The organism is Aliarcobacter lanthieri (genome assembly GCF_013201625.1).
Classification (GTDB): domain Bacteria; phylum Campylobacterota; class Campylobacteria; order Campylobacterales; family Arcobacteraceae; genus Aliarcobacter; species Aliarcobacter lanthieri.
In genome coordinates this window covers 1729655-2191027 of the sequence record NZ_CP053839.1, presented here as the reverse complement: position 1 = coordinate 2191027, position 461373 = coordinate 1729655, and the positions used below count along the sequence as shown (strand labels likewise).

Annotated in this window: 417 protein-coding genes, 21 tRNA genes, 9 rRNA genes and 2 pseudogenes (2 of these 449 only partly in view); 275 read left to right on the top strand and 174 right to left on the bottom strand. The window is 27.5% G+C overall.

From position 1 onward, the window contains the following. From ALANTH_RS10985 to ALANTH_RS10970, 4 genes are all read right to left on the bottom strand, one after another. On the bottom strand, positions 1-1227 hold the 5' portion of the coding sequence (locus ALANTH_RS10985; RefSeq protein ID WP_034236614.1) for a methyl-accepting chemotaxis protein. Its footprint begins 630 nt before the window's first position; 1227 of the gene's 1857 nt are visible here — the first part of the coding sequence; the start codon lies at positions 1225-1227; the stop codon falls past the left edge of the window. A gap of 98 nt (positions 1228-1325) precedes the next feature. After that, positions 1326-2477 (bottom strand): multidrug effflux MFS transporter, encoded by a 1152-nt coding sequence (locus ALANTH_RS10980; protein ID WP_081801298.1) that lies wholly within the window; start codon positions 2475-2477, stop codon positions 1326-1328. 99 nt (positions 2478-2576) lie between these two features. Further along, complete coding sequence (locus tag ALANTH_RS10975; RefSeq protein ID WP_026802757.1) at positions 2577-3014, bottom strand: Dps family protein; 438 nt, start codon at positions 3012-3014, stop codon at positions 2577-2579. A 55-nt stretch (positions 3015-3069) separates the two neighbouring features. Next, positions 3070-3723, bottom strand: coding sequence for an HAD family hydrolase (locus ALANTH_RS10970; protein ID WP_026807042.1), 654 nt, complete (start codon positions 3721-3723; stop codon positions 3070-3072). 276 nt (positions 3724-3999) lie between these two features. On the opposite strand from ALANTH_RS10970, the gene ALANTH_RS10965 reads away from it, so the two are divergent. The 3 genes from ALANTH_RS10965 (at position 4000) to ung (ending at position 7888) form a co-directional block, all read left to right on the top strand. Beyond that, positions 4000-5652, top strand: a complete 1653-nt coding sequence (locus ALANTH_RS10965) for an acetolactate synthase large subunit (RefSeq protein ID WP_026802755.1) — start codon at positions 4000-4002, stop codon at positions 5650-5652. A 70-nt stretch (positions 5653-5722) separates the two neighbouring features. Next, complete coding sequence (locus ALANTH_RS10960) at positions 5723-7114, top strand: aldehyde dehydrogenase family protein (RefSeq protein ID WP_026807041.1); 1392 nt, start codon at positions 5723-5725, stop codon at positions 7112-7114. Between the two features lie 126 nt (positions 7115-7240). Beyond that, positions 7241-7888 carry a uracil-DNA glycosylase gene (gene ung, locus ALANTH_RS10955; protein ID WP_026807040.1) on the top strand — a complete coding sequence of 216 codons (648 nt, stop codon included), beginning with the start codon at positions 7241-7243 and terminating at the stop codon, positions 7886-7888. Between the two features lie 2 nt (positions 7889-7890). On the opposite strand, the gene ALANTH_RS10950 is transcribed toward ung, so the two are convergent. Then, positions 7891-8238, bottom strand: coding sequence for a nitrous oxide-stimulated promoter family protein (locus ALANTH_RS10950; RefSeq protein ID WP_026807039.1), 348 nt, complete (start codon positions 8236-8238; stop codon positions 7891-7893). An 85-nt stretch (positions 8239-8323) separates the two neighbouring features. On the opposite strand from ALANTH_RS10950, the gene ALANTH_RS10945 reads away from it, so the two are divergent. Together ALANTH_RS10945 and ALANTH_RS10940 are read left to right on the top strand one after the other, a co-directional pair. After that, complete coding sequence (locus tag ALANTH_RS10945) at positions 8324-8965, top strand: Crp/Fnr family transcriptional regulator (protein ID WP_029888420.1); 642 nt, start codon at positions 8324-8326, stop codon at positions 8963-8965. An 11-nt stretch (positions 8966-8976) separates the two neighbouring features. Then, positions 8977-9618, top strand: a complete 642-nt coding sequence (locus tag ALANTH_RS10940; protein ID WP_026802750.1) for a MarC family NAAT transporter — start codon at positions 8977-8979, stop codon at positions 9616-9618. A 15-nt stretch (positions 9619-9633) separates the two neighbouring features. Here ALANTH_RS10940 and ALANTH_RS10935 read toward each other — a convergent pair whose 3' ends face one another. Continuing rightward, complete coding sequence (locus ALANTH_RS10935; protein WP_026802749.1) at positions 9634-10479, bottom strand: YitT family protein; 846 nt, start codon at positions 10477-10479, stop codon at positions 9634-9636. A 119-nt stretch (positions 10480-10598) separates the two neighbouring features. Here ALANTH_RS10935 and ALANTH_RS10930 point away from each other — a divergent pair, with 119 nt between their 5' ends. Then, positions 10599-11342, top strand: a complete 744-nt coding sequence (locus ALANTH_RS10930) for a YaaA family protein (RefSeq protein WP_026807037.1) — start codon at positions 10599-10601, stop codon at positions 11340-11342. 3 nt (positions 11343-11345) lie between these two features. Continuing rightward, positions 11346-12311 (top strand): zinc transporter ZntB, encoded by a 966-nt coding sequence (locus ALANTH_RS10925; RefSeq protein WP_026802747.1) that lies wholly within the window; start codon positions 11346-11348, stop codon positions 12309-12311. A 21-nt stretch (positions 12312-12332) separates the two neighbouring features. Here the strand turns inward: ALANTH_RS10925 and ALANTH_RS10920 are convergent, their stop codons facing one another. The 5 genes from ALANTH_RS10920 to secG are packed head-to-tail and all read right to left on the bottom strand — an operon-like array spanning position 12333 to position 15420. Continuing rightward, positions 12333-13415 carry an MFS transporter gene (locus tag ALANTH_RS10920; RefSeq protein ID WP_026802746.1) on the bottom strand — a complete coding sequence of 361 codons (1083 nt, stop codon included), beginning with the start codon at positions 13413-13415 and terminating at the stop codon, positions 12333-12335. Beyond that, entirely contained in the window at positions 13415-13897 is a 483-nt protein-coding gene (locus tag ALANTH_RS10915) for an RDD family protein (protein ID WP_026807036.1), read from the bottom strand. Before ALANTH_RS10915 ends, ALANTH_RS10920 begins: the two co-directional genes overlap by 1 nt. Continuing rightward, the gene (pyrE, locus tag ALANTH_RS10910) at positions 13897-14505 is read right to left on the bottom strand and encodes an orotate phosphoribosyltransferase (protein WP_026807035.1); all 609 of its coding nucleotides are present in this window, start codon (positions 14503-14505) and stop codon (positions 13897-13899) included. Before pyrE ends, ALANTH_RS10915 begins: the two co-directional genes overlap by 1 nt. Before the next feature lie 3 nt (positions 14506-14508). Further along, complete coding sequence (gene frr / locus ALANTH_RS10905) at positions 14509-15066, bottom strand: ribosome recycling factor (protein ID WP_026802743.1); 558 nt, start codon at positions 15064-15066, stop codon at positions 14509-14511. Positions 15067-15078: 12 nt separating this feature from the next. Next, positions 15079-15420 (bottom strand): preprotein translocase subunit SecG, encoded by a 342-nt coding sequence (gene secG, locus ALANTH_RS10900; RefSeq protein WP_026802742.1) that lies wholly within the window; start codon positions 15418-15420, stop codon positions 15079-15081. 95 nt (positions 15421-15515) lie between these two features. On the opposite strand from secG, the gene ALANTH_RS10895 reads away from it, so the two are divergent. Beyond that, complete coding sequence (locus tag ALANTH_RS10895) at positions 15516-16208, top strand: methyltransferase domain-containing protein (protein ID WP_026807034.1); 693 nt, start codon at positions 15516-15518, stop codon at positions 16206-16208. Here ALANTH_RS10895 and ALANTH_RS10890 read toward each other — a convergent pair. Next, complete coding sequence (locus ALANTH_RS10890; RefSeq protein ID WP_029888419.1) at positions 16160-16564, bottom strand: hypothetical protein; 405 nt, start codon at positions 16562-16564, stop codon at positions 16160-16162. The two genes, ALANTH_RS10895 and ALANTH_RS10890, sit on opposite strands and share 49 nt — an antisense overlap. Before the next feature lie 44 nt (positions 16565-16608). Then, positions 16609-17328, bottom strand: a complete 720-nt coding sequence (locus ALANTH_RS10885; RefSeq protein WP_026807033.1) for a Bax inhibitor-1/YccA family protein — start codon at positions 17326-17328, stop codon at positions 16609-16611. Between the two features lie 490 nt (positions 17329-17818). Here ALANTH_RS10885 and ALANTH_RS10880 point away from each other — a divergent pair. The 5 genes from ALANTH_RS10880 to rrf (ALANTH_RS10860) all read left to right on the top strand — a co-directional run bounded on the left by ALANTH_RS10880 (position 17819) and on the right by rrf (ALANTH_RS10860) (position 23160). Further along, positions 17819-19336 (top strand): 16S ribosomal RNA (locus ALANTH_RS10880). A 106-nt stretch (positions 19337-19442) separates the two neighbouring features. Then, a tRNA-Ile gene (locus ALANTH_RS10875) sits at positions 19443-19519 on the top strand. A gap of 19 nt (positions 19520-19538) precedes the next feature. Beyond that, positions 19539-19614 (top strand) — tRNA-Ala (locus ALANTH_RS10870). A 349-nt stretch (positions 19615-19963) separates the two neighbouring features. Then, positions 19964-22876: ribosomal RNA gene (locus ALANTH_RS10865) — 23S ribosomal RNA — on the top strand. Between the two features lie 168 nt (positions 22877-23044). Then, positions 23045-23160, top strand: a 5S ribosomal RNA gene (rrf, locus tag ALANTH_RS10860). The 16S, 23S and 5S rRNA genes sit together here with 2 tRNA genes alongside, the layout of an rRNA operon. Positions 23161-23266: 106 nt before the next feature. Here rrf (ALANTH_RS10860) and ALANTH_RS10855 read toward each other — a convergent pair. Further along, on the bottom strand, positions 23267-23821 hold the full coding sequence (locus ALANTH_RS10855) for a hypothetical protein (RefSeq protein WP_026808322.1): 555 nt from the start codon (positions 23819-23821) through the stop codon (positions 23267-23269). Between the two features lie 120 nt (positions 23822-23941). Here ALANTH_RS10855 and eno point away from each other — a divergent pair, with 120 nt between their 5' ends. From eno to ALANTH_RS10840, 3 genes are read left to right on the top strand one after another with little or no spacing between them, the layout of a single operon-like run. Then, on the top strand, positions 23942-25219 hold the full coding sequence (gene eno, locus ALANTH_RS10850; RefSeq protein WP_026808323.1) for a phosphopyruvate hydratase: 1278 nt from the start codon (positions 23942-23944) through the stop codon (positions 25217-25219). Continuing rightward, positions 25219-25467, top strand: a complete 249-nt coding sequence (locus ALANTH_RS10845) for an FtsB family cell division protein (protein WP_029888414.1) — start codon at positions 25219-25221, stop codon at positions 25465-25467. The genes eno and ALANTH_RS10845 overlap by 1 nt, the downstream gene beginning before the upstream one ends. After that, positions 25464-26201: an AMIN domain-containing protein gene (locus tag ALANTH_RS10840; RefSeq protein WP_026808324.1), complete on the top strand. Its 738-nt coding sequence runs from the start codon at positions 25464-25466 to the stop codon at positions 26199-26201. The genes ALANTH_RS10845 and ALANTH_RS10840 overlap by 4 nt, the downstream gene beginning before the upstream one ends. Before the next feature lie 14 nt (positions 26202-26215). Here the strand turns inward: ALANTH_RS10840 and mnmG are convergent, their stop codons facing one another. Together mnmG and mgtE are read right to left on the bottom strand one after the other, a co-directional pair. Next, complete coding sequence (mnmG, locus tag ALANTH_RS10835) at positions 26216-28084, bottom strand: tRNA uridine-5-carboxymethylaminomethyl(34) synthesis enzyme MnmG (protein ID WP_026808325.1); 1869 nt, start codon at positions 28082-28084, stop codon at positions 26216-26218. A 228-nt stretch (positions 28085-28312) separates the two neighbouring features. Beyond that, positions 28313-29692 (bottom strand): magnesium transporter, encoded by a 1380-nt coding sequence (mgtE, locus tag ALANTH_RS10830; RefSeq protein WP_026808326.1) that lies wholly within the window; start codon positions 29690-29692, stop codon positions 28313-28315. Positions 29693-30098: 406 nt separating this feature from the next. Between mgtE and ALANTH_RS10825 the strand changes: the two genes are divergently transcribed. Both ALANTH_RS10825 and ribE read left to right on the top strand, forming a co-directional pair. Further along, positions 30099-31067, top strand: a complete 969-nt coding sequence (locus ALANTH_RS10825) for an arsenic resistance protein (protein WP_026808327.1) — start codon at positions 30099-30101, stop codon at positions 31065-31067. Next, complete coding sequence (gene ribE / locus ALANTH_RS10820; protein ID WP_026808328.1) at positions 31068-31676, top strand: riboflavin synthase; 609 nt, start codon at positions 31068-31070, stop codon at positions 31674-31676. It abuts the gene before it with no gap. Here the strand turns inward: ribE and mreC are convergent. From mreC to ALANTH_RS10785, 7 genes are read right to left on the bottom strand one after another with little or no spacing between them, the layout of a single operon-like run. Further along, complete coding sequence (gene mreC / locus ALANTH_RS10815; RefSeq protein ID WP_026808329.1) at positions 31666-32493, bottom strand: rod shape-determining protein MreC; 828 nt, start codon at positions 32491-32493, stop codon at positions 31666-31668. The genes ribE and mreC overlap by 11 nt on opposite strands. 7 nt (positions 32494-32500) lie before the next feature. Then, positions 32501-33541 (bottom strand): rod shape-determining protein, encoded by a 1041-nt coding sequence (locus ALANTH_RS10810; RefSeq protein WP_026804194.1) that lies wholly within the window; start codon positions 33539-33541, stop codon positions 32501-32503. 5 nt (positions 33542-33546) lie between these two features. After that, positions 33547-34767, bottom strand: a complete 1221-nt coding sequence (gene clpX / locus ALANTH_RS10805) for an ATP-dependent Clp protease ATP-binding subunit ClpX (RefSeq protein WP_026808330.1) — start codon at positions 34765-34767, stop codon at positions 33547-33549. Next, positions 34764-35561, bottom strand: a complete 798-nt coding sequence (gene lpxA / locus ALANTH_RS10800; protein WP_026808331.1) for an acyl-ACP--UDP-N-acetylglucosamine O-acyltransferase — start codon at positions 35559-35561, stop codon at positions 34764-34766. The genes clpX and lpxA overlap by 4 nt, the downstream gene beginning before the upstream one ends. Positions 35562-35573: 12 nt before the next feature. Then, positions 35574-36017, bottom strand: a complete 444-nt coding sequence (fabZ, locus tag ALANTH_RS10795) for a 3-hydroxyacyl-ACP dehydratase FabZ (protein WP_026804197.1) — start codon at positions 36015-36017, stop codon at positions 35574-35576. Positions 36018-36072: 55 nt separating this feature from the next. Beyond that, positions 36073-37116: a lipid-A-disaccharide synthase gene (lpxB, locus tag ALANTH_RS10790; RefSeq protein WP_026808332.1), complete on the bottom strand. Its 1044-nt coding sequence runs from the start codon at positions 37114-37116 to the stop codon at positions 36073-36075. Continuing rightward, positions 37113-38186: an epoxyqueuosine reductase QueH gene (locus tag ALANTH_RS10785; RefSeq protein WP_026808333.1), complete on the bottom strand. Its 1074-nt coding sequence runs from the start codon at positions 38184-38186 to the stop codon at positions 37113-37115. Before ALANTH_RS10785 ends, lpxB begins: the two co-directional genes overlap by 4 nt. A 180-nt stretch (positions 38187-38366) precedes the next feature. Between ALANTH_RS10785 and ALANTH_RS10780 the strand changes: the two genes are divergently transcribed. Next, positions 38367-38642 carry a hypothetical protein gene (locus ALANTH_RS10780; RefSeq protein WP_026804200.1) on the top strand — a complete coding sequence of 92 codons (276 nt, stop codon included), beginning with the start codon at positions 38367-38369 and terminating at the stop codon, positions 38640-38642. On the opposite strand, the gene ALANTH_RS10775 is transcribed toward ALANTH_RS10780, so the two are convergent. Further along, positions 38639-39985 (bottom strand): sodium-dependent transporter, encoded by a 1347-nt coding sequence (locus ALANTH_RS10775; RefSeq protein ID WP_026808334.1) that lies wholly within the window; start codon positions 39983-39985, stop codon positions 38639-38641. The genes ALANTH_RS10780 and ALANTH_RS10775 overlap by 4 nt on opposite strands. 9 nt (positions 39986-39994) lie before the next feature. Next, on the bottom strand, positions 39995-41194 hold the full coding sequence (locus ALANTH_RS10770) for an NAD(P)/FAD-dependent oxidoreductase (protein ID WP_026804202.1): 1200 nt from the start codon (positions 41192-41194) through the stop codon (positions 39995-39997). A 182-nt stretch (positions 41195-41376) separates the two neighbouring features. Between ALANTH_RS10770 and nfo the strand changes: the two genes are divergently transcribed. From nfo to ALANTH_RS10755, 3 genes are all read left to right on the top strand, one after another. Further along, positions 41377-42219 (top strand): deoxyribonuclease IV, encoded by an 843-nt coding sequence (gene nfo / locus ALANTH_RS10765; RefSeq protein WP_026804203.1) that lies wholly within the window; start codon positions 41377-41379, stop codon positions 42217-42219. Positions 42220-42240: 21 nt separating this feature from the next. Continuing rightward, entirely contained in the window at positions 42241-42774 is a 534-nt protein-coding gene (locus tag ALANTH_RS10760; RefSeq protein WP_026804204.1) for a TetR/AcrR family transcriptional regulator, read from the top strand. 62 nt (positions 42775-42836) lie between these two features. Next, complete coding sequence (locus ALANTH_RS10755) at positions 42837-44018, top strand: Bcr/CflA family efflux MFS transporter (RefSeq protein ID WP_026804205.1); 1182 nt, start codon at positions 42837-42839, stop codon at positions 44016-44018. A gap of 2 nt (positions 44019-44020) precedes the next feature. Here the strand turns inward: ALANTH_RS10755 and ALANTH_RS10750 are convergent, their stop codons facing one another. Beyond that, positions 44021-44335 carry a hypothetical protein gene (locus ALANTH_RS10750; RefSeq protein WP_228131126.1) on the bottom strand — a complete coding sequence of 105 codons (315 nt, stop codon included), beginning with the start codon at positions 44333-44335 and terminating at the stop codon, positions 44021-44023. Between the two features lie 102 nt (positions 44336-44437). Between ALANTH_RS10750 and ALANTH_RS10745 the strand changes: the two genes are divergently transcribed. After that, the gene (locus tag ALANTH_RS10745; protein WP_228131127.1) at positions 44438-44692 is read left to right on the top strand and encodes a helix-turn-helix domain-containing protein; all 255 of its coding nucleotides are present in this window, start codon (positions 44438-44440) and stop codon (positions 44690-44692) included. 11 nt (positions 44693-44703) lie between these two features. Here ALANTH_RS10745 and dauA read toward each other — a convergent pair whose 3' ends face one another. From dauA to ALANTH_RS10730, 3 genes are read right to left on the bottom strand one after another with little or no spacing between them, the layout of a single operon-like run. Beyond that, positions 44704-46326 carry a C4-dicarboxylic acid transporter DauA gene (dauA, locus tag ALANTH_RS10740; RefSeq protein WP_026808335.1) on the bottom strand — a complete coding sequence of 541 codons (1623 nt, stop codon included), beginning with the start codon at positions 46324-46326 and terminating at the stop codon, positions 44704-44706. Between the two features lie 40 nt (positions 46327-46366). Beyond that, positions 46367-47008, bottom strand: a complete 642-nt coding sequence (locus tag ALANTH_RS10735) for a tetratricopeptide repeat protein (protein ID WP_026808336.1) — start codon at positions 47006-47008, stop codon at positions 46367-46369. Continuing rightward, complete coding sequence (locus tag ALANTH_RS10730; RefSeq protein ID WP_026804210.1) at positions 47009-47620, bottom strand: tetratricopeptide repeat protein; 612 nt, start codon at positions 47618-47620, stop codon at positions 47009-47011. Positions 47621-47739: 119 nt separating this feature from the next. Between ALANTH_RS10730 and ALANTH_RS10725 the strand changes: the two genes are divergently transcribed. From ALANTH_RS10725 to ALANTH_RS10690, 8 genes are all read left to right on the top strand, one after another. After that, positions 47740-49473, top strand: coding sequence for an ATP-binding protein (locus ALANTH_RS10725; RefSeq protein WP_026804211.1), 1734 nt, complete (start codon positions 47740-47742; stop codon positions 49471-49473). A gap of 12 nt (positions 49474-49485) precedes the next feature. After that, a complete protein-coding gene (locus tag ALANTH_RS10720; protein WP_026808337.1) occupies positions 49486-50256 on the top strand; it encodes a hypothetical protein in 771 nt (256 codons plus the stop codon). Positions 50257-50259: 3 nt separating this feature from the next. Then, complete coding sequence (locus ALANTH_RS10715) at positions 50260-51129, top strand: menaquinone biosynthesis family protein (RefSeq protein WP_026808338.1); 870 nt, start codon at positions 50260-50262, stop codon at positions 51127-51129. Beyond that, complete coding sequence (locus tag ALANTH_RS10710; protein ID WP_029888415.1) at positions 51126-51923, top strand: UDP-N-acetylmuramate dehydrogenase; 798 nt, start codon at positions 51126-51128, stop codon at positions 51921-51923. Before ALANTH_RS10715 ends, ALANTH_RS10710 begins: the two co-directional genes overlap by 4 nt. Positions 51924-52015: 92 nt before the next feature. Next, entirely contained in the window at positions 52016-53230 is a 1215-nt protein-coding gene (locus ALANTH_RS10705; RefSeq protein WP_026808339.1) for a hypothetical protein, read from the top strand. Positions 53231-53350: 120 nt separating this feature from the next. Continuing rightward, positions 53351-55687, top strand: coding sequence for a type I DNA topoisomerase (topA, locus tag ALANTH_RS10700; protein WP_026808340.1), 2337 nt, complete (start codon positions 53351-53353; stop codon positions 55685-55687). Then, complete coding sequence (locus tag ALANTH_RS10695; protein WP_026808341.1) at positions 55688-56200, top strand: metallophosphoesterase family protein; 513 nt, start codon at positions 55688-55690, stop codon at positions 56198-56200. It begins immediately after the preceding gene. Further along, positions 56190-57038, top strand: a complete 849-nt coding sequence (locus tag ALANTH_RS10690; RefSeq protein WP_026804218.1) for a biotin synthase — start codon at positions 56190-56192, stop codon at positions 57036-57038. Before ALANTH_RS10695 ends, ALANTH_RS10690 begins: the two co-directional genes overlap by 11 nt. 24 nt (positions 57039-57062) lie before the next feature. On the opposite strand, the gene recA is transcribed toward ALANTH_RS10690, so the two are convergent. Together recA and ALANTH_RS10680 are read right to left on the bottom strand one after the other, a co-directional pair. Further along, on the bottom strand, positions 57063-58109 hold the full coding sequence (recA, locus tag ALANTH_RS10685) for a recombinase RecA (RefSeq protein ID WP_026804219.1): 1047 nt from the start codon (positions 58107-58109) through the stop codon (positions 57063-57065). A gap of 82 nt (positions 58110-58191) precedes the next feature. Beyond that, positions 58192-58380: a hypothetical protein gene (locus tag ALANTH_RS10680; RefSeq protein WP_026804220.1), complete on the bottom strand. Its 189-nt coding sequence runs from the start codon at positions 58378-58380 to the stop codon at positions 58192-58194. A 118-nt stretch (positions 58381-58498) separates the two neighbouring features. Between ALANTH_RS10680 and pseB the strand changes: the two genes are divergently transcribed. The 14 genes from pseB to ALANTH_RS10610 are packed head-to-tail and all read left to right on the top strand — an operon-like array spanning position 58499 to position 71806. Then, positions 58499-59491: a UDP-N-acetylglucosamine 4,6-dehydratase (inverting) gene (pseB, locus tag ALANTH_RS10675; protein WP_026804221.1), complete on the top strand. Its 993-nt coding sequence runs from the start codon at positions 58499-58501 to the stop codon at positions 59489-59491. Continuing rightward, on the top strand, positions 59488-60654 hold the full coding sequence (gene pseC / locus ALANTH_RS10670; protein WP_026808342.1) for a UDP-4-amino-4,6-dideoxy-N-acetyl-beta-L-altrosamine transaminase: 1167 nt from the start codon (positions 59488-59490) through the stop codon (positions 60652-60654). The genes pseB and pseC overlap by 4 nt, the downstream gene beginning before the upstream one ends. Then, on the top strand, positions 60647-61348 hold the full coding sequence (gene pseF, locus ALANTH_RS10665) for a pseudaminic acid cytidylyltransferase (protein ID WP_026808343.1): 702 nt from the start codon (positions 60647-60649) through the stop codon (positions 61346-61348). Before pseC ends, pseF begins: the two co-directional genes overlap by 8 nt. Further along, on the top strand, positions 61345-62256 hold the full coding sequence (gene pseG, locus ALANTH_RS10660) for a UDP-2,4-diacetamido-2,4,6-trideoxy-beta-L-altropyranose hydrolase (protein ID WP_026808344.1): 912 nt from the start codon (positions 61345-61347) through the stop codon (positions 62254-62256). The genes pseF and pseG overlap by 4 nt, the downstream gene beginning before the upstream one ends. Beyond that, positions 62243-63274, top strand: a complete 1032-nt coding sequence (gene pseI, locus ALANTH_RS10655; protein ID WP_026808345.1) for a pseudaminic acid synthase — start codon at positions 62243-62245, stop codon at positions 63272-63274. Before pseG ends, pseI begins: the two co-directional genes overlap by 14 nt. Continuing rightward, positions 63258-63791, top strand: coding sequence for a hypothetical protein (locus ALANTH_RS10650; RefSeq protein ID WP_026808346.1), 534 nt, complete (start codon positions 63258-63260; stop codon positions 63789-63791). Before pseI ends, ALANTH_RS10650 begins: the two co-directional genes overlap by 17 nt. Positions 63792-63794: 3 nt before the next feature. Next, complete coding sequence (locus ALANTH_RS10645; RefSeq protein WP_026808347.1) at positions 63795-64085, top strand: hypothetical protein; 291 nt, start codon at positions 63795-63797, stop codon at positions 64083-64085. Further along, a complete protein-coding gene (locus tag ALANTH_RS10640; protein WP_026808348.1) occupies positions 64085-64786 on the top strand; it encodes an SDR family NAD(P)-dependent oxidoreductase in 702 nt (233 codons plus the stop codon). Before ALANTH_RS10645 ends, ALANTH_RS10640 begins: the two co-directional genes overlap by 1 nt. After that, a complete protein-coding gene (locus ALANTH_RS10635; RefSeq protein WP_026808349.1) occupies positions 64787-66124 on the top strand; it encodes an ANL family adenylate-forming protein in 1338 nt (445 codons plus the stop codon). After that, entirely contained in the window at positions 66090-67100 is a 1011-nt protein-coding gene (locus ALANTH_RS10630) for a glycosyltransferase family 2 protein (RefSeq protein WP_172658517.1), read from the top strand. The genes ALANTH_RS10635 and ALANTH_RS10630 overlap by 35 nt, the downstream gene beginning before the upstream one ends. Beyond that, positions 67097-68239 (top strand): UDP-galactopyranose mutase, encoded by a 1143-nt coding sequence (gene glf / locus ALANTH_RS10625; RefSeq protein WP_026808350.1) that lies wholly within the window; start codon positions 67097-67099, stop codon positions 68237-68239. The genes ALANTH_RS10630 and glf overlap by 4 nt, the downstream gene beginning before the upstream one ends. Beyond that, the gene (gene galE, locus ALANTH_RS10620) at positions 68236-69249 is read left to right on the top strand and encodes a UDP-glucose 4-epimerase GalE (protein ID WP_026808351.1); all 1014 of its coding nucleotides are present in this window, start codon (positions 68236-68238) and stop codon (positions 69247-69249) included. Before glf ends, galE begins: the two co-directional genes overlap by 4 nt. Continuing rightward, positions 69231-70616: a glycosyltransferase family 2 protein gene (locus ALANTH_RS10615; RefSeq protein ID WP_026808352.1), complete on the top strand. Its 1386-nt coding sequence runs from the start codon at positions 69231-69233 to the stop codon at positions 70614-70616. The genes galE and ALANTH_RS10615 overlap by 19 nt, the downstream gene beginning before the upstream one ends. After that, on the top strand, positions 70613-71806 hold the full coding sequence (locus ALANTH_RS10610; protein WP_051488724.1) for a glycosyltransferase family 2 protein: 1194 nt from the start codon (positions 70613-70615) through the stop codon (positions 71804-71806). Before ALANTH_RS10615 ends, ALANTH_RS10610 begins: the two co-directional genes overlap by 4 nt. An 8-nt stretch (positions 71807-71814) precedes the next feature. On the opposite strand, the gene ALANTH_RS10605 is transcribed toward ALANTH_RS10610, so the two are convergent. The 13 genes from ALANTH_RS10605 to ALANTH_RS10545 are packed head-to-tail and all read right to left on the bottom strand — an operon-like array spanning position 71815 to position 85349. Continuing rightward, the gene (locus ALANTH_RS10605; protein ID WP_026808353.1) at positions 71815-72984 is read right to left on the bottom strand and encodes a nucleotide sugar dehydrogenase; all 1170 of its coding nucleotides are present in this window, start codon (positions 72982-72984) and stop codon (positions 71815-71817) included. After that, entirely contained in the window at positions 72981-73673 is a 693-nt protein-coding gene (locus tag ALANTH_RS10600) for a class I SAM-dependent methyltransferase (RefSeq protein WP_026808354.1), read from the bottom strand. The genes ALANTH_RS10605 and ALANTH_RS10600 overlap by 4 nt, the downstream gene beginning before the upstream one ends. Continuing rightward, on the bottom strand, positions 73670-74506 hold the full coding sequence (locus ALANTH_RS10595) for a class I SAM-dependent methyltransferase (protein ID WP_026808355.1): 837 nt from the start codon (positions 74504-74506) through the stop codon (positions 73670-73672). The genes ALANTH_RS10600 and ALANTH_RS10595 overlap by 4 nt, the downstream gene beginning before the upstream one ends. After that, positions 74503-75627: a dTDP-4-amino-4,6-dideoxygalactose transaminase gene (gene rffA / locus ALANTH_RS10590; RefSeq protein ID WP_026808356.1), complete on the bottom strand. Its 1125-nt coding sequence runs from the start codon at positions 75625-75627 to the stop codon at positions 74503-74505. Before rffA ends, ALANTH_RS10595 begins: the two co-directional genes overlap by 4 nt. Then, positions 75627-76271, bottom strand: a complete 645-nt coding sequence (locus tag ALANTH_RS10585) for an RraA family protein (protein WP_026804179.1) — start codon at positions 76269-76271, stop codon at positions 75627-75629. Before ALANTH_RS10585 ends, rffA begins: the two co-directional genes overlap by 1 nt. Further along, on the bottom strand, positions 76243-78123 hold the full coding sequence (locus tag ALANTH_RS10580; RefSeq protein ID WP_026808357.1) for a methyltransferase domain-containing protein: 1881 nt from the start codon (positions 78121-78123) through the stop codon (positions 76243-76245). The genes ALANTH_RS10585 and ALANTH_RS10580 overlap by 29 nt, the downstream gene beginning before the upstream one ends. A 7-nt stretch (positions 78124-78130) precedes the next feature. After that, positions 78131-79405, bottom strand: a complete 1275-nt coding sequence (locus ALANTH_RS10575; RefSeq protein WP_026808358.1) for a sulfotransferase — start codon at positions 79403-79405, stop codon at positions 78131-78133. Next, positions 79389-80087, bottom strand: coding sequence for an acylneuraminate cytidylyltransferase family protein (locus ALANTH_RS10570; protein ID WP_026808359.1), 699 nt, complete (start codon positions 80085-80087; stop codon positions 79389-79391). The genes ALANTH_RS10575 and ALANTH_RS10570 overlap by 17 nt, the downstream gene beginning before the upstream one ends. Then, positions 80080-80730, bottom strand: a complete 651-nt coding sequence (locus ALANTH_RS10565; protein WP_026804176.1) for a cytidylyltransferase domain-containing protein — start codon at positions 80728-80730, stop codon at positions 80080-80082. Before ALANTH_RS10565 ends, ALANTH_RS10570 begins: the two co-directional genes overlap by 8 nt. Next, on the bottom strand, positions 80727-81500 hold the full coding sequence (locus tag ALANTH_RS10560; protein WP_026808360.1) for an aldolase/citrate lyase family protein: 774 nt from the start codon (positions 81498-81500) through the stop codon (positions 80727-80729). Before ALANTH_RS10560 ends, ALANTH_RS10565 begins: the two co-directional genes overlap by 4 nt. An 11-nt stretch (positions 81501-81511) precedes the next feature. Further along, positions 81512-82510 carry a TDP-N-acetylfucosamine:lipid II N-acetylfucosaminyltransferase family protein gene (locus ALANTH_RS10555; RefSeq protein WP_026804174.1) on the bottom strand — a complete coding sequence of 333 codons (999 nt, stop codon included), beginning with the start codon at positions 82508-82510 and terminating at the stop codon, positions 81512-81514. Between the two features lie 2 nt (positions 82511-82512). Further along, a complete protein-coding gene (locus ALANTH_RS10550; RefSeq protein WP_026808361.1) occupies positions 82513-83478 on the bottom strand; it encodes a hypothetical protein in 966 nt (321 codons plus the stop codon). After that, entirely contained in the window at positions 83478-85349 is a 1872-nt protein-coding gene (locus ALANTH_RS10545) for a 6-hydroxymethylpterin diphosphokinase MptE-like protein (RefSeq protein WP_026808362.1), read from the bottom strand. Before ALANTH_RS10545 ends, ALANTH_RS10550 begins: the two co-directional genes overlap by 1 nt. Positions 85350-85389: 40 nt before the next feature. On the opposite strand from ALANTH_RS10545, the gene ALANTH_RS10540 reads away from it, so the two are divergent. Next, on the top strand, positions 85390-87405 hold the full coding sequence (locus tag ALANTH_RS10540) for a motility associated factor glycosyltransferase family protein (RefSeq protein ID WP_026808363.1): 2016 nt from the start codon (positions 85390-85392) through the stop codon (positions 87403-87405). Between the two features lie 35 nt (positions 87406-87440). Here ALANTH_RS10540 and ALANTH_RS10535 read toward each other — a convergent pair whose 3' ends face one another. The 3 genes from ALANTH_RS10535 to trmA all read right to left on the bottom strand — a co-directional run bounded on the left by ALANTH_RS10535 (position 87441) and on the right by trmA (position 90646). Continuing rightward, positions 87441-88292, bottom strand: a complete 852-nt coding sequence (locus ALANTH_RS10535) for a flagellin N-terminal helical domain-containing protein (RefSeq protein WP_026804170.1) — start codon at positions 88290-88292, stop codon at positions 87441-87443. A 174-nt stretch (positions 88293-88466) separates the two neighbouring features. Then, positions 88467-89318, bottom strand: a complete 852-nt coding sequence (locus ALANTH_RS10530; RefSeq protein WP_026808364.1) for a flagellin N-terminal helical domain-containing protein — start codon at positions 89316-89318, stop codon at positions 88467-88469. 197 nt (positions 89319-89515) lie between these two features. Beyond that, the gene (gene trmA / locus ALANTH_RS10525; protein WP_026808365.1) at positions 89516-90646 is read right to left on the bottom strand and encodes a tRNA (uridine(54)-C5)-methyltransferase TrmA; all 1131 of its coding nucleotides are present in this window, start codon (positions 90644-90646) and stop codon (positions 89516-89518) included. Between the two features lie 87 nt (positions 90647-90733). On the opposite strand from trmA, the gene ALANTH_RS10520 reads away from it, so the two are divergent. The 14 genes from ALANTH_RS10520 (at position 90734) to mltA (ending at position 105906) form a co-directional block, all read left to right on the top strand. Then, a complete protein-coding gene (locus tag ALANTH_RS10520; RefSeq protein ID WP_026808366.1) occupies positions 90734-92311 on the top strand; it encodes a helicase-related protein in 1578 nt (525 codons plus the stop codon). A 57-nt stretch (positions 92312-92368) separates the two neighbouring features. Beyond that, positions 92369-94306, top strand: a complete 1938-nt coding sequence (locus ALANTH_RS10515) for an ankyrin repeat domain-containing protein (protein ID WP_026808367.1) — start codon at positions 92369-92371, stop codon at positions 94304-94306. Between the two features lie 11 nt (positions 94307-94317). After that, positions 94318-95616 carry a bifunctional UDP-N-acetylglucosamine diphosphorylase/glucosamine-1-phosphate N-acetyltransferase GlmU gene (gene glmU / locus ALANTH_RS10510; protein ID WP_026808368.1) on the top strand — a complete coding sequence of 433 codons (1299 nt, stop codon included), beginning with the start codon at positions 94318-94320 and terminating at the stop codon, positions 95614-95616. Further along, positions 95616-96824, top strand: a complete 1209-nt coding sequence (coaBC, locus tag ALANTH_RS10505; protein WP_026808369.1) for a bifunctional phosphopantothenoylcysteine decarboxylase/phosphopantothenate--cysteine ligase CoaBC — start codon at positions 95616-95618, stop codon at positions 96822-96824. Before glmU ends, coaBC begins: the two co-directional genes overlap by 1 nt. Next, positions 96824-97510 (top strand): di-trans,poly-cis-decaprenylcistransferase, encoded by a 687-nt coding sequence (locus ALANTH_RS10500; protein WP_026808370.1) that lies wholly within the window; start codon positions 96824-96826, stop codon positions 97508-97510. The genes coaBC and ALANTH_RS10500 overlap by 1 nt, the downstream gene beginning before the upstream one ends. After that, positions 97497-98069, top strand: a complete 573-nt coding sequence (locus ALANTH_RS10495) for a prepilin peptidase (RefSeq protein WP_172658516.1) — start codon at positions 97497-97499, stop codon at positions 98067-98069. The genes ALANTH_RS10500 and ALANTH_RS10495 overlap by 14 nt, the downstream gene beginning before the upstream one ends. Then, a complete protein-coding gene (locus ALANTH_RS10490) occupies positions 98066-99085 on the top strand; it encodes an LptF/LptG family permease (RefSeq protein WP_026808372.1) in 1020 nt (339 codons plus the stop codon). Before ALANTH_RS10495 ends, ALANTH_RS10490 begins: the two co-directional genes overlap by 4 nt. Before the next feature lies 1 nt (position 99086). Further along, positions 99087-99809, top strand: a complete 723-nt coding sequence (gene truA, locus ALANTH_RS10485; RefSeq protein ID WP_026808373.1) for a tRNA pseudouridine(38-40) synthase TruA — start codon at positions 99087-99089, stop codon at positions 99807-99809. A 9-nt stretch (positions 99810-99818) separates the two neighbouring features. Next, positions 99819-100688, top strand: a complete 870-nt coding sequence (locus tag ALANTH_RS10480; RefSeq protein ID WP_026808374.1) for an alpha/beta hydrolase — start codon at positions 99819-99821, stop codon at positions 100686-100688. Continuing rightward, entirely contained in the window at positions 100681-101331 is a 651-nt protein-coding gene (locus ALANTH_RS10475; protein WP_026808375.1) for a transglutaminase-like cysteine peptidase, read from the top strand. The genes ALANTH_RS10480 and ALANTH_RS10475 overlap by 8 nt, the downstream gene beginning before the upstream one ends. Before the next feature lie 113 nt (positions 101332-101444). After that, the gene (locus tag ALANTH_RS10470) at positions 101445-102236 is read left to right on the top strand and encodes a heat-shock regulator (protein WP_026808376.1); all 792 of its coding nucleotides are present in this window, start codon (positions 101445-101447) and stop codon (positions 102234-102236) included. Positions 102237-102245: 9 nt separating this feature from the next. Beyond that, positions 102246-102833 (top strand): nucleotide exchange factor GrpE, encoded by a 588-nt coding sequence (grpE, locus tag ALANTH_RS10465; protein ID WP_026808377.1) that lies wholly within the window; start codon positions 102246-102248, stop codon positions 102831-102833. A gap of 66 nt (positions 102834-102899) precedes the next feature. Beyond that, positions 102900-104786, top strand: coding sequence for a molecular chaperone DnaK (gene dnaK, locus ALANTH_RS10460; protein WP_026804156.1), 1887 nt, complete (start codon positions 102900-102902; stop codon positions 104784-104786). Between the two features lie 10 nt (positions 104787-104796). Then, entirely contained in the window at positions 104797-105906 is a 1110-nt protein-coding gene (gene mltA / locus ALANTH_RS10455; protein WP_026808378.1) for a murein transglycosylase A, read from the top strand. An 8-nt stretch (positions 105907-105914) separates the two neighbouring features. Here the strand turns inward: mltA and ALANTH_RS10450 are convergent, their stop codons facing one another. Continuing rightward, positions 105915-106157 (bottom strand): hypothetical protein, encoded by a 243-nt coding sequence (locus ALANTH_RS10450; protein ID WP_026804154.1) that lies wholly within the window; start codon positions 106155-106157, stop codon positions 105915-105917. A 74-nt stretch (positions 106158-106231) separates the two neighbouring features. Here ALANTH_RS10450 and ALANTH_RS10445 point away from each other — a divergent pair, with 74 nt between their 5' ends. From ALANTH_RS10445 to ALANTH_RS10410, 8 genes are all read left to right on the top strand, one after another. Further along, positions 106232-107035 (top strand): phosphatidylserine decarboxylase, encoded by an 804-nt coding sequence (locus tag ALANTH_RS10445; protein ID WP_026804153.1) that lies wholly within the window; start codon positions 106232-106234, stop codon positions 107033-107035. Next, complete coding sequence (locus ALANTH_RS10440; protein WP_026804152.1) at positions 107022-108386, top strand: EAL domain-containing protein; 1365 nt, start codon at positions 107022-107024, stop codon at positions 108384-108386. Before ALANTH_RS10445 ends, ALANTH_RS10440 begins: the two co-directional genes overlap by 14 nt. Positions 108387-108446: 60 nt before the next feature. Then, positions 108447-108671, top strand: a complete 225-nt coding sequence (locus tag ALANTH_RS10435; protein WP_026804151.1) for a hypothetical protein — start codon at positions 108447-108449, stop codon at positions 108669-108671. A gap of 42 nt (positions 108672-108713) precedes the next feature. Beyond that, a complete protein-coding gene (locus ALANTH_RS10430) occupies positions 108714-109139 on the top strand; it encodes an ATP-dependent zinc protease family protein (RefSeq protein WP_026804150.1) in 426 nt (141 codons plus the stop codon). Positions 109140-109148: 9 nt separating this feature from the next. Then, complete coding sequence (gene rimK, locus ALANTH_RS10425) at positions 109149-110081, top strand: 30S ribosomal protein S6--L-glutamate ligase (RefSeq protein WP_026808379.1); 933 nt, start codon at positions 109149-109151, stop codon at positions 110079-110081. Between the two features lie 101 nt (positions 110082-110182). Further along, a complete protein-coding gene (locus tag ALANTH_RS10420; RefSeq protein WP_026804148.1) occupies positions 110183-110545 on the top strand; it encodes a thioredoxin family protein in 363 nt (120 codons plus the stop codon). 9 nt (positions 110546-110554) lie between these two features. Continuing rightward, complete coding sequence (gene dsbD, locus ALANTH_RS10415) at positions 110555-112315, top strand: protein-disulfide reductase DsbD (RefSeq protein WP_026808380.1); 1761 nt, start codon at positions 110555-110557, stop codon at positions 112313-112315. A gap of 42 nt (positions 112316-112357) precedes the next feature. Further along, a complete protein-coding gene (locus ALANTH_RS10410) occupies positions 112358-113104 on the top strand; it encodes a sulfite exporter TauE/SafE family protein (protein ID WP_026804146.1) in 747 nt (248 codons plus the stop codon). Between the two features lie 24 nt (positions 113105-113128). Here ALANTH_RS10410 and ALANTH_RS10405 read toward each other — a convergent pair whose 3' ends face one another. Then, positions 113129-114427, bottom strand: a complete 1299-nt coding sequence (locus ALANTH_RS10405; RefSeq protein ID WP_081843930.1) for a DASS family sodium-coupled anion symporter — start codon at positions 114425-114427, stop codon at positions 113129-113131. Between the two features lie 11538 nt (positions 114428-125965). On the opposite strand from ALANTH_RS10405, the pseudogene ALANTH_RS11545 reads away from it, so the two are divergent. The 3 genes and pseudogenes from ALANTH_RS11545 to ALANTH_RS10390 form a co-directional block, all read left to right on the top strand. Further along, a pseudogene (locus tag ALANTH_RS11545) lies at positions 125966-126736 on the top strand (immunoglobulin-like domain-containing protein); the annotation flags it as partial. A gap of 159 nt (positions 126737-126895) precedes the next feature. After that, on the top strand, positions 126896-129232 hold the full coding sequence (locus ALANTH_RS10395) for a VCBS domain-containing protein (RefSeq protein WP_026808383.1): 2337 nt from the start codon (positions 126896-126898) through the stop codon (positions 129230-129232). A gap of 137 nt (positions 129233-129369) precedes the next feature. Then, on the top strand, positions 129370-129942 hold the full coding sequence (locus ALANTH_RS10390) for an NlpC/P60 family protein (RefSeq protein WP_026808384.1): 573 nt from the start codon (positions 129370-129372) through the stop codon (positions 129940-129942). A 15-nt stretch (positions 129943-129957) separates the two neighbouring features. Here the strand turns inward: ALANTH_RS10390 and ALANTH_RS10385 are convergent, their stop codons facing one another. Next, positions 129958-131247 carry a hypothetical protein gene (locus ALANTH_RS10385; RefSeq protein ID WP_026808385.1) on the bottom strand — a complete coding sequence of 430 codons (1290 nt, stop codon included), beginning with the start codon at positions 131245-131247 and terminating at the stop codon, positions 129958-129960. Between the two features lie 73 nt (positions 131248-131320). Here ALANTH_RS10385 and maf point away from each other — a divergent pair, with 73 nt between their 5' ends. Beyond that, on the top strand, positions 131321-131866 hold the full coding sequence (maf, locus tag ALANTH_RS10380) for a septum formation inhibitor Maf (protein WP_026804139.1): 546 nt from the start codon (positions 131321-131323) through the stop codon (positions 131864-131866). 62 nt (positions 131867-131928) lie between these two features. Here the strand turns inward: maf and ALANTH_RS10375 are convergent, their stop codons facing one another. From ALANTH_RS10375 to gap, 9 genes are all read right to left on the bottom strand, one after another. Beyond that, the gene (locus tag ALANTH_RS10375; RefSeq protein ID WP_026808386.1) at positions 131929-132954 is read right to left on the bottom strand and encodes a cytochrome-c peroxidase; all 1026 of its coding nucleotides are present in this window, start codon (positions 132952-132954) and stop codon (positions 131929-131931) included. A gap of 122 nt (positions 132955-133076) precedes the next feature. Further along, positions 133077-134885 (bottom strand): 1-deoxy-D-xylulose-5-phosphate synthase, encoded by a 1809-nt coding sequence (gene dxs / locus ALANTH_RS10370; protein ID WP_026808387.1) that lies wholly within the window; start codon positions 134883-134885, stop codon positions 133077-133079. An 8-nt stretch (positions 134886-134893) separates the two neighbouring features. Then, on the bottom strand, positions 134894-136000 hold the full coding sequence (gene hisC, locus ALANTH_RS10365; protein ID WP_026804136.1) for a histidinol-phosphate transaminase: 1107 nt from the start codon (positions 135998-136000) through the stop codon (positions 134894-134896). 16 nt (positions 136001-136016) lie between these two features. Then, positions 136017-137096, bottom strand: a complete 1080-nt coding sequence (gene pheA, locus ALANTH_RS10360; protein WP_026808388.1) for a chorismate mutase — start codon at positions 137094-137096, stop codon at positions 136017-136019. A gap of 11 nt (positions 137097-137107) precedes the next feature. Further along, the gene (gene lysA / locus ALANTH_RS10355; protein ID WP_026808389.1) at positions 137108-138316 is read right to left on the bottom strand and encodes a diaminopimelate decarboxylase; all 1209 of its coding nucleotides are present in this window, start codon (positions 138314-138316) and stop codon (positions 137108-137110) included. 25 nt (positions 138317-138341) lie between these two features. Next, positions 138342-139166, bottom strand: a complete 825-nt coding sequence (gene fabI, locus ALANTH_RS10350; protein WP_026808390.1) for an enoyl-ACP reductase FabI — start codon at positions 139164-139166, stop codon at positions 138342-138344. Beyond that, the gene (locus ALANTH_RS10345) at positions 139166-139876 is read right to left on the bottom strand and encodes a triose-phosphate isomerase (protein ID WP_026804132.1); all 711 of its coding nucleotides are present in this window, start codon (positions 139874-139876) and stop codon (positions 139166-139168) included. The genes fabI and ALANTH_RS10345 overlap by 1 nt, the downstream gene beginning before the upstream one ends. Beyond that, entirely contained in the window at positions 139876-141078 is a 1203-nt protein-coding gene (locus ALANTH_RS10340; RefSeq protein ID WP_026804131.1) for a phosphoglycerate kinase, read from the bottom strand. The genes ALANTH_RS10345 and ALANTH_RS10340 overlap by 1 nt, the downstream gene beginning before the upstream one ends. An 8-nt stretch (positions 141079-141086) precedes the next feature. After that, positions 141087-142085 carry a type I glyceraldehyde-3-phosphate dehydrogenase gene (gap, locus tag ALANTH_RS10335; protein WP_026804130.1) on the bottom strand — a complete coding sequence of 333 codons (999 nt, stop codon included), beginning with the start codon at positions 142083-142085 and terminating at the stop codon, positions 141087-141089. A gap of 149 nt (positions 142086-142234) precedes the next feature. On the opposite strand from gap, the gene ALANTH_RS10330 reads away from it, so the two are divergent. Genes ALANTH_RS10330 through rsfS form a run of 3 tightly spaced genes read left to right on the top strand, consistent with a single transcriptional unit; the run spans position 142235 to position 145080 of the window. Beyond that, entirely contained in the window at positions 142235-144163 is a 1929-nt protein-coding gene (locus ALANTH_RS10330) for a flavin monoamine oxidase family protein (protein WP_026808391.1), read from the top strand. 49 nt (positions 144164-144212) lie between these two features. Then, a complete protein-coding gene (gene nadD, locus ALANTH_RS10325; protein ID WP_026804128.1) occupies positions 144213-144761 on the top strand; it encodes a nicotinate (nicotinamide) nucleotide adenylyltransferase in 549 nt (182 codons plus the stop codon). Continuing rightward, entirely contained in the window at positions 144754-145080 is a 327-nt protein-coding gene (gene rsfS / locus ALANTH_RS10320) for a ribosome silencing factor (protein WP_026804127.1), read from the top strand. Before nadD ends, rsfS begins: the two co-directional genes overlap by 8 nt. 175 nt (positions 145081-145255) lie before the next feature. On the opposite strand, the gene ALANTH_RS10315 is transcribed toward rsfS, so the two are convergent. Further along, a complete protein-coding gene (locus ALANTH_RS10315) occupies positions 145256-145948 on the bottom strand; it encodes a hypothetical protein (protein WP_026808392.1) in 693 nt (230 codons plus the stop codon). A gap of 99 nt (positions 145949-146047) precedes the next feature. Here ALANTH_RS10315 and ALANTH_RS10310 point away from each other — a divergent pair, with 99 nt between their 5' ends. Then, positions 146048-147388, top strand: coding sequence for a DUF4885 family protein (locus ALANTH_RS10310; protein WP_026808393.1), 1341 nt, complete (start codon positions 146048-146050; stop codon positions 147386-147388). Between the two features lie 14 nt (positions 147389-147402). Here the strand turns inward: ALANTH_RS10310 and argS are convergent, their stop codons facing one another. From argS to ALANTH_RS10265, 9 genes are read right to left on the bottom strand one after another with little or no spacing between them, the layout of a single operon-like run. Beyond that, complete coding sequence (argS, locus tag ALANTH_RS10305) at positions 147403-148992, bottom strand: arginine--tRNA ligase (RefSeq protein WP_026808394.1); 1590 nt, start codon at positions 148990-148992, stop codon at positions 147403-147405. Positions 148993-149002: 10 nt separating this feature from the next. Then, entirely contained in the window at positions 149003-149242 is a 240-nt protein-coding gene (locus tag ALANTH_RS10300; protein ID WP_026808395.1) for a twin-arginine translocase TatA/TatE family subunit, read from the bottom strand. A 60-nt stretch (positions 149243-149302) separates the two neighbouring features. Further along, complete coding sequence (gene crcB, locus ALANTH_RS10295; RefSeq protein ID WP_026804123.1) at positions 149303-149689, bottom strand: fluoride efflux transporter CrcB; 387 nt, start codon at positions 149687-149689, stop codon at positions 149303-149305. Continuing rightward, complete coding sequence (locus ALANTH_RS10290) at positions 149679-150365, bottom strand: lysophospholipid acyltransferase family protein (RefSeq protein ID WP_026804122.1); 687 nt, start codon at positions 150363-150365, stop codon at positions 149679-149681. Before ALANTH_RS10290 ends, crcB begins: the two co-directional genes overlap by 11 nt. Next, entirely contained in the window at positions 150352-151419 is a 1068-nt protein-coding gene (locus ALANTH_RS10285) for a hypothetical protein (RefSeq protein WP_026804121.1), read from the bottom strand. Before ALANTH_RS10285 ends, ALANTH_RS10290 begins: the two co-directional genes overlap by 14 nt. A 25-nt stretch (positions 151420-151444) precedes the next feature. Then, entirely contained in the window at positions 151445-152116 is a 672-nt protein-coding gene (purQ, locus tag ALANTH_RS10280; protein ID WP_026808396.1) for a phosphoribosylformylglycinamidine synthase subunit PurQ, read from the bottom strand. A 2-nt stretch (positions 152117-152118) separates the two neighbouring features. After that, the gene (gene purS / locus ALANTH_RS10275; protein ID WP_026804119.1) at positions 152119-152364 is read right to left on the bottom strand and encodes a phosphoribosylformylglycinamidine synthase subunit PurS; all 246 of its coding nucleotides are present in this window, start codon (positions 152362-152364) and stop codon (positions 152119-152121) included. A 46-nt stretch (positions 152365-152410) separates the two neighbouring features. Then, positions 152411-153364, bottom strand: a complete 954-nt coding sequence (locus ALANTH_RS10270) for a phosphoribosylaminoimidazolesuccinocarboxamide synthase (protein ID WP_026808397.1) — start codon at positions 153362-153364, stop codon at positions 152411-152413. 8 nt (positions 153365-153372) lie between these two features. Further along, positions 153373-154674, bottom strand: coding sequence for a S41 family peptidase (locus tag ALANTH_RS10265; protein ID WP_026804117.1), 1302 nt, complete (start codon positions 154672-154674; stop codon positions 153373-153375). Positions 154675-154787: 113 nt separating this feature from the next. Between ALANTH_RS10265 and ALANTH_RS10260 the strand changes: the two genes are divergently transcribed. Further along, on the top strand, positions 154788-155366 hold the full coding sequence (locus tag ALANTH_RS10260; protein ID WP_026808398.1) for a hypothetical protein: 579 nt from the start codon (positions 154788-154790) through the stop codon (positions 155364-155366). Between the two features lie 9 nt (positions 155367-155375). Beyond that, complete coding sequence (locus ALANTH_RS10255) at positions 155376-156359, top strand: hypothetical protein (RefSeq protein WP_026804115.1); 984 nt, start codon at positions 155376-155378, stop codon at positions 156357-156359. A 23-nt stretch (positions 156360-156382) separates the two neighbouring features. On the opposite strand, the gene ALANTH_RS10250 is transcribed toward ALANTH_RS10255, so the two are convergent. The 6 genes from ALANTH_RS10250 to ALANTH_RS10225 form a co-directional block, all read right to left on the bottom strand. Continuing rightward, positions 156383-157381, bottom strand: coding sequence for a tRNA pseudouridine(13) synthase TruD (locus ALANTH_RS10250; protein WP_026808399.1), 999 nt, complete (start codon positions 157379-157381; stop codon positions 156383-156385). Further along, entirely contained in the window at positions 157378-157749 is a 372-nt protein-coding gene (gene dksA, locus ALANTH_RS10245; protein WP_026804113.1) for an RNA polymerase-binding protein DksA, read from the bottom strand. Before dksA ends, ALANTH_RS10250 begins: the two co-directional genes overlap by 4 nt. A gap of 120 nt (positions 157750-157869) precedes the next feature. Next, positions 157870-158190 carry a YtxH domain-containing protein gene (locus ALANTH_RS10240; RefSeq protein ID WP_051488721.1) on the bottom strand — a complete coding sequence of 107 codons (321 nt, stop codon included), beginning with the start codon at positions 158188-158190 and terminating at the stop codon, positions 157870-157872. A 100-nt stretch (positions 158191-158290) separates the two neighbouring features. Then, a tRNA-Cys gene (locus ALANTH_RS10235) sits at positions 158291-158366 on the bottom strand. Positions 158367-158414: 48 nt separating this feature from the next. Next, a tRNA-Ser gene (locus ALANTH_RS10230) sits at positions 158415-158500 on the bottom strand. Positions 158501-158511: 11 nt separating this feature from the next. Continuing rightward, a tRNA-Leu gene (locus ALANTH_RS10225) sits at positions 158512-158598 on the bottom strand. 190 nt (positions 158599-158788) lie between these two features. On the opposite strand from ALANTH_RS10225, the gene ilvD reads away from it, so the two are divergent. From ilvD to ALANTH_RS10205, 4 genes are all read left to right on the top strand, one after another. Beyond that, positions 158789-160480 carry a dihydroxy-acid dehydratase gene (gene ilvD, locus ALANTH_RS10220; RefSeq protein ID WP_026808400.1) on the top strand — a complete coding sequence of 564 codons (1692 nt, stop codon included), beginning with the start codon at positions 158789-158791 and terminating at the stop codon, positions 160478-160480. 136 nt (positions 160481-160616) lie between these two features. Beyond that, positions 160617-162038, top strand: coding sequence for a Do family serine endopeptidase (locus ALANTH_RS10215; RefSeq protein ID WP_026808401.1), 1422 nt, complete (start codon positions 160617-160619; stop codon positions 162036-162038). A gap of 12 nt (positions 162039-162050) precedes the next feature. Further along, positions 162051-162728, top strand: a complete 678-nt coding sequence (locus ALANTH_RS10210; RefSeq protein WP_228131125.1) for a response regulator transcription factor — start codon at positions 162051-162053, stop codon at positions 162726-162728. Next, positions 162725-163942: an ArsS family sensor histidine kinase gene (locus tag ALANTH_RS10205; RefSeq protein WP_026804090.1), complete on the top strand. Its 1218-nt coding sequence runs from the start codon at positions 162725-162727 to the stop codon at positions 163940-163942. The genes ALANTH_RS10210 and ALANTH_RS10205 overlap by 4 nt, the downstream gene beginning before the upstream one ends. Here the strand turns inward: ALANTH_RS10205 and ALANTH_RS10200 are convergent. After that, complete coding sequence (locus ALANTH_RS10200) at positions 163937-164989, bottom strand: GIY-YIG nuclease family protein (RefSeq protein ID WP_172658515.1); 1053 nt, start codon at positions 164987-164989, stop codon at positions 163937-163939. The genes ALANTH_RS10205 and ALANTH_RS10200 overlap by 6 nt on opposite strands. A gap of 136 nt (positions 164990-165125) precedes the next feature. Here ALANTH_RS10200 and ALANTH_RS10195 point away from each other — a divergent pair, with 136 nt between their 5' ends. The 6 genes from ALANTH_RS10195 (at position 165126) to ALANTH_RS10170 (ending at position 174032) form a co-directional block, all read left to right on the top strand. Then, positions 165126-165302, top strand: a complete 177-nt coding sequence (locus ALANTH_RS10195; RefSeq protein WP_155522213.1) for a hypothetical protein — start codon at positions 165126-165128, stop codon at positions 165300-165302. A 28-nt stretch (positions 165303-165330) separates the two neighbouring features. Next, positions 165331-167295, top strand: a complete 1965-nt coding sequence (locus tag ALANTH_RS10190; protein ID WP_026808402.1) for a methyl-accepting chemotaxis protein — start codon at positions 165331-165333, stop codon at positions 167293-167295. A 257-nt stretch (positions 167296-167552) separates the two neighbouring features. Then, a complete protein-coding gene (locus ALANTH_RS10185; RefSeq protein WP_228133681.1) occupies positions 167553-169994 on the top strand; it encodes a methyl-accepting chemotaxis protein in 2442 nt (813 codons plus the stop codon). A gap of 102 nt (positions 169995-170096) precedes the next feature. Beyond that, complete coding sequence (locus ALANTH_RS10180; RefSeq protein ID WP_026803989.1) at positions 170097-170564, top strand: RNA polymerase sigma factor; 468 nt, start codon at positions 170097-170099, stop codon at positions 170562-170564. Between the two features lie 2 nt (positions 170565-170566). Continuing rightward, positions 170567-171523, top strand: a complete 957-nt coding sequence (locus ALANTH_RS10175) for a FecR family protein (protein ID WP_026808255.1) — start codon at positions 170567-170569, stop codon at positions 171521-171523. A gap of 151 nt (positions 171524-171674) precedes the next feature. Further along, on the top strand, positions 171675-174032 hold the full coding sequence (locus ALANTH_RS10170; protein WP_026808256.1) for a TonB-dependent siderophore receptor: 2358 nt from the start codon (positions 171675-171677) through the stop codon (positions 174030-174032). Between the two features lie 163 nt (positions 174033-174195). Here the strand turns inward: ALANTH_RS10170 and ALANTH_RS10165 are convergent, their stop codons facing one another. After that, the gene (locus ALANTH_RS10165; protein ID WP_026808257.1) at positions 174196-174615 is read right to left on the bottom strand and encodes a hypothetical protein; all 420 of its coding nucleotides are present in this window, start codon (positions 174613-174615) and stop codon (positions 174196-174198) included. 57 nt (positions 174616-174672) lie between these two features. On the opposite strand from ALANTH_RS10165, the gene ALANTH_RS10160 reads away from it, so the two are divergent. The 3 genes from ALANTH_RS10160 to ALANTH_RS10150 are packed head-to-tail and all read left to right on the top strand — an operon-like array spanning position 174673 to position 177105. Continuing rightward, entirely contained in the window at positions 174673-175233 is a 561-nt protein-coding gene (locus tag ALANTH_RS10160) for a hypothetical protein (RefSeq protein WP_029888410.1), read from the top strand. Further along, the gene (locus tag ALANTH_RS10155) at positions 175223-176356 is read left to right on the top strand and encodes an MFS transporter (RefSeq protein WP_081801341.1); all 1134 of its coding nucleotides are present in this window, start codon (positions 175223-175225) and stop codon (positions 176354-176356) included. The genes ALANTH_RS10160 and ALANTH_RS10155 overlap by 11 nt, the downstream gene beginning before the upstream one ends. Before the next feature lie 32 nt (positions 176357-176388). Then, the gene (locus ALANTH_RS10150) at positions 176389-177105 is read left to right on the top strand and encodes an SIMPL domain-containing protein (protein WP_026803995.1); all 717 of its coding nucleotides are present in this window, start codon (positions 176389-176391) and stop codon (positions 177103-177105) included. Between the two features lie 29 nt (positions 177106-177134). On the opposite strand, the gene alaS is transcribed toward ALANTH_RS10150, so the two are convergent. Then, positions 177135-179690: an alanine--tRNA ligase gene (gene alaS, locus ALANTH_RS10145; protein WP_026808259.1), complete on the bottom strand. Its 2556-nt coding sequence runs from the start codon at positions 179688-179690 to the stop codon at positions 177135-177137. 191 nt (positions 179691-179881) lie between these two features. Here alaS and trxA point away from each other — a divergent pair, with 191 nt between their 5' ends. From trxA to mnmL, 5 genes are all read left to right on the top strand, one after another. Beyond that, complete coding sequence (trxA, locus tag ALANTH_RS10140; RefSeq protein WP_026803997.1) at positions 179882-180199, top strand: thioredoxin; 318 nt, start codon at positions 179882-179884, stop codon at positions 180197-180199. Between the two features lie 202 nt (positions 180200-180401). Then, positions 180402-181331 carry a thioredoxin-disulfide reductase gene (gene trxB, locus ALANTH_RS10135; RefSeq protein WP_026808260.1) on the top strand — a complete coding sequence of 310 codons (930 nt, stop codon included), beginning with the start codon at positions 180402-180404 and terminating at the stop codon, positions 181329-181331. An 11-nt stretch (positions 181332-181342) separates the two neighbouring features. Continuing rightward, positions 181343-182116: a 4-hydroxy-tetrahydrodipicolinate reductase gene (gene dapB, locus ALANTH_RS10130; protein WP_026803999.1), complete on the top strand. Its 774-nt coding sequence runs from the start codon at positions 181343-181345 to the stop codon at positions 182114-182116. Positions 182117-182131: 15 nt separating this feature from the next. Then, entirely contained in the window at positions 182132-183478 is a 1347-nt protein-coding gene (gene purF / locus ALANTH_RS10125; RefSeq protein WP_026804000.1) for an amidophosphoribosyltransferase, read from the top strand. Further along, the gene (gene mnmL / locus ALANTH_RS10120) at positions 183478-184443 is read left to right on the top strand and encodes a tRNA modification radical SAM protein MnmL/YtqA (protein WP_029888409.1); all 966 of its coding nucleotides are present in this window, start codon (positions 183478-183480) and stop codon (positions 184441-184443) included. Before purF ends, mnmL begins: the two co-directional genes overlap by 1 nt. Before the next feature lie 33 nt (positions 184444-184476). Here the strand turns inward: mnmL and ALANTH_RS10115 are convergent, their stop codons facing one another. Then, on the bottom strand, positions 184477-185373 hold the full coding sequence (locus ALANTH_RS10115) for a LysR family transcriptional regulator (protein ID WP_026804002.1): 897 nt from the start codon (positions 185371-185373) through the stop codon (positions 184477-184479). A 116-nt stretch (positions 185374-185489) separates the two neighbouring features. Between ALANTH_RS10115 and ALANTH_RS10110 the strand changes: the two genes are divergently transcribed. The 13 genes from ALANTH_RS10110 to ALANTH_RS10050 all read left to right on the top strand — a co-directional run bounded on the left by ALANTH_RS10110 (position 185490) and on the right by ALANTH_RS10050 (position 197763). Then, positions 185490-187544: an ATP-dependent helicase gene (locus ALANTH_RS10110; protein ID WP_026808262.1), complete on the top strand. Its 2055-nt coding sequence runs from the start codon at positions 185490-185492 to the stop codon at positions 187542-187544. Positions 187545-187553: 9 nt separating this feature from the next. After that, complete coding sequence (truB, locus tag ALANTH_RS10105; protein ID WP_026808263.1) at positions 187554-188420, top strand: tRNA pseudouridine(55) synthase TruB; 867 nt, start codon at positions 187554-187556, stop codon at positions 188418-188420. Then, complete coding sequence (locus tag ALANTH_RS10100; protein ID WP_026808264.1) at positions 188413-189177, top strand: 4-(cytidine 5'-diphospho)-2-C-methyl-D-erythritol kinase; 765 nt, start codon at positions 188413-188415, stop codon at positions 189175-189177. The genes truB and ALANTH_RS10100 overlap by 8 nt, the downstream gene beginning before the upstream one ends. Next, positions 189167-189649, top strand: a complete 483-nt coding sequence (gene smpB / locus ALANTH_RS10095; RefSeq protein ID WP_026808265.1) for an SsrA-binding protein SmpB — start codon at positions 189167-189169, stop codon at positions 189647-189649. The genes ALANTH_RS10100 and smpB overlap by 11 nt, the downstream gene beginning before the upstream one ends. A 158-nt stretch (positions 189650-189807) precedes the next feature. Then, positions 189808-191274 carry a cytochrome-c oxidase, cbb3-type subunit I gene (gene ccoN, locus ALANTH_RS10090; RefSeq protein WP_026804007.1) on the top strand — a complete coding sequence of 489 codons (1467 nt, stop codon included), beginning with the start codon at positions 189808-189810 and terminating at the stop codon, positions 191272-191274. A 14-nt stretch (positions 191275-191288) separates the two neighbouring features. Beyond that, positions 191289-191954 (top strand): cytochrome-c oxidase, cbb3-type subunit II, encoded by a 666-nt coding sequence (ccoO, locus tag ALANTH_RS10085; RefSeq protein WP_026804008.1) that lies wholly within the window; start codon positions 191289-191291, stop codon positions 191952-191954. A 9-nt stretch (positions 191955-191963) separates the two neighbouring features. Further along, positions 191964-192188: a CcoQ/FixQ family Cbb3-type cytochrome c oxidase assembly chaperone gene (locus tag ALANTH_RS10080; protein WP_026804009.1), complete on the top strand. Its 225-nt coding sequence runs from the start codon at positions 191964-191966 to the stop codon at positions 192186-192188. Between the two features lies 1 nt (position 192189). Continuing rightward, positions 192190-193083: a c-type cytochrome gene (locus tag ALANTH_RS10075; protein ID WP_026808266.1), complete on the top strand. Its 894-nt coding sequence runs from the start codon at positions 192190-192192 to the stop codon at positions 193081-193083. Further along, the gene (locus tag ALANTH_RS10070; protein WP_026804011.1) at positions 193083-193331 is read left to right on the top strand and encodes a DUF4006 family protein; all 249 of its coding nucleotides are present in this window, start codon (positions 193083-193085) and stop codon (positions 193329-193331) included. The genes ALANTH_RS10075 and ALANTH_RS10070 overlap by 1 nt, the downstream gene beginning before the upstream one ends. A gap of 96 nt (positions 193332-193427) precedes the next feature. After that, a complete protein-coding gene (locus ALANTH_RS10065; protein ID WP_026808267.1) occupies positions 193428-194057 on the top strand; it encodes a hypothetical protein in 630 nt (209 codons plus the stop codon). 1 nt (position 194058) lies between these two features. Next, positions 194059-194619 (top strand): hypothetical protein, encoded by a 561-nt coding sequence (locus ALANTH_RS10060; RefSeq protein WP_026808268.1) that lies wholly within the window; start codon positions 194059-194061, stop codon positions 194617-194619. Beyond that, positions 194609-196963 (top strand): PD-(D/E)XK nuclease family protein, encoded by a 2355-nt coding sequence (locus tag ALANTH_RS10055; RefSeq protein ID WP_026808269.1) that lies wholly within the window; start codon positions 194609-194611, stop codon positions 196961-196963. The genes ALANTH_RS10060 and ALANTH_RS10055 overlap by 11 nt, the downstream gene beginning before the upstream one ends. Positions 196964-196995: 32 nt before the next feature. Further along, positions 196996-197763, top strand: coding sequence for a phosphatase PAP2 family protein (locus ALANTH_RS10050; protein ID WP_026808270.1), 768 nt, complete (start codon positions 196996-196998; stop codon positions 197761-197763). Positions 197764-197831: 68 nt separating this feature from the next. Here the strand turns inward: ALANTH_RS10050 and prfB are convergent, their stop codons facing one another. The 4 genes from prfB to plsY all read right to left on the bottom strand — a co-directional run bounded on the left by prfB (position 197832) and on the right by plsY (position 200603). Then, the gene (prfB, locus tag ALANTH_RS10045) at positions 197832-198932 is read right to left on the bottom strand and encodes a peptide chain release factor 2 (RefSeq protein ID WP_026804016.1); all 1101 of its coding nucleotides are present in this window, start codon (positions 198930-198932) and stop codon (positions 197832-197834) included. An 80-nt stretch (positions 198933-199012) separates the two neighbouring features. After that, entirely contained in the window at positions 199013-199615 is a 603-nt protein-coding gene (locus ALANTH_RS10040; RefSeq protein ID WP_026804017.1) for a c-type cytochrome, read from the bottom strand. A gap of 56 nt (positions 199616-199671) precedes the next feature. After that, positions 199672-199983 carry a dihydroneopterin aldolase gene (locus tag ALANTH_RS10035; protein ID WP_026808271.1) on the bottom strand — a complete coding sequence of 104 codons (312 nt, stop codon included), beginning with the start codon at positions 199981-199983 and terminating at the stop codon, positions 199672-199674. Further along, on the bottom strand, positions 199980-200603 hold the full coding sequence (plsY, locus tag ALANTH_RS10030; RefSeq protein WP_026804019.1) for a glycerol-3-phosphate 1-O-acyltransferase PlsY: 624 nt from the start codon (positions 200601-200603) through the stop codon (positions 199980-199982). Before plsY ends, ALANTH_RS10035 begins: the two co-directional genes overlap by 4 nt. Before the next feature lie 91 nt (positions 200604-200694). Between plsY and nadA the strand changes: the two genes are divergently transcribed. Genes nadA through ribD form a run of 12 tightly spaced genes read left to right on the top strand, consistent with a single transcriptional unit; the run spans position 200695 to position 211891 of the window. After that, positions 200695-201684 (top strand): quinolinate synthase NadA, encoded by a 990-nt coding sequence (gene nadA / locus ALANTH_RS10025; protein ID WP_026808272.1) that lies wholly within the window; start codon positions 200695-200697, stop codon positions 201682-201684. Beyond that, positions 201681-202502, top strand: coding sequence for a carboxylating nicotinate-nucleotide diphosphorylase (gene nadC / locus ALANTH_RS10020; RefSeq protein ID WP_026804021.1), 822 nt, complete (start codon positions 201681-201683; stop codon positions 202500-202502). Before nadA ends, nadC begins: the two co-directional genes overlap by 4 nt. Positions 202503-202507: 5 nt before the next feature. Beyond that, complete coding sequence (locus ALANTH_RS10015) at positions 202508-203494, top strand: DHH family phosphoesterase (RefSeq protein WP_026804022.1); 987 nt, start codon at positions 202508-202510, stop codon at positions 203492-203494. Continuing rightward, positions 203487-204869, top strand: a complete 1383-nt coding sequence (locus ALANTH_RS10010; protein WP_026804023.1) for a M23 family metallopeptidase — start codon at positions 203487-203489, stop codon at positions 204867-204869. The genes ALANTH_RS10015 and ALANTH_RS10010 overlap by 8 nt, the downstream gene beginning before the upstream one ends. Continuing rightward, positions 204866-205771, top strand: a complete 906-nt coding sequence (lpxC, locus tag ALANTH_RS10005) for a UDP-3-O-acyl-N-acetylglucosamine deacetylase (RefSeq protein ID WP_026808273.1) — start codon at positions 204866-204868, stop codon at positions 205769-205771. Before ALANTH_RS10010 ends, lpxC begins: the two co-directional genes overlap by 4 nt. Next, entirely contained in the window at positions 205772-206224 is a 453-nt protein-coding gene (locus ALANTH_RS10000; RefSeq protein ID WP_026808274.1) for a hypothetical protein, read from the top strand. Positions 206225-206236: 12 nt separating this feature from the next. Further along, positions 206237-207118 carry a homoserine kinase gene (thrB, locus tag ALANTH_RS09995; protein ID WP_026804026.1) on the top strand — a complete coding sequence of 294 codons (882 nt, stop codon included), beginning with the start codon at positions 206237-206239 and terminating at the stop codon, positions 207116-207118. A gap of 37 nt (positions 207119-207155) precedes the next feature. Further along, positions 207156-207422, top strand: a complete 267-nt coding sequence (locus ALANTH_RS09990) for a DUF448 domain-containing protein (protein ID WP_026804027.1) — start codon at positions 207156-207158, stop codon at positions 207420-207422. Next, positions 207412-210078: a translation initiation factor IF-2 gene (gene infB / locus ALANTH_RS09985; protein WP_026808275.1), complete on the top strand. Its 2667-nt coding sequence runs from the start codon at positions 207412-207414 to the stop codon at positions 210076-210078. Before ALANTH_RS09990 ends, infB begins: the two co-directional genes overlap by 11 nt. Next, entirely contained in the window at positions 210078-210446 is a 369-nt protein-coding gene (rbfA, locus tag ALANTH_RS09980; RefSeq protein ID WP_026808276.1) for a 30S ribosome-binding factor RbfA, read from the top strand. The genes infB and rbfA overlap by 1 nt, the downstream gene beginning before the upstream one ends. Beyond that, entirely contained in the window at positions 210443-210871 is a 429-nt protein-coding gene (gene rimP / locus ALANTH_RS09975) for a ribosome maturation factor RimP (RefSeq protein ID WP_026808277.1), read from the top strand. The genes rbfA and rimP overlap by 4 nt, the downstream gene beginning before the upstream one ends. Before the next feature lie 12 nt (positions 210872-210883). Beyond that, the gene (gene ribD, locus ALANTH_RS09970; protein ID WP_026808278.1) at positions 210884-211891 is read left to right on the top strand and encodes a bifunctional diaminohydroxyphosphoribosylaminopyrimidine deaminase/5-amino-6-(5-phosphoribosylamino)uracil reductase RibD; all 1008 of its coding nucleotides are present in this window, start codon (positions 210884-210886) and stop codon (positions 211889-211891) included. 90 nt (positions 211892-211981) lie between these two features. Here ribD and efp read toward each other — a convergent pair whose 3' ends face one another. The 7 genes from efp to pheS all read right to left on the bottom strand — a co-directional run bounded on the left by efp (position 211982) and on the right by pheS (position 221319). Beyond that, on the bottom strand, positions 211982-212542 hold the full coding sequence (efp, locus tag ALANTH_RS09965; protein ID WP_026804032.1) for an elongation factor P: 561 nt from the start codon (positions 212540-212542) through the stop codon (positions 211982-211984). Positions 212543-212551: 9 nt separating this feature from the next. Next, positions 212552-214138 carry a phosphoglycerate dehydrogenase gene (gene serA, locus ALANTH_RS09960; RefSeq protein WP_026808279.1) on the bottom strand — a complete coding sequence of 529 codons (1587 nt, stop codon included), beginning with the start codon at positions 214136-214138 and terminating at the stop codon, positions 212552-212554. Between the two features lie 10 nt (positions 214139-214148). Further along, entirely contained in the window at positions 214149-215804 is a 1656-nt protein-coding gene (locus ALANTH_RS09955) for a 30S ribosomal protein S1 (protein WP_026808280.1), read from the bottom strand. A gap of 69 nt (positions 215805-215873) precedes the next feature. Beyond that, positions 215874-216710 carry a 4-hydroxy-3-methylbut-2-enyl diphosphate reductase gene (locus ALANTH_RS09950; protein WP_026804035.1) on the bottom strand — a complete coding sequence of 279 codons (837 nt, stop codon included), beginning with the start codon at positions 216708-216710 and terminating at the stop codon, positions 215874-215876. Between the two features lie 9 nt (positions 216711-216719). Next, a complete protein-coding gene (gene aroA, locus ALANTH_RS09945) occupies positions 216720-218000 on the bottom strand; it encodes a 3-phosphoshikimate 1-carboxyvinyltransferase (protein ID WP_026808281.1) in 1281 nt (426 codons plus the stop codon). Between the two features lie 11 nt (positions 218001-218011). Next, positions 218012-220330 (bottom strand): phenylalanine--tRNA ligase subunit beta, encoded by a 2319-nt coding sequence (gene pheT, locus ALANTH_RS09940; protein ID WP_026808282.1) that lies wholly within the window; start codon positions 220328-220330, stop codon positions 218012-218014. Continuing rightward, positions 220327-221319 carry a phenylalanine--tRNA ligase subunit alpha gene (pheS, locus tag ALANTH_RS09935; RefSeq protein WP_026808283.1) on the bottom strand — a complete coding sequence of 331 codons (993 nt, stop codon included), beginning with the start codon at positions 221317-221319 and terminating at the stop codon, positions 220327-220329. The genes pheT and pheS overlap by 4 nt, the downstream gene beginning before the upstream one ends. Positions 221320-221520: 201 nt before the next feature. Here pheS and ALANTH_RS09930 point away from each other — a divergent pair, with 201 nt between their 5' ends. Beyond that, entirely contained in the window at positions 221521-221859 is a 339-nt protein-coding gene (locus tag ALANTH_RS09930; RefSeq protein ID WP_026808284.1) for a histidine triad nucleotide-binding protein, read from the top strand. A 24-nt stretch (positions 221860-221883) separates the two neighbouring features. Here the strand turns inward: ALANTH_RS09930 and accA are convergent, their stop codons facing one another. From accA to queC, 7 genes are all read right to left on the bottom strand, one after another. Then, complete coding sequence (gene accA / locus ALANTH_RS09925; protein WP_026808285.1) at positions 221884-222819, bottom strand: acetyl-CoA carboxylase carboxyl transferase subunit alpha; 936 nt, start codon at positions 222817-222819, stop codon at positions 221884-221886. 50 nt (positions 222820-222869) lie between these two features. Continuing rightward, the gene (locus ALANTH_RS09920) at positions 222870-224129 is read right to left on the bottom strand and encodes a beta-ketoacyl-ACP synthase II (protein ID WP_026808286.1); all 1260 of its coding nucleotides are present in this window, start codon (positions 224127-224129) and stop codon (positions 222870-222872) included. A 115-nt stretch (positions 224130-224244) separates the two neighbouring features. Beyond that, a complete protein-coding gene (gene acpP, locus ALANTH_RS09915) occupies positions 224245-224475 on the bottom strand; it encodes an acyl carrier protein (RefSeq protein WP_026804042.1) in 231 nt (76 codons plus the stop codon). A 94-nt stretch (positions 224476-224569) separates the two neighbouring features. Then, on the bottom strand, positions 224570-225313 hold the full coding sequence (gene fabG, locus ALANTH_RS09910; protein ID WP_026804043.1) for a 3-oxoacyl-ACP reductase FabG: 744 nt from the start codon (positions 225311-225313) through the stop codon (positions 224570-224572). A gap of 56 nt (positions 225314-225369) precedes the next feature. Beyond that, the gene (locus tag ALANTH_RS09905; protein WP_026808287.1) at positions 225370-226134 is read right to left on the bottom strand and encodes a 7-carboxy-7-deazaguanine synthase QueE; all 765 of its coding nucleotides are present in this window, start codon (positions 226132-226134) and stop codon (positions 225370-225372) included. Then, complete coding sequence (locus ALANTH_RS09900; protein WP_026808288.1) at positions 226127-226648, bottom strand: 6-carboxytetrahydropterin synthase; 522 nt, start codon at positions 226646-226648, stop codon at positions 226127-226129. The genes ALANTH_RS09905 and ALANTH_RS09900 overlap by 8 nt, the downstream gene beginning before the upstream one ends. Further along, the gene (queC, locus tag ALANTH_RS09895; protein ID WP_026808289.1) at positions 226649-227332 is read right to left on the bottom strand and encodes a 7-cyano-7-deazaguanine synthase QueC; all 684 of its coding nucleotides are present in this window, start codon (positions 227330-227332) and stop codon (positions 226649-226651) included. Between the two features lie 106 nt (positions 227333-227438). Here queC and ALANTH_RS09890 point away from each other — a divergent pair, with 106 nt between their 5' ends. Both ALANTH_RS09890 and ALANTH_RS09885 read left to right on the top strand, forming a co-directional pair. Then, a complete protein-coding gene (locus ALANTH_RS09890; RefSeq protein WP_026804047.1) occupies positions 227439-227843 on the top strand; it encodes a hypothetical protein in 405 nt (134 codons plus the stop codon). Beyond that, positions 227843-228514: a 16S rRNA (uracil(1498)-N(3))-methyltransferase gene (locus ALANTH_RS09885; RefSeq protein WP_026808290.1), complete on the top strand. Its 672-nt coding sequence runs from the start codon at positions 227843-227845 to the stop codon at positions 228512-228514. Before ALANTH_RS09890 ends, ALANTH_RS09885 begins: the two co-directional genes overlap by 1 nt. A gap of 28 nt (positions 228515-228542) precedes the next feature. Here ALANTH_RS09885 and ALANTH_RS09880 read toward each other — a convergent pair whose 3' ends face one another. The 6 genes from ALANTH_RS09880 to argB form a co-directional block, all read right to left on the bottom strand. Further along, the gene (locus ALANTH_RS09880; protein ID WP_146876932.1) at positions 228543-228938 is read right to left on the bottom strand and encodes a hypothetical protein; all 396 of its coding nucleotides are present in this window, start codon (positions 228936-228938) and stop codon (positions 228543-228545) included. 29 nt (positions 228939-228967) lie between these two features. Beyond that, positions 228968-230026, bottom strand: a complete 1059-nt coding sequence (locus ALANTH_RS09875) for a c-type cytochrome (RefSeq protein ID WP_026808291.1) — start codon at positions 230024-230026, stop codon at positions 228968-228970. Beyond that, positions 230023-231273, bottom strand: coding sequence for a cytochrome b (locus ALANTH_RS09870; RefSeq protein WP_026804051.1), 1251 nt, complete (start codon positions 231271-231273; stop codon positions 230023-230025). The genes ALANTH_RS09875 and ALANTH_RS09870 overlap by 4 nt, the downstream gene beginning before the upstream one ends. A gap of 10 nt (positions 231274-231283) precedes the next feature. Then, a complete protein-coding gene (locus ALANTH_RS09865; RefSeq protein WP_026808292.1) occupies positions 231284-231784 on the bottom strand; it encodes a Rieske 2Fe-2S domain-containing protein in 501 nt (166 codons plus the stop codon). A gap of 142 nt (positions 231785-231926) precedes the next feature. After that, positions 231927-233408: a threonine synthase gene (gene thrC / locus ALANTH_RS09860; RefSeq protein ID WP_026808293.1), complete on the bottom strand. Its 1482-nt coding sequence runs from the start codon at positions 233406-233408 to the stop codon at positions 231927-231929. Between the two features lie 8 nt (positions 233409-233416). Then, a complete protein-coding gene (argB, locus tag ALANTH_RS09855) occupies positions 233417-234316 on the bottom strand; it encodes an acetylglutamate kinase (protein ID WP_026808294.1) in 900 nt (299 codons plus the stop codon). A gap of 84 nt (positions 234317-234400) precedes the next feature. Between argB and ALANTH_RS09850 the strand changes: the two genes are divergently transcribed. Then, positions 234401-237133, top strand: coding sequence for a RecB-like helicase (locus ALANTH_RS09850; RefSeq protein ID WP_026808295.1), 2733 nt, complete (start codon positions 234401-234403; stop codon positions 237131-237133). A 67-nt stretch (positions 237134-237200) separates the two neighbouring features. Here the strand turns inward: ALANTH_RS09850 and ALANTH_RS09845 are convergent, their stop codons facing one another. From ALANTH_RS09845 to ilvA, 4 genes are all read right to left on the bottom strand, one after another. Continuing rightward, positions 237201-238463 (bottom strand): major outer membrane protein, encoded by a 1263-nt coding sequence (locus ALANTH_RS09845; protein WP_026808296.1) that lies wholly within the window; start codon positions 238461-238463, stop codon positions 237201-237203. 174 nt (positions 238464-238637) lie between these two features. After that, positions 238638-239210 (bottom strand): thiamine phosphate synthase, encoded by a 573-nt coding sequence (locus ALANTH_RS09840; RefSeq protein WP_026808297.1) that lies wholly within the window; start codon positions 239208-239210, stop codon positions 238638-238640. A gap of 66 nt (positions 239211-239276) precedes the next feature. Next, positions 239277-239960, bottom strand: coding sequence for a F0F1 ATP synthase subunit A (locus tag ALANTH_RS09835; protein WP_026804058.1), 684 nt, complete (start codon positions 239958-239960; stop codon positions 239277-239279). Between the two features lie 92 nt (positions 239961-240052). Further along, a complete protein-coding gene (gene ilvA / locus ALANTH_RS09830) occupies positions 240053-241258 on the bottom strand; it encodes a threonine ammonia-lyase (RefSeq protein WP_026808298.1) in 1206 nt (401 codons plus the stop codon). Between the two features lie 109 nt (positions 241259-241367). On the opposite strand from ilvA, the gene ALANTH_RS09825 reads away from it, so the two are divergent. Continuing rightward, positions 241368-241814 (top strand): GNAT family N-acetyltransferase, encoded by a 447-nt coding sequence (locus ALANTH_RS09825; protein WP_029888408.1) that lies wholly within the window; start codon positions 241368-241370, stop codon positions 241812-241814. Positions 241815-241852: 38 nt separating this feature from the next. On the opposite strand, the gene metE is transcribed toward ALANTH_RS09825, so the two are convergent. Both metE and ALANTH_RS09815 read right to left on the bottom strand, forming a co-directional pair. After that, positions 241853-244117 (bottom strand): 5-methyltetrahydropteroyltriglutamate--homocysteine S-methyltransferase, encoded by a 2265-nt coding sequence (gene metE / locus ALANTH_RS09820; RefSeq protein ID WP_026808300.1) that lies wholly within the window; start codon positions 244115-244117, stop codon positions 241853-241855. 76 nt (positions 244118-244193) lie between these two features. Beyond that, positions 244194-244556, bottom strand: coding sequence for a hypothetical protein (locus tag ALANTH_RS09815; RefSeq protein WP_026808301.1), 363 nt, complete (start codon positions 244554-244556; stop codon positions 244194-244196). 121 nt (positions 244557-244677) lie between these two features. Here ALANTH_RS09815 and trmD point away from each other — a divergent pair, with 121 nt between their 5' ends. From trmD to ALANTH_RS09795, 4 genes are all read left to right on the top strand, one after another. After that, positions 244678-245355 (top strand): tRNA (guanosine(37)-N1)-methyltransferase TrmD, encoded by a 678-nt coding sequence (gene trmD, locus ALANTH_RS09810; protein WP_026808302.1) that lies wholly within the window; start codon positions 244678-244680, stop codon positions 245353-245355. Further along, positions 245352-245708, top strand: coding sequence for a 50S ribosomal protein L19 (gene rplS, locus ALANTH_RS09805; RefSeq protein WP_026804064.1), 357 nt, complete (start codon positions 245352-245354; stop codon positions 245706-245708). Before trmD ends, rplS begins: the two co-directional genes overlap by 4 nt. A gap of 90 nt (positions 245709-245798) precedes the next feature. Beyond that, positions 245799-246422, top strand: a complete 624-nt coding sequence (locus tag ALANTH_RS09800) for a DedA family protein (RefSeq protein ID WP_026804065.1) — start codon at positions 245799-245801, stop codon at positions 246420-246422. After that, complete coding sequence (locus ALANTH_RS09795; protein ID WP_026808303.1) at positions 246403-246957, top strand: hypothetical protein; 555 nt, start codon at positions 246403-246405, stop codon at positions 246955-246957. The genes ALANTH_RS09800 and ALANTH_RS09795 overlap by 20 nt, the downstream gene beginning before the upstream one ends. 18 nt (positions 246958-246975) lie before the next feature. Here the strand turns inward: ALANTH_RS09795 and ALANTH_RS09790 are convergent, their stop codons facing one another. Further along, positions 246976-248088: an aminotransferase-like domain-containing protein gene (locus ALANTH_RS09790; protein ID WP_026808304.1), complete on the bottom strand. Its 1113-nt coding sequence runs from the start codon at positions 248086-248088 to the stop codon at positions 246976-246978. A gap of 123 nt (positions 248089-248211) precedes the next feature. Between ALANTH_RS09790 and ALANTH_RS09785 the strand changes: the two genes are divergently transcribed. The 3 genes from ALANTH_RS09785 to ALANTH_RS09775 are packed head-to-tail and all read left to right on the top strand — an operon-like array spanning position 248212 to position 250292. Further along, positions 248212-249087 (top strand): AraC family transcriptional regulator, encoded by an 876-nt coding sequence (locus ALANTH_RS09785; RefSeq protein ID WP_026804068.1) that lies wholly within the window; start codon positions 248212-248214, stop codon positions 249085-249087. 11 nt (positions 249088-249098) lie between these two features. Further along, positions 249099-249875, top strand: coding sequence for an NUDIX hydrolase (locus ALANTH_RS09780; protein ID WP_228133209.1), 777 nt, complete (start codon positions 249099-249101; stop codon positions 249873-249875). Positions 249876-249908: 33 nt separating this feature from the next. Then, positions 249909-250292: a RidA family protein gene (locus ALANTH_RS09775; RefSeq protein WP_026808306.1), complete on the top strand. Its 384-nt coding sequence runs from the start codon at positions 249909-249911 to the stop codon at positions 250290-250292. 26 nt (positions 250293-250318) lie between these two features. Here ALANTH_RS09775 and ALANTH_RS09770 read toward each other — a convergent pair whose 3' ends face one another. Then, the gene (locus ALANTH_RS09770; protein WP_026808307.1) at positions 250319-251290 is read right to left on the bottom strand and encodes a helix-turn-helix domain-containing protein; all 972 of its coding nucleotides are present in this window, start codon (positions 251288-251290) and stop codon (positions 250319-250321) included. A gap of 110 nt (positions 251291-251400) precedes the next feature. Here ALANTH_RS09770 and ALANTH_RS09765 point away from each other — a divergent pair, with 110 nt between their 5' ends. Then, entirely contained in the window at positions 251401-254169 is a 2769-nt protein-coding gene (locus tag ALANTH_RS09765) for a TonB-dependent receptor domain-containing protein (protein WP_026808308.1), read from the top strand. A gap of 51 nt (positions 254170-254220) precedes the next feature. Continuing rightward, positions 254221-255420, top strand: coding sequence for an MFS transporter (locus tag ALANTH_RS09760; protein ID WP_026808309.1), 1200 nt, complete (start codon positions 254221-254223; stop codon positions 255418-255420). 42 nt (positions 255421-255462) lie between these two features. Here the strand turns inward: ALANTH_RS09760 and ALANTH_RS09755 are convergent, their stop codons facing one another. The 3 genes from ALANTH_RS09755 to ALANTH_RS09745 all read right to left on the bottom strand — a co-directional run bounded on the left by ALANTH_RS09755 (position 255463) and on the right by ALANTH_RS09745 (position 258978). Beyond that, a complete protein-coding gene (locus ALANTH_RS09755) occupies positions 255463-257565 on the bottom strand; it encodes a helix-hairpin-helix domain-containing protein (protein ID WP_026808310.1) in 2103 nt (700 codons plus the stop codon). An 81-nt stretch (positions 257566-257646) separates the two neighbouring features. Then, on the bottom strand, positions 257647-257877 hold the full coding sequence (locus tag ALANTH_RS09750) for a hypothetical protein (RefSeq protein ID WP_026808311.1): 231 nt from the start codon (positions 257875-257877) through the stop codon (positions 257647-257649). 18 nt (positions 257878-257895) lie between these two features. Continuing rightward, positions 257896-258978, bottom strand: a complete 1083-nt coding sequence (locus tag ALANTH_RS09745; protein ID WP_051583708.1) for a peptidase M42 — start codon at positions 258976-258978, stop codon at positions 257896-257898. Positions 258979-259198: 220 nt separating this feature from the next. Here ALANTH_RS09745 and ALANTH_RS09740 point away from each other — a divergent pair, with 220 nt between their 5' ends. Then, the gene (locus ALANTH_RS09740) at positions 259199-260785 is read left to right on the top strand and encodes a nitrite/sulfite reductase (protein ID WP_026808313.1); all 1587 of its coding nucleotides are present in this window, start codon (positions 259199-259201) and stop codon (positions 260783-260785) included. A gap of 134 nt (positions 260786-260919) precedes the next feature. Here ALANTH_RS09740 and ALANTH_RS09735 read toward each other — a convergent pair whose 3' ends face one another. From ALANTH_RS09735 to ALANTH_RS09690, 10 genes are all read right to left on the bottom strand, one after another. Continuing rightward, positions 260920-261429, bottom strand: coding sequence for a hypothetical protein (locus tag ALANTH_RS09735; protein WP_026808314.1), 510 nt, complete (start codon positions 261427-261429; stop codon positions 260920-260922). Next, positions 261422-262975, bottom strand: coding sequence for a PepSY-associated TM helix domain-containing protein (locus ALANTH_RS09730; RefSeq protein ID WP_026808315.1), 1554 nt, complete (start codon positions 262973-262975; stop codon positions 261422-261424). The genes ALANTH_RS09735 and ALANTH_RS09730 overlap by 8 nt, the downstream gene beginning before the upstream one ends. 9 nt (positions 262976-262984) lie before the next feature. Next, the gene (locus tag ALANTH_RS09725) at positions 262985-263287 is read right to left on the bottom strand and encodes a hypothetical protein (protein ID WP_026804078.1); all 303 of its coding nucleotides are present in this window, start codon (positions 263285-263287) and stop codon (positions 262985-262987) included. Positions 263288-263298: 11 nt separating this feature from the next. Further along, positions 263299-265359 carry a TonB-dependent siderophore receptor gene (locus ALANTH_RS09720; RefSeq protein WP_029888407.1) on the bottom strand — a complete coding sequence of 687 codons (2061 nt, stop codon included), beginning with the start codon at positions 265357-265359 and terminating at the stop codon, positions 263299-263301. Positions 265360-265559: 200 nt separating this feature from the next. Further along, a complete protein-coding gene (locus tag ALANTH_RS09715) occupies positions 265560-267719 on the bottom strand; it encodes a TonB-dependent siderophore receptor (protein WP_051583711.1) in 2160 nt (719 codons plus the stop codon). A gap of 232 nt (positions 267720-267951) precedes the next feature. Further along, complete coding sequence (locus ALANTH_RS09710; protein WP_029888405.1) at positions 267952-270012, bottom strand: TonB-dependent siderophore receptor; 2061 nt, start codon at positions 270010-270012, stop codon at positions 267952-267954. 111 nt (positions 270013-270123) lie between these two features. Further along, entirely contained in the window at positions 270124-271107 is a 984-nt protein-coding gene (locus ALANTH_RS09705; RefSeq protein ID WP_026804081.1) for a helix-turn-helix domain-containing protein, read from the bottom strand. 8 nt (positions 271108-271115) lie between these two features. Beyond that, on the bottom strand, positions 271116-272051 hold the full coding sequence (locus ALANTH_RS09700) for an ABC transporter ATP-binding protein (protein WP_026808318.1): 936 nt from the start codon (positions 272049-272051) through the stop codon (positions 271116-271118). Next, complete coding sequence (locus ALANTH_RS09695) at positions 272048-273616, bottom strand: ABC transporter permease (protein WP_026808319.1); 1569 nt, start codon at positions 273614-273616, stop codon at positions 272048-272050. Before ALANTH_RS09695 ends, ALANTH_RS09700 begins: the two co-directional genes overlap by 4 nt. Next, on the bottom strand, positions 273607-274614 hold the full coding sequence (locus ALANTH_RS09690) for a Fe(3+) ABC transporter substrate-binding protein (RefSeq protein WP_026804084.1): 1008 nt from the start codon (positions 274612-274614) through the stop codon (positions 273607-273609). Before ALANTH_RS09690 ends, ALANTH_RS09695 begins: the two co-directional genes overlap by 10 nt. Before the next feature lie 158 nt (positions 274615-274772). Here ALANTH_RS09690 and ALANTH_RS09685 point away from each other — a divergent pair, with 158 nt between their 5' ends. From ALANTH_RS09685 to rrf (ALANTH_RS09650), 8 genes are all read left to right on the top strand, one after another. Beyond that, positions 274773-275342 (top strand): anthranilate synthase component II, encoded by a 570-nt coding sequence (locus ALANTH_RS09685; RefSeq protein WP_026804085.1) that lies wholly within the window; start codon positions 274773-274775, stop codon positions 275340-275342. A gap of 1 nt (position 275343) precedes the next feature. Next, positions 275344-276543 carry a glycosyltransferase family protein gene (locus ALANTH_RS09680; protein WP_026808320.1) on the top strand — a complete coding sequence of 400 codons (1200 nt, stop codon included), beginning with the start codon at positions 275344-275346 and terminating at the stop codon, positions 276541-276543. Then, positions 276540-277166 (top strand): hypothetical protein, encoded by a 627-nt coding sequence (locus tag ALANTH_RS09675; protein WP_026808321.1) that lies wholly within the window; start codon positions 276540-276542, stop codon positions 277164-277166. The genes ALANTH_RS09680 and ALANTH_RS09675 overlap by 4 nt, the downstream gene beginning before the upstream one ends. Before the next feature lie 386 nt (positions 277167-277552). After that, a 16S ribosomal RNA gene (locus ALANTH_RS09670) occupies positions 277553-279070 on the top strand. 106 nt (positions 279071-279176) lie between these two features. Beyond that, positions 279177-279253: transfer RNA gene (locus tag ALANTH_RS09665), tRNA-Ile, on the top strand. A 19-nt stretch (positions 279254-279272) separates the two neighbouring features. Then, positions 279273-279348: transfer RNA gene (locus ALANTH_RS09660), tRNA-Ala, on the top strand. Between the two features lie 349 nt (positions 279349-279697). Further along, positions 279698-282610, top strand: a 23S ribosomal RNA gene (locus tag ALANTH_RS09655). A gap of 168 nt (positions 282611-282778) precedes the next feature. After that, positions 282779-282894: ribosomal RNA gene (rrf, locus tag ALANTH_RS09650) — 5S ribosomal RNA — on the top strand. 494 nt (positions 282895-283388) lie between these two features. Here the strand turns inward: rrf (ALANTH_RS09650) and ALANTH_RS09645 are convergent. The 5 genes from ALANTH_RS09645 to ALANTH_RS09625 all read right to left on the bottom strand — a co-directional run bounded on the left by ALANTH_RS09645 (position 283389) and on the right by ALANTH_RS09625 (position 288761). Further along, entirely contained in the window at positions 283389-283871 is a 483-nt protein-coding gene (locus tag ALANTH_RS09645) for a hypothetical protein (RefSeq protein ID WP_029888375.1), read from the bottom strand. Positions 283872-283882: 11 nt separating this feature from the next. Then, on the bottom strand, positions 283883-284188 hold the full coding sequence (locus ALANTH_RS09640; protein WP_026808094.1) for a hypothetical protein: 306 nt from the start codon (positions 284186-284188) through the stop codon (positions 283883-283885). Continuing rightward, on the bottom strand, positions 284185-285774 hold the full coding sequence (locus tag ALANTH_RS09635; RefSeq protein WP_029888404.1) for a PepSY-associated TM helix domain-containing protein: 1590 nt from the start codon (positions 285772-285774) through the stop codon (positions 284185-284187). Before ALANTH_RS09635 ends, ALANTH_RS09640 begins: the two co-directional genes overlap by 4 nt. A gap of 77 nt (positions 285775-285851) precedes the next feature. Continuing rightward, the gene (locus ALANTH_RS09630; protein ID WP_026808247.1) at positions 285852-287969 is read right to left on the bottom strand and encodes a TonB-dependent receptor; all 2118 of its coding nucleotides are present in this window, start codon (positions 287967-287969) and stop codon (positions 285852-285854) included. Positions 287970-288077: 108 nt separating this feature from the next. Beyond that, positions 288078-288761, bottom strand: a complete 684-nt coding sequence (locus tag ALANTH_RS09625; RefSeq protein ID WP_026808246.1) for a response regulator transcription factor — start codon at positions 288759-288761, stop codon at positions 288078-288080. Positions 288762-288825: 64 nt separating this feature from the next. Between ALANTH_RS09625 and ALANTH_RS09620 the strand changes: the two genes are divergently transcribed. From ALANTH_RS09620 to ALANTH_RS09595, 6 genes are all read left to right on the top strand, one after another. Then, positions 288826-290529 carry a sensor histidine kinase gene (locus ALANTH_RS09620; RefSeq protein ID WP_026808245.1) on the top strand — a complete coding sequence of 568 codons (1704 nt, stop codon included), beginning with the start codon at positions 288826-288828 and terminating at the stop codon, positions 290527-290529. Between the two features lie 70 nt (positions 290530-290599). Continuing rightward, on the top strand, positions 290600-291382 hold the full coding sequence (locus tag ALANTH_RS09615) for an ABC transporter permease (RefSeq protein ID WP_026808244.1): 783 nt from the start codon (positions 290600-290602) through the stop codon (positions 291380-291382). After that, positions 291370-292110 (top strand): ABC transporter ATP-binding protein, encoded by a 741-nt coding sequence (locus ALANTH_RS09610; RefSeq protein WP_026808243.1) that lies wholly within the window; start codon positions 291370-291372, stop codon positions 292108-292110. Before ALANTH_RS09615 ends, ALANTH_RS09610 begins: the two co-directional genes overlap by 13 nt. Then, positions 292107-293312, top strand: coding sequence for an NnrS family protein (locus ALANTH_RS09605; protein ID WP_029888403.1), 1206 nt, complete (start codon positions 292107-292109; stop codon positions 293310-293312). The genes ALANTH_RS09610 and ALANTH_RS09605 overlap by 4 nt, the downstream gene beginning before the upstream one ends. A 24-nt stretch (positions 293313-293336) precedes the next feature. Further along, a complete protein-coding gene (locus ALANTH_RS09600; RefSeq protein WP_026808241.1) occupies positions 293337-294308 on the top strand; it encodes an ABC transporter substrate-binding protein in 972 nt (323 codons plus the stop codon). Positions 294309-294394: 86 nt separating this feature from the next. Beyond that, the gene (locus ALANTH_RS09595) at positions 294395-296491 is read left to right on the top strand and encodes a TonB-dependent receptor plug domain-containing protein (RefSeq protein WP_026808240.1); all 2097 of its coding nucleotides are present in this window, start codon (positions 294395-294397) and stop codon (positions 296489-296491) included. A 12-nt stretch (positions 296492-296503) separates the two neighbouring features. On the opposite strand, the gene ALANTH_RS09590 is transcribed toward ALANTH_RS09595, so the two are convergent. After that, the gene (locus tag ALANTH_RS09590) at positions 296504-297658 is read right to left on the bottom strand and encodes an MFS transporter (protein ID WP_026803980.1); all 1155 of its coding nucleotides are present in this window, start codon (positions 297656-297658) and stop codon (positions 296504-296506) included. 50 nt (positions 297659-297708) lie between these two features. Continuing rightward, complete coding sequence (locus tag ALANTH_RS09585) at positions 297709-298467, bottom strand: alpha/beta fold hydrolase (RefSeq protein WP_026808239.1); 759 nt, start codon at positions 298465-298467, stop codon at positions 297709-297711. A gap of 211 nt (positions 298468-298678) precedes the next feature. Here ALANTH_RS09585 and rpsL point away from each other — a divergent pair, with 211 nt between their 5' ends. The 19 genes from rpsL (at position 298679) to rimM (ending at position 317387) form a co-directional block, all read left to right on the top strand. After that, positions 298679-299059 (top strand): 30S ribosomal protein S12, encoded by a 381-nt coding sequence (rpsL, locus tag ALANTH_RS09580; protein ID WP_026803978.1) that lies wholly within the window; start codon positions 298679-298681, stop codon positions 299057-299059. 15 nt (positions 299060-299074) lie between these two features. Continuing rightward, complete coding sequence (gene rpsG / locus ALANTH_RS09575) at positions 299075-299542, top strand: 30S ribosomal protein S7 (protein ID WP_026803977.1); 468 nt, start codon at positions 299075-299077, stop codon at positions 299540-299542. A 9-nt stretch (positions 299543-299551) separates the two neighbouring features. Then, entirely contained in the window at positions 299552-301660 is a 2109-nt protein-coding gene (gene fusA, locus ALANTH_RS09570) for an elongation factor G (protein ID WP_026803976.1), read from the top strand. A gap of 120 nt (positions 301661-301780) precedes the next feature. Then, positions 301781-302647, top strand: a complete 867-nt coding sequence (locus ALANTH_RS09565) for an NAD(+)/NADH kinase (protein ID WP_026808238.1) — start codon at positions 301781-301783, stop codon at positions 302645-302647. Between the two features lies 1 nt (position 302648). Continuing rightward, positions 302649-304178 carry a DNA repair protein RecN gene (locus ALANTH_RS09560; RefSeq protein ID WP_026808237.1) on the top strand — a complete coding sequence of 510 codons (1530 nt, stop codon included), beginning with the start codon at positions 302649-302651 and terminating at the stop codon, positions 304176-304178. Positions 304179-304302: 124 nt separating this feature from the next. Then, on the top strand, positions 304303-307104 hold the full coding sequence (locus tag ALANTH_RS09555) for a cache domain-containing protein (RefSeq protein WP_172658514.1): 2802 nt from the start codon (positions 304303-304305) through the stop codon (positions 307102-307104). A 109-nt stretch (positions 307105-307213) separates the two neighbouring features. Continuing rightward, positions 307214-308500, top strand: a complete 1287-nt coding sequence (locus ALANTH_RS09550; protein WP_026803972.1) for a peptidase U32 family protein — start codon at positions 307214-307216, stop codon at positions 308498-308500. Between the two features lie 15 nt (positions 308501-308515). Beyond that, positions 308516-309772 (top strand): glycosyltransferase family protein, encoded by a 1257-nt coding sequence (locus ALANTH_RS09545; protein WP_026808235.1) that lies wholly within the window; start codon positions 308516-308518, stop codon positions 309770-309772. A gap of 38 nt (positions 309773-309810) precedes the next feature. Continuing rightward, positions 309811-310305: a 5-(carboxyamino)imidazole ribonucleotide mutase gene (gene purE, locus ALANTH_RS09540; protein WP_026803970.1), complete on the top strand. Its 495-nt coding sequence runs from the start codon at positions 309811-309813 to the stop codon at positions 310303-310305. After that, the gene (locus ALANTH_RS09535) at positions 310305-310535 is read left to right on the top strand and encodes a glutaredoxin family protein (protein ID WP_026803969.1); all 231 of its coding nucleotides are present in this window, start codon (positions 310305-310307) and stop codon (positions 310533-310535) included. Before purE ends, ALANTH_RS09535 begins: the two co-directional genes overlap by 1 nt. Continuing rightward, positions 310536-311417, top strand: coding sequence for a glycine--tRNA ligase subunit alpha (glyQ, locus tag ALANTH_RS09530; protein ID WP_026803968.1), 882 nt, complete (start codon positions 310536-310538; stop codon positions 311415-311417). Continuing rightward, entirely contained in the window at positions 311417-312172 is a 756-nt protein-coding gene (locus tag ALANTH_RS09525) for a Nif3-like dinuclear metal center hexameric protein (protein WP_026803967.1), read from the top strand. Before glyQ ends, ALANTH_RS09525 begins: the two co-directional genes overlap by 1 nt. Continuing rightward, on the top strand, positions 312165-312893 hold the full coding sequence (locus ALANTH_RS09520) for a zinc ribbon domain-containing protein (RefSeq protein ID WP_026803966.1): 729 nt from the start codon (positions 312165-312167) through the stop codon (positions 312891-312893). Before ALANTH_RS09525 ends, ALANTH_RS09520 begins: the two co-directional genes overlap by 8 nt. Beyond that, positions 312893-314044: a lipid IV(A) 3-deoxy-D-manno-octulosonic acid transferase gene (gene waaA / locus ALANTH_RS09515; RefSeq protein WP_119171297.1), complete on the top strand. Its 1152-nt coding sequence runs from the start codon at positions 312893-312895 to the stop codon at positions 314042-314044. Before ALANTH_RS09520 ends, waaA begins: the two co-directional genes overlap by 1 nt. Beyond that, a complete protein-coding gene (locus ALANTH_RS09510; RefSeq protein ID WP_026808233.1) occupies positions 314035-314787 on the top strand; it encodes a pseudouridine synthase family protein in 753 nt (250 codons plus the stop codon). The genes waaA and ALANTH_RS09510 overlap by 10 nt, the downstream gene beginning before the upstream one ends. Before the next feature lie 149 nt (positions 314788-314936). Further along, positions 314937-316289: a signal recognition particle protein gene (gene ffh, locus ALANTH_RS09505; RefSeq protein ID WP_026808232.1), complete on the top strand. Its 1353-nt coding sequence runs from the start codon at positions 314937-314939 to the stop codon at positions 316287-316289. Positions 316290-316366: 77 nt separating this feature from the next. Beyond that, positions 316367-316594 (top strand): 30S ribosomal protein S16, encoded by a 228-nt coding sequence (gene rpsP / locus ALANTH_RS09500; RefSeq protein WP_026803962.1) that lies wholly within the window; start codon positions 316367-316369, stop codon positions 316592-316594. 16 nt (positions 316595-316610) lie between these two features. Further along, entirely contained in the window at positions 316611-316850 is a 240-nt protein-coding gene (locus tag ALANTH_RS09495) for a KH domain-containing protein (RefSeq protein WP_026803961.1), read from the top strand. A gap of 3 nt (positions 316851-316853) precedes the next feature. Further along, positions 316854-317387 carry a ribosome maturation factor RimM gene (gene rimM / locus ALANTH_RS09490; protein WP_026808231.1) on the top strand — a complete coding sequence of 178 codons (534 nt, stop codon included), beginning with the start codon at positions 316854-316856 and terminating at the stop codon, positions 317385-317387. A 3-nt stretch (positions 317388-317390) separates the two neighbouring features. Here rimM and ALANTH_RS09485 read toward each other — a convergent pair whose 3' ends face one another. The 3 genes from ALANTH_RS09485 to flgG are packed head-to-tail and all read right to left on the bottom strand — an operon-like array spanning position 317391 to position 319437. Beyond that, the gene (locus ALANTH_RS09485) at positions 317391-318254 is read right to left on the bottom strand and encodes a hypothetical protein (protein ID WP_026808230.1); all 864 of its coding nucleotides are present in this window, start codon (positions 318252-318254) and stop codon (positions 317391-317393) included. Continuing rightward, positions 318241-318627, bottom strand: a complete 387-nt coding sequence (locus ALANTH_RS09480; protein WP_026803958.1) for a hypothetical protein — start codon at positions 318625-318627, stop codon at positions 318241-318243. The genes ALANTH_RS09485 and ALANTH_RS09480 overlap by 14 nt, the downstream gene beginning before the upstream one ends. A 21-nt stretch (positions 318628-318648) precedes the next feature. After that, entirely contained in the window at positions 318649-319437 is a 789-nt protein-coding gene (gene flgG, locus ALANTH_RS09475; protein WP_026803957.1) for a flagellar basal-body rod protein FlgG, read from the bottom strand. 163 nt (positions 319438-319600) lie between these two features. Between flgG and ALANTH_RS09470 the strand changes: the two genes are divergently transcribed. From ALANTH_RS09470 to ALANTH_RS09295, 36 genes are all read left to right on the top strand, one after another. Next, entirely contained in the window at positions 319601-319972 is a 372-nt protein-coding gene (locus ALANTH_RS09470; RefSeq protein WP_026803956.1) for a response regulator, read from the top strand. Between the two features lie 15 nt (positions 319973-319987). After that, positions 319988-320863: a hypothetical protein gene (locus tag ALANTH_RS09465; protein ID WP_026803955.1), complete on the top strand. Its 876-nt coding sequence runs from the start codon at positions 319988-319990 to the stop codon at positions 320861-320863. 11 nt (positions 320864-320874) lie between these two features. Continuing rightward, on the top strand, positions 320875-321594 hold the full coding sequence (locus ALANTH_RS09460; RefSeq protein ID WP_026808229.1) for a flagellar hook-basal body protein: 720 nt from the start codon (positions 320875-320877) through the stop codon (positions 321592-321594). Next, positions 321594-321989 (top strand): flagellar basal body rod protein FlgB, encoded by a 396-nt coding sequence (flgB, locus tag ALANTH_RS09455; protein WP_026803953.1) that lies wholly within the window; start codon positions 321594-321596, stop codon positions 321987-321989. Before ALANTH_RS09460 ends, flgB begins: the two co-directional genes overlap by 1 nt. Before the next feature lie 12 nt (positions 321990-322001). Continuing rightward, positions 322002-323717 (top strand): flagellar basal-body MS-ring/collar protein FliF, encoded by a 1716-nt coding sequence (fliF, locus tag ALANTH_RS09450; RefSeq protein ID WP_026803952.1) that lies wholly within the window; start codon positions 322002-322004, stop codon positions 323715-323717. A gap of 9 nt (positions 323718-323726) precedes the next feature. Beyond that, the gene (gene fliG / locus ALANTH_RS09445; protein ID WP_026803951.1) at positions 323727-324737 is read left to right on the top strand and encodes a flagellar motor switch protein FliG; all 1011 of its coding nucleotides are present in this window, start codon (positions 323727-323729) and stop codon (positions 324735-324737) included. Then, positions 324737-325492, top strand: a complete 756-nt coding sequence (locus tag ALANTH_RS09440; protein WP_026803950.1) for a FliH/SctL family protein — start codon at positions 324737-324739, stop codon at positions 325490-325492. The genes fliG and ALANTH_RS09440 overlap by 1 nt, the downstream gene beginning before the upstream one ends. 48 nt (positions 325493-325540) lie before the next feature. Continuing rightward, the gene (locus ALANTH_RS09435) at positions 325541-325828 is read left to right on the top strand and encodes a FliM/FliN family flagellar motor switch protein (protein WP_026803949.1); all 288 of its coding nucleotides are present in this window, start codon (positions 325541-325543) and stop codon (positions 325826-325828) included. 10 nt (positions 325829-325838) lie between these two features. Continuing rightward, positions 325839-326528, top strand: a complete 690-nt coding sequence (locus ALANTH_RS09430; RefSeq protein WP_026808228.1) for a flagellar hook assembly protein FlgD — start codon at positions 325839-325841, stop codon at positions 326526-326528. 11 nt (positions 326529-326539) lie between these two features. Then, entirely contained in the window at positions 326540-328219 is a 1680-nt protein-coding gene (locus ALANTH_RS09425) for a flagellar hook-basal body complex protein (protein WP_026808227.1), read from the top strand. Positions 328220-328306: 87 nt separating this feature from the next. Then, positions 328307-330493 carry a flagellar hook-basal body complex protein gene (locus ALANTH_RS09420; protein ID WP_026803946.1) on the top strand — a complete coding sequence of 729 codons (2187 nt, stop codon included), beginning with the start codon at positions 328307-328309 and terminating at the stop codon, positions 330491-330493. Between the two features lie 53 nt (positions 330494-330546). Then, on the top strand, positions 330547-330873 hold the full coding sequence (locus ALANTH_RS09415; protein WP_026803945.1) for a coiled-coil domain-containing protein: 327 nt from the start codon (positions 330547-330549) through the stop codon (positions 330871-330873). Between the two features lie 7 nt (positions 330874-330880). Next, positions 330881-332911, top strand: a complete 2031-nt coding sequence (locus tag ALANTH_RS09410) for a tetratricopeptide repeat protein (protein WP_228133207.1) — start codon at positions 330881-330883, stop codon at positions 332909-332911. 54 nt (positions 332912-332965) lie between these two features. Beyond that, positions 332966-333283: a hypothetical protein gene (locus tag ALANTH_RS09405; protein ID WP_026803943.1), complete on the top strand. Its 318-nt coding sequence runs from the start codon at positions 332966-332968 to the stop codon at positions 333281-333283. 11 nt (positions 333284-333294) lie between these two features. Continuing rightward, positions 333295-334161 (top strand): FliM/FliN family flagellar motor switch protein, encoded by an 867-nt coding sequence (locus ALANTH_RS09400; RefSeq protein ID WP_026808225.1) that lies wholly within the window; start codon positions 333295-333297, stop codon positions 334159-334161. A 1-nt stretch (position 334162) separates the two neighbouring features. Further along, complete coding sequence (locus tag ALANTH_RS09395; RefSeq protein WP_026803941.1) at positions 334163-334471, top strand: rod-binding protein; 309 nt, start codon at positions 334163-334165, stop codon at positions 334469-334471. Between the two features lie 8 nt (positions 334472-334479). Then, the gene (locus ALANTH_RS09390) at positions 334480-334857 is read left to right on the top strand and encodes a hypothetical protein (RefSeq protein ID WP_026803940.1); all 378 of its coding nucleotides are present in this window, start codon (positions 334480-334482) and stop codon (positions 334855-334857) included. Beyond that, a complete protein-coding gene (locus ALANTH_RS09385; RefSeq protein ID WP_026803939.1) occupies positions 334841-335236 on the top strand; it encodes a hypothetical protein in 396 nt (131 codons plus the stop codon). The genes ALANTH_RS09390 and ALANTH_RS09385 overlap by 17 nt, the downstream gene beginning before the upstream one ends. After that, positions 335233-336387, top strand: coding sequence for a flagellar biosynthesis GTPase FlhF (gene flhF, locus ALANTH_RS09380; RefSeq protein WP_026808224.1), 1155 nt, complete (start codon positions 335233-335235; stop codon positions 336385-336387). Before ALANTH_RS09385 ends, flhF begins: the two co-directional genes overlap by 4 nt. Further along, positions 336387-337205, top strand: a complete 819-nt coding sequence (locus tag ALANTH_RS09375; protein ID WP_026808223.1) for an AAA family ATPase — start codon at positions 336387-336389, stop codon at positions 337203-337205. The genes flhF and ALANTH_RS09375 overlap by 1 nt, the downstream gene beginning before the upstream one ends. Before the next feature lie 17 nt (positions 337206-337222). Beyond that, on the top strand, positions 337223-337591 hold the full coding sequence (locus ALANTH_RS09370) for a hypothetical protein (RefSeq protein ID WP_051488715.1): 369 nt from the start codon (positions 337223-337225) through the stop codon (positions 337589-337591). Positions 337592-337604: 13 nt separating this feature from the next. Then, positions 337605-337928, top strand: coding sequence for a flagellar hook-basal body complex protein FliE (gene fliE / locus ALANTH_RS09365; protein ID WP_029888400.1), 324 nt, complete (start codon positions 337605-337607; stop codon positions 337926-337928). A gap of 15 nt (positions 337929-337943) precedes the next feature. Then, entirely contained in the window at positions 337944-338411 is a 468-nt protein-coding gene (gene flgC, locus ALANTH_RS09360) for a flagellar basal body rod protein FlgC (RefSeq protein ID WP_026808222.1), read from the top strand. 7 nt (positions 338412-338418) lie between these two features. Next, positions 338419-340281 carry a flagellar hook-length control protein FliK gene (gene fliK / locus ALANTH_RS09355; RefSeq protein ID WP_026808221.1) on the top strand — a complete coding sequence of 621 codons (1863 nt, stop codon included), beginning with the start codon at positions 338419-338421 and terminating at the stop codon, positions 340279-340281. Then, positions 340281-341030, top strand: coding sequence for a flagellar biosynthetic protein FliR (locus ALANTH_RS09350; protein ID WP_026803933.1), 750 nt, complete (start codon positions 340281-340283; stop codon positions 341028-341030). Before fliK ends, ALANTH_RS09350 begins: the two co-directional genes overlap by 1 nt. Positions 341031-341041: 11 nt before the next feature. Beyond that, entirely contained in the window at positions 341042-342091 is a 1050-nt protein-coding gene (gene flhB, locus ALANTH_RS09345; protein ID WP_026808220.1) for a flagellar biosynthesis protein FlhB, read from the top strand. A 3-nt stretch (positions 342092-342094) separates the two neighbouring features. Next, positions 342095-344092, top strand: coding sequence for a tetratricopeptide repeat protein (locus ALANTH_RS09340; protein WP_026808219.1), 1998 nt, complete (start codon positions 342095-342097; stop codon positions 344090-344092). Then, positions 344092-345396: a flagellar protein export ATPase FliI gene (gene fliI / locus ALANTH_RS09335; protein WP_026808218.1), complete on the top strand. Its 1305-nt coding sequence runs from the start codon at positions 344092-344094 to the stop codon at positions 345394-345396. The genes ALANTH_RS09340 and fliI overlap by 1 nt, the downstream gene beginning before the upstream one ends. Beyond that, the gene (locus ALANTH_RS09330) at positions 345393-346547 is read left to right on the top strand and encodes a flagellar hook protein FlgL (protein ID WP_026808217.1); all 1155 of its coding nucleotides are present in this window, start codon (positions 345393-345395) and stop codon (positions 346545-346547) included. Before fliI ends, ALANTH_RS09330 begins: the two co-directional genes overlap by 4 nt. Before the next feature lie 21 nt (positions 346548-346568). Continuing rightward, positions 346569-348680: a flagellar biosynthesis protein FlhA gene (flhA, locus tag ALANTH_RS09325; RefSeq protein WP_026803928.1), complete on the top strand. Its 2112-nt coding sequence runs from the start codon at positions 346569-346571 to the stop codon at positions 348678-348680. Between the two features lie 37 nt (positions 348681-348717). Further along, positions 348718-349902, top strand: coding sequence for an MFS transporter (locus tag ALANTH_RS09320; protein ID WP_026803927.1), 1185 nt, complete (start codon positions 348718-348720; stop codon positions 349900-349902). A gap of 9 nt (positions 349903-349911) precedes the next feature. Beyond that, a complete protein-coding gene (locus ALANTH_RS09315; RefSeq protein WP_026808216.1) occupies positions 349912-350475 on the top strand; it encodes a flavin reductase family protein in 564 nt (187 codons plus the stop codon). 195 nt (positions 350476-350670) lie between these two features. Beyond that, positions 350671-352797, top strand: coding sequence for a TonB-dependent siderophore receptor (locus ALANTH_RS09310; protein ID WP_228133206.1), 2127 nt, complete (start codon positions 350671-350673; stop codon positions 352795-352797). 112 nt (positions 352798-352909) lie between these two features. Further along, positions 352910-354496 (top strand): PepSY-associated TM helix domain-containing protein, encoded by a 1587-nt coding sequence (locus ALANTH_RS09305; RefSeq protein ID WP_026808214.1) that lies wholly within the window; start codon positions 352910-352912, stop codon positions 354494-354496. Then, the gene (locus tag ALANTH_RS09300; RefSeq protein ID WP_026803923.1) at positions 354493-354798 is read left to right on the top strand and encodes a hypothetical protein; all 306 of its coding nucleotides are present in this window, start codon (positions 354493-354495) and stop codon (positions 354796-354798) included. The genes ALANTH_RS09305 and ALANTH_RS09300 overlap by 4 nt, the downstream gene beginning before the upstream one ends. 9 nt (positions 354799-354807) lie before the next feature. Then, entirely contained in the window at positions 354808-355296 is a 489-nt protein-coding gene (locus tag ALANTH_RS09295; protein ID WP_026803922.1) for a hypothetical protein, read from the top strand. 13 nt (positions 355297-355309) lie between these two features. Here the strand turns inward: ALANTH_RS09295 and mscL are convergent, their stop codons facing one another. Then, positions 355310-355738 carry a large conductance mechanosensitive channel protein MscL gene (gene mscL / locus ALANTH_RS09290; protein WP_026803921.1) on the bottom strand — a complete coding sequence of 143 codons (429 nt, stop codon included), beginning with the start codon at positions 355736-355738 and terminating at the stop codon, positions 355310-355312. Positions 355739-355927: 189 nt separating this feature from the next. Between mscL and ALANTH_RS09285 the strand changes: the two genes are divergently transcribed. Then, complete coding sequence (locus tag ALANTH_RS09285) at positions 355928-358849, top strand: methyl-accepting chemotaxis protein (RefSeq protein WP_026808213.1); 2922 nt, start codon at positions 355928-355930, stop codon at positions 358847-358849. Positions 358850-358865: 16 nt separating this feature from the next. Here ALANTH_RS09285 and ALANTH_RS09280 read toward each other — a convergent pair whose 3' ends face one another. The 7 genes from ALANTH_RS09280 to bioD all read right to left on the bottom strand — a co-directional run bounded on the left by ALANTH_RS09280 (position 358866) and on the right by bioD (position 368059). Then, on the bottom strand, positions 358866-359702 hold the full coding sequence (locus tag ALANTH_RS09280) for a DUF5718 family protein (protein WP_026808212.1): 837 nt from the start codon (positions 359700-359702) through the stop codon (positions 358866-358868). Positions 359703-359841: 139 nt separating this feature from the next. Then, a complete protein-coding gene (locus tag ALANTH_RS09275) occupies positions 359842-361338 on the bottom strand; it encodes a fumarate hydratase (protein WP_026808211.1) in 1497 nt (498 codons plus the stop codon). A gap of 173 nt (positions 361339-361511) precedes the next feature. After that, positions 361512-362495 (bottom strand): HpcH/HpaI aldolase/citrate lyase family protein, encoded by a 984-nt coding sequence (locus ALANTH_RS09270; RefSeq protein ID WP_026803917.1) that lies wholly within the window; start codon positions 362493-362495, stop codon positions 361512-361514. Between the two features lie 20 nt (positions 362496-362515). Beyond that, complete coding sequence (locus ALANTH_RS09265; RefSeq protein WP_026808210.1) at positions 362516-363574, bottom strand: MaoC family dehydratase; 1059 nt, start codon at positions 363572-363574, stop codon at positions 362516-362518. A 9-nt stretch (positions 363575-363583) separates the two neighbouring features. Then, positions 363584-366103, bottom strand: a complete 2520-nt coding sequence (locus ALANTH_RS09260; RefSeq protein ID WP_026808209.1) for an aldolase/citrate lyase family protein — start codon at positions 366101-366103, stop codon at positions 363584-363586. Positions 366104-366122: 19 nt separating this feature from the next. Beyond that, on the bottom strand, positions 366123-367256 hold the full coding sequence (locus ALANTH_RS09255) for an HpcH/HpaI aldolase/citrate lyase family protein (RefSeq protein ID WP_026803914.1): 1134 nt from the start codon (positions 367254-367256) through the stop codon (positions 366123-366125). A 170-nt stretch (positions 367257-367426) separates the two neighbouring features. Beyond that, complete coding sequence (bioD, locus tag ALANTH_RS09250; protein ID WP_026808208.1) at positions 367427-368059, bottom strand: dethiobiotin synthase; 633 nt, start codon at positions 368057-368059, stop codon at positions 367427-367429. Between the two features lie 72 nt (positions 368060-368131). Here bioD and clpS point away from each other — a divergent pair, with 72 nt between their 5' ends. From clpS to rrf (ALANTH_RS09210), 8 genes are all read left to right on the top strand, one after another. Further along, complete coding sequence (gene clpS, locus ALANTH_RS09245) at positions 368132-368431, top strand: ATP-dependent Clp protease adapter ClpS (RefSeq protein ID WP_026803912.1); 300 nt, start codon at positions 368132-368134, stop codon at positions 368429-368431. Position 368432: 1 nt separating this feature from the next. After that, entirely contained in the window at positions 368433-370643 is a 2211-nt protein-coding gene (gene clpA / locus ALANTH_RS09240) for an ATP-dependent Clp protease ATP-binding subunit ClpA (RefSeq protein WP_026808207.1), read from the top strand. 57 nt (positions 370644-370700) lie between these two features. Next, entirely contained in the window at positions 370701-371192 is a 492-nt protein-coding gene (locus ALANTH_RS09235) for a c-type cytochrome (RefSeq protein ID WP_026808206.1), read from the top strand. Positions 371193-371663: 471 nt separating this feature from the next. Next, positions 371664-373181 (top strand): 16S ribosomal RNA (locus ALANTH_RS09230). Positions 373182-373287: 106 nt separating this feature from the next. Continuing rightward, a tRNA-Ile gene (locus ALANTH_RS09225) sits at positions 373288-373364 on the top strand. Positions 373365-373383: 19 nt separating this feature from the next. Beyond that, positions 373384-373459: transfer RNA gene (locus ALANTH_RS09220), tRNA-Ala, on the top strand. Positions 373460-373808: 349 nt separating this feature from the next. Continuing rightward, positions 373809-376721, top strand: a 23S ribosomal RNA gene (locus tag ALANTH_RS09215). Positions 376722-376890: 169 nt separating this feature from the next. Further along, positions 376891-377006: ribosomal RNA gene (rrf, locus tag ALANTH_RS09210) — 5S ribosomal RNA — on the top strand. A 247-nt stretch (positions 377007-377253) separates the two neighbouring features. Here rrf (ALANTH_RS09210) and ALANTH_RS09205 read toward each other — a convergent pair. Next, a complete protein-coding gene (locus ALANTH_RS09205) occupies positions 377254-377760 on the bottom strand; it encodes a peptidylprolyl isomerase (protein ID WP_026803909.1) in 507 nt (168 codons plus the stop codon). Positions 377761-377774: 14 nt separating this feature from the next. Further along, positions 377775-379652 (bottom strand): peptidoglycan D,D-transpeptidase FtsI family protein, encoded by a 1878-nt coding sequence (locus ALANTH_RS09200; protein WP_228282871.1) that lies wholly within the window; start codon positions 379650-379652, stop codon positions 377775-377777. Between the two features lie 18 nt (positions 379653-379670). On the opposite strand from ALANTH_RS09200, the gene ALANTH_RS09195 reads away from it, so the two are divergent. Next, entirely contained in the window at positions 379671-380942 is a 1272-nt protein-coding gene (locus ALANTH_RS09195) for an FtsW/RodA/SpoVE family cell cycle protein (protein ID WP_026808205.1), read from the top strand. Further along, complete coding sequence (locus ALANTH_RS09190; protein WP_026808204.1) at positions 380939-381961, top strand: UDP-N-acetylglucosamine--N-acetylmuramyl-(pentapeptide) pyrophosphoryl-undecaprenol N-acetylglucosamine transferase; 1023 nt, start codon at positions 380939-380941, stop codon at positions 381959-381961. Before ALANTH_RS09195 ends, ALANTH_RS09190 begins: the two co-directional genes overlap by 4 nt. Here ALANTH_RS09190 and ALANTH_RS09185 read toward each other — a convergent pair. Further along, a complete protein-coding gene (locus ALANTH_RS09185) occupies positions 381953-382720 on the bottom strand; it encodes an undecaprenyl-diphosphate phosphatase (protein ID WP_026803905.1) in 768 nt (255 codons plus the stop codon). The genes ALANTH_RS09190 and ALANTH_RS09185 overlap by 9 nt on opposite strands. Continuing rightward, positions 382717-383385 carry an MqnA/MqnD/SBP family protein gene (locus ALANTH_RS09180; protein ID WP_026803904.1) on the bottom strand — a complete coding sequence of 223 codons (669 nt, stop codon included), beginning with the start codon at positions 383383-383385 and terminating at the stop codon, positions 382717-382719. The genes ALANTH_RS09185 and ALANTH_RS09180 overlap by 4 nt, the downstream gene beginning before the upstream one ends. A 72-nt stretch (positions 383386-383457) precedes the next feature. On the opposite strand from ALANTH_RS09180, the gene ALANTH_RS09175 reads away from it, so the two are divergent. The 4 genes from ALANTH_RS09175 (at position 383458) to glnA (ending at position 386429) form a co-directional block, all read left to right on the top strand. Beyond that, positions 383458-383679, top strand: coding sequence for a MoaD/ThiS family protein (locus tag ALANTH_RS09175; protein WP_026803903.1), 222 nt, complete (start codon positions 383458-383460; stop codon positions 383677-383679). Between the two features lie 2 nt (positions 383680-383681). Next, a complete protein-coding gene (locus ALANTH_RS09170) occupies positions 383682-384131 on the top strand; it encodes a molybdopterin synthase catalytic subunit (RefSeq protein WP_029888398.1) in 450 nt (149 codons plus the stop codon). Beyond that, positions 384128-384931, top strand: a complete 804-nt coding sequence (locus tag ALANTH_RS09165; protein WP_026808202.1) for a histidinol-phosphatase HisJ — start codon at positions 384128-384130, stop codon at positions 384929-384931. Before ALANTH_RS09170 ends, ALANTH_RS09165 begins: the two co-directional genes overlap by 4 nt. Before the next feature lie 70 nt (positions 384932-385001). Further along, positions 385002-386429 (top strand): type I glutamate--ammonia ligase, encoded by a 1428-nt coding sequence (gene glnA, locus ALANTH_RS09160; protein ID WP_026803900.1) that lies wholly within the window; start codon positions 385002-385004, stop codon positions 386427-386429. A 113-nt stretch (positions 386430-386542) separates the two neighbouring features. Here glnA and ALANTH_RS09155 read toward each other — a convergent pair whose 3' ends face one another. The 3 genes from ALANTH_RS09155 to gpmI are packed head-to-tail and all read right to left on the bottom strand — an operon-like array spanning position 386543 to position 390701. Then, positions 386543-388534 (bottom strand): penicillin-binding protein 1A, encoded by a 1992-nt coding sequence (locus ALANTH_RS09155; RefSeq protein WP_026808201.1) that lies wholly within the window; start codon positions 388532-388534, stop codon positions 386543-386545. 2 nt (positions 388535-388536) lie between these two features. Further along, a complete protein-coding gene (locus ALANTH_RS09150) occupies positions 388537-389226 on the bottom strand; it encodes an ATP-binding cassette domain-containing protein (protein WP_026808200.1) in 690 nt (229 codons plus the stop codon). Beyond that, entirely contained in the window at positions 389226-390701 is a 1476-nt protein-coding gene (gene gpmI, locus ALANTH_RS09145; protein WP_026808199.1) for a 2,3-bisphosphoglycerate-independent phosphoglycerate mutase, read from the bottom strand. Before gpmI ends, ALANTH_RS09150 begins: the two co-directional genes overlap by 1 nt. A 70-nt stretch (positions 390702-390771) precedes the next feature. Here gpmI and mraY point away from each other — a divergent pair, with 70 nt between their 5' ends. The 19 genes from mraY to ALANTH_RS09050 all read left to right on the top strand — a co-directional run bounded on the left by mraY (position 390772) and on the right by ALANTH_RS09050 (position 407895). After that, on the top strand, positions 390772-391833 hold the full coding sequence (mraY, locus tag ALANTH_RS09140; RefSeq protein WP_026803896.1) for a phospho-N-acetylmuramoyl-pentapeptide-transferase: 1062 nt from the start codon (positions 390772-390774) through the stop codon (positions 391831-391833). Positions 391834-391845: 12 nt separating this feature from the next. After that, the gene (gene murD, locus ALANTH_RS09135; RefSeq protein ID WP_051583699.1) at positions 391846-393006 is read left to right on the top strand and encodes a UDP-N-acetylmuramoyl-L-alanine--D-glutamate ligase; all 1161 of its coding nucleotides are present in this window, start codon (positions 391846-391848) and stop codon (positions 393004-393006) included. 42 nt (positions 393007-393048) lie between these two features. Beyond that, positions 393049-393124, top strand: a tRNA-Phe gene (locus ALANTH_RS09130). An 11-nt stretch (positions 393125-393135) separates the two neighbouring features. Continuing rightward, a tRNA-Thr gene (locus tag ALANTH_RS09125) sits at positions 393136-393212 on the top strand. Between the two features lie 54 nt (positions 393213-393266). Further along, positions 393267-393351 (top strand) — tRNA-Tyr (locus tag ALANTH_RS09120). A gap of 9 nt (positions 393352-393360) precedes the next feature. Then, a tRNA-Gly gene (locus ALANTH_RS09115) sits at positions 393361-393437 on the top strand. 210 nt (positions 393438-393647) lie between these two features. After that, a complete protein-coding gene (tuf, locus tag ALANTH_RS09110) occupies positions 393648-394856 on the top strand; it encodes an elongation factor Tu (RefSeq protein ID WP_026803894.1) in 1209 nt (402 codons plus the stop codon). Positions 394857-394865: 9 nt separating this feature from the next. Next, entirely contained in the window at positions 394866-395036 is a 171-nt protein-coding gene (gene rpmG, locus ALANTH_RS09105; RefSeq protein WP_024775591.1) for a 50S ribosomal protein L33, read from the top strand. Between the two features lie 36 nt (positions 395037-395072). After that, a tRNA-Trp gene (locus ALANTH_RS09100) sits at positions 395073-395148 on the top strand. Between the two features lie 78 nt (positions 395149-395226). Next, complete coding sequence (gene secE / locus ALANTH_RS09095) at positions 395227-395409, top strand: preprotein translocase subunit SecE (RefSeq protein ID WP_026803893.1); 183 nt, start codon at positions 395227-395229, stop codon at positions 395407-395409. A gap of 8 nt (positions 395410-395417) precedes the next feature. After that, entirely contained in the window at positions 395418-395945 is a 528-nt protein-coding gene (gene nusG / locus ALANTH_RS09090; RefSeq protein ID WP_026803892.1) for a transcription termination/antitermination protein NusG, read from the top strand. A gap of 101 nt (positions 395946-396046) precedes the next feature. Then, the gene (gene rplK, locus ALANTH_RS09085; RefSeq protein WP_026803891.1) at positions 396047-396472 is read left to right on the top strand and encodes a 50S ribosomal protein L11; all 426 of its coding nucleotides are present in this window, start codon (positions 396047-396049) and stop codon (positions 396470-396472) included. A gap of 80 nt (positions 396473-396552) precedes the next feature. Continuing rightward, positions 396553-397251, top strand: a complete 699-nt coding sequence (gene rplA, locus ALANTH_RS09080) for a 50S ribosomal protein L1 (protein WP_026808197.1) — start codon at positions 396553-396555, stop codon at positions 397249-397251. Between the two features lie 162 nt (positions 397252-397413). Continuing rightward, on the top strand, positions 397414-397902 hold the full coding sequence (gene rplJ, locus ALANTH_RS09075; protein WP_026803889.1) for a 50S ribosomal protein L10: 489 nt from the start codon (positions 397414-397416) through the stop codon (positions 397900-397902). A 45-nt stretch (positions 397903-397947) separates the two neighbouring features. Continuing rightward, positions 397948-398319, top strand: a complete 372-nt coding sequence (gene rplL / locus ALANTH_RS09070; RefSeq protein ID WP_026803888.1) for a 50S ribosomal protein L7/L12 — start codon at positions 397948-397950, stop codon at positions 398317-398319. A 166-nt stretch (positions 398320-398485) separates the two neighbouring features. Continuing rightward, complete coding sequence (gene rpoB / locus ALANTH_RS09065) at positions 398486-402634, top strand: DNA-directed RNA polymerase subunit beta (protein WP_026808196.1); 4149 nt, start codon at positions 398486-398488, stop codon at positions 402632-402634. Continuing rightward, positions 402624-407144: a DNA-directed RNA polymerase subunit beta' gene (gene rpoC / locus ALANTH_RS09060; protein ID WP_026803886.1), complete on the top strand. Its 4521-nt coding sequence runs from the start codon at positions 402624-402626 to the stop codon at positions 407142-407144. The genes rpoB and rpoC overlap by 11 nt, the downstream gene beginning before the upstream one ends. Before the next feature lie 34 nt (positions 407145-407178). Beyond that, entirely contained in the window at positions 407179-407562 is a 384-nt protein-coding gene (locus ALANTH_RS09055) for a hypothetical protein (RefSeq protein WP_026808195.1), read from the top strand. Positions 407563-407607: 45 nt separating this feature from the next. After that, on the top strand, positions 407608-407895 hold the full coding sequence (locus tag ALANTH_RS09050; protein ID WP_026803884.1) for a YciI family protein: 288 nt from the start codon (positions 407608-407610) through the stop codon (positions 407893-407895). A gap of 33 nt (positions 407896-407928) precedes the next feature. Here ALANTH_RS09050 and ALANTH_RS09045 read toward each other — a convergent pair whose 3' ends face one another. From ALANTH_RS09045 to ALANTH_RS09035, 3 genes are read right to left on the bottom strand one after another with little or no spacing between them, the layout of a single operon-like run. Then, entirely contained in the window at positions 407929-408351 is a 423-nt protein-coding gene (locus tag ALANTH_RS09045; protein WP_026808194.1) for a hypothetical protein, read from the bottom strand. Then, entirely contained in the window at positions 408341-410215 is a 1875-nt protein-coding gene (locus ALANTH_RS09040; RefSeq protein ID WP_119171295.1) for a sensor histidine kinase, read from the bottom strand. The genes ALANTH_RS09045 and ALANTH_RS09040 overlap by 11 nt, the downstream gene beginning before the upstream one ends. Further along, complete coding sequence (locus tag ALANTH_RS09035) at positions 410212-410892, bottom strand: response regulator transcription factor (protein WP_026808192.1); 681 nt, start codon at positions 410890-410892, stop codon at positions 410212-410214. Before ALANTH_RS09035 ends, ALANTH_RS09040 begins: the two co-directional genes overlap by 4 nt. A gap of 125 nt (positions 410893-411017) precedes the next feature. Here ALANTH_RS09035 and ALANTH_RS09030 point away from each other — a divergent pair, with 125 nt between their 5' ends. Both ALANTH_RS09030 and ALANTH_RS09025 read left to right on the top strand, forming a co-directional pair. Continuing rightward, positions 411018-414362, top strand: coding sequence for a two-partner secretion domain-containing protein (locus ALANTH_RS09030; RefSeq protein ID WP_026808191.1), 3345 nt, complete (start codon positions 411018-411020; stop codon positions 414360-414362). Positions 414363-414372: 10 nt separating this feature from the next. After that, a complete protein-coding gene (locus ALANTH_RS09025) occupies positions 414373-416037 on the top strand; it encodes a ShlB/FhaC/HecB family hemolysin secretion/activation protein (protein WP_029888397.1) in 1665 nt (554 codons plus the stop codon). Between the two features lie 142 nt (positions 416038-416179). Here the strand turns inward: ALANTH_RS09025 and ALANTH_RS09020 are convergent. From ALANTH_RS09020 to ribH, 10 genes are all read right to left on the bottom strand, one after another. Further along, a tRNA-Gln gene (locus ALANTH_RS09020) sits at positions 416180-416254 on the bottom strand. A gap of 17 nt (positions 416255-416271) precedes the next feature. Continuing rightward, positions 416272-416348: transfer RNA gene (locus ALANTH_RS09015), tRNA-Thr, on the bottom strand. A 19-nt stretch (positions 416349-416367) separates the two neighbouring features. Continuing rightward, a tRNA-Met gene (locus ALANTH_RS09010) sits at positions 416368-416444 on the bottom strand. 15 nt (positions 416445-416459) lie between these two features. Beyond that, a tRNA-Met gene (locus tag ALANTH_RS09005) sits at positions 416460-416536 on the bottom strand. 30 nt (positions 416537-416566) lie between these two features. Further along, positions 416567-416643: transfer RNA gene (locus tag ALANTH_RS09000), tRNA-Gly, on the bottom strand. Between the two features lie 82 nt (positions 416644-416725). Beyond that, positions 416726-416802: transfer RNA gene (locus tag ALANTH_RS08995), tRNA-Ile, on the bottom strand. A 2-nt stretch (positions 416803-416804) separates the two neighbouring features. Further along, a tRNA-Ser gene (locus ALANTH_RS08990) sits at positions 416805-416895 on the bottom strand. 79 nt (positions 416896-416974) lie between these two features. Continuing rightward, positions 416975-417673 carry an orotidine-5'-phosphate decarboxylase gene (gene pyrF, locus ALANTH_RS08985; RefSeq protein WP_081757180.1) on the bottom strand — a complete coding sequence of 233 codons (699 nt, stop codon included), beginning with the start codon at positions 417671-417673 and terminating at the stop codon, positions 416975-416977. A 1-nt stretch (position 417674) separates the two neighbouring features. Then, positions 417675-418070, bottom strand: a complete 396-nt coding sequence (nusB, locus tag ALANTH_RS08980) for a transcription antitermination factor NusB (RefSeq protein ID WP_026803877.1) — start codon at positions 418068-418070, stop codon at positions 417675-417677. A 1-nt stretch (position 418071) separates the two neighbouring features. Further along, positions 418072-418542, bottom strand: a complete 471-nt coding sequence (gene ribH / locus ALANTH_RS08975) for a 6,7-dimethyl-8-ribityllumazine synthase (protein ID WP_026808189.1) — start codon at positions 418540-418542, stop codon at positions 418072-418074. A gap of 167 nt (positions 418543-418709) precedes the next feature. Between ribH and ALANTH_RS08970 the strand changes: the two genes are divergently transcribed. Continuing rightward, positions 418710-419660, top strand: coding sequence for a Dyp-type peroxidase (locus ALANTH_RS08970; RefSeq protein ID WP_029888396.1), 951 nt, complete (start codon positions 418710-418712; stop codon positions 419658-419660). Positions 419661-419719: 59 nt separating this feature from the next. Here the strand turns inward: ALANTH_RS08970 and kdsA are convergent, their stop codons facing one another. Next, positions 419720-420517, bottom strand: a complete 798-nt coding sequence (gene kdsA / locus ALANTH_RS08965) for a 3-deoxy-8-phosphooctulonate synthase (protein ID WP_026803874.1) — start codon at positions 420515-420517, stop codon at positions 419720-419722. Positions 420518-420611: 94 nt separating this feature from the next. Next, positions 420612-421496: a DMT family transporter gene (locus ALANTH_RS08960; RefSeq protein WP_029888395.1), complete on the bottom strand. Its 885-nt coding sequence runs from the start codon at positions 421494-421496 to the stop codon at positions 420612-420614. A gap of 98 nt (positions 421497-421594) precedes the next feature. On the opposite strand from ALANTH_RS08960, the gene murA reads away from it, so the two are divergent. Together murA and ALANTH_RS08950 are read left to right on the top strand one after the other, a co-directional pair. Continuing rightward, the gene (gene murA, locus ALANTH_RS08955; protein WP_026808187.1) at positions 421595-422863 is read left to right on the top strand and encodes a UDP-N-acetylglucosamine 1-carboxyvinyltransferase; all 1269 of its coding nucleotides are present in this window, start codon (positions 421595-421597) and stop codon (positions 422861-422863) included. Next, the gene (locus ALANTH_RS08950; RefSeq protein ID WP_026808186.1) at positions 422863-423420 is read left to right on the top strand and encodes an HNH endonuclease; all 558 of its coding nucleotides are present in this window, start codon (positions 422863-422865) and stop codon (positions 423418-423420) included. The genes murA and ALANTH_RS08950 overlap by 1 nt, the downstream gene beginning before the upstream one ends. On the opposite strand, the gene ALANTH_RS08945 is transcribed toward ALANTH_RS08950, so the two are convergent. Genes ALANTH_RS08945 through ALANTH_RS08910 form a run of 8 tightly spaced genes read right to left on the bottom strand, consistent with a single transcriptional unit; the run spans position 423403 to position 429815 of the window. After that, the gene (locus tag ALANTH_RS08945) at positions 423403-424182 is read right to left on the bottom strand and encodes a YihY/virulence factor BrkB family protein (protein WP_026808185.1); all 780 of its coding nucleotides are present in this window, start codon (positions 424180-424182) and stop codon (positions 423403-423405) included. The genes ALANTH_RS08950 and ALANTH_RS08945 overlap by 18 nt on opposite strands. A gap of 2 nt (positions 424183-424184) precedes the next feature. Next, positions 424185-425573 carry an FAD-binding oxidoreductase gene (locus ALANTH_RS08940; RefSeq protein WP_026808184.1) on the bottom strand — a complete coding sequence of 463 codons (1389 nt, stop codon included), beginning with the start codon at positions 425571-425573 and terminating at the stop codon, positions 424185-424187. Further along, on the bottom strand, positions 425573-426586 hold the full coding sequence (locus ALANTH_RS08935) for a plasminogen-binding N-terminal domain-containing protein (RefSeq protein ID WP_026808183.1): 1014 nt from the start codon (positions 426584-426586) through the stop codon (positions 425573-425575). Before ALANTH_RS08935 ends, ALANTH_RS08940 begins: the two co-directional genes overlap by 1 nt. Positions 426587-426598: 12 nt before the next feature. Further along, positions 426599-427108, bottom strand: a complete 510-nt coding sequence (gene bcp, locus ALANTH_RS08930) for a thioredoxin-dependent thiol peroxidase (protein WP_026803867.1) — start codon at positions 427106-427108, stop codon at positions 426599-426601. An 11-nt stretch (positions 427109-427119) separates the two neighbouring features. Next, positions 427120-427827, bottom strand: coding sequence for a carboxy-S-adenosyl-L-methionine synthase CmoA (gene cmoA / locus ALANTH_RS08925; RefSeq protein ID WP_026808182.1), 708 nt, complete (start codon positions 427825-427827; stop codon positions 427120-427122). 20 nt (positions 427828-427847) lie between these two features. Continuing rightward, positions 427848-428687 carry a bifunctional riboflavin kinase/FAD synthetase gene (locus ALANTH_RS08920; RefSeq protein WP_026808181.1) on the bottom strand — a complete coding sequence of 280 codons (840 nt, stop codon included), beginning with the start codon at positions 428685-428687 and terminating at the stop codon, positions 427848-427850. Further along, positions 428656-429363, bottom strand: a complete 708-nt coding sequence (gene tlyA / locus ALANTH_RS08915) for a 23S rRNA (cytidine-2'-O)-methyltransferase TlyA (protein WP_026808180.1) — start codon at positions 429361-429363, stop codon at positions 428656-428658. The genes ALANTH_RS08920 and tlyA overlap by 32 nt, the downstream gene beginning before the upstream one ends. Then, positions 429360-429815, bottom strand: coding sequence for a hypothetical protein (locus ALANTH_RS08910; RefSeq protein WP_026808179.1), 456 nt, complete (start codon positions 429813-429815; stop codon positions 429360-429362). Before ALANTH_RS08910 ends, tlyA begins: the two co-directional genes overlap by 4 nt. Before the next feature lie 128 nt (positions 429816-429943). Between ALANTH_RS08910 and ALANTH_RS08905 the strand changes: the two genes are divergently transcribed. From ALANTH_RS08905 to ALANTH_RS08795, 23 genes and pseudogenes are all read left to right on the top strand, one after another. Continuing rightward, on the top strand, positions 429944-430516 hold the full coding sequence (locus tag ALANTH_RS08905) for a YigZ family protein (RefSeq protein ID WP_026808178.1): 573 nt from the start codon (positions 429944-429946) through the stop codon (positions 430514-430516). A gap of 32 nt (positions 430517-430548) precedes the next feature. Further along, complete coding sequence (locus ALANTH_RS08900; protein ID WP_026808177.1) at positions 430549-431997, top strand: type II secretion system protein GspD; 1449 nt, start codon at positions 430549-430551, stop codon at positions 431995-431997. A 6-nt stretch (positions 431998-432003) separates the two neighbouring features. After that, entirely contained in the window at positions 432004-432924 is a 921-nt protein-coding gene (locus tag ALANTH_RS08895) for a radical SAM/SPASM domain-containing protein (protein WP_228133204.1), read from the top strand. Beyond that, the gene (locus ALANTH_RS08890) at positions 432917-433708 is read left to right on the top strand and encodes an EI24 domain-containing protein (protein ID WP_026808175.1); all 792 of its coding nucleotides are present in this window, start codon (positions 432917-432919) and stop codon (positions 433706-433708) included. The genes ALANTH_RS08895 and ALANTH_RS08890 overlap by 8 nt, the downstream gene beginning before the upstream one ends. Continuing rightward, the gene (locus tag ALANTH_RS08885; protein WP_026808174.1) at positions 433701-434435 is read left to right on the top strand and encodes an inositol monophosphatase family protein; all 735 of its coding nucleotides are present in this window, start codon (positions 433701-433703) and stop codon (positions 434433-434435) included. The genes ALANTH_RS08890 and ALANTH_RS08885 overlap by 8 nt, the downstream gene beginning before the upstream one ends. Positions 434436-434475: 40 nt before the next feature. Next, entirely contained in the window at positions 434476-434730 is a 255-nt protein-coding gene (locus ALANTH_RS08880; RefSeq protein WP_026803857.1) for a YfhL family 4Fe-4S dicluster ferredoxin, read from the top strand. Further along, positions 434730-436199, top strand: a complete 1470-nt coding sequence (locus ALANTH_RS08875; RefSeq protein WP_026808173.1) for a Ppx/GppA phosphatase family protein — start codon at positions 434730-434732, stop codon at positions 436197-436199. Before ALANTH_RS08880 ends, ALANTH_RS08875 begins: the two co-directional genes overlap by 1 nt. Then, entirely contained in the window at positions 436196-437200 is a 1005-nt protein-coding gene (waaC, locus tag ALANTH_RS08870; RefSeq protein ID WP_026808172.1) for a lipopolysaccharide heptosyltransferase I, read from the top strand. Before ALANTH_RS08875 ends, waaC begins: the two co-directional genes overlap by 4 nt. Further along, a complete protein-coding gene (locus tag ALANTH_RS08865) occupies positions 437193-438107 on the top strand; it encodes an LpxL/LpxP family acyltransferase (protein WP_026808171.1) in 915 nt (304 codons plus the stop codon). The genes waaC and ALANTH_RS08865 overlap by 8 nt, the downstream gene beginning before the upstream one ends. Then, positions 438104-438889: a BUD32 family EKC/KEOPS complex subunit gene (locus tag ALANTH_RS08860; RefSeq protein WP_026808170.1), complete on the top strand. Its 786-nt coding sequence runs from the start codon at positions 438104-438106 to the stop codon at positions 438887-438889. The genes ALANTH_RS08865 and ALANTH_RS08860 overlap by 4 nt, the downstream gene beginning before the upstream one ends. Before the next feature lie 21 nt (positions 438890-438910). After that, the gene (locus ALANTH_RS08855) at positions 438911-439909 is read left to right on the top strand and encodes a glycosyltransferase family 9 protein (RefSeq protein ID WP_026808169.1); all 999 of its coding nucleotides are present in this window, start codon (positions 438911-438913) and stop codon (positions 439907-439909) included. A gap of 35 nt (positions 439910-439944) precedes the next feature. Continuing rightward, positions 439945-440835, top strand: coding sequence for a glucose-1-phosphate thymidylyltransferase RfbA (rfbA, locus tag ALANTH_RS08850; RefSeq protein WP_026808168.1), 891 nt, complete (start codon positions 439945-439947; stop codon positions 440833-440835). Position 440836: 1 nt separating this feature from the next. Continuing rightward, positions 440837-441412, top strand: a complete 576-nt coding sequence (rfbC, locus tag ALANTH_RS08845; RefSeq protein WP_026808167.1) for a dTDP-4-dehydrorhamnose 3,5-epimerase — start codon at positions 440837-440839, stop codon at positions 441410-441412. Then, entirely contained in the window at positions 441405-442286 is an 882-nt protein-coding gene (rfbD, locus tag ALANTH_RS08840) for a dTDP-4-dehydrorhamnose reductase (RefSeq protein ID WP_029888393.1), read from the top strand. Before rfbC ends, rfbD begins: the two co-directional genes overlap by 8 nt. 1 nt (position 442287) lies before the next feature. Continuing rightward, positions 442288-443322 (top strand): dTDP-glucose 4,6-dehydratase, encoded by a 1035-nt coding sequence (gene rfbB / locus ALANTH_RS08835; protein ID WP_026808165.1) that lies wholly within the window; start codon positions 442288-442290, stop codon positions 443320-443322. Further along, a complete protein-coding gene (locus ALANTH_RS08830) occupies positions 443312-444157 on the top strand; it encodes a glycosyltransferase (RefSeq protein WP_051583698.1) in 846 nt (281 codons plus the stop codon). The genes rfbB and ALANTH_RS08830 overlap by 11 nt, the downstream gene beginning before the upstream one ends. Continuing rightward, positions 444147-445400 (top strand): O-antigen ligase family protein, encoded by a 1254-nt coding sequence (locus ALANTH_RS08825; RefSeq protein WP_026808164.1) that lies wholly within the window; start codon positions 444147-444149, stop codon positions 445398-445400. Before ALANTH_RS08830 ends, ALANTH_RS08825 begins: the two co-directional genes overlap by 11 nt. Further along, positions 445393-446355 (top strand): glycosyltransferase family 2 protein, encoded by a 963-nt coding sequence (locus ALANTH_RS08820; RefSeq protein WP_051583696.1) that lies wholly within the window; start codon positions 445393-445395, stop codon positions 446353-446355. The genes ALANTH_RS08825 and ALANTH_RS08820 overlap by 8 nt, the downstream gene beginning before the upstream one ends. 9 nt (positions 446356-446364) lie before the next feature. Then, a complete protein-coding gene (locus ALANTH_RS08815) occupies positions 446365-447297 on the top strand; it encodes a glycosyltransferase family 2 protein (RefSeq protein ID WP_051583694.1) in 933 nt (310 codons plus the stop codon). Further along, positions 447298-448757, top strand: a pseudogene (locus ALANTH_RS08810) (MBOAT family O-acyltransferase). A 10-nt stretch (positions 448758-448767) separates the two neighbouring features. Then, the gene (locus tag ALANTH_RS08805) at positions 448768-449898 is read left to right on the top strand and encodes a hypothetical protein (RefSeq protein ID WP_172658513.1); all 1131 of its coding nucleotides are present in this window, start codon (positions 448768-448770) and stop codon (positions 449896-449898) included. 35 nt (positions 449899-449933) lie between these two features. Next, positions 449934-451397 (top strand): MBOAT family O-acyltransferase, encoded by a 1464-nt coding sequence (locus tag ALANTH_RS08800; RefSeq protein WP_029888387.1) that lies wholly within the window; start codon positions 449934-449936, stop codon positions 451395-451397. A gap of 8 nt (positions 451398-451405) precedes the next feature. Beyond that, entirely contained in the window at positions 451406-452584 is a 1179-nt protein-coding gene (locus ALANTH_RS08795; protein WP_026808162.1) for a hypothetical protein, read from the top strand. Positions 452585-452601: 17 nt separating this feature from the next. Here ALANTH_RS08795 and ALANTH_RS08790 read toward each other — a convergent pair whose 3' ends face one another. Further along, entirely contained in the window at positions 452602-453222 is a 621-nt protein-coding gene (locus tag ALANTH_RS08790; RefSeq protein WP_051583692.1) for an acyltransferase, read from the bottom strand. Between the two features lie 2 nt (positions 453223-453224). Next, complete coding sequence (locus tag ALANTH_RS08785; protein WP_026808160.1) at positions 453225-454283, bottom strand: glycosyltransferase family 4 protein; 1059 nt, start codon at positions 454281-454283, stop codon at positions 453225-453227. A gap of 113 nt (positions 454284-454396) precedes the next feature. On the opposite strand from ALANTH_RS08785, the gene ALANTH_RS08780 reads away from it, so the two are divergent. The 8 genes from ALANTH_RS08780 to ALANTH_RS08745 all read left to right on the top strand — a co-directional run. Then, positions 454397-455140, top strand: coding sequence for a BUD32 family EKC/KEOPS complex subunit (locus ALANTH_RS08780; RefSeq protein WP_026808159.1), 744 nt, complete (start codon positions 454397-454399; stop codon positions 455138-455140). Next, positions 455130-455897, top strand: coding sequence for a glycosyltransferase family 2 protein (locus tag ALANTH_RS08775; protein ID WP_051583691.1), 768 nt, complete (start codon positions 455130-455132; stop codon positions 455895-455897). The genes ALANTH_RS08780 and ALANTH_RS08775 overlap by 11 nt, the downstream gene beginning before the upstream one ends. Beyond that, complete coding sequence (locus tag ALANTH_RS08770; RefSeq protein WP_026808157.1) at positions 455894-456814, top strand: glycosyltransferase family 9 protein; 921 nt, start codon at positions 455894-455896, stop codon at positions 456812-456814. Before ALANTH_RS08775 ends, ALANTH_RS08770 begins: the two co-directional genes overlap by 4 nt. Beyond that, complete coding sequence (locus tag ALANTH_RS08765; RefSeq protein ID WP_026808156.1) at positions 456807-457880, top strand: hypothetical protein; 1074 nt, start codon at positions 456807-456809, stop codon at positions 457878-457880. Before ALANTH_RS08770 ends, ALANTH_RS08765 begins: the two co-directional genes overlap by 8 nt. Continuing rightward, the gene (locus ALANTH_RS08760; protein WP_026808155.1) at positions 457877-458824 is read left to right on the top strand and encodes a glycosyltransferase family 9 protein; all 948 of its coding nucleotides are present in this window, start codon (positions 457877-457879) and stop codon (positions 458822-458824) included. Before ALANTH_RS08765 ends, ALANTH_RS08760 begins: the two co-directional genes overlap by 4 nt. Next, a complete protein-coding gene (locus ALANTH_RS08755; protein ID WP_026808154.1) occupies positions 458814-459170 on the top strand; it encodes a diacylglycerol kinase in 357 nt (118 codons plus the stop codon). Before ALANTH_RS08760 ends, ALANTH_RS08755 begins: the two co-directional genes overlap by 11 nt. A gap of 103 nt (positions 459171-459273) precedes the next feature. Further along, positions 459274-460884: a phosphoethanolamine transferase gene (locus tag ALANTH_RS08750; protein ID WP_026808153.1), complete on the top strand. Its 1611-nt coding sequence runs from the start codon at positions 459274-459276 to the stop codon at positions 460882-460884. Beyond that, positions 460862-461373, top strand: partial view of a phosphatase PAP2 family protein gene (locus ALANTH_RS08745; RefSeq protein WP_026808152.1) — the 5' portion only. 187 nt of this gene lie beyond the right edge of the window; 512 of the gene's 699 nt are visible here — the first part of the coding sequence; the start codon lies at positions 460862-460864; its stop codon lies off the right edge, out of view. The genes ALANTH_RS08750 and ALANTH_RS08745 overlap by 23 nt, the downstream gene beginning before the upstream one ends.

Below are 461373 nucleotides of genomic sequence, written 5' to 3'. Positions count from 1 at the left end.
ATTTTCAGTATTATTCCTAATATTAGATGTAATCTCTTCTAAAGAAGCAGCTGTCTCTTCTAAACTTGTAGCTGCTTCATTGGAAGAAATATTTAAAGTATCTACATTTGATAGTAATATATCAGCACTATTTTTTAATGTCAAACCATTTGTTTTGTTATCAATTAACATTTGTGTTATTGAGTCACCTAATACATTCACACCATTTGCTAATTTTAATAGGTGTTGTTTAAGATTATATGTTGGTATTTTATCTAAGTAATTGTAGTTACTATATTTTTCTAAAATATACAAAACACTATCAATGTTATTTTCTAAATTATCAGCCATTTTATTTAGAATTGATTTTAACTCCATTAAAGCTGGATTTTTTACACTTAGATTTAATCTTTGGCATAAATCACCTTGTTCAAATTCACTTAGAACAGCAATCGTTTCATCAATTAATTTTCTATCCTCTTCAATACCTTTTTTGGTTTTTATGATATTTTCATTTACTACTTTTGACATTTCTCCAAATTCATCTTTTGAATTTATATTTAATAAACTAACATCTTGTGATTCTCTATTTAAGTAAGAAAAGAATTTCAATAAGCCATTTTTAAAACTTTCAATAGAATTTATAATAGAGTTAGATATCAATATAGAAAATAATATAAATATAGTTATAGCAATAAAACTTATAATTAATAAATCTATATTTAAAGATGAGTATGCTTCATCTCTAAGTTGTATAGTGTTCTTATTTATTCTAACAATTTCTTCTTCTAGTTTTAGTCCAATATTTACCATTTTAGAAATCTTTGCTATTGTATCTTTTGTCTCTGGTTCCTGATTTAAATAATTTATTATTCTATCATTTGAAAAATCTTTAAAAAGGTTTATATAATCGTTGATATGTTTAATAATATCATCACAAATATTTTTATTTTCATTACTTTCTAAAATTCCTTTAAGTTTAGATATATCTAAACTTAAATTATCAAAAGTATTTAAAACTAAATTTTGGTTTTCTTTTGTTGGAGTTCTTAAAAACTGATAAACAGATATTCTCCCTTTTAAATTTTTTTGTATAAGTCCATCAGCAATTATTGCTATATTTGTTCTTTGCATTGCATAATTGTTAAAATATGTATAAATTATCCCTAAATTTAAAATAATAAAAATAAATAGTATTGGAAAAAAGAGCAACTTTTTTCTTGTGTTAATATTCTTAAAAGTAAACATTTATATCTCCTTGTAATATAATTCACCAATATAGTTGGAATTATATTAAATAAATATAAATTATAGCTTATACCAAAATAGTTGATTAATATAATCAACTATTTATAAGTACGAATAATAAGAAAAGAGATAAGAGAAATAATAGTTATACTTACAGAGATGACAAAAAAACCATCATCATGGAAATTTAATGCTATTGAAGAAACTAAAGCACCTAATCCAAATTGTAGAACTCCAAGAACTCCAGAAGCAACACCAGCATTTTTTGAAAAATGTTCTATTGCTAAAGACATACAATTACCAAAAATAAATGCCATCATACTCATATAAGAGGCTATAATTAAAACAGTTAAAAATAGATTCATCTCTTTGTGTAGTAATATAAAAATTATTCCTACAGTAAATTGGAATAATATAGCACCTTTTATGATACTTAGTGCTGAGTGTTTTTTTAATAGATTTACATTTATTTTGATCATAAATATTAAAAGTATAAAATTTACTCCAAAAAATATTGGAAAATAATCTGTGGAAATATCAAAATATTCTATATAAATAAAAGATGTTTTTGAGATAATTATAAAAAAACCACCAAAACTTAAAGCTAGAACAATCATTGCTTTCATTGCAGTTTTATGAGTTAAAACTATTTTATATGATTCAAATATTCCTTGTTGAACATAAACAAAGCTTTCTGGAAAGTCTTTGTATATAAAAAATGCAACAATTAAAGCATAAATAGTTAAAAATATAAATACTCCTTCCCATGGAAAAAAGTGTATAATAAATGCTCCAATAACTGGTGCTAAAAGTGGTGCTAAGCTTCTAACCATTCCAATAAGTGAAAATACTTTTGCTGCTTCTTGTCCTTTAAATCTATCTCTAACTGCAGCAGCAGCATTTACAACTGTAATCCCACCAAAGAATGCTTCTAAAAATCTATAAACCCAAAGTTCATAAATATTAGAACTAAATATTATTAAAAAGCTAAAAAATGCATATCCTAAAAGTCCAAGTATAGAACCAAATCTTCTTCCATATCTATCAGATATTGGTCCTCCAAAAATTTGTCCAATAGAAAATCCTATAAGAAATATTGCTAAAGATAATTCAACTTTATGTATATTTACATCAAAATATTTTGCAATTTCTGGAATTGAAGGTAAATATGTATCAACTCCCATAGGAGCAACAGAAGACAAAATAGAAATTAAAACTATTAAATATATATGATTAATTGATTTTTTCATAAAAACTCTTTAAATAATGATTAAAATAAAATGTAGATTTTTAAAATAGTAAAATTGATAATAAGGAAATAAAAAAGAGGAATTAATCCTCTTTTTTAACTATTTTAACATGCTGTTTAACATCCATAAATCTTTTTCAAATTTTGCAACTTTATCGTCAGCAAATGCTTCTGTTCCTTTGTCCCCATCTTTGCTAGCAGTTTCACTTAAATCTTTGAACTCTTTTAAAAGATATTCAAAATCTTTGATAATTTTTTCTACAATCTCTTTTGATTTGAAGCTATCACCTTTTTCTGTTTCAATTTTTGTAGCTTTAATTAATTCTTCTAAAGTTAAATAAGGTTTGTCTCCTAATATAATAACTCTTTCTGCCATATCATCATATAATTCTGACATTTGATTGTAAACACCTTCTGTATAAGAGTGTACAGGATGAAAATCCATACCTTTTACATTCCAATGGTAGTTATGAATTTTTACATACAATGCATGTGCATCAGCTTGAATTTGCTTTAGTTGTTTAATTACTTTTGACATATTAAATCCTTTCTAAATAATGTATAAGTCATTATATTACCAAATATATGAATTGTCAATATGATTTGATAATATTTAATATTTCCATTGGAGTTTTGACTATAAAATCTGCTCCAAATTCTCTTAACTCTTGTTCGTCCCTAAACCCCCATAATACCCCAATTGCTAACATATTTGCACTTTTTGCTGTTTGCATATCAACTTTTGTGTCTCCTATAAAAAATACCTTTTCACAAGGTACATTTAAAGATTTTGCTATTTCAATTGCTGCTTGTGGATTTGGTTTTTTAGGAACATTGTCCTTTTGCCCATGTACCTCTTTAAATCCATAATCTTGAAAAAAATGGTTTACATAAGATACTGTAAATTCATGAGGCTTATTTGATAAAACTGCTAAGTTATAATTTAACTTTTTCAATTCATTTAGTAATTCATAAATCCCCTCATAAGGTATAGTTTTTGAATGAAGTTTTCCATCATATTCAAGTTTAAATCTTTTAATAGCTTCGTCTTTTATCTCTTTTGAAAATTTACCTAAAGCATTTTCTACTAAAATATCAACTCCACTACCAACAAAATATTTATAATCTTTAATATTATGTGTTGGAAGATTTAAACTTTCTAGAACTTTATTCATACTTACTGCGATATCCTCTATTGAGTCTAAAAGAGTACCATCTAAATCAAATATAACTGTGTTTTTTTCCATTTTTTACCACCAAAATTAATAAATATATTTGTGTGAATGCTATTCAAAACCATATTAATTTTATATAAAAGTAACATTTTAAAACAAAGTGTAACTTTTTGTTAATATAAGAATATAAGAAGATGAAATATGATTAATTATGTTCAAAAATAGTTTTAATGTGGCTATAATATTAATTGTTTATCAAGAGTTTAATAACTTGTAGATATTGTTACAAAATTTTAATATTTTGAAATTGTTTATATAATAATAAAATTAATGTTGGAGTAAAAGAAAATGAACGCATCAGATTTATTTATAAAAGCGTTGGAAAACGAAGGTGTTGAGTATATTTTTGGTGTTCCTGGAGAGGAAAACTTAGATTTTTTAGAATCATTAAGAAAATCAAAAATCAAATTAATCCTTACAAGACATGAACAAGGTGCTGGATTTATGGCAGCAACTTATGGAAGACTTACAGGTAAGGTTGGAGTTTGCTTATCAACTCTTGGGCCTGGTGCAACAAACTTTGCTACAAGTGCTGCTTATGCACAACTTGGTGGAATGCCAATGATGATGATTACAGGTCAAAAACCTATTAAAAAATCAAAACAAGGTAGATTCCAGATTATCGATATCGTAAGAATGATGAGACCTATGACTAAATATGCAAAACAAATAGTTAATGGTCATAATGTACCATCTGTTATTAGAGATGCATTTAAAATTGCTACAACTGAAAGACCAGGTGCAGTTCATATTGAATTACCTGAAGATATTGCTATTGAAGAAGTAGATGCTGATACAACAATTTATCCTGTACATACTGTAAAATATCCAGCTGCTATTGATGATGTAATTGCAGAAGCAGTTTCTATGATAGAAAAAGCTAAAAGACCACTTCTTTTAATTGGAGCTGGAGCTAATAGAACAAGAATTGGAAATACATTAACAGATTTTGTAAACAAAACTGGAATGGGATTCTTCTCTACTCAAATGGGTAAAGGTGTTGTTGATGAAAATCACCCAATGTGCTTAAGTGCAGCAGCATTATCAAAAGATGATTTTGTTCACTGTGCAATTGACAGAGCAGATTTAATTATTAATGTTGGACATGATGTTATTGAAAAACCACCATTTTTTATGTCAAATAAAGAGGGTGCAACAAAAGTTATGCATATCAATTTCTTCCCAAGTGAAGTAGATGATACATATTTCCCACAAATGGATGTTGTTGGTGATATCGCTTGCAATATTCAGAAAATAACTGAAAAAATAGCTGTTCAACCTCACTGGGATTTTGATTATTATACAAGAATGGCTGAAGAAATTAGAACAAGATTATCAAAATATTTTGGAGATAACAGGTTCCCAATTTTACCACAAAGAGCAGTAAGATCTATTAGAAAGACTTTAGCAGATGAAGATATTGTAACACTAGATAATGGTGTTTATAAAATCTGGTTTGCAAGAAACTATAGATGTGCAAAACCAAATACACTGCTTTTAGATAATGCACTAGCTACTATGGGTGCTGGATTACCTTCAGGAATGATGGCAAAAATGATTTATCCAAATAAAAAAGTTGTATCTGTTTGTGGAGATGGTGGATTTATGATGAATTCACAAGAGATGGAAACAGCTGTAAGACTTGGTTTAGATTTAACAGTTATTATTTTAAATGATAACGCTTATGGTATGATTAAATGGAAACAAACAGGTATGGGATTAGAGTCATTTGGACTTGATCTTGGAAATCCAGATTTTGTAAAATATGCAGAATCATATGGTGCAAAAGGTTATAGACCTAAATCTGTAGAAGAATTTGAGAAAGTACTTGAAGAGTGCGTAAATGGTAAAGGAGTACATCTAATTGATTTAGCTGTTGATTACTCTTTAAATCATTCAATCTTAAATGAGTTATTACCACAAAAAACTTGTTTAGTTTAATCTAAACAATCAAAAGGGGGCTTTAAAATAAAGCCCCCTTTTTTATTCTAAATTTTAATAAGGAGAAAATATGAGTACAATAGAAGTTACATCACCATTTGATGGTAAAGTTGTTGGAACTGTTCCTTTTAACAGTTATGAAGAAGTTGAAGCAGCTATAGATTTAGCACATAAAACTTTTGTGAATAAAGATGGATGGTTACCAAAATATAAGAGAGTTGAAATTTTAGAAAATGTTATGAAAATTATGAGTTCTCAAGTTGAAGAACTTACAATTTTATGTGCAAGTGAAGGTGGAAAACCTTATATTGACTCAAAAGTTGAAATTTTAAGAGCAATAAATGGGATTAAAATAGCAATTGAATATTTAAGTGTATTTGAAGGTAAAGAAGTTGCTATGGGACATACTTCTACAAGTGCAAATAGAATGGCTTATACTTTTAAAGAGCCAATAGGTGTTGTTGCTGCTATTTCTGCATTTAATCACCCTTTTAATCTTGCTGTTCATCAAGTAATTCCTGCAATAGCAGCTGGTTGTCCAGTTATTATTAGACCAGCAACTCAAACTCCTATGAGTGCTGTAAGACTTGTAAAAATTCTTGAAGAAGCTGGTCTACCAAAAGGTTGGGCACAAGCTGTTGTTTGTGATAGAAAAGGTGGAGAACTATTATCAACTTCTCCAAAAACTGCATTTTTAACATTCATTGGTTCTGGAAGTGTTGGTTGGTACTTAAACTCAAAAGCTAGTGATGGAACAAGAGTTGTTTTAGAACATGGTGGAGTAGCTCCTGTTATTGTTGAAGCTGATGCTGATATTGAAGATATGATTCCTTCTCTTGCAAAAGGTGGTTTCTACCATGCTGGACAAGTTTGTGTATCTGTTCAAAGAGTATTTGTTCATGAATCAATTTGTGAAGAAGTTGCTACAAAATTAGCTGCTACTGCTTCAAAATTAATTGTTGGAGATCAACTTGATCCAAAAACAGAAGTTGGACCATTAATAAATAATAATGAAGTTGACAGAGTTGAAGAATGGGTAAATGAAGCAGTTACAAAAGGTGGAAAGATTTTAACTGGTGGAAAAAGAATTTCATCTTCTTGTTTTGAACCAACAGTTATTTTAAATCCTTCTGATGACGCTCTTGTTTCAACAAAAGAGGTATTTGGACCAGTTGTTTGTATCTATTCATATAAAGATTTAGATGAAGCAATAGCTAGAGCAAATAGTCTTGATGTTTCTTTCCAAGCAGCAGTATTTACAAAAAATATTGATAAAGCTTTAAAAGCTGTTAAAAGATTAAATGCAACAGCTGTGATGGTAAATGATCATACTGCATTTAGAGTTGATTGGATGCCATTTGGTGGAGCAAAAGTATCTGGACTTGGAATGGGAGGAATCCCACACTCTATGGATGATATGAGTGTAGAAAAAATGATGGTTATAAAATCTTCAGTTTTATAATATATAATTTTTATATTTTAAGAGCTAAGGTTTTTATAACCTTAGCTTTTTTTATTTAGATATTATTTTTTAATAAGAAATGATATAAATACTTCTATTAAATAAGCTATAAGTGAAAGGATAATAATGACTTGGGAAGAAGTAATTGAAATAGAAAAACAAAAAGATTATTATAAGGATTTAAAAATCCAAATTGATAATAAATATGAAACAACAACAGTTTTTCCACCTAAAGATAAAATTTTTAGAGCCTTTTCATTAACAAAATTAGATAATTTAAAAGTTGTTATATTAGGGCAAGATCCATATCATGGTTTTGGTCAAGCACAAGGATTGTCTTTTTCAACTCCAGCAAATATTAAAAATCCACCTTCTATGCAAAATATCTTAAAAGAAATTTTTGATGATTTAAAAATACCATCTATTTGTCTTGATGGCGACTTAACACCTTGGGCAAGACAAGGAGTCTTACTTTTAAATACAGTTTTAACAGTAGAACAATCAAAAGCTGGTAGCCATCAAAACTTAGGTTGGGAAGTTTTTACAGATAATATTATTAGATATATTAGTCAAAATTGTAGTGATATAGTTTTTTTACTTTGGGGAAGCCCTGCTATCAAGAAAAAAGCTTTAATAAATCAAGAAAAACATCATATTTTAACAAGTGTCCATCCAAGTCCACTTAGTGCATATAGAGGTTTTTTAGGGTGTAAACATTTTTCAAAAACGAATGAGATATTAAAAACTATAAATAAAGAACCAATTACTTGGTAATTTTAATTAAATAAATTTTTAACTTTTGATTTGATTTTACTTAGAGATAGTTTTATTGCTGAGTATTTCATAATTTTTGCAATATTTTTCCATCTTTGTTTTTCATAACAAGGATTTGGACATTTTCTACAACGAGGTTTTATTTCATGAGGGCAGCTTTGAAGTCTAGAAAATGAGTAGTTTATTGCTTCAAAGCATTCTTCACACAAATGAAGTTCTAAGTTAAAAATAGTATCTTTATATTCAGTTTTAATAATATACCTTTTTTGATTTGAATGTTTATCTATACAAAAAATTTCATAAAACTTTTTTAGTGTGTTTATCTCATTTTCAAATTTTTCTACAGTCATTTCTCTACTTTTACTTGATATTTACTATTTTTGCATATAATTGCTAACAAATTATTGATAAGTATCAAGAAGAAAAGAGTAAAGTATGGAAATAAATGAAAAAGATTATGCTTTTTTTAATTTTTTAGAGCAAAAAGATTTATCTAGATTAAAAGAGGTATCTTTTAAAAAATTATATAAAAAAGGTGAAATATTATTTTATAAAGGAGATGAATCAAAATATTTACATTTACTTATTCGTGGTATAGCAAAGTTATATACACATGATTTTAAAGATAATGAAGTAGTGATTCATAATCTTGTAGGACCAGCACTTATTGCTGAAATTGTTAATTATGAAGAGATAAATTTTATAGCAAATTGTTCTTTTGAAACAGATTCAGAAGTTTTATTAATTGATTATAAAAAATTTAAAGAAGAGTTTTTGCTAAAACCAGAAATTGCTATGTTTTTTATAAAATCACTTACAAAAAAAATAAAATATTTAGAAAGTTTTATAAACTATAATATTACTCTAAATAGCATAGAGAAAATTGCAAAATTTTTATTTGAGAATGAAAAATTACTCCCTAGCCTAAAACAAGTAAAAATTGCACAAATTTTAAATATAACTCCTGAAACTTTTTCAAGACAATTAGCAAAATTAAAGAAGGATAATATTATAGAAAATGATAAAGGAACAATAAAAATTTTAGATTATGAAAGATTGCAAAAGATTGCAAATTAGAAAGGATATAAATGATTGAATTAATAAACACTATTACAATGGGACTTATAGTTTTAATACCACTTGCTAATCCAATAACAACAGTTGCACTATTTATTGGCTTATCATCTACTATGACAAAACAAGAAAAAAATAAAGAGGCACTTAATGCTTCAATTTATGTATTTCTTATTATTGTTTTATCATTTTATTTTGGACAATTTATAATGAAAAGTTTTGGTATCTCAATTCCAGGACTTAGAATTGCTGGAGGTATGATTGTTTCATATATTGGCTTGAGGATGTTATTCCCTGCAAAAAAAGAGGATGAACAGCAAAATCAAAAAAGTGAGAGTATAGCTTTTGTTCCTCTTGCTATGCCAAGTACAGCAGGACCAGGTACTATTGCAATGGTTATTAGTGCAGCTTCTACTGTTAGTAGTGGACAATCAGATACTCCAGCTTGGATTATATATGTTACATCAATAGCTGTACCTTTAATTCTAAGTGTAATTTTATGGTTGTGTTTGAGAAGTGCAGATTCTATTATGAAAATAGTAGGTCGAAATGGAGTTGATGCTATTTCTAGAGTTATGGGCTTTTTATTGGTTTGTATGGGAACACAATTTGTTATAAATGGTGTAAAAGAGATAATAATTAATTTCCCAAATTAAAATAATAGTATCTATTTAGATACTATTATCTCTTCCTAAAAATTCAGAAGCTTCAGATATTATCATAAAACCATCTGGATCATATTTTTTAATCAAGTCTCTTAAGAGTTCAATTTTACTCGCTTCAACTGCAATATATATAATTGTTTTATCTTGACCTTGATGTAGTCCAATTCCAGTTAAAATTGTTCCATGCTCTTCAATTTTTTCTCTTATTTGCTCTTTCAATACATCAATATTTGTAGATACAATATTTACTATTTTTTTAGATGGACGACCTGTTAAAATAATGTCAATAATTTTTATACCAACATATACACTAATCATACTATAAAGTGATTTATCAATATTATTGTATACAAAAATAGATGCAAACATAATAGCAGCATCAATTCCAAGTAAAACTTCAGCAGCTTTATATTTTGTTTTTTTTGCAACTATTTCTCCTACTACAGAAGTACTTCCCGTAGAAGCTCTTCCTTTGATTATTAATCCAACACCTAAACCAATAAACATTCCACCAAATATTGCAGCTAAGAGGATATCATTTGTAATAGGATTTATTTTTAAGATTTCTTTTAAAATATCTGTAAAACTTGATAATAAAATAACTACTATAAAAGTTTTAAATAAATAGTATTTACCAAAATAAATATAAGATAATATCAAAAATGGAAGGCTAACTATAGCCATAATAATCCCTAATGTAATTGATGGGAATAAAAAGTGTAGAAGAAGAGATATTCCTATTCCTCCTCCTGTTATTATCTCATTTGGTGATAAAAATGCAACAGTTCCAAAGGATAATGATAAAGAACCACATATTATAAAAATATATTGTTTTATTTCAAAAGTTTTCATAGTTTTTCCAGTTTAAAAGTATATTTATAAGTATAATAGATAAGTAAAATAGAAATTTATAGTGAAGATTGTATAATAATTTATAATAAGCTTTGATTAGGTGATATTAAAGGATAAATATGAAGATTTTATTTTCTCCAAGTGAGACAAAAATTAATGGTGGAGAAGAAAATGGATTTGATAAGAATAGTTTTATTTTTCCTGAATTCTTTGAAAAAAGATTAGAAATTATAAATTCATATAACAAGTTTTTAGAGATTGCTTCAAATGATGAGTTATCTAAACTTTTTGGTACAAAGAAAAAGGAGATAATAGAAAAGTATAGAATAGATATTTTTAAAAATCCTATAATGAAAGCTATAAAAAGATATGAAGGTGTTGCCTATGATTACCTTTCTTATAATAATTTAGAAGAATCAGCACAAAAATATATAGATAATAATGTTTTAATATTTTCAAATTTATTTGGTGTATTAAAAGCTAGTGATAAAATTCCTGATTATAAGTTAAAACAAGGTGAAACTTTTTTAAATTTAAAAATTGAGAAATTTTATAATGATAATTTTTCAAATATATTAGATAAATATTTACAAGATGAAGATATTTTAGACTTACGAGCAGGATTCTATGAGAAATTTTATACACTTAAAAAACCTTATTTAACTATGAAATTTATAAAAGATGGAAAAGTTGTAAGTCATTTTGCAAAAGCGTATAGAGGAGAAATCTTAAAAACTCTTGCTCAAAATAGTATAAATACCTTTGCTGATTTGATGAATTTAGAGTTAAAGATCTTAAAGATTGAAGAGATAAAAGAACAAAAATTTAAAAGAGAAATAGTTTATAGTATAAATCAAGGGTAAAATATGAAGTCATTTCAAGGTTTTTTAATAGAAAAAAATGGAAGTGCTATCGAATTAGAATATGATAGTTTAAATAATCTACAAAAAGAGAATAAAATTTTATGGGTACATTTTGACTATACAAGCGAAGAAGCTCAAAATTGGATTACAAATAGTAGTAATATTGATTCTATTGCAGTAGATGCTCTTTTAGCTGATGAAACAAGACCAAGAACAATTGTTTTAAATGATTCTTTACTTATTGCATTAAGAGGTGTAAATTTAGAAAAAAATGCAAAACCAGAGAAAATGATTTCTATTCGGATTTTTATATCATCAAATTTGATTATAACAACAAGTAAAAAAAATATTTTATCTGTAGCAGAGATAGTAGAAAATCTAAAAAAAGGTCAAGGAGTTAAAAGTTCTTCAGAATTTTTAGTTGAATTAACTTATAGAATGATTGATAGAATGGATGATGTTATAGATAAAATTGAAGAAAAAGCAGATTTCTTAGAAGAAAATATTTTAGATACTGAAAATAATACAGAATTTCGAACAGAAATACTTAAAATTAGAAGAGAATGTATAACTATAAAAAGATATTTGGCTCCACAAAAAGAAGCTTTAGTGAGGCTATATAATGAAAAATTAACATGGATTGATGAATATCAGAAAATTGAGTTAAGAGAAACAACAGATCAACTAATAAGACATATAGAAGAACTTGATACTATTAGAGATAAAGTTATACTTTTTCAAGAAGAGTTGGTAAATAGTTTAACGGAACAAATGAATAAAAAAATGTATATTTTAGCTATTTTATCTGCAATATTTTTACCACTGACTTTTTTAACAGGTCTTTTAGGAATAAATGTTGGTGGGATTCCAGGATCTTCTAATGATAATGCTTTTTATATATTTATAATAATTTTAGTTTTAGTTGTTGGATTTCAGTTTTATATTTTTAAAAAGAAGAGGTGGATTTAGATAAAATATTTATTACTTATATTATATTTTTTTAATAAATAATACACATATATAAGCAATAAATGCAAAAATAGTACTAAATAAAAATAGATATTCTCCATAAGTTGCTCCAGCAATTAAAGCACCTATAAAACCACCTAAACCATAACCAACACCAAACATAAACTGTTGAGCTAGTTTTTTATTATCATAAAGTGAATACAAATAAATTACAACTGAGCTATGAAATAAAGCAAATGAAAATGCATGAATAGCTTGAGTAAAAAATACAACTTCAATTGATTGTGGGTATAAATATAGAAGTAACCATCTAAAAGCAGTGATTCCTATACAAAATTTTATTATAGATAAAAGATTGTTTTTTAAAATTGGAGCTTGATAATAGAGCATTATAATTTCACAAATTACACCAAAAGACCAAAGATATGAGATAGTTTCTAAAGATAAGCCATGATCTAATTCATATATTGTAAAAAAGTTATAAAATGAACCAAAACTTACTTGCATGAAAAATATACTTGCCCAAAAAGCAAAGTGCTTCATAAAAGAAAATATTTCATCACTTATTGGACTTATCTTTTCTTCTAAATCATTTTTTAAAAGTAGCAGTGCAAAAATTACTGTTAAAATAACAACACCTAAATAGTAATGAAGAGCAACAAAAGGGGTAGTTAAAACTTTTGCTAAAACTAATGCAATAATCATGAATCCAATTGAGCCAAAAAGTCTAGCCTTCCCATATTTATCTTTTCCTAAAACAGTTACAGTTGTAACTTCTAGATAAGGTAAAATCAAAGATAAACAAGCAGCTAAAAAAGCATTATTTAACATAAATATATAAAAATGATTGATTGTTATATAAAAAAGAGCAACAGCTAAAACTGTAAGAAATAGTGCTTTTTTAAACATGTATTTATTTAGACTAATATGTTTTAAAAATAAAAATGGCATAGCAAATTTCATCAAAGGAGCAACAGCTAAAATGATACCAATATCAAAAGTACTATATCCAATATCATTTAATACTTTTGGTAAGAATATTACATATATTCCAACAGCTGCAAAGTAAAAAAAATAAAAAGCTGAAATATTAAAAAAGAGCATTACTCTTCATCTATTATAATAGTTCCTGAAAGTATATCTTGTACTGTTTTCCTATCTTTATCAAAAAAAGGATAAAAAAGTGGTAGTATTAATATAATTGAGAATAGTGTTGATATATAACGAAGAAATGCTTGATAAAAGTTCATTCTTTGTTTTGTAGTTCTATCTACAAGCTTTAGTTCATAAGCTTTTAGTCCAGGAGTTTGCCCTTTAGTGAGCCATAAAGATATAAGTATTAAAAAAACAACAATTAAAATAATACCCCAACCTAAAAGTCTATTTTGTGCAAAACCATCCCCTCCACCCATTATAAAGTATATTACAATGTAAAATATTGGAGTTGTTACTAAAAATAGATCAATTAAAAAGGCTTTAAGCCTTTTTCCAAGAGATACAAAACCATTAGAATTTAAAGTTTCTTTATCTAGTTTTAAATTAGAATCTTTAATTCTTTTTTGTTTTACATCTCTCCATTTAGCCATTAATTCCCTCTACTACCTGGTTTTATAGCTATACTTCCATCTTTACACATAGGACAGTTTTCAGGTGCATACATTTCAAATGCAAAATCTTCTAGAGCGAAAAGTGGTTTATCTAGAGGAAGTCTACAATTGTCTTTTCTTTCTATTATACTTCCCACTCTCTTACAGAAACCTCTATTTGCCAAAGCAGCATAAGCTACAACTTCTGCACCACCTTTTTCAATTTCTCTTGCAGCTTCTAAAGCACTTCCACCAGTTGTTATAATATCTTCACAAACAAGATATTTTTCTCCAGCTTTTACTTCAAATCCTCTTCTTATAGTCATTTCACCTTCAGCTCTTTCTGCAAATATAAATCTTACATCAAGTGCAGTTGCAAGTGCAAAACCAGCTATAAGTCCACCAAGTGCTGGTGCACAAACAGCATCAATTTTTATACCAGATTTTTTTATTTCAACTGCTAAAGCTTCAGCTAAAACTTTTGCAGTTTTTGGATCTTCTAAAACTTTTGCACTTTGTAGATAAAATGATGAATGATTTCCACTACTTAGTTTAAAATGCCCTTCTAATAGAGCGTTTGCATCTTTATATATTTGTTCTATATTCATAACTTATACCGTTAAAATCTCTTTCTCTTTAGTTTTTAAAGTTTCATCAGCTTTTGCTACATAACTATCAGTTATTTTTTGAACTTCATCCTGTGCTTTTTTACTATCATCTTCTGTAATTTCTTTATCTTTTAAAAGATTTTTAATTTTTGTATTTGCATTTTGTCTAATATTTCTAATAGCAACTTTTGCATTATCAGTCATAGTTTTTGCTTGTTTTGCTGTTTCTTGTCTTTGTTCAACAGTCATTGGTGGGAAAAATAATTTGATTACTTCTCCATTATTATTTGGATTTACTCCAATATTTGCAGTTTGGATAGCTTTTTCTATAGTTCCCAAAAGATTTTTTTCCCAAGGACTTATAGTTATTGTAGTTGCATCAGTTGCTAAAACAGAACCCACTTGACTTAAATCTGTTGGTGTTCCATAGTAATCAACTTTTATATTATCTAAAATATTTACATTTACTTTACCTGTTCGTAAAGTTTTGTAATCTCTTTTTAAAGATTCAATAGACTTATCCATTTGTTCTTTAGTTTGTGAATAAATTTCCTCTAACATATATTTTCCTTTTTATTCTGCTTTATTTGGTATATTTGTTTCAGGTGCAATAGGAGCTTGGTTTTCCGTAGTTGGACTTGCTGGAATTAAAAGTTCAGGTTTGATTTTATCAATAGCACTTTTATTTCTCTCTTGATTATATGTATATCCTAAAAACAGTGTGTTTAACACAAACAGTAGCCCTAAAAACATTGTTGCTTTTGTTAAAAAGTTTGCAGGACCTTTAGCTCCAAATAGAGATTCATTACTTCCACTATAAGCTCCTAAACCAATACTTGAGCTTTTTTGAAGTAATACAACTATTACAATTAGTACAGCTAAAACAAATTGAACGATTAAAAGTGTAGATGTCATTATCTAGTTCCTTTTTTAAAAATGGTGTCTATTTTATCTAAAACTTGTTAAAATAATGTTAAAAAAATATAAATATAATAATTACAAAGAGATAAATGGAACTTAAAAATCAGTTTTCAAAATATGCTAGAGAATATCAATCGTATAATATAATTCAACAAATTTGTGCAAAATCATTAATAAGAGAATTAAAAACTAAACCTAAAAGAATTTTAGAACTTGGTTGTGGTTCTGGACAAATTTTTTCAAATATAAATTGGGAATTTGATTTTTATAAAGCTATAGATAGTTCTATTTCGATGTGTGAACTTCATCCAAAATCTAATAATCTTGAAATAAAATGTCTAAATTTTGACAGTAAAGAGTTTTTTGAAGATATAAAAAATGATTATTATGATATTGTTTTATCATCTTCTGCTCTGCAATGGTCAATTGATCTAGAAAAAATAGTGTTTTCTTTATCTAAAATTACAAAAGAGATAAATGCAGTTTTATTTACTTCGAATACTTTTAAAACTATTCAAAAACTTACAAATACTTTATCTCCTATATTAGATGAATATAGTATAAAAGATGCTTTTTCTAAATATTTTACTTGTGAATTTGAAACGATTTTTTACAAATTAGAGTTTGATAGTAAAAAAGATTTATTTGATTATATAAAGAAATCAGGTGTTAGTGGAAGTAGTGAATTATCTTATGAAATAGCAAAAAAATTGTATCAAAATTATAATTTAAACTATTTAGAATTTGAAGTTATTTTTGTTAAAACAATTTCTAAATTATAAAGTTCGTATCTAATATACTTAAAATTCTCACTATCCCTTATAGATGATAGCTTTGTAAGTTCTTCTAAAACTCTAGCACTCTCTTGAGCTCTTTTAAAATTTGCTATTAAAATTGAGTTTAAATCTTCTCTATTTTGTTCACTTTTTATTGAATTTCTCAAAACATCATTTTTTACATCTCTTGTTTCAAGAATTTCATAGTAATTTTCTGTTCTGGCTAGATGTCTTAGATTTTTTAATTTTATTGAGTTATTTTTATCATTATAAACATATCTAAATATATCTTCAACTACTCGAATTCCTTCTCGTAACCTATTTAAATTTGCATCGATGATTCTTAAATTTTTTGAGTTCATTGAATATATAAGTATAACTATAGGGCTTTATCCCTATAGCTAATTTAGTCGTTACTTCTCATAATACCAAGTATTTGTAATAAAGATACAAATAGGTTAAAGAAGTCTAAGTATAATGAAAGTGCCGCTTCAACTGGTGAATCATAGTTTCCTTTGATAATTTGTTGAGTATCATAAAGTATGAATCCACACATTAAAATTGCAATACCACTAGATAGAAATAAGTGAAATATACTTGAATACGCAAACCAACCAAAAGTTGTACCTAAAGCAAATATAATCCCTGCTGCAAAAAGTATCCAAAATGAAGCGAACAAAAATCCACCCATAAATGAAAAATCTTTTTTAGTTGTCATTGCAAACATTGAAATTCCACCAAATGCTATTGATGTCATTAAAAATGCTTGACCTGCAATAGCTGCCCCACCAGGCATAGCTAAAATTGAAGCTAATAATGGAGCTATCATTAATCCTGTTAAGAATGTAACACCAAATAAAGCAACTAGGTTTATACCTTGTTTATGTTTTACTCTTGGAATTACAAAAAATACTAATCCCATTACAGCAATAAATAGTATCCAGTGCATCCCAACTAAAGCAGATACTATTTCAAGTCCTATGTAAGCACCAGCAGTTGCTGCCAACATAGAACCAGCAAACAATTGATAAGTCGCTTTTAAAAAGCTCATTATATATGCTTGTCTTTGTGAAGATTCGTTTGAGTGACTACTACTTTGATCTGTCAAATAATCTCTGTTATACATTTTCTTTCCTTTATTAATTTTTTAGAACATTAACATTAGTATGACAATGATGTCATATCTAGGCATTATAATATAAAAAAATTGTAAATAAAAGATTAATAAATACAATTTCCAAAATTTAAGCTTAGATTAAGCGCAATACTCTTGACAAAGGAAAAAAAAGCTATTATAATTCCCGTCCAATTTGACCAGAAGGGTTAAAAGTTCTTTAAAGTTTAAGACGGTGATAGAGAAGTAATCTTTATAAACCGAATATATGATTGTTAAAAAAATAAAAAAAATGTACAAGTGGAGAGTTTGTATGTCAGAGATGATGTATAGATTAAGAACTTGTCTATAATTTGAGTGATAATTTTGTAACTAACGAATAAGAGAGTATGTTTAGAGATAGATATATAATTTTAAGAGTAATTATAGAATATGTCAGTTTCAAACACTATAAAGATATGTTTAGATTATATAGTAAGATATATGGACTAGATATAGATAATTTATGGAGAGTTTGATCCTGGCTCAGAGTGAACGCTGGCGGCGTGCTTAACACATGCAAGTCGAACGAGAACGGGCTATAGCTTGCTATAGTTGTCAGCTAAGTGGCGCACGGGTGAGTAATGTATAGGTAATATGCCTCTTACTAAGGGATAACAAATGGAAACGTTTGCTAATACCTTATATTCCTTATAAACAAAAGTTTATAAGGGAAAGATTTATTGGTAAGAGATTGGCCTGTATTGTATCAGTTAGTTGGTGGGGTAATGGCCTACCAAGACAATGACGCATAACTGGTTTGAGAGGATGATCAGTCACACTGGAACTGAGACACGGTCCAGACTCCTACGGGAGGCAGCAGTGGGGAATATTGCACAATGGACGAAAGTCTGATGCAGCAACGCCGCGTGGAGGATGACACATTTCGGTGCGTAAACTCCTTTTATATAAGAAGATGATGACGGTATTATATGAATAAGCACCGGCTAACTCCGTGCCAGCAGCCGCGGTAATACGGGGGGTGCAAGCGTTACTCGGAATCACTGGGCGTAAAGAGCATGTAGGCGGATTGATAAGTTTGAAGTGAAATCCTATAGCTTAACTATAGAACTGCTTTGAAAACTGTTAATCTAGAATGTGGGAGAGGTAGATGGAATTTCTGGTGTAGGGGTAAAATCCGTAGAGATCAGAAGGAATACCGATTGCGAAGGCGATCTACTGGAACATTATTGACGCTGAGATGCGAAAGCGTGGGGAGCAAACAGGATTAGATACCCTGGTAGTCCACGCCCTAAACGATGTACACTAGTTGTTGTGAGACTAGATCTTGCAGTAATGCAGTTAACACATTAAGTGTACCGCCTGGGGAGTACGGTCGCAAGATTAAAACTCAAAGGAATAGACGGGGACCCGCACAAGCGGTGGAGCATGTGGTTTAATTCGACGATACACGAAGAACCTTACCTGGACTTGACATAGTAAGAATGATTTAGAGATAGATTAGTGTCTGCTTGCAGAAACTTGCATACAGGTGCTGCACGGCTGTCGTCAGCTCGTGTCGTGAGATGTTGGGTTAAGTCCCGCAACGAGCGCAACCCTCGTCGTTAGTTGCTAACAGTTCGGCTGAGAACTCTAACGAGACTGCCTACGCAAGTAGGAGGAAGGTGAGGATGACGTCAAGTCATCATGGCCCTTACGTCCAGGGCTACACACGTGCTACAATGGGATATACAAAGAGCAGCAATACAGTGATGTGGAGCAAATCTTATAAAATATCTCCCAGTTCGGATTGTAGTCTGCAACTCGACTACATGAAGTTGGAATCGCTAGTAATCGTAGATCAGCTATGCTACGGTGAATACGTTCCCGGGTCTTGTACTCACCGCCCGTCACACCATGGGAGTTGAACTCATTCGAAGCGGGGATGCTAAAGTAGCTACCTTCCACAGTGGATTCAGCGACTGGGGTGAAGTCGTAACAAGGTAACCGTAGGAGAACCTGCGGTTGGATCACCTCCTTTCAGAGAAATGTATTAAGATTTGTTTCTTAATACATAGAAAAATGAAAAACAATTAACAATATATATTCGGTTTATAAAGATTATTTGAATAAATATATAGGTAAATGGGCCTATAGCTCAGCTGGCTAGAGCGCTCGACTGATAATCGTGAGGTCTCAGGTTCAAGTCCTGATAGGCCCACCATAATAAGATAATCTTTGTTGGGGAATTAGCTCAGCTGGGAGAGCGCCTGCTTTGCACGCAGGAGGTCAGCGGTTCGATCCCGCTATTCTCCACCATATATATTTAAAGAAATTCTAATATAAGTTTTATAGCAGATAAGATTTATATTAGGATTTATCCTAAAGAACACTAAAAAGATAACAATAGTTATTAAAATAGTACGATATTTAAAAATATAATGTTAAAGTCTTTAAAATTTTTTCGTAAGATTAAATAGTAATATTTAATTTTAAATAAAAAAAATTTCATATCAATAATTTGTGATAAATTAGAATAGATTTAATTTATTATATAACTATAGATAGAACACAACTAAATTATTAAATAGAATATATTTAATAAGATAGTAGCCAAAGAATATTATCAAAACAAATTGATAAATATAGCGATATATTTATCAGGCAATAATAAGCTATTAAGGGCTAATGGTGGATGCCTAGACTGTAAGAGGCGATGAAAGACGTATTAGGCTGCGATAAGCCACGGGGAGCTGCCAAAGAGCTTTGATCCGTGGATTTCTGAATGGGGCAACCCAGTATATAGAGATATATATTACCCTACGGGGAGCGAACCTAGTGAAGTGAAACATCTCAGTAGCTAGAGGAAGAGAAATCAAAAGAGATTCCGTAAGTAGCGGCGAGCGAACGCGGATTAGGACAAACCCAATGCTTGCATTGGGGGTTGTAGGACTATAACGTAAATTAAAGATGATAGATGAAATACTTGGAAAAGTGTAGCATAGAAGGTGAAACTCCTGTAATTTAAATCATCAATAATTTTAATAGTATCCTGAGTAGGTCGGAACACGTGATATTTTGACTGAATCTGGGGGGACCACCCTCCAATCCTAAATACTACTTACAGATCGATAGTGAACAAGTACCGTGAGGGAAAGGTGAAAAGTACTGCAGCGAGCAGAGTGAAATAGAACCTGAAACCATTAGCTTACAATCATTCAGAGCCCTATGATTTATCAGGGTGATGGACTGCCTTTTGCATAATGAGCCTGCGAGTTGTGGTTAGTGGCAAGGTTAAGTCAAGTACGAAGCCGTAGCGAAAGCGAGTCTTAATAGGGCGCCATAGTCACTAGCTGCAGACCCGAAACGAAGTGATCTATCCATGAGCAGGTTGAAGCTGGTGTAAGAGCCAGTGGAGGACCGAACCCGCTGACGTTGAAAAGTCTTGGGATGACTTGTGGATAGGGGTGAAAGGCCAATCAAACTTCGTGATAGCTGGTTCTCTCCGAAATATATTTAGGTATAGCCTTGTGTTGTAGCATATAGGGGTAGAGCACTGAATGGGCTAGGGCTGCTTACCGCGGTACCAAACCCTATCAAACTATGAATACTATATGTGGAATCACAGGAGTCAGGCGGTGGGTGATAAAATCAATCGTCGAGAGGGGAACAACCCAGACTAACAGCTAAGGTCCCTAAGTTACATCTAAGTGGAAAACGATGTGGAGTTACTGTGACAACCAGGAGGTTGGCTTAGAAGCAGCCATCCTTTAAAGAAAGCGTAACAGCTCACTGGTCTAGTGATTCTGCGCGGAAAATATAACGGGGCTAAGATGTACACCGAAGCTTTAGACTTGTACTATGTACAAGTGGTAGGAGAGCGTTCTATTCAGCGTAGAAGATGTACCGGTAAGGAGCGTTGGAGCGGATAGAAGTGAGCATGCAGGCATGAGTAGCGATAAAACAGGTGAGAATCCTGTTCGCCGAAAACCCAAGGTTTCCTACGCGATGCTCGTCATCGTAGGGTTAGTCGGGACCTAAGTCGAGTCCGAAAGGGGTAGACGATGGCAAATTGGTTAATATTCCAATACCAACATATAAGCGCGATGTGGGGACGCATAGAGTTAATCGAGGTCACGGATGGAAGTGTGGCTCGAAGGACGTAGGTTGTTAAGTAGGCAAATCCGCTTAACATTAGACCGAGATCTTACAGGCTCTTGACACTCTTCGGAGGAGATGGAGAATCGATGATACTGTCGTGCCAAGAAAAGCCACTAAGTATATTATATGTTGCCCGTACCGTAAACCGACACAGGTGGGTGGGATGAGTATTCTAAGGCGCGTGGAAGAACCCTCTTTAAGGAACTCTGCAAAATAGCACCGTATCTTCGGTATAAGGTGTGCCTACTTTGGTATATGAACTTGCTTCAAAAAGCCAAAGAGGTTGCAACAAAGAGTCCCTCCCGACTGTTTACCAAAAACACAGCACTTTGCTAACACGTAAGTGGATGTATAAGGTGTGACGCCTGCCCGGTGCTCGAAGGTTAACTGATGATGTCAGCGCAAGCGAAGCATTTGATTGAAGCCCGAGTAAACGGCGGCCGTAACTATAACGGTCCTAAGGTAGCGAAATTCCTTGTCAGTTAAATACTGACCTGCATGAATGGCGTAACGAGATGGGAGCTGTCTCAAAGAGGGATCCAGTGAAATTGTAGTGGAGGTGAAAATTCCTCCTACCCGCGGAAAGACGGAAAGACCCCGTGCACCTTTACTACAGCTTGACACTGTAGCTTGGATATTCATGTGCAGGATAGGTGGGAGGCTATGATGACTAGACGCCAGTAGAGTCGGAGCCATCCTTGAGATACCACCCTTGAATATTTGAGTTACTAACTGCGAAGAGTTATCCTCTTTCAGGACAATGTCTGGTGGGTAGTTTGACTGGGGCGGTCGCCTCCTAAATAGTAACGGAGGCTTACAAAGGTTAGTTCAAAGCGGATGGAAATCGCTTGTTGAGTATAATGGCATAAACTAGCTTGACTGTGAGACCTACAAGTCGAACAGAGACGAAAGTCGGTCATAGTGATCCGGTGGTTCTGCGTGGAAGGGCCATCGCTCAAAGGATAAAAGGTACGCCGGGGATAACAGGCTGATCTCCCCCAAGAGCTCACATCGACGGGGAGGTTTGGCACCTCGATGTCGGCTCATCGCATCCTGGGGCTGTAGTCGGTCCCAAGGGTATGGCTGTTCGCCATTTAAAGCGGTACGCGAGCTGGGTTCAGAACGTCGTGAGACAGTTCGGTCCCTATCTTCCGTGGGCGTAGGAAAGTTGAAGAGATTTGTCCCTAGTACGAGAGGACCGGGATGAACGTACCACTAGTGTACCAATTGTTCTGCCAAGAGCATCGTTGGGTAGCTACGTACGGATGTGATAAGAGCTGAAAGCATCTAAGCTCGAAGCCAACTCTAAGATGAACTTTCCCTGAAGTTCCCAGCAAGACTAGCTGGTTGATAGGCTGGATGTGTAAGCGTTGTAAGGCGTTTAGCTGACCAGTACTAATAGAACGTTTGGCTTATTTTTTATTTCTTTGGTTTACTATCTTATTAAGTATATCTTTACTTTATATTTGTGTAGGTTTTTTTTGAAAATTTACTTTTAAGACTTTAACATTATCTTTATTCCTTTAACTCTTTTGTTAAAGTTGAGTATTAAGAGATTATCTCTATGATTCTTTTAATACTCAACTTTGTTAGTGGTTACAGAGAAGTGGAAATACCCAGCCCCATTCCGAACCTGGTAGTCAAGCACTTCATCGCCGATAATACTGCTGGGTCCCCCGGTGGAAACGTAGGTCATCGCTAACTCTTTGAGTCTTTAATACCTTCCCTAAGCTACTTTATCTTGTGTTTTAGGGAAAGTATCCCCTTTTTATACAATTTATTCAATCACCCTTTGTCCTTATATATGCTTTTATCCTTTTATCTTAAATCTTATACTCTTTTTTATTAACATAAATATAGGAACTATATATAATCCATGTATCATAATCTCATATGACAAAGATGTTATTCTTCCCATCATTAAATTTGGTAAAAAGAGACCAAGTGTAACTATTAAAAGTGGTATTCTAAAAGTAAAAATTTTACTAAATTCAAGTAAATTCAGATAGCCTTCTATTTTTTTATCATCAGCCCAAATTCTATATGCAGTTATACCACTAAAAATTGTAAATACTATAAATAGTAATATAGTTGTAGTTGAAAGCGTTATTACTCCTACTAGTGAACCAAGATGTTTATTAGTATTCGAAGAATTAGTAATATCAATTTGATAAAGAGCTAATATCACGCCAATAAAAAATGTCATAATAATCCCAAAAATAACATTAAAAGGACTAGAAAAAATCATATTAAAAATATAAAATGTATTTAAAAATGGATTTGATAAATTCTTTTTTATCAAGAAGTTTTCTAAATAAAAACCAATAATTAATAAAAATATTAGAAAGGTAATAATAAGTAGCACATATTTCCTTATATATGAAATTAATCTTTCTTATCATTTTATTAAATTTTTACAATAAAAGCAAATAACAAAATTTTTTTAGATATAATTTATCAAAATATTATAAATTAGGAGACCCAAGTGGTATTTATAGATAATGTATATGCTGATGAAGTTATGGATTCAAGAGGAAATCCAACTGTAAGAGCAACAGTAATTTTAAGTGATGGTTCAAAAGGCAGTGCGATAGTACCAAGTGGTGCTAGTACTGGAAAAAGAGAAGCCTTAGAGTTAAGAGATGGTGACAATAGATTTTTAGGAAAAGGTGTTTTAAAAGCAGTTGAAAATGTAAATACAAAAATTGCAGATGAGTTAATAGGACAAAGCCCTTTTAATCAAGCAGAAGTTGATGCTATCATGAAAGAGATAGATGGAACAAACAATTACTCAAATTTAGGAGCAAATGCAGTCTTAGGTGTATCTATGGCAACTGCTAGAGCTGCTACAAATTCTTTAAATATTCCATTATATAGATATTTAGGTGGAGCAAACGCTATGACTATGCCTGTTCCTATGTTTAATATCATTAATGGTGGAGAACATGCAAATAATTCTGTTGATTTCCAAGAATATATGATTATGCCTACTGGATTTGAAGATTTTAATGAAGGGTTAAGAGCTGTTGCTGAAATTTATCAAAATCTTAAAAAAGTTATTGATGGTATGGGTGAAAGTACTGCTGTTGGTGATGAGGGAGGATTTGCACCAAATTTAAAATCAAATGAAGAACCAATTCAAGTTATTATGAGTGCTATTACTAAAGCTGGATATAAAGCAGGTGAACAAATCTCTATTGCACTTGATGTTGCTGCTAGTGAACTAATAAATGATTCTGGGAAATATGTATTAAAAAGTGAAAATAGAGAATTGACAAGTGCTGAATTAGTAGCTTATTATGAAGATTTATGTTCTAAATACCCAATAGTTTCTATTGAAGATGGATTAAGCGAAGATGATTGGGATGGATGGAAGATATTAACTGAAAAATTAGGTAGTAAAGTTCAATTGGTTGGTGATGACTTATTTGTAACAAATGCTTCAATAGTTGCTGAAGGTATAAAAAAAGGTATTGCAAATGCAGTATTAATCAAACCAAATCAAATTGGAACGGTAAGTGAAACTATGCAAACAATTAGACTTGCACAAAGAAATAATTATAATTGTGTTATGAGTCATAGAAGTGGTGAGAGTGAAGATGCTTTTATTGCTGATTTTGCTGTTGCTTTAAATTGTGGACAAATAAAAACTGGAAGTACAGCAAGAAGTGATAGAATTGCAAAATATAATAGACTTCTAGAAATTGGTGCAGAAGTAGGTTATGCTGAATATTTAGGAAAACAACCATTTTCTAAAAAATAATGCAAAGAACTAAAAAGAAAAGTGGTATTGGTGGATTTATACTAATAGTGATTTTTTCACTATTAGTAACAATCTATTTTGCTTATCACTGGGTAAATCTTCTTTTTGGAGATAATTCAATAGAAGTCTATAACTCATTGAAACATAGAAAAGAGTATTTGGAAAATGAAATTTCAAGACTTCAGAAAACAAATGCTTATCTACAAAAAGAGTATTTTGAACTTAAAAATTTGGAGCCAGAAGAATGAAAACAAAATTAATTATGCTAACGTTAATATTAACAGTATTTTTAGAAGCAAGGGATAACCCTTTTGCAAAATATGAAGAAGAAACTGGTAGAATGTTTGAAGTAAATGAAACTCCTAAAACTCTTGAAGAAATACAAGAAGCAGAGTATATCAAAAAAGTTCAGCAAGAGATAAATCAACAATCAACTACAACACAAACTTCTACTAAAGCTACTACTCAAACTGCAAAACCAGTTGAGAAAACATACTCAAAAAAAGAAGTTGATAGTTTAATACAAAAAACAAAACAACAAAATGAACAAAAAGCAAAAGAATTGCTAAAAAAAGAGTTAGCAAATGTTAAAAAAGAACCTGAACAAATAGTTTATGTTAAACCACGAGCTGATGTTGAAACTGATGGTAAAACTACTACATTATCAAGTGATAGTGGAATAAGAAATATATTACCATTTTTAAACGTTGAAATTTCTGATGATAAATTGATAATAAAAAGTGAACATACAATGTTTAAAAAGTTTTCTATAGATAAAGAAAATAAACTGGCTCTTGATTATCGTGCAAAAGTATCTTTTACTACAAAAAGAGAAAATATAAACTCTAAAAACTTTAAAAATATCGTTGTTGGGAATCACCAAAAAGGTGGATATTATAGAGTTGCAGTTGAACTTGGAAATAAACCATCAAAATACAATGTTGATGTTGCAAGTGGGACTGTAACTATAAGTTTAAAATAGATAAGAGAACTTATCTATTTTTGTTTTAAAAACATATTCAAATTTAAATGTATAATATCAAGTGCAGCTGGAGTAATACCAGATATTAAACTTGCATTGTAAAGTGTTGGTGGTCTATGTTTTTCTAGCTTTTCTACAACTTCATTTGAAAGTCCTGGAAGCCCTTTATATGAAAACTCATCAGGTATTCTCAGTTTTAACATCTTTTTCATTTTTTCTATTTGTTTTTGTTGTTTTTGAATATATCTATAATATTTTGCTTCTATTATAATTTGTTCTTTTGTGTATTCATCAATATTTGCTAAAGTTGGCACAAGAATATCAAATTTCTGATTGTCAATAGTATTCCTTCCTATCAAATCAATTAATAAAACTTTATCATTGATTTTATCTTCACCTATACTTTCAAGAAGTTCTAAAGTCTCTTTTTTTGAAGTTAGCCAAGTTGAAGCCATAAACTCAATAGCATCATTTAAAATCTTTCTTTTTTCTTCTACTTTTTCTAATTGTTCTTTTGAAATTAATCCTAACTCATATCCATATTGGCTAAGCCTTAAATCAGCATTTTCTTCTCTTAAAAGCAGTCTATATTCAGCTCTTGAAGTAAACATTCTATATGGTTCATGAGTTCCTTTTGTTACTAAATCATCGATTAAAACTCCAATATAAGCTTCATCTCTTCGTAAAATAAAAGGCTCTTTATCATCTATTGCTAAACAGGCATTAATACTTGCCATAAGTCCTTGTGCTGCTGCTTCTTCATATCCTGTTGTTGCATTTATTTGACCTGCATGATAGAGATTTTTTATTTTTTTAGTTTCTAAAGTATGTTTTAGCTCTGTTGGATCAACATAATCGTATTCAATAGCATATCCGTATCTTACAATTCTAGCATTTTCTAAACCACGAACAGATTGAATCATCTTTTTTTGAATTTCAATTGGAAGAGAGCTTGACATACCATTTATATAGTATTCTGTGCACATTGAAGTTTGTGGTTCCAAAAATAGTTGATGTCTATCTCTTTCACTAAATCTTTTTACTTTATCTTCAATACTAGGACAATATCTTGGTCCTAAACCTTCTATTTGCCCTGTATAAATAGGTGCTCTATGAAAATTTTGTGAGATAATATCATGTGTTTCAAGATTTGTATAAGTAACATAGCATGGATATTGTGTTGGATTAAAACTTTTTTTATCCGTTCTGAATGAAAATGGTGCTGGATTTACATCTCCACCATGCAAGTCCATAACTGAGAAATCTATTGAATTTGCATCAATTCTTGATGGAGTTCCTGTTTTTAGTCTTCCTACATCTAATCCTAATTCTTTTAGTTGAGTTGAAAGTGTAGAAGATGGTAATTCCCAAGCTCGACCAGCTGAATAAGTATTTTCTCCAATATGAACAAGTCCACGCATAAAAGTTCCAGTTGTTAGAATGACTTTTTTTGCTAAAAATTCTTCTGTTAATTTTGTCTTTACTCCATATACTTCATTATTTTTTACTAAAAGTTCTGATACTTCATCTTGATAAATATCTAAATTTGGAGTGTTATGGCAAACTTCTCTCATATATGCACGGTATTTATCCATATCAATTTGTGCTCTTGAACCCTGAACAGCAGCTCCTTTTGAACCATTTAAAATACGAAATTGTATTCCAGTAGCATCTGTACAAAGCCCCATTTCTCCACCTAGAGCATCTAATTCTCTAACTAAATGACCTTTTGCTAAACCACCAATAGCAGGGTTACAACTAGCTGCTCCTATTTGTTCAACTAACATAGTGATTAATAGTGTTTTTTTACCCATTCTTGCACTACAAAGGGCCGCTTCTATTCCCGCATGGCCACCACCAACAACGATAATATCGTATTGCATTTATTTTCCTTTTTGAAAGAATATTTCGATTTTATAAAATTAGTTAAAATAAGCTTCTTATGAATTTTGGGCATTATATCCAAATTTTATCTAAAGGTTTTTTAAGTGTTTAATATATATTAGATAAGATATACTAAAGATTATTATTTTTCTCTTAAATATTAATATTTAAAAGAAAATATACTTTTACAATAGAATAATGGCTATTTATAAGCCATTATTTAAAATTTATGGTGTTGGTAAATCAAGAATTGCAGTTGCAATAGAAAAGAATATTAAAACACCAACAGCATCAGTTATTGAAGTAATAAGTGGTGAACTAGCTGATGCTGGGTCTAATTTAAATTTACTTAGTAAAAATGGTAATGACATTCCAACAATACTACCAAACATTACTATAAAAATCATAGATAAAGATACAACTAAAGCTATAGTATATCCACCTCTATAAATACCTATAAAAGTTACAGCTAAAGCCATAGTTATTCCAAGTAAAGTAGCTATAACTAGCTCTTTCCCAAGCATTCCTCCCCAATCTTTTAATTTAATATCTCCTGTAGCCAAAGCTCTTACTGTTAATGTAGCAGATTGAGAACCTGCATTTCCTCCACTACCTATAAGTAATGGTAAAAAGAATACAAGAGCTATATATGCTGATATTGTATCTTCAAAATAAGCTATACCTGCACTTGAAAATATATTACCAAAAACTAAAATAACAAGCCAGTAAATTCTTTTTTTATAAAGAGTTGATATTGTTGCTTCTTTTATATTTGTTATTAAACCTACTTTTCCATGTTTATTTACTTCAACACTTGTACCACTCATTTTTTGGAAATCTTCTTCTGCTTCTTCAATAGCTACATCAATAACATCATCATAAGTGATTATTCCCATAAGTATATTGTTATCATCAACAACAGGTGCTATAACTAAATCATAATCTTTTATTACCCTAACACAAAATTCTATGGGATCACTAGCTTTTAAAGATATAGGATTGCTTCTCATAAAATCTTCTATTAAACTATCTGGTTCTGCCATAATTAATGCTTGTAAAGAGACACTTCCTAAAAGCTCTCTATTTTCATTTATTACAAATGTTTCATAAATAGTTTCAATATCACCAGCAATTTTTCTCAAATATGATATTGCTTCTAATGCATTCATACTAGCTTGTAATGTAGCATAGTTTGATGTCATAAGTGAACCAATTACATTTTCATTATAAGATGATAATTTTATTATATCTTCTTGTTCTGCTTTATTTAAAATAGGTAAAATTCTATCTTGTAGTGTTTCTGACATTATGTTAAATAAATCAGCTCTTTCATCGCTTGGCATTTTTTCAAGAAGTTCTTTAATCATCGTTCTATCCATAAAATCAAGAATAGTTAATTGCATTTGTTCATCTAAATATCCAAATAGTTCTGAACTGCTTTTTAGGGGCATCAAAGATATAAAATTAAAAATATCTTGAGGTTCTAACTCCTCAAAAGCTTCTATTAAATCTACTGGGTATGTATTGTGTATGATTTTTACAATCTCTTTTTTACTTTTATTTTGTATAACATTTTTTATACTAGAAATTAATTCGTTTTTATTCATATTTTACTCCATACAAATTTGTTTAATTTACAATAGTTAAGTATTATATTGATTACAATCTACAAATAGGATTTTAAAGATTATTGTACAAAACTATCAACTTTAGGTTAAAGCAATTTACATGAAGTTTTAATGATTTATAAGAATTTTAAGGTTTATATTAATATTTTAAATACTCAAGTTTATATTAATCATAAAATAAAACTTCATGAATCTACTCTGACTACTATCTGAATCCATCTCCGCTCCTTTTATGAGATATCTAAATTTGTCGTAGTTTAGAAAAATAATTCTTAATTTTTAATTAAGAGAAAAATAATTTATTTATCAATTATAGTCAATATATACAAATTTTATCTAAAGGTTTTTTAAGTATAATCGAAATTCTATTTATGATGGAGTTCAAATGAATTTTATAAAACTAAAAGATTTTATGGAAAATTATCAAATTGCTATATATTTTATAATAATCGCAATTGCTATTCTAATCACTTTTATTGTACCAAATACTTCTAATTTTGAAAGTATGATTAATCCAGCATTAGCTTTAATGTTATTTGTTACTTTTTTACAGGTTCCTATTTCAGAACTATCTCAAGCATTTAGGAAAACTAAATTTATTTTTGCTTTGCTATTTTCAAATTTTATTATTATTCCTATATTGGTTTTTATTCTTATACAGTTTTTACCTGATAATCCTTTATTAAGATTGGGAGTGCTATTTGTTTTATTGACTCCTTGTGTAGATTATGTTGTTACATTTTCTCATTTAGGAAAGGCTGATTCAAAATTAATTCTTGCTTCAACACCTATTTTATTAATAATTCAAATGTTACTATTACCAGTATATTTATCTATGTTTTTAGGTAAGGAAGCATCTAATTTAGTAGAAATAACACCTTTTATAGAAGCTTTTATATTCTTAATTTTAATCCCTTTTGTGTTAGCAACATTTTTTCAAATATTTTCTAAAAAAAGTATTTTTATAGAAAAATTAGTAGATATTTTCAATCTTCTTCCTGTTCCTTCAACAGCTTTTGTTTTATTTGTTGTTATATTGACTGTTATTCCACAATTAAGTCAAGCTATAAATGATATTTTATTTATTATTCCCATTTATATAGCTTTTGCTATTATTGCACCTATTATTGGATTTAATATTGGTAGATTATTTATATTTGAAGTAAAAGAAAAAAGTGCAATAGCATTTAGTTCAGCAACAAGAAATTCTTTGATTATTTTACCGTTGGCTTTAGCTATTCCAAATGCTTTACCTTTACTTCCAGCTGTTATTGTTACTCAAACTTTTATAGAGTTGATTAGCTCAATAATATATATATTTATTTTTAAAAGATTAAATAAGAAAGGTTTTTAAGTGTTTACAGGACTTATTAGAGAATTAGCAAAAGTTGAAAGTTTTACAAATAACTTTTTAACATTAAAAGCACAATATAATCCTAAAATAGGGGATTCAATAGCTGTAAATGGATCTTGTTTAACTGTTGTAAAAATTCAAAAAGGTAGTTTTACTGTTGAGTTGTCTCCAGAAACTCAAAAAATTATAGCTATGGAAAACTATAAAAATGAAGTTCATATAGAACCAGCAATGCAAATGGGAGATAGATTTGAAGGGCATATTGTACAAGGGCATGTTGATTGTGTAGGAACGATTTCAAAAATAGTACAAAATGGAAATTCAACAGATTTTTTTATATTACTTCCTAAAGAATTTATGAAATATATTATTTCAAAAGGAAGTATAACTATTGATGGGGTATCTTTAACTATAAATGAAGTTTTTAAAGATAGTTTTAGACTTACAATTATTCCACATACAATTCAAAATACACTTTTTAAAAGATACAAAATTGGATCAAAGGTAAATATAGAAACAGATATGTTTGCAAGATATGTTTACAATTTATTTAAAAAAGACAATAGTTTAACTTGGAGTGAAGTAGATAAGATAATGGCTAGTTATTAAGATTTTCTTCTAATTGTTTTATTTCTTCAGGATTTTTTAAATCATCATCTAAATTGTTTATTTTTTTGTAAGTATAAAAATATCTTTTTTTAAGCGGACTAGCATATGGTTTAATAGTTGCAATTTTCATATCTGGGAACTCTTTTATTTCTGTAACTTTTCCAACTTTTAAGCCTTCAAAGAAGATATTATCCATACCAGAAGTTATAACTTCATCACCAATATGAATATCAGACCAAATAGGAATAAATTTTACAAAAAGTTCATCTAAATTATCAGCAGCAGTTACAATACCAGGACTTTTATCTGCTCCTATAAAGACAGCATATGTACAATCTTTATTTCCATTTAAAAGACCTATTAGTTTTCCTTGTTTGTTCAGAGCAATTCCAGATGCATAATTTTCAGAAATTAATCCCAATATTTTATTATTTGGTTCAGGAACTCTATCTAACCAAACATTTGTAAAGTCATCAAAATTTATATATGATAAAACTCTTATTATCTCTATTTGAGAATCTACATCTGGGAGTTCAACATTTTTTATAAACTCTTTAAAATTATTAATTCTTGCATGAGATTCATTATAAAGTATTTTATACTCTTTTAGTTCTATATTTTCAGTTTGAAGTTCTTTTATCATTCGTTCATGTTCAAAGTGATTTGCAATTTTTTCTGATACAGAAATATATGTATTTATATATGCAGTTTTTATTGTTGAAAATACACTAAAATGTTTTGCTAGAAACTTATCTAATTCAAAAAGATAAGCTAGTCCAGCAATTAAAAATAGAAAAATAAAAAGTATTCGCTTCATTTAAAAATTAAGAGTTTTTCATATCTTCTATAACTTTTAAAAGCTCTGGTTCATCAAGAACTTGGCTTGTTCCATAAGCAACAGATAATAGTGGTTCTTCTGCTATTTTTACAGGAATTTTTACAATTTCCATTAGATATTTATCTAATCCTCTAATTAAAGCACCACCACCAGTTATGATAATACCATTATCAACAACATCTCCTGCCAAATCAGGTGGCATATTTTCTAAAACACTTCTAATAGCTGAAGCAATCTCTTTTAGAGGTTCTTTAATTGCAATTCTTATTCCTTCACTACCTAGTTCAATAGTAGATAAATATCCAGAATGATCTTTACCTTTAATTTGTATTTTTAGTTCAGGTTCTAGTTTTACAGCTGCTCCTATTTCTATTTTTACAGTTTCAGCAGTTCTTTCACCTATGAATAAATTATAGTTTTGTCTTACATATTCGATAATTGATCTATCTATTTTATCTCCACCAACTTTTACACTTTTACATAAAACTAATCCACCTAAACTTGTAACACCAATTTCAGTAGTTCCTCCACCAATATCAACAATAACGTGTCCTTCTGGATCTGAAACTGGAATTCCTGCTCCAATAGCTGCTGCCATTGGTTCTTCAACTAAAAATACTTCTCTTGCCCCAGCACTCATAGCAGATTCTTCAACAGCTTTTCTCTCAACTTGAGTAATACCATAAGGGATACAAATAATTACTCTTGGACGAATAAATGATTTTCTTGAGTGAGCTTTTTCGATAAAGTATCTAATCATTCTTTCAGTCATTTCAAAATCTGCGATAACTCCATCTTGCATAGGTCGAACAGCTTGAATATTTAAAGGAGTTTTACCAAGCATTCTTTTCGCTTCTTGACCAACTGCTAAGATTTTATCTTTACCATGTCTATCATTTTGTACTGCTACAACTGAAGGCTCATTTATGATAATTCCTTTTCCTCTTACTGAAACAATTGTATTTGCAGTACCTAAATCTATCGCCATGTCGTTTGAAAAAACGCCAATTAATTTATCTAAAATCATTTTATTTATCCTTTATTTACTATTGGTTCTTCTTTTTTTAAAATCACATCTTTTGTAATAATTATTTTCTTATTTTTATACTTTGGAAGATCAAACATAATATCAAGCATAATATCTTCTAATATTGATCTAAGTCCTCTAGCACCAGTTTTTCTTTTTATTGCAAGTTCAGCAAGTTCTAAAAGAGCATCTTTTTCAAACTCTAAATTTACATTATCCATTTCAAATAGTTTTTTATATTGTTTAATTAGTGCATTTTTTGGTTCAGTTAATATATGAACCATATCTTCTTTTGTAATTTCATTTAAAGTTGCTACCATATGTAATCTTCCAATTAACTCTGGAATAAGTCCATATTTCACTAAATCATCAGTTTCAACTTTTGATATAATTTTATCTTGCTCATCTTTTGATTTTTTATCTTGATTAAATCCTAAAACATTTGAACCTTGTTTTCTTCTAATGATATCTTCCAAACCATCAAAAGCTCCACCACAAATAAATAAAATATTAGTAGTATCAACTTGTAAAGAGTCTTGTCCTGGATGTTTTCTTCCACCTTTTGGAGGGACATTTACAACTGCACCTTCAACTATTTTTAATAAGGCTTGTTGAACACCTTCTCCTGAAACATCTCTTGTAATACTTCTATTTTCACTCATTCTTGCAATTTTATCTATTTCATCAATAAATATAATTCCTCTTTGAGCTTTTTCAATATCTCCATTAGCTGCTTGAACAAGTCTTGTTACAACATTTTCAACATCATCACCAACGTATCCAGCTTCTGTTAAACTTGTAGCATCAGCAATTGCTAATGGGACATCAAGATACTTTGAAATTGTTTGAGCAAGTAGTGTTTTACCACTTCCTGTTGGACCAATTAAAAGGACATTTGATTTATTTAATTCAATATCTCCATTTACTTCATCTTTTCTAAATATTCTTTTATAGTGATTATAAACAGCTACTGAAAGAACTTTTTTTGCTCTATCTTGACCTATTACATACTCATCTAAAATCTTTTTTAATTCAGCTGGAGTTTTAATCTTAATTTCTTTTTGCTCTAAATCTTTTGGAGCTAGAATTGTACTATCTAATTCAGCATTCATTATCTCATTTGCAGCACTAACACAAGCTTTACAAATACTTGCGTTATCTCCAGTAATTATTGGATTTGTTTTTGTATCTGCTGCTCCACAAAAATCACAAACTATTTTACTCATATTTTATCTTCACTTTTTCTATTAAATGGAATTCCTCGTTTTGTGTTTAAAACAAAACTTGCTAACTCTTTTACATATTTATTTTCGTAATTTTCAAATAAATCACGTGCTACTTCTTGTAGTGGTTTACCAGACTCAAAAAGTTCTCTGTATGCATGTTTTATAGCATCAATATCTTCTCTATTCTCAAATCTTCTTCTAAGACCTGTTAAATTTAATCCTCTTAAAACTGCTTTATTACCCTCAGCTAAACAAAATGGTGGAATATCTTGTGTAACAGCACTTGCTCCTCCAACCATAACTTGAGTACCTAACTTACAAAATTGATGAATTGGAGTCAATCCTCCAACAATAACAAAATCATCACATTCTACATGACCTGCTAATGTTGCTGCATTTGCAAAAATACAATTATTGCCTATTATACAATCGTGTGCTACGTGAACATATCCCATAAATAAGTTGTTATCTCCTATTTTTGTTATACTTCCACCCCCAGAAGTTCCAGGATTAAATAGAGTAAATTCTCTTATCTTATTATTATCTCCAATGATTAATTCTACATCTTCATTATTAAATTTTAAATCTTGAGGAATTGAACCTATTGAAGCATGAGAAAAAATATGGTTGTTTTTACCTATTGTAGTTTTTCCTGTAATTAGTGAGTGAGAATCTATTATTGTTCCATCTCCAATTTTTACATCTTTTCCAATAATTGTATAAGCTCCAATAGTTACATTTTCGCCTAAAACTGCACCATCTTCAATGATAGCTGTTTTGTGAATATTGTTCATTTTTTAACCTAATTATTTATCAACAATCATAGCTTTAAACTCAGCTTCTGCTGTTAATTTTCCATCAACATAAGCTTTGCCTTCTAGCACCATAAGTGTACTTTTCATTTTAACTGCTGTTAGTTCATAATCAAGTCTATCTCCTGGTTTCACAGGATTTCTAAACTTTGCTTTGTCAATACTCATAAAGTATATGACTTTTTCTTTCATTTGTTCATCTGTAAGTCCTGAACTTTTAAGAGCTAAAACTCCACCACATTGAGCCATACCTTCAAGTATTAGAACACCTGGGTATATTGGATGACCAGGGAAATGCCCTTGAAAAGCTGGTTCTGAAATAGAGATATTTTTATAACCTTTAATTGATTTTGTTAATTCCATATCTGTAATTCTATCAACTAAAAGAAGTGGGTATCTATGAGGTAAAATCTCTTGAATTTGTATAATATCAAACATAATTGAATCCTGAGTATTAAATTTACTAAAGTTCAAGATTTTATCTAAAAGTAGTTTAATTTTCTATAATTGAAGCTACATTTCTGGAGCTACCACTCTTTAAGTACTCCCTTAAAATCTTAGAATTCTCAAAAAAATTATCTCTATTTAAACTCTTATAATCATTGAAAAGATTTTCAACCGTTACATCATTTTGTAAAAATTCACTATGAAGTTTTTCTTTTCCCATTTTTTCAAAGAATATATTTGCAAGACCTACAAAGTTGAGTTTTACAAATGTTTTCCCTATAAAAAAGTCTAGTTTTTTTGCAATATATGAAAGTGTAAATGGAGTTCCTATTAATGCTGCTTCAAGTGTTGCTGTTCCACTACAAATAAAAGCATATTCAGCTTGAGTTAATGCTTGATGTGCATTTTTTGAAATAGTAAAATTTGAAATATCTCCATAAGTTTTCTTTATATATTCATCATCAAATTTTGGTGGAATTACTAAAATATACTCTTTATTTGGAATTTTTTTAATAAGCTCTTTAAAAATTGGAATAAGATTTGTAATTTCTGTTTTTCTACTTCCTGGCATAAAAACAATTTTTCCTGAATTTGAAAGTTCATTTTTAAACTCTTTAATTTCATCAAGTAAAGGATGCCCTACATAATAGATTTTATCTTTATCATTATAAATCTCTTTTTCAAAAGGCAAAATAGAGCAAAGTTTTGAGCAATTTTCTTCTAAAACTTTAACTCTTCCTTTCTTCCAAGCCCAAGCTTGAGGTAGGATATAATAAATAATTTCTTTATTTGGATAAGTCTGTCTTAGCTTTTTAGCAAGTGGTAGATTAAATCCTGAACTATCTAAAAGTAAAACTTTATCACAATCTTTTGCTAACTCTACAAGTTCATCTCTAAGACGGAAAAAAAATCTTATTTTTTTTAGAGCATCAACAAAACCCATAATTGCAAGATTTGTTAAATCATAAATAGGTTTTCCTAATTCTTTATCAAAAACTCCAATAAACTCTACATCATCACTTAAATATTTTTTTAACTCTTTTAAATGTACATTTGATGAGGTTTCCATTGCACTTACTAAAATTTTCATATTATCTCTTCTTTTATATCTTCATAAGTTATAGAATTTAACTCAATTTCATATTTTTCATCAATTATCTCATCTAAAACTATCAAAGAACTTAAATCATATGGATTTTTTAAAATCTTATTTCGTAAACTCAATTCATCATAAAAATTTAGAGGTTTATATAAAAGTTCTTTTACATTTTTATATGAAGTATTTGCTAATAAATTGAATGTTTTAATATTTATAAATTTTATCTCATCACGATTGAAATAATTAATTCCATCTTTTTCATATTCAATTCTTCCAGCTGAATTTTTTTTAGTTAAAGTTGAATAAGCAAAAAAATATGAAGGTATTATTTCTTTTTGTATACTTACTTTTGCATTTAAAAGTCTATAATTTAAAAATCTTTTTTTTATGATTTTATACTCTTTTTTTTCATCTTCAAGTATATTTCTATTTTTATATAGTTCTAGTCGTTCTTCTATTGATTCTGGCATTATTTGATTTGAAATAGGATTAAACATCTCATCCATAATTTTCTTTTGTGCTTCTCTTTGAACACTAAGACCAAATAAGCAACCACAATAGTTTTGTCTATAAAGACTATTTTCTTTTACTTTTTCACCTTGAATTTGTCCACCATTTCCACTTCTATAGTCTTTAAAGATAAATTCAATACCAGTTTTTTTAGTTAGGTTTTCTCCAATAATTGCTAATTTTTCTTGAGATTTTTTAGGTGAGATAAGTAAAGTTGTAGTAAATTTATCATGACCTAATTCAATAGCTTTTTGTACACTTATATCAAGTCTATCATCATAGCAAACTGTACAGCGGTCACCTTTTTCTGGAAGATGCTCCATCCCTTTTACTTTTTTTAGCCATTCTTCAAGATTATATGGACCTTCAATGAGAGGTATACCTAGCTTTTTACAAGAGTATTCAACATCTAAATATCTTAATCTATACTCACTATATGGATGTATGTTTGGATCATAAAAGTATCCAACTAATTTTTCATTTGGATAATCTTCTTGAATCTTTTCTAAAAAATAATGGCTATCAACAGCACAACATATATGAACTAACAACTAAATAAACCTTTGAAATATAAAATAGGTTATAATTATAGTTAAAAAATTTTAAACAAAGGATTTACTATTAAGAATTTACTACTATTTTTAATACCATTATTCTTCTTTACTGCTTGTTTTCAAAAAGATCCACAAATATCTTCAAATAGTGCAACTATTTTAATAAAAACTCCAAGTATGAAGTTCTATGATAAAGGATTTATATATAAGTATAAAGATTATACACAAGTTCAAATTTTTAGTGCAGGAACAGCAATCTTAGATATGAAGATATATAAAGACAAAATTTGTAAAAGTACTTTTAAATGTCAAGATTTAGATAGTTTTAATAAAGAAAATTTAGGTAGAAATTATGAAGCAAATTTTCTAAAAAGCTTATTTGAAAATCCTAACAAAGAAGTTGTTCATAGAGATAATGAAAACGGAATTTTAATAAAAATTATTAGAGATTAGAAGTTTAGCACTCCTATCTCTTTTAGCATTAAAATAAATATAAGTATTGGAGCAATAAATTTTATTATAAATAACCAAACTTTATATAAAAATTCTCCCATTGCTGCAACTAAAACTTTTTTAATTTCATCTTTATTTGTAATAAATCCAATGTATATTGATATAAATATTCCACCAAGTGGCATTAAAATTGCTGAAGTAAGGAAATCAAACCAATCAAATAAGTTTCTACTTGAAAAAGTAAGATATTGTCTAAACTCATCTGATAAAGACAATAAGGCTAAAATACCAAAGATATAAGAAATACTAGCAGTAAGATAAGTTGCTTTTTTCCTTTTCATTCCTCTTCTTTCAATTAAGTACATTACTGTTGGTTCTAACATAGAAACAGCTGATGTAATAGCTGCAAATGCTAAAGCTATAAAGAAAAAGATAGCTAAAAAAACTCCAACAGTTCCAATATTATAAAATATTGAAGGAAGAGTTATAAATACAAGACCTGCACCTTTCCCTGGTTCCGCATCTCCTGTAAAAATGATAGAAAATATTATAAGTCCAGCTACAATCGCAGTTATTACATCCATAATTACAACAAAAAGTGCAGCTTTAAATATATTTGTGTCATCACTTATTGATGCTGAGTAAGTTAAAATTGTATTCATTCCTATTGATAAACAAAAAAATGCATGTCCAACAGCAATAATTATAGAACTTGTACTAAATTTACTAAAATCAGGATAAAACATAAATTCAACAGCCTTTGGAAATCCATCAAGGGTAAAAGAATAAATAAGCATAAATAAAAATATTAGAAATAATGCTGGCATTAAAATATTATTTAGTTTTTCAATTCCTTTTTTTATTCCCTTAGAAATTGTATATGCTATTAAGAAAAAGGCTAATGATAAATAAAGTATTTGAGATAATAAATCTGTTTGCATATAATCTAAAAAATATTTTTCAGAAGCTTCTAAAGAAGAGGGTAAAGAGCTAATTGATACATAAATATAGTGAAAAATCCAAGCTATAACAATTGGATAAAAGGACATTATAAAAATACCAGTTAAAAATGAAAATCCTAAATATCTCCAATGTCTTTTACCTTTAGGGGCTAAATCTTCAAAAGTTGAAACAGCATCTTTTTTTGCAATTTTACCTAAAATAATTTCACCAATAAAAATAGACATTCCAATTGTAAAAACAGTAATTAAAAATACTAAAACAAAAACTCCTCCACCATTTTCTCCAGTAATATATGGAAACTTCCATATATTACCAAGTCCAATAGCACTTCCAGCAATAGCTAGAATATAACCAACTCTCGAAAATCTATTTTTATGCAAAAATAACCTTTATATTTTTTTTAATTTAGAGTAACCTTTTTTAATAAGTTTTAGTAAAGGTGATCTGTAAGAACTAAATACATATTTTTTTATTTCATATGCTAATCTTCCTTTAACTGTTAGCATACCATAAATATCTCCTGCAGCATAAGTACCACCAAGAGCAATTAAAATACCATCTAGCTTTGGATTGCATTTTATCAAAGTTTTACCTTTTATCATATTTAATACATTTTTACCCGCATTTATTCCACTATGTCTTGCAATAGTAACACTTGGTGGCATAAGTTCACCTTTATTATCTCTAATTTCTGCTATATCTCCTGCTGCAAAAATATTTTCATATTTATCTGTTTGCATAAATTCATTTACAATAATTTGTCCTTTTGCATTCTTTGATACATCAATTTCAGATGAAATTGTAGAGGCTTCAATTCCTCCAGTAAATACTACAAATGAATGAGGAATTTTTGTACCATTTGAAAGTTGACAATAATTTTCACCTATTTCCTGAAGTTTTGTATTTGTAATAACATTTATCCCTAAATCTTTTAATCTTTTTTGAGAGATATTGATTAAATCTTGTTTTAATCCTGGTAGGATTGAAGATGAACTACTAACAATAGAAATTTTTAAGTTATCACAACTAAAATTTCCTCTTTTGAAAAATTTGATTGAATAATATGCCATTTCAGCAGCTATTTCAACTCCAGAAAGCCCTGCTCCAACAACTACAATATGAGTATCTGCACATTGTTTTAGCTCATCTCTGATTTTTTCAAATAGTTGTTTTTCAAATCTTTGTTTAAAACTAATAGCTCTATGAAGCTTTTTAATATCATCTGCATTATTAAGTCCAGAAATTGTAGGAGGGAAAAAAGTTCTTGTTCCTGCAGCCATTATTAAATAATCAAATTCAACAATTTCTTGCTCTTCTGTAAATATTTTTTTATTTTCTACATCTATTTTTCGAACTTTTAAATTTTTAAAATCTAAATGATCATGTTCAAAACCTTTACATAAAGTTGTAAGGTCAATAGTAACATCAGCAAATGTTGACTTGTTTGCTATTAAATCATACACTTCTGGTTGTAAATTATGATAAGTATGTTTATCTATTAAAGTAATTTTTATATTTTTATTCTTAACTAATTCTCTTAATGCATATATTCCTGCATATCCACCACCGATAATAACGACCTTTTCCATAAAGACGACCTTTAAAATAATTGATTTTCTATAAAATTTTACTCTTTTTAATTAAGGAGGACAACTAAATAGGTAATTCTATACTTAGCCATTTTAGGATATGATAAAAAGTAACATGTTTACACAATAAAAAAGTTAATAGTGTTTATAAATGTTACTTTTAGGAAGAATAGGACTTTAAAATGAAATATATTGGAGCTCACGTAAGTGCAAGTGGGGGAGTTTTTAATGCCCCAATAAATGCAACAAAGATAGGTGCAAAGGCTTTTGCTTTATTTACAAAAAATCAAAGACAATGGAATGCTAAAGCACTTGATAATAAAACAATAGATTTGTGGTTTAAAGAGCTAGAAAAGAGTAAAATTGAAACAAAGTATATTTTACCACATGATTCATATTTGATAAATTTAGGACATCCAGATACTGATGCAAGAGAAAAATCATTAGAAAGCTTTATAGATGAAGTTCAAAGATGTGAAATTTTAGATTTAGATAAACTTAATTTTCATCCAGGTTCTCATCTTAGGAAAATAAGCGAAGAAGAGTGTTTAGATAATATAGCCCAATCTATGAATATAGTTTTGGATAAAACAAGTGGAGTTAAACTAGTAATTGAAAATACGGCAGGACAAGGAAGTAATCTTGGATATAAATTTGAACAATTAGCTTATATCATTGATAAAATTGAGGATAAAAGTCGTGTTGGAGTATGTATTGATACCTGTCATATGTTTACTTCTGGTTATGATATAAGAACTAAAGAAGCTTATGATAAAACTTGGAGTGATTTTGGAAATATTGTAGGTTTTGAGTATTTAAGTGGAATGCATATCAATGATTCAAAACCAGATCTTGGAGCAAAAGTTGATAGGCATGATAGTTTGGGAGAAGGAAAAATTGGTTGGGATGCTTTTAAGTTTATTATGAATGATGAAAGAATGGATGATATTCCACTAATTTTAGAAACTATTAATGAAGATATTTGGGCAAAAGAGATAGAAACTTTATATAGTTTTGTTAAATAGAGTACAAAATAGGAAAATAATTTGGCAACTAAAATAGATAAAAATCATTTAATAAGTGTTATTGAAGATATTATATTAAAGGAAGGGCTTTCAGGTTTAAGTATTAGAAAAGTTGCATCAAAAGCAAATGTTTCAATAGGTGGAGTTCAATATATTTTTGGAAATAAAGAAGGAATGATAAAAGCAATTTCATCTAAGAATGAAGAAGAATATAATCATCAAATAGAACTTTTATCAAAAGGTGATGATTCTAAAGATGCAAAAGTTAAAGCGCATATTGAATATATATCTAATTATAAAAATAATGAAGATTTTAATAAATCATCAAAAATGGTAACTATGCTTTTGCAAGATGAATTTATTTTGAAAGAATTTCAAGATTGGTATAGCGTTTCTTTAAATTCTATTGATACATCAAATGATGAAGGAAAAAAATTAAGATTGGCATTTTTATTTTCAGAAGCACTATTTGCTTTACTATCTTTAAAATATATAAAGCTATCAGAAGAAGAACGAAAAGAGATTTTAGAAGATTTAAAAACTTTTTTACTTTAAGTTTTTTTTGATAAACTTTCAATCTCAATACGACTGTATTGAAATATATTTTGGAAGATTTTATGAAAAGAAGATTAATTAGTTTTAAATTTATTATGACTATTGCCATAATTGAAATTCTTTGTTATATGGCAGTTGATATGTACTTAGCTTCAATGACTGATATTGCAGTATTTTTTGAAAGTTCTTACTCAAAAGTACAACTTTCACTTACTTTCTATCTATTTGCTATGGGGATTGGTCAGCTTTTTTTTGGTCCAATCATTGATTATTTTGGAAGAAAAATACCATTAATTTTAGGTATTTCTTTATATGCATTATGTTCTTTTGCAATTACTACTTCATCAAATATAGAGTTATTTTTACTATATAGAATTATTCAAGGTTTAGGTGTCGCTTTAATATATGTTTGTTTAATTAGTATGGTAAGAGATGTATCAAAAGGCAAAGTTGCTGCTAAAATATTTGCTATTTTAATTACAATAGGTGCAATTACTCCAATTTTAGCTCCCGCAATAGGTGGATATATAGATCAAGTTTTTGGTTGGAAAGCAGTATTCTATGTATTATTTACATTAGCTATTTTAGTATTAATATTATCCTTATTTACATTACCAGAGACATTGAAAGATGAAAAAAAAGTTGTAATAAACTTTAAAAATATTTTTATTATTTATTTTAATATTATAAAAAATATGAATTTTTTAATTCCTGCTTTTGCAACTTGTTTAATGTATATGTTTGTATTTGGTTATATTGCAGGAGCTTCTTATTCTTATAGAGAAATTTATAATCTTGACTCGAAAACTTTTGGTTTAGTATTTGGAGCAACGGGAAGTGCACTTTTATTTGGTGCATTATTATCTACTAAATTATTACAAATATTAAATATGAAGCAAATTTCAATATCTGGAGCTGCTATTATAATTTTTGGTTCAATAGTAAGTTTTATAAGTTCAAATATAGCTATAATTGGATTAGATGGAATAGTAATTGGATTTTTTATCTCATTTTTTGGTTTAGGTTTGGCAGAAGCTAGTTTGTTTTCTATAGCAATGTCTTCTCAAAAAACTTCAGTAGGTGCAACTGCTGCTTTATTAGGTTCTTTACAACTTTTACTTCCAGCAACTGCAACTTTAGTTGCAGGATATTTAGTAGAAGTTTCAATTTTTTATTGGTTGGGATTATTATTTATATTAAGCCTTTTATCTTTTCTATTTACAATTTTTGTTTTTAAAAGATAATTTTAATATAAAATATATTCTTTAATATTTATAATATCTATTTGTACAGAAGATAAATACTTTTTTAAAAGATTAAGAAAGTATTCACTTCTTATAAAATCATTAAAAATTTCTTTAGTTATATATTTACTATCTAGTAATTTAGATAATATTTCTAAAATTTCACTAGCTTTTTTATCTCTATTTGATGAAATTATAGTTTCAAATATTTCAAGGTAATCAATATATTCATAATTATTGAAATAATTTACATTAGAATAAGTTATTAATCTACTAGAAAAACAATCTTCTAAAGTTACTTTTTTATCATTATTCATAAAATACTTTCTTTGAAAATAACGATATATATATCGTTGTTTTAATCTTATCAAAAAGTATATTATTCATAACTTAGATATATATATCGTTAGGAAAATGATTTGTTAAAAGAAATGAATATAGATTTAGAAATTTATAGTGAAAGAATTTTAGATATTGTTTCAATTAATGTTAAAAAATATAGGGAACAAAAAGGTCTAACACAAATGCAATTAGCTTTGGAAATAGGTATGAGTGGAGGTGCATATTTAGGTCGTGCTGAACTTAGAAAAAATAACCATCACTTTAATATAAAACATTTAGCAAAGATTTCTAAGATTTTAAATGTAGAAATTAAGTATTTCTTTGAAGCTTAATTTTTTTATAACTATTCTCTTGGTTTATATTTTTTTGCATAGTTTATAGCATCTTCTATTTCTGAAAATGTTGTTACATAATCAAACTTAGCTCTTTCTAATTTTTGTAGGACTCTCTTATTTAATCCTGCAAATATAAGCTTTTTATTTTTTACTTCAAAGTTATCTACAATAGACTTTAAAGCAACCATTGCAGTTATATCTAAGATAGATACATTTTTCATATTTAATATTACAATACTTTTTTGTTCATTTATGTTTGATAAAGTTTTTAAAGCTTTATGAGCAGCTCCAAAGAACATTGGACCATTAATATCATATATTAAAATCTCTTTAGGAATATCTGGATGTGTATCTAAATTTTCATTTACTAATTCAATAGAATATAAATCAATAGTTCTTTTTATAAATAGTATTGAAGCAAGAGCAATTCCAATAGCAACTGCAACTTGCATATCTATTAAAACAGTTAAAGAAAAACAAGTAAGTAAAACATAAATATCATCTTTTGGAGCAGTTTTTAATATATTTGTAAAATGTTTTATTTCACTCATATTCCAAGCAACCATAAGTAAAAGTGCAGATAAACTAGCCATTGGTAAATAAGATATATATGGGGCAATAAATAAAATTGAAGCTAATATAAATAATGAATGAACTATTGAAGATAGTTTACTTGTCCCACCAGAATTGATATTTGCAACAGTTCTAGCAATTGCAGCAGTTGCTGGAATTCCACCAAAGAAAGGAACTACTATATTTGTAATTCCTTGTCCTATTAGTTCTTTATTTGGGTCAGTTTTACTTCCTGTCATTCCATCACTAATAACTGCACATAAAAGAGATTCTAACGCACCTAAAATAGCAATTGCAATAGAATGAGGAAGAAGTTTGATTAGTAAATCAAGATTTATTTCATTTGGTTTTAAAAACTCCCAAGGTAAAGAAAACTGTAAAGGAATAGGTGGAATTCCTGAACCTTCAAAATTTCCTATTTTATATGAAAATGTGGAATTTATAGTTGAGATATTTAATCCATATTGTGAATTGAAGAATACTACAAGTATAGTAATAATACCTAAGGCAATTAATGCTGATGGAATTTTACTTTTTGTTTTTTTCCAAATTATTAGTAAGAGTAAAGTTGCACTAGCAGTTAAAAACTCATATAAATTAAAAGTTGAAAAAGAGTTAAACAATAAAATAATTTTTTCTGTATAGTTCCCAGAAAAGTTATCTATAGTCAAACCAAAAAAATCTTTGACTTGAAAAGTTGCAATAACAACTGCAATTCCAGATGTAAAACCAACAGTAACAGGATATGGTACAAGTTCTATTAGATTTCCAAGTTTTAATAAACCAATTAAAATTAAAATAATTCCTGATAGAAGTCCACATAAAAGAAGACCAGTTATTCCAAATTCTTGAACAATTGGGATTAAAATAACTATAAATGCAGCTGTTGGACCAGATATATTAACTTTACTACTTCCAAAGATTGCTGCAAAAATACCTGCAATGATTGCTGTATAAAGTCCAAGTTGAGGTGGAACTCCAGTTGCAATAGCAAGAGCCATTGATAAAGGTAACGCAATAATTCCAACTGTAAGACCTGATAAAATATTATCTTTCATCTTTTTCCTTTTAGTTAAGACTTGCGACCTTTATAAATCTTTAGAAAATATATATTTTGTGGTTTAAATCCTCTTTATTTGATTTTACTTTATTTAACCAATATTCATATTTTACTTGGTCTTTAGGTTGCTCAAACATTCCTTGTTTGTAAATACTTGCTAACATTTCTTGAGCTTGAAAAACACCTTTTTGTGCAGCAAAATTTAGTAATTCAATACCTTTTTCATTATCAATTTTTGTATTTATACCTTGAAGATAAAATCTTGATAATTGAAAAGCGGCAACGGGATCAATATTTGATGATTCTTTTAAAAGTTCAAAAGATTTATTGATATCTTTTCTTACCCCTTCGCCTTTATAATAAATAAAAGATATAGGCAAATTTGCAAAAAGGTTTTTATTCTCTTTTGCTTCATTTAAGTATTTTAATGCTTCTTGATACTCTTTTTTATCAGCATGATAAGTTCCTAATCTAATTTTAGCAAATGAATTTTTATTTTCTATATTTTTATAACAATAGAGTTTATTTGACTCATTTTCCATTACTTGACAAAGATTTGCTTCTGTTAGTTCTTCTTCATAGTTAATACTTGAACCAAATGTTAAAAATTCTGGCATTTTAAATGAGCAAGCAGTTAACAAAAATATTGTAGAAATTGAAATAATTATATTTTTTAACATTTATCTTCCATAGATTTTTTTTGAAAAATCATCTTGTCCATCTTGATACAATTCATCATAATATAAGCTTTGTTCTAAATTTTCTTCTATATATTGATTATTTGAAAATACCAATACTAAATCTTTTTGAGCATCTTTTACACCATTTAGTGCAGAGTATTCAAGAAGTTCAATTGCTTTTTGTGGATTATTTTCTGAAAAGTAGTAAAATGATAATTTATATGCTGCAATTGGATCAACACTTTGTACTTCTTTTAGTAAATTAGTAGATTTCTTTTCGTCAACATCAACACCTATACCATTTAAGTAAAGGTCGGCTAATAATGCATTAGCATAAAAGTTACCAGCTTTCTTTGCGTTTGTATATCTATCAAATGCTTCTTGTGCTAATCCTTTATTTTGTGCATGAATTCCTAATCTTAATTGAGCAAAAGAGTTTTTATATGAGATTAAATCATAGCAATCCATCTCAAAATTAATATTCATATTTTTACATTGATCTGCAATTTCAAGTTCATTTGGTAAAACTTTCATAGCTTGATTATGATTAGAACAAGCAGTAATAAAAGGTATTACAGCTGCTAATATAGCAAGTTTTATAACTTTGAACATAGTTAAATCCTTGTTTTGAAATTTAAAATAGCTCTATTTTATCATTTTTTTATTCATTTGTAGTTAAGAAGATTTAAGATAACATATAAAATTAAGCATATTTTATTTAATGGGGAATGATGCAAGAGGTAATAAATTTTTTAAAAGCAAAAGATATAGAGAATACAAAATTTTATAATCAATTAAAATGTTCTGTTGAAGAGGCGAAAATCCTACAATATATTTCAAAAGAGTATATAAATGGAAGAGATATTTTAAGTGTTATTGATATTCTAGGGCAATTTTATAATATAGAAAAATATGAGCATTTAGAAAAACTAAATTTGATTAAGTCATTACTTGAATTTGGTTGGTTAATTCAAGTCTCTTTTGACCAAGTTAAGCTAAATGAAGCTTCAAAATTAGAGTTAATAAATTCTAGTGTTACACTATCAAGTGCATATTTGAAAATGTTAGAAAGTGGTAGTAGTGATTTTATATTACCTGATATAAAAAACTATGGGGATCATTTAGAGTATTTACAAGATCAATTTCTAAAAATAGATTTAGCTCAACAGCTAAATATTGTAAAAAGAAACTTTGATATAAATAGTCCAAGTTCTAATAGACTGAAGAATAAACTTTTACTTCTTGAAAATAGGATAAAAGATAGAATAAGTGCAACAACAAACCCAATCATGATTGAATCGTTTTTTAAAGAGTATAATTTAAGTGAACAAGAAAAAACATTATTTTTAGCTCTTTTAAAAGAAGAATATAGTGGTGGAGATGGAACATTAAGAGAGATGAATTATCTAATAGAACTTATTTCAAATGATGATTATGAAAAAATCAAATATAGAAGTTTACTTGAAGAGAGTTCTACTTTAATCTCAAAAAGTTTAGTGGATTATGATGAGGTTCTAACACCTTTTGGTGGAATAAATAGAAATTTTTATATTCCAGATGAAGTTTTATATAAAATATCTCATCCAACTAAAAAAACTTCAAATGTTGCAAAGATAAAATTAGAAACTATTATAAAAGATCAAGAGATGTTTGAACTTATCTCTACAACAAAAAATTTAAGTGATGTTGTACTAAATCCAAAAACAAAAGATACTTTAAGCAATCTTCTAAAACAAGTTGATAAAAGTGTTATAAATAGGCTAAAAGCTTGGGGTATAAAAGATAAAAAAAGAGGAATTGATGCAAAGATAATTTTTTATGGAGTTGCTGGAACTGGAAAAACTATTACAGCTTTAGCTTTAGCAAGATCTCTTAAAAAAGAAGTTCTTAGTTTTGATTGTTCAAAAATTTTATCAATGTATATTGGTGAAAGTGAAAAAAATGTACGAGCAATATTTGATAAATATAATGAAATAAAAGAACAAACAAAAAGTGAACCAGTTTTACTTTTAAATGAGGCTGATCAATTTTTAAGTTCAAGAAGTAGTGGTGCAAATAGTAGTAGTGATAAAATGCACAATCAAATGCAAAATATTTTTTTAGAACAGATTGAAAGGTTTGATGGTATTTTAATCGCAACTACAAATTTACTTGAAAATCTTGATAAGGCATTTTCAAGAAGATTTAATTATAAAATAGAATTTGTAAAACCAAATTTAGAACAAAGAATTGAGCTTTGGAAAAAATTAATACCAACAACTTTACCTCTTGAAGACAATTTTGATTTTGAGAAAATTGGAAAATATGAATTGACTGGTGGACAAATAGAGTTAGTTATAAAAAATACTGCATATAAATTAGCAGTTCAAGATGATGCCATTTTTACTCTAAAAGACTTTGAAGAACAAATTTCAAAAGAGAAAAAAGGTCAATTTGATAATGAAACAAAAGTTGGATTTTTTTAATAAGGAAAATTAGTGAATAGTTTAGAAAAATATGATTATATCTTAAGTATTGGAACATTTTTCGAAGATAAAGATTTGAAAAATAGTTTACAAAAAGCCTGTAAACAAGTGACAAAATTTACATATATGCATCCAATAGATAACTTTGAATTAAAAAGTTTTTATACTCAATTTATAAAATATGAAGTTGGAAGTGAAGAGGGAATTTGTGCTTTACTTCTTGATACTTTTGTAAAAAATTGTGACGAAAAAATAAAAGAGTTTATTCAAAATCTTGATTTAGGATATATTTCAGCTGAAAGTAGTGCAGGTGAAGAGGAATTTGAAGAGGCTTATGCGTTTTATCAAAACTCAAATTCTAAAGTTTTAATTATAGGAAAAGATATAAAAAATCATGAAAGAGTTGAAAATATTATCAAACTTTTAGCAACTATAAAAAAATATACAGATTTTGAAGTTCTAGTTTTAGATGAAGATTTACAAAATAGTTTAAACTCTTGTGAAAGTTTTGATTTAGAGGATATTGAAGATTTAAAATCATTTAATGGAACTTTGCTTTATTCTTTAGTTGGAAAAGATACTAAAGTATTGTTAGCTAGTCAAACTTTTGCAAATATAGCAAAGGTAAAAGATGGTGAAAATATAAATATAATTTCAAAAAATGAGAATATAAAAAGAGTATTAAAAATAGATGAAAATTTAACAGGAACAATTGCCATATTAAATGTTGAAAATATAGTAAATGAATATAGATATAAACAAGTAAAAATAGAAAAGGATTAATATATGAGTAAAGTTATTAGTGTAGGGCACTCTCCTGATGCAGATGATATATTTATGTATTATGCAATTAAATTTGGTTGGGTTAGTTTAGAAGATACTAAATTTGATAATATTGCTTTAGATATAGAAACTTTAAATCAAGCAACTTTAAAAGGTATTTACGATATTTGTGCTATTTCATTTGCACTTTATCCATTTGTAAAAGATGATTATGCGCTACTTAAGACTGCTGTGTCTTTTGGAGAAGGTTATGGGCCAAAACTTATTAAAAAGAAAGATACAAAATTAAAAAGAAACTTTAAAGTAGCTTTAAGTGGAGAATTTACTACAAATGCACTTTTATTTAAAATTGCTTATCCTGATGCAAGAGTTTCATATATGAACTTTTTAGATATTGAAAAAGCTGTTCTTGATGGAGTTGTGGATGCTGGAGTTTTAATCCACGAATCAATTTTAACTTATAGTAGTGAACTTGAAGTGGAACGTGAAATTTGGGATATTTGGGTAGAACTTTGTGATGGTGAAGATTTACCTCTTCCTCTTGGTGGAATGTGTCTTCGTCGTTCAATTCCTCTTCATGATGCTATAAAATATGAAAATGCACTTATAAAAGCTGTTGATGTCGCAAATAAAAATAGAAAAACTTTAGCTCCAATGTTGTTAGAAAAAGGTCTAATTCGTGTAGATGCTACAACTTTAGATAAATATTTAGATTTATATGCAAATGATAATTCTGTAAAAATGAGTGAAATTCAATATAAAGCTTTAAATAAACTTTTTGCACTAGGCTATAAAAGTGGACACTATCAAAACTTGATAAAAGCAGAAGATTTTTTAATTCCAACTGAGTATGAAGAGTTAAGAAGTAGATGAACGATAAAATAGATAACTATTATAAAACTATAGATTTTAAAAGATACTCTTCTATACATATTGGTGGAGAAAAAGAAGTTTTAGTCATAAATGAAGTAGGCGATTATAATGATTTTCAGATTATTGGAAGAGGAAACAATTTGCTAGTTTCACCAAATTGTGAAAAAAAATTTGCTATTTTAGGTGAAGAGTTTGACTATATAAAAGAAAAAGATGATTTGCTGTATGTAGGTTGTGCTACAAGTAGTGGAAAACTTCTTACATATACAAGAAAGAATAATATTGCTTCTTTAGAGTTTTTAGCAAAATTACCAGGGAATTTGGGTGGTTTGGTAAAAATGAATGCTGGGTTAAAACAATGGGAAATTTTCAACTATATTCACTCTATAAAAACAAAAGATGGTTATATTTTAAAAGAAAATTTAGATTTTTCATATAGAGAAACAAAAATAGACACTATTGTTTATGAAGTAGTTTTTCATAAAGAATTAGGTTTTTCACAAGAAAAACAAAATGAATTTACAAAAATGCGAGATAACCAACCACAGATGGCAAGTGCTGGAAGTTGTTTTAAAAATCCAAAAGGAGATTTTGCAGGAAGACTTATAGAATCTGTTGGATTAAAAGGCAAAAGAGTAGGAGATATGGAGTTTTCAAATACTCATGCAAATTTTTTAGTAAATCATGGAAATGGAACTTTTGAAGATGCTATTTCTCTCATAAATCTAGCAAAACAAAAAGTCAAAGAACAGTTTAATATAGATTTACAAGAAGAAATTATCATTTTTGAATAATATTTAGATTTTAAATTGTATTAAAATAGAATTAAGCGTTTATATATCCTTCATTTGGCAATATACAAAAAATACCAACAAGGAAGTTTTAGATGTATATTGTTGCAAATATGGTTTTCTACACTTGTGGAAAATTGGATATTAAAAAAATAAAGTCTTGTAAAAATTTGGATCAACTAAAAATTAATACTTTTACTAACTATAATTTAAAAGGGTATTGGTTTAATAGATTATCAGAAAATAGTTATAAATATATAGAGTTTGATTTTAACAATAGTAAAAATCTATTTAAAAAAGATATTAGTATAGATAAAGAAGTTGAAAAATTAAATATAAAAGTACACCTTACAGGGATAACTTCTGTTGAAATATATTTTAAAATAACAAATGAATTAGAGTCATCTTTTCATATTTACTTAGATGAGTTTATTAAAAATTATTCAAAAGAAATATTTGATTTAGTATATGATTTAAATATTGATTTGAACATAAATGATTTTCTAAATCTTCCTGAAAATTTTAGATTTTCAAGTTTAGTTTATAATTCAAAAATTATTCAAAATAGATTAAATAGCTCATATTCTTTTAGAGTACATTATTTCACACAAAATAAGGAAAATTATGAAAAAATAGTTAATTTTTATAATAGTGAAAAAATTAAATCAAAGAATACAATTATTGAAGTTAATAAAGATATATATGATGTGACAATATATAAAGATTCTGTTTTATGGTTTAATAAAAAGATTGATTTATATGAGATTAGTAAACTTCTAGATATTGATTCAAATACTATGAATGAAAGTGTTATTTATAAGAAATCTGGAGAATTATATACAGATTTAATGTATCAAATTGATTTTAAAAAGGATATACAAATAAGTTCAAATATACTTATAGAAATGCATAAAATAAATAGCTACTTTTTACAAAAATGTAATTTTACAAAATTTAATTCTATAGAAAATATTGATAGTTTTATAGATATACAAAAAAGTATTGAGAAATTTGATATTTTAAAAGAGATTTTTGAGAAATCAGAAAAAAATTATTTGGATATTTGTGAAGCAGTTGAATCTAATGAAAAAGCACAATCTGCTAGAACGGTTCAATATATTTTAGTTTTTTTAACACTTCTTACAATTATTTCTGTTAGTCAAGGAATAATAGATTTTATAAATATAGATTTTAGTAAAGAACATTTATTAGAAATAAGTTTTATTTCAAGAGTTGAATTAGTAATCCTTTTATTAGTAATTGTTTTATTTATGTTTATAAAGATACAAAAATATATAAAGAAGAGTTAGATTTTTATTATATATAGATATTAAAATTAATATTTCATAAAATAATGTGTAAACAATTAAGAAAACCTTACAAATTTTATGTTAGAATGCAAACTTTTAGAAAATATGAAGGCAGTTTAAGTGAAAAATTTAGTAATAGTGGAGTCACCAGCAAAGGCAAAAACGATATCAAAATTCTTAGGTAAAGATTTTACAGTTATGGCCTCAATGGGTCATGTAAGGGATTTACCAAAATCAACTTTAGGATTTGATCCAGATGATAACTTCAAACCAAGTTATCAAGTAAGTACAGATAAGAAAAAAGTTATAAGTGAATTAAAGAAGCAAATAGCAAAAGATACAACTATCTATCTAGCAGCCGATGAAGATAGAGAGGGAGAAGCTATTGCATGGCATTTAATTCCTGCACTAAAAATAGAAAAGAATCCAATAAAAAGAATAGTTTTTCACGAAATTACAAAAGATGCTATATTAAAAGCTTTAGAAAATCCAAGAGATGTTGATCAAAATCTAGTAGATGCACAGCAAGCAAGAAGAATTTTAGATAGAGCCGTTGGATATGAACTTTCACCATTACTTTGGAAAAAAGTGAGATATGGTTTAAGTGCTGGAAGAGTACAAAGTGTTGCTGTAAGGATAATAGTAGATAGAGAAAATGAGATAAGAGCATTTATTCCAGAAGAGTTTTGGAAAATTAAAGCTGATTTTATCAATCCAGAATTAAAATCTGAATTAGCAAAACAAAATGGTAAAACTATAAAAATATCTAACGAACAAGAAGCTTTAAAAATTGAAGAATCTTTAAAACAAGGTATTTATAAACTTATAGATATTGAAGAAAAAGAGAGTAGTAGAAATCCTGCAGCTCCTTTTACAACATCAACATTACAACAAGAGGCTTCAAGAAAAATAGGATTTAGTGTTTCTCAAACAATGATGATAGCACAACAACTATATGAAGGGAATACTGCTAATATTCCAAATCATACAGGTGGTTTGATAACTTATATGAGAACAGATTCTTTAAATCTTTCTAATATTGCAACAAGTGCAGCAAAGAAAGTTATTGAAGAAGAATATGGTAGTGATTATGCTTTAAAAAAACCAAGAGTATATACTACAAAATCAAAAGGTGCCCAAGAGGCTCACGAAGCTATTCGTCCAGTTGATATGAGTTTGAAACCAAGTCAAGTAAAAGATTATTTAGAACCAGCACAATATAGATTATATAGTCTAATCTGGAAAAGAACTATAGCTACACAAATGGCTCAGGCAAAAATAGCAAATACAACATATAAAATTGAAGCTGGAAAGAGTAAAGAGTTTGAATTTCAAGTAAAAGGTCAAAGAATTATTTTTGCTGGATTTATGAAAGCTTACACTGAAGGAAGTGATAATCCAGAAGCAGCACTTGATAGTACAGAAAAGATTTTACCAAATATAAAAGTTGGAACTATTTTAGAGTTAGAAAATTTACAAAGTGAACAAAATTTTACAAAACCACCAGCAAGATATACAGAAGCTAGTTTAGTAAAAAAGCTTGAAAGCGAAGGAATAGGAAGACCATCAACTTATGCACCAACAATTTCGACTATTCAAGCAAGAGAGTATGTAACAATAAATGAAGATAAAAAATTAGTTCCTACTCCAACTGGTGAGATAGTAAATGCTTTTTTAACTGATCATTTTTCAAATATTATAGATTTAGGATTTACTGCAAAAATAGAAGAAAAATTTGATGATATTGCAGAAGGAAAAATTGCTTGGGTTGATGTATTGAAAAATTTTTATGGTGACTTTAAAAATACTATAAAAGATAAAGAAGAAAACATAAGTAAATCAGATTATTCACAAGTAAGGGAATTAGGGATTGATCCAAAATCTGGTAAACCTGTAAGTGCAAGAGTTGGAAGATTTGGACCATTTGTGCAAATTGGTACAAAAGATGATGAAGACAAGCCAAAATTTGTAGCAATTCCAGATAATTTAAATATGGACACAATTACACTTGAGCAAGCACTATTCTTATTTAATTTACCAAGAGTTGTAGGGATAACTGAAAATGAAGAAGAGATTAAAGCAAATATTGGAAGATTTGGACCATATTTACAAGTTAAAACAAAATATTACTCTTTAAAAACAGATGATCCTTATACTGTTGATGAACTAAGGGCAAGAGAGATTATAAAAGAAATTGATGAAGCAAAAAGTAAAGCATTAATAAAAGATTTTGAAAAAGAAAAGATTCAAATTTTGAATGGACAATATGGAGCTTATATAAAACAAGGAAGAAAAAATTTTAAAATTCCAAAAGGTAAAGTTGCAGAGGATTTAACTTTAGAAGAGTGTTTAGATATAATAGAAAAAGATAGTAAAGGAACTAAAAAAACTACTACTAAAAGATCAACAAAAGTAAGTTCTAAAACTACAACGAAAAAAACAACAAAAAAAGAGTAAATGAAAATAGGAATACTATCTGATAGTCATTTTAAAGTTGACTATCAAAAGGAAGTTGTTGATTTATTAAAAACTGATGGATGTGAATATTTGATTCATGCTGGAGATTTTTGTTGTGAAGAAAATTTACAAAACTTAAAAGATTCAAATTTAAAATATATATCAGTTTATGGTAACAATGATAAAAATCTTTTAGATTTTTCTTCAATATTTAATATAAAAAATGAACCTTATTACTTTAAAATTGAAGATATTAGTTTTAAACTTATGCATTTACCACTTCATTTAAGTCCTGATACAAATATTATAATCTTTGGCCATACACATAAGTTTCATTGTGAATATATAAATGGAAAGGTATATATTAATCCTGGTGAAGTATGTGCAAGAGAGGAACCATTTATTTCATGTGCAAAGTTGGAGATTAATCAAAATGAGTATATAATCACGCACTATTATAGAAATATAAATCAAAAAAATTTTATGAAAGAAGAGTTTAAATATGAGCGATAATAAAATATATTTATGTGCAATTTCAAATATTGAAAGTGGAACGTGTAAAGAAGACTGTCAATTTTGTACACAAAGTGTAAAATATAGAGCAGATATTGAAAGATATAGAAGAAAAGATATTGATGATATTGTAAAAGAAGCAAAAAAAGCAAGAGAAAATAAAGCTGTTGGATTTTGTTTAGTTACTGCTGGAACGGGACTTGATGATAAAAGACTTGATTATGTTTGTCGTGCAGCTGATGCTGTACATAAAGCTGTTCCAGATATTTCAATCATTGCCTGTAATGGAATAGCTAGTTTCGAACAACTAAAAGAATTAAAAAAACATGGTGTTGAAAACTATAACCATAATTTAGAAACAGCAAGAGAATTTTATCATACTATTTGTACAACACACTCCTGGGATGATAGATACAATACTTGTTTAGATGCTAAAAAAGCTGGACTTCATCTTTGTACAGGAGGAATTTTTGGTCTAGGAGAGACTCAAGAAAACAGAATTTCTATGCTTGAATCTATTGCATCACTTGAACCAATGTCAGTTCCAATCAACTTTTTTCACCCAAATGATGCTTTACCAATAGTAAAAAATCCTTTATCAAAAGATGAGGCATTTAAATTAGTTGAATTATCTAGAAGTTATTTACCAAATCAAATGTTAATGATCGCTGGAGGGAGAGAATTAATGTTTGGTGAAAGTCAATATGACGTATTTAAACATGGTGCAAATGCTATTGTTGTTGGAGATTATTTAACAACTGGAGGAGCAAGTGCAGAAGATGATATAAAAGCTGTTACAGCTTTAGGATATGAAATAGCTTTTGCTTGTCATCAATAAATAAGAGTTAAACTCTTATTTATTTTAATCATCTAAAGATGCAGTATCTTCTTCATCACTTCCACCTGTGATAATAGCATCATTTATTCCCATTGAATTAAGAATCTTATCTTCTATCTCTTTTGAAATTTCAGGATTATCTTTTAAAAATACTTTTGCATTTTCTCTTCCTTGACCTATTTTTGTATCACCATAACTAAACCAAGCTCCAGCTTTATCAATAATATCAAGTTTAACACCATAATCAACTATTTCTCCAGTTTTAGAGATACCTTCTCCAAACATAATATCAAACTCTGCTTGTTTAAATGGAGCAGCAACTTTATTTTTTACAACTTTTACTTTTACTCTATTTCCTATTGAGTTTTCACCTTGTTTTAATGTAGCAATTCTTCTAATATCAAGTCTTACTGATGAATAGAATTTAAGTGCATTTCCTCCAGTTGTTGTTTCTGGACTTCCATAACCTGTCATCCCTATTTTCATTCTAATTTGGTTAATAAATATTACTGTACAATTCATTTTACTTAAAAGCCCAGTTACTTTTCTTAGAGCTTTGCTCATAAGTCTTGCTTGAACTCCAACTTGTTGATCATCCATATCTCCATCTATTTCTACTTTTGGAGTAAGAGCTGCAACTGAATCTACAACAACTAAATCAACTGCACCACTTCTTATAACAGTTTCTAAAATTTCTAAAGCTTGTTCACCAAAATCAGGTTGAGAAACAAGTAAATTATCTGTATCAACTCCGATATCTTTTGCATATTTTACATCTAAAGCATGTTCTGCATCAATAAAAGCACAAACTCCACCAGCTTTTTGAGCTTCTGCAATAGCATGTAAAGTTAAAGTTGTTTTTCCTGAACTTTCTGGTCCATATATCTCTATAACTCTTCCTTTTGGTAATCCACCAACTCCTAAAGCTAAATCAAGCCCTAAAGAACCTGTACTTATTGCTTCTGTTGGAATAACTTCTTTATCCCCAAGTCTTATTAAAGTTCCTTTTCCAAATGCTTTGTCTATTTGTTTTATTGCTAATTCAAGTGATTTTTTTTGATTTTCATCCATTATAATTACCTCTTATTTTTTATTTTGAAATCTTAGCACAATTTTTTAAATTTTTATAAAAATATTACAAATTGCAATATTTTTACTCTTTTTCGAATTTCTGAACAGTTTCAATTGTTTTAATATGGGAATTAGTTCTTTTTTTCATTGTATGTGATTTTATGTGTTTTGCTAATATTTTTGTATATTTTTTATAATTTCTTGAATCTTTTTCAAAAGTTGCAAGTTTTTTTTGTATTTTTAAAATATCTTCTGGAATTATATTTTTCATATATTATTGACCTTAAAAGAAATATAATATTTATTATTACATATAGTATATTAAAATATAAAATAAACCATTTTTTTGATATTATATATTAACTATTTTAGAGATCATAGGGCACAAAATGTTTAATAATAAAAATATACTTATAACTGGTGGAACTGGAAGCTTTGGTAAAAAATATACGAAAATATTATTGGAAAAATATAAACCAAATAAAATAATAATTTTTAGTAGAGATGAATTAAAGCAGTATGAAATGTCACAAGAGTTTAATGAAAAGTGTATGAGATATTTTATAGGTGATGTAAGAGATGCTGATAGACTAAAAAAAGCTACAAAAGATGTTGATTTTATAATTCATGCAGCTGCACTTAAACATGTTCCAATAGCTGAATATAACCCTATGGAATGTATAAAAACAAATATAAATGGTGCTCAAAATGTAATAGATGCTGCACTTGAAAATGGTGTTTCAAAAGTAATTGCCCTTTCAACAGATAAAGCAGCAAATCCAGTAAATTTATATGGTGCAACAAAATTAGCTTCAGATAAACTTTTTGTTGCTGCAAATAATCTTGTAGGAAAAAGTGATATAAAATTTTCTGTTGTGAGATATGGAAATGTTGTTGGAAGTAGGGGGTCTGTTGTTCCATATTTCCAAAAACTTTTAGCAGAGGGTGTAAAAGAACTTCCAATAACTGATATAAAAATGACAAGATTCTTTATAACACTTGATGATGGTGTAAATTTTGTATTAAAGAATTTTGAAAGAATGCAAGGAGGTGAAATTTTTATTCCTAAAATTCCATCTATGAAGATAGTTGATATGGCTCTTGCTATGGCACCAAAATTACCACATAAAATAGTAGGAATAAGACCAGGTGAAAAGCTTCATGAAATTATGTGCCCAGCTGATGATAGCCATTTAACTTTAGAGTTTCATGATCATTTTGTTATAAAGCCTACTATCAAATTCACAAGTGGAGTTGATTATAGTAAAAATCTTTTGGGTGAAATAGGAAAGCCTGTTTTACAAGGATTTGAATATAACTCTGGCAATAATACACAATGGCTAACTAGTGAAGAATTTTTAGATATGGTTAAAAAAATATGAATAGTTTTATCCCTTACGGAAAACAAAGTCTTAATGAAGATGATATAAATAATGTTATTGAAGTTTTAAAATCACCTTTTTTGACAACTGGACCTAAAATAGAAGAGTTTGAAGAGAAGATTTGTGAATATACAAATGCAAAATATTGTGTTGCTGTATCAAATGGAACAGCTGCTCTTCATTTAGCTTCTTTAGTTTTATTGGAAAAAGGAGATAAAGTTTTAACAACAGTAAACTCTTTTGTTGCAACTTCAAATTCTATACTTTATGTGGGTGCAAAACTTATATTTGTAGATATTGAAGATAATGGAAATATAGATTTAGATTTATGTGAAGAAGAATTAAAAAAAGATAGTTCAATAAAAGCTATTTATGTTGTACATTTTTCTGGAAATTTAGTGAATCAAGATAAATTAAAATATTTAAAAAATAAGTACAATATTAAAATTGTAGAAGATTGTGCACATTCTTTAGGAGCAAGATTTAAAGAGATAAAAGCTGGAAGCTGTGTAAATAGTGATTGTAGTATTTTATCTTTTCATCCTGTGAAACATATTACGACAGGAGAAGGAGGAGCTGTAACTACAAATAGTAAAGAGATTTATGAAAAACTTTTACAACTAAGAGCTCATGGAATAAATAAGGTAGATTTTAAAAATCATGATATGGCAAAAGATATAAAAGGAAATCTTAATCCATGGTATTATGAAATGCACTCTTTAGGGTTTAATTATAGGATTACTGATTTTGCGTGTGCTTTAGGACTTAGTCAATTAAAAAAAGTTGATACTTTTATAAAAAATAGAAAGAATATAGCTTTAAAATATGATATAGCTTTTAAAAATACTTTGATTAAACCATTATATAATTTTGATGAAAGCTCATCTTATCACCTTTATGTTGTTAGTGTAGATTTTAAAAAACTAAATATAACAAAGGCTGAACTTTTTAATAAAATGAGAAATAAAAATATAGGTTTACAACTACATTACATTCCTATAAATAAACAACCATTTTATACAGATTTAGGGTATGGAGATGAAAAAACACCAGTTATGGATATATATTATAAAAAGTGTTTTTCTCTTCCTATGTATCCTACTTTAACTAGCGAAGAACAAGAATATGTTATTAAAATTTTATTGGAGATATTAAGTGCTTAATTGTGTTGCTATAATACCAGCACGAGGTGGAAGTAAAAGAATACCAAAAAAAAATATAAAATTTTTTCATGGGAAACCTCTTATTTCATATAGTATTGAAATTGCAATAAAGTCAAAACTTTTTTCTAAAGTTATAGTTTCAACTGATGATGAAGAGATAGCAAATATTGCTAGAAAGTATGGAGCAGAAGTTCCTTTCTTGCGTCCAAATGAATTGAGTGATGATTATATAGGAACAGGAGAAGTTATAAACCATGCTATAGAGTTCTTAAAAACTCAAGGTGACAAAATAGATTTTATTTGTACTATTTATGCAACTGCTCCTTTTTTACAAGAGAAATATTTAGTTGAAGGTTTTATTAAATTAAAAAATTCAAATGCTAAAAATACTTTTTCTTGTACTTCTATGCCATTTCCCATTCAAAGAACTTTTAAAATTACAGATAAAGAAAGATGTGAGATGTTTTGGAAAGAAAATTTTTCTAAAAGAAGTCAAGATTTAGAAGAAGCTTACCAAGATGCTGGACAATTTTATTGGACAAATTTGAATGTAGTTTCAAATGATATTATTTTTGGAAAAGATAGTATTCCTATAATCTTACCTAGATATTTAGTTCAAGATATTGATACTTTAGAAGATTGGAAAAGAGCCGAATATATGTATGAAGCTATTAAAAGAAGTGAAGAAAAATGAATATTTTGGTAAGAGCTGATTCTTCAAGTAGTATTGGAACTGGACATATTATGAGAGATTTAGTTTTGGCTAAACAATTTTCAAATGATAATATTATATTTGCTACTCAAGATTTAGATGGAAATATAAATCAAAAAGTAAAAGAAGAAAACTACAGAGTAAAGCTTTTAGAAAGCAATGATTTTGAAGAACTAAATGAACTAATTAAAAAATTAAGTATAGATTTACTAATAATTGATCACTATAAAATAGGTTATAAATTTGAAAAAAAGTTAAAAAAAGAGAATAAAAGTCTAAAAATTCTAAGTTTTGATGATACCTATGAAAAACACTATTGTGATATTTTATTAAATCATAATATCTATGCAAATACTAAAAAGTACAAAAAAAAAGTTCCTAAAAATTGTGAATTACGATGTGGGTTAGAATATACTCTTTTAAGAGAAGAGTTTTTAAAAATAAAAAATCAAAAAATAGAAAAAACAAAAACTATATTTCTAGCTATGGGTGGAGCAGACCATAAAAACTTAAATATCAAGGTTTTAAAAACTATACAAAAAAACTTGCAAAGTAGTTTTAGAGTAAATATTGTAACTACAAATGCAAATAAAAATTTAGAAAAACTTAAAAATTATTGTGAGAATAAAAGCTGGATAAACTTACAAATAAATTCAAATGAAGTAGGAAAGCTAATGTATGAAAGTAGTTTTGCTATTGTAACTCCTAGTGTTACAGTAAATGAAATTTATTATTTAGATATTCCATTTATCGCTATAAAAACTGCAAAAAACCAAAATGAGATGTATAAATATCTAATAAAAAATAACTATTATGTTTTGAAAGAGTTTGATAATAAAAAACTAAAAAAGTATCTTGAAATTTTTGGAGAGAAATATGAAAATAGGTAACTTTGATTTAAAAAAAGATGGAACATATATAATTGCTGAACTTAGTGCAAATCACAATGGAAGTTTACAAATAGCACTAGATACAATAAAAGCTGCAAAAGAGTGTGGAGCAAATGCTATAAAACTTCAGACATATACAGCTGATACTATCACCTTAAATAGTAAGAATGAAGATTTTATGATAGATGGTGGAACTTTATGGGATGGTAAAAATCTTTATGAGTTATATCAAGAAGCATATACTCCATGGGAATGGCATAAAGAGTTATTTGATTATGCAAGAAGTATAAATATAGATATTTTTTCAACTCCTTTTGATAAAAGTGCAGTTGATTTTTTGGAAACTTTAAATCCAAGTGCTTACAAAATAGCTTCTTTTGAAATAACTGATTATGAACTATTACGATACACTGCAAGTAAAGGAAAACCAATTATTATTAGTACAGGTATAGCAACTATTGATGAGATACAAGATGTAGTAAATATTTGTAAAAGTGTTGGAAATAATGATATTATCTTACTTAAGTGTACCAGCGAATATCCAGCCCCACTTGATGAAGCAAATTTAAAAACTATACCGAATATGAAAGAAACTTTTGATGTTGAGGTTGGATTTTCAGATCATACTATTGGACATATTGCACCGGTTGTTGCTGTAACTTTAGGTGCAAAAGTTATAGAAAAACATTTTATTATTGATAAATCTATTGGTGGTGCTGATTGTGAATTTTCAATGGATAAAAAAGATTTTATAGAAATGGTAAAAGCAATCAGAGATACTGAAAAACTACTTGGGATTGTAGATTATAGTTTAAATGAAAAAAGAAAAAAACAGCGTCGTTTTGCAAGAAGTTTGTATATTTCAAAAGATATAAAAGAAGGTGAAAGTTTTAGTGAAGAGAATATCAAAAGTGTACGACCATTTTATGGACTTCACCCTAAATATTTAAAAGATATTTTAGGAAAAACTGCTAAAAAAGATTATAAATTTGGGGATAGAGTTGAAAATAGTTTTTAAAGATTTTATCTTTTTAAATGATAGTGAAATAAAAGATATTTTGGAACTTAGGAATCAAAAATATATAAGAGAGAATATGATAAATACCGATATTATTAACTTTGAAAATCATATATGTTTTATAAACTCTTTAAAAACAATTACAAATAAAAAATATTTTGCTATTTTTTATGAAGAACAATTATTAGGGAGTGTTAATTTTATAAAAAATGAAGAACTATCTTGGGGATTATATTTTAGAGAAGAGGTAAATCCGATATTAAAATCACTTAGTATTTATCTTTTTTTGGATTTTATTTTTGAAAAGTTTTATGAGGATATAAACTCTTTTGTAAAAAAAAGAAATTTACAAGCATTAAATTTCAATAAACATTTTGGTTTTAAAGTTTTTAAAGAAGATGAAGATTTTGTATATTTAAAACTATCAAAAATTGATTGGGAAAATCAAAAGAATTCAAAACTACTAAAGCCAATTAAAAGATATTTGGATAAAATAGAGTATCAATTTAAGGATTAGAAGATGAGAGAAAGAATTGAAAATATCATATATGAAACTTTAAAAGAGTTAAATGAAGAGTTAGAAAATGAAACATTTTTAAATCCAAATTTAAAAACAAAACTTTATGGTGGAATTGGAGCTTTAGACTCTTTGGCACTAGTTAGTTTTATAGCTGATTTAGAAGATAAAATATCGGAAACTTTTGATAAAAATATAGTTTTGGCAGATGAAAAAGCTATGAGTGCAAAAACTTCTCCTTTTAGAAATATTGAAAGTTTAACTTTGTATATTAAATCTTTGTTGGAAGATTAATGAATAAAGTAGTAGTTATAACTGGAACATCAAAAGGAATAGGAAAAGCAATATCTTTGCACTATTTAGAAAAAGGTTTTATTGTTATTGGTTGTAGCAGAACTAATGGAACGATAACTCATACGAATTATAGACATTTTTCACTTGAAATTACAGATGAAGAAGCAGTTGTAAATATGATAAGAACGATAAAAAAAGAGTTTGGAAAAATTGATATTCTTATAAACAATGCTGGAATTGCCTCTATGAACCATATTTTGACGACTTCGCTTAATACTATTTCAAAACTTTTTAATACAAACTTTTTAGGAACTTTTCTTTTTACAAGAGAAGTTTCAAAAGTTATGATGAAAGAAAAAAATGGGAGAATTATAAATTTTACAACAGTTGCAAAGCCACTTAGACTTGAAGGAGAAGCTATTTATGCTTCAAGTAAAGCTGCTATTGAAACTTTTACACAAACAGCTTCAAAAGAGTTAAGCCCTTTTAATATAACTGTAAATGCAATAGGACCAACACCTGTGCAAACAGATTTGATAAAAGCTGTTCCAAAAGATAAAATTAATGAATTATTAAAGAAACAAACAATAAAAAGATTGGCAACATTTGAAGATATTATAAATGTGGTTGATTTTTTTTGTGATGAAAAAAGTAGTTTTATAACTGGGCAAATAGTATATCTTGGGGGAGTAAATAATTAAATGAGTTTTTTACTAGAAAAATTTAAAAGTTTTAGTCAAAAAAATGCACTACTTTTTGATGGTATTGCATATACTTATGAAGAATTTACAAATCAAATAGAATCTTATAAAAAAACTTTAGATAAATATAGTATAAAATCAAAAGTTGTAGCAATTTTGGGTGATTACTCTTTTTATAATTTATCACTATTTTTTGCACTTTTTGAGAATAAAAATATTATTGTTCCAATTACTACAAGTGTAAAAAAAATTCAAAAAGAGTTTATTGAAGAATCATTTTGTGAATATATTATAAAAACGAATGAAAAAGAACTTTTAATAGAAAATATAGAAGATAAAAGATCTCATAAAATGATAGATAATTTAAAAGATAAAAATAGTTCAGGGCTTATCTTGTTTTCAAGTGGAAGTACAGGAAAACCAAAAGCTATGATACATAATCTTGATAATCTTATAAATATCTATAAAGATAAAAAAGAAAAATCTATAAATATGTTGGTCTTTTTAATGTTTGATCACATTGGTGGGCTAAATACAGTATTCAATGCCTTATCTATGGGTAATTGTTTAATTATCCCAAAGCAAAGAGATGCTAAATCTATTTGTGAATTAATTGAAAAATATAAAATTATGCTCCTTCCTTCTAGTCCTACATTTTTAAATCTTATTTTAATCTCTGGAGAGTATGAAAAATATGATTTAAGTAGTTTAAGAATGATTACTTACGGAACAGAAACAATGCCTCAATCACTACTTTTAAAACTAAAAGCTATTTTTCCTAAAGTTAAATTCTTACAAACTTTTGGTACAAGTGAGACAGGAATAAGTACTACTACTTCAAAATCATCAGATTCTTTATTTATGAAACTTGAAGATATAAATTGTGAGTATAAAGTAGTAGAAAATGAACTTTGGTTAAGAAGTTCTACTCAAGTTTTAGGATATTTGAATGCTTCAATGGATAGTTTTACAAGTGATGGTTGGTTTAAAACAGGTGATTTAGTAGAAGTTCTTCAAGATGGGTTTTTAAAAATAATAGGAAGAAATAAAGAAATAATAAATGTTGGAGGGCAAAAAGTATTGCCAAACGAGGTAGAATCTATAATTTTGTCAATTCCACAAATTGCTGATTGTATGGTTTATGGTGAACAAAATGCTATAACAGGACAAACAGTAGTTTGTGATGTAGTTTTGAATGAAGATATTGAAAATATCAAAAAAATTATAAGACTTTTTTGTAAAGATAAATTGGACTCTTTTAAAATTCCAACAAAAGTTAATATTGTTGAAAAAACAAATTTTAGTGATAGATTCAAAAAAATTAGAAGAAAAGATTAATATGAAGATATGTACAGTTGTAGTTACTTACAATAGATATGAACTTTTAAAAGAGTGTTTGGATTCTTTATTAAATCAAACATATAAAACAGATATATTAGTTGTAAATAATGACTCAACAGATGGTACAGATATTAAAATAAAAGAGGATAAGTATTTAGAAAATGAAAATATAATTTATAAAAAATTACCTAAAAATATTGGTGGGGCAGGTGGTTTTCATTTTGGTGTAAAATTTGCACTGGATAGTAGTTATGATTATGTATGGCTTATGGATGATGATGCTGAACCTGAATTAAATGCCTTAGAAGGTTTATTAAAAAATATTGATGGTAGTAAATATAGTGCTTATGCTCCAAAACTATTTATTGGAACAAAAGAAGATAGTATTCTTTCTTTAAGTGGATATGGACATAGAGCAATGATTGATTACTATAATTGTGTACCATCTTTTCAAAAACCAATAGATCAAAAAGAGTATCAAAAAGAAAAATGTGAGATTGAAATGGCTTCATTTGTTGGGATTTTAATCCCTCTCTCATCCGTAAAAAAGGTAGGGCTACCTGAAGAGAGATTTTTTATACATCATGATGATACTGAGTACTCATTAAGACTTGCTTCTATTGGGAAAATTCTTATGATAAATAGTGTAAATATATACCATAAAGAAAAACGACAAGAAGAAAAGATACAAAGACGATTTCTATGGTTTAAAAAGAATAGAATAAAATTTGAGAAACTTTGGTTAAAGTATTTTGGACTTAGAAACTCTATATTTATAGCTTTAAAATATGGTAAAGGTTATAAGAGATACTTTTTTATTATTAAACTATATCTAGAATTGATAAAAGATATAATTTTATATGATGATAAAAAATACATTCGGTTAGTATTTGCAACTAACTCTTTCTTTGATGGTATAAGAGGAGTTTTTGACAATGATAAACCAACTAAGATTTTAAAAGGTAAAAGATGATAGATTATATAGTTGTTGGAAGTGGATTAGCTGGAGTTGTATTAGCTCAAAATATGGCTACACAACTTAATAAAAAAGTTTTAATTATAGAAAAAAGAAATCATATTGGTGGGAATTGCTATGATTTAAAAGATGAAAATAATATTTTAGTTCATAAATATGGACCACATCTTTTTCACACAAATGATAAAGAAGTAGTTGCTTATTTATCAAATTTTACTTCTTGGGATATTTATAATCATGAAGTTTTAGCATATATTGATGGTAAAAAAGTTCCAATACCTTTTAATTTTAATACCTTATATGAAGTTTTTCCAAAACAAAAAGCAGAACTTTTAGAAAAAAAACTTTTAGAAAATTATGAGTATAACTCTAAAATCCCAATTCTTGAACTTAAAAAATCAAAAGATAAAGATTTACAATTTTTAGCAGATTTTATCTATGAAAAAATATTTGTGAACTATACAGCAAAGCAGTGGGACATGAAACCAGAAGATATGGATGGAGCAGTAACTGCAAGAGTTCCAGTTTTTATAGGTCGTGATAATAGATATTTTAACGATAGCTATCAAATGCTTCCAAAAGATGGTTATACTAAAATGATAGAAAATATGTTAAATCATAAAAATATAAAACTAATGCTAAATACAGATTTTAAAGAGATTTGTGAAATAAAAGATAAAGATCTTTATCTTTTTGATAGAAAGTTTGATGGGAAAGTTATATATACTGGGCAAATTGATGAATTGTTTGATTATAAATTTGGAGAACTTCCTTATAGAAGTGTAGATATGAGATTTGAAACTATTGAAAAAGATTTTTATCAAGAAAAAGCAACTGTAAACTATCCAAATGATTATGATTTTACAAGAATAACTGAATTTAAACATATTCACACTATAAATTCAGCTAAAACAACTATTTTGAAAGAATATCCACAAGAGTATATAAAAGATGTAAATACTCCATATTACCCAATATTTACACAAAAGAATCAAGAAAAATATAATCAATATTTAAGCTACTCAAAAGAGTTTCAAAATCTTATATTAGTAGGAAGACTTGCAGAGTATAAATACTATGATATAGATGATATAGTTAAAAGAGCATTAGATATTTTCAAGGAAAATTTTAAGTGAAAATTTTAATAACTGGCGGAGCTGGATATATAGGAAGCCATGTTGCTAAGCAACTTTTAGAAACTACTTCTTATGAAATAACTATTTTAGATAATTTATCAACAGGAAATATTGAAGCTATAAATATATTAAAAAATATAAGAGAGTTTAATTTTATAAATCTTGATTTAAAAGAGTTTGATAAAATAAAGGAAGTTTTAGAGCAAAATAAATTTGATGTGATTATTCATTTTGCAGCATATAGTATAGTTTCAGAATCTATGCAAGACCCTTTTAAATACTATTTTAATAACACAATTAATACAACAAATTTAATAAAATGTGCAGTTGAAACAGGTGTTAAGAAATTTATTTTTTCAAGTACAGCAGCAGTTTATGGAGATGTTCAACAAAATAGTAAGATAAAAGAAGATTTTCCTACAAATCCTATAAATCCTTATGGTATGAGTAAACTAATGAGTGAAAAGGTTTTACAAGATACAAAGAAAATTTCAAAAGATTTTAAATATATAATTTTTAGATATTTTAATGTTGCTGGAGCTGATATATTTTATAAAGATAATATATTACTCCCAAGAATTGGTGAGAAACATGAGCCAGAGACTCATCTTATCCCACTTGTAGTAAAAACAGCTTTAGGTAAAAGAGAAGTTTTAAATATATATGGAGATGATTTTGATACATATGATGGTAGTTGTATAAGAGATTATATTCATGTAGAAGATTTAGCAAATGCACACATAGAAGCTATCTCTTATCTTGAAGAAAATGATAGTGATATTTTTAATTTAGGATATGCAAAAGGTTATAGTGTAAAAGAGATTGTAAATAGTATAAAAAATATAACAAATTGTGATTTTAAAACTCAAATTATAGAAAGAAGAGAAGGGGATCCAGCTTTTTTAGTATCAGATAATGGTAAGATTTTAGATAAAATGAAATGGAAGCCAAAATTTAATAATTTGGAATTAATTTGTAAAAGTGCATATGAATGGGAGAAATCTATATGAAAGATTTAGGAATAGTAATTTGTAATTTTAATAAAGTTGATTATCTAAAAGGTTGTTTAGAAACTTTATATAAATCAAACTTTGAGAATTTAACTTATGATGTGATAGTTGTAGATAATGCTTCAACAGATGGAAGTAGTAATTTTATAAAAAATAACTATCCACAAATTATACTTTTAGAAAATGAAACTAATACTGGTGGTTCAGGTGGTTTTGATAGAGGTATAAGATATACTATGCAAAAAGAATATGATTATGTAGTGTTATTAGATAATGATATTTTACTTGAATTTAATACTATTTTAAATCTTCACAAATATATAAAAATAAATCCAAAAGTTGGAGTTGTTGGATCAAAAATATGTACTATGGATAATAAAGATATTTTACAAGAGATGGGATCGTTTATAGATTTTGATAATAAATTTAATATATATACTCCTTTAAAGTCACATAAAGATGATAATTCTTTACCTGAAATTGTAGTTTGTGATTATGTTCCTGCTTGTTGTATGATAACATCGAAAGATGTATTAAAAAAAGTTGGAAGCTTTAATACACATCATTTTATATATTGGGATGATATGGATTGGTGTACTAGAGTAAAAAAGTCTGGATATGAGATCCATGCTATAAACAGTTCAAGAGTATTTCATAAAATGGGAGCAGCAAATCATACAAATACTTTTGGCTTTTACTATTTTGAAAGAAATAAAATAATGTTTTTTCTTAAATATTTAGAAGATAATAAATTTGACAATTTTGTAAAAAGTATTTGTAATTGGTTAATTTCACTGACTTTTTTTTCAAATTTAAAAGGAAACTATGCTACTCCTAAATCTTTCTTATGCTCTATTGATGATCTACTTATTGGAAAACTAGGTAAACAAGATGACAGTATTTTTATAAAAGAGCCTGAACAAAATATTTTTGATAAATATAATCTAGAAAATACAGATAATATTATAATTCATATGCAAAAAGATATGTATTCAAATAGAAGAGTTTATTTGTATTTAAAAAACTTTTATAAAAATATATCTATTTATTGTGATGAAGAAAATTATGATTTAATCAAATCAAATTTTGATGAAAAACCAATTTCTAAAAAAGAATTTTTAGAAAATAGTTTTAAAACTATTTTTTATGTACAAGAGCATATCTTAGATTTTAAAGAAGATAAAAATTTTGATGATAGATATATTTTTATAGATCAATTTCTAAATGTAGTAAATCTAAATGAAATCAAAAATATAAATAGTCAATATACTATGTATGAAGATATATTTAGAAATATATATCAACCAGTTTTATATAAAAAGTTTAGAATGATAAGAGATAGATTAAGGAAAATAAATATTTTATGAACAATAAAGTTAGTGTAATTATACCGGTTTACAATATGCAAGAATATATTGAAGAGTGTTTAAACTCTATTATAAATCAAACTTTAAAAGATATAGAAATTTTATGTATAGATGATTGTTCAAATGATAATTCAGCTTACATAATAAAAGACTTTATAATAGAAGATAAAAGAATAAAGTATATAAAATTAGATAAAAACTCAGGTTCTGCCATAGCTAGGAATATAGGTATAAATGAAGCAAATGGAGAATTTGTAATATTTATGGATCCTGATGATTATTATTATGATAATACTGTATTAGAAAGATTATATCTTACTGCAAAAAATAAAAATGTAAAAGTTGTTGCTGGAAATATTCTTGCTTTTGATGTAGAAAATAATTTAAAAGGTAAGTTTAGAGAAGAATCTCATTTTATACAAGATAAATATTATAGTTTTAGGAATGAATACTATTCATGTTTTGGCTATCAAAGTTTTTTATTCAATACAAAATTTTTGAAAGAAAATAATTTGTATTTTCCTAATTATTTAAGAAGACAAGATCCTGTATTTTTTTTAAATGTTATGTTACTTCATGATAACTTTTTTGCAATTAATTATAATATATATGTTTATAGACTATTTTATAAAAAAGTTAATTGGGACATTAGGAAAAAAAGAGATTTTATAAACGCATATAAAGAAAATTTTGATATTTTTAATAAAGAGAATTTACCATATCATTTTATGACAGAATTCTTAGATTTTAAATATCATGTTCTATTAGAAAATCAATTTAAAATAGATAAAGATATTTCTATAAATGTTGAAAATACTAAACATTGTATATCTTATAAACTATTAAAAAAAGGAGTTTTATCAAAAATACAACAACATGAAAAAGATTATATTTATAAAATATTACAAAAACTAAAAGATTATTCAAATAAAAGAATTATTATTTATGGTTTTGGAAATATTGGATTAATGTTATATGAACAACTTCAAAATGAATATACTATTAATCAAATAGTTGATAAGAATCTATATAATATAAGTGTAGATAAACATAAAATTTCATCTAAAATTGATAAAAGCCATAGGGAAGATATAGTTATTTTAACTGTATTAAATGAAGAAGTAAAAGTTGAAATTTTGGAAGAACTTTATTTACTAGGCTTTTCTAAAGAGCAAATTTTGTTTAATTAACATTATATTTAATCATCATTTCCAAAGATATCTCTAGTATAAACTTTATCTTCAATATCTCTTAAAGTTTCACTTAATCTATTTGCTACTATTACATCTGAAATAGTTTTAAACTCTTCTAAATCTTTTATTACTTTTGAATTAAAAAAAGTATCTTCTTTTAATACTGGTTCATAAACTACTACTTCTATACCTTTTGCTTTTATTCTTTTCATTATTCCTTGTATTGCACTACTTCTAAAGTTATCACTTCCACTTTTCATCACAAGTCTATAAATGCCTACAATTTTAGGATTCTTAGAAATTATTGAATCTGCTATAAAATCTTTTCTTGTAGAGTTTGATTTTACAATTGCTTCAATTAAGTTACTTGGAACTTCACTATAGTTTGCTAAGAGTTGTTTTGTATCTTTTGGCAAACAATATCCTCCATATCCAAAGCTTGGATTATTATAGTGATTTCCTATTCTTGGGTCTAGTCCCACACCATCAATAATTTGTTTTGTATCAAGCTTATGTATTTGTGCATAGCTATCAAGTTCATTAAAATATGCAACTCTCATAGCAAGATATGTATTTGAAAATAGTTTTATAGCTTCAGCTTCTGTTGAATCTGTAAAAAGTATTGGAATATCTTTTTTTATAGCACCTTGTGATAAAAGAGTTGCAAAAGCTTCTGCTCGTTTACTTTTTTCTCCTACAATTATCCTACTTGGATACAAGTTATCATAAAGAGCTTTTCCTTCTCTTAAAAACTCTGGAGAAAATATTATATTATTTGTATTAAACTTCTCTCTTAAGCTTTTTGTATATCCAACTGGAACTGTTGATTTTATAATCATAGTTGCATTTGGATTTATCTCTAATACATCTTTTATAACTGCTTCAACAGATTTTGTATTAAAGTAGTTTGTTTGTGGGTCATAATCTGTTGGAGTTGCAATTATTACAAAATCTGCATCTTTATAAGCTTCATTCTTATCTAAAGTTGCTTTAAAATTAATATTGTCTTTCTTTAGATATTCTTCAATCTCTTTATCCTCAATAGGAGATATCTTTTTATTTAATATCTCTACTTTAGAATGAACTATATCTAGTGCTATTACTTCATTATTTTGAGCTAATAGTAAACCATTACTTAAACCTACATATCCTGTCCCTGCAATTGCTATTTTCATTTTTTAGCTACCACAAAAAAACCAGCACTTTCAATCGACCAACCTCTATGTTGAGAGTCTAACCAAGGGGCTAGTTTTTGTAAACTATACCAAAATGGAAATAAAAAGGCTTTTGTTAAACTTTTACGAAAAGTTGAACCTTTTATCCATTTTAGGCTGAAATAATTCATTTTTAAAAACCACATAGTGAAAAAACCAGTAGTTGGTTGAACTTTAATATCTTTATAACCTGCTTTTTCAAACATATATTTTAAACCATAAGGTGTATATCTAAAATAATCATGTGGTGCTTCATGAATTCTCCACATCCAAGGAACTCCTAAAATTATAGTTCCATCTTTTTTTAATATTCTGTAACTTTCATTTAAAAATATTTGAGGTTCACAAAGATGTTCCATCACAGAAAGTGAAATTATTGTATCTGCAAAGTCATCTTCTATTTCTATTTTTTTATTTAAATCAGAAATAATATCTGCTTTAGAGTTATGTAATGTCTTAGTCCAGTCAACACCAATATATTTATTTACATATTGCAAAAAATAGTTTTTATGAGATGCTTCTCCACATCCTAAATCTACTAATGTACCTTTATAATATTTTGAATATGATTCTATCCATTTATCACTTATATCGTATATTAGCCAATTATATGGTTTTTTATTACTATGGAATTCACTTGGTTTAATCATTTATTTATTTTCTTTACTACAATATTTATATGTTTTTCTTCTCTAAATGTATAAACTTTTCTATAATATTTCCAGTTTACATAATAAGATACAAATTTTTTAATGATGAAATTATTTTGAAATAAAGAAGGAAAGGAATTTAATGTTTTTTCTATAAATCTATCTTTGTATAATCTACTTAAATCTGTTATTTGCAAATTATTATGTTTTTGTAATATTTGAATAATACTTTTTGAAGTAATCCATGTTAATCCATTTAATCGATCAGTTGGTTTTCCAAGTAAACTAACATAAAAAGCAGCTAGTTTTTTATTCATTTTAGGTAAAAAAGGTAAAGAATAATGGGGTTCAAAAAAACTATCATAATCAGGAGCAAATATTCTTAGTTTTCCATTGTCTTTTAAAACTCTTATTAATTCACTAATACATTTTTCTACATCTTGTACATGTTCTAATGTTTGATATGTTTGAATATAATCAAATGTTTCATTATTGTATGGCAAAGATTCTCCTACGCCTTTTACAACTCTGTTTCCTATTGAACCTTCAAATCCACACTCTTTATATTTAAGTGACATATATTCATGTTGCCATTCTCCAGGTTCAATAGCATAAACATCATAACCTTTTTCTAATCCATGAAAGAAAAAAGTTCCAACTCCACAAGCCATATCAAGAATTTTTCCATATTGATCATTAAATCGTTCTATTTCAGCCCAAAGATGATTATCTCTGCTATGATCATGCCAACGCTCAATTAGATCTTCAATAAACTCTTGTGAAGAAATTGACCCCGATAACTCTTTTCTTAAAATATCTTTTGAAGTAATCATTTAAAAAAATCTTTTATTTTATTGCAGATAGTTTCAATATCATTTTTAGTTAATCCATAATACAATGGAAGACGGATAATTCTTTCACTCTCTTTTGTTGTAAATTCATCTTTTTGATGAAAATATCCAAAGTTTTTTCCTGCTACTGATGAATGAAGAGGTACATAATGAAAAACTGATTCAACATTATTTTCTCTTAAAAAGTGAATTAATTTTTGTCTCTCCTCTAAATCTTTTACTTTAATATAAAACATGTGTGCATTGTTAGTGCAATTTTTAGGAATATTAGAAATTTGTAAAAATTCATTATTTTCAAGTCTTTTATGATATAGATTCCAAGAGTTTAATCTATTTTTCTGAATCTCTTCAATTTTTTCTAGCTGAGCCCATAAAAATGCTGCACTTATATCATTCATTAAATAGCTACTTCCAATATCTACCCATGAGTATTTATCAACTAATCCTCTAAAAAATAAACTTCTATTAGTTCCTTTTTCTCTAATAATTTCTGCTCTATCTTTAAATCTTTCATCATTTATGATTAAAAGCCCACCTTCCCCGGCACTTGTAATATTTTTAGTTTCATGGAAACTATAAGCTCCTAAATGACCAATCGTTCCAAGAGCTTTACCTTTATATGAACTCATAATTGCTTGAGCCGCATCTTCTACAACAAAAAGGTTATATTGAGTTGCGATGTTCATTATTGTATCCATTTCACATGCAACTCCTGCATAATGAACAGGAATAATAGCTTTTGACTTACTTGTAATTGCTGCTTCTATTTTAGTTTCATCAATATTCATTGTATCTGGACGAATATCAACAAAAACAATTTTAGCTCCTCTTAGAGCAAAAGCATTTGCTGTACTTACAAAAGTATATGATGGCATTATAACTTCATCACCATCTTTTATATCAAGTAGTAATGCAGCCATTTCAAGTGCATGGGTACAAGAAGTTGTTAGCAGTGCTTTTTTACAAAACAAATTATTTTCAAACCATTGATGACATTTTTTTGTAAATGGTCCATCTCCTGATATTTTATTATTATATAATGCTTCTGTAATAAATTTATTCTCATTTCCTGTTACAGGTGGTCTATTGAAGTGAATTAACATTATTTATCTTCCAAGTATTTTTTTAGGCAAACTGTTTCAAATGTTGAATATTTTTTCCTATCTATACATTCAAACCAAATATCTTCTTGTTCTTCTATGAGTTTTATTTTCTCTAAAAACTCTTGAGTATGATAATCTCTTGGTATAACTATAACTCCTGTATCATCGCAAACAGCAATAGCATCTTTATAATAGTTTTGTTTCTCTTCTATAATTATTTTTAAATCATCATCGATTGTAACTGGTTCATTTATGTATCCAACTGGATTAAACCCTTTACACCAAATAGGCCAATTTTCTTTTATTAATCTAGGGGCATCTCTTAGTAAACCATTGGTTACAATAGAACTTGCTTGTCTATATAAAAGTATATACTTAGAAACTAAGTCTCCAAAAATTGCTTTATCAAAGGTATCAAAAGTTTCAATAACTACTACATCACCATCTTGTACATTTTCTATTTGTTTATGAACATCCCAGTTGGTTCCACCACTAGCATAAACCCAAAATAAATTACCTACTTTAAAATGTCCTCTATTAATTGCACTAACATTAAATATTGAACCGCTTTTCCCCATACAATCTGCAAGTTCAGTTGTTGAAACTCTATTTCTTTTAATGAAATCTATAATATTCTTTTTCATTTTTGAACCTTTTAAAAATAGTATCTTCTTCTTCAAAACTTTGGTCTTTGAAAATAAAAACAGAAAACTCAAATGGCATATAATTATTTTTTAGTATAACATTTTTACTTAATTTATATGCCATATCCAAAATTTTTAATGGGTTACTATGAAATGTGTGTTCATATTGAAAATCTACTTTATCAGATAGAAAATCAAAAGCAATCCCTTCCCTCGAAAGTTCAAAGGCTTTTTTCATAAAAGCTTCAATAAATTCATAGTTGTTATTATCTAAAAGTTTAAAATTAAAAACACCAGATGCGACGATAATATCAAATGGTTTATCTAATGATACTTTTAAAAAATCATCTAAAATGAAATTAATATTATATTCATTTTTATAAATATTTTTTGCTTCATTTATTAAATCTTCTACTATATCAATTCCTAAATATTGATATTTGGTACTTTTTTGTTTTAATAATATATTTGCATCACCAAAACCACATCCAATATCTAAAATAGATTTATTTTCTAAATTAAACTCTTCAAATAAAATATGATATCTTAAATCTTGTTTTCCTTTGTCCCAACCTAAAGTTTTTGGTGAAAATCCAAAAAATTTATATCTATTTGAGTATCTTGTTATTACTTCATCTTTATCTTTTTTAGGCATCTCTTTTAGATTATTTTCAAATATAACTTTTACACTATTTTCTATAGCTTTAACTCTATTGTTTAATTCGCTCAAACTAGAAGCTTTTGCAATAAAATAACCAGTTCTACTTCTATCATCAGCAGGTTTGAATAGTTCATCTCCAATATCAAATTCTAATTCTAAATCCAAAACATTTTTGTCTTTTTTTTGGATATTTTGGTTTATTATATTTTTAACTTTTCCTGTTCCAAAATCAAAAAATTTTAAAATGCCAAAATTATAAGAACTTGATTTTTGTTCATAATTTACAATTTCTCCTAAAGAATTTTTAATTAAAAATTCATTGCTATCATAAGCACTTAATGTGGGAGTAATTAAAGAAGAAATTTTTGTTCCACCACCTCTTATTGCCGCTTCTATTAAATAAAACTTTCCTTCATAATATTTATATTCTACATGAGTTATTGCAAAGGAAACATTTTTAAAGAGTTGATTATTAATTAATTTAAGTTTTTCAATATCAAATTCATCAAATACTGGTTGATATTGTAATGAATTTGCAATTCCTACTAAATTTTTAAAATATATTTTTTTTGATACACAAAATGTATGGTGAGAACCATTTTTATACTTATATCCTTCAGCTGTTAATTCAAATCCACCTATAAACTCTTCTGCAAGAAATTCACTGGTATTACAATTTGATAACGTAAATTTATAAGCATCATCAATTTCATCTAAATTGTTTATAAATCTTAACCCTCTGCTTGATTGATTATTTGTTGGTTTTATTATAATTGGTTTGTTGATTGAAGTAAAAAAATTTATTAAATCATTTTTATTTTTGCATAAACAATATTTTGGATGATGTAAATCTTCAAAAATAAGTTGTTCTCTCATTTTAGATTTATTTGTAAAAAGTTCAGCTATTGAAATTCCAACTCCATTAAGTCCTAATTTTTCATTTATGTAAGCAACTGTATTTACTGCAATATCACTTTGATCTGTTATAACTGCATCTACATTGTACTTTTTAGCAATTTCTAAATTTTTTTCTTTATCAAGAACATTTGCAACATAAGAATAATCAGAAAATTCAAATGCAGGAGAATTTTCATATAAATTTGAACATATAACAACATGTCCTAACTCTTTGGCTTTTTGTACAATAGGTACTTGCCATTTTCCTCCACCTACAACTAATATTTTTTTCATTTTTTACTCATATATTTAAAGTTATGATTTTATTTTTTGGAATATTATAAATATTAATTAAGTCATTTATAATATGATCTTCCCTACCTAATACAGCAATTAATATAATATCAAAAATAAAATCTTGAATATTTTTTGGATTATGAATAATATGTTTTGAATTAGAGAAATTTTGATAATTTCTATCTATGATACAAGTTACTTTTTCTTCCAAAAAATAACTTGCTAATTCGCCAAATGTACCATATCCGTAAATTGCGATTTTATTATATTTACTTTTTAAATCAAAAAGTTGTTGATGTATTTTATTTATATCTTTTGAAAGATTAAAATTATTTGTAAAATCTTTTTTTGAAATATCATGTCGATTTTTAAAATCTATCTCTTTTTTATCGATAATTTTTATTTCTTCATCTGTTAATAGTTCTTTATAGTCATCATTCTCTTTTCCAATAAAACTCATTCCATCTTTTTCTAATACTATTCCATCTCTTGTAGGAATAGATAAGATAGGTGTATATTCAATATTTAAAAATTTAGCAACTCTTTTCATTGTATTTTCTGTATTTTTTACTAAATCATTAAAATCAACAATTAAAAATTGTTCAGGATATTGCTCTTGTAGCTTTTCATTTGTATCAAAATATTCTAATATTTTTTCTATCTCTTCCCTTTGTAAAATCACATTAAATGGAGTATTAAAAGCTTGATGCTCGTTTAAATCTCTAGGTCTTTCTTTTCTATTTGTTCTTGTTGCTATGATATTTTTAAGACCTCTTTTTACAACTATACTTTTCATATTTGGAAAGATTTCAGGAATATTTTTATAATTCTTAAAATGCCCAGGATGACTCATTGTTGCATAATATTTGGGAAAATCTTTTTTTTGAGTGTGAACTTCGTAATAAGATTTATATAGAGTTTCTATTATAAATTCTAAATCCCATTTTTTGCTATTTTCTAAAGAAGTATAAAACTTTTTATCAAACGCATAAAAATTTGTTGAGTAAGGTAAGTAACCAATATTATTAGTTGAGTATACTATTCCTAATTGACCTTCAATAAAAAATTTTTCAAATTTGTAGTATTCAGTAATAGATAAAATCTTTCTAAGATGTGTAGTGTGTTTTTTTGTTACCCATTCTTCATTATTTTTCTGATTTAGTAATGCTACATGTGAAAAGTCGTGTATAGGATTTACAAAAATATCCTTATGTCCATCAAGTAATGACCATAAAACACTTTTCCCACCAGCAAACCATCCATCAATTTGAATTAACATCATTTTCTCCATGATAAATATTTAGAAGTGATTTTGCAATTTCATAATCTTCTTTTTCATCAATATCAATACCTGCAATTTTAGAAACTAAAAATTTATTAGGATTTTTTCCTAAAAAATATCCTTCTTCTAATATAGATTTCTTATTTCTCATATATAAACCATTAGTAACACGATAAATATTTGGTAATTCCTGACTTATAGTATGATTTTTATTTGCTTGATAATTAATTGTTTGATTTTCATTCCATAAGTATTCTTTTAATAAATTTGCAGAAAAAAGAGAATCATAATTCTTTTTTTCGATAATTTCTTCCTCATAAGTTTCAAAAGCTTTTTTATATTCTTTTGGACTCATTAGTGGTACAACAGCTGTAACCCATGCAATATGTTCAAATGGAATATCTTTAACTATTCCTGTTATAACTTCACTAAAGGATGCTTTATGACCATCTGCTAAATAAAAATCTCTGTGGTGTATTTGTACATTATTTTTTGATGCAATTATTTTTAATTTATCACTTTCAGTACTCACAAAAATATTTTTATTTGAAATTATTTGTTTAAGTTGTTTTATTTTCCATTCTAAAAGATTACTATCTCCAAATGGTAGAATAGCTTTCTCTTTTACTCGAGAACTACCAAGTCTTACAGGTATTACAACACCAATATTATTAAACATTTAGATCTCTTTTAAAATAAGCAGAAATAAGTTCTTTTGAAATTTGATATGTATGCATATCTTTTATTTCCACTGAAGATAGATAATCAAGTTCATATAGAAAATGATTATCACAATATAAAGATTTTTTTTCTATAGCAATACTTTTTTTAATAATATAACAACCATTTGTAACTATTCTAATAGGAATAAGTTCATTTCTCGGTGTAAATGTATCAGAAAAATTTAATCTATTATTATTGTAGTAAGCATAATCATATTTTGAATATACACTTACAATAGAATCAATATTTTTACTATTCTCATATTTCTCTATCATTGATAAATAATCTTTACATTCAAGAAATGGTGAAGTAGGGTTAGTCCAAATTATAAAATCTTCTTTAACTTTAGATAATGTTTCCAAGATAATTTGATTAAAAGATTTTTGTTCAATTCGTTTTATAAAATTAATTTCTTCTTTCAAGGCAATATCTTCTATGATTTTACTATCTGAACTAATGTAAATTTGAGATGGTTTTGTAAATTCTTTACATTGTGTTATCTTCCATTCAAGTAAAGTTGTATCTCCAAAAGGTGCTAAATCTCCAAATTTATGATATTTATTTGTCTCTTGTGCTGGTATTATTACAGCGAAATTCATTGAAGTCTCCTTTTTAACTCAGTAAGTCTAGCTATTTCTGCACTTATTTGTATTTCACTAAATTCTTTTTTTGATAGGATATATAATTCTTCGAATTTCAAAGCTTCTTTTATTGCATTTTCTTTCTCTAAAAAGACTTTTGTTGGTAATATAACTTTTCTAGTTTCAAGTTTATAAATTATTTCTTTTAAATCAAAATATTTTCCATTTATTTTATCTATAGTTTTTACTGATATACTACCACCTACAGTAAATGTTAAATTAGAATTTTTTATTTTTTCTCCAACTTCTTGTAAAAGTTTAAAAGTAAACTCACTATCAGGTTTTATATTTTTATCAAAATAAGAAGATGTTAAATCTGAACGTCCTATAGTGATATTATCAAATCTTCCATTCGCAAATTCCAGAATATTTTCAAGTTGTTCTATAGCATTTTTAGTTTCAAGATTCAAAGTAGTATGGATTTTATGATTTCCATAAATTTTTGTAAGACTATCATAAAATTTTTTTGCCCCAAATTTACTCTCAACCATTGGAGCTATTAATCCATCTACATCAATTTCTAAAGAATCTTTTATATCTCGAATAGCTTCTACTCCACCAATTTTTAAAAAAAGTTTTATTCCAGCTTTTGATGTGAGTCTTCTAAGTCGCATTAAATCCCTAAATGAAGAACCTTCTGCTTCAAATTCTGCTTTAATCCCTTGAAGATTGTATTCATTTTTTAGTTTACAAAGCTGCTCATATAATTTATCTTCTATTCCAAACATATTTAGTAACCTTAAAGAAATTGTTTTAATTGAGTAATAAAATTTTTTGTAGAAAAAACTCTTTCAACATTATAAATATTATTAGTATTTAAACTAATATCTGTTGTATCAAGTATAAAATTATTTATATCATTTACAATAATATCATTATATAGAAACATTTCGTAAGTTGTAACTTCAGGATTCATATAAACTTTTTTCCCCATACCAAGTAAAGTAATAATATTCCCCATACCTTGTTGCCTATTGTGATTAAAAATTCCAATATCAATTGTACTTAAAAATTTATAGTAATCTTGTTCATTCATAAAATCAATAATTGGTTTAAATTTATCCCCAAAGATTTTATATCCTATTTTCATAACCTGCATTCCATATTTAAAATCACCATAAGATAATGGAACAAAAATTTCAATATTCTCATTTTTATAAATTTCTAATTTATTAAATACTTTAAAATGTTGGTTAGTTTCTGTTGAAGAATTACCTATTAAAATTCTAGTTTTATTATCAATTTTAGGTCTTGATTTTATATTTTTAAATAAATTACTTGTATATACAAAGGCTTCAATATGTTTACCTTTTGCATTGTAATTATTTCTAACATAATCAACTTCACCCTTCGTCCCTGTTACTAAATAAGGAACATTTTTTATCACATATTTTTGTAATTCAGATTGTTTTTCAGGGAAATAAAAATCTCCTCCCCACATTATCCAAAAACATTTTTTCAATAATAATGGATTCTCTTTTAAGATTAAATTGACTTTTTCTCTCCATAATCCATGTAAAACTATTTTTTTAGCTTCATTCATATATTGAACTAAAGTTGTAAAAATATCATCATCATTATGGAGAAATTCAACATTATGCTCTTTTTTTAGACCATAATTATACTTTTCACTAGTAATAAATACATAATAATGATCTTCTCTTCCAAAATATTTATCCATAAAATTTATAAAAGGAGCCAAAAATTTATCTAAAATCATAATATGTAAATATTTCATAGTTAATCATTAAGTAAAGAAGATAAATTTTTTATAGCTGGGATGAACTCTTTATATTTTAAAGCAAGTTCAACTTGTTTAAATGAACTAAATTCAAAATAATTTGAATTTATATCTAAGATAAAGTTTTTTTCAAATGATTGTATTAATTTATTATAAGCATCTCCAAAAAAAGAGTCATTCCCATCAACTCCAAATTTCTGAGGGTTTTTATAAAACCTATTAAATGAGTTTTTATATTTAAACTCATATTCTTGAATTGATAAATTTTTTACTTCAAAGTTGATAAAAATAGAAAAATTAATTTTCTTTCTAATTTCTAAAGATATATTATTATTTGATGAAATCCAAATTAAACAATTTTTAAGAATATCTCCTATTGTTGATATAGTTATAAAGAAAGTATTTTTTGATACCTTAAAAGTATTTTTTAAATTTTTTGTCTGTTCTTCATCAAAACAAAATCCATTAAACTCAAATTCAGGAAATCTTTTCATCAACTCTTTTATATGCCTAACGAACTCCACATCTTCTAAATTCTCTTTAGTAGCCAAAAACCCTATACTATTTGGTTTATACATACTTTTAAGTTCTTCACTTATTGGTTCATTTAAACTATTTATAAATTTTGCTTCATTAAATTTTTCATGATTTTTATCTATCAAAGTATAAGGAGAGTTTAAAAGTTCTTCACCTGAATTGTGATTTTTAAAAGAAATAGTAGCTTTCCCCCCAATATACTCATTAGGTAAATTATAAGTAAAAGCTTGATTTTCTACATCATACATATCATCAATTTTTTGTATAAACTCATTTGCTTCTATTGTATCTATTAGTTTATTATCTAAATAAACATCTATTTTTTGAGGTTCATCACTACCTATTTTTTTTGCAAAACCTAAAAAAGAAAAAAAACTTTCTGTATGAAGTACTCCATAAGTTTTATTAGGTTGTATAGGACTAGTCATTAGTTACCTCTTATAAAATTTATATCTATTTTATCAAATATAGTATTAAAAGCATTCAAAACTTCATCAATTTGTTTTTCTAAAATTTTATTTGCAATATCTTGATTTTTTAAAATATTGTGATATGGTAAAACTAGTTTAAAAAATCTATTAAAAATATTACAAATCATAGATTGTGGATAGTTCTCAAAAATTACTTTAAACTCTTTATAAAAAGTATTTTTATCCAAATCATTTAGCTTTTTTAACACTTCTTGCTCTTTATTTATTTCATTTTTATCTATACTAGCTAAATTACTTTTTGAGATATTATTTAAATTATTTAAAAACTCAATTTTAAATAATTCTTTAGATATATTCTCAAAATTAAGATGATCTAGTTTTAAAGGAAATGAACCTTTAAAGTATGCTCCTGAACCTAAATTATATATTTTAGTCTTAGGATGAATACTTATTATTTCTTCAAGACTATCTATCATATCGATATATTCTCTAAAAGTAGGAACTTGGGCTTGTAAATTTCCTTTTACATAAATGATATCTGTTTTAAAATCTCCACAATTTTCTACATTTAAGTTTACTTTTCTTGAAGATTTATGAGTTCCTATATGAGTTTTTCCATTTTTACTATCAATTGAAGCATCTATTCCTAAAAGATAAATTTCACTACTTCCGAGTTTTGCTAAAATATCAACTCCTAAATCTCCAACTGTAACTCCACTTAAAAATCCAAAACCAGAAAAAAGTTCAAGAGCATTTTGTAAAAAGTAGATATTTGTATCTTTTAATTTTGTACTAAAAAGTTCATAATCTAGTTTTATTGATGCTAAGACAATAGAGTTTTTATACATTAATTCATCTGTATTAAATTGTTCTAGCATTACATCTTTTTGCCCATCAATAACTAAAATAATATCTGGAATAATATTTAAAATTCTAAGATGCTTTAAAACTGCACTTGAAGCAACTATTATGAATTTTTCTTGATTTAGGTATATCCATTCTAAATTTTTTGCTAAAGATACTCCAGCTCCCAAGAATAAAATCTTTTTATTTTCTAAAAAGTTATATTTTTTTGAAAGATTTATAATATTTCTTTCTTCTTCAAAAAAGTATTTATATCCTCTTTTTAAACTTATTATAAATTCACTAAATGGATATCTCATTTGAGAATTTTCTGTAAGATAAGAGTTCAAATCATTGAGTATTGAATTATAATCTTCATTTATTAATTCAAAATGTATTAGATTATTTAATTCAAATTTATACTCTAGAAATTCATTTGTAAGTTTTTTTATGTTTAATTTATTTTCATCTATAGCAAAAAATAGTTTTGACTCTTTTGATATACTTTCATAATCACATAAAAAAAGTGAAAGTCTAAATATTTCTAGATTTGGTTCAATTATCAAATATACTTTTGCATTGAAGTGTTTATGGAAATCGTTTATATGTACACCAAGTAATGTTCCAATAAAAATAAATTTATTGATTTCTATATTTATATTTCCAAAATTTTGTATATATTCATTTAGATATAAAGAGCTATTTAACTCATTTTCATAGTAGTTTCTTTTTTCTATATTCTCAAGTTTTATAAGTGTAAAAGCATTGCTAAATTCAAAACTATTAATTCTATTAAGTGAATCATAAAAAGGTTCAATATTATATAGGTTTTGATTCTTTTGTAAATCTATTAATTTAAATTCATCATCTATAAACTCTAAAGAATATTTTTCTTTATTACTTTTTTCAAAATCAATTATCTTTTTATATAATTGTGAATGATGTATTTTTAAAAAATTAATATTATTTAAATAAATTATATTAAGAGTTTTTTGTAATTCTTCTATTTGCTTTGCTTTATCCATTTAGTAGTATAATAAAAGCAATATTATAAAAAGGTTATTTATGACAGAAGCACAAATTCAACTACAAAATGCACTTACAACTACATTTTTAGCAAATTTAGCGTTTTTGAGTGAATATGATAATGAACTCTATCATAGAATTGAGAATCTATCAAAAATGATAGAAGAAGGTACTTATGTAGAGAGATATGCTTTAGAATTTATTATGGAAAATGGTGATTTTGATATTTTAGATACTCAAACAAACCAGTATATCTATGGAAAGAATCCTAGAAAAATAAATAGTGACTTGCTAGAAAAGATAGATTTTGAAAATACTAAGTCTTTTTCAAGTATAGAAGGTTTTTTTGAGTATAAAAATTCTCCTACAATAGATATAAATTTTGAATTTAAAGGTGAATTCGGCTCTTTACTTCAAAGCTATTTGCATGAGTATTCAATTACTTTAAATGATTTTTTGGATAATAAAACAAAAAAATATAAAAAGATAGAAAAATTTATATTTTTTGGTACTTTTTTAGGGCGACATATTCCAGCAATTGCACAAAAAATAGATGCTTCTTTATATATGGTATTCGAATCAAATCTTGAGATCTTTAGACTTTCACTTTTTACAGTAGATTATACAATTTTAGCAAAAAATAGTGGAGTAATCTTTTCAATTATGGATGATACATTCGATGTTGAGAAAAAAATATCACTATTTTTAAATATAGGAAGATTTGATAACTATCTAATAAAATTTATAGATATAAATACGAATGTAGACAAGTATTACTATACTTTGGTATCTTTATTAAATACAATGAAAGCTACAAAATATGATTTCTTAAGAAGATTATATGTCTATGTAAATAAAACAACAAATTGTATAAAAGAGAGTTATGATTTTTTACTTTTTGATAGATTAAAAGAAGAATTAAAGATTTTAAAAGATACTCCAGTTTTATATTTAGCAGCAGGTCCTTCTTTGGATGAAAATATAGATTGGATTTATAATAATCAGGATAAATTCTTTATAGTTACTATTGGTTCTGTTTATAATAAACTTTTAAATAAAGGTATAAGAGTAGATTTAGTTACAACTTTGGATGAACAAAAATGGTTAGAAAGAGTTCAATTTTCAAATGAAATTTTAGAAAAATCTTCTAAACATACAATTTTTTTTGCATCAGCTATCACAAATGAAAAAATATTAAAAAAACTAAATAAAAAGAATCTTTTCATATTTGAAATTTATGAATCATTTTTTAAAAATAATTATGCTTTTGATGGACACAGTATAGGTGAAGTAACTTTAGATATTTTACTGCAATTAAATATAAAAAATATTTATTTAATTGGATTAGATTTAGCTTTAAATCAAAAAACTGGAGATACGCACTCAAATAGTGCTGGATCTGGAGTATCAAAAGTTGATATTAATAATAAAGAGAAATCTTTTAGTAGAAAAAGTTTAGTTACAGTAAAAGGAAATTTTGAAAAAGAGGTAAAAACAATAGAACTTTTTTATAGTTCTATAAAAGATATAGAACAAAAACTTATCTTGAAAAATGAATCAACAACAATATATAATTTATCGAAGCATGGCGCATATTTTGAAGGTACAATACCTTTAAATTTAGAAGAAGTAGATATAAAAAGTTTTAAAACTATAGATATAAAATATTTTGATTTACAAAATAATTTAAAAAAGTTTTCAAAAGATAGTTTAGCTGAAAGTCGAAAAAAATCTTTTATAGATGAGATAAATTTTTTACAACAAAATTTAAAAGAACAATTAAATGCTATCAAGGAATATGATTTTAAAAATTATATAGATTTGAACTCTATAATATTAGATTTCTTGCAAAATATTAAAGATAATGATATTTTAATTTTATATAAAGTTTTACATAATTATTATGAGATGGTTATTCCATATTTAAATTATCATTTTAATGATTCAAGATTAAACCAAGAGTATAAAAAGGTAGAGAAAATAAAGGATATTTTCACTACACAAGTTGAGAATTTAATAAACGATTATATCTTTTGTATAAATAAAATTATATAACTATTTTAATAAGTAGGTATATAATATTTCTTAGACTATTGAAGTAGTCTAAGAACATTTTGAGAAACAGAATTAGCTTGGCTGATTGCAAATGAACCAGCTTGAGAAATAATGTTCAATTTATTAAAGTTTGCAGATTCTTGAGCATAATCAACATCTCTGATGATAGCTTCAGCAGCTTTAATATTTGTAGATTGAGTAAGTAGATTTCTTACTGCACTTTCTATTTGATTTTGAGTTGAACCTACATCTCCTCTATATGTATTTAATGTAGTAATAGCAGCATCAACAGTTTCTTGTGAACTTCCAGCAGTAGCTACAGATATAGTTCCAGTTTGATCTAGATTTCTAAGAGCAGTTAAGCCTAATCCAGTTGTATTTGCTCTGATAGATTTCATAGATATCATATCATCAGATTTTTCTCCAACTTGGAAACTATGTCCAGCAGTAGCTGCAGCTCCAGAAGTTCTATCTGCTTGTAAAAGTTGTAAACCATTGTAGTTTACTTGTTTTGCAATATTATCAAGTTGCTCTAATAATTTACTAATATCTTTAGAAATAGATGCTCTACCTGCTGTTGAAGTAGTAGCAGTATTTGCTTGGATAAGTTTAGATTTAACTGTATCTAGAATTTTAGATTGTTCATCCATAGATTTATCAGCAATTTGTAGTAAAGTTACAGCAGAATTACCGTTAGCAACACCTTGATTTATAGATGTAACTTGAGTTCTAAGTTTATCTGCAATAGCAAGACCAGAAGCATCATCGCTAGCTTTATTGATTTTTAATCCTGTACTTAGTTTTTCTAGTGAATTTTTTATACTATTATTTGTATTCGTTGCCGCTTCTTGAGCTGTAAGTGAAGATACATTTGTATTTATTCTCATAAATAGTCCTTGTTTTTAATTTATGTAACATAAGTACATATAAATTATTTAGGCTATTATTACAAAGTAATTCATAAAATTAGTTTAAATTGAATAAATTTTTATAGAATAAATAAAGAAGAGGAAAAATTCCTCTTCTTTTTAATAAAAGAGAATGCTAAATTAAGACTTAAATTATTGTAAAAGTCTTAATACATTTTGTTGAGTAGCATTTGCTTGGCTGATAGCATATGAACCAGCTTGAGAAATGATATTCAATTTATTAAAGTTTGCAGATTCTTGAGCATAATCAACATCTCTGATGATAGCTTCAGCAGCTTTAATATTTGTTGACTGAGTCATAAGGTTTCTTACAGCAGACTCAACTTGATTTTGAGTAGAACCTACGTCTCCTCTATATGCATTTAATGTAGTAATAGCAGCATCAACTGTTGCTTGTGATGTACCAGCAGTAGCTGCACTGATAGTTCCAGTTGAGTCTAAGTTTCTAAGAGCAGTTAACCCTAATCCAGCAGTATTTGCTTGAATAGCTTTCATAGATATTGTATCATCAGATTTTTCCCCAACTTGGAAGCTATGAGCAACACTTGCACTAGCACCAGAAGTTCTATCTGCTTGTAAAAGTTGTAAACCATTGTAGTTTACTTGTTTTGCAATATTATCAAGTTGTTGTAAAAGTTTACTAATATCTTTAGAAATAGCTCCTCTACCTGCTGTTGAAGTAGTAGCAGTATTTGCTTGGATAAGTTTAGATTTAACTGTATCTAGAATTTTAGATTGCTCATCCATAGATTTATCAGCAATTTGTAGTAAAGTTACAGCAGAGTTACCATTTGCAATACCTTGATTTATAGATGTAACTTGAGTTCTAAGTTTATCTGCAATAGCAAGACCAGAAGCATCATCTGAAGCTTTATTGATTTTTAAACCAGTAGAAAGTTTTTCTAGTGAATTTTTTATACTGTTATTTGTGTTTGTTGCTGCTTCTTGAGCTGTTAAAGATGAAACGTTTGTATTAATTCTCATTTTATTTCCTTTTATATTGTTAAATAGTTTGCTAAATCTTTTATAAAGATTTCACAGCCTAAAACCTTCTTGTCTCTTTGAAAAAGATTCAAGCATAGAGTATCAAAAAAACCTTTTGACTCTTCGGATTGCATCCAACCCTAAATTTATAATTGAATTATTATATAACTTTTCTTAAATTTAGATTAAAAAATAAATTAGTTTTCAATTTTTTTTAAAATTACACCACTTTCAATATGTTCAGTGAATGCAAATTGATCAAACAATGCAAATTTTACTATTTTATGAGTTTTTACTAATTCTTGTAAATCTCTATGTAAAGTTTCTGGATTACATGAAATATATATTATATTTTCAAATTCTTTTGCTAGATTTCTAGTAGTATCATCTAATCCACTTCTTGGTGGATCCATAAATATAGTATTAAAGTCATATGCTTTTAAATTAATATTTTTTAATCTATTAAATGGTCTTTTTTCTGCTAGTGCTTCTACAAATTCTTCTGCACTCATTCTAATAAACTCAATATTTTCTATATTATTTAACTTACAATTTCTTAAAGCTGATTTGATAGATGTTTTTGATATTTCTGTCGCTAAAACTTTGTTGAATTTTTTTGATAGTGGAATTGTAAAATTTCCACCCCCGCAATAAAGTTCACATAAATCTTTAGTTGAACTTTGTGTATTTTTTAAAACCCATTCAATCATTTGTATATTTACATTCGTATTTGGTTGAGTGAATCCATTTTCTTCATATGCAAATTTAAACTCTTGATTTTCTATGGTTAAAGTTTCATTTATAAAATCATCACTTAAAACAATTTTTTGTTTTCTACTTCTACCAATTATTTTTATATTTAGTTTATTTTCTATTTTTTTTGATAATTCACACCAATCACTTTCAAGTTTTTTATGATAAATCAAAGTTACAAGCATGTCATGAGTAGAACTATTTAAAAATTCAATAGCAAAAAGTCTAAAAGACAATAACATATCTTTTTCAAGCTCTATTAAAAGTTTTGGCATAAGGTTTGATATATCAGAACTTACAATAGAACAGGAATCTATCTTTAAAATATCTTTATTAAAATCATTCATAGCAAAAGATAAAATATCTTTTTGACTATTTTCATCTTTTTCCCACCAAACTCTAAATTCAGCACGATTTCTAAAGTTTTTTTCACTACTTTTAATGATATCAAACTCAATATTTGTAAAGTTTTCAAATCGTTTTTTTTCTCTTTGAATTTTATAATTTAGTTGTTCATCGTAAGTTTTGTCATATAGTGTACAGGAAGCACAAGTCCCAAAATATTTACAGTTCATTAAAATTAAATCCTTTATTAAAATAAGTATTATATGGAAATATTGGTAAAAGTAGATATAATTTATGAATTTTAAAAAAGAAGAATTATGAAAGAAAATTGGCAAGAACAAATACAGAGTCTATTAAATTGTGATTTAAAATCACTTTATCCACTAGCAAGAAGTTTAAATAGAAAATTAGAGTTTTATGTAGGCCCTACAAATAGTGGAAAGACATACAATGCTTTATTGAAATTAAAAGAAGCAAATAGTGGGTTATACTTAGCTCCACTTAGGCTTTTAGCACTTGAAGGATATGAAGATTTAAAAGAATCAAATATTGAGGCTTCTCTTATAACAGGAGAAGAACAACAATTAAATGAAGATGCTGCACATGTTTGTTCAACTATTGAAATGTTGGATTTTGATTTGGAAGTTGATGTTGCAGTTATTGATGAAGTTCAAATGCTTGAAGATGATGATAGAGGTTGGGCTTGGGTAAATGCAATTATTGGAGTTCCTGCAAAAAAAGTTATTATGACTGGAAGTGTAAATGCTCTTGAAGCTGTAAAGAAAATAGCTCAATATCTAGGAGAAGATTTAAAAATTGTAAAACATAAAAGAAAAAATGAACTAAAAGTTTTAGAAAAATGGACATCTTTAGAAAAACTTGATGATGGAACAGCTTTGATAGCATTTTCAAGAAGTGATGTTTTGAAATTAAAGCAAAAATTACAAAAAAGATATTCTGTTTCAGTAATTTATGGTAATTTATCTCCTGAAGTACGTAGAGATGAAGCTAGAAGATTTAGACAAGGAGAAAGCCAAATCCTAATAGCTACAGATGCTATAAGTATGGGCTTAAATCTTCCTATTAAAACAATATTATTTACTACAGATACAAAATTTGATGGGGTAAGAAAAAGAAAAATTAGTGTAAATGAAATAGTTCAAATAGCCGGTCGTGCTGGAAGATTTGGAATATTTGAAGCAGGATATTTAGGTGCCACAAGAAGAGATGTTTTAGAATATATAAAAGAGGAATTTAAAGCTCCTATAAAAACAATAAAACCACCATTTAAAGTGAAAATAAATAACTTCCAACTTGAAAATCTTTCAATGCATCTAAAGACAAAATCTCTAGGAAAAGTTTTAAACTTTTTTGCCTTAAATATGAAGTTTAATGGTCCTTTTGAAGCAGCAAATCTTTCAGGTATGCTTGAAGCTTCAAGAATTGTTGATAGCAAAGATGGTTTGAGTTTAGAGGAAAAATATCTTTTATCTCAAGCGCCAATTACTGCAAAATCTACTATTATTTTACAAGCATATACTTCATATATTGCAAGTGTTATTAAAAAAAAGGTAAATCATTATAAACCATCAATTACTTTACCTAAAAAAGCAATAACTCAAAAAGATTTACTTTTAGTAGAAGATGAGGTAAAAAAAATATCTCTTTATCTTTGGCTTTCATATAAATTTCCAGAACTTTTTCCAGATCATGAGAAAGCATATATTTTAAGAAATTATTTTAATAGTTTTATAGAACAGTCTTTAAAAGAAGGTGTTTTAATAGATGAAAAGAATTTTGAAGATAAACCAAAGTATAAAGAAAGAGCTAAAAAACAAGATAAAGTTTTCAATAAAAGAGATAGAACTTATAAGAGGGATAAAAAAAGATTTTAATAATTTTTTAGTTAGAATAGAAGACTATTTTGTAAATGAAAAAAATAAGGAAATTTAGTGCTGAGTTTTTTTAAAGCTGATGAAGATAGCTTTTCTCAAGAATTAATGTCAAATAAAATTGATATAAATAAACTTAAGAAATATATAAAAAAGGGTGTAGATATAAATTTTACTGATGATAAAGGAAGAACAATCCTTTTTGAATTAGTTTATAAAAAGAAATTTAATGCTATTAAAGTTTTACTAGATTTAGGGATTAATATTTACAAGGAAGATAATTTAGGAAAAACTGTATTAAGCGAAGCTTGTGAAAAATATGATTTTATGATGATTAAATTTTTGCTTGATAATGGTTTTGATGCAAATAGAAAAAATTCTAAAGGTAGAACTATCTTACAAGATAATGTACTTTTAGGAAATGAAAAAGTTTTTCAAATACTTTTAAATTATAATTTAGATTTTGATATAAAAGACAATGATGGAGAAACAGTACTTTTTGATGCAGTTACAAATGGTAATATTGAACTTCTAAAAAGGGTAATTGAAAATATAAAAGATATAAATGTTGTAGATAAAGATGGACAAACTGCACTATTTAGAGCAGTTTTAAAAGATGATTTGAGAATTGCATTAACTTTGATATCGAGTGGAATAAATGTTAATATAATTGATAAGTATGGACAAAATGTACTTTTTAATACTATTTTACAAGGTGAAAAAAATCAAATAATTTTAAAGCATTTAATAAGTAGAAAAATAGACTTAAATATTGTTGATTATAGAGAAAAAAATATAATTGATGAGATATTTTATATAACTACATTACAAAAATATGATAAAGACTTAGATGATAAAAGATATATTTTAATTTCTTCTAAAGATGACTATTTCTCGTTAGCATCACAGATTATTAATGGTGGATTTAAAATTGATAATTTAGATAAATCTGGTAGAACATTAGTTCAAAAAGAGATAGAAAAAAGAAATTTAAATACAGCAGAATTTTTAATAAATTTTGGAGCAAGTATAAATATCTTAGATGAAAATGGTAGAAATTTAGTACATAAAGAGTTTTTAAAAGGGTATTCAAATAGCAGGATAACAGAGTTTCTTATATCAAAAGGTGGAAATCTTAATCAAAGAGATAAATTTGCAAAAAGTTTAGTTGAAAACCTAATAGATTTAATTTTAATATCAAAAGGTGATAAAGAAAGAAATCCAAGTTTAGATGAATATTTAAAAGATGATGGTGAATTTGATATTTTATTAAAAAAAGCATTAGCAAATGGTGCTGATATAAATCATAGAAAAGTAAATGGTAGAAATCTTGTATTTGAATTAGTTGATTACGATAGTTTTGAAATTCTTGATATTTTAGTTGAATATGGAATAGATGTAAATTGTATTGATTATGATGGGTATACCCCTTTGATGTATATGATTGAAGAAGGTTTAAAAATAGAAGATAGAACACTAAAAGCCTATTTTGTAAAACGTTTACAGAACTTTTTAAAATATAAAGTAAATCTTGATGTACAATATAAAGATGGTAAAACAGTAATTCATAAAGCCGTTATTGCTGATGATTTAGTAGTTGTTGAAAAGCTTATGGTTAAAAAAGCAAATTTAAATTTAAAAGATAGTCATGGTAGAACAGCACTGCATCATACACAATGGAAAGGAAATTATCAAATAGCAAGATGGTTAATTTCTGCTGGAGCTGATATGAATTTACCTGATAATAGTGGATTTAATATCTTGAATTATGCTGCTATTTTAGGACATACAAGACTTGTAGTTACACTGATTTCCTCTGGTATTTTGATGTATAATAATAATCCTAAAAATAAAAAAGTTGCACAGTTTTTTAAAACTAAAGAAAAAGGTTTAGATAAATTTTTAGTTGCTGATGATATTAGTGATCATAAAATGAGAAATGCTTTGATTGAAGTTGTTACAAATTTAAAAAAAGAAATAAATGAAGCTTTAGCTTAAAAAGGTTAAAAATGAATAAAAAATCAATAATTATATTAGCTGCTGGTGCTGGAACGAGAATGAAATCAGAACTTCCTAAAGTTTTACATAAGATTTCTGGCAAACCAATGCTTTATTATTCTATAAAAGAGGCTTTAAAACTTAGTGATGATGTAACAGTTGTTTTATATCATCAGTTTGAAAGAGTAAAATCTGAAATGGAAAAATATTTTTCAAATATAAGTTTCGTGATACAAGATCATTTAAATTATCCTGGAACAGGTGGTGCAGTTATGGGCATCATTCCAAAATATAATAAAGTTTTGGTTTTAAATGGAGATATGCCATTAATACAAGCAAATGAATTACATAAATTTGATATTGATGCTACTATTGTAATGTCTGTTTTAGAATTAAAAAGTGCTGATGGATATGGAAGAGTTATTATTGAGAATGGAACTGTAAAAAAAATAGTTGAACAAAAAGATGCAAGTATTGATGAACTTCAAATTACAACAGCTAATGCTGGTATTTATCAATTTGAAACAAAGTTTTTACTTGAAAATTTACCAAAATTAAATAATAATAATGCACAAAAAGAGTTTTACATAACTGATTTAGTAGAAATAGCAATAAAGCAAAATAAAGTTTTAAAACCTTTAATTGTTAATGAAGAGAATTTTAAAGGAGTTAACTCTAAAGTAGAACTTTCAGATGCTGAAGTAATACATCAAAATAGAATAAAAAAAGAGTTTATGAAATCTGGAGTTATTATGAGATTACCTGATACTATATATATAGAAGAGGGTGTTCAAATAGAGGGCGAAAGTATAATTGAAAATGGTGTAACAATTTTAGGAAACTCAAAGATTATAAATTCACATATAAAAACTAATAGTATTGTAGAAAACTCTTTAGTTGAAAATAGTGATATTGGACCAATGGCAAGAATTCGCCCTGATAGTAAGATAATGTCTACTCATATTGGAAATTTTGTAGAAACAAAAAAAGCAGTTTTAACAGGAGTTAAAGCTGGACATTTAAGTTATCTTGGAGATTGTTTTATTGATGAAGGAACAAATATTGGTTGTGGAACAATAACTTGTAACTACGATGGAGTAAAAAAACATCAAACAATTATAGGTAAAAATGTTTTTGTAGGAAGTGATACACAATTTGTTGCTCCAATAACAGTTGAAGATGATGTAATAATTGGAGCAGGAACAACTGTAACAAATGATATAAAAAAAGGTGAACTTTACGTAACTAGAGTAAAAGAAAGAGTTATAGATGGTTACTTCTATAAACATTTTGAAAGTAAGAAAAAATAATGCTTTTAAAAAATAAAAATATACTTTTGGCAGTTACTGGTTCTATTGCAATTTACAAAAGTTTAGAACTGATAAGATTTTACATTAAAGCTGGTGCAAATGTACGAGTTTTAATGACTAATGGTGCTAAAAAATTTATAAATCCTATTACTTTTGAAGCTATTTCACAAAATAATATTTTAGATGAAAATACTGAAAGTTGGGATAAAAACAAAGATTATAATCATATAGATATTACAAAATGGGCAGATATTTTTGTAATTGCTCCAATTAGTGCAAATACTATAAATAAAATAGCTTGTGGTTTGGCTGATAATTTACTTTTACAAACAGTTCTTGCTTGTAAAAAAACTATTATTTTATCACCTGCTGCAAATACAAATATGATTGAAAACTCAATTACAAAAAATAATATTGAAGCTTTAAAAGCCTTAGGTTTTAAAATTTTACAAACTCAAACAAAAGAGCTAGTTTGTAAAGATATTGGGAATGGAGCTATGGCTGATCCAATAGAAATTTTTCATGAAACAGTAAGAGAACTTTTAAAGAAATCTTATTGGGAAGATAGAAAAGTTGTTTTAAGTGGAGGAGGAACACTTGAAAGAATTGATGATGTAAGATATATTTCAAACTTTTCAAGTGGTAAAATGGCTACAAGATTAGCAACTGCATTATATTATTTAGGAGCAGATGTTAGTTTGATATCTACAAGAGGATATGAAAAATTACCATTAAATGTAGATTTGAAAATTGTTGATAGTTCACAGAGTATGTTTTTAAATCTTAATGAAAAATTAAATCAAAAAAGATTAAAGAAGAGTTTTTTATTTATGGTTGCTGCTGTTAGCGATTATATTCCTGAAAAAACTTTTAAAGGAAAACTAAAAAAAGAGAGTTTAGGTGAAAGTTTTAGTTTAAATTTAGTTCAGAATATTGATATTTTAATGAATATAGATAAAAAAGATATTTTTTCTATTGGATTTAAAGCAGAGATGGATAAAGAAAATGCAAAAATTAATGCACAAAATATGTTAAAAAACAAGAATCTTGATGCTGTTTGTTTAAATATTTTAGATGAAAATAATACATTTGGAAGTGATGATAATATAATAGAACTTATTTTAAAAGATAAAATTTTTAATTTTACTGGTGAGAAATTAGAGATATCTTTAGAAATTTTAAATAGTTTAGAAAAAGAGTTTAAATAATGGTTGAAGAAGGAAAACCAGAACACATAGCCATAATAATGGATGGAAATGGAAGATGGGCTAAACAACGAGGGCTTAAAAGAACAGCAGGACATGAAGAAGGAGCAAAAGTTGTAAGAGAAATTACAACTTATTGTACAAAAGTTGGTATAAAGTATCTTACTTTATATGCTTTTTCTACTGAAAACTGGAATAGACCAAAACTTGAAGTTGAGTATTTGATGAAACTTTTAGAAAAGTTTTTAAAAAATGAATTAGAAACTTTAATGAAAAATGAAATTAGATTTAAAGCTATTGGAGATTTAAGTAAATTTTCAAACTCATTACAAAAGACTATAAAAGAAGTTGAAGAAAAAACTTTGAATAATAAAAATTTAACTCAAGTTTTAGCTTTAAATTATGGATCAAAAGATGAAATAGTTAGAGCAATAAAAAAGTTAAATGAAAAAAAATTAGAAATAACAGAAGAAAATTTTGAATCTTGTCTTGATACAGCAGGATTTAGTAATGTTGATTTACTTATTCGTACAAGTGGTGAAATAAGGCTTTCAAATTATTTACTATGGCAAAATGCTTATGCAGAGTTATTTTTTACAAATACATTATGGCCAGATTTTAATAGTAATGAACTTGAACTTATACTAGAAGATTTTAAAAAAAGGCAAAGAAGATTTGGAGCATTATAAAAGTTTAAAAGTAATAATTTCATCTTTTTTTGTAATAATATTACTATTTTCTAAATTTCATTTAGGGATTGTATTTATTCAATATTCAATATTTTTTTATATTCTATTAGTTCTTTGTTCATATGACTTAAAATATAAGGCGGTTCCTGATTATTTACTTTTAGTTGTTTTAGTTTTATCATTTTTTATAACAAAATTTGATTTTATAACATCTTTCCAAAATGCTTTACTTTTAAGTGGTGCTATGGTTTTACTAAATTTTTTAGTTACTTTTTATATACAAAATATAAAATCAAAGATTTTAAATGATGAGAGTTTAAAAACAAAAACTGCTTTAGGTGAAGGGGATATACCATTAATTGCATCAATAGGAGTTATTTTAGGATTACAAGAAGCAATTTTTACTATATTCTTAAGTGCAATTATTGGTATAATACATATAATTTATATAAGAATAATGAAAAAAGACAATGAGATTCCATTTATTCCATCTTTAGTATTTGCATTTTTTTTAGAGTTTTTTTTAAATATTTTTAGCTATTTGAAGGATTTTTATTGAGATTAAATAATTATTTATATTCGCAACTATCACTTACTTTTTTCCCAATATTTTTAGGGTTGTTTTTTATAACATCGGTTGTTTTTTTAGTAAGAATTGTATCTTTAACATCAGTTATTACAATAAATTTTTTTGAGTTATTTGAACTTTACAGTTATACTATTCCTCAAATTTTACTTTTTACATTTCCTATATCTTTTTTTATATCACTATCAATAAGTATTTCAAAGTTATCAGGTGAGTATGAACTTACTGTGATTACATCTTTTGGAGTTGGACCAATAAGAATTATAAAATCATTTTTACCTATCACAATTTTTGTATCTATAACTTCTCTGATTTTAACATTAGGTTTAATTCCTAAAACAAAATATTCAATGAATGAATTTATTAATGTAAAAAAGGCTGAAGCAAATTTTAATATAAGAGAAAGTGAATTTGGTCAAAAATTTGGAGAATGGCTTATTTTTATAAATTCTAAGGAAAATAATATTTTTAAAGATGTTAAATTATTAAAAGCAAGTAATAATAATGAGAATGAACAATTTATTATTGCGAAGGAAGCTTTTTTAGATAATGATGGCTATTTGATCTTTAAATTATTAGATGGAAAAATCTTTATACTAGAAAAAGATTCTTTAAATCAGATAAATTATGATGAAATGTATATTAATGAAGTTATAAAGGATAACCAGATTAATTCTTTTACAACTAGTTTTAATTATTGGATTTTAAGTTTAAAATATAATTTGGATAATGATTCTTTTATATTCTTTATACTAACTTCGATATTTCCTTTAATATCTATATTTTTAGTTATAATCTATGGATATTTTAATCCAAGATATGATAAAAATAGAACAGTAATTTATTCTATTATTACAGTAGTTATATATTATATATTTATAAAATATATTGGAGATAGATTTTTATTACATTCACTTTATATTATTCCTTCTATTTGGTTATTTTCAAGTTATATTTTATACAGTAAGACAATAAAAAAAGAGTATTGATTTGAATTTGAAATTTATTTGTTCTTATGATGGAAGTTTATACTTTGGAAGTCAAAAGCAACCAAATCAAAATACAGTTGAAGATGAACTTTTAAAAATTTTTAAAACTTTTAGTATTGATACAAAGATTATTTTTAGTGGAAGAACAGATAAAGATGTTCACGCTACAAAACAAGTTTTTAATTGTTTTATTCCAGAATATTTTGATAACTTTTTTAAATTAAAAGATATTTTAAATAGAAGGCTTCCAAGTTCTATAAAAATTTTAAAAATATCAAAAGTAAGTGATGATTTTCACTCAAGATTTAGTGCAAAAAAAAGAGTTTATAGATATATAATTACTACAAAACCTACAACACCTTTTAATGCAAAATATATGACTTATGTAAAAAATGTAGATGAAGAACTTCTAAAAAGTGCGATAAAAGAGTTTATAGGAGTTTATGATTTTAAGTTCTTTCATAAAACAGGAAGTGATAAAGAGAACACAAAAAGAGAAATTTTTGATACAAAGTTTTATAAATATAAAAATATTTATATTTTTAAATTTACAGCAAATTCATATCTAAGAAGTCAAATTAGACTTATGGTTGGTTTTTTACTTTCTATTAATGAAAAAAAATTAACAATAGAAGATTTAAAAAATCAATTAAATTGTAAGAAACATATATTTAAAACTCCTGCTAGTGCAAATGGTTTGTATCTTGCACAAATAAAATATTAAAGGATAGAAATGAAGAATTTATTAAAAATATTTACTTATATAGCTTTTTTAAACGTTTTTTTATTTGCAAACTCTGAAATTAATATACAAAAAGGTATTGATTTAATTGGAGCAGAGCAAAATCAAGAGTTTACTTTAGAATCTAAATTTCATAAACAAAACTATTTAGTACAAGTTTATAAACCAAAAACAGTAGCACCAAAAGATGGTTATCCTGTGTTATATATTTTAGATGGGAATGCAACTTTCCCTTATGCTTCAGTTATGGCTCAAGCTATAGATAATATGTCATATCGTACTAAAAAGACACCTCCTTTGATAGTATCAATAGGCTATGCTTCAGGAGAACTTTTTGATATAGAAGCAAGAAGTTTTGATTATACTCCACCATATGAAGGAGAACTAAAGGCTCCAGAAAATCGTGGGAGTTCACAATATATTCAAGGTGGAGCAGAAACTTTTTATAGTTTCTTACAAAATCAATTAAAGCCAATTATTGAAAAAAATTATTTAATTGATAAAAATAAACAAACTTTATTTGGGCACTCTTATGGTGGTCTTTTTACTTTATATGCTTTTTTAAATCATCCAAATGATTTTCAAAATTTTGTATCAGCTAGTCCATCTATATGGTGGAATGATTTTGCTATATTAAAAGATATAGAAAATAAAAAAATAGAGTTTAAAAATCCAACAAAATTAATTTTGAGTGTAGGTGAAATAGAAAATAAAGATAAAAATCCAAAAGATGTTGAGATATTTGCTTCAAATTTAGAAAATACTAAAAATCTACAAATAAAGATTTTTAATATATCAAATGCTACTCATCTTGAGGCTTTATTCCCTGCATTAAATCAAGCATTAAAAATATATGATTAATATATTTTTGAAGTTTATTATCTTTTTTATATTTAGTATAAATTTATTTGCTTATGAATTTAAATTAAATGAAAAAGATATAAAATTTATAAATAGCTCAAAACAAAAAACAGCTATTTTAAAAAGATTAGAAAAATATAAGGAATTTAAAGTAAAAGCTAAAAATTTTGATATAGATAAAAAATTATCACAAACAAACTTTTTTATTAATAGAACTTTACCTGAATTTGATAGTAAAAGTTCAGGAATTGATGATTATTGGATGACTCCTAAAGAGTTCTTTTTTAAAGGATTTGGAGATTGTGAAGATTATGTTATAGCTAAATATTTTACTCTTTTAGAGTTAGGAGTAAAAAAAGAAGATTTATATCTTGCAATTGTAAGTGTAGAAGGAAGCCCTGGGAAACATATGGTTTTACTATATTTAAAAGACAAAAATAGATCCGCTTTAGTTTTAGATAATCTTAGTTTTAAAGTTCTTCCTTTTTCAAAAAGAACTGATTTAACTCCTATTGTTGCTTTTAATGAAATAGATTCATATCAATTTTCAAAAGATAAGTTTACACAAAAAGCAATTATTGATTGGCAAAATGACAATAAATGGGAAAAAATTCTAAATAGAGTTTACAAATTAGATGAATAATAAATATTTTTTTAAAAGTATTTAAAAACACTTGACAAATATTGACTCAATAAGTTATAATTCTTTAGCAGTTTGAGATATAGAGTGCTAAATTTATGAAATGGTTATAATTTATGATAGATAAAAAAGAGTTCTTATTACAATCTATTATCAAAGCATATATAGAACATTTAGAGCCAATTGGTTCAACACAATTAAAATCTATGTATGATTTATCATATTCTCCAGCTACAATTAGAGGTTATTTTAAGAAATTGGGAGATGAAGGATATTTAGTTCAAGAACATATAAGTAGTGGAAGAACACCTTCAAATGAAGCTTTAAGACAATATTGGAGTGGAAAATTAGATTTTAATTTGAGTGGTATAAATATAAAATCTTTAGAATATTTTAGTTCTAAAATTGGATTAACAGTGTTTCTAAAAAAAGAGAAGCAAGATATTTTAAGAAATATAATAAATGTAGAAAATAGATATATGATTTTAGAATTTTCAACTTTTGCAGTAAGTATCAGATACAGTGAAGCTTTAAGTAGATTTTTAAAAGATTTTTTAAACTTTGAATTAAAAGATATTTTAAAAATCTCAAAAGATGTTGGAGCATTCGAGTTATATAATAGTATAAATCAAAGTTTACAAAGTGACAATTTTGAGATTTTTAACTACAAAGAGTTTTTATCTTTGGCATTGAACTATGATTTTGATGAGTTTACAATTGATAGATTTTTGAAAGGATATATTATAGATGATCTTCAAGAAGGGTTATACTTTGATAGATTCTTACCACAAAACTATATTGGAATTTGTAAATTTTGCAAAATCAATAACGAAGACGTTAAAATGTTGGTTGTTGGTGAGTTATCAAAAGATTATGAATATTTTTTTGAAAAAATTATACAATTTTAGGAGTATATAATGAGTGAAGAAATTAAAGAAGAGATTTTAAAATCACAAGAGCAGAGGAATGAAGAAGAGAGTTGTGAAGATACTCAATGTTGTGAAAATGATGCTAGTCAAGAAACTGAAACTAAAGAAGAAAGTTTTGATGATGTTGTTACTAGACTTGAAGAAGAGTTAAAACAAAGTGAAGAAAAGTTTTTAAGAGTTCATGCTGATTTTGAGAATATTAAAAAAAGATTAGAGAGAGAAAAATATCAAGCGATAGATTATGCAAGTGAAAAATTTGCAAAAGATTTATTAATTCCTCTTGATACTTTAGAAATGGCTTTAAAATCAGCTAATGCAGATTTAAGTGCAGAAGAATTACTTCCAAAACTAAAAGAAGGAATTGAACTTACTATAAAAAGTTTTTTAACAACTTTTGAAAAACATAATATTACAAAAGTTGATACTGATGGTGAGTTTGACCCAAATGTTCATAATGCAGTGATGCAAGTAGATAGTGAAGATCATACCACTGGACAAATTGTAAGTGAGTTACAAAAGGGATATCTATTAAAAGATAGACTTCTTCGTCCATCTATGGTATCAATAGCAAATTAATAGATGACCGTAATGTCAATAAACTAATTAGATAAGAAATAAAATTTTATAATAAAAGGATTTAAAATGAGTAAAGTTATAGGAATAGATTTAGGAACAACAAACTCTTGTGTAGCAGTTTATGAAAATGGTGAAGCAAAAATTATCCCAAATAAAGAAGGGAAAAATACAACTCCATCAATCGTTGCATATACTGACAAAGGGGAAGTTTTAGTAGGAGATCCAGCTAAAAGACAAGCTATTACAAACCCAGAGAAAACGATATATTCTATTAAAAGAATTATGGGTTTAATGATGAATGAAGAAAATGCTAAAGAAGCACAATCAAAAGTTGGATATAAAATAGTAGATAGAAATGGAGCTGCTGCAGTTGAAATTGCTGGAAAAGTATACACTCCTCAAGAAATTTCTGCAAAAATTTTAGGAAAATTAAAAGCTGATGCTGAAGAGTATTTAGGAGCAAAAGTTACAGATGCTGTTATAACTGTACCTGCATACTTTAATGATGCACAAAGAAAAGCAACACAAGAAGCAGGAACAATTGCAGGATTAAATGTACTTAGAATTATCAATGAGCCAACAGCAGCATCTTTAGCTTATGGTTTGGATAAAAAAGGTGAAGAAAAAGTTTTAGTTTACGATTTAGGTGGAGGAACTTTTGACGTTACAGTTTTAGAAATTGGTGATGGAACATTTGAAGTTCTTTCTACTGATGGAAATGCTTTCTTAGGTGGGGATGACTTTGATAATAGAATTATTGATTGGTTAGCAAAAGAGTTCAAAGATGAAAATGGATTTGATATCAAAAATGATAAAATGGCCCTTCAAAGATTGAAAGATGCAGCTGAAAATGCTAAAAAAGAGTTAAGTAGTGCTGAATCAACAGAGATTAACTTACCATTTATTTCTATGGGAAATGCAGGACCTATTCACTTAGTAAAATCTTTAACTAGAGCAAAATTTGAGTCTATGACGGAAGATTTAATAGATGAAACTTTATCTCATATTAAAGTTGCTTTAAAAGAAGCAAATCTTGATAAAGGTGATATTGATGAGATTATTATGGTTGGTGGAAGTACAAGATTACCAAAAGCAAATCAAGTTGTAAGAGAATTTTTTGGAAAAGATTTAAATAAAGGTGTAAATCCTGATGAAGTTGTAGCAGCTGGTGCAGCTGTACAAGCTGGAGTTTTAAGAGGTGATGTTAAAGATGTTCTTTTACTTGATGTTACACCACTTTCTCTTGGAATTGAAACGTTAGGTGGAGTTATGACAAAACTTATTGAAAAAGGAACAACAATTCCTGTTAAAAAATCTCAAGTTTTCTCAACAGCTGATGATAATCAACCAGCAGTTTCTATTCATGTTTCTCAAGGTGAGAGAGAATTTGCAAGAGATAACAAATCTTTAGGTATGTTTGAACTTTCAGATATTCCAGCAGCTCCAAGAGGTGTTCCTCAAATTGAAGTAACATTTGATATTGATGCAAATGGTGTTTTAAATGTATCTGCAAAAGATAAAGGAACAGGAAAAGAAAATAAAATTACTATTTCTGGAAGTTCTGGATTAAGTGATGCAGAGATTGAAAAAATGGTGCAAGAAGCAGAAGCAAATAAAGAAGCAGATGCTAAGAAAAAAGAAGTTATTGAGATAAGAAATCAAGCAGATGCTATGTTACATACTACTAGAAAAACGTTAGAAGAGAATGAAAATGTAATTTCTGAAGATGAGAAAAAAGCTATTATTGATGCAGCAGCTGAACTTGAAGAAGTTTTAAAAGATGAAAATTCTACTAAAGAGCAAATTGAAGATAAATTAAAAGTTTTAACTGAAAAATCTCATAAATTAGCAGAAGCTATGTATAAAAAAGAAGGTGAACAAAACCAACAAGGTCAAGCAAACCAAAAAGCAAAAAAAGATGACGATGATGTTATCGATGCAGAAGTAGAGTAAGCTCTACTTCATGCAAAAAAATCTAATTTTTTTAATCATTACAACTGTTTTATTTACTTCTTGTGCAACTAAAAAAAATGAGATAAAACCTTTAGAAGTTGTAGAAAAAGTAACTCAAAAAGAGAGAATGGAAAGAGTGTCTTTTGCTCAAATTAAAGGTTTTTTTGAAGATGATTTAAATTATGCTTTAGAAGTATTTAAAAAAGATTGTCAAAAATCTAAAAGATTTGAAGAGTTAAAAACTGTTTGTGAAAAAGCTCAATATACAAATGATGGAGCAATGTTTTTTGTATCAAATTTTATTCCTTATAAACTTTATGATAATAATTCAAATGATGAAGGTATTATAACTGGTTATTATGAACCTCTTTTATATGGGAGTCTAAAAAAAACTTCAAGATTTAAATATCCAGTTTACAAAATGCCAAAAAATCTTATAAATTCAGATAGTACAAATTTAAAAGGTTATAAATCAATAGGAAAAATTGTAGGTAAAAAAATAGTTCCTTATGATACTAGAAAAGATATAGAATCTAATCCAAATAATAAAAATCTTGAAGCAATAGCTTATGTTGATGATAAAATTGATTTATTCTTTTTACAAGTTCAAGGAAGTGGAAAGATACAGCTTGATACGGGTGAAATAATTAATATTGGATATGCAGGACAAAATGGAAGGCCATATACAAGTATAGGAAAATATTTTATAGATAATGAGATAATCTTAAGAGAAGATATATCAGTTCAAACAATAAAAGAAGCCTTGCTTAAAAATCCTTCAAAAATTGATGATATTTTAAATTTAAATGAAAGTTATGTATTCTTTCAAGTTTCAAGTCAAGGTGCAACAGGAGCTTTAAATACTGTTTTAACTCCAAAAAGAAATATTGCAGTTGATAGAAGCTATATTCAACTTGGAATACCAGTTTTTTTAAATACTCAAAATCCTATTACAAAAGAATCTATAAATCAACTTATGGTTGCTGCTGATGTTGGTGGAGCTATAAAAGGTGAAATAAGAGCAGATTTTTTTTGGGGCTTTGGGAATGATGCATATCATTATGCTGGAAGAATGAAAGAAAAAGGAAAGATGTATATTCTTTTACCTAAAATCAATTAAAATGGTTGTTACATACAACAACCATTTCCACAACAATAAGTTTTTTGTTCTTCTTTATAAAATTTGATTATAAAATTATTAAACATCTCTTGAAGTTCAAAAGAGTGTTTTTTACAAAAAGATCTATTCATAATATTTTTCATCTCAATAGCTTTTGTTAAAGCATCATCTTTTGAAGAAAATTCAAGATTATTTTCTAAGTCACTTTTTATAAAACATTCACATCTGTCTTGTATTACTATTTTAAACATAAAAATCCTTTTAAAAGCAAAAGTCTAGCAAAAAAAAGTTAAAATATTTAATTAAAACTTCACAAAGGAATATAATGCACATAACTAATCTTATTTCACAGTATTTTGGAAAATTTGCTAAAAAAGAGTTTCCAAAGCCTATTCAAAAGATAATAAATAAAAGCTATGCAAGGTTTATGAAGTTGGATATGCGAGAATTTAAAAATGCAAAACATTACAAATCTTTAAATGAACTTTTTACTCGAGAGTTTATAATAGATAGGGAAATTGATAATAATAAAAACATTTTTATATCTCCAACAGATAGTTTAATTACTGAATGTGGTAAATTAGAAAATGATACAGCATTACAAATAAAAGGTATGGCATATAGTGTTGAAGAACTTCTAACTTATTATTGTAGTGATAGCTATGACAAAATTGATGATGGAAATTTTATGAATTTCTATTTATCTCCAAAAGATTATCATAGATATCACGCTCCAATTGATTTTAAACTTAAAAAACTTATTCATGTTCCTGGAAAATTATATCCAGTAAATTTAAAATATCTAAATAAAGAGTTTGAACTTTTTGTTCAAAATGAAAGAGTTATTCTAGAGTGTGAAAGTGAAGGAAAAACATTTTTTATGGTATTTGTTGGAGCTTTAAATGTAGGGCAAATGGTATTTACATTTGAACCACAAGTTGAAACAAATAAAGATACAAAAGAGATAAAAGTTTATACTTATGATAATATAGAGATTTCAAAAGCTGAATGTTTAGGATATTTTAAAATGGGTTCAACAGTTGTTATGATTTGGGAAAAAGATTTTGTAACATTAGAAAATTTATTAAACCAAAATATTAAATTTGGACAAAGAATTGCAACATATTAATATATTAGAAATTATATTAATAATACTTTCTATCTCTTTTTTCTTACTATATATAAGAAGTATTATAAATACAAAAAAGGTTTGTCAAAAAATTGTTGAAGATGTAAAAAAAGAGGTAGAAGATAGACTTTACAATGATGAACTTACAAATTTAAAAAATAGAAAAGCTTTAGAAGATTATATTAAAGATAAAGATAGTGTAGTTACTGTCTTACTTGATTTAGATTCTTTTGAAGATTTAAATGAACTTTATGGCTTTATTAATGCAGAATTAGTTTTAGTAGAAGTTGCAAATATATTAAAGGAATTTGAAAATAGCTATGATGTAATTGCATATAGATTAAGTGGAGATATATTCGCTCTTGTAAATGCAAAAAATATGCCATTTAATGATATATTTTTATTAATAGAGAAATTAAACCAAACTTTTTTAAATAAAAAAATATATATAGATGAATTAAAATCTGATATTATTGTTTCTATGACTATGGGTATATCAATATTCCAAGAAGAGCCTTTAATAACATCTGCTATGGCTTTGAAAAAAGCAAAATCTTTAAATCAAAGCTATTTTGTTTACAATAATGAACTAGATTCAAAAGAGTTAATTATACAAAGTTTATATTGGAGAGAAAAAATTAAAAAAGCTGTTGAAGAAAATAGGGTTATTCCTTTTTATCAACCAATTACAGATCAAAATAAAAATATTATAAAATATGAAACTTTGATGAGAATTGAAGAATTTAATGAAGATAGTGAGGCTATTTTTATAACTCCTGATAAATTTTTAGGAATATCATTTAAAACAAAGCAATATTTAGAATTATCAAAAATAATTGTCTCAAAAAGTTTTGAAAATCTTTTAAAAACCAATAAACAAATTACTATAAATTTGAGTTTTAAAGATATTCTAAATTATGATTTTATTGATTACTTAGATGAGATGATGAATATTTTAAGTAAAGAAGATAAAAGTAGAGTTGTATTTGAAATACTAGAAACTGAAAGTTTAAGTGATTATAATTTTTTAGAAGAATTTGTTTTAAAATACAAAAAGCAAGGTATCAAAATAGCTATTGATGATTTTGGAAGTGGATATTCAAACTTTTTGAGAATTCTTAGAATAAAACCTGATTATTTAAAAATTGATGGGAGTTTAATAAAAAATATAGACATAGATAAAAATTCTTATGAAATTGTAAAATCAATAATAGCCTTTAGTAAAACTTTAAATATAAAAACTATTGCAGAATATGTACATAATGAAGAAATATTTAATATTTTAATAAAGATGGATGTTGATGAGTTTCAAGGTTACTATTTAGGACAACCTCAAATTAATTTTGAATAGATTAATTAAAAAAAAAGTAATTTAGTGTAAAATTTACATATCAATTTAAAGGAGATCAAAATGACAATAGTTACAAAATTAAAAGAGTTTGATTTAGCAGGAACAAAACAAGGTAAAATTACAGTTTCAAATGTAACTGAGCCTTATGGAAAAGATACGGCTGATATAGTAAGCATTGGTATAGCTTTAAATGGTGAAGATGTACAATGGAAAGCACATATTCCTTATGAAAATATTGATGAACTAATTTTAGCTTTACAATACGCAAAAGAGTCTAAAAAATAATACTTTTATGTGATATAATTACTCATATTTAAAGGGGTAATTATGTCACAACTTAAAATAATAGGACGAAAAGAACTTGTTGATATTTTAGATTTAGATCTTTTTGGTTTAGATGCTAAAATAGATACAGGAGCTTATTCAAATTCTCTACATTGTGATGATATTTCTATTGATAATGATGGGTTTGTTCATTTCAAATTATTAGATAAAATTCATCCTTCCTATCATGGTAGAAAAATAAAACTTCCAATCTATAAACAGAAAATTGTAAAAAGTTCAAATGGGGCTTCCGAACTTCGAGTTTTTATTCAAGTTTCAATACTTTTTTATGGTAAAAGATATAAAACAGTTATATCTTTAACAAATAGAAAAGATATGAAATATCCAATGTTAATTGGAAGAAAATTTTTAGTAAATCGTTTTTTAGTAGATGTTTCAAAAGAAAATTTAGCAAGTAAAAATATTTAAGGATAAGTAATGTTAGTATATATTTTATCAAGAAATGAGAATTTGTATTCAACAAAAAGATTATATGAAGAGGCATTAAATAAAGGTTGGGAAGTAAGAGTCTTAGATTATTTAAAATGTACTATTGAAATTATGAAAAATGAGTTAGTTGTTAATTATGAGGGAGAAGTTTTAAAAGTTCCAGATGCAATAATTCCTAGAATTGGAGCTAGTAGAACATTTTTTGGAGCAGCAATGGTAAGACACTTTGAAATGCAAGATGTATTTTCAACAACTGGAAATCTAGCTCTTACAAGAAGTAGAGATAAGCTTAGAAGCCTTCAAGTGTTATCAAAAAATGGTGTTGATCTACCAAGAACAGTTTTCGCATCAAATAAATCAAGTGCAAAAGATGTTATAGCATTAAGTGGTGGTACTCCATTGGTATTAAAAATTTTAGAAGGAACTCAAGGAGTAGGAGTTGTACTTGTTGATAGTAAAAAAGCTGCTAAATCGGTTCTTGATGCTTTTTATGGAATGGATGTAAATTTATTTGTACAAGAATATATAGAAGAGGCAAATGGTAGTGATATTAGAGTTCTTGTTGTAGATGGTGAAGTTGTTGCTGCTATGAAAAGACAAGGTGCAGATGGTGATTTTAGATCTAATCTTCATCAAGGTGGAAAAGCTGTTATATATAAATTAAGTAGAAAAGAAAAATCAACAGCATTAGCAGCAGCAAAAGCAATGGGACTTGGTGTATGTGGCGTTGATATGATAAATTCAAATAGAGGGCCTTTAGTTATGGAAGTAAATTCAAGTCCAGGTTTAGAAGGAATAGAAAAATCAACAGGTATTAATGTTGCTTTAAAGATTATGGATTATGTTGAAAAAAATATTAAACCTAATTGCCCTATTAATCCTGTAAAAAGAAAAATAAAAAAAGATAGTATAGGAGCATAAATAAGAAATAGTTATAATATATAAATATTGTTAAGTTATTTTAAATAAATTGTTTACTAATCTTACATATAATATATAATAATAAAAAATTAAGGAAAAAGATGAGAAAAATATTTTTATTAACACTATTTTTAATAACTTCTTTATTGTCTTATGAAGAACTAACAGAGGATAATTTTGCTGAGAAAATTAGAGGTAAAAATGTTATTATAGATTTTTATGCTCCTTGGTGTCCACCTTGCAAAATTCTAGCAAATAATTTAGAAGATTTTGAAATACAAAAATCTGATAATATTGAAATTTTTAAAGTAAATATTGACAATGATTTAATCTTAGCAAAAATGTATAGAGTAAAACAACTTCCAACATTGATATATTTTAAAAATGGAGAGCCAATAAAAAGATATGTAGGAATTCAAACTACTGAGGAACTTTTAAAAAGTTCACAAGTAGATTTTAACTAAGGATATAAAATGAAAAAATTGCTACTACTTGTAACTTTATTTATTTACTCATTTTCTATTGAATTAGGAAATAAAGTTTTAGAACCTGAAGAGGCCTTTCAAGTAAAATTTATACAACATGAAGATAGTTTAAATATTAAATTAGAATTAGGAAAAGATATCTATTTGTATGATGATAAATTACAAATAAACATTACTAAACCAAAGAAAATAGAACTTTTAAGTAATATAAATCTTCCAAAACCAGTAGAATATGATGGCTTTATAGTCCATTTTGATAATTTGGATTTGAATATTCCATATAAATTACTAAAAGAAAAAATTGATTCAAATAAATATGAGATAGAATTTAAGTTTCAAGGTTGTTCAAAAGCTGGGCTTTGTTATGCTCCTATGAGTGAAAAAAAGGTAATTTTCTTTGATTCAATAGTAGAAGATGAACTTATGACTCAAAATGAAGTGAAAATTGATGAGATTGTGACAACTGAAAATATTAGTGAGACAGATAGTATTGCACAAGCTTTTAAGGATTCTAGTACACTTTTAGTTTTAGCTACATTCTTTGGATTTGGGCTTCTTTTATCATTTACTCCTTGTGTTTTTCCTATGATTCCAATTCTTTCATCGATTATTGTGAAAGCTTCACAAAATGAGACAATGAGTGCTAAAAAAGGCTTCTTTATGTCATTAGTTTATGTTTTAGCTATGAGTATGGCATATACTATTGCTGGAGTTGTAGCAGGACTTTTTGGAGCAAATTTACAAGCTAGTTTACAAAATCCTTATGTTCTAACAACTTTTGCTTTAATTTTTGTAGCTCTTGCTTTTTCTATGTTTGGATACTTTGAATTAAGATTACCAACATCTTTACAAAATAAAATAAATCAAACAACTGATGGAAAAGAACAACAAGGTATTTTAGGTATTGCAATTATGGGGTTCTTATCAGCTTTAATAGTTGGACCTTGTGTAGCTCCACCACTTGCAGGTGCTTTAGTTTATATCGGACAAACAGGAGATGCTATTTTAGGTGGTATGGCACTATTCTTTATGAGTTTAGGAATGGGAGTCCCACTTTTATTAATAGGACTTGGTGCAGGTAAATTTATGCCAAAGCCAGGTGGTTGGATGGAGAGTGTTACAAAAATATTTGGAATAATTATGTTGGGAGTTGCTATTTGGCTTCTTGATAGAGTTATAAATCCTACTATTACTATGTATTTATGGGCATTATTATTTTTAGGGATAGGAATATATCTAAAAATTTATACTCATATTATCTTAAAACTTATATCTAAAGTAATAACTATTTTAGGAGTAATTTTATTTGTAGGAGCTGTAAGTGGCGCTATAAATCCACTAAAACCACTAGATAAATTTACAAGTGGTGTAGCTATGATACAAAAGGATGAACTAAAGTTTACATATATAAAAAATATAGTTGAACTTGAAGATGCCCTTAAAAAATCTTCTAAACCAGTAATTTTAGACTTTTGGGCTTCTTGGTGTGTATCTTGTAAAGAGTTAGATGAAATTACATTTAAAGATAGTCAAGTAGTAGAAAAACTTAAAAACTTTACTCTTTTAAAAGTAGATGTTACACAAAATAGTGATGATGATAAGGTTTTACAAAAAAAATTTGGAGTTGTTGGACCACCAGCTTTGATTTTTTGGAATAAAGATAAAAATGAAGTAAAAAGCGCCAAGATTGTAGGATATAAGAATCCAAAAGAGTTTTTACAAATAGTAGATAAAAACTTCCCTAATTAAATAAAATTTATATATAATAACTCCTTTTTTAGGAGTCATTATATGGAATTTACTACAGAATTTTTAATTTTTGCTTCTATTGTGATATTCTTATCAAGCCTAGTTCAAGCAACTATTGGTTTTGGCTTTCCAATGATAGCAACTCCAATATTAGCTATGGTTACAGATATGAAAACAGCAGTTATATATGTTGCCATTCCTACTCTTTTATTAAATATTAGTGCTTTACTATTTGAAAAGAATTTTTTACAAGCAGTAAAAAGATTCTATCCATTAGCTATTTTTGCTATGATTGGAAGTGCAATAGGTACACAAATATTAATATATAGTAATTCTGAAATATTTAAGTTTCTTTTAGCAATATCAATTTTATTTTATCTTTTTAGTCAAAAATTTTCTTTCTCTATGCCTTGGGTTGTACAAAAACCAAAACTTTCTACAATAGTTTTTGGTCTTAGTGCAGGAATTATAGGTGGACTTACAAATGTTATGGCACTTGTTTTGATAATTTATGCTTTAGAGTCAAAACACTCAAAGAAAGAGATAATTCAATCTTCAAATTTATGTTTTATGTTTGGTAAAATTATTCAAGTTATACTTTTTACATATCATGGTTCTTTTACACCAGAGATTTTAGAAATATCTTTATATAACTTACTAATAGTTTTAATGTGTATTATAATTGGATTAAATTTAAAAAATAAAATAAAAGAGGATAATTATAATAAAGTAATAAAAGGGTTTTTATTTGTTATGGCTATTGCTTTGATTTATCAAACATTATTTTAAAAGAGAGAATAACTCTCTTTTAATTTATATAAAGATGAATACACCTAATATAATAACTAGGAAATATAGTAATCCAAATATAGCACCTAGTGCCCACCATTTAGCTTGTGAAATATAACCAGCTCCATACCAAATCGGACAAGGACCACAACCATAAGGAGTTATTATTCCCATAACACCTAAACTTCCTGCAAGTAAAATTGTGAAAGTAAGGATTGATTCTGCTGGTAAAAATTGTACTGCTATAACCATAAATAAAGGTACTAAAGCAGTAACATGTGCAGTTGTACTAGCAAAGAAATAGTGTAATATATAAAATAAGAAAAGTAAAGCAATAATAAGTGCTGTAGGACTTAAACCTGCTAACATAGCTTCAGAATTTTGTCCAATATAATCTAAAATTCCAACTTTTTTTAATCCATCAGCTAATGCAACTAAAGTAGCAAACCAGATAAATACATTAAATGCAGCTTTTTCTCCTAATAAATCATCCCAAGAGATAACTCCTGATAAAACCATAACTGAAACTACACAAATAGCTGTTGTAGTTGCATCAATCCCAACTTCTTTACCAAAAATCCAAAGAACTAATGCAACTGTTGCAAGTCCTGCCATTAGATACTCTTTAAAAGTTATACCACCTAATTTTTTTAGTTCTTCAGCTGCCCAAGCTGGAGCTTCTGGAGATTTCTTTTGAGTAGGTGGGTATATAACATAAGTAAGCCAAGGAGTTAATATAAACAATGGAACCATAAGAGGAATCATTATTTTAGCCCATTCCATCCATGTAATTGCATGTCCAGTACTTTTAGTTATTAAATCAACAGCTAATAAATTTGGAGCAAGTGCAGTTAAAAACATAGAACTTGTTACACAAGTTGTAGCTATTGCAACCCAAGATATATAAGCACCAATTTTTCTTGGTTCATTATCTGGATAAGAGTTGAAAATATGTGGAATATTAATAGCAACAGGATAAACACTTCCACCACTTCTAGCCGTATTAGATGGCATAAATGGAGCTAGTACTAAATCAGAAAATGCAACAGCATATCCTAATCCTAGAGTACTTTTCCCCATATATTTAACCATAATTAAAGATACTCTTCTTCCTAAACCTGTTTTTTTATAACCTAATGCAAACATAAATGCAGCAAAAATTAACCATATTACGCTATTACCAAATCCTGATAATGCCCAATTTATACTTACTTTTGCATTTCCCATTAAACCAAGAGCTGCTATTAATGAAACACCAGAAAATCCTATTAAGGCTGCTGGAACTGGTTCAATAATAAGTCCAATAACAACAGCTAAGAAAATAACTCAAAATTTGAAGATTTAAATCCAGTAAATAATGCAACAGCAAAAGAGTTTGCAGATCATGTAGATACAACAGACTATACATTAACATCAGTTGCAAGTGGAGATGAAGAGAGTGCAGAGATTACATATACAGTAACATTTGCAAATCCAACAAAAGAAGAAGAGACAGTAACATTCAAAGTAGGTAATGAGACAATAACAATTACTGTACCAGCAAATAGTAATGGAGCTTCAACAACAGTTTCTTATGCAGATTCTTCAAAAGATTATTACCAAGATGTAACAAATGTACCAGCACCAACAGATTTAAGTTCAACAAATAACTCAAAATTTGAAGATTTAAATCCAGTAAATAATGCAACAGCAAAAGAGTTTGCAGATCATGTAGATACAACAGACTATACATTAACATCAGTTGCAAGTGGAGATGAAGAGAGTGCAGAGATTACATATACAGTAACATTTGCAAATCCAACAAAAGAAGAAGAGACAGTAACATTCAAAGTAGGTAATGAGACAATAACAATTACTGTACCAGCAAATAGTAATGGAGCTTCAACAACAGTTTCTTATGCAGATTCTTCAAAAGATTATTACCAAGATGTAACAAATGTACCAGCACCAACAGATTTAAGTTCAACAAATAACTCAAAATTTGAAGATTTAAATCCAGTAAATAATGCAACAGCAAAAGAGTTTGCAGATCATGTAGATACAACAGACTATACATTAACATCAGTTGCAAGTGGAGATGAAGAGAGTGCAGAGATTACATATACAGTAACATTTGCAAATCCAACAAAAGAAGAAGAGACAGTAACATTCAAAGTAGGTAATGAGACAATAACAATTACTGTACCAGCAAATAGTAATGGAGCTTCAACAACAGTTTCTTATGCAGATTCTTCAAAAGATTATTACCAAGATGTAACAAATGTACCAGCACCAACAGATTTAAGTTCAACAAATAACTCAAAATTTGAAGATTTAAATCCAGTAAATAATGCAACAGCAAAAGAGTTTGCAGATCATGTAGATACAACAGACTATACATTAACATCAGTTGCAAGTGGAGATGAAGAGAGTGCAGAGATTACATATACAGTAACATTTGCAAATCCAACAAAAGAAGAAGAGACAGTAACATTCAAAGTAGGTAATGAGACAATAACAATTACTGTACCAGCAAATAGTAATGGAGCTTCAACAACAGTTTCTTATGCAGATTCTTCAAAAGATTATTACCAAGATGTAACAAATGTACCAGCACCAACAGATTTAAGTTCAACAAATAACTCAAAATTTGAAGATTTAAATCCAGTAAATAATGCAACAGCAAAAGAGTTTGCAGATCATGTAGATACAACAGACTATACATTAACATCAGTTGCAAGTGGAGATGAAGAGAGTGCAGAGATTACATATACAGTAACATTTGCAAATCCAACAAAAGAAGAAGAGACAGTAACATTCAAAGTAGGTAATGAGACAATAACAATTACTGTACCAGCAAATAGTAATGGAGCTTCAACAACAGTTTCTTATGCAGATTCTTCAAAAGATTATTACCAAGATGTAACAAATGTACCAGCACCAACAGATTTAAGTTCAACAAATAACTCAAAATTTGAAGATTTAAATCCAGTAAATAATGCAACAGCAAAAGAGTTTGCAGATCATGTAGATACAACAGACTATACATTAACATCAGTTGCAAGTGGAGATGAAGAGAGTGCAGAGATTACATATACAGTAACATTTGCAAATCCAACAAAAGAAGAAGAGACAGTAACATTCAAAGTAGGTAATGAGACAATAACAATTACTGTACCAGCAAATAGTAATGGAGCTTCAACAACAGTTTCTTATGCAGATTCTTCAAAAGATTATTACCAAGATGTAACAAATGTACCAGCACCAACAGATTTAAGTTCAACAAATAACTCAAAATTTGAAGATTTAAATCCAGTAAATAATGCAACAGCAAAAGAGTTTGCAGATCATGTAGATACAACAGACTATACATTAACATCAGTTGCAAGTGGAGATGAAGAGAGTGCAGAGATTACATATACAGTAACATTTGCAAATCCAACAAAAGAAGAAGAGACAGTAACATTCAAAGTAGGTAATGAGACAATAACAATTACTGTACCAGCAAATAGTAATGGAGCTTCAACAACAGTTTCTTATGCAGATTCTTCAAAAGATTATTACCAAGATGTAACAAATGTACCAGCACCAACAGATTTAAGTTCAACAAATAACTCAAAATTTGAAGATTTAAATCCAGTAAATAATGCAACAGCAAAAGAGTTTGCAGATCATGTAGATACAACAGACTATACATTAACATCAGTTGCAAGTGGAGATGAAGAGAGTGCAGAGATTACATATACAGTAACATTTGCAAATCCAACAAAAGAAGAAGAGACAGTAACATTCAAAGTAGGTAATGAGACAATAACAATTACTGTACCAGCAAATAGTAATGGAGCTTCAACAACAGTTTCTTATGCAGATTCTTCAAAAGATTATTACCAAGATGTAACAAATGTACCAGCACCAACAGATTTAAGTTCAACAAATAACTCAAAATTTGAAGATTTAAATCCAGTAAATAATGCAACAGCAAAAGAGTTTGCAGATCATGTAGATACAACAGACTATACATTAACATCAGTTGCAAGTGGAGATGAAGAGAGTGCAGAGATTACATATACAGTAACATTTGCAAATCCAACAAAAGAAGAAGAGACAGTAACATTCAAAGTAGGTAATGAGACAATAACAATTACTGTACCAGCAAATAGTAATGGAGCTTCAACAACAGTTTCTTATGCAGATTCTTCAAAAGATTATTACCAAGATGTAACAAATGTACCAGCACCAACAGATTTAAGTTCAACAAATAACTCAAAATTTGAAGATTTAAATCCAGTAAATAATGCAACAGCAAAAGAGTTTGCAGATCATGTAGATACAACAGACTATACATTAACATCAGTTGCAAGTGGAGATGAAGAGAGTGCAGAGATTACATATACAGTAACATTTGCAAATCCAACAAAAGAAGAAGAGACAGTAACATTCAAAGTAGGTAATGAGACAATAACAATTACTGTACCAGCAAATAGTAATGGAGCTTCAACAACAGTTTCTTATGCAGATTCTTCAAAAGATTATTACCAAGATGTAACAAATGTACCAGCACCAACAGATTTAAGTTCAACAAATAACTCAAAATTTGAAGATTTAAATCCAGTAAATAATGCAACAGCAAAAGAGTTTGCAGATCATGTAGATACAACAGACTATACATTAACATCAGTTGCAAGTGGAGATGAAGAGAGTGCAGAGATTACATATACAGTAACATTTGCAAATCCAACAAAAGAAGAAGAGACAGTAACATTCAAAGTAGGTAATGAGACAATAACAATTACTGTACCAGCAAATAGTAATGGAGCTTCAACAACAGTTTCTTATGCAGATTCTTCAAAAGATTATTACCAAGATGTAACAAATGTACCAGCACCAACAGATTTAAGTTCAACAAATAACTCAAAATTTGAAGATTTAAATCCAGTAAATAATGCAACAGCAAAAGAGTTTGCAGATCATGTAGATACAACAGACTATACATTAACATCAGTTGCAAGTGGAGATGAAGAGAGTGCAGAGATTACATATACAGTAACATTTGCAAATCCAACAAAAGAAGAAGAGACAGTAACATTCAAAGTAGGTAATGAGACAATAACAATTACTGTACCAGCAAATAGTAATGGAGCTTCAACAACAGTTTCTTATGCAGATTCTTCAAAAGATTATTACCAAGATGTAACAAATGTACCAGCACCAACAGATTTAAGTTCAACAAATAACTCAAAATTTGAAGATTTAAATCCAGTAAATAATGCAACAGCAAAAGAGTTTGCAGATCATGTAGATACAACAGACTATACATTAACATCAGTTGCAAGTGGAGATGAAGAGAGTGCAGAGATTACATATACAGTAACATTTGCAAATCCAACAAAAGAAGAAGAGACAGTAACATTCAAAGTAGGTAATGAGACAATAACAATTACTGTACCAGCAAATAGTAATGGAGCTTCAACAACAGTTTCTTATGCAGATTCTTCAAAAGATTATTACCAAGATGTAACAAATGTACCAGCACCAACAGATTTAAGTTCAACAAATAACTCAAAATTTGAAGATTTAAATCCAGTAAATAATGCAACAGCAAAAGAGTTTGCAGATCATGTAGATACAACAGACTATACATTAACATCAGTTGCAAGTGGAGATGAAGAGAGTGCAGAGATTACATATACAGTAACATTTGCAAATCCAACAAAAGAAGAAGAGACAGTAACATTCAAAGTAGGTAATGAGACAATAACAATTACTGTACCAGCAAATAGTAATGGAGCTTCAACAACAGTTTCTTATGCAGATTCTTCAAAAGATTATTACCAAGATGTAACAAATGTACCAGCACCAACAGATTTAAGTTCAACAAATAACTCAAAATTTGAAGATTTAAATCCAGTAAATAATGCAACAGCAAAAGAGTTTGCAGATCATGTAGATACAACAGACTATACATTAACATCAGTTGCAAGTGGAGATGAAGAGAGTGCAGAGATTACATATACAGTAACATTTGCAAATCCAACAAAAGAAGAAGAGACAGTAACATTCAAAGTAGGTAATGAGACAATAACAATTACTGTACCAGCAAATAGTAATGGAGCTTCAACAACAGTTTCTTATGCAGATTCTTCAAAAGATTATTACCAAGATGTAACAAATGTACCAGCACCAACAGATTTAAGTTCAACAAATAACTCAAAATTTGAAGATTTAAATCCAGTAAATAATGCAACAGCAAAAGAGTTTGCAGATCATGTAGATACAACAGACTATACATTAACATCAGTTGCAAGTGGAGATGAAGAGAGTGCAGAGATTACATATACAGTAACATTTGCAAATCCAACAAAAGAAGAAGAGACAGTAACATTCAAAGTAGGTAATGAGACAATAACAATTACTGTACCAGCAAATAGTAATGGAGCTTCAACAACAGTTTCTTATGCAGATTCTTCAAAAGATTATTACCAAGATGTAACAAATGTACCAGCACCAACAGATTTAAGTTCAACAAATAACTCAAAATTTGAAGATTTAAATCCAGTAAATAATGCAACAGCAAAAGAGTTTGCAGATCATGTAGATACAACAGACTATACATTAACATCAGTTGCAAGTGGAGATGAAGAGAGTGCAGAGATTACATATACAGTAACATTTGCAAATCCAACAAAAGAAGAAGAGACAGTAACATTCAAAGTAGGTAATGAGACAATAACAATTACTGTACCAGCAAATAGTAATGGAGCTTCAACAACAGTTTCTTATGCAGATTCTTCAAAAGATTATTACCAAGATGTAACAAATGTACCAGCACCAACAGATTTAAGTTCAACAAATAACTCAAAATTTGAAGATTTAAATCCAGTAAATAATGCAACAGCAAAAGAGTTTGCAGATCATGTAGATACAACAGACTATACATTAACATCAGTTGCAAGTGGAGATGAAGAGAGTGCAGAGATTACATATACAGTAACATTTGCAAATCCAACAAAAGAAGAAGAGACAGTAACATTCAAAGTAGGTAATGAGACAATAACAATTACTGTACCAGCAAATAGTAATGGAGCTTCAACAACAGTTTCTTATGCAGATTCTTCAAAAGATTATTACCAAGATGTAACAAATGTACCAGCACCAACAGATTTAAGTTCAACAAATAACTCAAAATTTGAAGATTTAAATCCAGTAAATAATGCAACAGCAAAAGAGTTTGCAGATCATGTAGATACAACAGACTATACATTAACATCAGTTGCAAGTGGAGATGAAGAGAGTGCAGAGATTACATATACAGTAACATTTGCAAATCCAACAAAAGAAGAAGAGACAGTAACATTCAAAGTAGGTAATGAGACAATAACAATTACTGTACCAGCAAATAGTAATGGAGCTTCAACAACAGTTTCTTATGCAGATTCTTCAAAAGATTATTACCAAGATGTAACAAATGTACCAGCACCAACAGATTTAAGTTCAACAAATAACTCAAAATTTGAAGATTTAAATCCAGTAAATAATGCAACAGCAAAAGAGTTTGCAGATCATGTAGATACAACAGACTATACATTAACATCAGTTGCAAGTGGAGATGAAGAGAGTGCAGAGATTACATATACAGTAACATTTGCAAATCCAACAAAAGAAGAAGAGACAGTAACATTCAAAGTAGGTAATGAGACAATAACAATTACTGTACCAGCAAATAGTAATGGAGCTTCAACAACAGTTTCTTATGCAGATTCTTCAAAAGATTATTACCAAGATGTAACAAATGTACCAGCACCAACAGATTTAAGTTCAACAAATAACTCAAAATTTGAAGATTTAAATCCAGTAAATAATGCAACAGCAAAAGAGTTTGCAGATCATGTAGATACAACAGACTATACATTAACATCAGTTGCAAGTGGAGATGAAGAGAGTGCAGAGATTACATATACAGTAACATTTGCAAATCCAACAAAAGAAGAAGAGACAGTAACATTCAAAGTAGGTAATGAGACAATAACAATTACTGTACCAGCAAATAGTAATGGAGCTTCAACAACAGTTTCTTATGCAGATTCTTCAAAAGATTATTACCAAGATGTAACAAATGTACCAGCACCAACAGATTTAAGTTCAACAAATAACTCAAAATTTGAAGATTTAAATCCAGTAAATAATGCAACAGCAAAAGAGTTTGCAGATCATGTAGATACAACAGACTATACATTAACATCAGTTGCAAGTGGAGATGAAGAGAGTGCAGAGATTACATATACAGTAACATTTGCAAATCCAACAAAAGAAGAAGAGACAGTAACATTCAAAGTAGGTAATGAGACAATAACAATTACTGTACCAGCAAATAGTAATGGAGCTTCAACAACAGTTTCTTATGCAGATTCTTCAAAAGATTATTACCAAGATGTAACAAATGTACCAGCACCAACAGATTTAAGTTCAACAAATAACTCAAAATTTGAAGATTTAAATCCAGTAAATAATGCAACAGCAAAAGAGTTTGCAGATCATGTAGATACAACAGACTATACATTAACATCAGTTGCAAGTGGAGATGAAGAGAGTGCAGAGATTACATATACAGTAACATTTGCAAATCCAACAAAAGAAGAAGAGACAGTAACATTCAAAGTAGGTAATGAGACAATAACAATTACTGTACCAGCAAATAGTAATGGAGCTTCAACAACAGTTTCTTATGCAGATTCTTCAAAAGATTATTACCAAGATGTAACAAATGTACCAGCACCAACAGATTTAAGTTCAACAAATAACTCAAAATTTGAAGATTTAAATCCAGTAAATAATGCAACAGCAAAAGAGTTTGCAGATCATGTAGATACAACAGACTATACATTAACATCAGTTGCAAGTGGAGATGAAGAGAGTGCAGAGATTACATATACAGTAACATTTGCAAATCCAACAAAAGAAGAAGAGACAGTAACATTCAAAGTAGGTAATGAGACAATAACAATTACTGTACCAGCAAATAGTAATGGAGCTTCAACAACAGTTTCTTATGCAGATTCTTCAAAAGATTATTACCAAGATGTAACAAATGTACCAGCACCAACAGATTTAAGTTCAACAAATAACTCAAAATTTGAAGATTTAAATCCAGTAAATAATGCAACAGCAAAAGAGTTTGCAGATCATGTAGATACAACAGACTATACATTAACATCAGTTGCAAGTGGAGATGAAGAGAGTGCAGAGATTACATATACAGTAACATTTGCAAATCCAACAAAAGAAGAAGAGACAGTAACATTCAAAGTAGGTAATGAGACAATAACAATTACTGTACCAGCAAATAGTAATGGAGCTTCAACAACAGTTTCTTATGCAGATTCTTCAAAAGATTATTACCAAGATGTAACAAATGTACCAGCACCAACAGATTTAAGTTCAACAAATAACTCAAAATTTGAAGATTTAAATCCAGTAAATAATGCAACAGCAAAAGAGTTTGCAGATCATGTAGATACAACAGACTATACATTAACATCAGTTGCAAGTGGAGATGAAGAGAGTGCAGAGATTACATATACAGTAACATTTGCAAATCCAACAAAAGAAGAAGAGACAGTAACATTCAAAGTAGGTAATGAGACAATAACAATTACTGTACCAGCAAATAGTAATGGAGCTTCAACAACAGTTTCTTATGCAGATTCTTCAAAAGATTATTACCAAGATGTAACAAATGTACCAGCACCAACAGATTTAAGTTCAACAAATAACTCAAAATTTGAAGATTTAAATCCAGTAAATAATGCAACAGCAAAAGAGTTTGCAGATCATGTAGATACAACAGACTATACATTAACATCAGTTGCAAGTGGAGATGAAGAGAGTGCAGAGATTACATATACAGTAACATTTGCAAATCCAACAAAAGAAGAAGAGACAGTAACATTCAAAGTAGGTAATGAGACAATAACAATTACTGTACCAGCAAATAGTAATGGAGCTTCAACAACAGTTTCTTATGCAGATTCTTCAAAAGATTATTACCAAGATGTAACAAATGTACCAGCACCAACAGATTTAAGTTCAACAAATAACTCAAAATTTGAAGATTTAAATCCAGTAAATAATGCAACAGCAAAAGAGTTTGCAGATCATGTAGATACAACAGACTATACATTAACATCAGTTGCAAGTGGAGATGAAGAGAGTGCAGAGATTACATATACAGTAACATTTGCAAATCCAACAAAAGAAGAAGAGACAGTAACATTCAAAGTAGGTAATGAGACAATAACAATTACTGTACCAGCAAATAGTAATGGAGCTTCAACAACAGTTTCTTATGCAGATTCTTCAAAAGATTATTACCAAGATGTAACAAATGTACCAGCACCAACAGATTTAAGTTCAACAAATAACTCAAAATTTGAAGATTTAAATCCAGTAAATAATGCAACAGCAAAAGAGTTTGCAGATCATGTAGATACAACAGACTATACATTAACATCAGTTGCAAGTGGAGATGAAGAGAGTGCAGAGATTACATATACAGTAACATTTGCAAATCCAACAAAAGAAGAAGAGACAGTAACATTCAAAGTAGGTAATGAGACAATAACAATTACTGTACCAGCAAATAGTAATGGAGCTTCAACAACAGTTTCTTATGCAGATTCTTCAAAAGATTATTACCAAGATGTAACAAATGTACCAGCACCAACAGATTTAAGTTCAACAAATAACTCAAAATTTGAAGATTTAAATCCAGTAAATAATGCAACAGCAAAAGAGTTTGCAGATCATGTAGATACAACAGACTATACATTAACATCAGTTGCAAGTGGAGATGAAGAGAGTGCAGAGATTACATATACAGTAACATTTGCAAATCCAACAAAAGAAGAAGAGACAGTAACATTCAAAGTAGGTAATGAGACAATAACAATTACTGTACCAGCAAATAGTAATGGAGCTTCAACAACAGTTTCTTATGCAGATTCTTCAAAAGATTATTACCAAGATGTAACAAATGTACCAGCACCAACAGATTTAAGTTCAACAAATAACTCAAAATTTGAAGATTTAAATCCAGTAAATAATGCAACAGCAAAAGAGTTTGCAGATCATGTAGATACAACAGACTATACATTAACATCAGTTGCAAGTGGAGATGAAGAGAGTGCAGAGATTACATATACAGTAACATTTGCAAATCCAACAAAAGAAGAAGAGACAGTAACATTCAAAGTAGGTAATGAGACAATAACAATTACTGTACCAGCAAATAGTAATGGAGCTTCAACAACAGTTTCTTATGCAGATTCTTCAAAAGATTATTACCAAGATGTAACAAATGTACCAGCACCAACAGATTTAAGTTCAACAAATAACTCAAAATTTGAAGATTTAAATCCAGTAAATAATGCAACAGCAAAAGAGTTTGCAGATCATGTAGATACAACAGACTATACATTAACATCAGTTGCAAGTGGAGATGAAGAGAGTGCAGAGATTACATATACAGTAACATTTGCAAATCCAACAAAAGAAGAAGAGACAGTAACATTCAAAGTAGGTAATGAGACAATAACAATTACTGTACCAGCAAATAGTAATGGAGCTTCAACAACAGTTTCTTATGCAGATTCTTCAAAAGATTATTACCAAGATGTAACAAATGTACCAGCACCAACAGATTTAAGTTCAACAAATAACTCAAAATTTGAAGATTTAAATCCAGTAAATAATGCAACAGCAAAAGAGTTTGCAGATCATGTAGATACAACAGACTATACATTAACATCAGTTGCAAGTGGAGATGAAGAGAGTGCAGAGATTACATATACAGTAACATTTGCAAATCCAACAAAAGAAGAAGAGACAGTAACATTCAAAGTAGGTAATGAGACAATAACAATTACTGTACCAGCAAATAGTAATGGAGCTTCAACAACAGTTTCTTATGCAGATTCTTCAAAAGATTATTACCAAGATGTAACAAATGTACCAGCACCAACAGATTTAAGTTCAACAAATAACTCAAAATTTGAAGATTTAAATCCAGTAAATAATGCAACAGCAAAAGAGTTTGCAGATCATGTAGATACAACAGACTATACATTAACATCAGTTGCAAGTGGAGATGAAGAGAGTGCAGAGATTACATATACAGTAACATTTGCAAATCCAACAAAAGAAGAAGAGACAGTAACATTCAAAGTAGGTAATGAGACAATAACAATTACTGTACCAGCAAATAGTAATGGAGCTTCAACAACAGTTTCTTATGCAGATTCTTCAAAAGATTATTACCAAGATGTAACAAATGTACCAGCACCAACAGATTTAAGTTCAACAAATAACTCAAAATTTGAAGATTTAAATCCAGTAAATAATGCAACAGCAAAAGAGTTTGCAGATCATGTAGATACAACAGACTATACATTAACATCAGTTGCAAGTGGAGATGAAGAGAGTGCAGAGATTACATATACAGTAACATTTGCAAATCCAACAAAAGAAGAAGAGACAGTAACATTCAAAGTAGGTAATGAGACAATAACAATTACTGTACCAGCAAATAGTAATGGAGCTTCAACAACAGTTTCTTATGCAGATTCTTCAAAAGATTATTACCAAGATGTAACAAATGTACCAGCACCAACAGATTTAAGTTCAACAAATAACTCAAAATTTGAAGATTTAAATCCAGTAAATAATGCAACAGCAAAAGAGTTTGCAGATCATGTAGATACAACAGACTATACATTAACATCAGTTGCAAGTGGAGATGAAGAGAGTGCAGAGATTACATATACAGTAACATTTGCAAATCCAACAAAAGAAGAAGAGACAGTAACATTCAAAGTAGGTAATGAGACAATAACAATTACTGTACCAGCAAATAGTAATGGAGCTTCAACAACAGTTTCTTATGCAGATTCTTCAAAAGATTATTACCAAGATGTAACAAATGTACCAGCACCAACAGATTTAAGTTCAACAAATAACTCAAAATTTGAAGATTTAAATCCAGTAAATAATGCAACAGCAAAAGAGTTTGCAGATCATGTAGATACAACAACAGTAACAATTACAGCAAATCCAGTAAAAGAGGGAGAAAATATAGTATTTACAGCAACAGTAGATGCAGATAAAACTCCAAAAGAAGATTTAGTAATTTCAGTAAAAGATTCAAATGGAAAAGAAGTATCAACAATTACAATTCCAAAAGGTCAAACTACAGGTTCAAGTAATCAAGTAATAAATCCAAATCAAGATGATGTATATAAAGATGGAGAAACATTAAACTATACAACAGAAGTAAAAAGTGGTGGAGATGAGTATGAAAAACTTGAAGTACAAAAAGATGTATCAGTTGTAGTAACAGATACAATAAATAAAGTATATGTTGATGTAACAGCGAATAACACTGACATAAATGAAGGAAGTAGTGTTACTTATACAGTTACTTTAAGAAATAAAGATGGATTTGAAGTAAAAAATCATGATGGATTAACTATTACATTAAGTAATGGAGCAAAAATAACTATTCCAGCAGGTGAAATAAGTTCAAGTTCAAGTCCTATAAAAGTAGATAAAACTGGAAGTCATACTATAGAAATTGATAAAATTGTAGAAATTGCAACAGTTGATTCTGGAAAGCAATTTGAAGATATTCAAGCAGGTGCAACGGTAACAGTAAATGTTAGTAGTTCAACTTTTAAAAATGATATAGCAATAGCTATTGAAAGTGGTAGTGCAAATATTGCCTCACAAAAAGATGATGGGCAAATTGCAAAAGGGAATGTATTGAAAAATGATGATATCTTTGGGACAAGTAATCGTAAGATTTTAAAAGTTACTTTTGATGGAAAAGAAATAACAGTTAAATCTAGTGGTCATACAGAGATAATAGGTAAATATGGTACATTGACTATTAATAGTAAAGGAGATTTTGAATATAAAATAAATGATGATAATACTGAAGTTGATTCTTTAAATATTGGTGATAAATTAGCTGAACACTTTACTTATACAACACCAAAAGGAGAAGCTGTTTTAACTATTGAAATTCAAGGAAGTAATGATGCTCCAATTATAGAAAATATTGAAACAAATGGAGTTACATTAACTGGAATATATAATGACTATCAGTCAGATAATGTTTCAGAAAATATAACAGCACAAGATTTAATAAAAAATGATGGTAAAAATAGCTATCAATTTAGAAATGAGAATAATACTCTTAAAATGGACATAGGAAAAACTGAAACTGATGTATCAATTAAATATGAAGGTAAAAATGCTGGATATAAGAGTATATTAGGATATTATGAAAAAAATCCAGATGGAACAATTGGAAATTTAAAAATTATTTTTGTTAATGGTTCTATGGAAAATGATGTTTCTTTAAAAGCTATTACAGGTGAAATAGGATTTTTCCTAATACCTAATGGAGCGAATAATAACGATATAATGAAAATTATAAACAAAGGAGAATCTAATTATAGTTTAGCAAGAGATGATAGTGGTCAAATTATATTTACAAGTGGTAAAAGTTCTGTAACAGCAAAAGATGTATATTATACTGATGAATCTTTAAGTACAGAGAAAAAAGATCATACTATTGCATTGAAATCTGATAATCCAAATAGTATAATAATTGGTTTTGAAGATACACCTTTATATAACGACCAAACAGATTATGATTATAATGATTTTGTTATATCAGTTACATTTACTCCATCAGAATCTTTAACAAATAAACTATTTAAAAATATAGAGTTTAGTGATGTAGATGATGATAGTCTTTCAGAAGCAACAGTTGTTCTTAAAAATGCTAAAGCTGGAGATAAAATCAATATAGTAGGAGATTTAAAAGAGGGTATAGGATATACAATAATAGAAAAAGATGGACAAATAATCATTAAATTTATAGGGAAAGCTTCTCATGAAGCTTATGCAGAAGCCTTAGAGGCTATTAGATTCTCAACAAAAAATAGTGAAGATGAAAGAGAACTTAATTTTGATATAGAAATTAAAGATCCAAATGGAAAAACTGATAAAATAAGTACTGTTATTATAGGTAAAGGCTTTAACAATCATATTCCTACTATTGATAATGAAAAAGTTAATGCTTATGAAGATGTTCCATATACTTTTTCTAAAAAAGATTTTGATTCATATAAAGATATTGATGGTGATGATATAGAAACTATAAAAATAATTACATTACCAGATTCTACAAAAGGTGTTTTAAAATATGATGGTGAACTAATTATTGCTGGTAAAGAAATTTTAGTTAAAGATTTAGATAAATTAGTATATGAAACAGTTAAAAATAGTGATAAGGATGTTACTTTTAAATTTCAAGTAAGTGATGATAGAGGAGCTTATAGTGAAATTAAAGAGATGCATATAAATGTTATTGAAGTTGCTGATGCACCAGATTTGGCTATAGATATTACAAAAGTTGCTTTAGAAGACTATGCTATAAAAGTGAATGTACAACTTACAGATACAGATGGAAGTGAAATTCTAAAAAAAGATAGTGTTGGAAATACAATTATAACATTGAAAAATATTCCTGATGGTTCAAAATTATTTGGTAGTGATGGACAAGAGATTATTTCAAATGAAGATGGAAGTTATATTGTAAAAGTAGATTCAAATGGTGAAGCAAATCTTTCTTTAAAAGGGAAAGATTTTTCAGATATAGAATTAAATGCTATCCAAGCAGAAGCTACTTCATATGAAAAGAATAAAGATGGAGTACTTACAGATAGTGCTACAACAATAGTAACAAAAGATACTATTTCTTTTGATAGTAAAGGAGATATTGATTTATCAAATCTAAAAGGTATTATAAAAGATTTGAAAGAAATAAATCTAACTAATGATAAAGAGAATAAACTAAGTCTAACTTTAGATGATGTTTTAAAATTAAGTGGAGATGATAATACTATCAAAATTAGTGGAGATAAATTTGATAAAGTAGAGTTTAAAAATGAAGATGGAAAAGTTTGGGAAAAACAACAATCTATAACTGATGGTGATAAAACATTTGATGTTTATAGTGGAATTATTGGAGATCAGACTGTTCACGTTAAAGTTGAACAACCTATTTCTGATGGAATTACAAATTAATTCCTTCTTCAAAATATTTTAAAGGTAAGGAATTTCCTTACCTTTTTTATTTTTAAATAAAAATTGATAAATTTACTTGACAAAATAGTGATTTTTTTTATATACTCAAAAATGTCATTTTAAATAAAAGGGAAATTATGAAGCTTAGGAAAAGTTTTTTATCTATTGTAATATTTTCATCTATATTCACAGGATGTGCTACTACAACTAGTCAAAAAACTGTAGATATGGCAAAATTCCCTAATAATAGTATTTATAGCTCAGATAAAGATCAACAAACTCACTTAAAAACACATAACTTTATAGAAGATATTACATACTCAAATTATATATCAAAAAATAAAAAGATAAATGATAAATTATTTAGCTTTTATGATGAATGGAAGGGTGTAAAATATAGATTGGGTGGAGATACTAAAAAAGGGATTGATTGTTCTGGATTTGTACAAAAAGCATTGGCAGAAAAATTTAATTTACAGTTACCCCGTGATACAAGATCTCAAGCTCAAGTAGGACAAACTATAAAAAAGAGTGATTTACAAATGGGTGATTTAGTATTTTTCAAAACAGGAAGAACAAATCATGTTGGTATATATATTGAAGATGGAAAATTTATGCACTCATCTACAAAAATTGGAGTAACTATTTCTGAACTTGATAATATTTATTTTAAAAATAGATACTGGACAGCAAAAAGAGTTCTAAAATAAACTCTAAACTTTACTTTAAATCTCTAAAAATTTTGATAATATAAAAAGACAAATCACACAAATAATATACATTTTAAAAGCATAAAAAATATTTAATTTAAAAATCTCTTTTGCACTACAAGAGTATCTTGAACTCATTGTAAGATTTAATCCTGATATTGGAGAAGTTGAAACTGTTGTTGCCCAAGACATCAAAAATGTCATAGCTAGTAAAGTATGATTTGCATCTACAAAAAAGTCTCCTAAAATTGAAATAGAAATAATAGGATGAATCCCTATAAAAGATAGGCTTATAAAAATAAAAAGTAGTATTGAAGCTACTTTATAATCAAAAACTTCAAAAGGTAGAGTAAAGTTTAATCCTATTAATACTGACCCCATAGATATTCCAAATAATCCAGCAACTAGGAATAAAGATATTTCACTTTTCATTTTTGGTAACTCATCTAAAATATAGAATTTCAAAATCTTAGAACTTTCAAAAAAACCTTTTTTTATTGGAAGTATAAAAATAGTCATTAAAAATGCAAAACTAGATATTAAAACTATTATTTTTAAATCTTCATAGAAATAATGAGTTAAAAGTACAAAAAAAGCTAAAACTAATGGTAAATATAATGTTTGTAAAGATAGTGGATAACCATAAAAATCATCTAAATTAAATTTCTTAGTATCAATTACTTCAAAATATGTTATTAGAAAAGCAAAAAAAGCTAAGAATAGTCCAAAAGATATTATTGTATAAGTTTGTAGATTTGGAGCATAAGTTATAGCTGCTGCAAATGCTACAAAAAATGGAGACCAATAAGCATCACTAGCAAAAGAACGAGTTAATAATACTATTTGAGAAGGACTTAAAGGTGCTTTTTTATACATTTTATCAGCAACTAGAAGTAGTGAAGAGAGATTGATAACAGATCCAAAAAGATGTACACTCAAATATGTTTTCAAAAAAGAATTCTTACCTTTTGGAAGTTCTGTATTTTTCTCTTTCCTTGGAGTTGCAATAAGTTTTAAAAATCCAACAGCAATTAAAAGTGTAAGAAGATATTGATTTACACTTAAAGCTTTGAAAAAGTCAATATAAAATCCATTTATATAGCTATATAGAAAAGATATAAAACTACAAAAAAGAAGTATATATATAAGGTTTTTTTTCTCCAAAGTAAAAAACAATAAAATTGAAGCTAGCCAGATAAAGCTAATAGCTAAGATTAATATATTTTCTTGAAAAAAATATGCATAAATTGTAAATATAAATGAAAAGAATATTAAAACTCCAGAAACTCTTTGGACGACATTCATTATAAATCCTAATAAAATATTAAAATCGTATTATATAAAAACTTAGTATAATTGAGATAAAAAAGGATAGATTTTGATAAGACTCGGTTCTAATTCACCTACAAGAGCAAAGATTTTAAGAGATTTTAAAATAGATTTTATACAAAATGGAGGTAGTTTTGATGAAGATAGCATAAAAACTACAAATCCAAAAGAATTTTGTTATCTTGCCACAAAAGGGAAGTTTGATGAACTTTATTTAAAATATGGAGTAGAAGATATGCCTCTTTTAGTTGCTGATAGTGTAGTTACTTGTGAAGGATTATTACTTAGAAAAGCAAAAAGTTATGAAGATGCAAAGTATATGTTAGAACTTCAAAGCGGAAATGAAACAAGTGTAATATCTTGTATGATATATAAATCAAAAAAAGTAGAGCTTATTGATATATCTATTACAACTTATAATTTTAAGGAATTTGATAAAAAAGATTTACAAAATTATTTAGATAGTAAAGAGTGTTTTGGAAAAGCAGGAGCAATAATGGTAGAAGGATTTTGTAAGCCATATATAAAAAATGTAATTGGTTTAGAAAGTACAGCTATGGGTCTTAGTATTGAGAAGTTAATTCCATTCTTATAGTTAAGTAAGTAAAATTCCCAAGCTTATAGCTTGGGAATTAGTTTAAAACTTATTTGATTTAATTAATCAAAAGTTGGTTTTGGAGTTTTATCAGTTGAAGCTGGTAATTTTGGATATGTAATATCTGGTTTTTTACCTTCTAAAGCTTTTAAGAAAGTAACTATTTTTGCAGCATCTACATCACTAATATTAATACCTAATTGAACAGAACCCATTTCTTTAACTGCTTCATTTAATGACCAGAATTGACCATTATGGAAATATGGAGCTGTCTCAGTAATATTTCTTAAAGAAGGTGTTTTAACCATACCATTTTCATCACCTGTAAAATCACCTACATTGATAAATTGATATTGTTTAGCAATTTGGAATGGTTGCATAGTTCCACCAAGAGCAATTCCTGTATGACATGCTGTACATCCTTTACTTAAGAATATATCAAGACCTTCTTGTTCAGCTTTTGTAAGAGCTTTTGCATCACCTTCTAAAAATTTATCAAATCTTGATGGTGTAACAAGAACTTTTTCAAATAGTGCAATAGTTTCAGTGATTTTCTCAAAATCAACTTTTACATCTTTACCATACGCATTTTTGAATTCTTCAACATAAGCTGGAATAGAATTTATTCTATCTTCTACAAGTGCTGGAGGTGCTGCCATTTCTGGACCTGCTTGGATTGGACCTTGAGCTTGATCAGCTAAGTGAGGGCTTCTTCCATCCCAGAATTGTGCTTTAAAAAATACTGAGTTATAAACTGTTGGAGAGTTTAAATGGTGTGGATTTGCTGTCCAACCATGTCCAATAGCAGCTGGAACTCCATCTGCTCCACCAAGAGCTAAGTTATGACATGTATTACATGAGATTAGATTACTTCTTGATAATCTTGGATCAAAATATAATTTTTTACCAAGTTCAATTTTTGCATCTGTGATAGGGTTGTTTTTGTCTGTATCAACCAACTTCATCCATTCTTTTTTTTCAGTAGGAATTGGTTCTAAACCTGCATTTTTAGCTTTTTGAATTAAAGCTTGGTTTGCAAATAATGAACTTGCACCTAAAAGTAACGCTAAAGAAATTTTTAATTTCATAGTAAAATCCTCCTAAATGATTTGTATAATCATAGGATAAAATTTATTAAATGGAAGTTAAAAATATACATTTTTTAAAAGAAAATTATAAATTTTTCTTATAATATAGGATACTTTTTGTCCTATTTTGTAATTAGTTTTACTAATTGTGATGGGAGTAGACCTAGTGATTCTTCAACTTTTAAAGTATCTCCATGTTCAATAAAATTATCTTCATATTCGAAAGATTTTATACTTACATCTGATATATTATTCTCACTTAAACATTCTAAAATTGCACTAGCAACTCCACCTTGTTTTTGTGAATCACTAAAAATATACCAACTATCATATTTTTTAGAAAGATTAAGTAAAGTATATGTATCCAATGGTTTTACAAATCTTAAATCTAAGATAGCAATATCTTCATCATGTAGATTCTCAACTTCAATAGCTTTTGATACACCATTACCATAACCAATAAAAAGTTTATTTGAATTACCACTCTTTAAAAGCTCAGATTTTCCTAATTCAAATTTAGAAGATTCATAATCTAACTCTTTAAAAGAGCCTCTTGGATACCTAATAGCACAAGGTTTATCTAAGTTATATGCAAATTCTAATGAAAGTTCTAAAGTTTTATTATCTCTTGGAGCAAATAAAATCATATTTGGAATAAATCTTAAAAAACTTATATCAAAAGCGCCTTGGTGAGTTTCTCCATCATTTCCAACAATTCCTGCTCTATCCATAGCAAATACTACTGGTAGAGCCATGATACAGACATCATGTATTATTTGATCAAATCCTCTTTGTAAAAAAGTAGAGTAAATTGTAACAAAAGGTTTAAATCCTTCTTTTGCCATAGCAGCCATAGAAGTAACTGCATGTTGTTCAGCAATAGCTACATCCCAAAATCGTTCTGGAAACTTATCTATTAATTTATCCATTCCTGTTCCACTTGGCATTGCTGCAGTTATACCAACAACATTATCATGTTCAATAGCAAGATTTAATAAAGCATCAGAAAATATTGTAGTAGCACTTTTTGAAGAAGGTTTTTTAATAAATTCTCCATCTTCAATGTTAAAAGGTCCAACTCCATGCCAGTGCTCATGATGACCTTCTGCTATTTTATAGCCTTTACCTTTTACTGTTCTTGCATGAACAATAACTGGTTTATTCATAGATTTAGCAATTTGTAAAGTCTCAATTATCTCTTCTATATCATGACCATCTATTGGACCAATATAATCGATTCCCATTTCTTCAAATAAAATTCCAGGAGTAATTAACTTAATAGAGTTCTCAACTCTCTTTGCTAAATAAGTTGTTCCTTCTGGCATATTATTTCGTATAAATTTATCAACACTTGTTTTAAAACTTTGATAAAATTTTCCAGCTAAAAGTTTTGATAGATATTTTGATATCGCTCCAATTGGTTTTGCAATACTCATCTCATTGTCATTTAAAATTATTACAACAGGTAGTTTTAAATCTCCTAATTCATTTAATGCTTCATATACCATCCCCGCACTCATAGAACCATCACCAATCATAACAACGGGAACTCTTGACTCTTTTTTTAATTTTATTGATTTAGCAGCACCAACAGCTAAAGAGATAGAAGTTGAACTATGACCAGCTACAAAGTAATCAGCTTTATTTTCATTTGGTTTTGTAAATCCACAAAGTCCACCAAATTGTCTAATTGATTCAAACTCTTCCCATCTATTTGTAAGAAGTTTATGAGGATAACATTGATGAGAAACATCAAAAATAAAAGGATCACTATTTATGTCAAAAACATAATGCATTCCAAGTGTTAGCTCCACTGCACCAAGAGTTGATGAAAAATGGCCCCCTTTCCTTGAAACAACATCTATAATTCTTTCTCTAATATTTTGAGAAATTTGTTCTAACTCTTTTAGTGATTTACCTTTTACTTCCATAATAATCTCTATTTTAACTCTTCTAAAACTTCATCTAAAAGTGTGAATAGTTTTGTATTTTGTTCATTTGTTCCAATAGTTATTCTTATTGCATTCATTCCATAACCTGTTAAATCTCTTATAATCATACCTTTTTCTAATAGTTTTTGTGCCACAACTTTAGATACTAAATTCTCTTCAAATTTTATAGTGATAAAGTTTGTATAAGAAGGAATATATTCAAAACCTTTTTGATTTGCGTAATCCTCATATCTTTTCATCTCTTCAAAATTCTTAGCAATACAATCTTGTACAAAATCTTCATCTTTTAGCGCTTCTATAGCTGCAGCTAAACTTAAAGTTGTAATATTAAATGGTGCTCTTATTTTATAAAAAGTTGATATTATCTTTTCTTGTGCAAAACCATAACCAACTCTCATTCCTCCAAGTGCATAGGCTTTCGAGAAAGTTCCTAAATATACAGCATTTGGAAAAGTATTAATTAAATCTTTTGGACAAATTCTTTTGTTTTCATCTTTAAAAGAAGCATATTCTTGATATGCACCATCAACAACAATTAAAGTATTTTTATCTATAGATTCTAAAAATTTATAAACATCTTTTTTATCTAAGCATTCTCCTAAAGGATTATTTGGAATACATAAAAATATTACATCAGCACCATGTTTTTTATAAAGTTTACTAAACTCTTTTAAATTATGTTGGCTTGATTTTGTTTTTATAATTTTTGCACCAACTTGTTTTGCATAAATTTCATACATTGCAAAAGTTGTTTTTGCCATAAGAACATTTGAACCAGTTTTACATTTTGCATGAATACAAAACTCTAAAATTTGGTCACTTCCTGAACCTATAATTACATTTTTACTATTAAGTTGAAATTTATTTGCTAATGCTTCTTTTAATTCAAACATAGAATCGTCTGGATATAAATACATATTTTTTGCTAAACTTGATATCTTTTTAACAACTTTTGGACTTGTTCCATAAGGGTTTTCATTTGAAGCTAGTTTTACTACTTCTTTAGGGTCTATTCCATATTCTCTTACAACTAATTCTATAGGTTTTCCTGCTTCATATGTTGATAAGTTTTTTAATACTTTGTTAAATTTCATTTTTTTATCCTTGTTTTTATATATCTTTTATCTCTTTTACATAAGAGCCTAAAATTTTAATACTACTTTTGTGTTTTTGTAGTACTTTTTTAACATTTTCATCATTTTGATGACCATCAAAATCTATAAAAAATATAGAGTTCCCTTCAACTATGTGAGATTTTATTTTTGTTAAGTTTATATTTGCATCATTAAAATCATTTAAAAATTTTACTAATACACCTTGTTCATCAGGAAAATTTACTAAAATTGAAGTTTTATCATTTCCACTTGGAGCATTATCAAAATCACTTAAGATAAAAAATCTTGTTTTATTATTATCTTTATCTTCTATATTCTCAAATAAAATTGGAAGATTATAAAGTTTTGCTGCAACATGAGCACAAATAGCTGCACTATTTGGTTCATTAGCAGCTAATTTGGCAGCTTTTGTTGTAGATTCAACTGGAATTAATTCTACTTCATCAAGCCCAAAATTTGTTAAAAACTTTCTACATTGATCAAAAGCTATATCTTTTGAATAAATTTTTTTTATATCATTTATTTTATCACAAGTTGTAGCTAATGTATGATGGATATTTAGTATAACTTCAGCAACTATTTTTGAGTTAAAGTTGCTAAAACCATTTATTGTATCATTTACTATACCATTTGAAGAATTTTCTATAGGAACAACACCATATTTGATTTTTTTAGAATTTAGTTCTTTGAAAATACCTTTTATTGAACTAATTGAAACATAAGAACTCATTGCACCAAATCTAGCTTCTGCTGCTTGGTGTGTAAAACTTCCTTGTGGGCCTAAATAACCGATATTTTCAGGTAGTTCAATATTTCTAGAAATTGCAAAAATTTCTAAAAATAAAGCTTCAATTGCACTTCTATTTAAAAGACCATTTTTTTCTTGGTTTATTTTATCTAACCTATCAATAATAGACTTTTCTCTTTCTGGTCTATAAATGGCTCCACCACTTTTAGCTTTTAAAGCTCCAACTTTATGAACCAATTCCATTCTTTTGTTTAATAACTCAAGAATGTTATTATCTATTGAATCTAATTGATTTCTAAGCTCCAATAATCCATCTTCATTTGACATATAAATTTACCTTATTTTACAAACTCTTCTTCTAAAGCTATTAAATCTTCAAAAGTTTCTCTTCTTCTAATTAATCTATCTACCCCATTTTCAATAGCAATTTCAGCTACTCTTCCTCTTGTATTATAGTTACTTGCCATTGTAAAACCATATGCTCCTGCACTATAAATTGCTACTAAATCATTTGGTTCTGTTTTTGGAAGTTCAATATTTTTTGCAAAGAAATCTCCACTTTCACAAACAGGCCCTACTATGTTACAATCACAAAAATCTTTATTGTTATTTAAAACTTCAATTTTATGATAAGCATTGTAAAGAGCTGGTCTTATTAAATCATTCATTGCTCCATCAACAATAACAAATCTTTTATTTCCATTTATTTTCTCATATAAAACTTTTGTTACAAAAATTCCTGAATTTCCTACTATAAATCTTCCTGGTTCACAAATAATTGTTAAATCAAGTCCAAACATAGCATCTAAAATTGATTGTGCATATTCATAAGTATCAATTAGTTTTTCATCATCATAGATAATCCCTAATCCTCCACCAACATCAATAAATGATAAATCTATTTTTATAGCTTGTAGATTTTTTACTAATTCAGCTACTATTTTTACTGCATCTTTGATTGGTTGAAGTTGAGTTAATTGTGAACCGATATGGCAATGAATACCAGTTGGCTCTAAAAATTCACTATTTTTACACTGAATATACATTCTTTTTGCTGTATCAATATCTACACCAAATTTATTTTCGTGAAGTCCTGTTGAAATATATGGATGAGTTTTAGGATCAATATTTGGATTTACTCTTATAGAAATTCTTGCAATTTTTCCTAAACTTTTAGCTATATCTTCAACTCTATTTAATTCAGCAGCACTTTCAATATTTATCATTAAAATATCAAGTTCTAGTGCTTGTTTTATTTCATCATCACTTTTCCCAACACCTGAAAAAATAATTTTATATGAAGGAACTCCAACCTTTAAAGCTCTTTTTACTTCTCCAATACTAACACAATCTGCTCCAGCTCCAAGGTTTGCTAAATGTTTTATTACACTTAAATTTGAATTAGCTTTTACTGCATAAGCGATTAAAGATTTTCTTGCTCTAAAAGAGCTTTTTAACTCTTCATACTGTTTTGTAATATGATCAAAATCATATACATAGTATGGTGTTTGATATTTTTCTGCCAATGTCTTAAAATCTATATTCATCTTTCTTCCTTCTTAAAACTAATATTTATTTATCTGTACCATTCCATGCAATTGTTGGTTTATCTCCAGAAAAATCAACAGCAGGCATTCCCATGATATTAAATCCACTATCAACATAATGTATTTCACCTGTAACAGCACTACTTAAATCACTAAGTAAATACATACCAGAATTACCAACTTCATCAATAGTAACATTTTTCTTTAATGGAGAATGAGCTTCATTCCATTTAAGCATAAATCTAAAATCACTAATTCCAGCGGCTGCTAGAGTTCTAATTGGACCTGCACTAATAGCATTTACTCTTATACCATCTTGTCCTAAATCTTCAGCTAGATATTTTGTAGTCATCTCCAAAGCTGCTTTTGCAACTCCCATAAGATTATAGTTTGGAATATATTTTACTCCACCATAATAAGATAAAGTTAAGATAGAAGAATTTTTAGATAAAAGTGGTTTTAATTCTTTTGTTACTTCGATAAGTGAGAAAACTGATATATCCATAGCTATATCAAATGCTTCTCTTGTAATATTATGAAATCTTCCACTAAGTCCTTCTTTTGGAGCAAAAGCAATAGAATGTACTATAAAATCTATTTCTCCTAAATCTTTTTCTAAAGAAACTTTTAATGCTTTTATTTCTTCAGGATTTGAAACATCACAAGGATAAACTAAATCTTTGCTACCAAATTCATCTGCTATTGGCTCAACCCTTTTTTTTAGTGAATCATTTAGATATGTGAAAGCTATTTTAGCACCCTGTGCTGCACAAGCTTTTGCAATCCCATAAGCAATTGATTTATCATTTGCAACACCTAAAATTACACCTTTTTTACCTTTCATCAACATTATAAATCCTTTGTATTTTCTATTATTTGTATAAAATCTTCAATAATCCATGAAGCAGTCCCTATTAATGCTCCATCAACATTTTCAATTTGGCAAATCTCTTTTACATTTTCTACTTTAACGCTTCCACCATATAAAAGAGGCTTATTTATCTTTTGTTTTATTGCTGTATGAACTTGTTTGATATCTTCATTTGTAGCAGTAACTCCTGTACCAATAGCCCAAACTGGTTCATATGCAAGAATTAGATTTTCATAATTTGTGTCAATTCCTAAAAATTGTTCATAAATATATTCTAAAGTTTTCTCTAATCCTAAATTTTTTACCTCTAAAGGTTCACCAATACAGTAAATAATCTTATATCCTAAACTTTTATAAAACTCATATTTTTTTGAAATTTGTTTTTGAGTTTCTCCTAAAATATGTCTTCTTTCACTATGTCCAATTAAAATAGTTTTAATTTCAAATTCATTTAATTGAAAAGTACCTATTTCTCCTGTAAATGAACCACTTGATGTTGCATAAGCATTTTGTGCTCCTATTACAAGGTTTGAAACAGTATTAAAAGAGTCAAGTGAAGTAGAAGTAGGGAATACAATAACTTCATTTTTTATACTATTTTTTAAAAGATAATCATTTAATTTATTAATAAATATAGCTGTTGTTTTTCTAGTATGATTAGTTTTAAAGTTACTAGCTATTATTGCCATTAGTTATCTTCCTCTATAACTAATGCTTTAACTCCTGGTAAAATTTTTCCTTCTATTAATTCTAAAGAAGCTCCACCCCCAGTAGATATAAATGTCATATCAGATTCATCACCAGTGATTCTTACTAAGTCAGCAGTATCTCCACCACCAACAACTGTTGTTGCATAAGAACTAGCCACAGCATGAGATATTTTTGTACTACCTTTTGCAAATTTTTCCATTTCATAAACACCCATTGGTCCATTCCATAAAATAGTATTTGCATCTGCTAAAGCTTCATTAAATAAAAGTGCACTTGCAGGACCTATATCTAATCCCATCCAAGATTTTGGCATCTCTTGTATAGTTACAATTTTTGCTATTGCTTCTGCATCAAAAGCTTCAGCTGCAACAATATCAACTGGTAAATATAATTTTGTATCTTTTTGTTTCGCAAGTTCCATGATTTTTAAAGCTTCAGGTATTAAATCTTCTTCAACTAGAGATTTACCAATTTCATACCCTAATGCTTTTAAAAATGTAAATGCCATTCCTCCACCAATGATAATTTTATCAACTTTTGGAACGAGATTATATAAAGCTTCAAGTTTTCCAGACACCTTTGAACCACCAACTATTGAAACAAATGGTCTTTTTGGGTTTTCAACTATATGATGAAAAAATTTAATCTCTTTTGCTAGTAAAAATCCAGCTGCTTTACTATCCATATCAAAATATTTTGCTATTCCTTCAACAGAAGAGTGAGCTCTATGTGAAACTCCAAAAGCATCATTTATATAAATTTCAGCCATTGAAGCTAATTTTTTTGATAATTCTTCATCATTTTTTGTTTCACCAGCTTCAAATCTCATATTTTCTAAAAGTAGTATTTCACCAGCTTTTAATTCTTTTGCCATTTTTAAAGTTTCATTACAAACTACACTTGGAGCTAATTTAATATCTTGTTTTAATAGAATATGTAATCTCTTTGCTATTGGAGCAAGTGAATATTTATCTTCAAAACCACTTTTTGGTCTTCCAAAATGGCTTGCTAAAATAACTGAACAATCATTATCTATACAAAATCTAATTGTATTTAATGCACTTCTTATTCTTCTATCATCTGTAATATTATTATCCTCATCAACAGGAACATTAAAATCACATCTTATAAATACTTTTTTACCACTAATATCTATATTTTTAATCTCTTGCAGTTTCATATTTTGCCTTATTTATTTGCTACATAAACAGCTAAGTCAACTAATCTAGCTGAATATCCCCATTCATTGTCATACCAACTCATTACTTTTATCATATTTCCACCAATTACTTGAGTTAAATCTGAAGCAACAATTGTAGAATTTGTATTACCAATAATATCACTAGATACTAACATATCATTATCAACACTTACAATACCTGCTAACTCTTTTGATTTTTGAGTAAATAAAGCATTTATTTCCTCTTTTGTAGTATCTTTTTTAACCAAAAAGTTTACATCTACCATTGAAACGTTTGGAGTTGGAACTCTTACACTTTGACCATGAAGTTTTCCTTCAAGTTGAGGCATAATAAGCTTCATGGCTTTTGCTGCACCAGTACTTGTTGGTATCATATTAGAAGCTCCAGCTCTTGCTCTTCTTTTATCTGATTTATGTTTTACATCTAAGATATTTTGGTCATTTGTATAAGAGTGAATAGTTGTCATTAAACCTTTTTCAATTCCGAAAGCATCATCAATGATTTTTGCTATTGGTCCTAAACAATTTGTAGTACAAGAAGCATTTGAAACTATGTTTTCTCCAGCATAAGTATTTTCATTTACGCCTAGTACATAAGTTTTTGTATCATCTTTTGCTGGTGCACTCATTACAACTTTTTTAGCACCATTGTCTATATGAACTTGACATTTTTCTTTTGTTAAATATGCACCAGTACACTCTAAAATAACTTCTGCTCCACACTCTTTAGTGAAAGTTAGTTCTTTAGCATCTCTTGTTGAGTAAAGTTTAGCTTTGATTTTACCCATTTTTAAATACCCATCTTCAACTTTTACATCGCCATCAAAAGTTCCATGAACCGTATCATATTTTGTAATATATTCTAGCATATCAGGTGTTGCTGTATCATTTATAGCAACTAATTCAATATCATCTCTGTTAGCTATAATTCTAGCTACGCATCTTCCTATTCTTCCAAAACCATTTATTGCAACTTTAATAGCCATTTTTACCCTTTGTTAAAAATCTAAACGATAAATATTTTATCCAAAAGTTGCTATAATAATATTTAATTGTAAAATAAAAAGTATAAAATAATTTAAAAATTTAATTATTAGTCACACTATTTTTATACTTAATATTAAGGAGTTATAAAATGGATAGAAGAGATTTTTTAAATGGAGTAGCATTAACTATTATGGCTGGAATGACTCCATTAGATTTGCTTTTAGCTGGTGAAATAAAAGATCAAAGAAGTATAAAAGATGCAATAGATTTAAAAGAGTATTATCCTCCAAAATGGCAAGGATTAAGAGGAAGTACAGATGAAGCATATGAGTTTGCTCATATGTTGAGAGATGGTCAAAAATTTGATTATAGTAGTGTAAAAAAAGTAGAGAGTTATGATTTAGTTATTGTAGGAGCTGGACTTAGTGGATTAGCTGCAGCTTGTTTTTATCAAGAAAAGTTTGGAAGAGATAAAAAAATTTTAATTCTTGATAACCATGATGATTTTGGAGGGCATGCCCGAAGAAATGAGATAGAATTTGAAGGTGGAATGATTTTAGGATATGGGGGAAGTGAAAGTTTTCAATCACCAAAGCACTTATATTCAGAAAATGTAATAAAACTTCTTAATTCTTTAAATATAGACATAGATAAATTAGCACAAAAATTTAATGTAAATTTTTATCCTGATTTGGGTCTTAGTAGAGGTGTATATTTTTCAAAAGATATATTCGGTGAAAAAAAGATAGTAAATGGAAATCCAGGACAGGTTGTTTGTGATGATATTCCAAAAGATAGATTAAATGGTAAACCACTTAAAGATTTTATAAATGAGTTTCCATTATCACAAAAAGATAAAAATGATTTAATTGAACTTTTTGAAAATCCGAAAGATTATTTAGAAAATATGAATAAAGAGGATAAAGAAGAATATCTTAATAAAACAAATTATAAATCTTTTTTAAGAGAAAAAGTTAAATTATCAGATGAAGCTATAAAATATTTTGAAGGTTCAACAGATGATTTCTTAGCTCTAGGTATAGATGCAACTTCTTGTAGTGATGCTAGAATGTGTTATTTACCAGGATTTGATAATATGGGATTAGATCCAATAGAGGGGGATGATTTAGCTGAAATGGAAGAACCATATATTTATCATTTCCCTGATGGAAATTCTAGTGTAGCAAGATTAATGGTAAAAAAACTAATCCCAAATATTGCTGCTGGTGGAATGTCTGATATGAATAGTATTATAAATACTAAATTTGATTATTCAAAATTAGATATTGATTCAAATAATGTAAGATTAAGATTGAGAAGTACTGTTATAAATGTTGAAAATACACAAAAAGGTGCAAAAGTTATTTATATGAATGCTGTAGATCAGAAGATGTACCGAGTAGATTCAAAAAATGTTATTATGGCAAATTATAATAGTATGATTCCATATATCATCCCAACACTACCTACAGAACAAAAAGATGCTTTATCTCAAAATGTTAAAACATCTTTAATTCATACAAAAGTTATTATAAAAAATTGGCAAACTTTTAAGAAATTAGGAATTCATGAGTTTTATTCACCAAAGATGCCTTATGCTAGAGTTAAACTTGATTATCCAGTAGATATTGGGGTATATAGACATCCAAGAGATCCAAATAAACCAATTTGTTTGCATATGTCTTGTTCTCCTTTAGTTTTTGCAGCACAAGATGGATTGGATTTTGAAGGAATGGATGCTAGATCAATAGCTAGAGTAGGTAGAAGTAAATTATATACTATGAGTTTTGAAGAACATGAAAAAATTATAAGAAAACAACTTCAAGATATGTTAGGAGATAGTGGATTTAATCACGAAAAAGATATTTTAGGAATAGTATTAAACAGATGGGGACATTGTTATGCTTATTCAGAAAATTCTTTATTTGATGATGAAGAAGAAAGTGAAAAAATTATTAAAAAGGCTAGAAAGCCTTTTGGAAATATAACTATTGCAAATTCAGATTCAGATTGGCAAGCTTATATGCATGCAGCAATAGACCAAGCTCATAGAGCTGTTAATGAAATAAAAGACTAAATTAAATAATGATATAATATTTAATTATAAAATATAAGGTTTTAAATAATTGAGAATTGCAATTTTTGGTGGCAGTTTTGACCCCGTTCATATAGCACATAAAACTATCGTTGAAGTTGCATTGAAAAAGTTGGATATTGATAAACTAATAGTTGTTCCAACATATTTGAATCCTTTTAAAAGTAGTTTTTATTTAGAACCTAAAATTAGGTTTGAATTATTAAAAAAGGTTTTTGCAGATTTTACGAAGGTAGAAATTTGTGACTATGAAATAAAAAGAGATAAAGTAAGTTATACTTATGATACAGTTAACTATATAAAATCTTTATATAAACCTTCAAAAATATATTTTATAATTGGTGAAGATAATGTAAGAAATCTTCATAAATGGTATAAAATAGAAGAGTTAAAAAGAGAGTTAGAGTTTGTTGTTGTTACAAGAGTTGGATTTAATCAAAATATAGAAGATTTTAAAATTTTAGATATAAATATTGATATTAGTTCAACAAATTTAAGAGAGCAAATTGATTTAAATTTTGTTCCAGAAGTAATACAAGAAGATATATTAAATTTACAAAAAGGTAGAAAAATTGAGTAGTAGAGTAGAAAATATTAAAAATATTTTAGATGATAAAAAAGCAGTCGATATTGAAGTTTTTGATTTAACTGACAAAGAATATTTAGTTGATTATGTTGTTATTGCAACAACACTAAATCCAAGACATGGATCTGCACTTTTGGATAATTTAAAAACAGAGTTAAAACCAAAAGGTGAAGAGTTTTTAAGAGTTGATGAAGATGAAAATTGGACAGTTGTTGATATGGGGGATATTTTTATTCATTTAATGAGTGAAAAATATAGAGAAAAATATAATATAGAAGACTTTTTAAAAGATTTTCAAAAACCTAAAAATTAAGAAAAATAAAGAAGGATAAACTATTTTATCCTTCTTTATTTTAATCAGAACCCATCTGTTAAATCATACTGATAAAAAATAGTAGCTTTAAAATTCCTCCTATAATTAGAAAAAGGTGAATTGTTACTATATTTAAAATTCCAAATACTTTTAAAAGCTAAATTATTATTTAATTCTATAGGATAAAAATTACCACCTGCACCAGAATACCAAGTATAATTTTGATTTGAAGATAAATAATGAATTGCTCTGGCACCTGCGCATTAGTATTATCACTTGATGTATAAATATAGTCTTTATAATAATATCTGTTCTCTCTTAAATTGATAGAAATAGTAGATGATTCAACATATCTTTGATTATAAATATCCTGACTCCCAAGATTTGATGCTGTTCCAGTAAAAAAATATGTGCCACTAGAAGATTTTATTCTCTCATCAATTCCTATAGAAAAAATTGCTATTCCATTTGGATTTGTCCTACTCACTTTTATAAAAAATGTTTCTTCATTTGTTTTTTCATCTAATTTATCATAAATAAATGGATAATTGGTATTTGAATCCTTGATATCTGATTTTAGACCTGTTTTTTCAACTCTATCATATCTAATTAATTGAATACTAAAACCGCTATTTAAATATTCTGGGTTAAATCCTAATTTAATAAATACTTTATCATTTTTATTTATTGTAAATTTGTAATAAGCATCTGTTACTCCATCTTTCATTAATGTTGTTCCAGAAGGATTCATAAACCAATATCCAAATGGATAAGCAGTATCAAAAGTTGTATTATTTTCAATTACACCATAAGCTTTGTTGTAATTAAAAAAACAAATAAAATAGCCAAAATAGATTTTTGAAAACATTTTAATTTAAACATAATAACTTCTTATATATGATTATTCTTATTATAATCTTAAACATAATAATCATATAATATTATTTTAAGAAATATTGGGGGATTTATGAAAATAAATACAAATCAAATACAACAATTTAGTTCATTAAATAGTGGAATAAAAGTATCTCAAAATGATGTACAACAAATTAAGAACTCAGAATCTATATCTTTAAATATCAACAAAAATACACTAAATACTTTAGATAAACTATCATCTTTGGAAGAAACTACATTTATAAAAGCTTATGACAATAGTTATATACATCCAGAAAAAAAAGCTACAAATATAGTATTAGAAGAGCATTATAAAAAAACAAATGAAGATAACAAAAAATTCTCAAATCCAAAAGAACATATATGGAATAAATATAATAATCCAAAATATGAATATTATGCAAAACATATGAATACGATAGAAAAGGAAATTGCTTATAAACAAGAAACAAACTATTTGGATGGAAAAAATGTTACCTACTCTTTAAAAGATTATGTTATTAAAGATATGAAATCAATAAATGCAATGGTAGATCAAGCAAGAAAAAAAGAGTTTGATCGAGATAGAGTAAATGATCAATTTCAAAATTTACTAAATAGATATGGTATAGAAATTCCAAAAGATGTTAATATAAATTTTACTATTGAGCCTTACAATTATAAAGTAAGTGTTAGTGGTTTAGATGATATAAATTTAACTAATCTAATAGAAGATACACTTAATACAGCTAATAATTCAAAAGAGTTATTTTTTCATATTTATCAAAGTTATTCTCCATATAAAAATGAACAGTTAAATAATGAAAACTTTGATAAGCAGTCAGTTTTTCATGAAGTTAAAAAAATAACATCTTATGATTTAAGAGATTTAGAAAATTCGAATGGAAAGTTTTTAACTCCTGAGGGGATAGATGTTTTTGAAATATATAAGCAAGGAATATTCAGTGATAATAGTATTCCTGATGAGCATAAAGGACTTGTAATAGACTTCTTTGGAGATAAATTATCAAATCTAGCAAAAAATGGATTTGATAGTGTTTCTGATATGATACTTTCAATTGATTATAAAAATGGAAGTTTTTATGATATAGGGCAAGAAGAAAATTTTGGTTTAGAAAAAAGAGATTGGATAGATAATTTGGAAACTTCAACAACACAAACTTACAAAGAAATACATAAAACAGATGAACTATCAGAAAAAAAAGACAAAGAAAAAAGAGAAGCTGATTTATTTGCTTTGAAACATAATCTTGAAATTGAAGAATTTATGAAAAATGATACTAAAAAATATGTAAATAACTTTGATTTTTTAAAATCACTTCTTATGCAAAGATATTTTTTAGGAAAAGATGATGAATTTACATATAAAATATTTGAACTTTTAGAAAAATATAAAGAGATAAAAAAATAAAAAAACAAAAAAGATTACATAATCTCTTTTGCTTTTATTCCAAGTAGTTCCAATCCTACATTTAGGCTTAGTTTTGCCATACTTAAAACTTTTAAGTATGTTTTTTCATCATCGCTTCCTATGATTTTGTGTTCATTGTAAAATTTATGTACACTTGAAGCTAAGTTGTATAGATATTCAGTAATTTTTTGTATATCTCTTTTATTAAAACTTTCAACTAAAATCGATTGTAAAAGTAGGGCTTCATACACTAAATTCAAAGCATCATTATTTAAGTTTTCAAAACTTATATTTTTTATATCATCACTTGAGATACCAGATTTTACAAAAACTTGGTTTATTCTTGCATGTGCATAGTTTATATAAAAAATTGGATTTGATGAATCTTGATTTTTTAACATATCAATATCAAACTCTAAGTGAGTATCACTTTTTTTAGTTAAAAATACAAATCTTAAAGCATCACTACCAATTTCTTCAAGTACATCTGACATAAGGATCACATTTCCTGCTCTTTTACTCATCTTATAAGGTTCACCACCTTTTAAAAGTTGTACCATTTGAGATAAAATAACTTCTAATTTTGAAGAGTCATTCCCTAAAAATTCAATAGCAGCTTTTACTCTTGTGATATATCCGTGGTGATCAGCGCCCCAAATATTTATATATTTATCAAAATTTCTATCAAATTTATTTTTATGGTATATTATATCTCCTGCAAGATATGTAGGAATTCCATTTTCTCTTACAACAACTCTATCACTATCATCACCATATTTTGTTGATTGAAGATATACTTTTTCATCTTTTGTATATAAAGAACCATTTTTCTCTAAAACATCTTTTGTATTATCCCAAGAGCTATATAAAGATTTTTCAGATACAAAATTTTCAAATTCAACACCTAAATCTTTTAAGTCTTTAATAATTATTTGCATTACAATATCTTTAGCAAATATTGCTAATTCTTTAAATCTACTTTTATCATAGATAATATCTTTTCCAAATTTCTCGATAATTTGGTGTGCAATATCAACTAAGTATTCTCCTCGGTAGTAGCTTTCAGGGTATTCTACAGTTTCTTTAAAGATAAAATCTCTTGCTGCTAAACTTACTGAAATCCCAAGTAAGTCCATTTGTGCTCCAGCATCATTTATATAATATTCCGTTGTAATATCATATCCTAAATATTTTCCAACTCTAGCTAAAGAATCACCAAATATAGCTCCTCTTGCATGTCCTATATGTAATGGTCCAGTTGGATTTGCTGAAACATATTCAAGCAATATTTTTTCATTCTTTTTATCTTCTTTTGCAAAAGAACTACCATCTTTTAATGCAATATCAACTAAAGATTGTAAAAACTTTGTTGATAGTGTAAAGTTAATAAAACCTTTTACAGATTCAATTTTTTCAAATAAATCTTTATTTTCAAGTTTTACAACTATCTCATCAGCAATTTGCATAGGAGATTTTTTTAACTCTTTAGCTAAACTAAAAGCTATAGGAGTTGCATAATGCCCTAAAGAAATATCTTTTGGCTTTTCTAAAACAATATTTGTTTGTAAAATATTTTCTATATACTCTTTTACTAAATTTTGCAATGTTGTTCTCTTACGCTTCTTTAGATTCTGGTTTAGCTTCTGTTGAAGTTGGTTTCACTTCAGCTTTTTTCTCAACTTCATCTACTTTTGTAGCTGTAGCAACTTCATCGTCATCTTCTTTTACAGCTTTCTTAAAGTTTTTAATTCCACTACCTAAACCTTTAGCTAGTTCTGGTATTTTTTTACCACCAAATAAAATTAGTACTATTAAAACAATTACTAACAATTGCATTCCACTTGGCATACCCATAATTTATCCTTTATTTTTGATATAGCAAATATTATAACTTCATATTGCTTAAAAAATTTTCTATTTAAAGATTATTTGTGCTAATTTAACACCTATAAAAACAGCAAAAATTGAACCAAATAAATTACTTAAAATATTTAATATTGCAAGGTTCAATGAAGTTTGATATAGTAGATAATTATCTAATGCAAATGTGGAAAAAGTTGTCAAACCACCTAGAAAACCAGTTATTAGAAGAAATCTGATATTGTCTGAAACAATGTAAGATGAGAAATATATGTACAAAAATCCAATTATTAATGAACCAAATAAATTTACAATTAAAATTCCTAGAGGAAAATCAACGGGATAATACTTTTGTTGAAAAAATACTGTAAAATATCTCAAAATAGAGCCTAATGCTCCACCAACTCCAACGGCAAGGATGATTTGATAATTAGGAAACATAGTTTTTATACTCTTTTTCAAAAACTTCTCTCATTTTAACTTCAGTATCTTCATACCAAGAGCTATCTTTACTAGCAATAACTGGATCTAAATATATAACTTTTACAACTCCTGGAGATGCTTCCATTTTTTGAGAGTTTATAATGTTTCTAGTATTAAACATAACGACTGGTTGAACTTTTAAATTATATTTATTTCCAACCATTTTTGCTCCAGCTTTGAATTCTCCCATAAAAGTTCCATCACTTCTTGTCCCTTCAGGAAACATAGCTATAGGTCGTCCTTTTTCTAATCTATCTTTTACTTCACTTAAAAGATGTATAAGTCCAGCTTTGTTTTCTCTATCAACACTTATCATTTTAGGTGCTTTAATTATATGTCCAAAAAAGAATAAATCTGTAATCTCTTTTTTAGCAACCCATGCAATGTGTCTACTATGAATATGTTCCATTACTATAATATCTAGCATAGATTGATGATTTATAATTATTAAATCACAACTCTCATCTAGTGTGCCTTCTTGTACTAGTTTGATTCCTAAGAAAAACATTTGAACTTTCATCCAAATCTTAATTACTTTATGTGTGTGATTTCTAAGAATATACATAAATAATACAACAATAGCAACACTTATAGAAAATTGAATAAAAACAATTAAACCTCTAATTTTTTTCAAAACTATCCTCCTTTATCCAACCAATAAAGCCATTTTCAGTACATAAAACTTTTATAAAATGCTCTTTTTTCTCTAAAATTTCTACTTTCATATCATTATCTGCTTTAAAAAAAACAGTTGAATTTTTTGTTGGCAAAATATATACAAGAGAATCTTTTTTTATCATACCAACTTGATTTGGTAAATTATAAAGAACAGCAAAAATTAATGAAATTAAAGTAAGAATTAATAAAATTTTCCATCTCTTCCAAATAAATAAAATTAGGAAAATTACAAAAACAACAATTGCTGCTATTTTTTTATATTTTTCAAAAGTTGAATCATTTGGATTTAAATCAGTTTGTGTACTTACTAATTCATTCTGTAAAACAAGTGGTATTTTTATTTCTTTAAAGCTATTTGAAACAGAGTTAAAATATGTGAAAACCAAATTCTTTTGATAAATTGGAGTTACGAAATAATAAACAAGATTTTCTATGTTTTCCCATTCCTTTAAACTTGAAACTCCTTGTTCTTCAATATTATTTAAAGAAAAATCAGCTAAATTGGAGTTAATTGCATCAATATCAATAATTGTAAGAGCATCATTATTGTTATATTGTCTTGTTTTATATGCTTTTACAATAATATTTTCAGCGATTATATTTGCATATCTTTCATCACTTTTTCCAATATTTGAAAATTTAATAGTTGGAACTTCTAATGCACTTGAATCAATAGTATCATCTAAGTTTAGTAAACTAACATTAAATGTAGGCAATGAAAATTTTGGAGATTTAACTTTAAAATAGTAGCTATTTGTATATCTATCATTTGAAATTGCTTTCCATTTTGAATCTGGATTTAAAATTTCAATATTTGAAGAGTTAGAAAAATTTGTTTTCAAATCAGTAAAATTATTTGTAGTTACTAATGCTTCAATTTTTATTTCAAATTTCTGATTTTTATGTATATTAGTTGGAATTTTTGTGTAAGATAAATATAAATTTTTTGCTCCAAATAAATTTATAGCAAAGATAGAAAAAACTGTTAGGAGTAAAAGTATTTTTTTCATAATTGATTAAAATAGAGAAATTACTCTATTTTAAAAAGCCTTTCAGCATATTTACACCATCTGTTGAACCTAAAATTTCTTCAATAGCTCTTTCAGGGTGTGGCATAAGTCCAAAAATATTTCTCTCTTTATTACAAATTCCAGCAATATTTGAAACAGAACCATTCATATTTACTAAATTCCCATTTTTATCACAATATTTTAATAAAATTTGATTATTCTTTTCTAACTCTTTTAATCCAACTTCATCAATATAATAGTTTCCATCATGATGTGCAACAGGTATATTTACAACATCATTTACATTTAACAATTTTAAAAATGTATTATTATTGTCTATTACTTTTAAATTATGATGTTTAGAGATAAAATGTAAAGTATCATTTCTTTTCATTGCTCCAGGTAATAATCCAGCTTCAAGTAATATTTGAAAACCATTACAAATTCCTAAAACTTTTCCACCATTTTGTGCAAATTTTTTAACATCTTCCATAATATTTGCAAATCTAGCAATTGCTCCACTTCTTAAATAGTCACCATAAGAAAAACCACCTGGAACTACTACTAAGTCAATATTTTCTGGAAGTTTTGTCTCTTTATGCCAAATAACAAAAACTTCACAACCTAATTTCTCAAAAGCGTATTTTGCATCGAATTCACAGTTTGTTCCTGGAAATTGTAGAACTGCTACTTTCATAATTAACCTACTATTTCGATTGTGTAATCTTCAATTACAGTATTTGCTAAAAGTTTTTCACACATTTGTGTAACTTCCTCTTTAGCTTTTTCTTTATCTGTTGAATTTAATTCAATAATAATTTGTTTTCCTACTCTAACATCATTTATTAATTCTTTAAAACCTAATGTTCCTAAAGCGTGATTAATAGCTTTTCCTTGATCGTCTAAAACACCTTTTTTTAAACCTACATTTACTATTGCTTTCATTCTTTTATTACCTTTTGTCTTGTTTTTTTGGATTATATCTAATTTTTTATTTGCTTAATCTTTCTAAAATAGTGTTATAACCATTTAAGATTTTATCTTTTATCTCTTTTGGTACATTAACTTGAAGTTTCTCTCCAATTTTTAAAGATTTTGATTGCTCTTTCCAATTACTTGCTTTTCCAAAATCTCTTAAAATTTGTTTATCCATAGAAGTAAAGTTATTTTCTTCAAAATCTTCTCTAGCAATAAATCTTGAACTTTCAGGAGTTAGGACTTCATCTCCTAAAACCCATTCTCCTTTATCATTTACAAAGATTTCAAATTTTGTATCAACTACAACTATTCCACGTTCATAAGCAAATTTAGTAAAATTTTGGAATAGTTTTTCTAAACTTGAGATTATTTCAGGGAAAGTATCTTTTACTTTTTGTGAATTTAATGGAATATCTTTTAATCCCTTTGTAGTTGGAGTAAATAATGGAGTTTCAAATTTATGCCATTGTTTTAAATTTGATGGTAAATTTAATCCATAAGGGTCTATTCCATTTTGACAAGCATCATATAAAGAACCAGTTAGGTAATTTCTAAATATTAATTCAAATTGTACAACTTCTCCATCAATATTTGCTTCTAAAGGTTTACAAAGTTCCATCATCTGACATCTTGGGTAAATTTGTAGAGTTTTATCAACGTTTTGAGATAAAATTGCAGTTTTTATACCAGATTTTTTTGCAAATTCTGCTCCAAAATTTGAAATTGAAGTTTGAATTATACCTTTTCCTTCAATTTCTAAATTTAAAGGTATATCAAAAACAGAAGTTCTATCACTTCTTACAAGTAAAACTTTTGCTTCATTAGTAGGGCAAGTGTATAAATCTGCGTTTTTACCTATATAAAATAGATTATAACCAATATTTTCTAGTTCATCTATCCCTTTTTTAGTTGTTGTTTTTTTTGATTCTGGCCAAAGACCAAGTTTTTTAATAATTTCAATTTCCATTAAACTTCCTATTTATTCATTATAATTAAACTTTTTAAAATTGCTAAAGATGTATTTAATTGATTGTCTTCAAGTAAATCTTCTTTTGAAATAGTCGTTTTACTTTCATCTTTTATAGATTTTTCTTCTTTTTTGATATCTTCATCAACTTTTTCAAGTTCACCTTCAAGATGTTTTTTCAAATCTGCTTCTTTAATTCTTAAAGAGTTATCATCATTTTGTACTACTTTTCCAGAACTTACTATAATATCAGGAGTTACTCCTAGTGCTTGAATAGTTCTTCCACTTGGTAAGTAGTATTTTGCAATAGTTAATTTTATATTTTCTGTTTTATCATTGTCTATTGGTAATACTGCTTGAACTGAACCTTTTCCAAAAGTTTTTTCTCCAACTACAACTGCTCTTTTGTGATCTTGTAGAGAACCACTTACAATTTCTGAAGCAGAAGCAGAACCTTCATTTACTAAAACAACTAAAGGTAAATCTGTTTTTGTTCCAAATTTTGAAGCTTCAAATTTTTCTTCATCAGAGGCATCTCTTCCTTTTTGAGAAACAATTACTCCACTTTTTACAAACATATCAACAACACCAATAGCTTGATTTAATAAACCACCAGGATTATTTCTTAAATCTAAAATAATTCCTTTTGCATTTTTATTTTCTTTTATTGCTTTTTCTAATTCTGTTGAAACTTTTGTATCAAAGCTAGAAATTCTAAGATATAAGATATCTTCACTTTCTATTTTTTTAGCAAAAACTGATTGAACTTTTATAATATCTCTTTGAAGTTTAAATTCAAGTGGTTTTAATTCACCTTTTCTTACAACAGTTATAGTGATATCAGTTTTTGGTTCACCTCTCATCATATTTACTGCTTCATCTAAAGTCATCCCAATAGTTGAAGTATCATTTATTTTTAAAATGATATCAAGTGATTTAATTCCTGCTTTAAATGCTGGTGTATCATCTATTGGAGATATAACAGTTAATGCCCCATCTCTCATTCCAACAGTTATTCCTAAACCTCCAAATTCTCCAGAAGTAGCAATACTCATCTCTTTTGATGCTTTTTTATCTAAATAGCTTGAGTGGGCATCTAGTTCTTGCATTAACCCTTTTAATGCTTTGTCAATGATCTCTTGTAATTTGATGTCATCAACATAATATTTCTCAACAGTACCAATAACCTTTGTTAATTTTGATAAAGATTCAAATCTTGTTTGTTCAGTTTCCTTCTTTTGAGTATCTTTTGCAAATATATTTTGTGATAGCACAAGTGCAATAGTAGAAGCTATTAATAGTTTATTCATTGTACAATAATCCTTAAAATTTATAGGTGACAATTATACAAAAAAGATTATAAAAGTAATATTTTATTAAAAATTTTGTAATATATCAACTACTTTTAAAAAAGGTTAGACAAATGAGTATAAAAGATGATGTAAATTACATCAAAAATGAACTGAGTAATGAAGAGAAATTTTTAGAGAGTTTTGTAAAAACTGAAAGATTTTTAAAAAAATACAAGATTGTTATTTTGGCTTTAGTTATAATTCTTGTAGTTGGAACTATTGGATATTTTGTAAAAAATAGTATTGATAAGGCAAACTTGTATGATGCAAATGTTGCTTTAAATAGTTATTTAGAAAGTGGTGATAAAGAAGCTTTAGATATTTTAAAAGAAAAAAATAAGAATCTTTATGAAGTTGCTTTATATTTAGAAGCTAAAAAAGAGCTAAAAAGTGCTGATATATCTTTAAAATATTTAAAAGATATACTTGATTATCAAGTTGCAGTTTTAAATTCGAGTGAAACTGATTTAAATTTATTATCAAAAAAAGGTGATTTTTTATTAAAAGACTATGCTATTTTTAATAGAGCACTTATTTTAGTAAATAATGAAAAATATTCAGAAGCAAAAGAATTATTAAATCAAATATCACCAGAATCAAGAGCAGCTGAATTATCTAATCTTTTAAAACATTATCTAGTTACAAAATAAGGAATAAAAATGAAATCTATTATATTTTCAATTCTTGCAGTTGCTCTTTTTACAGCTTGTTCTGGTAAAAAATATTATGAACCAGAAAATACAAGTGATAATATAGAGTTAAATAAAAAATCTATGTCTTCTTCTATCAAATCTATGAATAGAGTTGGTGCTACACTTAACGATAATCAAGTTGTAACAAAACAAGGTGTATCTCAAAACAAACTTCCAGAAGGATTTGAATTTATAAATTTTAGTGAAGAAGGTGAAATAATTGCTACAAACTATATTGATAAAATCTTAATTGGTGATCAAGAAAGAAGTGTGAGTGATGTAGTTGTTGGAGCTTCTAAAAGAGGTGATAGATTAGCATTATTATACTCAAATAATACAGTTGAACTTATAGATGATAATTCATCGAAAACATTATTTAAAGAGTATTCAACACTTTCTTTAGCAAATGATACAAGAATTGCTAATCCAGTTTTTATGGGAAGTTTGGTTCTTTTTCCAACTTTGAATGGTAAAGTTATTATTGTATCTTTGGTTACAAATGAAGCTGTTAGAAATATAGCTGTTGATCCAGATGGTGAATTTAATAATATTATAAATTTAGAAGTAGAAAGAGATAGTGAAACATTAATTATTGCAAGTCCAAATAAACTAGTATCTGTTTCAGCAAGAGAAGTTTCAAGTAAAGATTATGAATTAAGAGATGTTATTGTAAAAAATGGATATGTGTACATTGCAACTGTTGATGGACATATTATTAAACTTAATACTAGACTAGAAGAACTTGAAAAAAGAAAATACAAATATGCAAAATTTCATGCTTTAGCATATAGTGATTCATTATATGCAGTTGAATCTCAAGGCTTTTTAATAAATATTAATGATGATTTTACAAGTGATACAGTTTATGAGTTTAGCTTTGATAATGAGAAAAGACTTATTGCAATAGATAATAAAATATATTTTAACTCAGATTATATAACTCTTCCTTAATTTTAATAGAGGGAATTCCTCTATTAAGATAAATTTCTATTTGCTAAAAACTCTATTAAAACTGTAGCATAAGATCCTTTAGGTAAAACGAAATCTAAACTACAAACTTTTGTTTCTTTATTATATTTACAAGTAATGTTTTTTGGAAATACTATAGCTTCTCTTCTATAGCCTTTTTCATATATTTCACTATCATCATATTTTTGTTCAATTTTTAATGATTTATCTCTTGATCTAAAAACATCACGACCAGGTAAAAGACCTGTTGGAGTTATTATTTGTGATTTAAAATCATTTAATATCTTTTCATTTATTATTTTTGAAGTGAAATATTTTTGATCTTCAATAGTGAAGAAAATATCTCCATCTAAAAGCTTAAAAGTATTTTTATCTAATTTTAGTCTTTCTACAAGCCAAGCATTAAAAAATGAACTTTGATATGCAAGAATTAACATTTTTGCTAGTTTCTTATCTTTTATCTTAGATTCTCCAAATAACAATTCTTTAGCTTTTGAAAGGTTTTCTTTTATCTCTTTTCCAAATCTTTGATAACCAAAATAATTAGGCATTCCATCTTTTGATATAATTTTTAAAATTTTTTCTATATGGAAAAGTTCTTGTATTTCAACTTCATGTAAATTTATCTTAAACCGATTTGCTTTTAAATCACCAATATTTAGTTTTTTATTATGTAAGCAACTATCTAAAATTTCTATTTTTTTTGATTTGAAGTTATTTATATCTTTTGAGTATTTTTTAGGAATAGTTATATATTGAGTTGTTGTAGCTCTTTTATCTTTTAGTCCAGCATAACCTATTTCGTTAGAATATATACCTAAGAATTTTGAGAATCTATCTATTAATTCCCAAGTATCACAATTTCTTTTTTTTACTTTTAAAACTAAAAAATTACCATTATTAGAGAATTTTATAGGATCTTCCTCAACTATAAAATCCTCTTCATTTTGTAAAAATTTAAAATTTAGAGTTTTATCATTTAGTGGATAAAATCTTCTTATCAATGAGAAGCTCTTTTTAATTGCTCTTGCTCATAAACTGTTCTACATTCAGTACAATATCTTGCAAAAGGTTTCGCTTTTAATCTTCCAATAGGTATATTGATTCCACACATATCACAGATTCCATATGTTCCAGCATTTATTTTCTTTAAAGCTGTCTCTATTTGATTTAATTCATCTAATTGATGATTAGCAATCATCCCTTCTGTAAATGAGTCACTTACAAAATCTGCATAATCAAGTTCATCACTTATATCTTGATCTTTTAATTGATCAATATTTTCTCTACTATTTCTAACATTGTTTAGAATAGTCTCTTTTCTAGTTAATAAAGTTGATTTTAATTCATCTATTTGAGTCTTATTGGCCATAATCTCTCCTTATGTAAAATCGAGATTATATCTATTTTTATTAGTTAGTTAACTTAAAGTTTTATTTTGGTAGGAAATATTTTATGTAAACCCGTATATAACGGATTTACATATAAAAAGTTAATTTTTTTCGTGGTTATGTACTTCTTCTTTAGCATCTTCAATTGCTTCTTTTGTATCTTCAATTTTTTCAGAAGCTGCATCTTTTAATTCTTCAGTTTTTTCTTCTACATTTTTTGCTGATTCATCTACTACTTCTTTTGTAGCTTCAACTGCTTCATTTGTATTGTTTTTTACTTCTTCAGTAGTTGCTTTTACATCTTCTACTGTTTTTGTTACTTCTGATTTAGGAGCTTCAGCTTGAGCCTCAGGTTTTTTATCTTCGTTACAACCTGTAAATAATGCTAATGCTACTGTTGTTGCTAATAATACTTTTTTCATTTTAATCCTTTTGTTAAATAAATTTCGGAATATTATCAAATTAACTGTGGAATAATTGTGTATAAAATTTATTTTTAATAAAAAAAGAATTATATAGATTTGGAGGAGCTAGTCGGACTCGAACCAACGCATGTCGGATTTGCAATCCGAGGCATTACCAGCTTTGCTATAGCTCCATTTAAGAATAAATATATCATGATTTTTGTGATAGATTTTGAAAACAACAGAGAGTGAGGGATTCGAACCCTCGGAGGCTTGCACCTCGCCGGTTTTCAAAACCGGTACATTCGACCAACTCTGTCAACTCTCTATAAATAAAAATGGTGCGAATGGTGAGAATCGAACTCACACTCCGAAACCGGAACGGGATTTTAAGTCCCGCGCGTCTACCTATTCCGCCACACTCGCACAAAATTTTAGAACTCAATTTTAAGCTTCTACTTAAAATGGACTGGAATTATAATAGGTTTTTTTTTATTTGTCAAGAGGTTTTTGAAAAATTTTTATAATTTGTAAAAAAATATAATATTTAATGAAATTTGAAAAGTAATATTTGTATAATCAAAGTATATTTTTTTAGATTTTTATAAGGATAAATATGAGAAGTGATGAGATAAAGAAAGGCTTTGATAGAACACCACATAGGTCTCTATTAAGAGCAACTGGATTAAAAGATGAAGATTTTAATAAACCATTCATTGGAGTAGCAAACTCATTTATTGAGTTGATACCAGGACACTTTTTTTTAGATGAAGTTTCAGCAATTATAAAAGATGAAATTAGAAAAAATGGTTGTGTTCCTTTTGAGTTTAATACTATTGGTGTTGATGATGGTATTGCTATGGGACATGATGGGATGCTTTTTTCTCTTCCAAGTAGAGAACTAATAGCAAACTCTATTGAAACAGTTATGAATGCACATAAACTAGATGCTATGATTGCTATTCCAAACTGTGATAAAATAGTTCCAGGTATGATAATGGGTGCATTAAGAGTAAATGTACCAACTGTTTTTGTAAGTGGTGGAGCAATGCAAAAAGGTTATACAAAAGAAGGAACTCCTATTGATTTAGCAACTGCGTTTGAAGCTGTTGGAAAGTTTGAAGCTGGAGATATTAGTGAAGAAGAGTTAAAGGATATCGAGTGTAATGCCTGTCCTAGTGGTGGTTCATGTTCTGGAATGTTTACTGCAAACTCTATGAATACTCTTATGGAAGCAATGGGAATTGCTTTACCTGGAAATGGAACAATATTAGCTTTAACAAAAGAAAGAGAAGAACTATATAGAAAAGCAGCAAAAAGAATTTGTGAAATTGCACTTGACAAAGCTTCTCTTGAAAAATTCAAAGTTAGAAATATTTTAAATGAAAAAGCTGTTAGAAATGCTTTTGCAGTTGATATGGCAATGGGAGGAAGTTCAAATACTGTTTTACATATGCTTGCTATTGCAAAAGAAGCTGGAGTTAATTTTGAATTAAAAGATATAAATGCTATTTCAAAAAGAGTTTCACATATTGCAAAAATATCTCCATCTCTAACAACAGTTCATATGGAAGATATAAATAAAGCTGGTGGTGTAAGTGCTGTTATGAAAGAGATGACAAAAAGAGGAGATGATATCCTTTTAGATAATCTTACAGTTACAGGTGAAACATTATTAGAAAGAATAAAAGATGCTTATATAAAAGATACAAATATTATTCATACTATTGATAATCCTTATTCTGAAGTTGGTGGTTTAGCTATTTTATATGGAAATTTAGCACAGCAAGGAGCAGTTATAAAAACTGCTGGTATTACTGGTGCTAGAGCATTAACAGGAAAAGCTGTTTGTTTTGATGGACAAGCAGAAGCTATAAAAGGTATAGTTGGAGGAAAAGTAAAAGCTGGTGATGTTGTAGTAATAAGATACGAAGGACCAAAAGGAGGTCCTGGAATGCAAGAGATGTTAGCACCAACGTCACTAATTATGGGTATGGGATTAGGAGATAAAGTTGCCTTAATTACTGATGGAAGATTTAGTGGAGCAACAAGAGGAGCAAGTATTGGACATGTTAGTCCTGAAGCTGCTGAAGGTGGGATGATAGGTTTACTTAAAGATGGAGATGAAATACATATAGATGTTGACCAATATATTTTGTCTGTAAATTTAACTGATGAAGAAATTGCAAAAAGAAAAGCAGATTTTAAACCTATAAAAAAACCTATTACATCTTCTTGGCTTGGACAATATAGAAGTTTGGTAACAAATGCAAGTAGTGGAGCTGTTTTAAAAACAGATTTATATTAAAATAGAATTCCCTTTAATTTAAGGGATTTCTAAATTTAAGCAAATATTAACTTTGTATTAACCTTATATTGGAAAATAGTTTACATAAAATAGATATTGTTTTAAAATAATATAAACTCATAAATAAGGATAAAAAGTGTATAAAAAAATTTTATTGATTTTTACTTTAACTGTAACAACTATGGTTGCTAAAAGTATTGATTTTGAGGAAATGGATAAAAACCCAGATAGGATAACTCCAAACTCTATGCATCAAGTTTTATCTTTTAACAATAGTCTTAAATCCTCAATTAACTCTATTGTAAATATTTCTGCAAAACGAAATGTCAATACAAATATGAATAATCTTCCATTACAAATGTTCGATGATCCATTTTTCAAAAGGTTTTTTGGAGAAGATTTTTCAAATCAATTTAAACAAAGTAGAGTTCAAAGATCTTTAGGCTCAGGTGTTATTGTAACAAAAGATGGTTATATAGTTACTAATAACCATGTTGTTGAAAATGCTGAAGAGATAACGGTAACTATAGGAGAGGATCCAACAGAATATAGTGCAAAACTTATTGGAAAAGATGGTGATAGTGATATTGCTGTTATAAAAATAGAATCAGATAAAACTTTAAATCCTATAAAATTAGGAGATTCAAATTCTCTTTTAATTGGAGACTTAACTTTTGCAATAGGAAATCCATTTGGAGTTGGAAATACTGTAACTATGGGTATAATTTCTGCTCTTAATAAAAATAAAGTTGGTATAAATAAATATGAAAACTATATACAAACTGATGCTTCTATAAATCCTGGAAATAGTGGTGGTGCATTAGTAGATAGCCGAGGAGCATTGATAGGAATAAATACTGCAATTTTGTCTAAAAGTGGAGGTAATGATGGAATTGGATTTGCCATTCCAGTTGAAATGGTAAAAGATGTAGTAAGTAAACTTGTAAGTGATGGTAAAGTTGTAAGAGGTTATTTAGGTGTTGTAATAGCTGATTTAGGTAAAGACTCAAAACAAGTTTATAAAAGAAAAGACGGTGCTATAATTTTAGATATTTCAAATGATACACCAGCATTTAAATATGGTTTAAAAAGAGGAGACTTAGTATATAAAATAAATGGTAAAGATGTAAAAGATAGAACATCATTACAAAATGCAATTGCCTCTTTTAAACCAAATGATAAAATAAAAGTAGAGTTAGAAAGAGATAAAAAAGATATGACTTTAGATATAGTTTTAGGAGATAGATCTTCTATTTTAGGAGCTGAAGCTGATAATAAAACTATTTTAGGTGGATTAAAAGTAAGTATTATAACTAATGAGGTTATAAATCAATATAGATTGCCTTTAGATGTTGCTGGTATTTTGATAACTTCTGTTGACCCAAAATCAAAAGCTGAAAAATCTGGTTTCCAAGCAGGAGATGTTATTATTCAAATAGAAGATATTGAAGTTAAAAACTTTACAGATATAGAAACAGCTTTAAAAAGATATAATAATGAACATAAAAGAGTATATGTCAATAGATATGGACAAACTATAATGTTTGTAATTCAATAAAAAGGATATACCATTATTAAGATACTTATGATTGAAGATGATTTAGAATTAGCACAAATCATCGCGGATTATTTAAAGTCATTTGATATAGAAGTTACTACAACAGATAGTCCTTATAATGGACTATCAATGTTGAACCTAAGTAAAGATTATCAATTAATTATTCTAGATTTAACTTTACCTGAAATTGATGGTTTAGAACTAATTCCAAAAATTAGAGAAAAATCTCAAATACCAATTATTATTAGTTCAGCAAGAGATGATATTTTAGATAAAGTTATGGGGTTAGAACGTGGGGCTGATGATTATTTACCAAAACCATATAACCCAAGAGAACTTCAAGCAAGAATTAAAACTATACTAAAAAGAGTAGATAATCAATATGACTCTAAAAAAGATCAAGAAGATACAATTTTTGAAATTAGAGAAAGTGATTTACAAATAATTTTTAAAGGTGTTTCTTTAGTATTGACTTTAGCTGAGTATGACATTTTAAAACTACTGATTCAAAGAAATCATGGTGTTGTATCAAGAGAAGACTTTATTTATACAAGTGACAATATTGAAGATGATTCATCTTTAAAAAATATTGATGTTATTATTTCAAGAATTAGAACAAAACTATCAAAAATTGATAATAGCAGACAATATATAAAATCAGTTAGAGGTATTGGTTATCAACTAATATGATAAAAAATATCTCTATATCTACTTTTGTAAATATTATTTTCTTCTTTGCTTTTATGGGGATTTTCCTAACATTTGCAACTTTTATTAGTTATGATAAGCAAAGACATGAACTTAATATACAAAATAGATATGAGCTCATAGCAGAAAATTTTTTAATACTTTTTCAAGATCATCCCACTTCTACAAGATTAACTGAACTTTATAAAAAATTTAGTGTAAAACCTATTGAAGATAGAAATAGAAAACTTGAAATTATAAAATATGCTCAAGAACTTACAATAAATCAAAATTATTTAGGAACTTATAGGGTTTATAAATATAATGAAGCATATTATATCTATGTACAACAATATGGTTATAATATTATGCTAAGAGATATAAAATCACACAATTATAATGTTGCATTTATTGTAGCTGGATTTGTGATTGCGTTAACAACTTTCTTACTTCTATATGAAATTTTAAATCGTAAATTGAGACCTTTAAAAACTTTAAACAGACAAATTATAGAGTTTTCAAATGGAAATAAAGATGTAAAATTAAACTATAAGAGTCGTGATGAGGTAGGAACTATTGCGAAAAATTTTAATGAAGCTATAAATATTATAAATAATCAATCTAAATCAAAAGATTTATTTATGAGAAATATGATGCATGAGTTAAAAACACCTATTACAAAAGCTATGTTTATTGCTGAAACTTTAGAAGATGAAAAAGCAAGAAACAATTTACAAAGAGCTTTTAAAAGAATGGATGATATTATTAAAGAGTTAGCTACTGTTGAAAAATTAACTTCAAAAAATACTATGATTTATAGAGAAGGAGTAAATTTTTTAACTATTTTTGATAAAACTATTGATTTGATGCTTATATCTCCACAAAGTATAGAAACTCAAATTGAAGATTTTAATTTTGAAGTAGATATTTATATGATGTCAATAGCATTAAAAAATTTAATAGATAATGCTATAAAATTTGGTGAAGACAAAAAAGCAAGTGTAGAAGCAAATAAAGATTTTATAAAAATAGGTTCTATAGGAGAACCTCTTAAGAATAAGTTATCTTTTTATACAGATGCTTTTTATCAAGAAGAAAAAAGAAGTAATGGTTTTGGTTTAGGTCTTTATATAGTAAAAACTATTGCAAATTTACATAAATTTACTTTATCTTATGAACATAAAGATGGTAAAAACTATTTTATAATTAATCTATAAAACTCTTTGAGTATTTAATCTTGGTAATTTTCCATGAGTATATATAAAATTGTTAATAAACTTCCTTTCAAATTCTCTATATTCTAAAATTCTAATAAATCTAAAATATAAGTCATTTCCATTTCTAATAAAATCTTGTATCTCTTTTGTATGAGCATATTGTGTAGTATATGCTCTAAGGCGTTTTTTTATATTTTTCGAAGATCCTATATATAAAACTTTATTTTTTAAAAATGGATAAAATTCAATTTTATTAGAAGACAGTTCATAAACTCCTTTTATATTATCTGGAAGTAAGGATATATTTTTTTTATTTAATAGTTTTTTATTTGAAAAAAAATTTGTATCAGGTAAAACTGAATCACATTTATCTATTTTCCTAACTCTTGCTATCAAATATTTATTTCTGATATCACATATAACTCTTCTTGACAATTTAATATTGTATTTTTTGTATATTAATTTTGAGATTTGTTCATCACTTTTTAAAATATTTATATGAGTATTTATAATATCTTTTATATATATTGAGTATATAAACCTTTCTTTAGGTACCAAATAATCTAATTTATGTATATATGTATTAAATAAAAAATAAGTATTATTTAGTATTTTTGATAATAGTGAAGTATCTAAGTACTTATCATAAATCTTTATATACTTATTTATAAAATCAGCTCTTTTAATAATTGACATATTTAAAAAATGGTTTGTATTTAAAAAGTTTTTTTGTAAAGACAATAAAAGTTTTACTACATTAAATCTTGTTTCGTTGATAATATTTATATTTAAAAGTTTTAAGTGATTACTATTTTCTAATTCTTCTATATATTCAAATCTTAATAAAAGTAATTTATAAAAATAATATTTTGTATTCTCGTATTTAAAGTAAATATTATAAGATATACTTTTAAAATAATCTTTTGATAAATACTTAATGACTATTTTTCTTTCTTTACAAGCTTTTTTAAACCATTGTGTATTTAAAATTTGCTCTTTTATGTATTGTATGTATTTATCGAGTGTCATAACATATAGCTTATTCATAATTAAATAAAATGAGATATTCTTCATAAATCGAATTGTAGCAAAATATTAAGATTTACTTATAAATTAATTTGGTCTTATAATTGAAAGATAAGATAAGATAAGATTTTTATCTTTCTTAATAAGGATTAGCAGAATGACGAACAAAAAAAATTTAGAGCTTTACAATATGATTTTGAAGTTGTTAGAGTATGTTGAAAATGAAAATAGTAAATATAACTACGATTTTGATGATATATCAAAAAAGTTTTTCTTAAAAGATGTCATAGCACAGCTTCATGAAATGAGAAGAGTTGTAGAACAACTAAAGTGAAAATCTAACATAAAAAAAGGGGCAGAGAATGTTAAATAAAATTAGTACAAAATCGAAGTTAATCTTATTTCCTATGATATTTCTTTTAATTATTATAGGTTCAGGATTCATGTATAATTACTATAGTAACGTAGCAAATATGAGAAGTAATGCTGCATTTGTTACTGAAAAATTGATACAAAGTATCTTAGAAACAAGATTGGTTGTGGCAGCATTTTTAAGAGATGCCAATGAAGATAGCAAACAAAAAGCTGTTACTGCTATGAAAGATTTAGAAAATAAAATCGTTGAAGTTAAAAAGTTATTTACACTTAAAAAGAATCAAGATTTAAGTGATGAAGCCCTTGCTTTGATCGATGCTTATTTAAAATCTTTTGAAAACTTAGCAAATGAAAAGATAGAAAATCTAAAAACAAATACCCAAGATAGTAAAGAAATGCTACAAACTATCACAAAAATGGCAAGTACAGGTGTAGAAGCAGCAAAAAAAATAGATGAGATTAATCATAGTGCGTTAGAATTAAGAGATGAAGCGTATTCTTCTTTGAATATTGGACTTATTGAAATAGCTGTTGTTTCTATCTTGGTATTTATAAGTTTTTCTATTCTTATTTCAAACTCGATAGTAAATTCTATAAATCAATTTAAAAATGGTCTTCTTGGATTTTTTGGATACTTAAATTTAGAACAAAAAGACGTTATGTTACTAAATGATACTGCAAAAGATGAATTTGGTGAAATGGCAAAAATTGTAAATGCAAATATTACAAAGACAAAAAAAGGTATAGAAGAAGATAGAAGATTAATAGATGAGACGATAGAAGTTTTAGGAGAATTTGAACAAGGAGATTTATGTCAAAGATTAAATCAAAGTGTAAATAATCCAGTATTAATGGAACTAAAATCAGTATTAAATAAAATGGCTGATAATTTAGAACATAATATAGATAATGTATTAAATATACTAGAACAGTATTCAACTTATAGCTATTTGAATAAAATAGATCAAAAAGGTTTAAAAGAGCATTTATTAAAACTAGCAACTGGTGTAAATCATTTAGGTGATTCAATAACACAAATGTTGATAGATAATAAATCAAATGGTTTAACATTAGATAAAAGTTCGAATCTTCTTTTAGCAAATGTTGATAAGTTAAATCTATCTTCAAATGAAGCAGCAGCATCTTTAGAAGAAACAGCAGCAGCATTAGAAGAGATTACTTCAAATATTAGAAATAATACTGAGAGTATTCAGAAAATGGCAAATTTCTCAAAAAATGTTACAAATTCAGCAAATTCAGGTGAAGAACTAGCAAATCAAACAAATCTTTCAATGGATGAGATAAATGCACAAGTAGCAGCTATAAGTGAGGCTATTGGTGTTATTGATAATATAGCATTCCAGACAAATATTTTAAGTTTAAATGCAGCAGTAGAAGCAGCAACAGCAGGAGAAGCAGGAAAAGGATTTGCAGTAGTAGCACAAGAAGTGCGAAATCTAGCATCAAGAAGTGCAGAAGCAGCAAAAGAGATAAAAGATATAGTAGAACTTGCTACAAGAAAAGCAAATGATGGGAAAAGTATTGCAAATAGTATGATAGAAGGGTATAAAGATTTAAATAATAGTATATCTCAAACTATGAATTTAATATCTGATATTCAAAATGCTTCAAATGAACAACTCTTAGGAATAGAACAAATAAATGATGCTGTAAATCAACTAGACCAACAAACACAACAAAATGCTATGGTTGCATCTCAAGCACATGATATAGCAATATTAACAGATGATATTGCAAAACTTATAGTTACAGATGTAGACAATAAAGATTTTATTGGTAAAAATCAAGTAAAAGCAAAAGAGATAGGAAATCAAGTAAAAATTACAAAAGAGTTACAAACAACAAATAATAAAAAATTATCAACTCCTCAATCTTCAAAACCAACAGTTATAAAAGACAATAGTAAAGATGAAGAGTGGGAGAGTTTTTAATATTTTAAAAATCAAATAAATCTCTATAAAGCTAGTAAAAAATAGAATAATTTTTTATTTTAGCTTTATAATAAACTTAAATAAATCTTCAATTTAATATATTATTAGATAAATATTATTAAAAAATAATTCTAATGAGATAATAATTATATGGTGTTATTAGAACAAATGAGTAATTTCTATACTATACAATTTAAGAAAGTAAAAAATTATTTATAAAATTAAATTATGTATAAATATAATCAAGTAAAATGTATATGTTAAAAATCAAATTTGGAGAACACATGGGGAAATTAAATTTTGGTACAAAGTTACTTATAATCTTATTGATAACGGTTATTGTATCACTAGGGCTTATGATTACAATAACAAGTAGCGTAACTTATAATGCAATTGAAGAACAAGCAAAAGTTTATGTTAAAAGTGATGTTGAAAGATGGGGTGAAGAGATAAAATCTAAATTAGATTTATCTATTAGTTCTGTTAATTCTTTAGAGTCAAGAATCAAAGTTGCTATAGAGCATAATGAGATTCTAACAAAAGAGGGAATGGTTGAGTTTCAAAAAGATATGTTAAGACATAATTCACTTTTATATTCAAGTTGGGTAGCTTTTGAAGATGATTCATATTTATTTGCTAAAAATGATGGTACAAGTAAGAGTGATTACTACGCTCCAAATGGAGTTTTTGCACCATATGTAATAAGAGAAAAGAATGGTTTTGATATAAATCATCTATCTAATTATGATAAAAATGCAGAGCATATAAAACCAGCTATTGAAAATAGAAGAGTTTCAGTTACAAAACCTTATAACGATAGCACTAAAGGTATTTTAATGGTATCTGTTTCTCAACCACTTATTATAAATGATAAAATTATTGGTGTAGTTGGAGTTGATTTTGAACTTGCACAAATAGATGAAGAAATTGGTAAATTGACTATTTTAGGTGCAGGATATTTTAACTTAATTGAAAATCACGATATTATCGTAGCTCATAAAGACAAAGCTAGAATTGGTAAAGCTTTTTCCCCTTTAGCAAATGGAGATAAAGATAGATTACAAGCAATAGCAAATCAAAAAGAGGGTAAATCTTATGAATTTTTCTCTGTTGCAAAAGCTACAGGTGAAAACTCTTATTTTGTTACTTATCCATTTGAATTTGGAAATACTGGAGTTTATTGGCTTATAATGGGATCTGTTCCTGAACATGTATATTTAGAAAGTGCTTATGAAAATAGAAATTTTAGTATTATATTTGCAGTTGTTATCATCGTAATTATTGCTTTAATAATAATGTTTAATATGCGAATATTAAGTAAGAACTTAACAACAATAAGTAGCGGATTATTAGGATTTTTTGCATTTTTAAATAAAGAATCAGGAAATACAACAGCAATCAATATAAAATCAACAGATGAATTTGGAACAATGGCAAAAGTCATCAATGAAAATATAGTAAAAACACAAGAATTAATAAAACAAGATGAAATATTGATAAATGATGTAAAAAGAGTAGTAGATGAAGTAAAAGCAGGGTACCTAAATAAAAGGATAGAGAAAACAACAGTAAATACAGGACTAGAAGAATTAAAGAATAACTTTAATGAGATGCTAGAGAATAGTATGAATAATATTTGTACAGATGTAAATAAAGTAGTAGAAGTATTAGATAAATTTAGTAAACTAGACTTTAGAGTAAAAATAGAGAATGATAATGGAAAAGTAGCTAAAGGAATAAATAACCTAGCAACAATTATAAATGATATGCTAAAAGAGAATAAAGCTAATGGATTGACTTTAGAACAAAGCTCAAAATTGCTACTAGAGAATGTAGATAAATTAAATTTATCTTCAAATGAAGCAGCAGCATCTCTAGAAGAAACAGCAGCAGCCTTAGAAGAGATTACTTCAAATATTAGGAATAATACAGAGAGTATCGCAAAGATGTCAAAAATCTCATCAAATGTAACTTCTAGCGCAAAAGATGGAGAAGTACTAGCAAATAAAACAACAGTTGCAATGGATGAAATAAATGTACAAGTAAATCTAGTAAATGAAGCAATAAGTGTAATAGATAATATAGCATTCCAAACAAATATCCTAAGCTTAAATGCAGCAGTAGAAGCAGCAACAGCAGGAGAAGCAGGAAAAGGGTTCGCTGTAGTTGCACAAGAAGTGCGAAATTTGGCATCTCGTTCAGCAGAAGCAGCAAAAGAGATAAAAGATATAGTAGAGAAAGCAACAGTAAAAGCAAATGAAGGTAAAAATATAGCAACAACAATGATAGATGGATATAAAGAATTGAATGAGAGTATTTCTCAAACAATAAACCTAATATCAGATATAGAGATGTCAAGTAAAGAGCAACTTTCTGGAATAGAACAAATAAATGATGCAGTAAATGAACTAGATAGACAAACACAACAAAATGCGATGGTAGCAAGTCAAACAAATGAGATAGCATTGAACGCAGATGAGATAGCAAAACTAATAGTAGAAGATGCAAACGCAAAAGAGTTTAATGGTAAGAATGAAGTAAAAGCTAAAACATTGTATAACTCAGTGAAAAAAGAAGAGATAGAGATAGTAAAAAGAAAAGTAGAGATAAACTCAAAACCAAAACAAATAGAAAAAACTTCACAACCAACTATCATAAAAAGTAGTACAAAAGATGATGATGAGTGGGAAAGCTTTTAAGCTCCCACTTTCTATGATTATTTTTTAAATAGAAATCTTATTTAAAGATAATTTTAAGTATTTATTTAATAATATAACTCAAAATTACTATATAAAAAAGACATGTTAGAACACTATAAAGAAATATTAAATTATGTTTCAAAACTAATTGGTGATAAAGAAAGAGCCAAAGATGTTACTCAAGAAACATATCTACGAGCTATTACTGTTGAACAAGATAAAGAGGTGAATCGCTCTTTCTTATATAAAATTGCAAAAAATATTGTAATTGATTATGCAAGAAAAAATAAACAAAAACTTCAAATAGAATTTCAAGAAGAAATCTTTGTAAGTCCAAAATATGAGCAACCTGATGAAGTTACAATATCAGACAATCAATATAAAAATCTTTTAAAAATCGTAGATACTTTGCCAAAAAGGAGTAAAGAAGCTTTTCTTTTACACTCAATAGATGGATATACAAGAAAAGAGATAGCTGAAATTATGGGAATTACTCAAAATGCTGTTGAAAAACATATCAATAGAGCTATAAAAAAATTACAAGAACATTTAATAATAGATCAGGAATAAATTTGAAAGAACAAATAAAAGATGAAGCTATACATTGGGCAACTTTAAGAAAAGAAGGTTTCTCTCAAAGTCAAGAAAAAGAGTTTGAATTATGGCTAGAAAAAAGTGATTTACATAAAAAAGCTTTCAATGAAGCAAATGTTATTTATAGTATCTTTAATAGTATTCCAAAAGAGCAATCTGAATTTTTAAGTAAACAAGCACATAAAAGTATCAGAAAAATGAAATTTATAGATAGAACTGTAAAACCTCTTATAGGTTTTGCTGCTATTTTAGCCTGTTTATTTATAGGGTATAAGTTTTTTATACCAAACTATACTCAAAGTTATCATACAGCTTTTAATACAGTAAAAAATGATTTGCTTCCAGACGGTACAAAAATATCAGTAGATACAAATACAAAACTAAGTGTAAGTTATTTTAATAATAGAAGAAAAGTCCTTTTAGAAAATGGACAAGCTTTTTTTGAAGTTGCAAAAGATGAAAATAAACCATTTATAATTGACTCTGGAAAAACTAAGATAGAAGTAGTAGGTACAAAATTTGAAGTTAGAAACTTGGATAACATAACAACTGTAAATGTAAAAGAAGGTGCAGTAAAAGTAAGTTTTGATACAAGCACTATACGACCAAATAAAGAGATATCTATTCTAAAACAAGGGGATAAAGTAATCATAAGTGATATAGGTGTTCTACAATATATAGGTAAAACACCTCTTGAAGAGATTGCTCCTTGGGAACATGATGAGATAATATTTAGTAAAACTACTCTAAAAGAAGCATTTAAAAGCTTTTCAAGATATCAAAACCTAGAAATAGATTTTAAAAATAAGAAATTTGAAGATAAACTTTTTAGTGGAAAATTCAATACTTTAGAAGTTGATAGATTTATTTTTGCTATTCAAAAAATCTATCCTATAAAAGTTATAAAGAATGGAAATAAAGTAGAAATAAATTAATTTTTATATATAAATATTCTCTATTTTATATCTATAATTTATAAAATCTCAACGAATTTCAAAATTTGTAAAAAAATGTGTCCGATTTTTGATTCCTATTTCGTTTTAATGTACTAAGAATTATTCTTATAATTAAACAAAAGGATGGAAAATGGAACAGTTAAAAGCAAAGTTTATAACTTCTGCTAGTGCAATCTTACTTTGTAGTGCTTTATTGGGACAAGAAGCTTATACTATAAAGAATATGAGTTTAAAGCAAGCCTTAGAAAAAATCTCTAAAGAATCTAAGCTATCATTTATTGTTGATGAAAGTCTAATTGATGGTAAAAAAGCAACAAATATTGAAAATGTACAAGATTTAAAAGAAGCTCTTACTAAAGTCTTAGAAGGTTCTGGACTTAATGCGACTATTGAAAATAACACTATTATTATCAAAGAGATACCTTCATATAAAATAATAAATGGAACATATATACTTGATGATGTTTCAGTAAAAAGTGCTTTAGGAAGTACAACAGAGGGGAGTAATTCATATACAACTGGAAGTATGAGAACTGCTACAAAACTTGATTTATCTATAAGAGAAACTCCACAATCAGTATCCGTAATAACACAACAAATTATTGAAGATAAAAAAATAGATGATTTTGATACTTTAATGAAAAATGTAACTGGTGTAGGAAGTGATAAAGGTCTTTTTGATAATAGAGCTTCTTATTCATTAAGAGGTTTTAATTTAGATTACTATCAAATGGATGGTATTCCAATGATAATTTATGGTTATTCAATAAGTAACTACAATTTAGATAAGTTTGATAGAGTTGAAATAGTAAAAGGTTCAAATGGACTCAAATCAGGAGCTGGAAATCCAGGTGGTGCTATAAATATGGTACGAAAACATGCAAATAGTAAAGTATTCACTGGAAGTATAGATGCAAGTGCAGGTTCATGGGATACATATAAAATCAAAACAGATATATCTACACCATTAAATAGTGATGGAAGTGTAAGAGCAAGATTAGTAGCAAGTCATAAAGAAACAGATACTTTTAAAGATAGAGTACATAATGAAAATGATTTAGTTTATGCAGTAGTTGATGCTGATATTACAGATACTACTACAATTTCAGCAGGTGCTAGTTATGAAAAAGAAAAGTTAGATGGTGATTCAAATAATTTACCAGCTTTTTATAGAGATGGAACAAAAACAAACTTTGATAGGTCAAAAAACTACTCACCTGATTGGTCATATTGGGATACGGAGAGAAAATCATATTTTTTAGATGTTAAACAATATTTACCAAATGATATATTATTAAATGTAATTTATACACATAATGATATAAAAACAGACAATAACTATGGATATTTAGATTTTGACCCAGGACTTAATAAAGATGGTTCAGGATTAGAATATAGAGAGTTTGGAAATTGGTTACAAAATATAAAAGAGGATAATTTAGATATTTATAGTTCTATTCCTTTAAAGATTTTTAATAGAGAGCATGAAATCATTGCAGGATTCCAATACAATAAACAAAAAACAGATTATAGTCGTGCAACTCTATCTAAATATACTAAAATAAGTAATTTTTTTACTCAAAATGGAAGTGAAATGCCTTTCATAGGAACTCCTAATCCTAAACCAAAATATGAAGATACTGATACACAACAAACAGCATTTTATCTTACTGGTAAATTTGAGATAGTTGATGATTTAAAACTTATTCTTGGTGGAAGATTAACAAATTGGGAATATGAAATGTATACTTATAGTAATAATAAAACAACAAAATATGATGTAAAGAATGAATTTACACCTTTTGTAGGTTTAGTTTATGATATAGATGAAAATCACTCTGCATATGCTAGTTATACAGATATTTTTAAACCACAAAATTTTAAAGATGAAAATGACAATCTTTTAGACCCAGTTGTAGGTAAAAACTATGAAGTTGGAGTAAAAGGAGAGTATTTTGATAAAAGATTAAATGCTGGAATAACATTATTTAGAATAGAACAAGACAATGTTGCTGAATATACTGGAAATAAAAATCCTACTACTGGAACTAGTATTTATAAAACAAAAGATGGTGTAACTTCAAAAGGAGTTGAACTTGAAATCTCTGGAAAACTTACTGATAATTGGGATTTAAGTTTAGGATTTACAAACTTCGAAGCAAAAGATGCGAAAAAAGAAAAAGTAAATACAAGTGCACCAAGAAATAATATAAATATTTTTACAAAATATAGTATGAATGACTTTAGTGTAGGTGCTGGAGTAAACTGGAAAAGTAAAGGATTTATGAAATCTGGGACAAAAGAAGTTACTCAAGATGCTTATGCAACTGTTGATTTGATGGCATCTTATAACTTTAGTAAAAATTTATCTGGACAGTTAAATATAAATAATTTATTTGATAAAACATATTATGCTGGATACTCAAGTGATGCATATGCTTATGGTGAACCTGTTAATGCTCTGGTTAGTTTAAAGTATAAATTCTAAAAAGTATAAAGAGAGTTCTTACTCTCTTTGTACTTTTAGGCATGAGTTTCAAGGTAGTTTTATTTCGCTAGTTTTGATTAAAAATTTGATAGTAAATAGATTTTCTCCTTTTCCTTTACTTTGAAACTCATACTTAAAGGTATTTAGATATAACTTTTTTAAATTATATTTCAACATTTCTCATAATATTTAACCAGCTTTTATCAAAGTTTTTTTCTATAAAATTCTTTTTATGTGGGATAATACAGTTTGAACAATCTTGATGAATATACTCTTCTGTTTCAAAAACTGAACCTTTTTTTGAGTTTATATTACAAAATGAATATATAGTTTTACTGTTCTCTTTTTTTATTCCAAAATCATTAAATCTAAAATATGGACAAGCACATAAATAACAATTCAAATCATCTATATTGTGGCATTTTTTATTTTCTTTATACAAAAGACAGAAATTTTGTTCGTTTTTGATCATATTTTCAAATTTAAAGTACTCTATAATATCACTTTTAGTTTTGTATTCAAGCTTTTTTAAAATATTTTGATGTTTTATAGAATGTTGTAAAAACCACTCTTTATATGTCATAACTTCTCTTTAAACTAAATTGCCTTATTATAATCAAATAATTTTGAAAGGATAAAAATGTATATAAAAAATATTCTAATTCTTTTAGTTTTTCTTTTTTTTACAGCCTGTTCAACAACTAACTTAAGTTTAAAAGAAAGTGAATTTTCAAACATAAAAAAACAGAATACTTTTGATAGTTGTACAAATTTTTCATATATTAGTTTAAGTGATGATGAAAATTATGGAAAAATATTTAGTGAATATATAAGCCTTGATAGTTCATGTAAATGGAATGGCCTTGCAAGAGGGTATTTTGTAGAGTTGTTTAAAGATACGATAAAATCAAACTTTAAACTTGTAGAAAGAGTAGAATTTGATAATGTTGAAGTAAGTACATATTTAGTAAATGATAATTCTTATGTGAATATTATAAGTAAGTATAAAGTTTATGAAGATTTATTAATTATTGATTATAAAGGAATTTACTCTACAAATCTTATAAAACAATTTGATCCTTCTTATGTAAATAAATACTTGGATAAATCTAGACTTGATACAGACTATTTTAAAAGTTTGGTAAGAATGAATTTTATCAACTACTATTTTGTAAAAGAGAGCCAATCTTTTGCGAATTAATCTTCTAATTATTATTTATTGTATTATAGTTGTAATGTCTGTGATGTATGCTACACAGCCATTACAACCACTTTTAGCAAAAGAATTTGATATTACTGTTATTCAGGCTTCTTGGTTTACTGCTGTAATACTACTTTTTATGGCAATTTCTCCAATCATATATGGATATATTTTAGAAAAAATGTGTGCTAAGAAAATGCTTATAAATGCTTCTTTTATTTTACTTGTAACGAATATATGTTTGGGATTATCTACAAGTTATGAGATGTTTTTATTTTTTAGAATTTGTGAAGCTTTGGTAATCCCTGCAATATTGACTTCTTTGATGAGTATTTTGGCAAATATAGATAAAGAAAATGTAAAATTCAATATGTCAATATATGTAGCAGCTACTGTTTTTGGTGGACTTGTAGGGCGTATATTTTCAGGATTTATAGCTACAACTTTTGCATATCAGTATGTATTTTATTCTTTGTCTTTAGCTATTTTATTGTCTATTACTTTAATTAGAAAGTTAGATTATAGTGGTGATGCAACTATGATAAAACCAAAAATAAATGATATTGTAAATATCTTAAAAGATAAAAGGTTTGTTATCGTTTATTTTGTAATGTTTTGTGTATTTTTTGTATTTGCTGGAGTTTTAAATGTATTACCATTTAGAGTAAAAGATATATCAGAAAATTTCTCTGAGTTTCAAATATCTTTACTTTATTTAGGATATGGTATGGGGATTTTAGTATCTTTAACTGCAAAAAAAATAATTAAATTTTTTAAAGGTGAAGTAAATACTATTTTAGTAGCAGTTGCCTTTTTTACATTTATAATAGTTATTTTAACAAATGAAAATATCATATATTTATTTTTACTTCTATTTTTACTTTGTATTGGAATGTTTACTGCTCATACAGTTAGCACACAATTAGCAAACTCTATGAAAGCTTCACAAAAATCTTTGACTTCTGGTATGTATCTGACTTTTTACTATTTGGGAGGTGCTTTAGGCTCTTTTATTCCCTCTATTATTTATAAAAGTTTTGGTTGGGATATGATGCTTTATGTATTTGGAGTTATATCTTTTATTGTTGTTTTAGTAGTATTTTTAAATAAAAGATTGTTTTGATATAATATTTTAAATTATAAAAAGGAAAAAATATGGAAAGAATAAGTTTTAAATCAGCCTTTATTTTAGGTTTCTTTATATTTATTGGATTAACAAGTTTAGGGTACTTTTTATCAACAAGTTTTATAAAATCAAAAGAATTAGAAAGAACTGTTGTTGTAAAAGGATTATCTGAAAAAGAGGTAAATGCTAATATTGTTTTATGGCCTATAAGATTTAGTAGTACAACTGAAACTTTAGATGAGTTATCAAAAAAAGTTGAAAGTGATACAAATAAAATATTAGAATTTTTAAATAAATATGGAATCAATAAAGAAGATATTACTGTAAATTCTCCATCTATTGTTGATAAAATGGCAAATGAGTATTCAACTAAAGATTACACTTTAAGATATTTAGCAAATAGAACTATTAATGTTTATTCTCAAGATGTTGAAAAAGTAAGAGAAGTAAGCGGAAAACTTTTTGAACTTTCACAACAAGGTATTTTATTTAGAGTTGATGATTGGGATTCAAAAATCGAGTATTTATACACAAAATTAAATGATATAAAACCAACAATGATAGAAGAAGCAACAGCAAATGCTAGAGAAGTTGCACAAAAATTTGCTCAAGATTCAAAAAGTAAATTAGGAAAAATCAAAAGAGCTACTCAAGGTCAATTTGAGATAAATAGTAGAGATAAAAATAGCGAACATATCAAAAAAGTTAGAATTGTATCTACTGTTGAGTATTATTTAAATGATTAAAAAAGAGATAGTTTTAACTATCTCTTAAATTATAAGTTTTCTTTTGCGTATTCTAAAGCTTTTGTTTTAGCTTCTTGTATTTTTGAGCTATCTTTTCCACCAGCAGTAGCAAAATCTGGTCTTCCACCACCATTTCCACCAACAATAATAGCTATATTTTTTACCCAATCACCAGCTTTTATATTTGTATTTTTACTTCCTGCAGCTAATAAAACTTTGTCATCTTTTACTTGAAGAAGTAATATTGCAACTTTTTCATTTGCATTTTTACAATCATCTACAATTTTTTTCAAATCACCATTTTCTACTATTGAAACTATAACTTTTGTATTATTTATCATAGTTTCTTCAATAGGTGATGAAGTTTGATTTTGTGCATTTTGTAGCTCTTTTTTAAGCTCTTTTATTTCATTTTTAAGTTTTTTAATCCCTGCTATCATATCATTTGTTTTAAGTTCAGATTGAACTTCACCAAATTTATTTATAATATCTTTAGCATATTTTATAGCACTTGCTCCAACAACAGCTTCTATTCTTCTAATTCCTGCACTTACACCAGACTCTTTTACTATATAAAAACTTCCAATATCAGCTGTATTTCTTACGTGTGTTCCACCACAAAACTCGATAGATACATCTTCTCCAAAGCTTACAACTCTTACAATATCACCATATTTTTCTCCAAACATAGCAATAGCACCTTTATTTTTAGCTTCATCTAATGGTAACTCTTCTACAACACCATTTAAGGCTCTTGTTACCATAGAATTTACTAAATCTTCAACTTCATTGATTTGTTCAGTTGTCATAGCTTTTGGATATGTAAAGTCAAATCTAAGTTTTAGATTATCGTTATATGAACCAGCTTGAGAAACACTATCTCCTAAAACCATTTTTAAAGCACTTTGAAGTAAGTGAGTTGCACTATGATGTTTTGCAACTTCATATCTATGTATAACAACAGCATCAACTGTATCATTTTGAGATATTTGTGCATCTCTTACACTAATTTTTGATAGATTTAATCCATGGAATTTTGAAGTTTCTTCAACTATAATATTTCCATTTTGAAGTTCTAAAGCTCCAATATCACCATTTTGTCCACCACTTGTAGCATAAAATGGAGTTTTATCTAACATCGCCCAACCGCTTTGGTTTTGTAAAGATGTAACTTCTTTAAAGTTTTCATCAAGTAATGCTACAATTTTAGATTTATATGTAACGTGAGTATATCCTACAAATTCATTTAAGCCATATTTTTCTAACAGTTCTTTGAAATCTCCATCATTAGCAGCATCTCCACTACCTTTCCAAGCAGCTTTTGCCATAGACTTTTGATTTGCCATAAGTTCATCAAATTTTTCTAAATCTACTTTGATACCTTTATCTTTTAACATATCTTCTGTTAAGTCTAATGGAAATCCATAAGTATCATATAGTTTAAATGCGATTTCTCCACTAAATATTTCTTTTGTATTTGCTAGTTCTTCACTAAATAAGTTCATTCCTAAATCAATAGTTTTGAAAAATCTCTCTTCTTCTAGTGTTAATTGCTCTTTTATAAAATTTTGATTTTCAACTAATTCTACATAGTGTCCACCCATGATTTTTATCAAGGTATCTACTAATTTTGCCATAAATGGTTTTCTAAATCCTATTAAATATCCATGTCTTATAGCTCTTCTAAGAATTCTTCTTAAAACATAAGGACGACCTTCATTACCAAATAAAATACCTTGACTTAACATAAATGAAGTTGCTCTTAAATGGTCAGCAATAACTCTGTATGAACCAATATTTTCTTTTGTTGCTTTTTTATTTGCTAATTCTTCTATTTTTTCTATAATTGGTTTAAAATTTGAAGAATCAAAGTTATTAAATACACCTTCTTTTATTGCAATAACTCTTTCAAGTCCCATTCCTGTATCAATAGATGGTTTTGGAAGAGGTATAAGTTCTCCACTTGCAGTTCTTTCATATTGCATAAAAACTAAATTCCAAATTTCTAAGAATCTATCACCTTCTCCACCCATTTTATCTTCAGGAGAATTAAAATATTCTGCACCTTGATCATAAAAAATTTCACTACAAGGACCACATGCACCAGTGTCTCCCATAGACCAAAAATTGTCTTTATCACCAAATCTCATAATTCTATCTTGGCTTATATATTTTTTCCAAATATCAAAAGCTTCATCATCGTTATCATGAATTGTAACCCATAATTTTTCAACTGGAAGAGCTAAATTTTTTGTAATAAATTCCCATGCATAAGCTATTGCATCTTCTTTGAAATAATCTCCAAAAGAGAAGTTTCCTAACATTTCAAAAAGTGTGTGGTGTCTTGCAGTGTAACCTACATTTTCTAAGTCATTATGCTTACCACCAGCTCTTACACAAAGTTGGCAAGATGTTGCTCTTCTATTTTCTGGAGCAGGCACATTTCCTGTAAATATATCTTTAAATTGAACCATTCCTGCATTTGTAAACATCAAAGTTGGATCATCTGGTACTAAAGGCATTGAAGATACTACTTCATGACCTTTACTTTTAAAAAACTCTAAAAACTCTTTTCTAATATCCATTAATTTTTTCCATATATAAATATTTTTCTAATATAGTATCCAAAAAATCATTTAGCTTTGTTTATAAAATTTATAAAAATATTAGACTACAAAAACAAAATTTAAGTTATCTAAAGATATAATATTTTTGTTTTAATCATACAAATATAATTAGAACTTATGTTTATAAAAATCTAATAAAAGGAAATAAAATGGGAAAATATATTGAATTAACGGCTTCAAATTTTGCAGAAGTAACAAATAACGGTGTATCTTTAGTGGATTTCTGGGCTCCATGGTGTGGACCTTGTAGAATGATTGCTCCAGTTATTGACGAATTAGCTGGTGACTTTGAAGGAAAAGCAAATATTTGCAAAGTAAATACAGATGAAGAACAAGACCTAGCAGTAAAATATGGAATTAGATCTATCCCTACAATTATTTTTATGAAAAATGGAGAGGTTGTAGATCAACTAATTGGTGCTACTTCAAAACAAGCATTAACAGATAAAATTAACTCTTTATTATAATTTGAAAATTAATTATATGAAGTTTAAAGGAAGGTGTTTTTCATCTTCCTTTTTTTTATTAGAAAAACTATTTAAGACAGACATAAAATATTAAATGATAAAATTTTTCCTCAGTTTTGTTTGTTCTTTTATAATAGCTTACAAAATTTTTTAGTACCATTTCAAATATGGTGCATTTATACTAACGAAATAAGGAGTTAAGATGTTAGATTTAGCGATTATCGGTGGAGGACCAGCTGGATTAACTGCTGGATTATATGCTACTAGAGGTGGATTGAAAGATGTTGTTATGTTCGAAATGGGTATGCCAGGAGGACAAATCACAGGTTCATCAGAAATTGAAAACTATCCAGGACAAGGTGCTGTTATGACTGGTATGGATTTAATGGCATCTTGGCCTGAACAATGCCAAAAATTTGGATTAAAACATGAAATGGCTCAAGTTGATACTATCACAAAAACTGGAGATACTTTTAAAATTTTAACAAATGATAATAGAGAATTTGAAGCAAGATCAGTTTTAATAGCTACTGGTTCAGTTCCAAGAAGAGCAGGTTTTAAAGGTGAAGATGAATTCTTTGGAAGAGGTGTTTCTACTTGTGCTACTTGTGATGGATTCTTTTATAGAGGTAAAGAAGTTGCTGTAATTGGTGGAGGAGATTCTGCTTTAGAAGAAGCTTATTACTTATCAAAAATGTGCAGCAAAGTATATTTAGTACATAGAAGAGATACATATAGAGCAGCACCAAGTACAATTGAACATGTTAAAAAAACTGAAAATATAGAAGAAGTTACAAATGTAAGTGTTGAAGAAGTTTTTGGAGATGCTAGTGGTGTAACTGGACTAAAAGTAAAATGTAATAAAACAGGTGAAATCCGAGATTTACCAACACCAGGTGTTTTTGTATTTGTTGGTAGAAATGTGTTAAATGCTCCTTTAAAACAAGTAGATGGAACATTCTTATGTGATGTAAGAGATACTGGTGAAGTTGTTGTTGATTTAAAAATGAGAACAAGTGTAAAAGGACTTTGGGCAGCTGGTGACATAAGAATTGATGCAGCTAAACAAGTAGTTTGTGCAGCAGGAGATGGTGCAACGGCAGCAGTCGATATAATCGAATATTTAGGATAAGGAATATTTTAATGGTTAAAATAGGTATTTTAGGAAGTACAGGAAGAGTTGGTTCACTTTTAATTGATGACTTAAAAAATGATAAAGAAGCAGTATTATCTTGCGTTCATGTTCTAAAGAAATTAGAAAAAGTTTTACCTGAAAATACAGTTGTAACAAATGATATCAATGTATTATTTGATGAAAGTGATGTAATTATTGATTTTTCAAGTCCTACTGGAACAGAAGAGCTTTTGAATGCTATTGTTGAAGGTGGGAAAAGAAAAGCTTTAGTTATTGCTACAACTGGATTGAATAAACACCAGCAAAATTTACTTCTAGAAGCTAGTAAGCTTGTACCTATTTTATACGCAACAAATATGAGTTTAGGTGTAGCAGTTTTAAATAAACTTGTTGCACTTGCCTCAAAAACATTAAGAGATTTTGATATAGAAATTGTAGAACAACATCATAGACATAAAGTTGATTCTCCTTCAGGAACTGCTTTAACTTTGGCTGAACATGCAGCAAATTCAAGAGATTTGAATTTAGATGAAGTTAGAATATCTGGAAGAGATGGACAAATTGGAGCTAGAACAAAAGATGAAATTGCAGTTATGGCTTTAAGAGGTGGAGATATTGTTGGACGACATACAGTTGGTTTTTATAATGATGGAGAATTTTTAGAGTTAAATCATACAGCAACTGCAAGAAATACTTTCTCAAAAGGTGCAATTAAAGTTGCAAAATGGATAGTAAGAAAAGATGCAAATCTTTACTCAATCAATGATGCTTTAGGGCTATAATAAGGAAAATCAACAATGTGTGCAATAGTAGGAATTTATGGAAATGATAATGCTGCAAGACTAGCTTCAATAGCCCTTTTTGCAATGCAACATAGAGGTCAAGAGGCAACTGGAATTTCATCATCATGCGATGGAAAAATATATACTAAAAAAGATAGAGGTTTGGTTTCTGAAGTTTTCAAAGAAGAAGCATTATCATATCTAAAAGGTGACATGGCAATAGGTCACAATAGATATGCAACAGCTGGAAGAGATTCAGTTTTAGATGCACAGCCAATTTATGCAAAATATAAATTAGGTGAAATATCAATCGTTCACAATGGAAATCTTATAAATAAAGATGAAGTTAGACAAGATTTAATAGATAAAGGTGCTATTTTCCAAACTGGAATGGATACAGAAAACTTAATACATTTAATTGCAAAAAATACAAAAGATCATTTAAAAGATAGAATTATTGAAGCACTAACTAGAACTATTGGAGCTTATTGTTTTATTGTTCAAAGTAGAAGTAAACAGTTTGTAATTAGAGATAAATACGGAATTAGACCTCTGTCTTTAGGAAAATTAAAGAGTGGTGGATATATAGTTGCTAGTGAAACATGTGCGTTTGATTTAGTTGGAGCAGAGTTTATAAGAGATGTAAGGCCAGGAGAAATGTTGATTTTTGGTGAATCTGATGAACCTGAATCAATACAACTTTATGAGCCAGAATTTAGACCTTGTGCATTTGAATATGTATATTTTGCTAGACCAGATTCTGTAATTGATGGTAAAAATGTATATACAACTAGAGAAAACATGGGTAAAGCACTAGCAAAAAATGATATAAATAATAAAATTAAATTTGATATGGTTGTACCAGTTCCTGATAGTGGAGTTCCAGCAGCTTTAGGATATTCTGCGCAAAGTGGAGTTCCTTTTAAATATGGAATCATAAGAAATCACTATGTTGGAAGAACATTTATTGAGCCAACACAAGAGATGAGAAATTTAAAAGTTAGAATGAAATTAAGTCCTATGGGATCAATTATCCAAGGTAAAACATTACTTGTTATTGATGATTCAATTGTAAGAGGAACTACATCAAAAAGAATAGTAAGAATGTTAAAAGAAGCTGGAGCAAAAGAGGTTCACTTTAGAGTTGCAAGTCCAGAAATAAAATTTCCTTGTTTTTATGGAATAGATACTCCAACAAAAGAAGAGTTAATTTCTACTCAAATGACAAAAGATGAGGTTTGTAAATATATTGAAGCTGATAGTTTAGAATATCTTTCAATAGATGATTTAATAGGTGCTATAGGAGATGATAGACACTATGCACTAGAGAGTTTTGATGGAGATTACTTCGTAAAAGCATAATGAGTAATGATTTGAAAGATGTTTTAACTATCGGAAGATATTTTAAAAATAAATTTGGTGAAAAAGTTTATAAAGTTCCTATATCAATATCTGGATTTACATGTCCAAATATTGATGGAACAAAAGCAAAAGGAGGTTGCTCTTTTTGTGAAAATGACTCTTTCAGTCCAAACTTACAAGAAAAAAAAACAAAGTTTAAATTAAATCCAAATGTAGAATCTAATCCATTTTTAGAAAATCAGCTAAAGCAATTAGAAATGCAATTCTTGGCTACTAAAAAAAGACTTCAAAATAAATTTAAAGCGAAAAAATTTATAGTATATTTTCAATCTTTTACAAATACTTATGCCCCTTTTTATACCTTAAAAACTTTATATGAAAAAGCACTTAGTTTTGACGATGTAATAGGACTTAGTATAGGTACAAGAACAGATTGTGTAACAGATGAAATTTTAGATTTTTTATATGAAAAATCTAAAGATAAAGAAGTATGGATAGAGTATGGAATACAAAGCTTTTTTCAAAAAACACTAGATAAAATAAATCGTGCAGATGATGTTGAAAATATGAAGTACTGGATAAAAAGAACAAAAGATAAAGGCTTAAAGGTTTGTGGGCATTTAATTTATGGTTTACCAGATGAAAATCAAGAAATGATGCTAGAAACTTTTAAACAAACTATTGATTTGAAAGTTGATAGTATCAAATTTCATCCACTTTATGTTGTAAAACATACTCTTCTAACAAATGAGTATAGAAAAGGTAGATTTATACCAATAACTGAAGAATTATATATTGATACAGTTGTAAAATCTATTGTAGATTTACCTTCTAATATTTCTGTTCAGCGAATAACTGCTGGAATAGATGATGATACACTTTTATCTCCAATGTGGTGTAAAAATAAGCATCAACAGATGAAAAATATTAGGATTGCTTTAGAAGAAAAAGGCTTTAATTATTGATTTGTAAGGATAATGAATTAAATAGCGTATTTGCTATTTAATTTTTAATAAGTAATCTACAACATTTTCTATAAATGCATCATGTTTTCTATCTTTTCTATATGCAATATATAGTTTTCTTAACATCTTTTGGTTACCAATTCGTGATTCATATAAAGCACCAGATTTAAGTAAAGATTCAATAGCATTTCTTGATACAATAGAGACAGCAGGAGTTGAGTTTTTATCAGAGTGTAAAACAGTTTGAACAATAGTTGTCGCACTTGTTACTTCACTTGTTACTTCAAATGTGTCACAATCAGGATAATTTGCTTTTTCTAAACTCTCTTTAAATATTGAACCAGTATTTGATTCAGGATTTCTACAAATCCATTTATAAGATAATAAATCTTCAGGCTTTGCTTTTGCTGGAAGTTTTTGATTAGAGAATATTACAATCTCATCTTCCATCCATTCTCTATAAATAATTTCATCATTTGCAATATAGTTTTCTACAAGAGCTATATCAATTTTTTTGTCAAGTAAATCTTGTATTGCTTCATGAGAAACTGATACATTTATAGATACATCATTATGTATATTTTCTTTTAAATTATTCAAAAATCTTGGAAGAATATAGTTTCCTATTATAAAAGAAGCACCAAATACAAAAGTTATATTTTTATTCATAATTTTTAATAAATCTTTTTCAGCATTACTTATACATTTCTCTATTTTAAGAGCAATTCCATATAAGATTTGACCTTCTTTAGTTAGTTTTATACCATTTTTCTTTCTATCAACTATTTGAACATCTAAATAATCTTCTATAAACTTCATTTGTTGTGTTACAGCTGGTTGTGAAATACCTAGCTTTGCGGATGCTTTTGAGAAAGACTTCTCTCTTACAACAGTTAAAAAAGTCTCTAATTTAGCAAAATCAGTAAGCATTAAGTTCTCCAAAAATAAATTATCTAAATCATAACATTTATTTATGTATAGAATAATTAAGAGAAATAATTTATTTATAATATTTATGATATAATATCTTAACTATTGGAGAAGAGATGTCTGAGAATTTATTACAAACATTAAACAAATCGCAAAAAATTGCAGCAGAACATATAGATGGTCCACTACTTATTTTAGCTGGAGCTGGAAGTGGTAAAACAAAAACTATCACAACTAGATTGGCTTATTTAATCTCTATTGGAATAGATCCAAAATCTATTTTAACTCTTACGTTTACAAATAAAGCTGCGACAGAGATGCGAGATAGAGCTTTCTCTTTACTTGACAACTCTACAATAAATACTCCACCACTTCTTTGTACTTTTCATAAGTTTGGGTTACTATTTTTAAAATTTTATATTAGTGAATTAGAAAGAAAGAATAACTTTATAATTATTGATAGTGATGATAAAAAAAGAATTTTGAAAAGTATAAATAAAGATATCCCTTCTGCATTATTATCTTCTGAGATTTCAAGATATAAAAACTCTATTTTATCTCCAACTGAAGTAAAAGCTCAAGCACAAGGTAAATTATATACGGAAATTGCAGATATTTATGCTTTATATGAAGAACATATATTGAAAAATAATCTTGTTGATTTTGATGATTTGTTACTGTTACCATATAAGATTCTAAAAAATAATGAAAAAATAGCAAAAGATACTAGCCATAAATACCAATACATAATGGTAGATGAATATCAAGATACAAATGAGTTACAATATAGACTTTTAAAGCTTCTTTGCACAAATCATAATAATCTATGTGTAGTTGGTGATGATGATCAAAGTATTTATGGATGGCGTGGAGCAACTATAAAAAATATTTTAAATTTTTCTGAATATTTTCAAAATGCAGTTGTTGTAAAATTAGAAGATAACTATCGTTCAACTGATACAATACTTCATCATGCAAATGCTTTAATAGAGCATAATCGTGATAGATTAGGTAAAATACTTGTAGGAACTAGACAAAAAGGTAACTCTATAAAAGTTTATGAATCAAATGATGAAAATGATGAAACAAGAAAAATATTAGAAGATATAAAATCTTTAATGGCAAGTGGGGAAAGTGCAAAAGATATAGCAATTTTATTTAGAGTAAATGCACTGAGCCGTTCTTTAGAAGAAGGATTTAATAAAACAGGACTTAATTATAAACTTGTTGGTGGAATGAAATTCTACGAAAGAACAGAGATAAAAGATTTAATAGCATATTTTAGAATTTTGATAAATTTAAGTGATAATTTTTCTATTAAAAGAGTTATAAATAAGCCAAAAAGAGGTATTGGAGCAACTACAATAGAAAAACTTGAAGAAAAATCAAATGAATTAAATAAATCAATATTTGATTTAATTCAAGATTTAAGTGCTGATGAATTAAGTGCAGTTGTTGGTAAAAAAAATGCAAGAACATTAAAAGTTTTTGAAGCATCTATTTTAGATTTAAGAGAGATGATGAATGCTTCTAAAATGAGATTATTAGATAGTTTTGAAGAAACATTTGATTATAGAGCTTCTTATGATAATCTTCCAGATGGATTTGAAAGACAGGCAAATATTGATGAATTTTATGGATATATAAGAGACTTTTTTATTCAAAACCCTCATTTGGATTTAAAAGATTTTTTAAATGAAATAGTGCTAGAAAGTCAAAATGATGAATATAGTGGAGAAGCTGTATCTATGATGAGTATTCATGCAAGTAAAGGTTTAGAATTTAAACATCTATTTATTATAGGTTTAGAGGAAGGGTTTTTCCCCATAATTGGAGATGGAACAGATTTAGAAGAAGAACGAAGATTAGGATATGTAGCACTTACAAGAGCTATGGATAATCTTACTTTATCTTTTGTGCACTCAAGATTTTATAAAGGGAAACGAACTCAATTAAATAAAAGTAGATTTTTGGTTGAAAGTGGTTTAGTAAAAGGTAGTTTGGTTATAGAAAAACAGTCTGGATTTAAAAAAGGTGATATGGTAACTCATAAAATTTTTGGTTCAGGAAGAGTTGAAAAAGTTGTAAATGCTGGTAAAGATTGTAAACTTACTATAAACTTTGGTGGACAAAAAAGAGATATTTTATCATCATTTGTAGAAAAAGTTTAGGTTTTAGTTTTGCAAAAAAGGTTTTATGAAAAAGGTGAAGTAAATAAACTTTTAGTGATAAATAAGCCTATTTTTATAAGTTCTAATTTTTATTTAAATAAGATAAAAAGAAAATATAAAAATAAAAAAGCTGGATTTAGTGGAACACTTGATCCTTTTGCAAAGGGTTGTTTAATAGTTGCTTTTGGTCAATATGCAAAACTTTTTAAATACTTAGAAAAAGCTCCAAAAACATATAAAGCTGTTATTTGGTTGGGCGTTCAATCTCAATCTTTTGACATAGAAAGAGTTGAAAAAATAGATTTTGAGAAAAAAGTAAATGAAGATATTTTACGTAATCAAATCAATAATTTAAAAGGAGAGATTGAATATATCCCTCCAAAGTTCTCAGCAAAAAGAATAAATGGGGCAAAAGCTTATGAACTAGCAAGAGAGGGTTTAGATTTTGAACTTAAAAAATCAACTATGAATATTTTTGATATTAAGCTTTTAAAATACAATCATCCTTTTATAAGTTTTGAAGCAACGGTTAGTGAGGGAAGTTATATTCGTTCTTTAGCACAAATTTTACTTGAAAAACTAGAATTAAAAGGAACTCTTTCTTATTTAGAACGAGTAAGAGAAGGAAAGTTCTTTTATGAAAATGAAAAAGAGTTAAATCCTCTTGATTTTATAAACTTACCAAAAAATAAATATTTTGGTACACAAAAATGGCTAGAGGATGGGAAAAGAGTATCAGTTGAGTATTTAGAAAATAAAGAAGATGGAAAATATTTAATAATTTGTGAAGATTTTTTTTCTATAATAGAAATAGAAAATTGTGATGTAAAATATCTTTTAAATAAAATACCAAAATTAAAGGCTAAAATTGATTGAAAAATCTTATGCTAAAGTAAATATTTTTTTAAAAATTGCTGGTTTAAGAGGGAATTATCATGAACTAGTTTCACGGTTTGTAAAAGTTTATAATTTGTATGACACTATAATTTTTGAAAAATCGAAAGTTGATAGTTTTACAGTAATTGGTAATTTTTCTTGTACTTTAGAGAAAAACACAATTTATAAAGCATATTTAGAGATTAAAAGATTTAATGGCGTTGAAGAGTTTTTTAAAAATCATATTGTGAAAATAGAGAAAAATATTCCAGAGTTTGCAGGTCTTGGTGGTGGAAGTTCAAATGCAGCAGTTTTTTTAAATATGGTAAATAACTATTGTAATTTAGGTTTAAATAAAGATAATTTATCAAAAATAGGAGAAAAAATTGGAGCTGATGTTCCTTTTTTTATATATGATTATGATAGTGCAAATGTTAGTGGAATTGGTGAGATTGTAGAAAAATTTGATGAAGATATACTAGATATTGAAATTTTTACTCCTAAAATAGAGTGTAATACAGGAGAAATATTTAAAATATTTAGAGAAAGTTTTTATAAAGAGATTAGTTATGAAGATAGTAAAAAATTATTCTTACAATCATCAAAAGATATTTTAAGCAATTTTGATATAAAAAGTGCGAATGATTTATATGAACCAGCTAAAAGTATATATCCAAGCTTAGAAAATTTTGCAAATAAAGGTTGGTTTTTTAGTGGAAGTGGAAGTTCATTTTTTAGGATAAACAATGGCAAATAAAAAAGATACAAAAAAAAATTTAGTATTTAGGAATAAAAAAGCATTTCATGATTTTACTATTTTAGATAGTTTAGAAGCTGGAATAGTTCTTGAAGGTAGTGAAGTAAAAGCTATAAGAGAAGGAAGAGTAAATTTAAAAGATAGCTTTGTAAGAATAATCAAAGGTGAAGTTTTTTTATTAAATGCACATATTTCACATTTAAGTACAACTCATAGTACTTATAGACCTGATGAAAGAAGAGCAAGAAAGTTATTGCTTCATACTAAACAAATAAATAAAATGTATGAAAAAGTTACTAAAGATGGGATAACTTTAATATGTACAAAATTATATTTTAATAATAAAAATATGATAAAAGTTGAAGTAGCTAACGCTCAAGGTAAAAAGCTATATGATAAAAGAGAAGATTTAAAAGAAAAAAGTATGAAAAGAGATACTCAGATTGCTCTAAAAAATTATAAATTAGGATAATTTTTATCTTAATTTTTTTTTAAAAAATATGCTCAAAACAGTAAATAATCGTTAATTAATTGTTAATTTTTTTGTTTAGTTTAAGTTTTTCTTGGCTATTATTTTAGCTAATGAGTGACATTTTGTGACTTGTATATAAATTTTGTAGGAGGAAATTGATGCAAAACGGTGCACAAATTGAGTATGACTACTCAGTTGCTAAGTGTTTTACATTTGCAACAATATTGTTCGGTATCATTGGTATGACAATTGGTGTTGTGCTTGCTTTTCAATTGGCTTTTCCAGAGCTAAATTATTTAGCAGGAGAATATGGTACATTTAGTAGATTAAGACCGCTACACACAAATGGTGTTGCGTTTGGATTTACACTAAGTGGAGTTTTTGCTGGATGGTATTATATATCACAAAGAGTTTTAAAAGTTTCATTAAAAGAGTCACCTTTTTTAATGGCAATTGCTAAAATACACTTTTGGATATATTTCATTACAATTCTTTTAGCTGTTGTTACACTATTTATGGGATTTACAACTTCGAAAGAATATGCTGAGCTAGAGTGGCCATTAGACATTTTAGTTGTTGTTTTCTGGGTTTTATGGGGTATTTCTATTTTTGGAATAATCGGAATCAGAAGAGAAAGAACATTATATATCTCTATTTGGTATTTTATTGCTACATTTATTGCTATTGCTATGCTATATTTATTTAATAACATGGCAGTTCCAACATATTTAGTTTCTGGTTATGGTTCATGGCTACACTCTGTTTCTATGTATTCAGGTACTAATGATGCTTTAGTTCAATGGTGGTATGGACACAATGCTGTTGCATTCGTATTTACTGCTCCAATTATTGCATTAATTTACTATTTCTTACCAAAAGAATCTGGACAAAATGTTTATTCTTATAAATTATCAATCTTAGCATTCTGGGGATTATTATTTGTTTACTTATGGGCTGGTGGACACCACTTGATTTATTCAACTGTTCCAGATTGGATGCAAACTATGGGTTCTGTTATGTCTGTTGTTCTTATTTTACCATCATGGGGATCTGCAATTAATATGCTTTTAACTATGAAAGGTGAGTGGAATCAGTTACAAACAAATACTTTAATTAAATTTATGGTTTTAGCTTCAACATTCTATATGTTATCTACAATTGAAGGACCAATTCAATCTATTAAATCTGTTAATGCGATTGCACACTTTACAGATTGGATTCCAGGACACGTTCATGATGGAGTTTTAGGATGGGTTGTATTTATGGTTATGGCAGCTTTATTCCATATGGTTCCAAGAATGTTCAAAAGAGAGTTATACTCTAAATCTTTAATGGAAACTCAATTCTGGTTACAAACGGTTGGAATTGTTTTATACTTTACATCTATGTGGATTGCAGGTATTACTCAAGGTATGATGTGGAGAGCTTATGACGAGTATGGTTCATTAGTTTATTCATTTATTGATACAGTTACTGTATTACATCCATACTATACAATTAGAGCAGTTGGTGGTTTATTATACCTAATAGGATTCTTTATATTTACTTATAACATTTACAAAACAATTAGATGTGGAAGAGTTCTTGATAAAGAACCAGTAAATGCAACTCCAGTAGCTGCTTAAGAAAAGGAGAGATTATGTTTCATTGGTTTGAACAAAGACCGTTTTTCTTTGCGGTACTAGTATTTATATTCGTTGCATTTGCAGGGATTATTGAAGTAATTCCAGACTTTGCAAAACAATCAAGACCAACAGTTGGTACAAAGCCTTATAGTATTTTAGAGTTAGCAGGAAGACATGTTTATATTAAAGATTCATGTAATGCTTGTCACTCACAATTAGTTAGACCATTTAAATCAGAAACTGATAGATATGGTATGTATTCATTATCTGGTGAGTATGCTTATGATAGACCATTTTTATGGGGTTCAAAAAGAACTGGACCAGACTTGTTAAGAGTTGGAAATTATAGAACTACAGATTGGCATGAAAACCATATGTGGGATCCAAAAGCAGTTGTTCCTGGTAGTATTATGCCAGCATACAAACACCAATTTACAAATAAAGCTGATATTGAAACAGCTTATGCAGAAGCAGTAACAGTAAAAGCAGTATTTAATACTCCTTATGATCAAGAAGATATGCCAAAACTTGGTACTTGGGAAGATGCAAAAGCAGCAGCTTTAGAAGAAGCTAAACTTATTGCAGCTAATATGAAAAATGAGAGTGTTAAACAAGCTGTTGAAAATGGTGAAGTTCCTGAAATAGTTGCATTAATTGCATATTTAAATTCTTTAAAATAGAGGTTAGTTATGGATTACGAAACACTTTTAACAGTACAAGGTTATACTAAATTCTTTTTAGTTTTGGTTGTATTCATTCTATTTTATTCATATGCTTTTTCTATTTATAGAAGAGACAAAAGAGGAGAAAGAGATTTTGAAAAATACTCAAAGCTTGTACATGATGATTCAAGTGTTTCAGCTCCTCTTGAAGAGATAAAAAGAGAAAAAGATATAGGAAATAAGGAGAAATAAGATGAAATCTATGGTAATAGGTGGAATAATTCTTATCATCGCATTAATGGCAGGAACTTACTTTTTTGCAGGTGATGCTTTTATTAGTGATGATTATATTAATGCATTAACATTTTTAGGTGCAGCAGCAATTATTACGATTAGTACATTTGTTGTTTTAAAATATGTTAATCAAATTAAAAATGATACAGCAAGTGGGGAACTTGCTAATGAAAATTGGGATGGTATTGGTGAATATAAAAACCCTGTTCCAACTGGTTGGGCCTTAGCATTTATTGGAGCAATTCTTTGGATGTTTTGGTATCTAACAATCGGTTATCCAGTTAATGGGTTTTCTCAAATTGGACAATGGAATGAAGAGACAAATGAATATAACACTAAATTTGAACAAAAATGGGTTAATGCTAATGAATCAACATTAAATGCTATGGGACAATCTATTTTCTTAGTTCAATGTGCTCCTTGTCATGGTGTTGATGCTGAAGGAATTGAAGGTAAAGCTCAAAATTTAACTCATAGAATGACTAAAGAACAAGTTGTTTATACAATTAAAAATGGTTCAAATCATTTAACTCAATCTTTCCCTGCTGGGATGCCTCCAATGATGTTAACAGAGGATGCTGATATTGATGTAGTAGCTACATATGTTGCAAGTGGATTTAAAGGTGAACAACCAGCAGCTTATGCAACTTGTGCAGCTTGTCATGGTGAAAATGGTGAAGGTATGCCTTTTGTAGGTCCAAATATTAAAGATTATGACGATTCAATTGTTTTTGCAGTATTAAAAGAAGGTAAAAAAGGACTTTTAGGTCAAATGCCAAGCTTTAATGAGAGATTAAATGAAACTCAAGAAAAAGCTTTAGCTTCATATATCAGAAGTTTAGGAGATAAGTAATGGCAAATAATACACAAATGAATGAAAACGAAAGAGGAATCTTTAAGTTAAATGGGGTTACAGGTATGCTGATAGCAGTTGTTTTACTACTTACAATTCTTGCAACTTTAGTTACAAATGCTGTTTTAGTTCAACAACGAGAGGCTACAAATATTTATACTATTAATCAAGATTTACATGGATTAAAAGCTAATAGCCCTGAAAATCATAAACATTACCAATTAATTGGTTCTGAAAATAAGGAGTAAGGTATGGAAAAAATTATTGGTATTTTACTTTTAATTTCTGCTGTTATAACTGCATACTATGCATACTTTGATGCAGCAAGAGTATATGTTGGTTAAATGAAAAATTTAAAATTTATAAAAGTAGGGGTGATTTTTTCACTTCTACTTTTTTTATATACAAACAGCTTTGCACAAACTTATATTTTAAATGATGATGGTTTAATTGATGATAGAGCGAAAGATAAAATTAGCCAAATGGGATCGGAAGTTAAATCTAAGCTAGGTATTAATATATATGTTTATGCAAAATCTAATTTAGGTTTAGAACAAGATACTAAAACAAAAGATAAAATTGAAGAAGTAAAATTACATGAGAGCGGGCTTATAAAGGATTTACAAAATCCTTATGTATTACTAACAATTTATGTTGAAGAAAATATGGTAAATTTAAGTTTTAGTGAGAGTCTAAAAAATATAATTGATAAGAATGATATTTTAAATGGATATGTAGTACCATTACTTGCATCAAAAGATAAAAATACACTTTATGCAAAAGTAAGTGCTGCAACTTTAAATGGTTATGCCGCAATCGCTGATACACTAGCTGAAGAACAAAATGTAAAACTTGAAAGTAGTATTGGAAGTCAAGGAAAAATATCTAGTACAATTTGGAGAGTATTTATGTATTTTTTAATCATTAGTGGACTTTTAGCATATACTTATGCAGTATTAAGAAAGAGAAAATAATATGAGAAAAAGAAATTATTGGCCTTTATTTTTTATAGGAATTTTTGGATTTACATTAATAATGATAATTTGGACTATAAGAAGTGCTATAACGGTTCCTGTTATTGAAGATAGAAGTTTTTTATTAAAATACCAAGACGTAGATGAAAATTATAATAAAATAATGGAAGCTAATATAGAGTTTTTATCAAAATACAATCTATCTTTTGTTTTAAATGATAGAGAGTTTGGTCTTACAACAGAAGATATTAAATATGGACAAAGAGTTATTGAAAAATATTCAGGACATAGAGATACATTAAAATTAGGTAATAACACTTTAAAAGTTTTTATTACTTCAAAAGATAGCAATGAAAAACAAAACCTTGATATAGACTTAGTTATTACAAAAACAATGACTAATGATCATGATATAGTTTTTAAAACTAATAATTTTGAAAATACAGATGGTGAATATATCTCAATATTTGAAGTAAATGAAGAAACAAACTGGAATATAACAGGTAGTTTCAAAGTAAATGATAGTATTGCTTATATCTTTATAAAGACAAATGCTAAATAAAAAGTCTCTTTTTGTATTTCCTACTTCAAGAGCTATAAAAGAGTATCTTTTTGATTTTAAATCAAAAGATACTCTTCTCCCTTCAACATTAACAATTGATGAATTTTTAAAAAAATCTATATCTTTAAATGGTTATAGATATACTCAAGATGAACAAAGAGTTATTTTTTTACATGAAGCTATAAAAAATATTGATATAAAAAAATTGGGGATATCAAATAGTTTTGTTAAATTTTTAAAACAAAGTGAGTACATATATAGATTTTTTTTGGAATTAAGTAGTGAGAAAATTGAAATAATAAATTTGCAAATAGCTGATACATATGAATTTTATAGTGAACATTTAGAAATATTAAATCAAATTTATAAAAAATATTTAGAAATTTTGGAACAGAATTTATATGTTGATAGAGTAAATTTAGATAAATTTTATACCATAAATGAAAATTTTATAAAAAGATTTGATGAAATTATAATAGTTTATGAAGGTTATTTTACAAAACAAGAATATGACATAATTAAAAAAATATCAAAGGAAACAAAAGTTTTTATAAAATTTTATTCAAATTTATATAATAGAAAATCGATAGAACTTTTTAAAGGTTTTAATTATGATTTTAAAGTAGATTTTGAATATTTGATAAATTTATCATCTTTTGAAATACTAGAAGAAGTTATTTCACAGAAGAAATTAGAAATATTTGAAATAAAAGGATTTTCTACTAGATTTAATCAAGTTGCATATATAAAATCAAGTATTGTAAATTTGATAAATAAAGGTATAAATCCACAAAATATAGCTGTCGTTTTACCAAATGAAAGTTTTGCACAAATTTTGGAACTAAATGATAGTGAAGAATATTTTAACTTTGCTATGGGCAAAAATATACAAAATCAAATACTATATCAAAGAGCAAATAGTATATTTTTATATATAAACTCTAATGAAATTGAAACTATTGAGGCTTTAAAATATTTTGATATAGATAAAAAATATGTAGATGAAAATATAAAATCAATTTGGGATAAACATACCTCAAAAGAAGTTTTTGGAAAGATTTGTGAATTTATAAAAAAAGATGAAGAAAATAAGGAACTATTGGAAAAGTTTGATGAGTTAATATATAGGTTAAATATCATATTTTTTACAAATCACAATAATTTACGTCTTAAAGATGCTTATAAAATCTTTTTACAAAAATTAGATGAAATAAAATTAGATGATGCTCATGCTGGTAAAATTACAGTTATGGGTTTACTTGAAACAAGAGCAATAAACTTTGATGCAGTTATAATTTGTGATTTTAACAACTCATATATTCCAAAAATATCTATAAAAGATAAGTTCTTATCTACTAAAGTAAAATATTTGGCAAATTTGCCAACAAAAAATGATAGAGAGAATTTACAAAAATATTATTATAAAAGATTGATAGATAACACTAAAAATCTTTATATATCATACGTTAATTCAAATGAAGATGAGATATCAAAGTTTGCTTATGAATTATTTACAGATATTAAAATTTCAATAAGCGATGAAGTATATAAAGATATTTTATATAAAAGTAAAAAATTAGAATATAGTGAACAAGAGATATTGTTATATATAGATTTAACAAAACAAGTTTGGTCTGCAAGTAGTTTAAAAACTTTTTTAGAGTGTAAAAGAAGATGGTATTTAAAATATATACTAAAATTAAAAGAACATACTATATCAAGATTACCAAAACCATTTGAATTAGGTAATATTATTCATAAGATTTTGGAAGAGTTCTATAAAAATTCACAAAGAGATTTAAAAAATATTGATGAATTATTTTTAAAATATAAAAGTGATAATCCATTTTTAATACTTGATTTAGAAGTTTATAAGCAAAAAATTGAAGCTTTTATAAAATTTGATAAAGAGAGATTGAAAAATCGCGAAATTATAGAAATAGAGAAAAAATTTAATACAAACTTTAATGATTTTAAAATAACTGGAGTGATAGATAGAGTTGATAAATTTGGAGATACTTATGAATTAATAGATTATAAGACTTCAAGGAACTTAAAAATCGATACTATAAATACTTATGAAAAATCTTGTGATTTTCAGTTAGAGTTTTATTTTTTAGCTATAAAAGATTTATATAAAGTATCAAATATTAGAGCATTCTATTGTGATTTATTTGAAAACTCTTTAAAAGAAGAAGTTGTCCTAGAGCAAAAATTAGAACTTTTAAAAACTATTTTTGATAGTCTAAAAGAACAAAGTAAAGAGATTATAAATTTCTGTAAAACCGAAGATAAAATAAATTGTGAGTATTGTACTTATAAAACTATTTGTAATAGAGATTAAAGAGTTAATAAAATTTCTTATAAGGATTAATTTTGATTAAAACATGTAAAAACTTGTATTCAAATATTTATATTTTTAAATTTAAAAGAGTGTTATTTATTTTTTTATTACTTATTTTAACTCCAATATTCTTTGCTATTATCGACTTTAAATACTCTACTAAAATTAATGACTATTTTTATATATATTATTTATTTTTAATTACAAATATTGCAAATGTTCCTTTTACTATTATTACATCACTATTTTTTACAATAATCTTACTTTTTATTTATAGATCAAATTTAAAGAATATGATTATATTATCAATATTTGTAAATTTAGTTGTTTTGAGTTCTCAAGGTATTGTTTATTTTACAAAAAATATTGTAAAAGAACCTCGTCCTTATGTACATTTACTTGTTGAAAATAATTATATAAATAGCAGTGATGAATTTTATTTATTAGATAAGAATAAACGAATAGAATTTATAGAAAATATAAATTTGAAAGACATAAATATTCCTTCTTGGCAACAAAAATATTTCACAAAAGAAATTGGTTATTCTTTCCCATCAGGGCATACAGTTTTTATAGCTACATGGACAATTTTGCTTTTTTGTTTATTGATTGAAAAAAGAAGATATTTTTTAGCTTTTTTTATATATTTTTTAGCCTTTTTTATTGAGATTAGCAGGTTACTTCTTGGAATGCATTTTTGGCATGATATATTGATATCTTGTTGTATATCTTTTTTCACAGTTTTATTTTTTATTTGGATAATAAATTTTTTTCAAGGTAATAAGGAAAAAGAAGTTTAACTTTTTACATAAATTTCTATGATGTTACAAAAAATCTTGAGTAGTTTTTTGTAACATTTTTTAATAAATTACTTTTCTGTACTAGTTGCTATTAAAACATCTTCCATTATTTTTGTTATATCACCATCAAGTATAGCTTCTACATTAGAATAACCTATATTACTTCTACTATCTTTTACTTGTTGATATGGTTGTAATACATAAGATCTTATTTGATGTCCCCAACCAATCTCACTTTTATCACCACTATCTTTAGATGCTCTTTGTTTTTCTAGTTCAAGTTCATATAATTTTGATTTTAACATTTTAAAAGCACTATCTTTATTTTTATGTTGACTTCTATCATTTTGACATTGCACAACAATTCCACTAGGAATATGAGTAATTCTTATAGCACTTTCCGTTTTATTTACGTGTTGCCCTCCAGCACCACTTGCTCTATATGTATCTATTCTAATATCTTTATCTTCAATAACTATATCTATATTATCATCAATTTCAGGACTTATCATAACTGATGTAAAAGATGTATGTCTTTTTGCATTTGAATCAAAAGGGGAAATACGAACTAGTCTATGAATACCATTTTCTGTTTTCATATATCCATAAGCATTTTCACCTCTTATGATAAAGCTTACATCTTTTATTCCAGCTTCATCTCCTGCTTGATAATCAAGAAGTTCCACTTTAAAATCATTTCTCTCTGCCCATCTTAAATACATTCTATAAAGAATTGAAGCCCAATCTTGTGATTCTGTTCCACCAGCACCTGGGTGAATAGTAACAATAGCATTTAAAGCATCATCAGGATTTGATAACATTACAGATATCTCAGTTGATTTTATCAAATCTTCTAAATCTTGTGCTTCTTCATATAAAAGACCTAATGTATCTTCATCATTTTCATCATAAGCCATTTCATATAGTTCATTTGTTCCTTGCAATGATTCATTCGCTTTGTTAAATTTATTTAATTTTCCTAAAATTCTATTTTTTTCTATACCTATTTTTGTAGCATTTTCAACATCATTCCAGAAATCTTGACTAGCTTCAAGATTTATTATTTCTTCTAATCTTTTATTTAATTCTTCTGGTTTTAAAATTCCTTTTATATTTTTTAATTTTGTATTTAAAAGTTTTAGAAGTTCTGAATATTCGTAAGCATCCATTTAGATTTTGTCCTTTTAGTTTGTATATTTTTTGAAGTTTTTAATGAAGAAATTATAAAAGGCTAAAAGCCTTTTATAAGCTACTGAATACTATCTAAATAAGCTTTTATACCTTTAATATTTTTATCATTTAAGAAGTTAATATGAGAAGGAGCATAAACTGAACTAGCTTTTTCTCCAACCCCTAATTTGTACTCTCTTAAAGCTTCTTGCATATCAGCAACAGTTAAATCTTTAATTCGAGAGTTACCTTTTCTTAGTTCACCTTTTTCTCCATGACAATTTTGACATTGAGCTACATATAAATTTTGTGCATCAACTCTTAATTCTTCATTCTCTTTTTCAACTCTTGCAGTTTCTTCAGCTTCTTTTTTAGCTTCAAGTTTTGCCATTATATTTGCTTCCATTTGTTCTTGGCTAATTCCTGAAGGAGTTATAGCTTTTGCATTATCTGGAGTTTTTAATACATAAATATAGCTATTTCCATTGATTTTTATATCATCAACTAGCCATCCCTTTTTTTTCATATCATTAATAGAGTATTTTCCTTCACATGCACCACCATTTAAAGGAGTACTTTCAATAGTTGCGATAGATGGGTGGTTTTCTTTAAAACACATAGTTGTGTCAGCTAAGAGAGAGCTTCCTAAAAGTATTAGTGTAGAAACAATAGCTTTTTTCAAGATAAAATCCTTTTTTTAAAAATGCAAGATTTTACCATAATATGATTAAATTTTTTTTAAGAAGATAAGCTTACTACACAATCTTTTAGAATATCGGGCTTTGATATTTTTAGGTTTAAGTTTTTTATATCATAAGATTCATATAAAATTTTTTCAATAGTTTTAATAGCATCTTCTAAAAGATTGAATTTTTTTTCTTTCATTGTTTTTTTTACTAAGTTAGAAACTTCACTGTAATCAATAAAAGAGTTATCAACAAAATCGTAATCAAAAGATATATTTATAATTACTCTTTGTTTTTTTACTCTTTCAAAATCTAAGATACCAATAATACACTTGAATTGAAGATTTTCAATTTCTATTTTCATATCACTTTTTTCTCTTCACCTTTTACTATTCTAATAATATTTGGAATATGTTTATAAAGAATAATAAATGCAATTAAAAACATAGGAACATTAGAACCAATATTTAACCCATTATAGATAAATAAAGCACTTATAATAACAGCAATTAGTCCTAAAAGTGAAGATAAAGATGATATTTTTAAAACTTTTGCAAAAAATAGCCAAATTATTGCACCAATTAATGTAGCATATGGAATAAGAACAATATAAACTCCAAGCCCTGTAGCTACTCCTTTACCACCTTCTAGTCCCAAATATATTGAATAACAATGTCCTAACACACTAAGAACTGCCATTGCCCATAAAGTTTCATAGCTAAGATTTAAGTAAAGACCAATTAGTAAAAGAATAGTTCCTTTTAGAGCATCAAGTATTACTGTTGCGATACCTAATTTTTTTGCTAGCTTTGGGTCTTTTTCTTTTACAACTCTTAACACATTTGTAGCACCTATACTTTTACTTCCTTGCGATTTTATATCAACTCCAGCAAAGGTTTTTGCTAAAATTAATCCAAAAGGAATAGAGCCTACTAAATAAGCCAAAAGATAAAATAATATATTTTGATTTGTAAAAAAATCCATTTATAACCTTTAGTTTTTATGTAAAATAAATGAGATTATAACTAAAATTTTGCTATATTCCCACTTAATAAAAATATGAAAAGGTTTTATTTTGAATTTAAAAGAAGAGATATTAAAACTAAAAAAAGAACTTGATGTTACGCTTGTAGCACACTTCTATCAAAGGGATGAAGTATTTGAATTAGCTGATATTACTGGTGATTCTTTAGAATTAGCAAAAAAAGTTATGAATACAAATACAGAGTTTGTAGTATTTTGTGGGGTTGGATTTATGGGAGAGAGCGTAAAAATAATGAGTCCACAAAAAAGAGTTCTAATGCCAAGAATTGCCTGTTGTGCAATGGCTAGAATGATTGATGAAGGATATTTTGAGCAAAATTTAAAAATTATAAATGAAGCTGGAATTAAAAATGAGGATATTTTACCAATTACATATATTAACTCTAGTGCAAGAGTAAAAGCAAGAGTTGGAATGATGGGTGGAATGGTTTGTACTTCTTCAAATGCTTATAAAATAATAGAAAAAGGTTTGAAAAGTGGTAAAAAAATATTTTTTGTTCCAGATCGTTGTTTAGGACAAAATTTTGCAAAATCATTGAATTTAAAATCAGCAGTTGTTGGTGATGGAAGTAATTTAAATGAAGCTGATATCATTTGTTATAATGGTTTTTGTAGCGTTCACCAACAATTTTCAGTTGATGATATAGATTTTTATAGAGAAAAATATCCAGGTATTTTGGTTGCAGTTCATCCAGAGTGTGATCCGAAAGTATGTGATAAAGCAGATTTTGTTGGTTCAACTTCACAATTAATAACATATATAAAAAATCTACCAATTGAGCAAAAAGTTGTTGTTGGAACAGAGTTTAATATGGTAAATAGACTTAGAGATAAAAATACATATATTTTAAGTTCAACAAAACCAGAGTGTCCAACAATGAATGAAACAACTTTGGAACATGTTTATAATACATTGAAATCTATTAAAGATGATAATATCTCAAAAGAGTGTGAGATTTTTGTAGATGAAAATACAGCAAAATGGGCTAAAGTAGCATTAGAAAGGATGTTTGAAGTATGATTAATATACGAAAGTTTGTAAAAAATGCAATTAATGAAGATAATGGAAGAGGAGATTTATTCTTCGATATAGCACCACAAGGAGATTTTACTGCAAAGATAATTTCAAAAAGTGATGGTATTTTAGCTGGAGTTAAATATGTAGATATTTTAGCTAGAACAGAAAAAATAAAAATAGAGTTTTTAAAACAAGATGGAGATAAAATTGTAGTTGGAGATATTCTAGCTACTTTAGAAGGTAAGGCTTCAAAGTTACTATCTTGTGAAAGAACTATGTTAAATATGTTACAACATGCTTCAGGTATTGCAACAATGGCAAATAAATATGTAACAATGCTTGATGGAATAGATGTAGTACTTTTAGATACAAGAAAAACAAGACCACAATTAAGAGATTTTGAAAAATATGCATCAAGAATTGGTGGTGCTATCAATCATAGGCTCGGGCTTGATGATTGTTTAATGTTAAAAGATACTCACCTTAGAACAATTGACAATCTTGCAGAATTTGTAAAAAAGGCTAGAAAAAGAATATCTTGGGTTACTAAAATAGAAATTGAGTGTGAAACACTTCCCCAAGTTATTGAAGCTATGGCTGCTGGAGCAGATATTATAATGTGTGATAATATGGTACCAGAACAAATAAAAGAAGTAGTTCTTTATAGAAATGAAAATTATCCACATATAATGTTAGAAGCTAGTGGAAATATAAATATAAAAACAATTCGAGATTATGCAAAAACAGGCGTTGATGCTATTAGTAGTGGAAGTATCATACACCAAGCAACTTGGCTTGATTTTTCAATGAGAGTCGATTAAAAACTATGAAAAAAGATTTTATCTTAAATAATAAAGTTGATACAAACGAGTATTCAAAAGCATTAAAGCTTATAGAAAAGAGTAGATATATACTTATAATTACTCATGTAAATCCTGATCCAGATTCTATTGGTTCTGCTTTAGCTTTATCAAACTTGTTTGCAGAAAATAAGATAAAACATAAAGTTTTTAATGTAAGTAGTGATTTACCACAAAATTTAGATTTTATTCCTAGATTCGAGAAAATTACTCATATTTTACCACCATTTTATGATCTAGCAATTAGTGTTGATTGTGGAACATATAAAAGATTAGGTTTTGAATTACCTAAAAATATTCCTCTTATAAATTTTGATCATCATGCTTCAAATGAGAATTTTGGTACAGTTAATATTGTAGACCCATATAAAAGTTCAACAGCAGAACTTGTATTTGAGTTTTTTAAATATAATGGATTAAATATAACAAAGGCTAGTGCAATGTCACTTTATGTAGGAATTTATGATGATACATTGGCTTTTTCTTTAAGTAGATGTGATGAACAAACATTTACAAAAATTAACTTTTTGGTTGAATGTGGAGCAAGTCCTTCTTATATCGCAAATAAGCTTTTAAGAAGGGATAGTTTGGCAAAATACAGAATTATTCCAAAAGTTTTACAGAGTTTAGAATTACATAAAGAAGGTGAAGTAGCCACTATATATGCTTTGCCACAGTGGTTTAAACAAACTGGTGCTCATAGTCGTGATTGTGAAGATGCTTTAGATATGATTATGAGTATGGCAGTTGTAAAACTAGCATATTTTGTAAGATCAATAGATGGTTTTTGTAGAGTTTCTTTACGTTCAAAAGATAATATTGATGTGTCAAAAATTGCTATGGCTTTTGGTGGTGGAGGTCACTTCAATGCTTCTGGATGTACATTAGAAATAAAAGATGTAGTTGAAGCAAAAAATTTAATATTAAAGGAAGTTATAAAAGTTTATGGATAAAAAAAGTGGATTATTATATATAAGTATAGCTATTATGGTTATTTTGGTTGTAGTTTTAGGTGTTATTTTGACTATGGATAGAGAGAAACCAAATGTTTATATTCAAAAAGAGATAAATCAAAAAGATATTTTTTGGAATTTACAAGCTCCTATAAAAGTTGAAGTTTCTGATAAAAATAAAATAAAATCTTTTGAAGCTATAATAATTGATGGACAAAATGAATTTGCAATAGAGAGTGAACTTATAGCTGAAGATAAAAATAGTGGAGTTTTGACTTATGAGTTAAAACCATTTAAATTTAATGAAGTAAAATCTTCAAATGTAATACTTAGAATAAAAGCAAGAGATAATAGTAATTGGAACTTTTTTAGTGGAAATGAAGCAATTGAAGATACAAATCTTATAATTGATAGAAGAAGTCCTATTACAAGTGTTTTATCAAACTCTTATATGTTAAAACAAGGTGGAAGTGGAATTTTAATAGCTGAAATAAAAGATGAAAATTTAAAAGATTATTATGTAACTTTTAATGATGAGGTAATTTTTGAATTATTCCCATTTTATAAAACAGGTTACTATATTTCTATAATTACTTGGCCTATTGATATCAAAGAGTGGAAAGGTGTAAATATAGTAGCAGTTGATATGGCTGGAAATAAATCTATTACAAAAGTTCCATATTATATTCAAAGTTTTAAAGAAAAAGTTGATAATTTAAATATTAGTGATGATTTTATTTATAGCGTAAGTAAAAATGTTCTTGAACTAAGCAATATGGATATACCAACTAATCCAGTGGATATTTTTGTAAAAGCAAATAAAGATTTAAGAGCAGAAAATTTAAAAACAGTTAAAAATATAGTTGTTAAAAATTTCCAAGATAGTCAAAATATGCCTTTTGAAGTAAAAACTTTTATAAGAATGTCAAATGCAAAAACTTTTGCAATGTTTGGAGAAAGAAGACATTACTTTTACAATGGTGAAAAAGTTGATGAAGCTTGGCATTTAGGTATGGATTGGGCAAGTGTTAGAAGAGCAGATATAGTAGTTTCAAATCCAGGAAAAGTTATTTTCAGAGATTATTTAGGGATTTATGGAGAGAGTATTATTGTTGACCATGGCTTAGGTTTAGCATCTTTATATGCACATACAAGTAGTCAAGATGTTGAAGTTGGAGATTTTGTAAAAGCTGGACAAAAAATAGGAAATACCGGAGCAACAGGAGCAGTATTTGGAGATCATTTACACTTTGGAATTTTAGTTCAAGGAATTGAAGCTAATCCAAATGAATGGTTAGATAGCAATTGGATGAAATTAAATCTTACAAATACTATAAATGATGCGATTAAAATTATAGATGGAAATCAAAAATGAAACAAAGAACATTGAAAAAAAGTGTAGATATCGTTGGTATAGGGCTTCATAAAGGGGTCCCTGTAAAAATGAGGTTAGAACCATTACCAGAAAATAGTGGAATAGTAATTTATAGAAGTGATGTTGGAGTTACAATCCCATTAAAAAAAGAATATGTAGTAGATACTAAAATGGCAACAGTTTTAGGTAAAGATGGAGTTATCGTATCTACAATAGAACATCTTTTAAGTGCTATTTATGCTTATGGAATAGATAATTTAAGAATTGTACTTGATAATGATGAAATTCCAGTTTTAGATGGAAGTGCATCTGGATATTGTATGCTCATAGAAGAAGCTGGAATTGCTGAACTTGAAGCTACTAAAAAAGCAATAAAAATAAAAAAAGAAGTTATTGTTGAGACAGAAGATGGTAAAAAAGTTTCTCTAAAACCATCAGATAGAATAGTTTATGATTTTGAAATAAAATTTAATCATCCAGCTATTGGGACACAAAAATTTCATTTTGATTATTCAATAGAAGAGTATAAAGAAAATATTAGTAAAGCTAGAACATTTGGATTTTTACATGAAGTACAATATTTAAGAAGTATAGGTTTAGCTTTGGGTGGAAGTATGGAGAATGCTATTGTTTTAGATGAAACAAAGATTTTAAATCCAGAAGGTTTAAGATATGAAGATGAGTTCGTAAGACATAAAATTTTAGATGCTATTGGAGATATGGCTCTTTTAGAATATACTCTCATTGGAGAATATGATGCTATTGCTGGTAGTCATCATTTAAATCACCTTTTAACAAAAAAACTTTATGAAGACAAAGATAACTATGAAATTATAGATTTAGAAGAAGCAAATAGTGAAGCTGTAATTTTTGAAATGGCATATGCAAAAGAGAGAGTTTAATTGATTGAAGTTTTAGTTATAACTATTTCAAATCCTTTATTGATTGGAATTTATAAAGATAGAAAACTTATTAAAGAATATAAATTAGAGGGATTAACTTCTGATGAACTACCCTTACTTTTTGAAAAATTATTATTAGAATTTAATATAAATAAAATAGTTTATGTAAATACTCCAGGTTCATTTATGTCTATAAAAATAGCATATATATTTTTAAAAACAATTACTATGATAAAAAATATAGAGTTTGAAGCAATAGATGGTTTTTTATTTAATCAAAATTCTCCAATAAAAGCTTTAGGTAAAAAATACTTTATAAAGGATCAAAATGATATTAAAGTAGATTTTTTGCCAAATGAGTGTAAAATCTCTGATTTTGAATTACCAAAGAGTATAGAAGATTATAAATTTAATAAAGAAACATTACCAATTTATAATCTTCCAGCAGTATAAAAAGGAGAATATTTGAGAGTAAGCGTTCCAGCTACAAGTGCAAATTTAGGGCCAGGATTTGATTGTTTAGGTTTAGCAGTAAGTTTAAAAAATCAAGTAATAATAAAGCCTTCAAAATTTCATAGTGTATCATTAAAAGGTGAAGGTTCTAATAATCCTGCACTAAAAGACAATAATATGTTTATATCAATTTTTAATGATTTTTACTATAATTTAACACAGAAAAAAAGGCATTTTAGATTTGAATTTTTTAATGAAATTCCATTGTCTCGTGGATTAGGAAGTTCATCAGCAGTTATTGTTTCAGCAATAGCAAGTGCTTATGCAATAGAAGGTATAAAGGTAGATAAAAGTAAATTATTAAATTTATCTTTGGCTTATGAAAATCATCCAGATAATATTACTCCAGCAGTTATGGGTGGATTTAATGTTGCTTGTGTTCAAGAAAATGAAGTTAAATATATAAATAAATCTATACCAAAAAGTTTAAAAGCTGTAATAGTTGTACCAAATAGACCTATTTCAACCCAATTATCAAGAAAAACACTTCCTTTTAAATATTCAAAAGAAGATGCAGTATTTAATATATCTCATTCATCACTTTTAACAGCAGCATTTATGAGTGAAAATTGGGATATGCTAAAATATGCTTCACAAGATGTAATTCATCAAAAATATAGAATGAAACATATGCCAGAACTTTTTGAGGTTCAAAAAACTTCTTTAAGAAGTGGTTCTTTAATGAGTACATTATCAGGTTCGGGTTCAACACTGTTTTCTATCGCTTATAGTGAAGATGCACCTAAAATTGAACAAGCACTAAAAGAAAAATTTCCTCATTTTAGAGTATTTACTGTAGATTTTGATAACTATGGTGTAAAAATTGAAATTTAGTAATTTTTTACGATTAAGAAAAATTTAGGTATAATGTTTGGCTAATTTAAAAAAAATCTTAAGAACTTGCATATTTTGTAGAGCAAAATTAGAGCAAAAAGAGCTAATAAGATTGAAATGTTTAAATAAAAAATTGTCACTTTATGATAATTTTGGAAGAAGCTTTTATATTTGTAAACCTTGCAGTTTGAGTTTAGATAATGTAAAAGATAGTAAGAGATATGAAAAATCACTTTGTAAAGAGTGTAAAAATAAAGATGAGTATGTTATACAACTTAAGGAGATTCTAACAGATGTCAGATAAAGTAAGAGTTTTTGAGATTGCAGAAGAAGCTGGTTCAACTAGTGCTGAAGTAATGCAAAAAGCAAAAGAGTTAGGGATAGATTTAAAAACAGCACAAGCAACTGTATCATTTGAAGATGCGGAAGAGATTACGCAATATATTATGACTGGTAAAAGTTCAAGACTGAAAAAAGTATCTACGCCAAAAGTAACTAAAGAGAAAAAAGAAAAAATTAAAGAAGATAATTTAGATGATGATACAGAAGTATCAAAAACAGAAGAAATAGAAGTTAAATCTAAAGAAATAGTAAAAAAAGTTGAAGTTAAAAAACCAGTAATTGCAAAACCAAATTTAAAAACTTCAGCGAATGATTCAATTTTAAATGAATCAGATATACAAGAGAACCAAAATAAAATAGTTCCAAAAAGAAAAGGTTTGGTGATTATCAAGAAGAAAAGACCAAATGAAGAAGTAGAAACTAAAGTTACTCAAGAAGTTGTAAACAAAAAACCTTTAAAATCTTTAAGTGATATATTTGGAGATGATGATAATAACTCTACTATAAATGAAAAACAAGTAAGAACTCAAAGTCAAGAAGAATTAAATAGACAAAGAATAAAAAAAGAGAAGAAAAAAACTGCAGTAAGAGCTCAAGACCATGGAAAAAAATTAGAAGTTGCTAGAGATTATGATGAATTTTCAAGTAGTGATGATTCACTTTTAGGAGAAGAAGTAGTTTTACTTGATATGGATTTAAGTGATACATATAAGATATTTGATGAACCAAAACCTGTAAATACTACAAATCATTCAAGAAGTTCAAAACCAGCTGCATTTGGGAATACTCCAACAGGACTTCAAAGAGGGAAAAGAAAGAAAAGAATTGTAAGAACACAAGAAAAAGTTGAAATAAAAAATGTAACAATTCCTGAAGATATAAGAGTATATGAATTTGCTGAAGCTTGTGGTAAATCTCCAGCTGAAGTTATAAAAGTTTTATTTAGCTTAGGAATGATGGTTACAAAAAATGACTTTTTAAAACAAGATGAATTAGAAATTCTTGGAGAAGAGTTTGGAATAGATGTAACAGTTAAAGATGCTTTAGAAGATGTGAATTACGAAGAAAGTTATGATGAAGAGATTGATACAAGTTCTTTTGTAACTAGACCACCTGTTGTTACAATAATGGGACATGTTGATCATGGTAAAACATCACTTTTAGATAAAATTAGAAGTTCAAAAGTTGCTGCTGGTGAAGCTGGTGGAATTACTCAACATATAACTTCATATACAGTTACAAAAAATGGACAAAAGATTACTTTTGTTGATACTCCAGGTCACGAAGCATTCTCTGCTATGAGAACAAGAGGTGCAAATGTTACAGATATTATTATAATAGTTGTTGCTGCAGATGATGGTGTAAAAATGCAAACAGAAGAGGTTATCTCTCATGCGAAAGCTAGTGGTTGCCCAATAATTGTAGCTATGAATAAGATGGATAAAGAATCTGCAAATCCAGATATGGTAAAAGCACAGATGGCTGAAAAAAATCTAACACCTGTTGATTGGGGAGGAGATATTGAATTTATTCCTGTTTCAGCTAGAACTGGTGATGGAATAGAAGATTTATTAGAAAACATTTTAATTCAATCAGAACTATTAGAATTGAAAGCTGATCCAAGTGCAAAAGCAAAAGCTACTGTTATAGAAGCATCTTTAGAAAAAGGAAGAGGGCCTGTTGCAAATATTATTGTTCAAAATGGTACTTTAAGAGTTGGGGATAATATTGTTTGTGATACTACATTTGGAAGAGTAAAAGCTATTACAAATGATATGGGTGAAATTGTAAAAGAATTAGGATTAAGTGAAACAGGAACAGTTTTAGGTTTGAATGAAGTTCCTACTACTGGTTCTAGTATGGTTGCTATGGATACTGAAAAAGAAGTAAGAGATATAGCTACTACTAGAGCTGAACATGCTAGAGCTAAAGAGTTATCAAAATCTACTAAAGTTTCACTTGAAGAAATGAGCGGATTAATAGCCGAAGGGAAAATCAAACAATTACCAGTTATCATAAAAGCTGATGTTGGAGGTTCATTAGAAGCTATTAAAGGTTCTTTAGAAAAAATAGCAAATGATGAAGTAAAAGTAAAAGTTGTTCATGCTGCTGTTGGTGGTATTACAGAGTCTGATATTGTATTAGCAAGTGCTAGTGAAGGTTGTATTATCTTAGGATTTAATGTAAGACCAACTGGTACAGTAAAAGCAAAAGCAAAAGCTGATGGAGTTGAAATAAATACATACTCAATAATTTATGATTTACTTGATGATGTAAAAGATGCTCTTTCTGGAATGATGAGTGCAGTTATTAGAGAAGAAAATACTGGACAAGCAGAAGTTAGAGATACATTCGTTGTTCCAAAAGTTGGAACGGTTGCTGGGTGTTTAGTAACTGATGGGAAAGTTATTCGTGGTGGTCATGCTAGAATTATTAGAGATGGAGTTGTTACATATACAGGTAAAATATCATCATTAAAACGATTTAAAGATGATGTTAAAGAAGTTGTAAATGGATTTGAATGTGGGATTATGTTTGAAAAATTCAATGATATTAAAGTTGGAGATTATATTGAAACATTCATTCAAATAGAAGAGAAAGTTTCAATAGACGACTAATGAAAAGTATCAATCTTCAAAGAACAGAATCTTTATTGATGGAGTTAATTCCACAAGCTTTGTCACAATTAGCTGATACAAGAATTAACTCATTACCAATTACTGGAGTTAATTGTAAAAATGGTAAATATGATGCTATTGTTTACTTTGATGGAAGTGATTTTGATAAAGAAGAGACAAAAGCTGTAATTCAAGCTTTAAATAAAGCAAATGGTAGAATAAAAAGTGATGTACTAGCAAGTACAGGTTGGTATAAATGTCCAAATTTTAAATTTGAAGTAGATACAACTTTAGAAAAATCTAAGCATCTTGAAGATTTATTTGCTCAAATAAAAAAAGATAAAAAAATAAAGAGTGAACAAGAATGAATTTAGAAGAACAAATCAAATTAATAGTTGAAAATAATGGTTTAAAACTTTATGATATTGTTACAGTAAGGGAAAATGATAGAAATATTTTTAGAGTTGTTGTAACTTCTCCAGATGGTGTAAATCTTGATAAGTGTGCAGAAGTTTCTAGAATGATATCTCCAATTTTAGATATTGAAGAGCCAATGAATGGAGTTTATAATCTTGAAGTTAGCTCTCCTGGAATTGAGAGAAAATTAAAGAAAAAAGAGCATTATATAGCTAGTGTAGGAGAACTCATAAAGGTTAAAAATCTTGAAACAGAGGTGTTTAAAGGTAAACTTCTAAAAGCTGATGAAGAAAAAATAGTAATTCTCACAGAGTTTGGAGAAGAAGAATTAACTTACGATAATATCTTAAGTGCATCAACATATTTTGAGTGGTAAGAAAGCTATTAAATGAAAATTGATGATAATTTCTATATGAAATTAGCCATTGATGAGGCTTGGAAATATCAACTTATAACTTATCCTAATCCAGCAGTTGGTTGTGTGATTGTAAAAAATGGTAAACTTTTAGCTATAGAAGCGCACAAGGAAGCTGGATTGCCTCATGCTGAAATAAATGCTCTAAAGACTGCTTTTTTAACACAAGAACCAAATTCAATTTTAAAGATAAAAAATAATTCATCTGATATACATAATTTTTTGATTCAAAATCATAATGGTTTTTTTGAAGATTGTGATATTTTTGTAACATTGGAACCTTGTAATCATATAGGAAAAACTCCATCTTGTGCTTTTTTACTTTCAATTTTAAATCCTAAACGAGTTATTATTAGTGTAGAAGATCCAAATAAGAAAGCAAGTGGTGGTATAGAAACTTTAAAAAATAAAAATATTGAAGTTGTAAAAGGAGTTTTAAAGAAAGATGGAGAAGATTTAATTTTTCCTTTTAAAACTTGGCAAAATAAAACTTGCATATTTTTTAAAATGGCACAAACTTTAAATGGGATGATTGATGGGCAAATATCAAGCCACAGAACAAAACTTTATGTACATACTTTAAGAGATAAAATAGACCTCCTTATGATTGGTGGTAATACTGTAAGAACTGATAAGCCAAATTTAGATACTAGATATGTATATGGAAAAAATCCAGATATATTTATATATAGTAGAAATAAGATTTTTAGCCAAAATATACCACTTTTTACTGTACCTAATAGAAAAGTTATAGTTTCAGATGATTTGTTTAAATTACTTGATTATAAGTTTATTATGATTGAAGGAGTTTATAATCTTCTTGAAATATTAAAAGATAAGATAGATTTTATAGTGCTACTTGTAAATCCAAAGATTAGAAATGGGTTAAATGCTCTAAATGAAATTGATTTAGATTTTAAAATTTTACATGAAAACTATTTGGGCGATGAAAAGATAATTTTTCTAAAAAGAAATTTTTAATATCAAACTTATATATCTTTGAGATTAAAATAGGCATAAAAAAACCCAAATCATAAAGACTTGGGTTAAAAAAGAATATAAATTTAATTTTTATTTTACTTTTTCTAGGTATTCACCAGTTCTAGTATCAACTTTTATTACATCACCTTCTAAAATATGAAAAGGTATCTGTACAACTGCACCAGATTCTAAAGTAGCAGGTTTTCTTCCACCTTGAGAATCACCTTTAAAGTTTGGTGGAGTATCAGTGATTTTTAATTCAACAACCATTGGTGGTTCAACAGTTATAGCTTTACCATTGAAATACATCATATCTACTTGCATTCCATCAATAATCCAATCAAAAGCCTCACCTACTTGTTCGTATGTAAGTCCTTCTTGTTCATATGTTGTTGTATCCATAAATTGTAATAGTTCACCATCGTCATATAAAAATTGCATTTGTTTTTGAACTAAATTTGGAGTTTCACATTTATCTCCAGCATGAAAAGTTTTTTCAATAACTTTACCATTTAAAAATGATTTAATTTTACATCTAACAAATGCTGCACCTTTTCCAGGTTTTACGTGTTGATATTCAGTAATTTTATAAGGAATACCATCAACTTCAATTTTTAGACCTTTTTTTAATTCACTCATCCCAATTGCCATATATTCTCCTTAAATTTCAGCATAAGCAATAGCAATTGATGATTCAAGATTATCAAGTTCTGCAATTACTTTTGAAGTAGCTTTTTCATCAATTAATATAACTGCTAAGGCAATACCTTCTTTTCCTCTAGATAATCTAAAATCAGCTATATTAATTCCATTGTTACCAAGGATATTACCAACTTTGCCAACAACACCTGGAATATCTTTGTTTTTCATAATAATCATTTTACCTTTTGGTTCAGCATCAAGAACAAATCCATCAATATTTATAATTCTTTGAGCTTCATCTCCAAATACTGTTCCAGAAATAGTTTTAACACCTTTTGAAGTTGTTATTTTAATAGTAACTTTATTTTTATAACCATTACAATTTTCTGAATTTTTAGTTATTAAATCAATACCTTTCTCTTTAGCTATAAAGTTTGCATTTACATAGTTTACACTAAGTCCTGAACTAACACTTAGTACTCCTACACTTGCAAAAGTTTGTAGTGAATCAACATATTCACCTAATTCCCCTTCTGCATTAACTTCAATAGCTCTAATCTCACTTTTACTAATTTGTGCTAGTAAAAATGCCATTTTTTGAGTAAGTTCAATATATGGTTTAACAAAAGTAGGTATTTTATTCTCATCTATTGGAAGATTAAGAGCATTTGGATATGCTATTCCTCTTGCACTTTCAATAGCATTATTTGCACTTTGAATAGATATTTCTTTTTGTGATTCTTTAGTATTTGCACCTAAGTGTGCAGTTACAGTCACATTTGGTAAATCAAGAATTGGATGATTAATAGCTGGTTCTTTTTTAAATACATCAATCCCAGCCATTGCAATTTTTCCATTTTTTAAATTTTCTACTAGTGCTTCTTCATTATATAATCCACCTCTAGCACAATTTATTAAAACCACTCCATCTTTCATTTTTTTAATCTCATCAAAACTTATCATATCAATAGTTTCTTTGTTTTTTGGAGTATGAATAGTGATAATATCACAAGATAATATATCATCAAAATTTGTAGTATATTTTATACCTAAATCTGTTGCTTTTGTTGAAGGAATATATGGGTCATAAGTGATAACATCCATTTCGAAAGCTTTTGCTCTTAAAGCTACTCTATGACCAATATTCCCAAAACCAATAACTCCTAGTTTTTTTCCATAAAGTTCATTTCCATACCAATCTTCTCTTTTCCAAACTCTATCAATTTTTAATTGATTATGTGCATAAGGAAATTTTCTCATACAAGAAAGCATATGAGCCATAGTAAGTTCAACTGCTGCTATAGTGTTTGCAGTTGGAACATTCATTGCAATTATTCCTCTTTTACTACAACCATCTATATCAACATTGTCATAACCAACACCAGCTCTAATAATAGCTTTTAAATTTGTTGCAGCATTTAAAAACTTTTCGTCAACATCTGTTGAAGATCTAGTAATAGCAACATCTGCATCTTTTATAATATCTAATAATTTTGTTTTATCAATATCAGCTGCATATACATAATTTATATCTTCTGTATTTTGTAAAATATTTAAACCAGCTTCATGAATATGATCACAAACTACAATTGTATGTTTATTCATTCTAAAAATCCTATTTATTTATTTGATCTTTTAAAATATCACCAAGAGTCATAGATGAGTCATCATTTACAGATCTTAACATCTCTCTTTCTTGTTGTTGCTCTAATCTTTTTACAGATAATCTAACTCTATTTTTTTTAGTATCAATGTTTATAATTACAGCTTCAACTTCATCACCATTTTTAATTTCTTCAACATTTAATGGTCCAAAATCTTCATTTCGAATTAATCCATCAAGATTATTTTCAAGTTTTATAAATACTCCAAAATCTTTTTTATCTTTTACACTACCTTTGATGATATCACCAACTTTATAGTTGTCTTGGAATTTTTTAGCTGGAGATTCTGCAATATCTTTTATTGAAAGTGAAATATTTTCTTTCTCTTTATCTATTTTGATAATTTTAACTTCAACTTCATCACCTTTTTTGAATAAAGTTTTACATTTTGCATTTGGCTCCCAAGATGCTTCTTCATTATGTAATAAACCATCAACTTCACCTAAAGTAACAAATGCACCAAATTCAGTTAAAGTAGCAACTTTACCTTGTAATACATCTCCAACTTTATGAGAGTTTATAAATTTTGTGAAAGGTTTTTCTTGAAGATTTTTTAAAGATACTCTTAATCTTTTTTGGTCAAAGTTTAATTCAATAACTTCAACATTTATTTCATCACCAATATTTAAAATCTCTTTAGGATTTTTAATATTTTTATTCCAAGAAAGTTCTGAAATATGTAAAAGACCTTCTATATCATTTCCTAAATCAACAAATGCTCCATAAGATTCAAAATTAGAAACAGTTACAGTTATAGTATCACCAACTTCTAATTTATCTTTTATTTCTTCCCAAGGATTTGATAAAGCAGCTTTAATTGAAAGGCTTAAATGTTGTTTAGTTTTATCATAAGATAATACAACAACTGAAACAGTATCACCTTCATTATAATAATTTGCAGGATTAACTGGTCCTTTATAAGATATTTCATTATAGTTTACTAAACCATCAACTCCACCTAAATCAACAAACATACCATAAGAAGTTATTTTTTTCACAATTCCATTAATAGGAGATGTATTTTCTAAAATCTCATTTACTTTAGTATCTTTGATTAATTTTGATTCTTCAATTAGTTTTTTTCTTGAAACTATTATTGAACTTTGATTTTTATTTACTTTAATAACTTTAGCTTTTACAGTTTTTCCAAGTGCACCTTGAGTTTTCATGTATGATTGAGCAAGTGGCATAAAGTATTCACAACCGTTTGAATCTTCAATTGTAAAGCCACCTTTTTGTTTAATAGCTACAACTTTACCTTCGATTGTTACATCTTCAAAGTCATCTCCATTAGCTTTTATAAAGTTATCAAATTTTTCTTTTTGTAAAACTTTTTTGTGTGAGATATTAGGTCTTTCACCTTTACTTCCCATAAGCATTACAGGAATTGTATCCCCAACTTTATATTTAACTTCACCGTTAATAGTTATCTCATTTAAAGGTAATAGTCCTTCAATCTTTTGTCCTACATCAACTAAAACTTTTTCATCTGTAATTTCAACAATTACACCATCTACAACAGAGTTATTCTCTGATTGTTCAAAAGATTCATTAAGTAGTTGCTCAAAGTCAAATTCTTCACCTAAATCTATATCATCCATATGCATTTTCGTACCTTCTTGTTTACCAGTTTTATTTAAAATAGGACGATTATACAAAAAAAAGGCTTAAATTACCTACTTAAAACTTTTTATTTTATTTACGACTTTCTGAATTACCCAATCTGGCGTACTTGCACCTGCTGTTATTCCACAGAACTCTTTATTTGTAAACCAAGCTACATTTAAGTCATTTTCATTTTCAACTAAGTATGAATCAGTACAGTTTTCAAGACAGATAGAGTGTAATTGTTTTGTATTTGAAGAGTTTTTACCACCAATTACAATCATAACATCTGCTTTTATTGATATATCTCTTGCTGCATCTTGATTTTCAAAAGTTGCATCACAAATTGTATTGAATACTCTTACTTCCTTATTTCTTAAAATTAGATAGTTAACTATTTCTAAATAAGTTTCTTTCTTTTTTGTTGTTTGTGCAACACAAGCAATTTTTTTATTTTTAAAAGTGATTTTTTCTAAATCTTCTACACCTAAAACAATAAAGACATCATCTAAATCTGAAGCATAAGATTGTACTCCTTTTACTTCTGGATGTTCTTTATCTCCAAAGATAAGTATTGAGTAGCCATCTTTTGACATATCTTTTACAATATTTTGGGGTGTTGTTACAAATGGACAAGTTGCATTTATAACTTTTGTATTCATTGCTTTTAGGTTCTTTAAATCATCTTTTGGAATACCATGAGTTCTTATAATAACAGTGTCATTGTCTTTTACATCATTTAAATTTGAGTATAGACCAACATTAAAATCATTTTTTAATCTATTTATCTCATCTTGATTATGAATAAGTGGTCCCATTGTTGCAGAATTTGTATATTTTTGTGCTATATTGATTGCTCTTTTTACTCCAAAACAAAAACCATAATTTGATGCTAATTCTATTTTCAAAATAGTTCCTTAATTATATAAAGAGTCTAGAATCTCTTTAAAATTTGGGAAAGATGTTTCAATACAATCTATATCTTCTATATACATATCAGAATTTAATCCAGCAATTGCAAAGCTCATGGCAATTCTATGATCTCCATAAGAGTTAATTGTAGCTTTTTGTAAAGTTCCACCCACTATCTCGTAACCATCTTCAAATTCTGTAAAATTAACTCCACAAAGTTTTAGATTATTTACAACAGCACTAATTCTATCACTCTCTTTTACCCTAAGTTCTTCAGCATTTGAAACTTTTGATTTTCCTTTTGCTAAGCTCATAGCTATAGCTAATGCTGGGAGTTCATCAATTAGCCAAGATATATTTGTATTTACTTCAACACCATTTAGTTCATTATAAATTACTTCAATATCTCCAATTGGTTCATAAATATTTTCTGTTTCTATAAAGTTTACTGTAACTCCCATTTTTTTTAAAACTACAAAAGCTTCAATTCTTGTAGGATTTAGAGTAACATTTTTAATTAAAACTCTAGAATTTGGAGTAATTGCAGCTGCTACTGCAAAGAAGAATGCAGATGATGGATCTGTTGGAACAGTTATATTTAGAGGTTTTAAATGACCTTTTAAAGGATGAATATTTATAAATCCTTCAGTATCATACTCTAAAGTTGCCCCCATACCTTTTAACATTCTTTCTGTATGATCTCGTGTTAATTCATTTTCTTTATATTTTGAAATACCAGAAGATCTAAGTGCAGCTAAAATCATAGCTGATTTTACTTGTGCAGAATCAACAGGAGAGTGATATACAAATGGTTTTAGCTCTTTTACTCCTCGAATAAAAAGAGGTGCTTTATTACCATTTTCTCTTCCGTCAATATTTGCTCCAATATTTCTTAATGGATCTGCAACTCTTTTCATTGGTCTACTTCTTAAATATTTATCTCCAGTTAAGATAAAACTTCCATCAACACTTGCTAAGAATCCACAAAATAATCTCATAGCTGTTCCAGAATTTCCACAATCAAGGACATCTGTTGGTTCAATTAAAACTTCTTTTGGAGTTATTTCTACACTACTCCCATCTCTTTTTATTTTTGCACCTAGTCGTTCTACAATATTTAAAGTATTTAGAGTGTCTTCAGCTGTTAGATAGTTTTTTATATATGAAGTTTTATTTGAAAAAAGTGAAAACATCGCACATCTATGAGAGATTGATTTATCACTTGCAATATTTGATATTGTAATATCAAAAGGTTTTACCAATTTTTTGATGTTGAAGCTTTCCACTTTTTTCCTTTTTATCTAAGAGTAATTGATAATTTTTCTTTTAGTACATCTAAAATAGAATTAATAATAGAGTTTATATCCTCATCTTCTAAAGTTTTTTCATCACTTTGTAAAATAAATCTTATAGTTAAACTTTCATTATCACCTAATTTATCATCACTATAAATATCTATTAAATTGTATTGCTTAATGATACTATTATTTAAAGAATCAATAGCTTTTTTTATCTCTTTAAATTCTAAAGATTTTGGTGCAATGATACTCAAATCTTTTCTTGAAACTTGAAACTTTGAAGAAGAAGTTACTTTTACTAAATCATTTTTTATACTATCAAAGTCTATTTCAGTAATAAAAGTATCACTTAAATCAAAATCATTAGCTACATTTGGATGAAGTTTACATATATAACCAATAACCTTTCCATCTATTAAAATATTTGCATTTTGATATGGATGAATAAAGTTATTGTCAATTTTGATCATTGGTTCTAAATCAAATTGTCCAATAGTATTTAAAACTTTTTTAGCAAATGAGAAGAAATCTATATTTTTTGGTTTACCAGCATTACTAACATCTTCAATTTCTGCTGCACCACTATATATAAATGAAACTTTTTTGCTTTCATTTCTATTTTCATCAAAAACTGTTCCAATTTCAAAGAAAGATGCTTTTTTTGCACCAACTTTAAAGTTGTTTGAACAAGCTTCAACCAAATTTAGAAGCATAGTCGTTCTATATGTATTTAGCTCTTTTACTATTGGATTTATTAAATCAAATTCATCTTTTACAGTTTTAAATCCGTATTTCTCTAAACCTTCTTTTGAAGTGAATACATATGTAAGAGTTTCAAAAAAACCATTTTCAATAGCTTTTGCTCTTATTTTATTTTTTTTAAGTAAATCATTTGAAGTTTTATTAACTCTTCTTACTTCATCTATTGCTAATGGTTTTGCTTGTATTTTATCAATCCCAATTATTCTAATAACCTCTTCAGCAATATCTGCAACATTTTTTATATCATGTCTATATAAAGGTACTTTGATTAGTAAAATATCATCTAAAGACTCTTTTATTTCAAAATCTAAAGAAGTTAAAATTTTTTCAATTTCAAATTTATCAATTTCTTCTCCAATAATAGAGTTTATTTTACGTACACTTATACTTAAAGTTGTTTTTTCAATATCCTCTAAAAACTCTTTTGTTCCAGAATATATAGTTGCTCCTAATTTTGATGCAAAGTTAGAAAAATATTCTAATCCAAATTCTAAATTTGGTTCACTTCCTCTTGAAGATTTATAAAAAACATCACTTGTTTTAACTTTTGTTTCAAAAACTTTTTTTGATATGACTTCAGGATTTATATATGAAGCTTCAACTAAAAAATCTTTACAATTATCTTCAAAATCTTTGTGTTCAACTCCAATAGTACTTAATATTTCACCTTGTGAATATACACTATCAAAACCTAAACCATTTTTCTTTAGATCTAAAACATAAAGTTCATTTTTTAAGGTAGCTTTTTCTTTTGAATAAGCATTAAATATAACACCTGTTGAATGTGTTACATAGTGTAATGAATTTTTTATATGGCTATTATTCTTAAATTTTCCAATAGATGCTACTCTCAAATTTGTAATTAAATCTAATTTAAAAGCAGAAAAATCAATGGCTTTATAAGCTATAAATGAGTCAATATTGCTACTATTTATATCAAACAATTGACCAATACTTAATTCGTGATAATTTATATGTTTTTCTATTTCTATTAAAGGAAGATCATAATAAGCACTCAACTCTCTTGCTACTCCTAAAATGCTTAAACAATCTCCTCTATTTGGAGTAAGTCCAATTTCAATAATTGTATCATTTAAAGTAGAATAATCTTTTAATTCTTTTCCTAAGATAAGTTCGCCAATAGAATCATCCAAAACTATAATTCCATCATTTAATTTAGGTAAACCTAGTTCAGTAGAAGAGCAAATCATACCATTTGATTCAACTCCTCTTAGTTTGGCAGCTTTTATTTTTAAATCACCTAAAATAGAACCAACAGTAGCAACAGCTACAAATTGTCCTTCTTCAACATTTGAGGCTCCACAAACAATTTGTTCAGTTTTTTCTCCTAGATCAACTTGACAAATATTTAATTTATCAGCATCTGGATGTTTCTCTTTTTGTAATATTTTACCTACTACAACTTTTGGTGCAATTGATATCTTATTTACACTATCAACTTCTAAACCTATTGAGTTTAAAGTTTTGCAAATTTCTTCAATACTTAAATAAGAAATATTTATAAATTGTTCTAACCAGTTTTTTGTAATAATCATCTAAATTGTCCTAATAATCTTGAATCACTTTCAAATAAAGATCTTAAATCCCCAATATTATGGATTAACATTGCAAATCTTTCAATTCCTAAACCAAAAGCATAACCTGATTTATTTGTGTATCCTACTGCATCAAAAACATTTTGATCAACAACTCCACAACCTAAGACTTCAAGCCAGCCAGTTTGTGAACAAACACGACAACCACTGCCTTTACAGAAAACACAAGAAATATCAACTTCTGCACTTGGTTCTGTAAATGGGAAAAATGATGGTCTAAATCTAACTTCAACTTCTCCAAACATATGTTGTAAAAATTCAACTAATACATGTTTTAAATTTGCAAATGATATTTTATCAGCTTCATCAACCACTAATGCTTCTATTTGATGAAACATTGGAGTATGAGTTATATCAAAATCTCTTCTAAAAACAGTACCAGGTGCAATCATTCTTATTGGAGCTTTTTGAGAAAGCATTGTTCTTATTTGAACAGGTGAAGTATGAGTTCTTAAAAGTGTATAATCTTTGTTGTAAAAAGTATCTGCCATATCTCTTGCTGGATGATATTCTGGAAGATTTAAAGCTTGAAAGTTATGAAAGTCATCTTCTACTAGAGGTCCTTCTTCTATTGCAAAATTTAGATTTTGGAAATAAGTTATAATTCTATTCATAGTCTCTGCAACTGGATGAACAGCGCCACAAGATAGTTCATTGTTGAATTTCGTAACATCTATCTTTTCAGATTCTAATTTTTTATTTAAGCTCTCTTTTTCTAGCTGTAATTTCTTTTCTTCAATAGCATTTGTTATAGCTTCTTTTTGTTTGTTTAAATTTTCAGCAAATGATTTTTTTTCTTCATTTGGGATATCTTTCATTTTTGCAAACTCTATAGTCAAAACACCTTTTTTACCTAATGTTTCGACTCTTACACTCTCTAAATCTTCAAGTGTTTTTGTATTTTGTATTTTTTCAATCCAAAGATTCACTTTTATTTTCCTAATTCTAAATTTATTCAATATTTCTATAATTTAAAATGGGCATTGTATCTAATACTTTATTAGAGTTTGGTTATAATAGAACTTTAAGTAAAGCCTTGATTTAAAGATATTTTAAAATAATTGACTTTTAACAAGTAGTTACGAAATATAATGTTTCTATTAATTGAAACAATTTAAAAGGAGAATAAAATGTGTATTTTTTGTAAGATTGTAAATAAAGAAATTCCTAGTAAGATTGTATTAGAAGAAGATGATTTTATAGCTTTTCATGATATTAATCCAACTAGGAAAGTTCATGTTTTAGTTATACCAAAAGTTCATTTTGATTCATTCCAATTTGTTGACCCAAGTATAATGTTAAATATGACAAAATTTATTCAAAAAATTGCAATAGAATTAAATATTGATAAAAGTGGCTATAGAATGATTACAAACATTGGTGAAGATGGTGGGCAAGAAGTTTCACATTTACACTTTCATCTAATAGGTGGGGAAAAAGTTGGAAGATTAGTAAGAGAAAGAGAGTAGGCTAAACTATTTTTAGTTTAGCTTTTACTCTTGAAATGAACCAAGGTTCATTATTTTTTGATATTTTTTAGCTTGTCGTTCTTGTGGAGTTAGTTTTTTTAACTCTTCAAGTGAATTTAAAAAATACTCTTTAAGTGCCATTACAGCTTCATCTTTTTTTCTATGAGCACCAATTAATGGCTCATTTACAACATCATCAATTAAATTCAATTGTTTTAAATTTTCAGCTGTTATTTTTAATGCTTGTGCTGCTGTTTCAACTTTAGTAGGATCATTCCATAAAATTGCACTACAGCCTTCTGGAGATATCACTGCATAAACTGAATATCTCATCATAGCAAGTTTATCTGCAATAGAAATAGCTAAAGCACCTCCACTTCCACCTTCTCCTATTACAACTGAAATAGTTGGAGTTGTAAGATTTGCAAATTCAAATAGGTTTTTAGCAATAGCTTCGCTTTGATTTCTCTCTTCAGCTCCAAGCCCAGGATATGCACCGGGAGTATCAACTAGCATCAAAATTGGAATTTGAAATTTTTCTGCCATTTGAGCAGCTCTTAAAGCTTTCCTATAACCTTCAGGGTTTGGCATACCAAAATTTCTTTTTAATTTTTCTTTTGTTCCTCGACCTTTTTGTTCTCCAATAACTAAGACTTTTTCTTTACCTATAAAACCAAGATAACAAACTATTGCATGATCATCTACAAAGTGTCTATCTCCATGAATTTCATAAGCATTCGTAAGAATCCCTGAAATATAATCTAGTGCATATGGTCTATCAGGATGTCTTGCTAATTGAAGTTTTTGATAATCATTTAAATTTTTAAAAGTTTTTTCAACTTCTTTTTCTAGTTTTTTTTCTAATATTTCAACTGCATGTTCATCAGCTTTTGTTTTAGCGATTATTATCTCTTCTTCAATTTTTTTGATTTTTTCTTCAAATTCTAAGTAAGTTGCCAATTTTTTTCCTCAAAAAAAAGGGCTTTATTTTAGCCCTTTAAGGTATAGATTTATTTTGTATATTTTCTAAATATTATAGAACCATTTGTTCCACCAAAACCAAAATTATTACTCATAACTGTAGTTAGTTCTGATTTTCTTGCTATATTTGGAACAACATCTAAATCACATTCTGGATCTTGGTTTATAACATTTATTGTTGGAGGGATAATACCTTCATTTAAAGCTTTAATTGTCATAATAGCTTCGATAGCCCCTGCAGCTCCTAAACAATGTCCTATCTGACCTTTTGTAGAAGATACTGGTGGACATTTTTCTTTTCCACCAAATAATTCTTTAATTGCAGCTGTTTCATTTTTATCTCCTACAGGAGTTGAAGTTCCATGAGTATTTATATAGTCAATTTTTGGATATTCACCAGTTATATTTCTCACCATTTCAAAAGCTGCTTTCATAGCTCTTAATGGACCATCAATAACTGGAGAAGTAATATGATTTGCATCTCCACTTTCACCAAAACCAACTATTTCACAATATATTTTTGCATTTCTTTCTAAAGCACTTTCTAAAGATTCAACTACTAATGCACCTGCACCTTCTCCCATAACAAAACCATCTCTATCTGTATCAAAAGGACGAGAAGCAGTTTTAGGATCATCATTTCTTGTTGATAATGCTTTCATAGCAGCAAATCCACCAACTCCAGCACCACAAATAGCACTTTCTGCCCCAACTACTAAAATTCTATCAGCTCCATTTAGCATAATAGTTTTAACAGCATCACTTAAAGCATGAGTTGAAGCTGCACAAGCTGTAACATGACTTAAAGAAGGACCCTTTAAATTGTGCTCGATAGATATAAAACCACTTAACATATTTGCTAAAGAAGATGGAATAAAAAATGGAGATATTTTTCTTGAACCTCTTGTATCACATATTGTAGAGTTTTTTTGAATTGTCGATAAACCACCAATTCCAGAACCTGAAATAATTCCAAATCTATCTGCAATACTAGAATCTACTTTTTTATTTTCACTATTTACAAATCCACTATCAATCATAGCTTCTAAAGCAGCCTTTATACCTAATTGGATAAATCTATCAGCTTTTTTAACTTCTTTTTTATCCATTACAGTTTCTGGGTCAAAATTTTTAACTTCTCCTGCAATTTGTACAGTAAAATCAGTTGTATCAAATAGTGTTATTTTGTCTATTCCACAAACACCATTTACAACTGCATTAAACGATTCATTTACGCTATGTCCCGTAGAATTTATAGTACCTAGACCTGTAATAACAACTCTTTTCATCAAATATGCTCCAATATATTAGTATTTATTTTAATTATTCAATTTTTATAATAAAAACTCAATAGAAAAAATTTTAAATGAAAGAAAAAATCTTTCATTTAATCAAAGTATAAAATTACTTGTTATTTTCGATGTATGCTATTGCATCACCAACAGTTAAGATTTTTTCAGCTTCTTCATCTGGGATTTCGATTTCAAATTTTTCTTCTAGTGCCATCACAAGCTCAACAACATCTAGTGAATCTGCTCCTAAATCTTCGATGAATTTTGAATCTTCTTTAACTTCTGCTGGATCACAATCTAATTGCTCTACAACAACTGCTTTTACATCATCTAATAATGCCATTTTTAATTCCTTTAATAAAATTGTCCGCTAATTATACAAAAAAGTTTTTAAAAACTCTTTTAAAATTTAAAATTATATGTCTAAAAAGAATATTTTAAACGTATAATCCACCATTTACTTTTAAAATTTCACCTGTAATATAGCTAGAATGATCACTTAATAAAAATGCTACCGCATCAGCTATTTCAGTGGCTTGACCAAATCTTGAAAGAGGAATATTCTTTTCATATTCTGCTTTTACTTCATCTTTTAATAAATCTGTCATATCTGTTTGAATAAAACCAGGAGTAACAGAATTATATCTTATATTTCTGCTTGCAGCTTCTTTTGCAAATGATTTTGTCATTGCATTTAATCCACCTTTTGATGCACTATAATTTGTTTGACCAGGATTTCCCATTTCTCCAACTATTGAAGATATATTTACAACAGAACCAAATCTTTTTTTACCCATAGCTTTTAAAGCTTCTCTACAACCAATAAAAGCTGAAGTTAAATTTGCATCAATTACAGATGTAAAATCTTCAACACTCATTCTTAAAGCTAATTTATCTTTTGTAATTCCTGCATTATTTACTAAATATGCTAATTCTCCATCACTATCAATAATAGTTTTTATCATATTTACAAATTCTTCTTCATTTGTAACATCTGCTTTTATTATTGCAGCTCTTCCACCATTTTTTTCAATCTCTTCTTGAACTCTTTGTGCTTCTTCTATTTTGCTTCTGTAATTAATCCAAACCTTTAATCCATAACTTGCTAAAGTTTTTGCAATTTGCTCTCCAATTCCTCTACTTGCACCGGTTATAAGTACATTTCCACCAGAAAATTTCATAATTAATCCTTACTATTTTTTGAATAAAGCTAAATTATAGCAATATTTATATTATATTAAACGCCTCTTTGATTATTCCAAACTCTAATATGAAGTCTATCAGAGTATTTGAACCCGTATTTTATAGCTAAATTTATAACGTTTATAGAGTTTTCATCTATTTGTTTTGATGTATCTCCTAAAGGCATCAAATAAACTTCACATTTTGGGATATCATCTAAAATATCTTTTATTTCATCTATTGCTTGAGTTAAAAAATCATTTCCTATTACAAATTTTAAATAAGATTTACTTGTATTTTCTAAAATATTTTTTAATGTTTTTTTGTTTACTCTTCTTTTTAAAGGTTCTAAGGAATTACTTAGTTTTACACTCATAGAAAATATAATTTTTTTTTGAAATGCTTCTTTAATATTTATATCTAAAGAAGCATTTGTTTCAATTGTTACTCTATGGTTATTATCTATATAATATTTTAGTAATTTTTGAAACTCAATTTTATTCCAATATAAAAGTGGCTCACCACCTGTTATTACAATATCAATTTTATATTCATAATTAGAATTTTCAATAAGTTTATTAACTTCATTGATAATATCTAAATGTGAACTATATTTTTCCCAATTATCTTTAAACTCTTTATCAACAGCATAATATGAATCACAAGCACACTTCTTTACACCACTTGGAGTTTCATATTCCACCCCAAAACCAACACACGAAAAATTACACTTTCCAAATCTAATAAATATTGAAGGAGAACCTACAAATTTGCCTTCTCCTTGTATTGTTGGACCAAAAATTTCATTTATTTCAAGCATAAAAAGTGCTTTTACTTTTTGGAGTTTCTAAAAATTCTATATGTGAAACTTTAATATTTATCTCTTTCATTTTATTTTGGACAATTTTTAAGAGCCAAGCTGATAGATTCTCACTTGTTGGAACAAAATCAACAATGATGAAACTTTCATAAAGTTCTATAAATTCATTTTTAAATGGTGTTAAATCTATTATAGAGTATCCATCATCAAATTTTATAAGATTTTCTTTTTTTATATTTGGTACAATTGTTGAGAATAATGGATCTTTTATGTCTATTATAAATTTATGGTCAAGTACATCATCTAAAAATGCTTTAAACCAATTTAGATGTTTAAAATCTGTAACCATTCCATCTTTTAATTGAGTTGCTTCAAGATGGACTATTACTTTCCCTTGATGTCCATGTAAGTGTCTACACATAAGACAACTATCAAGAGAAAAATCAACATTTAAAGTTTGTGACCAAACTCTATGTCCATAACAAAAATCAAACTCTTTTGATATTTTCCACATTTACAAATCCTTGTATTTTATTGGATCTTTTTTATTTGCTTCTAAAAATCCATTTAATCTTAGTCTGCAAGAATCGCAAACTCCACAAGCTTCATCTTCTTCTTTGTAACAAGACCAAGTAAGCTCTAATGGTACATTTAATTCAACTGCTTTTTGTACAATTTGAGATTTACTTAAGTGTACTAAAGGAGTAATAATCTCTATATTTGTATCTTCTTTTGTTCCTTCATTTATTGCTTTTGAAATAGAATTTATAAAACTATCTGTACAATCAGGATAACCTGAGCTATCCTCTTGAACAACTCCTATGTACATAGCAGTTGCATTTTCTTTCTCCGCAATAGCAGCAGTAATTGCTAAAAAAATACCATTTCTAAAAGGAACATAAGTTATAGGAACTCCTGCTTCTAAACCACCAGTTGGTACATCAATACTTAAATCAGTTAAAGCATTTGCACCAATTTGTGTAAAAAATGGTATATCTATTTCATATTTATTTACAACTCTTAATGCTTTACAAATTTCTCTAAAGGCTGTTAACTCTTTATTCTGTGTTCTTTGTCCATAATTAAAATGTACAGCTATCAATTCATAACCATCTTTTTTTGCTATATATGAACTTAAAGTAGAATCCATCCCACCACTTAAAATAACTATTGCTTTTTTGTTTAAATTATTATTCATTTTATAAAATCCTTTTGTCATAAAAAAATGTATTGAATTTGAAAATTATAAACTTATGACAAGTTGGATATAATAGCAAAATTTTTTAAAAGTGAGATAAACCAATATGGAATTAATGCAAGATGCAATAACAGTACACATTTATGCAATATATATTTTTCTAGCAATTATGCTTTTTAATTTATACTCTGTTCTAACAAAAAAAGATTTTATATCTTTAGCTAAAAGATTAAAGTTTATGACACCAGTATATCACCTAAGTAATGCGATAGTAATTTATACAGGAACTATAGTAGCATTTTATGCTCAATACTTTAGTATAACAATAGCTTTGATGATACCAGCTTCTATATTTTTACTTGTAATTGAGATAAAAAGATATAAAAAGATGAGAATAATAAAAACTACAGATGTTGAACTTCAGGAAAAATTTTATATTTATGCAAAAAAAATTTATATTATTGAAATATTAGTTTTACTTGCAGTTCTTATTATAAGTAAAGTATTTTAATGCAATTTGTTTATGATTCTTCATGTGGCAATGAAATTTTAGAAATTAAAGATGAAATATATAATTATATAATTAAAGCAAGACGTCATAAAGTAGGTGACAAAATATATTTTAGAAATCTAATAGATAAAAATATCTATTTATATAACTTAAATCTAATAGATAAAAAAAGAGCTACCTTAAATTTAATATCAATAGAAGAAAAAGATTGTGAGAATTTAAAAAAACTACATTTAGGTTGGTGTATAGTTGATCCAAAAACTATTGAAAAATCAATTGCTTCTTTAAATGAAATGGGAATTGATAAAATAACTTTTATATATAGTGATTTTTCTCAAAAGAATTTTAAATTAAATTTAGAAAAATTAGAAAAAATTTTAATTAGTTCATCATCTCAATGTGGAAGAAGTAGTATTATAAAGTTAAAAACTTGTAAAAATATTGATACTTTTATTAATGAAAATCCTAATACATATTTTTTAGATTTTTCTACAAATAAATTAGAGGATAAATTAAGTGATATTAAAACTTTAGTTATAGGTACTGAAGGTGGATTCTCAAAAAGAGAAAGAGAACTTTTTAATAAAGATTTTATAGTTGGATTTGATACAAACTTGATTTTAAAATCTGAAACAGCCATAATATCTGCTTCATCAAAAATAGTTTTATAAAAGAGTAAAAACTACTCTTTTATAATTATTACCAACCTCTTACAATAGAGTGGCAGTTAGAACAGGCATTTAACATGTCTGAATAAGAGTTACCAGCTTTTATAAAAGCTTTATTTTGTAAATTTTGCTCTATTTCAGCAACATCTAAAGCGATTCTTTTTGAAGCATTTTCAGCAATATTTGCCATATGCTTTTTATTTTCTGGTAAATATTGAACAATTAATTTTTTATCTGAAAAAAGTTCATTTCCCTCATTTACAAGTTTATTTCCTTCTTTGATTAAATCAATATTATTATTTAAAAACCCTTTTTGAATTAATGCCATACCTTTTTCCATAGTTGACATTGATTTTTGCATTACATCATTAGCACTTAAAAAAGTTCCAACTAGTGATGATATAAGTAATAGTTTTACTAATTTCATTTTTTCTCCTAACTTATGAAAAGATGTTCTTAATGAACATCTCTCCATCTACTTGCTTTCCATAGGAATGCAAAGATTGCAAAAATCACAAGATAGATTAAGAATTTAGGTCCTAATTCTTCTCTTTGTGCTTTTTTAGAATCACCAATCTCTTCTAAATAAGATATAACTTGCTCTTGAGAATCTTGACTTAAACCAACTCTTGGCATTGCTGTTCCTTCAAGTTGTTTTTGAGGATCATTTATAAATGTATTTAAATAATCAGCTCCTCTACTTCTTATATACTGAGATAGATCAGGAGGTAGTTTACCCATATAAGTTTTTATATCATGATGTGCAGTAAATGAAGACATCGTCCCATTTTTCATATCAGCATATTTAATACCATGACATCTTTGACAAGCATCAACAAAAACTTCTTTATTTGACATCTCTTTTGGAGCAATTGATTTTAAGTATGCAACCATATCTGCAATCTCTTGAGCTGGCATCCAGTCATATCCAGGCATTGGATGAACTTTTCCATCTACAAATTTATGAGATGTTTTTGAAGCAAGAGCAGGATTACTAATAAATGCTACTAAATATTCTTTAGTATATAATTTTCCAGCACTTCCTAAATCAGGAGGAGTTACTCCATAAGCAGCTCCTGCACTAACATTATCCATAATCGGAGGGAAGCCTTTTGATTCAATACTATGACAAGCAATACAGTTTGTAGTTACTAGCATTTCACCATTTGCTATATCTCCAGTTGCTTTTATAGCTTCTTCATTTGTAGCCCAAAAAGTATTAATAGTTTTTTCAAACTCTACTTTTTCATCTAAAGTTACTTGAGCACCTTTTACAGATTTTTCAGCCGCAGCTTTTGTATTTTCTTTAGCTTTTTCTAAACTTTTTTCAGCTTCAGCTAAAGCTGTTTTAGCTTTTTCAATACCTTCTTTTGCTGATTCTTTATCAGCAGTAGCAAAATCAAAGTTTGCAGGTGAAACATGTGGATGCATTTGTGAGTGAGCAAAAGGCTCAACTCCCCAGTAAGTAATAAGAGTTAAAGCTACTACTACTGCTAATATTTTTAATTCTCTCATAGTGTTCCCCTTCTTTTTGCATCAATTTTTGTAATAAGTGGAAGTAGAACGAACAGTAAAATAAATATAACAGCTGCAAAGAATCCTACCCACGCATTTGTACCTGTTGGAGGAAGTTTACCCCAAATTGTTAATACAATTAAATCTGCCATTAATATCCAGAACCAAATAAAGAATACTGGTCTTTTATGTGCTGGTAATATTTTTGGATCTCTATCTAGCCAAGGTAATACTAGGAAAATACCATTTGCAAATGCAAATGCAATTAAACCAATATCAAATGCTTTAATTCCAGCAATATCAAAGAAGAATCCTCTTAATACTTCATATGACCATAAGAAATACCACTCAGGATAGATGTGTGCTGGTGTAACCATTGAATCTGCTGGATCAAAGTTTACTGGATCCATAGCAAAGTTATAATGGAAGAATACTAAATAGAAGTAGAAAATTAGGAAAATTCCAAGAACTGCTAAATCTTTTGAGATGAATACAGGCCAGAAAGGAATAACTTTTGCCTCTTTTTTCTTACCACTTAAATATTTCTCAGCTTCAGCATCATAATCTAACTCTTCAGAAGTTTGATTATTTACGTGAGGAATTCTTAAAGTATAGAAGTGTAGACCGATAAGTCCCATAATAACTATTGGTAGTAAGAATACGTGTAACATAAAGAATCTTGTTAAAGTTGCATCAGCAACGTTAAAATCTCCTCTAATCCAAACAACTAATGCATCTCCTATAACAGGAACTCCACCAAATAAGTTTGTAATAACCATTGCAGCCCAGTAAGACATTTGTCCCCATGGTAACATATAACCAGAGAATCCAGCAGCACTAAATGTCATAAATAATAACATTCCTGAAATCCAAATCATCTCTCTTCCTTGTTTATAAGAACCATAGTAGATTCCTGTAAGCATATGAATATAGATAACTAAGAAAACAACAGATGCTGCAACTCCATGCATATGTCTAAATAACCAACCAAATGCAACTTCTTGCATAATTGTATAGTTTACAGAATCAAATGCTAAAGCAACATCTGGTTTGTAATACATCATTAAAAATAGTCCAGAAATAACTAAAATACCAAATGTAGTAGCTAAAAGTACACCCATTGCCCATAAGAAGTTAATATCTTTTGGAATCCAGTATTCAGTCATCATAACTTTATTAAACGTAGTTAAGTTTAATCTTTGGTCTAACCACTCTCCAACAGAGTTAGCTTTTTCAAATTTTGCCATCTCTTACTCCTTATGCCATCATCGCATCAGCGATTTGTTTGTACTCTGGTCCTTCATTCCCAAGAACAAGAGTATTCCCTTTTACTTCAAATGGAGGTAAATCTAATGGTCTTGGTGGTGGTCCAAATGTTTGCTCACCACTTGCATTAAATTCTCCACCGTGACATGCACATTTCCATTGGTCTTTTTTCCATGCTGGAATACAACCTAAGTGTGTACAAAGACCAATAGCAACAGTATATCTGTCACTTCCAATAACTAAATCTCTTTTATTGTTTTCCATATCAGGAGTTTTTTTAAGAACAAAGATAGGTTTCCCTCTCCATGTAAAAGTTTCTGGTTCACCAGCTTTTAACGCACTTAAATCAACTTCTGTAAATCCACCAGCTAAAACGCTAGGAAGTGGATCCCACACCTGTTTCATACCAACAAGAGACGCGGCCCCTCCAACTGCAGCAACAGCAGCAAAAGAGTAACCAATAAAATCTCGTCTATTTGTATCTTTAGACATATTTGGCTTCCTTTTTTTAAAATTAGAATCAGGCTAGATTCTATTATAAAGTTACTTAAGAATTATTGATTTAGGTCATAGATAGCTAGGTTTTTATTAAATAGTGAGTAGAAAGGTTAAAAATATTTATTATTAGAAAATCTTATGATTTTCTAATAAATTTTACAATTTCAGTTTCTATGTCTTTTTTATCTATTACTAGATTATGGTTAATTGTTGCAGTAAATAGATCTTTTATACTTTTTGGTAGTATAGCTTTATATTTTGTTGATATTTCTTCTAAAGCATCTTTATCACTATATTTTTTTGAGTCTTGTTTTAATGCATTTAATACTGTTGGAGAAAATTTTGTCCATTCTGCTGTTGAGTAAACAACAGTTTTTAAAGGTTTTTCTCTCAATTCATTGTATGCTTTTATACAAGTTGCTGTATGTGGATCCATTAAATAACCAATATCTAGAAACTCTTTTATTGTAGTGTTACCAAAAGTATCATTAGAATAAATAGCACTAAAATATTGTTGTAATTTTGATGTTTCATCTTTTGTCATAGAAAAAATATTATTTTTATTTAAATCTTCCATTAATTCTTTTGTTCTTTCATTTCCAAATAGATCAAAAATAACTCTTTCAATATTAGAAGATTTAAGAATATCCATAGCTGGTGAACGTGTTAGTTTTAGTTCTTTATTTCTGATATCATAAATTCCAGTATTTATCCATTCAGTAAGAATATTATTCTCATTTGAAGCAACTAAAAGCTTTTCTATTGATAATCCCATTTTTTGCGCATAATATGCACCTAAAACATTTCCAAAATTTCCACTTGGAACTACTAAATATATTTTTTCACCATTTTTTATTTCATTTTGTTTTAAAAGTTGTATATAAGACCAAAAATGATAAATAATTTGGAAAATTATTCTTCCGAAATTTACAGAATTCGCAGCACTTAGTTTTATATTATCTTTTTCTAATTCAATTTTAAAAGAAGATGAAGCTAAAAGATTTTTAAGTGCATTTTGTGCATCATCAAAATTACCCTTTATTCCTAAAACATTAAGATTCTTACCATCTTCACAAACCATTTGAAGTCTTTGAACATCACTTGTTCCTCCATCTGGATATAAACATACAACTTGAATATTTTCTTTATTTTTAAAAGTATTTAGTGCAGCTGGTCCAGTGTCTCCTGAAGTTGCAGCAAGTATCAAATATTTTTCATTTTTCATTTTCGCAATAGAACTTAAGATAGATCCAAATGGTTGCAAAGCCATATCTTTAAATGCTCTTGTTGGACCATGATATTGCTCATGAACAAATAAATCATTTTTTACTTTTACTACTGGGCAAGGATTATTGATATCGTCAAAATTATCATATAAGTCTAAAGCTTTTTTTATTTCATTTTCATCAATATCTATTTTAAAAGCTTTCAAAATATCATATGCTAGTTCTTTATAGCTCGAATTTAAGTGATTTTGTATAAAATCTTTTTCAAGTGTTGGTAAATATTTTGGAACATAAAGTCCACCAAAAGATGTACTTGGATTTAGTATAGCTTCACTAAAGCTTACTTCTTTTGGTTTTATTCCATCATTTCCTCTTGTTTCAATAAAATTCATATCTTCTCCTAACTATTTAATAATTTTTCTATATCAATTCCATTATTTGGATTATCAATTCTAATAAATTGTGTTCCAATTCCATCACTTGTAAATAATTCAAGTAAAATAGAGTGCTCAACTCTTCCATCAATTATATGTGCTTTATTTACACCATTATGAATTGCTTCAATACAAGAATCAACTTTAGGTATCATTCCACCAGCTATAGTTCCATCTTTTTTAAACATTTCAACATTTGCTTTATCTAAAGTCTGAATTAGCTCTCCACTTTTATTTAAAACTCCAATAGTATCTGTTAAAAATATTACCTTTTGAGCTTTTACAGCCATTGCAATTTTACAAGCTGCAACATCAGCATTTATATTGAATCCTGGATGGTTTGGTTCATTACCATTTGCTATTGGAGCAATTACAGGGATAAATCCTTCTTTTATTAAATTATTTATTACTTCACCATTTACTTCTGTTATATCTCCAGTAAATCCAAATCTTCCATCATCTTTTGGAATAGCTTTTATGATCCCAGAATCTTTTCCAGAAATCCCAATAGCTTTTGCTCCATGAAAATTTAGTAAAGAGGAAATATTTTTATTTATTTCTCCACTTAAAACCATTTCAACAACTCTCATACTATCCTCACAAGTAACTCTATAACCATCAACGAATGAAGAAGGTATTTCCAGTTTTGTAAGAAGTTCTGTTATCCTTGCTCCTCCACCGTGAACAATAATTGGTTTTATTCCTAGAAGAGTCAATAAAACTATATCTTGAGCAAATTTTTCTTTTAATTCAGGGCTAGTTTGTGCTGAACCACCATATTTTATTACAATAGTCTTTCCATAAAATTTTTTAAAATACGGAATTGCATCTATTAGAGTTTGAACTTTTTGGTTTATTTGTGCCATTTTGCTAATCCTTGCAAGTTTTAAAGCTTGGATTATATCTAAAAATCGCTTATTAATTAAAATGATTTATAGTAGAATAGTTACATGAAAAGATATTTAGCATTAAAAGCTAGTGCTGGAAGTGGAAAAACTTTTGCACTAACTGTAAGATATATTAGTTTGTTATTAAAAGGTGCAAATGTAAGTGAGATATTAACTCTTACTTTTACAAATAAAGCAGCACTTGAAATGAGTCAAAGAATATACAAAACACTTCAAACTTTAGGAGATGATGAAGCTTATTTAAATGAATTAATAAGAGTTTCAAATTTTTCAAAAGAAGAGATTTTAGGTAAGAAATCATTTTTAATAAAAAGTTTCTCAAATTCAACAATCTCTATTTTTACAATAGATAAATTCGTAAATAAAATTTTAAGAGAATTTTGTGGTTATATTGGTATAAGCGATGATTTTGATATAAAAAATGATGATATAGAACTTTTAAGTTATAGATTTTTACAATCTTTAGATGAAAATAGTTTTAAGGATTTAGTTGATTTTTCAAATTATGAGAAAAAGAAATTTAATTCAATTTTTGAACTTTTTAAAAGTTTAATAGAAAAAAATGAAAATATACATCTTATAGATATTGATAGCTCTTTGATAAATTTACAAAAGGATATTGTATTCAAACAAGCTTTGAAGATAAAAGAACATTTTACAAATTGTTCCAGTGCCAGCAATAGTGCTATAAAAGCAGTTGATTTTATTAATTTTGAAGAGTTATTTGAAAAAACTTGGATAGAAAAAGATAGTTTATTTGAGTATTCATATTTTAAAAAGTGTGCAAATGATGAAATAAATCAAGAGTTTTTAAAACTAAAAGAAGAGTTTAAAAATTATTATAAAATACGAGCAAGTTATAGTTTAAATAAGATTTTTAAATTATATTTGAAGTTTAAAGAGTATAAATTAAACTTTAACAAAATAAAAAACTATTTTGAATTTAATGATATTTCAAATTTAGTTTATGAACTTTTAAATCAAAAAATAGATAAAGATTTTCTATATTTTAGACTTGATAGTACTTATAATCATATTTTAATAGATGAATTTCAAGATACATCTATTTTACAGTATAAAATTTTAAAACCTTTAATAGAAGAGATTTTATCAGGAGATGAAACAAAATTTAAAACCTTTTTTTATGTTGGTGACCCAAAACAAAGCATTTATAGATTTCGAGGAGGGAAACGAGAACTTTTTGATTTTGTTTTAAAAACAAATCCTATTATTGAACTTGAACATTTAAATACAAACTATAGGTCTTGTCAGAATATAATAAATTTTGTTAATTATGCTTTTTTAAATTTGGCAAATTATGACTATCAAAAACAAGATAGTATTAGAAAAGATGGCTTTGTACAAGTTATTCAAGATGAAAATTTACAAAGTGAAGATAAATTTTCAAATATAGCATTAAAAGTTGATGAACTTATAAATAATGGGATAACCCCAAATGATATAGCGATTTTATGTTATACAAATAGTGATGTTTTAGAACTATTTTATTATTTAAAAGAGAAGTTTCCTACTTTAAAAATAAAAACTGATATGACTTCAAAATTGATAAATCAACAAAATGTAAAATCTTTAATAAATGCTATAAAATATATCTTTTTTAAAGAAGAGATTTACAAAGAGAATTTTAATGCTTTATTAGGTAGAAATCTTTTAACTCATTTTGAATTCGAATTTGATATATCGCAAAAAAGTATGAGTCAAATCTTGTATAAAGTTGCAAAATATTTTGACATAATTGATGAGAATATTGTTAAACTTATTGATATAGCTAAAAATTATAATAATATTGTAGATTTTGTATATGAAGTAGATAAACTTGAGACAAGTATTGAAAATAGCGAAGATAATGGACTTCAAATATTAACTATTTTTAAATCAAAAGGTTTAGAATTTCATACTGTAATTGTTCTTGATAGGCTAAAAAGAAAGAATTTTGATAAAAGTTCTTTACTCTTTGATTATGAAAATATAGAGTTAAAAAATATTTTTTATAAAATATCAGGATATGAAAACTTTGATTTAGAGTATAAAACTGCACAAGAAAAAGAGAAAAAATTAAGTTTAGATGATGATAAAAATGTACTTTATGTAGCACTTACTAGAGCAAAAAATAATCTTATAATATTTAAAAAAGAAAAAAATTCAGCTTTTGAGATTTTAAATTTATCTGAATGCAATATAGGAAATTTAATACAAAGTCAAACTTTAAATACCGAAAAGAAACTAGATAAAGTATCTTATACCCCATTGTATTTAGGTAAACAAGAACAAAAGATAGTAAATGAAAAAGGTGTTGAAGAAAATGAACTTTTAAAAGCTAGATATATTGGACTTGCAACACACTATGTTTTAGAGATGATGAGTGATTTTACTATATCTTCTATGTTTTATGCTATAAATTTATCCAAAGCAAGATATTCAAATTATTTAGATGAAGTTGATTTTATAAAAATAGATAAAATAGTTAGAAATTTAATAGAAAATAATTTTTTCCATGAACTATTAAGTAACTCAAAAATAGTACATGAACAAGCATTGATTTATAAAGAAGAGTTAAAAATAGTTGATTTACTACTGTTTAAAGATGACTGTTTTTATATTATTGATTATAAAACAACAAGGCAAATTTTAGATGAACATAAATCTCAAGTTACTTACTATAAAAAAGCTATAAGTGATATTTTTGCAAATGAAAATGTAAAAGCTTATCTATTTTATCTGAAAGAGGATAGTTTAGATATCTTAGAAGTTTGAGATAAAAATAAAAAAAGGTTGGACCTAAGCCCAACCTTTGAAAGAAAGTTTTTATACTCTAAAAAAATTAGAATGTATAAGCAACTTGAATTCTTCCTCTATTTTGATCAAATTCTTTAACACCTGTAGAGTTTACTTTTTGCTCATATGTTCCATATCTTAAATATGTAGTTAAATTTTTAGACATTTTATATGTTAATTGTCCATAAACTTCTTGAGCTTTAACATCTGTTATAGCAAGTATATTAGCATTATTAGTTTCTTTAGCTTTTAAGTTACCATAGTTAACTGTAAAGTTTAAGTTATCTAAAATGTCAGCACCTAGAGCTGCTTGCCAGTAATCAGCATTTGCAACACCATTAGAAGTGATAGCCCAACCTAAAGTAGCATTTTTAGCATCTTGATCAAGTGCAGTCAAACCACCTTTTTTATCAGTACTTACATATACAACTTTAGCATTAACGATATCAAATTTACCATTTACACCAACTCTAAACATAGCATTTTTATCTTCACCATTTCCAATAAATTTATCATCTAATGTTAATTGTACATATCTAGCTTCTAAACCTAATTTTGCATTTTCTGCTAGATCTAAATCACTTGTAGCAGCTAAAGTAAATGTATTGAAAGTATCTTGCATTCCTACATACCAAGCTTCAAGTTTCACGAAATCTAGATCACCTTGTAAAGTTGCAACATAAAGATCACTTCCACCATTAAGTAGACCTTGAGTATTGCTTATTCCTAAACCTAAAGAAGCATTAGCTTCTGTAGAAGCATTTAAATTTGTATTATTGAAATATCCAGCTCCAGCAGTAACTGGCCCAATATTTGTAAGAGCTAAGATACCTGTACCAGTTTGCTCATTACCATTAATATCAGTTGCAACAGTATAAGGAGTAGTTAAACCTTGTTTACCAACATTTACTATAGTATTTGGAATAGCTGTAAATCCAAAATATGCATTTGATAAAGAAACGTCAGCTTGTCCATCCGCACCAGCAGTATTTCCATCTCTACCAGCTTTTAAACTAGCAAAACCACCGTTCTCTTTAGATCCTACAATAAATCTTGAGTTGAATTTAACATAATCATTAACTACAGAAGAAAGATTTAAACCAATTTTATAGTTATTTTCTCCAGATCTTTTTGCATCATTTCCTCTAACACCATTAATTTTATCTTGTCCAAAATTATCATATCTGTAAACTACTGATCCAGATACTTCTACATTTTTGATTGCTTCTTCTAATGGTTGAGCATTAGCAGTACTAAAACCAGCTACAGCAACTGCAGCTACTAAACTTAATTTTGAGATTTTTCTCATATTCGTTTCTCCTAAAATTTCGAAATTTTAATCGATTTGCAAAAAATAATATTTCCTTGCTTACCGTCGCGACTATTTTATATGAGAAAAAATTAAACTTTTCTTAAAGTTGTTAAATATGCATTAATTCTTGATTAATTTAAGTTTTAATTTATATTGTATTAATATTTTAAGCTAAACCATATAATTAAAGTATCGAATTGAGGCAAATCCGTAAGCATTAGTTTGTGATATTTCATATATTTGATATTTATTTAGTATACCACCTAAGGCGATAATTTTTAAATTTTGAAATTCTTTGATTGCACTTTTTAGATTTTCTATACCTTTTGCTTTACCTTTATTGGGTGTATCAAAAATAGGAGAATAAGTTACAAAATCTATTTTTTTATCATTTGCTATTTTTAATTCTTCAAAATTATGACAAGATATAATAGATATAAGATTTATATTTTTTGTAAACTCTATTTTATCAAATTGTTGTGAATTTAGATGAACTCCATCAAATCCTAACTTTTTAGCTAACTCTATATTTGAGTTTAAAAATATTTTTTCTATTTTATACTCTTTACAACTATTTAAAAATATTTTTGCTAGTTCTTCAACATTTGAGGATATTTTATCTCTAAAACAAGCAAAATCTATTTTATGTATTTTTAAAATATTTTCTAAAGTTTGTTTGAATACTATTGGTTCATTTGAAAAATATTTTGGGTCAGTTATAAGATAAGATTTTAGATTTTGCATATTTTTCCAATAAAAAAAGGGAATAAGTAAAAACTTATCCCCTTATAAAATTTCAAAAAGAACTTTTTAATGTTCTTCTTCCATCATAATAGATCCAGCTATATAAACATAAGTTAGGATACTAAAAATAAATGCTTGTAAAACACCCATTACAGCTAAAAGGAAAAATCCTGGTAATGGTAAAAGCCAAGGTACTAACATAAGAAGTACCATCAAGAACATATCATCTCCTCTTACAGAACCAAACAGCCTGAAAGATAAAGATACAATTCTTGATAAGTGAGAAATTATCTCTATTGGAAACATTAAAGGAGCTAATATTGGTAAAGGTCCCATAAAATGTTTGAAATAGTTTACAAAACCATTTTTCTTAATACCTAAGTAGTTGTAATATACAAATACTATTAAAGCTAAAGATAGAGTAAAGTTAATATTTGAAGTTGGAGCTTCAAATCCTGGAATTACTCCAATCATATTACTAACAAAAATTACTAAAGCTAATGAACCAATAAGTGGCATATAAGTTCTTGAGTTTTGTTCACCCATTGAATCTTTACCAATAGCTATAATACCACCAACAAATGTTTCCATAACATTTTGAGAACCAGTTGGAACTAGTTGTAATTTACTAGTTGCCATTCTTGAAATTAAGAAAATAATCCCAATTACTAAAACGTAGTGAGATAAAATTATCCATTCTTGTCCATGTCCACCAATAGTTCCTAAGAATGTAAACAGTCTTCCTTCCATTTTTTTCCTTTGTCTTTGTTTCTACATTTACTAAATTATGCTTGGATTATAATATTTGTTTTCTAAAAATTTTATAAATATTACAAATTAATTTAGATTTGTTTAAATCTGTACCCATGTTGTTTCAAATTTTCTCTTATTTGTTCTTGATGCTCTTCTCCTTTTGTTGCAAGAGCTATTGTTACGTGTGCTTCTCCAAACTCTAATTTTAAAGAGTCTCTATCAAATGCTATTTGAACTATATTTGCTGAACATTGAGAAAATATATCTGTTAGATGCATTAATGCACCTGGTTTATCCATAAGCGTAACAATAAGATTCATTTTTCTATGAGATTTTATTAGACCTTTTTCAATAATAAGAGATAGCATTGTAACATCAATATTTCCACCACTTACAATAGCACAAACTTTTTTATCTTTAATATTTACTTTATCATGCATAATAGCTGCAACACTAACAGCTCCAGCACCTTCAACCATAAGTTTATGACGTTCTAATAAAAATAAAATTGCATTTGCTGTTTCATTATCACTTACTTCTACAACTTCATCTACATATTCTAATATAATATCTAAAAGTTTTGGAGTAACATCACGTACAGCTATTCCATCTGCTATAGTTCTTACACTTGAAGAATCTATTGGCATTCTAGCTTCAAAAGATTCTTTCATCCCTTTTGCACCACTTGCAACTACTCCAGTTATTTTTATATCTGGATTTATAGATTTTGCTGCTATTGCAATACCAGCTATTAATCCACCACCACCAATTGGTACTATTAGGTGATCAATATCTGGAAGTTGTTCTAGAACTTCTAAAGCAATTGTTCCTTGTCCTGCTATAACTTCATCATCAGCAAATGGATGAACAAACTCTTTATTATTTTCTTTTGTAAATTTTACTGCACTTGCATAAGCTTCATCAAAATTTTCACCAGTTAAAACAACATTTGCTCCATAAGATTTTACTCCTGAAACTTTTGTAAGAGGTGTAGCTTCTGGCATAAATATCGTAGCAGAACAGCCAAAATATTGAGCAGCAAATGCTAAACCTTGTGCATGATTTCCTGCACTTGCAGCTACTACTCCAGCTCCTCTTTTTTCATTATCAAGCATAGCAACTTTATTAAATGCTCCTCTTAATTTGAAGCTTCCTGTTATTTGAAGGTTATCTTCTTTTAAAAAGATTTGTGCTCCTTTTTCTTGACTTAAAAATGGAGCTTTCATAAGTGGAGTTTTTGAAACAGTGTTTTCTAATCTTTTTTTTGCATCTTTTATATCATTTAGTGTAATCATCTTCTATCTTTTCTTAAAAATTTTCGATGTATAGTATCAAAATTTGGTTTAAGAGTTAAAAAATAATAGTTTTATATAAAGTTAAAATAAATTTCGATAAGTTTCTTTTATGATAGAATATAAAATAATTAAAATAAAAGAAAATGAAGATATTATAAAAATATCTGCAAACTGGTTTCATGAAAAATGGGAAATACCAGAAGAAGCTTATATCGAAAGTATGAAAAGTGATGATCTTATGTCACAATGGTATGTTGCTATACATGATAATAAAATTATTGCAGGAGTTGGAGTAATTCCAAATGACTTTCATAATAGAAAAGATTTATCTCCAAATATATGTGCTCTTTATGTTGAAGAGGAGTATAGAAATAAAGGAATAGCAAAAAATATGCTTAGCTTTGTATGTGATGATTTTTTAAGAATAGGGGTAAAAAATTTATATTTAGTTACGGAACATACTTCATTCTATGAAAAATATAATTGGAAATTTTTATGTATGGTTGAATGTGAAAATGAAGATACTATGTTAAGAATGTATATTAAAGATTTATAAAAATATTAACTTTAGCAAAATAGCTAGAGCAAATGCTCTTAGCTATTTTTCACTATTTTTACTGCTTCAACTAAGTTGATTAAACTTTGTTTTACTTCAGGCCATTTTCTAGTTTTTAATCCACAATCAGGGTTTATCCATAATTGCTCTTTTGGTAAAACTTCAATTAAAGCTTTGATTTGAGCTACCATTTCATCTACACTTGGAACTCTTGGGCTATGAATATCATAAATTCCAGGTCCGATTTCTTGTTTATATGCTACTTCTTTGAAAATTCTTAAAAGTCTATTTCCACTTCTTGCTGTTTCAATAGAAATAACATCAGCATCCATTGCTTCAATAGTTTTAATAATATCATTGAATTCACTATAACACATGTGTGTATGAATTTGAGTATCAGCTTTTGCACAACTTACACTTAATCTGAAGTTTTCAACTGCCCAATTTTCATAAGCTTTAATATTTTCAGCTCTTAAAGGATAACCTTCTTTAAATGCTGCTTCATCAACTTGAATCATTTTAATTCCAGCATTTTGTAAATCATCAACTTCGTTATTAATTGCAAGTGCAATTTGTTTTGTTACTTCATTTCTTGGAATATCATCTCTTACAAATGACCAGTTAAGAATTGTAACAGGACCTGTTAACATACCTTTCATAACTTTTTTAGTTTTACTTTGAGCATATTTTATCCATTCAACAGTCATTGGATTTGGTCTTGAAACATCACCAAAAATTAAAGGTGGTTTTACACATCTACTTCCATAAGATTGAACCCAAGCATTTTGAGTAAATGCAAAACCATTCATTAATTCACCAAAGTATTCAACCATATCATTTCTTTCTGGCTCACCATGAACTAATACATCAAGTCCAATTTCATCTTGGAAAGCTACGCAATCATCAATATATTTTTTGATTTCTGCTTCATATTGCTCTTTTGTGATGGCATTTGCTTTATATTGTTTTCTATTTTCTCTAATTTCAGGTGTTTGAGGGAATGATCCAATTGTTGTAGTTGTAAGTGCATCATATCCAAAAAATTCTCTTTGAACTTTTATTCTATCTTGGAATTTATCAACTCTTTCAAATACTTTTAAATTTTTAATTTCATCTTGAACTATTGCATTGTGAATTTTTGTAGATACTTTTCTTTCTTTATTATCTTTTGCATTTTTCTCAATATTTGCAATATCCTCTAATGATAGTTTTGAACCAAAAAATTGTTTTGATACAAGAGATAATTCTTTTAATTTCTCAGTTGCAAATGCTAACCAAGATTTTATTTCATTATCTAATTTTTCTTCATAGTTTAAAGTAAAAGGTACATGTAAAAGTGAGCAAGAAGTTCCTACTATAATATTTTCTTTTGAAATAGTTTTTGATATCTCATTTAATAAATTTAATTTATCTTCAAAATTACTTTTCCAAATATTTCTTCCATCAATAACTCCAGCTATTAAAATTTTATTTAAATTTTTTATAACTTCTAAAGCTTCAAGATTTTTTCTTCCATGAATAAAATCCAAACCTAATGCCCAAATTGGAGTATTTACTAAAATTTTTGTTGCTTCATTTGAGTGTTCAAAAAATGTTGTTACAACAACTTTGATATTTGAAGAAACAGATGCTAATGCATCATAAACAGGTTTTAATAAAGATAAAACTTTTGTATCTAAATCTTTAACAAAAAGTGGTTCTGCAAATTCTACAACAACTTCATCATCAAGTTTAGAAATTTCATTTAATAGTTGTTTATAAACTTCAACAACACTATTAATATGAGCAAAAATATCACTATTGTCAATACTTTTTGATAAACCTAAATAAGTGATTGGTCCAATAAGATTTATTTTTGTATTTATCTCTAATTCTTTTGCTTCTTTATATTCTTCAATTACTTTTTTAGAGTTTAAAGAAAACTTTGTATCTTTTGAAATTTCTGGAACGATATAGTGATAGTTTGTATTAAACCATTTTGTCATTTCCATTGCAACACAATCTTGATTTCCTCTAGCCATTGCAAAATATAATTCTTCATCTTTTAGATGTTGAAATCTTTGAGGAATTGCACCTAGTAAAATAGAAGTATCTAACATATTATCATAATATGAAAAATCATTTGAAGCAATAAAATTTATTTTTGCTTCTTTTTGATAAGTCCAATGTCTTTTTCTCAATTGGCTTGCTACATATTTTACTTCATTAAAATCAGTTTGTTTTGCCCAATATTGCTCTAAAACCTTTTTTAACTCTCTTTTTTCTCCAATTCTTGGAAATCCTATTACATAATTTTTTGACATAATTAATCCTTAATTAACTTTATATTCAATTCTCTACTAAAATGTAGATAACAAAAGACTTGAAAATATTTAATTTTTAAATATAGTTAATAATGAATTTTGGAGGATGAACACCAGTTCTTCTAAAAGCAAAAAATGTACAATAGAATGGACATCTAGGAATATATTTAAAAAGTCTTACTGCAATTGCAGTTTTTCTTCTAAATAAACAATCACAATGACAAGGTTTATTATTTTGAATAAAACAAGATTGTAATATTTGTGATAATGTTGGAGGGGGTTCTTCTATATCTTCATTATTTTGTGAAGATACTTGTAATTTACTTATTAAATGATTTTTACAAGACACTACTTTACTGTGTAGAGTTATAGCAGTGCTATAAGCTTGTATTGATGACAATGAAAAATATTTTTTTCCAAAACCATTTAATGTTTTCAATAAAAACCTTTTCTTATAATTATTATAAATTTTATAAGAAGTCTAAATCATTAATGCTTAATAATAACTAAAACTAATTATGGTAGTATGTCAAACAAAATTTTAGGATGGATTTTAAGTTTTGAAATTTACATTTGTAACACTTTTCCCAAATTTAATTGAACCATATTTTAAAGATTCTATATTAAAAAGAGCAGTTGATTCAAGTTTTATATCTTATGAGTTTTATAATCCAAGAGATTTTACAACTAATAAACATAAAAAAGTAGATGATACAATGATAGGTGGTGGAGCTGGAATGCTTCTTTTCTGTCAGCCACTTTTTGATTGTCTTGATGAAATAAGGCGAAAAAATAAAGATGCTTATATTATTTTTCCATTAGCTGCAGCAAAGCAGTTTCGTCAAAATGATGCAAAAAGATTAGCTAATAAAGAAAATATTGTTTTTGTAAGTGGAAGATATGAGGGAATCGATGAGAGGGTTATTGAAAAATATGCAAATGAAGTGTTTAGCATAGGTGAATTTGTATTAACTGGTGGAGAATTACCATCTTTAGTTATGACAGATGCAATTGCTAGAAATGTAGAAGGTGTTTTAGGAAATGCTGATTCTTTGGAAGTTGAAAGCTATGAAAATAATCTTTTAGAAGCACCATCTTTTGCAAAACCTGAAAATTACCAAAATTTAAGTGTCATTAAAGAATTTTTAAAGGGAAACCATAGTAAAATTTGCGACTTAAAATTCCAGATGTCCAATTGTAAGACAAAATATTATAGACCTAATAAGGAAAGACGATGAAAAATAGATATATTGCAAGTTTTGAAGCAGCACAAATTGCTTCTAAAGAAATTCCAGCATTTAGAGCAGGAGATACAGTAAGACTTGGTGTTGAGATTAAAGAAGGTGAGAAAAAAAGAGTTCAAACTTTCGAAGGTGTAATTATAGGAAGAAGTGGAAACGGTGTTGATGCTACTTTTACAATTAGAAAACTTGGTGCAAATAGTATTGGGGTTGAAAGAATATTCCCATTATACTGTGAATCTTTAAAATCTTTTGATGTAATAAGAAGAGGTAGAGTAAGAAGAGCTAAACTTAACTACTTAAGAGAGTTAAAAGGTAAAGCTGCAAAAATTAGAGAGTTAAAAAAATAATTAAGGCTTTGAGCCTTAATTTTTAATTCTCATAAAATTTCTACAAATTTAAAATACTTCATTTCAAACTATCTAATTTAAAGGATAAAATTGTTATCAGAAATAATTAACTTTATTGTTCAAACTGTTGGAAGTTTAGGTTATATTGGAATCTTTATAATGATGTTTATTGAGAGTTCATTTATCATTCCATTCCCATCAGAAGTTGTTATGATACCAGCTGGATATTTAGCATATAAAGGTGAAATGAGTATGTTTTTAGTAGTATTATCAGGGATTTTAGGTTCACTTACAGGGGCTTTATTTAATTACTACTTGGCACTTAAATTAGGAAGAAAACTTTTATTAAAATATGGAAATTATGTTTTTATTAAAGAAGAAACTTTAGAAAAAATAGAACAGTTTTTTAAAGAGCATGGACATATTTCTACTTTCTTTGGAAGGTTAATACCAGTTGTAAGACAATATATTTCTCTCCCAGCAGGGCTTGCTCAGATGAACTTTGCAAAATTTACTCTTTATACAACTTTAGGTGCTGGAATATGGATGATAGTTTTAGCATATTTAGGATATTTCTTAGGAAATAATGAAGAACTGTTGAAAGAATATTTACATCAAATTATAATATTGATTTTAGTTGTAATAGCTATTTGTAGCTATATTTACTACAAAATTTATAAAAATAAGAGAAGAGATGCTAAACAAAATAATTGATATCTTTTTAATTATTTTAATTTCTATTTATATTATATTTGAAGAGCTTATTTGGGAAAAAACTGCCAAACCTATTTTTGATTTTTTATCAAAGTTGATACTAAAGTTTAATATTTTTGAAAATTTAATATTAAAAATAGAGAATTTGAATTCACATTTAGTTCTTTTTGTATTTTTAATATTTTTTACTTTAGTTGAGTTATTAGGAGTTTATGCTGCTATTTTATTTGTTGAAAGAGAGGTATTTTTAGCTGTTTTTGTATATCTTTTAAAACTTCCATTAGCAGTTATCATTTTGTGGTTTTTTGATATAACAAAACCAAAACTTTTACAATTTCGTTGGTTTGAAATAGTTTATAATAAATTAGTTTCTATAAAAAATAAAATTCAAGAATCAAAGATATATATTATGATCTATAAAAAAATAGATAATATAAAAGAGTATATTGAATCAAAACTTGACTTTTCAAAACACTCTATAAAAGATAGAGTGATTGAAATTTATCAAGAGTTAAAAAAGAAATTACAACCTTAAATATTTATATATCTAATTTTATAAACAACTTTTTATTAATTTTAATCCTTTAATAATTTGTTCAAAATTTGAGTGAGTATAATTAAAACGTATTTCTCCATTAGGTTTTTTATCTATATAAAATTGATTTCCTGGAACATAAACAACTTTTTTCTTTAAACACTCTTGAACAAGAGAAAAGGTATCTATTTTATCACCAAAACTTCCATATAAAAACATACCACCTTTTGGTTTTTCATGTTTGAATTCAGGTATTATTAAACTTAGTTGATTTGAAAAATAGTCAGCTTTTTCTTTGTAATCATCTCTTATTGATTGAAGATGTTTTTCATATTTTACATCATCTTTTAAATATTCAGCTAACACATATTGAACAAAACCACTTGAGTGTAAATCAATACTTTCTTTTATAATCATCAAAGATTTTATCTTTTCTTCATCTGCTCTAATCCAACCAATTCTATAACTTGGAACTAAAGTTTTTGAAAAACTTCCCAAATGAAAAGAGTTTCTTAATAGTTTCTCACTAATATATGGCATTTTTTTATTAAAGTATAGTTCACTATATGGACTATCTTCTATTAAAGTACCATTGTATTTTTCCACTATTTTTGCTATTTCATCTCTTTTTTCTTTAGAATAAGTTGTAGCACTTGGATTTTGAAAATCTGGAATAAGATATGTTAATTTTGTATTTTTAAAGCTTTTTTCAAATTCATTTATATCTACTCCATCATTTTCTAATTTTACACCATGCATTTTTAAATTATTTAATCTAAAAATATTCATAGCTCCTAAATATGAAGGTTCTTCAATAGTAATATCTTTATTTTCAAAAAACTTAGCCAAAATATACATAGCTTGTTGGCTTCCAGTAGTAATTAAAATATTCTCTTTAGTTGTTGGGAAGCCTTGTTTTGTATATCTTTTTGCAATTTGTTCTCTTAATTCACTTATTCCATTACTAACAGTATATTGGTAAACTTTTGGATTATCTATAATTTTTAATGTAGATTCTTTTAAATCCTCTATTGGGAATAAATTTTGACTAGGAAGTCCTCCTGCAAATGATATAGTATGTTCATCTATTGCTTCTAATATCTCTCTAATAAATGACCGTTTTAGGCTCACAAATTATCCTTTTTAATCTTTTTAAAATACTACATCAAAAAAAATCTTTATACTTTACAAAAAATGCTTTTATTATTATCAATTATTGCTATTTTTATATACATTTACTGCTATAATATTTTTATGAAAAGAAATACCTTTGAAAAACGAGCAAAAATAGTAAATGATGTTATGAATTATATTTATAAATATATAGATACAAATATAAATATAGATGAATTGAGTTTTCAATTAAAGGTAAGTAAATTTCATCTTCATCGTATATTTAAAGATGAATTTGGTAAAAATATATATGAAAGTATAAAATCAATAAGGCTTGAAAAAGCTGCAAACTTACTTATAACAAATAGATTTTCAACAATAACAGATATATCAAAAATGACAGGATATAGTTCACAAACTTCATTTCTAAGAAGTTTTAAACAAAGATTTAATATGACACCAAAAGAGTGGAAAAAGGGAGGATATCAGGAATATTCAAATAAAATAGTACAAGAATATTCTCAAGATAGAAAGATTATTACTTCTTTTAATATTGAACCAGTAATTGTTAAAATGCCTGAACTAAAAGGTTATTATATAAGACATAAAGGTTATGATAAAACTATAAAACAAACATGGGCAAAACTTCAAACTTGGATATATACAAATGAAATAAAAAATTATAAGCAAATAGCTTTACATCATGATAATCCAATTATAACTCCACTAGAAGATTGTCAATATATTGCTATAGCTGTTTTGGAAGATGAAAAAATTTTAAAGAATTTATCACTTCCTAGTTTGGTTGTTCCAAAAGGGATTTATGCTAAATTTAGTTTAAGTGGTAAATATGGAGATGTTATAAATCTAATACAATGGGTTTATCATACTTGGTTAATAAAAAGTGGATATGAAACTACTACAAATCCTTCATATACAATTTATCATAAAAATCATTTTTTGAGTAATGATGAAGAGTTTATTCTAGATTTTTATTTACCTATAAGATATGTATAAAGGATAATATGATGAAAACGAGTATAGAGTATATATCTAACTTCAAAACAACTCTTGATCCATACAATGGCTTAACTATAGAGAGTAAAGACTTACCTAAAACAAAAGAAGATTTTGAAAAGAATTTAGTTGAGTTGATAGATAAAGTAAAAAATAAAAGAAATTTAATTTGGATTTACATAAATATAGAAAATTCCTCTTTTATTCCAATAACTACAAAGGTTGGCTTTACTTTTCACTCGTGCAATAGTAATTATATACTACTTGTAAAGGTTCTAAAAGAGAATGCCATAGTTCCAACATTAGCAAATCATACTTTGGGAGTAGGGGCAGTTGTAATAAATAAAAAGAATGAGTTGTTATTAATTAAAGAAAATATAAGAAATGAATATTATAAACTTCCTGGTGGTCATATTGATGATGCAGAAATGATATCAACTGCTTTGAGTAGAGAAGTTTTTGAAGAAACAGGAGTTGTTGTTGAATTTGAAAAAATAATATCTTTAGGACATTTTTATCCACATCAATTTTATAAGTCAAATTTATACATTTTATGTAAAGCTAATCCAAAAAGCTTAAAAATAGATGTAAAAGATAAAGAAGAAATTCTTGAAGCCATTTGGCTTGATATCAATGAAGTATTTAAAAGAGAAGATATACATCAATATACGAAAGCTATTGTTGAATCAGCAATGAATGATAATGGACTATATAAAAGTGAAACACCAATTTTAAACCATCTTAAAAATGAGTTTGAACTGTTTTTTATAAATCCAAGCAAAAACTAAATATAATATAAATTTTAAAGTCAAAGGATAAAAATGAAAAAAATAATAAGCACAGCAAAAGCACCAAGTGCAATAGGACCTTACAATCAAGCTACAAGTTTTGAAAAACTTATTTTTACTTCTGGACAAATAGCACTAGATCCAGTAACTATGGAAGTTGTAAACGGAACAGTTCAAGAACAAACTAAACAAGTTATGGAAAATCTAAAAGCTGTTTTAGAAGAAGCTGGAAGTTCTTTTGAAAATGTATTAAAAACAACTTGCTTTTTAGCAAATATGGAAGATTTTGTAGCTTTTAATGAAATCTACGGGCAATATTTCAAAGGTGAAACTGCACCTGCAAGAAGTACGGTTGCTGTTAAAACTCTACCAAAAAATGTTTTAGTTGAAGTAGAAGTAATAGCTTATAAAAACTAGAGAAATTTTCTCTAGTTTGATAAGAATTATTTAAAATCATAGTAATTTTTTGATTTTATTAAAGATTTTGGATTGATATTAAAATGTTTTATAAAAGCGTTGCTAAAATTTTGTTGATATTTATATCCTATGATTCGTGAAACTTCTTGAACATTATATTGTTGGCTCAAAAGAAGTTCTTTTGCTTTTTCCATTTTTAAATTTAAAATCATTTGTCCAGGTGTAGTATTAAATAGTTTTTTAAATCCAAATTTTAATTTAAATTCATTTAAAGCAACTTTTCTACAAAGCTCATTTAGGTTATAAAATTTATCTCCTTTTTCAATTAGCTCTTTTGCTTTATACAATGCAGCAATATCATCAATATTCAATTTATTGCAAGAAAGAATATCCTCAAAATCATATTTAGTATTTTGATTTTTGATTATATTTGAGAACTCATAATATATAAATTCTAAAACCTTACTTTGCAAATACAAACTATTCAATTCACCTTCAAAAGGTGAATTATACAACTCATTTGCTAATGTTTGGAGTTTATAATTTGCCATACCTTTTCTTAAATCAATTTGTGTGTCTTTTTCTAATTGAAACTTATTTTCTAAATGATTCAATAAATATCTATTTAAAAACTCATCTTTAATAACTATACATAAATTTTTAATATTCTTAGTATTATTAAATTTGTAAGTATTTGTTGAAAAACCACTCAATGTTGTTAGTATATCTCCTTTATCTAGACTATAAGAGTTTTTACTATTTTTATAAACCATTTTATCTTCTAAAGTTATATTGATAAATAAACCTGAAGTTTGAGAACTTGATGTCAAAATCAATTCTTCTGTATTTACTTGCATATCTATTTTAAATAACGATATATCATTTTGTATATTTGCTGAAGTTCCAGAAAATAGACCAATATTATCAGGTAAAACATATTGAAGTTTTTCATTTAATATAAATTCATCAAAATTAGCTAAATCAAATTTATGTGACATAAAATACCTTTTTAATTAATAAAAATTCAATAATCATTCATAAATATTTGTTATTGCTTTTAATTATTAATATAATTATATATAAACAAAGATAAAAAAGGATAAAAATAATGAAAAAAATATCTCTAAGCTCTACTTTCATAGCTCTTGTATTGGCAAATTCTTTTGCCAATGCACAGGATAGTCCTACAACCATTTTAGATGAGGTAAAAGTTACATCTAAAAAAGAAATAGGGGCAACTTCAAGTATAGGAGGAGATACTATAGAAAAAAGAAATACCAATAATATAGCTGATTTACTAAATCAAACTTCTGAAATATCTTTAAATGGACTTTATCAAAGACCAGATATCTCTGTTGAAATTCAAGGTTTAGGAGGTCATGGAAGGGTATCTCAATCTTTGGAGGGAATACAACAAAATTTTGAAGCTTTTGGGCACAACTTTAAACAAAGTGGTACTATCTTAGTAAATCCAGCTTTTTTAAAATCTATTGATATCAAAAAAGGAGCTACTACAGATGCTAGTTCTATAGGGAATTTAGCTGGGTCTGCTAATTTTAAATATTTTGATGTAAATGATATAGTAAAAAATGGGAAAAATTATGGTGGATTACTAAAATTTTCAACAGGTATAAGTAAATATTCAAATGGTCAAGAACCATCAGGTAGTGCAATAGTAGGTGCAAAAGGTGATAAATGGGAATTTTTAGTAGGTTTAAGCAAAAGTGAAAATAAAAACTACCATATGGGGAAAAATATAAGTACAAGCAAATATGTAAAAAATTCTGATTCAATACAATGGGGAGGAATTGGTATTTCTGAAGCATATATTGATAAAAAAGGAAACTTGATGTATAGGTCAATATTGGGGGAATATGACTTTATTCATAGAGGTAAAGATGATGGTACAGATGGTAGTATTGGTTCAAGTGAAGCTATTGCTAAAGGAAATCCTCTTATTATTGAAAATATGAAGAGTGCTGCAAAAAATTCTGTAAGTCCAGGGACTTTTAGAAAAACAGAGTCTGGTATGACAAAATTTAGATATTTTATAGATGATGAACAAACTATAAATCTTTTTGCCACAAAAACAAAAGCTCACTATCAATCTGATGTTGGAATAAAGCTAATAAAAAACTTAGATGGAACAAGTGAATTTATAGAATCAGGTTTTTATGTAGATACAAAACTTGATTCAGATATTATCAGTTCAAACTATCAAGCCTCTTTTTCAGAATTTTTAAATCCTTCTATTACTCTTTTTTATGAAAGAATGAGAAGAGATCAATTTTGGCCAAATCCTTATGGTGGTAAACTTGAAGTAGTTGATAAGTTTTATAGTAAGATAGAAGATAATTCTGTAGGATTAAGAGTAGATAATACTAGCTATTTTGATGATACATATGTAGGTTCAATAAAGTTTAATATAGGTATGGAGTATAAAAAACTAAATCATAAAGCAAATGACTATACACTAACACATGCACAAAATCAATATGTTTTTGATAAAGAAGATATAAGTCAAGGAGCTGCTTTTAATCCAAATTCAGATTCAGATACTTATGCTGCTTCTATGGCATTAAGTAGTGATTATGAAGATACTAATCCTTGGAAATGGAATATAAGCACAGGAGTAAAAAGAGTATTTTTAGATGTTCATAACCCTTCAATCTATGAAGGAACTGTAACTAAAGCAGGTACTATATATTTAGGATATAAACATTTTATGCCTGCAGGTTTAACGGGGATGGACGAAAAATATTGGCTGAGAGGAAAGGGTGATCAAGCTAGTTATCAAGCTTGGCAAGAGTATAAAAATTCAGGTTCTTTTAAACAAAGTTGGTTAGATTCTAGAAAACTTAATACAAATAAAAAGCACTCTTGGACACTAAAAGCTGCAAATGCAGATTTACAATATACTATTCCAAATACAAGCCTTACTATCTATACTCAAGGCTCATACGGACAAAGAGCTCCTTCTGTGAGTGAACTATATATGCATGGATATTATTATAAAGGACTTATGGGACAAAATTCATATTTAGAACCAGAAAAAAATCTATCTTTACAAGCTGGATTAAACTATCAAAAATCAGATTTCTTTTCAAATGATGATTTTATAAGTTTAAATGCTAATCTTTATAGAAATAAAATAGATAACTATATTTTAATGGCATATTCAAATGCAAATAATCATGCTATAGATTATAATAATGGTAGAGGTTCTGGTTCTGGTTATGGTGATACTCTAACAAAGTTTACTGATATGAGCTATACAAATAATACAGAAGATTGGATAACAAAAGGTTTGGGTATAGATTTCTCTTATTCTCAATCAAGCTTTTATATAAATGGAAATATGACAGTGCCATTTAAAAAGAAAAATAAAGTTTGTTATGATGAATTCCCTGGAGGAAAGGGTTATTATAAAAGTACTGATACAGATGGTACTATTACTTATACTTCAGCAGGAACAGGAAGACATGTTTGTGGGAACTCTTATAAGTGGGCAAGTTTTCAAACTATTGAACCATTTCAAGCTAGTTTAACAGCTGCTATTACTCCACTTAATGGAGATTTAGAATTGGGTACAACTTTACACTATAGAGGTAAACAGAAATCTTATCTTAATATCACAGAAGCAAATAAAGATGTTACAGGAAAATCTCCATATAAAGTAGGAGATATGGCAGAAGTAAAAAGATTCCCAGATGTATTGAAATTTGATCTTTTTGCAAATTATAAAGTTACAAAGGCATTGAAAGTTGGAGTTTATGTTGCAAATATAACAGACCAGTTGGATATGATGCCTTTTAGTGAATATGCTACAGTTTTACCAGGAAGAACGATAACTGCCTCATTAGAGTATCGTTTCTAGAATAAACCCCGAAAGATTTCGGGGTAATAGATTTTAATTTTGGAGTATAGATTGAAAATCATATCAAAAAAACATTTTTTATTGCTTTTATCTTTATATATTACTCAATTCTTGGGTTTAGGTTTTTTTACAGAAGCTTTTATTTCAATTTTAAGAAAAAGTGGGTTATCTTTAGAAAATATCGGTTTAATTTATATGTTGGGGCTTTTTTGGGTTTTAAGATTTATTTGGGCTCCAATTGTAGATAAAATAAATATTCAAAAAATAGGGCATTATAAATTTTGGTTGCTCTTAGCTCAATTTATTATGTTTATTTCTTTATTTATAAGTTCTTATTTTGACATAAATACACAAATCCAATATATTGTGATATGTGCTTTGATTTTTTCTTTTTTCTCCGCAACACAAGATATTGCTTTAGATGCTTTGGTTTATAAAACTTTGACTAAAGAACAAAGAACTTTAGGAAATGCTATAAAAGTTTCAGGAGGTTTGATAGGAACTATATTAGGTGGTGGAGTAGCTTTGATGATATACTCTTATATTGGTTGGCAAAATACACTTTTTATATTAGCAGTTGTTACAAGTATATCTATCTTACAACTTTTATTTTTTAAAGAAACTACACAAGAAAAAGTAATAAAGAAAAAAGTTGCAGTTTTTAAAGAATTTTATAGCTTTTGGCAGACTAAAAATAGAAAAATATGGTTTATTTTTATTTTTTTATTTCCAAGTGCTATTGCAAGTGCACATGGTTTAATAGCGCCAATTTTAGTTGATGAAAAATGGGAATTGCAAGATATTGGATTTATAGTTCATATTGTTGGTTATAGTATCGGAATCTTAGCTTCTTTTGGAACTTCTTTTTTAGTTAATAAATTTGGAAGAATAAATATTTTAATACTTTCAGCTTTTGGTCAAATTTTTAGTATTTTATTATTGCTAATTATCTTAAATGGATATAACAATATTTATATTGTCACTGTAATAGTTGGATTAATTTACCTTTTTTATACTCCAACTGCAACTATAATATCTATTCTGATGATGGATGAAATAGATAGTGAAAATCCAGCTTCACAATATGCTATACAGCATAGTATTTTTATGTTTTCAATAATTGTATTTGCGAGTTTAAGTGTATATTTTTCTGGAAAACTTGGATATGAGAATATAATTTTAATTGTTTCTTGTATAGCTATAATTCCACTTATCTTATCTTTTAAGATTAAAAGATATTTGAAAGAATAAGATAATGGATTTAATTATTTAGAAAATTGTTAGAGTTTGGATTTAACTTTTTAGACTAATTCCAACTCTTTGTTTTTCTAAATCCACACTTATAACTTTTAAGTTTTCTAAATTTTGATTTATACTTAAAACTTCACTAGGATGAGAGATTCTTTTTTCACTTATTTGTGAGATATGAAGTAGGGCATCATTTTTTAGTCCAATATCTACAAATGCTCCAAAATCTGTGATATTTCTTACAATACCACTTAATATAAATCCCTCTTTTAAATCATTTATATCTAAAATATCATTTGAAAATTTTACGCTATTGAACTCAATTCTTACATCATAGCCAGGTTTTAGTAACTCATTTACTATATCTTTTACTTTTATAACACTTGTATTTAACTCATTTGCTACTTTTTCAAAATCTTTTATTTCTTCAATAACATAGTTTTTTTGTAGTTTTAGAGTAAGTTCATAATCTTCTGGGTGAATTGCTGTATTATCCAAAATAGATAAGCCATCTTTTATTCGCAAAAATCCTACACTTTGAATATAGGCTTTTTCTCCTATACCTTTTACTTTTAAAAGTTGTTCTTTTGTAGTAAATTTTTTGATTTTTTCTCTATGCTCAACAATATTTTGTGCTAATTTCTCACTAATTCCTGAGATAAATGAAAGAAGTTTATATGAAGCAGAGTTCAAATCAACCCCAACTTTATTTACCAAATCTATAGTGATATTTTCTAGTTTTTGGCTTAATTCTTTTTGATTTACATCATGTTGATATTGTCCAATTCCTAAAGATTTTGGGTCTATTTTTACTAAAGCGGCCATTGGATCTCGAAGTCTTTGTGCAATTGATATTGCTCCTCGTATAGTTACATCAAGGTTTGGATACTCTTGTGAAGCTATTTTTGAAGCTGAATAAACACTTGCTCCAATTTCACTAACGATTGCATATTTAATATCTAAGTTATTATCTTTTATCAAACTATCTATAAAATTTGCTGTCTCTCTTGAAGCTGTACCATTTCCAATAGCAATGGCAGTAACTTTATATTTTTTGATAATTTCTAATACAGTTTTTTCTGAATTTAAAAAATCTTCTTTAGGTTTTGTAGGATATATAACTGCACTATCTAAAAATAGCCCATTTTCATTAATAATTGCTAATTTACAACCAGTTTTATATCCTGGGTCTATTCCAAGTATTATTTGATTTACAAGTGGAGCAGTTTGAAGTAACTCTTTTAGATTTTTTCCAAAAAGTTCTATTGCTTCAATTCCAGCTTTTTCTTTTAAGTTTGTGATAGCTTCTCTTTTTAAAGTTGGAAGAAGAAGTCTTTTTAAACCATCTTTGTAAGCATCAAATACTAACTCTTTTGAGCTATTTGCATTGATAGGAATTTTATATTTTTTTATATTTTCTAAAATATGTTTTTCATCAATTTCAACTTTTATATTGAGTTGTTTTTCATTTACTGCTCTTAAAATTGCTAAAACTCTATGAGATTTTATATATTTTATTTTCTCAGTTGTATTTGCAAAGTTTAAATAAAGTCCATTCTTATCAAATTCTTTACCTTCACTTACTTCTAAAATCCCCCAATTTTGTATAAGATTTCTAATAATCTCTTTTGATTTAAAGTCATCTGCATATCTTTGTGCGATTATATCTTTTGCGCCATTTATAGCATCATTTGCTGATTTTATATTTTCATTTAAAAATGACTTAGCTTTTTGTTCACACTCTTCTAAAGTGTATCTCATACTTTGTATAATATTTGCAAGAGATTCTAAGCCATTTTCAATTGCAGCAGTGGTTCTTGATGATTTTTTTTCTTTAAAAGGTGCATAAATATCTTCTAATGCTTGTAAAGTTGAAGCTTCCTCTAAATTTTTTAAGAGCTTATTGTCTAAAAAATTTTTATCTTTTAAAAGATTTATGATTTCATCTTTTCTATGAATTAGTTTTTTTGAGTATTCAAAAACTTCTTCAAAAACTCTAAGTTGCTCATCACTAGCACCATTTGTAAACTCTTTTCTATATCTTGCTATAAATGGGATAGTACAACCTTCATCAAGTAGTTTTATAATATTTTCAATAATATTTTTTGGTAGATTTGTTTTGTGTTGTAAAATTTCTATTAAATTCATAAATATTCTTTTTTTAGTTTTTATGAAATAATAGGCAACTTTCATAAACAAAATGCTTATGAAAGTATAAAATAAGATTTTTTAATCTAAATCGTCAAAATTTCCTTTATGGTTTGGAGTGTAGTTATCTTCGTAACTAAAATCGTCATATTCATCATAATCTACAGTAAATATTTTAGGATAACCCAATTTTACAAGCTCTTTGTCAATATTTTCTTCACTTAATCTATTTTTTACTCTATCCATGATTAATTCGATGTCTTCTTCTTTTACATCGTTTGCTCTTAATTCATAAATAATAGCTAAATTCATTTTATACCTCTAAATTTTTTAGTTTGTAGTTATATATAAACTACTTAAAATAAATAAAATTGCCTTAACTGATTCTATCGAAGCTGTTTCATCGACTGTGTGATATCCTGTTGTTGGAATCTGTAATGTAGTTCCTTGTATTCTTCCTTTTGACTCCATAACAATTCTTCCAAGTTCAGTACTTCCTAAACTTAAAGGTTTTAGTCCTTGTTCTAGTCGAATTTTATTTTTTGCTTCAATAAATTTATCTTTACAAGAAAATGATATTTTGTTTTTTTTACAAAAGTTTTTTAGTTGTTTTAAAATAGGTGATTTAAACCTAGCATTTACATCTTTATTTCGTAAAACTACAAGCTGCTTATCTGCATCTTCTCTATTATCATAAGGGCTTGTATCTAAAACAAGAAGCTCATTTGTGCAAAGATTTTGTTTTTTAAACCACTCATGTACAAATCTCCAAGATCTTCCTGCTTCTTCTTGAGCTGTGAAAAATGCAGTTCCTTGAAATCCACTTTGATACAAATATATAATAATTGCTGCTGAAAGAACATTATCTAGTTGAGCAGAGATTAAATTATTATTTTGTTTTAACTTATCACTAAAAGCTATTGGTGTTCCTGGTTGAAGATGAGAAAGTCCTTCTATATCAAAGATAAGATTATTTATCTCTTCTTTTAAAAAGGCATTTTTTATAGTTCCCATTCCTAAGTAACTACCGCTATAAGGTTCATAAGCGTGAACTTGTTGGTTGATATATCTTTGAAAAATTAGTTGGAAAGTTTGTTCAGATACTGAGTTTCCTTTTAAATCAGAACGATTTTTTGCTAAAAATGCAGCAAATTGGAACTCATTTGGACCTGTACAAATGACACCATGTCTATCAATATGTGCACTTAATATTCCATTTGTTGGGTTATTACCTTGTGCTACTAATAAACCATCATAATGTTGAGTTTTAATCCCTAGTTCTTCAAGCTCTCTTTTTATATAAACTAAAAAAGAGTGTTCGGCTCCAGTTACAGATGGAACACGAATGAGTTGCTTTAATAAATCTAAAAAAAGATTAAAATTTTTTGGCTCATTTATCAATGAATTAACCAAAATTAACTCCTAAAATTTTAGATAGAATAAAAAGTAAATTATTCTATGCGTGGAATTATAAACTATAAATATTTTTTTTATTCTAAAATAAAACTTAAAGTTCAAAAATAATACTATATTAATTTAATCAAGTTTATTTTAATATATATTTAAAAATATCAAGATATAATTCTTAAAACTATTGTAAAATTACAAATTAAAAAATTATAAGGGATTAAATATGGCAGAATTATCAGCACTTGAACAACTTAAAGCTTCAAGAAATCCATTAAGAGTAGTTGAAGATTTATATAAAGAAGCATTAGAAGGAATTCCTTTAAGTGATGAATATATAGGTCTTTTAAAATGGTATGGTATGTATCCACATATAAATAAAGATGGGATTGAAGATAAAAAATATTTTATGAAAAGAATAAAACTTGTTGATGCAAGAATGAACTTAGAGCAATTAAGAGTTATGAGTGAAATTGGAATAAAATATGCGCAAGGTTTAGTAGATTTTACAACAAGACAAAATGTTCAGTTTCACTTTATCCAAATAAAAGATATTCCAGCTATTTTTGATTTATTAAGTAGTGTTGGATTAACTTCAAGAATGGCATCAGGAGATGGACCAAGACCTATTATGACCTGTCCTGTAAGTGGAAAAGATGAAGGTGAAATATATGATGTAACACAACTTCTAAAAGATGTAGATAGTTACTTTGATAAAAATGATGATAGATTTTGTAATTTTCCAAGAAAATATAAAATAGGAATTAGTGGATGTAAATGTCACTGTGCTGCACATGAAATTCAAGATGTTGCTTTTACCGCTTTTAAAAATAAAGAAAATGAAGTTTTATTTGATTTAACTATTGGTGGTGGTTTATCAAAATCTAAACAAATAGCTACAAGAGCTTTAAGATATGTAAAACCAGAACAAGTTTTAGATGTAGCAGTTACTTGTGCAGAAATTTTTAGAGATAATGGAAATAGAAGTAATAGAAATAAAGCAAGAGTAAGACATCTTTTAAATGATTGGGGAATTGAAAAATTTGTAGATACAATAGAAAAAGCTATTGGATATAAGTTACAAGTTGGAGAACAAGAACCATTTATTGCTTCATATGAAAATAGAAATCATTTTGGAATAAATAAACAAAAACAAACAGGTCTTTCTTATGTTGGATTTGCAACAAATTCTGGAAGAGTTGCAGGAGAAGATTTTGTTAAGTTTTATGAAATATGTAAAAAATATGAAGTTGGTGGTATTGCATTAACTGGAACACAAAACTTTTTAGTATATGATGTAAGAGATGAGGTAACACAAGATTTAGCAGATGAATTTGAAGCTCTAGGATATCCATATAAGCCTACACCATTTAGAGCAAGATTACAGTCATGTACTGGAAAAGAATTCTGTAAGTTTGGAATAACAGAAACAAAAGAATATGCAAAAAAAGTTTTAGTTGAACTTGAAAATAGATTTCCAGATTTTAAAGAAGATTTAACTATTGCATTCTCAGGATGCGGTAATACTTGTTCTCATCCACAAATTGCTGATATTGGATTCGTTGGTGGTATGATGAGATTTGATGGAGAAAGAGTTGAAGGATATGATGTACTTTTAGGTGGAAATTTAGAAGGAACAAGTAAAAGTAGAATTGCTAAAAAGATTGGTGTAAAAGTTCCAGCAACTGGAGTTGTTGATTATATTGAGAATCTTTTAAATGATTATAAAACAGATAATTTAGGACAAACAAGGTTCAAAGATTATTTAGCTGTTTTAGAACCAGTTGGTGGTATTAGTAATGATGATGAATAGTTGAGATTTACTCAACTATGAGCTTCAAAATAGTAAAAGGAAATTTTATTTACTGTTATCTAAGAAATTTTAATCGAAATTTTAAGAAAATCTATCTTGAAACTCACAGTTCAATAAATAAAGAGCAAAGCTCTTTATTTACTATCTTCTAGTTTTTTCAATATTTTATTTGTATTTCTAATACTTACAAGCATTGTTGCAAAAAGTAATATAAATGCTAAAACTATACTTATTGTAACGGCTGGACTTGATGATATTTGTAACAAGCTTCTATTTGGTTTTTGCTCTTTTTTAGCTTCCGTTTTTACAACCTTTTCTTCTACTTTATCAAAACCATTTGGTGGTGGAATTCCTATCTTTTCTTCTTGATGGTCTGCACCTCCTCCATCTAAAACTATTTTATATGGAATTTTTGGTATATCAACTATTATTTCATCATCAGTTAATCTTTGTTGAAAAAGTATATCACCAGAATGTAAAGCTTCAAGTTTAACTAATGCTCCTGCTGCACTTTCTCCTGTATTAAATTCTCCTGCTATAGTTATTGTTCCATCTTTATTATCATCAACATATAAAACTAAAGAGTGTGCAAAAACATATAGAGGAGTTAGCAAAAGTATTGCTATTTTAAATATATTATTCATCTGTTTTTCCTTTGTTTAAAATTTTAGCTAGAATAAAATCTTCTCTTCTTTTTGGTAGTTTTTTTGCTATAAATATAAGTAATATTCCAAATAAAGCTAAAGCAATATCAACACCTAAAATATTTGATATAAGAACTTGAAATTTTATAAAGTGTAAAAGTGAAGCAAATACAAATAAAATCCCACCTATAAATAAAAACTCTTTACTAGCTTGATAAGAGTTTATTCTATAAAATGACCAAAATAGTGTAAATAACCAAACATTATAAAATATTCCTTGTTGCCATAAAACTCTATCTTCTAAACCAAATGGTAAAATCCATTGTAATACAAATAGTATAGCAGTTGCAGGAATAACTCCTACCATTGTTGCTAAAGATAATTTACCCATCCAATGATAAAAAGTTATTTTACCTTCAACTTTTTTTGCTTTTTTCTCAAGCCATAACATAACACCAAAACCAATAGCAACTCCGCAAAGTCCCATTAAAATAGCTATAATAGTTCTTGAAAAAATATCAATACCAAATAAGAAATGTAAGAAAAATAATCCTTCTGCTATAAATACTGGAACCGTATTATCTAAAACCTTTTTATTTTCAAGTAACTCTCCTGTATGAGCATTTAGTGCTACATAAGGGATATTGAAAATTCCACCATTTAAAAATGGTTTGTAAGGGTTATACCCTGAAAATTCAACACGTGCAGTTATATCATTCCAATTTGAAAGTTTTATTTGTTTAAATGTTAACTGTGGATTTATCTCTTGAGCTTTTAATAAAAGTTCATTTAAAGGTAACATTGAAGCTGAAATATTCTCTTTTTTTACAGCTTTATTTGTAGGGAAAAGTGTACTTCCTACTAGCTCATCTATAGCTTTTGCTTCACCTTTTGTTAGCATTTTTGCCATTGGAGGTGCTGATATTAATCCAACATTCATAACACCTCCACTTATTGTAATAAGTAAAAATGGTAAGAAAGCCCAAGTAAAAATTTTTACATGTAATGTTGAAAATAATCCCTGTTGATTTTTTGTTTTATAATTAAATTTAAAATAATAAATCAAAAGTAGTCCCGTTATTACCAATGCCAAAGTTCCAACTGCTGTAAATCCAAATGCTAATCTTCCTAAAAGCTTTAAAGGTTGTCCGTAATGAAGTTCATTTAAAAAAGATGCTAGATTTGTGATTTCTTTACCTTCATCTTCTAAAATCTCTTTTGTAAATGGGTCAAAAACAACAGGTTTTACAAATCTATTTGTTACATTAACTGCTGTTTCTCCAATACGACCAGGAAGATTTATAAGGATATTATCTTTTGGGAAATCTGGATTTTTTAAAGCTTCTTCTACCATATAGTTGTAGTCAATTTTTGTAATATCAACTTTTTCTATATATCGTGAAGGTTTTTCCCAAGCTTGAATTTGTGGTAAGAATATAGCAAATACTCCAAAATATACTGCAAGGTACATAATAATCGAAAATGTAATCCCAGCAGCTATATGAAGTGCAAAAAGCCTTTGTTTAAATAATTTTGATTTTTCCATAAACTTTTCCTAATATAAAATATAAAGTGATATAGCAAAAATCAAAGTAGGAATTACAGCTTTTAATAATGCTTCAAGTTTTGTATAAGACAATGCTATCCAAGTAGCAGAACAGGCCCATGCTAATGTATTGAACATAATTGAAATTATTCCTGATTGTTTAACTTCCATAGGTATTATAAATGCAAGTAAAGTCATACCTAAATAAGCAACAAATAGACCGCCAAAAATGGCGGCCAATGTTCTAAATAATCCTATTTTTTTCCCTGAAACTTCAGGTGTAGCTAAATATTCATAAGTTTTTTTTAACATATTCTATTCTCTTAGAATTTATAAGAAACAGAAGCTAAGAAAGTTCTAGGAGCCCCTACATATACTCTAGTTCCAGCAGCATTGCTTGTAAATGCGCCATCTACATACTCTTTATCTGTAAAGTTTTGTACACTTAAGTTTGCTCTCCAATTACCTTTTTTATATCCAATAGTTGCATTATAAATAATTTCAGAATCAAATTTTATAGTATTTGCGTCATCTGCATATTTACTACCTAAGTATTTAGCTCCACCACCTATGTAAAAATCTGGTAGATTTATAGAAGTTAGTTTATAAGTTGTAAATAAATTTGCAGTATGATTTGGAATATTTCTTAACTCTTTATTATTTGCATCTTTATTTTTTGTATCAGTATACCCATAAGATGCTACTATAGACCAATTTTCTGTAATTTCTCCACTAACATCAAGTTCTAATCCTTGACTTTCTTGTTTTCCACTTGAAATAGACCAACCTCCAATAGCTGGTGCATTTGGATCAGGAAGTGCAATATTCTCTTTTTCTATTTTAAAGATAGAAGCTGATAAATCAAATCTATCATCAAATAGTTTTTGTTTTACACCTAGCTCATATCCTTTTCCAGTTTCTGGATCTAAAATCTTGTTATTTACATCTGTTGCACTATTTGGTTCAAATGACTCAGAGTAATTAGCAAATAGTGTTGTTTCTGGAGTTACATGATAAACTAAACCAAATGATGGAGATGTTGCATCACTTTTTTGACCATTTTGTGGTTTTGATTCACTATATCTTACTCCAGCATTGAATATTAAATCATCAGTTAAATATATACTATCTTGTAAAAATATTCCATAAGATTCTACATATGTTCTATTCCCTGACATATTTCTAGCATTTGGATGATCTTTTAAATTTGTAAGATGTTCATAATTTGGATTTCTTAAATCAATATTAAACATTTTTGTTGGTTCAAAAAACATGATAGTTTTTGAATAAGATTTATTATAATCTGTTCCAACACTTATATGATTTTTTTTACCAAATAAGTCAAATTCTTTATTTAAAGTATATTGTAACGCATGTTCAGAAGATTCTTGTTTTTGGTAAGCATATACTCTTGATACTGTATTTGTTGCTTCATTAAATCTTTGTGGCATATGAACATCTCCATTAACACCTTTATAATCAATAAATCTATATCTAAAATTTGAATTCCAAGTATCAAAAGTACTATCTAAATCTAATCCAATAACTTTTTGTGTTTTTTCAAATTCTTCATCTGGATGAGATATTGTATTTTTTATAGGAGCTACAAGTTTTCCCTTACTATTTACATAAGTTCCAAAATCTGAAGGTTCGGTTTGATCTGTATATTCAGCTACTAAAGTTACAGTATTATTATCATTTATATCATAAGCTAAACTTGGAGCTATAAATATTTTATTTGTATCAGTATTAGAATTTGTCCATCCCTCATCATATTTTAGAACAGAAGTTAATCTAAAATATAAAGATTTGTCATTATTTAAACTTCCTCCAATATCAAGTTTTGGGCTATATGATGGATTATCACTAGCTTCAAATTCTATATTTGCAAAATTATCTTTTACAGGTTTTTTCTTTACTAAATTTACTAATCCTCCTGGACTTGATTGTCCATATTGTAAAGAATCAGGACCTTTTAATACTTCAACTGCTTCAAGCCCGAAAACTTCAGGACGAGATATTTTATTTGTAAATTTTATTCCATCAAATAAAATAGGAACTCCTGAAAATCCTCTCATTGAAATTAAATTAGTTCTTCCATGATTACTTCCTGTATAAACTGTATTTGAAGACATAGTTATGATATCATCAATATTTTGAAGAGCTGCATCTTCAATAAAAATTTGATTAAAAGTTTGAACAGATTTTGACATATCTTCTTTTGGTATACCAGTTCTATTTATTTTTGTTTTTTCATTGCTTTGATAATTATAACTTTGAGTTCCACCTACTGTTATAGTATCTAATTTTGTAGTTTCATCTGCAGTTAAAGATACTCCCATAGCTAAAATAGTAGCAACTGAAAGTGCTAATTTTATTTTCATCTTCTTTTCCTTCTTTATAATTTAAGCTTGGAATAATATAAAAATAAATAGTTGTTATCAATATTTAAAAATCATAAAAGGGAAAAATTAAACTAAAAAAAGGAAAAATAAAATATATGTAGTTTTTTGTATTATTAATATAACTAATAATGATAAATATGTAATAAATAAACCACTGTAATCGTGGTTTATTTATTACTTTAAAATTTATAATTTAAAGATAAAGTATAATTTCTTTCATCTCCATAACCACCTTCACTTGGAAAATATTTATACTCTTTATCAAAAATATTATTAGCATTTAAAATTACATCAAAGCCTTTATTAACTTCATATTTTGCCATAGCATTTACTACTGCATAAGCTTTTTGAGATATTGTTCCAGAACGATATTCTGCATTCCTATAAATCTCACTTTGCCAATTAATACCACCACCAAGAGTTAGCTTATTGTATTTATAATTAGTAAATATTTTAAATGTTTGTTTTGGTACATAAGCAGCATCTAATCTTTTACCATCTTTATCTTTTGGACTTGTGTAAGAATATCCACCAGAAATATTCCAGTTTGGTAAAATTTCTCCACCAATAGTTAAATCCCAACCTTTGATTTTAGCACCATTAACAGTCTTATAAGCATCATCACCTTCTGGAGTAAATTCTAAAGGATCAGTTTTAACAGCTAAGTTATCTTGTTTTGTTATAAAATAAGCAATGCTTGAATTTAGTTTTCCATCAAAGAATTCTGATTTTAATCCAAATTCAACAGTATTTCCTTCCTCTGGATCAAGATAATTTCCACTAGAATCTTTTCTTACTGAAGTTGGATTAAATATAGATGTATAACTAGCATATGTTGTAAAATTCTGATTTATATCATATACTAAACCTGTATATGGAATGAATTCTCCAGTATGTTTTTGTGTTTTTTCAGTTGATTTTCCATTTTTATCTACTTTTCCTTTGTTATTTACTCTTTCAAAATTAGTTACTCTAGCTCCAATTATAAAATGTAAAGGGTCAGATAATTCAATATTTAAAGCAGCAAAAGCTCCTATTTCTTTTTCATCAACTTTATTTCTCCCATTTTCTTTAACTATAGGTTTTTCTACTTTTCCATTCCAACCTTGATATGGAACAGTTATATTAGCATTTCCAGTTGATGGAAAGTTTACAGTAAGACTAGGGTCATCAGATTTTAAACTATATCCATTTATTCCAAAAGATAATTTATGTTCTCTATTAAAGGCTTTAATATTACCAGATGCATATAAATCTATTGAATTAACATCAGGAGTATTTTTACTTGCCATAGCCATTCCTTCTATTTTACCTGTAGTTGGATTTAATACAGTTCTTGATAATCCTATAAGTCTTTCTACATCAGTTTTTGAATATGAATAATTTGCAACAGCTTTCCAATCATTATTAAAATAGTGTTCTAATCCTAAAGAAAAATTTGTTTTTTCTGAATCCATATATGCCCAATCTGCAGCTGGATTATCTTTTCTACCAAATATATTTTGATCTTGTTTTAGAGTTTTAGAAGTATCTTTAAATTCTTGTCTAAAATGATGAACAGAAACATCATTAGCTTTTACTTTTTGATAAGCAATAGAAGTTGTTAAAAGTGTATTATCTGATAAATCAAAATCTAAAGCACCATAAACTAAACTATTTTTTGAGTGATATCTATCTTGTTGATTATCTCCATCTGCATAACTTGCTACAAGTTTTCCTCTTATACTTTTATCTTCATTTAATCCACCAGAAATATCTAATTGTCCTTTATATGTATCCCAACTTCCATAAGATATTTTTGCATTTCCTTGAAAATCTTTTGTAGGTTTTTTTCTAACATAATTTATACTAGCACTTGGATTTCCACTTCCATTTGTAAGTCCAGTTGAACCTCTTGTAACTTCAACTCTTTCATATAAAGCAGAACTTTCTAATCCCATTAATTCTGCCATACCAGAAGCTCTTGATGTTGTAGGTACACCATCTAATTGAATATTTGAAATCCTCATCCCTCTAGCATAATACCATGCGAATCCAGATGTTTTTTGTCCCATTTGAGTTACACTTACTCCTGGAGTTTGAAGTAAAATATCATTTATATCTTGAAGATTTTGATCTTCAATTTGTTGTTGAGTAATAACTGATATTGATTGAGGAGTTTCTTTTAAAGATAAATCAAGTTTTGTAGATGAACTTGTTTCTTTTATTGTATATGAATTTTTTGGATTTGTTTGTGCTTCTTTAACTGTTATTGCATCAAGCTTTGTAGTTTCATTTGCATTTAAATATACTCCCATAGCTAAAATAGTAGCAACTGAAAGTGCTATTTTTATTTTCATCTTCTTTTCCTTCTTTTTAATTTAAGCTTGGAATAGTATAAAAATAAATAGTTGTTATCAATATTTTTAAATCATAAAGAGGAAAAAATGAACTAGAAAAAGAAAAAACAAATAATAAATAGCTGTTTTAACCTAATAATTTAAGAATATAAATATTTAAATTATATTCTACCGCCAAAATGGCGGTTAATATTTTAAATCACAGAAGTAATTACTATATGATTTATATATTCTAGAATTTATATGAAACAGAAGCTAAAAAAGTTCTAGGAGTTCCTGCATATACTCTAGTACCTCTTGCATCACTTATAAGTGCTCCATCTACATACTCTTTATCTGTTAAGTTTTGTACACTCAAACTTGCTCTCCAATTACCTTTTTTATATCCAATAGTTGCATTATAAATAACTGCAGAATCAAGTTCTATAGTATTTGCTTCATTTGCATATTTACTTCCTATATATTTTGCACCACCACCTACATAAAAATCTGGTAGATTTAAAGATGTTAGTCGATATGTTGTAAATAAATTTGCAGTATGATTAGGAATGTTTACCAAATCATTATTATTAACGTTTTTATTTTTTGTATTTGTATAACCATAAGAAGCAACAAGTGACCAATTATCTGTAATTTCTCCACTTAAATCAATTTCAAATCCTTGGCTTTCTTGTTGACCACTTGCTTTATAATAAAAGATAGGACTTCCCATAACGATATCCAAAGTAGCAACATTTTCTTTCTCTATTTTAAAAATTGAACTAGTTAAATCAAATTTATCATCAAATATTTTTTGTTTAATCCCTATTTCATATCCTTTTCCTTTTTCTGGGTCTAAAACTTTACCATTTCTATCTATACTTGTAGTTGGAGTAAATGATTGAGAATAGTTTGTAAAAAGAGTTGTTTGTGGTGATATATTATAAACTAATCCAAATGATGGAGTTGTTGCATCACTTTTTTGACTATTTTGAGGTTTTACTTCATCATATCTAATTCCTGCACTAAAAATTAAATTATCAGTTAAATTAATACTATTTTGAATAAATATACCATAACTTTCTACACTATTTTTTGGTACTGACATATTTACTGCATTTGGATGGTCTTTTAAATTTGTAAGATGTTCATAATTTGGATTTGAAAAATTTATAGGATAAAATGTAGTCATATCTGCAAACATAATTTGTTCTGAGTAAGCTTTGTTATAATCAGCTCCAATAGTAAATCTATTTTTTAAACCAAAGATATCAACTTCTTTATTTAAAGTGTATTGAGAAGCATGTTCTTGGTATTTTTGGTTTTGTATAGCAAAAAACCTTAATAAATTACCTGTTGCTTCTTGATACATAAAAGGAAATGCAACATTTCCATTTTCTCCAATATAATCAATATATCTATATCTAAAATTAGAGCTCCAAGTATCAAAAATACTATCTAAATCAAAACCAGCAATTTTTTGTGTTTTTTCAAACTTTTCATCAGGATGTGAACTCATATTTTTTATAGGAGCTACTAATTTTCCTTTACTATTTACATAAGTTCCAAAATTTGAAGGAGTTTTTTCATTTGTATATTCTGCTAAAATAGTAGCTGTATGATTATCATTTATATTATAAGCTAAACTTGGAGCTATAAATATTTTATTTGTATCAGTATTAGAATTTGTCCATCCCTCATCATATTTTAAAACTGATGTTAATCTAAAATATAAAGATTTATCATCATTTAAACTTCCTCCTAAATCAAGTTTTGGACTATAAGATGGATTATCTGTTGCTTCAAATTCTATTGAAGCTAAAGAGTTTTTAGTAGGTTTTTTCTTTACTAAATTTACTAACCCTCCTGGACTTGATTGTCCATATTGTAAAGAATCAGGACCTTTTAAAACTTCAACTGCTTCAAGACCAAAAACTTCTGGATGTGCTAGTTTATTTGTAAATCTTATACCATCGAGTAAAATAGGAACTCCTGAAAATCCTCTAATTGATATATCATTTGTTCGTCCATGATTATCACCTGTATAAACTGTATTTGATGACATAGTTATAATATTCTCTATATTTTGAAGAGCTGCATCTTCAATAAAATTTTTATTGAAAGTTTGAATAGATTTTGCGGTTTCTATTTTAGATATTTGAGTTCTATTTAACTCTGTTTTATTATCACTTTGATAATTATAATTTGAAGTTTCACCTACAGTTATAGTATCTAACTTTGTAGTTTCATTCGCATGTAAATATATTCCTGTAGCTAAAATTGTAGCAACTGAAAATGCTAATTTTATTTTCATTATTTCTTCTCCCTTGGTTTATTTAAGTGGAGGAATAATATAAAAAATAAATAGTTGTTATCAATATTTGAAAATCATAAAGAGGAAGAATTGAACTGTAAAAAGGAAAAATTAAGAAATATTTAGTTGTTTCTTATACTCACTAGGAGAAATTTTGAAGTTATCAAAAAATAATTTAGAAAAATGACCAGTATGCTTATATCCTATTTTTAAAACGACTTCATTTATATTAAAATCATCTTTTAAAAGATCTTTTGCTACTTCTAGCCTTCTTTTTTGTAACATTTCTAATATTGTTATTCCAAAATATTCTTTAAAATATTTTTTTAAATAGCATTCATTTATTGCAGATTTATAAGCAATATCTTTGATTGATAAATTTTTATCATAATCTTTCATTATAATATCTTTAGCTCTTTCTAAATTAGAGATTATATTTTTATTGTGTTTGATATTTGAAGGGTTCAATTTTTTTGCAATTCTTTCAATAGTATAGTGTAATAAACTCATACCTCTTGATTCTAAATATATATTTTTTAATAGATTTTTTTCAAAATAACTATTATTAAATTTATTTAAAATCTCTATTTGTTCTAAATCAATATTACCATTATATATGTGATGTCTAGTGTTTTTATAAGCCTCTTTCATATAATCTTTAATATTTTTTATAGGAGATGCAAGTTCTAAAAAAAGTTCTTCCTTTATAGCAATCATTATAGAAATATAATTCTTACCTTTTTTTAGATGATTTTCTGCATGAAATTCATCTGAAATAAGATCTAAAAAAAAGCTTTTATTTTTTAATTTAAGGGTTTCATTATTTGGAAAAGAATAGTTTAGCTCTTCTCCTAGATTAAAAATAAAAGTTGCTCCTGCTACACCACCACTTTGTTCAATTAGTATAATATCTTTATTAGGCGTGAAATTTCTTATTAAAATACCTATACCATTTCCCATATCATACCAAAAGTAATTACCATCTCCTAAATTTTTATTTATAGTTCTAACATGAATTACTCTTTCAAAAGGATTTAATATCTCTTTTTGAAAGTCTAACCAAGTATAAAGATCTACTTTTGGAATAATACTCATAAAATATCCTATGAAAAGTTTAAAATTTTATTCTCAAAACTTAAATTTATAGTTTCTCCAATATTTGGGCTATCGTAGAAACTATTGATTAATAAATTTTGTCCATTTACATCTACTATTATTTCATTAAAGTTTCCATAAAAAGTATTTTCTTTTACAATTCCTTTAATATTACCATCCTTACAAATTTTTATATTTTCAGGACGGATATAAGAATTTTCACTTACTTTTGTAATCTTTCCTAAAAATTTTGCGCAGTATAAATCTACAGGGTTATTATAAACTTCTTTTGATGTTCCTACTTGTAAAATATCTCCACCAAGCATGATAGCTATTCTATCAGATAAGAAAAAAGCATCTTCTTTATCGTGAGTTATAAATAGAGCAGTTATATTAAAAGATTTTATCATCTCTTTTAATTCAACTCTTAAAATATTTCTTAATTCTGTATCAATATTACTTAATGGTTCATCTAAAAGTAATATTTTAGGCTTATTTATAATTGCACGAGCTAGTGCGACACGTTGTTGTTGCCCTCCACTTAACTCATGTGGATATTTATTTTCATGACCTTTTAGTTTTGTTTTTGTTAATACATCTTCAAGTTCATTTTTTGATGCATTACTTCCAAAAAGAATATTAGAAGAAACATCAATATGTGGAAGTAAAGCATAGTTTTGAAAAACTATTGCAACTCCTCTATCTCTTGGTTCTAAATCAATATGTTTTGAAAAAACTTCTTTATCATCTATAAAAATTTCTCCAGAATCAGGTTTCTCAAGTCCAGATAACATTCTTAAAAAAGTAGTTTTACCACTTCCACTTGTACCTAATATTGTAAAAATTTCTCCTTCGTTAAATGATAAATCAATATTATTAGCTACACAAACATTACCTTTACAAAATGATTTTTTTAAATTTTTAATTTCTACAATTTTTTTCATTTTCTTCTTCTTACAAATTTTGAATTTAATAGTAAAACTGCAACAGCAGTTGTTAAAACAAGGATTAATGAAGGAAATCCAGTTTTATAAAGCATTTCATTTGTTGCTAATTCATAGATTCTGATAGCTAAAGTATCAAAGTTAAAAGGTCGTAAAATAAGTGTTGCTGGAAGTTCTTTCGCTATATCTATGTAAAGAATTAAAAATCCACTTATCAAATAAGGTTTTAAAAGTGGTAAATAAATCTTAAAAATAGATTGTGCTTCATTTTTACAAAATATTTTACTTGTATCATCTATACTACTATCTATTTTGCTAAAGCCATTTTCAACTGAGCCAATACTTGATGCAAAATATCTAGTGGTATAAGCAAAAATTAAAATGATAAATGATCCACTAAAAAAGAATATTCCTAAGCTTTTATCTATAAAATTTGCAATAATGATTAATCCAACAGCAACAACTGCACCAGGAATAGAATATCCTAATATTGATAATTTATGAGTAACACTTGATATTTTAGAAGGAAACTTTCTTATAAAATATACTATAAAGAATGCTAAAGTTACTATAAATAAACTCGAAATAATATTTAAATTTAAAGTATTAAATAGTAGATTAAATGCTTCATAATCTAAAGTATGTATATCTAAAAAAGTCCAATAAATTAAAATAGAAGTAGGAATAAATAAAGTGAAAGAGCTAATAATAAAAGATATAAGAAATGCTAAAAAGTTATATTTCCCTTTTAAAATTATTTTATTTGCTTTTTTTGCACTATGAGTTGAACTTGTAAATCTAAATTTTTTTCTAATATTATATTCTACTAATAAAATAGAAAATATAAAAACAAGAAGTACAATAGCAACATTGATAGCGCCACTTAAATCTCCATATCCAAACCAACTTTTAAAAATACCTACGCTAAAAGTCTCAATTCCAAAATATAAAACTGTTCCATAATCACTTAAAGTTTCCATAATAGCTAATATTGTTCCTGCAAAAATAGCTGGATAAGCTAGTGGTAAATATACTTTGAAAAAAGCTTTTATAGGATTGATTTTTTGTAAAGATATTAGTTCTATAACTGTTGATGATATGGATGCAAAAGAAACTCTAGCTAGGATATAAACATATGGAAACATAGCTATTGTAAATACAAATATAGCACCACTCATATTTAAAACATCAAGTTTTACAGATGTATTTCCTAATATTTGTGATAAAAGTCCTCTAAACTCAAAAAAACCAACATATGTATATCCAAAAATATAGGCAGGATAAGCTAAAGGAAGAACAAAACAAATAGCAAAAAATTTACTTCCAAAATATGTAAATCTTGCACTTAAATAAGATGTTATTGTACCTATGATGATTACGAAGATAGCTGTTCCAATTATGAGATGAGTAGTATTTAAAGTGTATTCAATTAAGAAATCACTTTGTAAAAATTCTTTGTTAAACGAACCACTAAATATAAAATATGCAATTAAAATTAGTATTGGTAATGCTATACATAGCCCCAGAATTGGAGCTATATAGGATTTTAAATTTTTTATTTCCATTTTCCTTTTGTTGCCACTTCAACTGCTTTTTTTGTGTATTTTCCAACTTCATTTAAAGGGATTGTATCTTCTTTAAATTCTCCCCAAGAAGCAACTATTCCAGCAGGTTTAACCTTTGGGTTTACTGGATATTCATAATTTCCTTGAGCTAATTCTCCTTGAGCATCAACACTTGTTAAAAATTCAATTAGTTTTATAGCATTTTCTTTATTTGGAGCAAATTTTGTAACTGATGCACCAGAAATATTAATATGAGTTCCTGTTGTATTTTGTGCAGGGAAAAATACTTTTACTTCTTTTGCTATCTCTTCATCAACTTTATCACCACTATTTGCCATAACTCCTAAATAGTAAGAGTTTACAATAGCAATATCAGCTTCTCCAGAAGCTACTGCTCTAATTTGATCTTTATCTGCACCTTTTGGATTTCTAGCAAAATTATTTACTAATCCTTTTGCAAATTCTAAAGCTTTATCTTCTCCATAATGGGCAATAATAGAAGCTAACATTGATTTGTTATAAGGGTGAGTTGAAGTTCTAGTTATAACTTTACCTTTAAATTGTGGTTTAGTAAGAGAAAAATAATCATCTAAATCTTTTGGATCTACAGTTTTTGGATTATAAACGAAAAGTCTAGCTCTTTTTGTAAGTGAAAACCATTTTCCATCTTCATCTCTTAAGTGACTTGGAATATTTTCTTCTAAAGTTTTTGATTCAACTTTTTGAAGTAGATCTCTTTTTTTTGCATCATATAAATTTCCAATATCAGCAGTTATTAAAATATCAGCAGGTGAATTAGCACCTTCAATAGCTAGTCTTGAAACTAACTCTTCAGCTTTTGCTGTTACTAAATTTACTTTAATTCCAGTTTTTTCTTCAAAATGTTTAAATAAAGCTTTATCAGAATCATAATGTCTTTGTGAATATACATTTACTTCATTATTTGCAAATAAAAAATTTGTAAGTAGAAGCGAACTTAAGGCTAATTTCTTAATCATATTATACTCCTTTTGATTTAATCTAATTTAAGTTAAGACAAAATAATATACTCTTTAAACTTTGATAAAGGTTAATAGTAAGAATGGTTATTAGGATGTTGAAATTATAGATTAAAAACTTAATTGGTATAATAGCACAATTTTTAAAAAGGTAAAATATGATTTTAATGATAGATAACTATGATAGTTTTACATATAATATTGTTCAATATTGTTTAGAATTGGGAGCAAATTTAAAAGTAATTAGAAATGATGAGTTGAGTTTAGAAGAAATAATAGCTTTAAATCCTAGTAAAATCATAATTTCTCCAGGTCCTGCAACTCCAGATGATGCAGGAGTTTGCCTTGAAGTTATAAAATATTATTCTGATAAAAAACCAATTTTTGGGATTTGTTTAGGTCATCAAGCAATAGCACAAGTATTTGGAGCAAAAGTTGTAAGAGCAAAAAATATGATGCATGGTAAAACTTCATTAATCAAAGTTACACATGATACAAAGATTTTTAGTACTTTGCCAAAAGAGTTTATTCAAACAAGATACCATTCTTTAATTGTTGAAAAAAATAATTTACCAAATACTATTATTGTAACTTCAAAAAGTGACGATGATGATGAGATTATGTCTTTAGAAATTAAAGATAAGCAAATTTTTGGAGTTCAATTTCATCCAGAATCAATTATGAGTGAATATGGGCATAAAATAATTGATAATTTTTTAAAGATATAATATGTTTCTTAAAAGTAAATATACATTATACTTCTATATATTATTATTTTTTATTGTATGTTTACTTCTTATTCAAACACAATTTTATTTGAGTATTTCATATAAAGAGGCTTTAAATTTATATGAGAATAATTCAATTTTATCAATTATTACAAAAGCTTCTATATATTTTTTTGGACAAAGTGATTTAGCTTTAAGATTACCTTTTATAAGTATGTATATTCTAAGTGTACTTTTAATGTATAAAATAACAGAAAATTATTTTAAATATGAATCTGATAGATTTATATCTATTTGTATTTTTATGCTTTTACCTGGAGTTTTAAGTGCTTCACTTTTAGTAAATACAGCAATTATCTGCACATTTTTAACACTTTTATATATATACTATTATAAAAAGCATAATAAACATTTATATTACTTATTACCTTTTGTATTATTTGTAGATAACTCTTTTGCAATATTTTTTTTAGCTCTTTTCTTTTTCTCATTTAAAACGAAAGATAGAAAACTTTTATATATTTCATCAATACTTTTTATTTTATCTTTATATATTTATGGAGTATCAACAGATGGTAAACCAAGAGGTTTTTTAATAGATACTTTTGGAATGTATGCTGCTATATTATCACCAGTTCTATTTATATATTTTTTATATTCACTTTATAGAGTTTTACTAAAAAAAGATATGGATTTGAGTTGGTATATAGCTTCTACCGCACTTGTATTATCAATTCTAGCATCTTTTAGACAAAAAATATATATAGAAGATTTTGCTCCTTATGTTGTAGTTGTTATCCCTTCTCTTATTAAAATATTTTTACATTCATATAGAGTTAGATTAAAAGAATTTAGAAAAGTATATAGTTTTATTGCAATTTCGACTATTTTATTGTTATTTATAAATGTATTATTTACATTTGTTAATAAGCCTATTTATTTACTTCTTCCAAAACCTGAAAGGCACTTTGTTTACCAGTATCATTTTATTAAAGAAATATCACAAGAATTAAAAAAACATGGAATATATGGAGTTCTTTGTGACGATAAAAATTTAGCTATAAGATTGAAATTTTATGAAATCTTAGAGTCAGATAATTATTTTTTATCTACAAAAGAGTTTTATAACTATGATGAAAAAATATCAATAGATTATTATGGGATAGAACTTTTTTCAGTTTATATTAAAAAGTTAATATGAAAAAATCATTTATCTTAATAGAATTTGTAACTGTAATAATTCTACTAGGAATAATCTATTCTATTTTTATACCTAAAAAAAATATAAGCAAATTAGATGAAGTAAGCAATAGAATTTTAATTTATTTAAATTTTACAAGATTTAAAGCTTTGAGTGATGATGTTTATTCAGAAGAACAATTATGGCATAAAAAACGATGGACTATTAAATTTTTTAGGTGTAGAGAAAGTGAAGGTGGAGGGATATATTTTTCTATCTATAGTGAGAATAATGACACAGGGCATCCTAATCAAAAAGAGACATTAAAAGATCCTCTTACAAATAAATATATTTATAGTTCAAATTATTGTAGATTAAATAATGAAAATAGTAAGTTTGTATTATTAAAAAACTATGATATAAAAGATGTAGATATAAGTTGTAATAATACAACGTCTCTAGGACAAATATCTTTTGGTGAAGATGGAAAAGTTTATTCAAAATTATCTAATTTAGTATCAGGAAGTTATGAATATGAAATAAAAAAGCCTTGTAAAATAAAGTTTATATCAAATTCAAATGAATTTAGAGAAATTAGTATACATCAAGATACTGGATTTATCGAGCTTTTATCTAAGAAATAGATAATTTCCAAAATTTAAGCTTAGATTAAGCGCAATACTCTTGACAAAGGAAAAAAAAGCTATTATAATTCCCGTCCAATTTGACCAGAAGGGTTAAAAGTTCTTTAAAGTTTAAGACGGTGATAGAGAAGTAATCTTTATAAACCGAATATATGATTGTTAAAAAAATAAAAAAAATGTACAAGTGGAGAGTTTGTATGTCAGAGATGATGTATAGATTAAGAACTTGTCTATAATTTGAGTGATAATTTTGTAACTAACGAATAAGAGAGTATGTTTAGAGATAGATATATAATTTTAAGAGTAATTATAGAATATGTCAGTTTCAAACACTATAAAGATATGTTTAGATTATATAGTAAGATATATGGACTAGATATAGATAATTTATGGAGAGTTTGATCCTGGCTCAGAGTGAACGCTGGCGGCGTGCTTAACACATGCAAGTCGAACGAGAACGGGCTATAGCTTGCTATAGTTGTCAGCTAAGTGGCGCACGGGTGAGTAATGTATAGGTAATATGCCTCTTACTAAGGGATAACAAATGGAAACGTTTGCTAATACCTTATATTCCTTATAAACAAAAGTTTATAAGGGAAAGATTTATTGGTAAGAGATTGGCCTGTATTGTATCAGTTAGTTGGTGGGGTAATGGCCTACCAAGACAATGACGCATAACTGGTTTGAGAGGATGATCAGTCACACTGGAACTGAGACACGGTCCAGACTCCTACGGGAGGCAGCAGTGGGGAATATTGCACAATGGACGAAAGTCTGATGCAGCAACGCCGCGTGGAGGATGACACATTTCGGTGCGTAAACTCCTTTTATATAAGAAGATGATGACGGTATTATATGAATAAGCACCGGCTAACTCCGTGCCAGCAGCCGCGGTAATACGGGGGGTGCAAGCGTTACTCGGAATCACTGGGCGTAAAGAGCATGTAGGCGGATTGATAAGTTTGAAGTGAAATCCTATAGCTTAACTATAGAACTGCTTTGAAAACTGTTAATCTAGAATGTGGGAGAGGTAGATGGAATTTCTGGTGTAGGGGTAAAATCCGTAGAGATCAGAAGGAATACCGATTGCGAAGGCGATCTACTGGAACATTATTGACGCTGAGATGCGAAAGCGTGGGGAGCAAACAGGATTAGATACCCTGGTAGTCCACGCCCTAAACGATGTACACTAGTTGTTGTGAGACTAGATCTTGCAGTAATGCAGTTAACACATTAAGTGTACCGCCTGGGGAGTACGGTCGCAAGATTAAAACTCAAAGGAATAGACGGGGACCCGCACAAGCGGTGGAGCATGTGGTTTAATTCGACGATACACGAAGAACCTTACCTGGACTTGACATAGTAAGAATGATTTAGAGATAGATTAGTGTCTGCTTGCAGAAACTTGCATACAGGTGCTGCACGGCTGTCGTCAGCTCGTGTCGTGAGATGTTGGGTTAAGTCCCGCAACGAGCGCAACCCTCGTCGTTAGTTGCTAACAGTTCGGCTGAGAACTCTAACGAGACTGCCTACGCAAGTAGGAGGAAGGTGAGGATGACGTCAAGTCATCATGGCCCTTACGTCCAGGGCTACACACGTGCTACAATGGGATATACAAAGAGCAGCAATACAGTGATGTGGAGCAAATCTTATAAAATATCTCCCAGTTCGGATTGTAGTCTGCAACTCGACTACATGAAGTTGGAATCGCTAGTAATCGTAGATCAGCTATGCTACGGTGAATACGTTCCCGGGTCTTGTACTCACCGCCCGTCACACCATGGGAGTTGAACTCATTCGAAGCGGGGATGCTAAAGTAGCTACCTTCCACAGTGGATTCAGCGACTGGGGTGAAGTCGTAACAAGGTAACCGTAGGAGAACCTGCGGTTGGATCACCTCCTTTCAGAGAAATGTATTAAGATTTGTTTCTTAATACATAGAAAAATGAAAAACAATTAACAATATATATTCGGTTTATAAAGATTATTTGAATAAATATATAGGTAAATGGGCCTATAGCTCAGCTGGCTAGAGCGCTCGACTGATAATCGTGAGGTCTCAGGTTCAAGTCCTGATAGGCCCACCATAATAAGATAATCTTTGTTGGGGAATTAGCTCAGCTGGGAGAGCGCCTGCTTTGCACGCAGGAGGTCAGCGGTTCGATCCCGCTATTCTCCACCATATATATTTAAAGAAATTCTAATATAAGTTTTATAGCAGATAAGATTTATATTAGGATTTATCCTAAAGAACACTAAAAAGATAACAATAGTTATTAAAATAGTACGATATTTAAAAATATAATGTTAAAGTCTTTAAAATTTTTTCGTAAGATTAAATAGTAATATTTAATTTTAAATAAAAAAAATTTCATATCAATAATTTGTGATAAATTAGAATAGATTTAATTTATTATATAACTATAGATAGAACACAACTAAATTATTAAATAGAATATATTTAATAAGATAGTAGCCAAAGAATATTATCAAAACAAATTGATAAATATAGCGATATATTTATCAGGCAATAATAAGCTATTAAGGGCTAATGGTGGATGCCTAGACTGTAAGAGGCGATGAAAGACGTATTAGGCTGCGATAAGCCACGGGGAGCTGCCAAAGAGCTTTGATCCGTGGATTTCTGAATGGGGCAACCCAGTATATAGAGATATATATTACCCTACGGGGAGCGAACCTAGTGAAGTGAAACATCTCAGTAGCTAGAGGAAGAGAAATCAAAAGAGATTCCGTAAGTAGCGGCGAGCGAACGCGGATTAGGACAAACCCAATGCTTGCATTGGGGGTTGTAGGACTATAACGTAAATTAAAGATGATAGATGAAATACTTGGAAAAGTGTAGCATAGAAGGTGAAACTCCTGTAATTTAAATCATCAATAATTTTAATAGTATCCTGAGTAGGTCGGAACACGTGATATTTTGACTGAATCTGGGGGGACCACCCTCCAATCCTAAATACTACTTACAGATCGATAGTGAACAAGTACCGTGAGGGAAAGGTGAAAAGTACTGCAGCGAGCAGAGTGAAATAGAACCTGAAACCATTAGCTTACAATCATTCAGAGCCCTATGATTTATCAGGGTGATGGACTGCCTTTTGCATAATGAGCCTGCGAGTTGTGGTTAGTGGCAAGGTTAAGTCAAGTACGAAGCCGTAGCGAAAGCGAGTCTTAATAGGGCGCCATAGTCACTAGCTGCAGACCCGAAACGAAGTGATCTATCCATGAGCAGGTTGAAGCTGGTGTAAGAGCCAGTGGAGGACCGAACCCGCTGACGTTGAAAAGTCTTGGGATGACTTGTGGATAGGGGTGAAAGGCCAATCAAACTTCGTGATAGCTGGTTCTCTCCGAAATATATTTAGGTATAGCCTTGTGTTGTAGCATATAGGGGTAGAGCACTGAATGGGCTAGGGCTGCTTACCGCGGTACCAAACCCTATCAAACTATGAATACTATATGTGGAATCACAGGAGTCAGGCGGTGGGTGATAAAATCAATCGTCGAGAGGGGAACAACCCAGACTAACAGCTAAGGTCCCTAAGTTACATCTAAGTGGAAAACGATGTGGAGTTACTGTGACAACCAGGAGGTTGGCTTAGAAGCAGCCATCCTTTAAAGAAAGCGTAACAGCTCACTGGTCTAGTGATTCTGCGCGGAAAATATAACGGGGCTAAGATGTACACCGAAGCTTTAGACTTGTACTATGTACAAGTGGTAGGAGAGCGTTCTATTCAGCGTAGAAGATGTACCGGTAAGGAGCGTTGGAGCGGATAGAAGTGAGCATGCAGGCATGAGTAGCGATAAAACAGGTGAGAATCCTGTTCGCCGAAAACCCAAGGTTTCCTACGCGATGCTCGTCATCGTAGGGTTAGTCGGGACCTAAGTCGAGTCCGAAAGGGGTAGACGATGGCAAATTGGTTAATATTCCAATACCAACATATAAGCGCGATGTGGGGACGCATAGAGTTAATCGAGGTCACGGATGGAAGTGTGGCTCGAAGGACGTAGGTTGTTAAGTAGGCAAATCCGCTTAACATTAGACCGAGATCTTACAGGCTCTTGACACTCTTCGGAGGAGATGGAGAATCGATGATACTGTCGTGCCAAGAAAAGCCACTAAGTATATTATATGTTGCCCGTACCGTAAACCGACACAGGTGGGTGGGATGAGTATTCTAAGGCGCGTGGAAGAACCCTCTTTAAGGAACTCTGCAAAATAGCACCGTATCTTCGGTATAAGGTGTGCCTACTTTGGTATATGAACTTGCTTCAAAAAGCCAAAGAGGTTGCAACAAAGAGTCCCTCCCGACTGTTTACCAAAAACACAGCACTTTGCTAACACGTAAGTGGATGTATAAGGTGTGACGCCTGCCCGGTGCTCGAAGGTTAACTGATGATGTCAGCGCAAGCGAAGCATTTGATTGAAGCCCGAGTAAACGGCGGCCGTAACTATAACGGTCCTAAGGTAGCGAAATTCCTTGTCAGTTAAATACTGACCTGCATGAATGGCGTAACGAGATGGGAGCTGTCTCAAAGAGGGATCCAGTGAAATTGTAGTGGAGGTGAAAATTCCTCCTACCCGCGGAAAGACGGAAAGACCCCGTGCACCTTTACTACAGCTTGACACTGTAGCTTGGATATTCATGTGCAGGATAGGTGGGAGGCTATGATGACTAGACGCCAGTAGAGTCGGAGCCATCCTTGAGATACCACCCTTGAATATTTGAGTTACTAACTGCGAAGAGTTATCCTCTTTCAGGACAATGTCTGGTGGGTAGTTTGACTGGGGCGGTCGCCTCCTAAATAGTAACGGAGGCTTACAAAGGTTAGTTCAAAGCGGATGGAAATCGCTTGTTGAGTATAATGGCATAAACTAGCTTGACTGTGAGACCTACAAGTCGAACAGAGACGAAAGTCGGTCATAGTGATCCGGTGGTTCTGCGTGGAAGGGCCATCGCTCAAAGGATAAAAGGTACGCCGGGGATAACAGGCTGATCTCCCCCAAGAGCTCACATCGACGGGGAGGTTTGGCACCTCGATGTCGGCTCATCGCATCCTGGGGCTGTAGTCGGTCCCAAGGGTATGGCTGTTCGCCATTTAAAGCGGTACGCGAGCTGGGTTCAGAACGTCGTGAGACAGTTCGGTCCCTATCTTCCGTGGGCGTAGGAAAGTTGAAGAGATTTGTCCCTAGTACGAGAGGACCGGGATGAACGTACCACTAGTGTACCAATTGTTCTGCCAAGAGCATCGTTGGGTAGCTACGTACGGATGTGATAAGAGCTGAAAGCATCTAAGCTCGAAGCCAACTCTAAGATGAACTTTCCCTGAAGTTCCCAGCAAGACTAGCTGGTTGATAGGCTGGATGTGTAAGCGTTGTAAGGCGTTTAGCTGACCAGTACTAATAGAACGTTTGGCTTATTTTTTATTTCTTTGGTTTACTATCTTATTAAGTATATCTTTACTTTATATTTGTGTAGGTTTTTTTTGAAAATTTACTTTTAAGACTTTAACATTATCTTTATTCCTTTAACTCTTTTGTTAAAGTTGAGTATTAAGAGATTATCTCTATGATTCTTTTAATACTCAACTTTGTTAGTGGTTACAGAGAAGTGGAAATACCCAGCCCCATTCCGAACCTGGTAGTCAAGCACTTCATCGCCGATAATACTGCTGGGTCCCCCGGTGGAAACGTAGGTCATCGCTAACTCTTTGAGTCTTTAATACCTTCCCTAAGCTACTTTATCTTGTGTTTTAGGGAAAGTATCCCCTTTTTATACAATTTATTCAATCACCCTTTGTCCTTATATATGCTTTTATATCATATCTATTTATACAAATTAATTATTCCTTTTCCTACTATTAATCTAACAACTAATTAGATGTCCTCGTAATAATATCTCTGCTTTTCTTATTCTTAAATCTATTTTTTATTTTATTATCTATCCTATTACTGTCTACAGATTTTATTTTATTATCTATATATTTTATATACATCTACTTTATCCCATTATATATTCTTTTATCATACATACTATTTATTTACATTGAGTTATTAATTAGTGATAAAATATCCTTAAGGATGAATTTCAAGGAAAAAGAAAGAAGATTTCTTAACTTTAGCTCCTAATCTAAATTGATGTTAAGAAATATGAAAATAAAACAAACCTTGAAATCCACCCTTAAAGGTACACAAAAGAGAGATTAACTCTCTTTTAATTGTTGTAATATTCTATTTGTATTTCTATTACTAAAATATATAGTTAATCCAAATAATATTATACATATTGTAAAGAACATTATTGTTACACTATCCCATTCATGAGATACATTTTGTGGAACTGTTACTTGTTTACTCTTTGTTTTTAACTCTTCACTATATCCTTCAAGTGGAGCAATACCCTCTTTTACTAAAGTATGTCCTTCACCTCCATCAAGTACAACTTGGTATGGCTCTTTTGGAATATCAATTGTAATTTCACTCTCTTTTGGCAATCTTTGTTGAAACAATACATCTCCTGAAACCAAAGATTCTATTCTCACCATTGCTCCTGCTGCATCATCTCCTGTATCAAACTCTCCAGCAACTGTTATTGTATTATCTTTATTATCTTCTACAAACAATAACAATTCATGCGCACACAAGCTTAATGTTAAAGTTAAAAGTACAAATATCTTTTTTATCATTTTATTTATCCTCAAATATTATAAAGTATTATTAAAGCTATTCCAAATATTAAAGTTGGAACAACACATCTTTGAAGTGCTACATATTTAGTTTTAGACAAGCTTATCCATAGTGCAACACTAGCCCAAGCAAAAGTATTAAATAACAATGGAACTATTATTGACTCCCCAGCAGAACCAGGAATAATAAATATTAAAAGAGTCATACCTAAATATGCAACAACAAGCCCACCAACAATAGAACAAATAGTTCTAAACAATCCTATTTTTTTACCACTATTTTCAGGAATTTTAAGGCTATTTATATATTCTCTCATTTTACACCTCTTGAAGTCCAAAATTCTTGAATTTTTTCTCTATTTACTGGAAGTTTATAAGCTACTACTAAAAGTATCAATCCAAATATAAACAATCCTATATCAACACTTAGTACTGTATAAACTTCTTCATTCCAAAGCCTAATTGGACTAAATCCACTATTTATAAAATGTATTATTGGACTAAGTATAAATAATATCCCTCCAAGATATAAAAACTCTTTAGCTGCTTTATAAGAATTAAGTCTATAAAAACTCCAAGTTAAAGTTGCTACCCAAGCAACTGCAAACAACCCTTTTTGAATCAATACTCTATTTTCCATATCAAAAGGTAATAACCATTGTAAAACAAACAACAATCCAGTTGCTGGAATAACTCCTATCATAACTGCAAGTGAGAGCTTTCCAAATCCTTGATATATTGGAATATTATCCCCAAATTTTCTTGATTTTTTCTCTAAATATAGTAATACTCCAAACCCTAATGCAAATGTAGAAAACAACATCAAAGTTGCTATAAAAAATCTTGTAAATGTATCTACTCCAAATAGAAAATGCATAAACAGCATAATATCTGTAAAAATTGCACTCCAATGTCTATCTAAAACATCTTGTTTATCTACTAACTTACCATCAACACCACTTAAAGTTACACTTGGCTTATTTAAAATACCATTTAAAAATGGCATATACGGATTATAACCTTCAAGTTTAAATATAGCACTACTATCACCATAATTTACAATTCTAATTCTTTGCCAATCAACTTTAGGCATTATCTCTTTTGCTTTTGAGATAAGTTCACTAACAGGAAGCATTTTTACACTATCATTTTTTAAATCAATTCTTTGAACTTTAGGAAAAAGATATGGTGCAGCCAATACTGTATGTGAAGTTGCTTCACCTTTTGAAGCTATATAGGACATAACTGCATCACCTTTAAATCCTAGATTAAACATAGCACCAGTTAAAGTGATAATTATAAATGGAGCAAAAGTCCAAATAAATATCTTTCTATGCCATTTTGAAAATTTACTTGTAGGAGATTTATCACTATTTTTATATTTTATTTTTAGTATCAAATAAACTCCTCCTATAACTAAAAACATAACGCCAACAGCCATTATCCCAAATACAATAACTCCAAAATCTTTAAAAGGTCTTCCATAATGCATTTGATTTAAAAAACTTGCTAGATTTGAAACTTCTTTATTATCTATGAATCTCTCTTTTGTGTTTGGATTCATAATAATTGTTTCTACAAAATCTGTTGATATTTTCAAAGATGGGTCTAACATATTTCCAGGTAAGGTTATAGTAATAGGATTTATTTTTGGATAGTTTGGATCTGCTAAGATGGGTTCTATTAAAGAGTTATAATCTATTTGTGTTATATTTGGCATTTTGTAATGTCGTGATGGTTTCTCCCAATTTTGTATAAATGGAAGTAAAATAGCAAATATTCCAAAAAATATTGCTACATACATAAGAAGTGAGAAACTAATACCCACTGATTGGTGTACTCGTTGCAACCTTTGTTTAAAGAGTTTTTCATCTTCATGTTTACATGATTGTTCTATATTCATATCTATTTTTATTCCTTTTTTCCTTTAAATAGAAATTAAATACTCAAAAAAGAGTATTTAATTTTTGTAAATTTATATTAAAATTTAAGTGTTGCAGATAACATAACTGTTCTTGGCGCACCTAAACCACTGGCTAGACCTCCAGCCCAATAATCTTTATCCATTACATTATGAATATCTGCTCTAAAAGTTGTAGGAAAAGAGCCAATTTTTGTTTTATATTTTGCTCCTATATCATATATAGTTCTTCCAGAAACCCAAAGTGAATTATCAGCATTTACATATTGTTTACTCATAGCTGAAGCATTTGCATTTACACTAAGATTATTTGTTATATCATACTCTAAGCCCAATTTTCCCTGATATTTTGGAGTAGCAGTTGCATATTTCCCTTCATTTACACCACCTTGTGTTTTAGTATTTTTAGCTTCTATATAAGAAACTCCACCCATAAATCTTAAATCTGTAAAGATATCTCCAAAGAAACTATATTCAATACCTCTATTTCTTTGTTCTCCATCTACACTATAGATATTTGTAACAAGGTCTGTAATACCACTAGGTTTTTCTATTTGGAAAATACTTAGAGTATTTGTAAAATGTTCAAAGTCCATTTTTATACCAGTTTCATACTGTTTAGTCTGATATGGAGCAAACATCTCTCCTGCATTTTGAACTGTTGCAGGGGCAGTAGGTCCTTGGCTTAATCCTTCTATATAGTTTGCATAAGCCATTATTGAATCTGTAAATTTATAAGAAACTGCAACAGCAGGAGTGAGTTTACTCTCATCATATTTTGAAGTTCTTTGTCCTGTTGTAGCATTGAAACTTTCTTGTACAACATTTTGCTCTCTTAATCCTAAGATAATATTTAACTTATCATCAAACATACTGATACTATCTGCAAAACCATAACTACTTAGTTCAACTTCAGCTGTTTTTGGAAGACTTGCATTGCTATAGCTTTTATCTAAATGCAAACCATTCCAATTTGGTTTATAGATATTTGTAATCCAAGGATTATTCCCTAACATATTTTGTTTAAATCCAAATTTATTGTTATGATGATAATATGTTGCATTTGTTGTTAGTTCATGTTTTATACCAAAAGTATCAAAACTAAATCGAATACCTATATCAGCTGAATCTTTATCTTGTTTATTTCTTTGATGAGCAAAATCATTTCTATAATCTCCTTGAGTATTAAATACTTGGTAAGTACTACTTGCTAGAGCATCAAAATCTGTTTTACTATGTCCATATTTTCCATATACAAAGATATTATCAGTAATATCATAATCTCCAGTTAGCATAAAGATATGATCTTCTGTTGTAGTAAAAGTATCTTTTGGAGCAAATAAAGTAGTATTTTTAGGAGGAGTTGGTATAGCTAATCCTGGAGCAACACCAATCCCTCTATTAAGTCCATCTATATGGTCATATGAGTATAAATACTCAACAGATACTTGCCCTCTATCGACTTTATAATCAAATGCTAAATGGGCTATTCTACTTTCAGCTTCTTGATTATCAACTGCTGTATCACCCTTTCTGTATGCACCATTAAATCTAACACCAAACTGATTTTTTTCGCCAAATCTTTGCCCTAAATCAAGATGAGTTCCCCAAAGTGAATCTGAATCATAAGTTGCTGTGATACTTCTTGTTGGAGTATCTTTAGCTTTTTTTGTGATAATACTTACAGCTCCACCTACACTTCCTCCTGGACTCATACCATTTAGTAAAGCACTAGGTCCTTTTAAAACATCAACTTTTTCTATAAATTCTGGACTCATTCTATAATATGGTGTCATTCCATATAATCCATTTACTAAAACATCTTGAGTATTATTAGAAAATCCTCTAATACTATAACCATCTCCTATCGCACCAATTCTACCAGGATTGTAAATTGATGGATCTGTTTTCGCAATAACATCAGATAAATATTTTGCTTGTTCATCTTCTATATATTCACTTGTGTAACTTACTGTGTTAAATGGAATATCCATAAAATCCTTGCTTCCAAGGATACCTAAACTATTTTGTCTTGAGATTTGTCCATTTTGAAGTGTTTGAGAACTTGCTTTTGTTTCATTTACTTTTATTTCTTCTAGTACTGTTGTTTCATTTGCACTTAGCAAATTTCCCATAGTAATCATTGTAGCAACAGAAAGTGCCATTTTTATTTTCATATTCTTTCCTTTATTTTAATTTTAAGAGTTACTCTTATTATGTTCAAGAAAGGATTTTAATAAAAAATAATGGCTAAAAAATGTCTTTGATAGTTTTAGAGTAGAATTTTATATAGAATTTATCTTGTATCCAATTTTTGAAAAATTTTCTAGACAATTTTCTGGAAGATGTTTTCTTAATTTTCTAACAACTGTTCTTAGTGCATCATCACTCATAAAAGAGTCATTCCATACGATAGCTTGAATAATTTCATAAGATACAAAGCTATTGATATGTTCACAAAGTAGAGTTAAGAAATCTAATTCCTTATTTGATAATTTGATAATTTCATTATCATTGTATAAAGTCTTTTTTAGAGTATCAAAATAACAATTCTTTGAAAAATATTTTATATTTATATTTTTGTTTGATATTTTTTGAACACAATTATTTAAAATTGGAAATAAAGTATCATGTCTGATAGGTTTTACTAAATATTTTTCAAGCCCTAATTCTACTGCTTCAAGAAGATACTCTGTATTTGTATATGCACTTAGTATAATTATTTTAATATTTGTATCTTTTTGTCTAATTTTTCTTATCATTTCTAAGCCATTTATTTTTGGCATATTTATATCAGTTATAATTATGTGAGGTTTTTTATTCTCTATAATTTCAAAAGCTTCAAAAACATCTTTTGCTTCATATACTTCAGTAAATAATTTTTTTAGATAAGATATAGCATTTTCTCTAATATTTTTTTCATCTTCAACAAATAAAATTTTTATATTTTTAAATTCATTTATACTCATAAAGAAATTATACATACAAAAAGATAAATTTTAAGAATTGGTATTGTTTGGATATAATTTTATAATGAAAAAAATAGCACTTTTAATTTTAATAGTTGTAAATCTTTATAGTTACAATTCGAAATGGTTTATGAATGTTTATATCTCTTTAAATAATATAGATTTTAGATATATTAAAGAGGCAGATTATAAAAATTTAGTTACAGATGAATTTACTATTAAATTTGAATTGGATTTAGATAAATTAGCAGATAGTGAATATTATTTACAAATCGTTTCAGATAGAGATAGCTTAATTTATACAAATGTTGAATATGAAATAATAAATAGTTATATATTTGTTAAATTGGATAAAAATCAAAAAAAAGAGATTTTATTTAAATATATTTATGATGAGCCAAAAATAGCAGAATTTAGAGGTAAATATATATCTAAATTTGAGTATAAGTATTTATTACCATATGAAGGTATTTTATATGGATTTGCTTATGGGATAATATTTTGTGCATTTTTATACTATTTAATTATCTATTTTTCTACAAGAGTAAATTTCTTTTTATATTATTCTTTAATGCAATTTTTTGTTTTACTTTCACTAATAATATATTTATATTTTTCTTATCAAGCATATGAAGATGAACCATATAATACTTTGAGATATATATTTTTATCATTAAGTTTTTTATTTACACTTTTATTTGCTAAAGCTATTTTAAATACTAAAGAAAAATTACCAATTGTAGATAAATTTTTAATTTTTTATATAGCTATAAATATTTTAGATTTAATAGTCATTTTGGTATATAAAAAGCCTATTTTATATATGAATTTATCTATTTACATATCATTTTTAGTTCCAACTATAGTTGGAATTATTGCTATATTAAAAGGTAATAAAGAAGCTATTATTTATACTATTGGTTGGTTCTTTGTTTGTATTTGTATATATTTTGGGAATAATACAGAAATACCTATTAGTGGAATATATGTAATACATATTGGTGCTCCTTTAGAATCATTGATTTTTAGTCTGGCATTAGGACTTATGCTAAAAAGAATAGTTAAAGAAAAAAATGAAAAAGAAAAACTTCTAATTCATCAAAGTAAACTAGCTTCTATGGGGGAGATGATAAATAATATTGCACATCAATGGAGACAACCTTTAACACATTTGGGATTTGTAAATATGAATTTACAATTAGTTTTAGAAGATAAGAATATAGATATAGAATATATTAAGAATAAATTAGAAGAATCAAATTCTCAAATAGATTTTATGTCACAAACTATTGAGAATTTTAGAGATTTTTATAAACCAAATAAACAAAAAGAGCTGTTTTACTTAAGTACTGCTATACAAAAATCTATTGATATTATGCAAGCTATTTTAGAAGAGAAAAAAATAATTTTAGATTTTGAAATAATAAATGATAAAGAGCTAAATTCTTATGAAAATGAATATTCACAAGTTATATTAAATCTTTTAACAAATGCAAAAGATGTGTTAATAGAAAAAAATATAGCAGATGCAAAAATAAAAGTAATTCTTGATGTAAAAGATGATATCTCTATTGTATCAGTTATTGATAATGGTGGAGGTATAGAAGAAGATAAAAAAGATTTGATATTTGACCCATACTTTACAACAAAACAAAAGGGTAGTGGAATAGGGCTTTATATGTCTAAGATGATTATTGAAAAACATTTTAAAGGAAAATTTACAGTTTATAATACTAAAGATGGAGCAAAATTTGAAATTGTAGTATAGAACTTGATATTGGTCAATGATAATTAATATATTTATTATACAATACAAAATATTTTAAAATGGATTTAAGATGAAACTTTTTATAAAAATTATAAAAGATTTTCCAACTTATCTTTGGAGTGGTTGGGGTTCTATTGCTTCAATATTCTTATTTTTAGCTCTTTGGGATTTTGGACATCAAATTTATGGAGATTTGATTTTACCAAGTCCAAAAGATACTTTTATAGCTTTAAATGAAATTTTACATAATCCTGAAATGGTAGAAAATATTTTTATTACAATAAAAAGAGCAATGATTGGATTTGGTTTAGCTATTTTAGTCGGTTCTATTTTAGGTTTATTTGCTGGTCTTTTTATAACAGCTTCTATTATGAGTCGTCCAATAGTAACAATTTTGTTTGGAATGCCACCTATTGCTTGGATCGTTTTAGCAATGATTTGGTTTGGTATGAGTGATATGACAGTTATTTTTACGGTATTTATAGCATCATTTCCTATTGTTTTTGTAGGAGCATTACAAGGAACAAGAACTATTGAAGGTGATTTAAAACAGATGGTTGATAGTTTTCATCTACCTTTTTCTATGAAACTTTTTGATTTATATTTACCACATATTTTTTCATATATTTTCCCTGCTTATATATCTGCACTTGGAATGTCATGGAAAATAGTTGTTATGGCTGAACTTTTATCTTCTAGTGATGGATTAGGTTCAAGTTTAGCAATAGCAAGAAGTCAGCTTGATACACCAACTGCTTTAGCACTTGTAACTATTATGATAGCAAGTTTACTTTTAATAGAGTACTTAATATTTGAACCAATAAAAAGGGAACTTGAATCATGGAGAGATTAGTTGTAAAAAATTTGTATTTCTCTTTTGGATTTAAAGAGATTTTAGAAGATATCAATTTTACTTTGGAAAAAGGTAAAGTTATATCTATTGTTGGACCAAGTGGTGGTGGTAAAACTACACTTCTACATCTTTGCTCAAAGCTTTTAAGAGTTGAGGATGGAGAGATAAAAAATAGTTTTAAAAGCTCTGCTTTTGCTTTTCAAGAACCTAGATTATTACCTTGGAAGAATGTAATAGATAATATTGCTTTGGGATTATTAGCAAAAAAAGAGAAAAAAGATATTGCTATAAAAAAAGCTCAAGATATAGCTTTAAAGTTTGGCTTAGAAATTGATGATTTTATAAAATTTCCAAAAGATTTAAGTGGAGGGATGAAACAAAGAGTCTCTTTTGCACGAGCTTTAGTTGTGAACCCTAGTTTATTATTCTTGGATGAACCATTTTCTGCACTAGATATTGGATTAAAAAAAGAGCTTCAAAATATTTTAATTGAAACTATAAATAAAGAAAACTTGAGTGTGTTATTCATAACTCATGACTTGATGGAAGCTATAAAATTAAGTGATGAGATAATAGTCTTAAAAGCAGAGCCAATTGGTCATATAGCTAAGAGTTTTAATATTGAAATGCCAAGAGAGAAAAGAGATGATGAGTTTGTTTACAATGAAACAGCAAAGTTTTTAAAAGATAAAACAATAATTGATAGTTTTGAATTGGAGTTAAGATGAATCACTATGAAATTTATCCTAAAGGCAATTTCCCAATATATTTAGCTTATGGTTTTCGTCCAATTTTTTTACTTCTTGCGCCATATATTGTACTTTCTATTATTTTATGGTCTTTTGTTTTTTCTGGATATATAAGTTTACCAATTAGTAATCCTTTAGAATGGCATATTTATGAGATGATATTTGGTGTAGGAAGTGCTATGATAGTAGCATTCTTTTTAACTGGATTACCAGAATTATTTAGTGGAGTTGTGCCAATAGTTGGAAGACAATTAGCCTATATTGTTGCATTATGGATTTTGGGACGAGTTGGATTTTGGTTTATGGATTATGTAACAGTTTATATTGTGGGATTTTTAAATATTTCATTATTAGTTTATATCTCATATCTTGCTACTATTCCAGCATTTAAAGATCCAAATAAAAAACATATATCTTTAGTCTTTTCTATGGCTTCAATAGTTATCGTTCAAATAGTTTATTTTTTAAGTGTTGCTGGAATTGTAAATATTAGTTCATATAAAATTTTACTTCTATCTTTAGGTCTTTTTTTAGTTTTGATATTGTTGGCTTTACGACGAATAAGTATGGAGTCTATAAATGAACTGTTGGAAAAACAACAAATAGATGAGATATTTTTAGCAAAATCTTTTCGATATAACTTAGCGATATTTTGTATACTTTTATATAGTTTTGTTGAGTTTTTTTATCCGAATAATTCTTCTTTAGCTTATATTTGTTTTGCTTGTTTTGCTTCTATTTTAGCTTTATTAAATGACTTTATATTAAAAGATAACAATATCTTGATTAAGCCATTTGTTTTATATTTAGTTTCAACTATTATGATGACTGCTATAGGGTTTTTATTTTTAGGCTTTAATTACTTGTTTGAACTAAATGTTTTAAATCATTTTAGACATTTTTTAACAACTGGAACTTTTGGAATGGTATTTTATGTTGTGATGATAATAGTTTCTACGATTCATACAGGTAGAACAATATTTACAAACTTGGCTTTGACTCTTGGGCTTATCTTGATAATTATTGCTACATTTATAAGAGCATTTATTCCTTATTATTATGAATATATGATATTGGCTTATATTATATCTTCTATTCTTTGGGCTATACCATTTATCATATATATGAAAATATTTTTTCCATTTTTATTAAGTGCTAGAGCAGATGGAATAAAAGGTTAAATTTAATTAAAAAAAGGAGTTTTTATGAAGTTTTTTTTATTAGTATTTGTACTTTTGTCAAATATATTATGGGCAAAAGATGAACAAAAGATTGTTGTTGCTGGACCAATAGCAAGTGTTTCTCATCCACTTTTTTATATGATAGAAAATGATGTTTTAAAAGATTTAAATACAAAAATAGAGTTTAGACTTTGGAATAATCCAGATGAATTAAGAGCATTGATTCTAAAAGGTGATGTTGATTTTATAGCACTTCCTACAAATGTTGCAGCAAACTTACACAATAAAGGAGTTGATTTAAAACTTTTAAATGTGTCTGTTTGGGGAATTTTACAGATGGTAAGTAGAGATAGTAGTCTAAAAACTATTGAAGATTTTAAAGGTAAAAAAATAGTTGTTCCTTTTAGGTCCGATATGCCAGATATTGTTTTTCAAGCTGTTATAAAAAAAGCTGGACTTGATATAAAAAAAGATTTTGATATACAATATGTAGCAACTCCAATAGATGCTATGCAAATGTTAATTTTAAGAAGAGTAGATCATGCTCTTTTAGCTGAACCAGCTGTTTCTATTGCTTTGCGAAAAACAGGTTCTTTTCCTATGAAAGTTATTGCTCCTGATTTATATAGAAGTATAAGTTTACAAGATGAATGGGGAAGGTTATTTCAAACTGAAGCAAAAATTCCACAAGCAGGAATTGCTGTTATTGGTAAAAGTGATGATAAAAAAGAGTTAATAAATAGATTTTTATTTGAATATGATAAAGCTTTAGATTGGTATAAAGCGAATAATGAAGATGCCAGTAAATTGGTAGTTAAATCTTTGCCAATGCTAGAAGAGCAAGGTTTAGCTGATTCAATAGAACATATAGTTTTTGATAATAAAATGGCAATTGATTCACAAAAAGAGTTAGAATTTTTCTTTGAAGTTTTAAAAGATAATGATCCAAAACTAATTGGTGGAGAAATTCCAAATAAAAGTTTATATTATAAATAAATCATAAGATTTATTGATTTTAGTCAATAGAAATTATTTATTTTTATATTATAATATTCATTCTTAATATATTAAAAGGAATAAGAATGAATAAGATAGTTTTATCGAGTGTTGTTGCTATGGGCTTGGTAACAAATGTTTTTGCTGAAACAAAACTAGATGAGGTTTTGGTTACAACAGCAACAAAAACACAAAAAAATATAGATGGAGTTAGTGCTTCTGTTATAGTTGTATCTCAAGAAGAAATTGAGAAAATGGGAGCAGAATCACTAAAAGACATTATAAATAAAACAGCTGGATTAAATGTCCAATATGGGACATTCCCCAGTGCTAGTTCAAAATCAAAATCATCAATCTCTATTCGTGGAATGAGTGCAAATGGGACTTTATTTTTATTAGATGGTAGAAGATTAGCAGGGGAAGTAAAAAATCCTTATGATTTAGATAGAATTCCTGCTAGTACAATTGAAAGAATAGAAATTGTAAAAGGTCCTATGTCCTCACTTTATGGTGCAGATGCAACTGGTGGAGTTATAAATATAATTACTAAAAAGCCAACAGATACTCCACAAATAGATTTAAATGTACGATATGGACAAAATAAAGATGGTGATGCTAAAAATAAAAATGCTTCATTTTCTGTTTTAGGTAAAAAAGATAAATTTGGATATTCTCTTTATGCAAATCAGACAAATACAACTCCATATACACAAAAAGAAGTTGCAAATGTAGGTGTTGGTCCAAATAAATTAAAACCTAGTGGTACAACTGGTATGCCACCAAATGGCGTTCCTCCAAGTTTAAAACAATTAAGTGATACATATGTTCAAAATGTAACATATAGAGAAGATAGTGAAATATCAACTGTTGGTGGAAGATTTGATTATGATTTTACTTCTAATACTAAAGTAGGATTTGATTTTAATTATTTTAAAGAAGATAGAGATGGTTCTTATATTGGTTTCTTTCATCCTGCAAAATTACCAAATGGAAACTCAATACCGATATTTAATATACCTGTAAACTCAAATGATAAAAATAAAAGACTTGATTTAGGATTGGATTTTGATACAGCTATAACTCAAGATTTATCTTTAAAATTAAAAGCATATAAATCAAAATATAAAAAAAGAAATATAACAACAGCTATTTACTATAAGGAGATGGGATATACATCAGAGAATGATTCGGCAAGTAATGGAATGGATGCAGACGTAGATGTGAATAGTTATGAAGCTATGCTAACTTATGCTTTAAATGAGAATCATCTCTTTGTTGCTGGAACAGAGTATAGAGAAGAAAAAAGAGAAGCTACTGTTTTTAGTGAGGGAAATGGATTTGATAAAAAAAATGTAGATAATAAGTCTGTATATTTACAAGATGAATGGCAAATAACAGATAGTTTAAGTGCAATTATTGGAGCTAGATATGATGATATTTCAAATGCTGATAGTAAAGCTACATTTAAAGTAGGTTTTACTAATAAATTTTCAAATTTACTAAATACAAGAATCTTATTTGCACAAGGATATAGAGCACCTGATTTAAGGGAATTATATATCAATAAGAATACTCCAAATGGTCCAAATAGAGGAGCTTTGGTTATGGGATATGATTTAAAACCAGAGTTTACAAATACTTATGAAATAGGATTGGGTGGAAGAAATGCTGATTTTTCTTATGATGTTGCATTATTTTTAAATAAAATCAATGATAGAATTTCAGAAAAGAAAACAAATGGAGTAAATACTTTTGTAAATATTGATAAAGCTGAAACAAAAGGCTTAGAGTTAAATTTATCTTATGATATTTTGAGTAATTTATCAACAACTTTTAATTATACATTTTTAGATACAGAAGATAAAACTACTAAAAAAGATTTAGATTTTAATCCTAATAGTGTAGTAATGCTTAGTTTATCTTATCAACCAATTAAAGATATGAATATTACACCATCTTTAAGATATATTGGAAAACAGGACTATACAGAAACTATTGGTACAAGTACAACTTATAAAAAAACTAATGACCAAACTTTAGTTGATTTAAGTATGGATTATAATATTAATAAAAATTTTAATATTTATGGTGGAGTTAATAATATTTTTAATGAAAAAGTTGATGATATTTTAGGTGCAAATGAAGGAACATATTATTTTGCTGGAGTTAGAGTTAAGTTTTAATAAAAAGGAGGTTTAAAATACCTCTTTTTTATATTTTTTATAAAAAGTAAAAGTTAAAATGACTCCAATAGTAGCCATACACGCTCCCACCAAAGCTGGATAGTTATAATCTAGTCCAAATAATAGTGGAAAACCTCCAAATAAAGCACCCAATGAATTTGCAACATTAAAAGCAGCTTGCATAAAAGCAGCTCCTAACATTTCAGAATTTTTTGCACTTTTAACCATAACCATATTTATTGGAGTTCCAACACTCATTGCAAAAACACCACAAATAAATGTTAAGGCTACTGATAAAATTTTATTTTCAGATAAAAAGAATACTAAAATTAGAAAAAATACCATTGAACTTAAAAGATAAATAGCAACTTTTATAGGATTTTTTTTATCTGCTAAATATCCACCTAAAATATTACCTAAAACCATTCCTGCCCCTGCAACGATCATTAAATAAGAAATATTACTAGGATCAAAATTTGATATATTAATTAAAAGTGGTGCGATATAACTAAACCAAGCAAATAATCCACCAAATCCAATAGCAACTATTAAAATAATATGCCAAGCTTTAATTGTTAGAAAAAATTCTATTTCTTCTTTAAATGTTACAGTCTTTAAAGATTTTAGTTTTGGCATATAAATGTATAAAAATAAGATTGTTAAAGCACCTAATAAAGAAACTATCCCAAAAGCATATCTCCAATGAAAATGATGTCCTATATAAGTTACAAAAGGAACCATAAGTAAAATAGCTACTGTTAATCCTGTAAACATGGATGAGACAGCTTGTGCTTCTTTACCTTTCTTTGCTAATTTTATTGCAACTATTGTTCCTACACCAAAAAATGCTCCATGAGGAAGTCCAGCAAAAAATCTTGACATAAGTAAAGTATTATAATCTGGTGTAATTATTGCTAAAGCATTAAACAGTGTAAATAAGATCATATATACTATTAAAATATTTTTTGGTGGGAATTTAGAACTAAGTGCTACAAGTATGGGTGCTCCTACAACAACTCCAAAAGCATAAGCAGAAATTAAATGCCCAGCCACTGGAATAGACACTCCTAAATCTTTTGCAACATCTGGTAAAAGTCCCATGATAATAAATTCTGTTGTTCCAATAGCAAGTCCACCTAATGCTAAAGGAAATGTTTGTTTGGTCATAAATTATTTACCTTTTTTAAGTTTTGTTTGGAATTCTATACAAAAAAGATTTAAAAATTAGACCAAGATTCTATTTTTGAAGCAAAAAATATAGGGCATTCAATCATTGGATAGTGTCCAGCCTCTTCACATTCTACTATTTCAATATTACTAAATTCTTGAAAATATTTACTTACTTCATTTTTAGAAAAAACAGGGAAATCATATTTCCCTGTTATTATTTTTATAGGAATATTAATATTTAATTCTTGACTTTTTTCAAAATTTATATTTAGATACATACTCATATATCCTAATTTTGCTTTTAATCTTGAGCAGTTTAAAGCTAAGTTTATACGATAGTTTTTCCAAGTTGAATTATATCTTTTACTTGATTGTTCTACAATTTCTTTTAATTTCTGATCGTCCTTTTCCATTTGGAAAAGTAAATTTTCTTTAGCCTTTGGTGTACTCTTTACTCCTTTATAACTAATTGGAGTTATTAAAATAAGTTGTTTTAATTTATTATCTTTTGAAGCTAGATGTTGAGCAATCATAGTCGACATTGAATGAGCTATTAAAATATATTTTTCTATTTTTAAATATGATATTAAATTTGAAATATCATTTATAGCTTCTTCTAAATTGTATTTTCCTAAAATATCTTTAGATAAACCATAACCTCTTAAATCTACAAAAAAATAGCTAAATTTTTCTTTGTCTAAAAAAGGAAAAATAGCTTCATAGTTTGTACAATCTCCAAATAATTCATGTAAAAATATTATATTGTTTTTACCATTTCCAATTTGTTTATAGCCTAAAATTTCCATATAAATCCTTTTACTTGTGAGATTTTATTAAAAAAGAGTTAAAAGTATATTAATAAGCTTTATTTAAATATTTTTAGGTATAATCCAAAACTTTTTTAGAAAACATTAAATCGTTTCCTAGAATGGTAGTATCGCTTCAAAATATTTTGAAGATTACGAGAAGCATGAGTGGGGCTATAACTACTCAAACCAAATTTTATAAAGGAAAGAAATGCCTACAATTAATCAGCTTGTAAGAAATGAGCGAAAAAAAGTGATTAAAAAATCAAAATCACCAGCTTTAAAAAATTGTCCTCAAAGAAGAGGTGTGTGTACAAGAGTATATACAACAACTCCTAAAAAACCTAACTCAGCTTTAAGAAAAGTTGCAAAAGTTAGATTAACTACAGGATTTGAAGTTATTTCATATATCGGTGGAGAAGGGCACAATCTTCAAGAACACTCAATTGTTCTAGTAAGAGGGGGAAGAGTTAAGGATTTACCTGGGGTTAAATACCACATTGTAAGAGGTGCGTTAGATTCGGCTGGAGTAAATAACAGAACTGTATCTAGATCTAAATATGGTACAAAAAGACCAAAAGATAAAAAATAAGTAGAAGGATAGAAAATGAGAAGAAGAAAAGCTCCAGTTAGAGAAGTAATGGCTGATCCTATCTACAATAGTAAAGTTATTACTAAATTTGTAAACGCAATTATGTTAGATGGTAAAAAATCTGTTGCAGAAAAAATACTTTATGGTGCAATTGCAAACTTAGATGCAAGAGGTGAAGAAAAAGGGTTTGATCTATTTGAAAAAGCAATAGAAAATGTTAAACCTTTATTAGAAGTTAGAAGTAGAAGAGTGGGTGGGGCAACTTACCAAGTTCCAGTTGAAGTAAGAGCTGTTAGAAGACAAACTCTAGCTTTAAGATGGTTAATTGATGCTTCAAGAAAAAGAAATGAAAGAACAATGGTAGAAAGATTAGCAAATGAGCTATTCGAAGCTGCAAACGAAAGAGGAGCATCTTTTAAGAAAAAAGAAGATGTACATAGAATGGCAGAAGCTAATAAAGCATTTGCTCACTACAGATGGTAGGATAAAATTATGGCAAGAAAAGTACCGTTAAATAGAGTTAGAAATATTGGTATTGCTGCACATATTGATGCAGGAAAAACTACAAGTACTGAAAGAATTCTTTTTTATACAGGAATTTCTCATAAAATTGGTGAGACTCATGAAGGTACAGCAACAATGGACTGGATGGAGCAAGAGCAAGAAAGAGGTATTACAATTACTTCTGCTGCAACTACTTGTTTCTGGAATCACCCAAAAACAAATGAACAATTACAAATAAATATTATTGACACTCCGGGTCACGTTGACTTTACTATTGAAGTTGAAAGATCAATGAGAGTTCTTGATGGTGCTGTTGCTGTATTTTGTTCAGTTGGTGGAGTTCAACCACAATCAGAAACTGTTTGGAGACAAGCAAATAAATATGGAGTTCCAAGAATTATTTATGTAAATAAAATGGATAGAACTGGAGCTAACTTCCTTAATGTTATGAACCAAGTAAGAGATAGATTAAAAGCTAATCCAGTTCCTCTTCAAATTCCAATTGGTGCAGAAGACCAATTTAGAGGAATGGTTGATTTAGTAAAAATGAAATCATACACTTATACACTTGATGCACAAGCTGGAGAGATGTATAAAATTGAAGATATTCCAGCTGATTTAGTTGATGTTGCAAATGAATATAGAGAAAAACTTGTTGAAGCTGCTGCTGAATCAAGTGATGAGCTAATGGATAAATATCTTGGTGGTGAAGAATTAACAGAAGAAGAGATAGTTGAAGGAATTAAAAAAAGATGTTTAGCTATGGAAATTACTCCAATGGTTTGTGGAACATCATTTAAAAATAAAGGTATTCAACCACTTCTTGATGCAGTTGCTATGTATTTACCATCTCCAACAGAAGTTGCTGATATTAAAGGTGAAACTCAAGATGGTGAGCCTGTTGTAGTTCCTTCAACTGATAAAGGTGAAGTAGCTGCTTTAGCATTTAAAATTATGACTGATCCATTTGTTGGACAATTAACATTTACAAGAGTTTATAGAGGAGTTTTAGAATCTGGAACTTATGTATTAAATTCAACTAAAATGAAAAAAGAGAGAATCGGAAGATTACTTAAAATGCACTCAAACTCAAGAGAAGAGATTAAAGAGCTTTATGCTGGAGAAATTGGTGCAGTTGTTGGTCTTAAAGATACAATTACAGGTGATACACTAGCAAGTGAAAAAGATCCAGTTATCTTAGAAAGAATGGATTTCCCGGATCCAGTTATATCTGTTGCTGTTGAACCAAAAACAAAAGCAGATCAAGAAAAAATGGGTATTGCTTTAGGAAAATTAGCTGAAGAAGATCCTTCATTTAGAGTAAATACAGATGAAGAATCTGGACAAACTATTATTTCAGGAATGGGTGAATTACACCTTGAAATTCTTGTAGATAGAATGAAAAGAGAATTTAAAGTAGAAGCAGAAGTTGGTGCTCCTCAAGTTGCATATAGAGAAACTATTAGAAATGCTGTTAAACAAGAGTATAAATATGCAAAACAATCAGGTGGTAAAGGTCAATATGGACATGTATATTTAGAAATTAAACCATTACCTGCTGGAAGTGAACCAACATTTAAATTTAACAATGAAATCAAAGGTGGAGTTGTACCAAAAGAGTATGTTCCTGCAGTTGAAAAAGGTTGTGCGGAAGCAATGCTAGGAGGAATCTTAGCTGGTTATCCAATGGTTGATATTGAAGTTACATTATATGATGGAAGCTACCACGAAGTGGATTCTTCTGAAATGGCATTTAAACTTGCTGCTTCAATGGGATTTAAACAAGGTTGTAGAAGTGCAGCTGCTGGTGCAGTATTATTAGAGCCAATGATGAAAGTTGAAATTGAGACTCCAGAAGAGTACATGGGAGACGTTATTGGAGATTGTAATAAAAGAAGAGGACAAGTTAACTCTATGGATGACAGAGCAGGTATTAAACTTGTTACTGCAATGATTCCACTTTCTGAACTTTTTGGATATTCAACAGATTTAAGATCTATGTCTCAAGGTAGAGCAACATATTCTATGTTATTTGATTCTTACCAAGAAGTACCTAGAAATGTTTCTGAAGAAATTATGAAAAAAAGAAACGGATAATATGTAATTCTTTTTATAAAAAAGGGATATGCTTTTGCATATCCCTTTTTTTATTAGTTTTATATGAGTAATTGACTAAAATTAGATATTATTTATATAAAATTAATTTAGGTTATAAAATTGAGATTAGAAAAAAGTTGTAAAAGATTAGATAAAATTGAAAAAATTGGCGTTGTTCTAAGACCAGAAAGCCCTGAATTAAAAGAGGTTTATGAAAAGATAGAAGAACTATTTTTAAAAAAAGAGATATCTTTAATTTTAGAAGACAACTCTGCTGTTATGATAGGAAGAAATGGAATAAACTTTGAAGATTTATGTAAAAATGTAGATTTTCTAATAAGTGTTGGTGGAGATGGAACACTTTTAGGAGTTGTAAGAAAAGCTTTTAAATATGATCTTCCTGTTCTAGGTATAAATTTAGGAACTTTGGGTTTTCTAACAGATTTAAGTATGGAACAACTTCCAAAATTTATAGATGACTTGATGATTAATAAATACAAAATTAATTCAAGAATGATAATAGAAGGTTCTATTAAAGATAAAAAATTTGTGGCCTTTAATGATATTGTAATATCACGAAAAAATTTATCTTCAATGCTTAAGGTTAAAGCAAAAATTGATAAAAAAGCTTTTAATACATATTTTGGAGATGGATTAATAGTATCAACTCCAAGTGGTTCAACTGCATATAATTTATCTGTTGGTGGACCAATAGTATATCCTCTAACAGAAGCTTTTATAATTACGCCAATAGCACCACACTCTTTAACTCAAAGACCAATTGTTGTTCCTGCTGACTTTGAAATAGAATTCAAAGTTCCAAATAGTAGTGAAGCTGTTGTTATCGTAGATGGACAAGAAATGTATGAATTAAAAAAAGATGAGATACTAAATATAAAAATTGCAACAAAAAAAGCAAAAATGCTTCATCGAAGTAGTAGAGATTTTTTTAAAGTTTTAAGTGAAAAATTAAGATGGGGAAATTAAGTTGATAACTAGAGTATATTTTAAAAATTGTTTATCTTTTAAAGAAGTTGATTTAGAGTTTAATACTGGATTAAATATTTTTACAGGGCCAAGTGGAGCTGGAAAATCTATTTTAATGCAAGAGTTATTGTCATTATTTGCTCTAAATGATGTTAAAAGCGATATTGGTGAAGTAAACTTAAATAATTCAAGAATAAAAAATGATGAATACGATATATCTTTTGAAGAAGATATTGTAATAAAAAGTATTAAAAAAGATAAAACAAGATATTTTTTAAATAATCAATCAATATCAAAAAAATCACTTCAAGAATTATCAAATTCTTTAATAAAATATTTAAGTCTAAGAGATACTAGTGATTTTAAAAGTGAAACTTTAATAGAATTTTTAGATAGATTGTCTTCACAAAATAGCAATGAATTTAAAAAAACAAAAGAGAATTTTGATAGTAACTATAAAGAACTTATAGATATAAAAAAGAGATTAAATAAAATAAAAGAAGATGAAAAAAATCTTGAAGATTTAAAAGAATTTGCAAAATTTGAAATTCAAAAAATTGAAGAGATAAATCCTAAAATTGATGAATATGAAGAGTTAAATAAATTAAAAAAATCTTTAGCAAAAAAAGAGAAAATAGAACAAGTAGTTAAAAAAGCTAGTAATATTTTCGAATTTACAAATAGCGTAAATGAATTTCTTGAATTAATTGAAATTGATTCAGCCTTTTTTGATGAAACTATGAATGAGTTAAATAATATTATTGAAAAGTCAAAAGATAATTTAAATGAATTAGAAGATATTAATATTGAAGAAACTTTAACAAGAATTGAAAAAATATCATCATTAATAAAAAGATTTGGTTCTATAGAAGAGTGTTTAGATTACAAAGAACAAAAGAAAAAAGAGCTTGAAGAGTATAATAATATCAGTTTTGAAAAAGAAGATTTAGAAAAAAAATATATAAAACTAGAAGAATATGTATTGACTTTAGCAAAAGAGATATCAAAAAGTAGAAAAAATAGTGTATTAATTCTTGAAGATAAGATAAATGAATATTTAAAATTTCTATATTTAAATAGTGCTAAAGTAATATTTAATAATAAAGATTTAGATCATTATGGAATTGATGAAGTACTTTTTGAACTAAATGGTGTTTCTTTACAAACTATTAGTTCAGGAGAATATAATAGACTAAGATTAGCACTTTTAAGTGCAATAGTAGAGTTTGATATAGGTGAGAATGGTATTTTATTTTTAGATGAAATAGATGCCAATTTAAGTGGAAAAGAGAGTGATGCAATATCAAAAGTTCTAATAAAACTTAGTTCAAGTTATCAAATTTTTGCAATTTCACATCAAATTCAACTAACAGCTAGTGCAAATCAACATTTTTTAGTAGATAAAAAAGATGGTATTTCAAAAGTAAAACTACTTAAAGATAATGAAAAAATAGAAGAAATTGCTAGAATGATAAGTGGAGAAAAAGTTACTAATGAGGCTATAGAATTTGCAAAAAACTTGTTAAAATAGTCAATAGATACAATATTTAATTATTAAATGTTATAATTGAAGAATTCTGTTTTGGAGAGAAACAATTATGACTAAAAACCTATCTATAAAGATCAAAATATTAATCTTATCTGTAATAACAATTATGTTTATATCAATTGCTGTTGCGATAGATTCTATTTATTCAATTAAAGCTTTTTCAACTGAAGGAATAAATAGATATAAAGAAGAAGCTTATTTAAGAAAAGAGCATGAACTTAGAAACTATGTCTCTTTAGCAATGAAAACTGTCGAGGCATATTATGAAAGAACATCTGTTGATAAAGTTAAACTAGAATTAGAAGGTGAACTTCAAAAACAAACAGAGTTCTTATTTTCTATTTTAGAAGCAGAGTATGAAAAATATAAAAATACTTTATCAAATGATGCTTTACAAGAGAGACTAAAAAGTATTGTAAACTCTACAAGATATGGTCCTACTGGATATTTTTGGATAAATGATTTAGATGCTGTTGTATTAGTTCATCCAATAAGTCCATCACTTAATAATAAAAATATGTATGACTACAAAGATCCCAAAGGAAAACAGATTTTTAAAGAGTTTGTTGATATTACAAAGAAAGATAAAGAAGGGTTTATAGATTATGTATGGCCAAAACCTGGTTTTACTGAACCTCAATTAAAAGTATCTTTTGTAAAACTTTTTTCTCCTTATAATTGGGTAATTGGTACAGGTGAGTATGTAGAAAATGCTACAGCAAGAATTCAAAAAGAGGCTTTAAAAACTATTTCTGATATGAGATATGCAAATAATGACTATTTTTGGATAAATGATTCTCATCCAAAAATGATTCATCATCCTACAAATCCAAAATTAGATGGAACAGATTTAAGTACTTATGCAGATCCTTATGGGACAAAACTATTTGTTGAAATGGCAAAAATAACAAATGAGAAAAAAGAGGGTGGTTTAGTAAAATATTATTGGGATAAACCAGATAAAAAAAATGATCCAAAATCAAAATTCTCTTATGTCCAAAAATTTGAGCCATGGGATTGGATTATTGGAACGGGTGCTTATGTTGATGATATCGAAGCTGAAGTTGCTTTGATGGAGCAAAATACTAATGATAAAATAAATAGTATAATTTTTAGTATTTTAGGATTTGCAATTATTATAATGATAATAGCAGTATTGATTTATAATTATTTTGTAAATCAAGCAATTATTAAACCTTTAGATGAACTTGATATTGCTATTAATGACATAAATAGTGGAAATGGTGAAACAGATAGAATTAATAAAAAATCAAATGATGAAATAGGAAAAGTTGTTGATAGTTTTAACTCTTATATTTCAAAATTAAAAGATGGCTATGTTGAAGATGGAAAAGTTATTGAAAATGTTGATGAAGTTATAGATAAAATTTCTCAAGGTTTTTATGTATATAAGATTGATAAAACATCTTCAAATCCACAGATTCAAAGATTAAGAGATTCTATCAATCATATGATTGAAAAGACAAATGAGAATTTAATAAGTTTAAATAATGTTCTTATTGAATATGGGAGTTCTAATTTTGCAGCAATTGATTCTAAAATGGATATAACAAAAGTTAATGGGGTAATGTCATCATTAGTTGCAAGTACGCAACTAATTGGTTCAACTGTTTCAGAATTTTTATCAATGATTGTAGCAACTGGGAAAAAATTAAATAGTGATACTGCTGTATTATCTGATAGTGCAAAAAAATTATCAACTTCTGCAAATGAGCAGGCGGCTTCTTTGGAACAAACAGCTGCAGCTATTGAAGAGATAACAGCTATTATTAAACAAAGTGTACAAAAAACTTCTCAAATGTCAATTTTAGCACAAGAACTTCAACAATCTTCAAAAGACGGAGAGACATTAGCTTCTCAAACAAATGAAGCTATGGATCAAATTAATAATGAGGTAAGTTCTATAAACGAAGCTATAGAGGTAATTGACCAAATAGCATTCCAAACAAATATCTTAAGTTTAAATGCAGCAGTAGAAGCAGCAACAGCGGGAGAAGCAGGAAAAGGGTTTGCAGTTGTAGCACAAGAAGTAAGAAATCTTGCAAATAGAAGTGCACAAGCAGCACGTGAAATAAAAGATATTGTAGAAAAAGCAACTTCAAAAGCAAATGAAGGAAAATCTATTGCTAATCAAATGAAGCAAGGATATACTGTTTTAAATAAAAATATAAATGATACTATTGAATTGATTGAAGATGTATCAAGAGGTAGTAAAGAAGAAGAAATTGGAATTTTACAAATTAATGATACAGTTAATACTTTAGATAGAGTAACTCAAGTAAATGCAAACTCTGCAAATATTATTAGTTCCTTGGCTTTAGAAGTATCTAATTTATCAACAAATCTTTTAAAAATAGCAGATCGTGCTAAGTTTAAACAAAGTGATCCAAAAGAGATAGAAGATATTGATTTAGTATTTAATGTGTCAAAATTAAAAAATGATCATATAAGATTCAAACTTGTAAATTTTAATAAAATTGGACAAACGAAAACAGTTTGGAGTATAACAAAACCAACTGATTGTGATTTAGGAAAATGGTTAATTGAACAAGAAAACCAAGCCATATCATTTACTCAAACACAAAATTGGAAAAATTTAAAACAGTTCCATGAAATAGTACATAGTAGTGTACAAGAATATATAAATGAAGATTGTAAAGCAAATCCTAATAGAGATACTTTACAAAAAACATCTCAACAAGTTGATAGTTCAATGTTTGAAGTATTTAAGTGTTTAGATCAATTAAAAAAAGATAATATTAAAAAAGTTTCTAAAGAAGATAAAATTGAGCAAACTCTTAAAATAGAAAAGAAAATAACAAATAAAGAGCCACAACAAAAACAATTTTCTTCAAAAAATACAGATGATGAGTGGGAGAGCTTTTAAAAGCTCTCTTTCTAAATTATAGTTAAAATCTTAAATACAAATTTTTATTAAAAAATAGATATAATCTTAGCTTATTAAATAATACAGTATATAAAATCAAAGGAAATTTATGAGTAATAAAAAAGTTGAATTGCTTTCTCCTGCAGGTAATTTAGAGAAATTAAAAATAGCTATAAAATATGGAGCAGATGCAGTTTATGCAGGAGTTAGTCATTTTAGTTTGAGAATAAGAGCTGGAAAAGAATTTACATTTGAAACATTTAAAGAAGGAATAGATTATGCTCATGCAAGAGGTAAAAAAGTATATGCTACTATAAATGGATTTCCTTTTAATTCACAAATAGAACTATTGAAAAAACATATTGCTACTATGGCTGCACTTAAACCAGATGCTTTTATTGTTGCTGCTCCTGGAGTTGTAAAACTTTGTCGTGAAATAGCTCCACAAATAGATATTCATCTTTCAACTCAAGCAAATGTTTTAAATTATCTTGATGCACAAGTTTTTTGGGATATGGGAGTAAAAAGAATAGTTGTTGCAAGAGAAATATCTTTAAAAGATGTTATGGAGATAAAAAAGCATCTACCAGATATGGAAATAGAGATTTTTGTACATGGTTCTATGTGTTTTGCTTATAGTGGTAGATGTTTAGTAAGTGCAGTACAAATGGGAAGAGTACCTAATAGAGGTAGTTGTGCAAATGACTGTAGATTCCAATATACTTTATATGCTGCGAATGAAGATCATGGAACACTTTTTAGACTTGAAGAAGAACCAGGGGTTGGAACATATATTTTTAATTCAAAAGATATGAATTTAGCATCTCATATAAAAGAGATTTTGGATAGCAAAGCAGTTGATAGTTTAAAAATAGAAGGTAGAACAAAATCTCCATATTATGCAGCAGTAACTGCAAAAGCTTATAGAGAAGCAATTGATGATTATAATGCTGGTATTTTTGAACCAGAAAAATATCAAAAAGAGTTATATACTACAAAAAATAGAGGATTTACTGATGCCTATTTAATCCATAGACCATTTGAAAAAACAGATTCACAAAATCATGATTATGCATTGAGTAAAGGAAGTTATGAAGTTACAGGACTTGTAACAGAAGATGAAGAACATTTTTTATGTAAATATAAGGTTTATCCAAATGAAGATATTGAAATATTCACTCCAAAAGATGAAGAACTTCTTGAATGTGATAATGAAATAGGAAAGATTTTTAAAAAAGATGGACTTTATTATATAAATTTTAAAAAGATTTTAACTGAAACAAATAAAGAGTTAGAATCAGTTCATAGTGGAAATATAAATAAGATAAAACTTCCTTCAAAATTACCATATTTAACTATGTTTAGAGTTGAAAACTGTGATGAAAATTTAGAATAGAGTTATTTATATAATATGATTTTTTTTAGAGTTACTCAGAATATAAATATAAAAATAACAGATGGAACTGTTATAAAATATAATAGATTTAAAGCTCCTGTTGGTGTTGAAAATGAAACAGTTTATATTACGACTTATGATGATTTTTTGGATTTCAAAGATATTCTTGCAAAAGTTGATAAGAATAAATATATGGCAAAAATTATAAATGAGAATTCTGTTAAAGAAAATCCACGTTTCCCTGTAGAGTTAGGAATTTTGAACAAACAAGAGTTCGAAAATAGAACAAAATTTGAAAATATAGATTTCTTTGATATAAAAGAGCAAAATTTATTTCATCAATTAAAAAGCTTTCATAAAGGTAGTATAAGTGTTGCCATTATTGGAAGTTTGGGAAATAGTATAAGTGATATGATAGCTTCTATGTCAGCTTTGAGAATATTTTATAAAAAGTTAAAAGAGATATATTCAAATGTTAAACTAGATATTTATATAAGAGCCTCTAATAATAGTTATTACAATAGGGATAAAGATATTTATAGAACTCAAGAATATATAAATGAAATTTTACCTTTAAGTATAGATAGTAAGAAAATATGTGAATATGATTATTATGTTGACAATAGTATTGATATTAGTAAAAATTTAGACTTAAATATTATAGATAGTTGGTTGCTTAAATTTGGGATTAATTATAAAACAGTATCTAATTTAGATAAATATTCTATACTAAAAACAGAACATTTTACCTTGACAAAAGGTTTACATAATAAACTTGCAGAAGTAAAGAAAAAGGGTAAGCTACTTTTATATCATCCATATAGTGCCACAATAAATAAGTCTATACCGCAAAGTTTTGCTATTGATATATTAAAATCTTTAATTGAAAAATTAGATGATTATATTATTGTTACAACCTTAAATATTGATCCAAAAATAAAAAGTGATAATCTTTTAGATTTATCAAGCTTTTCAAAAACTATAGAAGATTTTATGTTTATAGTATCTTCTATGGATAAAATAATTACAACAAATACATCTGCTTTACATATAAGTGATGCTTTTATGATACCAACTGTTTGTATAATGACAAGTGAAGATTATTCTACAATTTTAAAATATTATAATTATGTAAAGCCAATTTTTATAAAAAATAGTTCAAAAAATCTATCGAAATTTGTATATGAAAATGATTTATTAACAATTAATAAATTTGATGAATGGAAAAAACTCAAAGTAGAAAAGATTATAAATTTATTAGAAACTTTTTGATATAATCTTATGATTTTTAAAAAATAAAAAGGTGAAAAATGAAATTTGTATCAATTATAATGGGAAGTAAATCTGATTATGAAATTATGAAAAACTGTGCTGATACTTTTGAACAGTTTAATGTAAAATATGAGTTAATTATATCTTCAGCACATAGAAGTCCAGAAAGAACTAAAGAGTATGTTAAAGAAGCAGAAGAAAAAGGTGCTGTTGCATTCATAGCAGCTGCTGGAATGGCTGCACATTTAGCAGGAGCATTAGCTGCAACAACAACAAAACCAATTATAGGAGTTCCTATGAAAGGTGGAGCAATGGATGGTATGGATGCTATGCTTTCTACTGTTCAAATGCCAGCAGGAATGCCTGTTGCTACTGTTGCTTTAGGAAAAGCTGGAGCTATTAATGCAGCTTATTTAGCAATGCAAATCTTAGCTATTAATGATAAAGATTTAGCTGTTAAATTAAAAGAAGATAGAATGGTTAAAGCAAAAGCTGTTGAGAGTGATTCAAAAGATATAGAAGTATTACTATAATGAAACCTATTGCACTATTTACTTTACCTAATTGTAAGTGGTGCAAAGAGGCTACTAATTACTTAAAAAGTAAAAAACTAAAATATAATCTTATAGATTTAAGCAAAAATAAGAATGCTTTAAAAGATTGTCAAAAACGATGTTCAGGTGCTCCTGTTATTTTAATAGGTAACTCTTGGATTTGTGGTTTTGATAAAGAAAAAATAAATAAAGAGTTAGGAATTAAATAGATGGTTACATTTTCACAAATGCTATTAAAATTACAAGAATTTTGGGCAAAGGAAGGATGTAATATTGTCCAACCTTATGATATTCCTGCTGGTGCTGGAACATTCCATCCAGCAACACTTTTAAGAAGTTTAGATAGTACTCCTTGGAGTACAGCTTATGTAGCTCCTAGTCGTCGTCCTACAGATGGAAGATATGGAGAGAATCCAAATAGACTAGGTGCTTATTATCAATTCCAAGTTTTGATAAAACCAAGCCCAGATAATATACAAGATTTATATTTAAAATCTTTAGAGTTTTTAGGACTAGATTTGAGTAGACATGATATTAGATTTGTTGAAGACAATTGGGAATCTCCAACATTAGGTGCTTGGGGACTTGGATGGGAAGTTTGGCTTGATGGTATGGAAGTTACACAATTTACATATTTTCAACAAGTAGGAGGTTTAGCTTGTGATCCAGTTGCTGTAGAAATAACTTATGGAACGGAAAGACTTGCTATGTATCTACAAGGTGTAGATAGTGTATTTGATATAGTTTGGAATGAAAATAAATTTGGGAAAACAACATATGCAGATGTTCATAAAGAAGGTGAATATGAGTTTTCTAAATATAATTTTGAAATAGCAAATACTGATATTTTATTTAGGCATTTTGATGATGCATTTAATGAATGTAAATCTTGTTTGGAAGCTTCCTTACCCCTTCCTGCTTATGATCAATGTATGATTGCAAGTCATACTTTTAATACTCTTGATGCACGAAAAGCTATAAGTGTTACTGAACGACAAAACTATATTTTAAAAGTGCGTGAACTTGCACAGTCTTGTGCAGTTATGTATAAAGAACAAGAACAAGAACGATTAAAAAGAGTTGGAAGATAGTGATAATAAAAGATATATATGAGTTTTTAGACTCAGTTTCACCTTTTGAATTACAAGAAAAATGGGATAATTCCGGACTTATTATAGGAAATATGAGTGATAGTTTTGAAAACTTATATCTTTGTATGGATTTGGATTTACCTTTAGTTGAAACTTTAAAAGCAAATTCTCTTGTAATAACTCATCATCCATTAATTTTTAGTGGAATCAAAAAAGTAAATTATGATACTTATAGTACAAAAATATTAAAAGAGCTTATAAAAAAAGATATTGCACTTATTTCTATGCATACAAATATTGATAAAACACATTTAAATAGATTTGTTGTTGAAAATATTTTAGGATTTAACATATTAAATCAAAATGAGTTTATAGTAAATTGTGAAGTAAATATGAGTTTTGAAGATTTACTAAAATATATAAGTAAAAGATTGAAACTAAAAAATTTTAAGTTTGTAAAAACTAAAGAGTATATAAAAACTATAGCTATTTGCACAGGTTCAGCTATGAGTTTAATAGATAACGTTAAGGCAGATTGTTTTATAACTGGTGATATAAAATATCATGATGCTATGGAGGCAAAGGCAAGAAATTTGTCTTTAATTGATATCCGTCATTACGAGAGTGAAAATAGTTTTAATATATTATTAGAACAACTTTTAAATGAATATTTGAAAAAAAATAAATTAAAAGCTATAATAACAGCTTCAAAAAATCCATTTGAGTTTTTTATAGAAGGAGAAACCATTGAATAAGTATTTACAAGATTTAATAACTTTATCAAAATATGATACAAGTATTAGTCAATTTGATCCAAAGATTGAGAATCAAAAGTCAAAATTAGCAGTTTTTGTAGAAACAGCAGAAGCATTGAAAAGTTCTATAAACTCTATTTATTTAGAAATAGATGAGTTAAAATCAAAAAGAACTAAGAATAATATACATCTTGCTGATTTAAAAACAAAGTTAGATAGTATTGCAAAAAAAAATAAAGATGTAACAAATGAAAAAGAGTTAAAAGCTCTCCAACTTGAAGAAGATATCGCAAAAGAGCAAATTACATTTGCAAATGAAGAGATAGAAAGACTTGATAAGTTAACTGTTGCTAAAGAAGATACTTTAAAAGAGCTTCAAGAAAAATTAAAAGTTGAAGAAGAAGATATTAAAGAAATTAAAGTTGCTGTTGATGAAGAAATTGAGAAAATAAATGAAGAAAGAAATGTTGTTTATTCTCAAAGAAATGAACTTTTAGGACAATTTGATAAAAAAATTTTAACTTTCTATGAAAAAATAAAAAGATGGGCAAAAGATACAGCAGTTGTTCCTGTAAAAAAACAGGCTTGTTATGGATGTTTTATGAAAATTAATGATAAAACTTATGCTGAAGTTATTAAAGGTGAAGAAATTGTTAATTGTCTTCACTGTGGAAGAATTCTTTATAAAGGTGAAGAAGAAACTATTTCAAAAGAGGCTTAATTTTGAGCCTCTTTAGTATATTTTACAATCTTATTTTAATAGTTGTTTATATACTACTTATCCCTTTTTTATTATATAAAACAAGAACAAATAAATATAAACAAGCAATTCCTGCAAAATTTTTTTTAAAAAATAATCCTAAATTTGAAAAATCTGGCGTTTGGTTTCACTCTTGCTCTATGGGAGAAGTAAAGGCTATTAAGCCACTAATTGATATATATAAAGATGAAGCAAATGTATCTGTTATTACAAATACAGGGTTTATTGAAGCAAAAAGTATTATAAATAGTGTAAGATATCTTCCATTTGAAATATTTTTACCATTTTGGATTAGAAAACAAAAAGTTTTAGTTGTGATGGAAGCAGAACTTTGGTATATGTTATTTTGTATTGCACAGAAAAAAGGTGCTAAAACTATACTAATAAATGCTAGGATTTCTGATAAATCATATAAATCATATAAAAAATTTAGCTTTTTTTATAAAAAGATATTCAAACATATTGATAAAGTTTTTGCACAAAGTGAAATTGATAAAAAAAGGCTTGAAGAATTAGGTGCAAAAAATATTGAAGTTATTGGCAATATAAAATTAGCTCAACTTCCACAAAAAAAATATGATTTACCAAAACCAAAAGAAGTTTTAATAACTGCTGGAAGTACTCATGAAAATGAAGAAGAATTAATATTAAATGCATATAAAAAAGAATTTGGTAAGCTGGTTATTGTTCCAAGACATCCAGAGAGATTTGAAAAAGTTGATTTATTAATTAAAAACTTTATAAAAGATAAGAATTTAACTTATAATAGATTTAGCTATCAAGAAGATTTTATGAGTGATATTATTTTAGTTGATAAAATGGGGATTCTAAATGATATTTATGCAATAAGTGATGTTACTATTTTAGGCGGAGCATTTGAAAAAATTGGTGGACATAATCCAATAGAACCAGCATATTTTGGAAATATTATAATAAGTGGTAAAAATATTTTTAACCAAAAATCACTTTTTGATTGTATAAAAAACTATTATTTAATTGAAAAGAGTGAATTAGGAATTTATTTAGAGAATTTAAAAACTTTAAAAAAACCAGAGCTTACAAAAGCTGGATCTTTTGATCCAATAATTAAGGAGATAAATAAATGGCTGTAATGTATGATAAAGCTTATAAACTTTTAGCACAACAAGAAAAAATTTCAAATTCAAAAGCAAAAGAATTAATTGATAGAGGTTTAGTTAAAGTTGGTGATAAAAAAGTTTTAATAGCACGTGGAGAAATTAAAGCTGATACAAAATTTAGTGTAAAAGAAGTAGCAAAAACTAAAGTTATTTTTGAAGATGAAAATATTTTAGTTGTTGATAAACCAGCTTTTATAACAGCAGATGAAGTAGCAAAAACTTTTGAAAATGCTATATTGCTAAATAGACTTGATAAAGAGACAAGTGGTGTTATGATGTTTGCTAAGAATGAAGATTTTCAAAAAAAAGCTATTAAAGAATTTGCTCAAAATAGAGTTTATAAAGAGTATGTTGCTATTGTTGAAGGAAAAGTTATTGAAGAAATAGTAATAGATAAACCAATTTTAACAACAAAAGATAGAGGAATGGCAAAATCTAAAATTGATAAATATGGTAAAAGTGCAAAAACTACTGTTTATCCAATGTTAGTTGAAGGAAATAAGTCAAAAATAAAATTGGTAATTGAAAGTGGAAGAACTCATCAAATTAGAGTACATTTAAGTTCAGTTGGTTTACCAATTATTGGAGATGCAATATATGGTAGAACAGCTTCAAATGTAAATAGAGTATTATTACATTCAAAGATTACTAAAATTTTTGATTATACTTTTGAAGCTCGTGAACCAAAAGAGTTTAAAGTGTATGATTTTAATTAAAATTTAAGTTTATAAAATATACACATAGCGTAAAAACGGTATCTGTTTAAATTATAAACTAAAAATACACTTAAAAGAAAATAGAAATTAATCTATATTAAAGTAAAGTTTTAATAAAATCCAAAAATTAAAATTTATGGAGAAGTATTTTGTTTGATTCAATAACAGGTTCAATACGTGGCGTAGTAAATAAGATAAGACATCAAGATGATGTTGCATCGCTTAGTCGTGCTATATCTGAATTAAAAAAAGCATTTTTAAAAGCTGATGTTCACCATAAAACTACAAAAGAGTTATTGAATGCTATTGAAATAGGTACAAAAAACATAGGAATTGGACAAGATAATTTTATAAAAGTTTTAAAAGAAGAACTTACTAAAACCTTAACAGCTAATGGAAACCAAGGTTTTGTATTTTCTTCAACTCCTCCAACTGTTGTTTTGATGACTGGACTTCAAGGAAGTGGTAAAACAACAACAACAGGTAAATTAGCAAATTATTTAAAAACTAGAAAGAAAAAAGTTTTAGTTGCAGCTTGTGACTTACAAAGACTTGCAGCAGTTGAACAGTTAAAACAAATAGCAGCTTCTATTGAAGTTGATATATATTTTGATGATACTGAGAAAAATCCAATTAAAATAGCACAAAGTGCAAAAGAGAAAGCTATAAAAGAGCATTATGATGTACTCTTAATAGATACTGCTGGACGATTAGCAATAGATGAAGAGTTGATGGATCAGTTAAAAGACATTAAAAACACTATAAATCCAAATGAGATTTTTTATGTTGCAGATTCTTTAACAGGACATGATGCTACAAAAACAGCAACAACATTTAAAGAAAAAATAGGAATAGATGGAGTTATCTTATCAAAATATGATGGAGATACAAAAGGTGGAGTTGCTCTTAGTATTGCCTCTCAAGTTGAAGTTCCATTAAGATTTATTGGTATTGGTGAAAAAATGCCAGATTTAGAAGTATTTATTCCAGATAGAATTGTATCAAGACTTTTAGGACTTGGAGACATAGCTGGACTTGCAGAAAAAACATCAACTCTTATTGATGAAAAGAAGGCAAAAGAAGTTACTAGAAAGATAAAAAAAGGTGAATTCAATTTCAATGACTTTTTAGATCAGCTTCAAATGATGAGTAAATTAGGGAGTTTAAAATCTATCATTGGAATGATACCAGGACTTTCTTCTATGGCTCCTGCTTTAAAAGATATGGATTTTGAAAACTCAAAAGAAATAATACGAATAAAAGCTCTTATTGGTTCAATGACTCCTAAAGAAAGAGAAAATCCAGATTTGTTAAATCCTAGTAGAAAGAAAAGAATTTCTTTAGGTTCAGGACTTAGTGAAGTTCAAGTTAATAAAATTTTAAAGCAATTTAAGAATGCTTCAAAAATGGCAAAACAGTTATCAAGTAAAGGTGGTATGAAAGGTTTACAAAATATGCTCTCTCAAGTTGGAGCAAATGGTATGCCTAAAATACCAAGATAAATATTTTAAATAGTATTGAGTTGTGAACTTTGTAGAGTTTAGAATTCAATACTATAAATTTAAAAAAGGAAAAAAATATGACAGTAATTAGATTAACAAGAATGGGAAGAAATAAAAAACCATTTTATAGAATCGTTGTAACAGATTCAAGAAAAAGAAGAGATTCAGGATGGATTGAATCAATTGGTTATTTTAACCCAGTTGCTGAGCCAAAAGTTCTTAAAATTGATGAAGAAAGATATAACTATTGGTTAAGTGTTGGTGCAAAACCTTCTGAAAAAGTTAAAAAATTAGCTTCAAAATAATTTATATTGAAATAACATGATTACAAATTTCATAGAAAATTATGCAAAATTAGTTGTAGCTGTTCCAGAAGATGTTGTTGTTTCTAAAGAACAAATAGATGATCATTTTGCTGAGATAACAATAAGCGTTAATAGTGTTGATATTGGAAAGCTTATTGGTAAAAATGGCAATATGATAAATGCTTTAAAAACTATTGCAAATGGTTGTAAAGCAAAAGATGGAATATCATATAAAATACAAGTAGTTACAAAGTAATAAATGAAAAATAGTATTTATGTTGCAAAATTAGGAAAAGCAGTAGGATTACAAGGTTATTTAAGGCTTTTTATAGACTCTGATTTTCCTGAACAGTTTAAAAAAGGTGCAGTTTTCACTACTAATAGAAAACTTGAATTAAAAGTTTTAGAATATAATGAAAAAAGAGAACTTGTTAGGTTTGAAGATTATCTAGATATGGATAGTGCAAAAAAACTTACAAATAGTGAACTTTTTACATCTATTGAAAATACAAAAGAACTTTGTAAATTAAATGAAAATGAACATTTTTGGTTTGATTTAATTGCTTGTGAAGTTTATGAAAATGGTTTAAAATTGGGAAAAGTAAAAGATATGCATAGATTCCCATTAAATGATTATTTAGAAGTTACTACTGATATTGAACTTGTAGACAATAAAAATCTTCCAAAAACTTTTTTAATTCCACATATTCTTGATCATTTTATTGAAAGTATAGATATAGAATCTAAAAAAATTCTTGTTAAAAACTCTTATGATATTTTAGAAAACTCTTAAGTTTTAATAGTTACATCTTTTATTAAACTCATCTTCTAGCATTTCTAAAATATAGGCCTCTTTAAATCCTTTACTTAATAATTTTTTAAGTAATTCATCTCTTAACTCATCATCTATGAATGGACCATAGTATAGTTCTATGTTATTTATTTCATCTCTACATAGTAAAATATTAGGATTTACTGTAATAGCTTTATCTAAGTATTTTTTATTTAAATCACCTTTTATCTTTGCTACGTTTATAAGTTTTACGAAAGGTGAAGAATCATTATTATTTATTGTATTCTCTTCATTTACTATAGTATTTTCAATTTGAGGAATTACATTAGGTTTTGCTTTTTCGATATCTTTTTTTTGTTCTACTATCTCAATGGCTTTAGTGTCTTCTTTATATATAGTTTGTTCATTATTATTTATAGCAATATTTTCTTCTTTCTTATCTTCTTTTTCATCTTTTGGAAATAAAGATTCTGATTCTACTTTATCTTTTGAATTATTATTAAATTCTTCTGTTCTTTGTATTTCTAAATTTTTATTTGTTAGTAAGGCTAACTGTTCATTTAGTTTTTCTGGTTCTAAATTATTAAAATCAAATTTAAACTCTTTTGGTTCATTAACTTCAACTTCTTGAGTAGTAACTGGTTCTTCTAATGTTACTTGAGGAGCTTCAACAGTTTCTTCTTTACTAGAACTTTTGAGCAAAAAAACAAGTATTAATATAATTACTAATAAAGTTAAAATAGCTATGGCTATAATTAAAACTTTTTTTATAAGAGCTGCTTTGCTTTTTTTCTCTTCTGTTTTTTCCACTTCAGATTCTATAGTTTCATTAACATTATTTTCAGGAGCTATATTAGTTTTTTCCATCTTGCTTTTCTTTTAATTTTTTCTCTTTTAGTTTTTCATAATACTTTTGACGATATTCTCTTAATTCTTCTTTCTTCTTTTCTCTATACTCTTTATCATACTCTAGTCTTTTTTCTCTATTTTGCTCATAATATTCTTTCTTTAATTCTCTATAAGCTTTTATTTTTGCTTTGATAGATTCTTGGCGGCTATCCATATGAAGTTTTTGGTTTTTTGCAATCTCTTTTATTTTTGCTAAAAAATTTTCATCTTTTAGTTCATCTTCATAATCTATCTCTTTTCTGAGTTTACTTTTTAGGTAATAAGCTCTTTTCTTTTGCTTATGTCCTTTTAAATTTTTTTCTCGCCTTTTTCTTAATTCTTCAAAATTCATAATAACGTTTATAAGTTAAAATTAATTTTTTAATCTATTTACTACATCAAGCATATTATCAGCAGTTGTTATTGCTTTTGAATTTGCTTCATAAGCTCTTTGAGCTGTTATTAAATCAACCATTTCATTTACAAGTTTAACGTTTGAACTTTCAATCATTCCTTGTCTTAATCCTCCAAATTGTGCTGTTAGAGGATTCCCCTCTACAACATCTCCACTAGCTTCACTTTGCATAAATAAAGAATCACCTAATGGAGTTAATCCTGCTGGATTTATGAAATCGGCCAAAACAATTTGTCCTAATTCAATTGTATCTCCAGTTTGAGGATCTTTTGCTGATACAAAACCATCATTACCAATGCTTAAGTCTTTATACTCTTGTGGAATTACAATTTCAGGTTCAAGTGGATATCCATTCCCATTTACTATTGTTCCCTCATCATTTAATTTAAAGTTACCATTTCTTGAGTAAGCTATTTCGCCACTTGGAAGTGTAATTTGGAAGAATCCTTTACCTACAATAGCAATGTCAAGTGGATTTGAAGTAGTTTTTAAATCACCCTCTGTAAAATTCTTTTGTATATTTGCAAGTCTTACTCCAAGTCCAGCATCTATTCCTGTAGGGTTCATAGTATCTTGAGTTGTCTGACCTGCTGTATAGTTCAAAGACTCATAAATTAAGTCTTGAAACTCTGCTCTATCTTGTTTAAATCCAGTAGTATTAACATTGGCAATATTATTTGATGTAACATCAATTTGATGTTGCATTGCATTCATACCAGTTGCTGCTGTGTAAAGTCCTCTAATCATAGAATTCTCCTTGATTATCAATTGTTTAATATTATATTTTAATAAGAATTAAACTTAGATAAAAACTCCTTATTTTGATGAAAATAATTTTAAGTAAATATTTAAAACAAATTTAATATAATGCATAGTTAATTGAAATAATTTAAACATAAAGAGGCAAAGTATGAGAATACTAATAGTTGATGATAGCTCAACAATGAGAAGAATTATTGGTAATGTAGTTATGCAATTAGGATTTAATAAAGAGAGTTTTGATGAAGCAGAGGATGGGTTAAAAGCTTGGAAGTTGTTAACAGAAGGACACTATGATGTTATTTTAACAGATTGGAATATGCCAAATATGAATGGTTTAGAACTTGTTAAAAAAGTAAGAAGTGAAGGAACTCATCAAAAAACACCAATTATAATGATTACTACTGAAGGTGGGAAAAGTGAAGTAATTACTGCTTTAAAAGCAGGAGTTAATAACTATATAGTTAAACCTTTTAATGCAGAAGTTTTAAAAGAAAAATTAGATGGTGTTTTGAAAAAATAAATTAAGGGGTTTGCTATGAGTATGAGTCAAGAAGATATTGAAGCCTTGATGAATGGTTTGGATATTCCAAGTGATGACAGTACGGATGTTGCTAAAGAAGAGCCAAAAGAAGAAGATAAAATAAATACAAAAGAGATAGAAGAATTATTATCTCAAGTTGATAATGATGACAATAAAGATAGTATTCCTGTTTCAAGTGATAAAAAAATAAATGAAATTGAAACTCTCTTGCAAGATATAGATGAAAAAGCTGTAGAAGAACAACTAAATACTCCAAAAAATATTAAAGGTAATGAAGCAGAAGATGATAAAGTAAAAGAAGAAATTGTAAAAGAGTGGTCTTCTTCAAAAATAAATGAAGGAGTATTTCCTTTCCCAGCAGAAAATGATACAAAAGTTGTTACACAATTAAGCCAAGTTGCAAATGATTCTGAAGAAAAAGTTTCTCAAATTTTTGATGTATTAAGTTTAACTTTAGATAATAATGGGGAACTAAGAAAAAAAATAAAAGAGTATGAAGAATTTTGTTTATCTCAAGAAAGACTTCTGAACTCATTAAGTAATAAATTCCCAAATATTAATATATTTCAACAACAATTAGAAAAAGTAAAAAACTTTGAAAGCTCTTTAAAAGCTTTGAAAACGTCAATAGATGACGAAGATATGCATATCTTCCAAGGTATGGAATTAATGCAATTTAATGATATTAATAGACAAAAAATTGAAAGAGTAATGTCTGTTATTAGAAAATTATCTATTTATTTAAATAATCTTTTCGAAGAAGATAATCCAAAAGATATACCTATGGCTAGACATATTCATGGTGATAGTGATACAGAAGATTTAGTTGGTGATGATTTAGATAAATTAATAGCAGAATTTAGTAATTAAAGGAGACTAGTATGAATCAAGGAGTTTATCCCTTAGCTGCATCTATGATTAATCAAATTAATAGATTAGATCAAATAAGTAATAATCTTGCAAATGTTGATACTATTGGATTTAAACAAGAAGGAACAGCAGAAACATCATTTAACTATTATTTACAAAGAATGCAAAATGAGCATAAAACTCCATTGGTTGAGTCTATAGTTACAAATACTATTCCAAAAATTGATACAAGATATACAAATCCACAAATGGGACCTGTTTTGATGACAGGAAATGAGTTAGATTTTTCACTAAATGACAATGAAACTTTTTTTAAAATCCAAAATGAAAATGGAGATATTGTCTATACAAGAAATGGGGCTTTTAAAAATCTAGATGGTTTCTTAGTAGATGGTAACGGTAATAATGTATTAAATGCAGATAATGGTGCTATAGAAGTTGAAGATGGATTTGAATTACAAATTGGAGTTGTTCAAACACCTTTTACTAATCTTGAAAAAGTTGGAGACAATACTTATCGAGCAATAAATGAAGAAGAAGTAGTAAATTTTGATATTAATGATAATAGAATTTTAAGAGGATCTGTTGAACAATCTAATGTTAATAGAGTTAGTACAATGGTTGAATTAATAGATGCTCATAGAAGATTTGAACAATCTCAAAAAGCTATCAAAACAATAGATGAATTAAATGCTGGATTGATAGAGAAAATTGGAGGAAGTACTAGATAATGCAAGCAAGTGAAATATCAAATAAACTTTTTGAACAGTTGAATTTTAGAGGAGAACGACAAAAAGTAATATCTAGTAATATTGCAAATGTAAATACACCAAACTATAAAACAAAAGATTTAATATTTGATGAAGAATTAGAAAAACAAAATATTTTAAAATTAAAAAGAACTAGTTCAAATCATATGCAAAATTTGGACTATAAAGGATTAAGTAATCCAAGATTAGTTCAAGTTCCAAATCTAGTTGAACAAAATGATGGAAATAATGTAAATTTAGATAGTCAAATGAGTGAGCAATCAAAAAATAAAATAATTTTTGATGCAATACAATCTTCAATAAAAAAAGATTCAAGATTATTCAGATCGGTTATTGATGCCTCTGGTAAAAGCTAATTAAGGTTTTAGATGGAACAACTTTTAAAGTTTATAAATAATCTAAACAAAGCACAAAGAATTGCAATTGTAGGTGGATTTGCAGTATTAGTACTTTTGATAGCTGGATTTTTAATATATAGTAGTGTAAAAGCAGAAGATAAAAAGCTAAGTTATACGATTGCATCAAATCTTACTCAAGCTGATGTAATGAGAGCAACTGAAGAGCTTGAAAATGCAGGAATACAGTTTATAGTAACAGGAAGTGGGAATAATCTTACTTTAAAAACTTCAAAAGAGTTTATAAATATTGCAAAAATAAAACTTGTTACAAGTGAAGCTTCTACAAATAAACATGTTGGATGGGAAATTTTTGAGAAGTCATCTTTAGGTACAACAAATTTTGAGAATAAAGTTAAGTATTTAAGAGCTTTAGAAGGTGAGCTTAGTAAAAGTTTAGAGTCTTTATCTGGAGTTTTAAAGGCGGGTGTAAAAATAGCTATTCCAAAAGAAACAATATTTACTGAGAAAAAAAGCGATACAACAGCATCAGCTGTTATTACTTTAAAACAAGGTATTTTCTTAACTCAAAAACAAGTTGATGGAATAAAGAATTTTATATCATCAGCTGTTCCGGATCTAAAAAGTGAAAATATTCAGTTAATAGACCAAGATGGAAATCTGCTAGAAGTATCAGCTGAAGAAGTAAATACACAAAAGTCAACTATTCAAACAAAATTTAAAGATAGAGTAGAAAATGATTATGAACAGAAGATTATAACATTATTGGAACCAGTTGTTGGAGTTGGAAGAGTTGTTGCTAAAGTAAATGTTACTTTGGATTTTGTTAAAAAAGATATTGAAGAGGAGATTTATAGTCCAGAAGGAAGTATACGTTCTCAACAGGTTATAGAAAATACAAGTAATGCTCAAGGTCTTCCTGTAAATGTTGGTGGAGTTGCTGGAGTAGATAATAATATACAACCTCCACAGATGGCTTTAGATAACAATAAATTATCACAAAATAGTGAGAGTTCAAATACTGTTACTAATTATGAAATATCAAGAAAACTAATATCACAAAGAGATGGTAATTTTACAAATATTAGAAGGATTACAGCTTCTGTTACATTTGATTCGAGTGTTTTACAAGACCATCCTGAAAAAGCTGAGTTTTTAGCATCTTTGGAATCATTAGCAGCCGATGCAATAGGTTATGATAAAGCAAGAGGTGACACAATTACAGTGAGAGATTTCAAATTTGTTGGACTTAAAAATTATAATGAGAATGGTGAGTTGATTGATGAACATGGTAATATCATTGGTTCAAGTAGTAGTTATATAAGTGCAATGAATGTAAAATCTATATTAGAAGAATATAAAGATTATATTCAATATTTAATTGTTGGATTACTTTTATTTATTTTTTATAAGAAATTTATTGCAAGTAATGATATGGTTATATTAGGTGAAGGGAAAAAACAAGAAATATTAGTTGATGATGAAGATTTAGTTAAAGATATGTTGGCTGGTCTTGATGATGAATTTGATCAAAATACAGCACAAGGAAGGCTAAAATCAAAAGTTAAAAGTCAGATATTAAATAATATTGATGGACTAGATGAAGAATCAGCTGCTAAGTATGAAGTTTTTATAGAGGAACTAGATAGAGAAATAAATGGTAATCCAGCAGATATTGCTAGAATGATAGAGTTACTTTTAAGTGAAGGTAATGTTAATTTTAAATAAGGTTAATTAATGGCTGTAGATGCATATAGTGAAATTGATATATTAAAGGGTATGTCTATGATAGAAAAAGTCGCAAGATTTTTTGTATTAATAGGTGAAGATTCAACTGTTAAAATATTTCAATATTTGGATAAAGAATATGTAGAAAGTATATCAACAGCCATTACTCAAATACAATCAATAAATAAAGAAGTATCTTTGGCAATACTTGAAGAATTTCATTTATATACTAGAACTAAAGGGTTTATTAGTTCAGGTGGATATGATTTTGCTAAAGAAATTTTATATAAGTCAATTGGACAAGAAGCTGCTGATGAGGTTTTAGAAAAACTTTCACGAATGAAATTAGCAAATCAAGCGTTCTCTTATTTAGATGGTGTAAATCCAAAGCAGTTAAGTGATTTTATTAAAGATGAATCTCCTCATACAATTGCAGTTATATTGGCTCATATGGATCCCTCAAAATCAGCTGATGTTTTAATGGAACTAGATGAAGAAATAAGAGTAAAAGTAAGTATTCAAATAGCAACAATAAAAGATGTTTCGCCAGATGTTGTAAGAACTATTTCAGCTGTATTAGAAAGAAAACTAGAATCTTTATTGTCTTCTATTGTTGATGTTGGTGGAGTTAAAGTCGTTGCCGATATGCTTAATAAAATGGGACCAAAAGCTATGGATATTTTAAAAAATATCAATGGTATAGATACTGCTTTAGCTGCAAGAATTAAAGATAATATGTTTGTATTTGAAGATTTATTAAATTTGGATACAGAATATATTATGAAAATTATTCAAGGTGTTGAATCAGCAGATGTTGCTGTTGCTATGAAAAATGCAACTGAAGAGCAAATTGATAAAGTTACAAGTGCTATGTCTCAAAGGGTTAAAGATAGATTCTTTGAAGAGAGCGAAATGCTTACAAAAGTTAAAATCAAAGATATTGAAGCTGCTCAAAGAAGAATGCTTGCTGTTGCCCAAAAGTTAATGGATGATGGAGTAATAGAAAGAGAGAACAATTAATGGCTGAAAATGTATATTCAACTGCAAAAGTAGTAAGAACTGATGATAATATACAAAAATTTGAATTATCTAGTTTTAATAAGAAAAACTTAAAAGTAGATAAAGAAGAATCTCAACATTTTGTACCATTAAAAATTGGCGATGAAGAAGTTGAACAAACTGCTAAAGTTCAAAATATTGAAGAAGAAAAGCATACTCTTAAAGAGCATGTAAACATCGTAGATAATAGTGAAGTACTTGAAAAAATAGAACCAATATTTCTAGAATTTGAGAAATTAACTCAAAAGATTGAACAAGTGTCACAAAAAGTTACAATGATTGAACAAGATGCTATAACAAAGGGAAAAGATTTAGATGCACAAGTTGTAAAAGCTATAAAAGATTTAAAACAATATGCAACATTTTTTGAACAAGCAACTTTTCAGTTAGAAAGTAAACTTTTAAAAACATCTATTACTATTGCACAAAAAATTATAAATATTGAAGTAGGTGAAAACTCTACAAAAATCGCTAAACAAACTATAAATCAATTGCTTTTAAAACTTAAAAATGCTTCAAAAGTTAAAATTCATCTTAATCCAAAAGATTATTATATCTTAAAAAAAGATTTAGAATTAGAACCTTTTATAGAACTTTCTGAAGATGCTAATGTTGTAGCAGGGGGAGTTGTTATTGCTAGTGATTTAGGAAATTATGATGGAAGTATTGAAGCAAAAGTATCTTCAATGCTTGAATCCTTAGATTTAGTAATATAATATAGATTTTATGTTATAATCTACTAAATAATATAAAAAAGTATTAAAATGGAAATTAGTGAAAGAGTTTATGATTTATTAGTTGATACAGAAATTGTTGTTGATGTTATGCTTGGTAGCACAAGTATATCTATTGGTGAATTTTTGAAATTAACAGAAGGTGATATAATCTCTTTGCATAAACCAGCAGGTTCTGGTGGAGAAATTTATGTAAATTCAAGGATTATAGGAACTGGTGATATAATCGTAATTGATGAGAAACTAGCAGTTAGAGTTCAAGATGCTATGGATTCTGATAATGTTGTTAGATATTTCTTTGATGAACATATGATATAAGGAGTTTAAAATGGCAGATAATAGTATGACAGTAAATAGTGCAACAGACGCATATGGTAATCAATACACTCAAAGTATAAGTAATGATCAATTAACAACAAATGATTTTTTAAAGCTTATGATTGAGGAGCTTAAACTTCAAGATCCTACAAAGCCTATGGATTCATCTAAAATGTTATCAACACAGATGCAAATGAGTACATTAAATTCAAATATGGAAATGATTAAAGCTTTACAATCGATTCAAACAGCATTTACTCAATCATCACTTTCTACAGCAACTGGAATTATTGGAAGAGGAGTTGAGAATGGTTCAACTTATGAAGATGGTTCAACAAAAGGTTATACGGTTGGCTCTATCGAAATGAAAGATGGAGAAGTAATAGTTGTAGCCTATGAATATTTATATACTCACTCTGGAGTAAAATTAACAGAAGGTGAAGGTGAAGATGCAAAGTCGAAAGATATAGTATATGATGTAGATGGAAATATATATGATGAAAATGGTAAAAAAACTGGAGAAACTATAGTTTTGGATGGACCAGGAGTTCCAAAACTTGAAGATGGAAAATTAATAATAAAAGACAAAGATGGAAAAACATTAGAAGAACATAAATATGAGTTAAGTGGAAATGATGGTAATATCTACTCTAAAAATCCTACTGAATTTCCATTTTCTTCAATTACTAAAGTTTACTAAAAGGACTTATTATGATAGGTGCAATGTGGAAAGGAATGTCAGGTATTTATCAACAAGATAGAGGAATAGCTGTTGAGTCAAACAATCTAGCAAATTCTAATACAGTTGGACATAAAAAAGATCAAATAACTTTTTCAGATTTGTTGTATAATAATGGTATGGGATATGGAGTAGGAAGCCAAAGTATTTCAAAACAATTTCAACAAGGACAAATTGTAGGAACAGGAGTTGGAATAGATGTTGCACTTGAAGGACAAGGTTTCTTTATAGTGAGAAGTAGAGAAAATCCTGATGAAATTTTTTATACAAGAGCTGGAAACTTAGTACAAGCAAAAGATGGATTTTTAGTAAACCAAGATAATTATAAAATGCAAGGTTTAGTTCCTCAAAGCAGATTAACAAGTTCTACAAATCCTGCTGATACTATATTTACAGATCAATTTACAAAAAATATTGTATCAACAAATATCAGTAATAGTTTAGGAACTATTTATAATATAAATGCAAGAACAACAGATTATGTATCTTCTGCAAAAGATGATGATATCTCACTAAAAGGTGATAATTATAAGTCTTCACAATCGAAAATAAATGATATAGATGCTTTAAGAGAAGATTATATAAATAAATTAAAAGAGTATCAATTAACACCAAATGTTCCAGAAGTAGCTTCTCAAACTCAGAAATCTCAAGTTGATTTCTCTTCAAAAATATCATCTCTTGTACCAGAAGGAAATAAATTAACTATTACAATAGAAAACAAAACTTTTAGTATAGAATTTGATCATAATGGTAATATAAATCAAGAAGATATGGAAAATTTATATAACTTTTTAGATGATAGTGGAAGAACAAAATATGGTTTGGTTAATCCATCAACTATTCCAACACAAGCTGATATTGATTCTATGCCAATAACAACTCCAGAAGAAATACAAGCAAAATTAGATAAACAAACTTTAAGAGATGACTATATTGCTGCTTATTCAAATGCAAATAGTTTAATAAAAGCTATGCAAGATTTATCAGATAAAATTTCAGCATATTCTGGATTTACTTCAAGTGCAAAAAGTGGTACTATTGAAATAGAGAGTTTAATTCAAGGAAAAGAGTTTAAAATAAGTGAAATTAAGTTAAACGATGAAAAATTGAAATCTACAAATACTCAAGAAGCTATTAAAGGTTCTGGAATGTCTATGATTGATAGTGCAAAAGAAGCTTTAAAATCTGCTGTTGAAAAAGCAGATGCTAAATATTTAGAGATAACTAATGTCTTGGATTATGCTGATTTGAGTACTATTGGTATGACAGATATAAATGTAAGATTAGATATTTTAGGATTAACAGATAAAGAAGTAGCTGATGTTGAAATATCTGATGATGGATTTATCTTTGTAAAAAGTGGAGATAATAAATTTTTAGTTGGAAGATTAAGTACAGCTGCTTTTAGAAATGAACAAGGTTTAAATCCTGCTGGTGGTAATCTATATTCAAAAACAGATTTATCAGGAAACCCTTTCAATGCTGATACTATGAATACAATAAAAGGAAAATCACTTGAAAGAGCTAATATTGACTATGGAACAACACTTACTCAAATAATGGTTTATCAAAAAGCATTTGAAGCAAATTCTAAATCTATTACAACTTCAGATGAGTTTTTACAAACAGCAATAGGTTTAATAAAATAGTATGGGCTTTTGCTCATACTTTTGTACAAATAATTGTATAAAAGTATGAACATTTATGTTCATTTACCTTAATATAAAGGATTAATCATGATAGGTGCATTATGGACTGGAATATCAGGATTAGCAGCACATCAAACAGCTTTAGACAACGAATCAAATAACATAGCAAATGTTAATACAGTTGGATATAAAGCAGGAAGAATCTCATTTGCAGATCAAGTTTACCAAAATAAAATAGGTAAAGGATCATTTGTGCAAGATGCAGAAAAAATATTTGTAACTGGTGGTTCAAAAATTACTGGTGTAGAATATGATGTGGCACTTCAAGGTGATGGTTTTTTCACTGTAATAAATAAAAATACCTTAGGAACAGCAGAAACTTTCTATACAAGAGCTGGAAATTTCCGAATGGGAGAGAGTGGAACACTACAAACAGCAGATGGATATGAAGTACAAGGTTGGGCTATGAGTTCAATTGATACAAAAAACGATGTAATAAGTACAAATCCAAATGCTACAAGATTTACGGAAGCTTACACAAAAAATCTTGGGAATACTATAGTTAGACATGGGGATTATATAGAAACTATAACTTCAAAAGCTACAAATTATAGTGAAACAGCAAAGTCAGATAATACTTCTGTATTTAGTGGTGCTGGAGCAAAAACAAAAGCTTCAAAACTAAAAGATATAGATTTGGCATTAGCTGATTATAATGCTTGGCTTCAAAAATATAAAGATGATCCAACTTTACCATCTCAAGGCTCTATATCTCAAGTATCTCAAATAGATTTTGGAACTGGAGTTTATCCTGATTCTCTTCTTGGAGCAGATGGAAGTTCAATTCGAGTAGTTATAAATGGAGCTGTTTATACTCAAGAATATATTCCAACAAAATCTACATCAGATTGGAGAGAGCAACTTTGGAATTCTCTTCCTACATCTCCAGTTGATGAAAGAGCTTTATATAATTTAGTAGATCCAGCAGTACTAGAAGCTATGCCTACAGCAACAGAAGCAGATAGAGCTGCAAAAGATGCTGAAGTGGCAAAATATGATCAGCTTGCAGGTAAAATAAATACATATAAAGCTATGGCAGATAAAATCTCAAATTCAGGTTCAGGTGGACTTGTAGCATATATGGCTGTAAATAGACTAAATCCTACTGAAAGTGGATTAACTGATAGTGGAATGTATGAAGAGAGTACAAGTTTATCAGATATGTTAAGAGGTACTATTCAAATTAAAGGTTTAATTCCTGGAAAAGAGTTTAAAATAACAGAAGTTAGTGAAACAGCAGGTGAAAGTGTTAATACTTCTAAAAAAGGTTCTTTTCAAACAACAGCTACTGCAGTTGCTGGTTCTGGAAAAGCAGCTATTGATGCCGCAAGAGATACACTTTCAAGACTTATTACTGGGAATCAACAAAGTGTATATACAACACAAGATTTATATGGTTCTTTAGGAAGTACTACTAGAGCATATGAATTTAGTATAGATATATATGATAAAAATTTGGGATATAATATTCCTGTTCCAAATGATGGAAATGTACCTCCTCAAGCGCTTCCTATTGCAATTCCAGCAGGAGCAACATTGGATGACATAGTAGATGCTATAAATAATTCAACAACAGCTTCTGGACCACAATTAGGTGATTATTTAGTTGCTAAAAATGTAAATGGTAATTTAGTAATAGAGACAAATAGTTCAAATTATGATGTTGAGTTTGATGCTAAACTTTCATATACAGATGCAAGTGCAGTACCTCCTGTAACTAATCCGACTTTTATTGAAGTAAACCCAGATTATTCTGGAAGAAAAGGTGCTGGTGGAGAATTTATGGAAATTGTTACTAGAGTTGACCAAACTTCAACTCAAAGTAGCCTTCAATTAAGACTTGATGCTTTAGGTATTTCTGATAATAAATTTGGAGCATTTAATATAGATGATACAGGTCTTATTACTATAAATGAAGGTGGAGTTTTATATGCTGTAGGACAAGTTTCTATTGCTAGATTCACAAATAATAGAGGACTTGAGGCAGTAGGAAATAATAATTTCCAGAAGACTCAAGAATCTGGAAATGCAATTTATAGTATTAACAATAATAATACATCTGGAGTAATGGGAAAAGCTTTAGAAATAAGTAAAGCAGATTTAAGTGAAAGCTTAGTAAACCTAATGGTATTCCAAAGAGCATTTGAGGCAAATGCAAAATCAATTACAACTTCAGATGAGTTGTTAAGTACACTTATTAACTTAAAAAGATAATATTCTAAATAGAGTAAGATTTCTTCTTGCTCTATTTAAACATAGGAAAAAATTTGGATTTTATAATATCAACTGTATTAGCAATATTGTTATTGTATTTTATTTCAAGTACAAATGCTTATAAAGCTATGTACAAAAAGATAAAAGAAGAAAAAGAAATTATTGATGAAGAAGTTTTAAGACTAGAAGCTTTAATTAAACGATATGAAAAACAAGTAAAAATAGGTACAAATAGTTTGAAAAACAACCAAGAAAATCTTCAAGTAGCAAGAGATGATCTACAAGCTTTAAGATTAGAAAATATTACTTTAAAAAATAAAATAAATGACTTGCAAAGAAGAAATGAAGAGTTATTTGCACAAGTTAATGCAATTATTTAGGAATATTTTGAAAAATTTTGTATATAAAATAGTTATATTTTTTTTATTTAGTAATACTATTTTATATGCAAATAATATTATAGAATCACAACCACAAGTAATTTTTGAATTACAAAAACTTGAGAATTCAAATGAAAATCTAGAGATACAAGTTGATTTTAATAAAGCAGTATTACTTTTCAAGAAAAATGAGTATGAAGATGCTTTAAAATTATTTAATAAAACTTCTGAAGTTTTTGAAGCTCCATCTTTACTTAATATAGGCATTATTTATTATAAACAAAATAAAAAAGAAGAAGCTATAAACACTTTTAAAAGAATATATTCAAAAAAAACAAATCTTATAAATCAGCCATACTCTTTTATTTCATCTTGCTATTATTTATTCTTAATAACAAAAGATGATAAATATATGTTAGATTTAGTAACTATTTTCCAAAATAGTAACAAATTATCTGAATATAATGAATTAATAACAGGTATTAAAGATGCGATATTAAAAGAGCTAGCAAATAGATACTTATATATTAAAGATTATGAAAATGCACTTGCAGCTTTAAATGCCATGAGTTATTCACTTGATTTTAAAAAAGCAATGATTTATGTAAAATTAAATAACTTTGCTAGAGCATCTAAAATTCTTAAAAAACTAAAAGAAGAAGAAAAAGATAAAGATCTATTAGATAAGATTTTGTGGGTTTCTACTTATGTTGAACTAAAACAAAATAGATTTGAAGATGTTAAAGAAAATCTAGATTTTATTAGTGCAAATAAGAACTTTAAATTAAATACAAAAATGCCGTTTGAAATATTTTTTAATAAAGACTTGTATTCTCCAAAAGATTATTTAAATCAAATTCTGAAATTTAATGAAGATAGAAAAATTGAATTTATATATTATTTTGCACCATTTGTATTTTCTGACTCTAAAGAGATAATATATGATTCTGTAAAAGGTTTTATATATGGGGAAGATAATAGTGTAGAGAATCTTGAAAGTATGGTTGATTATAATACAAAATTTGTTAATTTAGTAAAAAAAGATCCTATAGTAAGAGTCAATGAACTAAAAAAACTCATTAAAAGTGACTCAAAAGCCTATGTTTACTATAACTTAGGATTATCTTATGCTCAAATAGATGATTTCTCAAATGCTTATATAAATTTTGAAAAAGCATATAAATTAAGTCCAGGAAATAGGCTTTACGCAATTATGTATTTTATAACAGCAAATTATTTAAATGTGAATTTAGGAGATAAAGAGAAATCATTTATAGATAAATCAATACGAGATAGTGGGGGATTATATAGTTATTTTGGTAAAGAAGTATATAAATTATTTGTAAATAGTAGTTACAATGTTGTAGAACCATCAAAACAATATGAAGGAACAATTTTTTATAAGGCAATAGATTTTTTAAAGAAAATGTACAATAATGAATCTTTATTAAATCATATTTTACTTGAAGAGTATGAAAAAGATAGTTTTATATATCTTTTAAAACTTGTACAAAAACAAAAAGATGAAGATGATTATAGATATTTTGCTAGATTACAAGATAATATTCCTTTAAAATATAATAATAATTTTATAGATAGCTCTTTAATTACTTCAAAATATTATATAGATATTTTAAAAGCTTTAGGAATACTTTCAAGAGCTGATTTTAAAATATCTAATAATAGTAATCCTATATATCTTTTAACAACAGCTTATAGTGACCTTTATTTAGGAAAGCCACACATTACAATAGAAACTTTAAAAAGGTTAAAAGAAGAATTTATGTACGAAAATAAATTTAGTATGTATTTGACTGTCGCAGCATTTTTAGAAAGTAATCGTCCAGAAGATGCTTCTATTCAAATTACACTTATAAAAGCTTTTTATAAAGATAAAGATACAGATTTTTTAACAGCAATACAATTAATTCAGAATATGAATATAAGTAGTGCAAAACAGTTTTTAGAAAATAAATATAATAATCCATATATTGATTTTAGAATTCTTAGATTTGATGAACTTATGTTAGTTTTATAGTACTATTTAATTTTTTTTGTTATAATAGTTAAAATTCTTACAAAGGAGTCTATTATGGAAGTAGGTAGAATTGCTCAGATAGATAATTCGAAAGAAAACTATGATATAAAAGCAAAACAAGTAAGTACAGTTGAAGAAAAAATGAAAACTATTCAAGAGGAAGAATATAAAAAAAATGCTTCAAAAGAGCCTATGGCTGAATTAAATGAAGTTATTTTAGATAATGTTCAATTTGGTTATAATAAACAATCAAGAGATTTTTTTGTTAAAGTAACTAGAGGGGATGCTGAATATAAATATCCAACAGAAGATATGATGAAAGTAAAAGCATATTTAATTGAAGAGTTTGAAAAAAGTAATAAAATTAACTAAAAGGCTTATAATTGGCATCTGATTTATCAAATATATTTAAAAATGAATTAACGAATACTTTAGAACAACTATTAGGTAAAAAAGTAAAAATTGCTGGAACAGATAAATACGAAGATATAAAAGATACCTCTTTTATTGAATGTAATGCAAAATTTGATTTAAAAGGTATTTCAACTGGTATTATATTTTATATTCCAAATAGTAGTTCTTTAAAATTTGAACATTTAATTCTTGGTGGAATGGGTGAGTTAGATAAAGAAAATATTGATGATGAAACAATAGATGCTGTAAATGAAATAGTTTCAAATATTTGTGGTAGTTTTTGTACTGTTTCTAATGCTCAAAGTCTTCCAGATGTAGTTGGTATGAAATCTGAAATTAAAAGCTCAAAGAAAGTTGATAATAGTACAATTAATAAGCAAAATAGTTTTATCTTTAAAGTACTTTTAGATGAAGAGGAAACTCCTCTAATCATATATTTTGATCAGCTTTTCTTACCATTTTTTTCTGAGGTAACAGGAGTAGAAGATGTTACAAAAGTACAAGCAGTTATACCTTCTCCAGCACCTACACAGGCTATAAACTCTCATAGTAATACTACAATTACAAACCCATCTAAAAACTTAGAACTTTTATATAATGTTAGATTAAAACTAAGTGTAAGATTAGGTACAAAAATTGTTTTACTAAAAGATATTTTAAGATGGGATGTTGGGGAGATTATAGAACTTGAGCAAATGGTTAATGAACCATTAGAACTTCTTATCAATGGTGTAAAAATTGGTGAAGGTGAAGCTGTTATTGTTGAAGGTAAGTTTGGTTTAAAAATAAAAAGAATTATAAATGAAGATTTGAAAATTGATAAAATAGGATTGTAATATGGAAATTAATAGCAGTAATTTATATAATAAAGATATTTTACAAACAAATAAGTTTGATTCTATAAATAGTGAAAATATATCTAACATGGAAGATGATAAATTAAGAGAAGTTAGTAATAATTTTGAATCTTTTTTCTTACAACAAATTTTGGAAACATCTCTAAAAACTACTAGTGTTGCAGGAGAAGGAACAGGAAGTGACATAATAAAAAGTATGTATTTACAAGCTATTGCTGATAACTCTAGTGGAACTTTTGGAATTAGTGATATGTTGTATAAATTCTTATCTGAAAATAATAAACAGTAGGAAGAATTATGGTTGATAAAATTGTAGATGATATGCAAACTCTTATAAATGAATTAAAAAATGCTATAAATCTTGATATAGAAGATATAAAAGCTTCAAGACATGAAGAACTTTTACAAAGGAATGATCAAAAACATTATATTATTAATAATATAATGGATAAAAAAGGAGAATTAAATATTGCATTATCTAAATTAATTCAACAAAATGTAGATGTTAATATATATAGAGCAAAAGTTGATAATCTTGAAGAAAATTTAAAAGATTTATATGAGTTAAATAAAAAATTAGCAAATATAGTTTTACCAATTAAACAAATGTATAAAGATTTACTTGAGGATTTAAGTTCTTATAGTGGAGGGCAGTTTTTTGACATTAAGGCTTAGTTGTTTATTTCTTATAGTAAATTCTTACCTTTTTGCAATACCTGTTTTAATAACTACTGTTCCTTTAAAATATGAGGAAAAAGTTGATAAATCAAAATTAATACTAAAAGAAGTAGATAGTGTTAGTAGATTTTGTGAACCTTTAACTTTAGATGATGTAGAAAATAATGAATATATAACTACTCACCATATAAATAAAAATGTAATAGTATGTCAAAAAGATGTAAAACTAGTAGAAGATAATGAAGTTGTGTTTAATTTTGGTGGACTTAAAATAGTAAAAAAAGGTAAAATAATATATGAAAATAGTGAGTTTATTAGATTTAGAAATCTTGATGGTACAATTGAACAAATATATAAAGATGGAAGATCAAAATGAATAGACTCTCTTTCTTAGGAGAAACACCAACTGATGCTTTAAGAAAGGCACAAGAAGAGTGTGGTGAAGAAGCTATTGTAATCTCTACAAAAAAAGTATCAAATGCAAATGGCTATAATAAAGATATGTATGAAATTGTAGTTGCTGTAGAAGATGAAGATATGCAAAAGAATATGGAGTTTACAAAAACAGCTATAGCAAAAGCATCAGCTGAAGCAGAACCTATAAAAGCGCAAGTTTATGATTTTAAAGAAGAGATTTTAAGGATGCAAACTCTTTTAGAACAAGTTCAAAAGTCTATTTGGAATCCTAAAAGTCAACTCTTTGATTTAACTATTCCTATTGAGTTTGTAACAGTTTATAATACTTTTGAAAAAAATGAATTTGATGCAGAGATGACTTATACTATAATGAAAAAAACTATAAAAGAGTTACCTGTTGCATTAAAAACAAATCCTAAAAAAGTAAATGATTTTTTTAGACTTGTTCTAAGAAGAGTAATACCTATAAAACATGAAGTTCCTTTAAGAAATCAACAAAGAAAGATAATTATGATGGTTGGTCCAACTGGTGTTGGTAAAACTACAACTATCTCAAAATTAGCAGCAAGATTTGCTTATAAAATGGAACAAAATTATAAAGTTGGAGTGATAACGCTTGATTCATTTAGAGTTGGAGCAATAGAGCAACTTCAAGCATATACTAATATTATGCGTATTCCTTTAGAAGTTGTAAAAAAACCTGAGGATTTAACAGAATCTCTTTTGAGATTAAAAGATTGTAACTATATTTTTATTGATACAGCTGGTTCTAGTCAATATGATATTGATAAAATTGAGCTTATTAATGAATATAGAAAACATGTTGATGAATTACCGATAGAAAAAACTTTAGTACTTCCTTCAAATGTAAAACATAGTGATTTAATGGAAGTTTATAAAAATTATTCAATATTGGATATTGATAATTTAATTTTTACAAAATTAGATGAAACTAGAAGTTTTGGAAATATTATATCTTTTGCTCATAAAACTAAAAAATCAATTACATATTTTTCTATAGGACAAAATGTACCAGATGATTTAATACCAGCTGATGCAACTTTTTTAATTGATTGTTTTATGAATAATGAGTGTAGTAGGAGTTTATAATGCTTGATGTTAAGTTATCACAAGCTAAAAAGCTGTTTAATCTTACTTCTCAATATGAACAAATATCTATTTCTAAAACAAAATTATTGACAATAACATCTGGAAAAGGTGGTGTTGGAAAATCAACTTTTACAGCTAATATAGCTTATCTTTTATCTAAGAAGAATTTAAAAGTCTTAGTACTTGATGCTGATATTGGTTTGGCAAATATGCAGGTGTTATTTGATATAAAGCCACAATACACACTTTTTGATTATATTAATGGACAGAAAAATTTACAAGAAGTTATTATAGAAACTAAGTATAATAATATTTCTTTGATTGCTGGAAAAAGTGGATATCAATATAGTTCAAATAGCAATAGCTTTATATTTTCAAGATTAGTTTTAGATATTTTATCTTTAAATGCTTATGATATTTTAATAGTTGATACAGGTGCTGGGCTTAATGATTATGTAAAAGAATTTTTAAAAGTTTCAACAAATATTTTAGCGATTACTTCAACAGATCCTAGTGCTTTAACTGATGTATACTCTTTAATAAAAATGTTAGCAATAGATAAAAATAGTTTAATGCTGAGTTTTAATCATACAAAAAGTGATAGTATTGGAATAGCAATTTCAAACTCTTTAATAAATTTAGGTAAAAAAAATAGACTTAAAGAAGATTTTATGATAAAATATATAGGAAGTGTTCCTAGTAGTGAAAAAATATCTTCAATTGCAAGAACAAGAAAAATTTTTGTAAATGAGTTCCCTTTTGATGAAGTAACTATTAAGTTGAACAATATTGTTGATAATTTATTAAAAAATATCTAAATCTGGAGTTTCTGTAAGTGGTAGTAGAACGATTTTCACAAAATCTTATTAATACTGGAATTTTTAAAGTTTATATAGCAATAGGTTTTTTTGCAACTTTAATATTTTTTATATTTAATACTGAACTATTTACACCACTACAAATGTTATTTGGTGCTGTATTAGTTACTGTTGCATTAAAAGGTTTAAGTAATTTTATGTTGTCTTTTATAGTAAACAACTTTAGCTTAGATCAGAAAAAACAAGATTTTGATTTTAGATATAATGAAGAAAAAATAGATCTTTTACTTAATCAATTAGTTACAAAAGATGTCAACGATATGAATGAAATAAGAGAAGGAAAAGATGTTCTTTCTGAAGAAGATACAAAAGCAACTACTGAATAAGGAGTAGAATATTATGAATGTTATAGGATCAATTAATTACTTAAATCCTTTACAAGGGATAGATAGTACTGATGTAGTAAATCAGACAGAAGATTTGAATGAAAGCAAATACGCTAATAAATCTTTTAAAGACTTACTTGATAATGCTATAAATGATGTAAATGATACTCAAATACAAGGTTATAATGCTATGACAGATATAGCAACTGGAAAAGTTACAAATCTTCAAGAAGCAGTACAAAGAATTGAAGAAGCTGAATTAAGTTTAAAACTTGGATTAGAAGTTAAAAATAAAGCAATAAATGCTTATAGAGAAATTATGAGAATGCAAATTTAGTTTTAAGGAGTTGTTATGGGTTTTTTTGATGGATATAATGTAGCAACATCTGGAATGAGTGCTCAAAGAACAAGAATAAATGTTGTAAGTGCAAATATTGCAAATGCAAAAACTACTCATACTGCGGAAGGTGGACCATATAAGAAACAACAAGTTGTTTTTGAAGATGTTTTGGTGGCAAATTCGCAAAAAAGAACTAATTCAAATGATATTGAAGTATCAAATACTCCTTTATCAGAACTATCGTTAAGAGGAGTTGGAGTAAAAAAAATAATACAAACTGATGCAAAACCTGTATTAAGATATGATCCAACACATCCTGATGCAAATGAGAAAGGTTATGTGGCATATCCAGATATAAATCCAGTTGTTGAAATGGTTGATTTAATTGAAGCTATGAGATCTTACGAAGCAAATGTTACAGCTTTTAATACTCATAGAGGAATAGATACAAAAACTCTAGATATTCTAGCAGGAAACTAGGTGAAAAATGGCAAATTTAGTAGATATTTTTACTCAAACTAATAGCTCAAATACTGATACTCAACTTTTAAATAGTGCTATAGAAGATTTGCCAAAGGATAAACCATCTTTATTTGATTCTTTACTAAAAAAAACAATTGATAATGTTGAATTAAATAAAGATAATTCTGGAATAAAAACTACTCAAGCTCAAACTACTATTACAGAAAATGTTCAAAATATAAATAATACTGAATTAAAGCAAGATATAAATATTGATTTAGATATTACTAAGATTGAAAATAATGAAGTTATAAATTTAGTAGATAATTTAACTGATGATAATATAGAAAATGATGAAAATACTTTAGATATAAAGCAAGATAAAAAGTTAGAAAAAAAAGACAATAAGAGTATTAATAACACAAGTAAAATTTCATTATTAGATAGGTTGATTTTGGAAGTAAAAAGTAATAATACAGAGAAAATAGATTTATCAGAACATATTTCTGAAGATACAAAAAGCAATACTTTAACTTTAGATATTGATGATAAAGATTTTTTATCATCGTTAGATGAAAAGATTGATGAGTTAAATAATTCTAAAAATATCTCAAAAGATGAAATAACTATAGATAAAAAAATAGTTATAAATGATAATAAGATTATTGAATTAATACAAAAAGAGAGTTTAGTCACTGATGTAAATACAAATAATATTGATATACAATCTTTAGAAGTAGAAACAAAAGAAATTTTAATCTCAAATAATTTAGAAGAAGATTTATCTTTAGAAGATATTGATAATAACCAAGATATAAATAATAAAAAGATAGATAGTAAATTAAGTTTGATGGATCAATTAATCCAATCAAATAGTGATAAAAAATCAGTTGATTCAGAAATAAAAAATATTACAAATCAATCTATTGAAATAAAAACTCAAGATACTCAAAAAGTTGAACCAAAATTAAGTTTAATGGATCAATTAATAAAAGAGAGTAGTGTAAAAGATATAACTACTAATATTGATAAAGCTAGTGATGTAAAAGTTTCAAAAGATGTAACATCAAATATGTTTCTAGCTGAACAAAAAAATGTAGTAAATAATCAACTTTTATTTAATAAAAATGAAGCAGTAAAAATTTTAGATAATGCATCTTCATTAGAAGATATTGAAAAAAGTGCAACAATCTTAGATTTAGAAGCTAGTGATTTAGAAGTAGATCAAGATATTACTAAAGAAGATTTAGAAAAATTAAAATTTAATGATAGAGAAATACAAGAGAGAAAAAATATTTTAAATAGTTTATTGAATGAAAAAGATATAAGAAGTGTAGATATAAAAAATCTTATTACTAACTCTATTGAAGCTTCAAAAGCATTACTTTCAAATACTTTAACGGTACAAGATGATGTAGTTATAGATGTTCAACCAAGTTTAGTGAATTCTATTGAATCAAGAATTATAGGTGCAAAACAGCATTTATCGACTATGATGTCTGATATAGCAAGACAAATGTATGAAAACTATAAACCACCAGTTACAGCATTTAGAATGAATTTAAATCCAACAGATTTAGGTTCTATTTCTATTTTAATGAAGCAAGATAAGATCAGTGGTTTAAGTATAACTATGAGCATATCTAGTTTAGCAACACTAGAATTATTAATGGATAATCAAAATATGTTAAGAAATTCTTTGGTTAAGACTTTTAGTGATAGTTCTAATTTTAATTTAGATTTTACATCATCACAAAATAGCAATCAAAACCAATCTTCAAATTCAAATAGTCAAAATAAACGACAAAAAGAAGAGATGGATACTCAAACTGTATTAAATTTAAAAGAAGAAAATAGAGACTTAGAAGAGAAAACAGATTATATGTAATGGAAGCTTTTTTTTCTCTTCTAAATCAGGATATTCTTTTTCAGTTCTTACTTTTATTTGCTAGGATTATTGCATTTGTTGCATTTATGCCAATTTTTGGGCATACAGCAATTAGTGTAAGTATTAGAGTTGCTTTTGCTTTTTATCTTACTATATTTTTATTCCCATTTGTTGGAAGTGTTACTTATGTCAATGAGAGTGGTTTTATATTAGCATTGGTTTCTGAAATAACCTTAGGTTTAGTTGCTTCAATGTTAGTAAATATCATATTTTCTGCTGTTAAGATAATTGGAGAATTTATAGGATATTCTACTGCATTATCAATGGCTATGATGTTTGATCCTGCAACAGGATCTCAAGAAGGATTAATATCTAAACTTCTTTTTTGGATAGCAATAATATTGTTTTTTCAAACAGGAATGTATGAGATGACATTAGTTATTTTAGCTAAAAGTTTTTCAATGATACACTTAGGAACTTTTGATATATTTTCTGTAAATGGAATAAAATTAGCAATAGATGAGATAAATAGGATGTTTGCTTTTGCTTTTACATTTGCATTGCCTCTATTTTTTATTGGTTTTATTTTAGATGTTTATTATGGGTATGGTACAAAATCAATGCCAGCATTTTCTCCATTTATTATAACTTTTCAATTAAAATTTGCATTAATATTTATATTTTTAATATTAGGCTTAGAAATTTTCAATGAAGCATTTACAGAATATTTTATAAGTAAGTTTGAGTAAGGATAATATATATGGCTGATGATCAAGAAAAAACAGAAGAACCTACATCCAAAAAAATTGAAGATGCCAGAAATGAAGGAAACGTTGCTAAATCAATGGAGGTTGCAGGAGCTGTAATTTTAACTTTTGGGTCTGTTTATCTGATATTTCTTTCAGGATTTACTTTTTTAGAGATAAAAAAAGTTATTTTATATATCTATAGTTTTATTGGACAAGAAGTAGATGATGCACTTTATTATTCTATTACCTTTACTATTATAAATACGCTATTAGTAGCTTTAGCACCCTTATATATTTTAGTTTTTGTTTTATCTTTAGCAAGTAATTGGATGCAATTTGGATTTATAGCAACTCCATTAAAACTTGATTTACAAAAATTAGATCCAATAAAAGGATTAAAGAACCTTTTTAGTTTAAAAAAATTATTAGAGGCTTTAAAACTAACATTAAAATTATCAGTTATTGTTGGAGTCATGTTTTTACTTTTATCTTTGACATATAAAGAGTTTTTATATATGATGAATAAAGAGATAAATGCAACAATCCAAGCTATGCATGATTTGATTGTAGTGTTTGTTTTTACAATTCTTTTTATTATCATTGTTTTTGCTATAATAGATTTTTATTTTACAAGATACTACTATATGAAATCTTTAAAGATGAGTAAACAGGAAATTAAAGATGAATATAAAAATATGGAGGGAGATCCTCAAGTAAAAGGTAGAATTAGAAGAATTCAAATGCAAATGGCACAAAAACGTATGATGAGTAGTGTTCCTGAAGCAGATGTTGTTATTACTAACCCTACACATTATGCTGTTGCATTAAAATATGATAATAGTGTTAATCAAGCTCCTGTATTGGTGGCAAAGGGTATAGATTTTCTTGCACTAAAAATAAAAGATATTGCAAAGGAACATAGTATTACAATAATTGAGAATCCAGCATTAGCTCGAGCTTTATATGATCAAATAGAATTAGATAGAGAAGTGCCTAGCCAATTTTATAAGGCTATTGCAGAGATTTTCTCATATGTTTATGAATTAAAGAAAAAAAGGTAATAAGTGAAAATTTTAGCTATTTTTTTTATACTATTAACACTATTAAATGCAAAAGATAAAGAATTTTATTATAGCTTTATTGATTCTAATGGGAAACAAATTTCCTCAAAAACTAAAGAAAGTATTATTGCTACTTTAAATGAACTTGAAAGTATTAGAGAACTTTCGGCTGATGGAAAAGTAAATGAAGCTTTTAAAAAATTAACTGAACTAAAGGATAAGAATAAAATATCTTTATTAAACTCTGATATTCTAATATTATATTCTGAATTAGTTTTAAAAAATCAATCAAAAAAATTGTTGTTAGATACTTCAAATGAACTTGAAAATGCTATAAATTCTTCAATAATAAATCAAGAAGATTTATTAAAAGCTTATTTACTTTTAATAGATTTAAAGCTTAGTGTAAATAAAGTAGAAGATGCAAGATATTATTCTCAAACTGTAATAGATATTTTTGATGATGAAGAGGCAAAAGCAAAAGGTAAAATTGCGTTGGGGAAGATATTTAAATATCAAAAAGATTACTCAAGAGCTTCAAAAACTTTATATGAAATTTTAAAGAGTACAAAAGATAGAAATATAGCTTCAATTGTGGGAAATGAACTTTTTGATGTATATCTTCTTGAAAATAAAAAAGATAATGCTGAAGAGCTAATGAAGCAAGTTTTAGATACTAATCCAGCATTTTTCTTAAATGATTTTATTCTAGCAAATCAAAGAGTAGATTTACTTTTAAAACTTGATATGACTCCGTTAGCTATAAAAATTTTAGATAATTTTGTTAAAACTTCTAATAAAGATGATATTTTAGAAAAGTCAAAATTTAAATTGGCAAATATATATATGAAGCTTTATGATGGTACTGATTTATATTTGAATCTAGCAAAAAGACTTTATAAAGATATTTTAGATAATCATCCAAAAAGTGAATATTTTGAAGCTTCACAAATGTATTTTGATGAGATAAAAATGAGACAAAGATTAGTCTCTCCAAATACTATATCAGATAAATATAATCAAAATGAAACCATGCAGAATATGGCACTTTTACAAGAATTAATAAATAGTAATTTAGATAAAAAGTTTGAACAAGTAGTTAAAATAGAAAAAGTTTATAAAGATATACCTAAAGATATTTTAAAAAGATTTGGTTTTGAGAATATAGATGAACTTTTAGATGCTTCTTATGTAGGTTTGATAAAAGATTATTTAGAAAAAGATGATTGTATGAAACTAAGCTCTATTTTAAAAGATATCAAATATGAAATATTTAAAGATTTATTAGAAGATGATAAATTAAAAGATGGATTGATTAAATGCATTACAGAAGTTCCATCTATTGAAAATTATAAACAATTAAAAAATATTTTTAATAATGTTCAAGATTTAGATATTTATTTGATTTTAGAAACTATGGCTTTAGGAGTAGAAGAGATAGAGGATGCTTTATATTTTTCATCAAAAATAGAAAAATCAGAGGATAAAGATATCTTAAGTAAAGAATTTTTGTATAAATACCAAGTTCTAAAGATAAAAAATGATTCTATAAGATTTGATAGATTTTTTAATAATACTTTACAAAATCAACAATTAATCAAGGAAAATGAAGAAGAACCTGTAATTATAGATTTCTACTATGATTTTTATCTATATTTAGTAAAAGAAAACAATCAAGAAGAATCTTTTAAAATATTAAATGCTTTACATGATAAACAAAATGAGTTTAATGTTTATATTTACTCTCCATTCGTTGAAAGTGAACTTTCGAGAATTGCAAAGCAAGATAATAGATTAGAAGATGCTGCAAAATACTTGATTGAAGCTTCTAAAAATGTAAGAAATTTAAAAATAGAAGATGAGGTAAAAATATATTATGATATTTTTATGATATATGATTCTTTAGGAAATAAGATTAAAAGAGATGAATATTTACAAAAATGTAAATCTGTTATTATAGAAGATAATTTTTATAAGAAAATGTGTATGAGTCTTGAATAATGAATATAGAAGATATTTTAGATCAAATTGATTCATCAAATTTGAATATTGCTTTTGGAAGATTGACAAATATTTCTGCAATTACTTTAACAGCTACTGGGCTTGAAGTTGCTGTTGGTGATATAGTAAGAATAGAATCTGAACAAAGACTTTATTCTGTTTTAGGAATGGTGACTGTTTTAAATGATAGTTCATTTATCATTGTTCCTTTTTCATTTATTGAAGGATTTAGAATAAATGATAAAGTTTTTTTACAAAGAGATGGGTTAACTATAAAGTGTGGAAATGGACTTTTAGGAAGAGTTGTAAATGCTTTGGGAGAGCCAATAGATAATAAAGGAAAAATAAGAGATATAGATGCAAATTGTGCTATAAACAAAGAATCTATGTCCCCTCTTGATAGAGGAATAATTGATCAAAAGTTTTCAACAGGAGTTAAAGCAATAGATTCTATGCTCACTTGTGGAAAAGGACAAAAAGTTGGTATATTTGCAGGAAGTGGAGTTGGAAAATCTACTTTAATGGGAATGATTGTAAAAGGTTGCGAAGCTACTATAAAAGTTATTGCTTTAATTGGAGAAAGAGGTAGGGAAATTCCAGAGTTTATCCACTATAACTTAAATGATGATTTAGAAAATACAGTTATTGTTACTGCAACTTCAGATGAGTCTGCTTTGATGAGAAAATATGGAGCTTTTACGGCTATGGCAATAGCTGAATATTTTAGAGATAAAGGTCATGATGTTTTGTTGATGATGGATAGTGTTACAAGATTTGCTATGGCACAAAGGGAAATAGGACTTAGTACTGGAGAACCACCAGTTAGTCGTGGTTATCCACCATCAGTTTTTGCACTTCTACCACAACTTATGGAAAGAGCTGGAAATAGTAAATTAGGTTCTATTAGTGCATTTTTTACAGTTTTAGTTGATGGAGATGATATGAATGATCCTATTGCAGATCAAAGTAGATCTATATTAGATGGACATATAGTATTAACAAGAGATTTAACAGAACAAGGATTTTATCCACCCATAAATTTATTAAAATCAGCTTCAAGGGTAATAGATAAAGTTGTTACAAAAGAGCATTATAATGATTTTTTAAAGTTAAAAAGAGTATTATCACTAATAAAAGAGAATGAAGTTTTAATTAGAGTTGGTGCATACAAGAAAGGTATGGACCCAGAACTTGATAATGCAATATCAAGAAAAGAGAAGATTAGAGAATTCCTTACTCAAGGTACTTTAGAGAATTACTCTTATGATGATATTGTTACAAATTTAAAAAAGGTATTATTATGATTTCAAGTATAGATTCTATAACACATAGAATAGGACTTTTGGATAAAACACAAACAAAATTAAATTATCAATTAACTAATCAAGAAAATAAACTTCAATATGGAAGTGATGACTCTGTTTTATATAATAGAATAGTTCATGTAGAAAATAATATGCTTACTAATCAAGGTCTTCAAGACCAAATAAATAGAGTAAAAGTTTTAAATTCGACATCTGATAGTGCTTTGGCAAGTACAAAAAAAATTCTTGAAAATGATATTTTAGCTGAACTAATTAAAGCAAATACATCAACAACAGGAGTTGAAGGATTAGAAGCTATTGCACAAAAAATTGAGAAAATGAAACAAAATATTCTTGATTTAGCAAATACGAATAGTGAAGGGCAGTATGTTTTTGCAGGAAGTGATGCTTCTGTTAAACCATTTGTTATGGATGCAAATGGAAAAGTTACATATCAAGGAAATGATAGTTTAAGAAAAGTTGCAGTTGAAGAGGGTTCATATAGAGAAGCAGGAGTAAATGGTCTTGATGCTTTTTATTATACTTCTGATTCTGGACTAAAAGGTGAAACTTTAACTTTTAAAGAAGGTGATAGAATAATTGATCAAAATGGAAATGAATGGAAATTGAATTCACCTACAAATGATACTTTAACAAAAACAAATTGGGATGGTTCAACTGAAAATCTTCCTGTAGCACTTAATGTAGATGGTGATTTAGAAACTACTTTACCAAATGTAGATGGTACTAGATTTGAAGCAAAAAGAAGTATATTTGATATGTTAGATGACACAGTTAGAAGTTTAAGAGGATTAGATGATTTAGGTAATCCTGTATCTCCTACAGATGATGTAGCTAATTACGAGTTTAGAAGAGCTGGTATTGCAAAAGCTATTGATGAGGTTAATAAAGCTCATGATTCAGTTGTTATTGCACACTCTGATTTAGGAGCAAAAAATAAAAATTTTGATGTATCTTTAGAGAGATTATCTTCAAAAAGTACTCAACTAGAAATTTTAAGAAAAGAATTAGCAGCAGCAGATCCTACAGATGTAGCAATAAAATTAAAAGCATTAGAAATATCTTATGCAGCAGTTTATTCTACTGTAAATAGAACATTTGAGTTATCTTTAGTTAATTTTATGAAATAAAATTAACTATTTTTTGCGTATATGAAGTTTAGTTTTAAAAATCTTTTTTCTAGGGATTTAATAGCAGTAGCATTGTTCCTTTCAATGCTTGCTATTATTATTGTTCCTTTAAATCAAGTAGCAATAGATTTTTTTATATCATTATCTTTAGCTATATCATTTTTAATTCTTTTAATATCTTTATATATTCAAAAACCAGCTGATTTAACAACATTTCCAACACTTTTATTAATATTAGTTATTTTTAGATTAGCACTTAGTATTGCAACTACTAGATCAATTTTAAGTGAAGGTCATAATGGTCCAGAAGCTGTAAGTAGTATTATTACAGCTTTTGGAGAGTTTGTTGTTGGTGGAAATATGGTTATTGGTGTAATCATATTTATTATTCTTGTACTTATAAACTTTATGGTTGTTACAAAAGGTGCTACAAGAGTTGCTGAAGTTACTGCAAGATTTACACTTGATTCTATGCCTGGTAAACAAATGGCTATTGATGCAGATTTAAATGCCGGATTTATAGATGATAAAGAAGCACAAGAGAGAAGAAAAGCACTTATAACTGAAGCAAACTTTTATGGAGCTATGGATGGATCTTCTAAGTTTGTAAAAGGTGATGCAATTGCTGGTATTATTATTACAATTGTTAACATCATTGGTGGATTATTAGTTGGAATTTTTCAACATGGTTTAGATGCAAGTGAAGCTGCAAATATTTATACAATTTTAACTATTGGTGATGGACTTGTTACTCAAATTCCTGCACTTATTTTATCTACTGCAACAGCAATTATTATTACTAGATCAAATACAGATGAAGAGAGATTTGCTTCAAGAGCTGTAAATCAACTTATAAAAGATACAAAATCATTAATCTTAGTTGGTATTGGATTACTCTTATTTGCTTTAGTACCAGGTTTCCCAACAGGTATATTGATGATGATGGGATTTTTATTAATAGCTATGGGATATGTCATCATTATGATAGAAAAAGGTGATGATAATATTGTAACCAGATTTTTTAAACCACAAGTTGCTAAAAAAATTGAAAAACCAAGTGATTTAAAAGAGAAAAAAAGAGCAGCCTCAATTCCAGATGAAAGTCAAAGTATTGAAACAGTTATGAAGCTTGAAGTGTTAGAACTAAAACTTGGAGTTAGACTTTTACAACTTGTTCAAGGTAATTCAGAACTTCTTGATAAGATTAAGGCTATTAGAAAAAATATAGCTGCAGAATTGGGATTTGTAATACCACAGATAAGAATTTCTGATGATACAAATTTAGCTCAAAATGAGTACCAATTTTATCTTAAAAGAATTCCTATTGTAAAAGGAAGAATAGAAGTTGATAAATTTCTTGCAATGGGTGGTTTAGGAAATGAACAACTTGATGGAATAAAGGTTAAAGAACCAGTTTTTAACCTTGATGCAATTTGGATTTCAAAAGATTTAAAAGAAGAAGCCTTGATGAAAGGGTTTACTGTTGTTGATGCTCCTACTATTATTTCTACACATATATCAGAGATTATTAGAAGACATGCAGAAGATATTATAACTAGACAAGATATTGTTGATATTATAGATAGATTGAAAAAAGATTTCCCTATTGTTGTTGAAGAAGCTATGAAGGTTACATCTTATGGAAGTATTTTAAAAGTTTGTAAAGATTTACTTCATGAAAAAATACCTATTGTAGATATGCTAACAATAATTGAAGCAATAGCAGATATTGCAGAGTTTACAAAAGCTCCTGAAATATTACTTGAACATGTTAGAGCAAAGCTTTATAGGCTTATAACTCAAAAGTTTAAAGATAGTGATGGAATTTTACATATTGTTACAATAAAACCAGAATTAGAACAGCAATTTATAGGTAAACTACAAGAACATCATGGTGCGTCACAATTAATGCTTAGTATCTCTGAAATCAATAATCTTGTTACAAAAACAAAACATCTTTTAGATGAAGTTGAGAAAAAAGGTTTTTCTAAAGTTGCTATGGTTGTAGATCCAGTTTTAAGAAAAAGAATTTCAGAAATTTATGAGAAATTTGGACTTACTTTACCAGTTTTATCCCATGCTGAACTTGACTCAAAAGCAAACTTCGCTATTGAAGGAACTTTAGAGTTCTAATCTTAAAATACTTTTTTTATCTTTTTAAGGAAAAAATTTGAAATATTATATAAACTTTTTAAAAGAGCATAAAGTTATTAGAGATTTATCTTTAGTAAATTTTATCTCATCTTTTGGTGCATGGTTTTCAACCGTTGCTATATATACTATGGTAGTAGAATTTGGTTCAACTGAACTTGCTATTTCAATAGTAACAGCTATGCACTTTATACCAGCAATTATAATTGCACCTTTAAGTGGGGCTATTATAGATAGAGTAAAGATTAGACCACTTATGGTATCTTTACTTTTTGTTGAACTTTTTATGACTATAATGTTTTTAACTATAAATGATTTAAGCCATCTTTGGATTTTATTGATTTTTATATTTATTCGAATGAGTGCTGCTTCTATGTATTTTTCTACTGAAATGTCAGTATTAGCTAAATTATTAAATGGAAAAGATCTTCAAACAGCAAATGAAATTAATTCTATTATTTGGTCTTTTACTTATGCTGTTGGTATGGCAACAAGTGGATTTATAGTAAATTTATATGGCGTAAAAACTGCAATTATTATTGATGTATGCATATTTATATTGGCTATATTAGTATTTATTCAAATAAAATTTAATATAGAACATAAAAAAGTTACAGAGAAAATATTTGAGTTAATGAAAGATGGTTTTTTATATATTAAAAATAATAAAAATATTTTACATCTTATTTTTTTACATTCAAGTGTTGGGCTAACTTCTTATGATGCTCTTATTACTATATTAGCAAAAAATCAGTATAAAGAACTCATTGCTGTACCTCTTGCTATTGGATTATCAAATGCCGTAAGAGCAGTTGCTCTTATGATAGGTCCTCTTTTCTTAAATAAAATAGTTAAAAAAGAGAATCTTCATTATTTACTAATTTTTCAAGGATTAACTATAATTTTATGGGCAACAACACAAGACAATTTCTACTTGTCATTGGTTGCATTATTTTTTGTAGGATTTAGTACAGCTTTTTTATGGTCTTACACATATTCATTACTTCAAAATAGTTGTGATAATAAGTATATTGGAAGAGTAATATCATATAATGATATGTTTTTTATGTTAGCACATGTTTCAACAACTCTTTTTATTGGAGTTATGGCACATATTACAACTACAACGGTTATAACTATTTGTTTAGGAGTTGCATTTTTACTTTTTGCATATTATTATACAAAGATTTTAAAACTAATTTAAGGAGAAAGAATGATTTTAGATTATGAAAATATAAATGAGTTAAATAGATATAAAATAATGTCTGGTAGTATAATTCCAAGACCAATAGCTTGGATTGTTACAGAGGATAATGGAATTTTAAATGCTGCTCCATTTTCTTATTTTATTCCTATTTCTACAAACCCAGCTTTGGTAATTGTGGCTATTGGAAAAAAAGATGATGGTAGCCCTAAAGATACATTAGCAAATATTTTAAAAGCAAAAAAAGCAACTATTTGTTTTCCAAATAAATCTAATGTTGAGCAAGTACAAAAATGTGCTAATCAACTTGCAAAAGATGAAAGTGAAATAGAAAAGTTTGAAATTGAAGTAAAAAGAGAATTAGAAGATTATCCTCCAATAATTAGCTCTACTCAAACAGCACTTTTTTGTGAATACTTTGATACGTACAAAATTGCTGGCGATACAACACCTATTATTTTAAAAATAAATTTTCAATACATTGAAGATGGAAGAATAAATGAAAGAAACCATACAAATATTGAAAGTATAGGAAGAGTAGGGGTTACTTTTAAAGCTATGATTGATTTATAAACTAGATAGTATTTTCTAGTTTATATCTACTATATAATAATTGTTATTAGTTTTATATTCTTTTAAGTTTATTTGATTAATATTTCGTTTACTTTTTGATAATTTTCATACTGATTATCAAATTGCTAAAATAAGATAAAACCTCCTAAAATTTATCGAAATTTTAATCTAAAAAACAAAAAAGAAAGGAAAATGATGAAAATCAAAATGGCTAAAACAGTTGCAACAGCACTCCTAGTTTGTAGTGCTGGTGTAACACTATCAAATGCAAATGAAGCGAAACTAGATGAGATTACGGTAAGTGAGACAAACCAAACTACTACTTATACAATTAAAGAGACAAGTTCAGCAGCAAAACTTGATATGTCTTTAAAAGAAACTCCTCAATCAATAACAGTTATGACACAAAAACAAATACAAGAACAAAATCTTCAAGATTTAAATGATGTTTTAACTCAAACTCCTGGAGTAACGTTGACTCAATTCGGACAATTTGGAGCTGGATATACATCTTATTATGCAAGAGGTACATCAATTACTAATTTCCAAAGAGATGGTATGCCATCATCAGAGATAAATATTGGTAGATTTAATGGTTTTGTAGGATTAGAAGATACTGCTATTTATGATAGAATCGAAATTATAAGAGGTTCAACTGGTCTTACAAATGGAGCTGGAAATCCAAGTGCAAGTATAAATTATGTTAGAAAGAAACCTACAAAAGAGTTTCAAGGGGATGCTAAAGTATCTTATGGAAGTTGGGATACTTATAAAGGAACAATAGATATCTCTGGTGGGCTAAATTCAAATGATAGTATAAGAGGAAGATTGGTTGCTTCTTATGGAGAAGGTGGAAGTCAACAAGATAGATATAATAAAGAAAATAGTTTAATATATGGAGCTTTAGATTTTAATTTATCTGATAATACTCTTTTAACAACATCTTTAACATATCAAAAAACAAATGTAGATAATGCTTCTCCTCATGGATTTAGTTCTGTAACTAATGATAATCCTCCTCAGAAACAGATAACTTTTGGAAGACATGATAATGCGGCTGCCGATTTTACATATACTGATATTGAGAGATTAAATGTTTCTTTAGGATTAGAACATTATTTTAGTAATGATTGGAAAGCAGTTGGAGGATATTCATATTCAAAAACAAATACAGAAAGACTTTATGCAGTTGCAGGTTCAAGTTCTTTTTCTTATACTTCAGGAAAAATGGGTGGACAAATGGGATATGTAGAGCGTACTCCTGAGACACATTCTATTGATTTATATGCAAATGGAGATTTTAATTTATTTGGAAGAATACATAAATTATCATTTGGAGTAAATGGGCATCAATCTAAAACAGATGATCCAGCAGAAGTTAGAACACCATTTACAGTTGATATAAATGGATGGAATGGACATGTTGCAAATAAACCAATAATGCCGACAACAAAAAATAGATATGTTTTCGATGAAAAACAAATTGGTGCTTTTGCCGCTTTAAATTTAGAATTATCTGATCCTTTACATTTTATTTTAGGAGGAAGAATATCTAATTTTGAAAGAGTAATTAATAAGGGTACTGCAACACAACAAACTCAAAAGTATAATGCTGAATTTACTCCTTATTTAGGATTAGTTTATGATATAAATGAGAATTTTGCTACTTATGCTAGTTATACATCTATTTTTAATCCAACTTCTACAGCAAAAGATACAAGTGGAAACTATCTTGATCCAGAAGAGGGAAATACAGTAGAATTTGGTTTAAATTCAGAATTCTATGATGGAAAATTAAATACAAGTATTGCTTACTTTATGACAAAACAAGATAATTTAGCTGTTTCTGATACTCCAAATTTAACTCCAGAAGGAAATACTGCTTTTAAAAGTGAGGATGGAGTAAAAATAAAAGGTTGGGACTTAACTGTATCTGGAGAACTTTTACCAAACTGGAATATATCAGGTGGATATACATATACTGATGCAAAAGATAAAAATAAAGATAGATTAAGAACTGGAGAAGTGCCTAAACAAACTCTGAAATTTTTTACTACATATAAATATAATAAGTTAACTGTTGGTGGAGGAGTTAACTGGCAAAGTGAAATTCATAGTTCAACTAATAATACTAGTAGTTTAAATAAACAAGATTCTTATACTATTGTAAATGCAATGGCAAAATATGATATTAAAAAAGATTTTAGTGTTATATTAAATGCAAATAATTTATTTGATGAAGAATATTTATTAAATACTGGAGGTTCACAAGCTTGGGGAGCTGAAAGAAATTATACTTTATCTTTAAACTATAAATTCTAAAAGAATATAAAAATAAAATAGAGAAAAAGAGGGATAAGAGATCTCATTTCCAAGATATAAATTTTGGGGATGAGATTTTTTGATTTATATAAAAGGATAAAAGAGTATAAATATGATAGAGCGATTAAGTAAACAAGAAGAGAAGAGGCTTTTTAATCAAAGATTACAAAGAGTACATGTTGCAATAGGGATAAGTTTTTCATTTTTAATGTATATAGCACTATTTTTTGGAATATTTGCAATTTTACTTCCATATATAAATAATTGGGAGAAACCAATAACTCATATAAAAATGACAAATACTTCTACTATAGATTATGATAAGATTTTAAATCAAGTTTTAGAAGATTCAGATTTTCCAAAAAATAATCCAATTACAATATCACTACCAGGATATATGAAAGATCCAACTTTAAAAGTATCTACACAATTTGTTGAACCAAAAATATTTGATCCAAATACAACTTTAGAATTAAAAAAAGATGATGGAGTCTTTGAACTTGCAAACTTTCTAAACTACTTACACTATGGAAGATTATTTGGTGAATTTGGTTGGTATATTTTTGGGTTTATGGCTGTTGCAGGAGTATTCTTAATAGTTGGTGGGTTAATTCAAATAATTATAATAAATTATAGAGATAGTACTTCTAGTCAAACAGGGACATTTTCAAAATGGCATAGAAAAATACTTCTTTGGACAATTGCACCATTTTTAATTATTGTAATAAGTGGTGTTTTTATGAATTTAGGTAAGAAAACTGCTCCATTGATGACAACTGTTGCCACAAAAGGAGAGATAAAAGAAGTTGGTAAATTTATATTTCCAGCAATTCATCCTCAAGATCCCAAAATAGAAAAAATAGGTGAAGTAGTAGAAATGCTTTCAATAAATGAGTTATTAAAAAAAGCTCAAAGTATAGCACCTGAACTAAATTTTTATAGAATAAAACTTACAAATTGGCAAGATTCAACTTCTGTAGTAAAGTTTGAAGGATATAATCCATATATGCCATTTTTAAATGGACTTTCAAATTTACCAAATGTAATTCTAAGTGGTGTAGATGGAAGTTTGATAAGTGAACAAAAAGTATTAGATAAAAGATGGGGTTCAATATTCTATGATACTATAAACTATATTCATCTACTTTTTAGTGTTGATGATATTACTAGAATGGTAGTATTTTTTATAATGCTTATTACAACTTTAGCTATTGGATTTGGAAATTTATTATATTTAGAAAAAAGAGCTAGAAAGTTTCCTACTAATATTCCAGTTTATCAAGGCTTTGGAAAACTATCACTTGCAGTTATGTTAGGTGTTATTCCTGCAACTGGAGTATTATTTGTTCTTCAATGGTTGCTTCCTTTAGATATGGAAAATAAAGTTCTAATTACAAAAGGATTGTTTGCTACTTTTTGGTGTTTTACTTTTACTTACTCTTTTTATAGATTAAACTCTTATCAAACAGCTAAAGAGTTTTTATATTTAGGTGGTATATTGTTTATATTAAGCTCAATAATTCATTTTATTAATAGTGGATTTAATCCTATTAGACTTTTAAATGAAGGAGTTTATGTAGTATTAGCTATGGATATAGGTTTAATATTATTTGGTTTAATACTATTGATAATTGCTTATAAATTACCAATACAAAGAGATAAAATACAAGAATTCTGGACTTCAAGAGGTGTTAAATGAGAAACTATATTCGTAATTTAAAAGTACCCGAAAGAAGTGGTAAGAAAATAGGATTGTTTAGAATCTTATGTTCAATTATTGGTGGATTAATTGTAACTTTGTTAGCAATGGCTTTGCTTGTAACAATAGTTCCTATAGGTAAAGAAGATATCACATTGGCAATTATTATAATAGATGGTTCAGTTTGGGCATTGATTGCTTTGTGGATTAGTTTAAGTGCTAGTAAATATGTTGCACTTTTAAGATGTATTGTTCCAAGTTTAGTATTAATAATTGCATTAATAATACTTTTTAATATTTAAGGAAAAAAGATGAAAAAAATATTTATGCTTTTAGCATTAGCTTTTAGTTTGTATTCTCATGAACTAATATTAATAGTTGAAGATAATAAAGATAATACTATTACAGTTGCAGGAGAGTTTGATACTGGTGATTCTGTTGCAGGGGCATTAGTTAGATTAGAAAGTTTAGTAAGTGGTGATATTCTTTTCCAACAAAGACTTCCAGAATCACAAGAAGTAATAGTTGAAATACCAAAAGAGCCATATAGAGTTGTACTTGATGGTGGAAGTGGTCATAGTTTGATAAAAGCTGGAATTCCTCCAATAGAGGGATTTAAAGAGGAAGTAAAACAAAATGTATCAAATAAGAAACCAGTAAAAAAAGCTGAAAGTATTATTCCTAAATGGGATAGTTTAACTATAACATTTTTTAGTTTGTGTTTATTAGCATTTTTACTAGCTATTTATTTTAGTCATAAAAATACTAATAAATTATTATCTCAATTAAAAGAAAGTTAATACTCTCTTTTAATTAAACTGCATTATTCCCACAATATCCACATTTTTTTGCAGCAACTGGAATATCCATAGCACAATCACAACAAGTTTTTGTTTTTGGTGCTTCTTCCTTTTCACCTTTTAGTTTATTATAAGATTTTATAAACATAAATACAACAAACCCTAAAATTATAAATGAAATTGTATCATTCATAAATACACCAAATTTTATAGCAGGTGCACCAGCTGCTTCTAAAGCTGCAAGATTGGCATAAGAGTTTCCATCTAATGGGATAAATAATTGAGAAAAATCAACTCTTCCAAGTAAAAGTCCAATAGGAGGCATTATTATATTTTCTACCATAGATTTTACAAATGTTGCAAATGCTGCACCAAATATAAAACCTATTGCCATATCAACTACATTTCCAGATATAAGAAATTTCTTAAATTCTTTAAACATTTTTATCCTTTTAAATTTTTTTAAATTATATTTAAAAATAGGTTTATAAAAAATAAATATTATTATTTTCTTACAAAATAATCAATAAATAATCCCTAAATTACATCTCAATAACAAGGAAACTTTATATAAACACCTATTTATAAAATAAATAGTAAATTGCCAAAAATATAAATTGGGGAAAGGCAAATGAGCAATTTAAAATTAAGGAATAAAATCTTTTTAATATTAGTTTTACCAATGATGGCAATTTTTATGCTCTCTTCTGTTTTGATTTTTGAAAAATTTGAGAGAGTTGTAGATATGAATAAAACATCTAGTTATATAGATTTTACAGTTGAACTTTCAAAACTTCTTAAACAACTACAAAAAGAGAGAGAATTAGCAGTTTTATATATAAAAAATTATGGAGAAGAAATAAATAAAGATGAGTTTGAGAAACAGATAAAATCTAGTATTAGTACACAAAAAGAGTTAGAAGATTTTATAAATAATTTTGAATTGATAAAAAAAGACAAAATACTTTTAGAAAAATTTGAAGTATTAAAAAAGAGTTTAGCCTTTATAGATGAGAAACGAGCAAGTGCAATAGAATTAAGTTTAGATAGTAAAACTTTAGAAAATTTTTATAATGAAGTTATCATAACTTTAATGTCTTTTTTTGATGAATTATTAGTATATTCAAAAAGTAAAGAGCTATTAAAAGCTTCACAAACATATATCTCAATTATAAGTATTATAGAAAAAACATATAAGGAAAAAGATTTAATAAAAAATATTTTTAATTATAATATTATTTCAAATAAAGATTATAATAGTTTTATCTCTTTATTAATTTTTCAAGATTCAGATATAAATGAATTAAAAGGAAATTTAACAAAAGAACAATTAGATTATTTTTATAAAAAATTTGAAGATAGTATTTTTAAAAATATTGAAAATTCAAGAAGAGTAATTTTTTTAAAAATAGAAAAAGAGAGTTTGATAAATACTATAAAAGATGCTTTGGGATATGGAGGATTAATTCATCTATATAAAGACTTTATACTAACAAGTGATGAGAATATTTTAAATCAAATACAAAGAAATCATACAAAGATTTTAAGAGCAATAAAAGATTATCAAAAATTAGAATATTCAAATGAAGAAAAAGAACTCTTAACTGATATTCAAAATGCAATTGATATTTATATGGCAAAGTCATTTAATAGTGAGTATTTAGAAGATACTAAAGAGTTAGATTTAAAAACTTTAAAAGCTTTAGAATATTTATCAAAACATATTTATGGAGCAAACATTGAAGATTGGGAAGATAGTTCTTCTAAGAAAATAGAGATACTAGAAGATATAAAAGAAAAAATTGTAAATGATACATTAGCTTTTATTGATATAAATGTGAAAAATTCAGACAATCAAATACTACTATTTTTTATTTCTTTAATAGTTCTTACTTTATTGATTTTTCTTGTAATTATGATAATGACGAGTAATGTTACAAAATCTATTAAAAAATTTGAAAAAAATTTAGAAGAATTTTTTTCTTATTCAATGAAAGAAAAAGATGAAATAAAGCTAAATAAATTAGAAGGTAAAGATGAATTTGCTTTAATGACAAAGAATATGAATACACAAGTTTTAAAAATAGAGAAAATTACAGAAAATGATAAGCAAGCTATTCTTGAAATAGCAGATATTATGGGAAAAGTTAATAATGGATTTTTTGAATATTCTATAAAAGCTAAACCATCTACAAAAGAGTTAAAGACTTTAGTAGAAATAATAAATAAAATGCTAGATAGAACAAGACTGAAAATAGATAGTTTAAATTTATTATTAAGTCAATATAGTGAAGGAAACTATCAATTTAAGCTAGACGAGGTTCATACAAAAGGTATGTATGGAGATTTTGGGATACTTTGTAATTCTACAATATTATTAGGACAATCATCTTCTCAATTAATAGCGATGATAACAAATGCTGGTAAAAAACTAGAAGAGAATACAAAAATATTGACAAATTCATCAAATGAATTAGCAATTTCATCATCAAATCAAGCTATATCTTTAAAACAGACTTCTTTATCTCTTGAAGAGATAACACAAAATTTAAAAAAGAATAATGAAAATATGAATAAAATGAAATATATTGCAGATGAATTGAATAGTGCTGTAAATCAAGGTAGTAAATCTGCAACTCAAACTTTTAACTCAATGGATGAAATAAGTAAAAAAGTAAAAGCTATAAATGAAGCTATAACAGTAATTGATCAAATAGCATTTCAAACAAATATACTGAGCTTAAATGCAGCAGTAGAAGCAGCAACAGCTGGAGAAGTGGGAAAAGGATTTGCTGTTGTTGCTAGTGAAGTAAGAGAGTTAGCAAATAAAAGTGCAAATGCTGCAAAAGAGATAAAAGATTTAGTAGAGAGTGCAAATCTAGAAACAAATGATGGAAAAATGATAGCAGATACTATGATAAAGGGATATGAAAATTTAACTTCAAAAATATTACAAACAAAAGATATTATTCATAATGTAACTTTATTTAGTAAAGAGCAAGAATCAGGAATTATTCAGATAAACGAAACAGTTTCAAAACTAGATTTTGCAATACAAGAAAATGCTCAGACAGCATCAAATATTGATAAATTATCAAATGAAGTATCAAATTTATCAGATAAATTACTACAAATTACATCTGCTTCAAAAATAGATGAAAAGTATTATGATATGGTTGAAAATGTAGATTTAATAAAATATATATCTAGTTATAAAAATGATCATATCAACTTTAAAAAAAGATATTTTAAAACTTTAGATACTTTTGAAGATTGTATGGTAGATAGTTGTAAAATTTGTAACTTAGGAAAATGGATAGTTAATTGTGAAAATAGGAACGAAGCTTTTGTAAAAGATGAGAAATGGCAAAAGCTAAAGCTTAATCATGAAAATATGCATAAAATGTTACAAGAATATGTAAGTCAAAATGCAAGTAAAGTAGAAAATCAAGTTTTAAGAAAAATAGCAAGTCAAATAGAAGATAGTACTATACAAGTTTTTGATAGTTTAAATGATATTTTATATCTTGAATCAAAAATAAATAAAAAATAGCCTAAGCTATTTTTTACTATTTTACAAATTGATGAAGTTTTGAACACTGACCTAAATATATGTCTTTTCCACACATATCATTCATAATATCTTGAAAACTATGAGCACGAGCATTATAAACATATACAAAAATTTCATCACCTTTTTTTAAAAAATTTTTTTTACCAAAATCTGTATATGCTGTTGCTCCAGCAGCTATTAAAATACCTTTTGAATTTTGTGCATATTTTAAGAATTGCCCTAACTCTTCAAGTGGACCACAATCTTCTTGGCAATTCAAAATATCAACCATCCAATCTTTTAGTTTAGTGAAAAAATAGCTATAAGATTTTACAGCACTTGTAGTTCCATAATCATAAACTATTCCATCTCGTTTTATAAAAGAAGAAATATGATATTTACTTAAAACACCTTGTTCTGTAAAATTATCAATAGGGATAATATCTTGAGAAATTCCTTTTGTTTTTTCTCCCCAATTCTTTTTTGTACTTAACTTATTTCCATCTTGAAATCTAAGTGAGCAGTCATTAAATGCTGTAAAATACTTAGGTATAATATCGATAATTTTTTCATTTTCATATACAAAATCACAAATTAGTGCAACTTCGGCTTCTATTTGGAGTTTATCATCTTCTCTTCCATGAGTTAAGACAATTTCATCACATAATGGATAAGTTCCTAAAAAGCTATTGTGTCCTTTTATATAAAAAGGAAATATTCCTTTTGGTGCATCTTTTTCTTTAGTTTTTATTACTGCAAACTCATCAGCTTCTCCAGCTTCATTTAGATGACTTGCAAAGTTTCCAGCAACTGCAAAACCTAAATAATCTTTTAAATCTTCTAGTAAATTCATAATATAATTCCAATACAATTTTTTTGAAGTGATATGATAGCTAAGTTTTTAATTAAAAAAAGTCAAATAAGGGATATAATTCCTTAAATTAAGTTATTTTTAATATTTTTTACAAAAGGTGTTACCTTTTGTAAATTTTTTATTTAATTGTTCTCCATTTTGCTGGACCTGTTGTATGAATAGAATTACCTTCAGTATCAACTGCAACAGTAACTGGCATATCTTTTACTTCAAATTCATAAATAGCTTCCATTCCAAGCTCTTCAAATGCTAAAGTTTTTGCACCTTTTATTGATTGAGCTATTAAATATGCAGCTCCACCAGTTGCTATTAGATAGATAGATTTGTATTCTTTAATTAAATCAATTGTAGGTTGTTTTCTTTCACCTTTTCCAATCATTCCCATAATACCAATTTCCATCATATCTTTTGTAAATTTATCCATTCTTGTAGATGTCGTTGGTCCAGCAGGTCCTACAACTTCACCTTTTACTGGGTCTACTGGTCCTACATAATAGATAAATCTATCTTTTAATTCTACTCCATTTGGAAGTGCTTTCCCTGCATTTTTATATTCAACTATTTTTTTATGAGCAGCATCACGTGCAGTTAAAATTTTTCCTGATAAAAGAAGTGTATCTCCAGATTTAAATTGTGATAAATTCTCTTTTGTTAAATCTTCAATATTAACTCTTTTTATTGTATCCATTGGAAGTTCTATATCTGGCCAAAGATCTAAATCAGGTTTATCAAATTTGGCTGCTCCATTACCATCTAATTCAAAATGAATATGTCTTGTTGCTGCACAGTTTGGAATCATAGCAACAGGTAATGAAGCGGCGTGACATGGATAATCTAAAATTTTAACATCTAAAACAGTAGTTAATCCACCTAGTCCTTGAGCTCCAATTCCTAGTTTATTGATATCTTCATAAAGTTTTAATCTTAGTTCTTCAAGTGGATTTTGAGGACCTCTAGCTTTTAATTCATGAATATCAACATGTCCCATTAAAGATTCTTTTGCTAAAAGCATAGATTTTTCAGGATTTCCACCAATTCCAATTCCTAAAATACCTGGAGGACACCATCCTGCACCCATATCTTTTACGTTTGCCATAACCCAGTCATATATACTATCAGATGGATTTAAAACAGTAAATTTAGATTTATTTTCACTTCCTCCACCTTTTGCAGCAACAGTAATCTCTAATTTATCAGAGTTATCTGTTGAAATATGAATAACAGCTGGAGTATTGTTTTTTGTATTTACTCTTTTCCCAGCAGGATCTGATACAACTGAAAATCTTAAAGTATTATCTGGATCTGTATAACCTTTTGCAACACCTTCATTTAAAACATCTTCTAAATTTCTAGTTAAATCTAAATTTGCTTTTAAACCAATTTTTACAAAAATATTTACACTTCCAGTATCTTGACAAAGGGGTCTATGACCCATAGCACACATTTTTGAGTTAATTAAAATTTGTCCAATAGCATTTTTTGCTGATTCACTTTGTTCTTTTTCATACGCTTCAACCATACCTTTTACGAAATCTTCAGGATGATAAAACGAAATGTATTGACAGGCTGATGCAACCGAATCAATAATATCTTGTTCTGTAATTTTTTTGCTCATAAGTTTTCCTTTTTTTGTTTTGTGAACCTTGAAATTATATCAATGCAGTTTTAAATATAGGCTTTTTCTAAGCTATATGTTAGGATATTTTTCAAAACTGTTTAGTTTAGAAAAGCTTATTAAAAATAAAAAAAGCTACCCACTAAAAAAGAGTAGCTTTTTTATCTTTTATATTAAGAAAAAAATCTTGTTTCTACAATATCTTGTAATTTAACACCTGAAAATTTAGCTCTTTGAACTAATTCCCAAAAATATCTATAAGTTGCTCTATCGTGTAATTCTCCATCATATTGAATAGGTCCCCACTCAGCATCTTGAGCTTTTATTAATATATTTTGTGCAGCTTCAAGTTCTGTAAAGTCTGGTTTCATAGCATCAACAATAGCTTGTACTTGTGTTGGATAAATTGACCACATTCTCATAAATCCAAACTCATTTCTTGCTCTTTCTGCATCTTTATAAGTTTGATATGGATTTTTTAGGTCTAAAGTTACATTATGACAAGGAATTACACAATTTTGAATAGCAGCTTGTGCAACTCTTGCTTTTGCAGCACCTATAAGTCTATGTTCAAATTGTCCTGGACTTCTCATATTAATTGCTGGAATTGCTCCTTGGTATCCTGAAACAAAATCCATTAAACCAAAATCTAAAACTTGTAACCAAGGTAAAGTTGCAATTTTTTCAACATCTTGTAATGCTCCATGAGTTTCTATTAGAACGTGAATTGGAATCTCTCGTTTTATTCCAGACTCTTTAGCTACTTTTTGAATATATTCAATTTGAGTTTTTGCATCTTCATAACAAGTAGATTTTGGTAAAGTGATATAAGCTAAATTTTCTCCAGCTCCTGCAACTAATATATCAACATCTTGTCTCCAATCTGGATGAGAGTGGTCATGTATTCTAGTACCAGCCATTTTATATGGATTTTCATCAGAATTTACAACTCTAACTATCATATTTGCATGTTCAACTTCTTTACCAGTTTCTGCACCATCTTCACAATCACAAGTAATATCAAAAACAGGTCCTAACTTTTTTTGCATTTCAAAACCTTTTAGGATTAGTTTTTCACTTCCTGCAAAGTGTTCACAAGTTGGAATAATTGGTAAAGATTTACCAGATTCAAATAAAGCTTCTCTTGGGTGTGTCATAATTTATCCTTTTCTTAAATTTAATTTTTTGTAATTTTTTTTGGTATTACAACCGTGTAATCCAAATCTAGAATAACATTTGGTAAGTATTTACCATCTTCGTCTTTTGCATTTTCAATCTCATTTGGAGTTTGATTTTTTAATGCAATAGTTCTAAGTCTTAAAAGACCTAAATCTTCTCTTTTATGATTAATTGTTTCTAAAACTTCTGTATAAGCATATATTGTATCTCCTGCATATGTAGGATTACAATGACTTCCACTATTTATTGAATATACCCATTGAGCATTTTGTAGTCCATTAAAAGATATTGCTCTTGCCATAGATATAACAATCCCTCCATACATTAATCTTTGACCCATAGGAGTTGATTTCATCATATGGTCATTGAAGTGTACTTTTGCATTATTTTGATAAAGTTTTGTAGCTAAAGTATGATCACTGTTATCTACTGTAATACCTTCTGGATGGTTTAGTCTTTCTCCTACTTCATAATCTTCAAAAAAATATTTACCTCCAGTAGCATCTGTATCAACTACTTTTATTGTTGGAATATTAATACTATCTAAAATAGGTGTTGCTTTTTCAAAAGTTGGAACTTCATTTATACTAGTTTTTGTATTATGATCTTTTTTATGTACCATAACCCATCTTTTAAAATTTAAAACTTCATTTCCATATTGATTTACTCCTATAGAATGAACATATACAACACCACTTTTACCATTTGAATTCTCTTTTAATCCAACTACTGTAGAAGTCATACTTACTGTATCTCCTACAAAGACAGGATTAGCAAATGAAATTTCAGCATACCCTAAATTTGCAATAGCATTTAAAGATATATCTTGAACACTTTTTCCAAATGTTAAATGAAACATTAAAATATCATCTATTGGTCTTTTTTCATATCCAATTTGTTTAGCTACAACATCACTAGAGTGTAAAGCAAATCTTGAACCAGTAAAGGCGATGTATAAAGATACATCTCCCTCACTAATTGTTCTTGGAAGTGGATGAACTATTTTTTGACCAATTTTAAAATCTTCAAAATAGTTACCAAAATTAATCTTTGACACATTTGCTCCTTATTTATTAAATAGATTTTGCCCTAAAGCTTTATAAGTTTCATATAACTTAATCATCTTTCTAGCCCATTTAATTCTTGATGCATCTACAAGTTTGTTATTGTGTAATATAACTTCTTTACCTTCTCTTGTAGCCTCTTCATATTTTTCAATCATATCTTCATAATCTTCAACTTCACTTTGTTTTGGAGTAAAGATATCATTTATATATTCAATTTGTACTGGATGAACTAATGATTTTCCATCAAATCCTAAATTAAATGCATCTTTTGTAGAGTCTTCACAAGCAAATTCATCATGAACATCAAAGTGTGGTCCATCTATTACCGTTTTTCCATAAGCTTTAGCAGCTAATGCTATTTGCGATAGATATGTAACAATTGCTTTAGAACCTCTTTTTATATCTATTTGAAGTCTATTTGCTAATTTATTTGAACCAACTACAACAACTTCAACTTTTTGACTAGCTGCACAAATTTTTTGTATATTTAAAACAGATAAAGGAGTTTCAATCATAACCATAAGTGTAAGATTTGGATTTACTTCATTTATTAATTTAACTGCTTCTAACACATCTTCCTTTGAATCAATTTTAGAAAATAATAAACCATCTATTTCTAATTCTTTTGCCAAATCTAAATCTTTTTTTATATCTTCTGTTCTAAGATTATTTATTCTTAAAACTCTTTCACTCTCTCCAAAATTTGAATTAAACTCTTTAAATACTTCTTTTAAAGTTTCTCGTCCTACTTCTCTTTGTTCAGATAAGATAGCTTCTAAATCGAAAATAACAGTATCAGCCAATATAGATTTTGCTTTTTCTACATTGTGTTTGTTATACGCTGGTACTAAAATCATTGATCTTCTAGCCTTATATTCAATAATTTCTTCACCTTTTACAACGGCTCTTTCTAAATCATGTAAATCTTTTACTAGTTGTTTTCTAAGAACTTTTCCATTTTTTGTTCTAGGATAATCTGTCATTGTAAATATTCTTTTTGGAGCTTTGTATTTTGCTAAATTATTTTGAGAGAATTTTAAAATTTCTTCTTCTTTCTCTTTGCTAATTGGTGAGTGTCCAATAACAGCAATAGCAACTAAAGTTTTATCTTTCTCAATATCTAAACCAAAAGCAACACAATCAGCAACATCAGGATGAGTTTTTACAACTCTTTCAATTTCATGTGGACTTACTCTAAATCCAAATGTATTGATAATGTCATCTTTTCTTCCTATAAACCAGATATAACCATCTTTATCTCGTCTTGCATAATCTCCTGTAAAGAAATATCCATCATGTCTTGATTTTGCTGTTTCTTCTTCTAATTGCCAATATTCTAAGAATAATCCTGGATCATCTTCACCAATACAAATCATCCCTTCTTCTTCAACTCCAACTTCTTCTAAAGTTTCAGGATCTAAAAGTTTTACAATATGACCTGGTTGAGGGAAACCAGCACTACCTGGACGAATAGGATTATAAATAGAGTGTGAAATATAGTAAGAACATTCACTCATACCAATAGCTTCATATATATCTTGTTTAAATCTTTCTCTCCAAAGACCAAGCATTTCATCAGATAAATGTTCTCCCGCACTCATACAATATCTTAAGCTTGGACAATCTTCAAGTTTAAAATCTGTTTTTTGGATAATTTGTCTATATATTGTTGGAACTCCAATAAATATTGTACATTCATGTTTTTTAATCAAATTAATCCATGTTGATGCATCATTTGCCCCCTCATAAGCAATAACAGTATGTCCATTATATAAAGGATCCATTAAAGCTGAACCTAAAACATAAGTCCAATTGAATTTTCCAGAGTGCATAATTCTGTCATTCTCTTTAAAATTAAACCAGTAATCAGTTGCAGGTTTTCTTCCTACTAGTGAACGGTGAGAATGTAAAACACCTTTTGGATAACCAGTTGTTCCTGATGTATATACTAAATAAGCAGGTTCCCCTGATTTTGAATTGTAGTGATTTGGTGTTTCATCTATATTTTTAAATATTTGATTTAAAGCATAAACATTTATACCTTTTGGTGCTTTAAAATCTTCAACACTATCAACTCCTGCAACAACAATAGTTTTTAAATTATCAAGATTTTCTAAATATGGAACTAAATTCTCATACATAGTTGCACTCATAACAATAGCTTTTGCTTGAGAATCTTCTGCAAGATATTTAACTTCACTTCCACTTAAAAGTGTTGAAGTAGGTACTGCTATAATTCCTGCTTTCATAACCCCAAAAAATGAAATTGGATATGCTAAAGAGTTTTTTAAACAAACCAAAACTCTATCTCTTGGTTCTAACCCTATACCTGTAAAAAAGTTTGCTACTTGATCTGATTTTTTAGATAAATCTTTATAAGTGATTGTATCAGTACCAAGTTTATCATCTTCAATTATCATAGCTACACTATTTTCTTTGTTTGTACCTATATGTTTGCTTGTACAAGCGACACCAATATTTAAAAATTCTGGTACTTCTAATTTAACTGTTTGACTCATTATAAAACTCCTTGTTATATTACAGCTGACCGTATGGCCAATTTTCTTTAAATGTATGTAGAGGCATTTTATTTAGAACTGATAATGCAAATAATTCATCTTCTTTAGATAAACTATTTAATGCATACGCTCTTAAAATATTTTGTAAAGATTTTCCAAACATTGGAGGGTCTAACATCTCACCTTCATATCTTATAGCACCACTTAAAAGTGCATCTGCTTCAAGTGCAGCTTTTAAAATAGATACATCTTTCTCAATTTCATTTGGAGATGGAGTAAATGCAACTTTACAAATATTTATATGATTTGGAGTAATAACTTGTTTTCCTGTTAATCCCATAGCATTTTCTCTTAATGCATGAGCATAAACATGCTTACTAGCTTCATCTCCATGTAAATCTAACCATCTTCTAATATCTTTTTTTTCAACACAATTATCAGGTAAAGAGTGTGGTGTAAGTAAAACTTCAACTCCTCCAATTACCCCTTTCCCTTTTATTCTTGCTTCCATTGTAAGAATATTAAAGAATGTTTGTAACTCATCAATCCAACCTTTTGGAGTTATTTTATATGCCATAGCTTTTGAAAAATCATGAATTCCAAATACAATATGTTTTACTGTTGAATGTTCCATTAATCTATCTGCAATCTGTAGTGATTTTGGGTGTTCAACAATTGGTTGAATAGTAAGTTTACTTCCAATAGAAACTAACCAAGAAGATAAGTCTCTTATTTCAGCACTTCCATAAACTTCTCCAGCTTTTGCTAAAACTATCACATCAATATATTGATGTATTTGTTTTAACATTTTTAAATCCTCTTCATATTCTTCAGTTCTAAAAGGATTTATTCTTACAGCTATTTGAAAATCTCTAGGTGGGAATTTTGGTAACTCTTGAATTAGAAGCTCTCTACTCATGGCTTTTTGTCGACAGCCATCTTCTAAATCAAATAAAACTGTATGAGCTTTTGTTTTATAAGCATGTTTTTGAAGTCTTAATTTTGCTTGTTCCATTGTTTCGTAAGAACCATCAAGAGGATTATATTTAATTGGTGGGTAATATATTTGAATACCTGGCCAATAACCACCTAATACTGGTGTTAAATCATCGTTTTCTGTTAATTTAGATAAATCAATAGCAGAAGTCATCATTTTTTCAACCTTTCTATATTTTACAAATTCATTTTATATACAAAAGATATTATACATAAAACTAATACAGAAGTTATACACAAATTAAAATGAATAAATTTTATATCTTTTAAAATAGTAAATAAATTTAAGCTATATCTAATAATTATAGATAAAGCTTGTTTTTAGGGCTATATAGCTTGTAAAAAGTTTAAATTTCCAAAATAATCAATTAAAAATGGTTTTGAAACTTCTTCAAAACTATCAATATCTTGATATAAATTTATAAAAAACTCAAAATCTAAGTTTTTATTTTTCAAAGTTTCTATTGAAAGTAGGGTGTCATTTATACATCCAAGTTTTGAAGGAGTTATTAAAAATGTTTTACAATTAAACTCTTTTATCAAGTCAATCATAAAGAAATCTTTTTTTATAGGTACAAACAATCCTCCAGCACCTTCAATTATTAAAATATCACAAAACTTTTGTAGATACTCTTTTTTCTTTTTTAAAAATTCTATATCTATAAATGTATCTTGTTTTGCTACATAAGGTGATGCAGGAAGCTCAAATTGATAAGGAACAATATCTTTAATAGATAATGTATGAAATTCTGGATTTAATTTTTTTGTAAGTTCAAACATTTTACTTCCATCAAGTGGATTATTATTTATAACTCCCGTTTCACATGGTTTGAAATATCCTACTTTATATCCTTGCTTAGCAAAATATTTTAAAAATTTCTCACAAGCATAAGTTTTTCCAACATCTGTATTTGTAGCAGTTATAAAAATAGTTTTATAAGGTTTTAGCTCATTTTTCATAAATAATCTCTTTTTTGTTATAATTCAACGTTTTTTAAAAAATGATTTTATCATAAATTATAAGGGTTTAATGTGAGCAATGAAATAGAAGTAGAATTAAGCGATGAAATAGAGTTACAAGAACCAAAAAAATATAATGTTTTTTTACTGAATGATGATTATTCAACTATGGATTTTGTAATTGATGTTTTGATAAAAGTTTTTAGAAAAAATCTAAATGAAGCTGAAGCTATAATGCTAAGTGTTCATAATAATGGAAAAGGACTTTGTGGAGTTTATACTTATGAAATAGCTAGTACTAAAGTTGCACAAGTAAAAACAATGGCTAGAGATAAAGGCTTTCCTTTAAAAGCTGTAATGGAAGAAGAATAATATGATAAGTAAAGAATTAAGACATATCTTTGCACAAGCTGTAGGTTATGCAAAGATTAATAAACATGAGTATTTGACAGTAGAACATATTTTTTTAATGTTAATAAATGATTTATCAATTGAAGGATTATTTATAGATTTAGGACTTAATCCAAAAGAGTTATTTGAAGAATTAAAAAAATATATTGATGAAAATACACCAAAATTACCTGAAGATGTTAAAGATGAACCAATAGAAACTTTAGCTTTATCTTCAACTATAGAATATATGGTTGCACATGCACAAGGAAGTGGAAAACAAAATGCAAGTGTTGAAGATATGTTTGTTGCAATTTTAAAAGATGAAAAAGCTTATGCTACATATTTATTAAAAAAATATGGAGTTCAAAGAGTTGATATTTTAGAAGAAATTTCACATAAAGATGATGAAGAAAAGAGTGAAGATACTAATGAAAATGATAAAATTTTAGAACAAAATTCTAGTGAACTTGTAAATGTTGCAAAAAAAGGTCAAATAGACCCAGTTATTGGAAGAGATAAAGAGTTAGAAAGAGTTATTGAAATTCTTGGAAGACGAAAGAAAAACAATCCTCTTTTAGTGGGAGAGCCTGGAGTTGGTAAAACTGCAATTGCTGAAGGTTTAGCTTTGAAAATTGCTAATAAAGAAGTTCCTCCTTTTTTAGAAGAATCGAAAGTTTTTTCACTTGATATGGGATCTTTAGTTGCTGGTACAAAATATAGAGGAGATTTTGAAAAAAAATTAAAGTCTTTACTCAAAGAGATTTCAAAAATTCCAAATGCAATACTATTTATAGATGAAATTCATACCATTGTTGGTGCTGGAAGTGTTGGTGGAAGTGCAATGGATGCTTCAAATATACTAAAACCTCTTTTAGCAAATGGAAAATTAAAGTGTATTGGTGCTACAACTTTTGCAGAATTTAGAAATGATTTCTCTAAGGATAAAGCACTTAGTAGAAGATTTGCTAAAGTTGATATAAATGAACCATCAGTTGAAGACTCTATTTTAATTTTAGAAGGATTAAAGTCAAAATATGAAGAATATCATAAAGTAAAATATTCTAAAAGTTCAATAATAAGTGCAGTTGAACTTAGTAAAAAGTATATTCAAGATAGATTTTTACCAGATTGTGCAATAGATGTAATAGATGAGGTTGGAGCAGCTAAAAAAATAGAGTTATCAAAAACTTTAAAAACAAAAAATGAAACAAATATTACAATAAGTTCAAAAGATATTGAAGAAGTTATTGCTAAAATGGCACATATTCCACAAAGAAGTGCTACAAAATCAGATTTGACTTTATTGAGAAACTTAGAGAAAAATATACAAAAAAGAGTTTTTGGACAAGACAAAGCTATTACAACAATAGTTCAAGCAATAAAACGAAATAAAGCTGGATTAGGGCTTGATAAAAAACCAATAGGAAGTTTTTTATTTACTGGTCCTACCGGAGTTGGGAAAACAGAAGTTGCAAGAGAATTGTCTTTACAATTAGGTATACATTTTGAAAGATTGGATATGAGTGAATATATGGAAGCTCATACTATTTCTAGACTTATAGGTGCTCCTGCTGGATACATAGGATATGAAAAAGGTGGTCTCTTAACAGAAGCTATAAGAAAACACCCACATTCTGTATTATTACTTGATGAGATTGAAAAAGCTCATCCAGATCTAATGTCTATTTTACTTCAAGTTATGGATAATGCAGAATTGACTGATAATAGTGGGAATAAAGCAGATTTTCAAAATATTATATTAATTATGACTTCAAATTTAGGTGCAACTGAAGCTAATGTTATGGGCTTTGCAAAAAATGATAAATTAAATGAAAATAAAGCAATAAATAAATTTTTTGCTCCTGAATTTAGAAATAGACTTGATAGTGTTGTTGCTTTTGATAGTTTATCTTTAGAAATTGTTTCAAAAGTTGTTGGTAAGTTTATAGAAGATTTAGAACAAAAACTTGAAGATAAAAAGATAAAAATAGAAATTAGTAAAAAAGCCAAAGATGAATTAGCAATATTAGGTTATGATAAATCAATGGGAGCAAGACCTTTAAATAGAGTAATTTCTGAAAGAATTAAAAATATTTTAACAGATGAAATTTTATTTGGAAAATTAAAAAAAGGTGGAATTGTAAAAATAGACTTTAAAGATGAATTTATTTTTGAGTATAAAAGTTTATAACACAATTATTTTACAATTTATTTGTTACAATTCCAAATAAAAAATTAAAGGTAGGATATGAAAAAAAGTTTAATTATAACTGCAACAACATTATTACTATTAACTGGTTGTACAGAAGAAAAAAAAGAACAAAAAGTAGAACAAGAGACTCAAATAGAGATAAAACAAGAAGTTGTTCTACCAGTTGAAGAAGTAAAAGAAAAAGAAATTAAAAAGGTAGATGAAAAAACTACTGAAACAAAAGTTGATAAAGCAGTTGAAGTTAAGCCTGAAATAAATATTGAAGAAAAGATAGAAGAAGTAAAAGTTGTTGATGCTGAAACAATGTTTAAAACATGTGCATCATGTCATGGTACTAAAGGTGAAAAAGAGGCTTTAGGAAAATCTCAAGCAATAGCTGGTTGGGATGTAGATAGAACTATCAAAGCATTAAATGGTTATAAAGATGGAAGTTATGGTGGAGTTATGAAAGGTATTATGAAACCACATGTAGAAACAAAAACTCCAGAACAAATCGAAGCTTTAGCAGATTTTATATCAAAATTATAATATTCTAGAAATATATTTAGATAAAAGATAATTTCTTTTATCTACTAATAAACCCATAAATTAGTACTTTTATTCATATTAAACAATAATTTCCAAAATTTAAGCTTAGATTAAGCGCAATACTCTTGACAAAGGAAAAAAAAGCTATTATAATTCCCGTCCAATTTGACCAGAAGGGTTAAAAGTTCTTTAAAGTTTAAGACGGTGATAGAGAAGTAATCTTTATAAACCGAATATATGATTGTTAAAAAAATAAAAAAAATGTACAAGTGGAGAGTTTGTATGTCAGAGATGATGTATAGATTAAGAACTTGTCTATAATTTGAGTGATAATTTTGTAACTAACGAATAAGAGAGTATGTTTAGAGATAGATATATAATTTTAAGAGTAATTATAGAATATGTCAGTTTCAAACACTATAAAGATATGTTTAGATTATATAGTAAGATATATGGACTAGATATAGATAATTTATGGAGAGTTTGATCCTGGCTCAGAGTGAACGCTGGCGGCGTGCTTAACACATGCAAGTCGAACGAGAACGGGCTATAGCTTGCTATAGTTGTCAGCTAAGTGGCGCACGGGTGAGTAATGTATAGGTAATATGCCTCTTACTAAGGGATAACAAATGGAAACGTTTGCTAATACCTTATATTCCTTATAAACAAAAGTTTATAAGGGAAAGATTTATTGGTAAGAGATTGGCCTGTATTGTATCAGTTAGTTGGTGGGGTAATGGCCTACCAAGACAATGACGCATAACTGGTTTGAGAGGATGATCAGTCACACTGGAACTGAGACACGGTCCAGACTCCTACGGGAGGCAGCAGTGGGGAATATTGCACAATGGACGAAAGTCTGATGCAGCAACGCCGCGTGGAGGATGACACATTTCGGTGCGTAAACTCCTTTTATATAAGAAGATGATGACGGTATTATATGAATAAGCACCGGCTAACTCCGTGCCAGCAGCCGCGGTAATACGGGGGGTGCAAGCGTTACTCGGAATCACTGGGCGTAAAGAGCATGTAGGCGGATTGATAAGTTTGAAGTGAAATCCTATAGCTTAACTATAGAACTGCTTTGAAAACTGTTAATCTAGAATGTGGGAGAGGTAGATGGAATTTCTGGTGTAGGGGTAAAATCCGTAGAGATCAGAAGGAATACCGATTGCGAAGGCGATCTACTGGAACATTATTGACGCTGAGATGCGAAAGCGTGGGGAGCAAACAGGATTAGATACCCTGGTAGTCCACGCCCTAAACGATGTACACTAGTTGTTGTGAGACTAGATCTTGCAGTAATGCAGTTAACACATTAAGTGTACCGCCTGGGGAGTACGGTCGCAAGATTAAAACTCAAAGGAATAGACGGGGACCCGCACAAGCGGTGGAGCATGTGGTTTAATTCGACGATACACGAAGAACCTTACCTGGACTTGACATAGTAAGAATGATTTAGAGATAGATTAGTGTCTGCTTGCAGAAACTTGCATACAGGTGCTGCACGGCTGTCGTCAGCTCGTGTCGTGAGATGTTGGGTTAAGTCCCGCAACGAGCGCAACCCTCGTCGTTAGTTGCTAACAGTTCGGCTGAGAACTCTAACGAGACTGCCTACGCAAGTAGGAGGAAGGTGAGGATGACGTCAAGTCATCATGGCCCTTACGTCCAGGGCTACACACGTGCTACAATGGGATATACAAAGAGCAGCAATACAGTGATGTGGAGCAAATCTTATAAAATATCTCCCAGTTCGGATTGTAGTCTGCAACTCGACTACATGAAGTTGGAATCGCTAGTAATCGTAGATCAGCTATGCTACGGTGAATACGTTCCCGGGTCTTGTACTCACCGCCCGTCACACCATGGGAGTTGAACTCATTCGAAGCGGGGATGCTAAAGTAGCTACCTTCCACAGTGGATTCAGCGACTGGGGTGAAGTCGTAACAAGGTAACCGTAGGAGAACCTGCGGTTGGATCACCTCCTTTCAGAGAAATGTATTAAGATTTGTTTCTTAATACATAGAAAAATGAAAAACAATTAACAATATATATTCGGTTTATAAAGATTATTTGAATAAATATATAGGTAAATGGGCCTATAGCTCAGCTGGCTAGAGCGCTCGACTGATAATCGTGAGGTCTCAGGTTCAAGTCCTGATAGGCCCACCATAATAAGATAATCTTTGTTGGGGAATTAGCTCAGCTGGGAGAGCGCCTGCTTTGCACGCAGGAGGTCAGCGGTTCGATCCCGCTATTCTCCACCATATATATTTAAAGAAATTCTAATATAAGTTTTATAGCAGATAAGATTTATATTAGGATTTATCCTAAAGAACACTAAAAAGATAACAATAGTTATTAAAATAGTACGATATTTAAAAATATAATGTTAAAGTCTTTAAAATTTTTTCGTAAGATTAAATAGTAATATTTAATTTTAAATAAAAAAAATTTCATATCAATAATTTGTGATAAATTAGAATAGATTTAATTTATTATATAACTATAGATAGAACACAACTAAATTATTAAATAGAATATATTTAATAAGATAGTAGCCAAAGAATATTATCAAAACAAATTGATAAATATAGCGATATATTTATCAGGCAATAATAAGCTATTAAGGGCTAATGGTGGATGCCTAGACTGTAAGAGGCGATGAAAGACGTATTAGGCTGCGATAAGCCACGGGGAGCTGCCAAAGAGCTTTGATCCGTGGATTTCTGAATGGGGCAACCCAGTATATAGAGATATATATTACCCTACGGGGAGCGAACCTAGTGAAGTGAAACATCTCAGTAGCTAGAGGAAGAGAAATCAAAAGAGATTCCGTAAGTAGCGGCGAGCGAACGCGGATTAGGACAAACCCAATGCTTGCATTGGGGGTTGTAGGACTATAACGTAAATTAAAGATGATAGATGAAATACTTGGAAAAGTGTAGCATAGAAGGTGAAACTCCTGTAATTTAAATCATCAATAATTTTAATAGTATCCTGAGTAGGTCGGAACACGTGATATTTTGACTGAATCTGGGGGGACCACCCTCCAATCCTAAATACTACTTACAGATCGATAGTGAACAAGTACCGTGAGGGAAAGGTGAAAAGTACTGCAGCGAGCAGAGTGAAATAGAACCTGAAACCATTAGCTTACAATCATTCAGAGCCCTATGATTTATCAGGGTGATGGACTGCCTTTTGCATAATGAGCCTGCGAGTTGTGGTTAGTGGCAAGGTTAAGTCAAGTACGAAGCCGTAGCGAAAGCGAGTCTTAATAGGGCGCCATAGTCACTAGCTGCAGACCCGAAACGAAGTGATCTATCCATGAGCAGGTTGAAGCTGGTGTAAGAGCCAGTGGAGGACCGAACCCGCTGACGTTGAAAAGTCTTGGGATGACTTGTGGATAGGGGTGAAAGGCCAATCAAACTTCGTGATAGCTGGTTCTCTCCGAAATATATTTAGGTATAGCCTTGTGTTGTAGCATATAGGGGTAGAGCACTGAATGGGCTAGGGCTGCTTACCGCGGTACCAAACCCTATCAAACTATGAATACTATATGTGGAATCACAGGAGTCAGGCGGTGGGTGATAAAATCAATCGTCGAGAGGGGAACAACCCAGACTAACAGCTAAGGTCCCTAAGTTACATCTAAGTGGAAAACGATGTGGAGTTACTGTGACAACCAGGAGGTTGGCTTAGAAGCAGCCATCCTTTAAAGAAAGCGTAACAGCTCACTGGTCTAGTGATTCTGCGCGGAAAATATAACGGGGCTAAGATGTACACCGAAGCTTTAGACTTGTACTATGTACAAGTGGTAGGAGAGCGTTCTATTCAGCGTAGAAGATGTACCGGTAAGGAGCGTTGGAGCGGATAGAAGTGAGCATGCAGGCATGAGTAGCGATAAAACAGGTGAGAATCCTGTTCGCCGAAAACCCAAGGTTTCCTACGCGATGCTCGTCATCGTAGGGTTAGTCGGGACCTAAGTCGAGTCCGAAAGGGGTAGACGATGGCAAATTGGTTAATATTCCAATACCAACATATAAGCGCGATGTGGGGACGCATAGAGTTAATCGAGGTCACGGATGGAAGTGTGGCTCGAAGGACGTAGGTTGTTAAGTAGGCAAATCCGCTTAACATTAGACCGAGATCTTACAGGCTCTTGACACTCTTCGGAGGAGATGGAGAATCGATGATACTGTCGTGCCAAGAAAAGCCACTAAGTATATTATATGTTGCCCGTACCGTAAACCGACACAGGTGGGTGGGATGAGTATTCTAAGGCGCGTGGAAGAACCCTCTTTAAGGAACTCTGCAAAATAGCACCGTATCTTCGGTATAAGGTGTGCCTACTTTGGTATATGAACTTGCTTCAAAAAGCCAAAGAGGTTGCAACAAAGAGTCCCTCCCGACTGTTTACCAAAAACACAGCACTTTGCTAACACGTAAGTGGATGTATAAGGTGTGACGCCTGCCCGGTGCTCGAAGGTTAACTGATGATGTCAGCGCAAGCGAAGCATTTGATTGAAGCCCGAGTAAACGGCGGCCGTAACTATAACGGTCCTAAGGTAGCGAAATTCCTTGTCAGTTAAATACTGACCTGCATGAATGGCGTAACGAGATGGGAGCTGTCTCAAAGAGGGATCCAGTGAAATTGTAGTGGAGGTGAAAATTCCTCCTACCCGCGGAAAGACGGAAAGACCCCGTGCACCTTTACTACAGCTTGACACTGTAGCTTGGATATTCATGTGCAGGATAGGTGGGAGGCTATGATGACTAGACGCCAGTAGAGTCGGAGCCATCCTTGAGATACCACCCTTGAATATTTGAGTTACTAACTGCGAAGAGTTATCCTCTTTCAGGACAATGTCTGGTGGGTAGTTTGACTGGGGCGGTCGCCTCCTAAATAGTAACGGAGGCTTACAAAGGTTAGTTCAAAGCGGATGGAAATCGCTTGTTGAGTATAATGGCATAAACTAGCTTGACTGTGAGACCTACAAGTCGAACAGAGACGAAAGTCGGTCATAGTGATCCGGTGGTTCTGCGTGGAAGGGCCATCGCTCAAAGGATAAAAGGTACGCCGGGGATAACAGGCTGATCTCCCCCAAGAGCTCACATCGACGGGGAGGTTTGGCACCTCGATGTCGGCTCATCGCATCCTGGGGCTGTAGTCGGTCCCAAGGGTATGGCTGTTCGCCATTTAAAGCGGTACGCGAGCTGGGTTCAGAACGTCGTGAGACAGTTCGGTCCCTATCTTCCGTGGGCGTAGGAAAGTTGAAGAGATTTGTCCCTAGTACGAGAGGACCGGGATGAACGTACCACTAGTGTACCAATTGTTCTGCCAAGAGCATCGTTGGGTAGCTACGTACGGATGTGATAAGAGCTGAAAGCATCTAAGCTCGAAGCCAACTCTAAGATGAACTTTCCCTGAAGTTCCCAGCAAGACTAGCTGGTTGATAGGCTGGATGTGTAAGCGTTGTAAGGCGTTTAGCTGACCAGTACTAATAGAACGTTTGGCTTATTTTTTATTTCTTTGGTTTACTATCTTATTAAGTATATCTTTACTTTATATTTGTGTAGGTTTTTTTTTGAAAATTTACTTTTAAGACTTTAACATTATCTTTATTCCTTTAACTCTTTTGTTAAAGTTGAGTATTAAGAGATTATCTCTATGATTCTTTTAATACTCAACTTTGTTAGTGGTTACAGAGAAGTGGAAATACCCAGCCCCATTCCGAACCTGGTAGTCAAGCACTTCATCGCCGATAATACTGCTGGGTCCCCCGGTGGAAACGTAGGTCATCGCTAACTCTTTGAGTCTTTAATGCCTTTCCTAAGCTACTTTATCTAGTGTTTTAGGGAAGGTATCCCTTCTTATACAATTTATTCAACAATTTAATATCTTTTTTCCCCCCCCTTTTTTTTGTCCTTTTATATGCTATCTTATTTATATTGAGTTATTAATTATTTATAATATAAACCTTAGGTCTGAGTTTCAAAGTATTGTGTATTTATAGATAATGATTAAATATAATTCAAGAGAAATCTTGAATTATATTTAATTTAATTGTTCTAAAATTTCAATAGAAACTATTTTATCACCTTGTTTTATAGAATCTAAATTTTTAAAGCTTTCTGTATCACCTTCTTCAATCCCACCAAAAACTGTATGATTTCTATCTAGGTGAGGACAAGGTACAAAGCATATGAAGAATTGGCTTCCACCAGTATTTCTTCCAGCATGAGCCATAGATAAGCTACCTTTATTATGAACTTGTTTTGGAGCATCTATCTCACATTTGATAGCCCAATCAGGACCTCCCATACCAGTTCCATCTGGACAACCTCCTTGTGCCATAAATCCAGATATTACTCTATGAAAATTTAAACCATTATAAAAACCATCATTTGCTAAAGTTGCAAAGTTTGAAACTGTATTTGGCGTTGCATCATTGAAAAGTTTAATCCAAATAACACCTCTATCAGTTGTGATTTTTGCATAGTTAAATTTTGCTAACTCTTCTTTTGAGTAATTATATTCTTTTAATTCTTTTTTAAAAAACATATTTTTCCTTTGGTTTAATTTTTTTGAATTATATCTTCTTTTGGATATAAGTAGTTTAATTTTATTAAGTTTTGAATTATTTCTTTAAAAACAGGTACTGCTGATTGTGCAGCATAGTAGTATGGACGAACTGGAAGTGGATTTATAACAGTTACTCCAATAGTATAAGAATTTCCTTTTTCATCATTTACAAAACCTATAAATGAAGAAATATATTTTTTTAAGTATCCAGTTCCTCCAGCAATTTGTGCTGTTCCCGTTTTCCCTCCAATTTCTAGCCCATCTATTCTAGCACTTCTACCTGTTCCATCAGTAACAGTTTTTATAAGCATTCTTTTCATTTCGTCTGCAACTTCTTTTGAAATCACTTGTTCTGGTTCTTTAAAGAATGGTGACTCATATTTCTTTCCATCACGACTTAAGTAAGATACAATTTGTGGAGTTACCATTTTTCCATCATTATTAAATACAGAATAAGCTTTAATTAATTGTATAAAAGTTGATGTCATACCTTGACCAAAAGATACAGTAGCCTTATAAATATTGTCTTTTTTCTGTTTGTCTCCAACAGAAAATTGCCAAAGTTTTGGCATAACACCTTTCTTTTCATAAGGTAGGTCAATTCCAGTTTTTTGTGTGAAGCCAAATTTTTTCATACCTTCATAAAATTCTGGACCAGTAAGTCTTTGTGCAATTTGTAGTGTTCCAATATTAGAAGAAAATATTACAACATCATCTAATGAAATATTTCCTTTTGGGAAAGCGTGGTCATCTTTTATAGTAAATTTTCCAATAGGATAAGCACCTTTGACACTAGATTGATTAAATGCTGAGAAATATTCATTCTTTTTTATTCTTCCTTTATCCATAACTAAAGATATAGATAAAGGTTTTACAACAGAACCAGGTTCAAATTGATATTCTACAGCATTTACATTCAAATAAGGAATATCTGTTTGTTTTATTTTTTCTGGATTAAATCTATTTGATGAAGCCATAGAAATAATTTTACCAGTACGACTTTCCATGATTGTAAGTAAAATTTCATCTGCTTGAGTTCTTTTTTTATGTATATCTAGGGTTGTTTCATTGTTTTTTTGAAGTTTCAAGGGAATATTTAGATTTAGACTATATCCATCAATGCTATGAGACATTATTGAGTTTTTATCAAAATAAATATAAGAGATAACATCTCTAAATCCTTTTAATACACCATCTTTTACATCATTTAATGTTGAGTTATAAATTCTTTCTAATCCCTTTACTCCATTTACTTTTGTTTTACCATCTTTTGTTTCAAATTTTGAGTTGTATCCTAAAACAGGAGTTAAAGTATCATCATAAGAAAAAGTTCTTTTTTCTCCACTTTCACTTATTTCTAATCTTCTAATTAAGCTTAAACTACCACCTTTTCTTGGAATAAAAACATTTAGTTGATTTAGTTTTATATCTAATTCTTTTAGGTTTTTAGCTGCTCTAGAGTCTATATTATAAGATAAAACTACATATCCAGGTGATTTTTCTGCATCATTTAATTTTTTTTCTAATTCTTGATAATCTATTCCACTATAAATAGAGAAAAGTTTTAAAAATAGTTCTTTTTTTTCTGGATTTAAATATCTTGTATCAAGTCCAGCTTTATATACTTTTTTTGAAGATACAAGGTTAAAGTTGTCTTGGCTTACAATATTTCCTCTAACTGCTAATTCATTTTTTTCACCTTTTAGTGAAGGAAGAGTTCTTTTTTCATGTACAGTTCTGAAAAATGAGAATGACACTATAAATAGCCCTAAAGCAATTAAAGAAAGTAAGATTATAATTTTTCTTGTTTTCTTTTTGTTTTCTATGATTTTTTGTTCTAATTGCATTTTTTTGAAGACATCTTTATCCATAATATTATATAATAGGGCATGAATTATATCAAAAATAAGTTTAAACTATTAACTACAGGTGCTAATTTAGGTGAACCTGATTATCTTTTGTTTATTTTAGTGTCAATATTGATTATAACTAGTATAGTTTTTTCATATTCACTTACTATATATACTGTTGAATTTATGGGATATGGACAATTTCACTATGTTTTAAGACAAGGACTAGTTGGAATATTTTGTATATTTATGATGTGGTTTATGGCAAGATTGAATCCTGATAAAATAATGTTTAAAATAGGAATGACACTATTTATTATTGGATTCTTATTGATGATTGCTATGCCATTTTTACCAGCTTCTTTAGTAACTGCTTCAGGTGGAGCAAATAGGTGGATAAGACTTCCTGGATTTTCATTGTCTCCTATTGAAATTTTTAAAATAGGATTTATATATTTTTTATCTTGGTCTTTTTATAGAAAAGTAATTCATCAACCAAAGCAAGGACTTTTTGGTGATTTACTACTTTTGTCACCATATTTTTTACTATTTTTCTTAGTTGTTTTTATTGTTGCATTTTTACAAAAAGATTTAGGTCAAGTTGTACTTTTAGCATCAATTATGCTTATATTAATACTATTTGCAAATAGATCTTTTAAAATTATTTTAGTTTTATTTTTGATAGCTATTGTTGGGCTTTTAGGATTAATTATTGCAGCACCACATAGAATCAATAGAATTCACTCATGGTGGTCAATGGTTCAAGATGGTATATTGTCTGTTTTACCATCATCTTTTGAACAATATTTAAGAATCAAAAACCTTCCAGAGCCATATCAAGTTTCACATTCTTTAAATGCTATACATAATGGGGATTTTTTTGGTCAAGGAATCGGAAATGGAAATCTAAAAATGGGGTTTTTATCTGAAGTTCATACAGACTTTGTATTAGCTGGTATTACTGAAGAAATAGGTTGGATTGGTTTTTTTTGTATTATACTTGTATTATTTCTTATTATAGTAAGAATATTTAAGATTAGTAAAAATGTTGAAAATAAAGTATATTATTTATTTACAACAGGAATTGCTTTGATGATAATTATTGCCTTTTTAATAAACTCTTCTGGAGTTGCAGGTATAATTCCAATTAAAGGTATTGCTGTACCATTTCTATCTTATGGAGGTTCATCATTATTGACAACTTCTTTTGCTATTGGATTAGTTTTATCTATTAGTAGAACAGCAAAAAAACATATTCCTACCAAAAGTATTCCAAAACAAAAAGTTAACCAAAGGATTATAATAAGATGAAAAAAGAGTATATTGTTGTAACTGGTGGTGGAACAGGAGGTCATTTAAAAGTTGCAGATGCTTTTATTGAAGAGTTAAAAAGTAGAAATTTTAATATTATTTTTATAGGTTCTACAAAAGGACAAGATAAAGCTTGGTTTGAAGGTGATAAAAGATTAAGTGAAGCTATATTTTTAACTACAAGTGGTGTTGTTAATAAAAAAGGATTGAGTAAGCTTTTTTCTTTAGTAAATATGTTTTCAAAATCTTTAGAGTGTTTAAAAATATATAATAAATATAGAGTAAAAAAGGTTATTTCAGTTGGTGGATTTTCAGCAGCACCAGCTAGTTTTGCTGCTATTTTGAAAAGAAATTGTAAGTTTTTTATTCATGAACAAAACTCAAAAATGGGTAAACTTAACCAGTTAACTTCAAAATTTGCTTCAAATGTTTATTCATCTTTTTTAGAAAATTCAAAAGTAAAAGATTATCCTGTTGATCTAAAGTTTTTTGAAAGTTCAAGGATTAGAAAAGAGATAAAAACTATAGCATTTTTTGGTGGTTCTCAAGGTGCAGTTGCTATAAATAATTTTGCATTAAAAGTCGCACCTAAATTAGATGAATTAGGTATAAAAATAATTCATCAAGCTGGGAAAAATGATTTTGAAAGAGTAAAAGAATTTTATAGAAATAAGAATATAGATGTCGATATTTTTGATTTTACAAAAGATATTGTTTCTAAGATGAATGAGGCTGATTTTTGTGTTAGTAGGGCTGGAGCTTCAACTTTGTTTGAACTTTGTGCTAATAATCTACCAACTTTTTTTATTCCATTTAAATATGCAGCAGCTAATCATCAATATTTTAATGCAAAAGCTTTAATGGATAAAAAATTATGTTTTTTACAAAATGAAGATGAGCTAAATGAAAGTTATTTTTTTGAATGTTTAAATAGCAATATAGAACAAATTAGCTTTGGTTTAAGAGATATTATTAAACCAAATGCTATAAAATATATTGTTGACGATATTTTAGAATAAAAATAAGATTAAAATACCAAATAAAATTCTATAAATACCAAAGGCTACGAATGTAAATTTTTCTAGAAATTTTAAAAATATTTTAATTACTATAAAAGCAACAATAAAAGATACTATAAAACCAATAGCTAAATTTAAAAAATTACCACCTTGAATTATATCTTCATAGTTTTTATAAACGTCATAAAAAGTTGTTGCAACCATTACAGGAACTGCCAAAAGAAATGAAAATTCAGCACTAGCTTTTCTATTAAATCCTACAAGCATAGCTCCAATAATACTAGCTCCTGCTCTTGAAGTACCAGGAATTAAAGCAAAAATTTGTGCAAGTCCAATATAGAAAGCTTGTTTAAAGCTAACATCTTCAACATTAGAAATATGTTTTTTATTTTCATCATAAAATTTTTCAACTATTAAGAACACAATCCCACCAATAATAAACATATAGGCAACGATTTCAATACTAAATAAATTTTTTACTTGTTCAGAAAATATTAATCCAGTAATACCAATAGGTATAAAAGCTAATGCAATTTTTAACCAAAGATTTATATGTTTAAAAGTAAATTTAGATGGATATATAAATACTAAAGCCATAATTGCTGCAAGTTGAATAATAACTTCAAATGCTTTATTTACACTATTTTGTTCTAACCCTAATAATTCACTTAAAACTATTAAATGTCCAGTTGAAGATACAGGGATAAACTCTGTAATTCCTTCTATAATACCAAGCCATATTGCATCAAATATTGTCATAAAATAATTCCTTTTTCTTTTGTAAGTTTTAAAAATAGTTTTAAAGCTTTTTTTTCTTTATATCCTACATCATAATCTATTTTTTTTAAATACATTAAAATATTTTGTTTTGAAATTCCACTTCTTTTTGAATAAATATCTAAAATATATTGAGGGATTTTTATATGGCTTTTATTAAAGTTTTTTGTAATCTTTCTTAATCTTTTTTCATATTTGTTGTAACATAAAACAGCAAAAACAAATGGTAGATTGTATTTATTTTGCCAAGCTTTTGCTAAATCAATAATTTCTTCATTCTTATTTTCAAGAAAAAATTTCAAAGCTTTATCTCCAATGATTATCTCTCCTTTTAAATCTAGTACTTTTGCTAAAGCATTTGAAGTTTTTGATTGAAAATCATCTTTTGATACTCTATTTGGTAAAACAAAAACAGAATCTACATAATCTCTTGCAATTATTCCAAAGTCTAAAAACTTCTCACCTCTTGAACCAATGGAAGATATAAATGCACTGTGAACTTTTCTTTTTTTAAAATTATTAGTAATAATTGATGGATAAGATTTTTTATACTCAATACTTGATCTAAGTTGATTCGATTTTATATTTTTTTTGATATAAATATGAAAAGGTAATAAGTTTATAAAATCAATTTTTGAAAATATCATAAAATTGTTGCCTTAAAATGTTTTAAAATTAAGTTGATATAATAGTGTAAAAAAAATAAGAAAGGATTAAAATTGGTAAAAATTGAATTTTTAGGTCCTATAAATAAAGATGATATAAATTTAGATATTAAAAATTTAAAAGAATTAAGTTCTATTTTAAAAAATGATAAAGATTTTTCTTCTTGGATTGAAACTTGTGCCGTTGCTGTAAATGATACTTTAGTTTTTTCAAAAGATTTTGAATTAAAAAATGGAGATAAAGTATCTTTACTTCCTCCTGTTTGTGGAGGTTGATTTTGCTTGGTGAGAATTTACAAATACATAAAGGAAATTTACCAATAGAAAAAATTTATAATGCTTGGTATGAAAAGTATAAAAATTTTAATTATGGAGCATTTATAACTTTTGTTGGAATTGTAAGAGATGAAAATAATATTGAAGGTTTATCTTTTGATATTTATGAGCCAATTTTAAAATCTTGGTTTGATTCTTGGCAAGAAAAAGCCCAAAAACAAAATGCTATAGTTTTTATGGCTCATAGTTTAGGTGATGTATTAAATCATGAGAGTTCTTATATAGCTGGAGTTTGTAGTCCAAAAAGAAGAATATCATTAGAACTTATTGATGATTTCGTAGAAGATTTTAAAGCAAATGCTCCAATCTGGAAATATGATATATTAAATGGAAAAAGAGAGTATGCAAAAGATAGAAGCCAAAAAATAAATGGAGCAGGAATATTATTATGAAAGATATAAAAAGAGTAGATTTACATAATCATACAATGTTGTGTAATCATGCAACAGGAACAGTTTTTGAGTATGTAGAAAAAGCTATAGAAATAGGAATAGATGAATATGGTTTTTCATGTCATGCTCCTATGAATTATGACCCAAAATATAGAATGAGTTTATCTCAAAAAGATATTTATGAAAGATGGATAAGAGAGGCAAAAGAGTTTTATAAAAATAAAATAAAAGTTTTATTTGCTTATGAAGTAGATTTTTTAGATGGATATTTACTTGATGAGATAATAAATGCTAAAGTAGATTATTTAATAGGTTCTGTTCACTTTTTAAAAAATAAAGATGATATGTGGGGGTTTGATAATCCAGAATTTATAGGTGTTTATCAATCAAAAGATATAGATAGTATATGGCAAGAATACTTTGATGCCATAGAGGCTATGGCAAAAACTAAACTTTTTGATGTAGTAGGGCATTTAGATTTAATTAAAGTTTTTAAATTTTTACCAAAAAAAGATATCAGAATATTAGCAAAAAATGCTTTAAACGCTATAAAAAAATCAAATATGGTTATAGAAATAAATCCAGCAGGACTTAGAAAACCAATAGGTGAAACTTATCCCTCAAAAGATCTTTTAGAAATTGCTTTTGAATTAGGAATAAATATAACATTTGGTTCTGATGCACATAGTATTCAACATATTGGTTTTGGATATGAAGAGTCTACAAATCTAGCAAAACAAATAGGCTTTACAAAATGTATGACTTTTGATAATAAAGATAGAAAATTGGTGAATTTTTAATTTAGTATAAATAAAGAATTTTGTTTAGTTTAGATAAAATTATATCTTAAATTTTTTGGAGATAAATGAGATGGGAAAATTTGTAAATAGTATAGATGAGTTTTTTAGTTTTTGTAGTGAGAATGAAGTTAAATTTGTAGATTTTAGATTTACTGATATGAAAGGTATGTGGCACCATGTTACATATAATTTTAAAGCAATAAATGAAGATTTATTAGCAAATGGTATGCCTTTTGATGGATCATCAATTGATGCTTGGCAACCAATTCATAAATCAGATATGATTTTAAAACCAGATGTACCAACTGCATTTTTAGATCCATTTACAGCTGATAGTACGATAATTGTAATCTGTGATGTTTATGATATTTATAAAGAACAAATGTATGAAAAATGTCCAAGATCAATAGCTAAAAAAGCAGTAGAATATTTAGCTGAAGTTAATGTAGGTGATGTTGCTTATTTTGGACCTGAGAATGAGTTTTTTATTTTTGAAGATGTAAAAATTAAAGATAGTGTAAATGAATCATCTTTTAGAGTAGATAGTGAAGATGGTGAATGGAATAGTGCAAAAAATTATGAAGGTGGAAATATAGGACATCGACCAGGTCTTAAAGGTGGATATTTTCCTGTAGCTCCTATTGATAATGGAGTTGATATAAGAGCTGAAATGATGCAGGTTTTAGAACAAGTAGGGTTGGAAGTTGTTTTAGGACATCATGAAGTTGCACAAGGACAGCATGAAATTGGTATTGTTTATGGGGATTTAATAGAAGCTAGTGATAATGTTCAAAAACTAAAATATGTTGTTAAAATGGTTGCTCATTTAAATGGAAAATCTGCAACATTTATGCCAAAACCACTTTATGGGGATAATGGAAGTGGAATGCACGTTCATCAAAGTATTTGGAAAGATGGTAAAAATCTTTTTTATAAAAAAGGTGAGTATGGAAATTTAAGTGATATGGCAAGATGGTATATTGGTGGTATTTTTAAACATGCAAGAGCTGTTGCTGCTTTTACAAATCCATCAACAAACTCATATAAAAGATTAATTCCTGGGTTTGAAGCACCATCTATCTTGACTTATTCTTCTCAAAATAGAAGTGCATCTTGTAGAATTCCTTATGGAGCTGGTGAAAAATCAACAAGAGTAGAAATGAGATTTCCTGATTCTACAGCTTGCCCATATTTAGCTTTTGCTTCTATGTTAATGGCTGGACTTGATGGAATAAAAAATAAATATGAACCAATAGGACCTATGGATGATGATTTATTTGAATTATCTTTAGATGAAATTAGAGAAAGAGATATCCCTCAAATGCCACATACATTAAGAGGTTCTTTAGAAGCATTAATAAGAGATAATGAATTCTTAAAACCAGCATTCACAAAAGATATGATAAATACTTATCAGCATTATAAATTCTCAACTCAAGTTTGGCCTTATGAGGCTAGACCTACACCTTTTGAATTTAAAACAATGTACTCTTGTTAAAAATAAAAGTAAGTGGATTTTATCTACTTACTTTTATTTGAAATACTTAATCCTAAATCTTAAAAATATAATAAATAAAAAAGTATAGAAGATATCTATACTTTTTAATAATATTAGAATTCTAAAACTTCTTCATTTGGATTTGATTGTTCTAGTAGAATTTGTGAGTCAATATCTGGTAATGGAGATAAATCTGTATAATATTCATCAGTACCATTAAAATGCCCTAAATAAACATTTTCAGGTTTTGTAAAAGTTCTTGGAATTTCAGGATAAAGTTCAATGTATTTTTTGAAAAAGTATGAAAAAGCTGGAGCGGCAAGGGTACTTCCTGTCTCTGATTTTCTCATAGGTTTATTGTTATCATTTCCGAACCAAACAATAGTTTGAATAGAAGGAGAATAGCCACAAAACCAAGCATCTATATTATCATTTGTTGTCCCAGTTTTCCCTGCAAGTTCAATACCATCAACAGCTGCTCTTCTTCCTGTTCCTTTTGTAACTACATCTTTTAAAATCGAAGTTATTAAATATGATTGTTCAATAGGATTTATTTCTGTTTTTATAGGTTCAAAAGTTACTCCTTTACCATCTTTATTTACAATTTGTTCTACAATATAAGGTTTTGTTTGAACTCCATTGTTTGAAAAAATAGTATATGCTTGGCTAAATTCTACTAAAGATACACTCATTGAACCTAAAGTTACAGAAAGATTATTTACTACATCTTTAAATCCATATCTTTTTAAATCATTTGTTGTAATATCCACTCCTACATCAGTAACTAAATTTAGAGTTGATAAATTTCTTGATTGAACTAAAGAATCTCTTAATGTTACAATACCTTTAAAATTTCCACCATAATTTCTAGGTTGCCATTTCTTCTGAACACCACCTACTGTATACGTATATGTTCTTGAAATATCAAATAGCTGAGAAGATGGATTATATCCTTCATTTAGAGCAGTTTGATATAAAAATGGTTTTATTGCACTTCCTGCTTGTCTTTTAGATTGAAAAGCTCTATTAAATACTGATTGAGAATAATCAACTCCCCCAACCATAGCTAAAATTTTACCTGTATTGTTTTCTAAAGTGATCATTGCTCCATTTAATTCTTTTGTAAATGCATCATTATCGGGATTTTTTGAATTTTCTCGTATATTTGAGTCTCTTTTCATAGCTTCATCATAAGATTTCTTTAAAGCTTCTTGTGCGATTTCTTGTGCTTGTAAGTCTATTGTTAAATATACTTTATATCCACCATATAAAATATCTGGAACATCATTTATCAACTCATTTATTGCATAATCAACTGCCCATGGAGCAATATTTTGTGTTAAAGTTTGATTATAAATTGTTGGTATTTCATTTATTGACTCTTCAAATTGTTCATTACTTATCCACCCTAAACTGTTCATTCTTGTAATTACTTGATTTGCTCTTGTTAAAGAGACTTGAAGATTTTTTGTTGGATCATAAAAGCTAGGTGCTCTTGGAAGACCAACTAAAATTGCTATTTCCTTTAGAGTAAGTTCATATAACTCTTTTTTAAAATAACCTTTTGCTGCAGTTTTTATTCCATAGTATCCATGTCCAAAATATACATGATTTAAGTATCTTTCTAATATTTCTTCTTTTGTTAAAAGAGTTTCAAGACGAATAGCAAGTAAAGCTTCTTTTACTTTTCTCATAAGCTTTTTTTCTCTACTTAAAACTAAAACTTTGATTAATTGTTGAGTTAGAGTACTCGCTCCTTCACTATATCCACCAGATTGAATGTTTTTAATCATAGCCCTACTTATTGCATCTGGATTTATACCAAAGTGTTCAAAAAATTGTGTATCTTCTATTGCAACTAGTCCTTCAATAACACGTGCTGGAATATCATCATAATTTACATATTCTCTATTTTCATCTTTAAAAGTATTTGCTAAAAGCTTCCCATTTTTATCAAAAAATTGTGTACTTTGTTTTGGTTGATAGTTTACAACACTATCAATGTCATCTTTTATCTCTTCATATAAGTCGTATATAAGAACTAATATAATAGCTCCTACTACTAACGATATGAAAAAAATTGCTTTTGTTAAAAATTTTAACATTGTTATTTCCTAAATTCTTTATTTTTAAATGTTGAGTTAATTAACTCTTTTGTATAAATATTTGATGGATTTTTTAAAACTTCTATAGTCTTACCAACCTCTATAATTTTACCATACTTTAAGATTACAATATCATTACAAATATCTTTTATTGAATCAATATCGTGTGTTACAAATAGTATTTTTATGTCAAGCTTTTTTTGTAGATCTTGAATAATTTTTATTATATTTGTTTTATTCTCTAAATCTAATGCCGTTGTTGGTTCATCAAGTAAAAGAAGTTTTATATCTCTACTAATAGCTATAGCAATAACTACTCTTTGTATTTGTCCACCACTAATTTGAGATGGATATTTATTTAAAATATCTAAAGATAAATTTAAAAGTTTAAAAACTTCTTCTTTTTTCTCATCACTACAAAAAATTTGATTTTTTATTTTTGTCATTTGAGAAAGTGAAGTAAACGGATTTTGAGGAATAAATCCAACTGTATTGTAATTTAATTCAAAAGGAGAAGTTATGTCTATGTCTTGATTTAAAGAAGTTGGAAGTAAATTTAATAAAGCTTTTAAAGTTAAAGATTTTCCACTTCCACTTTCTCCAATAAGTGCAGTAGAACTAGATATTTTAAAATTTATATCTACTAATTCTTTATTTTCTACACATATTTTTAATCTTTTTATGTTTATCATCAGATTAGTGGTTCATCCATTTCTTTTGGTATATCTAAGTTCATAAGTTTTAAAACTGTTGGAGCTATATTATTTAAACTTCCATTTTTTACTTTTGTTACATTTTTTGCCATAACAAAACAGTATACATCTCCAACAGTATGATTTGTTAAAATATTTCCTTCATCATCTCTCATCATTTCACAATTTCCATGGTCAGATGTTAGAATAATATTATAATCTTCTTGTTTTGCAACATCTAAAATAAGACCGATTTCTTTATCTACTGATTCAACGGCTTTAACTGCTGCTTCAAAAACTCCAGTATGCCCTACCATATCACCATTTGCAAAGTTTACAACTATAAAATCTGTATGGTTTTTCATAGCAGTTCTCACCGCTTCTCCTACTTCAGGTGCTGACATTTCTGGTTTTAAATCATAAGTTGAAACATCAGGAGATGGAATTAAAACTCTAGTTTCATTTAAAACAGGTTCTTCTACCCCTCCATTAAAGAAAAATGTTACGTGAGCATATTTTTCAGTTTCAGCTGTGTGAAGTTGTGAAAGTCCAGCATTTGCTATAACTTCAGCTAATGTATTTTTTGGACTATCCTTTGGGAAAAGTACAGGAATAAATACATTCTTGTCATATTGTGTCATACTAGATAAATTTAAAGAGTTACTAAAAGTTTTAAACTCATTAAAATCCGTTTTTGCAAAAGCACTAGAAATTTCTCTCATTCTATCACTTCTAAAATTACAGAATATTATTCCATCATTCTCTTTTATTCCATCATAATCTTCAAAAGCAACAGGTTCAATAAATTCATCAAACATCTTATTCTCATAAGAGTTTTTTACATAAGTTAAAATATCATTTTGAGTTTTTGGTCTTGCATAAGTTATTGCATCATATCCTTTTTTTACTCTATCCCAACGATTGTCTCTATCCATCGTATAGTATCTTCCTGATATTGTAGCTATCTTTATATCTTCATTACATATTTCTAAAACTTGATTTATGTATGTTCTTGCACAATCTGGTGCAACATCTCTTCCATCTGTTATGACATGGATAAATACTTTTTTACCTTGATTTTTAGATATTTTTGCAAGAGCAATAATATGATCAATATGAGAGTGAACTCCTCCATCACTTAATAGTCCAATTAAATGGATATTATTTGATTTTGAAATAGTATTATTTAAAATTTCATTGTCTTTTAAAGTATCATTTTTAATTGCAAGGTGAATTTTTACCAAATCTTGATATAAAACTCTTCCACTTCCAATAGTCATATGTCCTACTTCACTATTTCCCATTTGCATATCAGGAAGTCCTACATGTTCACCATAAGTATGTATTAAAGAGTAAGGTACATTTTCAAATAAATAATCATAAGCTGGTTTTTTAGCACTACAAAAAGCATTGTAATTTTTTGAATCATTGTGCCCAATACCATCTGTTATAATTAATAGTGTTTTATTGCTCATTTGTTTAAACCTTTTAAAAAGTATAATATAATATAATTCGCACCTATTATATCAAAATCAAGGTTTAATTTTGTTTTACTGGCTCTATAGACATTTAGAAATCAATATCTTACAATATATCTCTGTTCGTGCAGGAATTAGCTTTTTTATAGCTTTTGTTTTAACTATGTATTTAATGCCAAAATTTATAAGATGGGCTAAAAAAAAGAAAGCTTCTCAACCAATTTATGAATTAGCACCAGAAGGGCATCAAATAAAGGCTGGAACTCCAACAATGGGTGGAGTTGTATTTATATTTTCAACATTAATTGCAACTGTTTTAACTGCAAAACTAAATAACTTTTATGTTGTTGGTGGATTATTAACTTTAGGTTTATTCTCATTTATTGGAATACAAGATGACTTGTCAAAAATTTTAAAAGCAAAAAACAATGCAGGGTTAAGTGCTAGAATGAAGCTTATTTTACAATTTTTAAGTGCATTAATTGTTGTAGGAACTTTATATTATTTTGGACATACAACAGATTTGTATACACCATTTTATAAATTTCCACTTTTTGAAATGGGAGCTTTTTCAATAGTTTTTTGGATGTTTGTAATCGTTGGTTCATCTAATGCGGTAAACCTTACGGATGGACTTGATGGACTTGCAACTGTTCCTTCTATACTAGCTTTTACAACATTGTCTATTTTAGTGTATGTTGTAGGGCATGCTATTTTTGCTAATTATTTATTATTACCTAATATTACTATTGCAGGCGAATTAGCTGTAATGGGAGCAGGGATTGTTGGAGCATTAATAGGATTTTTATGGTTTAATGCTTATCCTGCTGAGGTTTTTATGGGAGATAGTGGCTCTTTACCATTAGGTGCTTTTATGGGATATTTAGGAATTGTTTCTAAATCAGAACTTCTTCTTTTAGCAATAGGATTTATATTTGTTTTAGAAACAGTTTCAGTTATGCTTCAAGTTGGTTCATATAAACTAAGACAAAAAAGAGTTTTTTTAATGGCTCCAATTCATCACCATTTTGAACAAAAAGGTTGGAAAGAAAATAAGATAATAGTTCGATTCTGGATTATTTCATTTATGGCAAATTTAGTTGCATTATTAAGTTTAAAATTAAGATAAAAGAGAGATACTTTGGATAATTTGAGAATTTTAGGAAAAGGGAAAACAGCAAATGCATTAAAGAAAAGGTTTCCAAATGCGAAGCTTTTTGATGATGTAGATTTAGATAAATTTGATAAATACTCTGATGATATTACAGTTGTAAGTCCTGGAATTCCTCCTTATAACGAACTTGTAAAATATTCAAAAAATTTATTAAGTGATTATGATTTATTTTATAAAGAGATGCCTTTTTCTATATGGATTAGTGGAACAAATGGGAAAACAACTACAACTCAAATGACACAACATCTTCTTGAAAAATATGATTCTATTTATGGTGGTAACATTGGTGTTCCTTTAAGTGGACTGGATATTAATAAAAAGATTTGGATTTTAGAAACTTCATCTTTTACTTTACATTATACAAATAAAGCTAAGCCAAATATTTATATTCTTTTACCAATAACTGAAGATCATATAACATGGCATGGAAGTTTTGAAGAATATAAAAAAGCAAAACTTAAACCACTTATGTTTATGCAAGAAAATGATATTGCAATAATTCCAGATGAATTTAAAAATATAAAAACAGATGCTTTTTTAATTACATATAATAATAGCGATGATATTTGCAAATATTTTGGATTTAAAAAAGATAATTTGCTTTTTAAGGAACCATTTTTATTAGATGCACTTTTAGCTATGAGTGTTAGAAAAATATTAACTAATGATGTAAATTATGACTTAATTAATCAATTCAAAATAGATAAACACAAAGTTGAAGAATTTAAGGATATTAAAAATAGATTATGGATTGATGATAGTAAAGCTACGAATGTTGATGCAACTATAAATGCATTAGTTCCATATAAAAATAATAATATACATATTATATTAGGTGGAGATGATAAAGGTGCAAATCTTGAACCACTTTTTGATAATATTAAGAATTTAGATATTGAAGTTTATTCTATTGGTTCAAATTCACAAAAAATAGTAGATTTCTGCTGTAAATTTAATATAAAAGTAAATAAATGTGACTTTTTAGAAAATGCAGTAAAAATTATAGATATTAATATGAAAGAAAATAGTATTGGATTTTTATCTCCTGCAGCAGCTTCTTTAGATCAATTTAAATCTTATGCTGAAAGAGGAGAGGAATTCAAAAAATATGTTAAAAATTTAAGTTAGAATTAATATTTTAAGCTGTATAATCTCACTCCAATTTACAGTGGTTCGATAGCTCAGTCGGTAGAGCAAAGGATTGAAAATCCTTGTGTCGACAGTTCGATTCTGTCTCGAACCACCATTTTATTTGGTGCTGGTGTAGCTCAGTTGGCTAGAGCAGCTGATTTGTAATCAGCAGGTCGGGGGTTCGACTCCCTTCACCAGCTCCATTGTCTTGCGTAAGTTTAAGAAACAGCGCTTGACCAGAACAATAATTTTTCAACGGTGAGGTTGGAGAGTGGTCAAATCCTGCGGACTGTAAATCCGCCGCCTACGGCTTCGAAGGTTCAAATCCTTCTCTCACCACCACGCAATGTTGCGGGAGTAGCTCAGTTGGCTAGAGCTTCTGCCTTCCAAGCAGACTGTCGCGAGTTCGAGTCTCGTCTCCCGCTCCATTATTTATTGATTACTGGGAGCTGAGTTATAAACGCAAATTTTTTTTATAACTCTAATTTTTATATCCCATTAATTTAGTTTTTAGTATTTAGTTAATATAATACACATTCAATTTGTGTAAAACAAATCCCCCTCTGAATAGAGAAGCCTGCTGGCTTATCTACTCAGAGGGCAAAATTAAGTAAAATAAATTTAGAAGGGGAATTCCTATGGCAAAAGAAAAGTTTTCAAGAAATAAGCCGCACGTAAACATTGGTACAATTGGACACGTTGACCACGGTAAAACTACTACAACTGCTGCAATTTCTGCAGTATTGGCACTTAAATATGGTGGAGAAATGAAAGATTACGATCAAATCGACAATGCTCCAGAAGAAAGAGAAAGAGGAATTACTATTGCTACTTCTCATATTGAGTATGAAACTGATAAAAGACACTATGCACACGTAGATTGTCCAGGTCACGCCGATTATGTTAAAAACATGATTACTGGTGCTGCTCAAATGGATGGAGCTATCTTAGTTATTGCTGCAACTGATGGACCAATGGCTCAAACAAGAGAGCATATCCTATTATCTAAACAAGTAGGTGTTCCATATATCGTTGTATTCTTAAATAAAGAAGATCAATTAGATCCTTCTGACAAAGATGAAATGTTAGAATTAGTTGAAATGGAAATTAGAGAATTACTATCTACGTATGATTTCCCAGGTGATGATACTCCAATCGTTGCTGGTTCTGCATTCCAAGCTTTAGAAGAAGCTAAAAAAGGTGCTGTTGGACCATGGGCTGAAAAAATCGTTGCATTAATGGATGCAGTTGATGAATATATTCCAACTCCAGAAAGAGATACTGAAAAATCTTTCTTAATGCCAGTTGAAGATGTTTTCTCTATTTCAGGAAGAGGAACAGTTGTTACTGGAAGAATTGAGCAAGGTACTATTAAAGTTGGTGAAGAGATTGAAATCGTTGGATTCTCTGATACAAGAAAAACAACAGTTACTGGTGTTGAAATGTTTAGAAAAGAGATGGAACAAGGTCAAGCTGGAGATAACTGCGGTATTCTTTTAAGAGGTATTAAAAAAGAAGATGTTGAAAGAGGACAAGTTCTTGTTAAACCAGGAACAATTACTCCACATACAACTTTTAAATGTGAAGTTTATATCCTTTCAAAAGAAGAAGGTGGAAGACATACTCCATTCTTTAGTGGATATAGACCACAATTCTATGTTAGAACAACAGACGTAACAGGTTCTTGTACTTTAGCTGAAGGTACTGAAATGGTTATGCCAGGTGATAACGTAGAAATGACAGTTGAATTAGTTGCTCCAATCGCTTTAGATAAAGGAACTAAATTCGCTATTAGAGAAGGTGGAAGAACTGTAGGTGCTGGAGTTGTTTCAGAAATAATTAAATAAGGATTATTGATGGCAAATGCAGTAAGAATTAAAATTGGATTAAAATGTCAAGAAAGTGGAGACATTAACTACACTACTTGGAAAAATCCAAAAACTCATACTGAAAAGTTTGAGGTTAGAAAATATTGTCCAAGATTAAAAAAACATACTACACATAAAGAAGTAAAGTTAAAATCTTGATGAGATTAAGTCTGCTAATGCAGACTTAATCTTTTTAGGTCAGTAGCTCCAATGGTAGAGCATCGGATTCCAAATCCGAGTGATGGGGGTTCGAGTCCCTCCTGGCCTGCCACTTTTAAGTTTTATAAAGTGTTCTTAAAAAGTTCCTTTTATAGAATTTAAAGATCAAATTGTAGAATCGGAGAAGTTAGTGAGTAAAGTTAGTAGTTATTTCAATAATGTAAAATCAGAGTTGTCTAAAGTTATCTTTCCTATAAAAGAACAAATAAGAACTGCATACTTATCTGTATTTATTGTTGTGACTGTTATAACTATATTCTTAGCTATAATTGATGGAATTATGTCAATTAGTTTATCTTCAATAATTAATTAAGGAAAAATATGGCACATAAATGGTACGCAATACAAACCTATTCAGGAAGTGAATTATCTGTAAAAAAAGCATTAGTTAAATTAGCTGATGAAATGGCAGATGATAGAATTGCTGAAGTTTTAGTTCCTACTGAAGACTTAATTGAAGTAAAAAAAGGTAAAAAAACTATAGTTGAAAGACCTTTGTATCCAGCTTATGCATTTGCTAAAATTGACTTAGATACAGCATTATGGCATAGAATTCAATCAATGCCGAAGGTTGGAAGATTTATTGGAGAATCAAAAAAGCCAACAGCTTTAAGTGATAAAGATATAAATCTTATTTTAGAAAAAGCTAAAAATAAAGCAGCAGCAAAACCAAAAATCTCTTTTGATGAAGGAGAAATGGTAAGAATAAATGAAGGTCCATTTGCAAACTTCAATGGTATAGTTGAAGACTTTGATATGGTATCAGGTGTCTTAAAACTTAATGTTTCTATTTTTGGAAGAAATACACCAGTAGAAATATCGTATACTCAAGTTGAAAGAATAGTATAAATTTTTAATTTTAGGCATTAGGCAAAGAAACTAGCTTCTTTTTTAGTTTTTTTGCCTAATGTCTAATCATTAAAATCATTAAAATTTTTTAAAGGAATAGCATGGCTAAGAAAATTCAAGGTTATTTAAAACTACAAATACCTGCAGGTGCAGCAAACCCATCTCCTCCAGTTGGTCCAGCATTAGGGCAAAGAGGTGTTAATATCATGGAATTCTGTAAAGCATTCAATGAGAAAACAAAAGAAAAAGCTGGATATAGATTACCAGTTATTATTACTATTTATGCAGATAAAAGTTTTACTTTTGAAGTAAAACAACCACCTATGACAGAACTTATTAAAAAAGTTTCTGGAGTTAAAAAAGGTAGTGATAATCCACTTAAAAATAAAGTTGGGAAATTATCTAAAGATCAAATTATGGAAATCGTTGATATGAAAATCAAAGATTTAAATACTGATGATAGAGAAGTTGCAGCAAAAATTGTTGCTGGTTCAGCTAGATCAATAGGAATTGAAACAGAATTATAATATTCTGTTTTGATATATAAAGTCTAACCACTAGTCTTTTAAATAGTGGAAGCAAAAAAATAAATATTGCGGAGAAGAATATGGCAAAAATTTCAAAAAGATATAAAGCATTGAGTGCAAAAGTTGAAGATAGAAAATACTCTTTAGCTGAAGCTTGTACAACTTTAAAAGAATTAAAATCTGCTAAATTTGATGAGAGTGTTGAAATCGCTCTTAACTTAAATGTAGATCCAAGACATGCAGATCAAATGATTAGAGGAGCAGTTGTGCTTCCAAATGGTACAGGAAAAACTGTTAGAGTTGCAGTATTTGCAAAAGGTGTAAAGCTTGATGAAGCAAAAGCTGCTGGTGCTGATATTGTTGGAAATGACGATTTAGCAGAAGCTATCCAAGCTGGAAACATTAACTTTGATGTATTAATAGCAACTCCTGATTGTATGGGAATTGTTGGTAAAGTAGGAAGAATATTAGGACCAAAAGGTTTAATGCCAAATCCTAAAACTGGAACAGTTACTATGGATGTTACTAAAGCAGTTAACGATGCTAAAGGTGGTCAAGTGACATATAGAGTTGATAAAAAAGGTAATATGCAAGCTGCTATTGGAAAAGTTTCTTTTAGTTCAGAAGCTATTAAAGAGAATGCAGAAGCATTTATATCAGCTATTAACAAAGCTAAACCATCAACTGCAAAAGGAAGATATATCACTAATGCAGCTATTAGTTTAACTATGAGTCCATCAATTACATTAGATAATATGGAATTATTAGAAATAAGATAAGGTTTTCCTTGTCTTTTTAATATTCAGAAGTGTTGAATGTATTTCAATATTTTTGAGTGTTATTCAAAGCACTGACATAAAACTGAAGACAGCTGGTAAGAAACTTCCTTCGTTTCTTGTAAAGCCCGCCTAGGATGATGTTTTGAAAGGAGGAAAATAATAATGACAAGACAAGAAAAATCAGAAATTATAAACCATTTATCATCTGAATTTAAAAACTCTTTAGCAGTTGTTGTTTGTGATTATAAAGGTCTTACTCATAGAGAGTTAGAATCTTTAAGAAAAGAAGCAAAAGCTAATAATACTAAAGTTCAAGTTATTAAAAATACTTTAGTTGTAAAAGCTGTTCAAGCTGCTGAATTAGGTGATATTGATTTAAGTGGAACAAATATTTATTTGTGGTCAGAAGATCAAATTTCAGCTTGTAAAGTTGCTGATAAATTTGCTTCATCTAACAAAGATAAGTTTGCTATTAAATCAGGAATTATTGAAGGTGAAATTGCAGATGTTGCTAGAGTTAATGCATTTGCTAAATTACCATCTAGAGAAGAACTTCTTGGAATGCTTGCATCTGTATGGATGGGACCAGTTAGAAACTTTACTATTGGTCTTGATGCTCTTAGAAGAAAAAAAGAAGAAGAGGCTGCTTAATTATTTAAGCTAATAAATAACAAAAAAATATAAAAAGGATAGAAAATGGCAATTTCTAAAGAAGATGTTTTAGAATTTATCTCTGGTTTATCTGTACTAGAATTATCAGAGTTAGTAAAAGAATTTGAAGAAAAATTTGGTGTATCTGCACAACCTGTTGCAGTTGCTGGTGGAGCAGTTGCTGCTGTTGAAGCTGCTGAAGAAAAAACTGAATTTGATGTTATCATCTTAGATTCAGGAGACAAAAAAATCAATGTAATTAAAGAAATCAGAGCAATTACTGGTTTAGGATTAAAAGAAGCTAAAGATGCAGCTGAGCAAACTCCTTCAACAATTAAAGAAGGAATCTCTAAAGCTGATGCTGATGCAATTAAAGCTCAGTTAGAAGCTGCTGGAGCTAAAGTAGAAGTTAAATAATTTTAACTTTAAACTTAACGGTATATAGGGATTTCCCTATATATAGTTTAGCATCTTTGAAGGCTAAGGTTAAAGTTTCTTGAAATTTTAACCTTATCCTTTATGGATGCTTTTGTGCTTTATACTAATAAAAGCAATTCAACCAAATTTTATAACAAGGTGTCAAATGTTAAACTCTTTAAAATCTGGTAATAGACTCAGAATAGATTTCGCAAAAAACCCACAAAAAATTGAAATCCCAAACTTATTACAATTACAACAAACTTCGTATGATACTTTTTTGATGATAGGTCAAAAAGATAGATCAAGTGCTGGTATAGAAAAAGTATTTAAAACAATATTTCCTATACATGATGCGCAAAATAGGCTAACATTAGATTATTTAGGTAGTGAAGTAGGAAAACCTAAATATGATGTTAGAGAATCAATGGTTAGAGGATTGACTTATTCAATTCCACTAAAAATCAATATAAGATTAACTCTTTGGGATTTAGATGAAAAAACTGGAGAGAAAATAGGAGTTAAAGATATAAAAGAGCAATCTTTATATATTAGAGAAATTCCATTAATGACAGATAGAACATCATTTATAGTAAATGGTGTTGAAAGAGTTGTTGTAAATCAGTTACATAGATCTCCTGGTGTTATTTTTAAAGAAGATGAGTCTAATACAACTGATAATAAACTTCTTTATACTGGACAAATAATTCCAGATAGAGGTTCTTGGTTATATTTTGAATATGATGCAAAAGATATCTTATATGTAAGAATTAACAAAAGAAGAAAAGTTCCTATTACAATTCTATTTAGAGCATTAGGTTACTCAAAAGAAGATATTGTAAAAATGTTCTATCCTATTGTTAATATAAAAATTAAAAACAATAAATTTTTAACAGAGTTTGATCCTGAAGACTTTATGGGAAGAATTGAACATGATATTAAAGATGATAAAGGTAATTTAGTAATTGCTGCTGGAAAAAGATTAACTGCTAGAAAAGCTAAAGCTTTAATTGAAGGTGGTTTAAAACTTATTGAATATCCATTAGAGTTATTAATGGATAGATTTACTGCAAATACAATTTATGATCCAGAATCAGGAGAAGTATTATTTGATACATTAACAAATCTTGATGAATTGAAACTTAAAAAACTTTTAGACTTAGGTTTTGAATCTTTTGATATTGCAAATGATTTATCTTCTAGTGCAGATGCTTCTATTATCAATGCATTTAAAGCAGATGCTGAATCTTTAAAACTTTTAAAACAAACAGAGCAAATAGATGATGAAAATGATTTAGCTGCTATTAGAATTTATAAAGTTATGAGACCAGGTGAACCTGTAACAAAAGAAGCAGCTAAAGATTTCATTAAAAAATTATTCTTTGATCCAGAAAGATATGATTTAACAAAAGTTGGAAGAATGAAGATGAATCATAAATTAGGAGTTAATGTTCCAGAATATGTAACGACTCTAACTTATGAAGATGTTATCAAAACTGTACAATATTTAGTTAAAGTTAAAGCTGGACATGGTCATATTGATGATAGAGATCACTTAGGAAATAGAAGAATTAGAGCTATTGGTGAATTATTAGCAAATGAATTACATGCTGGTTTAATCAAAATGCAAAAAACTATTAGAGATAAAATGACAACTCTATCTGGAACATTAGAAGATATTATGCCACATGATTTAATCAACTCTAAAATGATTACTTCAACAATTACAGAGTTTTTTACAAGTGGACAATTATCTCAATTTATGGACCAAACAAATCCATTATCAGAAGTTACGCATAAAAGAAGACTTTCTGCACTGGGAGAAGGTGGTTTAGTAAAAGAAAGAGCAGGATTTGAAGTAAGGGACGTTCACCCAACTCACTATGGAAGAATCTGTCCTGTTGAAACTCCAGAAGGTCAAAATATTGGACTTATTAATACTTTATCAACTTACTCAAAAGTAAATGATTTAGGATTTATAGAGTCACCTTATAAAAAAGTTGTTGATGGTATTGTTACAAATGAAATTACATATTATACAGCAACTCAAGAAGAAGGGCTTGTAATAGCTCCTGGATCAACTAAAGTTGATGAAAATGGAAAAATAGTTGAGCCATTAATTGAAGTTAGAAAAAATGGTGAGATCATTTTAATGGAGAGAACTAAAGTTGATTTAATAGATATCTCTTCTCAAATGGTTATGGGAGTTGCAGCTTCACTTATTCCATTCTTAGAACACAATGATGCTAATAGAGCATTGATGGGTTCAAATATGATGAGACAAGCTGTTCCTTTGATTAAACCAACTGCTCCAATAGTTGGGACTGGTTTAGAAAAAACGGTAGCAAGAGATGCTTGGGAAGCAATAAAAGCCAAAAGAGGCGGAGTTGTAGAAAAAGCAGATTCTAAAAATATATATATTAGTGGTGAAGATGAAAATGGTGCGTTTATTGATCACTATGAAGTAAATAAAAATGTTAAAACAAATAATAATACATCTTTTGGGCAAAGAGTTGCTATAAAAGAAGGTGATATTATTGAAAAAGGTCAAGTTATAGCTGATGGTCCTTCAATGGATAAAGGTGAATTAGCAGTTGGAATTAATGCTATGGTTGCATTTATGCCATGGAATGGATATAACTATGAAGATGCAATTATTTTAAGTGAAAGATTAATAAAAAAAGATGCATTTACTTCTGTTCATATTTATGAAAAAGAGATTGATTGTAGAGAGTTAAAACATGGTAATGAAGAAATTACAAGAGATTTACCTGGTGTTAAAGAAGAATCAATAGTTCATTTAGATAGTTCAGGTATTGTAAAAGTTGGAACTTATGTAACTCCTGGAATGATATTAGTTGGAAAAGTAACTCCAAAAGGTGAGATTAAACCAACTCCAGAAGAGAGGCTTTTAAGAGCAATTTTTGGTGATAAAGCAGGGCATGTTATAAATAAATCTTTATATTGTCCAACTTCAATGGAAGGAACAGTTGTTGATGTAAAAGTTTTCACTAAAAAAGGTTACGAAAAATGTGAAAGAGCTAAAACTGAAATTGAAGCTGAAAAGAATGAGTTAAATCAAAAGCATCTTGATAAACTTTTAATGCTTGATAGAGAAGAAGCTTTAAAAATAAACAATTTACTATCAAAAGCAAAATTATCAAAAGAGCTAGAACACGAAGGTGTTGTTTATAAAGAAGGTAAAAATATTCCAATAGAAGTATTAGTAAATGTAAATAGATTTGCTATGAAAAAAATTGTATCATCTTTTTCAAAAGATATTGAAAAAACATATAATGATATTAAAGAGTATTTTATTAAACAAAAATCTGAGTTAAGAAAAGAGCATGAAGAAAAAATTGATATTTTAGAACATGATGATATCTTAGCATCAGGTGTTATAAAACAAGTAAAAGTATATATCGCAACTAAGAGAAAAATCAAAGTTGGTGATAAAATGGCAGGACGACATGGAAACAAAGGTATCGTTTCAAATATTGTTCCAAGAGTTGATATGCCATATTTGGAAGATGGAACAACAGTTGATGTTATTTTAAATCCACTTGGAGTTCCTTCAAGGATGAATATTGGGCAAATTATGGAAGTTCACTTAGGATTAGTTGGAAGAAGATTAGGAAAACAAATCCAAAAAATTTATGAATCTAAAAAAGCAGATTTTGTTTCTGAATTAAGAGCTAAAATGGTAGAAGTTGCAGGAGTTGCAAAACTTATGAATGCAAAAGCTTTTGTAGAGAAATTAAGTGATGATGAACTTCTTGATTATGCTAGAGATTGGTCAAAAGGTGTTAAATTCGCAACACAAATTTTTGATGGTGTTGAAGCTTATGACTTTGAAAAATTATTTGAAATGGCAAAAATTGATAGTGATGGAAAATCAGTTTTATATGATGGAAAAACTGGTGAAAGAATGAAAGAAAGAGTTAATGTTGGTTATATGTATATGCTAAAACTTCACCACTTAGTTGATGAAAAAGTTCACGCAAGAAGTACAGGACCATATTCTCTTGTAACTCAACAACCAGTTGGTGGTAAAGCGCTATTTGGAGGACAAAGATTTGGAGAGATGGAGGTTTGGGCATTAGAAGCTTATGGTGCAACAAATGTACTAAAAGAAATGCTTACAACAAAATCTGATGATGTTGAAGGTAGAACAAAAGCATATAGAGCCATTGCAAATGGTGAAAATGTTCCTCAATCTGGTGTTCCTGAAACATTCTTTGTTTTAACAAAAGAGTTAAAAGCTTTAGCTTTAGATGTAGAGATTTATGAAGAGGTAGAAAACGATGAGCAATAATGAAAAACTGTTATCACCAATTGATATTAAAGAGTTAGAAAGACCACAAGATTTTTCTGCTTTTCAACTAAAATTAGCAAGTCCAGAAAAAATTCTTTCGTGGTCTTGTGGAGAAGTAAAAAAACCTGAAACTATTAACTATAGAACATTGAAACCGGAGAGAGATGGACTATTTTGTGCAAAAATCTTTGGACCAGTAAAAGATTATGAGTGTCTTTGTGGTAAATATAAAAAGATGAGATACAAAGGTGTTGTATGTGAAAAATGTGGTGTTGAAGTAACTTCTTCAAAAGTAAGAAGACATAGAATGGGTCACATTGAACTTGTTTCTCCTGTTGCTCATATTTGGATGGTTTCATCACTTCCATCAAGAATAGGTACACTTTTAGGTGTTAAACTAAAAGATTTAGAAAGAGTACTATATTATGAAGCATATATTGTAAATGAACCTGGTGAAGCTTTTTATGATAATGAAAAAACTAAAAAAATTGAAAAATATGATATTTTAAATGAAGAGCAATATAGAACTATTGCAGATTTATTTGAACATACTGGTTTTGAAGCTAAAATGGGTGGAGAAATTTTAAAAGAGTTATTAGAAAAACTTGATTTATTTGAATTATTAACTCTATTAAAAGATGATATGCAATCAACTAAATCTGAAGCAAAAAGAAAAACTATTATTAAAAGATTAAAAGTTGTTGAAAACTTTATTAATAGTGGAAATAGACCAGAGTGGATGATGCTAACTATGTTGCCAGTTCTTCCACCAGATTTAAGACCTCTTGTTTCTCTTGATGGTGGAAAGTTTGCAGTTTCAGACGTAAATGATTTATATAGAAGAGTAATCAATAGAAATAACAGATTAAAAAGATTAACTGAACTTGATGCACCAGAAATTATTATTAGAAATGAAAAAAGAATGCTTCAAGAAGCAGTTGATGCTTTATTTGATAATGGAAAAACAGCAAATGCAGTTAAAGGTGCGAACAAAAGACCTTTAAAATCTTTAAGTGAAATAATCAAAGGTAAACAAGGACGATTCAGACAAAACTTACTTGGAAAAAGGGTTGACTTCTCTGGAAGATCTGTTATTGTTGTTGGACCAAATTTAAATATGGATCAATGTGGTATTCCTAAAAAAATGGCACTTGAGTTATTTAAACCACATTTAATGGCAAAACTTGAAGAAAAAGGTTATGCAACAACTTTAAAAGCTGCAAAAAGATTAATTGAAAGTGAAACAAATGAAGTTTGGGAATGTTTAAATGAGATTGTTGATGAATATCCAATTTTATTAAATAGAGCACCAACTCTACATAAACTTTCAATTCAAGCTTTCCACCCAGTTTTAATTGATGGAAAAGCTATCAGACTACACCCACTTGTTTGTGCTGCTTTTAATGCGGATTTCGATGGGGATCAAATGGCAGTTCACGTACCTCTTTCTCAAGAAGCAGTTGCTGAAGCAAAAATTTTGATGATGAGTTCTATGAATATTCTTTTACCAGCATCAGGTCGTGCTATTGCAGTTCCTTCACAAGATATGATTTTAGGTATCTATTATCTATCTTTGCAAAAAGATGGTGTAAAAGGTGAACACAAGCTTTTCACTGATGTAAATGAAGTAAAAATTGCTTTAGATATGAATCAAATTGATTTACACGCAAAAATTAGAACAAAACTTGATGGAAGAATAGTTTTAACAACAGTTGGAAGATTAATTATTCATGAAATTTTACCAAGCTTTGTTCCTATTAGTTTATGGAATAAAATTTTAAAGAAAAAAGATATTGGTGCTTTAGTTGATTATATTTATAAAGAAGCTGGATATGAAGTTACTCCAAGATTTTTAGATAATTTAAAAAATCTAGGATTTAAGTATGCAACATCTGCTGGGATGTCTATTTCTATTGATGATATTATTGTTCCAGAAAGTAAAGTAGATCATATTGCTAAATCTAAAAAAGATGTTATCGAAGTTCAAAAACAATTTGCACAAGGTCTTTTAACTGAACAAGAAAGATATAATAAAACAATTGATATTTGGACAGAAGCTAATAATAAATTAGGTTCTGAGATGATGGATCTTGTAAAAACAGATAAAAATGGATTTAACTCTATTTATATGATGGCAGATTCAGGAGCAAGAGGTAGTGCAACTCAAATTAGACAGCTTTCAGGAATGAGAGGTCTTATGGCAAAACCTGATGGAACTATTATTGAAACACCAATTATTTCTAACTTTAAAGAAGGTCTAAACGTTCTTGAATACTTTATTTCTACTCACGGAGCTAGAAAAGGTCTTGCTGATACAGCTTTAAAAACTGCGAATGCTGGATATTTAACAAGAAAGCTAATCGACGTTTCTCAAAATGTTAGAATTACTATGGAAGATTGTGGAACTCACGAAGGTATTGAAATTACAGATATTACTTCTGGTAATGAGTTAATTGAGTCTTTAGAAGAAAGAATTACGGGAAGAGTTATCGCTGAAGATATAATTGACCCAATTTCAAATGAGATTTTATTTACTGAAGGTACTTTAATAACTGAAGAATTTGCAAAAATTGTAAAAGAATCAGAGGTTAAATCAGTTGTAATTAGAACTCCATTAACTTGTAAAGCAGAAAATGGTCTTTGCTCAAAATGCTATGGACTTAACTTAGGTGAACAAAGAAAAGCAAAACCAGGAGAAGCAGTTGGAGTTGTTGCTGCACAATCAATTGGAGAACCTGGAACACAGCTAACTCTAAGAACTTTCCACGTTGGGGGAACTGCAAGTGCTACTCAAACAGAAAGAGAGTTAAAAGCTGATAAAGAAGGGTTTATTAGATATTACAACATTAAAAAATATGAAACAGCAGATGGTAAAAATATTGTTGCTAATAGAAGAAATGCTGGAGTATTGTTAGTTGAACCAAAAATAAATGCACCATTTAAAGGTAAAGTTACAGTTGAAACTTTACACGAAGAAGTTATTTTAACGATTAAAAATGCAAAAGAAGAAAAGTCTTATTATTTAAGAAAAAATGATGTTGCAAAAGTAAATGAACTTGCAGGAATTTCTGGAAAAATCGAAGGTAAACTTTATTTACCACATAGAGATGGTGAAGAAGTTGAACACAATGATTCAATAGTTGAAATGATCAAAGATGGATGGAATGTTCCAAATAGAATTCCTTATGCTTCTGAATTAAAAGTTGCTGATGGAGCTCCTGTTACTTCTAAAGTTGTTGCTGGTGCAAAAGGTGTATTAAAATACTATAAACTAACTGGTGATTATTTAGAAAGAAGATATGATATTAAAGCTGGTGATCAAGTTGTTGAAAAAGGTCTTTTCGCAGTTATCGCTGATGGTGATAGAGAAGCAATTAGACACTATATTACTAGAGGTTCATCAATTCAATTAGATGATAATAGTGAAGTAGTAAAAGATACTGTAATATCTTCTCCTATAACTCAAGAACAAACAGTTATAGCAGAATGGGATCCATATGCCAACCCAACGATAGCTGAAAAAGCTGGTATTGTAAGTTTTGAAGATATTATTCCTGGTGTTACAGTTTCAGAACAATTTGATGAATTAACAGGTACTTCAAAATTAGTTGTTAATGAGTATATTCCAAGTGGATATAAACCAACAGTTATCTTAGCAACTGATGATAAAGAACTTATTAAATATGCTTTAGATCCAAAAGCTTCTTTAAATATTCAAGAAGGTAAAAGAGTTGAAGTTGCTGATATTATTGCAAAAACACCAAAAGCTACTCAAAAATCTAAAGATATTACTGGGGGTCTTCCAAGAGTATCTGAATTATTTGAAGCAAGACGTCCAAAAAATATTGCAATATTAGCTTCATTTGATGGAGTTGTTTCTTTTGGTAAACCTTTAAGAAATAAACAAAAACTTGTTATTACAGATATTACTGGAAATACAGCTGAGTATTTAGTTGAAAAAGGAAAACAAGTTTTAGTACATGAAGGTGAATTTGTTCATGCTGGTGAGGCTTTAACAGATGGTCAAGTTTCTCCTCATGATGTATTAAAAATTCTTGGTGAAAAAGCACTTCATTATTTTATTGTTTCTGAAGTACAACAAGTATATAGATCTCAAGGGGTAAATATTGCGGATAAACATATTGAGGTTATTACATCTCAAATGTTAAGACAAGTATCAATTCTTGATGGTGGGGATACTAAGTTTATTGTTGGAGATATGATTTCTAAAAAGAAATTTAAAATTGAAAATGAAAAAATAATAAGAATGGGTGGGCAACCAGCTATTGCTGAACCAGTTTTACTTGGTATTACAAGAGCTGCTGTTACATCAGATTCTATTATTTCAGCTGCTTCTTTCCAAGAAACAACAAAAGTATTAACAGAAGCTGCAATTAGTGCAAAAATGGATATGCTTGAAGATCTTAAAGAAAACGTTGTAATAGGAAGAACTATTCCTGTTGGAACTGGACTATATAAAGATCAAAAAGTTAAATTCTCAGAAAATTAAAAAATAGGGCGTTTGCCCTATTATAAGAACTCTTATGGAAATTATCTACTTTTTTTTTATTTTTATTGCGATTGAACTTTTTGAAACTAACTGGCAAAAATCTAATACTTTATATGGACTAATTTATAATAATTTTTTAGCATATAAAAAAAATATATTTATATATTTTATTTTACACCTATCTTTTTTCTATTCACTTTATTTAGCTATTAGTTTGAATAATTTTGGATTCTTTATGAGTACAATAATTGTATTGAAATTTTTAGATATTAGTTTTAAATTAACACTTATGAAAAAGCTATCAAGTGGAAACAATATGGAGGATATTATACCTTTTAACATTGCTATATCACCAGTTTTAAGATATTTGAATGTTCTTATATATCCAATCTTATTCTTACTTTCTTCATCTTTATAATTAAAATTGTGTTAAAATCTAAAAAATTTTATAAAAGGAATATTTATGCAATATTTAGTAATCGCTTATGATAATGAAGGAGCAATAGATAGAAGATTAGAATCTAGAGATGCTCATATTGAAGGTACTAGAAAATTAATGAATGAGGGTAAAATATTAAATGCTGGTGCATTAATTGAAGAAGATGTAATGGTTGGATCGACTTTATTTGTTGATTTTGATACGGATGAAGAGATTGATGAATGGCTTTTAAATGAACCTTATGTAAAAAATAATGTTTGGAATATGGATGAATTCCAGATGGTTCCTATAAAAGTTCTACCAAAAAACTAAAAATTAACTCAAATAAGCTCTTTTTAGGGCTTATTATTTTGTTCCAATAATTGGAAAATCTAAATCTAAAAAACTTATATCATTTGAAACTATAGTTTTACATCTACTATTTAAAGCACAAAAATATTGTAAAGCATATTTATAATTCATATTTGTTTTTTTACAATATTCTAAAGTATCTTCTATGATATTTTCATTTTCTTCTACAACTTGCCATTTATCTGTATCATTATAAAAACATATCAATAAATTTGCTATTTTGTTAATAAAAGATTTATTTTTTGAATAATATAATATTTCTATCAATGATGAATTATTTACTACACAAATATTTTTATTATCTTTTAAAATATTTTTTATATATTCACAAGAATCATTAGTATCTTCTTTTGTAAATTTATCATAGATTATATAATCCATTAAAATATCAGTTGCAATAAAATATTTATTTTTCATAGTTATTTAAAGTAATTGTAAATTTAGCACCTTTAGTACTATTTATTACTTCTATTTTAGCATTTAATCTTGTTTCAACTAATGTTTTTGCTAATGCTAATCCAATACCACTACCAGATTTATTTTTTGTACTAAAATTTAAATCGAATATGGAGTTTAGATGTTCTTTGGGAATTCCTCCTCCATTATCTTCAATTATAATTTTGACTGTATTATCTGATGATTTTTCTGCAATTATCACTATTCTTCTATCTTCTTTTTTAAAATATTTTAACTGAAATATAGCATTTTCAAGTAATATCATAATAATATTTAGAAAACTAGTTTTATAGTTATAAAGTTCTATATTTTCAATATCTAAATTTACTTTTATATAATTTATTTCTAGTTCATTTTTTAAAATTCTAAGTAAAGTATCTATTTGTTCTTGAATGAAAAATCTTTCTTTTTCACTAGGATTTCTATAAAAATTATATATATCATTCATTGTATCTTTTAGAAATAAAATACTAGATTTTATATGGGGAATTATCTCTTTTGAAGTTTTTATATAATTTTTATTGTCAAGATTATATGTTGCTTCAAGTAATGTTACTTGAGAACCTATTTGAGCAATAGGATTTTTCCATTGATGAATCATATTTGCAACATTATTGCCAAGACTTGTAAATCTAGATTGTGAGATTATAAAATGTACTTGGTCATTTCTTTGTTTTTCTATATCTTTTAGCTTTGAATATAAAATTATTGTAAATAAAGATACATCAATTAGTGTAAGTAGTGGAATAAAAAGCCAAAAGTTTTCAAAATACTCAAAATTTCCAATTAAAATATATACTACATAAAATAGCAAGAGTATATAAATAATTAATACTATAAAATATTTTTTTGCATCTTTTTTACCTTTTCTATATGATAAAAAACTAGTAAATAATAAAGTAAATATAGAAAAATATGAGATATAGTTTGTATATATTACATTGTACCTAATATCTGGATATTTAAAAGAAAATGAGTAGTAAATTATTGTTAAAAGTACAAGTACTATTGATAAAATAATTAATTTAAAACTAAAAGACTCTTTTTTAGGTTTTAATACAAATAAATGAAAAATTAGTACTAAAAAGAGGGTAGTATATGCGAAAATCCAATTAAGTCCATTTAAAATATTTAGGTCAATATCTCTAAAATATTCATAAAAAATACCATTTGCAATCAGTTGATATATTGATGAAGATATTATAAAAATTACATAAAACAAAAAAGCTTTCTCTTTTATAGAAAAATATATAAATATATTATGAAAAGCTAGTACGAATATAGTTCCTATAAAAATACCCCATATAAGTGAACGAAAACTTAAAAGTTGTGTATAATTTGAGTTATTATAAATCTCCCAAATAACCGAAATACCACTATATGAGTTATGTTTTATAAAAAAGTCATAAGTAGAATTTTCTTCTAAATTCAAAACAAAAGCACTATTCCTTGTTTGAATTTCCCTATTCTTGATATCTCTATAATCACCCAATTCTATTTTTTTTAATAAGCTACCATCTTTTACAATATAAACATCAATTAAATCAACACCAGCTTTTATATTTTCAAAATAAACTTCTATATTTTGTAGAGATTTTATACTAAAAGAGCTCCAAATAGCTGATTTTGTAGCAGTATAATTAAATCTTGAAGTAAATTTAAACTCTTTATTTTTGATATCTTCAAAACCTAAATTAGAACTTTCATCTATAAATACTTTAGTATATTGTTCTAAATATACCTTATTAAAAGATGAGTTTTCTATAATAATCTCTGCAAATACAAAGTTTGAGAAGAGTATAAATATAAGTAATTTTTTTATCATTGTATTTTCAACATATATCCAAAATTTTTTTGATTTACAATTAAAGAGTTGTTCTTAAATTTCTTTTTTAATCTATAAATAATATTTTTTAAGGATATATCATCATAATAATCATCCTTGTTCAAAATATATAGTAATTCTTCTTTGGATACGATTTGATTTTTTTTATCTAATAAATATTCAAAAACTATTATTTCTAGTGCAGTTAGTTTAGTAAAAGTTTTATTTTGTATTAATTCTTTAGTTCTAAAATTATAAATAGTTTGATTATCTAATTTATATTTAAAAATAGAAGATTCATCAATTTGTTTTTCACATATCATTAAAACTTTAAGTAGTTTTTCATAAATTATTGGTTTTTCTAAGTACGAAGTGAGATTTAGAGGAATACATTTTAGAAGTTTATCTTTATCTGTATGGTTACTTAAAATTATTATAGGTATGTTAAAACTTCTCTCTCTCATTTTTTTTGAAAATTCATATCCATCCATATTTGGCATCTCATAATCTGTGATTATAAGATGAATAATATTTTCATCAAAAATTTTAAGAGCCTCTAAACCATCATTTGCTATAAAAACTTTATTAAAAATCATCCCTAATATTTTATTCATATTTGATTGTATTTTTAAATCATCTTCTACGAATAAGATATTAAAATTTTTAAGTTTTATCATATTTCCCCTTATTTTTTATAGCTTAAAAATTGTAACTAAAAATTTAAGAAAACTTTTTTTATTTGACTTTTCTACGACTTTAACGAAATATAATCAAATAAAATTTCAAAAGGAGAGTTATTAATATGAAAAAGGTATTTGAGTTTAGCTCAAGATTTCGTATATTAAAAGGTGGATTAATATCACTTGTAGTTGCTTCAAATTTATATGGAACACCAAGTGGAGGAACAGTAGTAAATGGTACAGCAACTATAAATCAAGTTGGAAATACAACAAATATAAATCAAAGTACAAATAAATCTATCATAAATTGGCAAAGTTTTAATATAGCAAATGGAGAAACAGTAAATTTTAATCAACCCAATTCTAACTCAATTACTTTAAATAGAGTTGTAGGTAGTGAAAAGTCTATTATAGATGGTGCATTGAATGCAAATGGACAAGTTTGGCTTATAAATAGTAATGGAATATTATTTGGCAAAAATGCAAAAGTAAATACTTCAGGTATTTTAGCCTCTACAAAAGATATTTTGAATGAAGATTTTTTAAATGGTAATTATAATTTTAAAGGAAATTCAAAAGTAACAATTTTAAATGAAGGAGAGATAAAATCTTTAGAAAAAACTTATGCAACGTTTATAGCAAATAGTGTTACAAATAAAGGGAAAATAGAAGTACATAAAGGAACTATACATTTAGTAGGAGCAAGTGATATAAATTTGACTTTAGATGATAATTCAAATATCTCTTTAAAAGTAAATAAAGGAGTACTTGATGCTCTTATAGAAAATGATAATTTAATTGTTGCAAATGGTGGAAATGTATATCTTACAACAAATGCAAAGAACGAATTACTTAAAGGTGTTGTAAATAATAGTGGGATTATAGAAGCAAATAGTATAGATAACTTAAAAAGTGAAGTTATAGTCTTTGCACATGGTGGAAAAGCAAATATAAGTGGAACTATAGAAGCAAAAAATGGATTTGTTGAAACAAGTGGAAAAAGTTTAAATGTGACTGATGGTGCAAAAATCACAACTGGAACTTGGCTAATAGACCCTGTAAATGTAACAATAGAATCAAATGGTGGAAGTAATCTAAGTGGAGAGAGTATAAGTGCAACTGCTATTCAATCTGCTCTACATGGTGGAAATGTAACAATTCAAGCTGATGAAAATATCTATGTAAATGAAACATTAACTATTCCTGTACTTAATATGATAACTTTAGAAGCTGGAGATAGTATATACATAAATGAAAATATTGATATTTATGGAGAACCAATGTTCCCTCCAAATATGCAGGGTATAAACTTGATTTCGGGAAATAGTATATACATAAATAAAAATATAAATGCTAATAGCGCTTCTATAAGATTAAATTATTCAAAAAATGTTGTAAATGGTAATTACTATTTTGGAAAAGATGGAAAAATCAATTTTATATATTATGGTAATACATTTAGTACAAAAAAAGGAAATAATAGTGAAATAAACTGGAGTATAATTTATAATCCAGTACAAGTAGAAAATATGAATAATAATAAATCTGGAAACTATGTTTTAGGAGTTGATATTGATTTAACTGGATTAAATTGGACACCAATAGGTGATAAAATAAATAAATTTACTGGAAGGTTTGATGGTTTAGGGCATACTATATCTAATTTAAAAATAGATACTTCTTCTAGTGAGAGAGGTTTATTTGGAGTTACAGAAAATGCAACAATAAAAAATATTGGATTAGAAGATGTAGATATTAAGGCTTCATCTCGTACTGGAGCGTTAATAGGAGATATGTATAATACAATAGTAGAAAATTCTTATTCTACAGGAAAAATATTTGCTGGGTCTGAATCTGGGGGATTAATTGGAAAAAATAATGCTGGAAAGATAATAAACTCTTATTCAAAAGTAGATGTAACAGCTGGATATATTAATTTAGGGGGATTAGCTGGATTTAACTCTGAAGGAGGTTTAATAGAAAATTCTTATTATATTGGGAAAGTAGTATCATATAATCAAATAGTAGGTGGTTTAGTTGGAGGAAATATTGGAAAAATAATAAATTCATATGCAATAGCAGATGTAAAAGGAAATAATAAGGTAGGTGGCTTAGTTGGATCTAACTATGCAGCAGGTTTAATAGAAAATTCCTATTCAAGTGGAAAAGTAGAAAGTAGTGGAATGAATAAAGGAGGATTAGTTGGTGATAATCTTGGGATAACTACACACTCTTTTTATAATAAAACAGTAAATCCAAATATGATTGATGAATCTAACTATGGAAAAACAACATCAGAACTTCAAAATATAAATACTTTTAAAAATGCTAGTTGGAATATATTTGAAGATAATGATTTAGAATTGGGAACACCAATCTTAAGAGATGGAAAATGGTATATAAATCCAAATCCTATAGTATCTTTGGCATATACTTTAGATACTCAAACAAAAACTTATAATGGACAGAATATATTTTTAAGTTCATTGTGGAATTCTTCAACTATTTTTGGAGTTGATTATGCTTCTTGGATACTTGGAACAGATTATAATTTTGTAGATAGTAATAACAATATTCTTACAAGCTATATCAATGCTGGAACATATAATAATATATTAATTCAAGTTTTAAAAAGTGGATATGAAACTGCAAACACTGGAAATAGTGTTGGAAGTTTAGTTATAAATAAAGCAGATTTATCTGTTATAGCATCAAGTGGTTCAAAAACTTATGATGGATTAGTTTATAATAGTGCTTTACAATATGATGGATTTGTAAATAATGAAAATCAAACAGTTTTAACTGGAATATTAAGTGGTAAAATATCAGAGAAAAATGCAGGAACATATACTACAAACTTAAGTGGATTGAATTCAGATAACTATAATATTTCATATACAAACGGAACATATACAATCAGCAAAAAAATTATCAATTTAGCAGTAGATAGTAAAAGTAAAAAACAAGGAGAAGAAAATCCACAATTAACTTATGTAGCAAATGGTTTAATAGATGGAGATACTTTAAATGTGATTTTACAAACAAATGCAACAACTACAAGTCCAGCTGGAACTTATAATATTTGGTTAGATTCTAGTGTAGAAAGTGTAAATAAGAATTATGATGTAAGTTATCAAGGTGCATATTTATTTGTTTTAGCACAAGTTGAGCCAAAACCACAACCTGAACCACAACCACAACCTGAACCACAACCTGAACCACAACCTGAACCACAACCAAATATGCAAAAAATAGTAGATAGTATAGATAGGATTACACATATAAATACTAGAGAATATCAATCTACAAATAACATACCAGATAAAGATAGTTCTAAAATAGATATAAATCAAAATGTAGAAGTGATAGCATTGAGTTCAAATCAAAATATTAGAATAATAGATGGTGGTATAAAAATGCCAGAAAATATTGCTATAGATATAAACTTAGATGAAAATGATAAATAAGGAAATTAAAATGATAAAAATAAATAAGATAATCAGTTTGTCAATATTTAGTAGTGTAATTCTACTAGGAGCAAATATACCAAATGTAAATAGTAGTACAATAGAAAGACAAATACAAGTACCAAAAGATGTACCTTTAAAAAATAAAAGTATATCTACTGTTGATACTTCAGAGATTAGTGATAGTATAAAAAGTGATAGTAGTTCTGAAACAATATTTATAAAAAAATTTCAAGTAAATGGTAATACAAAAATATCATCAGATGATATTTTAAATACTATAAAAGAATTTGAAAATCAAGATTTAACATTTAATCAAATTCAAGAAATTCTAAGTGTAGTTACAAAACTTTATAGAGATAAAGGTTATTTTGTAGCTAGATCTTATGTAGGTAAACAAGATATTGTTGAAAATGAAAATATATTAATTATTACAATATTAGAGGGTACTTATGGTAGTTTTAATATAGAAAATAACTCTTTAGTAGATAATAGTATCATTCAACAAATATTTGATAATACAAAAAAACAAACTGTTATTAATAGTAAAACTATTGAAAGATCTATGTTACTTATCAATGATAGAGCAGGTGTGAGAGTATCTAAAGCTCAAATAAGCCCAGGAGAACAAGTAGGAAGTAGTGATTTTAATATAGAAACACAAGGCCAACAAAGGATAGATGGTTATGTAGTACTTGATAATTATGGAAGTAGATATACAGGATATAATAGACTTCAAGCATTAGCGAATGTAAATAGCCCTTTTAATATTGGAGATAAATTAACTCTTTCTGGATTAGTTTCAAATGGAGCAGATTTGAGAAATGGAAGATTGGCTTATGAACTACCTTTAAATTCTTATGGATTAAAAGCAAATTTCTCATATAGTAGGATAGATTATAATTTGATAAAAGAGTATAAAAGTTCAAACTATGATGGCAATTCAAATATATATGAAGTAGGCTTATCTTATCCTATTCTTAGAACTACAGATGAATCTCTTTGGACAAGATTAAAATATTACCATAAAGATTTTAATGATTATGTATCAGATTTAAAATATGAAGATAAAAATATAAACTCTTTTGTTGCAAGTGTTGATTATGAAAAAAGTTACTTTTTAGGAGATTTACCTTCACGATTATTTGTAAATTTTAATTTTACATCAGGTAATTTATCTAGTCTAAATGCAGATGATGGAAATTATAATAAAATAGATACTTATATATCAAATGAAATAGTATTCAATGAAATTCTTTCTTTTAACTCTAATTTAACTGCACAAAAAGTATTAGGCAATAAGAATCTTGATGGTAGTGAAGATTTGTCTTTAGGTGGAGCTTATGCTGTTAAAGTATATCCAGATAGTGAACAAAGTGCAGATAATGGTTATATATTAAATTTTGAATTATTATCTAAACTACCTAGTATAAATTTTTATTCTCATAAAGTTGGCTTATTCTACGACATGGGAAATGTATATCAAGAGGTAAATACAGATTCAACATTTAAAAGAAAAACATTAAAAGATATAGGAATTGGATATTATGTAGGATATAAAGATTTTTTTGCAAAAGCTCAAATGGCATGGACATTAAATTCTGATCAAGTTCAAAGTGAAAATAGAGGTCATAAAAATAGTAAATTATTATTTCAAGCAGGAATCTTATTTTAGAGCTTAGAAGCTTTACTTCTTTCATATTTTTCAAAGAGAATTTTATAAAATATAATTACTCTCTTTGAGAAACTTTAATATTATAAATAAGTATATTTAAACAACAAAATAAAGTGATAAAAAAATTAAGAGATTTTATATATGGATGGGGTAGAAGGATTCGAACCTTCGAGTGACGGTACCAAAAACCGTTGCCTTACCGCTTGGCGATACCCCAGAAGGATTAAATAAAAGTGGAGCTGGTGAAGGGAGTCGAACCCCCGACCTGCTGATTACAAATCAGCTGCTCTAGCCAACTGAGCTACACCAGCACTTTTATATTATTTTTAATGGTGTCAAAAGAGAGACTTGAACTCTCGACCTCCGGCTTATGAGACCAGCGCTCTAGCCAGCTGAGCTACTTTGACATAAAAATTGAAATTTGGTTGCGGAAATAGGATTTGAACCTATGACCTTCGGGTTATGAGCCCGACGAGCTACCTAGCTGCTCTATTCCGCGATAAATAAAAGAACGCACTTTATAAAAAAGTGGAGCGGGAGACGAGACTCGAACTCGCGACAGTCTGCTTGGAAGGCAGAAGCTCTAGCCAACTGAGCTACTCCCGCATAAACTTTAAAACTTTTCAATTTTAAGGTTGGAATTATACTGAAAAAATATTAAATTGAACTTAATATCTTTAAAGTTAACTGGTGGGTCGTGAAGGACTCGAACCTTCGACCACTCGGTTATGAGCCGAGTGCTCTAACCAGCTGAGCTAACGACCCAGTGGCGGACAGTGAGGGATTTGAACCCTCGGTACCGTTACCAGTACGTCTCCTTAGCAGGGAGGTGGTTTCAGCCAACTCACCCAACTGTCCTTTCTAATCTTATATTCATAAAATCAGGACGGGAATTATAATAGTCTATGACTTAAAACACCCTTAAAATTTATGAATATTAGATATTTTCTAGAATTTTTTTAACAATTTCTTGTGGATTCTCACTTTTATATATAGGTCTTCCCACTACAATAAAATCTACAGCATTATCTTTTGAGAATTTTATATCTGCAACTCTTTTTTGATCCCCACTATCTTCTCCAAATGGACGAATACCAGGACAAAGTGTAATAAACTCTTTTGAAGTGTTATTTTTGATATCGAGGCTTTCAAAAGCAGAACAAACAACTCCATCAAGTCCAGCTTCAAATGTAGCTTTTGCAAATTTTCTTGCTTTTTCATCTATATCTTCATTATATATTGTTTTAAAGCTTTCATTATCAAAAGAAGTAAGAGCTGTAACAGCTAATACCAAAGGACGATTTGGTATATCTTTGATTCTATCCATAACTGATTTCATAGCATGGCTTCCTGCACTTGCATGAACGTTGAACATATCAACAATTCCAAAATTAGATATATCTTGAGCTGCATCTGCCATAGTATTTGGAATATCGTATAGTTTTAAATCTAAAAATATTTTAAAATTTGGATTTATAGCTTTTAAATCTTCTAAAAATTTTTTTCCATCTCTTAAATATGTTCTAAATCCTACTTTTAACCATACATCAAAATCTTTTATTTTTTCTACAAGAGCTAGATTTTCTTTTGAACTTTCCAAATCTAAAGATACACAAAGTTTCATATCTTTTTTCATCTTAAGCCTTTTTTACTTGATCTAAAATTGCATTTACAAATTTTGGTGCACCATCACTTGCTAATCTTTTTGATAATTCAATAGCTTCATTAATAATAACTGCTTTTGGTAAGTTTTCAAATAAAATTTCATAAATAGCAAGTCTTAAAATAGATTTTTCAACAGAACCTATATCTTCTAAGTTTCCTTGCGTTATGAAAGCTTTTATTTGATCATCAATTGTACTTAAATTGTTAATTGTTCCATTAAATAAATTTAAAGCAAATTCTTTTTGATTATTTCTTATTTTTTTTTCTTCTAAAAGTTCATCAACAAATTTTGATATTTCATTATTCCCTAAATCATATGCATATAATAGTCCAATTACTGACTCTCTTGCTTGTGTTCTTGTTGCCAAATTATTTTCCCATTTCGTTATATAAATCTAGCATTTCAATGATTGTAATCATAGCTTCAGCACCTTTGTTTCCAACTTTTGAACCAGCTCTTTCAATTGCTTGTTCTATTGAATCAGTTGTTAAAACTCCATTTGATACAGGCTTTCCATATTTTAAAGCAACAGTTGCTATACCTTTTGTAGCTTCTGCACTGATGTAATCAAAATGTGGAGTTGCACCTCTAATTACTGCTCCCACACAACAAACAGCATCATATTTTCCACTTGATAATGCTTTTTCTAGAGCAAAAGGAATTTCAAAAGCACCTGGAACTAAAATTAAATCTAAATTATCATCATTCCCCCCATGTCTTTTGAAAGCATCACGTGCTCCTTCAACTAATCTATCAGTTATAATATGATTAAATCTACCATTTATAATCGCAATTTTTTCGTTTCCTTTTAGTCTTAAAACACCTTCTATTATTTTCATTTATTTCTCCGAGATTGTTTTCAATAAGTAGTGATTATACAAAAAGTGGGCTTAATATTTAAATTACTATTATTGTATAGATATCTTATCTTGCAATTCACTTAAACTAAAATTCATAAAAATTCTTATACCATTGAATAATACTAAAAATAAATATAGGATTTTTTATGGATTTTAATAAAATAAATCATCAATCAGTTACAGATAAACCAGGAGAAAGTGCATTATTTATTGTTTATAATGTTTTATATAATAAAGATACAAACGAAAAGATTAAAGATTTATGTAGTAATTTTGCAGCTATTATAAGAAGTATGAAAGGAAGATACCCTGAACTTGAAATAAGTGGAATTGTTGGATTTGGAAGTAATGCTTGGAATAAACTTTTCCCTAAATTTGATAAACCAAAAGAATTAGAAGTTTTTAAAGAAATTAGAGGAGAAAAGCATATTGCTCCATCAACAAAGGGGGATCTGTTTTTTCATATTCGTGCAAAAAGAGTAGCTGCTTGTTATGAAATTGCTTCGATTTTAAATGAAAAACTTTCTGGAGTTGTTGAACATATAGATGAAGTTCATGGATTTAGATATTTTGATGGACGATCTATTATTGGATTTGTTGATGGAACTGAGAATCCAGAAAACTTAGAGGCTCTAAGCTCTGCTATAATAGGTGATAATGATAAAAAGTTTAAAGGAGGAAGTTATGCTTTTGTTCAAAAATATCTTCATGATATGTCTAAATGGAATTCTCTTTCTACAAATGAACAAGAAAAAGTAATTGGAAGAAAAAAGTTTAATGATGTAGAATTAAGTGATGAAGAAAAACCAAAAAATGCCCATAATGCTGTTACAAATATTGAAGATAAAGATGGAAATGAGCTTAAAATAGTTCGTGCAAACATGCCATTTTCAAATCCAAGTAAGAATGAGTTTGGTACTTATTTTATTGGATATGCAAGTACATTTACAACAACAAAAAAAATGCTTGAGAATATGTTTATTGGTGAGCCTATTGGAAATTACGATAGGTTACTAGACTTTAGTACAGCAGTTACAGGAACATTGTTTTTTATACCAACATTTGATTTACTTGAAGAACTAGCAGAAGAATTATAAAAATGTAAATTTGTAAGTCTTTTAAATCATAAGACTTACAAATTCTTAAACAAAATGAACTAAATTTTTAAAGCATCTTTTATAGAAAAGATTTCATTTATAGTTTTATATAAAGTATCAATATGTAGCATATTTGGACCATCACTTTTAGCTATAGTTGGGTCTATATGTGTCTCAAAGAAAAAACCATCTACGCCAACACTTGCAGCAGCTCTTGCCATATATGGAACAAATGAACTATTCCCTCCTGTTGTTCCCCCAGTACTTGGAATTTGTACACTATGAGTTGCATCAAAAATAACTGGAGCATATTGTCTTAATAGTAATAAGTTTCTCATATCTACAACTAAAGCACCATAACCAAAAGTATTTCCTCTTTCACAAAGCCAAACTCCAGCTTTATCACTATTTTCATAAGTTACTTCTGTTATTCCTCTAGTATTTAATACTTTTTCAACTGGATGTTTCATAGCATCTGCTGCTAGAAATTGTCCTTTTTTGATATTTATTTTTGCAGGTGTTTTTGCAGCAGCTACAAGCAAATCAGTTTGTCTACATAAAAATGCTGGAATTTGAAGTATATCCATCACTTCACCAGCAGGCTTTGCTTGATATGATTCATGAATATCTGTTACAACTTTATATCCAAATTCTTTTTTAATTCTTTCAAAAATTTTTAAACCTTCATCAAGTCCTGGTCCTCTAAATGAGCTTAAGCTTGTTCTATTTGCTTTATCAAAACTTGCTTTAAAATAAAAATCAATTCTTTTATCCTCACTTAAAGGTTTTAATTTCTCAGCTATTTTTAAAACTGTATCCATATCTTCTAAAACACAAGGTCCTGTCATAACTACCATATAAATTCCTTTTAATTAATAGGTTTCTAATTAAGATTAATAGAAACCACTCATATTAAACTACTTCAAGAATGAAGCCTATTTTGTGGAATTATCATTTTTTACTTACTAAAATTCCACTAATTACAATTAATATTATACCTAAAACTATTATAAATGATGGAAAACTATCTCCTATAAATAGTCCCAAAATTATAGAAAAAACAATATTGCTATACGAAATAGTTCCTACAATTCCAGCTTTTGCAAAAGAGTATGCTTTTGTCATATATATTTGTGCATAAGTTGAAAAAAGTCCTAATAATATTATAATAATCCAATCACTATTTTTAGGAACTACAAATTCTCCTAGCATAAAATCTAAGCTAGGATTTGTATAAAATTCACTAATTATCATTAAAACTAATGGACAAATAGTTCCCATAGCCATAAAAGATAAAACTATTGCTCTTCCATCATAGTATTTTCTAAGTTCTCTTATAGAAGTGTAAGCTAGTGCTGCTCCAACTCCTGATAAAATACCTAAATAATCAGTTTTTTCTAAACTACTTCCATTAAATTCTGTTATAAATAATATACCAATAAATCCAATAAATACTCCAATCCAACCTTTAAAACCAAGCTCCTCTTTTAGAAAAAAGTAAGCTAGCAAAGCTGTAAAGATTGTAGAAGTTTTTGAAAATGTCATAGCTTCTCCAAGTGGAATATTAGCTATATTATAAAAGAAAAAAAGTAGAGATATAAATCCTATTGTTCCTCTAAAAATAAGTAACCAGAATTTCCCACCAACTTGTTTTAATGGAGAATTATAAATAGAATAAAGTATTATAAAAACTCCAAAAACATTTCTAAAAAATACTACTTCAATTGTTGATAAACTATCACTTAGCTCTTTAGCTGTAACTCCCATAAGAGCAAATAAAAATGAAGCAAGAAGCATATATTTTATAGCTTTATTTACATTTTCTTCCAAATTCATTCCTTCTTTAAAAAAGTTAGTATTATAGTAAGATTACTAAAATAAAGCAATTTTTAGATAATATAAACTCTATTTTAAACTCTATTTTTAGGAAATCTATGGAATATTTAAAGATTATTGGAAATAAAAAAATATCTGGTGATGTTAGTATCTCTGGAGCAAAAAACGCAGCATTGCCATTGATAGCAAGTACAATTTTAGGAAAAAATAAAATCACTATAAACAATTTACCAAATGTTGCTGATATAAATACTTTTTTAAAGCTTATATCAAAGCTTGGTGGAACTTTTCAAAAAGATAAAAATAGTGCTATTATTGATACAAGTAGTATAGATAATACAACAGCAACATATGATATTGTAAAAACCATGAGAGCTTCTATTCTAGTTTTAGGTCCATTGTTAGCAAGATTTGGACACTGTGAAGTTTCACTTCCTGGTGGTTGTGCAATAGGACAAAGACCAGTTGATTTACATTTAAAAGCATTAGAACAAATGGGAGCAAATATTGAGATATTGCAAGGATATATAAAAGCAACGGCACCTGAAGGTTTAAAAGGTGCAAAAATAGTATTTGACAAAGTAACTGTGGGTGGAACTGAAAATATAGTTATGGCAGCAGCACTTGCAAATGGTGTAACAACAATTATTAATGCAGCAAAAGAGCCTGAAATAGTACAACTTTGTGAAGTAATAGCAAATTCAGGGGTAAAAATAGATGGTATTGGGACTTCAAAAATAGTAATTGAAGGAACAAATAGAAAGTTACTCGAGATGAAACCATTTGCAGTAATTCCCGACAGAATTGAAGCTGGAACTTATATGTGTGCAGCTGCTATTACTAATCAGAAATTGACTATTAGTAATATTGTTCCTGCACATCTTGAAGCAGTAATTTCAAAACTTGAAGAGATGAATTTTGAAATTTTACAAACTGAGAATAGTCTAACAATATTGCCTACACAAGAAATAAAACCTGTAAATATAATAACTACTGAATATCCAGGTTTTCCAACAGATATGCAAGCCCAATTTATGGCATTATCAACTCAAGCAAATGGAACTAGCACAATTGATGAAAGATTATTTGAAAATAGATTTATGCATGTTAGTGAACTATTAAGACTTGGTGCAGAAATACACTTAAATGGTAATATAGCTACTATTATAGGTAAAAAGGATAGTTTAAGTGGAACAGATGTAATGGCAACAGATTTAAGAGCATCTTCTGCTTTAGTTCTAGCTGCTCTTGTAGCTAAAGGTGAAACAAATATACATAGAATATATCACTTAGATAGAGGATATGAAAATTTAGAAGAAAAATTAAGTAATATTGGTGCAGATGTTAGAAGGTTAAAAGATAACTGATGTTAGATAAATTAAAGAATTTACTATTTCAAGAAGATGATAAAAAAAATAATAAATTTGATATTTTTTTAGGTTTATTAGATTCTTATTTAAAAAGAGAACATCCAAAGATTAAATTTGATTTATCTATTATTGATGAGATTTTAAAAGAAGAAAATTTTAAAATTAGAAAAACTCTTTTTATAGATGAGGTAGTCCGACAGTTCCTTGATTTTGAATATTTAAAAAAGACTCAAGAGTCTGTAAAAAAAGAGCTTCTTTGGAATGGATATGGAATAAATTCTATTCCAAATTTAAAAAAACCACAAGATTTTTTGAGAAGAAAAGAGGTTGCTTTCTTTAGGGATAAAGGGACTTGTAATAGATGTGGAAATAAAATGGATAAATTAAGTGATGCCCACACACTTTTAATATTAGAAGCAGAAAATGGTGGTGGATATAATCTTGAAAATATAGCTATTTTATGCTTTGACTGTCACAAAATATTAACAAATGAAAGTAGAAATATTTTTGAAATACCTTTAAAAATAAGAGATGAGTTATATAATTTTGTTTAATTCTTTAGTATTTAATCTATGACAAAATTTTACACCATATAAATATATTATCCATGAAATATAAATCCATAAAAATGAAAATAGAAGAGTAGATAAAGAACCATAAATCGTTGAATAAGTTTTATTATAAACTATATAATATACAAAAAGATTTTTTGTAATACTCAATACACTTAAAGTTAAAAATGATGAAATCATTGCAGATTTTGATGATATTTTTTTATTTACACTTAGTTTAAATAATAGAAAAAATATACTCCAAGTAAATAAAAAGAATAAAAAACTTTTAAATAAACTACTATTATGAAGTGATAAAAGTGTATTTAAAAATATAAAAATTGCTGGAAAAACTATAAAAAATATTGTATAAATAAAAAATGATTTATATATAGCTCTTCTTTTTGCATTATGGATTTTATTTATAATATAATCATAATCTTTAAAAAACATAATATATACAAAGAGCATATAAAAAATCCCTATAAAACCTAGTTTATTAGAATTTGAAATATAGTTTTTTAAAGTACTTATAATTTCTTCAGAGTGAGTTGGATTTAGAAAATTTAATAAAAAGTTTGTAAAAGTATCTAAATAAGCATCAAACTCTGGAAACTTTGAAATTATTGCAATTCCTAAAGCTATTATTGGCAATATAGAAAATATAGTGAAAAAACTAAGACTAGCTGCAAAATAGGTAGTATCGTCATTGAAAAATGATTCAATACTATCTATGATTTTTCTAAAAATAGTTTTTTCTTGCAAAACTATAATCCCATTTTAAATGGATTTAAAATGTTGTTTGGGTCAAAAGCTTTTTTGATATTTCTAAATAGATTCATTTCAGCTTCTGTAAATGCAATATTCATAAATGGAGCTTTTGATATACCAATACCATGTTCACCACTTAAAGTTCCACCCATATCAACAACAAGTTGGAAAATTTCTTCTATAGCCTTATGCCCATCTTCCATCTCTTTTTCATTTGTTTTATCTTTTACCATAACATTTACGTGAATATTGCCATCTCCAGCATGTCCAAAACAAGGAACTTGGAAACCATATTTCTCACCAATTTTATAAATTTCATCAAGAGCAACTGGTAGTTTACTTCTTGGAACTGAAATATCTTCGTTTAGTTTTTTTGTTCCAAAAACCATAGTTGCAGGGCTTGCATTTCGTCTTGCAAACCATAATTTTTTACCTTCTTCATCATCTTTTGCTTCTATAAAATCAATAGAGCCATTTTCGCTAAAAGACGCTTTTAAAATATTTAGTTGTTCATCAATTTCGGCAATACTACTTGCATCTACATCCCCAATTAAAATACCACCTGCATTTTCTGGTAATTCTATATGTGGAAACTTCTGTTTTAAAGCTTTTATTACTAAAGCATCTAGAAATTCCATAGCAACTGGATTTGCTCCACTTGCTAGTGATTTAAATACCGCAGTCATTGCACTATTTACACTAGGAAAAACTCCCATATAAGTTTTTTTAAACTTTGGTTTTGGAATAAGTTTTAAAGTAATTTCAGTAATAACTGCAAGTGTTCCTTCACTTGCTATTAAAATACCAGCTGTGTTATATCCTGCTACATCTTTAATTGTTTTTTTACCTGCAACAATAATATCCCCATTTGGTAATACTGCTCGTAAAGCCATAACATAGTCTTTTGTAATACCATATTTTGCGGCTCTCATACCACCTGCATTTTCACTTACATTCCCACCTAATGTTGAATATTCTTCACTTGCTGGATCTGGAGGATAAAAAAGTCCTACTTCTTCAACAGCTTTTTGAAACTGCATATTTATAAGTCCTGGTTGTACAACTCCAACCATATTTTGCATATCAATTTCTAAAAGTTTATTCATATGTCTTTCTAAACTTAATATTATTCCACCATTTGAAGGTAATGCTCCTCCAGTAAATCCACTTCCTGCTCCTCTTGGAACTATTATGATTTTATGTTCATTACAATATTTTAAAATATCACTTACATCTTGTTCATGTCGTGGAAAAACAACAGCATCTGGTTCAAATCTATTTTTTGTTGCATCGTAACAAAAAGCAATTAAATGAGCTTTATCACTTTTTACATTATCTTCACCAACAATAGATGTAAAATAATCTAAATGTTTTTTTTCAATCATTATTTTATTCCTAAAATACTTTTATAGTAGTTATCATAGTTTGAACTATCTATACTATCATCTTTTAAGCCTAAAGCTTCAGATACAAAAGGGATATTTTTAAAATCAATTAAAGGACCTTTTATCTCTTCTACCCTTGTAAAGAATGGCATTTGTTTTTCATTTGAAGCATAAGGAAAACTATATGAATCTAAAATTGAAAATGTTTTTGCATCTAAAATATATATTTTTTTAGCTACAACAAAAAATATTGTTCCTAAATTTTGATCAATTGAAAATTTCTGGAAATCTTCTTTTTTTGGAAGAGGTTGATTATCAAATTTTAATGTAGCTCCAAAGATATCTGGATGTATAAAGTTGTTTTGTGCAAAATCTTCTCTTACTGCTTGGTAGCTATTGAAATCTGGAGCAATTAATAATGATTGATCATACATATAATTTAAAATAATAACATCACCATTTTCAATTGTTCTATTTGTTGTTGGAATAGCATCTTGTTTTAAATCGTCAAAAGGAAAATATTCAACAACAGAAGAATTATCATTTGAACTTACAACTTTTGCATTTGATACTATTAGTCTTTTATCATTGTCATAAATATGAACTACAATTCCAGATTGACCAACTAATAAATTTCCTACTGCAATAACACTTTTATTATCATTTAAATTCTCAACTTTTGCACCAATTGGTTGTATTGAAAATTCATTTTTACCACTATCAAGTTTTGAAGCATAGTTTCCACTACTCAAACCTTTTTTAGTATTTTTGTAAAAATAATATGAGTAGCTTAGTTTTCCTTGATCGATAGTTACTTTTATATCTAAAGTATTCCAACCATCTTTTTTCATATCATCAACAGTTACTTTTCCAGCACAAAAACCACCTTCAAGTTTTGCATTTTCAATTTGTGAAGGATTATCTAAACCATTTTTATAACAAATAGTTTCTAACGCAGATAAATTTAGTGTAAATACACTAAGACAAGCAAAAAACAAACTTTTTTTAAACATTTTTTTCCTTTTTTAAATTTGAGCTTGAAGCTCTTCTAATTTTTTTCTAACTTCATCAACATGTAAAATTTCTATTTTTTCACCTTTTACACTTTTAGTCTTTCTTACACTTACTTTATCCCAAATAGCAGCTATTTCACCTTTTGGATTTATTATAAAAGTAGTTCTTACAACTCCCATAAATTCTTTGCCCATAAATTTTTTTAGTTGCCAAACACCATAATCTTGACATATTTGTTTATCAACATCTGCCAAAAGAGTAATACCTAAATCATATTTTTCTATAAATTTTCTATGTTTTTCACTATCATCTGGACTTACTCCTATAATTGTTGCATTTAAATTATCAAATAAAAACTGATTATTAGTAAAATCACATGCTTGTGTTGTACAACCTGGAGTTAAATCTTTAGGATAAAAATATAAAACAATCCAACTACCAATAATATCTCTTAAACAAATTTCTGTATCATCTTGATTAAAAGCACAAAAACTTGGTGCTTTATTTCCAACTTTTAACATATAATTCTCCTTTATTTTATTGCTATAAAAAGAGCAAAATTTACCCATTTGAAAACTGTTTCACAATGCTTAAATCCAGCATCTTTTATCATTCTTTTATTCTCATCTTCAGTGTAAGGTATAAGTACATTTTCTAAAGCTTCTCTTTTTTGAGAAATTTCAAATTCACTATATCCTTGAGTTTTTTTAAAACTATAATATTCATCTATAAATTGTTTATTTAAAAAACTATTTTGTGAAACTAATTTTTCACTAAATATAAAAACTCCATTATCTTCTAAACTATCATAAATCTTCTTTACTAACTTTTCTCTATTTAATGGACGAATAAATTGTAAAGTATAGTTTGAAAGAACAACTTTAGCATCTTTTAAATCAACATCAAAAATATCAGCATTTAAGAACTCTATTTCAACTCCAAATGCCTTTGATTTTTTACTAGCACGTTCTAACATAGCTTTTGAGTTATCAATTCCAACTAAACTTAGATTATATTGGCTACTTTTACTAAGTTCAATTAAAGTAGAAGCAGTTGAACAACCCAAATCATAAACTTTAGAATTCTCTTCTAAAAAGTTATTCGCAAAAGATATAGATAGTTTTTGCATTTGTTTATAAAAAGGAACAGATCTATTTAGCATATCATCAAATACACTAGCTACTTCTTCATCAAACTCAAACTGTTTTGAAATTGTTTTATTAAATACTTTATCTATCATCTTAATATTTTATCTAAAATTTAATAAAAATATTTTTTTGCAATATTTATATCTTCTAGAATTTGATTTTTTAGTTCTAAAAAGCTACTAAATTTTTTATTTTGTCTTATTTGTTTTATAAATTTTATTTGAATTATTTCATCTTTTACTTCCAAATCATCTATATTTAAAATATGACTTTCTACTGCAAAATTTCCATCAGTTGTTTCTCTATGACCTAAAAATGAAATAGAATTATATTCATAATTATTAACTACAGTTTTTGTTATATAAACTCCACTTTGTGGAAGTAAAAATTCTGCTACATTTAAATTTATAGTTGCTACAAACTCTTTTTTACCAATTCCTTGACCAACTATATGTTTTCCATATATTTTGTACTCTTTCCCTAAAAAATTGTTTGCTTTTTCAATATCCCCATTTAATAAAAATTCTCTAATATATCTTGAATGTACTGGAAAATTATCTAATTTAATTTCAGAAACTATTACTACCTCTCCATCAAAAACTTTTTTTAAATCATTTACAGTACAGGTTCTATCCTTTCCAAAGCAAAAGTCAAAACCAACAATAATTTTTTTTAAATTTTTAAAATCATTTTTTAAAAGTTTTATAAATTCTACTCCATTTAATTCTTTTATATTTTTTAAATCATAATAAAAAATAGGGAAAGGTGTATATTCTTGACGATAATTTTTTGGAGTTAAAGTTGCATAACCAGTTTCTATACTTATGATTGCTCCATCTTTTGTTAAATTATTAAATAATTGTTGATGAGCAATATGCATACCATCAAATCCACCAATTGCTATAGAATCTATATTATCTTTATTTACTAAAATAGAAGAACTCCTCTTCATTTCCTTCTTTTCCTTGAAGTTTACTTACATTATTAAATTTTAATTTCCAACCTAAATTAAAAGTAAATGCTAAAAAATCATCTTTTACTTTTTGTATGGCTTGAATATCTTTAACAACGCCTTTTTTATCCCTTTTTACATTTGTTCCCACTTCAAATTGTGGTTTAAAAAGAATTACAATTTCTTTAAATTGGAGTGAATTTATAGCATTTATAATATTTAAAATAGATATAAAAGATACATCACATGTTACAATGTCAAAACAAATATCATTTTTAAAATCTCTAATATCACAATTTTCAAAAAATTCAATTCGATTATCATTTTTTATTCTTTGATGAAGTTGATTACTTCCTACATCTACACAAACTACTTTTGAAACTTTATTTTCTAATAAAATTTGAGTAAATCCACCAGTACTACTCCCAATATCAAGGGCTATTTTATGATTTAGATCTAGTTTTAAATCATCTAAAAAGTATTTTAGTTTATAAGCTGCTCTTGAAACATAAAAATCTTCTTCTAATAACTCTACAATATCATTAGAATTTACTATGTATGATGGCTTTGTTAAAATTTTATTATTACATTTTACTTTATTTGATTTAATAAGTTCACATGCTTTATTACGACTTTGAATATCAAAGTTATTAGTTAAGTATAGGTCCAATCTCATTTATTTTTAAATTCATCTACTAATCTTAAACTTTCATCAGTAGAAATAGATTTAAATTCAGTAGTATTTTGACCTTTTATAAAACTTTCAATAGATTCTTTATCTAAGTTTACTGTTTTACCTGTAACTTCATAAATTGCTGCTTGCAAATCAGCTTTTTGATTTGCTAAGACTTCTTCTATATTTTGTGGGACATGTCCACTTTCTGCTCTTTTCTTTTGCAATTCTTCAAATTTATTATTAATTAATTCTAATTCATCCTTCGTAAATCCAGTTCTTGCAATATAATCTATATTTTCTAGAAGATTTTCTTGCTCTTGCTGTTTTGCTTTTTCTTTTTGCTTATTTTCCATGAATAAATCAAATTTATCTTTGTTCTCTTTTTTATTTGTAGAATCAATATTGTAAAGATCTGAGTCTAAAACATTATTTGAATTATTTGAAATTTGCATAATATACCCCTATCAAAATTATTAAAAAATTATAACAATATTAACTTAAATCTTATAATAGTTATCCACTCTTAACTTTAAATATTATAAAATCATTTGAATTTTAGGCATAGGTATAAAAATATAAGATGAAATTTGTACAATATGAATTTAGTGCAACGATTGAAGAAAAAAAATCAAAATTTATAGCTTATTTGGTTCCATATTTAGATTTTGAAAAAACTATGCAAAGATTAAGAACTGAACATATAAAAGCTGTACATTTTGTATATGCTTATAGATATTTAAATGAGTTTGAACAAATTGTAGAAAACTCTAGTGATGATGGAGAACCAAGAGGAACAAGTGGAAAACCATCACTTTCTGTTTTAAATGGTTCAGAAATTATAAATAGTGCAGTAATAATTGTACGATATTTTGGTGGTACAAAGTTAGGGACAGGTGGGCTTGTAAGAGCATATTCTGATAGTGTAAACGAAGTTATAAAAATATCAGAGTTTAAAACTTATAAAAAGTTAATATCAAATATATTAGAGTGCGAATATAGTATTCTAGGACAATTAGAATATATATTGAATCAACACAATATTAGAATAACAAATAAAGATTTTAGTACAAATGTGAAATTAACAATCGAACTTTCCAAAGAAGAATTTGATAACATTTTTTCTTTACTTCCAAGAGAAATTAAGATATACTAATTATCATTTATCTTATTAATTGAGGAGCTTTTATGATAGGGGTGCTAAAGGCTTTTTTGATCTTTTTTATTTTAACAAATGTTTATTCAAGTGATAAAATAAATATAAACTTTTCGAATCTAAATATAAACGAATTTATAAAAATTACTTCTAAAATACTTAATAAAGACATATTAATATCTGAAAATCTTGATATGAAAGTAAATTTTATCTCAAATAGAAGTTTGAATAAATATGAACTTTTAAATATTTTAAAAATCACTTTAGATGATAATGGGTATATTTTAGAAGACATGGGAAGTTTTTTTAGAGTAGGAAAGATTAAAGAGCAAAAAAGAGAGTCTTATTCAACAAAAATATATGAATTAAAAAATGTTGATGGTGAGAATATATTAAAGATATTAACAACTTTAGTAGATAAAAATATTTTTGAAAATGAACATTCAAAACCAGTTGTCACTTTAGATAGTGAATCTAACTCAATAATTTTAATGGGAGTTGAAACTGAATTAAATAAACTTATAACTTTTTTAGATGATATAGATAAACAAAAAGCTCAAGTATATATTCAAGCTAAAATTATAGAAGTAAATAATGAACTTGTCAATAAAATAGGTCTATCTTATGGTATTTTAAAAGCCAATTCTTCAAGTGATGGAATTTTAGCTATTTCTACAAATTTAAATGGTGGTTCAAATGCATTAGATAATGCAATATCATTGCTTGGAATAGATATAAAAAATTTAAATTTAAAATCTGGAATAGCTTTAGGTGCTAGTTTAAATTTATTAAGGCAACAAGGGGCTGTTGATATAGTTTCAGAACCATCAATTTTAGCTATCAATAATAAAGAAAGTTTTATCTATGTTGGAGAAAAAATATCTGTTCAAACTTCAAGTAGCATAACAGATGGAGGGACAGAAAGAACAAATTATCAAAGAGAAGATGTTGGACTTACTTTAAAAGTAAAACCAAGAGTTGCAAGTGATGAAAAAGTATCATTAGAAATAAGTGCTTTACTTGAAGGTGTAAAATTAAGATCAGTTGGAGTAGGGGATAATCCTGATACTCACAAAAAAGAGATAAATACAACAGCTATATTAAATAATGGTGAGAGTGTAATAATTGGTGGATTAATAGAAAATAAAAGTGAGAATGTAGAAGAAAAAATTCCAGTTTTAGGTGATATTCCAGTTGTTGGTAATCTTTTCAAAAATGAAACAAATATAAATAGAAAAAATAATTTAGTTATTATTGTGACTCCTTATCTAGTTCCAAAAAATAAAGATTTAACATACATAAGAGATAAATTAACCGAACTTAAAAACTTAGAAGATAGGTATTTAGAAGAGTCTTTAAAATATTTAGATAAAAGTGAAAAAGTTGTTGTACTAGATAAAGAAGATAAGATAGACTCAAAATCTTTACATGAAAAACGAATAAAAGAGTTTTTTGAACAGCACTCAAACAATGGTTTTTAGATAATTTTGGTAAAATTGCTAAAAATAAAAGGAAAAGCTATAAAGAAGTTTAGAAAAGTACATATAGAAATTACAAATATTTGTAATTTAAAATGTACATTTTGCCCACCCAAATCTCTTCCCAATAAAACTATGGATTTAGAGTTATTTTCTAGAATAAATCAAGAATTAAAAGAATTTACAAATGAATTAGCGTATCATATAGTAGGTGATCCTTTAGTTTTGTCAAACTTAAATAATTTTTTGGATATTAGTAAAAATAATAGTTTGAAAGTAAATATTACAACAACTGCTAATAATATTTCAAAAAAGCATTATGAAACATTATTGAATGATGCTATCAAACAGATAAATTTCTCTATAAACTCATATAATGCAAATTCTCATAAAAAAAGTTTATCTGAGTATTTAAGTCCAATTATAGAATTTGTAAAATATGCACAGAAAGAAATTCATGAATATTTTATAAATTTTAGAATTTGGAATTTAGATGAAGAAAAAAGTGCAAAAGAATTTAATAAAAAAGTTTTTGATATATTGAATAAAGAGTTTAATTTATGTTTAAATATAGATAATATTTATAAGGAAAAACCAAAAAATATTAGAATTGCAAGAAAAACTTTTATAAACTTTGATGAATATTTTAATTGGCCAAGTTTGCAAAATGAATTTGTTTCAAAAACTGGATTTTGTTATGGACTTGATTCACATTTTGGTATATTAGCTTCAGGAGATATTGTCCCTTGCTGTTTAGATAAAGATGCTAAGATGAATTTAGGAAATATTAAAAATAGTTCTATTAAAGATATTTTAAATTCGCAAAGGGCTAAAGATATTAAAAGTGGATTTAAAAAAAATATTTTAGTAGAGGAACTTTGTCAAAAGTGTGAATATAGAACAAGATTTGAAAAGGATAAATATGAATGAAACAGAAATTATATTAAAAAGTGTAAAAGATTTTTTTAATTCAAAAATGCTAAAAATAGCTTTAATTCCTTTGATTGTTTCAATGATTATTTTATATTTAATATTTTTTGGAATGGCAAGTTTTGGAATAGAAACTTTAAGAACTATTGCTCAAACTGCACAAGAAGGTGGAGAAGTTATTATTGATGAAAGTTCACCATTTTATGCAGTTTGGTTTATCTATTTTATTGTATTCTTATTTAAATACTCTATAACTTCTTGGTTAGCTGGTATATTATTTTACACAATAGGAACTATTTTTGTATTTCATATTTCAGTTATTTTAACACTTTTTATTATTGGATTTTTAACTCCAATGATTGTTGATAATTTACATAAGAAAGATTATGCATATTTGAAATTAAAACCATTTGGAAATGTAACAAATGCTATAATAAATGCTGTTAAATCAGTATTTGTAATGATTTTATTATATATTTTGTTTATTCCTTTATATTTTATTCCAATAATAAATATAATAGCTTTATATCTCCCTTTATATTATTTTTTTCATAAGTTATTAAATTTTGATGTAGGTTCTACAATATTGAGTAAAGATGAATATAATAAGATTTATGTTGATAATTCTAGTTCTTTTAGATTTAGAACTTTGGCTTTATACTTTTTATCAACAGTTCCTTTTATAACACTTTTTGTTGCAGTTTTTTATGTAATTTATTTAAGTAATGCTTATTTTATGGAACTTATAAAATTAAGAAAAGAAGAAGAGGTAAATTTTGAATAAAGATTTATTTATACAATCTGTATTAAAGGCTAATAAAGAGATTTTGGATTATATAGAACAAAATTTGAGTAAAGAAGATTTTGAATATACAAATATAAATGGTTTTGGTGGAGATAATTCATTAAAAATAGATTTGATTTTTGAAAATATCTTTATAAAACATCTAAATATTTTTGGGAATATTTTTAGTGAAGAGTGTGGTTTTATAAATAATAATAGTGAATTCACAATAGTTATTGATCCTCTTGATGGAAGTAATAATTTTTATTCAAATTTACCATATTTTGGAACTTCTGTTGCTTTAAAAAAAGGAGAAGCTGTTGTAGCAGGATTTGTAGCAAACCTGTCTATAAAAACAGTTGTTTTTAGAGCATTTGAAAATGAAATAAAATATTTTTGTCTTCAAAATATGAAAGAAAAAGAAATATTTAAAAATGATAAAAGTAAAATATCTATTTTTGAAAGAGCATATGAGTATCCAGATATTTGTAAGGCTTTAAATAAGCAAAATATTAAATTTAGGAGTTTAGGTGCAACAGCATTAAGTCTTGCAAATTCAATGGACTATAATTTTGTATTATTTAAAGGTAAAGTTCGAGATTTTGATGTTCTAGCAGGGCTTTATATATGTAAAGATTTAAATATTTATCAAGATAATATGACAATATTTATTACAAAAGATAAAGATAAATTTAATTTTTTTAAAGAAATTATTAATCATTTTTAGGTATAACTCCAAAACATATTTTATATATTAGGAAATGTATATGGCTTTAATAATTATGGATGAATGTATTGCATGTGACGCCTGTAGAGAAGAGTGTCCAAACTATGCTATTGAAGAGGGGGATCCAATTTATATGATAGATCCTGATCGATGTACAGAGTGTGTTGGACATTATGAAGAACCACAATGTGTTGAGGTTTGTCCTGTTGACTGTATTATCTTGGATCCTGATAATGAAGAGACATTAGAAGAGTTAAAATTTAAGTATGATCAACTAATGGAAGAAGAAAACTAATGTCAAAAATTACAACAATCATCGACATTGGCTCAAATTCAATGAGGATGGTTGTTTTAGAAAAATCTAGTCGTTTTGCTTTTAGTCTTATAAATGAAACTAAAAGTAGAGTGAAAATTTCAGAAGGTTGCTATGAAAATGGTGGTAATCTTCAAGAAATACCTATGCAAAGAGCTTATGAGTCATTAAAATCATTTTTAAATATTTCAAATGCACTTAAATCAAGAAAAATTTTTTGTGTAGCAACATCAGCACTTAGAGATGCTCCTAATTCAAAAGTTTTTTTAAATAGAGTTAGAAAAGATTTAGGTTTAAATATCAAAGTTATTGATGGTGAAAAAGAAGCATATTATGGTGGGGTTGCTACATCAAATTTGCTTCACGATGATGATTTTGTAACTGTTGATATTGGTGGTGGTTCAACAGAATTTTGTTTTGTAAAAAATGGTAAAATCTTAAAATCTATTTCATTAAATATTGGAACAGTAAGACTTCGAGAACTATATTTTAATAAAAACAATATTGATGGTGCAAAAAAATATATTTTAGATAATTTAAAAAATGTTTTTAACTTAGGTTTAGAAATACCTTCTAAAGTTGTTGGTATTGGTGGAAGTATAAGATTTTTATCAAAATTGATTATGCAAAAAAACAGATATCCTTTAGATGCAATTCATGGATTTACATATAAAGTAAAAGATGAAAGTAGGCTTTTTTTAGATATCTTAAATGCTAATTCAAATGATGATCTAGAAGAACTAGGTGTAAAAAAAGATAGATTTGATACAATAAAAGAAGGTACATTTATTTTTAAAACTATCATTGATGAACTTAAAATAAAAACTGTTGTAACTTCTGGAGTAGGAGTAAGAGAGGGAGTTTATCTTACTGATTTATTAAGAAATTCAAATCATAAATTTCCAGAAAATTTTAATGTTAGTGTACGAAGTTTATTAGATAGATTCCAAATTTGTCCAAAACAGAGTTCGTATTTTGGTAATAATGCTAAAAATATTTTTGATATATTACAACCTTTTCATCAACTTGATGAAAAGTTTAAATCACTTTTAGTTGTATCTTCAAAACTACATTCTATAGGAACAACACTTAACTTCTATAAATCTAATGATAATGCTTTTGATTTTATTCTAAGTGGATTGAATTATGATTTTCTACATACTTCAAGAGTTATAGTTGCGTATACTCTTAAATTTTCTAAAAAATCTTTACCAAAACAAATAGATTTAGATGAATATCAAGGGCTTTTACCAAAATTAGAAGATATGCAATGGATGTCTTTTATGATTGCATTAAATCTTGCAGTAAATCAAGATTTTTCAAGACCTAAAGTTGATTACTTATTAGAAAAAGATACACTTAAAGTAACTTTACCAAATAAATCTTTTTTAATAAAATCATATATTGAGAAATTAGAAACACCTAAAGATTTATTCTTAGAGATTTTATAATGAAAAAAATAGCTATTATAAAGCTATCTGCAATGGGTGATATAATTCATTCTATGATAGCTTTACAATTTATCAAAGCAAAATATCCAAATATACAAATTGATTGGTTTGTTGAAAATGCATTTGGTGATATTTTAGAAAATAATCCACATATCTCAAATATAATCAAACTAGATTTAAAAAGTATCAAAAAAGATAAAAAAGAGATCTTCTATCAAATAAAACTTTTAAAAAAGTTTAGAAAAAACTCTTATGATTTGATAATTGATGCTCAAGGACTTATAAAATCTGCCATTGTTGCAAGATTATTGGGTAATAATAGAGCAGGATTTAATAAAAATTCAACAAGAGAAAAACTAGCTTCATATTTTTATACAAAAAAAATCGATATTCCTTATGATGAAAATGCAATACTTAGAAATTGTAAGATTTTAAGTGAACCTTTGAATTTTGAAATATCTAAAGATGAAATCTTAGATAAACAAGCCTTCTTATTTTACAAAAATGAAAATAATATAATATATGAGTATTTAAAAAAAAATAAAAAAAATATTTTATTAGTTATTGGAGCTAGTTGGGATACTAAAATGTATTCTAAAGAGAAGTTTGCTAAAATAGCTTCTAGTTTAGATGAAAGTTTTTTAATTGCTTGGGGAAATGAAAAAGAAAAGCAAATTGCAGAGTTTATTTCTAAAAATTCTAAGGCTATTGTTTTACCAAAGTTGGATTTGAATGATCTAAAAGCTATTGTTAGTAAAGTTGATTTGGTAATTGGTAATGATACAGGACCTACTCATATGGCTTGGGCTTTGAATATTCCTTCTATTACACTTTTTGGAAATACTCCAGCATATAGAAATACTTACACAACAAGTATAAATAAAACTATAAAATCTTCTAGTGTTGTAAATCCATTTAAAATAAATAGAACTGATTTTTCAATTCAAGAAATTGATGAAAATAAAGTTATAGAAACGGCAAAAGGGCTTTTGTATGTATAGAAAGATAAAAGATTATTTTAGACTTTTTTTATATAATATATTTATATTTATATTTTTAATTACTCCAAAAATTTTAATGAAAAAGATTTTACAATTTATGGCATTTTTTGCATATAAATTTAATAAAAAGCATAAAAGTATTGCAATGGCAAATCTTAATTTAGTTTATGGAAACTCTATTTCTCAAGAAAAAAAAGAAAATATAATTTATAGTTCGTATAAATCTTTAGTTTTTAATATGTATGAATTTATTGAAAATCAAAATATTACAAAAGAGAATATGTTTAAAAAAGCAAATATTTTAAATAAAGATATTATTGAAAAAGCTTTTAAAGAAAATAGAAAAGTTATATATATAACTGCACATTATGGTGGTTGGGAAATAACTTTACCATATATTGCTTTGATGTTTGGAGAAATAGCTGTTGTAAATAGAAAAATGGATAATCCACATATTCAAGCAATATATGCAAAAGCAAGAAGTAAAAATAAGATAACAATGCTAGAAAAACAAAGTGCTGCAAAAGGTATGATTCAAGCTTTTAAAGATAATAAAAGTATAGCAGTTGTAATTGACCAACACATTGGAAGTGGAGTAGAAGTTGAATTTTTAGGGCAAGAAACAATAGCTACAGATTCAACTTCAAGAATGGCAATAAAGTTTGACGCAATAATTATTCCAATATTTACAGTAAATAATGGTTTTAGAGATTGGACAATAGAAGTAAAAGAAGCAATTGATGTAAGAAGTTTTGATTTTAAGACGAATGATAAAATCAAAGAATTGACACAAATACAAAATGATATTGTATCAAAACAAATTTTTGAAAAACCAGATTTTTGGCTTTGGCAACATAAAAGATTTAAAGCTTTTCATAATGATATTTATAAAAAGAAGTTAAATTGAATAATTTTATAAATTTAGCTAAAAGAGAGTTTGAAAACTCAGATAAAGAGATTTTTCCATTTATTTTTGAAGAAAAGCAATATTGGTTAAAAAAAGCAAGAGCTACTAAACCAAATAACATTCAAAAAATTTTTTATAAATTCTTCCCTTTTGAATTATTAATTCCTTCTTTATATAAAACTCCTAAAGAAGCTTTAGAATTTGAAAGTTCGAAACTTAAAGAGTTTAAAACTTTGGGAATAAATGTTCCAAATATTGTATATAAATGTGAAGATTTTTTTGTTCTTGAAGATAGTGGAGAGACTATTGATGCTTTTTTTAGGTATAAAAATATTAATGAAAATGAATTTTATATTATTTTAGATAAGTTAATTCTAGAGTTGTCCAAAATACATAATCTTAATCAATTCCATGGTGGAAGTCAAATAAGAAATTTTACATACAAAGAAGAAAGAATATATGTTTTAGATTTTGAAGAGAGTTACTATGAAAATATAGATATAAAATCTTTACAATATAGAGACTTTTTACTTTTTATATTATCTTTTATAAAGATAAAAGAATCTAGGATTAAAGTAAATTTTTATTATATCATAGAAAAATATTTAGAATTTACAGATAATAAAGATTTTATAATAAGACTTAATAAATTTGCTAAAAAAATAAGTTTTATTATTTGGTTTGCTAATAGGAAGTTTATTAAAAAATTATTAGGAAGTGATTTAATCTATTTTTTAGATCTATTTGAAATATTAAATAATTTAAAAATCAATACAAAATAAATATTAATTATGGGATAGGATATGAAAAAAATATTAATTATAAGATGTGGGGCATTAGGTGATTTAGTATATTCAACTTCAGTAATAAATGCTTTAATATTTGAATATAGAGATGTAAAAATAGATTATGTTTCAACACCAATTGCTTCAAAACTATTTGAATTTGATGATAGAGTAGACAAAGTTTTTCATTTAAAACATAAAAAAATACCTATCTTCTTTAGTTCACAAAAAAAGGATATAATAAAATATTCAAAAAAAGAGCCATATGATATATTAATAAATTTTGAAATGGGGAAACAATTTAAAAGTTTAGTTGAAAAAATTGTAGCAAATAAAAAAGTTGGATGGTTTAATGAAATTATAAATATTCCAAGTAGGTTAAATAGAGGAGAACAACAAAAATATTTTTATAATTCAATAATTTCAAAAGATAATTTGAAAATATCATATCCTGAAGTAGCTACTATTGAATTTGATAATATAAAAAAAAAGTTTGGCTTAGCTGATAAATATATTATAATTGCTCCAAGTAATTCACATGTGAATAGAAGTGGATTAAATTATAGAGCTTGGCAAAATAAATATTGGATAGAATTGATAGATTATTTATCTAAAAAGATTCAAGTTATTATTGTAGGAGCTAGAGGGGAAGAACAATTTTTCAAATTATTACAACCTTATCCTAAAAATGTAATAGATTTAGTAGCAAAAAATAATATTATAGAATTATCTTCAATTATAAAGAATGCTTTAGCTACAATTTGCACTGATTCAGCAGTTGGACATATTAGTGCAGCTACAAATACTCCTGTATTTGTCTTAATGGGACCTAATGATACTATCATTGACTCTCCATATATTACTCCTAAAAATAAAGTTTATCCAATTTCTTTGAAGTTAAATTGTTCTCCATGTTATAAAACAAAAATTATGAAAACTTGTAAAGATAATATTTGTATGAAAAATATTAAGCCATCATACATTATATCTATTTTATATAAAGCAAAATTATTATAAAATATACATTAGAGTAAATTTTAAAAGGAATTGATATGAAAGGGATAATCCTAGCAGGTGGAAGTGGGACAAGATTGTATCCAATCACAAAAGGGGTATCAAAACAATTAGTACCAATATATGATAAACCAATGATATATTATCCTCTTTCAGTTCTAATGCTAGCTGGAATTAAAGAAGTTTTAATTATAACAACTCCTCAAGACCAACAAAGTTTTATAAATCTTTTAGGAGATGGTAGTGATTTAGGAATGCGATTTGAATATATAATTCAACCTAGTCCAGATGGTTTAGCACAAGCATTTATTTTAGGTGAAGAGTTTTTAGATGGGGATGATGCTTGTTTGGTTTTGGGAGATAATATATTTTATGGACATGGTTTAACTCAACTTTTAGCAAAAAGTATAAAAAATATAAATGATGAAAATAAAGCAACGGTTTTTGGATATTATGTAAAAGATCCTGAAAGATATGGAGTTGCTGAATTTAATGATAATGGTGATGTAATCTCAATCGAAGAAAAACCAAATAATCCAAAATCAAACTATGCTGTTGTTGGATTATATTTCTACCCAAATGATGTAGTAAAAAAAGCAAAGAATGTAAAACCAAGTAATCGTGGAGAGCTTGAAATCACAACTTTAAATCAAGATTACTTAAATGAAAATAGATTAAAAGTAGAGTTAATGGGAAGAGGATATGCTTGGCTAGATACTGGAACTCATGAAAGTTTACTTGAAGCTTCAAGTTTTATTCAAACTATTGAAAATAGACAAAGTCTAAAAGTAGCTTGTTTAGAAGAAATAGCTTATGAAATGGGATATATTTCAAAAGAGAAACTTTTAGAATTAGCTGAACCTTTAAAGAAAAATCAATATGGACAATACTTGATAAATAGAGCAAATCAACCAAGAAGAGTGAAATAATATGCAATTTATAAGAACAGATATAAAAGATGTAGTAATAATTGAACCAAAAGTGCATGGTGATAATCGTGGTTATTTTGTAGAGACATTTCGTGCTGATAAACTTGAAGAGTTTTTGGGATATAAGATAGATTTTTGTCAAGACAATGAATCAAAATCTTCAAAAGGTGTATTAAGAGGTTTACATTATCAACTTCCCCCATTTGCTCAAACAAAACTTGTGCGAGTTATACAAGGACGAGTATTAGATGTAGCTGTAGATATAAGAAAAAACTCTCTTACTTTTGGACAATATATAGCAGTTGAATTATCTGGTGAAAATAAAAGACAATTACTAGTTCCAAGAGGATTTGCCCATGGATTTGTAGTTCTTGAAGATAATACAGTGTTTGCTTATAAAGTAGATAATTATTATAGCCCTGAATGTGATAGAGGAATTGCTTTTGATGATGAAAATTTAAATATAGATTGGATTTTAAATAAAGAAGAATTAAATCTATCTTTAAAAGATACAAAACAACCAAAATTAAATGAAACAAAAGATTTATTTGAATTTGGAATAGATTATTATGCTTAATTCAAACTTTTACAATATTTTAGTTACTGGTTCAAATGGACAAGTAGGAAGCGAAATAAAAGAGTTAGCAAAAGATTATTCATATAGTTTTTTCTTTACAACTAGAGATGATATAGATATTACTTCTAAAGATGATATAAGAAATTTTTGTCAAATAAATAATATAAATGTAATCATAAATTGTGCAGCTTATACAGCAGTAGATAAAGCTGAGAACGATGAATTAAATTCTGATTTAGTCAATAGAAAAGCTGTAAAGAAATTAGCTTTGATTTCTAAAGAACTAAATATAAAACTTATTCATATTTCAACAGATTATGTATTTGATGGAAGAAACTTTAAACCATATTGTGAAGAATATCAGACAAATCCACAATCAGTTTATGGTAAAACAAAACTTGATGGAGAAAAAGAACTTATAAATATAAATCCAAAAGACTCTATAATCATAAGAACTTCTTGGGTTTATAGTTTTTATGGAAATAACTTTGTAAAAACAATGCTACGACTGGGAGGTGAAAAAAAGGAACTTGGAGTGATATTTGATCAAATAGGAACTCCAACCTATGCTAAAGATTTAGCATTCACTATCTTAAATATTATTCCTAAAATACAAAATGAAAAAGTAGAAATTTATAACTATTCAAATGAAGGAGTTTTAAGTTGGTATGATTTTGCAAAAGAGATAATGAAAATGGCAAAAATTGATTGTAAAATAAACCCAATAGAAACATTTCAGTATCCAACACCAGCAAAACGACCTCATTTCTCACTTTTAAATAAAAATAAGATAAAATCAACATTTAATATAGAAATACCATACTGGAAAGATGGGCTAAATGATTGTTTAAAAAGATTAGGGGAGAGAAAATAAAATGTTCGATAACAGTAATAAAACAATACTAGTAACAGGATGTGCAGGATTTATAGGTTCAAACTTTGTACCGTATTTCTTAGAAAAATATTCAAACTATAATTTAGTAAACCTTGACCTTTTAACTTATGCAGGAAATCTAGAAAATCTAAAAGAGTGTGAAAAAAATCCTAGATATAAATTTATTAAAGGTGATATTTGTAATCGTGAACTGATAGAGTTTATTTTTAATGAGTTTGATATAAAAGGTGTTATCCACTTTGCGGCTGAATCTCATGTAGATAACTCAATTATAAACCCTGGAGTTTTCGTGCAAACAAATGTAAATGGTACTTTTACTCTAATCGATGTTGCTTATAAATATTGGATGAATAAGCCATTTACTTATAAAGCTAAATATCAAGATTGCAGATTTCATCATATATCAACAGATGAAGTGTATGGAACATTAACAGAAGATCCAAATGATTTGTTTACTGAAACTACTCCTTATGCTCCAAATTCTCCATATTCAGCTTCTAAAGCTTCATCAGATATGATAATAAGAGCATATAATGAAACATATGGATTAAATACAGTAATAACTAACTGCTCAAATAACTATGGACCAAAACAACATGATGAAAAATTAATTCCTACAATTATAAGAAATGCTTTAAAAGGAAATTCAATCCCTATTTATGGAGATGGAAAAAATATAAGAGATTGGTTGTATGTATTAGATCACTGTAAAGGAATAGATCTTGTTTATCATAAAGGTAAAAAAGCTGAAACTTATAATATAGGTGGAAGAAATGAAAGAACAAATCTGCAAATAGTAAATAGAATTTGTGAGATTTTAGATAAAGAAGTTCCAAAAACAACTTCATATAAAGAATTAATAACATTTGTAGAAGATAGAGCAGGACATGATAGAAGATATGCAATAGATGCAACAAAGTTAGAACAAGAACTATGTTGGAAAGCAGATGAGAACTTTGATACAGGAATTGTAAAAACTATTAATTGGTATTTAGGAAAATATAATGTCAAATAATCTAAAATGTACAATTATAATATCAGTATATAAAGATACAGATAGTTTAGATATAATTTTAGAATCTTTATCTAATCAAACTATTATCCCAAATGAAGTTCTTGTTTCAGAAGATGGTAATAGTAATCAAATGATTGATTACATAAAAATTGCTAAAAAGAAATATATAAATCTTTATATAACTCATCTATTTCAAGAAGATATTGGATGGAGAAAAAATATAGCTTTGAATAGAGCAATAGTTGCTTCAAAATATGAATATTTGATATTTATTGATGGAGATTGTGTACCTTTTGATGATTTTATTGAAAATCACTTAGGACAAGCTTCCAAAAAAATAGTTTTAGCTGGTAAAAGAGTAGAGTTGGGTGAGCAAGTTACAAAAGATATTCGTTCTAAAAAATTAACAGTTTCAAAATTAACTAATAATTATTGGTTATATGTAATAAAATTAATAAAAGACAAAACTAGACATTTAGAAGATATTTTACATATTTCTTATAAATCTTTTTTAGCTCCATATGTAAAAAAAGATGTTAATTATATTATAGGTTGTAATTGGTCAGCTTTTAAAGATGATATCTTATCAATAAATGGTTTTGATGAAACTTATACCTTACCCTCTATTGGAGAAGATATTGATTTAGGTTGGAGATTTAGAGGATTAGGCATAGAGCTTAAATCCTGTAGATATAATGCAAATCTACTTCATTTATATCATAAAAAAAGATTTGATAATACTCAAGGCTTTGTTAATAATCTTATTTTAAAAAAAAATTTTGATTCTGATAAATTTTTTTGTGATAATGGAATTGTAAAAATAAATGATAATTAAAATATATCAAAAATTTTTATACTATATTCTTATTACTATGATAGTTTTACTTGCTTTTTCTATGTCATTTGGTTGGCAAATAGGAAGAGATATTATTAATAATATGTTTTATATTTGGATACTAACTTTAAATTTTAGATACATTTATTATTTTATAAAAAACAATAAAATAGTCATATTACTTTTATTATTTTTTATATGGATCAGTTTTAGTAGTATTGTCTCATATCCAGATTATGAAAGCTATAAAATGTTTATTAAGTACTTTTTATTACCTATTATAATAATTATAACTTCTATAAAAAAAGAACATATTGAGTATTTGATAAATGCTTTTTTAATAGGGATGTTTATTAATGTATTAATATCATATTGTATGTACTTTGAGCTTATAGGAGATAGAATGTTTGGATTTGTTCTTCATGGAAATAATACCAATCCTATACCATTTTTATCTACTTATATTCAATATTCAGTATTTTTATCTTTTTCCATCTTCTTAACAGTTTTAAAATTATTTAAATCCAAAAATATAATATTAAAATTATTTTTAGTATTTCTTGTTTTTTTATTAATTGTAAATTTATTTATAATATCTGGAAGAACAGGACAATTTACTTTTCTAATGACAGCAATTTGTTTAGTAATTATATATTTCAAAAAAAATATAAAATATATAATATATAGTTTAATATCACTTACTATTATATGTATGCTTGCTTTCAATTTAAGTTCAAATTTAAATAATAGGTTAATGCAAGGTTTTGAAGATATATCTTATGTCGTTAAAGATAAAAACTTTGATACGAGTTGGGGAGCTCGTTTATCTTCTTATATGATAATACCTAATATTATAAAAGATGAAAGATTTAATCTCTTTTATGGAATGGGATACTGTAAATTAAATAATATTATAATGGATATTCAGCTAAAGGAATATGGAAAAAATAGTATTTTTACAACAACTTTTGGTTATCTACACAATACATATATATCAATATTTGCTGGAACAGGTTTTATTGGGTTACTTATTTTTATAATATTTTGGGGCTATTTATTTTTTATAAAAATAGAAGACCAATATTTTAATTATATTAGATATTCGAATATGTTTGTTATTACCTTTCAGGGAATATCTAATGAATTATTTTATCAACATGAAATAATGCTACTTAGTGCAGTTTTTATTTCGATAATTATCTATGTAACTACAAATAATGAAAAGGAAAAAATCAATGAATAGTTTAGTATCTATTGCAATGTGTACTTACAACGGAGATAGATTTATAAAAGAACAAATAGATTCTATTTTATATCAAACTTATTCAAATATAGAAATAGTTATTGTAGATGATGGATCAAAAGATAGTACGCAAAGTATAATAAATGAATATTTAAAAAAAGACAATAGGATAAAATTTTTTCAGAATAAGAAAAATTTAGGATTTGTAAAGAATTTTGAATATGCAATTAGCTTGTGTTCTGGAGATTATATTGCACTTGCAGATCAAGATGATATTTGGAAAAAAGATAAGATTGATGTTTTTATTAAAAATATAGGTAATAATTTACTAATCTATTCAGATGCAATATTAGTAGATAAGTATTCAAAAGAAATAGGTAAAGAGTTGATTCGCCCTAATGGAAATTTAGTAAAAGGTAAATGTAATAAAGCATTTATTTTTTATAATTGTGTATCTGGGAATACTTTAATGTTTAAAAAGGAATTAATTAAGTACATACTACCAATTCCTAATAAAATGGCTTTTCATGATATCTGGATAGCATTTGTTGCTTCAACTATTGGAACAATAACATATACTGATACAGCATATACTTATTATCGAAGGTATAGTGAACAAGTTACTAAAGATATTGAAAGGAATTATATTTCTGTATTTGATAGATTCAAAAAAAAAGAAGATTCATATTTAATTACTGCTAAAAATTTAATAGATTCATGCACAGTTTTTAAAACTGTAAAAAATATTGATATGGATATGGATATTATTTTAGATACAATAATAGAACATTATTCTAATTATGAAAGTGGTTATTTTAATTTTAAAATGTATAGATGTTTGAAAAAATATAAATCTGAAATATTTGCTATAAAAAAAGAACAAAAAGTCGATAGATACATAAGAAAGTATTCATCAAAAAATAAATTACAAAAATTATTAATTTATTCTTTATAAAGGCTAACATTGAATAAGAATAATATTGATATCTCATTTATTACAATAAACTATAATTCTTCTAGACATACTATAAATTTAATAAATAGTATTAAAGAAAATAGTTTAAACATATCTTATGAAATAATTGTAGTGGATAATGCTTCTCAAAAAGATGATTTTTTGACTTTGAAAGAATTTGTTACTAATCATAAAGATATTTTATTAATTAGGAATTGTGTAAATAGTGGTTTTTCTAGTGGTAATATGATTGGAGTAAATTATTCTAGAGCCAAATACTATTTTTTTATAAATAATGATTGTATTTTACTAAATAATACTGCAAAAATTTTGAAAGATTTTTTAGATTTTAATGATAATGTAGCGTTATGTACAGCAAAAATTTTAGATGAAAATGGTGATTTTTCTTCTTCTTATAAGCAATTTCCTCATATTCTAAAACAACTTTTAGGAAATAGTATTCAAAGAAAACTATATAAATATAAATTTCCAAGCAACAAAATAAAATTAAATTATAATTCTCAAGTAGAAGTCATAAGTGGTTCATGTATGTTTTTTAGAGCAAAAGATTTTTGTAATATAGGTGGATTTGATACGGTCTTCTTTCTATATTGTGAGGAAGAAGATATTTGTAAAAGAATTTGGGATTATGGTAAAAAAATTTATTTTATTCCGGAAGCCAAACTTATTCATAAATCTGGAGGTAGTACAAATAAAAACTTTGAAATTGAAAGAGAATTTTATATTTCATATTATCACTTGATAGAGAAGCATCATAATTTACTAGGACAATATATAATAAAAACAATATTGTTTTTTAAATTATTTTTTAGAGTATTTAAAAAAAGAAATGGATTAAAAATATTTTTATTTATGATTAATGGTTTTTCAAACAAATTTAGTCTTAGATATAATCAAAAGTTAGTAAGATTAGGAGAGTAGATGCTATTTAATAGTTATGAATTTATATTTGCATTTTTACCATTAGTATTTATAATATATTTTTATCTAATGCATAAAAGGTTAGTTGTAGGAGCGAAAGCATTTTTAGTATTTTCAAGTTTATTTTTTTATTCTTGGTGGAATATATTATATTTACCAATAATATTGAGTAGCGTATTATTTAATTATGTTATAGGGAATATATTATCAACTAAAGAATTTAATAAATCTTTTTCAAAGAAATCAGTATTAATTTTTGGTATTTTAGTAAATTTAAGTTTGCTAGGTTATTTTAAATATGCAGATTTTTTTATTGATAATTTTAATGTAATAAGTGGAAGTAGTATAAATCTACTTCATTTAGCTTTACCATTAGCTTTATCTTTTGTAACATTTCAACAAATAGCATTTCTTGTAGATAGTTATAAAGGATATACTAAAGAAAATGATTTTATAAACTACTCTTTATTTATTACATTTTTCCCACAATTAATTGCAGGACCTATTGTTCATCATAAAGAGATGATGCCACAATTTGCGAGTAAATATAATTTTGTAAAGAATTATAAGAATATAGCATTAGGATTATTTATATTTTCGATTGGGTTATTTAAAAAAGTAGTAATTGCTGATACTTTTTCTATTTGGGCTAATGCAGGATTTGATTCAGCAACTACATTAAACTTAATAGAAGCTTGGGCAACATCTTTAAGCTATACTTTTCAGTTATATTTTGATTTTAGTGGATATACAGATATGGCAATAGGGTTAGCACTATTGTTTAATATAAAGCTTCCTATAAATTTCAATTCACCATATAAAGCATTAAGTATTCAAGATTTTTGGAGAAGATGGCATATAACACTTTCTAGGTTTTTAAGAGATTATATATATATTCCACTTGGTGGAAATAGAAAAGGTAGTTTTCGAACATATTCAAATCTTATTGCAACCTTTGTAATAGGTGGGTTGTGGCATGGAGCAGGATGGACATTTATTTTTGGGGATTACTTCATGGAGTTGCATTAGCAATACATAGAGTATGGCAAAGTTTGGGATATAGGATGAATACAATAATCGCATGGTTTATAACATTTAATTTTGTAAATATAGCATGGGTATTTTTTAGAGCTAAGAGTTGGGATGATGCTATAAAAGTATTAAGTTCTATGTTCAGCTTGAATAATATTGTTTTACCAGAAAAATATTTTAAATTTATTTCTGAATATAATAATATATATTTTAAGTTTGGAGAGGTATATGATAACATATTAGGTAAGAATAATACAACAGTATTTATAATTGCTGGTTTTCTTATTACTCTATTCTTGAAAAATAGTATGGAGAAGAGAGATACTTTTAAAGCAAATTATTTTAATTTATGTATATGTTTTGGATTTATGTTGTACTCTATTTTCCAATTAAATAAAATTTCTGAATTCCTATATTTTAATTTTTAAGGTACTTTAAATGAATATTAATAGTAAATTATGGGTAAAAATTATAGTAAATTTGATATTTGCTATTGTTATTTGTGTATGTTCATTTAATTATATTGTGGATCCTTATGGTATATATAATATGAATTTTTTTGAAAGTAAGCCAAAGCAGGCTTCTCAAATGAGATTAGTGAAGTTATTAGAAATTAGAAAACAAAAGCCAATTTCTATTGTTATAGGTACTTCAAGAGCAGATATGTCAATTGACCCAGAACATGAATATTTTATTAAGCCATCATATAATTTTTCTAATGCAGGATTATCTATTTATGAAGCCAAATATTATGTAGAAGAAGCCATTAAAATTGGTGTAAAAAATATATTATTTGTAGCTGATTGGAGGATGTTTAATGATGTTATGAAAAAAATACCTGATTTTGAATCATATTTTGATGGATACAATAAGTATAAGTTTTTATTGAATTATAAAACATTAGAAGATAGCTTTTATACTATTATGAATCAAAATATAAAAAATATGTATTTTAAAAATGGGTTACTTAATGATTCACATATGAGTTCTTATGTCGACAGTCAAGGTGGACATCTTTCATTAATGAAAAATGAAGAAAGAGTTTATTATAAAATAATATCTTCAAATCATAATTTATATAAAAATACAAATATTAATAGTTTCAGTGATTTTAATAAAATTTTAGATGAATGTTATAAAAATAATATAAATCTCGATATTGTTTTTGGACCATCTCATATTAGACAATGGGAAGCATTTGCTTATTATAAGAACTATGAAACCTTACTACAATGGAAAAAAGATATTATCTTAAATGTAGAAAGTATTGCTAATAAACATCATAAAAAACCATTTAGAGTTATGGATTTTTCAGTATATCATAAACTTACAGCAGAAGAAGTACCTACGGATTCTAAAGTTAAGATGAAATATCATTGGGAAGGAAGTCATTATAAAAAAAATTTAGGTAATATAGTTTTAGATAGATTAATAGATAAATCAAATTATAAAGATTTTGGAGTTATCATAACTAGTAGTAATATAGATACTCATATAGAAAAACTAAGAGATGATAGGATTAAATTTATTGATATAAAAAAATATATTAAAGAAGTTTTTGATGAATAGAAATAAATCAAAAGTTAGTAAGATTAGGAGAGTAGATGCTATTTAATAGTTATGAATTTATATTTGCATTTTTACCATTAGTATTTATAATATATTTTTATCTAATGCATAAAAGGTTAGTTGTAGGAGCGAAAGCATTTTTAGTATTTTCAAGTTTATTTTTTTATTCTTGGTGGAATATATTATATTTACCAATAATATTGAGTAGCGTATTATTTAATTATGTTATAGGGAATATATTATCAACTAAAGAATTTAATAAATCTTTTTCAAAGAAATCAGTATTAATTTTTGGTATTTTAGTAAATTTAAGTTTGCTAGGTTATTTTAAATATGCAGATTTTTTTATTGATAATTTTAATGTAATAAGTGGAAGTAGTATAAATCTACTTCATTTAGCTTTACCATTAGCTTTATCTTTTGTAACATTTCAACAAATAGCATTTCTTGTAGATAGTTATAAAGGATATACTAAAGAAAATGATTTTATAAACTACTCTTTATTTATTACATTTTTCCCACAATTAATTGCAGGACCTATTGTTCATCATAAAGAGATGATGCCACAATTTGCGAGTAAATATAATTTTGTAAAGAATTATAAGAATATAGCATTAGGATTATTTATATTTTCGATTGGGTTATTTAAAAAAGTAGTAATTGCTGATACTTTTTCTATTTGGGCTAATGCAGGATTTGATTCAGCAACTACATTAAACTTAATAGAAGCTTGGGCAACATCTTTAAGCTATACTTTTCAGTTATATTTTGATTTTAGTGGATATACAGATATGGCAATAGGGTTAGCACTATTGTTTAATATAAAGCTTCCTATAAATTTCAATTCACCATATAAAGCATTAAGTATTCAAGATTTTTGGAGAAGATGGCATATAACACTTTCTAGGTTTTTAAGAGATTATATATATATTCCACTTGGTGGAAATAGAAAAGGTAGTTTTCGAACATATTCAAATCTTATTGCAACCTTTGTAATAGGTGGGTTGTGGCATGGAGCAGGATGGACATTTATTTTTTGGGGATTACTTCATGGAGTTGCATTAGCAATACATAGAGTATGGCAAAGTTTGGGATATAGGATGAATACAATAATCGCATGGTTTATAACATTTAATTTTGTAAATATAGCATGGGTATTTTTTAGAGCTAAGAGTTGGGATGATGCTATAAAAGTATTAAGTTCTATGTTCAGCTTGAATAATATTGTTTTACCAGAAAAATATTTTAAATTTATTTCTGAATATAATAATATATATTTTAAGTTTGGAGAGGTATATGATAACATATTAGGTAAGAATAATACAACAGTATTTATAATTGCTGGTTTTCTTATTACTCTATTCTTGAAAAATAGTATGGAGTTTAGATTGATATTTTTTAGAAGACCTTATTTATATACTATAATTATGGTCTTAGTAACATTTTATACGATATCAAATATGTCAAAATATACTGAATTTTTATATTTCAATTTTTAGGTGAAAATATGAGTAAATTTAAGAAAATATATTATATATGGATTTTTTTAGTATTAGTTATTATATCATTTCATCCTCTTATGTATTATTTATATGTAGGGAAAGTTTTTCCAAGAGATTCTACTATTATAGGGGATATAGCAAGAATGACTTATTCTGTTGATCTTATTACTGGTAGAAAAACTGAAAATAATTTAGAAAAAAAGCATATTAAATATAATGAATATGTTGGAGGAAAAGTAGACGTTATAACTATTGGAGATTCTTTTTCAGATGGTGCAGCAGGTGGTCTAAATCCATATTACCAAGATTATATAGTAAGTATATACGATAAATCTGTTTTAGATATAAAAATATTAAGAAATAGTAAAAATTATATAGAAAATATTTATGCTTTGTTAAACTCTGGTGAATTAGATAAAATGGGAGTTAAGTATGTGTTAATAGAATCAGTTCAAAGAAGGGCATTGGAAAGATTTTCTGTTGAGAATATAAATAGTAGTTTAGAAGATATAAAAGAATTTTCAACTTTAATTTTAAATAACAAAAAAACATATTCAGAAAATAAAATAAATGAGAAATTAATAAATAATGAATATAGATATGATTCTACTTCTTGGAAATATATATTAAATAATCTATTTACAAAGTCATATAATGATGATGTAAGTGTTATCAATAATTTAAATATAAATGCTTTGCAATATAATTTAAGATTTAAAATTAAAGGTTATGGTTTAATGTCCTCTCATGTTTATAGAGAAAAATTAAATAAGGATTTATTTTCAACTAAGATATCTAATGAATTATTATTTTATGATGAGGATTTAAAATACTTAAAATTGGAAACAAAAGAAAATATTGAGTTATTAAATAAGAATTTTAATTTATTAGCATATGAATTGTCAAAAAAAGGAATAAAATTAATCTTTATGCCTGCAGTTGATAAATATAATCTATATAGACCTTATATAATAAGTAATATTTATAAAGAAAGTATATTTTTTGAATATTTAGAAACTTTACAAAAGGATTATATATTTATAAATACAAAGTATATATTAACAAAAGAATTAGAGAATAATGAAAAAGATATATACTTTGTAGATGATACTCATTGGAGTTATAAAGCTAGTAAAAAAATTATAGAAAGTGATATTTTCAGAAATATATTTAATGAAAAGTAGAAATTATTTTAAAAATATTATTTTGGTAAATCCTTTTTCCAAAATATATTTTGTTTTATTATTTTAGCAGGATTTCCTGCTAAAATAATATTTGAAGGGTAATCTCCTTTTGTAACTAAAGTATCTAAAGCGACTACACTGTTTGGACCAATTTTTACACCTTTTAAGATTTTTACATTTTGACAAATCCAAACATTATTTGAAATAGTAATGTCTTTACTACTATTTATTATATTACCAAGATGATCTAAAATTGTGTGTCCATCATTATTTCTAATTTCTATATTTGCAGCAAAAAGACAATTTTCTTCAATAAATATTGAATTGTTATCACCCGCACAAACAATAGTTGCTCCACCAATTTCACAATTATTTTTAATAATAATTTTAAGATTATTACCTATAATCATAATATTTAAATTTCTTATGAAACAATTACTATAAATTTCTAGAATATTATTGTTACCATATATACCTATTTTAGACCTTTTAATATTAGAGTTATCAATATTTATTGAATTATCTATACCTTTTATATTTATTTTAGATAATTTTAACTTACCAGTAATTTTAATATAGTTATTTTTTTTTACTTTTAAGTAGTTTTTTATTTGAATAATATGTAGTAGATTTATCATTTTTATTCTTTAATACAATCATATAAAATACTTTTTATTTTTTCAAATTGTATTTTACTATCAAAATATTTATTAGCTTTTAGCTCTCCATTTCTTGCGAGCTTATTTTTTAATTTAGTATTATAAAAAATTGTTTTAAGATTTTTATATAAATCTTCACTATCCATACTTGTAAATAAAATACCATTCTCTTGATTATCTATAATTTCACGTGGACCTCCATTATTACTTCCTAATACACAAATTTGACATTTCATAGCTTCAATTAATACTAATCCAAAAGTTTCATTTTCTGTTGATAAAATTACACAATCAGATATTTGCATATAATCAGTTGGATTAATTACAAAATCTGTAAATATATCATGTGGATATTTATATTTTAATGTGTCAAAATAGTGTTTATCCATAGCGTGTCCTATTATTAAAGCTTTTGCATTTATATTATCAATTCTTAGTTTTTCAACAGCATCTAAAACTATATGTTGTCCTTTAGCTTTTTCTATTCTTCCAACTATACATATTATAAATTCATTTTGAATGGCTAAAGATTGTTTTAAATTTATTTTTTCATTATTTGATAAAATTTTTGGATTGTCTACCCCAAGATATATGGTTTTTATTTTAGGTTGTATTTCTATTGGTATAAATTTCTCAAGTTGTTCTTTTACCAAATTAGTTACAGCAATTATCATGTCAATATTCTTATATAAAAACTTATGATAAAAATCACTTTTAAATCTAGTCATATGCATGTGTCTTGTTTGTATAATTTTAGGTTTTCTTTTTGAAATAAGTTTTGCAAAAACAACAATTGGAATGTCTTTTGTCCAGTGAATATGAATTATATCAATATTTTCTTTATCTATAATTTTTGCAAGTTTATAAAAGTTATATCTTGAAATTACAAAATAGTTCAGTTTTTCTTTTTCGAAAATATTTTTTAGTTTTGATTTTTTATTAATAACAGCAGTAGTATCAAGATATTTTGTAATATTTTTCATATATAATTCAAGACCACCTAAATTTGGAGAAAGGCAAATTTCTAATATATTTTTCATAAATTTCTTTCTTTTTAAAATAGATTTACCATTCTACTTTTTTATGAGTTAAATCTAAATTAAATACTTTTTAGATAAAATCTAAACAATATTCAATAAAAAGGGATACATGATTGTTTAAATTTAGAGTCAATGAACATTATAAAAATTTCCAAGATTTTTTATTAAATATAAAAAGTTATTTTCAAGAGAATAAAAGTACAATTCATAAAGCTAGAAATGAAATAAAAGTAATAAAATATAAAGATGAAGATTTTATTGTAAAGTCTTTTAAAGTTCCAAATTATTTTAATAGAATTATATATACATTTTTTAAAAACTCAAAAGCAAAGAAATCTTATAAACATGCGTTAAAGATAAAAGATTTTACACCAATACCAATTGGTTTTATACAGTTTTATGATCGTCTATTATTAAAAGATAGTTATTTTGTAAGTTGTAAGTTTGATTATGATTTTACTATTAGAGAGCCCCTTTTAGATAAAGACTTTCCTCAAAAGGATGATATACTTAAATCTTTTGCAAAATTTACATATCTTTTGCATGAAGCTGGTATTTATCATCTCGATTATAGTCCAGGAAATATTTTAATAAAAATAGTTGATAATGAATTTATTTTTAAGATAGTTGATATAAATAGAATGAAATTCATATATTTAAATACTAATTTAAGAATGAAAAATTTTTCAAAACTTTGGGCTAAAGATGAAGATTTAGAAATAATTATCAATGAGTATGCAAAAATTTCAAATCAAAGTTATAAAAAATTAATTTTAAAAGCTCTAAATTTTTCAAAGAGAAATAAAGCAATTAAAAATTTTAAGAAAAGATTAAAAGGAATAGCCGTTGTTGATTGATAACATTAGTGTTGTAGTATTAACAAAAAATAATGAAAATACTATAGAAAATACTTTGAATAGTTTACAAGATTTTAGTGATGTCGTTATTTATGATAATGGATCAATAGATAATACAATAAAAATAGCAAAAAGTTTTTTAAATGTAAATTTAGTAGAAGGTGAATTTAAAGGATTTGGATGGACAAAAAATAAGGCTGCTTCATATACAAAGAATGATTGGGTTATGATTATTGATAGTGATGAAGTTGTAAATAATAATCTTTTAAATTGTTTAAGAACTCAAAAACTAGAGAATAATACTGTTTATAGATTAAATTCAAATGGCTACTATAAAAATACAAGAGTAAAATATTGTGGTTGGACTTTAACTGTAAAGAGAGTTTATAATAAAAAAGTAACATCTTTTAATGATGAAGATGAAGTACATGAACATATCTTATCTGATGGATTAAATGAAAACATATTGAGTGGTAATATAAATCACTATAGTTATAGTTCAATTTCAGAATTTATTATAAAAGCAGATAGATATTCGACACTTTTTGCACAAAACAATGTGGGAAAAAAATCTTCAAGTCCTACAAAAGCATTTTTTAATGGGCTTTATTCTTTTATTAAAACTTATATTTTTAAACAAGGTTTTAGAGATGGCTATATTGGATTAATAATATCTTTTTCTCATATGGTTACAAATTTTTATAAGTATATCAAACTTTATGAATTAAATCTTGAAGAAAAAAAGAGTAAAAAATGAATTTACTTATAACAAGACATGATAAAATAGGTGATTTTGTAGTAACTTTACCACTTTTTAAAGCTATAAAAGAACAATATCCAGATGTTAAGCTAACAGCACTTGTATCGAAGATAAATTATAAATTTGCAAAAGATATTGATTTTATAGATGATGTTATTTTGTACAATACAAATGATTTAGATAGAACTTTACAAGATATAAAATCTAAAAATTTTGATGTAAGTATTAGTGCATATATTGATACAAATTTAGGGAAACTTTTATATAAAAGTGGTATAAAAAAAAGAGTTGCACCTGCAACAAAATTGGCTCAGATTTTTTTCAATAAAAAAGTAATACAAAGAAGAAGTAAAGTTAAAAAAACAGAATGGCAATATAATCTAGATTTAGCAAAAAAAATATTTCCTGATATAAAATTAGAGTTTACTCAACCACTTTTAAATATAAAAGAAAAAAAAGAAAAAAGAGTTATTTTTCATGCAGGATCAGGTGGTAGTACAGATGGAAATTTAAAGATTGATGATTATATAAATTTAGCTAGAAGTATTAAAGATAGCCAGTATGAAATAGTTTTTAGTTTTGGTCCTGATGATGAAAAAATAAAAGAATATATTGAAACAAATGTAGATTTTAAAGCTTTGATTTATGAATCAAAAGTAACTTTATATGACTTTGCAAAATATATAGCAAGTAGTTCTTTGTTTGTAAGTACTTCAACTGGACCTATGCATCTTGCTGGAGCATCTAATTCTAAAACATTATCTTTTTTTGGAAATATCAAATTTGCAAGTAGTAAAAGATGGGCAACTATAAGTGAAGAGATAAATCAAAATAATTTTATGTTAGATAAAAATTATACAATAGATGATTACATAGATATTGAGAATAGATTAAAAGAGATTATCAGTGAATAAAGAGCCTTTTATTTGGGATAATTTCTCAGATCAGCCATATGTTATAAAAGATAAGTCATATAAAAAAGCTATGAGAAAGAAGAATATAAAAGATTATATAAAGCTTTTTTTTTCTTCAATTTTTATTTTACCTCTTTCTATATTTTTTATGAAGTTTTTCAAAGGAAAAATTAAAACTTCAAATCAAGATTTTATAGGAATTGGGGTAAATTTAGATAAAGATGATGGACAAAATATTCAGCAAGATTTAGTTGAAGAACTGGGGGTTAAAAATTTAATCATTAGACTCCCACTTTGGGATATAAAAAACCTTGATTTATATGTAGATTTTGCCAAAAGTTTTAATCAAAAAAGTAAAAAAAATATTTTAATAAATATTATTCAAGATAGAGAAAATATTGAAAATCATAAATTTTTAAAACAAAATTTAGAAGCAATTTTTATAAGATTTAAAAATATTTCAGATGAGTTTCAAATAGGAACTACAATAAATAGATTAAAATGGGGCTTTTTTAGTGTAAAAGAATATATGGATTTTTATCTTATTGCACAAAATTTAAAAGAGCAAAAGTTTTCAAATATAAAACTTTTAGGACCATCTATTATAGATTTCGAATACTATTATAATGTTAGAGCTATGTTTAATCTAAAAAAAATAAAATATGATGTAACTTCAGCTTTGCTTTATGTAGATAGAAGAGGAAGCCCTAAGAATAAACAGTATGGAATATTTGATTTAAAAAATAAGATAGATTTGCTTTATTCTTTAGTCAAACTAAGTCCAAAAACTCTAAATGATGATATATATATAACTGAAACAAATTGGCCTATAAAAAATACAGCTCCATATGCTCCAACAAGTGAAAAAGAGTGTGTTTCAAATGAAGACTATACAAAATATATGGTAGATTATTTTAAAATTATAAAAAACACTAAAAAGATAAAAAGAGTTTATTGGCATCAATTGATAGCACCTGGATATGGTTTGGTTGATAATAGAAATAGAAAAATTGTAAAATATCCACAATTTTATGCTTTTAAAGAGTTATTGAAAGAGAAAAAATGAAAATATTTATAGAGATTCCTTCTTGGTTAGGAGATGCTATCATGGCAACTCCTGCTATACAAAATATTATAAAAACATATCCAGAATCAAAAATCATACTTTTAGGCTCATATGTATCTACTCAAGCTTTTCAAGGTTATCCAAATATAGAAAAAGTTATTGTTGATGATACAAAAAAAAATGGGAATAGATATAAGAATCTTATATTTTTAGCAAAAAGTATAGGAAAAGTTGATATTGCAATATCTTTTAGAAGAAGTTTTTCTTCTAAATTTATGATGTTTTTTATCAAAGCAAAGAAAAAATTTAACTATCGAAGATTTACAAAAAAAGAGATGCATTTATCTATTAGATACAATGATTTTGTAGATAAAGTTTTAAATCTAAATAATGAAGTAGGGGATTTAAAACTATATTTTAAGCCTTTTTCTTACACTAAACCAACTTTAGGAATAAATCCTGGTGCAACTTATGGAAGTGCAAAAAGATGGTATCCAGAAGAGTTTGCTAAAGTTGCTATATGTCTTGCTTCTAAATATGATATTGTAATTTTTGGAGGACCAACTGAAACTGATATAGCAAAAGATATTGAAGATGAACTTATAAAAAATGGTATTTCAAATTATCAAAATTTAGCAGGAAAGACAACAATTCCAGAACTTATAGAAAAAATAGCTGGACTAGATTTATTTATTACAAATGATAGTGGTCCTATGCACATAGCTGCAGCTTATAAGGTGAAAACAGTAGCTATATTTGGACCTACAAAATTTACTGAAACAAATCAATGGAATAATCCAAATGGAATAATTGTTACAAAAAATTTGGATTGTGCTCCCTGTATGAAAAGAATTTGTCCACTAAAACATCATAATTGTATGAAAGGAATAACAGCAAATTATGTTTTAACAAAATTAACTAAATTGGAAGAAAATGCAAAATAAACCAAAATATAATTTATTCAAAAACTGGAAATATGCTATTGATGGCTTAATAACTGCTATAAAAACAGAGAGTTCTTTTAGACTTGAACTTTTTTTTGCAGTTTTTATAATAGCAGGAATTTTATATATTGATACAAGTTTGACAAATAAATTAATATTACTTATTAGTGGGATTTTAGTTTTAATTGTGGAATTAGTAAACTCTGCTATTGAAAATGTTGTGGATTTATGCACAAAGGAGATTCATCCATTAGCTAAAAATGCCAAAGATATAGGCTCAACTGCTGTGATGTTTAGTATAAGTTTACATTGTGTTTGTTGGATTTTTATTTTACTTTTTACTTAGGTTTACTTACTGCATATTTTAATTACAAATTGATTACAAAATAATAGTTTATTTATTAACTTTTTTGATGTATAAATTCAAAATTTTAATATAAAGGTATTTTTTGAAAACTTTATCTTCTTATATGTTAATACTGTTTAGCTCTATTGCTTTTACTCTTTTTTACAATTATTCATTTTTCAAAAATATTGTAAATACTTATGGTTTTAGTGGATTAAATATAATTTATATTTTATCAACTGCAGTTTTGCTTGTGGCATTATTGACTTTTATTCTTTCACTTTTTACTTATAAATATATAACAAAATTTATTTTGATAACTTTATTTATCATTTCAGCGTTTACTGCGTATTTTATGGATAGTTATGGAGTTGTTATTGATACTGAGATGATTAGAAACTCTTTACAGACGAACTTAAATGAGTCAAAAGATTTGTTTAGCTTTAAACTTGTTTTATATGTAATATTTTTGGCAATTCTTCCAACGTATTTTATATATAAAATAAAAATTGAGTACAAAACTTTTAAAAGTGAACTAGCTTCAAAGATAAAAATTATAGTTTTATCTTTAGTTATAATTTTGGCAATAGTTTTTAGTTTTTCTAAATTTTATACCTCTTTATTTAGAGAGCATAAACCTTTAAGATACAATGTAAATCCAATATTTTGGATATATAGTATTGGAAACTATATAAATAAAACTTTTGATACAGTTCCTGTAACTTTAAAGGAAATTGGAAAAGATTCAAAAGTAGTTGAACCAATAGAAGAGCCAAAAGAGTTGATTATTTTAGTTGTTGGAGAAACGGCACGAGCTGATAGATTTTCATTAAATGGCTACGAAAAAGAGACAAACCCACTTTTAAAACAAGAAGATGTTATAAGTTTTCCAAATATGTACTCTTGTGGAACTTCAACAGCACACTCAGTACCTTGTATGTTTTCAGTTTATCTAAAAGATGATTATAGTTACAAAAAAGGTATTTCAACTGAAAATATTTTAGATGTTCTAAAAAATACTAAAGATATATCTATTTTATGGAGAGATAATAACTCTGATTCAAAAGGTGTAGCTTTAAGAGTTGATTATGAAGATTATAAAACTTCTAGTGCAAATACAATTTGTGAAGATGGTGAGTGTAGAGATGAAGGAATGCTTATTGGACTTGAAGATTATATAGAAAAAAATAGAGGAAGAGATATTTTAATAGTTCTTCATCAAATGGGAAGTCATGGACCAGCTTACTATAAAAGATATCCAAAAGAGTTTGAGAAATTCACTCCTGTATGTCAAACAAATCAGCTTGAGAAGTGTTCAAAAGAGGAGATAAGTAATGCCTATGATAATACAATTTTATATACAGATTACTTTTTATCAAAAATTATAAATTTTCTAAAAGAATATGAAAATAGCCACGAAACAGCCTTAGTTTATGTATCTGACCATGGAGAAAGTTTAGGTGAAAATGGGCTTTATTTACATGGAATGCCTTATGCAATAGCTCCAAAAGAGCAAACAAATGTTGCATCACTAATTTGGATAGGTGAAGGTGCTATGGAGCATGAATATGATAAGGCAAAATTAAAAACATATAAAGATAAAGAGTTTTCACAAGATAATCTATTTCACACTCTTTTAGGTCTATTTGAAGTTGAAACGGAAGTTTATAAAAAAGATAAGGATATTTTAGATGACGCAAGAAACCCTGAATAAACAAATAGTAATCACAGCAATCTTACTTGTAGCTGTAATTTTATTTTTTGACTTTACAAATATAGATAGGTTTGTGCAAGATTTGTTTTATAATTTTGAAACTAATTCGTGGATAGTATCAATATATGAGGATAAAGTTGCAAAATTTATCTTTTATGATGGGTTCAAAAAGTTATTCAAAGTTTTTTATCTTTTAACTATAATATTTCTTATTTTATCTTTTTTCAAAAGATTTCCTATTTTACATAGTTATAGAAAAAACATATTGATTTTTGGCTTATCTTTACTTCTTGTTCCATCTTTAGCTGGGTTAAAAAGTGTTACAAATATGCCTTGCCCTGATGAAATAATTGAATATGGTGGGAAATATCCAAATGTTAGACTTTTTGGAAGCTATCCAGAAGATAATACTCCATTAAAGAGAGTAAAATGTTATCCAGCTGGTCATGCTGTACTTGGATTTTCTTTGATGGCTTTATATTTTTTATT

What these genes read in the sequence shown, in the direction of transcription:
- ALANTH_RS10980 (WP_081801298.1), bottom strand. Translation starts at nt 2,477, where the DNA reads ATGAAAAAATCAATTAATCATATATATTTAATAGTTTTAATTTCTATT.
- ALANTH_RS10975 (WP_026802757.1), bottom strand. Translation starts at nt 3,014, where the DNA reads ATGTCAAAAGTAATTAAACAACTAAAGCAAATTCAAGCTGATGCACAT.
- ALANTH_RS10970 (WP_026807042.1), bottom strand. Translation starts at nt 3,723, where the DNA reads ATGGAAAAAAACACAGTTATATTTGATTTAGATGGTACTCTTTTAGAC.
- ALANTH_RS10965 (WP_026802755.1), top strand. Translation starts at nt 4,000, where the DNA reads ATGAACGCATCAGATTTATTTATAAAAGCGTTGGAAAACGAAGGTGTT.
- ALANTH_RS10960 (WP_026807041.1), top strand. Translation starts at nt 5,723, where the DNA reads ATGAGTACAATAGAAGTTACATCACCATTTGATGGTAAAGTTGTTGGA.
- ung (WP_026807040.1), top strand. Translation starts at nt 7,241, where the DNA reads ATGACTTGGGAAGAAGTAATTGAAATAGAAAAACAAAAAGATTATTAT.
- ALANTH_RS10950 (WP_026807039.1), bottom strand. Translation starts at nt 8,238, where the DNA reads ATGACTGTAGAAAAATTTGAAAATGAGATAAACACACTAAAAAAGTTT.
- ALANTH_RS10945 (WP_029888420.1), top strand. Translation starts at nt 8,324, where the DNA reads ATGGAAATAAATGAAAAAGATTATGCTTTTTTTAATTTTTTAGAGCAA.
- ALANTH_RS10940 (WP_026802750.1), top strand. Translation starts at nt 8,977, where the DNA reads ATGATTGAATTAATAAACACTATTACAATGGGACTTATAGTTTTAATA.
- ALANTH_RS10935 (WP_026802749.1), bottom strand. Translation starts at nt 10,479, where the DNA reads ATGAAAACTTTTGAAATAAAACAATATATTTTTATAATATGTGGTTCT.
- ALANTH_RS10930 (WP_026807037.1), top strand. Translation starts at nt 10,599, where the DNA reads ATGAAGATTTTATTTTCTCCAAGTGAGACAAAAATTAATGGTGGAGAA.
- ALANTH_RS10925 (WP_026802747.1), top strand. Translation starts at nt 11,346, where the DNA reads ATGAAGTCATTTCAAGGTTTTTTAATAGAAAAAAATGGAAGTGCTATC.
- ALANTH_RS10920 (WP_026802746.1), bottom strand. Translation starts at nt 13,415, where the DNA reads ATGCTCTTTTTTAATATTTCAGCTTTTTATTTTTTTTACTTTGCAGCT.
- ALANTH_RS10915 (WP_026807036.1), bottom strand. Translation starts at nt 13,897, where the DNA reads ATGGCTAAATGGAGAGATGTAAAACAAAAAAGAATTAAAGATTCTAAT.
- pyrE (WP_026807035.1), bottom strand. Translation starts at nt 14,505, where the DNA reads ATGAATATAGAACAAATATATAAAGATGCAAACGCTCTATTAGAAGGG.
- frr (WP_026802743.1), bottom strand. Translation starts at nt 15,066, where the DNA reads ATGTTAGAGGAAATTTATTCACAAACTAAAGAACAAATGGATAAGTCT.
- secG (WP_026802742.1), bottom strand. Translation starts at nt 15,420, where the DNA reads ATGACATCTACACTTTTAATCGTTCAATTTGTTTTAGCTGTACTAATT.
- ALANTH_RS10895 (WP_026807034.1), top strand. Translation starts at nt 15,516, where the DNA reads ATGGAACTTAAAAATCAGTTTTCAAAATATGCTAGAGAATATCAATCG.
- ALANTH_RS10890 (WP_029888419.1), bottom strand. Translation starts at nt 16,564, where the DNA reads ATGAACTCAAAAAATTTAAGAATCATCGATGCAAATTTAAATAGGTTA.
- ALANTH_RS10885 (WP_026807033.1), bottom strand. Translation starts at nt 17,328, where the DNA reads ATGTATAACAGAGATTATTTGACAGATCAAAGTAGTAGTCACTCAAAC.
- ALANTH_RS10845 (WP_029888414.1), top strand. Translation starts at nt 25,219, where the DNA reads ATGCAAAGAACTAAAAAGAAAAGTGGTATTGGTGGATTTATACTAATA.
- ALANTH_RS10840 (WP_026808324.1), top strand. Translation starts at nt 25,464, where the DNA reads ATGAAAACAAAATTAATTATGCTAACGTTAATATTAACAGTATTTTTA.
- mnmG (WP_026808325.1), bottom strand. Translation starts at nt 28,084, where the DNA reads ATGCAATACGATATTATCGTTGTTGGTGGTGGCCATGCGGGAATAGAA.
- mgtE (WP_026808326.1), bottom strand. Translation starts at nt 29,692, where the DNA reads ATGAATAAAAACGAATTAATTTCTAGTATAAAAAATGTTATACAAAAT.
- ALANTH_RS10825 (WP_026808327.1), top strand. Translation starts at nt 30,099, where the DNA reads ATGAATTTTATAAAACTAAAAGATTTTATGGAAAATTATCAAATTGCT.
- mreC (WP_026808329.1), bottom strand. Translation starts at nt 32,493, where the DNA reads ATGAAGCGAATACTTTTTATTTTTCTATTTTTAATTGCTGGACTAGCT.
- ALANTH_RS10810 (WP_026804194.1), bottom strand. Translation starts at nt 33,541, where the DNA reads ATGATTTTAGATAAATTAATTGGCGTTTTTTCAAACGACATGGCGATA.
- clpX (WP_026808330.1), bottom strand. Translation starts at nt 34,767, where the DNA reads ATGAGTAAAATAGTTTGTGATTTTTGTGGAGCAGCAGATACAAAAACA.
- lpxA (WP_026808331.1), bottom strand. Translation starts at nt 35,561, where the DNA reads ATGAACAATATTCACAAAACAGCTATCATTGAAGATGGTGCAGTTTTA.
- fabZ (WP_026804197.1), bottom strand. Translation starts at nt 36,017, where the DNA reads ATGTTTGATATTATACAAATTCAAGAGATTTTACCTCATAGATACCCA.
- lpxB (WP_026808332.1), bottom strand. Translation starts at nt 37,116, where the DNA reads ATGAAAATTTTAGTAAGTGCAATGGAAACCTCATCAAATGTACATTTA.
- ALANTH_RS10780 (WP_026804200.1), top strand. Translation starts at nt 38,367, where the DNA reads ATGAAGTTCTATGATAAAGGATTTATATATAAGTATAAAGATTATACA.
- ALANTH_RS10770 (WP_026804202.1), bottom strand. Translation starts at nt 41,194, where the DNA reads ATGGAAAAGGTCGTTATTATCGGTGGTGGATATGCAGGAATATATGCA.
- nfo (WP_026804203.1), top strand. Translation starts at nt 41,377, where the DNA reads ATGAAATATATTGGAGCTCACGTAAGTGCAAGTGGGGGAGTTTTTAAT.
- ALANTH_RS10755 (WP_026804205.1), top strand. Translation starts at nt 42,837, where the DNA reads ATGAAAAGAAGATTAATTAGTTTTAAATTTATTATGACTATTGCCATA.
- ALANTH_RS10750 (WP_228131126.1), bottom strand. Translation starts at nt 44,335, where the DNA reads ATGAATAATGATAAAAAAGTAACTTTAGAAGATTGTTTTTCTAGTAGA.
- dauA (WP_026808335.1), bottom strand. Translation starts at nt 46,326, where the DNA reads ATGAAAGATAATATTTTATCAGGTCTTACAGTTGGAATTATTGCGTTA.
- ALANTH_RS10735 (WP_026808336.1), bottom strand. Translation starts at nt 47,008, where the DNA reads ATGTTAAAAAATATAATTATTTCAATTTCTACAATATTTTTGTTAACT.
- ALANTH_RS10730 (WP_026804210.1), bottom strand. Translation starts at nt 47,620, where the DNA reads ATGTTCAAAGTTATAAAACTTGCTATATTAGCAGCTGTAATACCTTTT.
- ALANTH_RS10725 (WP_026804211.1), top strand. Translation starts at nt 47,740, where the DNA reads ATGCAAGAGGTAATAAATTTTTTAAAAGCAAAAGATATAGAGAATACA.
- ALANTH_RS10715 (WP_026808338.1), top strand. Translation starts at nt 50,260, where the DNA reads ATGAGTAAAGTTATTAGTGTAGGGCACTCTCCTGATGCAGATGATATA.
- ALANTH_RS10710 (WP_029888415.1), top strand. Translation starts at nt 51,126, where the DNA reads ATGAACGATAAAATAGATAACTATTATAAAACTATAGATTTTAAAAGA.
- ALANTH_RS10705 (WP_026808339.1), top strand. Translation starts at nt 52,016, where the DNA reads ATGTATATTGTTGCAAATATGGTTTTCTACACTTGTGGAAAATTGGAT.
- ALANTH_RS10695 (WP_026808341.1), top strand. Translation starts at nt 55,688, where the DNA reads ATGAAAATAGGAATACTATCTGATAGTCATTTTAAAGTTGACTATCAA.
- ALANTH_RS10690 (WP_026804218.1), top strand. Translation starts at nt 56,190, where the DNA reads ATGAGCGATAATAAAATATATTTATGTGCAATTTCAAATATTGAAAGT.
- recA (WP_026804219.1), bottom strand. Translation starts at nt 58,109, where the DNA reads ATGGATGAAAATCAAAAAAAATCACTTGAATTAGCAATAAAACAAATA.
- ALANTH_RS10680 (WP_026804220.1), bottom strand. Translation starts at nt 58,380, where the DNA reads ATGAAAAATATAATTCCAGAAGATATTTTAAAAATACAAAAAAAACTT.
- pseB (WP_026804221.1), top strand. Translation starts at nt 58,499, where the DNA reads ATGTTTAATAATAAAAATATACTTATAACTGGTGGAACTGGAAGCTTT.
- pseC (WP_026808342.1), top strand. Translation starts at nt 59,488, where the DNA reads ATGAATAGTTTTATCCCTTACGGAAAACAAAGTCTTAATGAAGATGAT.
- pseG (WP_026808344.1), top strand. Translation starts at nt 61,345, where the DNA reads ATGAATATTTTGGTAAGAGCTGATTCTTCAAGTAGTATTGGAACTGGA.
- pseI (WP_026808345.1), top strand. Translation starts at nt 62,243, where the DNA reads ATGAAAATAGGTAACTTTGATTTAAAAAAAGATGGAACATATATAATT.
- ALANTH_RS10645 (WP_026808347.1), top strand. Translation starts at nt 63,795, where the DNA reads ATGAGAGAAAGAATTGAAAATATCATATATGAAACTTTAAAAGAGTTA.
- ALANTH_RS10640 (WP_026808348.1), top strand. Translation starts at nt 64,085, where the DNA reads ATGAATAAAGTAGTAGTTATAACTGGAACATCAAAAGGAATAGGAAAA.
- ALANTH_RS10635 (WP_026808349.1), top strand. Translation starts at nt 64,787, where the DNA reads ATGAGTTTTTTACTAGAAAAATTTAAAAGTTTTAGTCAAAAAAATGCA.
- glf (WP_026808350.1), top strand. Translation starts at nt 67,097, where the DNA reads ATGATAGATTATATAGTTGTTGGAAGTGGATTAGCTGGAGTTGTATTA.
- ALANTH_RS10615 (WP_026808352.1), top strand. Translation starts at nt 69,231, where the DNA reads ATGGGAGAAATCTATATGAAAGATTTAGGAATAGTAATTTGTAATTTT.
- ALANTH_RS10610 (WP_051488724.1), top strand. Translation starts at nt 70,613, where the DNA reads ATGAACAATAAAGTTAGTGTAATTATACCGGTTTACAATATGCAAGAA.
- ALANTH_RS10605 (WP_026808353.1), bottom strand. Translation starts at nt 72,984, where the DNA reads ATGAAAATAGCAATTGCAGGGACAGGATATGTAGGTTTAAGTAATGGT.
- ALANTH_RS10600 (WP_026808354.1), bottom strand. Translation starts at nt 73,673, where the DNA reads ATGATTAAACCAAGTGAATTCCATAGTAATAAAAAACCATATAATTGG.
- ALANTH_RS10595 (WP_026808355.1), bottom strand. Translation starts at nt 74,506, where the DNA reads ATGATTACTTCAAAAGATATTTTAAGAAAAGAGTTATCGGGGTCAATT.
- rffA (WP_026808356.1), bottom strand. Translation starts at nt 75,627, where the DNA reads ATGTTAATTCACTTCAATAGACCACCTGTAACAGGAAATGAGAATAAA.
- ALANTH_RS10585 (WP_026804179.1), bottom strand. Translation starts at nt 76,271, where the DNA reads ATGAAAAAGAATATTATAGATTTCATTAAAAGAAATAGAGTTTCAACA.
- ALANTH_RS10580 (WP_026808357.1), bottom strand. Translation starts at nt 78,123, where the DNA reads ATGAAAAAAATATTAGTTGTAGGTGGAGGAAAATGGCAAGTACCTATT.
- ALANTH_RS10575 (WP_026808358.1), bottom strand. Translation starts at nt 79,405, where the DNA reads ATGTTAATTCAAATTGATGGATGGTTTGCTGGTGGGAAAAGTGTTTTA.
- ALANTH_RS10570 (WP_026808359.1), bottom strand. Translation starts at nt 80,087, where the DNA reads ATGTTTAATAATATTGGTGTTGTAATACCTGTAAGACTTGGTAGTTCT.
- ALANTH_RS10565 (WP_026804176.1), bottom strand. Translation starts at nt 80,730, where the DNA reads ATGAATTTCGCTGTAATAATACCAGCACAAGAGACAAATAAATATCAT.
- ALANTH_RS10560 (WP_026808360.1), bottom strand. Translation starts at nt 81,500, where the DNA reads ATGTTTGGAATAGAAGATAAATTATATGAGCAGCTTTGTAAACTAAAA.
- ALANTH_RS10555 (WP_026804174.1), bottom strand. Translation starts at nt 82,510, where the DNA reads ATGAAATATTTACATATTATGATTTTAGATAAATTTTTGGCTCCTTTT.
- ALANTH_RS10550 (WP_026808361.1), bottom strand. Translation starts at nt 83,478, where the DNA reads ATGACTAGTCCTATACAACCTAATAAAACTTATGGAGTACTTCATACA.
- ALANTH_RS10545 (WP_026808362.1), bottom strand. Translation starts at nt 85,349, where the DNA reads ATGGATAAAGCAAAGCAAATAGAAGAATTACAAAAAACTCTTAATATA.
- ALANTH_RS10540 (WP_026808363.1), top strand. Translation starts at nt 85,390, where the DNA reads ATGACAGAAGCACAAATTCAACTACAAAATGCACTTACAACTACATTT.
- ALANTH_RS10535 (WP_026804170.1), bottom strand. Translation starts at nt 88,292, where the DNA reads ATGAGAATAAATACAAATGTATCTTCACTTACAGCTCAAGAAGCGGCA.
- ALANTH_RS10530 (WP_026808364.1), bottom strand. Translation starts at nt 89,318, where the DNA reads ATGAGAATTAATACAAACGTTTCATCTTTAACAGCTCAAGAAGCAGCA.
- trmA (WP_026808365.1), bottom strand. Translation starts at nt 90,646, where the DNA reads ATGAACTGTAAATATTTTGGGACTTGTGCTTCCTGTACACTATATGAC.
- ALANTH_RS10520 (WP_026808366.1), top strand. Translation starts at nt 90,734, where the DNA reads ATGAAAGAAAATTGGCAAGAACAAATACAGAGTCTATTAAATTGTGAT.
- glmU (WP_026808368.1), top strand. Translation starts at nt 94,318, where the DNA reads ATGAATAAAAAATCAATAATTATATTAGCTGCTGGTGCTGGAACGAGA.
- coaBC (WP_026808369.1), top strand. Translation starts at nt 95,616, where the DNA reads ATGCTTTTAAAAAATAAAAATATACTTTTGGCAGTTACTGGTTCTATT.
- ALANTH_RS10500 (WP_026808370.1), top strand. Translation starts at nt 96,824, where the DNA reads ATGGTTGAAGAAGGAAAACCAGAACACATAGCCATAATAATGGATGGA.
- ALANTH_RS10480 (WP_026808374.1), top strand. Translation starts at nt 99,819, where the DNA reads ATGAAGAATTTATTAAAAATATTTACTTATATAGCTTTTTTAAACGTT.
- ALANTH_RS10475 (WP_026808375.1), top strand. Translation starts at nt 100,681, where the DNA reads ATGATTAATATATTTTTGAAGTTTATTATCTTTTTTATATTTAGTATA.
- ALANTH_RS10470 (WP_026808376.1), top strand. Translation starts at nt 101,445, where the DNA reads ATGATAGATAAAAAAGAGTTCTTATTACAATCTATTATCAAAGCATAT.
- grpE (WP_026808377.1), top strand. Translation starts at nt 102,246, where the DNA reads ATGAGTGAAGAAATTAAAGAAGAGATTTTAAAATCACAAGAGCAGAGG.
- dnaK (WP_026804156.1), top strand. Translation starts at nt 102,900, where the DNA reads ATGAGTAAAGTTATAGGAATAGATTTAGGAACAACAAACTCTTGTGTA.
- mltA (WP_026808378.1), top strand. Translation starts at nt 104,797, where the DNA reads ATGCAAAAAAATCTAATTTTTTTAATCATTACAACTGTTTTATTTACT.
- ALANTH_RS10450 (WP_026804154.1), bottom strand. Translation starts at nt 106,157, where the DNA reads ATGTTTAAAATAGTAATACAAGACAGATGTGAATGTTTTATAAAAAGT.
- ALANTH_RS10445 (WP_026804153.1), top strand. Translation starts at nt 106,232, where the DNA reads ATGCACATAACTAATCTTATTTCACAGTATTTTGGAAAATTTGCTAAA.
- ALANTH_RS10435 (WP_026804151.1), top strand. Translation starts at nt 108,447, where the DNA reads ATGACAATAGTTACAAAATTAAAAGAGTTTGATTTAGCAGGAACAAAA.
- ALANTH_RS10430 (WP_026804150.1), top strand. Translation starts at nt 108,714, where the DNA reads ATGTCACAACTTAAAATAATAGGACGAAAAGAACTTGTTGATATTTTA.
- rimK (WP_026808379.1), top strand. Translation starts at nt 109,149, where the DNA reads ATGTTAGTATATATTTTATCAAGAAATGAGAATTTGTATTCAACAAAA.
- ALANTH_RS10420 (WP_026804148.1), top strand. Translation starts at nt 110,183, where the DNA reads ATGAGAAAAATATTTTTATTAACACTATTTTTAATAACTTCTTTATTG.
- dsbD (WP_026808380.1), top strand. Translation starts at nt 110,555, where the DNA reads ATGAAAAAATTGCTACTACTTGTAACTTTATTTATTTACTCATTTTCT.
- ALANTH_RS10410 (WP_026804146.1), top strand. Translation starts at nt 112,358, where the DNA reads ATGGAATTTACTACAGAATTTTTAATTTTTGCTTCTATTGTGATATTC.
- ALANTH_RS10390 (WP_026808384.1), top strand. Translation starts at nt 129,370, where the DNA reads ATGAAGCTTAGGAAAAGTTTTTTATCTATTGTAATATTTTCATCTATA.
- ALANTH_RS10385 (WP_026808385.1), bottom strand. Translation starts at nt 131,247, where the DNA reads ATGAATGTCGTCCAAAGAGTTTCTGGAGTTTTAATATTCTTTTCATTT.
- ALANTH_RS10375 (WP_026808386.1), bottom strand. Translation starts at nt 132,954, where the DNA reads ATGAAATTAAAAATTTCTTTAGCGTTACTTTTAGGTGCAAGTTCATTA.
- dxs (WP_026808387.1), bottom strand. Translation starts at nt 134,885, where the DNA reads ATGGAAGTAAAAGGTAAATCACTAAAAGAGTTAGAACAAATTTCTCAA.
- hisC (WP_026804136.1), bottom strand. Translation starts at nt 136,000, where the DNA reads ATGAAATTTAACAAAGTATTAAAAAACTTATCAACATATGAAGCAGGA.
- pheA (WP_026808388.1), bottom strand. Translation starts at nt 137,096, where the DNA reads ATGTCAAATGAAGATGGATTATTGGAGCTTAGAAATCAATTAGATTCA.
- lysA (WP_026808389.1), bottom strand. Translation starts at nt 138,316, where the DNA reads ATGAATATAGATTTTAAGACATTGGCAGAAAAATATCAAACACCATAC.
- fabI (WP_026808390.1), bottom strand. Translation starts at nt 139,166, where the DNA reads ATGTTGATGAAAGGTAAAAAAGGTGTAATTTTAGGTGTTGCAAATGAT.
- ALANTH_RS10345 (WP_026804132.1), bottom strand. Translation starts at nt 139,876, where the DNA reads ATGGCAATAATAGCTAGTAACTTTAAAACTAATCATACTAGAAAAACA.
- ALANTH_RS10340 (WP_026804131.1), bottom strand. Translation starts at nt 141,078, where the DNA reads ATGAAACTGCAAGAGATTAAAAATATAGATATTAGTGGTAAAAAAGTA.
- gap (WP_026804130.1), bottom strand. Translation starts at nt 142,085, where the DNA reads ATGGCTATTAAAGTTGCAATAAATGGTTTTGGAAGAATAGGAAGATGC.
- ALANTH_RS10330 (WP_026808391.1), top strand. Translation starts at nt 142,235, where the DNA reads ATGGATAGAAGAGATTTTTTAAATGGAGTAGCATTAACTATTATGGCT.
- ALANTH_RS10315 (WP_026808392.1), bottom strand. Translation starts at nt 145,948, where the DNA reads ATGTTTTCAAAAATCTATTTTGGCTATTTTATTTGTTTTTTTAATTAC.
- ALANTH_RS10310 (WP_026808393.1), top strand. Translation starts at nt 146,048, where the DNA reads ATGAAAATAAATACAAATCAAATACAACAATTTAGTTCATTAAATAGT.
- ALANTH_RS10300 (WP_026808395.1), bottom strand. Translation starts at nt 149,242, where the DNA reads ATGGGTATGCCAAGTGGAATGCAATTGTTAGTAATTGTTTTAATAGTA.
- crcB (WP_026804123.1), bottom strand. Translation starts at nt 149,689, where the DNA reads ATGTTTCCTAATTATCAAATCATCCTTGCCGTTGGAGTTGGTGGAGCA.
- ALANTH_RS10285 (WP_026804121.1), bottom strand. Translation starts at nt 151,419, where the DNA reads ATGAAAAAAATACTTTTACTCCTAACAGTTTTTTCTATCTTTGCTATA.
- purQ (WP_026808396.1), bottom strand. Translation starts at nt 152,116, where the DNA reads ATGAAAGTAGCAGTTCTACAATTTCCAGGAACAAACTGTGAATTCGAT.
- purS (WP_026804119.1), bottom strand. Translation starts at nt 152,364, where the DNA reads ATGAAAGCAATAGTAAATGTAGGTTTAAAAAAAGGTGTTTTAGACGAT.
- ALANTH_RS10270 (WP_026808397.1), bottom strand. Translation starts at nt 153,364, where the DNA reads ATGGAAATTGAAATTATTAAAAAACTTGGTCTTTGGCCAGAATCAAAA.
- ALANTH_RS10265 (WP_026804117.1), bottom strand. Translation starts at nt 154,674, where the DNA reads ATGAATAAACTATTAATAGCTTCTACTATTGCACTTGTGCTATCACAA.
- ALANTH_RS10260 (WP_026808398.1), top strand. Translation starts at nt 154,788, where the DNA reads ATGAGTATAAAAGATGATGTAAATTACATCAAAAATGAACTGAGTAAT.
- ALANTH_RS10255 (WP_026804115.1), top strand. Translation starts at nt 155,376, where the DNA reads ATGAAATCTATTATATTTTCAATTCTTGCAGTTGCTCTTTTTACAGCT.
- dksA (WP_026804113.1), bottom strand. Translation starts at nt 157,749, where the DNA reads ATGGCCAATAAGACTCAAATAGATGAATTAAAATCAACTTTATTAACT.
- ALANTH_RS10240 (WP_051488721.1), bottom strand. Translation starts at nt 158,190, where the DNA reads ATGAAAAAAGTATTATTAGCAACAACAGTAGCATTAGCATTATTTACA.
- ilvD (WP_026808400.1), top strand. Translation starts at nt 158,789, where the DNA reads ATGAGAAGTGATGAGATAAAGAAAGGCTTTGATAGAACACCACATAGG.
- ALANTH_RS10205 (WP_026804090.1), top strand. Translation starts at nt 162,725, where the DNA reads ATGATAAAAAATATCTCTATATCTACTTTTGTAAATATTATTTTCTTC.
- ALANTH_RS10200 (WP_172658515.1), bottom strand. Translation starts at nt 164,989, where the DNA reads ATGAATAAGCTATATGTTATGACACTCGATAAATACATACAATACATA.
- ALANTH_RS10195 (WP_155522213.1), top strand. Translation starts at nt 165,126, where the DNA reads ATGACGAACAAAAAAAATTTAGAGCTTTACAATATGATTTTGAAGTTG.
- ALANTH_RS10190 (WP_026808402.1), top strand. Translation starts at nt 165,331, where the DNA reads ATGTTAAATAAAATTAGTACAAAATCGAAGTTAATCTTATTTCCTATG.
- ALANTH_RS10185 (WP_228133681.1), top strand. Translation starts at nt 167,553, where the DNA reads ATGTTAAAAATCAAATTTGGAGAACACATGGGGAAATTAAATTTTGGT.
- ALANTH_RS10180 (WP_026803989.1), top strand. Translation starts at nt 170,097, where the DNA reads ATGTTAGAACACTATAAAGAAATATTAAATTATGTTTCAAAACTAATT.
- ALANTH_RS10170 (WP_026808256.1), top strand. Translation starts at nt 171,675, where the DNA reads ATGGAACAGTTAAAAGCAAAGTTTATAACTTCTGCTAGTGCAATCTTA.
- ALANTH_RS10165 (WP_026808257.1), bottom strand. Translation starts at nt 174,615, where the DNA reads ATGACATATAAAGAGTGGTTTTTACAACATTCTATAAAACATCAAAAT.
- ALANTH_RS10160 (WP_029888410.1), top strand. Translation starts at nt 174,673, where the DNA reads ATGTATATAAAAAATATTCTAATTCTTTTAGTTTTTCTTTTTTTTACA.
- ALANTH_RS10150 (WP_026803995.1), top strand. Translation starts at nt 176,389, where the DNA reads ATGGAAAGAATAAGTTTTAAATCAGCCTTTATTTTAGGTTTCTTTATA.
- alaS (WP_026808259.1), bottom strand. Translation starts at nt 179,690, where the DNA reads ATGGATATTAGAAAAGAGTTTTTAGAGTTTTTTAAAAGTAAAGGTCAT.
- trxA (WP_026803997.1), top strand. Translation starts at nt 179,882, where the DNA reads ATGGGAAAATATATTGAATTAACGGCTTCAAATTTTGCAGAAGTAACA.
- trxB (WP_026808260.1), top strand. Translation starts at nt 180,402, where the DNA reads ATGTTAGATTTAGCGATTATCGGTGGAGGACCAGCTGGATTAACTGCT.
- dapB (WP_026803999.1), top strand. Translation starts at nt 181,343, where the DNA reads ATGGTTAAAATAGGTATTTTAGGAAGTACAGGAAGAGTTGGTTCACTT.
- purF (WP_026804000.1), top strand. Translation starts at nt 182,132, where the DNA reads ATGTGTGCAATAGTAGGAATTTATGGAAATGATAATGCTGCAAGACTA.
- mnmL (WP_029888409.1), top strand. Translation starts at nt 183,478, where the DNA reads ATGAGTAATGATTTGAAAGATGTTTTAACTATCGGAAGATATTTTAAA.
- ALANTH_RS10115 (WP_026804002.1), bottom strand. Translation starts at nt 185,373, where the DNA reads ATGCTTACTGATTTTGCTAAATTAGAGACTTTTTTAACTGTTGTAAGA.
- ALANTH_RS10110 (WP_026808262.1), top strand. Translation starts at nt 185,490, where the DNA reads ATGTCTGAGAATTTATTACAAACATTAAACAAATCGCAAAAAATTGCA.
- smpB (WP_026808265.1), top strand. Translation starts at nt 189,167, where the DNA reads ATGGCAAATAAAAAAGATACAAAAAAAAATTTAGTATTTAGGAATAAA.
- ccoN (WP_026804007.1), top strand. Translation starts at nt 189,808, where the DNA reads ATGCAAAACGGTGCACAAATTGAGTATGACTACTCAGTTGCTAAGTGT.
- ccoO (WP_026804008.1), top strand. Translation starts at nt 191,289, where the DNA reads ATGTTTCATTGGTTTGAACAAAGACCGTTTTTCTTTGCGGTACTAGTA.
- ALANTH_RS10080 (WP_026804009.1), top strand. Translation starts at nt 191,964, where the DNA reads ATGGATTACGAAACACTTTTAACAGTACAAGGTTATACTAAATTCTTT.
- ALANTH_RS10075 (WP_026808266.1), top strand. Translation starts at nt 192,190, where the DNA reads ATGAAATCTATGGTAATAGGTGGAATAATTCTTATCATCGCATTAATG.
- ALANTH_RS10070 (WP_026804011.1), top strand. Translation starts at nt 193,083, where the DNA reads ATGGCAAATAATACACAAATGAATGAAAACGAAAGAGGAATCTTTAAG.
- ALANTH_RS10065 (WP_026808267.1), top strand. Translation starts at nt 193,428, where the DNA reads ATGAAAAATTTAAAATTTATAAAAGTAGGGGTGATTTTTTCACTTCTA.
- ALANTH_RS10060 (WP_026808268.1), top strand. Translation starts at nt 194,059, where the DNA reads ATGAGAAAAAGAAATTATTGGCCTTTATTTTTTATAGGAATTTTTGGA.
- ALANTH_RS10055 (WP_026808269.1), top strand. Translation starts at nt 194,609, where the DNA reads ATGCTAAATAAAAAGTCTCTTTTTGTATTTCCTACTTCAAGAGCTATA.
- prfB (WP_026804016.1), bottom strand. Translation starts at nt 198,932, where the DNA reads ATGGATGCTTACGAATATTCAGAACTTCTAAAACTTTTAAATACAAAA.
- ALANTH_RS10035 (WP_026808271.1), bottom strand. Translation starts at nt 199,983, where the DNA reads ATGAAAATAGAAATTGAAAATCTTCAATTCAAGTGTATTATTGGTATC.
- plsY (WP_026804019.1), bottom strand. Translation starts at nt 200,603, where the DNA reads ATGGATTTTTTTACAAATCAAAATATATTATTTTATCTTTTGGCTTAT.
- nadC (WP_026804021.1), top strand. Translation starts at nt 201,681, where the DNA reads ATGATTAATATACGAAAGTTTGTAAAAAATGCAATTAATGAAGATAAT.
- ALANTH_RS10015 (WP_026804022.1), top strand. Translation starts at nt 202,508, where the DNA reads ATGAAAAAAGATTTTATCTTAAATAATAAAGTTGATACAAACGAGTAT.
- ALANTH_RS10010 (WP_026804023.1), top strand. Translation starts at nt 203,487, where the DNA reads ATGGATAAAAAAAGTGGATTATTATATATAAGTATAGCTATTATGGTT.
- lpxC (WP_026808273.1), top strand. Translation starts at nt 204,866, where the DNA reads ATGAAACAAAGAACATTGAAAAAAAGTGTAGATATCGTTGGTATAGGG.
- infB (WP_026808275.1), top strand. Translation starts at nt 207,412, where the DNA reads ATGTCAGATAAAGTAAGAGTTTTTGAGATTGCAGAAGAAGCTGGTTCA.
- rbfA (WP_026808276.1), top strand. Translation starts at nt 210,078, where the DNA reads ATGAAAAGTATCAATCTTCAAAGAACAGAATCTTTATTGATGGAGTTA.
- rimP (WP_026808277.1), top strand. Translation starts at nt 210,443, where the DNA reads ATGAATTTAGAAGAACAAATCAAATTAATAGTTGAAAATAATGGTTTA.
- ribD (WP_026808278.1), top strand. Translation starts at nt 210,884, where the DNA reads ATGAAAATTGATGATAATTTCTATATGAAATTAGCCATTGATGAGGCT.
- efp (WP_026804032.1), bottom strand. Translation starts at nt 212,542, where the DNA reads ATGGCAATTGGGATGAGTGAATTAAAAAAAGGTCTAAAAATTGAAGTT.
- serA (WP_026808279.1), bottom strand. Translation starts at nt 214,138, where the DNA reads ATGAATAAACATACAATTGTAGTTTGTGATCATATTCATGAAGCTGGT.
- ALANTH_RS09955 (WP_026808280.1), bottom strand. Translation starts at nt 215,804, where the DNA reads ATGCATATGGATGATATAGATTTAGGTGAAGAATTTGACTTTGAGCAA.
- pheT (WP_026808282.1), bottom strand. Translation starts at nt 220,330, where the DNA reads ATGATTATTACAAAAAACTGGTTAGAACAATTTATAAATATTTCTTAT.
- ALANTH_RS09930 (WP_026808284.1), top strand. Translation starts at nt 221,521, where the DNA reads ATGTGTATTTTTTGTAAGATTGTAAATAAAGAAATTCCTAGTAAGATT.
- ALANTH_RS09920 (WP_026808286.1), bottom strand. Translation starts at nt 224,129, where the DNA reads ATGAAAAGAGTTGTTATTACAGGTCTAGGTACTATAAATTCTACGGGA.
- acpP (WP_026804042.1), bottom strand. Translation starts at nt 224,475, where the DNA reads ATGGCATTATTAGATGATGTAAAAGCAGTTGTTGTAGAGCAATTAGAT.
- fabG (WP_026804043.1), bottom strand. Translation starts at nt 225,313, where the DNA reads ATGAAATTTTCTGGTGGAAATGTACTTATAACCGGTGCAAGTAGAGGA.
- ALANTH_RS09905 (WP_026808287.1), bottom strand. Translation starts at nt 226,134, where the DNA reads ATGCTTGAAATAAATGAAATTTTTGGTCCAACAATACAAGGAGAAGGC.
- ALANTH_RS09900 (WP_026808288.1), bottom strand. Translation starts at nt 226,648, where the DNA reads ATGTGGAAAATATCAAAAGAGTTTGATTTTTGTTATGGACATAGAGTT.
- queC (WP_026808289.1), bottom strand. Translation starts at nt 227,332, where the DNA reads ATGAATAATAATTTAAACAAAAAAGCAATAGTTATTTTAAGTGGTGGG.
- ALANTH_RS09890 (WP_026804047.1), top strand. Translation starts at nt 227,439, where the DNA reads ATGGAATTAATGCAAGATGCAATAACAGTACACATTTATGCAATATAT.
- ALANTH_RS09885 (WP_026808290.1), top strand. Translation starts at nt 227,843, where the DNA reads ATGCAATTTGTTTATGATTCTTCATGTGGCAATGAAATTTTAGAAATT.
- ALANTH_RS09880 (WP_146876932.1), bottom strand. Translation starts at nt 228,938, where the DNA reads ATGAAATTAGTAAAACTATTACTTATATCATCACTAGTTGGAACTTTT.
- ALANTH_RS09875 (WP_026808291.1), bottom strand. Translation starts at nt 230,026, where the DNA reads ATGAGAGAATTAAAAATATTAGCAGTAGTAGTAGCTTTAACTCTTATT.
- ALANTH_RS09870 (WP_026804051.1), bottom strand. Translation starts at nt 231,273, where the DNA reads ATGGCAAAATTTGAAAAAGCTAACTCTGTTGGAGAGTGGTTAGACCAA.
- ALANTH_RS09865 (WP_026808292.1), bottom strand. Translation starts at nt 231,784, where the DNA reads ATGTCTAAAGATACAAATAGACGAGATTTTATTGGTTACTCTTTTGCT.
- thrC (WP_026808293.1), bottom strand. Translation starts at nt 233,408, where the DNA reads ATGAATTTTATTGAAACAAGAGGAAATGATGGAATAAAACCAAAAGAA.
- argB (WP_026808294.1), bottom strand. Translation starts at nt 234,316, where the DNA reads ATGGCACAAATAAACCAAAAAGTTCAAACTCTAATAGATGCAATTCCG.
- ALANTH_RS09850 (WP_026808295.1), top strand. Translation starts at nt 234,401, where the DNA reads ATGAAAAGATATTTAGCATTAAAAGCTAGTGCTGGAAGTGGAAAAACT.
- ALANTH_RS09845 (WP_026808296.1), bottom strand. Translation starts at nt 238,463, where the DNA reads ATGAGAAAAATCTCAAAATTAAGTTTAGTAGCTGCAGTTGCTGTAGCT.
- ALANTH_RS09840 (WP_026808297.1), bottom strand. Translation starts at nt 239,210, where the DNA reads ATGCAAAATCTAAAATCTTATCTTATAACTGACCCAAAATATTTTTCA.
- ALANTH_RS09835 (WP_026804058.1), bottom strand. Translation starts at nt 239,960, where the DNA reads ATGGAAGGAAGACTGTTTACATTCTTAGGAACTATTGGTGGACATGGA.
- ilvA (WP_026808298.1), bottom strand. Translation starts at nt 241,258, where the DNA reads ATGATTACACTAAATGATATAAAAGATGCAAAAAAAAGATTAGAAAAC.
- ALANTH_RS09825 (WP_029888408.1), top strand. Translation starts at nt 241,368, where the DNA reads ATGATAGAATATAAAATAATTAAAATAAAAGAAAATGAAGATATTATA.
- metE (WP_026808300.1), bottom strand. Translation starts at nt 244,117, where the DNA reads ATGTCAAAAAATTATGTAATAGGATTTCCAAGAATTGGAGAAAAAAGA.
- rplS (WP_026804064.1), top strand. Translation starts at nt 245,352, where the DNA reads ATGAAAAATAGATATATTGCAAGTTTTGAAGCAGCACAAATTGCTTCT.
- ALANTH_RS09795 (WP_026808303.1), top strand. Translation starts at nt 246,403, where the DNA reads ATGCTAAACAAAATAATTGATATCTTTTTAATTATTTTAATTTCTATT.
- ALANTH_RS09785 (WP_026804068.1), top strand. Translation starts at nt 248,212, where the DNA reads ATGAAAAGAAATACCTTTGAAAAACGAGCAAAAATAGTAAATGATGTT.
- ALANTH_RS09780 (WP_228133209.1), top strand. Translation starts at nt 249,099, where the DNA reads ATGAAAACGAGTATAGAGTATATATCTAACTTCAAAACAACTCTTGAT.
- ALANTH_RS09775 (WP_026808306.1), top strand. Translation starts at nt 249,909, where the DNA reads ATGAAAAAAATAATAAGCACAGCAAAAGCACCAAGTGCAATAGGACCT.
- ALANTH_RS09770 (WP_026808307.1), bottom strand. Translation starts at nt 251,290, where the DNA reads ATGTCACATAAATTTGATTTAGCTAATTTTGATGAATTTATATTAAAT.
- ALANTH_RS09765 (WP_026808308.1), top strand. Translation starts at nt 251,401, where the DNA reads ATGAAAAAAATATCTCTAAGCTCTACTTTCATAGCTCTTGTATTGGCA.
- ALANTH_RS09755 (WP_026808310.1), bottom strand. Translation starts at nt 257,565, where the DNA reads ATGAATTTAATAGAAATTTTACAACACAAAACAAATCTACCAAAAAAT.
- ALANTH_RS09750 (WP_026808311.1), bottom strand. Translation starts at nt 257,877, where the DNA reads ATGAATTTAGCTATTATTTATGAATTAAGAGCAAACGATGTAAAAGAA.
- ALANTH_RS09740 (WP_026808313.1), top strand. Translation starts at nt 259,199, where the DNA reads ATGGCAGAATTATCAGCACTTGAACAACTTAAAGCTTCAAGAAATCCA.
- ALANTH_RS09735 (WP_026808314.1), bottom strand. Translation starts at nt 261,429, where the DNA reads ATGAATAATATATTTAAAATAGCAATACTTTTGCTAACTCCTCTATAT.
- ALANTH_RS09730 (WP_026808315.1), bottom strand. Translation starts at nt 262,975, where the DNA reads ATGGAAAAATCAAAATTATTTAAACAAAGGCTTTTTGCACTTCATATA.
- ALANTH_RS09725 (WP_026804078.1), bottom strand. Translation starts at nt 263,287, where the DNA reads ATGTTAAAAAAAACTTATGAATATTTAGCTACACCTGAAGTTTCAGGG.
- ALANTH_RS09720 (WP_029888407.1), bottom strand. Translation starts at nt 265,359, where the DNA reads ATGAAAATAAAATTAGCACTTTCAGTTGCTACTATTTTAGCTATGGGA.
- ALANTH_RS09715 (WP_051583711.1), bottom strand. Translation starts at nt 267,719, where the DNA reads ATGAAAATAAAAATAGCACTTTCAGTTGCTACTATTTTAGCTATGGGA.
- ALANTH_RS09710 (WP_029888405.1), bottom strand. Translation starts at nt 270,012, where the DNA reads ATGAAAATAAAATTAGCATTTTCAGTTGCTACAATTTTAGCTACAGGA.
- ALANTH_RS09705 (WP_026804081.1), bottom strand. Translation starts at nt 271,107, where the DNA reads ATGAGTATTATTCCAAAAGTAGATCTTTATACTTGGTTAGACTTTCAA.
- ALANTH_RS09700 (WP_026808318.1), bottom strand. Translation starts at nt 272,051, where the DNA reads ATGAAAAAAATTGTAGAAATTAAAAATTTAAAAAAATCATTTTGTAAA.
- ALANTH_RS09695 (WP_026808319.1), bottom strand. Translation starts at nt 273,616, where the DNA reads ATGGAAATAAAAAATTTAAAATCCTATATAGCTCCAATTCTGGGGCTA.
- ALANTH_RS09690 (WP_026804084.1), bottom strand. Translation starts at nt 274,614, where the DNA reads ATGATTAAGAAATTAGCCTTAAGTTCGCTTCTACTTACAAATTTTTTA.
- ALANTH_RS09685 (WP_026804085.1), top strand. Translation starts at nt 274,773, where the DNA reads ATGATTTTAATGATAGATAACTATGATAGTTTTACATATAATATTGTT.
- ALANTH_RS09680 (WP_026808320.1), top strand. Translation starts at nt 275,344, where the DNA reads ATGTTTCTTAAAAGTAAATATACATTATACTTCTATATATTATTATTT.
- ALANTH_RS09675 (WP_026808321.1), top strand. Translation starts at nt 276,540, where the DNA reads ATGAAAAAATCATTTATCTTAATAGAATTTGTAACTGTAATAATTCTA.
- ALANTH_RS09645 (WP_029888375.1), bottom strand. Translation starts at nt 283,871, where the DNA reads ATGATAAAAAAGATATTTGTACTTTTAACTTTAACATTAAGCTTGTGT.
- ALANTH_RS09640 (WP_026808094.1), bottom strand. Translation starts at nt 284,188, where the DNA reads ATGAGAGAATATATAAATAGCCTTAAAATTCCTGAAAATAGTGGTAAA.
- ALANTH_RS09635 (WP_029888404.1), bottom strand. Translation starts at nt 285,774, where the DNA reads ATGAATATAGAACAATCATGTAAACATGAAGATGAAAAACTCTTTAAA.
- ALANTH_RS09630 (WP_026808247.1), bottom strand. Translation starts at nt 287,969, where the DNA reads ATGAAAATAAAAATGGCACTTTCTGTTGCTACAATGATTACTATGGGA.
- ALANTH_RS09625 (WP_026808246.1), bottom strand. Translation starts at nt 288,761, where the DNA reads ATGAGTATAAATGAATTTAAAAATATAAAAATTTTATTTGTTGAAGAT.
- ALANTH_RS09620 (WP_026808245.1), top strand. Translation starts at nt 288,826, where the DNA reads ATGAAAAAAATAGCACTTTTAATTTTAATAGTTGTAAATCTTTATAGT.
- ALANTH_RS09615 (WP_026808244.1), top strand. Translation starts at nt 290,600, where the DNA reads ATGAAACTTTTTATAAAAATTATAAAAGATTTTCCAACTTATCTTTGG.
- ALANTH_RS09610 (WP_026808243.1), top strand. Translation starts at nt 291,370, where the DNA reads ATGGAGAGATTAGTTGTAAAAAATTTGTATTTCTCTTTTGGATTTAAA.
- ALANTH_RS09605 (WP_029888403.1), top strand. Translation starts at nt 292,107, where the DNA reads ATGAATCACTATGAAATTTATCCTAAAGGCAATTTCCCAATATATTTA.
- ALANTH_RS09600 (WP_026808241.1), top strand. Translation starts at nt 293,337, where the DNA reads ATGAAGTTTTTTTTATTAGTATTTGTACTTTTGTCAAATATATTATGG.
- ALANTH_RS09595 (WP_026808240.1), top strand. Translation starts at nt 294,395, where the DNA reads ATGAATAAGATAGTTTTATCGAGTGTTGTTGCTATGGGCTTGGTAACA.
- ALANTH_RS09590 (WP_026803980.1), bottom strand. Translation starts at nt 297,658, where the DNA reads ATGACCAAACAAACATTTCCTTTAGCATTAGGTGGACTTGCTATTGGA.
- ALANTH_RS09585 (WP_026808239.1), bottom strand. Translation starts at nt 298,467, where the DNA reads ATGGAAATTTTAGGCTATAAACAAATTGGAAATGGTAAAAACAATATA.
- rpsL (WP_026803978.1), top strand. Translation starts at nt 298,679, where the DNA reads ATGCCTACAATTAATCAGCTTGTAAGAAATGAGCGAAAAAAAGTGATT.
- rpsG (WP_026803977.1), top strand. Translation starts at nt 299,075, where the DNA reads ATGAGAAGAAGAAAAGCTCCAGTTAGAGAAGTAATGGCTGATCCTATC.
- fusA (WP_026803976.1), top strand. Translation starts at nt 299,552, where the DNA reads ATGGCAAGAAAAGTACCGTTAAATAGAGTTAGAAATATTGGTATTGCT.
- ALANTH_RS09555 (WP_172658514.1), top strand. Translation starts at nt 304,303, where the DNA reads ATGTTTATATCAATTGCTGTTGCGATAGATTCTATTTATTCAATTAAA.
- ALANTH_RS09550 (WP_026803972.1), top strand. Translation starts at nt 307,214, where the DNA reads ATGAGTAATAAAAAAGTTGAATTGCTTTCTCCTGCAGGTAATTTAGAG.
- ALANTH_RS09545 (WP_026808235.1), top strand. Translation starts at nt 308,516, where the DNA reads ATGATTTTTTTTAGAGTTACTCAGAATATAAATATAAAAATAACAGAT.
- purE (WP_026803970.1), top strand. Translation starts at nt 309,811, where the DNA reads ATGAAATTTGTATCAATTATAATGGGAAGTAAATCTGATTATGAAATT.
- ALANTH_RS09535 (WP_026803969.1), top strand. Translation starts at nt 310,305, where the DNA reads ATGAAACCTATTGCACTATTTACTTTACCTAATTGTAAGTGGTGCAAA.
- glyQ (WP_026803968.1), top strand. Translation starts at nt 310,536, where the DNA reads ATGGTTACATTTTCACAAATGCTATTAAAATTACAAGAATTTTGGGCA.
- ALANTH_RS09510 (WP_026808233.1), top strand. Translation starts at nt 314,035, where the DNA reads ATGGCTGTAATGTATGATAAAGCTTATAAACTTTTAGCACAACAAGAA.
- rpsP (WP_026803962.1), top strand. Translation starts at nt 316,367, where the DNA reads ATGACAGTAATTAGATTAACAAGAATGGGAAGAAATAAAAAACCATTT.
- ALANTH_RS09495 (WP_026803961.1), top strand. Translation starts at nt 316,611, where the DNA reads ATGATTACAAATTTCATAGAAAATTATGCAAAATTAGTTGTAGCTGTT.
- rimM (WP_026808231.1), top strand. Translation starts at nt 316,854, where the DNA reads ATGAAAAATAGTATTTATGTTGCAAAATTAGGAAAAGCAGTAGGATTA.
- ALANTH_RS09485 (WP_026808230.1), bottom strand. Translation starts at nt 318,254, where the DNA reads ATGGAAAAAACTAATATAGCTCCTGAAAATAATGTTAATGAAACTATA.
- ALANTH_RS09480 (WP_026803958.1), bottom strand. Translation starts at nt 318,627, where the DNA reads ATGAATTTTGAAGAATTAAGAAAAAGGCGAGAAAAAAATTTAAAAGGA.
- flgG (WP_026803957.1), bottom strand. Translation starts at nt 319,437, where the DNA reads ATGATTAGAGGACTTTACACAGCAGCAACTGGTATGAATGCAATGCAA.
- ALANTH_RS09470 (WP_026803956.1), top strand. Translation starts at nt 319,601, where the DNA reads ATGAGAATACTAATAGTTGATGATAGCTCAACAATGAGAAGAATTATT.
- ALANTH_RS09465 (WP_026803955.1), top strand. Translation starts at nt 319,988, where the DNA reads ATGAGTATGAGTCAAGAAGATATTGAAGCCTTGATGAATGGTTTGGAT.
- ALANTH_RS09460 (WP_026808229.1), top strand. Translation starts at nt 320,875, where the DNA reads ATGAATCAAGGAGTTTATCCCTTAGCTGCATCTATGATTAATCAAATT.
- flgB (WP_026803953.1), top strand. Translation starts at nt 321,594, where the DNA reads ATGCAAGCAAGTGAAATATCAAATAAACTTTTTGAACAGTTGAATTTT.
- fliF (WP_026803952.1), top strand. Translation starts at nt 322,002, where the DNA reads ATGGAACAACTTTTAAAGTTTATAAATAATCTAAACAAAGCACAAAGA.
- fliG (WP_026803951.1), top strand. Translation starts at nt 323,727, where the DNA reads ATGGCTGTAGATGCATATAGTGAAATTGATATATTAAAGGGTATGTCT.
- ALANTH_RS09440 (WP_026803950.1), top strand. Translation starts at nt 324,737, where the DNA reads ATGGCTGAAAATGTATATTCAACTGCAAAAGTAGTAAGAACTGATGAT.
- ALANTH_RS09435 (WP_026803949.1), top strand. Translation starts at nt 325,541, where the DNA reads ATGGAAATTAGTGAAAGAGTTTATGATTTATTAGTTGATACAGAAATT.
- ALANTH_RS09430 (WP_026808228.1), top strand. Translation starts at nt 325,839, where the DNA reads ATGGCAGATAATAGTATGACAGTAAATAGTGCAACAGACGCATATGGT.
- ALANTH_RS09425 (WP_026808227.1), top strand. Translation starts at nt 326,540, where the DNA reads ATGATAGGTGCAATGTGGAAAGGAATGTCAGGTATTTATCAACAAGAT.
- ALANTH_RS09420 (WP_026803946.1), top strand. Translation starts at nt 328,307, where the DNA reads ATGATAGGTGCATTATGGACTGGAATATCAGGATTAGCAGCACATCAA.
- ALANTH_RS09405 (WP_026803943.1), top strand. Translation starts at nt 332,966, where the DNA reads ATGGAAGTAGGTAGAATTGCTCAGATAGATAATTCGAAAGAAAACTAT.
- ALANTH_RS09395 (WP_026803941.1), top strand. Translation starts at nt 334,163, where the DNA reads ATGGAAATTAATAGCAGTAATTTATATAATAAAGATATTTTACAAACA.
- ALANTH_RS09390 (WP_026803940.1), top strand. Translation starts at nt 334,480, where the DNA reads ATGGTTGATAAAATTGTAGATGATATGCAAACTCTTATAAATGAATTA.
- flhF (WP_026808224.1), top strand. Translation starts at nt 335,233, where the DNA reads ATGAATAGACTCTCTTTCTTAGGAGAAACACCAACTGATGCTTTAAGA.
- ALANTH_RS09375 (WP_026808223.1), top strand. Translation starts at nt 336,387, where the DNA reads ATGCTTGATGTTAAGTTATCACAAGCTAAAAAGCTGTTTAATCTTACT.
- fliE (WP_029888400.1), top strand. Translation starts at nt 337,605, where the DNA reads ATGAATGTTATAGGATCAATTAATTACTTAAATCCTTTACAAGGGATA.
- flgC (WP_026808222.1), top strand. Translation starts at nt 337,944, where the DNA reads ATGGGTTTTTTTGATGGATATAATGTAGCAACATCTGGAATGAGTGCT.
- fliK (WP_026808221.1), top strand. Translation starts at nt 338,419, where the DNA reads ATGGCAAATTTAGTAGATATTTTTACTCAAACTAATAGCTCAAATACT.
- ALANTH_RS09350 (WP_026803933.1), top strand. Translation starts at nt 340,281, where the DNA reads ATGGAAGCTTTTTTTTCTCTTCTAAATCAGGATATTCTTTTTCAGTTC.
- flhB (WP_026808220.1), top strand. Translation starts at nt 341,042, where the DNA reads ATGGCTGATGATCAAGAAAAAACAGAAGAACCTACATCCAAAAAAATT.
- fliI (WP_026808218.1), top strand. Translation starts at nt 344,092, where the DNA reads ATGAATATAGAAGATATTTTAGATCAAATTGATTCATCAAATTTGAAT.
- ALANTH_RS09330 (WP_026808217.1), top strand. Translation starts at nt 345,393, where the DNA reads ATGATTTCAAGTATAGATTCTATAACACATAGAATAGGACTTTTGGAT.
- flhA (WP_026803928.1), top strand. Translation starts at nt 346,569, where the DNA reads ATGAAGTTTAGTTTTAAAAATCTTTTTTCTAGGGATTTAATAGCAGTA.
- ALANTH_RS09315 (WP_026808216.1), top strand. Translation starts at nt 349,912, where the DNA reads ATGATTTTAGATTATGAAAATATAAATGAGTTAAATAGATATAAAATA.
- ALANTH_RS09310 (WP_228133206.1), top strand. Translation starts at nt 350,671, where the DNA reads ATGAAAATCAAAATGGCTAAAACAGTTGCAACAGCACTCCTAGTTTGT.
- ALANTH_RS09305 (WP_026808214.1), top strand. Translation starts at nt 352,910, where the DNA reads ATGATAGAGCGATTAAGTAAACAAGAAGAGAAGAGGCTTTTTAATCAA.
- ALANTH_RS09300 (WP_026803923.1), top strand. Translation starts at nt 354,493, where the DNA reads ATGAGAAACTATATTCGTAATTTAAAAGTACCCGAAAGAAGTGGTAAG.
- ALANTH_RS09295 (WP_026803922.1), top strand. Translation starts at nt 354,808, where the DNA reads ATGAAAAAAATATTTATGCTTTTAGCATTAGCTTTTAGTTTGTATTCT.
- mscL (WP_026803921.1), bottom strand. Translation starts at nt 355,738, where the DNA reads ATGTTTAAAGAATTTAAGAAATTTCTTATATCTGGAAATGTAGTTGAT.
- ALANTH_RS09285 (WP_026808213.1), top strand. Translation starts at nt 355,928, where the DNA reads ATGAGCAATTTAAAATTAAGGAATAAAATCTTTTTAATATTAGTTTTA.
- ALANTH_RS09280 (WP_026808212.1), bottom strand. Translation starts at nt 359,702, where the DNA reads ATGAATTTACTAGAAGATTTAAAAGATTATTTAGGTTTTGCAGTTGCT.
- ALANTH_RS09275 (WP_026808211.1), bottom strand. Translation starts at nt 361,338, where the DNA reads ATGAGCAAAAAAATTACAGAACAAGATATTATTGATTCGGTTGCATCA.
- ALANTH_RS09270 (WP_026803917.1), bottom strand. Translation starts at nt 362,495, where the DNA reads ATGACACACCCAAGAGAAGCTTTATTTGAATCTGGTAAATCTTTACCA.
- ALANTH_RS09260 (WP_026808209.1), bottom strand. Translation starts at nt 366,103, where the DNA reads ATGAGTCAAACAGTTAAATTAGAAGTACCAGAATTTTTAAATATTGGT.
- ALANTH_RS09255 (WP_026803914.1), bottom strand. Translation starts at nt 367,256, where the DNA reads ATGATGACTTCTGCTATTGATTTATCTAAATTAACAGAAAACGATGAT.
- bioD (WP_026808208.1), bottom strand. Translation starts at nt 368,059, where the DNA reads ATGAAAAATGAGCTAAAACCTTATAAAACTATTTTTATAACTGCTACA.
- clpA (WP_026808207.1), top strand. Translation starts at nt 368,433, where the DNA reads ATGATAAGTAAAGAATTAAGACATATCTTTGCACAAGCTGTAGGTTAT.
- ALANTH_RS09235 (WP_026808206.1), top strand. Translation starts at nt 370,701, where the DNA reads ATGAAAAAAAGTTTAATTATAACTGCAACAACATTATTACTATTAACT.
- ALANTH_RS09205 (WP_026803909.1), bottom strand. Translation starts at nt 377,760, where the DNA reads ATGTTTTTTAAAAAAGAATTAAAAGAATATAATTACTCAAAAGAAGAG.
- ALANTH_RS09200 (WP_228282871.1), bottom strand. Translation starts at nt 379,652, where the DNA reads ATGGATAAAGATGTCTTCAAAAAAATGCAATTAGAACAAAAAATCATA.
- ALANTH_RS09195 (WP_026808205.1), top strand. Translation starts at nt 379,671, where the DNA reads ATGAATTATATCAAAAATAAGTTTAAACTATTAACTACAGGTGCTAAT.
- ALANTH_RS09190 (WP_026808204.1), top strand. Translation starts at nt 380,939, where the DNA reads ATGAAAAAAGAGTATATTGTTGTAACTGGTGGTGGAACAGGAGGTCAT.
- ALANTH_RS09185 (WP_026803905.1), bottom strand. Translation starts at nt 382,720, where the DNA reads ATGACAATATTTGATGCAATATGGCTTGGTATTATAGAAGGAATTACA.
- ALANTH_RS09180 (WP_026803904.1), bottom strand. Translation starts at nt 383,385, where the DNA reads ATGATATTTTCAAAAATTGATTTTATAAACTTATTACCTTTTCATATT.
- ALANTH_RS09165 (WP_026808202.1), top strand. Translation starts at nt 384,128, where the DNA reads ATGAAAGATATAAAAAGAGTAGATTTACATAATCATACAATGTTGTGT.
- glnA (WP_026803900.1), top strand. Translation starts at nt 385,002, where the DNA reads ATGGGAAAATTTGTAAATAGTATAGATGAGTTTTTTAGTTTTTGTAGT.
- ALANTH_RS09155 (WP_026808201.1), bottom strand. Translation starts at nt 388,534, where the DNA reads ATGTTAAAATTTTTAACAAAAGCAATTTTTTTCATATCGTTAGTAGTA.
- ALANTH_RS09150 (WP_026808200.1), bottom strand. Translation starts at nt 389,226, where the DNA reads ATGATAAACATAAAAAGATTAAAAATATGTGTAGAAAATAAAGAATTA.
- gpmI (WP_026808199.1), bottom strand. Translation starts at nt 390,701, where the DNA reads ATGAGCAATAAAACACTATTAATTATAACAGATGGTATTGGGCACAAT.
- tuf (WP_026803894.1), top strand. Translation starts at nt 393,648, where the DNA reads ATGGCAAAAGAAAAGTTTTCAAGAAATAAGCCGCACGTAAACATTGGT.
- rpmG (WP_024775591.1), top strand. Translation starts at nt 394,866, where the DNA reads ATGGCAAATGCAGTAAGAATTAAAATTGGATTAAAATGTCAAGAAAGT.
- nusG (WP_026803892.1), top strand. Translation starts at nt 395,418, where the DNA reads ATGGCACATAAATGGTACGCAATACAAACCTATTCAGGAAGTGAATTA.
- rplK (WP_026803891.1), top strand. Translation starts at nt 396,047, where the DNA reads ATGGCTAAGAAAATTCAAGGTTATTTAAAACTACAAATACCTGCAGGT.
- rplA (WP_026808197.1), top strand. Translation starts at nt 396,553, where the DNA reads ATGGCAAAAATTTCAAAAAGATATAAAGCATTGAGTGCAAAAGTTGAA.
- rplJ (WP_026803889.1), top strand. Translation starts at nt 397,414, where the DNA reads ATGACAAGACAAGAAAAATCAGAAATTATAAACCATTTATCATCTGAA.
- rplL (WP_026803888.1), top strand. Translation starts at nt 397,948, where the DNA reads ATGGCAATTTCTAAAGAAGATGTTTTAGAATTTATCTCTGGTTTATCT.
- rpoB (WP_026808196.1), top strand. Translation starts at nt 398,486, where the DNA reads ATGTTAAACTCTTTAAAATCTGGTAATAGACTCAGAATAGATTTCGCA.
- rpoC (WP_026803886.1), top strand. Translation starts at nt 402,624, where the DNA reads ATGAGCAATAATGAAAAACTGTTATCACCAATTGATATTAAAGAGTTA.
- ALANTH_RS09055 (WP_026808195.1), top strand. Translation starts at nt 407,179, where the DNA reads ATGGAAATTATCTACTTTTTTTTTATTTTTATTGCGATTGAACTTTTT.
- ALANTH_RS09050 (WP_026803884.1), top strand. Translation starts at nt 407,608, where the DNA reads ATGCAATATTTAGTAATCGCTTATGATAATGAAGGAGCAATAGATAGA.
- ALANTH_RS09045 (WP_026808194.1), bottom strand. Translation starts at nt 408,351, where the DNA reads ATGAAAAATAAATATTTTATTGCAACTGATATTTTAATGGATTATATA.
- ALANTH_RS09040 (WP_119171295.1), bottom strand. Translation starts at nt 410,215, where the DNA reads ATGATAAAAAAATTACTTATATTTATACTCTTCTCAAACTTTGTATTT.
- ALANTH_RS09035 (WP_026808192.1), bottom strand. Translation starts at nt 410,892, where the DNA reads ATGATAAAACTTAAAAATTTTAATATCTTATTCGTAGAAGATGATTTA.
- ALANTH_RS09030 (WP_026808191.1), top strand. Translation starts at nt 411,018, where the DNA reads ATGAAAAAGGTATTTGAGTTTAGCTCAAGATTTCGTATATTAAAAGGT.
- ALANTH_RS09025 (WP_029888397.1), top strand. Translation starts at nt 414,373, where the DNA reads ATGATAAAAATAAATAAGATAATCAGTTTGTCAATATTTAGTAGTGTA.
- pyrF (WP_081757180.1), bottom strand. Translation starts at nt 417,673, where the DNA reads ATGAAAAAAGATATGAAACTTTGTGTATCTTTAGATTTGGAAAGTTCA.
- ribH (WP_026808189.1), bottom strand. Translation starts at nt 418,542, where the DNA reads ATGAAAATAATAGAAGGTGTTTTAAGACTAAAAGGAAACGAAAAAATT.
- ALANTH_RS08970 (WP_029888396.1), top strand. Translation starts at nt 418,710, where the DNA reads ATGGATTTTAATAAAATAAATCATCAATCAGTTACAGATAAACCAGGA.
- kdsA (WP_026803874.1), bottom strand. Translation starts at nt 420,517, where the DNA reads ATGGTAGTTATGACAGGACCTTGTGTTTTAGAAGATATGGATACAGTT.
- ALANTH_RS08960 (WP_029888395.1), bottom strand. Translation starts at nt 421,496, where the DNA reads ATGAATTTGGAAGAAAATGTAAATAAAGCTATAAAATATATGCTTCTT.
- murA (WP_026808187.1), top strand. Translation starts at nt 421,595, where the DNA reads ATGGAATATTTAAAGATTATTGGAAATAAAAAAATATCTGGTGATGTT.
- ALANTH_RS08950 (WP_026808186.1), top strand. Translation starts at nt 422,863, where the DNA reads ATGTTAGATAAATTAAAGAATTTACTATTTCAAGAAGATGATAAAAAA.
- ALANTH_RS08940 (WP_026808184.1), bottom strand. Translation starts at nt 425,573, where the DNA reads ATGATTGAAAAAAAACATTTAGATTATTTTACATCTATTGTTGGTGAA.
- ALANTH_RS08935 (WP_026808183.1), bottom strand. Translation starts at nt 426,586, where the DNA reads ATGTTTAAAAAAAGTTTGTTTTTTGCTTGTCTTAGTGTATTTACACTA.
- bcp (WP_026803867.1), bottom strand. Translation starts at nt 427,108, where the DNA reads ATGTTAAAAGTTGGAAATAAAGCACCAAGTTTTTGTGCTTTTAATCAA.
- cmoA (WP_026808182.1), bottom strand. Translation starts at nt 427,827, where the DNA reads ATGATAGATAAAGTATTTAATAAAACAATTTCAAAACAGTTTGAGTTT.
- ALANTH_RS08920 (WP_026808181.1), bottom strand. Translation starts at nt 428,687, where the DNA reads ATGAAGAGGAGTTCTTCTATTTTAGTAAATAAAGATAATATAGATTCT.
- tlyA (WP_026808180.1), bottom strand. Translation starts at nt 429,363, where the DNA reads ATGAGATTGGACCTATACTTAACTAATAACTTTGATATTCAAAGTCGT.
- ALANTH_RS08910 (WP_026808179.1), bottom strand. Translation starts at nt 429,815, where the DNA reads ATGCAAATTTCAAATAATTCAAATAATGTTTTAGACTCAGATCTTTAC.
- ALANTH_RS08905 (WP_026808178.1), top strand. Translation starts at nt 429,944, where the DNA reads ATGAAATTTGTACAATATGAATTTAGTGCAACGATTGAAGAAAAAAAA.
- ALANTH_RS08900 (WP_026808177.1), top strand. Translation starts at nt 430,549, where the DNA reads ATGATAGGGGTGCTAAAGGCTTTTTTGATCTTTTTTATTTTAACAAAT.
- ALANTH_RS08890 (WP_026808175.1), top strand. Translation starts at nt 432,917, where the DNA reads ATGAATGAAACAGAAATTATATTAAAAAGTGTAAAAGATTTTTTTAAT.
- ALANTH_RS08880 (WP_026803857.1), top strand. Translation starts at nt 434,476, where the DNA reads ATGGCTTTAATAATTATGGATGAATGTATTGCATGTGACGCCTGTAGA.
- ALANTH_RS08875 (WP_026808173.1), top strand. Translation starts at nt 434,730, where the DNA reads ATGTCAAAAATTACAACAATCATCGACATTGGCTCAAATTCAATGAGG.
- ALANTH_RS08865 (WP_026808171.1), top strand. Translation starts at nt 437,193, where the DNA reads ATGTATAGAAAGATAAAAGATTATTTTAGACTTTTTTTATATAATATA.
- ALANTH_RS08855 (WP_026808169.1), top strand. Translation starts at nt 438,911, where the DNA reads ATGAAAAAAATATTAATTATAAGATGTGGGGCATTAGGTGATTTAGTA.
- rfbA (WP_026808168.1), top strand. Translation starts at nt 439,945, where the DNA reads ATGAAAGGGATAATCCTAGCAGGTGGAAGTGGGACAAGATTGTATCCA.
- rfbC (WP_026808167.1), top strand. Translation starts at nt 440,837, where the DNA reads ATGCAATTTATAAGAACAGATATAAAAGATGTAGTAATAATTGAACCA.
- rfbD (WP_029888393.1), top strand. Translation starts at nt 441,405, where the DNA reads ATGCTTAATTCAAACTTTTACAATATTTTAGTTACTGGTTCAAATGGA.
- rfbB (WP_026808165.1), top strand. Translation starts at nt 442,288, where the DNA reads ATGTTCGATAACAGTAATAAAACAATACTAGTAACAGGATGTGCAGGA.
- ALANTH_RS08830 (WP_051583698.1), top strand. Translation starts at nt 443,312, where the DNA reads ATGTCAAATAATCTAAAATGTACAATTATAATATCAGTATATAAAGAT.
- ALANTH_RS08825 (WP_026808164.1), top strand. Translation starts at nt 444,147, where the DNA reads ATGATAATTAAAATATATCAAAAATTTTTATACTATATTCTTATTACT.
- ALANTH_RS08820 (WP_051583696.1), top strand. Translation starts at nt 445,393, where the DNA reads ATGAATAGTTTAGTATCTATTGCAATGTGTACTTACAACGGAGATAGA.
- ALANTH_RS08805 (WP_172658513.1), top strand. Translation starts at nt 448,768, where the DNA reads ATGAATATTAATAGTAAATTATGGGTAAAAATTATAGTAAATTTGATA.
- ALANTH_RS08800 (WP_029888387.1), top strand. Translation starts at nt 449,934, where the DNA reads ATGCTATTTAATAGTTATGAATTTATATTTGCATTTTTACCATTAGTA.
- ALANTH_RS08795 (WP_026808162.1), top strand. Translation starts at nt 451,406, where the DNA reads ATGAGTAAATTTAAGAAAATATATTATATATGGATTTTTTTAGTATTA.
- ALANTH_RS08790 (WP_051583692.1), bottom strand. Translation starts at nt 453,222, where the DNA reads ATGATAAATCTACTACATATTATTCAAATAAAAAACTACTTAAAAGTA.
- ALANTH_RS08785 (WP_026808160.1), bottom strand. Translation starts at nt 454,283, where the DNA reads ATGAAAAATATATTAGAAATTTGCCTTTCTCCAAATTTAGGTGGTCTT.
- ALANTH_RS08770 (WP_026808157.1), top strand. Translation starts at nt 455,894, where the DNA reads ATGAATTTACTTATAACAAGACATGATAAAATAGGTGATTTTGTAGTA.
- ALANTH_RS08760 (WP_026808155.1), top strand. Translation starts at nt 457,877, where the DNA reads ATGAAAATATTTATAGAGATTCCTTCTTGGTTAGGAGATGCTATCATG.
- ALANTH_RS08755 (WP_026808154.1), top strand. Translation starts at nt 458,814, where the DNA reads ATGCAAAATAAACCAAAATATAATTTATTCAAAAACTGGAAATATGCT.